Annotated in this window: 431 protein-coding genes and 5 tRNA genes (1 of these 436 only partly in view); 202 read left to right on the forward strand and 234 right to left on the reverse strand. The window is 54.0% G+C overall.

The window, feature by feature from the left end; translation table 11 throughout:
• The 3 genes in view from xdhB to uraH are tightly spaced (at most 7 nt apart) and all read right to left on the reverse strand, a layout consistent with a single transcriptional unit that may run on beyond the window.
• Positions 1–554, reverse strand: the 5' portion of a protein-coding gene (gene xdhB, locus TH3_RS18635; RefSeq protein WP_007088842.1) for a xanthine dehydrogenase molybdopterin binding subunit. 1,855 nt of this gene lie to the left of the window's left edge; the window shows 554 of its 2,409 coding nt (coding positions 1–554); the start codon lies at positions 552–554; its stop codon lies off the left edge, out of view.
• Positions 547–2,040 carry a xanthine dehydrogenase small subunit gene (xdhA, locus tag TH3_RS18640; RefSeq protein ID WP_007088841.1) on the reverse strand — a complete coding sequence of 498 codons (1,494 nt, stop codon included), beginning with the start codon at positions 2,038–2,040 and terminating at the stop codon, positions 547–549. Before xdhA ends, xdhB begins: the two co-directional genes overlap by 8 nt.
• A 7-nt stretch (positions 2,041–2,047) precedes the next feature.
• A complete protein-coding gene (gene uraH, locus TH3_RS18645; protein WP_007088840.1) occupies positions 2,048–2,401 on the reverse strand; it encodes a hydroxyisourate hydrolase in 354 nt (117 codons plus the stop codon).
• A 421-nt stretch (positions 2,402–2,822) separates the two neighbouring features.
• Here uraH and puuE point away from each other — a divergent pair, with 421 nt between their 5' ends.
• From puuE to TH3_RS18665, 4 genes are read left to right on the forward strand one after another with little or no spacing between them, the layout of a single operon-like run.
• Positions 2,823–3,743, forward strand: coding sequence for an allantoinase PuuE (gene puuE / locus TH3_RS18650; protein ID WP_007088839.1), 921 nt, complete (start codon positions 2,823–2,825; stop codon positions 3,741–3,743).
• A gap of 33 nt (positions 3,744–3,776) precedes the next feature.
• Complete coding sequence (gene uraD, locus TH3_RS18655) at positions 3,777–4,304, forward strand: 2-oxo-4-hydroxy-4-carboxy-5-ureidoimidazoline decarboxylase (protein ID WP_040061254.1); 528 nt, start codon at positions 3,777–3,779, stop codon at positions 4,302–4,304.
• A 51-nt stretch (positions 4,305–4,355) separates the two neighbouring features.
• Positions 4,356–5,387 (forward strand): allantoicase, encoded by a 1,032-nt coding sequence (gene alc, locus TH3_RS18660; protein ID WP_040061256.1) that lies wholly within the window; start codon positions 4,356–4,358, stop codon positions 5,385–5,387.
• A gap of 4 nt (positions 5,388–5,391) precedes the next feature.
• The gene (locus tag TH3_RS18665; RefSeq protein WP_007088836.1) at positions 5,392–5,904 is read left to right on the forward strand and encodes an ureidoglycolate lyase; all 513 of its coding nucleotides are present in this window, start codon (positions 5,392–5,394) and stop codon (positions 5,902–5,904) included.
• Positions 5,905–5,943: 39 nt separating this feature from the next.
• On the opposite strand, the gene TH3_RS18670 is transcribed toward TH3_RS18665, so the two are convergent.
• From TH3_RS18670 to pspA, 20 genes are all read right to left on the reverse strand, one after another.
• The gene (locus TH3_RS18670) at positions 5,944–6,621 is read right to left on the reverse strand and encodes an HAD family hydrolase (RefSeq protein ID WP_007088835.1); all 678 of its coding nucleotides are present in this window, start codon (positions 6,619–6,621) and stop codon (positions 5,944–5,946) included.
• A complete protein-coding gene (locus tag TH3_RS18675; RefSeq protein ID WP_139328063.1) occupies positions 6,618–7,394 on the reverse strand; it encodes a tetratricopeptide repeat protein in 777 nt (258 codons plus the stop codon). Before TH3_RS18675 ends, TH3_RS18670 begins: the two co-directional genes overlap by 4 nt.
• Before the next feature lie 56 nt (positions 7,395–7,450).
• Positions 7,451–9,157, reverse strand: coding sequence for a DUF4153 domain-containing protein (locus TH3_RS18680; protein ID WP_007088833.1), 1,707 nt, complete (start codon positions 9,155–9,157; stop codon positions 7,451–7,453).
• Positions 9,158–9,300: 143 nt separating this feature from the next.
• Positions 9,301–10,083, reverse strand: a complete 783-nt coding sequence (locus TH3_RS18685) for a succinate dehydrogenase iron-sulfur subunit (RefSeq protein ID WP_007088832.1) — start codon at positions 10,081–10,083, stop codon at positions 9,301–9,303.
• Between the two features lie 25 nt (positions 10,084–10,108).
• Positions 10,109–11,905 carry a succinate dehydrogenase flavoprotein subunit gene (gene sdhA / locus TH3_RS18690; protein ID WP_007088831.1) on the reverse strand — a complete coding sequence of 599 codons (1,797 nt, stop codon included), beginning with the start codon at positions 11,903–11,905 and terminating at the stop codon, positions 10,109–10,111.
• 4 nt (positions 11,906–11,909) lie between these two features.
• Positions 11,910–12,293 carry a succinate dehydrogenase, hydrophobic membrane anchor protein gene (gene sdhD / locus TH3_RS18695; protein WP_007088830.1) on the reverse strand — a complete coding sequence of 128 codons (384 nt, stop codon included), beginning with the start codon at positions 12,291–12,293 and terminating at the stop codon, positions 11,910–11,912.
• A 27-nt stretch (positions 12,294–12,320) separates the two neighbouring features.
• Complete coding sequence (sdhC, locus tag TH3_RS18700) at positions 12,321–12,701, reverse strand: succinate dehydrogenase, cytochrome b556 subunit (protein WP_007088829.1); 381 nt, start codon at positions 12,699–12,701, stop codon at positions 12,321–12,323.
• Between the two features lie 272 nt (positions 12,702–12,973).
• Positions 12,974–14,026: a MaoC family dehydratase gene (locus TH3_RS18705; protein WP_007088828.1), complete on the reverse strand. Its 1,053-nt coding sequence runs from the start codon at positions 14,024–14,026 to the stop codon at positions 12,974–12,976.
• A gap of 86 nt (positions 14,027–14,112) precedes the next feature.
• Complete coding sequence (locus TH3_RS18710) at positions 14,113–14,991, reverse strand: HpcH/HpaI aldolase/citrate lyase family protein (RefSeq protein ID WP_007088827.1); 879 nt, start codon at positions 14,989–14,991, stop codon at positions 14,113–14,115.
• Between the two features lie 144 nt (positions 14,992–15,135).
• Positions 15,136–16,029 carry an efflux RND transporter periplasmic adaptor subunit gene (locus tag TH3_RS18715; RefSeq protein ID WP_007088826.1) on the reverse strand — a complete coding sequence of 298 codons (894 nt, stop codon included), beginning with the start codon at positions 16,027–16,029 and terminating at the stop codon, positions 15,136–15,138.
• Positions 16,030–16,037: 8 nt separating this feature from the next.
• Positions 16,038–16,241: a DUF1656 domain-containing protein gene (locus tag TH3_RS18720; RefSeq protein WP_007088825.1), complete on the reverse strand. Its 204-nt coding sequence runs from the start codon at positions 16,239–16,241 to the stop codon at positions 16,038–16,040.
• Positions 16,238–18,331 carry an FUSC family protein gene (locus tag TH3_RS18725; RefSeq protein WP_007088824.1) on the reverse strand — a complete coding sequence of 698 codons (2,094 nt, stop codon included), beginning with the start codon at positions 18,329–18,331 and terminating at the stop codon, positions 16,238–16,240. The genes TH3_RS18720 and TH3_RS18725 overlap by 4 nt, the downstream gene beginning before the upstream one ends.
• A 15-nt stretch (positions 18,332–18,346) precedes the next feature.
• Positions 18,347–18,754, reverse strand: a complete 408-nt coding sequence (locus tag TH3_RS18730; protein WP_233421799.1) for a MarR family winged helix-turn-helix transcriptional regulator — start codon at positions 18,752–18,754, stop codon at positions 18,347–18,349.
• A gap of 192 nt (positions 18,755–18,946) precedes the next feature.
• The gene (locus tag TH3_RS18735) at positions 18,947–20,050 is read right to left on the reverse strand and encodes a serine hydrolase domain-containing protein (RefSeq protein ID WP_233421800.1); all 1,104 of its coding nucleotides are present in this window, start codon (positions 20,048–20,050) and stop codon (positions 18,947–18,949) included.
• A gap of 89 nt (positions 20,051–20,139) precedes the next feature.
• Positions 20,140–20,457, reverse strand: coding sequence for a hypothetical protein (locus tag TH3_RS18740; RefSeq protein WP_215905853.1), 318 nt, complete (start codon positions 20,455–20,457; stop codon positions 20,140–20,142).
• A 37-nt stretch (positions 20,458–20,494) separates the two neighbouring features.
• Positions 20,495–21,064: an EndoU domain-containing protein gene (locus TH3_RS18745; RefSeq protein WP_007088820.1), complete on the reverse strand. Its 570-nt coding sequence runs from the start codon at positions 21,062–21,064 to the stop codon at positions 20,495–20,497.
• Positions 21,065–21,166: 102 nt separating this feature from the next.
• Positions 21,167–22,543 carry an ATP-binding protein gene (locus TH3_RS18750; protein ID WP_007088819.1) on the reverse strand — a complete coding sequence of 459 codons (1,377 nt, stop codon included), beginning with the start codon at positions 22,541–22,543 and terminating at the stop codon, positions 21,167–21,169.
• A gap of 256 nt (positions 22,544–22,799) precedes the next feature.
• Positions 22,800–23,378 carry a PspC domain-containing protein gene (locus tag TH3_RS18755; protein ID WP_007088818.1) on the reverse strand — a complete coding sequence of 193 codons (579 nt, stop codon included), beginning with the start codon at positions 23,376–23,378 and terminating at the stop codon, positions 22,800–22,802.
• Complete coding sequence (gene pspB / locus TH3_RS18760; RefSeq protein ID WP_007088817.1) at positions 23,375–23,623, reverse strand: envelope stress response membrane protein PspB; 249 nt, start codon at positions 23,621–23,623, stop codon at positions 23,375–23,377. Before pspB ends, TH3_RS18755 begins: the two co-directional genes overlap by 4 nt.
• Before the next feature lie 56 nt (positions 23,624–23,679).
• Positions 23,680–24,345: a phage shock protein PspA gene (gene pspA / locus TH3_RS18765; protein ID WP_007088816.1), complete on the reverse strand. Its 666-nt coding sequence runs from the start codon at positions 24,343–24,345 to the stop codon at positions 23,680–23,682.
• Positions 24,346–24,513: 168 nt separating this feature from the next.
• Between pspA and pspF the strand changes: the two genes are divergently transcribed.
• Positions 24,514–25,515, forward strand: a complete 1,002-nt coding sequence (gene pspF / locus TH3_RS18770) for a phage shock protein operon transcriptional activator (RefSeq protein ID WP_040060199.1) — start codon at positions 24,514–24,516, stop codon at positions 25,513–25,515.
• 15 nt (positions 25,516–25,530) lie between these two features.
• Positions 25,531–25,986, forward strand: a complete 456-nt coding sequence (locus TH3_RS18775) for a hypothetical protein (protein WP_007088814.1) — start codon at positions 25,531–25,533, stop codon at positions 25,984–25,986.
• Here TH3_RS18775 and TH3_RS18780 read toward each other — a convergent pair.
• The 9 genes from TH3_RS18780 to TH3_RS18820 form a co-directional block, all read right to left on the reverse strand.
• Positions 25,983–27,116 (reverse strand): acyl-CoA dehydrogenase, encoded by a 1,134-nt coding sequence (locus TH3_RS18780; RefSeq protein ID WP_007088813.1) that lies wholly within the window; start codon positions 27,114–27,116, stop codon positions 25,983–25,985. The two genes, TH3_RS18775 and TH3_RS18780, sit on opposite strands and share 4 nt — an antisense overlap.
• A 69-nt stretch (positions 27,117–27,185) precedes the next feature.
• Positions 27,186–27,806: a carbonic anhydrase gene (locus TH3_RS18785; RefSeq protein WP_007088812.1), complete on the reverse strand. Its 621-nt coding sequence runs from the start codon at positions 27,804–27,806 to the stop codon at positions 27,186–27,188.
• 142 nt (positions 27,807–27,948) lie between these two features.
• Complete coding sequence (locus TH3_RS18790) at positions 27,949–28,260, reverse strand: P-II family nitrogen regulator (RefSeq protein ID WP_007088811.1); 312 nt, start codon at positions 28,258–28,260, stop codon at positions 27,949–27,951.
• Between the two features lie 4 nt (positions 28,261–28,264).
• Positions 28,265–29,239: a sodium-dependent bicarbonate transport family permease gene (locus tag TH3_RS18795; protein WP_007088810.1), complete on the reverse strand. Its 975-nt coding sequence runs from the start codon at positions 29,237–29,239 to the stop codon at positions 28,265–28,267.
• A 163-nt stretch (positions 29,240–29,402) separates the two neighbouring features.
• Complete coding sequence (locus tag TH3_RS18800; protein WP_007088809.1) at positions 29,403–30,590, reverse strand: acetyl-CoA C-acyltransferase; 1,188 nt, start codon at positions 30,588–30,590, stop codon at positions 29,403–29,405.
• A 30-nt stretch (positions 30,591–30,620) separates the two neighbouring features.
• Positions 30,621–31,793 carry an isovaleryl-CoA dehydrogenase gene (locus tag TH3_RS18805; protein ID WP_040060202.1) on the reverse strand — a complete coding sequence of 391 codons (1,173 nt, stop codon included), beginning with the start codon at positions 31,791–31,793 and terminating at the stop codon, positions 30,621–30,623.
• A 58-nt stretch (positions 31,794–31,851) separates the two neighbouring features.
• Positions 31,852–32,316, reverse strand: coding sequence for a PaaI family thioesterase (locus TH3_RS18810; protein WP_007088807.1), 465 nt, complete (start codon positions 32,314–32,316; stop codon positions 31,852–31,854).
• A gap of 189 nt (positions 32,317–32,505) precedes the next feature.
• Positions 32,506–33,348, reverse strand: a complete 843-nt coding sequence (locus tag TH3_RS18815; protein WP_233421801.1) for a substrate-binding periplasmic protein — start codon at positions 33,346–33,348, stop codon at positions 32,506–32,508.
• Between the two features lie 254 nt (positions 33,349–33,602).
• A complete protein-coding gene (locus tag TH3_RS18820; RefSeq protein WP_007088805.1) occupies positions 33,603–35,411 on the reverse strand; it encodes a DEAD/DEAH box helicase in 1,809 nt (602 codons plus the stop codon).
• A 375-nt stretch (positions 35,412–35,786) separates the two neighbouring features.
• Between TH3_RS18820 and TH3_RS18825 the strand changes: the two genes are divergently transcribed.
• On the forward strand, positions 35,787–37,457 hold the full coding sequence (locus TH3_RS18825; protein ID WP_007088804.1) for a methyl-accepting chemotaxis protein: 1,671 nt from the start codon (positions 35,787–35,789) through the stop codon (positions 37,455–37,457).
• A gap of 106 nt (positions 37,458–37,563) precedes the next feature.
• Here TH3_RS18825 and TH3_RS18830 read toward each other — a convergent pair whose 3' ends face one another.
• Positions 37,564–38,424: a prephenate dehydratase gene (locus tag TH3_RS18830; RefSeq protein WP_007088803.1), complete on the reverse strand. Its 861-nt coding sequence runs from the start codon at positions 38,422–38,424 to the stop codon at positions 37,564–37,566.
• An 81-nt stretch (positions 38,425–38,505) separates the two neighbouring features.
• Entirely contained in the window at positions 38,506–39,246 is a 741-nt protein-coding gene (locus TH3_RS18835; protein ID WP_007088802.1) for a 3-deoxy-manno-octulosonate cytidylyltransferase, read from the reverse strand.
• A gap of 336 nt (positions 39,247–39,582) precedes the next feature.
• On the opposite strand from TH3_RS18835, the gene TH3_RS18840 reads away from it, so the two are divergent.
• The 3 genes from TH3_RS18840 (at position 39,583) to TH3_RS18850 (ending at position 42,441) form a co-directional block, all read left to right on the forward strand.
• Positions 39,583–40,290, forward strand: a complete 708-nt coding sequence (locus TH3_RS18840; RefSeq protein WP_007088801.1) for a c-type cytochrome — start codon at positions 39,583–39,585, stop codon at positions 40,288–40,290.
• 107 nt (positions 40,291–40,397) lie between these two features.
• Positions 40,398–41,183, forward strand: coding sequence for a histidinol-phosphatase (gene hisN, locus TH3_RS18845; RefSeq protein WP_007088800.1), 786 nt, complete (start codon positions 40,398–40,400; stop codon positions 41,181–41,183).
• A 31-nt stretch (positions 41,184–41,214) separates the two neighbouring features.
• Complete coding sequence (locus TH3_RS18850) at positions 41,215–42,441, forward strand: cation:proton antiporter (protein WP_007088799.1); 1,227 nt, start codon at positions 41,215–41,217, stop codon at positions 42,439–42,441.
• A gap of 171 nt (positions 42,442–42,612) precedes the next feature.
• Here TH3_RS18850 and TH3_RS18855 read toward each other — a convergent pair whose 3' ends face one another.
• From TH3_RS18855 to TH3_RS18875, 5 genes are all read right to left on the reverse strand, one after another.
• A complete protein-coding gene (locus TH3_RS18855) occupies positions 42,613–43,281 on the reverse strand; it encodes a LysE family translocator (RefSeq protein WP_007088798.1) in 669 nt (222 codons plus the stop codon).
• Entirely contained in the window at positions 43,281–43,781 is a 501-nt protein-coding gene (locus TH3_RS18860; RefSeq protein WP_007088797.1) for a DinB family protein, read from the reverse strand. Before TH3_RS18860 ends, TH3_RS18855 begins: the two co-directional genes overlap by 1 nt.
• A 48-nt stretch (positions 43,782–43,829) precedes the next feature.
• Positions 43,830–44,789, reverse strand: a complete 960-nt coding sequence (locus TH3_RS18865) for a DMT family transporter (RefSeq protein WP_007088796.1) — start codon at positions 44,787–44,789, stop codon at positions 43,830–43,832.
• Positions 44,790–44,902: 113 nt separating this feature from the next.
• Entirely contained in the window at positions 44,903–46,861 is a 1,959-nt protein-coding gene (locus TH3_RS18870; RefSeq protein WP_007088795.1) for a potassium/proton antiporter, read from the reverse strand.
• 236 nt (positions 46,862–47,097) lie between these two features.
• A complete protein-coding gene (locus TH3_RS18875; RefSeq protein ID WP_007088794.1) occupies positions 47,098–47,562 on the reverse strand; it encodes an Lrp/AsnC family transcriptional regulator in 465 nt (154 codons plus the stop codon).
• A 155-nt stretch (positions 47,563–47,717) separates the two neighbouring features.
• Between TH3_RS18875 and TH3_RS18880 the strand changes: the two genes are divergently transcribed.
• The 4 genes from TH3_RS18880 (at position 47,718) to TH3_RS18895 (ending at position 51,525) form a co-directional block, all read left to right on the forward strand.
• The gene (locus TH3_RS18880) at positions 47,718–48,746 is read left to right on the forward strand and encodes a DMT family transporter (RefSeq protein ID WP_110252575.1); all 1,029 of its coding nucleotides are present in this window, start codon (positions 47,718–47,720) and stop codon (positions 48,744–48,746) included.
• Positions 48,739–49,716: a DMT family transporter gene (locus TH3_RS18885; protein ID WP_007088792.1), complete on the forward strand. Its 978-nt coding sequence runs from the start codon at positions 48,739–48,741 to the stop codon at positions 49,714–49,716. Before TH3_RS18880 ends, TH3_RS18885 begins: the two co-directional genes overlap by 8 nt.
• Positions 49,713–50,585 carry a DMT family transporter gene (locus TH3_RS18890; RefSeq protein WP_007088791.1) on the forward strand — a complete coding sequence of 291 codons (873 nt, stop codon included), beginning with the start codon at positions 49,713–49,715 and terminating at the stop codon, positions 50,583–50,585. The genes TH3_RS18885 and TH3_RS18890 overlap by 4 nt, the downstream gene beginning before the upstream one ends.
• Before the next feature lie 178 nt (positions 50,586–50,763).
• Entirely contained in the window at positions 50,764–51,525 is a 762-nt protein-coding gene (locus TH3_RS18895) for an SDR family NAD(P)-dependent oxidoreductase (RefSeq protein ID WP_007088790.1), read from the forward strand.
• Between the two features lie 116 nt (positions 51,526–51,641).
• Here TH3_RS18895 and TH3_RS18900 read toward each other — a convergent pair whose 3' ends face one another.
• The 3 genes from TH3_RS18900 to TH3_RS18910 all read right to left on the reverse strand — a co-directional run bounded on the left by TH3_RS18900 (position 51,642) and on the right by TH3_RS18910 (position 53,342).
• Positions 51,642–51,932 carry a 4a-hydroxytetrahydrobiopterin dehydratase gene (locus TH3_RS18900; RefSeq protein ID WP_007088789.1) on the reverse strand — a complete coding sequence of 97 codons (291 nt, stop codon included), beginning with the start codon at positions 51,930–51,932 and terminating at the stop codon, positions 51,642–51,644.
• A gap of 81 nt (positions 51,933–52,013) precedes the next feature.
• A complete protein-coding gene (locus TH3_RS18905; protein WP_007088788.1) occupies positions 52,014–52,649 on the reverse strand; it encodes a uracil-DNA glycosylase family protein in 636 nt (211 codons plus the stop codon).
• 27 nt (positions 52,650–52,676) lie between these two features.
• Positions 52,677–53,342 (reverse strand): glutathione S-transferase family protein, encoded by a 666-nt coding sequence (locus TH3_RS18910; RefSeq protein WP_007088787.1) that lies wholly within the window; start codon positions 53,340–53,342, stop codon positions 52,677–52,679.
• Between the two features lie 327 nt (positions 53,343–53,669).
• Between TH3_RS18910 and TH3_RS18915 the strand changes: the two genes are divergently transcribed.
• Together TH3_RS18915 and TH3_RS18920 are read left to right on the forward strand one after the other, a co-directional pair.
• The gene (locus TH3_RS18915; protein ID WP_007088786.1) at positions 53,670–55,070 is read left to right on the forward strand and encodes a leucyl aminopeptidase family protein; all 1,401 of its coding nucleotides are present in this window, start codon (positions 53,670–53,672) and stop codon (positions 55,068–55,070) included.
• Positions 55,071–55,164: 94 nt separating this feature from the next.
• Positions 55,165–55,512, forward strand: a complete 348-nt coding sequence (locus TH3_RS18920) for a MarR family winged helix-turn-helix transcriptional regulator (protein ID WP_007088785.1) — start codon at positions 55,165–55,167, stop codon at positions 55,510–55,512.
• 324 nt (positions 55,513–55,836) lie between these two features.
• On the opposite strand, the gene TH3_RS18925 is transcribed toward TH3_RS18920, so the two are convergent.
• The 7 genes from TH3_RS18925 to TH3_RS18955 all read right to left on the reverse strand — a co-directional run bounded on the left by TH3_RS18925 (position 55,837) and on the right by TH3_RS18955 (position 64,386).
• Positions 55,837–56,505, reverse strand: a complete 669-nt coding sequence (locus TH3_RS18925; protein WP_007088784.1) for a LysE family translocator — start codon at positions 56,503–56,505, stop codon at positions 55,837–55,839.
• Between the two features lie 203 nt (positions 56,506–56,708).
• Positions 56,709–57,395, reverse strand: a complete 687-nt coding sequence (locus tag TH3_RS18930; protein ID WP_007088783.1) for a hypothetical protein — start codon at positions 57,393–57,395, stop codon at positions 56,709–56,711.
• A gap of 81 nt (positions 57,396–57,476) precedes the next feature.
• A complete protein-coding gene (locus TH3_RS18935; RefSeq protein ID WP_007088782.1) occupies positions 57,477–59,111 on the reverse strand; it encodes an ABC transporter ATP-binding protein in 1,635 nt (544 codons plus the stop codon).
• Positions 59,112–59,121: 10 nt separating this feature from the next.
• Positions 59,122–60,153, reverse strand: a complete 1,032-nt coding sequence (locus TH3_RS18940; RefSeq protein WP_007088781.1) for an ABC transporter permease — start codon at positions 60,151–60,153, stop codon at positions 59,122–59,124.
• 2 nt (positions 60,154–60,155) lie between these two features.
• Positions 60,156–61,265 carry a microcin C ABC transporter permease YejB gene (locus tag TH3_RS18945; RefSeq protein ID WP_007088780.1) on the reverse strand — a complete coding sequence of 370 codons (1,110 nt, stop codon included), beginning with the start codon at positions 61,263–61,265 and terminating at the stop codon, positions 60,156–60,158.
• A gap of 3 nt (positions 61,266–61,268) precedes the next feature.
• Positions 61,269–63,227, reverse strand: coding sequence for an extracellular solute-binding protein (locus TH3_RS18950; RefSeq protein WP_007088779.1), 1,959 nt, complete (start codon positions 63,225–63,227; stop codon positions 61,269–61,271).
• 232 nt (positions 63,228–63,459) lie between these two features.
• On the reverse strand, positions 63,460–64,386 hold the full coding sequence (locus TH3_RS18955) for a LysR substrate-binding domain-containing protein (protein WP_007088778.1): 927 nt from the start codon (positions 64,384–64,386) through the stop codon (positions 63,460–63,462).
• A gap of 154 nt (positions 64,387–64,540) precedes the next feature.
• On the opposite strand from TH3_RS18955, the gene TH3_RS18960 reads away from it, so the two are divergent.
• On the forward strand, positions 64,541–64,750 hold the full coding sequence (locus tag TH3_RS18960) for a DUF1127 domain-containing protein (protein ID WP_007088777.1): 210 nt from the start codon (positions 64,541–64,543) through the stop codon (positions 64,748–64,750).
• 234 nt (positions 64,751–64,984) lie between these two features.
• On the opposite strand, the gene TH3_RS18965 is transcribed toward TH3_RS18960, so the two are convergent.
• The 3 genes from TH3_RS18965 to TH3_RS18975 all read right to left on the reverse strand — a co-directional run bounded on the left by TH3_RS18965 (position 64,985) and on the right by TH3_RS18975 (position 67,792).
• Positions 64,985–66,250, reverse strand: a complete 1,266-nt coding sequence (locus tag TH3_RS18965) for a class I SAM-dependent methyltransferase (RefSeq protein ID WP_007088776.1) — start codon at positions 66,248–66,250, stop codon at positions 64,985–64,987.
• Positions 66,251–66,385: 135 nt separating this feature from the next.
• Positions 66,386–67,369: an NADPH:quinone oxidoreductase family protein gene (locus TH3_RS18970; protein WP_007088775.1), complete on the reverse strand. Its 984-nt coding sequence runs from the start codon at positions 67,367–67,369 to the stop codon at positions 66,386–66,388.
• A 117-nt stretch (positions 67,370–67,486) separates the two neighbouring features.
• Positions 67,487–67,792 carry a hypothetical protein gene (locus TH3_RS18975; protein WP_007088774.1) on the reverse strand — a complete coding sequence of 102 codons (306 nt, stop codon included), beginning with the start codon at positions 67,790–67,792 and terminating at the stop codon, positions 67,487–67,489.
• A gap of 333 nt (positions 67,793–68,125) precedes the next feature.
• On the opposite strand from TH3_RS18975, the gene TH3_RS18980 reads away from it, so the two are divergent.
• Both TH3_RS18980 and TH3_RS18985 read left to right on the forward strand, forming a co-directional pair.
• Positions 68,126–68,215: transfer RNA gene (locus tag TH3_RS18980), tRNA-Ser, on the forward strand.
• Positions 68,216–68,388: 173 nt separating this feature from the next.
• On the forward strand, positions 68,389–70,191 hold the full coding sequence (locus TH3_RS18985; RefSeq protein ID WP_007088773.1) for a monovalent cation:proton antiporter-2 (CPA2) family protein: 1,803 nt from the start codon (positions 68,389–68,391) through the stop codon (positions 70,189–70,191).
• 12 nt (positions 70,192–70,203) lie between these two features.
• On the opposite strand, the gene TH3_RS18990 is transcribed toward TH3_RS18985, so the two are convergent.
• Positions 70,204–70,737 (reverse strand): NUDIX hydrolase, encoded by a 534-nt coding sequence (locus TH3_RS18990; protein ID WP_007088772.1) that lies wholly within the window; start codon positions 70,735–70,737, stop codon positions 70,204–70,206.
• Positions 70,738–70,833: 96 nt separating this feature from the next.
• A complete protein-coding gene (locus TH3_RS18995) occupies positions 70,834–71,490 on the reverse strand; it encodes an NAD(P)-dependent oxidoreductase (protein ID WP_007088771.1) in 657 nt (218 codons plus the stop codon).
• Between the two features lie 195 nt (positions 71,491–71,685).
• Between TH3_RS18995 and TH3_RS19000 the strand changes: the two genes are divergently transcribed.
• A complete protein-coding gene (locus TH3_RS19000) occupies positions 71,686–72,243 on the forward strand; it encodes a DJ-1/PfpI/YhbO family deglycase/protease (protein WP_007088770.1) in 558 nt (185 codons plus the stop codon).
• A 114-nt stretch (positions 72,244–72,357) separates the two neighbouring features.
• On the opposite strand, the gene TH3_RS19005 is transcribed toward TH3_RS19000, so the two are convergent.
• The 4 genes from TH3_RS19005 to TH3_RS19020 form a co-directional block, all read right to left on the reverse strand.
• Positions 72,358–73,170: a hypothetical protein gene (locus tag TH3_RS19005; RefSeq protein WP_139328064.1), complete on the reverse strand. Its 813-nt coding sequence runs from the start codon at positions 73,168–73,170 to the stop codon at positions 72,358–72,360.
• Between the two features lie 32 nt (positions 73,171–73,202).
• Positions 73,203–74,825 carry a hypothetical protein gene (locus tag TH3_RS19010; protein WP_139328066.1) on the reverse strand — a complete coding sequence of 541 codons (1,623 nt, stop codon included), beginning with the start codon at positions 74,823–74,825 and terminating at the stop codon, positions 73,203–73,205.
• A gap of 79 nt (positions 74,826–74,904) precedes the next feature.
• On the reverse strand, positions 74,905–76,647 hold the full coding sequence (locus TH3_RS19015) for a hypothetical protein (RefSeq protein ID WP_007088767.1): 1,743 nt from the start codon (positions 76,645–76,647) through the stop codon (positions 74,905–74,907).
• A gap of 27 nt (positions 76,648–76,674) precedes the next feature.
• Positions 76,675–78,531: a tyrosinase family protein gene (locus TH3_RS19020; protein ID WP_076519468.1), complete on the reverse strand. Its 1,857-nt coding sequence runs from the start codon at positions 78,529–78,531 to the stop codon at positions 76,675–76,677.
• Between the two features lie 109 nt (positions 78,532–78,640).
• Here TH3_RS19020 and TH3_RS19025 point away from each other — a divergent pair, with 109 nt between their 5' ends.
• Positions 78,641–79,141 carry an Lrp/AsnC family transcriptional regulator gene (locus TH3_RS19025; protein ID WP_196871093.1) on the forward strand — a complete coding sequence of 167 codons (501 nt, stop codon included), beginning with the start codon at positions 78,641–78,643 and terminating at the stop codon, positions 79,139–79,141.
• A gap of 49 nt (positions 79,142–79,190) precedes the next feature.
• On the opposite strand, the gene TH3_RS19030 is transcribed toward TH3_RS19025, so the two are convergent.
• From TH3_RS19030 to hutI, 7 genes are all read right to left on the reverse strand, one after another.
• Positions 79,191–80,738 (reverse strand): TRAP transporter large permease, encoded by a 1,548-nt coding sequence (locus TH3_RS19030; protein ID WP_007088764.1) that lies wholly within the window; start codon positions 80,736–80,738, stop codon positions 79,191–79,193.
• Positions 80,738–81,241, reverse strand: coding sequence for a TRAP transporter small permease subunit (locus tag TH3_RS19035; protein WP_007088763.1), 504 nt, complete (start codon positions 81,239–81,241; stop codon positions 80,738–80,740). Before TH3_RS19035 ends, TH3_RS19030 begins: the two co-directional genes overlap by 1 nt.
• 60 nt (positions 81,242–81,301) lie before the next feature.
• A complete protein-coding gene (locus tag TH3_RS19040) occupies positions 81,302–82,399 on the reverse strand; it encodes a TRAP transporter substrate-binding protein (RefSeq protein ID WP_007088762.1) in 1,098 nt (365 codons plus the stop codon).
• Positions 82,400–82,473: 74 nt separating this feature from the next.
• Positions 82,474–84,150 (reverse strand): urocanate hydratase, encoded by a 1,677-nt coding sequence (hutU, locus tag TH3_RS19045; RefSeq protein ID WP_007088761.1) that lies wholly within the window; start codon positions 84,148–84,150, stop codon positions 82,474–82,476.
• Positions 84,147–84,956: an N-formylglutamate deformylase gene (gene hutG, locus TH3_RS19050; protein ID WP_007088760.1), complete on the reverse strand. Its 810-nt coding sequence runs from the start codon at positions 84,954–84,956 to the stop codon at positions 84,147–84,149. The genes hutU and hutG overlap by 4 nt, the downstream gene beginning before the upstream one ends.
• Positions 84,953–86,494, reverse strand: a complete 1,542-nt coding sequence (gene hutH / locus TH3_RS19055; RefSeq protein ID WP_007088759.1) for a histidine ammonia-lyase — start codon at positions 86,492–86,494, stop codon at positions 84,953–84,955. The genes hutG and hutH overlap by 4 nt, the downstream gene beginning before the upstream one ends.
• 55 nt (positions 86,495–86,549) lie before the next feature.
• Positions 86,550–87,776: an imidazolonepropionase gene (gene hutI, locus TH3_RS19060; RefSeq protein ID WP_007088758.1), complete on the reverse strand. Its 1,227-nt coding sequence runs from the start codon at positions 87,774–87,776 to the stop codon at positions 86,550–86,552.
• A gap of 79 nt (positions 87,777–87,855) precedes the next feature.
• On the opposite strand from hutI, the gene TH3_RS19065 reads away from it, so the two are divergent.
• From TH3_RS19065 to TH3_RS19080, 3 genes are all read left to right on the forward strand, one after another.
• Positions 87,856–89,220: a formimidoylglutamate deiminase gene (locus TH3_RS19065; RefSeq protein ID WP_007088757.1), complete on the forward strand. Its 1,365-nt coding sequence runs from the start codon at positions 87,856–87,858 to the stop codon at positions 89,218–89,220.
• Positions 89,217–89,921, forward strand: a complete 705-nt coding sequence (locus TH3_RS19070; protein ID WP_007088756.1) for a GntR family transcriptional regulator — start codon at positions 89,217–89,219, stop codon at positions 89,919–89,921. The genes TH3_RS19065 and TH3_RS19070 overlap by 4 nt, the downstream gene beginning before the upstream one ends.
• Before the next feature lie 986 nt (positions 89,922–90,907).
• On the forward strand, positions 90,908–91,996 hold the full coding sequence (locus TH3_RS19080) for a hypothetical protein (protein WP_007088754.1): 1,089 nt from the start codon (positions 90,908–90,910) through the stop codon (positions 91,994–91,996).
• Positions 91,997–92,056: 60 nt separating this feature from the next.
• On the opposite strand, the gene thpR is transcribed toward TH3_RS19080, so the two are convergent.
• From thpR to TH3_RS19115, 6 genes are all read right to left on the reverse strand, one after another.
• The gene (gene thpR, locus TH3_RS19085) at positions 92,057–92,599 is read right to left on the reverse strand and encodes an RNA 2',3'-cyclic phosphodiesterase (RefSeq protein ID WP_007088753.1); all 543 of its coding nucleotides are present in this window, start codon (positions 92,597–92,599) and stop codon (positions 92,057–92,059) included.
• 61 nt (positions 92,600–92,660) lie between these two features.
• Positions 92,661–93,527, reverse strand: a complete 867-nt coding sequence (locus TH3_RS19090) for a pirin family protein (protein WP_007088752.1) — start codon at positions 93,525–93,527, stop codon at positions 92,661–92,663.
• A 51-nt stretch (positions 93,528–93,578) separates the two neighbouring features.
• On the reverse strand, positions 93,579–94,619 hold the full coding sequence (locus tag TH3_RS19095; protein ID WP_007088751.1) for an NADP(H)-dependent aldo-keto reductase: 1,041 nt from the start codon (positions 94,617–94,619) through the stop codon (positions 93,579–93,581).
• A gap of 144 nt (positions 94,620–94,763) precedes the next feature.
• A complete protein-coding gene (locus TH3_RS19100; protein WP_007088750.1) occupies positions 94,764–95,882 on the reverse strand; it encodes an FIST signal transduction protein in 1,119 nt (372 codons plus the stop codon).
• A 134-nt stretch (positions 95,883–96,016) separates the two neighbouring features.
• On the reverse strand, positions 96,017–96,718 hold the full coding sequence (locus tag TH3_RS19105; RefSeq protein ID WP_007088749.1) for a J domain-containing protein: 702 nt from the start codon (positions 96,716–96,718) through the stop codon (positions 96,017–96,019).
• A gap of 911 nt (positions 96,719–97,629) precedes the next feature.
• Positions 97,630–98,388 carry an arylesterase gene (locus TH3_RS19115; protein ID WP_233421802.1) on the reverse strand — a complete coding sequence of 253 codons (759 nt, stop codon included), beginning with the start codon at positions 98,386–98,388 and terminating at the stop codon, positions 97,630–97,632.
• Between the two features lie 184 nt (positions 98,389–98,572).
• Between TH3_RS19115 and TH3_RS19120 the strand changes: the two genes are divergently transcribed.
• Entirely contained in the window at positions 98,573–99,319 is a 747-nt protein-coding gene (locus TH3_RS19120) for an ABC transporter ATP-binding protein (protein ID WP_110252387.1), read from the forward strand.
• Positions 99,316–101,874 carry an ABC transporter permease gene (locus tag TH3_RS19125; RefSeq protein ID WP_007088745.1) on the forward strand — a complete coding sequence of 853 codons (2,559 nt, stop codon included), beginning with the start codon at positions 99,316–99,318 and terminating at the stop codon, positions 101,872–101,874. Before TH3_RS19120 ends, TH3_RS19125 begins: the two co-directional genes overlap by 4 nt.
• A 77-nt stretch (positions 101,875–101,951) precedes the next feature.
• Here TH3_RS19125 and TH3_RS19130 read toward each other — a convergent pair whose 3' ends face one another.
• Together TH3_RS19130 and TH3_RS19135 are read right to left on the reverse strand one after the other, a co-directional pair.
• A complete protein-coding gene (locus TH3_RS19130; RefSeq protein ID WP_007088744.1) occupies positions 101,952–103,568 on the reverse strand; it encodes an acyl-CoA synthetase in 1,617 nt (538 codons plus the stop codon).
• A 136-nt stretch (positions 103,569–103,704) separates the two neighbouring features.
• The gene (locus TH3_RS19135) at positions 103,705–105,174 is read right to left on the reverse strand and encodes a hypothetical protein (protein WP_139328067.1); all 1,470 of its coding nucleotides are present in this window, start codon (positions 105,172–105,174) and stop codon (positions 103,705–103,707) included.
• Between the two features lie 315 nt (positions 105,175–105,489).
• Here TH3_RS19135 and TH3_RS19140 point away from each other — a divergent pair, with 315 nt between their 5' ends.
• Positions 105,490–106,209: a Bax inhibitor-1/YccA family protein gene (locus TH3_RS19140; RefSeq protein WP_007088742.1), complete on the forward strand. Its 720-nt coding sequence runs from the start codon at positions 105,490–105,492 to the stop codon at positions 106,207–106,209.
• 115 nt (positions 106,210–106,324) lie between these two features.
• Here TH3_RS19140 and TH3_RS19145 read toward each other — a convergent pair whose 3' ends face one another.
• The 6 genes from TH3_RS19145 to TH3_RS19170 form a co-directional block, all read right to left on the reverse strand.
• Entirely contained in the window at positions 106,325–107,902 is a 1,578-nt protein-coding gene (locus TH3_RS19145; protein WP_007088741.1) for a hypothetical protein, read from the reverse strand.
• 192 nt (positions 107,903–108,094) lie between these two features.
• Complete coding sequence (gene htpX, locus TH3_RS19150; RefSeq protein ID WP_007088740.1) at positions 108,095–109,036, reverse strand: zinc metalloprotease HtpX; 942 nt, start codon at positions 109,034–109,036, stop codon at positions 108,095–108,097.
• Between the two features lie 164 nt (positions 109,037–109,200).
• A complete protein-coding gene (locus TH3_RS19155) occupies positions 109,201–112,380 on the reverse strand; it encodes an efflux RND transporter permease subunit (protein ID WP_007088739.1) in 3,180 nt (1,059 codons plus the stop codon).
• Between the two features lie 38 nt (positions 112,381–112,418).
• A complete protein-coding gene (locus TH3_RS19160) occupies positions 112,419–113,426 on the reverse strand; it encodes an efflux RND transporter periplasmic adaptor subunit (RefSeq protein ID WP_007088738.1) in 1,008 nt (335 codons plus the stop codon).
• Positions 113,427–113,713: 287 nt separating this feature from the next.
• Positions 113,714–114,367 carry a TetR/AcrR family transcriptional regulator gene (locus tag TH3_RS19165; RefSeq protein ID WP_037990756.1) on the reverse strand — a complete coding sequence of 218 codons (654 nt, stop codon included), beginning with the start codon at positions 114,365–114,367 and terminating at the stop codon, positions 113,714–113,716.
• A gap of 287 nt (positions 114,368–114,654) precedes the next feature.
• Positions 114,655–119,490 (reverse strand): NAD-glutamate dehydrogenase, encoded by a 4,836-nt coding sequence (locus tag TH3_RS19170; protein WP_007088736.1) that lies wholly within the window; start codon positions 119,488–119,490, stop codon positions 114,655–114,657.
• A 371-nt stretch (positions 119,491–119,861) separates the two neighbouring features.
• On the opposite strand from TH3_RS19170, the gene fabI reads away from it, so the two are divergent.
• Entirely contained in the window at positions 119,862–120,620 is a 759-nt protein-coding gene (gene fabI, locus TH3_RS19175; RefSeq protein ID WP_007088735.1) for an enoyl-ACP reductase FabI, read from the forward strand.
• A 12-nt stretch (positions 120,621–120,632) separates the two neighbouring features.
• Here the strand turns inward: fabI and TH3_RS19180 are convergent, their stop codons facing one another.
• The 4 genes from TH3_RS19180 to TH3_RS19195 all read right to left on the reverse strand — a co-directional run bounded on the left by TH3_RS19180 (position 120,633) and on the right by TH3_RS19195 (position 122,874).
• Positions 120,633–121,790, reverse strand: coding sequence for a calcium-binding protein (locus TH3_RS19180; protein WP_007088734.1), 1,158 nt, complete (start codon positions 121,788–121,790; stop codon positions 120,633–120,635).
• Between the two features lie 153 nt (positions 121,791–121,943).
• Positions 121,944–122,618 (reverse strand): DUF488 domain-containing protein, encoded by a 675-nt coding sequence (locus TH3_RS19185; RefSeq protein ID WP_007088733.1) that lies wholly within the window; start codon positions 122,616–122,618, stop codon positions 121,944–121,946.
• Between the two features lie 71 nt (positions 122,619–122,689).
• A tRNA-Gly gene (locus TH3_RS19190) sits at positions 122,690–122,764 on the reverse strand.
• 35 nt (positions 122,765–122,799) lie between these two features.
• A tRNA-Gly gene (locus TH3_RS19195) sits at positions 122,800–122,874 on the reverse strand.
• 217 nt (positions 122,875–123,091) lie between these two features.
• Here TH3_RS19195 and TH3_RS19200 point away from each other — a divergent pair.
• From TH3_RS19200 to TH3_RS19220, 5 genes are all read left to right on the forward strand, one after another.
• Entirely contained in the window at positions 123,092–123,601 is a 510-nt protein-coding gene (locus tag TH3_RS19200; RefSeq protein ID WP_007088732.1) for a prolyl-tRNA synthetase associated domain-containing protein, read from the forward strand.
• Between the two features lie 135 nt (positions 123,602–123,736).
• Positions 123,737–124,663: a thioredoxin gene (trxA, locus tag TH3_RS19205; protein ID WP_007088731.1), complete on the forward strand. Its 927-nt coding sequence runs from the start codon at positions 123,737–123,739 to the stop codon at positions 124,661–124,663.
• Entirely contained in the window at positions 124,660–125,346 is a 687-nt protein-coding gene (locus tag TH3_RS19210; RefSeq protein WP_007088730.1) for an LON peptidase substrate-binding domain-containing protein, read from the forward strand. The genes trxA (TH3_RS19205) and TH3_RS19210 overlap by 4 nt, the downstream gene beginning before the upstream one ends.
• A 20-nt stretch (positions 125,347–125,366) precedes the next feature.
• Entirely contained in the window at positions 125,367–125,555 is a 189-nt protein-coding gene (locus TH3_RS19215; RefSeq protein ID WP_007088729.1) for a Trm112 family protein, read from the forward strand.
• A gap of 14 nt (positions 125,556–125,569) precedes the next feature.
• Positions 125,570–125,956, forward strand: a complete 387-nt coding sequence (locus tag TH3_RS19220) for a gamma-butyrobetaine hydroxylase family protein (protein ID WP_007088728.1) — start codon at positions 125,570–125,572, stop codon at positions 125,954–125,956.
• A 132-nt stretch (positions 125,957–126,088) separates the two neighbouring features.
• Here the strand turns inward: TH3_RS19220 and TH3_RS19225 are convergent, their stop codons facing one another.
• On the reverse strand, positions 126,089–126,748 hold the full coding sequence (locus TH3_RS19225) for an OmpW/AlkL family protein (protein ID WP_007088727.1): 660 nt from the start codon (positions 126,746–126,748) through the stop codon (positions 126,089–126,091).
• A 203-nt stretch (positions 126,749–126,951) separates the two neighbouring features.
• On the reverse strand, positions 126,952–128,178 hold the full coding sequence (locus tag TH3_RS19230) for a UbiH/UbiF/VisC/COQ6 family ubiquinone biosynthesis hydroxylase (RefSeq protein ID WP_007088726.1): 1,227 nt from the start codon (positions 128,176–128,178) through the stop codon (positions 126,952–126,954).
• Between the two features lie 487 nt (positions 128,179–128,665).
• Here TH3_RS19230 and TH3_RS19235 point away from each other — a divergent pair, with 487 nt between their 5' ends.
• The 6 genes from TH3_RS19235 (at position 128,666) to TH3_RS19265 (ending at position 138,351) form a co-directional block, all read left to right on the forward strand.
• Positions 128,666–129,004 (forward strand): P-II family nitrogen regulator, encoded by a 339-nt coding sequence (locus TH3_RS19235; protein ID WP_007088725.1) that lies wholly within the window; start codon positions 128,666–128,668, stop codon positions 129,002–129,004.
• Positions 129,005–129,027: 23 nt separating this feature from the next.
• Positions 129,028–130,356, forward strand: a complete 1,329-nt coding sequence (locus TH3_RS19240) for an ammonium transporter family protein (protein WP_007088724.1) — start codon at positions 129,028–129,030, stop codon at positions 130,354–130,356.
• A 384-nt stretch (positions 130,357–130,740) separates the two neighbouring features.
• Positions 130,741–131,946 carry an aminotransferase class I/II-fold pyridoxal phosphate-dependent enzyme gene (locus TH3_RS19250; protein WP_007088722.1) on the forward strand — a complete coding sequence of 402 codons (1,206 nt, stop codon included), beginning with the start codon at positions 130,741–130,743 and terminating at the stop codon, positions 131,944–131,946.
• Positions 131,947–131,993: 47 nt separating this feature from the next.
• Positions 131,994–134,471 (forward strand): DNA translocase FtsK, encoded by a 2,478-nt coding sequence (locus tag TH3_RS19255; RefSeq protein WP_007088721.1) that lies wholly within the window; start codon positions 131,994–131,996, stop codon positions 134,469–134,471.
• Positions 134,472–134,747: 276 nt separating this feature from the next.
• The gene (locus tag TH3_RS19260) at positions 134,748–136,433 is read left to right on the forward strand and encodes a methyl-accepting chemotaxis protein (protein WP_007088720.1); all 1,686 of its coding nucleotides are present in this window, start codon (positions 134,748–134,750) and stop codon (positions 136,431–136,433) included.
• A 235-nt stretch (positions 136,434–136,668) separates the two neighbouring features.
• Complete coding sequence (locus TH3_RS19265) at positions 136,669–138,351, forward strand: methyl-accepting chemotaxis protein (RefSeq protein WP_007088719.1); 1,683 nt, start codon at positions 136,669–136,671, stop codon at positions 138,349–138,351.
• Between the two features lie 100 nt (positions 138,352–138,451).
• Here the strand turns inward: TH3_RS19265 and trxA (TH3_RS19270) are convergent, their stop codons facing one another.
• From trxA (TH3_RS19270) to tsaE, 6 genes are all read right to left on the reverse strand, one after another.
• Complete coding sequence (trxA, locus tag TH3_RS19270) at positions 138,452–138,772, reverse strand: thioredoxin TrxA (RefSeq protein WP_007088718.1); 321 nt, start codon at positions 138,770–138,772, stop codon at positions 138,452–138,454.
• A 105-nt stretch (positions 138,773–138,877) separates the two neighbouring features.
• Positions 138,878–142,339: a double-strand break repair helicase AddA gene (gene addA / locus TH3_RS19275; RefSeq protein ID WP_007088717.1), complete on the reverse strand. Its 3,462-nt coding sequence runs from the start codon at positions 142,337–142,339 to the stop codon at positions 138,878–138,880.
• On the reverse strand, positions 142,336–145,470 hold the full coding sequence (gene addB, locus TH3_RS19280) for a double-strand break repair protein AddB (protein WP_007088716.1): 3,135 nt from the start codon (positions 145,468–145,470) through the stop codon (positions 142,336–142,338). Before addB ends, addA begins: the two co-directional genes overlap by 4 nt.
• The gene (locus tag TH3_RS19285; RefSeq protein ID WP_007088715.1) at positions 145,470–146,243 is read right to left on the reverse strand and encodes a nucleotidyltransferase family protein; all 774 of its coding nucleotides are present in this window, start codon (positions 146,241–146,243) and stop codon (positions 145,470–145,472) included. Before TH3_RS19285 ends, addB begins: the two co-directional genes overlap by 1 nt.
• Entirely contained in the window at positions 146,243–147,352 is a 1,110-nt protein-coding gene (locus TH3_RS19290) for an aminoglycoside phosphotransferase family protein (RefSeq protein WP_007088714.1), read from the reverse strand. Before TH3_RS19290 ends, TH3_RS19285 begins: the two co-directional genes overlap by 1 nt.
• On the reverse strand, positions 147,349–147,825 hold the full coding sequence (gene tsaE / locus TH3_RS19295) for a tRNA (adenosine(37)-N6)-threonylcarbamoyltransferase complex ATPase subunit type 1 TsaE (protein ID WP_007088713.1): 477 nt from the start codon (positions 147,823–147,825) through the stop codon (positions 147,349–147,351). Before tsaE ends, TH3_RS19290 begins: the two co-directional genes overlap by 4 nt.
• Before the next feature lie 230 nt (positions 147,826–148,055).
• Between tsaE and TH3_RS19300 the strand changes: the two genes are divergently transcribed.
• Positions 148,056–149,078 (forward strand): NAD(P)/FAD-dependent oxidoreductase, encoded by a 1,023-nt coding sequence (locus TH3_RS19300; RefSeq protein WP_007088712.1) that lies wholly within the window; start codon positions 148,056–148,058, stop codon positions 149,076–149,078.
• Between the two features lie 29 nt (positions 149,079–149,107).
• Positions 149,108–149,521, forward strand: coding sequence for a GFA family protein (locus TH3_RS19305; RefSeq protein ID WP_007088711.1), 414 nt, complete (start codon positions 149,108–149,110; stop codon positions 149,519–149,521).
• A gap of 21 nt (positions 149,522–149,542) precedes the next feature.
• On the opposite strand, the gene TH3_RS19310 is transcribed toward TH3_RS19305, so the two are convergent.
• Both TH3_RS19310 and TH3_RS19315 read right to left on the reverse strand, forming a co-directional pair.
• Entirely contained in the window at positions 149,543–150,337 is a 795-nt protein-coding gene (locus TH3_RS19310) for an SDR family oxidoreductase (RefSeq protein WP_007088710.1), read from the reverse strand.
• A gap of 50 nt (positions 150,338–150,387) precedes the next feature.
• Positions 150,388–150,705: a hypothetical protein gene (locus TH3_RS19315; protein ID WP_007088709.1), complete on the reverse strand. Its 318-nt coding sequence runs from the start codon at positions 150,703–150,705 to the stop codon at positions 150,388–150,390.
• 103 nt (positions 150,706–150,808) lie between these two features.
• On the opposite strand from TH3_RS19315, the gene TH3_RS19320 reads away from it, so the two are divergent.
• The gene (locus TH3_RS19320; protein WP_007088708.1) at positions 150,809–151,150 is read left to right on the forward strand and encodes a winged helix-turn-helix transcriptional regulator; all 342 of its coding nucleotides are present in this window, start codon (positions 150,809–150,811) and stop codon (positions 151,148–151,150) included.
• A 41-nt stretch (positions 151,151–151,191) separates the two neighbouring features.
• On the opposite strand, the gene TH3_RS19325 is transcribed toward TH3_RS19320, so the two are convergent.
• Positions 151,192–151,650, reverse strand: coding sequence for a heme-degrading domain-containing protein (locus TH3_RS19325; protein WP_007088707.1), 459 nt, complete (start codon positions 151,648–151,650; stop codon positions 151,192–151,194).
• A 130-nt stretch (positions 151,651–151,780) separates the two neighbouring features.
• A complete protein-coding gene (lepA, locus tag TH3_RS19330; RefSeq protein ID WP_007088706.1) occupies positions 151,781–153,586 on the reverse strand; it encodes a translation elongation factor 4 in 1,806 nt (601 codons plus the stop codon).
• 533 nt (positions 153,587–154,119) lie between these two features.
• Between lepA and TH3_RS19335 the strand changes: the two genes are divergently transcribed.
• Entirely contained in the window at positions 154,120–156,162 is a 2,043-nt protein-coding gene (locus TH3_RS19335) for a sensor histidine kinase (protein ID WP_007088704.1), read from the forward strand.
• A 108-nt stretch (positions 156,163–156,270) separates the two neighbouring features.
• On the forward strand, positions 156,271–156,726 hold the full coding sequence (locus TH3_RS19340; RefSeq protein WP_007088703.1) for a hypothetical protein: 456 nt from the start codon (positions 156,271–156,273) through the stop codon (positions 156,724–156,726).
• A gap of 96 nt (positions 156,727–156,822) precedes the next feature.
• Here the strand turns inward: TH3_RS19340 and pheT are convergent, their stop codons facing one another.
• From pheT to TH3_RS19380, 8 genes are all read right to left on the reverse strand, one after another.
• Positions 156,823–159,231, reverse strand: coding sequence for a phenylalanine--tRNA ligase subunit beta (pheT, locus tag TH3_RS19345; RefSeq protein ID WP_007088702.1), 2,409 nt, complete (start codon positions 159,229–159,231; stop codon positions 156,823–156,825).
• A 4-nt stretch (positions 159,232–159,235) separates the two neighbouring features.
• Positions 159,236–160,306, reverse strand: coding sequence for a phenylalanine--tRNA ligase subunit alpha (gene pheS, locus TH3_RS19350; RefSeq protein ID WP_007088701.1), 1,071 nt, complete (start codon positions 160,304–160,306; stop codon positions 159,236–159,238).
• A gap of 117 nt (positions 160,307–160,423) precedes the next feature.
• The gene (gene rplT / locus TH3_RS19355; protein ID WP_007088700.1) at positions 160,424–160,780 is read right to left on the reverse strand and encodes a 50S ribosomal protein L20; all 357 of its coding nucleotides are present in this window, start codon (positions 160,778–160,780) and stop codon (positions 160,424–160,426) included.
• Between the two features lie 16 nt (positions 160,781–160,796).
• Positions 160,797–160,994, reverse strand: coding sequence for a 50S ribosomal protein L35 (rpmI, locus tag TH3_RS19360; protein ID WP_007088699.1), 198 nt, complete (start codon positions 160,992–160,994; stop codon positions 160,797–160,799).
• Positions 160,995–161,343: 349 nt separating this feature from the next.
• Positions 161,344–161,748 carry a response regulator gene (locus TH3_RS19365; RefSeq protein ID WP_007088698.1) on the reverse strand — a complete coding sequence of 135 codons (405 nt, stop codon included), beginning with the start codon at positions 161,746–161,748 and terminating at the stop codon, positions 161,344–161,346.
• Positions 161,749–161,788: 40 nt separating this feature from the next.
• Positions 161,789–162,304, reverse strand: a complete 516-nt coding sequence (infC, locus tag TH3_RS19370; RefSeq protein WP_007088697.1) for a translation initiation factor IF-3 — start codon at positions 162,302–162,304, stop codon at positions 161,789–161,791.
• 248 nt (positions 162,305–162,552) lie between these two features.
• Positions 162,553–163,569: a glycosyltransferase family 9 protein gene (locus tag TH3_RS19375; protein WP_007088696.1), complete on the reverse strand. Its 1,017-nt coding sequence runs from the start codon at positions 163,567–163,569 to the stop codon at positions 162,553–162,555.
• On the reverse strand, positions 163,566–164,798 hold the full coding sequence (locus tag TH3_RS19380; RefSeq protein ID WP_007088695.1) for a glycosyltransferase family 4 protein: 1,233 nt from the start codon (positions 164,796–164,798) through the stop codon (positions 163,566–163,568). The genes TH3_RS19375 and TH3_RS19380 overlap by 4 nt, the downstream gene beginning before the upstream one ends.
• 174 nt (positions 164,799–164,972) lie before the next feature.
• On the opposite strand from TH3_RS19380, the gene TH3_RS19385 reads away from it, so the two are divergent.
• The gene (locus tag TH3_RS19385) at positions 164,973–165,635 is read left to right on the forward strand and encodes an alpha/beta hydrolase (protein WP_007088694.1); all 663 of its coding nucleotides are present in this window, start codon (positions 164,973–164,975) and stop codon (positions 165,633–165,635) included.
• 23 nt (positions 165,636–165,658) lie between these two features.
• Here the strand turns inward: TH3_RS19385 and TH3_RS19390 are convergent, their stop codons facing one another.
• From TH3_RS19390 to tsaD, 5 genes are all read right to left on the reverse strand, one after another.
• A complete protein-coding gene (locus TH3_RS19390) occupies positions 165,659–166,009 on the reverse strand; it encodes a Rieske (2Fe-2S) protein (protein WP_007088693.1) in 351 nt (116 codons plus the stop codon).
• Positions 166,006–166,419 carry an EVE domain-containing protein gene (locus TH3_RS19395; RefSeq protein WP_007088692.1) on the reverse strand — a complete coding sequence of 138 codons (414 nt, stop codon included), beginning with the start codon at positions 166,417–166,419 and terminating at the stop codon, positions 166,006–166,008. Before TH3_RS19395 ends, TH3_RS19390 begins: the two co-directional genes overlap by 4 nt.
• A gap of 3 nt (positions 166,420–166,422) precedes the next feature.
• Complete coding sequence (locus TH3_RS19400; RefSeq protein ID WP_007088691.1) at positions 166,423–166,701, reverse strand: YciI family protein; 279 nt, start codon at positions 166,699–166,701, stop codon at positions 166,423–166,425.
• Between the two features lie 101 nt (positions 166,702–166,802).
• Positions 166,803–167,810, reverse strand: a complete 1,008-nt coding sequence (locus TH3_RS19405) for an NAD(P)H-dependent glycerol-3-phosphate dehydrogenase (RefSeq protein ID WP_007088690.1) — start codon at positions 167,808–167,810, stop codon at positions 166,803–166,805.
• Between the two features lie 54 nt (positions 167,811–167,864).
• Entirely contained in the window at positions 167,865–168,923 is a 1,059-nt protein-coding gene (tsaD, locus tag TH3_RS19410) for a tRNA (adenosine(37)-N6)-threonylcarbamoyltransferase complex transferase subunit TsaD (protein WP_007088689.1), read from the reverse strand.
• A 263-nt stretch (positions 168,924–169,186) separates the two neighbouring features.
• Between tsaD and hemC the strand changes: the two genes are divergently transcribed.
• From hemC to TH3_RS19430, 4 genes are all read left to right on the forward strand, one after another.
• Complete coding sequence (gene hemC, locus TH3_RS19415) at positions 169,187–170,140, forward strand: hydroxymethylbilane synthase (RefSeq protein ID WP_007088688.1); 954 nt, start codon at positions 169,187–169,189, stop codon at positions 170,138–170,140.
• Entirely contained in the window at positions 170,112–170,903 is a 792-nt protein-coding gene (locus tag TH3_RS19420) for a uroporphyrinogen-III synthase (RefSeq protein ID WP_233421804.1), read from the forward strand. The genes hemC and TH3_RS19420 overlap by 29 nt, the downstream gene beginning before the upstream one ends.
• A gap of 366 nt (positions 170,904–171,269) precedes the next feature.
• Entirely contained in the window at positions 171,270–172,481 is a 1,212-nt protein-coding gene (locus TH3_RS19425; protein ID WP_233421805.1) for a COG4223 family protein, read from the forward strand.
• Positions 172,478–173,911: a heme biosynthesis protein HemY gene (locus tag TH3_RS19430; protein WP_007088685.1), complete on the forward strand. Its 1,434-nt coding sequence runs from the start codon at positions 172,478–172,480 to the stop codon at positions 173,909–173,911. Before TH3_RS19425 ends, TH3_RS19430 begins: the two co-directional genes overlap by 4 nt.
• An 86-nt stretch (positions 173,912–173,997) precedes the next feature.
• Here the strand turns inward: TH3_RS19430 and purH are convergent, their stop codons facing one another.
• The 3 genes from purH to TH3_RS19445 form a co-directional block, all read right to left on the reverse strand.
• Positions 173,998–175,575 carry a bifunctional phosphoribosylaminoimidazolecarboxamide formyltransferase/IMP cyclohydrolase gene (gene purH, locus TH3_RS19435; RefSeq protein WP_052268439.1) on the reverse strand — a complete coding sequence of 526 codons (1,578 nt, stop codon included), beginning with the start codon at positions 175,573–175,575 and terminating at the stop codon, positions 173,998–174,000.
• A 279-nt stretch (positions 175,576–175,854) separates the two neighbouring features.
• A complete protein-coding gene (locus tag TH3_RS19440) occupies positions 175,855–177,813 on the reverse strand; it encodes a polysaccharide biosynthesis protein (protein ID WP_007088683.1) in 1,959 nt (652 codons plus the stop codon).
• Between the two features lie 117 nt (positions 177,814–177,930).
• Positions 177,931–178,950 (reverse strand): MraY family glycosyltransferase, encoded by a 1,020-nt coding sequence (locus tag TH3_RS19445; protein WP_007088682.1) that lies wholly within the window; start codon positions 178,948–178,950, stop codon positions 177,931–177,933.
• Between the two features lie 189 nt (positions 178,951–179,139).
• Between TH3_RS19445 and TH3_RS19450 the strand changes: the two genes are divergently transcribed.
• Together TH3_RS19450 and rpe are read left to right on the forward strand one after the other, a co-directional pair.
• A complete protein-coding gene (locus TH3_RS19450; RefSeq protein WP_007088681.1) occupies positions 179,140–180,489 on the forward strand; it encodes an RsmB/NOP family class I SAM-dependent RNA methyltransferase in 1,350 nt (449 codons plus the stop codon).
• A 126-nt stretch (positions 180,490–180,615) separates the two neighbouring features.
• On the forward strand, positions 180,616–181,284 hold the full coding sequence (gene rpe / locus TH3_RS19455) for a ribulose-phosphate 3-epimerase (protein ID WP_040061298.1): 669 nt from the start codon (positions 180,616–180,618) through the stop codon (positions 181,282–181,284).
• A gap of 113 nt (positions 181,285–181,397) precedes the next feature.
• Here the strand turns inward: rpe and TH3_RS23370 are convergent, their stop codons facing one another.
• Positions 181,398–181,658: a DUF1674 domain-containing protein gene (locus TH3_RS23370; RefSeq protein ID WP_007088679.1), complete on the reverse strand. Its 261-nt coding sequence runs from the start codon at positions 181,656–181,658 to the stop codon at positions 181,398–181,400.
• Positions 181,659–181,734: 76 nt separating this feature from the next.
• Positions 181,735–181,908: a hypothetical protein gene (locus TH3_RS23120; RefSeq protein ID WP_167710591.1), complete on the reverse strand. Its 174-nt coding sequence runs from the start codon at positions 181,906–181,908 to the stop codon at positions 181,735–181,737.
• Between TH3_RS23120 and TH3_RS19465 the strand changes: the two genes are divergently transcribed.
• The 4 genes from TH3_RS19465 (at position 181,907) to TH3_RS19485 (ending at position 186,831) form a co-directional block, all read left to right on the forward strand.
• Positions 181,907–184,285, forward strand: coding sequence for a Tex family protein (locus TH3_RS19465; RefSeq protein WP_007088678.1), 2,379 nt, complete (start codon positions 181,907–181,909; stop codon positions 184,283–184,285). The genes TH3_RS23120 and TH3_RS19465 overlap by 2 nt on opposite strands.
• Positions 184,286–184,472: 187 nt before the next feature.
• Complete coding sequence (locus TH3_RS19470; protein ID WP_051682147.1) at positions 184,473–184,778, forward strand: hypothetical protein; 306 nt, start codon at positions 184,473–184,475, stop codon at positions 184,776–184,778.
• A 381-nt stretch (positions 184,779–185,159) separates the two neighbouring features.
• Complete coding sequence (locus tag TH3_RS19480) at positions 185,160–185,765, forward strand: superoxide dismutase (RefSeq protein WP_007088675.1); 606 nt, start codon at positions 185,160–185,162, stop codon at positions 185,763–185,765.
• 160 nt (positions 185,766–185,925) lie between these two features.
• Positions 185,926–186,831: an LAPAL motif-containing putative phage structural protein gene (locus TH3_RS19485; protein ID WP_007088674.1), complete on the forward strand. Its 906-nt coding sequence runs from the start codon at positions 185,926–185,928 to the stop codon at positions 186,829–186,831.
• A gap of 186 nt (positions 186,832–187,017) precedes the next feature.
• On the opposite strand, the gene TH3_RS19490 is transcribed toward TH3_RS19485, so the two are convergent.
• From TH3_RS19490 to TH3_RS19515, 6 genes are all read right to left on the reverse strand, one after another.
• Complete coding sequence (locus tag TH3_RS19490; RefSeq protein WP_007088673.1) at positions 187,018–187,302, reverse strand: type II toxin-antitoxin system RelE/ParE family toxin; 285 nt, start codon at positions 187,300–187,302, stop codon at positions 187,018–187,020.
• On the reverse strand, positions 187,299–187,556 hold the full coding sequence (locus TH3_RS19495) for a CopG family ribbon-helix-helix protein (protein WP_007088672.1): 258 nt from the start codon (positions 187,554–187,556) through the stop codon (positions 187,299–187,301). The genes TH3_RS19490 and TH3_RS19495 overlap by 4 nt, the downstream gene beginning before the upstream one ends.
• Before the next feature lie 114 nt (positions 187,557–187,670).
• Complete coding sequence (gene amaB, locus TH3_RS19500) at positions 187,671–189,170, reverse strand: L-piperidine-6-carboxylate dehydrogenase (RefSeq protein WP_007088671.1); 1,500 nt, start codon at positions 189,168–189,170, stop codon at positions 187,671–187,673.
• Between the two features lie 34 nt (positions 189,171–189,204).
• Positions 189,205–190,548: an aspartate aminotransferase family protein gene (locus tag TH3_RS19505; protein ID WP_007088670.1), complete on the reverse strand. Its 1,344-nt coding sequence runs from the start codon at positions 190,546–190,548 to the stop codon at positions 189,205–189,207.
• Positions 190,549–190,610: 62 nt separating this feature from the next.
• Entirely contained in the window at positions 190,611–191,798 is a 1,188-nt protein-coding gene (locus TH3_RS19510) for an NAD(P)/FAD-dependent oxidoreductase (RefSeq protein ID WP_007088669.1), read from the reverse strand.
• A gap of 77 nt (positions 191,799–191,875) precedes the next feature.
• Positions 191,876–192,937: a DUF1338 domain-containing protein gene (locus TH3_RS19515; protein ID WP_007088668.1), complete on the reverse strand. Its 1,062-nt coding sequence runs from the start codon at positions 192,935–192,937 to the stop codon at positions 191,876–191,878.
• 179 nt (positions 192,938–193,116) lie between these two features.
• On the opposite strand from TH3_RS19515, the gene gcvA reads away from it, so the two are divergent.
• Together gcvA and TH3_RS22515 are read left to right on the forward strand one after the other, a co-directional pair.
• Positions 193,117–194,034, forward strand: a complete 918-nt coding sequence (gcvA, locus tag TH3_RS19520) for a transcriptional regulator GcvA (protein WP_007088667.1) — start codon at positions 193,117–193,119, stop codon at positions 194,032–194,034.
• Between the two features lie 173 nt (positions 194,035–194,207).
• A complete protein-coding gene (locus tag TH3_RS22515) occupies positions 194,208–195,929 on the forward strand; it encodes a methyl-accepting chemotaxis protein (protein ID WP_007088666.1) in 1,722 nt (573 codons plus the stop codon).
• 35 nt (positions 195,930–195,964) lie between these two features.
• On the opposite strand, the gene TH3_RS19530 is transcribed toward TH3_RS22515, so the two are convergent.
• Both TH3_RS19530 and TH3_RS19535 read right to left on the reverse strand, forming a co-directional pair.
• A complete protein-coding gene (locus TH3_RS19530) occupies positions 195,965–197,239 on the reverse strand; it encodes a CynX/NimT family MFS transporter (RefSeq protein ID WP_007088665.1) in 1,275 nt (424 codons plus the stop codon).
• 72 nt (positions 197,240–197,311) lie between these two features.
• Positions 197,312–197,944 carry a LysE family translocator gene (locus TH3_RS19535; protein WP_007088664.1) on the reverse strand — a complete coding sequence of 211 codons (633 nt, stop codon included), beginning with the start codon at positions 197,942–197,944 and terminating at the stop codon, positions 197,312–197,314.
• A gap of 296 nt (positions 197,945–198,240) precedes the next feature.
• On the opposite strand from TH3_RS19535, the gene TH3_RS19540 reads away from it, so the two are divergent.
• From TH3_RS19540 to TH3_RS19600, 13 genes are all read left to right on the forward strand, one after another.
• Positions 198,241–198,474: a glycine zipper domain-containing protein gene (locus TH3_RS19540; RefSeq protein ID WP_040060230.1), complete on the forward strand. Its 234-nt coding sequence runs from the start codon at positions 198,241–198,243 to the stop codon at positions 198,472–198,474.
• The gene (locus tag TH3_RS19545) at positions 198,471–199,082 is read left to right on the forward strand and encodes an RT0821/Lpp0805 family surface protein (RefSeq protein ID WP_007088662.1); all 612 of its coding nucleotides are present in this window, start codon (positions 198,471–198,473) and stop codon (positions 199,080–199,082) included. The genes TH3_RS19540 and TH3_RS19545 overlap by 4 nt, the downstream gene beginning before the upstream one ends.
• Positions 199,083–199,314: 232 nt before the next feature.
• Positions 199,315–199,611, forward strand: a complete 297-nt coding sequence (locus tag TH3_RS19550) for an SCP2 sterol-binding domain-containing protein (RefSeq protein WP_007088661.1) — start codon at positions 199,315–199,317, stop codon at positions 199,609–199,611.
• Positions 199,612–199,634: 23 nt separating this feature from the next.
• Positions 199,635–200,306, forward strand: a complete 672-nt coding sequence (locus TH3_RS19555; protein ID WP_007088660.1) for a DUF6134 family protein — start codon at positions 199,635–199,637, stop codon at positions 200,304–200,306.
• Positions 200,307–200,360: 54 nt separating this feature from the next.
• Positions 200,361–201,668, forward strand: coding sequence for an OmpP1/FadL family transporter (locus TH3_RS19560; RefSeq protein ID WP_007088659.1), 1,308 nt, complete (start codon positions 200,361–200,363; stop codon positions 201,666–201,668).
• A gap of 97 nt (positions 201,669–201,765) precedes the next feature.
• Positions 201,766–203,457 (forward strand): long-chain-fatty-acid--CoA ligase, encoded by a 1,692-nt coding sequence (locus TH3_RS19565; RefSeq protein WP_007088658.1) that lies wholly within the window; start codon positions 201,766–201,768, stop codon positions 203,455–203,457.
• A 104-nt stretch (positions 203,458–203,561) separates the two neighbouring features.
• On the forward strand, positions 203,562–203,966 hold the full coding sequence (locus tag TH3_RS19570; protein WP_007088657.1) for a MerR family transcriptional regulator: 405 nt from the start codon (positions 203,562–203,564) through the stop codon (positions 203,964–203,966).
• Between the two features lie 47 nt (positions 203,967–204,013).
• Entirely contained in the window at positions 204,014–205,150 is a 1,137-nt protein-coding gene (locus tag TH3_RS19575) for a thiolase family protein (protein WP_007088656.1), read from the forward strand.
• Entirely contained in the window at positions 205,150–207,474 is a 2,325-nt protein-coding gene (locus tag TH3_RS19580) for a 3-hydroxyacyl-CoA dehydrogenase/enoyl-CoA hydratase family protein (protein WP_007088655.1), read from the forward strand. Before TH3_RS19575 ends, TH3_RS19580 begins: the two co-directional genes overlap by 1 nt.
• Before the next feature lie 18 nt (positions 207,475–207,492).
• A complete protein-coding gene (locus tag TH3_RS19585; protein WP_007088654.1) occupies positions 207,493–209,277 on the forward strand; it encodes an acyl-CoA dehydrogenase C-terminal domain-containing protein in 1,785 nt (594 codons plus the stop codon).
• 55 nt (positions 209,278–209,332) lie between these two features.
• Positions 209,333–209,863, forward strand: a complete 531-nt coding sequence (locus TH3_RS19590; RefSeq protein WP_007088653.1) for a thioesterase family protein — start codon at positions 209,333–209,335, stop codon at positions 209,861–209,863.
• Between the two features lie 39 nt (positions 209,864–209,902).
• Positions 209,903–210,709 carry an enoyl-CoA hydratase/isomerase family protein gene (locus TH3_RS19595; protein WP_007088652.1) on the forward strand — a complete coding sequence of 269 codons (807 nt, stop codon included), beginning with the start codon at positions 209,903–209,905 and terminating at the stop codon, positions 210,707–210,709.
• Between the two features lie 21 nt (positions 210,710–210,730).
• Positions 210,731–211,624: an SDR family oxidoreductase gene (locus tag TH3_RS19600; RefSeq protein WP_007088651.1), complete on the forward strand. Its 894-nt coding sequence runs from the start codon at positions 210,731–210,733 to the stop codon at positions 211,622–211,624.
• A gap of 224 nt (positions 211,625–211,848) precedes the next feature.
• On the opposite strand, the gene TH3_RS19605 is transcribed toward TH3_RS19600, so the two are convergent.
• The 4 genes from TH3_RS19605 to TH3_RS19620 form a co-directional block, all read right to left on the reverse strand.
• Complete coding sequence (locus TH3_RS19605) at positions 211,849–212,331, reverse strand: hypothetical protein (RefSeq protein ID WP_007088650.1); 483 nt, start codon at positions 212,329–212,331, stop codon at positions 211,849–211,851.
• Positions 212,332–212,470: 139 nt separating this feature from the next.
• Positions 212,471–214,564 carry a glucans biosynthesis glucosyltransferase MdoH gene (mdoH, locus tag TH3_RS19610; RefSeq protein WP_233421806.1) on the reverse strand — a complete coding sequence of 698 codons (2,094 nt, stop codon included), beginning with the start codon at positions 214,562–214,564 and terminating at the stop codon, positions 212,471–212,473.
• A gap of 112 nt (positions 214,565–214,676) precedes the next feature.
• The gene (locus TH3_RS19615; protein WP_139328070.1) at positions 214,677–216,443 is read right to left on the reverse strand and encodes an OpgD/OpgG family glucan biosynthesis protein; all 1,767 of its coding nucleotides are present in this window, start codon (positions 216,441–216,443) and stop codon (positions 214,677–214,679) included.
• A 247-nt stretch (positions 216,444–216,690) separates the two neighbouring features.
• Positions 216,691–217,575 (reverse strand): AraC family transcriptional regulator, encoded by an 885-nt coding sequence (locus TH3_RS19620; protein ID WP_007088647.1) that lies wholly within the window; start codon positions 217,573–217,575, stop codon positions 216,691–216,693.
• 116 nt (positions 217,576–217,691) lie between these two features.
• Here TH3_RS19620 and TH3_RS19625 point away from each other — a divergent pair, with 116 nt between their 5' ends.
• The gene (locus TH3_RS19625) at positions 217,692–218,231 is read left to right on the forward strand and encodes a YHS domain-containing (seleno)protein (RefSeq protein WP_007088646.1); all 540 of its coding nucleotides are present in this window, start codon (positions 217,692–217,694) and stop codon (positions 218,229–218,231) included.
• Between the two features lie 119 nt (positions 218,232–218,350).
• Here TH3_RS19625 and TH3_RS19630 read toward each other — a convergent pair whose 3' ends face one another.
• Genes TH3_RS19630 through TH3_RS19645 form a run of 4 tightly spaced genes read right to left on the reverse strand, consistent with a single transcriptional unit; the run spans position 218,351 to position 222,998 of the window.
• Positions 218,351–219,949, reverse strand: coding sequence for a gamma-glutamyltransferase family protein (locus TH3_RS19630; RefSeq protein WP_007088645.1), 1,599 nt, complete (start codon positions 219,947–219,949; stop codon positions 218,351–218,353).
• Between the two features lie 18 nt (positions 219,950–219,967).
• Complete coding sequence (locus TH3_RS19635; protein WP_007088644.1) at positions 219,968–221,488, reverse strand: tripartite tricarboxylate transporter permease; 1,521 nt, start codon at positions 221,486–221,488, stop codon at positions 219,968–219,970.
• A 17-nt stretch (positions 221,489–221,505) separates the two neighbouring features.
• Complete coding sequence (locus tag TH3_RS19640) at positions 221,506–222,057, reverse strand: tripartite tricarboxylate transporter TctB family protein (RefSeq protein WP_007088643.1); 552 nt, start codon at positions 222,055–222,057, stop codon at positions 221,506–221,508.
• The gene (locus tag TH3_RS19645; RefSeq protein WP_007088642.1) at positions 222,054–222,998 is read right to left on the reverse strand and encodes a tripartite tricarboxylate transporter substrate binding protein; all 945 of its coding nucleotides are present in this window, start codon (positions 222,996–222,998) and stop codon (positions 222,054–222,056) included. Before TH3_RS19645 ends, TH3_RS19640 begins: the two co-directional genes overlap by 4 nt.
• Positions 222,999–223,236: 238 nt before the next feature.
• Here TH3_RS19645 and TH3_RS19650 point away from each other — a divergent pair, with 238 nt between their 5' ends.
• Positions 223,237–224,070 carry a sulfite exporter TauE/SafE family protein gene (locus tag TH3_RS19650; protein WP_007088641.1) on the forward strand — a complete coding sequence of 278 codons (834 nt, stop codon included), beginning with the start codon at positions 223,237–223,239 and terminating at the stop codon, positions 224,068–224,070.
• 113 nt (positions 224,071–224,183) lie between these two features.
• Entirely contained in the window at positions 224,184–224,855 is a 672-nt protein-coding gene (locus tag TH3_RS19655) for a FadR/GntR family transcriptional regulator (RefSeq protein WP_007088640.1), read from the forward strand.
• Between the two features lie 19 nt (positions 224,856–224,874).
• On the opposite strand, the gene TH3_RS19660 is transcribed toward TH3_RS19655, so the two are convergent.
• The 5 genes from TH3_RS19660 to TH3_RS19680 form a co-directional block, all read right to left on the reverse strand.
• A complete protein-coding gene (locus TH3_RS19660) occupies positions 224,875–225,630 on the reverse strand; it encodes an aspartate/glutamate racemase family protein (protein ID WP_007088639.1) in 756 nt (251 codons plus the stop codon).
• A complete protein-coding gene (locus TH3_RS19665; RefSeq protein WP_007088638.1) occupies positions 225,627–226,454 on the reverse strand; it encodes an ABC transporter permease in 828 nt (275 codons plus the stop codon). Before TH3_RS19665 ends, TH3_RS19660 begins: the two co-directional genes overlap by 4 nt.
• Position 226,455: 1 nt before the next feature.
• A complete protein-coding gene (locus TH3_RS19670) occupies positions 226,456–227,301 on the reverse strand; it encodes an ABC transporter permease (RefSeq protein ID WP_223304904.1) in 846 nt (281 codons plus the stop codon).
• A 98-nt stretch (positions 227,302–227,399) separates the two neighbouring features.
• A complete protein-coding gene (locus TH3_RS19675; RefSeq protein ID WP_007088636.1) occupies positions 227,400–228,716 on the reverse strand; it encodes an ABC transporter substrate-binding protein in 1,317 nt (438 codons plus the stop codon).
• 27 nt (positions 228,717–228,743) lie between these two features.
• The gene (locus tag TH3_RS19680) at positions 228,744–229,829 is read right to left on the reverse strand and encodes an ABC transporter ATP-binding protein (RefSeq protein WP_007088635.1); all 1,086 of its coding nucleotides are present in this window, start codon (positions 229,827–229,829) and stop codon (positions 228,744–228,746) included.
• A gap of 315 nt (positions 229,830–230,144) precedes the next feature.
• Here TH3_RS19680 and TH3_RS19685 point away from each other — a divergent pair, with 315 nt between their 5' ends.
• Both TH3_RS19685 and TH3_RS19690 read left to right on the forward strand, forming a co-directional pair.
• Positions 230,145–230,876 carry a GntR family transcriptional regulator gene (locus TH3_RS19685; protein WP_007088633.1) on the forward strand — a complete coding sequence of 244 codons (732 nt, stop codon included), beginning with the start codon at positions 230,145–230,147 and terminating at the stop codon, positions 230,874–230,876.
• A 609-nt stretch (positions 230,877–231,485) separates the two neighbouring features.
• Positions 231,486–233,063, forward strand: coding sequence for an aldehyde dehydrogenase (NADP(+)) (locus tag TH3_RS19690; RefSeq protein WP_007088632.1), 1,578 nt, complete (start codon positions 231,486–231,488; stop codon positions 233,061–233,063).
• Between the two features lie 1,483 nt (positions 233,064–234,546).
• Here TH3_RS19690 and TH3_RS19700 read toward each other — a convergent pair.
• Positions 234,547–234,996, reverse strand: coding sequence for a PaaI family thioesterase (locus TH3_RS19700; RefSeq protein ID WP_007088630.1), 450 nt, complete (start codon positions 234,994–234,996; stop codon positions 234,547–234,549).
• A gap of 234 nt (positions 234,997–235,230) precedes the next feature.
• Between TH3_RS19700 and TH3_RS23125 the strand changes: the two genes are divergently transcribed.
• Together TH3_RS23125 and TH3_RS19705 are read left to right on the forward strand one after the other, a co-directional pair.
• On the forward strand, positions 235,231–235,407 hold the full coding sequence (locus tag TH3_RS23125) for a hypothetical protein (RefSeq protein ID WP_156486474.1): 177 nt from the start codon (positions 235,231–235,233) through the stop codon (positions 235,405–235,407).
• 100 nt (positions 235,408–235,507) lie between these two features.
• Complete coding sequence (locus TH3_RS19705; protein WP_007088629.1) at positions 235,508–236,440, forward strand: LysR family transcriptional regulator; 933 nt, start codon at positions 235,508–235,510, stop codon at positions 236,438–236,440.
• Between the two features lie 10 nt (positions 236,441–236,450).
• Here the strand turns inward: TH3_RS19705 and TH3_RS19710 are convergent, their stop codons facing one another.
• Positions 236,451–237,254: a sirohydrochlorin chelatase gene (locus tag TH3_RS19710; protein WP_007088628.1), complete on the reverse strand. Its 804-nt coding sequence runs from the start codon at positions 237,252–237,254 to the stop codon at positions 236,451–236,453.
• Between the two features lie 81 nt (positions 237,255–237,335).
• Positions 237,336–238,247: a LysR family transcriptional regulator gene (locus TH3_RS19715; protein ID WP_040060234.1), complete on the reverse strand. Its 912-nt coding sequence runs from the start codon at positions 238,245–238,247 to the stop codon at positions 237,336–237,338.
• A gap of 138 nt (positions 238,248–238,385) precedes the next feature.
• On the opposite strand from TH3_RS19715, the gene TH3_RS19720 reads away from it, so the two are divergent.
• From TH3_RS19720 to TH3_RS19735, 4 genes are all read left to right on the forward strand, one after another.
• Positions 238,386–239,087, forward strand: a complete 702-nt coding sequence (locus TH3_RS19720; RefSeq protein ID WP_040061315.1) for a pirin family protein — start codon at positions 238,386–238,388, stop codon at positions 239,085–239,087.
• A gap of 38 nt (positions 239,088–239,125) precedes the next feature.
• Positions 239,126–239,596: a DoxX family protein gene (locus tag TH3_RS19725; protein ID WP_007088625.1), complete on the forward strand. Its 471-nt coding sequence runs from the start codon at positions 239,126–239,128 to the stop codon at positions 239,594–239,596.
• A gap of 209 nt (positions 239,597–239,805) precedes the next feature.
• On the forward strand, positions 239,806–240,276 hold the full coding sequence (locus tag TH3_RS19730; RefSeq protein ID WP_007088624.1) for a response regulator: 471 nt from the start codon (positions 239,806–239,808) through the stop codon (positions 240,274–240,276).
• A 22-nt stretch (positions 240,277–240,298) separates the two neighbouring features.
• Positions 240,299–241,513, forward strand: coding sequence for a response regulator (locus TH3_RS19735; RefSeq protein ID WP_007088623.1), 1,215 nt, complete (start codon positions 240,299–240,301; stop codon positions 241,511–241,513).
• A 46-nt stretch (positions 241,514–241,559) separates the two neighbouring features.
• Here TH3_RS19735 and TH3_RS19740 read toward each other — a convergent pair whose 3' ends face one another.
• The 3 genes from TH3_RS19740 to TH3_RS19750 form a co-directional block, all read right to left on the reverse strand.
• A complete protein-coding gene (locus TH3_RS19740; protein WP_233421807.1) occupies positions 241,560–243,023 on the reverse strand; it encodes a sensor histidine kinase in 1,464 nt (487 codons plus the stop codon).
• 43 nt (positions 243,024–243,066) lie between these two features.
• Positions 243,067–243,459 (reverse strand): putative pterin-binding protein, encoded by a 393-nt coding sequence (locus tag TH3_RS19745; RefSeq protein WP_233421808.1) that lies wholly within the window; start codon positions 243,457–243,459, stop codon positions 243,067–243,069.
• Positions 243,460–243,636: 177 nt separating this feature from the next.
• A complete protein-coding gene (locus TH3_RS19750) occupies positions 243,637–244,803 on the reverse strand; it encodes an EAL domain-containing response regulator (RefSeq protein WP_007088620.1) in 1,167 nt (388 codons plus the stop codon).
• Positions 244,804–244,937: 134 nt separating this feature from the next.
• On the opposite strand from TH3_RS19750, the gene TH3_RS19755 reads away from it, so the two are divergent.
• Positions 244,938–245,915: a DNA-binding response regulator gene (locus tag TH3_RS19755; RefSeq protein WP_223304911.1), complete on the forward strand. Its 978-nt coding sequence runs from the start codon at positions 244,938–244,940 to the stop codon at positions 245,913–245,915.
• Between the two features lie 8 nt (positions 245,916–245,923).
• Here TH3_RS19755 and TH3_RS19760 read toward each other — a convergent pair whose 3' ends face one another.
• Both TH3_RS19760 and TH3_RS19765 read right to left on the reverse strand, forming a co-directional pair.
• Positions 245,924–247,330 (reverse strand): sensor histidine kinase, encoded by a 1,407-nt coding sequence (locus TH3_RS19760; RefSeq protein WP_007088618.1) that lies wholly within the window; start codon positions 247,328–247,330, stop codon positions 245,924–245,926.
• Positions 247,327–247,992 carry a response regulator transcription factor gene (locus tag TH3_RS19765; protein ID WP_007088617.1) on the reverse strand — a complete coding sequence of 222 codons (666 nt, stop codon included), beginning with the start codon at positions 247,990–247,992 and terminating at the stop codon, positions 247,327–247,329. The genes TH3_RS19760 and TH3_RS19765 overlap by 4 nt, the downstream gene beginning before the upstream one ends.
• A gap of 228 nt (positions 247,993–248,220) precedes the next feature.
• Here TH3_RS19765 and TH3_RS19770 point away from each other — a divergent pair, with 228 nt between their 5' ends.
• The 4 genes from TH3_RS19770 to TH3_RS19785 all read left to right on the forward strand — a co-directional run bounded on the left by TH3_RS19770 (position 248,221) and on the right by TH3_RS19785 (position 251,120).
• Positions 248,221–249,267 (forward strand): ABC transporter substrate-binding protein, encoded by a 1,047-nt coding sequence (locus TH3_RS19770; RefSeq protein WP_233421809.1) that lies wholly within the window; start codon positions 248,221–248,223, stop codon positions 249,265–249,267.
• Between the two features lie 93 nt (positions 249,268–249,360).
• Positions 249,361–249,747 carry a COG4315 family predicted lipoprotein gene (locus TH3_RS19775; protein ID WP_007088615.1) on the forward strand — a complete coding sequence of 129 codons (387 nt, stop codon included), beginning with the start codon at positions 249,361–249,363 and terminating at the stop codon, positions 249,745–249,747.
• A 93-nt stretch (positions 249,748–249,840) separates the two neighbouring features.
• Entirely contained in the window at positions 249,841–250,344 is a 504-nt protein-coding gene (locus TH3_RS19780; RefSeq protein ID WP_007088614.1) for an RNA polymerase sigma factor, read from the forward strand.
• Entirely contained in the window at positions 250,341–251,120 is a 780-nt protein-coding gene (locus TH3_RS19785; RefSeq protein WP_007088613.1) for an anti-sigma factor family protein, read from the forward strand. The genes TH3_RS19780 and TH3_RS19785 overlap by 4 nt, the downstream gene beginning before the upstream one ends.
• A gap of 4 nt (positions 251,121–251,124) precedes the next feature.
• On the opposite strand, the gene TH3_RS19790 is transcribed toward TH3_RS19785, so the two are convergent.
• Together TH3_RS19790 and TH3_RS19795 are read right to left on the reverse strand one after the other, a co-directional pair.
• Positions 251,125–251,973, reverse strand: coding sequence for a citryl-CoA lyase (locus tag TH3_RS19790; protein WP_007088612.1), 849 nt, complete (start codon positions 251,971–251,973; stop codon positions 251,125–251,127).
• A complete protein-coding gene (locus TH3_RS19795) occupies positions 251,970–253,187 on the reverse strand; it encodes a CaiB/BaiF CoA transferase family protein (protein WP_007088611.1) in 1,218 nt (405 codons plus the stop codon). Before TH3_RS19795 ends, TH3_RS19790 begins: the two co-directional genes overlap by 4 nt.
• A gap of 119 nt (positions 253,188–253,306) precedes the next feature.
• Here TH3_RS19795 and TH3_RS19800 point away from each other — a divergent pair, with 119 nt between their 5' ends.
• The 10 genes from TH3_RS19800 to TH3_RS19845 all read left to right on the forward strand — a co-directional run bounded on the left by TH3_RS19800 (position 253,307) and on the right by TH3_RS19845 (position 264,550).
• A complete protein-coding gene (locus tag TH3_RS19800; protein ID WP_007088610.1) occupies positions 253,307–253,987 on the forward strand; it encodes an IclR family transcriptional regulator in 681 nt (226 codons plus the stop codon).
• A gap of 326 nt (positions 253,988–254,313) precedes the next feature.
• On the forward strand, positions 254,314–255,312 hold the full coding sequence (locus TH3_RS19805; RefSeq protein ID WP_007088609.1) for a tripartite tricarboxylate transporter substrate binding protein: 999 nt from the start codon (positions 254,314–254,316) through the stop codon (positions 255,310–255,312).
• A gap of 46 nt (positions 255,313–255,358) precedes the next feature.
• Positions 255,359–255,832 carry a tripartite tricarboxylate transporter TctB family protein gene (locus tag TH3_RS19810; protein ID WP_007088608.1) on the forward strand — a complete coding sequence of 158 codons (474 nt, stop codon included), beginning with the start codon at positions 255,359–255,361 and terminating at the stop codon, positions 255,830–255,832.
• Between the two features lie 10 nt (positions 255,833–255,842).
• Complete coding sequence (locus TH3_RS19815) at positions 255,843–257,378, forward strand: tripartite tricarboxylate transporter permease (RefSeq protein WP_007088607.1); 1,536 nt, start codon at positions 255,843–255,845, stop codon at positions 257,376–257,378.
• A 35-nt stretch (positions 257,379–257,413) separates the two neighbouring features.
• Positions 257,414–259,096, forward strand: a complete 1,683-nt coding sequence (locus TH3_RS19820; RefSeq protein WP_007088606.1) for a methyl-accepting chemotaxis protein — start codon at positions 257,414–257,416, stop codon at positions 259,094–259,096.
• Between the two features lie 2 nt (positions 259,097–259,098).
• Positions 259,099–260,217, forward strand: coding sequence for an AbrB family transcriptional regulator (locus tag TH3_RS19825; RefSeq protein WP_007088605.1), 1,119 nt, complete (start codon positions 259,099–259,101; stop codon positions 260,215–260,217).
• 70 nt (positions 260,218–260,287) lie between these two features.
• Complete coding sequence (locus TH3_RS19830; RefSeq protein WP_082242522.1) at positions 260,288–260,953, forward strand: sugar transferase; 666 nt, start codon at positions 260,288–260,290, stop codon at positions 260,951–260,953.
• Positions 260,950–262,185 carry an outer membrane beta-barrel protein gene (locus tag TH3_RS19835; protein ID WP_040060237.1) on the forward strand — a complete coding sequence of 412 codons (1,236 nt, stop codon included), beginning with the start codon at positions 260,950–260,952 and terminating at the stop codon, positions 262,183–262,185. The genes TH3_RS19830 and TH3_RS19835 overlap by 4 nt, the downstream gene beginning before the upstream one ends.
• 4 nt (positions 262,186–262,189) lie before the next feature.
• Positions 262,190–262,711 (forward strand): polysaccharide biosynthesis/export family protein, encoded by a 522-nt coding sequence (locus TH3_RS19840; protein WP_007088602.1) that lies wholly within the window; start codon positions 262,190–262,192, stop codon positions 262,709–262,711.
• A 171-nt stretch (positions 262,712–262,882) separates the two neighbouring features.
• Entirely contained in the window at positions 262,883–264,550 is a 1,668-nt protein-coding gene (locus TH3_RS19845; RefSeq protein WP_007088601.1) for a thiamine pyrophosphate-binding protein, read from the forward strand.
• Between the two features lie 27 nt (positions 264,551–264,577).
• Here TH3_RS19845 and TH3_RS19850 read toward each other — a convergent pair whose 3' ends face one another.
• The 5 genes from TH3_RS19850 to TH3_RS19870 all read right to left on the reverse strand — a co-directional run bounded on the left by TH3_RS19850 (position 264,578) and on the right by TH3_RS19870 (position 269,495).
• Positions 264,578–265,228: a 5'-methylthioadenosine/S-adenosylhomocysteine nucleosidase gene (locus tag TH3_RS19850; protein WP_007088600.1), complete on the reverse strand. Its 651-nt coding sequence runs from the start codon at positions 265,226–265,228 to the stop codon at positions 264,578–264,580.
• Positions 265,229–265,330: 102 nt separating this feature from the next.
• Positions 265,331–265,407, reverse strand: a tRNA-Arg gene (locus tag TH3_RS19855).
• Between the two features lie 141 nt (positions 265,408–265,548).
• Positions 265,549–267,285: an adenylate/guanylate cyclase domain-containing protein gene (locus TH3_RS19860; protein ID WP_007088599.1), complete on the reverse strand. Its 1,737-nt coding sequence runs from the start codon at positions 267,283–267,285 to the stop codon at positions 265,549–265,551.
• 159 nt (positions 267,286–267,444) lie between these two features.
• Complete coding sequence (locus tag TH3_RS19865) at positions 267,445–268,308, reverse strand: alpha/beta hydrolase (protein ID WP_139328097.1); 864 nt, start codon at positions 268,306–268,308, stop codon at positions 267,445–267,447.
• A gap of 224 nt (positions 268,309–268,532) precedes the next feature.
• Positions 268,533–269,495: an ABC transporter ATP-binding protein gene (locus TH3_RS19870; protein ID WP_007088597.1), complete on the reverse strand. Its 963-nt coding sequence runs from the start codon at positions 269,493–269,495 to the stop codon at positions 268,533–268,535.
• Positions 269,496–269,680: 185 nt separating this feature from the next.
• Here TH3_RS19870 and TH3_RS19875 point away from each other — a divergent pair, with 185 nt between their 5' ends.
• From TH3_RS19875 to TH3_RS19895, 5 genes are all read left to right on the forward strand, one after another.
• Positions 269,681–269,860 carry a zinc-finger domain-containing protein gene (locus TH3_RS19875; RefSeq protein WP_007088596.1) on the forward strand — a complete coding sequence of 60 codons (180 nt, stop codon included), beginning with the start codon at positions 269,681–269,683 and terminating at the stop codon, positions 269,858–269,860.
• A gap of 143 nt (positions 269,861–270,003) precedes the next feature.
• Positions 270,004–271,227: a tryptophan synthase subunit beta gene (gene trpB, locus TH3_RS19880; RefSeq protein ID WP_007088595.1), complete on the forward strand. Its 1,224-nt coding sequence runs from the start codon at positions 270,004–270,006 to the stop codon at positions 271,225–271,227.
• Positions 271,224–272,072, forward strand: coding sequence for a tryptophan synthase subunit alpha (trpA, locus tag TH3_RS19885; protein WP_007088594.1), 849 nt, complete (start codon positions 271,224–271,226; stop codon positions 272,070–272,072). The genes trpB and trpA overlap by 4 nt, the downstream gene beginning before the upstream one ends.
• Before the next feature lie 57 nt (positions 272,073–272,129).
• On the forward strand, positions 272,130–273,065 hold the full coding sequence (gene accD, locus TH3_RS19890) for an acetyl-CoA carboxylase, carboxyltransferase subunit beta (protein WP_007088593.1): 936 nt from the start codon (positions 272,130–272,132) through the stop codon (positions 273,063–273,065).
• Complete coding sequence (locus TH3_RS19895; protein ID WP_007088592.1) at positions 273,046–274,341, forward strand: bifunctional folylpolyglutamate synthase/dihydrofolate synthase; 1,296 nt, start codon at positions 273,046–273,048, stop codon at positions 274,339–274,341. The genes accD and TH3_RS19895 overlap by 20 nt, the downstream gene beginning before the upstream one ends.
• A gap of 17 nt (positions 274,342–274,358) precedes the next feature.
• Here TH3_RS19895 and TH3_RS19900 read toward each other — a convergent pair whose 3' ends face one another.
• Complete coding sequence (locus TH3_RS19900) at positions 274,359–275,261, reverse strand: hypothetical protein (RefSeq protein ID WP_174441864.1); 903 nt, start codon at positions 275,259–275,261, stop codon at positions 274,359–274,361.
• Between the two features lie 194 nt (positions 275,262–275,455).
• On the opposite strand from TH3_RS19900, the gene polA reads away from it, so the two are divergent.
• Positions 275,456–278,281, forward strand: coding sequence for a DNA polymerase I (polA, locus tag TH3_RS19905; protein WP_007088590.1), 2,826 nt, complete (start codon positions 275,456–275,458; stop codon positions 278,279–278,281).
• Between the two features lie 88 nt (positions 278,282–278,369).
• Here the strand turns inward: polA and dapB are convergent, their stop codons facing one another.
• The 4 genes from dapB to TH3_RS19925 all read right to left on the reverse strand — a co-directional run bounded on the left by dapB (position 278,370) and on the right by TH3_RS19925 (position 283,340).
• A complete protein-coding gene (gene dapB / locus TH3_RS19910) occupies positions 278,370–279,170 on the reverse strand; it encodes a 4-hydroxy-tetrahydrodipicolinate reductase (protein ID WP_007088589.1) in 801 nt (266 codons plus the stop codon).
• A 131-nt stretch (positions 279,171–279,301) separates the two neighbouring features.
• Positions 279,302–280,447 carry a molecular chaperone DnaJ gene (dnaJ, locus tag TH3_RS19915; protein WP_007088588.1) on the reverse strand — a complete coding sequence of 382 codons (1,146 nt, stop codon included), beginning with the start codon at positions 280,445–280,447 and terminating at the stop codon, positions 279,302–279,304.
• Between the two features lie 104 nt (positions 280,448–280,551).
• The gene (dnaK, locus tag TH3_RS19920; protein ID WP_007088587.1) at positions 280,552–282,465 is read right to left on the reverse strand and encodes a molecular chaperone DnaK; all 1,914 of its coding nucleotides are present in this window, start codon (positions 282,463–282,465) and stop codon (positions 280,552–280,554) included.
• Positions 282,466–282,839: 374 nt separating this feature from the next.
• The gene (locus TH3_RS19925) at positions 282,840–283,340 is read right to left on the reverse strand and encodes a DUF2244 domain-containing protein (protein ID WP_037988936.1); all 501 of its coding nucleotides are present in this window, start codon (positions 283,338–283,340) and stop codon (positions 282,840–282,842) included.
• A 213-nt stretch (positions 283,341–283,553) separates the two neighbouring features.
• Here TH3_RS19925 and nth point away from each other — a divergent pair, with 213 nt between their 5' ends.
• The gene (gene nth / locus TH3_RS19930) at positions 283,554–284,195 is read left to right on the forward strand and encodes an endonuclease III (RefSeq protein ID WP_007088585.1); all 642 of its coding nucleotides are present in this window, start codon (positions 283,554–283,556) and stop codon (positions 284,193–284,195) included.
• 47 nt (positions 284,196–284,242) lie between these two features.
• Here the strand turns inward: nth and TH3_RS19935 are convergent, their stop codons facing one another.
• Positions 284,243–285,688, reverse strand: coding sequence for a penicillin-binding protein activator (locus tag TH3_RS19935; protein ID WP_007088584.1), 1,446 nt, complete (start codon positions 285,686–285,688; stop codon positions 284,243–284,245).
• Positions 285,689–285,762: 74 nt separating this feature from the next.
• Between TH3_RS19935 and rsmI the strand changes: the two genes are divergently transcribed.
• Positions 285,763–286,614 carry a 16S rRNA (cytidine(1402)-2'-O)-methyltransferase gene (gene rsmI, locus TH3_RS19940; protein ID WP_052268386.1) on the forward strand — a complete coding sequence of 284 codons (852 nt, stop codon included), beginning with the start codon at positions 285,763–285,765 and terminating at the stop codon, positions 286,612–286,614.
• Positions 286,615–286,616: 2 nt separating this feature from the next.
• Complete coding sequence (locus TH3_RS19945) at positions 286,617–287,000, forward strand: YraN family protein (RefSeq protein ID WP_007088582.1); 384 nt, start codon at positions 286,617–286,619, stop codon at positions 286,998–287,000.
• Between the two features lie 9 nt (positions 287,001–287,009).
• Here TH3_RS19945 and TH3_RS19950 read toward each other — a convergent pair whose 3' ends face one another.
• Positions 287,010–287,417, reverse strand: coding sequence for a DUF2000 family protein (locus TH3_RS19950; protein ID WP_007088581.1), 408 nt, complete (start codon positions 287,415–287,417; stop codon positions 287,010–287,012).
• 49 nt (positions 287,418–287,466) lie between these two features.
• Between TH3_RS19950 and TH3_RS19955 the strand changes: the two genes are divergently transcribed.
• From TH3_RS19955 to TH3_RS19980, 6 genes are all read left to right on the forward strand, one after another.
• Entirely contained in the window at positions 287,467–288,330 is an 864-nt protein-coding gene (locus TH3_RS19955) for an AraC family transcriptional regulator (protein WP_007088580.1), read from the forward strand.
• A 96-nt stretch (positions 288,331–288,426) separates the two neighbouring features.
• A complete protein-coding gene (locus TH3_RS19960; RefSeq protein ID WP_007088579.1) occupies positions 288,427–289,083 on the forward strand; it encodes a BON domain-containing protein in 657 nt (218 codons plus the stop codon).
• A 104-nt stretch (positions 289,084–289,187) separates the two neighbouring features.
• Positions 289,188–290,096 carry a SirB1 family protein gene (locus tag TH3_RS19965; protein ID WP_007088578.1) on the forward strand — a complete coding sequence of 303 codons (909 nt, stop codon included), beginning with the start codon at positions 289,188–289,190 and terminating at the stop codon, positions 290,094–290,096.
• 615 nt (positions 290,097–290,711) lie between these two features.
• On the forward strand, positions 290,712–291,701 hold the full coding sequence (locus TH3_RS19970) for an adenosine kinase (RefSeq protein WP_007088577.1): 990 nt from the start codon (positions 290,712–290,714) through the stop codon (positions 291,699–291,701).
• A gap of 424 nt (positions 291,702–292,125) precedes the next feature.
• Positions 292,126–293,946, forward strand: coding sequence for a translational GTPase TypA (gene typA, locus TH3_RS19975; RefSeq protein ID WP_007088576.1), 1,821 nt, complete (start codon positions 292,126–292,128; stop codon positions 293,944–293,946).
• A gap of 248 nt (positions 293,947–294,194) precedes the next feature.
• Positions 294,195–295,775, forward strand: a complete 1,581-nt coding sequence (locus TH3_RS19980) for an AmpG family muropeptide MFS transporter (RefSeq protein WP_007088575.1) — start codon at positions 294,195–294,197, stop codon at positions 295,773–295,775.
• Positions 295,776–295,856: 81 nt separating this feature from the next.
• Here TH3_RS19980 and ptsN read toward each other — a convergent pair whose 3' ends face one another.
• From ptsN to rph, 14 genes are all read right to left on the reverse strand, one after another.
• Positions 295,857–296,321, reverse strand: a complete 465-nt coding sequence (ptsN, locus tag TH3_RS19985; RefSeq protein ID WP_007088574.1) for a PTS IIA-like nitrogen regulatory protein PtsN — start codon at positions 296,319–296,321, stop codon at positions 295,857–295,859.
• A gap of 41 nt (positions 296,322–296,362) precedes the next feature.
• The gene (gene hpf / locus TH3_RS19990; RefSeq protein WP_007088573.1) at positions 296,363–296,959 is read right to left on the reverse strand and encodes a ribosome hibernation-promoting factor, HPF/YfiA family; all 597 of its coding nucleotides are present in this window, start codon (positions 296,957–296,959) and stop codon (positions 296,363–296,365) included.
• A gap of 162 nt (positions 296,960–297,121) precedes the next feature.
• Complete coding sequence (gene rpoN, locus TH3_RS19995; RefSeq protein ID WP_007088572.1) at positions 297,122–298,690, reverse strand: RNA polymerase factor sigma-54; 1,569 nt, start codon at positions 298,688–298,690, stop codon at positions 297,122–297,124.
• A 49-nt stretch (positions 298,691–298,739) separates the two neighbouring features.
• Positions 298,740–299,471: an LPS export ABC transporter ATP-binding protein gene (lptB, locus tag TH3_RS20000; protein ID WP_246832234.1), complete on the reverse strand. Its 732-nt coding sequence runs from the start codon at positions 299,469–299,471 to the stop codon at positions 298,740–298,742.
• 111 nt (positions 299,472–299,582) lie between these two features.
• Positions 299,583–300,446 (reverse strand): LptA/OstA family protein, encoded by an 864-nt coding sequence (locus TH3_RS20005; protein WP_007088570.1) that lies wholly within the window; start codon positions 300,444–300,446, stop codon positions 299,583–299,585.
• Positions 300,443–301,150, reverse strand: coding sequence for an LPS export ABC transporter periplasmic protein LptC (gene lptC, locus TH3_RS20010; RefSeq protein ID WP_007088569.1), 708 nt, complete (start codon positions 301,148–301,150; stop codon positions 300,443–300,445). Before lptC ends, TH3_RS20005 begins: the two co-directional genes overlap by 4 nt.
• 3 nt (positions 301,151–301,153) lie before the next feature.
• Positions 301,154–302,152, reverse strand: coding sequence for a KpsF/GutQ family sugar-phosphate isomerase (locus tag TH3_RS20015; protein WP_007088568.1), 999 nt, complete (start codon positions 302,150–302,152; stop codon positions 301,154–301,156).
• Between the two features lie 194 nt (positions 302,153–302,346).
• The gene (locus tag TH3_RS20020) at positions 302,347–302,958 is read right to left on the reverse strand and encodes a ribonuclease D (protein WP_007088567.1); all 612 of its coding nucleotides are present in this window, start codon (positions 302,956–302,958) and stop codon (positions 302,347–302,349) included.
• Between the two features lie 121 nt (positions 302,959–303,079).
• Complete coding sequence (locus TH3_RS20025) at positions 303,080–304,339, reverse strand: O-antigen ligase family protein (RefSeq protein ID WP_007088566.1); 1,260 nt, start codon at positions 304,337–304,339, stop codon at positions 303,080–303,082.
• Positions 304,336–305,286: a glycosyltransferase family 2 protein gene (locus TH3_RS20030; protein ID WP_233421810.1), complete on the reverse strand. Its 951-nt coding sequence runs from the start codon at positions 305,284–305,286 to the stop codon at positions 304,336–304,338. The genes TH3_RS20025 and TH3_RS20030 overlap by 4 nt, the downstream gene beginning before the upstream one ends.
• A gap of 137 nt (positions 305,287–305,423) precedes the next feature.
• Positions 305,424–305,510, reverse strand: a tRNA-Leu gene (locus tag TH3_RS20035).
• A 169-nt stretch (positions 305,511–305,679) separates the two neighbouring features.
• Positions 305,680–306,873 carry a radical SAM family heme chaperone HemW gene (hemW, locus tag TH3_RS20040; RefSeq protein WP_037989232.1) on the reverse strand — a complete coding sequence of 398 codons (1,194 nt, stop codon included), beginning with the start codon at positions 306,871–306,873 and terminating at the stop codon, positions 305,680–305,682.
• Positions 306,874–306,986: 113 nt separating this feature from the next.
• Complete coding sequence (gene rdgB, locus TH3_RS20045) at positions 306,987–307,583, reverse strand: RdgB/HAM1 family non-canonical purine NTP pyrophosphatase (RefSeq protein WP_007088563.1); 597 nt, start codon at positions 307,581–307,583, stop codon at positions 306,987–306,989.
• 99 nt (positions 307,584–307,682) lie between these two features.
• The gene (gene rph, locus TH3_RS20050; RefSeq protein WP_007088562.1) at positions 307,683–308,399 is read right to left on the reverse strand and encodes a ribonuclease PH; all 717 of its coding nucleotides are present in this window, start codon (positions 308,397–308,399) and stop codon (positions 307,683–307,685) included.
• Positions 308,400–308,735: 336 nt separating this feature from the next.
• On the opposite strand from rph, the gene hrcA reads away from it, so the two are divergent.
• The 3 genes from hrcA (at position 308,736) to TH3_RS20065 (ending at position 311,389) form a co-directional block, all read left to right on the forward strand.
• Positions 308,736–309,794, forward strand: coding sequence for a heat-inducible transcriptional repressor HrcA (gene hrcA / locus TH3_RS20055; RefSeq protein WP_007088561.1), 1,059 nt, complete (start codon positions 308,736–308,738; stop codon positions 309,792–309,794).
• Positions 309,795–309,843: 49 nt separating this feature from the next.
• The gene (gene grpE / locus TH3_RS20060) at positions 309,844–310,485 is read left to right on the forward strand and encodes a nucleotide exchange factor GrpE (protein WP_007088560.1); all 642 of its coding nucleotides are present in this window, start codon (positions 309,844–309,846) and stop codon (positions 310,483–310,485) included.
• Between the two features lie 151 nt (positions 310,486–310,636).
• Positions 310,637–311,389: an NAD-dependent deacylase gene (locus tag TH3_RS20065; RefSeq protein WP_007088559.1), complete on the forward strand. Its 753-nt coding sequence runs from the start codon at positions 310,637–310,639 to the stop codon at positions 311,387–311,389.
• 6 nt (positions 311,390–311,395) lie between these two features.
• Here TH3_RS20065 and TH3_RS20070 read toward each other — a convergent pair whose 3' ends face one another.
• On the reverse strand, positions 311,396–312,076 hold the full coding sequence (locus TH3_RS20070; RefSeq protein ID WP_007088558.1) for a helix-turn-helix domain-containing protein: 681 nt from the start codon (positions 312,074–312,076) through the stop codon (positions 311,396–311,398).
• A gap of 76 nt (positions 312,077–312,152) precedes the next feature.
• Here TH3_RS20070 and TH3_RS20075 point away from each other — a divergent pair, with 76 nt between their 5' ends.
• Genes TH3_RS20075 through TH3_RS20085 form a run of 3 tightly spaced genes read left to right on the forward strand, consistent with a single transcriptional unit; the run spans position 312,153 to position 313,779 of the window.
• The gene (locus TH3_RS20075; RefSeq protein WP_007088557.1) at positions 312,153–313,070 is read left to right on the forward strand and encodes a DMT family transporter; all 918 of its coding nucleotides are present in this window, start codon (positions 312,153–312,155) and stop codon (positions 313,068–313,070) included.
• Between the two features lie 29 nt (positions 313,071–313,099).
• On the forward strand, positions 313,100–313,429 hold the full coding sequence (locus TH3_RS20080; RefSeq protein ID WP_007088556.1) for an NIPSNAP family protein: 330 nt from the start codon (positions 313,100–313,102) through the stop codon (positions 313,427–313,429).
• Positions 313,426–313,779, forward strand: coding sequence for an antibiotic biosynthesis monooxygenase family protein (locus tag TH3_RS20085; protein ID WP_007088555.1), 354 nt, complete (start codon positions 313,426–313,428; stop codon positions 313,777–313,779). Before TH3_RS20080 ends, TH3_RS20085 begins: the two co-directional genes overlap by 4 nt.
• A gap of 27 nt (positions 313,780–313,806) precedes the next feature.
• On the opposite strand, the gene TH3_RS20090 is transcribed toward TH3_RS20085, so the two are convergent.
• The gene (locus TH3_RS20090; protein ID WP_007088554.1) at positions 313,807–314,751 is read right to left on the reverse strand and encodes a DMT family transporter; all 945 of its coding nucleotides are present in this window, start codon (positions 314,749–314,751) and stop codon (positions 313,807–313,809) included.
• 243 nt (positions 314,752–314,994) lie between these two features.
• Between TH3_RS20090 and TH3_RS20095 the strand changes: the two genes are divergently transcribed.
• The 8 genes from TH3_RS20095 to TH3_RS20130 all read left to right on the forward strand — a co-directional run bounded on the left by TH3_RS20095 (position 314,995) and on the right by TH3_RS20130 (position 322,551).
• Positions 314,995–315,936, forward strand: a complete 942-nt coding sequence (locus TH3_RS20095) for a LysR family transcriptional regulator (protein ID WP_007088553.1) — start codon at positions 314,995–314,997, stop codon at positions 315,934–315,936.
• Between the two features lie 78 nt (positions 315,937–316,014).
• The gene (gene galE, locus TH3_RS20100; protein WP_007088552.1) at positions 316,015–317,010 is read left to right on the forward strand and encodes a UDP-glucose 4-epimerase GalE; all 996 of its coding nucleotides are present in this window, start codon (positions 316,015–316,017) and stop codon (positions 317,008–317,010) included.
• Between the two features lie 148 nt (positions 317,011–317,158).
• Entirely contained in the window at positions 317,159–317,998 is an 840-nt protein-coding gene (locus TH3_RS20105) for a glycosyltransferase family 2 protein (protein ID WP_007088551.1), read from the forward strand.
• Positions 317,999–318,156: 158 nt separating this feature from the next.
• Positions 318,157–318,681 carry an inorganic diphosphatase gene (gene ppa / locus TH3_RS20110; protein WP_007088550.1) on the forward strand — a complete coding sequence of 175 codons (525 nt, stop codon included), beginning with the start codon at positions 318,157–318,159 and terminating at the stop codon, positions 318,679–318,681.
• A 370-nt stretch (positions 318,682–319,051) separates the two neighbouring features.
• Positions 319,052–319,594 (forward strand): L,D-transpeptidase family protein, encoded by a 543-nt coding sequence (locus TH3_RS20115; protein WP_007088549.1) that lies wholly within the window; start codon positions 319,052–319,054, stop codon positions 319,592–319,594.
• Positions 319,595–319,753: 159 nt separating this feature from the next.
• Positions 319,754–320,638 (forward strand): DUF2333 family protein, encoded by an 885-nt coding sequence (locus TH3_RS20120; protein ID WP_233421811.1) that lies wholly within the window; start codon positions 319,754–319,756, stop codon positions 320,636–320,638.
• 162 nt (positions 320,639–320,800) lie between these two features.
• On the forward strand, positions 320,801–321,370 hold the full coding sequence (locus tag TH3_RS20125; RefSeq protein WP_007088547.1) for a NifU family protein: 570 nt from the start codon (positions 320,801–320,803) through the stop codon (positions 321,368–321,370).
• A gap of 194 nt (positions 321,371–321,564) precedes the next feature.
• Entirely contained in the window at positions 321,565–322,551 is a 987-nt protein-coding gene (locus tag TH3_RS20130; protein ID WP_007088546.1) for a glucosaminidase domain-containing protein, read from the forward strand.
• A 79-nt stretch (positions 322,552–322,630) separates the two neighbouring features.
• On the opposite strand, the gene TH3_RS20135 is transcribed toward TH3_RS20130, so the two are convergent.
• The 4 genes from TH3_RS20135 to TH3_RS20150 form a co-directional block, all read right to left on the reverse strand.
• Entirely contained in the window at positions 322,631–323,092 is a 462-nt protein-coding gene (locus tag TH3_RS20135) for a hypothetical protein (RefSeq protein WP_007088545.1), read from the reverse strand.
• Positions 323,093–323,197: 105 nt separating this feature from the next.
• Positions 323,198–323,650: a hypothetical protein gene (locus TH3_RS20140; RefSeq protein ID WP_076519474.1), complete on the reverse strand. Its 453-nt coding sequence runs from the start codon at positions 323,648–323,650 to the stop codon at positions 323,198–323,200.
• A gap of 107 nt (positions 323,651–323,757) precedes the next feature.
• Positions 323,758–326,025: an NADP-dependent malic enzyme gene (locus tag TH3_RS20145; protein ID WP_007088543.1), complete on the reverse strand. Its 2,268-nt coding sequence runs from the start codon at positions 326,023–326,025 to the stop codon at positions 323,758–323,760.
• Positions 326,026–326,320: 295 nt separating this feature from the next.
• On the reverse strand, positions 326,321–326,818 hold the full coding sequence (locus tag TH3_RS20150; RefSeq protein WP_007088542.1) for a hypothetical protein: 498 nt from the start codon (positions 326,816–326,818) through the stop codon (positions 326,321–326,323).
• A 183-nt stretch (positions 326,819–327,001) separates the two neighbouring features.
• On the opposite strand from TH3_RS20150, the gene mutS reads away from it, so the two are divergent.
• From mutS to trpS, 4 genes are all read left to right on the forward strand, one after another.
• Positions 327,002–329,725: a DNA mismatch repair protein MutS gene (mutS, locus tag TH3_RS20155; protein WP_007088541.1), complete on the forward strand. Its 2,724-nt coding sequence runs from the start codon at positions 327,002–327,004 to the stop codon at positions 329,723–329,725.
• Between the two features lie 211 nt (positions 329,726–329,936).
• Positions 329,937–332,690, forward strand: a complete 2,754-nt coding sequence (locus tag TH3_RS20160) for a [protein-PII] uridylyltransferase (protein WP_007088540.1) — start codon at positions 329,937–329,939, stop codon at positions 332,688–332,690.
• 546 nt (positions 332,691–333,236) lie between these two features.
• Entirely contained in the window at positions 333,237–334,787 is a 1,551-nt protein-coding gene (murJ, locus tag TH3_RS20165) for a murein biosynthesis integral membrane protein MurJ (RefSeq protein WP_007088539.1), read from the forward strand.
• A gap of 173 nt (positions 334,788–334,960) precedes the next feature.
• Positions 334,961–335,959, forward strand: a complete 999-nt coding sequence (gene trpS / locus TH3_RS20170) for a tryptophan--tRNA ligase (protein ID WP_007088538.1) — start codon at positions 334,961–334,963, stop codon at positions 335,957–335,959.
• A gap of 84 nt (positions 335,960–336,043) precedes the next feature.
• Here trpS and TH3_RS22520 read toward each other — a convergent pair whose 3' ends face one another.
• Positions 336,044–337,603, reverse strand: a complete 1,560-nt coding sequence (locus tag TH3_RS22520) for a hypothetical protein (RefSeq protein ID WP_007088537.1) — start codon at positions 337,601–337,603, stop codon at positions 336,044–336,046.
• A gap of 173 nt (positions 337,604–337,776) precedes the next feature.
• On the reverse strand, positions 337,777–338,925 hold the full coding sequence (gene ribA / locus TH3_RS20180; protein ID WP_007088536.1) for a GTP cyclohydrolase II: 1,149 nt from the start codon (positions 338,923–338,925) through the stop codon (positions 337,777–337,779).
• A gap of 236 nt (positions 338,926–339,161) precedes the next feature.
• Between ribA and TH3_RS20185 the strand changes: the two genes are divergently transcribed.
• Entirely contained in the window at positions 339,162–339,851 is a 690-nt protein-coding gene (locus TH3_RS20185) for a response regulator transcription factor (RefSeq protein WP_007088535.1), read from the forward strand.
• A gap of 271 nt (positions 339,852–340,122) precedes the next feature.
• Here the strand turns inward: TH3_RS20185 and TH3_RS20190 are convergent, their stop codons facing one another.
• Complete coding sequence (locus tag TH3_RS20190; protein ID WP_052268387.1) at positions 340,123–340,818, reverse strand: YggS family pyridoxal phosphate-dependent enzyme; 696 nt, start codon at positions 340,816–340,818, stop codon at positions 340,123–340,125.
• Between the two features lie 55 nt (positions 340,819–340,873).
• Here TH3_RS20190 and TH3_RS22525 point away from each other — a divergent pair, with 55 nt between their 5' ends.
• Positions 340,874–341,512 carry a thiamine phosphate synthase gene (locus TH3_RS22525; protein WP_051682176.1) on the forward strand — a complete coding sequence of 213 codons (639 nt, stop codon included), beginning with the start codon at positions 340,874–340,876 and terminating at the stop codon, positions 341,510–341,512.
• Positions 341,513–341,546: 34 nt separating this feature from the next.
• Positions 341,547–342,767, forward strand: coding sequence for a glycosyltransferase family 9 protein (locus TH3_RS20200; RefSeq protein WP_007088532.1), 1,221 nt, complete (start codon positions 341,547–341,549; stop codon positions 342,765–342,767).
• A 76-nt stretch (positions 342,768–342,843) separates the two neighbouring features.
• Here TH3_RS20200 and TH3_RS20205 read toward each other — a convergent pair whose 3' ends face one another.
• The 3 genes from TH3_RS20205 to TH3_RS20215 form a co-directional block, all read right to left on the reverse strand.
• A complete protein-coding gene (locus TH3_RS20205; protein ID WP_007088531.1) occupies positions 342,844–343,884 on the reverse strand; it encodes a porin in 1,041 nt (346 codons plus the stop codon).
• A 556-nt stretch (positions 343,885–344,440) separates the two neighbouring features.
• Positions 344,441–345,469 carry a porin gene (locus TH3_RS20210; protein ID WP_007088529.1) on the reverse strand — a complete coding sequence of 343 codons (1,029 nt, stop codon included), beginning with the start codon at positions 345,467–345,469 and terminating at the stop codon, positions 344,441–344,443.
• Positions 345,470–345,866: 397 nt separating this feature from the next.
• A complete protein-coding gene (locus TH3_RS20215) occupies positions 345,867–346,886 on the reverse strand; it encodes a porin (protein WP_007088528.1) in 1,020 nt (339 codons plus the stop codon).
• 249 nt (positions 346,887–347,135) lie between these two features.
• On the opposite strand from TH3_RS20215, the gene TH3_RS20220 reads away from it, so the two are divergent.
• The 4 genes from TH3_RS20220 to holA all read left to right on the forward strand — a co-directional run bounded on the left by TH3_RS20220 (position 347,136) and on the right by holA (position 349,958).
• Complete coding sequence (locus TH3_RS20220; protein WP_007088527.1) at positions 347,136–347,702, forward strand: DUF3576 domain-containing protein; 567 nt, start codon at positions 347,136–347,138, stop codon at positions 347,700–347,702.
• A gap of 87 nt (positions 347,703–347,789) precedes the next feature.
• On the forward strand, positions 347,790–348,407 hold the full coding sequence (locus tag TH3_RS20225) for a hypothetical protein (protein WP_139328074.1): 618 nt from the start codon (positions 347,790–347,792) through the stop codon (positions 348,405–348,407).
• Positions 348,404–348,913: an LPS assembly lipoprotein LptE gene (locus TH3_RS20230; RefSeq protein ID WP_007088525.1), complete on the forward strand. Its 510-nt coding sequence runs from the start codon at positions 348,404–348,406 to the stop codon at positions 348,911–348,913. Before TH3_RS20225 ends, TH3_RS20230 begins: the two co-directional genes overlap by 4 nt.
• 13 nt (positions 348,914–348,926) lie before the next feature.
• Entirely contained in the window at positions 348,927–349,958 is a 1,032-nt protein-coding gene (gene holA, locus TH3_RS20235) for a DNA polymerase III subunit delta (protein ID WP_007088524.1), read from the forward strand.
• A gap of 87 nt (positions 349,959–350,045) precedes the next feature.
• On the opposite strand, the gene TH3_RS20240 is transcribed toward holA, so the two are convergent.
• From TH3_RS20240 to TH3_RS20270, 7 genes are all read right to left on the reverse strand, one after another.
• Positions 350,046–351,254 (reverse strand): ParB/RepB/Spo0J family partition protein, encoded by a 1,209-nt coding sequence (locus TH3_RS20240; protein ID WP_007088523.1) that lies wholly within the window; start codon positions 351,252–351,254, stop codon positions 350,046–350,048.
• Entirely contained in the window at positions 351,251–352,075 is an 825-nt protein-coding gene (locus TH3_RS20245) for a ParA family protein (protein ID WP_007088522.1), read from the reverse strand. Before TH3_RS20245 ends, TH3_RS20240 begins: the two co-directional genes overlap by 4 nt.
• Positions 352,072–352,707: a 16S rRNA (guanine(527)-N(7))-methyltransferase RsmG gene (gene rsmG / locus TH3_RS20250; RefSeq protein WP_007088521.1), complete on the reverse strand. Its 636-nt coding sequence runs from the start codon at positions 352,705–352,707 to the stop codon at positions 352,072–352,074. Before rsmG ends, TH3_RS20245 begins: the two co-directional genes overlap by 4 nt.
• Before the next feature lie 323 nt (positions 352,708–353,030).
• On the reverse strand, positions 353,031–354,929 hold the full coding sequence (mnmG, locus tag TH3_RS20255) for a tRNA uridine-5-carboxymethylaminomethyl(34) synthesis enzyme MnmG (protein WP_007088520.1): 1,899 nt from the start codon (positions 354,927–354,929) through the stop codon (positions 353,031–353,033).
• Positions 354,930–355,074: 145 nt separating this feature from the next.
• Positions 355,075–356,484 carry a tRNA uridine-5-carboxymethylaminomethyl(34) synthesis GTPase MnmE gene (gene mnmE, locus TH3_RS20260; protein ID WP_007088519.1) on the reverse strand — a complete coding sequence of 470 codons (1,410 nt, stop codon included), beginning with the start codon at positions 356,482–356,484 and terminating at the stop codon, positions 355,075–355,077.
• A 320-nt stretch (positions 356,485–356,804) separates the two neighbouring features.
• On the reverse strand, positions 356,805–357,134 hold the full coding sequence (locus TH3_RS20265) for a (2Fe-2S) ferredoxin domain-containing protein (RefSeq protein ID WP_007088518.1): 330 nt from the start codon (positions 357,132–357,134) through the stop codon (positions 356,805–356,807).
• A 5-nt stretch (positions 357,135–357,139) separates the two neighbouring features.
• The gene (locus TH3_RS20270) at positions 357,140–357,400 is read right to left on the reverse strand and encodes a DUF6489 family protein (RefSeq protein ID WP_007088517.1); all 261 of its coding nucleotides are present in this window, start codon (positions 357,398–357,400) and stop codon (positions 357,140–357,142) included.
• Between the two features lie 293 nt (positions 357,401–357,693).
• Between TH3_RS20270 and TH3_RS20275 the strand changes: the two genes are divergently transcribed.
• The 3 genes from TH3_RS20275 (at position 357,694) to TH3_RS20285 (ending at position 361,512) form a co-directional block, all read left to right on the forward strand.
• On the forward strand, positions 357,694–359,745 hold the full coding sequence (locus TH3_RS20275) for a thioredoxin domain-containing protein (protein ID WP_007088516.1): 2,052 nt from the start codon (positions 357,694–357,696) through the stop codon (positions 359,743–359,745).
• A 132-nt stretch (positions 359,746–359,877) separates the two neighbouring features.
• Entirely contained in the window at positions 359,878–360,363 is a 486-nt protein-coding gene (locus TH3_RS20280; protein WP_007088515.1) for a methylated-DNA--[protein]-cysteine S-methyltransferase, read from the forward strand.
• Between the two features lie 174 nt (positions 360,364–360,537).
• Positions 360,538–361,512 (forward strand): quinone oxidoreductase family protein, encoded by a 975-nt coding sequence (locus tag TH3_RS20285; RefSeq protein ID WP_007088514.1) that lies wholly within the window; start codon positions 360,538–360,540, stop codon positions 361,510–361,512.
• Between the two features lie 68 nt (positions 361,513–361,580).
• On the opposite strand, the gene TH3_RS20290 is transcribed toward TH3_RS20285, so the two are convergent.
• The gene (locus tag TH3_RS20290; RefSeq protein ID WP_007088513.1) at positions 361,581–362,132 is read right to left on the reverse strand and encodes an HD domain-containing protein; all 552 of its coding nucleotides are present in this window, start codon (positions 362,130–362,132) and stop codon (positions 361,581–361,583) included.
• A gap of 268 nt (positions 362,133–362,400) precedes the next feature.
• Here TH3_RS20290 and TH3_RS23130 point away from each other — a divergent pair, with 268 nt between their 5' ends.
• Entirely contained in the window at positions 362,401–362,574 is a 174-nt protein-coding gene (locus TH3_RS23130) for a hypothetical protein (protein WP_156962655.1), read from the forward strand.
• 257 nt (positions 362,575–362,831) lie between these two features.
• Here TH3_RS23130 and rho read toward each other — a convergent pair whose 3' ends face one another.
• The 11 genes from rho to TH3_RS20345 form a co-directional block, all read right to left on the reverse strand.
• Positions 362,832–364,094: a transcription termination factor Rho gene (gene rho, locus TH3_RS20295; RefSeq protein WP_007088512.1), complete on the reverse strand. Its 1,263-nt coding sequence runs from the start codon at positions 364,092–364,094 to the stop codon at positions 362,832–362,834.
• A 285-nt stretch (positions 364,095–364,379) separates the two neighbouring features.
• Positions 364,380–366,437, reverse strand: a complete 2,058-nt coding sequence (locus tag TH3_RS20300; RefSeq protein WP_007088511.1) for a methyl-accepting chemotaxis protein — start codon at positions 366,435–366,437, stop codon at positions 364,380–364,382.
• Between the two features lie 223 nt (positions 366,438–366,660).
• Entirely contained in the window at positions 366,661–367,026 is a 366-nt protein-coding gene (locus TH3_RS20305; RefSeq protein WP_007088510.1) for a helix-turn-helix domain-containing protein, read from the reverse strand.
• Complete coding sequence (locus tag TH3_RS20310) at positions 367,023–367,670, reverse strand: Smr/MutS family protein (RefSeq protein ID WP_007088509.1); 648 nt, start codon at positions 367,668–367,670, stop codon at positions 367,023–367,025. The genes TH3_RS20305 and TH3_RS20310 overlap by 4 nt, the downstream gene beginning before the upstream one ends.
• Entirely contained in the window at positions 367,648–367,923 is a 276-nt protein-coding gene (locus TH3_RS20315; RefSeq protein ID WP_233421812.1) for a LutC/YkgG family protein, read from the reverse strand. The genes TH3_RS20310 and TH3_RS20315 overlap by 23 nt, the downstream gene beginning before the upstream one ends.
• A gap of 88 nt (positions 367,924–368,011) precedes the next feature.
• Complete coding sequence (locus TH3_RS20320; RefSeq protein WP_139328076.1) at positions 368,012–368,872, reverse strand: substrate-binding periplasmic protein; 861 nt, start codon at positions 368,870–368,872, stop codon at positions 368,012–368,014.
• Between the two features lie 142 nt (positions 368,873–369,014).
• Complete coding sequence (dnaQ, locus tag TH3_RS20325) at positions 369,015–369,728, reverse strand: DNA polymerase III subunit epsilon (RefSeq protein WP_007088507.1); 714 nt, start codon at positions 369,726–369,728, stop codon at positions 369,015–369,017.
• Entirely contained in the window at positions 369,721–370,323 is a 603-nt protein-coding gene (gene coaE, locus TH3_RS20330) for a dephospho-CoA kinase (RefSeq protein ID WP_007088506.1), read from the reverse strand. The genes dnaQ and coaE overlap by 8 nt, the downstream gene beginning before the upstream one ends.
• A 31-nt stretch (positions 370,324–370,354) precedes the next feature.
• Positions 370,355–371,221: a shikimate dehydrogenase gene (locus tag TH3_RS20335; protein ID WP_007088505.1), complete on the reverse strand. Its 867-nt coding sequence runs from the start codon at positions 371,219–371,221 to the stop codon at positions 370,355–370,357.
• A gap of 31 nt (positions 371,222–371,252) precedes the next feature.
• On the reverse strand, positions 371,253–371,849 hold the full coding sequence (locus TH3_RS20340) for a Maf family protein (RefSeq protein WP_007088504.1): 597 nt from the start codon (positions 371,847–371,849) through the stop codon (positions 371,253–371,255).
• Positions 371,850–371,893: 44 nt separating this feature from the next.
• The gene (locus TH3_RS20345; protein ID WP_037989244.1) at positions 371,894–372,718 is read right to left on the reverse strand and encodes a pyruvate, water dikinase regulatory protein; all 825 of its coding nucleotides are present in this window, start codon (positions 372,716–372,718) and stop codon (positions 371,894–371,896) included.
• A gap of 666 nt (positions 372,719–373,384) precedes the next feature.
• On the opposite strand from TH3_RS20345, the gene hemE reads away from it, so the two are divergent.
• The 3 genes from hemE (at position 373,385) to hemJ (ending at position 376,233) form a co-directional block, all read left to right on the forward strand.
• Complete coding sequence (gene hemE, locus TH3_RS20350) at positions 373,385–374,422, forward strand: uroporphyrinogen decarboxylase (protein ID WP_007088502.1); 1,038 nt, start codon at positions 373,385–373,387, stop codon at positions 374,420–374,422.
• A 178-nt stretch (positions 374,423–374,600) separates the two neighbouring features.
• A complete protein-coding gene (gene hemH / locus TH3_RS20355; protein ID WP_040061342.1) occupies positions 374,601–375,713 on the forward strand; it encodes a ferrochelatase in 1,113 nt (370 codons plus the stop codon).
• 91 nt (positions 375,714–375,804) lie between these two features.
• On the forward strand, positions 375,805–376,233 hold the full coding sequence (gene hemJ / locus TH3_RS20360) for a protoporphyrinogen oxidase HemJ (RefSeq protein ID WP_007088500.1): 429 nt from the start codon (positions 375,805–375,807) through the stop codon (positions 376,231–376,233).
• Between the two features lie 121 nt (positions 376,234–376,354).
• On the opposite strand, the gene secB is transcribed toward hemJ, so the two are convergent.
• Positions 376,355–376,849 carry a protein-export chaperone SecB gene (gene secB, locus TH3_RS20365; RefSeq protein WP_007088499.1) on the reverse strand — a complete coding sequence of 165 codons (495 nt, stop codon included), beginning with the start codon at positions 376,847–376,849 and terminating at the stop codon, positions 376,355–376,357.
• A 267-nt stretch (positions 376,850–377,116) separates the two neighbouring features.
• On the opposite strand from secB, the gene TH3_RS23485 reads away from it, so the two are divergent.
• On the forward strand, positions 377,117–377,239 hold the full coding sequence (locus TH3_RS23485) for a hypothetical protein (RefSeq protein ID WP_267958668.1): 123 nt from the start codon (positions 377,117–377,119) through the stop codon (positions 377,237–377,239).
• Here the strand turns inward: TH3_RS23485 and TH3_RS20370 are convergent.
• Positions 377,234–377,812 carry an FxsA family protein gene (locus TH3_RS20370; protein WP_007088498.1) on the reverse strand — a complete coding sequence of 193 codons (579 nt, stop codon included), beginning with the start codon at positions 377,810–377,812 and terminating at the stop codon, positions 377,234–377,236. The genes TH3_RS23485 and TH3_RS20370 overlap by 6 nt on opposite strands.
• A 382-nt stretch (positions 377,813–378,194) precedes the next feature.
• On the opposite strand from TH3_RS20370, the gene TH3_RS20375 reads away from it, so the two are divergent.
• From TH3_RS20375 to TH3_RS20385, 3 genes are all read left to right on the forward strand, one after another.
• On the forward strand, positions 378,195–378,911 hold the full coding sequence (locus TH3_RS20375) for a Tim44/TimA family putative adaptor protein (RefSeq protein WP_139328077.1): 717 nt from the start codon (positions 378,195–378,197) through the stop codon (positions 378,909–378,911).
• 234 nt (positions 378,912–379,145) lie between these two features.
• Positions 379,146–380,399 carry a murein transglycosylase A gene (gene mltA, locus TH3_RS20380; protein ID WP_233421813.1) on the forward strand — a complete coding sequence of 418 codons (1,254 nt, stop codon included), beginning with the start codon at positions 379,146–379,148 and terminating at the stop codon, positions 380,397–380,399.
• A complete protein-coding gene (locus TH3_RS20385; protein ID WP_007088495.1) occupies positions 380,399–380,764 on the forward strand; it encodes a Dabb family protein in 366 nt (121 codons plus the stop codon). Before mltA ends, TH3_RS20385 begins: the two co-directional genes overlap by 1 nt.
• A gap of 159 nt (positions 380,765–380,923) precedes the next feature.
• Here TH3_RS20385 and rlmN read toward each other — a convergent pair whose 3' ends face one another.
• From rlmN to TH3_RS20405, 4 genes are all read right to left on the reverse strand, one after another.
• The gene (gene rlmN / locus TH3_RS20390) at positions 380,924–382,168 is read right to left on the reverse strand and encodes a dual-specificity RNA methyltransferase RlmN (protein ID WP_007088494.1); all 1,245 of its coding nucleotides are present in this window, start codon (positions 382,166–382,168) and stop codon (positions 380,924–380,926) included.
• Positions 382,169–382,463: 295 nt separating this feature from the next.
• Positions 382,464–383,012, reverse strand: coding sequence for an invasion associated locus B family protein (locus TH3_RS20395; protein WP_007088493.1), 549 nt, complete (start codon positions 383,010–383,012; stop codon positions 382,464–382,466).
• Between the two features lie 195 nt (positions 383,013–383,207).
• Positions 383,208–383,825, reverse strand: a complete 618-nt coding sequence (locus TH3_RS20400) for a hypothetical protein (RefSeq protein ID WP_139328078.1) — start codon at positions 383,823–383,825, stop codon at positions 383,208–383,210.
• A 3-nt stretch (positions 383,826–383,828) separates the two neighbouring features.
• Positions 383,829–384,326 (reverse strand): bactofilin family protein, encoded by a 498-nt coding sequence (locus TH3_RS20405; protein ID WP_233421814.1) that lies wholly within the window; start codon positions 384,324–384,326, stop codon positions 383,829–383,831.
• Here TH3_RS20405 and TH3_RS23375 point away from each other — a divergent pair.
• Entirely contained in the window at positions 384,316–384,675 is a 360-nt protein-coding gene (locus tag TH3_RS23375; protein WP_223304931.1) for a hypothetical protein, read from the forward strand. The genes TH3_RS20405 and TH3_RS23375 overlap by 11 nt on opposite strands.
• Here TH3_RS23375 and TH3_RS20410 read toward each other — a convergent pair.
• Complete coding sequence (locus TH3_RS20410) at positions 384,630–385,310, reverse strand: EI24 domain-containing protein (protein WP_007088491.1); 681 nt, start codon at positions 385,308–385,310, stop codon at positions 384,630–384,632. The two genes, TH3_RS23375 and TH3_RS20410, sit on opposite strands and share 46 nt — an antisense overlap.
• Before the next feature lie 484 nt (positions 385,311–385,794).
• Complete coding sequence (locus TH3_RS20415; RefSeq protein ID WP_007088490.1) at positions 385,795–386,490, reverse strand: LolA family protein; 696 nt, start codon at positions 386,488–386,490, stop codon at positions 385,795–385,797.
• A gap of 233 nt (positions 386,491–386,723) precedes the next feature.
• On the opposite strand from TH3_RS20415, the gene gshB reads away from it, so the two are divergent.
• From gshB to TH3_RS20435, 4 genes are all read left to right on the forward strand, one after another.
• The gene (gshB, locus tag TH3_RS20420) at positions 386,724–387,668 is read left to right on the forward strand and encodes a glutathione synthase (RefSeq protein ID WP_007088489.1); all 945 of its coding nucleotides are present in this window, start codon (positions 386,724–386,726) and stop codon (positions 387,666–387,668) included.
• A gap of 239 nt (positions 387,669–387,907) precedes the next feature.
• Positions 387,908–389,365, forward strand: a complete 1,458-nt coding sequence (locus tag TH3_RS20425; RefSeq protein WP_040060263.1) for an alkaline phosphatase D family protein — start codon at positions 387,908–387,910, stop codon at positions 389,363–389,365.
• A gap of 108 nt (positions 389,366–389,473) precedes the next feature.
• The gene (locus TH3_RS20430) at positions 389,474–389,821 is read left to right on the forward strand and encodes a glutathione S-transferase family protein (protein ID WP_139328079.1); all 348 of its coding nucleotides are present in this window, start codon (positions 389,474–389,476) and stop codon (positions 389,819–389,821) included.
• Between the two features lie 117 nt (positions 389,822–389,938).
• Positions 389,939–390,208 carry a hypothetical protein gene (locus tag TH3_RS20435; protein ID WP_174441865.1) on the forward strand — a complete coding sequence of 90 codons (270 nt, stop codon included), beginning with the start codon at positions 389,939–389,941 and terminating at the stop codon, positions 390,206–390,208.
• A 15-nt stretch (positions 390,209–390,223) separates the two neighbouring features.
• On the opposite strand, the gene TH3_RS20440 is transcribed toward TH3_RS20435, so the two are convergent.
• Complete coding sequence (locus TH3_RS20440) at positions 390,224–390,691, reverse strand: MarR family winged helix-turn-helix transcriptional regulator (protein ID WP_007088485.1); 468 nt, start codon at positions 390,689–390,691, stop codon at positions 390,224–390,226.
• 135 nt (positions 390,692–390,826) lie between these two features.
• On the opposite strand from TH3_RS20440, the gene TH3_RS20445 reads away from it, so the two are divergent.
• The 4 genes from TH3_RS20445 (at position 390,827) to TH3_RS20460 (ending at position 393,862) form a co-directional block, all read left to right on the forward strand.
• Positions 390,827–391,300, forward strand: coding sequence for a VOC family protein (locus TH3_RS20445; protein WP_007088484.1), 474 nt, complete (start codon positions 390,827–390,829; stop codon positions 391,298–391,300).
• 57 nt (positions 391,301–391,357) lie between these two features.
• Positions 391,358–391,795 (forward strand): YybH family protein, encoded by a 438-nt coding sequence (locus TH3_RS20450; protein WP_007088483.1) that lies wholly within the window; start codon positions 391,358–391,360, stop codon positions 391,793–391,795.
• Positions 391,796–391,837: 42 nt separating this feature from the next.
• The gene (locus TH3_RS20455; RefSeq protein WP_007088482.1) at positions 391,838–392,263 is read left to right on the forward strand and encodes a VOC family protein; all 426 of its coding nucleotides are present in this window, start codon (positions 391,838–391,840) and stop codon (positions 392,261–392,263) included.
• Between the two features lie 87 nt (positions 392,264–392,350).
• Entirely contained in the window at positions 392,351–393,862 is a 1,512-nt protein-coding gene (locus TH3_RS20460; protein WP_007088481.1) for a YifB family Mg chelatase-like AAA ATPase, read from the forward strand.
• Here TH3_RS20460 and TH3_RS20465 read toward each other — a convergent pair whose 3' ends face one another.
• The 5 genes from TH3_RS20465 to TH3_RS20485 all read right to left on the reverse strand — a co-directional run bounded on the left by TH3_RS20465 (position 393,863) and on the right by TH3_RS20485 (position 396,758).
• Positions 393,863–394,474 carry a class I SAM-dependent methyltransferase gene (locus TH3_RS20465; RefSeq protein WP_007088480.1) on the reverse strand — a complete coding sequence of 204 codons (612 nt, stop codon included), beginning with the start codon at positions 394,472–394,474 and terminating at the stop codon, positions 393,863–393,865.
• Positions 394,475–394,547: 73 nt separating this feature from the next.
• Complete coding sequence (locus tag TH3_RS20470) at positions 394,548–394,841, reverse strand: hypothetical protein (protein ID WP_007088479.1); 294 nt, start codon at positions 394,839–394,841, stop codon at positions 394,548–394,550.
• Between the two features lie 71 nt (positions 394,842–394,912).
• Complete coding sequence (locus TH3_RS20475) at positions 394,913–395,227, reverse strand: hypothetical protein (RefSeq protein ID WP_007088478.1); 315 nt, start codon at positions 395,225–395,227, stop codon at positions 394,913–394,915.
• Between the two features lie 89 nt (positions 395,228–395,316).
• Positions 395,317–395,787, reverse strand: a complete 471-nt coding sequence (locus TH3_RS20480) for a GNAT family N-acetyltransferase (protein ID WP_007088477.1) — start codon at positions 395,785–395,787, stop codon at positions 395,317–395,319.
• Positions 395,788–396,014: 227 nt separating this feature from the next.
• On the reverse strand, positions 396,015–396,758 hold the full coding sequence (locus TH3_RS20485) for an SDR family oxidoreductase (protein ID WP_007088476.1): 744 nt from the start codon (positions 396,756–396,758) through the stop codon (positions 396,015–396,017).
• Positions 396,759–396,881: 123 nt separating this feature from the next.
• On the opposite strand from TH3_RS20485, the gene TH3_RS20490 reads away from it, so the two are divergent.
• Entirely contained in the window at positions 396,882–397,796 is a 915-nt protein-coding gene (locus tag TH3_RS20490; protein WP_007088475.1) for a LysR family transcriptional regulator, read from the forward strand.
• Positions 397,797–397,877: 81 nt separating this feature from the next.
• Here TH3_RS20490 and TH3_RS20495 read toward each other — a convergent pair whose 3' ends face one another.
• The 12 genes from TH3_RS20495 to ade all read right to left on the reverse strand — a co-directional run bounded on the left by TH3_RS20495 (position 397,878) and on the right by ade (position 406,446).
• A complete protein-coding gene (locus tag TH3_RS20495; protein ID WP_139328080.1) occupies positions 397,878–398,843 on the reverse strand; it encodes a 2-hydroxyacid dehydrogenase in 966 nt (321 codons plus the stop codon).
• A gap of 167 nt (positions 398,844–399,010) precedes the next feature.
• Positions 399,011–399,430 carry a VOC family protein gene (locus TH3_RS20500; RefSeq protein ID WP_007088473.1) on the reverse strand — a complete coding sequence of 140 codons (420 nt, stop codon included), beginning with the start codon at positions 399,428–399,430 and terminating at the stop codon, positions 399,011–399,013.
• A gap of 34 nt (positions 399,431–399,464) precedes the next feature.
• Positions 399,465–399,941, reverse strand: a complete 477-nt coding sequence (locus TH3_RS20505) for a DUF6314 family protein (protein WP_007088472.1) — start codon at positions 399,939–399,941, stop codon at positions 399,465–399,467.
• Positions 399,942–400,016: 75 nt separating this feature from the next.
• The gene (locus tag TH3_RS20510) at positions 400,017–400,388 is read right to left on the reverse strand and encodes an HIT domain-containing protein (protein ID WP_007088471.1); all 372 of its coding nucleotides are present in this window, start codon (positions 400,386–400,388) and stop codon (positions 400,017–400,019) included.
• A 32-nt stretch (positions 400,389–400,420) separates the two neighbouring features.
• Positions 400,421–400,747, reverse strand: a complete 327-nt coding sequence (locus TH3_RS20515) for a phosphoribosyl-ATP diphosphatase (RefSeq protein ID WP_007088470.1) — start codon at positions 400,745–400,747, stop codon at positions 400,421–400,423.
• Between the two features lie 2 nt (positions 400,748–400,749).
• Positions 400,750–401,511, reverse strand: a complete 762-nt coding sequence (gene hisF / locus TH3_RS20520; protein WP_007088469.1) for an imidazole glycerol phosphate synthase subunit HisF — start codon at positions 401,509–401,511, stop codon at positions 400,750–400,752.
• 25 nt (positions 401,512–401,536) lie between these two features.
• Complete coding sequence (hisA, locus tag TH3_RS20525; RefSeq protein ID WP_007088468.1) at positions 401,537–402,265, reverse strand: 1-(5-phosphoribosyl)-5-[(5-phosphoribosylamino)methylideneamino]imidazole-4-carboxamide isomerase; 729 nt, start codon at positions 402,263–402,265, stop codon at positions 401,537–401,539.
• Entirely contained in the window at positions 402,262–402,816 is a 555-nt protein-coding gene (locus TH3_RS20530; protein ID WP_007088467.1) for a GNAT family N-acetyltransferase, read from the reverse strand. The genes hisA and TH3_RS20530 overlap by 4 nt, the downstream gene beginning before the upstream one ends.
• A complete protein-coding gene (gene hisH, locus TH3_RS20535) occupies positions 402,813–403,463 on the reverse strand; it encodes an imidazole glycerol phosphate synthase subunit HisH (protein ID WP_007088466.1) in 651 nt (216 codons plus the stop codon). The genes TH3_RS20530 and hisH overlap by 4 nt, the downstream gene beginning before the upstream one ends.
• Positions 403,460–403,900 carry a DUF2628 domain-containing protein gene (locus TH3_RS20540; protein WP_007088465.1) on the reverse strand — a complete coding sequence of 147 codons (441 nt, stop codon included), beginning with the start codon at positions 403,898–403,900 and terminating at the stop codon, positions 403,460–403,462. Before TH3_RS20540 ends, hisH begins: the two co-directional genes overlap by 4 nt.
• A gap of 71 nt (positions 403,901–403,971) precedes the next feature.
• On the reverse strand, positions 403,972–404,571 hold the full coding sequence (hisB, locus tag TH3_RS20545; RefSeq protein ID WP_007088464.1) for an imidazoleglycerol-phosphate dehydratase HisB: 600 nt from the start codon (positions 404,569–404,571) through the stop codon (positions 403,972–403,974).
• Positions 404,572–404,715: 144 nt separating this feature from the next.
• A complete protein-coding gene (ade, locus tag TH3_RS20550; RefSeq protein ID WP_007088463.1) occupies positions 404,716–406,446 on the reverse strand; it encodes an adenine deaminase in 1,731 nt (576 codons plus the stop codon).
• A 207-nt stretch (positions 406,447–406,653) separates the two neighbouring features.
• Here ade and hslV point away from each other — a divergent pair, with 207 nt between their 5' ends.
• Together hslV and hslU are read left to right on the forward strand one after the other, a co-directional pair.
• Positions 406,654–407,214 (forward strand): ATP-dependent protease subunit HslV, encoded by a 561-nt coding sequence (gene hslV, locus TH3_RS20555; protein ID WP_007088462.1) that lies wholly within the window; start codon positions 406,654–406,656, stop codon positions 407,212–407,214.
• Positions 407,215–407,272: 58 nt separating this feature from the next.
• Positions 407,273–408,583 (forward strand): ATP-dependent protease ATPase subunit HslU, encoded by a 1,311-nt coding sequence (gene hslU / locus TH3_RS20560; RefSeq protein ID WP_007088461.1) that lies wholly within the window; start codon positions 407,273–407,275, stop codon positions 408,581–408,583.
• Between the two features lie 99 nt (positions 408,584–408,682).
• Here the strand turns inward: hslU and TH3_RS20565 are convergent, their stop codons facing one another.
• Positions 408,683–410,071, reverse strand: coding sequence for an ATP-binding protein (locus TH3_RS20565; RefSeq protein ID WP_233421816.1), 1,389 nt, complete (start codon positions 410,069–410,071; stop codon positions 408,683–408,685).
• A gap of 266 nt (positions 410,072–410,337) precedes the next feature.
• Positions 410,338–410,919, reverse strand: coding sequence for a malonic semialdehyde reductase (locus TH3_RS20570; RefSeq protein WP_007088459.1), 582 nt, complete (start codon positions 410,917–410,919; stop codon positions 410,338–410,340).
• Positions 410,920–411,064: 145 nt separating this feature from the next.
• On the opposite strand from TH3_RS20570, the gene TH3_RS20575 reads away from it, so the two are divergent.
• From TH3_RS20575 to TH3_RS20605, 7 genes are all read left to right on the forward strand, one after another.
• On the forward strand, positions 411,065–412,318 hold the full coding sequence (locus tag TH3_RS20575; RefSeq protein ID WP_007088458.1) for a polysaccharide deacetylase family protein: 1,254 nt from the start codon (positions 411,065–411,067) through the stop codon (positions 412,316–412,318).
• A gap of 145 nt (positions 412,319–412,463) precedes the next feature.
• The gene (gene coaBC, locus TH3_RS20580) at positions 412,464–413,681 is read left to right on the forward strand and encodes a bifunctional phosphopantothenoylcysteine decarboxylase/phosphopantothenate--cysteine ligase CoaBC (protein ID WP_007088457.1); all 1,218 of its coding nucleotides are present in this window, start codon (positions 412,464–412,466) and stop codon (positions 413,679–413,681) included.
• A gap of 78 nt (positions 413,682–413,759) precedes the next feature.
• Positions 413,760–414,233, forward strand: coding sequence for a dUTP diphosphatase (dut, locus tag TH3_RS20585; protein ID WP_007088456.1), 474 nt, complete (start codon positions 413,760–413,762; stop codon positions 414,231–414,233).
• Between the two features lie 139 nt (positions 414,234–414,372).
• Positions 414,373–414,828: an RrF2 family transcriptional regulator gene (locus TH3_RS20590; RefSeq protein ID WP_007088455.1), complete on the forward strand. Its 456-nt coding sequence runs from the start codon at positions 414,373–414,375 to the stop codon at positions 414,826–414,828.
• Positions 414,829–415,030: 202 nt separating this feature from the next.
• On the forward strand, positions 415,031–415,981 hold the full coding sequence (cysK, locus tag TH3_RS20595) for a cysteine synthase A (RefSeq protein WP_007088454.1): 951 nt from the start codon (positions 415,031–415,033) through the stop codon (positions 415,979–415,981).
• Between the two features lie 120 nt (positions 415,982–416,101).
• Complete coding sequence (locus TH3_RS20600) at positions 416,102–416,905, forward strand: HesA/MoeB/ThiF family protein (protein ID WP_007088453.1); 804 nt, start codon at positions 416,102–416,104, stop codon at positions 416,903–416,905.
• Positions 416,895–417,338 (forward strand): DsrE family protein, encoded by a 444-nt coding sequence (locus TH3_RS20605; protein WP_007088452.1) that lies wholly within the window; start codon positions 416,895–416,897, stop codon positions 417,336–417,338. The genes TH3_RS20600 and TH3_RS20605 overlap by 11 nt, the downstream gene beginning before the upstream one ends.
• 13 nt (positions 417,339–417,351) lie before the next feature.
• Here the strand turns inward: TH3_RS20605 and TH3_RS20610 are convergent, their stop codons facing one another.
• Entirely contained in the window at positions 417,352–418,026 is a 675-nt protein-coding gene (locus tag TH3_RS20610; protein ID WP_007088451.1) for a LysE family translocator, read from the reverse strand.
• 81 nt (positions 418,027–418,107) lie between these two features.
• On the opposite strand from TH3_RS20610, the gene TH3_RS20615 reads away from it, so the two are divergent.
• Together TH3_RS20615 and TH3_RS20620 are read left to right on the forward strand one after the other, a co-directional pair.
• On the forward strand, positions 418,108–419,025 hold the full coding sequence (locus tag TH3_RS20615; protein WP_007088450.1) for a LysR substrate-binding domain-containing protein: 918 nt from the start codon (positions 418,108–418,110) through the stop codon (positions 419,023–419,025).
• Positions 419,026–419,125: 100 nt separating this feature from the next.
• Positions 419,126–419,659: an MgtC/SapB family protein gene (locus tag TH3_RS20620; protein WP_007088449.1), complete on the forward strand. Its 534-nt coding sequence runs from the start codon at positions 419,126–419,128 to the stop codon at positions 419,657–419,659.
• A 10-nt stretch (positions 419,660–419,669) separates the two neighbouring features.
• On the opposite strand, the gene TH3_RS20625 is transcribed toward TH3_RS20620, so the two are convergent.
• Together TH3_RS20625 and TH3_RS20630 are read right to left on the reverse strand one after the other, a co-directional pair.
• The gene (locus tag TH3_RS20625; protein WP_007088448.1) at positions 419,670–420,710 is read right to left on the reverse strand and encodes a LacI family DNA-binding transcriptional regulator; all 1,041 of its coding nucleotides are present in this window, start codon (positions 420,708–420,710) and stop codon (positions 419,670–419,672) included.
• Positions 420,711–420,763: 53 nt separating this feature from the next.
• Complete coding sequence (locus TH3_RS20630; RefSeq protein ID WP_040061355.1) at positions 420,764–422,095, reverse strand: GH1 family beta-glucosidase; 1,332 nt, start codon at positions 422,093–422,095, stop codon at positions 420,764–420,766.
• 229 nt (positions 422,096–422,324) lie between these two features.
• Here TH3_RS20630 and TH3_RS20635 point away from each other — a divergent pair, with 229 nt between their 5' ends.
• The 4 genes from TH3_RS20635 to TH3_RS20650 all read left to right on the forward strand — a co-directional run bounded on the left by TH3_RS20635 (position 422,325) and on the right by TH3_RS20650 (position 426,513).
• Positions 422,325–423,569, forward strand: a complete 1,245-nt coding sequence (locus TH3_RS20635) for an ABC transporter substrate-binding protein (protein WP_007088446.1) — start codon at positions 422,325–422,327, stop codon at positions 423,567–423,569.
• Positions 423,570–423,647: 78 nt separating this feature from the next.
• Positions 423,648–424,577: a carbohydrate ABC transporter permease gene (locus TH3_RS20640; RefSeq protein ID WP_007088445.1), complete on the forward strand. Its 930-nt coding sequence runs from the start codon at positions 423,648–423,650 to the stop codon at positions 424,575–424,577.
• A 2-nt stretch (positions 424,578–424,579) separates the two neighbouring features.
• The gene (locus TH3_RS20645; protein WP_007088444.1) at positions 424,580–425,434 is read left to right on the forward strand and encodes a carbohydrate ABC transporter permease; all 855 of its coding nucleotides are present in this window, start codon (positions 424,580–424,582) and stop codon (positions 425,432–425,434) included.
• A 5-nt stretch (positions 425,435–425,439) separates the two neighbouring features.
• On the forward strand, positions 425,440–426,513 hold the full coding sequence (locus TH3_RS20650; protein ID WP_007088443.1) for an ABC transporter ATP-binding protein: 1,074 nt from the start codon (positions 425,440–425,442) through the stop codon (positions 426,511–426,513).
• A gap of 58 nt (positions 426,514–426,571) precedes the next feature.
• Here TH3_RS20650 and ddpX read toward each other — a convergent pair whose 3' ends face one another.
• Entirely contained in the window at positions 426,572–427,129 is a 558-nt protein-coding gene (ddpX, locus tag TH3_RS20655; protein WP_007088442.1) for a D-alanyl-D-alanine dipeptidase, read from the reverse strand.
• Between the two features lie 19 nt (positions 427,130–427,148).
• Between ddpX and tsaB the strand changes: the two genes are divergently transcribed.
• Positions 427,149–427,967: a tRNA (adenosine(37)-N6)-threonylcarbamoyltransferase complex dimerization subunit type 1 TsaB gene (gene tsaB, locus TH3_RS20660; protein ID WP_007088441.1), complete on the forward strand. Its 819-nt coding sequence runs from the start codon at positions 427,149–427,151 to the stop codon at positions 427,965–427,967.
• Positions 427,964–428,503: a GNAT family N-acetyltransferase gene (locus tag TH3_RS20665; protein ID WP_007088440.1), complete on the forward strand. Its 540-nt coding sequence runs from the start codon at positions 427,964–427,966 to the stop codon at positions 428,501–428,503. The genes tsaB and TH3_RS20665 overlap by 4 nt, the downstream gene beginning before the upstream one ends.
• 103 nt (positions 428,504–428,606) lie before the next feature.
• Here TH3_RS20665 and TH3_RS20670 read toward each other — a convergent pair whose 3' ends face one another.
• Positions 428,607–428,852, reverse strand: a complete 246-nt coding sequence (locus tag TH3_RS20670) for a sulfurtransferase TusA family protein (protein ID WP_007088439.1) — start codon at positions 428,850–428,852, stop codon at positions 428,607–428,609.
• Between the two features lie 195 nt (positions 428,853–429,047).
• On the opposite strand from TH3_RS20670, the gene TH3_RS20675 reads away from it, so the two are divergent.
• The 28 genes from TH3_RS20675 (at position 429,048) to irrA (ending at position 461,265) form a co-directional block, all read left to right on the forward strand.
• Positions 429,048–429,470 (forward strand): Fur family transcriptional regulator, encoded by a 423-nt coding sequence (locus TH3_RS20675; protein ID WP_007088438.1) that lies wholly within the window; start codon positions 429,048–429,050, stop codon positions 429,468–429,470.
• Between the two features lie 165 nt (positions 429,471–429,635).
• A complete protein-coding gene (locus tag TH3_RS20680; protein ID WP_007088437.1) occupies positions 429,636–430,427 on the forward strand; it encodes a GNAT family N-acetyltransferase in 792 nt (263 codons plus the stop codon).
• Positions 430,424–431,326: a lysophospholipid acyltransferase family protein gene (locus TH3_RS20685; RefSeq protein ID WP_007088436.1), complete on the forward strand. Its 903-nt coding sequence runs from the start codon at positions 430,424–430,426 to the stop codon at positions 431,324–431,326. Before TH3_RS20680 ends, TH3_RS20685 begins: the two co-directional genes overlap by 4 nt.
• A 144-nt stretch (positions 431,327–431,470) precedes the next feature.
• On the forward strand, positions 431,471–432,856 hold the full coding sequence (gene miaB / locus TH3_RS20690; protein WP_037989277.1) for a tRNA (N6-isopentenyl adenosine(37)-C2)-methylthiotransferase MiaB: 1,386 nt from the start codon (positions 431,471–431,473) through the stop codon (positions 432,854–432,856).
• A complete protein-coding gene (locus TH3_RS20695; protein ID WP_007088434.1) occupies positions 432,853–433,947 on the forward strand; it encodes a PhoH family protein in 1,095 nt (364 codons plus the stop codon). Before miaB ends, TH3_RS20695 begins: the two co-directional genes overlap by 4 nt.
• Positions 433,931–434,533: an rRNA maturation RNase YbeY gene (ybeY, locus tag TH3_RS20700; RefSeq protein WP_007088433.1), complete on the forward strand. Its 603-nt coding sequence runs from the start codon at positions 433,931–433,933 to the stop codon at positions 434,531–434,533. The genes TH3_RS20695 and ybeY overlap by 17 nt, the downstream gene beginning before the upstream one ends.
• Positions 434,530–435,510 carry a hemolysin family protein gene (locus TH3_RS20705; protein WP_082242524.1) on the forward strand — a complete coding sequence of 327 codons (981 nt, stop codon included), beginning with the start codon at positions 434,530–434,532 and terminating at the stop codon, positions 435,508–435,510. Before ybeY ends, TH3_RS20705 begins: the two co-directional genes overlap by 4 nt.
• Positions 435,503–437,083 carry an apolipoprotein N-acyltransferase gene (gene lnt, locus TH3_RS20710; protein WP_007088431.1) on the forward strand — a complete coding sequence of 527 codons (1,581 nt, stop codon included), beginning with the start codon at positions 435,503–435,505 and terminating at the stop codon, positions 437,081–437,083. The genes TH3_RS20705 and lnt overlap by 8 nt, the downstream gene beginning before the upstream one ends.
• Before the next feature lie 100 nt (positions 437,084–437,183).
• The gene (locus TH3_RS20715; RefSeq protein ID WP_037989098.1) at positions 437,184–437,654 is read left to right on the forward strand and encodes a helix-turn-helix domain-containing protein; all 471 of its coding nucleotides are present in this window, start codon (positions 437,184–437,186) and stop codon (positions 437,652–437,654) included.
• A 310-nt stretch (positions 437,655–437,964) separates the two neighbouring features.
• On the forward strand, positions 437,965–439,137 hold the full coding sequence (gene metK / locus TH3_RS20720) for a methionine adenosyltransferase (protein ID WP_007088429.1): 1,173 nt from the start codon (positions 437,965–437,967) through the stop codon (positions 439,135–439,137).
• A gap of 131 nt (positions 439,138–439,268) precedes the next feature.
• Entirely contained in the window at positions 439,269–439,985 is a 717-nt protein-coding gene (gene trmB / locus TH3_RS20725) for a tRNA (guanosine(46)-N7)-methyltransferase TrmB (RefSeq protein ID WP_040061358.1), read from the forward strand.
• Positions 439,986–440,217: 232 nt separating this feature from the next.
• Positions 440,218–440,727: an RNA polymerase sigma factor gene (locus TH3_RS20730; RefSeq protein ID WP_076519476.1), complete on the forward strand. Its 510-nt coding sequence runs from the start codon at positions 440,218–440,220 to the stop codon at positions 440,725–440,727.
• Between the two features lie 104 nt (positions 440,728–440,831).
• A complete protein-coding gene (locus TH3_RS20735) occupies positions 440,832–441,758 on the forward strand; it encodes a FecR family protein (RefSeq protein ID WP_007088426.1) in 927 nt (308 codons plus the stop codon).
• 194 nt (positions 441,759–441,952) lie between these two features.
• Entirely contained in the window at positions 441,953–444,679 is a 2,727-nt protein-coding gene (locus TH3_RS20740; RefSeq protein ID WP_007088425.1) for a TonB-dependent receptor, read from the forward strand.
• A 182-nt stretch (positions 444,680–444,861) separates the two neighbouring features.
• Positions 444,862–445,590, forward strand: coding sequence for a heme acquisition protein HasA (locus tag TH3_RS23495; RefSeq protein ID WP_007088424.1), 729 nt, complete (start codon positions 444,862–444,864; stop codon positions 445,588–445,590).
• Between the two features lie 121 nt (positions 445,591–445,711).
• A complete protein-coding gene (locus TH3_RS20750; protein ID WP_007088423.1) occupies positions 445,712–447,460 on the forward strand; it encodes a type I secretion system permease/ATPase in 1,749 nt (582 codons plus the stop codon).
• Positions 447,457–448,794, forward strand: a complete 1,338-nt coding sequence (locus TH3_RS20755) for an HlyD family type I secretion periplasmic adaptor subunit (protein WP_007088422.1) — start codon at positions 447,457–447,459, stop codon at positions 448,792–448,794. Before TH3_RS20750 ends, TH3_RS20755 begins: the two co-directional genes overlap by 4 nt.
• A 100-nt stretch (positions 448,795–448,894) precedes the next feature.
• Positions 448,895–449,497, forward strand: coding sequence for a biliverdin-producing heme oxygenase (locus tag TH3_RS20760; RefSeq protein WP_007088421.1), 603 nt, complete (start codon positions 448,895–448,897; stop codon positions 449,495–449,497).
• Between the two features lie 156 nt (positions 449,498–449,653).
• Positions 449,654–450,193: a ribosome maturation factor RimP gene (rimP, locus tag TH3_RS20765; protein WP_007088420.1), complete on the forward strand. Its 540-nt coding sequence runs from the start codon at positions 449,654–449,656 to the stop codon at positions 450,191–450,193.
• A 9-nt stretch (positions 450,194–450,202) separates the two neighbouring features.
• Entirely contained in the window at positions 450,203–451,762 is a 1,560-nt protein-coding gene (gene nusA, locus TH3_RS20770; RefSeq protein WP_037989105.1) for a transcription termination factor NusA, read from the forward strand.
• A gap of 19 nt (positions 451,763–451,781) precedes the next feature.
• Positions 451,782–452,372, forward strand: a complete 591-nt coding sequence (locus tag TH3_RS20775; RefSeq protein WP_007088418.1) for an RNA-binding protein — start codon at positions 451,782–451,784, stop codon at positions 452,370–452,372.
• Positions 452,373–452,452: 80 nt separating this feature from the next.
• Positions 452,453–455,107 carry a translation initiation factor IF-2 gene (infB, locus tag TH3_RS20780; RefSeq protein WP_007088417.1) on the forward strand — a complete coding sequence of 885 codons (2,655 nt, stop codon included), beginning with the start codon at positions 452,453–452,455 and terminating at the stop codon, positions 455,105–455,107.
• Between the two features lie 17 nt (positions 455,108–455,124).
• Positions 455,125–455,544 (forward strand): 30S ribosome-binding factor RbfA, encoded by a 420-nt coding sequence (gene rbfA, locus TH3_RS20785; RefSeq protein WP_007088416.1) that lies wholly within the window; start codon positions 455,125–455,127, stop codon positions 455,542–455,544.
• Positions 455,544–456,470 carry a tRNA pseudouridine(55) synthase TruB gene (gene truB, locus TH3_RS20790; RefSeq protein ID WP_007088415.1) on the forward strand — a complete coding sequence of 309 codons (927 nt, stop codon included), beginning with the start codon at positions 455,544–455,546 and terminating at the stop codon, positions 456,468–456,470. Before rbfA ends, truB begins: the two co-directional genes overlap by 1 nt.
• 17 nt (positions 456,471–456,487) lie before the next feature.
• The gene (rpsO, locus tag TH3_RS20795; RefSeq protein ID WP_007088414.1) at positions 456,488–456,757 is read left to right on the forward strand and encodes a 30S ribosomal protein S15; all 270 of its coding nucleotides are present in this window, start codon (positions 456,488–456,490) and stop codon (positions 456,755–456,757) included.
• Positions 456,758–456,980: 223 nt separating this feature from the next.
• The gene (pnp, locus tag TH3_RS20800) at positions 456,981–459,107 is read left to right on the forward strand and encodes a polyribonucleotide nucleotidyltransferase (protein ID WP_007088413.1); all 2,127 of its coding nucleotides are present in this window, start codon (positions 456,981–456,983) and stop codon (positions 459,105–459,107) included.
• A 106-nt stretch (positions 459,108–459,213) separates the two neighbouring features.
• On the forward strand, positions 459,214–460,608 hold the full coding sequence (locus tag TH3_RS20805) for an NAD(P)H-dependent flavin oxidoreductase (RefSeq protein WP_007088412.1): 1,395 nt from the start codon (positions 459,214–459,216) through the stop codon (positions 460,606–460,608).
• A 219-nt stretch (positions 460,609–460,827) separates the two neighbouring features.
• A complete protein-coding gene (irrA, locus tag TH3_RS20810) occupies positions 460,828–461,265 on the forward strand; it encodes an iron response transcriptional regulator IrrA (protein ID WP_007088411.1) in 438 nt (145 codons plus the stop codon).
• The last annotated feature ends 108 nt before the right edge of the window (positions 461,266–461,373 follow it).

Here is a 461,373-nt window from a genome sequence, read left to right on the forward strand (position 1 = left end):
TGCTTGGCACGTGCCAGTGCCGATTTGGCATCGCCCTGCGCCATGACATGGGGTGGTGCAACAAATTGCTGTTTTTCCAGTGCTTCCCTAACGCTCAGGATCGCGGGCAGTTCTTCATACTCGATCTCGGCCAGCTTGACGGCATTGCGTGCCTGTTCGCGGGTTTCGGCGGCAACACAGAAAACCGGCTGACCGTAAAACTGCACAATCCCGTCGGGCAGAACCGGATCATCATGGGTATGGGCGGGTGACACGTCATTGACACCGGGCACATCATCCGCCGTCAGGACACACACCACACCGGGTGCGGATCGCACCTTTGACAGATCCATCTTCGTGATCCTGCCATGTGCGATGGTTGCCGCACCGGGAGCCAGATGAAGGGTGCCGAACGGCTCAAGAATATCGTCAACATAAATAGCTTCGCCCGCGACATGTTTCGGGCCACTGTCATGCTTGCTGGCGGACCGGACCCCACCCGAAAGCCCCGGTGTCGGTGCCAGAAGTTCGTCCGGGTCTTTGGTATCGATGATTTTGGGTGCGTTGTCAGACATAGGCAGCCTCCCTGCCAACCAGACGGGTGGCAATTTCAGGCGCCGTTGTTTCGATAAACAGTTTGGTCAGAAGGTTCTGCGCGACCAGCATGCGGTATTCTTTTGATGCCCGCATATCCGACATCGGTGCAAAATCCCTGGACAAAGCCAGTTGCGCCGCACTCAGGCTGGCCTCGTTCCAGTCCTTGCCGATCAGGGCCGCCTCGCACTTTTTGGCCCGCATCGGTGTTCCAGCCATGCCACCAAATGCCGCACGGAATTCGACCACCTTGCCGCCATCAATCCGAATGGCAAAGGCCGCAAGAACCGCCGTAATGTCCTGATCAAACCGCTTGGAGATCTTGTAGGCCTTGAACTGCACCCCGGCGGCTGGTTTCGGAACGATGATGCTTTCAACGAACTCGCCCTTGGCCCGGTCCTGCTTGCCATAGGTGATAAAGAAATCTTCAAGGGCGACTTCGCGCCGGATATCACCAACGCGCAGAACAATCCGCGCGCCCAATGCAATCAAGGCAGGCGGTGTATCGCCAATCGGCGATCCATTGGCGATATTACCACCAACCGTCCCCGCATTGCGGATTTGCCGTGACCCGATCCGGCGAACCAGTTCCCCGACATCACCGGCAATCATGCCAAGCGCAGCATGAGCATCGCTATAAGTCACACCGGCACCGATGGTCAGAGCACCGCCCTTTTCGCGGACCGATTTAAGATCGGCGACATCCCCGATATAAATGATCGGATCAATCCGCTTAAGCATCTTGGTCACCCAAAGCCCGACATCCGTTCCGCCCGCCAGCACCGTCGCATCGGGATGGGCCACCAAAAGTGCGGCCAGTTCATCGCTGCTGCGCGGGGCGAAGTAACGACCCACCGGCATTTCGAGTGCCAGCATGCCTGCACCTTCGATCATCGCGGTCAATCGGGTCGCAATATCGGAACGGCGTTTTTGTTCGACCGGATCGGTTGCGCTTATGCCACCGGCCTTGCGGGCGGCTTCGATGATCGGGCCGTAACCGGTGCAACGGCAAAGGTTCCCGGCAAGGGCGTCATTGATGGCACCCCGGTCATCCTCGCCCCCATCCAGCCAAAGCTGATAGAGGCTCATGACAAAACCCGGCGTACAGAAACCGCATTGCGACCCATGAGTTTCTACCATGGCCTGCTGCACCGGATGAAGGCTGCCATCATCGGGTTTAAGATGCTCCACAGTCAGAAGCTGCTTGCCATCAAGGGTCGGCATAAACTGGATACAGGCATTGACCGTCCGGTAACGCATGCTGCCCATTCCATCCGGTTCACCCAGAATAACCGTGCAGGCACCACAATCGCCCTCGGCACAGCCTTCTTTCGTCCCGGTCTTGCGCTCGTTTAAGCGCAGCCAGTTCAAAACCGTCATTTGCGGATCGATATCGCGCAGGCGGCGTTCCTCGTTTCCGAAGAAGAACCGGATATCATCGCGTGTATCAAGGGCCGGCTTGGTCATGATGGCCTCAGCTGCCGCGATAGGTGGAATAGCCAAACGGCGAAAGCAACAGCGGCACATGATAATGTGCCTGCGCATCTGAAATACCGAACCGGATTACGACCTGATCAAGGAATTTCGGCTCCGGCAGATCAAGACCGATGGCGTCGAAATACGCCCCGGCATGAAAGACAAGCTGATACTCGCCCGGCTTGAACGAGGCACCATCAAGCATTGGCACATCGGTTCGCCCGTCGGCATTGGTTACGGCTTTGGCGACCAGATCATCATGGCCGTCACCAAAACGGTGCAGCTCGATCCGGATGCCACCCACCGGGCAACCTTTTGCCGTATCTAGAACATGGGTAGTCAGTCGTCCCATGCCGGGCCTCCTCTTTTCTCTCTCATGCGGTGGTCGGTCGCTTCTTCCCTGGTCGGCTTTTCTGATTGATCGTTTTATGCCGAACGAATTTATAGCGTTTCAAAAAGGTCGCATTAGGACACGGATCGTGGAAAGAGGCGATAAAGTGAAACTATATCAATAATTCTTTGAAAAACGATTGCCATAGCTTCGTGCAGAATACTATCAAAGTCGGATCAAAAGCTTTTAAAAGCCAATAAAAAACCGGCCAAAGCGATTTCCCGTCCAGGAACATTATCAAAGTCAGATTGATAGTGCGGCATGATCATCCACCAATCAGCGCGCAGGAGTTCTTCCTTGCTGCGCTTCGACCTATGGTTAATGCTACACCAAACAGCCCGCATGACAAAGCCGGGCGTTGCGATATCAGGAGAGGCCAAAGATGACCGAACAGAATTATGCACGCGACCTGATTGGCTATGGCGCCAATCCGCCAAAGGCCAACTGGCCGGGCAAGGCCCGTGTTGCGGTGCAGTTCGTGCTGAATTACGAGGAAGGCGGTGAAAACTGCGTTCTGCACGGGGATCGCGCGTCAGAAGCCTTCCTGTCGGAAATCATCGGTGCCGACATGCGCGAAGGCGTTCGCCATATGAGCATGGAGTCGATTTACGAATATGGTTCGCGCGTTGGTGTCTGGCGGATCCTGAACCTGTTTCGCGAACGGCAAATTCCGATCACCATCTTTGCCGTTGCCATGGCACTGGCCCGCCACCCGAAGGTTGGCGAAGTCGCGATGCGCGATGGTCATGAAATCTGTTCGCATGGTTATCGCTGGATCGATTACCAATATTTCCCCGAAGAACTTGAACGCGAACATCTGCACAAAGCCATCGACATCATCAAGGATGTGACGGGCGAACGCCCGCTTGGCTGGTATACAGGCCGCACAAGCCCGAACACCCGGCGGCTTGTCGCCGAAGAAGGCGGCTTCCTGTATGACGCGGATGATTACAGCGACGAACTGCCTTTCTGGTCGACACAGACAGAAACCCCGCATCTGATCGTGCCCTATACGCTTGATGTCAACGACATGCGCTTTGCCGCCATGCAAGGCTTCAATTCCGGCGAACAATATTTTCAATATCTGAAAGACAGTTTTGATACGCTTTACGAAGAAGGTGCTGAAACCCCGCGGATGCTATCGGTCGGTTTGCATTGCCGTCTTGTCGGCCGTCCGGGTCGGTTTGCAGCCCTGAAACGCTTTGTCGATTATGTGCGCGGTCATGATGATGTCTGGTTTGCACGTCGCATCGATATTGCGCGTCACTGGCGCGAACATCATCCGTTCACCGAAAACCAATAACCATGAAGAAAAACAAGAACTGAAATGGCCGATATGACCAAACCTGCAAAATCATTGTTCGAAACCCGACCACCCAGCACATTGGCGCAAAGCGCCTTTGTCTCGCTGTATGGCGGGGTTTACGAACATTCGCCCTGGATCGCTGAACAGCTATATGATCGCGGCATCACGACCGCCCTTGATACCCCTGATGCACTCGCCGATGCCATGGCAGCCGTGGTAAATGGCGCGATTGATGGTGACAAACTGACACTGCTTCGCGCCCACCCTGATCTTGCTGGCAAGCTTGCATTGGCGGAACTCACGCATTCCTCGCAGAATGAGCAAACCGGTGCCGGGCTTGATCAATGCACGCCCGATGAACTTGCCCGTTTTACGCAATTGAATGACGACTACAAAAAGAAGTTCGGTTTCCCGTTCATCTTTGCGGTCAAAGGGTTCCATCGGACCGACATCCTGAACGCATTCGAACGCCGCGTTAAGAACGATATCGAAACCGAATTTAACGAGGCCCTCAATCAGGTACACCGTATCGCCAAGCTGCGCCTCGAAGCCCTTTGATCACCAATGACCGGCCCGAACAAAATAACCAATAATCAGGATCTAGAAACCATGAGCCACCACACAAACCATGATGCCCCGGAATTTACCCGGCGTTTTGTCAATCTGGCCGACGAACGTCTGGGCGCAGAAGCAATCTTTGCGACCGACGATTTCTTTGCCGACAAGCAACGCATGTTGCAAACCGCCGATGCCATTTTTTATCCGGATAAATATGATGACAATGGCAAGTGGATGGATGGCTGGGAAAGCCGCCGCAAACGTGTGGAAGGTCATGATTACTGTGTGGTACGGCTGGCAACATCGGGCCGGATTTACGGTGTCGATATCGATACCAGCCACTTCACCGGCAACTTCCCGCCCGCCGCATCGCTAGAGGCATGCTATTGCCCGGATGGTGATCCCGCCGAAGATACGACCTGGATCGAAATTGTTGCCCCGATCGGGTTGCGTGCCGGTATCGGCGCAGAAGCCCACCATTATGCTGATGTCACGGCAGAGGGCGTTTTCACCCATGTCCGCCTGCATATCTATCCCGATGGAGGCATTGCCCGTCTGCGCGTTTATGGCCGCCCGGATCGGGACTGGTCAAAAATGGCAAGCAGTGCCGATCAGGTTGATCTGGCAGCCATGATCAATGGCGGCGTGGTCCTGACATGGTCAGATGCCCATTATGGCAACCCGAATGCCATTCTGGCCCCGGGCAGAGGCATCAATATGGGTGATGGCTGGGAAACCAGACGGCGCCGCGAACCCGGCAACGAGTGGCTTATCGTTGAGCTCGGCCATCCTGGCGAGATCGAGAAAATCATCGTCGACACCTGCCACTTCAAGGGCAACTATCCCGACCGGGTTTCCATTCAGGCCGCCTATGTGGATGGTGAAAAGGATAAGTCGCTGCGCGCACGTTCGATGTTCTGGCAAACCATTTTGCCTGAACAGAAAATGCAGGCCGACCATATCCACGAATTTGATGCGTCGGTCATCGCCAAGCTCGGCCCGGTATCGCATTTGCGCGTCAATTCCATTCCCGATGGCGGGATCAGCCGCCTGCGCATTCTTGGCAAACCGGCAAAGCGATAAGACTATGAAACTGAAAGTCGAACCGCTAACCCCCGCGGCTTTTGCCCCGTTTGGCGAGGTGATATCCACCGCCACCGCGCGGGACGAATATAAAATCAATCTGGGTACAACAACGCGGTTTCACGACATATCGCGCGTTGATGTCGGGGACGAAGGTGGCATACCAATCATCAGCATTTTTCGCGGCACACCGCGCCCGATGCCGATTGAAATCAAAATGATGGAACGCCATCCACTGGGCTCCCAGGCGTTCGTGCCTCTAAGCGGTCAGAAGTTCCTGATTGTTGTGGCAGAGGGTTCAGATACCCCTGCCCTCGAAGACCTACGCGCCTTTATCTCGGACGGGACACAAGGTGTGACTTATGCCAAGAATGTCTGGCACCACCCGCTTCTGGCGCTTGAACCAGAAAGTGATTTTCTGATCGTGGATCGCAGCGGCCCGGGCAACAACCTGAACGAAATTGATCTGCCGATGGTTGATGATACGCCTGCAACGCTTGACTGGCCGCAAACCTGAGAAAACGATCACAAGACATTGCACCCTGATCAATTGCGATCAGGGTCGTTTTGCCAGTCCCTGATTGCCAAGATACCGGTGCAGTTCACTGGAATCACCGACAACATCCTCGGCCCCGGCCTGCATTAACATTTCGGCATCTTGCGGATTTCGATGGCCTCCACCAAGAAATCCGACGGATCGCATCCCGGCCGCCCCGGCGGCAATAATCCCGGCGGGGCTGTCTTCGATCACAAGACAGTTTTCCGGTTTGGAACCGCATTCCCGCGCCGCATGCAGGAAGATATCCGGGGCCGGTTTGCCATTTGCCACTTCCTCGACCGAGAAAATCCGCGCCCCGAAGAAATCAAGCAAACCGGTATTTCCAAGACAGGTATCAAGGCGTGCCAAATCACTGCCCGATGCAACGCAAACCGGCACATCAAGTGATTTCAGAACCGCGTCAATGCCACCAATCGCCCGCAGATCTGTTTCAAAAAGACTTCCGAGCAGATCTTCACATTCTTTCTGATACTTCACGGCGTCAATCGCGGTTGCATGATCATCATTCAGGCTGTCGACCATCCCGGCATAGGACACACCGCCAAAACGGCGCGCCAGGTCATCCGATGAGACTTCAATGCCATAGCCTGCAAGTATCTGAACATCGACGGCAAACGACAGCACTTCGCTATCGATCAGCACCCCATCGCAATCAAAGATGACAAGATTGATCACTGTGTTGCCGCGCCGCCACCCAGATCAAGGGCAAGCAACCGTTTCTGGATTTCCTGTGACAGCACCGCACTTGGCTGCGCCTCAAGGGCGCGCTGATAAGCCGCGCGTGCCATTTCGGTTTTGCCCATCGCAAGGGCATTTTCGGCAAAATGCGCAAGATGTTCAGCCGTCGGCATGGCCTTGTTTACAGCCACAAATATCTCTTCTGCTTCCTGATATTTGCCCTGCTTATAAAGCACCAGCCCGTAGGTATCGAGCGCACCGGGATCATCGGGTGCAACCTGCAAGGCACGCTTGATCAGACGTTCTGCTTCACCCAAATTTTCACCACGAACCGCATAATGGAAGGCAAGCCAGTTCGCCGCACCGGCATTCCCCGCATTCGATGCCTGCGTTGCTTCTGCCAGCATGGTGTTGCGATAGGTTTCCATCACCGCCTTGATGGCATCGCTATCAAGACCATCAACCCATGTCAGACCGACACGGACCGCCTTGCATCCCTTGCCACCCTTTTCCTGACAAAGGGCAACGGATTCTTCCACCGCGCCCAGCACGGTCGCGCTCGGCCCGGCGGCATATTCAACCCCGGCCTCGTCACGCGATAGCGCCTTGAAATCGATCATCGCCCGGTATCGTTCGTCAACCGGCTTTTCCGCCGGGCTTGCGAACATATCCTGAGGCTCCCATTTCGCAGAGGTATCGCCGCAGGCCACCAGCGTTAGAAGGGCCAGGCCCGCAATGAGATGATGTGTCCGGATCAACAAAGCAGTCATTCCCTGATGCTGTTTCATGTGATGACAAAGCATAGCCTGTCCCGATTAGGCAGGCGTTAACGATACTGGCCCCACTGCACCCCACCGATCAAAAGATCGGAATAGCGGGGCGAAACCGCTTTAAAATTACCATCGGCAAGATCACGCAACATTGCCGCATGGTCGATTTCGTTCTGGCCATGGAAGAAACTGGTCACAATCTGCCAATCATCATCCGCGACCTCATAACGATAGATATCAACATAATCACGCGCCGTGAAAAAGGCTGCTTCTTCCATTCCATCGCCGTCAAGATCGACCAGCAACAATGCGCACTGGTCCGGGGTTCCTGTGCCTGAACCTTCCTTGCGACAGAAGCGGCGATCATATTCAAGCTGTGCTTCAAGCAATCTGGTTACGGCTTCCCCAGGCACGCGATATTCCGCAGGATAAACCGGAATATTGTCAATTTCGACCATCATCCGTCCGGCATCAGGATCGATATAGCTGCGCAGTTCGGCAAGTGGCGGCACCGTGTCGGGTTTTGCCGCGTCAAGTTCAGCAAGTGCCTTTTCGCCCGGCATTCCAAGATTTCGGGCAATGAAAGAAAGGTCGGCCTTGTCCCAGTCTGCCATCGACAAAAGACGGCTTTGCTGATTTCGCGCCGAAATGCTGACCGGGTCAAGCAACGGCAGATGTATGATAAAGGCCGTCAGGGTCCCGCAAATGGCAATATGACCAAAAGCCCGGCGCAACGATACCGGGGTTGACTGGCGACGGCCAAATGCCGCCACCGAAAGCCATATCGACGCCATCAAGACAAATACCGCCGCCCAGATCGCATAAATCCGCGATGGGGTCAGTCCGTATTCACGCACCCGGATATAAATCGTTGCCATCGCAATCAGGGCAAAGATCGGTGCCATCCACAATGTAAAGCGAAAGACACGATCACCGATCCGGCCAAACAAGGTTACACCTTCGCCTGCCTGCACCGCGCCAAACAGTAGGTAACTTAACCCTGCTGCGGCGGCCATCACGGTCCACCAGACACCAAATTCCTGATCCAGCAGAACTTCCCAGCCACCCAGTGCCGCCGCAATCAGAAACAGGAAAAGCCCCAGTGCCTGAATCGGATAAAGAATGCGGAACATTCCGCCAATCACCTGGCGGACCGGGATCAGAAGCCCCGATTTTTCACGCGCAATGAGGATACCTGTGGCAAAAGCCGCGCCCGAAAGGGGCATCGCAACATACGCCTCACTGATCAGATCCCAAATCTGGTCGATACCCACCAGCATAAACAGCGAAGACAAGGCATAAAGAACGGGCCAGACGACACCAACCCCGACCAAACCAAATGCCAATGCCAGCTTGATTGACCAGATTTCGGGCACCAGTGCCGCCCGATCCGGATAGTTTGGTAAAACAGTCGTCTGCAACGGCCCCCATATCCGCCATATGGCGACAGCACCCCCGACCCAAAACGCCTGACAGGCGAGCAAACCTAAAATGGCGGCATCATCGGTATGATCGAACCCGACCAGATGCTGAAATGCCAGCACCTGAAGGGCTGCGAGGGTTGGTAAAACAAACGTCACCGCAAGATCATCACGCAGACGACGCACGCCAATGGCAAACCAGCTGCAATAGGCCAGTGCGGCAATAAAGGTCATCAGACTCGCCAGAAGATAGTCATCCTCCCAGCGATAATCGATCAGATACCAGAATGCGAAGCCATATGCCGCGCCGCTAAGGGGGAACAGCCAATGCGCTTTTTTCATCGGTTTGCCTTTGCTCGTGCCCGATTGTTCGGGTCAGGTTGTCTTTATAAACAGTATTAAAACAGAAAAAGCCGCCGGGATCATCAGATCTCCGGCGGCTTTAACTTTTTGTCTTAAAAAGACTTTTTTATGGTCTAAGCCGATCAGGCGCGGCGTTCTGCGATCATCTTTTTGATTTCGGTGATCGCCAATGCCGGGTTCAGGCCTTTCGGGCAGGTATTGGTGCAGTTCATGATCGTGTGGCAACGATACAGGCGGAACGGATCTTCGAGCGCGTCGAGACGTTCACCGGTATATTCATCACGCGAGTCAGCCAGCCAACGATAAGCCTGCAACAGAACAGCCGGGCCGAGATAACGGTCGGAGTTCCACCAGTAAGACGGGCACGCCGTCGAGCAGGAGAAGCACAGGATGCATTCCCACAGACCGTCAAGCTTCGCGCGTTCTTCACGCGACTGCAGACGTTCGCCATCGGGCGGAGTCGGGCTATCGGCCTTCAGCCACGGCTCGATCGAGGCGAGCTGCGCATAAGGTTGCGACAGATCCGGTACCAGATCCTTGACCACCGGCATATGCGGCAGCGGATAGATTTTGACCTCGCCCTTGATGTCCTCGATCGGTTTCAGACACGCAAGCGTGTTGCGACCGTCGATATTCATCGCGCACGAACCGCAAATGCCTTCGCGACAAGAACGACGGAATGTCAGGGTCGCGTCGATCTCGTTCTTGATCTTGATCAGCGCATCAAGAACCATCGGACCGCACTTATCAAGGTCAATGTCGTAAGTGTCGGTACGCGGGTTATCGCCACTGTCAGGATCGTAACGATAGATCTTGAAGCTGCGGGTGTTTTTCGCGTCAGCCGGTGCAGAGAACGACTTGCCCTCTTTAACGACCGAATTGGCGGGAAGATTGAATTCTACCATCTCTCAAATCCTCTCTTGCCGCGCCTTAATAGACGCGCTCTTTCGGCTCGATATACGACACTTCATCGGTAAGGGTGAAGTTGTTGACCGGACGATAGGTCAGATCAACGCCATACCCTTTGTCCCAATCGACAGTCGCAATCGTGTGCTTCATCCAGACTTCGTCATCACGCTTCGGATAATCCTCGTGGGCATGTGCCCCGCGTGATTCGTGACGGGCCTCGGCGGAATTCATGGTTGCAGCAGCGCAGACCATGAGGTTTTCGAGTTCCATCGTTTCGACGAGATCGGAGTTCCAGATCAGCGAACGATCCGACACGGCAACATCAGGAAGCGTTGCTGCGGTCGCGGAAAGCTTTTCGACACCTTCCTTGAGAATCTCGGCAGTACGGAATACGCCGCAATTGCCCTGCATGACGCGCTGCATTTCCAGACGGATTTCGGCGGTCGGACGAGAACCCTTTGCCCAACGCAGACGGTCGAAACGTGCAATAGCCTCGTCGCCATCGGTGGTTTTGAGTTCCTTGTAGGATGCCTTGGCATCGACGACTTCGGCGGCGTGCAAGCCACATGCACGACCAAAAACAACAAGGTCGAGCAACGAGTTGGTGCCAAGACGGTTTGCACCGTGGACCGACACGCAGGCCGCCTCGCCGGCCGCCATCAGACCCGGAACGATTGCGTTCGGGTTATCCGCCGTCGGACGCAGGACTTCGCCCTTATAGTTGGTCGGAATACCGCCCATATTGTAATGGACCGTCGGCAGGACCGGGATCGGTTCCTTGGTCGCATCAACACCGGCAAAGATTTTTGCGGTTTCGGTAATACCCGGCAGACGTTCCCAAAGCACTTCCGAACCAAGATGTTCAAGGTGCAGGTGGATGTATTCGCCGTGTTCGCCGACACCGCGACCATCACGGATTTCCTGTGCCATACCGCGCGAAACGACGTCACGTGATGCAAGGTCCTTAACGGTCGGTGCGTAACGTTCCATGAAACGTTCGCCTTCGGAGTTGGTCAGATAACCGCCCTCGCCACGCGCACCTTCGGTGATCAGGCAGCCAGAACCGTAAATGCCGGTCGGATGGAACTGAACGAATTCCATGTCCTGAAGACCAAGGCCTGCACGTGCGACCATGCCATGACCATCACCGGTGCAGGTATGGGCCGAGGTGCAGCTAAAGAATGCGCGACCATAACCGCCCGACGCCAGAATGGTCATCTTGGCGTTGAAACGATGGATTTCACCGGTATCAAGATCCCAGGCGACCAGACCTTTGCACGACCCGTCTTCACCCATGATCAGATCAAGGGCGATATATTCGACGAAGAATTCGGCTTTGTGTTTCAGGCACTGCTGATACAGGGTGTGCAGCATGGCATGACCGGTACGGTCAGCAGCAGCACAGGCACGTTCGACCGGCGCTTTACCGTGGTCACGGGTATGACCACCGAACGGACGCTGATAGATTTTGCCATCCTCGGTCCGCGAGAACGGCATGCCGTAATGTTCAAGTTCATGAACAGCCGGAACAGCGTTACGGCACATATATTCGATCGCGTCCTGGTCACCGAGCCAGTCGGAGCCCTTGACGGTGTCATACATATGCCACTGCCAGTGATCTTCGGACATGTTGCCAAGTGATGCACCAATGCCGCCCTGCGCCGCAACGGTGTGCGAGCGGGTCGGGAAGACCTTGGTGATACAGGCGGTTTTCAGTCCGGCTTCGACCGTTCCAAGCGTCGCACGAAGACCGGCGCCGCCTGCGCCCATAACAACGACGTCGTAGTTATGGTCGATAATTTTATATGATTCGCTCATTGGTTCAGGCTCCGGCAAAAACGATACGCATGACCGACACGATGGCAGCAACCGACAGGAATGCGGCCACAGCCTTGATCAGGAACAGCGATACGATTTCTGCTTTACGGTTGTGCACATAATCCTCGATCACGACCTGAAGGCCATGCGTGAAGTGCACAGAAACACTGATGATCATCAGGATCATCATGGTCGAATGGAAATACGAGCTCAGCCAATCACGGACTGCATCATAGTCGGCCGTATGGCCAGACAGGATCGATATGATGAACCAGATGCCGAGCGGAAGGTTTGCGACAGCGGTAACGCGCTGGGTCCACCAGTGCGACGAGCCACTTTTAGCAGAACCGAGGCCGCGAACACGGCCCAGATCGGATTGCATTTTCATGACAGGTTTGTCCCCTCTTGCCCGGCCTTAGGCCAGACCGATAATCCAGGTAAGAATGGTCAGCACGATTGCCGCGCCAAAGACGATCGGGTTGCCTTTTCTGGCGCCCTCATTTGTCAGGCCGCGACCGGTATCCCAGACAAGGTGCCGGACACCGTTGCAAGCATGGTAATAAAATGCCGCCGTCCAACCGAACAGCAGCAGCAGACCAAACCACGAGGTGAAAAATGCGTGATAGCCGTCAAATGCATCACGACCAGCGCCGGCACCAATCAGCCAGGACGCCAGAAATACGAAACCAATGGCAAGACCGACACCCATCGCACGGAACGAAATGGACATCTTGGCTGCCATCGGAAGCCGGTACACCTGCAAGTGCGGAGACAGCGGCCGATTGGCTTTGCTCATAGCGGATTTGCCTCTTCTCAAAGTAGCTGGCGGGAAAGCAGGGTTTATTTACCCATGCAACGGGTTTGAGTCAATCTAGACACCTTTGAAATCCAAAGAAATCCGCGATCAAATTCCGTTTTCGCCTCGGTTAAACTACGTAGTTGACCTCTCTTGTGCCGTCTACGACCCGCGGGAAGGGCCAAGGGTTTCCCCTTAATGCAGAAAACGGCGTAACGTGCATTTAGCAATCGCACAATTAGACCTTAATACGCAAGACTGCACCTGCCAGATTATCTGGGAATTAAAACGGTATAATCAAAGTCCAGAAGAACCCTGGAGTCATATTTTCCTTCTGCGTCACGTAACGGGAAGTCATATGCCTGCCGATCGCGCACCGCAACAAGACGCAAACGAAGCGCACCGATGTCTCGTCGCCCCGGAATTTCAAACTTGTCCAGAACCTCGGACCAGGCAAATACCGTATCGCCGGCAAAAGCCGGATTAACATGCGCACCGGCATTAATCGCAGCAATACGAAAACCGTTGCCAAGCCCGTTAAAGGACAATGCACGTGCCAGTGAAATGATGTGCCCACCATAAATCAGCCGCTTGCCAAACCGCCCGGCACCTGCCGCAACCTGATCAAAGTGAACCTTGGCTGTATTCTGGTAAAGACGGGTTGCGATCTGGTGTTCGGCTTCTTCGATGGTCATGCCATCGATATGATCGATTTTTTCGCCAATCGCATATTCACCCCAACGATGGGATGCCCCGGACAGTTCAAAATCATAGGCCGACAGATCAAGGCTTTTGGGGATCTGCAATGCCTCTGGCGCAACAACGCCTGGCAATTCAGGAATGACTGTTTCAGGTGCCCGGGCACTTTCATCATGTTTGCGCACCATGACCCAGCGATTGTAACCCAGCACCATCTCGCCACGCTGATTACGACCGACGGAATTGACGTAAACCACTCCGCTCTTGCCATTCGAGTTTTCCTTAAGCCCGATCACGGTCGATACCGTACTGACCGTATCGCCCGGATAGACCGGCGCACCAAACACGCCGCCCGCATAACCAAGATTGGCAACCGCATTTAACGACACATCTGGCACGGTTTTGCCAAATACCATATGAAACGCCAGAAAATCATCCACAGGCGCGCGATCAAACCCGATCCGCCGGGCAAATTCATCAGACGACTGCACCGCAAAACGGGAACCATAAAGCCCGGTATAAAGTGCGACATCACCGGTCGTGATCGTGCGCGGTGTTGCGTGGCGCATTTCCTGACCGATGCGGAAATCCTCAAAATAATTTCCGGGATTTGTTTTCGATGTCATGGTGCCTCCCTGCATGTATGGCGCTTGGTCTGACGAAATGGAATGCCGATGCTTTTCGCGTTTTTTATCCGGCTATGCGACCGGGCTTAAGCCGCGTCCATTTCCGCAATCTGATCGGCCATTGCGACCAGACGCTTGGCCGAAACCACATGCAAATTCTCGATCAGTTTACCATCGACAACGACAACACCTTTGCCCTCTTGTACCGCTTCCTCATGGGCGGCAATGATTTTGCGTGCCCAGGCAATCTCGCTTTCGGCTGGGGCGAATGCGGTATTAGCAGCCGCAATGGTTTTGGGATGGATCAGCGTTTTGCCATCAAATCCCATTTCACGTCCCTGCGTACAGGATGCGGCGAAGCCATCATCGTCCGAAAGATCAAGATGAACGCCGTCAAGGATCGCAAGACCATAGGCACGGGCCGCCAGCAGGCAAAGGCCAAGACTTGTTATCATTGGCAAACGATCAGGCGTATGAGCGCAGTTCAGATCCTTCGCCAGATCAGATGTCCCCATCACAAAACCGCCAAGGCGCGGATGAGCCCCTGCGATTTCCCTGGCATCAAGCATCGCAAGCGGCGTTTCCATCATGCACCAGATACGCATATCCGCATGCGCACCCTGCGCTTCCATGATGGTCGCAACCTGTCGGACCGTATCGGCACTTTCGACCTTTGGCAGCAAAATCGCGTCGGTCGATGTTTTGGCCGCAGCCACGATATCGGCATATCCCCACGGGGTATTTAACCCGTTGGTCCTGATCTGGATTTCACGTTTGCCATAACCACCTTCTGCCAGCGCGGCAACGATCTGATCGCGGGCAACATCCTTTGCGTCGGGTGCCACGGCATCCTCAAGATCAAGGATCAGGCCATCAGCAGGCAGACTGCGCCCCTTTTCCAGTGCCCGGGCGTTTGAACCCGGCATATAAAGAACACTGCGGCGTGGACGTGCGATTGCAGCCATCTGGCATCTCCCGTTTGATAATTTTTATTCAATAATTATCGATATTGTTTCCGAAAATTACCGAAACTTGTTTTGCACTGCAAGCCATCTTTCGCGCTGCGGCATAATAATGCAGATCAGAAAATGACCTAAAAATCCCATGCATCAAAGGCTCGGGAAAGTCGCACCACGTGCCTCCATCACCGTCACCGTCGCACTGCGCCCCGCAACCAGCCGGACATTTTCAGGGACGTTATCAAGCGAAACCCGCACCGGTACGCGCTGCGCCAGACGGACCCAGCTAAAGGTCGGTTTGACATTTGCAAGGCTTCCCCCTGCGCCCGACCGTTCACTATCCTGAATACCACCTGCGATGCTGACAACATGGCCGTAGATAGCGTTATCTTCACCCATCAAACGGACTTCGACCTGATCGCCGATTGCGATACGCGGCAGTTTGGTTTCTTCGAAATAACCCGCCACATAAAATGACTGGCTATCGACCAGGGCAGCAATCGCCTGCCCTGCACCAACATAGTTCCCCCGACGTAACGAGAAATTCGTCAGGATGCCATCAACCGGGGCAACAACCTTGGTGCGTGCCAGATTCAAAACGGCAAGATCAAGATCGGCCTTGGCCAGATCCATATCTGCCTGTGCGGTCGCGAGATTGGTCGCAACCTGTTCTTTTTTCTGGCGCGAAACAACGTCGCTATCAAGCCCCTGGTAGCGTTTCACTTCACGCTTGGCCTGATCACGTGCGGCAATGGCACTTTCAAGTTTTGCCTGTGCCTGATCAACGGCCACCTGATACCGGGCTGGATCAATGGAAAACAGCAAATCCCCAGCGTGAACAATCTGGTTGTCGATGACATTTACCTCATTGACCAGCCCGGCGATGTCCGGCGCAATTGCCACAACGTCGGCACTGACCCGCCCATCCCGGGTCCAAGGAGAATTCATGTAGTAATCATAAAGCTGATAACCGCCAGCAGATGCCGCCAGAACAAGAACAAGCGTCACCAGAACGCGAAGGAAATTGGCAAAAGTCGGTTTCATATCGTCACCTATTGAACAAACAGAGCCGAAAGTGCCGTCAGGATCAGCACGAACAGGGCCAGATCCGTTAAAGCGGGATGCGCGGTTATCTTGTAAAAACCGATCCGCGCAAGGCCGACATGCAGCACTTTCAGGCAGAACCAGGCGCCAAGCGCCATTATCAGAAAGGCGGGTACAAACACGCCGTAAACATCGATCATCGGATTGATCATGCGGTTTCTCCGATCAGGGGTGGCAGATCGGAGACGAATGCCTTATCTGCCCGGCGATCCAGCACCGGTGCGCCCGCGCGGCATAAGGCACGGCGCAGCGCAATCAGCGGGATCAGCAATTTAGCGCGAAGCGGTGTGGGTGAAATTGCCACGACTTCACGCAGGATATTATCGACTTCATCAAGGATCACAGGATCGGGCAGTGCGCCAAAATCTCGACGGCGATTGTCAAAATGACGCGCCATGTTTCGCAAAACCACATCCAGTTTGGTCGCGATCCTTTGATCCGCCAGCGCCTTGAAACGATGCAGGTCATAAATGCTGGCAGCAATCGAGACCTCCGGCATTGAGCGGATCAAAGTATCGCGATGGTCTGGTGCCAATGCCAATCTTGGCAAAATCAAACCCTGCCGATCCAGTAAACGGCGGATCATGACCATGCGCGGCAAACGGAGCGTCCCGCGCGCAATAGCACTAATGTCGCGCCAGTTTGACATCACCAGCCGCCGAATGCTGGCATCGACTGTCACGCTGCGCACAAAGGCCGTAACAAGTGCCGCGACAGCAAAACCGGCAAGCGATGCCAGACCGCTATCGAGCAGGGTGGCAAAGTCGCTGCTGTAACTGGTATCTACATTCAGGATCATCACGACATTGACCAGCATCGCCAGACCAAACCCGTATGTCTGCGGGGAAGTCATCAACACCCCCAGCAAAAGGAAATAGGGTGCAAACGCCACAACAAGAAGCGGGAAGCCATCAATGCCAGGCAGAATCGCAAGGCTGTAGATAATCACGACAACAATTGCCATCGCGGTATAACGGATGAAGCCCTTCAAGGCCGGAACCGGATTATCAAGGAACGACATGATACTGGCACCGACTGCTGCCATCATCGCCGCAGTCCCGCCTGCAGGCCATGCCGTCATGATCCAGAAACCGCATACCAGCAAGGTTGCAATCACCGCCGTCATGCCGGACCGGAACGCAACACCGTAATCGCGATGCAAAGCCCGCTCCTGCGCGCTATCACGCCAGCGATCCACGACGTCGACTGGAACATTGTCGACACGCACCCCATCCCACAACCGGCAGTAATCGGAATAAAAATTCAAAAGCCGATGCAGACGATTACAAAGATTAAGCTGCAACAGGCCATCCCATTCCGATGCATTCGAAAACTCGGCACCATATGCGGCAATTCGCGCATGAAGCGCCTGCGCTGACGAACCATCGTAGTGGCCGGTTGCCATATGGATCGCCACATCATCAAGAATGGCCCGCAAATCTTTGGGGATGCTCCCACTGTAATCGACAAGCGCGGTTATTCTGTCATGAACGGCGAAAAACACAGGCAAAAGAGCGGCTATCGCGCTTTGCAGGGCTTGCAATTGGCGGGTTCGCCCAGAAAATCGGGACTTTTCATATCCCAGATGAACAGAAAGCCCGTGCAATTCACCAATATCTGCCGCGATGCGTGTCCGGTCCTGATGCAATTTTTCAGGATCAGAACCAGCATCAAAGCTTAGCTTTGCCAGGTCGGCAATATCGCCCATCCAGCCATCAATCCGTGCTGCGACGACCGGGCCGACATGGCGTGGGAAAATGATATGACTGACCAGTGTGGCACAAATGATGCCAAGCGTAATTTCCTGGACGCGCGCAACGGCCGTATCAAAAATAATCCCGGGGTCCGTTACGCACGGAAAACCGACAATCGCCGCGGTATAGCCCGCCAGCATGAAAAGGTAGCTCTTGGGCGTCCTGTCCAGTCGGGAAAGATAAAGACAGCCCCCAACCCAAAGTGCGAGCGCAAGCGATAGCAAAACCGGCGCATTCACAAGATTGGGCACCATTACAATCGCCGCAACCGCCCCAATGATCGTTCCGATCACACGATAAAGTGCCTTGGACGCCAGAACACCGGACAAAGGATGGGCAACGATATAGACCGTTGCCATCGCCCAGACAGGCCGATCAAGATCAAAGGCCAGCGCAATGAACAATGCAAGAACCGCCGCGGCAAACGTTTTTGCCGAAAACAGCCAGTCAGCACCTTTGGGACGCAGGGCAAGAATATTTGCAAACATCTTATCCCCCGCACCCTAAGCGTCGCCACCGCGTTGCGCCAGTTTGCCAAGCAATTGCTGCATGACATCAAGAGTGGTCGCAAGATTTTCGGGGTCGATATCGGCCGTGAGTTCGTTGCGGATATCGGCAAGAATGATCTCGATCTCGGCAGCTTTGTCTTTACCTGCTGCCGTTAGTGCAACCATTTTGGCGCGCCGGTCGCTCAGATCGCAAACACGCGAAATAAGTCCATCGCGTTCCAGCGCATCAATAACCCGTACAAGAGACGGGCCTTCGACGCCGATTTCATCCGCAATCAAACCCTGCCGTACGGGACCGGCTGCCCGATTGAGAACAATCAGGGGCATCACCATGGTTTGAGACAAGCCGTGCGATTGCAATGTGCTGTCGATCTCGCGACGCCAGCAACGCGCGACACGCATCAACGTGCTTCCAAGACTCAGATAAGGGGTATCAAGATCATTGTTTTTCATGATGCAAAGCATAACAGAGAAATTAGATAGAATTCTAACTATTATAATCCTATCAGTTATGCGCTGTAAGCATAAATGTCCGCCCGCATGCTCGCGATGAACAATTAATCGATTAGTTTCAATTATTTAAATTGCACTGAACTATTGCGCCTTGCCAAACAGGCCCGACAACAGCAGGCCCGTTACAGGTAGCACCTCGTTCAACGCGCGCCCATTGGACAAGAAAACAATCGCGACATCCTGTTTGGGGAACCACGAAAATTCCGCAGAATAACCGAAATAAACCCCGTCATGCCCCCAAACAGGTCCCCAATCGGTTTTGCCGATCATCATGCCATAGCCATAGGAACCTTCGCCTGCGAACAATGTATCCGTCGTGGCCCGCTCCAGCGCGTTCGCACCCAGCAAAACACCATCCGCAAACAGCGCCCGGCCAAATTTCAAAAGATCTTCTGCGGTTGAAATCACCCCGCCATCTGAAAGCTGATCGCCGACATCAAAATCGGTCACATCCTCAAGCTTGCCATCCCCATCGGCGTCATCAAAGCCGCGCGCAAGATCATCGGGGCGCGGATACCGGCCAAAGGATGTATTGCGCATTTCGGCTGGCTCAAAAATCCGTCGATTGAACACTGCTTCGATGTGATCGCCTTCGACCTGTTCTATCAGGACACCCAGCAGGATATAGTTGCTGTTGGACGGGTTATATTGGGTACCGGGTTTGAAATGTGCTTCACGGCCCGCAATCAGCGGCAGCAATTCGCGATTACGCCAGCCGTGCTGGGGATCGCGCCCGACCAGCTCAAAGAAAAATTCCCCATCCAGATAATCGGGAATGCCTGAACTATTGCGCAAAAGATCACGAACGGTCGCAACATTGGCATTGGCAATCTTGTCGCGGAATTCCGCAGGAAGCCATTTGGCAATCGGATCGGAAAGGTCGATCCGCTTTTCAGATGCCAACTGCAACACAACCACCGCCGTCATCATTTTGGTCAGCGACCCGATATAGAACTGCCGTTCGCGCGTCATGCCTGTGTCGGGATTTACCGACGCATACCCGGTTGCGGCAAAGCGCATCTGACCGTCACCATAACCAATGCCGATTACTGCACCCGGCAAACCGGCCTGCTCGACATATTGCCGCAAAAATTTGACAAGCGGATCATCGGGCTCGTTTTTTTCCTCGGCATATGCCGCCGACGGCACCGATACTGCGACAAGCAGCAGAAATAATACCGGCACCAAACGCCGCCAAAACCCTGAAGTCACGACTTTGTCCCCACAAAACGTCAAATTTGGTGCCAGCATTGATGATATTGTTTATCGGCTGGTTAACCTGTTGATTGATCTATCTGTTTTATCCATGCGACCAGAGCCGCACGAAATTCCAAAGACGGCACCCAGACAATCTCTTCGTCCTGCTCTTCATATGCCGGGGCAATTTCGCAAATTGCCGGACCCATTTTTAAGATATAGGCATTCATTGCCATCTCCCAATGGTCTTCACTGCCATTGATGATGGCATCCACCCGATCAAGCACGACTTGCGCCCATTCCGGCGCATTCTGAATATCCAGAACAAGACAGGCGGCGATGCGATCATGCCCTTCATCGCCAACAATCCTGCCGGGCCAATCGGGTACCATCATTTCACCACCTGCCATTTTCAAGCCTCACATTTCACGGTTAACGCAGCGGGAACGCAGTGTTGATGTTTCCGCCATTGACCCCAACCGCGATGTAAAAACGGTTTGAATCGTCGTCACCTTCGCAATACGGCCCCTGTGTAGCCATCACCGGATCTGGTCGATTTTTCCCGCAGACCACCCAGCCGGGTGCTCCCGCCGGACAGGCTTCCTGATTGGCCTCGGCATAAAGGATGGAGTTCACAACCTCATCCTGGGAACAGCTGTCGGGGAACATTGTCGAAATCGACTTCTGAACCCCGTTCTTTTGAAAGGATATATTGTAAATTCCCATCGGGTTCGCTGGCTGGGTGATCACAACATTCGTTATCCCCCCACCCGCAGGATTGTTTCCGCCGGGACGGGAATGGAAACCGACAGCCTTGCCTTTGCTGTTTATCTCGCCACAGAAAACGTGATCGCCATTGATGTCGGGCAGCCCCGCATTTGTGATCGTACCGACCGGGCACGCGACCTGAGCCATCGCGGATGTGGCATTGATCATCAACAGCCCGCAAACCAGCAGGATCGCGGCGACAAAAGTATGGGAGAGCTTTGAAAGTGTCGTCATAAACGACCTCCTTTGCCTTGTCCTAGCAGTTCCTGCCGCCACCATCAGGGCTGCGGCATACTGCCCGGAACAGACGCCATCAACCCAGCACTGTGACGCCGTTCAAAGCTGCGAGAATTCCAACCCGATCCGAAGTGCCAGGACACTCGCAGGTTCAAAACGCATTGGCACGCCACCGATTTTACCGCCATGCCATTGCGCCTTGGTCAGCACGAATGCCCCTAGTGGCAAGGCATGACTGGTGCGGAAATTGACCAATGCACGGATTTCCTTGGGCTTTCGAATGCCTTCATCACGCCACAGGCAGTGATAGGCAAAAAGCGGTGTTCCGCTTCGCCGGTCAAGGAAAACGAAAGGCACCTCGTAATGCCCCCAACGCGCGTAATAAAGGCTTTCAAGCCCGACACTCGACGTCAGGAACTGGGTCTGGATCGCGGTTTCCGCCAGTCGGGTAATTGTCGCACTGTCCGCGGCCTTGGCACCGATCAATCCGGCGCGAAGCCCGGGGTGAATCAGATGGACCTTAAATGCCACCGCGCGCTGAAACGGTTTTGCATCCTGATCGACACGTTCCAGCCTGCGCACCAGCCATGCACTTTCAAGATACTCAAGATAACGGCGTAGCGTATTTTTGGCGATATCAAGTTCCCGCGCCAATGTCTCGATCGAGAATTCCGCACCGGTGTTATAGGCCAGCAACACAAACAGACGGTGCAAATCCGATGGATTTGAAATGCCGTGCAACCCGGGAAGATCGGAATGAAGCGATCGATGGATTGCCCTCGCCTCGCCGTCACGATCATGGAAGCCGCCTGCGTTGATATAGGCTTCGAACAGGTCGTTAAGCTCGATCAGGCCTTCGGGAATATCGGCGGTATAGCGCCCGACATTGGGTGTTTGCGGCAAGACGTCTGATGGCGCGATCCCCCGCTGCTCAAGATATTCGGCGAAACTGAAAGGCGGTAAAAACAGGCTTTGAATATGACCAAGCGCGTATGGATTGGGTGCCAACGCACTAACCGCAACCACGCGCAACATCGGGTCTGCCACCAGCAATTTTGCAACCCGGTCTTCCCAATCGCGCTGATAGGACACCTCGTCGATAAACAGCCAAAGCGGATGATCTGCCGATATACCCCGCATGGAACGGAGTATTTTTGGCAGTCGCGGCAAATCGATTTCAAGAAACAGCGGGTGCTCAAGCGAGATATAGCAAACATGTCGACGTGGTGTATCGGCATTAAGCAATTCGGCAACGGCCTGCCGCAACATGACGGTCTTACCCACCCCACGCGGCCCGGTTAAAACAACGGCCTTTGTTCCGTCGTTTTTTTCAATTGCGGCCCAGAACCGTTTGAAAAACGCACGCTGCGGCAGATCATGAACCAGATCATCGGTGATGCCATCCCACCACGGATTATCAAGCATCAACCGATGCAGAAAATCCTGTTCGCCCGGATGTTCGATCATGGCCGCCATATCACCCCCCGTTTTGCTGGCAGGCTTTCCCGCCAGATATCGCCAGAGGACACCAAGCTAGTCAGAAAACCTTTAAATTAGGTATAGTGATAAATGCTATTTGGTTATTTTTCAGCAAATAGTTGCGATCACGAACAAAAACAAAAAAAGAAACCGAACCCGTAGAAACAGGTCCGGCTCGAAAGGTGAAGCTGCGGGATAACTCAATATCACTGCGAAGCAGGGGGGATTGATACCGATGTCATCGCAGCATCGGCTACGCTTTATCGTTGGGGGAGGTCGAAGCATCATCGTCGCTGCCATCGGCGTCTTTCTTGCCGCTGGCATCGTCTTTTTTCATCTTTTCAAGTTCCGATGCCAGCCGGTAATCACCGGAAGCAACGTAACCTTCCATTGAACCGGTCCGACGTTCAAGGTCATCGAATTTCTCGCGAAGGTCTTCCATCCAGGGCTCTTCGAAATCGACACCCATGGTCGGGCGCTCTTCTGGCGCGTCGGTATGCGCGGTCGAGGCACTATACGACCCCGGCCGACCGGCCCCGCGAAACTTGCCGCGCAGACCATCAAACCATTCCGGATGATGCACATAGGCCCACGCAAGGGCGAACAGCATCACACCGACAGGGAAGCTGAAAATCAGGATCAGGATAAAGGCGATCAGCACACCTTTGCGCGGGATACCAAACTTTTCGGCAATTCCCCGGGTCGTGCGGCGAATGACGCCTCCGCACTCCTTGCCATCCTGGCCCTCACGCCGGAAACGGCAACCGCCATGACGATGTTTCTTGTGACCGCGCTGATAGCCGGCACCGGCAGCAGCTTGCTGTGCAGTCATATCCTGTTCCTCCATTCGGCAACCTCGGCATCCAACAGGCGTTCAAGTGTTTCGACACGATTTTCAAGGCGTTCTGCCCGGCCTTTGAGCGTGGCGACGATTTCCTTTTCCTTCGCCACCTGTTCCGGACTGGATTTTTGCTGTTCGGCTTTCATCCGTTTCCAAAGTGTTATGTAGTGAAACACAACCCAAACCGGGCCGACAACGACAACAAACACAATTAACGGTACAGCAATCGCCCACATCTTTGTCAGCTCAACCTTTGTTGCAGCTTATCGCATCGAAACACGCGAACCGCTGATTATTTGTCTTTCTTGACCCGTGCTTTAAGCTCTTTCAGATCGTCCTCGATCCCAAGCTCGGCTTCAAGGTCTTCGAACTGTTCTTCAAGGCTCTGCCCGCGACCAAGATCCCAGGAGTCCGCACCGGCCTCAAGCTCGTCAATGCGGCGTTCCATCTGCTCATAGCGCAGCAATGCTTCATCGATCTGACCCGAATGCAGCTTTTCGCGCATCTTGACACGCTTTTCGGCAGTCTGCATGCGGATTTCAACCGCACGCTGCTTGCCCTTGGCTTCGTTAAGCTTGCTCTGAAGCTTGTTCAAGTCATCGTCAAACTTGCCAAGCGTTTCCTCGATCACTTCAAGCTCGCGCTCCAGCACGATGCTCTGATCGGCCAGACGGCGACGCGCCATCAGCGCACCTTTCGCCAGATCGTCACGGCCTTTGGAAATGGCAAATTCCGCTTTGCCTTCCCACTCAATCTGACCGTCATGAAGCTTCTTGAGCTTGCGCTCGACTTCTTTCTTGTCGGCAATCGCCTTGACGGCGGCGGAACGGACTTCAACCAGGGTATCTTCCATTTCCTGGATCATCAACCGAACCATTTTCTCCGGATCTTCGGCACGATCCAGAAGCGAGTTGATATTGGCATTTACGATATCGGACAAACGCGAAAACACGCCCATTGTCTGATCTCCTTAAAAATACGGGGGACGCAAAAATTCTGATCTCTCTATTTCAAATGCCGTGCCAGTTTTGACATCCAATAAAATCAACGCCTTAGAATCACCCGCCTTATCCAATTAACTTTTATCGCGACAATTTTGTCTTTTTTCGATAACGTTTTTCGCGAAATGGATAGCTTGCAACCGATATTGGGTGAAGACCCCGTTTTTCTGGCCGCCCTTGAACATGTTTCACGTCTGGCGCCAATTGAACGGCCATGCCTTGTGATCGGGGAACGGGGATCGGGCAAGGAACTGATTGCTTCACGCCTGCACTATCTGTCCCGTCGCTGGGGCGGCCCGCTGGTCAAGGTCAATTGCGCGGCCCTGTCCGAAACCCTGCTTGATACCGAACTGTTCGGGCACGAGGCCGGAGCCTTTACCGGGGCAACCAAACGTCATGTCGGGCGATTTGAACGCGCGCATGGCGGCACCATCATTCTCGATGAAATCGCCACCGCCAGCCCAATGGCGCAGGAAAAACTCCTGCGCGTTGTTGAATATGGCGAGATTGAACGTGTTGGCGGCTCCGAGGTGATCGAAGTTGATGCCCGCGTCATTGGTGTGACAAATGAAAATCTGCGCGAATTGGCCAAAACCGGGAAGTTTCGCGCCGACCTGCTCGACCGATTGGCTTTTGATGTCATTGCCGTACCGCCGCTACGCGAACGGTCCGATGACATCCTGCCGTTGGCCGAACAATTTGCGCTTGAAATGACCAAACGCCTGTCCCGTTCGGTCTTTGCCGGGTTTACCCCCGCCGCCGCCCGACAGCTCTTGACCCATTCATGGCCAGGTAATGTGCGCGAATTGCGTAACGCAGTTGAACGAAGCCTTTATCTCGCCGAGGATGACGAAAGCCCGCTTTCGCGCATTGTCCTTGATCCGTTTGCGGGCATCTGGAGCGAAACCGCAGGCAAAACCGAACCTGTCAATACCGAAACCCCGACCTCTCGAAACGATACCGGCATCGACTTCAAATCAGAAGTTGCAACCTTTGAAATTCGCCTTCTGGAAAAGGCACTGGCAGACAATACCAACAATCAGACCGAAGCTGCCAAACAGCTTGGCCTGAATTATCATCAGTTCCGCCGATTGCTCGACAAACACAATCTGCTTCCCGGAAAATAGACCCGGAACACAGGAATGTATCAGCCCCGTACCGCGCATTACTGCAAATCCGATCCTGTCAAACGCTGGAATCTGCCCGACAGGGTCTTTTTTGCCTGCGGTGCCTGTCACATTCTCGCACACGCATTTCTTGAACTGCACGCAACAAGCACGATGCAGCCACTCTGGCTCCGACCGTTTGAAGGCTATACCGGCAACCATATCATCGTCATATGGAACGAGTGGGCGTTTGACTATCATGGTTACAGCAAACGTACCGACCTGATCGCCCATTACTTCAAGCGGGCAAGGCAACGCTGGCCGGGATGGAATGCTGAACCAACCCTGCTGCCTCGCAACATTCTGATATCGGAGAAAAAATCAAAGGAAATCAAAGGCCTCTGGTTGCGCGAACCCGATCAGTTTCTTCACAACGCGCTGCCCCGTGCCGAACGCTATCTAGATCGATTTGGCCCACCACCCGGCACTTAATCGGCCAGTGATCGCGCGATCACCATGCGCTGGATATCGGATGTGCCCTCATAAATCTGGCAAACCCGGACATCACGATAGATGCGTTCGACCGGAAAGTCCTTCAGATAGCCGTATCCGCCATGAATCTGGATTGCCGCCGAACAGACTTCTTCGGCGATTTCGGATGCGAACATCTTGGCCATGCAGGCCTCGGTCAAACAGGGTTTGTGATCGTCGCGAAGTTCGGCAGCACGATGGACCAGCAAACGGGCCGCATCGATTTTCGTCGCCATATCGGCAAGGCGAAATGCCACCGCCTGATGTTCTATGATCTTTTTACCGAACGTCTCGCGTTCATTGGCGTAATCACGCGCAGCTTCAAATGCGGCACGCGCCATGCCGACAGACTGGGCAGCAATGCCGATGCGCCCACCTTCAAGGTTCGCGAGTGCGATTTTATAGCCTTGCCCCTCTTCACCCAGCATGTTTTCACCGGGCACCCGGCATTCGACAAAGGTGATCTGGCAGGTGTCCGATGCATTCTGGCCAAGCTTTTCCTCGACCCGCGAAACGACATAGCCCGGCGTATCGGTTGGCACGATGAAGGCCGAAATACCGCGTTTACCTGCTTCCGGGTCTGTAACGGCAAAGACAATCGCCACATCACCCTCACTGCCGGACGTGATGAATTGCTTGGAACCGTTGATAATCCAGTGATCGCCGTCGCGCACGGCACGTGTGCGCAATGCGCTGGCATCCGAGCCTGCCTGCGGCTCGGTCAGGCAAAATGCGCCGATCTTTTCGCCACGCGCCATCGGGACCAGATATTTTTCTTTCTGATCTTCGGTACCGAATTTCAGGATCGGCATACACCCGACCGAATTATGCACCGACATGATGGTGGAGGTTGCCCCATCGCCAGCAGCTATTTCTTCGAGTGCCAGCGCATAGGCGACGTGATCCATGCCCGCCCCGCCATATTCTTCGGGCACCAGCATGCCCAAAAAGCCAAGTTCTCCCAATCCGGCAATCGCTTCGGCCGGAAAGGTATGGTGGATGTCCCATTTTGCGGCATGAGGTTTGAGTTCATTTTCGGCGAACTCGCGCGCTGTATCGCGCACCATGATCTGATGTTCTTCCAACCGCATGGCGGTCACCCTCCCAATTGGGCGATGCACCGGCCATGCGATCAGAAGATCGTTTTCATCAGGCCGGGCCTATTCTTCGCCCTGAACAAATTTGTCCTGCTCGGCATCAAAACGCCACAGGATTCCTTCTTTCATGCCGTACCACCAGCCATGCAGCTTAAGGTCGCCGGCTTCGACACGTTCCTTGATGAACGGGAACGACATCAGGTTTTGCAGCGAGTTACGGATCGAATGACGCGATACCTTGTCGACATCCGGGCCATGTTCCAGACAGCATTTCGCAATGCTGACCCACTCGCCGATAAAGTCGCGATCCGGCACCTTGCCCGCTTCGCCGTGCTCGACCAGAGCCTCCATGCCACCGCACGCCGAATGGCCCAGAATGACGATGTCCCTGACCTTGAGATCACGCACCGCAAATTCGATCGCCGACGACGTCCCGTGGTAATTCTCATCGGGTTCATAGGGCGGAACAAGGTTTGCAACGTTCCGAATGACAAACATCTCGCCCGGTTCGGCATTGGTCAGGATGGCTGGATCAACGCGGGAATCAGAACAGGCAATCAGAAGAACTTCCGGGCGCTGGCCCATATTGACCAGGTCTTCGACGCGTTCCGGGCGCTGATCATAATACATCGCCTTAAAGCTCTTGAACCCGGCAAGCATCCGATCAACGGTTGGCTTTGACATCTCGCGAAGTCCCCTATTCTGTCATAACGCTGCCGACAAAATAGGACCAAATTGCCCAAGTTGATAGTCCCCATTCAAACCTTTTGAACCGTTCTAAACGCGCGATCTCCTTTGTTTCGCAGACAACCAAACCCTGACGTTTCTAGAAACGATCCGCGCGCAGCACCTGACAGTCACTGATCGTGACAACGCCGATATGACGATCCACCACCTCGAACGCGGCTTCAAGCATCCGGTCAAGCTTCTCCGGGCGAATAATGCAGATCACCTGAACCATGCCGCCGCCGCGCGACACGGTATCGTCGCGGCTCCAGCTGCCTGACCGCCCCGATCCACCAAGCACAGGCAGCACGGAAAAGCCGGTAACCCCCGCCCCCTCAAGCGCCTGGCGCAGGCGGCTCTCCATAATGGCTTCGATAATGATCGCCACGCGTTTGGCATCATGCTTTTCCATGGGATTAACCTCCGTGAACGGCGCTGGCCATCGCAAGATAAAGCGGAATGCCAAGCGTCAGGTTGAAGGGGAACGTCACGCCAAGCGACAGCGTAAGATAGACCGACGGATTGGCCTCTGGCAGGGCGACACGCATGGCCGCAGGCACCGCGATATAACTTGCCGAGGCGGCCAGAACCATCAACAGCACTGTACCCCCCAGTGACAGGCCGATCAGCAACGCAAATACCAGACCAAGGCAGGAGCCGATCACCGGCATCATAACACCAAAGGCCAGTGGCCCCGCACGCAGCACGGCACGACCCTGTTTAAGCCCACGCCCCGCAACCAGTCCCATATCAAGCAGAAACAGGCAAAGAACCCCCTGGAAGGGTGAAACAATCAGCGCCTCGATCTTTGCCATGCCCTCAGCCCCGGTGATCCAGCCGATAAAGAAACTGCCGACAAGCAAAACGATGGAACCATTGAGCAGGATTTCACGGATCAGCGCACCATCCATCCGCCCCTTACCGCCCGATGACACAAGCAACAGGGCCGAAAAAATAGCCGGTGCCTCCATGGCCGCCGCGACAGCAACCATGTAACCCTCTGCCACGATGCCGGAACTTTGCAGGACCGAGGTCGCCGCAACAAACGTCACGATGGAGATCGAGCCATAATGCCCGGCAACGGCGGCGGCATCTGTCCGGCTGAGTTGCGATATCCACCGCAAAAGGCCAAAGGCGATAAAGGGCAGAACGAAGGACAGGATCACACCTGCCATCAGGGTCATACCCAAGGTCAGGTCGATCCCGTTATTTGAGACCGCAACCCCGCCCTTGAAGCCAATGGCAAACAGAAGATAAAGCGATATCCCTTTGGCCACGGCTTCGGGGATCGTCAGATCGGATCGCGCAAGGGCAGCCCCCACCCCCAGAACAAAGAAAAGAACGATGGGCGACAGAAGATTTTGCGCCGCCAGGCTCAACACATCTTGCATGGCTGTCCCTTGACTATGATACCTTGGTGTTGGTGTCGCGCAAGCAGTCTCGCCCCTGCGCCAAAACCGCAATTCCGATAGCAGGATCACGGTTTTCTGTCATCAGAAAGCCGAACCCTCCGATCACAGGGGCGTAACTTCGTTCACATAATTTACCAAAAACTTAAAGCAGCTCGATGGCGACCGCCGTGGCCTCACCGCCACCAATGCAAAGCGACGCCACGCCCTTGGTCCCGCCATGGGTTTTAAGCGCATGGATCAGGGTCACCAACAACCGCGCACCGGTGGCACCTATCGGATGGCCCAGCGCACAGGCACCGCCATGGACATTGACCTTGCCGTGATCAAGTTCCAGATCACGGATGGCGGCCATCGCCACCACGGCAAAGGCTTCGTTGATTTCCCACAGATCAACATCGTCCTTGGACCAGCCGGTTTTGCCCAGCACCTTTTTGATCGCATCAATCGGAGCCGTCGTGAACCAGCAAGGTTCTTGGGCGTGGGTAGACTGACCAACGATTTTGGCAAGCGGCTTAAGCCCGCGCTTTTCGGCTTCCGACGCGCGCATCATGACAAGAGCCGCCGCCCCATCGGAAATCGATGCCGAATGGGCCGCGGTTACTGTGCCGTCCTTGGCGAATGCCGGGCGCAGGGTCGGGATTTTTTCCGGCTTGGCCTTGGGCGGCTGTTCATCGGCATCAATGGTAACCTCGCCGTTACGGGTGGCATAGGTCACCGGGGCAATTTCATCAGCAAAATGGCCTGACTTGGCAGCATTCTGCGCACGAGTCAGCGACGTGATGGCATAGTCGTCCTGTGCTTTGCGGGTAAAGCCGTATTTTTCGGCTGTCGCCTCGGCAAAGGTCCCCATGGAACGGCCCTTGTCATAGGCATCTTCCAGCCCATCCAGCGCCATATGGTCATAAACCATGTCATGACCGTATTTGTGGCCCGACCGCATTTTCGGAAGCAGGAACGGCGCATTGGTCATGCTTTCCATCCCCCCCACAACCATGACATTGGCGCCACCGGCGACCAGCGTATCATGGGCAAACATCACGGCCTTCATGCCCGATCCGCACATCTTGTTGATCGTGGTTGCACCGGCAGAACGCGGGATACCCGCCTTCCATGCGGCCTGACGCGCCGGGGCCTGTCCCTGACCAGCGGGCAGAACGTTACCCATAATGACTTCGTCAACATCTTCGGCAGCAACACGGCCATGCTCAAGCGCGGCCCTGATGGCAACGCCGCCCAGTTCGGATGCGGTAACGGTTGCGAAATCCCCCTGCAGGCCGCCCATCGGGGTTCTGGCACAGGAAACGATAACGATGGGGTCTGAATTGCTCATGGATCTGATCCTGTATTCCAAATATGGGGATTAGGCGGTTTCGCCGAAAAGTTCACGGCCAATCAACATGCGGCGAATTTCGCTAGTGCCTGCGCCAATCTCGTAAAGCTTGGCATCGCGCAGCAAACGTCCCGTCGGGTATTCATTGATATAACCATTACCACCCAGCGTCTGAATGGCTTCAAGCGCCATCCAGGTCGCTTTTTCGGCAGCATAAAGGATCACTCCTGCCGCGTCCTTGCGTGATGTTTCACCACGATCACATGCCTTGGCGACCTCGTAAACATAGGCCCGGCAGGCATTCATTGTGGTGTACATATCGGCCATCTTGCCCTGCATCAGCTGGAATTCACCGATCGCCCTGCCGAATTGTTTGCGTTCATGAATATAGGGCACGACCACGTCCATGCAGGCCCGCATGATGCCGGTCGGTCCGGCGGCCAGAACGACACGCTCATAATCAAGGCCGCTCATCAAAACACGAACGCCGCCATTCAAATTCCCAAGGATATTTTCATCGGGTACTTCGCAATCCTGAAACACCAGTTCGCAGGTGTTTGACCCCCGCATCCCCAGTTTATCGAGCTTCTGCGCCGTCGAGAAACCCTTGAAACCCTTTTCGATAATAAATGCCGTAATACCCTTGGGCCCAGCATCGATATCGGTTTTAGCATAAACCACCAGCGTATCGGCATCCGGACCATTGGTGATCCACATCTTGTTGCCATTCAGGATGAAACGGTCACCTTTTTTTTCCGCCCGCAATTTCATCGACACCACATCGGAACCGGATCCCGGTTCGCTCATGGCAAGCGCACCGACATGTTCACCACTCATCAACTTTGGCAGGTACTTTGCCTTTTGCTCGGCATTGGCATTGCGTTTGATCTGATTGACACACAGGTTGGAATGCGCCCCGTAGGAAAGTGCAACCGATGCCGATGCACGGCTGATTTCTTCCATGGCAATCACATGTTCAAGATAGCCAAGACCGGTACCGCCATCTTCCTCGGGGACTGTCATACCCAGCAGACCAAGATCGCCAAATTTGCGCCACAGATCATTGGGGAATTCATTTTTTTCATCAATCTCGGCCGCGCGCGGCGCGATTTCTGCCTCGGCGAAGGATGAAACGGTTTCGCGGATCGCTTCTGCGGTCTCGCCGAGATCAAATTTCAATCCGGGAAAGTCGAAAAATGCCATTTTACTATTCCTGCCCTGGGTGTTTTGATTTTTTGATAAAAGTGAATAATCAAACCGATTATGCAGCGTTACTTAATAATTCCGGCGGCAGCTTCATGACCTTGAGCGTCTGAAGCGACGTCGCACACAGAACCGGCTCACTATTCCTCATACCAAAGACATCGATGCGGGTGACAATGATCGACCGACCGCGTGAAACCACCTCGCCAACCGCGCGCAACTGATCGCCCATGCCCGGCGCAACGATGTTAAGCTTGTATTCGATGGTCAGCATGCCCTGATCTTCGGCAACGAGGCTCCATCCAGCAAAGCCGCCCGCGATGTCGGCAAGCCCGGCGATCAGGCCGCCATGAAAATAGCCGTTATGCTGGATCAGATCCGCGCGTGACGGCACGACAATCTCGACCCGCCCCGGCTTCACATCAACGACCTCGGCCCCAATCGAAAGATTGTAGGGCTGCTGAGAAAACCGATGCCGGACTTCAGCATCATAGTTCGGATTTTGCGGCTCAAACTGTGCCATCTTGCGATCCTGTCCTGCCTGCAGTCATGCCGGGTCAATATATCGAGCACCGGACATCACGGGTTATGAAGCAAATCTGTTGTAGTTTACGTTAACGTAAACGTCAAATCAAAATCCGCATCACTATACCTATTTATGATCGCAAGAGGCAAAAGGCCGGTTTTCAACTTTATATCAACTCATCGGGGGTCAGTTTGTGCCGGTGCTCCAGCGGGCGATGCTGGCTTCGAGCATTTCATCCATCACGCCGTCGCCCACAAGCTTGAAAAGTGCCTGAGCAATACGGCCACGCATCGCGCCGGTATTGCAGGGCGACTTATGCGACATGGTCAGATACAGGCTTTCTTCGCTTACCGCGATGTCATAGCTGCGAATATCGTCAATCTTTTCCCGCGCAGCAAAAGCTTTGCCCGGGAACTCTTCGTAAATCAGATATTCTCCGCGATTACGATCCAGCATCATCAAACCTTGTTCAAGGCTTGGAACTTCCCGAATTGTCAGGTTTTGGGCTGCATAGCTGTCGAATTCCTGCCCGAAACTGTTGTTGATGACTGTAAGCCCCTCAAGCCCGCGCAGATCCGACCATTGGCGATAATTGATATCAATGTTGGCTTTGGTCCAGATGACCGTACGCGTCCCTTGGAATGCCGGATAAAAATAATCCATGTATTCAAGTCGCGGCACCGTAAAGAAGGCACCTGCGATCATATCGATGCCACCCTCACGCATGTGCTGCTGCACACGCCCCCAACTACCGGTATTGACGACTTCAATGTTAATGCCCGCGGCATCACCAACCCGCTGCAGGAATTCAGCAGCCGCACCAATAAGATGACCAGAACCATCGTCGGCTGGCCAAAGATAGGGTGGGTAATCCGGGTTTCCCGATGCAATCAAATGGTTGCAATCCCGCACGCCACCATTATCGACCGCAAAATTCTGTGAGGCGTCTTTGGCATGGGCAATGTTTGCTGCGATTAAACCAGCAACGCAAATGGACGCTAAATACCCTGTCCGGGTCATCAACTGCATATCCATCACTCTCCAACCGCATCACCAATCTCGCAGCGTCGATTATTTTATGAGTAATGTAAGGAGACTCACGAGCATATTCACCATCCGGTATGTGTTTTTTTCGCACATTACCACAATTACACACCAACCGTTGGATGATACTGTGTGACGTCCTAAAATCAAAAAAGCCCCCGCAAAGCGGAGGCTTCTTTTAAAATCTTCAGATTTCCCGGGACTTTCAGCAAAAGGCGGAAAGAGAAAGGCAAAATGACTTAGGCGGAACGGCGCTTCATGCCCTGGTTTCCACCACGGATTTCACCACGACCACCTTCGGCACGGCGCGGACGATCACTGAAATCACGACCGCGGGTATCACGATCTCGATTTTTGAAACCGCGTTCGCCACGTGGTTTGTCAGCAAAACGACGCTCACCATCACGTGCCGGTGCACCTTCGCCACGCGGGCGGAAGTTGGTGCCACGGTCCGTGCGCTCGGTACGATCAGAACGCTCTGCACGATCAGGGCGCTGGTCGGCAGCAGCGCGATCAAAGCGCGGCTTGCGGTCAAAACGGTCACCACCGCGGTCGTTACGATCCGAACGGGCCGGACGATCACCACCGCGATCACCACGCGGCTGATCTGACTGGCCAAAACGACGGCCGCCATCACGATCACCACCAAAAGCCCGACCGCCTTCGCGATCCCCTTCGAAACGGCGCGCACCATCACGGTCACCTTCGGCACGACGCGGGCCGCCGAATGAACGGGCACCATCACGGCCACCAGCAAATCCACCGCGACCACCACGGCCAGCATCGCGACCACCGTCACGACCACCGCCGAAACCACCACGACCACGACCGCCATCACGGCCACCGCCAAATCCGCCGCGACCACCACGAGCACCATCGCGACCGCCACCACCCGACGAACGGGCCGGAGGAGCCGAATGGAATTCATGATCTTCGTCGATCTCGACCTGCTGGCCGATCACGCGTTCGATGTTGCGCAGATGACGAACGTCACGCGGTTCGCAGAACGAAATCGCGATGCCTTCGGCACTGCCGCGACCGGTACGGCCAATGCGGTGCACATAGTTTTCCGGATCGGTCGGCAGGTCATAGTTGATGACATGCGTGATGCCCGGAACGTCAATCCCACGTGCTGCAACGTCAGTTGCAATCAGGACCGGGAACTGGCCATTACGGAAGTTACGCAGGATTTTCTGGCGAATACGCTGCTGCTTGTCACCATGGATGGCGTCGGTATCGACACCTTCATCGCGCAGTTGGAACGAAAGCTCGTCCGCATCGGCTTTGGTTTTGGTGAAAACCAGAACGCGTTCGCTTTCCTGACGTTTCAGCAACTGAACCAGAAGCGAGGTCTTGTCGTGACGTTTCACGAACATGCCGCGCTGGGTCACACGCTCGGTCACGCTGGACTGCGGCGCGGTTTCAACCTTAACCGGATTGTTCAGCAAACGGTCGGTCAGATGTTTGACAGCCGGCGGCATGGTTGCCGAGAACATCACCGTCTGGTGATCACGCGGCAGCACTTCGGCAACGGTCAGAACGTCTTCCGAGAAGCCCATATCGAGCATACGGTCGGCTTCGTCAAGAATGAAGACTTCGATGTCATCAAAACGAATGGTATTGCGTGACATGTGGTCAAGCAGACGACCCGGGGTCGCAACCAGAATGTCAACGCCACGGCGCAGTTCCTGAATCTGCGGGCCCATCGGCGAGCCACCGTAAACAACAGAAGAGAACAGGCGAATACCTTTTTTGAAATCACGCAGGCACTGACCGATCTGGTTTACCAGTTCACGCGTCGGCGCAAGAATAAGCGCGCGCGGCTGGCCCGGTGCCGGGCGTTTCGGGTTTTCGGCAAGGCGCTGCAACAGCGGCAGGCAGAAAGCAGCGGTTTTACCACCACCCGTCTGGGAAATACCCATCAGGTCACGACCCTCAAGCAAAGCCGGAATGGTTTTTGCCTGAATCTCGGTCGGTGCGGTGAAACCAGAAGCTTCAACGTTGCGCAGCAGGGGCTCGATAAGGTTGAGCCCTTCAAAATTAGTCATAAAGGAAAGTCCTTCAAAATCCGGTCGGCGCCATGTTCGCGCCATGATGTGCCTGCTCGACAGCAATAGCGACCGGTGCACGGCGATCAAGCCGCTGCTTCGGACCCTGCATGAGAGGCATATGATGAGGCCATGACGTCATCACGTCATCGCCGCCCTCGCCTTTTCACACAGTTCCTGACAGCTCAATCTGCCCTACAAGCGAAGGAATGAACGGGGTGATACATGCCCCCCGAAACAAAGTCAATCAATCCCTGCGCCGGGCAGCCATGCAAAAACGCATTCACCATTCCCATATGTAACGCGGAATTAATCTATGCATGTCTAATTTGTGTGCATTATCGGTCGCTTAAATAACGCGTAAGGGGAAGAAATATGCGTTTTCGGGTTGTTACGGGGATTTTTTCGATCCCGGCCATCTGCCTGCTGACACTTCTCGCGATTATCGCGACAGTCGCTTTGAATTATCAAAACAGCCTGCGTAACGGTAAGTTCGAACAGATCGAACATCTGACCGAGGGTGCGGTAACGATCGTTGATTCATATATTGCCAAGGTCAAAGCGGGCGATATGGATGAAAACGCCGCCAAGGCAGAAGTGCTTTCATTGCTCAATGCGTATCGCTTTGATGGGGAGAACTACATATACGCCACCGATTATAACCATTGCATGGTTCTCGATCCGCTCAGCCCCGAAGATGTCGGCAAATGCAACCCCGACAGCAAAGTGCGCCAGATGATCGTCAAAACCGCCAAGGCCGGTGGTGGCGTGATAACCTATGAAACCAAAAAACCAGGCATGGGCGATACATTGGTCGAAAAGGCCGCATATGTTCGTCCGATTCCGGGCTGGAACTGGGCATTGGGTGCGGGCGTCTATATGGATGACGTCGCCGCAGAATTTCAGTCTGTGATGCAACGTATCGCGATTATCTCTGTGATCGCGATCGTCATCGCCGGCGTGTTGTCCTGGTTCGTCGGCACCCGCATAACCAAAAGCATCGTCGGCCTGAACCGTTCGATCGCGACAATTGCCGAAGGCAATTATCAGGCACCAGTTGACACGGATTCCAACTTTACCGAAATCGGCGACATGGCATCTGGCGTTCTTGCCCTGCGTGACAAATCCGCGCAGGCCCAGCAGCTTGAAAAAGACGCCGCAATCCAGAAACAGAGAGCCGAAGAAGAACGACGCACCAATATCCGCAACATCGCCAAAAAACTCGAGAGCGAAGTTGGTGGTATTGCCGGTGCCGTTGACCAATCGGTTAAACGCAGCGGTGAACTTGCAGTCAATATGTCACACAACGCCGAAGGCATTCTTGATCAGAGCCAGCAGGTTGCATCTGCTGCCGGATCCGTCTCGCAGAATGTTGATGCGGTTGCCGCCGCGACCGAGGAACTTTCTTCCTCTATCACGGAAATCAACGTTCAGATTTCCCAGATGTCAAACACTGTAGAACGCGCAACGCATGAAAGCCAAAGCGCCTCTGACGATGTTGGCGGCCTGTCCGAAGCCGTTGATAAAATCAAGGAAATCGTCAGCCTGATTAACGACATCGCGGGCCAGACCAACCTCTTGGCCCTGAACGCAACCATCGAAGCCGCCCGTGCAGGTGATGCGGGCAAGGGCTTTGCGGTGGTCGCAAGCGAAGTCAAAAACCTTGCGACCCAGACCGGGCGGGCGACCGAGGAAATCGCGGCCCAGATCAACGGCATCGTCGAAGGCACCGAGCGTGCGGTTACGGGTATTTCGCGCGTGTCGGAAACCATTGATCAGGTCCGGTCTGCGTCAACCGCCATTGCGGCGGCAATTGAAGAACAGGGCGCAGCCACACAGGAAATCGCGGGCAATGCCAATCGCAGTGCGGATGGCGTGAAACAGATTTCGTATAGTGTCGATCAAACCATGAAGAACGCGCAAAGCACAACCACCCATGCGGGCGATCTGCGCAACGCGTCCGAAGAACTTTCGTCGCGGTCTTCGGAACTGACACAGATCATTCACCGCTTCTCGAACGATCTGATCAAGCAGGCTGAGAATTGATTGCTGCGAAGAAAATAGCCTCAACCAAAACGGATGAGGCTTAAGCAAAACGGGTCATTTCCTGCGAAATGGCCCGTTTTCTTTATCGAAAAGGATCTAAGCCGATCTATTCGGCGGGAAGATCATTTTCCCGACGGAAGGAATGAGACGGATAAACACCCAAAATCCGGACCTCGTGCGAGAAGAACTGAAGTTCTTCAAGCGCATGGCGAAGACCAAGCTGTTCTGGATGGGCTTCGACCTCGGCAAAGAACTGGGTTGCGGTGAAATGCCCCTCGACCATATAGCTTTCAAGCTTGGTCATGTTGATCCCATTGGTTGCAAAACCGCCAAGCGCCTTGTAAAGGGCCGCTGCAACGTTACGGACGCGGAAGACAAAGCTTGTCACTACCGGCGTGCCATCATTGGCGATATCAAGCGGCTCGCGCGCCAGAATGATGAAACGGGTCGTATTATGTGCCGCATCTTCGACCTCGGTGCGCAGCACATCAAGGCCATAAATCTCTGCTGCCAGAACCGGGGCAATCGCAGCAATGCTTTTATCGCCCAGATCGGCCACTTCCTTTGCGCAGCCTGCCGTATCTGGCCCGACAACGGTATTCACGCCAAGTTCCTGACGGATTTTACGGCACTGGCCCAGCGCGTGAACGTGGCTTCGGATTTCCTTGATATCCGAAATCCTGGCACCGGGAACTGCGACAAGCGCGTGGTTGATGCGCAGGAACGTCTCGCCAATGATATGCGCCCCAGAGTCAGGCAAAATGTGGTGAACATCCGCCACACGACCGGCCAGAGTGTTATCAATCGGGATCACTGCCAGATCGACATCACCATCGCGCAATGCACCAAATGCGCCCTCAAACGTCCGGCAAGGTACGGTCGTCGCACCCGGAAAGGCGCGCCGCGCTGCCTGATCGGAGTAGGCACCGTGCATTCCCTGAAAAGCGATACGTTGTTGGGCAGTCATCTGGTTGTTTCCTGATATCTAATATGATTTCCATGTTGCATCCTGCGGCTTTACCGCCAGACAAGACATAGAAAAGCCTAATTACGCGCCCAGCACAAGTCGTGCGCGTTCAAGGTCTTCCGGGGTGTCGACGCCAAGCGGCACGCCGTTCACAAGTGCAACCGCGATCACCATGCCGTTTTCAAGTGCGCGCAGCTGCTCAAGCTTTTCACGCTTTTCAAGTTCGGCCGGTGGAAGACTTACAAACCGGTCAAGTGCTGCCCGGCGATAGGTATAAAGACCGATATGATGGTAAAGCGGCCCGTCGCCATACGGGGCCGTTGCCCGCGTGAAGTAAAGCGCACGCGCCACACGATCAGCACCAAAGGCCGCTACCGCCTTCACCACATTGGGATTTGTACGTTCTTCTTGCCGCGTGATTTCAGCCGCCAGAGTCGCGATGTCGACATTCGGATCGACAAGCGGCTCAAAAACCGCACGAATATCGGCTGCATCAATCGTCGGAAGATCACCCTGAACATTGACCACGGCGTCGTATTTTCCATCCGGGTCAAAGCTTTGCAACGCCTGATGCACCCGATCCGATCCGCTTGGCAAATCCGGATCGGTCAAAACGGCAATACCACCAGCCGCCGTTACCGCGTCGGCAATTTCCTTTTCGGCGCACGCGACGATAACCGGGCCGATTCCGGCCTCGGTTGCCCGGCGCCAAACATGAACAATCATCGGTTCGCCGTGAATATCAGCCAACGGCTTGTTAGGTAGGCGTGTCGATGCCATACGGGCAGGAATAACGACAACGGGGTTGCGCGGCGTAGTCATGTAGGCCTCCGGTCTGGCTTGATCCTGCTTTGATCTCGCGCAAAGCGCGCGTCTGATCACCTATGCAAGAAGCAATGTCGTGAATCGGCGGGACAATAGCCGGTTTTGGGGATTCTGCGAAAGACGGAATTGAATATGACGAAGGTATATCTCGTCTGTTTTCGCCTTTATGTTTAAGAAAGGTTGATGCAAATCTCTGAAACGTATAGTTTCCCTCCGACCGGTCTGACCTGCTGTCGCATGCGCGTTCTTGTGATCTTTAAGAGCGTTTTGGGGGCGCATGGGTCAGCTGTTAAAAAAGAAACCTGAGAGTGATTAGGCTGTAGGGATCCCGTCATGAAAACGATGGAAATCAACAAGATCGTCGCCGGTGTTATCTGTGCTGTGCTTTTGGTTATAGTTGTTGGCAAGATCGGAAGTGCTCTTGTGCACCCCGAAGAACTGGAAACGCCCGTTTACCCGTTCTCCGAGGATCTGATGGCTGGTGCCAACGCACCGGCTGCCGCACCGGCAGAGCCGGCTGGACCAGAACCGATTTTTGCATTGCTGGCATCAGCTGACCTTGCCGAAGGCGAGAAAGTCTTCAAAAAATGCGCATCCTGCCACGACACCGAGAATGGCGGCCCGAACAAAACCGGCCCGAACCTTTATGGCATCGTCGGTAACAAGTTCGCCCACAAGGATGACTTCGCCTATTCCGACGCCATGGCAAACCATGGCGGAACCTGGGGCTGGGAAGAACTGAACCACTTCCTGTACAAGCCGCGTGATTATGTCGAAGGCACGAAAATGAGCTTCGGGGGTCTGAAAAAGGCCGAAGATCGCGCTGCTGTCATCGCATGGCTTAACAGCAAGTCGGACAATCCGCTGCCTTATCCTGATCCGGCAGAAGCCACCGCAGCTGAAGGCACCGACGCCGCAGCAGATGCAGCCGCAGATACCCCGGCCGAGGCCGCGGAATCCAACGATGCCCCTGCTGAAGAAGCACCTGCCGCTGACGCCCCGGCAGAGCCCGCAGCAGAGGGTGAAGCACCCGCCCAATAAACGGGTGGGAAATTCACCGGATAATCGATTGATTTTTTACAGGGGACAGGTAACTGTCCCCTGTTTTCGTTTGCCACTAATCGTTTCAAAACAGGGAATGCGTTTTAATGGAAAATCTCGACCACTTTCTGGAGATCGCCCACAAACTGGCCGATACCGCCCGTCCGGTCGTGCACCAGTATTACCGCACCCCTGTTGCCGTGGACGTCAAGGCCGATGCAAGCCCGGTGACCATTGCCGACCGCGAAGTTGAAACCGCGATGCGGGCAATCCTGATTGCGGAACTTCCCGATCACGGAATTCTTGGCGAAGAACATGGCCGCCACAATATTGATGCCGATTTTGTCTGGGTCCTTGATCCGATTGACGGCACCAAGTCATTCATCGCGGGCAAACCAAGCTTTGCGACACTGATCGCCCTTTGCCACAAAGGCGTTCCCGTTATTGGCATTATTGATCAGGCCATCACCAATGAACGCTGGGTTGGTGTTATGGGTCGCGCCAGCACAATGAATGGTGACGAAATCAACGCCCGCGAATGCGAAACGCTTGATGCTGCCACCTTCTTTACCACGGCACCGGAACTGTTCCGCACCGATGCCTCGGCGCGCGCCTATAAGGCAGTTTCGAACAAATGTCGACAGCCGATGTATGGCGTTGATGCCTATGCCTATGGGTTGGTTGCGCTTGGCTTTGCCGATACCGTGGTTGAATGTGGTTTGCAGGCCTATGATTTTTGTGCCCTTGTCCCGGTCGTCGAAGGTGCCGGTGGCGTTATGACCGATTGGCAGGGCAAGCCGCTGACGATTTTCAGTGACGGTTCCGTCATCGCGAGTGGCGACGCCCGATGCCATCAGGACGTTCTTTCGACCATCCGGGCAGCAACGGTCTGATCTCTGCGCCCGCTTTCCGTTAGGCCGCATCATGTTCGAATGGGTCATCATCCTGTTTCTGGGAACCGGACTGCTTTACGGCCTGCAATCACGCAGGCTGCAACGGCGTAACATATCCTCGCCGATGATGATGGTTATAACCGGTGCGTTGATCGCATTGCCATTGGGCATATGGCACGAAGCACCCCTTGCCCCGTTCGCTGATCGCATCCATTTCGCCACCGGGTTTTCCGAAATGACGCTGGCGATCATTCTGTTTCTTGATTCCGCTGTCCTTGACTATCGCAAGGAAAAACATGCCATACGGCTTGCCAACCGGTTGCTCCTGATTGGGTTGCCGTTGACCATCGGTGTGACATGGGCTTTCATCATTGGCCTTCACCCTTCCATCGGGATTCTTCCGGCACTGATCCTTGCACTGATTGTAAGCCCGACCGATGCGGCCCTTGGCCGACCGGTATTGGAAAACAAATCGGTTCCCGATCCGATCAGACAGGGGATCAATATCGAAAGCGGTCTGAATGACGGGCTGGTTTTACCAATATTCACAGCCGTTGTATTGCTCGAAGCCGATATTGTCGGTGAAGGCAGCAACAACTGGCTGACCGAGGCGATCATCGAAATTTCCGTCGGGGCCGGGGTCGGGCTTCTGGCTGGCTATGTCATCGGCCAGATCGTCAATCACGCGGTTACCACCAACACCATCCTTGACCGGTTCGAACGCTTGCTTGGCGTGCTTTCAGCACTTTTCATCTTCTTCCTGTCTGAGAAGCTCGGAGGGAACGGCTTTGTCGCGGCCTTCGCTGGTGGTCTTGCATTGAACATATTCTCCGAAAAGGTCCGCGAAACTATCGAAAGTTTTGGCGAAGCAGAATCAGAACTACTTACCATGCTGACCTTCTTCATTTTCGGTCTGGTGGTTATCCCGGCTGTGTATCAGCTTTGGACATGGGAGATGCTGATCTTCTCGATTGTCAGCCTCGCGATCCTGCGCCCGCTTTGCGTCTGGATTTGCATGATCGGCAGCCCCTACAGTCTGGCGGAAAAACTCTATGTCGGCTGGTTTGGCCCACGCGGCATCGCGTCGGTTATTTACCTGCTGATCATGATCACCATGATCGATCCAAAGGGCTATGAATCCCTGATTGCTGCCGCCGTCATGATCGTCGCCATCAGCGTAACCGCACATGGTCTGTCGGCTGCCCCGCTTTCAAATATGCTGGTGCGTCACCTTGCAAAAAAAGGCGCCCGGTCCTGAGGATATCCCAGCCGGGCGCAAGTCTTGGTTTGCAGTAAGAGAGCTCTGGATGGAGTGCAAAATCCAGAGGGCCCGGCTACCAATCCGGACCAAGGACCTTTGCGCCTGAATGCAAAGGCCCGGCATCGTCATCCTTCCCAACCGGTTGGGAACGAAGGGTGACGAATTCGATTATGAACGCTCGGTCAGCGCCAACCGGACACCCAACGCGATAAACATCCCGCCAAGTGAACGTTGCAGCCAGATACCGAGCGACCCGTTAGCCCGAAGGCGGGTTGCGGCAAATCCGATGGCAAACACCACGACCGTCTCGACACAAAAACCGATGACATTCACCAGGGTACCAAGCACCAGAAACTGGATCGCACCATCCCCCGCCGCCGGGTTAACAAACTGGGGCAGAAACGCCATAAAGAAAATCGCGACCTTAGGATTAAGGACATCGATCATCGCGCCCTGACGCCATGCGTGGAACGCTGTCATGGTGGGTATCGGAGGCCGCTTTACCGCAGATATTTCAGATGACACATCATCCAGACCACGCTTGGCAAAACTGCTGCGCAAGGCACCAATCCCCAGCCACACCAGATATGCCACACCAATCCATTTCACCACCGAGAATGCCAATGTCGATGTGGCCAGAATGGCCGAAAGCCCAAGGGCTGCGGCAACCACATGGACAAACGCACCGGAACAAACGCCAAGACTGGAAAACACCCCGATCTTGCGACCATGGATCGCGGTCTGGGCACTGATATAAGCCAGATCCGGCCCGGGCGAGATATTGAGCAACAGGGCGGCAATCAGAAACGGCGTATATTGGATCAGAAGATCGGCCATCACGCATCGACCTCCAGGCAATAGTAAACCAGATCCATTGAAAGTGACTTGGCACCGGCCTCGATCAGCATGGAATGAAGCTGCCCGCGATGATGTGTTTGGTGGTTGAACATATGCGCCAAGACAATCTCGCGCGGCAGTGTATATGCCCCGGCCAGCATCGATTGATAGGACAGATCACTTGCCAATGTGTCCGCGTCAAGTTGTTCGGTAAAGGCGATGATTTTGGCATCCTGTGCCTCACGCGCGGTTCGGAATTCTGAAAATCCGGCGTACAGCACGGCATCAAGCGCCAGACGTTCAGGCACCCCGACCAGACGCCCCAACCACAGACGATCCGCCACCAAAAGATGGTTCAGTGTCTTGATGATCGACGGGAAAAAAGCAGCCCGCGGGGCGGTAAGTTCGCCCGCTTCAAGACCCGCACATGCGTCCAGAATATGCTGGTTCGCCCACGCATTATAATTGGCCATGCGTTGAAAGTAGGCAACTCCGTTCATAATATTTCATCCATCTTGATTCCGCCTCCCCCCGTCACTTCAAAAGCTTTATCCGGCCTTTGCGTCACAGGGGCTTGTCGTCTGGTTAGCACCACCTGTCGCATCTGCTGTTGTGTTCATGGCAAGGACGGGCGGTTTGGGCATCCGTTTGGTCAGGATCACGATATTACCCAGCAAAGTCAGGCCAACGCCTAGAACGATATTGCTGTCCCAGACAAATCCTTCAAACCAGGTCGACAGTAATAGCGCTACTACCGGAAACATGACGGAACTGTATGCCGCGCGGTCCGGGCCGATCTTGCCCAGAAGTGTCAGATAGGAGCCAAACGCCAGAACCGAGCCAAACAGGGAAAGGTAACTCAGTGCGGTAATAAAAGACGGACTGGTGTCAAAGGTAAACGGAATACCGGTAACAAGGATGTATCCGATCAACAGGATAGAGCCATACATCATGCCATAAGCATTCGCCTGAAGGACCGGAATGCCGCGCGCCTGATTGCGTGCCGATGCCATATTGCCAAGCGACGCGATATAGCTGCCCGCAAGCGAAACCAGCAACCCAACGCTACCACCTGCTGCCAGATCAAACGTTGCAAGATCGCGCGCAAACACCAGCGAAATCCCGCCAAGCCCGATTGCCGCCCCGATCAATGTCCGGGTTTCCGGACGCCGTTTGAAAAAGATCGCACCATTAATCATGTTCATGATCACGATGGTCGAAAACACTACCGCCAGAAGACCCGACGTCAAATGCGCACTTGCGATGTAAATCAGTACGTAATTCAGCGAAAACAGGCATATGCCAAGGGCCGCCATAAACACATGATCACGCAGGGAATAGCGCATAGGCAAACGGCGGATAACACACCATGCCATCAAAATTACTGCCGCCAGGACAAAACGATAGGCAACAGCCAGTTCCGGCCCGACCGAAAGCTGATACTGGATTGCGATCCAGGTGCTTCCCCAGATCAGAACAACAACACTATATAATCCAAGCGGGCCCATGACGGCACTCCAACGAAATCAATCGTTGGTATTTAGGGCAGTTTTTGCCAAACAGACAAACCAGCAAAACTCATCTATCCATTAGACATACTAATGGACTTTCTGTGCCATCGCTAAGATTTATCGCTTTTACCCGATTCTGCCCGCACCGGCCCGATATCATCATTTTCGCCATCATTTGCGGCATCGTCGACAACCGACATGTCATCTCCGGGTTCTTTGACGTCATCGGTATCGAGAACATCATCACCACGCTTCTTGCGCATTTTTTCGCGCAGGCGACGACGCTGCCATTCCTTCCAGATTGCCAGCAATTCTGTGCGCGAATGGAACATCGGCAGATGGCGTTTGGGCTTGACCGGTTTCTGTTCGACCGCCATGCCAACTTCGACAATCTCGTGCATATCATCGATCCGACGAACAATCAGTTCGACCATGCCATAGGCAACCCGGTCCCCGGGTTCGATATCGCCCGAAAGGTTGCGTTCAAGGATTTCGGCAACGGTCGCCTCTTCGTCCGCGTCCCCAACCACAAAGCCATACAAACGGCCAAGATCAGCAATACGGGTATCGGGTGGGAAACTGAAATCACCAAACAGGTCGACGTCATTTGCGCCCTCAGCCGGACCGGCGAACAACTGATCAAGCAGTTCGACATGGCGCGGTGGGGTAATGATATAAACCTGATCACCGCCTTCGATGCGCCCGGCACTGTGTGGGCGTAACGATTTGCCATCGCGCAAAATCAGGCTCGGCCGTGCCCAGCGCGGAATGCGTTGCCCGGTTGCCACCGCACTTTCGCTGTGAACGCGATAAACGACAATTTCCTGATTGGCGTTGCCCGGCAGTTCAAGGTCGATACGATCGACCGGCCCGTGTCGCGGCGGAATCATAATGCCCAGCCAGCGCGCCATCAGCCGGATTGTCCACCCCTGCAACAGCAGCGACGTGATCACAACAATAAAGGCCGTGTTGAAAAGAAGCTGGCCATATTCAACACCTTCCACCATCGGCACGATCGCAAGCAGGATGGAAACCGCCCCGCGCAAACCAACCCATGAAATAAAGGCGGTATCATTGCGTGAGAAGTTGAAGAACATCAGGCAAAGCCATACCGCAACCGGGCGGGCGACAAACACCAGTACAAGCGCCAGAATAACCCCGGGAATGATCACATCACCAAACTGTGACGGTGTTGCAAGCAACCCCATGGTGACAAACATCACGATCTGCGCCAGCCAGGTGGTTACGTGCTGGAACCGGCGCACCCCGACACTCATGCGCATCTGACTGTTGCCAGCATAAAGACCGGCGACATAAACTGCCAAAAAGCCGCTGCCACCAACGATACTGGTTGCGCCAAAAAGGCTAAGCGCGCAGGCAAGCGTTACAATCGGAACAAGTGCGGGTTCAAGCTTGACCCGGTTGATCATCTGGACGATGGCCATGCCACCCAGAAGACCCAAAACAGCCCCAAGTCCGATTTGCAGAACAAACCGTTCAAGCAGTTCCAGCGCCAGATTATCCCCGCCGCCCTGCATGATCAGTTCGACCAGCGAAATGGTCAGAAACACCGCCATGGGATCGTTCGAACCGGACTCGACTTCAAGTGTGCTGCGCGTACGGTCGCGCAAATTTATCCCGCCCACCCGCAAAAGGAAAAACACCGCCGCCGCATCCGTCGAACTGACAATCGCCCCGAACAACAAGGCCACCAGCCATGGCACATCAAGCACAAGCCAGGTGACCCCGCCAACGACAAACGTGGTCAACATGACCCCGACCGTCGCCAGTACGAGCGAGGGTGCGGCTGCAATCTTCAAGGTTCGAAGCTGGGTTTCAAATCCGCTATCAAACAGGATCATCGCAAGCGCAATGGACCCGATAAAATAAGCCAGCGGCGCATTATCGAAATTGATGCCGCCAATCCCGTCCTCGCCAGCACCAAGGCCGACAAACAGGAAAACAAGCAACAAGGGTGCACCAACCCGGAAACTGATCAGACTGGTAAAGACCGCAACAACGACCAGAACCGATGCAATCAGGATCACCAGATTCATCGATTCGATCATATTCGCGTCTCCATCCTGTTTGTCATTATCGTGAGACAGGTCAAAAAACCCGTCAGGTTCCTGTCAAATATTTTCCAAGACAGGAAAGTTTGAAATGCGTTACGGCAACACATCTTGCAATGATGTGCTTAAAGCGCCCAAAGGCGGCATTCTTGCGGCAGGATTACCCGATATTTGGTCAAATATCAGGCAAATGAAATCAATTCTCTCCACCGGTTATAATTCAGCACACCCAATCATTTATCGCCATCAAGCATTGCCGGAACAAAGCCGGTTTCTTTGGCTGTAGACAGGGCAATTTCCGGAATAACCTCGACCACGCCGGGGACTTCCTTGATCGTATCCGTCACAAAGCTTTCAAGATGAGAAGTATCGCGCAGGCGCAATTTCAACAGAAAATCAAATCGGCCGGTCATGTGATGACATTCAAGAACCTCGTCTGCCTTGATCAGCGACTTGACCAGTTTCTTGTTTCCCTTGGCCGGGTCGGTGCGCAACCAGACCATTGCGGTAAGTGCGCGACCAATCGCATTGCCGTCAACTTCGACGCGGTAAGCCTTGATAACCCCCTGTTCGCGCAATTTGCGCACACGGTCATTCACCGCCGAAACAGAAAGGCCGACCTTCGTCCCCAGCGCCGAATAAGACAAAGACGCGTCATCCTGCAAAATGTCGATCAACTTGCGATCAATGGCATCCATAAAACATCCCCCTGAAGAATTTTTATCAATATCAGACGATCTTACACGAAAACTGTGTAGGCATGAAACTTTCGGGTCGCCATCAACAAATGGTAGGACTATTTCGCTGATCAAGGCTGGATTTTTTATAAAATCAGTCTTATTCGTTGATGATCATGCATCTTTTTCGTGTTTCTCCGGATGACGATGCGCTTCGCGGCGCCCTTTTAATGACCGGTGCTGCAATCCTTTTTGCGGCGATGGCGGTGCTTATCCGCTACATCACACGCGAAGTTCATCCCTTCGAAGCAGCCTTTTTCCGTAATCTGTTCGGGTTGATCCCAATGATCCCCTGGATGCTGCGCGACCGGTTGGTTGGTCTGCGTACGCTGAAACTGAAATTGCATTTCATCAGGGCGGTCATCGGACTGGCCGGAATGCTATGCCTGTTTTCGGCACTTGCCATTGCCCCGGCGGCACAGGTGATTGCAATCAATTTCACGGTCCCGATCCTGACCACCATCCTTGCTGCCCTGATCCTTCATGAAACCGTCAGGGCGCGCCGCTGGACGGCTGTGGCACTCGGCTTTATTGGCGCAATGATCATTGTGCGTCCGATTGGACAAACGCTTGAAACCGGTGCGATCCTTGCCCTTCTGGCAACCCTGTTTACTGCCTTTGCCGTAACAACGGTCAAGATGCTCTCGCGCAGTGAAAGTGCGAACGCCATCGTCACATGGATGGGCATGATCATGACGCCCCTGTCACTGATCCCGGCCCTTTTCTTTTGGCAAAATCCGACATGGGAACAGCTTGGGGTACTTCTTGCAATCGCCGTTCTGGCGACTGCGGGACAACAGCTTTTTGTGCGCGCCAATCGCACGGCCGACCAATCCTATGTCATGGCCTTCGATTTCCTGCGTCTGCCATTTGTCGCGGCCCTTGCCTTTATCATGTTTGGTGAAACCGTCGATTTCTGGACCTGGGCCGGGGCGTCGCTGATCATTGGCTCAACCCTTTATATCGCGCGCCGCGAAGCTGTTCTGGCCAGAAAGGAAAAACGCCGCCGCCGTATGCCGACAACGGCAGCCGCGGATTCTCAGGCGATCCCGGTCACCAAGGCGAAAACCATCAACCCGCCCGAAGATCCGGAAGGCACCCCCGAAAGAAAAACAGGAAACAAAACAGGCCGCATTGATGCGTAAGTGGTTCAACAGCCTGCCCCCCTATCTTCAGGCATCTGTTTTCGCCGTGATTGCATCGCTTATGGCCGCCCTGTTTTCGGTGATTGTCCGCATAGCAACCCGTGAAATCGATCCGCTGCAGGCTGTTTTCTTTCGCAACTTATTTGGGCTTCTTTTCATCGCTCCCATCGCGCTCCGGTCCGGTTTTGCACAGATGAAAACCCAGCGGATGCCGCTGTTTCTGTTGCGCGCTTTGCTGTCGATGGGGGCCATGAGCTTCTGGTTCTCCGCCATTGCCTATATGCCGCTGGCCGAAGCAACGACGCTGAACTTCACCGTCCCGCTGTTTGGTACCGTCCTTGCCGCGATATTTCTGGGTGAAGCGGTTCGAAAATACCGCGTAGCCGCCCTTCTGGCAGGCTTTATCGGTGTCGTCATCATTATCCGCCCCGGCAGCGAAACCATGCAACTGGCAAGCCTTCTGCCAATTGCCGCCGCCCTTTGCATGGCCAGCGCAGGGTTGACGATCAAGTCGCTGTCCAGAACTGAAAACAGTACAACCATCGTGCTTTACATGATGCTGTTGACCACGCCACTGACATTCATCCCCGCGCTCCTCGTCTGGCAGACACCAAGCCTGCAGGCGCTTGGTTTGATGGCACTGGGTGCGTTTATCGCCAACATCACCCAGATCTGTAACACCAATGCTTTTCGAATATACGATTACAGTTTCGTCGTCGGCTTCAACTATCTGCGCCTGCCCTTTGTTGTCGCCATCGCCTTGGTCATGTTCGGTGAGGTCCCTGAAATCTGGCTGTTGCCCGGTGCGGGTTTGATCATCGGCTCCGCACTGTTCATTGCACGGCGCGAAGCCAAACTCGCCAAAGAAGCAAGGCGGATCAATCGCGGCCCGTCAGCCGCGGCGATTGACCTTGAACCGCCCCCGTCACGCGATAATCGACAAAATATTAATGGGTCAGAGCGCAGATGAAAAACTGGTTCAAAAACCAACCTGCCACGATACAGGCCAGTTTTTATGCCCTATCGGCAGCGATTCTTGCAGCCTGCTTCACACTGACAATTCGCTTTGCCACCGAGGAACTCCACCCCTATCAGGCTGTATTCCTGCGATTTCTGTTCGGACTGCTGATGATCGCACCAGTAGTTATGCGCGGTGGATTCGCCCCCTTACGCACCAAACGCCTACCGCTTCTTGGATTGCGCGGTATTCTGTCGGCATCGGAAATGTGTTTGTGGTTCTTGGCGGTGCTTTATCTGCCACTGGCCGAGGCCACGACACTTAACTTTACCGTCCCGTTATTTGGCACCATTCTGGCCGCGCTGATCCTGCGCGAAACCATCCGCATTCACCGTTGGCTTGCCGTTTTTGTCGGATTTATTGGTGTTGGGTTGATCATTCAGCCCGGAACGGCCGCCATGCAACCGGCAAGCCTTCTGCCAATTGCCGCAGCCATCTGCATGGCGAGTGCCGGGCTCATCACCAAGCGACTGGTTGCCACCGAAAGCACCACCGCCCTTCTGTTTTACCTGATGCTGATTACAACGCCAGTTTCCTTAATTCCGGCCCTGTTTGTCTGGCAAACGCCAAGCTGGCATGTGCTTGGCCTGATGGTGCTGGCGGCCGCGATGATGAACGTCATGCAGGTTTGCAATGTCAAAGCTCTGCAACTTGCCGATTACAGCTTCTTTGTCGGATTTTCCTATTTGCGCCTGCCGATCATCGCCATTCTGGCCCTGATCCTGTTTGGCGAAGTCCCCGACATCTGGATATTTCCCGGTGGCGCCCTGATTATCGCAGCGGCAGTCTATGTTGCCTTGCGTGAACGCAAAATTGCCTGAACAGCAAACCTGAACAGTTCGAAAACCACCCGGCCAGCCGGGACCACACCCACACCGCAACATCCAAACGCTTCCCCTTGAACTCAGACGGTCAAATGCCCTTGCCCGATAAACAAATAATTTGGTATAGAATTACCTATTATTTGTTTATCGGGATCAAAACAGGGAATTTCATGTCATGCAGGTCAAGGGATCCATTGCCATTGTCACCGGGGCCGCATCGGGCCTGGGCGCCGCCACCGCGCGCGTGCTTGCAGCCGCCGGGGCAAAGATTGCGGCCTTTGATCTGAATGAAGCAGGCGCCAAAACAACAGCAGTCGAACTTGACGGCATCGGTTACGAGGTTGATGTATCAAACGCCAAAAGCGTCGAAGACGCGATTTCCGACGTTATCAAGACCCAAGGCATTCCATCCATTTTGGTCAATTGCGCAGGCATCCTGCAAGGCGAACGCATTGTTGGTCGCGAAGGCCCGGCAGATCTTGATGCATTTGCGCGCGTGATCAATGTTAATCTGATCGGGACATTCAACATGATGCGCGTTGCCGCAACCGCCATGAGCCGCAATGAACCGACCAAAGGTGGTGAACGCGGGGTTATCGTCAATACCGCATCCATCGCCGCCTACGAAGGTCAGATCGGACAGGCCGCTTATTCGGCATCCAAGGGCGGCGTTGCCGCGATGACCTTGCCAGCAGCGCGCGAACTGGCCCGGCACGGCATCCGTGTCGTTTCGATTGCTCCGGGCATGTTTGGCACGCCCATGGTTACCGCCCTGCCCGACGACATGCAGCAGGCACTTGCGGCCAACATTCCCTTCCCCAAGCGCCTTGGCGATCCGGCGGAATATGGCCGATTGGCCCTACATATATGTGAAAATGAAATGATTAATGGCGAAACGATCCGCATCGATGGCGCGATAAGGCTGGAGCCCAAATAAGCCAGCCCCCCAAACGGGAACCGCTGCCACGAAAAACGCCCTGCCAGTCCCGCAATGGCAGGGCGTTTATTTTCCAGCTTTGATCAAGGATCAGCCCCTACCGTCCGACACGGCACCTAGTGGGCGATAACCGTTTCGGCAAAAGTCGCCAGATCGATGTCTTTTTGCGTAACACCACCCGCGTCGTGAGTTGTCAGCGTGACCCCCACCTTGTTATAAACATTGAACCATTCCGGGTGGTGATCCATCTTTTCGGCCTGTATCGCGATGCGCGTCATGAAACCAAATGCCGAATTGAAATCACCGAACATGTAAACCTTGCCGATTGATAACCCGTCTTCTGCCAGTTTCCAGCCATCGAGTTTAACAAGCGCAGCTTCGATGGCGGTTTTGTCCAGTTTGCTCATTGTGACCTCCTGCTTTTTGCTTGATCCCATTTGACCATGACATCGGAAACTTGCCAAATATTGAACGGCGCAAAGCAGTCCTTATTTCAAAAGGCAATGCACACGTTCACGCAACACCGGTAAAAGGTCACTTTCAAACCACGGGTTCTTTTTGATCCAACCGGTATTGCGCCAGCTTGGATGCGGCATCGGCAGTAACCCGTCTGGCAAATACTCGGCAAATAGATGTACCGTTTCGGTCATGCTTTTTGCCCGGCGCGGGCCAAGATAACGTTCCTGCGCATACTGCCCGATCAGAAGTGTTAATCCAACATCGGGCAAATGTTTTAGCAATGCATCATGCCATGTCGGTGCACATTCGGGGCGCGGTGGCAAATCACCACCACGTTCAAACCGGCCGGGATAACAAAATCCCATCGGCATGATGGCAAGCTTGCCCGGATCATAGAAATCCTCAACCGGCATTTGCAGCCAATCGCGCAACCGGTCCCCCGATGCATCATTCCAAGGCAGCCCGGTTTCATGCACCTTCGTCCCCGGTGCCTGCCCGATCACAAGGATTCTGGCACCCGCCGCCATCCGCACGACAGGTCTGGGGCCCAGGGGCAATGCACTTTCGCATATCCGACAGGCCCGGACATTGACCAAAAGATCGTCAAGTGCGGGGTCACCACCTGGCGGATCGATTTCGGGAAGCCTGCCGGTTAATCCGGCCATTGCATGCTCCTGTTTTGAGGTATCGAACTATGCGTCGGGAAGTTCGCCACCGGCAACAACCCATTCCTCGGCCATGGCGTCGCGATACCATTCCACCATTTCAGGCAATCCAAGAATGGTTTCCATATAGGCATTACCGATGGGATCAAGCGACACGTCATAAGTTTTGAACCGGGTCACCACCGGCGCAAACATCGCGTCTGCAATCGAAAAATGCCCAAAAAGGAAGTCTCCCCCCTGACCAAACTGCGTGCGGCATTTTTTGAAAATCTCGCAGATGCGCGCGATTTCTTTTTCGACGATCTCGCTTCGGCCACGCCCGGGCAATGTTTTGCGTAAGTTCATCGGCATGTTGCTGCGGATCGCACCAAACCCGCCATGCATTTCAAGCGAGACAGACCGCGCAATCGCCCTCACATCAAGATCAAGTGGCCACAACATCGCATCAGGTCGACTGTCGGCAAAATATTCCAGAATACTCAACGCTTCCCAGATGGTTTTCCGGCCATCAAAAAGTGCGGGGACCTTTTTGCTCGGCGAGACGACTTCGGCCTTGGCATGCCATTCTTCGGTATAAAGCGGGATCAGCTTTTCCTCGAAATCAATCCCCGCCACACGCAGGCCCAGCCACGCGCGAAGCGACCACGAAGAATAGTTTTTGTTACCAATATACAGAATGGGGCGCGTTTCCATAGGAAGGTATCCTTCATTCAAACCAAAAGGGGCGGCCAACACACTATCGGGCTATTCAAAACCCGGTTCAAGGCCGTTCAGTCACCGGGCAGTGTTCGAATTTGGCGATCAGTAAAATGATCCTTCAAGGTCTGCCAATCAATGTCGCGGTCACCCAGCACATCCCGAATTATATTTCCGGATGCGGGGTTTTCTTTTGGGCGATTGCCGATTGACGGTGGCATCCGTAAGATCGAAGTCATATCTCGCAATAACAGGCCTAAACAGACTGCCTGCTCAAGAGCCCCACCAATCTCGCCAACACGTCACCACAAGGGAAGTATCAAATTGTTCGATCACATTATCTCGTCTGAAAAGCCCTCCAACCCGGTCCGCATCACGGCAGTTCGAGAATCCGATTTCAAAAAATGGCTCGGCAAACAGTCCGATGCTCATCAGGCATGGATTGCCTCGTCCGGCTATGACGGCAAACGCGGCACCCATCTTGCCCTTGCCGGTGACGCGGGTACCTATCAGACCATCGTGATCAGCTATGTCGACGATGCCAAAACCCAGTGGGATTTTGCTGGACTTCCGACTGCCCTGCCCGCGGGTGAATATATCCTGACAGATGATGTTACAAAAAATGATGCCATATGCGAAAAGGCCGTTCTTGGTCTTTACCTTGGCGGGTATCGTTTTGATCGCTACCGCAAATCAGAAGCCAGCACCGCGAAACGTGCGCTATTTGCCATTCCGTCAAACGATGCGACCAAACGTGCTGAAAATATCGCGCGTGGTATCGGACTTGCACGCGACCTGATCAATATTCCGGCCAATGATATGGGGCCGGAAGAACTCGAAGCCGCCGCACGTCGCCTTGGCGAGGAGTTTGGCGCAAAGGTGACGAGCATCATTGGCGAAGACCTGAACAAACGCAATTTCCCAGCGATCTACACGGTTGGCAAAGGCAGCGATCGTGCCCCCCGCCTGATTGATCTTCATTGGGGTGATGAGAACGCACCAAAGGTCACACTGGTCGGCAAGGGTGTCTGCTTTGACACCGGCGGCTATGACCTCAAACCGTCAAGCAACATGCTTCTGATGAAAAAGGATATGGGGGGATCGGCACAGGTTCTTGGTCTGGCCCGTATGATCATGGCATCGGGTCTTCCGGTGCGCCTGCGTGTTCTGATCCCGGCGGTTGAAAACATGGTTTCGGGCAAGGCATACCGGCCAAGCGACATCCTTCAGACCAGGAAGGGCATCACCGTCGAAGTTGGCAATACCGATGCCGAAGGTCGCCTGGTTCTTTCCGATGCCCTGACCGAAGCCGCGGCCGAGGATCCCGAAATCCTGCTTGATTTCGCAACTCTGACCGGGGCTGCACGTGTTGCACTGGGCCTTGGCCTGCCGGCACTGTTTTCCAACAATGACGACCTTGCCAATGGCCTTCTGGAAAATGGTCTGGCGCTGAATGATCCGATGTGGCGCTTGCCGTTGTGGGATGATTATCGTCCGATGCTCGATAGCAAGGCAGCCGACATGAACAACATTTCCGGTTCGCCCTATGGCGGTGCGATCATTGCGGCTCTGTTCCTTGATCGCTTCGCCGAAGGTGCAAAAGCCTGGGCCCATATCGACCTGATGGCGTGGAATCCTTCGGCACGTCCCGGACGTCCCGAAGGCGGCGAAGCCCAAGGAATCCGGGCCGCTTTCAAGCTCATTGCGGATCGTTACGGAAAGTAAACATTTCGATTTTCCCAATTAGACCTTTGACATCCGCGCAGGGGTCAGGTAGACAGGTTACGTATTCGTAACAAATTAATTGTTGGGCACAGGCATGTCGATCGAGATCAAACCGTCTCAGGCGCTTGACCTTTGGCGTATCGCGATTGTTGAAAGCGTGCGTCGGGACTCTCCCGACCTTTCGGCTCGCCAGATGGCCCTTATGCTGACTGTTTATCTGACCCCGGCCCCGCATACCGTCCGGGGCCTTTCCGACGCCCTGAATATCTCCAAACCAGCGATTACACGTGCGCTTGACCGCCTCAGTTCACTGGGCATGGTCAAACGCAAGGTCGACGAAGATGATCGTCGCTCCGTTCTGATTCAGCGTACTGTGAAGGGCTCTGTCTTCTTGCGCGAATTTGGCGATATTATCGTGTCCGCGGGGAAGAAAACCGAATAGATTGATCTCTTGATCCGATGACGTTCGGGTCTCGTGGCAGTAGGTCAGGCGAAATTGGATTGATATTCTGTCGCCAATAGCTGGTCTGAATACCAAAAGTCGGGAAATGGGACAGAAAATCTGTCCTAAAGCTAAAACTCTCCCTTCTCATACGTAAGAATAGGTATCAAACAGACCAGTTGGTTTGTTCGAAGCTTCTGTATTTCGTCAAACAGAATATATTTTTAGTGTTTAATATCAAACCGTTACTGACAATCACCTGTGTCACGAGCCCAAAACACGCAGTTTTGACGCCAAGAAATAATACCCGATCCAACTTTCGGCCTAGCGGGTCCGCGCCACGCTTTCAGGCATGTCAATCAGGGACAAAAGCAGGGCGGCAACAATCAAAACACCGCCACTGATCCGGCCAATCGTGTTTTTTCCACCACGTTTCAACAACCATGGCATCAGTCTTGCGGCACCAAACGCATACATCATTACGAATGTGTAATCAAAAATCACAAACGTAATCCCAAGGATCACCAATTGCGACCAAAGGTCCACCGAAGGATCAATGAACTGCGGGAATAATGCACCAAAAAACGCGATCGCTTTCGGGTTACCCGCTGCAACCAGAAAACCTTCGCTAAACAACCGACGTTTTCGTACCGGCTCAAACCCTGTTCTGATTTTTATTTCGGTATCGTTATCATTTCTTGATACCTTGGGTTTTCGCAGGATTGCCGTCAGACCGATGACAATCAGGAACGCGACGCCGCACCATTTGACAACGCCAAACGCCGTCACCGATGTCGCCAGCAACGCCCCCAAGCCAACCGCGACAATCACCATCTGGATCATGTTTGCGGTCACATCACCAAGGGCGGTAATCATGGCCGGGCGCGGTCCATAACGTAACGAATGCGACATGCCGATCAGGACACTGGGCCCGGGCGTTGCCACCATAAGCGATACAAGTGCGCAAAAGCTGAGCCATGTTTCAATCGACATTTCATTCCCCGGATTACGTCAATCAAGACGGAATATCATGCCCATGTCACCATACAAGTGCACTCTGTCGATCAGGCATCCTGAAAACAGGTAACCAGGCAATGGATCACACCGAACAAAAACCATTCGGGTAAGGAGAAGGAAATTGTTTTGAATTACCGATACGGTATCGGCGGGTATGCCTTTAGGCGGGCGAAATAACCTTAGCGGCCCGGCTTCTTGTCGCCGGGCCAGTTATCATAAAATTTGCGCACCTGAACCGAACGAATTGATTCTGGCGGCACGATGCGGCGTGCGGTTGCCAGAAGCCGGTTCTGAAGTGCTGCAAAATACCTATTGGTTGTTGGACGGAACGGAGAGAACGGTGGCTCGGATTTGATTTCCTCGCCCTTTTCTTTCGCCGCTTCTAAGGTTTCTTTTTCTGCTTCGAGTTCTTCTGGCGTTTTGGGCGGCGGTGGTGCAATCAGCTCCGGCCCGTTATAGACAAAACCACGTTTGCCTGCTTCAAGTTTCTCGTATCGGTTCTGGGTATCGCGATACATGATGCGTTGCAGATCTCGCAGGAACGCATTCAATAATTTTGGCTCTGCCTGCTCGATGACCGCACGATCAGCAACACTTGATGCTTCAAGCCAGACATAGAACACCATTTGCCGGATCGCGCCGCTCTTGGGCAAAACAACGGTAAGCGCAATTGAATCCGGTTCGATCACCGTTTCCGGAATTTGCGGTTCTTTTGGCTCGGCACTTTCAGACGGCTTTGCGTCCTCTTGCCCACCGCCCGATGCCTGTGCATCCGGACCAAACAGCGCAATCCCGATCATCATCGCCAAAAGCGATTTGAAAAGGCAGTTCCTGAACGCCTTCGGTTTTCTTGCCGGTTCGGTCATGAACAGTTTGCTTTCAGCCCGTTATTAATTTTACGCAATACCCAACGAACGCCAATTGTCCCGTCAAGTTCCGATTTGGGGTCAGCTCTGCACAAGCTCCAGCCCCGCAGCACGCAAATCAAGTGCTGCTGCCAACAAAGCCTTTGTATAGGATTCTTTCGGATTTTCAAAGACTTCGTCGGCATTTCCGCTTTCGACAAGCCGCCCACCCTGCATCACCATTACCCGATGCGAAAGCGCACGCACAACCCGAAGGTCATGGCTGATAAACAGATAGGCCATCTTGTGGCGCGCCTGAAGATCGCGCAAAAGATCAACAATCTGCGCCTGTACAGACATATCAAGTGCCGAGGTCGGTTCATCAAGCACCATGAAACGCGGCTTTAAAACAAGTGCACGCGCAATCGAAATACGCTGGCGCTGTCCGCCGGAAAATTCATGTGGATACCGGTCCATCGCATTTAACGGCAAATCAACTTCGCGCAGGGCTTCGGCAATGCGTTCGGTACGCTCCTGCCGCGACATTTCCGGATGATGGATTTCAAGCCCTTCGCCCACGATCTGGCTGATTGACATCCTCGGGCTCAGGGATCCGAACGGGTCCTGAAACACCACCTGCATGTCGCGGCGCAGGGCCCGCAAATCGGCCCCGGAAAACTGCCGCACATCTTTACCGTCAAACCAGATATCACCAGTGGACGACAAAAGCCGCAAGATCGCCATCGCCAGTGTCGTTTTGCCCGATCCGCTTTCGCCGACAATACCCAGCGTCTCGCCCTGCCTCAGGGTAAGCGATATATGGTCTACGGCATCAAGGTAATATTCCGGACGCCCCAAAATCCCCTTCTTACCAATCGGGAACCGCACCAGAATCTCATTGGTTCGGATTAGTTCCTTTGCATTTTCGGGCAATGGCGGGGCATTACCACTTGGCACTGCCGCCAGAAGCTTTTGGGTATAAGGATGCTGCGGATTGTCAAAAAGCCCCCGGCCTGTGCCGCGCTCAACCACCTCGCCATCCTTCATGACGCAGACATTATCGGCCATCTTCTGCACGATCTGAAGATCATGGGTAATCAGCAACAAACCCATGCCAAGCTTGGCCTGCAAATCCTTCAATAATTCAAGGATCTGTGCCTGAATGGTTACATCAAGGGCCGTGGTTGGCTCGTCGGCAATCAGCAATTCCGGTTCATTTGCCAATGCCATGGCAATCATCACGCGCTGGCGCTGTCCACCCGATAATTCATGTGGCAATGCTTTAAGCCGCGAAGCCGGATCAGGAATACCCACCAGATCAAGCAGTTCAAGAATACGCGCCCGTGCTTTGGCACCGCGCAATCCCTTATGCAGCAGCAACACCTCGCCGATCTGCTTTTCGATATTGTGCAGCGGGTTTAACGATGTCATCGGTTCCTGGAAAATCATTGCAATCCGGTTGCCGCGGATGTTTCGCAGGATTTTCGCATCCGTTCCGACCATTTCCTGCCCGTCAAACAAGATCGAACCACCCGGGTGGCTGGCCCGCGGATAGGGGAGCAATTGCAGGATCGAAAGTGCGGTCACCGATTTACCCGATCCGCTTTCCCCCACAAGCGCCATGGTCTCCCCGCGCTTCATGGCAAACGAAACGCCTTTGACCGCCGGGACACCGGCAAAACTTGCCGAAAGATTCCTTACTTCCAGAAGCGGCTGTGTCGATTGATTGGTCGTCATAACCGTTCCCCTAGAAGGTTTTTCGTGGATCAAAGGCATCGCGCACCGCCTCGCCGATAAAGATCAGCAAACTCAGCATAATCGCGATTGCAAAGAACGCCGTCATGCCAAGCCACGGTGCCTGAAGGTTGTTTTTACCCTGCGCAAGCAACTCGCCAAGCGACGGCGATCCGGGCGGCATGCCCAGCCCCAGAAAATCAAGCGATGTAAGGGCCACGATCGAACCGTTCAACACAAACGGCAGGAACGTAATCGTTGCCACCATCGCGTTCGGCAGAACATGGCGATACATGATGCGATAATCGGTCATGCCCAATGCGCGCGCGGCCCGAACATATTCGAAATTGCGCGCACGCAGGAATTCCGCACGCACAAGCCCCGTCAAACTCATCCAGCTAAACAGCACAAGAATGAACAAAAGCGTCCAGAAACCGGGCGCAAACAGGCTGGCCAGAATGATCAGGATGAACAACTGCGGCAATCCGGACCAGATTTCGATCACACGCTGGAAACCAAGGTCAATCCAGCCACCGAAATAGCCCTGTACCGCACCAGCCGCGATCCCGATCACCGAACTGATCGCCGTTAAGGCAAGGCCAAACAGGATCGAAATCCGGAATCCGTAAATCAGGCGCGCCAGAACATCGCGCCCAAGATCATCTGTTCCCAGCCAATGCCGGAACGATGGCGGGGCTGGCTGTGCCTCGCGCATTTCAAAATCGATGGTATTGTAAGAAAACGGTATCGGCGGCCAGATGGCAAAACCGTATTCCTCGATCTTGCCAAGGATATAGGGATCATAGAAATCCGTCTCGACGTCAAAATCGCCGCCATAAACGGTTTCAGGGTGGTCTGACAGGATCGGGATATACCAGTTATCGTCATATTTGACGAAGATCGGCTTGTCATTGGCCACCACCTCTGCGACCAGACAGATGACGAACAGGATCGTGAAAATCACAAGCGACCAGTATCCGCGCTTGTTGGAACGGAAATTTGCGATCCGGCGCTTGTTCAACGGCGAAAGAATGATGTTTTGCATGATCAATTCTCCCGCGCTTCAAAGTCGATCCGCGGATCAATCAGGTGATAGCTGAGATCACTGATCAGGTTCAGAACAAGACCAAACAACGTAAACAGATAAAGTGTCGCAAACATCACCGGATAATCACGCTTCATCACGGCTTCAAAACCCAGCAATCCAAGTCCGTCGAGTGAGAAAATCACTTCGATCAGAACCGAGCCGGTAAACAGCAGCCCGATCAGTGCACTGGGAAAACCGGCAATCACCAGCAACATCGCATTGCGGAAGACATGTCCGTACAGAACCCGCTTTTCCGTCAGTCCCTTGGCCCGCGCGGTCACCACATATTGTTTGTTGATTTCATCCAGAAACGAGTTTTTGGTCAGCATCGTAAGTGTAGTGAATCCGCCAATGGTCAATGCCGTAATCGGCAATGCCAGATGCCAGAAATAGTCCGCAACCTTGCCCAAAAGCGACAATTCATCAAAATTCGATGATGTCAGCCCCCTTAACGGGAACAGATCGAAATAGGTTCCACCGGCAAACACCACGATCAGCATTACGGCAAAAAGAAAGCCCGGAATGGCATAACCGACAATGATCGCCGCCGATGACCAGACATCAAAATTCGATCCGTCCCGCACGGCCTTGGCAACGCCAAGCGGCACGGAAATGATATAGATGATCAATGTCGACCAAAGGCCAAGCGATATCGAGACCGGCATCTTGTCGATCACGATATCGACCACATCGCGATCCTGAAAATAGCTTTGGCCGAAATCGAACGTCAGATAATTTTTCATCATCATCCAGAAACGTTCATAAGCCGGTTTATCGAACCCGAACTGCTTTTCAAGCTGGGTGATGATTTCGGGGTCAAGTCCCTGAGCCCCACGGTAGTTCGAGGTCGAGGAAAAATTGTTTCCCCCGCTGGCACCGCCGCCGCCCCCACTATCAGCCCCCTGATTGCTGATGCGCGCGGTAGCGGCAACGTCCGTGCCCTGTAACTGGGCAATCATCTGTTCGACCGGGCCGCCCGGCGCGAATTGCACGATTGCAAAGTTCAGAACCATAATCCCGAACAGCGTCACCGGGATCAGCAAAAGACGACGCAGGATGTAATTCAGCATGGCCTAGTACCCCCCCTTCTTAAGCTGCCGCGACTTTTCGGGATCAATCCACCATGTCATGACCGATGTTCCCTTAAGCGGCACCTCTTCAGGTCGCCCGAACACATCCCAATAGGCCATCCGATCCCCGCCAAGATAATATTGCGGGATCACGTAAAATCCCCACTGCAACACACGATCAAGCGCGCGTACCCGCTGAACAAGGCTTTCGCGGCCGTCTGCTTCGATGACCAGATCGATCAGTTCATCAATAACCGGATTTTTGATACCTGCAAAATTCCGGCTGCCCGGCTGATCTGCTGCCTGCGATGACCAGAAAAACCGCTGCTCGTTCCCCGGTGAAAGACTTTGCGTCCACCAGAAAGTCGTCATATCGAAATCATAGGCCTGAATACGATTGACCCACTGCCCGGTATCAATCATGCGAATATCCATGGTCACGCCAAGCTGACGCAGGCGGGCTTTAAGAACCAGCGCGATTTTCTCAAGCCCTGGCTGGCGGATAATCAGCTCGAACCGGAACGGCTCGCCGGTCTTGCTGTTGACCAGTTGCATGTTGCGCAACTGCCAACCCGCCTCCTGCAAAAGCTTCATCGAATGACGCAATGCTTCGCGTCGACCATTGGGCGCATCAAAGTTCGGCAATTGCGGCGGCTGGGTGAACAGTTCGGGCGGCAGCTGACTTCTGAATCCTTTCAGAATATCAAGCTCCTCGCCTTCCGGCACGCCGGTTGCCGCAAGTTCCGAATTGGCGAAATAGCTGACATTGCGCTTATACGCGCCATAGAACATCGCCCGGTTCAGCCATTCGAAATCAAACGCATATTGCAGCGCCTCCCGAACACGGATGTCAGAAAACAGGGGCTTGCGTGTGTTAAACACATAGGCCTGCATACCGTTTGGCAGATTGTCAGGCAGGAATTCCTTCCTGATCTGGCCGTTCTGGATTGCCGGGGTGTTGTATGCCGTGCTCCATTCGCGCGATGAATGTTCGCTTCTGATCATGTATTCACCGGCAAAGAACGCCTGACGTGATACATCGGGATCAAGATAGGTATCAAACCGCAGCGTATCGTAATTATTGCTGCCGCGATTGACCGGCAAATCCGCCGCCCAGTAATCCTTGACCCGTTCATAGGTGATCTGGCGACCGGCCTCGAAAGACTTGATTTTATAGGCCCCACTGCCGACAGGAGGATCAAAGGTCGTCTTGGAAAAATCCCGCCCTTCCCAGTAATGCTTTGGCATGATGGAAAGTTCGGCAACAATCATCGGCAATTCGCGATTATTGCCCGGCTTGAAATCAAAACGCACCGTCAGATCGTCAAGCGCTTCGACTTTATCGACCTGCGCGTAATATTGCCGGTAAACCGGGCTGCCTTTTTCAATCAGGATATTGAATGAAAACACCACGTCTTCGGCGGTGATATCAGTGCCATCCTGAAAGCGTGCCCGAGGATCTAGATGGAAAATAACAAAGGATCGATCGACCGGATATTCAACGCTACGCGCAATCAAACCATAAAGTGACGAAGGCTCATCCGCACTCGACACCATCAGACTGTCATACATAAGCCCAAGGCCGCTTGCTGCCGTCCCCTTAAGCGTGAAGGGGTTTAATGTATCAAACGAGACGATGGAACTTTGCACCAGCGTCCCGCCCTTGGGCGCATCCGGATTGACGTAATCGAAATGCCGAAAATCAGGACCGTATTTCAGATCACCATAAAGCGATATGCCATGTGACACAGTGGTTAGCGGACTGAGCTGTTCCTCTGCTACCGGAACTGTCGGGGCCGCTGTAATGTCGGGCTTGTCGCCTGTCTGTGCCGCCGCCGGACCGGCCATTGCGATTGGTAATCCGATCACAACCGCCAGAAGCATCCCCCCGACATAACGGGAAAACGTTCCCCGGCTCCCGTTTTTCCGTGCGATGCACGTCTCGCCTTCTTGCCGCGTCATATTTATTCCTGAAATGTGCCCGGCTCGAAGCCCGAACCCCGGCAGGGCCAATACGCATCATTGAACCATCTGACATCATTACGGACGCAATGATCGGAACGTTCCGGACAATTCCCGCCAAGAAAACGGGACCGGTTACGCCGACGTTACGTCCGCAAAGCCATTTGGTCCAAACGACATATTCATAATGAGGAATAAAATGGTTCAATTTCAAGGCATCATCTTGAAACTGTCATTCCGTTCCTGATTCTTTTTGCACAAGCTTGCGCTTGCCTGTCTCGATCTTGATTTCGCTCATCAACCAATCGCGAAATGCCTTCACTTTTCGCCGCTCCAACCTTCCTTCAGGATAGCACAGCGAATAGGCATAGGGACTATCAACCGGCAAATCGAACGGCACCATAAGTCTATTGGTCACAACATATTCACCGATCATCGCCGGATCGGAAATTACCGCACCAAATCCACTGGCCGCGGCCTCCATTGCCATATCAAGGGTCGCAAAAACAGGTCCCCGGTCCGGATCGACACCCTCAATCCCGGTTCCCTTTAACCAGATGCGCCAATCCTCACGCTGTGCCGAACAATGCAGCAGGGTCACATTCCCAAAGTCTTCCGGTGTTTTCAGCTGCTTTGCCAGATTGGGATGACATACCGGCAAAAGCCGTTCGCCGGTCAGAAATTCATGCACCAGCTGGTCGCCCGGCGTATCAGCAAAGCGGATGGCAATATCGGTTTCATTGAAATCAACCGGGGCGGCATCGTCACTATAGGTGCCAAGCTGTACCTGCAGGTCAGGATGTTCCATTTGAAACCGGCCAAGACGCGGCACGATCCAGCGCATGGCAAATGTCAAGGGCGACAGGACCTTAAGCTGCGTGTCATCAGGCCGGTTTTCGATACGCGACACCGCCAGTTCAATCGAATCAAATGCCGCCGTCAAGGACGCCAGCAAGTTCCGCCCTGGCCGGGTCAGTTTCAATCGGCGGTGATGACGTTCGAACAATTGCCGCCCCAGCACATCCTCCAGGTGCTGAACCTGTCGACTGACCGCCCCTTGCGTAACATTAAGCTCATGTGAAGCTTTGGTGAAACTTTCAAGTCGACCGGCCACTTCAAAGGCACGAAGCGCATTTAACGGTAATGGACGGCGTTTCATGACGATCATCTTGCATGATTAAAACTCATGCAATGATGACAAAAGATGGTTTGAGCGCAAGTGTTTTTAGGCGTAACTCTGGGTTTAGCAAATCGAAACACATTCAGGCCGCATACAAACTGAGAGCTGGCCGATAGATTGAAGGAATAAGATCATGGTCGCGATCACCAAAGATGCCGGTGCTTTTGTCACCACCCGCCGTCACCACAACACCGCAAATGTTATGGAACTGCCGCGTCAGTGGGCAAAACGTTATATTCTCCGCCAGAAGCTTGCGACGATGGACAGCCATCTGCTGCGCGACATTGGCTGGGACGTATATGAAGCCCGTATCGAAGCAGCCAAGCCGTTCTGGAAAGCCTGAGCATTTCGCTTAAAGGCGCCAAACCGAGAGTATTTATTATGTCTCCCCGACTTTTCCGCTTGCAGGGGCCACTTTCTTTCCCTCTGCAGGTTATTGAAGCCCTGACAAGCGTCTTCGGCCTCCCGACACGCAAAACCGAGACCCGCACCCGCTATTGACGGTTTTGTGTCCCTGATTGCCGGCCATCCCCCGATGGTCGGCATTTCTTTTGCCTGATCGGATCTGCAAGACGGATTATTTTGATGGATGCAGATACATCAGGTTCGCGGCGTTCAGCACCGAATACATCACTGCGAACTGGGCATCGAATTCATATTTATCTGGGCTTGGGTCAAACAGCTCGTAAATCTGGCCAACCGTGCGTTTACCATCGATGCGTGACAGAATCCCCGGGCTTGCTGGCGGAAGACTGCGCGTTACCGACAATCCCGTAAAATTGATCTTGATATGGCCGGTCTTCGCGACAGAGCGGGCCAAAGCTGCCCCGTCAATACGCACAAAAAACGGCACCGCATGACGATCCGGGACCGGTGGCTTGATCTTGTTATCCGATTTGACCACATAAAACAGATGCTTGGTAATATTGCCCGCCATCAATTCAGCCAATGCCGCGCGCTTGCGAAACGGCACATGCACGGCCTTGTCCAGAACGTCGTGGCGCGAACAATAGGTCGTCGGATCATAGCGCATCGGTTCGATGAATTGCTGAAGCCGCAAACCTGCCTTCTCGACAAAATCAAAAACCTCGTCCACACGATAGGCCCGATCCTGCTGATGCAAAAGCAGATCGTAAAACCCGGAATCGCCCCCCTGGATATGGTCATTCACAAACGGGTTACGCTTCAACCAGTTTGTACCCGGCAGTGAATCGAACAATGCCTTGCCAAGGTTAAGCCGTTTGCGCCCACCCGCCTCGGCAGAGAGGCGTTCCATCATTTCCTGCATATGGTAGACGCCGATCCGGCCAAGTTCGCCATACACCATCAAACCCATACCGCCCCTGGGTTTAAGCGCATCTGCCAACGCCTTTAAACCGGCGTCCGGATCAGGCAGATGATGAAGCACCCCGCAGCAATCAATATAATCAAACGGCCCATATTTCCCGGCCAGATCAACGAACGACCCGGTAACGAATTTGACACTCTTTTCAAGATTACGGCGCTTGATCCGGGCCTCAGCGATCTTGCGCGAGCTTTCCGAAAGATCGATATAAACAATCTCGACCTTGGCCTTGCGATCACGCGCCTGCTGCGCGAGCATCACCAACGCATCTCCGGTGCCGCCCCCGGCAACAAGAACTTTTATCTTTTTGCCATCAGCCGATGGATCGCGGCCGCCAAACACGAAATGAACCACTTCGTCCCAATTGCCGGGGGACCCTACGACAAGACGCTTGTCCTCATCTTTCGGGTCACGCGCCGGATAAGGAAATGTTTCATATTGCGCCCGTGTTTTGTCGGACGGTTGCGGCGCGTCTGGCTTTTTCCGGATTTCGGACATCTATAAATTCCAATGGATCAACAGGTGCTGTGGCAAGCCCGAAAACAAGCCTGCAAGCAGCAATGCTATCAGGGACGGCAACATCCTATAAAATTTCAAGGATTTGATTAATAGAATAATCACCTTGGGACGAACTCATTCCCGACACCGGATCACAAGCTTCCCTGTTGCGGTCCGGTTACGGATCGCCGCAAGTGCCTCCATCGCGTTTATCAGCGGATATGTCGCAGACACCAATGGCGATATTTCCCCAGACGACAGCAGCTCCAAAAGCTCGGCCATGCCAGCCTTTGCGATATCGGGGTTCTGTTCAAGATAAGCCCCGAAATAAAAGCCCAGTGCAGCAACATTCTTGACCAGAAGGATATTGGCAGGAATTTGTGGCACCGATCCGCTGGCAAATCCGATCAGAAGGATACGTCCCCCCGACGCAACACAGCGCAGGCTCTGATCAAACACATCGCCCCCGACCGGATCATAAACCAAGTCGACACCTATTCGCCCGATGCGGGCACAGATTTCCTTTACCCGGGCCCGTATGCTTTCGGATTTGTAGTCAATTACATGATCCGCACCATGCGCTTTGGCGATGGCACATTTATCAGCCCCACCCGCGGTTGCGATCACGGTCGCGCCCAGAAGTTTCGCGCATTCCACCGCCGTCAGGCCAACACCCCCGGCAGCCCCATGAACCAGAACCACTTCACCCGGCAGCAAATTGGCGCGATACTTCAAACCAAACCATGACGTTCCATACGCAATCTGGAATGCAGCCGCCACATTGAATTCAACATTTTCTGGCAACCCCGTCACAAGACTGGCATCAACCGAAATCCGACCGGCATATCCACCCCAGTCAGGCAGGGCCATGACCCGGTCACCAATGGTAAAACCCTGAACGTTCGTCCCAATTGCAGAAACGGTACCGGCAATTTCAAACCCCGGCGCAAACGGACCAGTCGGGCGTTTCTGATATTTTCCCTCAAGAATCAGGGTATCGGCAAAATTAACGCCACAGGCGGCAATATCGATGATGATTTGATGGGCTTGTGCGATCGGTTCTTCGCAGTCGATCAGCATCGGCGCCTCGCCGAAAGCCTCGCATATCCATGCTTTCATCGCTGTCTTCCATCTTATGATCCTGCCCGATCACGCACAGTGTGCCGTGCACGCAGCGATCAGACAAGCGAAAGACAGATACGGTATTGAAAACGGCGGAATACAGACAGGAACGGCTTAGAAAAACTTCTGACGCCTGCGTTTTCGCGTCACCAGCAAAAGAAGTATTCCGGGCACCAGCAATATGACAAACGCCGGGGCCAATAGCACGGGCACAAACGCATTGTCCCAAATCCAGGCCGAGATATAGCGCTGGATCACGGACTGTAACAGGTTCAGGCTTCCGGCATCCAACCGATACCAGAGCTCCCCTGCCGCGACAAAGCGGAACGTTCCCGTCTGAAGCGAGGTAATGCCATCACCGACCAGTACAGCAAGACTGGAAAACAGCAATATCCATCCCAACGCTCTGAAAAGCCACATAGCCGTCTCCGAATTCCCGGTCTGAACTTTTCGTTATCATCACAGACATGCCGACGGCTTTGCCCCGTCAGCATAAAGGTTTCTGCGAATCACCCTATCGTCCCGGTACATCTGGAACCATAGCCTGAAACCTTAGAGGCGATTAATCAACAAGAAGTAAATATTGGACAAATTGCTACAACTTTATCGGTCAAGTGATTGTAAAAATGGCATTTGTTGGCTGTTTGGATAGTGACCAGAACAAACATCAAAAAGTAAGGGATTTTGCCTTGTCAACCGGGATCGGGTCGGCTAATGTCCGCCCGCTTTCGCGATATATACAAGATCGCATGTGGAGAGGTGGCCGAGTGGTTTAAGGCGCACGCCTGGAAAGCGTGTTGGGGTGTAAGCCCCTCAGGGGTTCGAATCCCCTCCTCTCTGCCACTTTGCAGCCTGCGGGCCGCAGCGATACCAAAAGCTGCAAAAAACTTCCCTTCTTCGATGTGAAATACGAAAATGCGCGCACAACTTTTGTGTGTCGTGTTTCTTATTGCCCGCTAAACTGCACGGTAAGGCACAAATCAGGTACCTGCATCATCATAGGGACGTGGCAAAACATGGCGACAATTGAAGGCGGCTTTCTGCATACGGCGGTTCTTTTCCTCGGTGCGGCCGTGGTTGCAGTACCGATCTTCAAAAAGCTGCGTCTGGGTTCCGTGCTGGGTTATCTGTGCGCCGGGGCACTGATCGGGCCGTTTGGCCTTGCCATGATTGCGGAACCGGAAGAAGTTTTGCATTTCGCCGAATTTGGCGTTGTTCTTCTGCTGTTTATTATCGGTCTTGAATTGCGCCCCCAACGCCTGTGGGCAATGAAAAGCGAGATTTTCGGGCTGGGGATGGCGCAGGTGGCCATCACCGCCGCCCTTCTTTACGCCGCCCTGATTGCATTTGACTGGCCATGGCAGCAGGCGATGATTGCCGCCCTTGCCCTGTCCTTGTCCTCAACCGCGTTTGCCCTTCAAATCCTTGAAGAAAAGGGCACGCTTAACAGCGACCATGGCAACACAGCCTTTTCAATCCTGCTGTTTCAGGATCTTGCTATCGTACCACTAATCGCGCTTGTCGCGTGGCTCAGCCCGATAAGTGACGGCGACGAAGCGGGTACCGACTGGATTTATATCGCCAAAACCATCGGTGCAATTGCGTTGGTCATCGGGGCTGGGAAATATCTGCTTAATCCGTTTTTCCGCATCATCGCCCTGACCCGCGCGCAGGAAATCTTCACATCCGCAGCACTGCTGCTCGTGATTGGCGCGGCTCTTTTGATGCAGGCCGTCGGGCTTTCTATGGCACTTGGCGCATTTCTGGTCGGTGTCATGTTGGCGGATTCCGAATATCGCCACCAACTTGAAACCGATATCGAACCGTTTCGCGGCATTCTGCTCGGTTTGTTTTTCATCGCGGTCGGCATGTCGGTCAACTGGCCGCTTGTCGCGGATAATATCGGGATCGTCCTGGCATCGGTTGCTGGTCTGATGGCAATCAAGGGGATCGTCGTTTATGGACTGGCCCGGATATTTGGCAAATGTCACGCAACCGCATGGCGGACTGCGGTCACCATCCCGCAGGGCGGCGAATTTGCCTTTGTCCTGTTTAGTCTGGCGACATCGCTTGCGGTCATCAGCTCCACACGCGCCAACCTTCTGACCGCCATCGTCACCCTTTCGATGGCTGCCACCCCGCTTGTCGGTGCGATTGCCGAAAAACTGTCGGCCAAGCTTCGCAAGGATGATCAGCCCGATGTCGATGGCGTTGAAACAGCTGAACTGCAATCAGTGGTCATTGTCGGCTTTGGCCGTTTCGGACAGATCATTTCACGTGTTATGGCAGCCCGCGGCATCAATGCCACCGCAATCGACAACGACCCGAAACGTATTCAGATGGCCAGCCTCTATGGCAACAAGGTCTATTTCGGTGATGTCCGGAGAAGTGATGTTCTTGCCACCGCCGGGGCGGCGAATGCCGATCTGATCTGTCTGTGTATAAATGATCGTGACGCGACCACACAGGCCGCCAAATATATCAGCGAACTGTTTCCCAAATCGAAACTGCTGGTGCGCGTTTATGACCGCAACCATGCACTTGATCTGATGGAAATCGGGCTTGGCGTGGAACAGCTTTATCGCGAAACCTTTGATACGGGTGTTTCCATGGCACGACACGGGCTTTCAATGCTTGAAACCGAACAGGATGTGATTGATCAGATTGCTGATGAATTTCGCCGTCGTGATATCGACATGCTGCACGCACAAGTGGCCGAAGGCCGCATTGCGGGCATGGCAAAGGTTCATGAAAGCTATCAGCTTGACCGCAACGATGCCCGCACCAACAAGGATGACCCGGCAATGTCGCGGCTGTAATTATCCGGTCCGTTAACCTTGGGCAAAAGCCCGAAGCTTGTCGCGCATCACCAGAACCGAATGCTCGTCGGTGTAATCTTCGAGGCGGTCCAAAGCCACCCATGCCAGATCATCGGATTCATCGGTGATTTTAAGCGGATCGCGCATATCGGCCTCGAATAGGAACCGCATGTCATAATGCAGATGTGCAGGCCCCTTGGCATTTTCGGGAATTTCGTGGATATCGATATCAAATATCGCTGACGACAAGGGCCGTATCCACGAAAGACCGCTTTCCTCATAGGCTTCGCGCTGGGCGACAAACAATACGTCGCGCACTCCATCACAATGCCCGCCAAGCTGAAGCCAGCGTTTAAGCTTCCGGTGATGGGTCAGCACCACATGACTGCGTTCCGAATTCACGACAAAAGCCGATCCCGTGACATGTGACGTTACCGGATCATTTTCAAATGCCTTGGGTTCACCTGCGATAAAGTCACTGATACGCATGTGATTTTCCAGGTCACGATCAGACTGTGAGACAAAGCTGGCAAGGTCGATCTGCATGATATTCCGGTGTTTGAAATTGACGGTTTGCCGACCCTAGCCGAAGCCGCCACAACAGAACAACCGAAAACCCGGAAGCATAAAGACGAAGCCAACCTATTTCCGGACGATCAGATTTACCGCCTCGGAAATCTCCGTTCCCCCATCGGTCAGTTCAAGAATCTCCCGCCGGATTTCCGGGGTTTCGATCAATTTGGCGAGAAACTGCGCAACATTGCCACGCTTGACCGTGCCGTAAGGGATGGCAAATCCGGCGTTCACGCGCCCGTCCTGATCTTCATGCAACAATGTTCCCGGCCGGAGGATCACCCAATCGGCATCGGATGCCGCAACATCCGCATCGGCGCGCTTTTTCTCGGTCATATAATGTTCAAACCGCGGGTTGGGGTCTTTGCCGCGCCCGGCTTCGGGGAAGGCAGAAACAAGATAAAGCCGCGAAATGCCTTCCTGCTTCATCGCGGCCACCACATGCCCCGGTCCGTCGCCGTCAATCCGCGTGGTCCGGTCAAGGCCGCTTCCTGCCGCCCCGGATGAAAAAACAACAATGTCGTGGCCCCAGATCAAAGGGGCGAGCGTTTCTGCCGTCAGTTCCATCAAGTCACCGAGAACCGGCGTAATCCCCGCATTCCTGACGTTGTCGGCCTGTTCGGGTTTGCGATGCAGGCCCGTAACCTGATGCCCATTTGCCAGTAAAAGCGGTGCCAGACGATGCCCGATACCACCCGTGACGCCGATAATGAAAATGCGTGCCATATCCTGCCTCTATCCTTCGCATCGGAAATCGAACCTACCTGAAAACTAGTTTGCGCCCCCGTGATGTCAACAAAGCCCGGCGTCACCGCGCAGCATGCAGATGGGCATGAAATTGCCACAAGAAATTTTGGAACGTTTTGAAATCACAGCCGTTGGTGAGGTGTAACGCTCGACATCAATGAAAGGAGAGACGTTATGCCTGCGATTGATACCGCAAAGATTCTTATTCTCGCTACCGACGGTTATGAACGGTCGGAACTGCGCGTTCCGCTTGATAAGCTCTCGACCCATGGGGCAGATGTCAAAATAGCATCGCCCAAATCATCCCCGATCAAAAGCTGGGATAAAAAGGACTGGGGCGACACCGTCGAGGTCGATATCGAAGTCAAAGATGTCGATATCAACGATTACGACGCGCTGGTTATCCCCGGCGGTCAGATCAACCCCGATCTTCTGCGCAATGACGAGGCATCCGTCAGTCTGGTCCGCGAATTTGTCGCGTCAGGCAAACCGGTTGCAGCAATTTGCCACGGCCCATGGCTTCTGGTCGAAGCCGGTGCCCTGCGCGGGCGCGCAGCAACCTCATACAGTTCGATCAAAACCGACTTGCTAAATGCCGGTGCAGTCTGGCGCGACGAACCGGTGGTCTGCGATCAGGCCATCATCACGTCGCGCAATCCCAACGATCTTGATGCCTTTGTTTCCAAGATCGTCGAGGAAGTTAGCGAAGGCAAACACAGGCGCGCGGCCTGACAAGCCGCATGAAAGGCAGCCTTGCCCGCAACTGCACACGGACGGATGGGAACCATCCGTCCGTGTGCGCATCAGCAATCCGATCACCCTACTCCGGACCCTTATTCCGACCCCTTATTCCGGGCACGGATCCTTGGCATTCAGAAGATTGCCGGTCGAATACCAGATATCATGCACGCCCTGGCTCAGATCAAGGCGTACCGGTGCATCTTCTCTCCCTTGAAACAGGGTGTCATAAACCTTGGCTTGCAGCGGTGAACTGCACCCCAATGGCTGGGTTGGCATCCCGGGAAAATCAAGCTCAAGCCCCGCTTCGATCTGGGTTTGCGAAAACTCATCGGGCGGCGATGGCAATGTCAGAATATTCTGAAAATCAGGATCCCGGGCGATGTAATGCGTCAGATGCGCCTCATCCCCATAGCCAAACAGGTAATAGACAAGCTCGGCCGGTTGATCGATCCCGAAATTGAAATGCCGGAAAATAACGACATCCTCGATCTCAACCGCGACATTATCCAGTAATACCGGTCCCGGTGTCCCGCCGCCTGCATTGGAATAACCGTCATAGACTGTCGCGGTAAAGCTGGTCACCCTGCCTGATTTGATATCGGGCAGGGTGAATTTGTCATCATCGACATTGATCAGGTTATAGGGCTTATCAGGATTGGCTGCGCGCAATTTACGGTACTGCGCCATCGCATCATCCGTCAGATGCGCGCGCAGAACCATCTGGTACATATGCTTTTCCTGCGTAAACATCGGCATATGCAGCAAAAACAGCGTTTCCGATCCAACCATAAACATGCCGTGATTGCCCGGTGCATCGGCTTCGGCCCCATTACTGGTATGGCTCATTTCACCCATCGGCGGATGGGCCTTCGCCATCTCCACCAAACCAGAAAACATGGTAACGGTAACCGCGATCATTATCGCCGGTTTCCTGAAGACAAGAGGTCCGATCATTGTGCCTGCTCCATGAATTGTTTTACCTCTTCCACCAGTGACGGGTTTTTCGCCGATCCGGCATCGCGGAAAATGAATGAGAAATCCGATGCTAGCGTATCGCTGCCAGCAATCGTCGCATTGGCATGACAAAAATCGCAGGATTGATCCTGGATGTAGGTTTCCATGGTTGTATTGGCGACTTTCAGATTACCCTCGGACTCAAAGGTGCCATAGCGCAGCGGTATCGATGCATTCGCACCGGGCTCCATGACTGGGGGGCTTGGGCTGCCATCCCACAACACATTGACCAGCTTGTAATACTGAAACACCGATTTCCCGCCGGTTTGCGATGCGATCTTTTGGGCAACACCGGCATTTAGCGTATCCATTTCACTGGTTAGGGCCTGTTCGCGCGTAACCTGTACGGGCTGATCGCGGGGATAAAGATCCTTGCACTGGTTCTGATCGTTACAGTCAATGCGCGGCTGATTGGGTTTGCAATCCGGTCCGGTACAATTCGGGTTGTTAAAGGAATATCCGCCAGGCGGTAAAGTTGCCTGCCCGTCGGGCACATTGTCGACCTGCTCGAAGGTTGCCCAGATCAGATCGGGGAATGTATCGGTCTTGTGAATGATATGAAGCCCGACCAAACCGACAACTTCTTGGCTGCATTCACCGGTATCAGGACGTTTCAGCCATGCAACCGATGTCAGATACCGGTCATAAATGTCGCTTTGCCCTGTCAGGACCCGCCACGCTGCCTTGATCTCGAACGCTCCAAGCGCATCCTGACCTTGCGGTTCCGTCGGTGGAACACGCAGGAACTTGCCACTTGGCAGGGACAATCCCGCCGGATGTCGACCATCAGCATTGGTTGCGACCCGCATCTGATAGGCAGCGTCATAAAGCGCATTGTTCATGATGTAATCGAACTCGGCCTTGCCGACCTTTCGTTCGAAAAACACCAGATTGCCGTTCTGATCTGTCAACCATCCGCCGGTGGCTTCCATGATCTCGTCGGACTGGGTATCACGCGTACCACTTGAAAGATGGAACCGATGGGCAGTATTGACCGCATTTTTTGAAAGCGTTGTTAAAATCTTTGCCGAACCAGCCGGATAACCCAGCAACATCTTGTCACTTTTACATCCCGACGGCACGGCTTGCGGCACGCCCCAATCGGTCGGCTTGGCCGCATCAGGCAGGAAGATCGCCTGCGCATCCTTGAAACTGCCCCAGACCGGTACGCTGGTTAAGGGTGAGGTCGGATTTTCCGGTACCCCCCAATTTTCCACCGAAACGTTTTGATCTGGCTCACCTGCGGCCGATGGTGTTCCCGGCCATGAACTGCTGACCGGCCAGTTCATCGCGATGAACATTTGCCACGCATAACAATTGTTACCCTGCTGGGTTGGCAGGAACAGATTGTCACTGGTCATGAACGACCCGCTTGTCGGATCGAAAACCAGTTGATCCGGGCATTGCTGTGCCGATTGGGCTATTTCCGTCACCCGGCTGATATTGATTTCATCCGCCCTGCCAGCCGGAACATCAATCACCCAAAGAAGTCCCGCAATCGCCAGGATACAAAACCCCGCAATCACACAGCCTGCCCCCAAATGTAATCGGTTCATCATAACGACTCCCTCTGTCGCAAACAGCATCCGGGGCAGATCACAACCTTGACCCCACCCCGGATGCGTCCCCCCGCCCCTGTTAATGACTGGGAATAACCGCCAAACCACTTTCCCACGGATGATCAGCATCCGATGGATTGGCCGGTTCATTCGGGTTCAGAACCCGGAGACTGACGGATCCCGGCTTTGCCGATGACGATACAGCAACATCCATAATGAAGCCCTGCGTACCGCCGCCGTCGGTCTGGCCCGGAATCGCCGATGCATCTGGCAGGAACTTGGTCACTTTGGCCTTGATCCCGGGGTTGGAAAACTCAATCCGCGCGTTGTCGATCGTGGTGTTTTTATCCGCTCCCTGCACGATCAGAACAAAGCTATTCACCGTTCCCGGTACCATCAATGCCGGAAGATCGGTCGGAGATTCCCCATAAAACAGATCAATCGGCACAAACTGAACCGGCCAGGGCTGCATACTGCCGCTGCTGCGGCTTGAAACGCATTTCATCGGTGACTGCAACGGTTGGTTCGGAGTCATCTGCGTTGCCGAAAGGGCAATTTTCATCTGGTTGGCGATATCGCCAATATGAGCAATCTTCTGACCATTGATCGTGCAGTCATTGATCGTGAAACCGGCACTTGGCGGAATATCAAACACCGCATGCAGTATCTGGTCCGAATTGTTCGGACCGGTTCCCGCCGTGCCACGGGTGATTTTCCAATACTGGCTGATATCCTCGCCATTCGGCCCCTTCCAGTTCGAAAGGTTCTGGGGCTGCTGGATATAAAGCCCGACCGGATCGGTCAGTGAAATACGGTAACGTGCCGCAGCCCGGTTGGCGATGAAACCGATATGCGGATCGGAATTACGATAGTTCTGACCGTATTGCGCACAACAAATCAGGCTTTGCGGATCGCGGCTGCTTAAATCCGGACGCTGAATGGTTGCCGCCGCGGCAAGGTAAATTTCAGCACTCAGCGTATTGGGGCCTGACGTCAGATGCAGCGCCCCGCCCGACTGGCCGGGAACCCGCACCGTGCCGCGGTTCCACTTGTTGGTCACGTCATAGGCCGGACGTCCGGTGGTCGGATCCATGACAGGATCGCCTTTTTTACCGGTCGGCTGATCAACCGTGTAACGCAAATAAAGGTCTTCAAGCTTGACCGCCGGATCAACATACATCTGATAAAGGCCAAGGACCGCCTCGGGATTGATCCGCCACATCGTCAGGTAATAGGCCGGGTTTTCGCAGGTAAACATGACGCTTTGCATCTTGCTGCCCGACGCATCATAGGTAATCGACCATTCACAATATTCATCAAGCCAGCCACGTGGGCCGGATGGCGAGAAATCAACGTATTCCCCGGTCCAGTCGATCTCCGGACACCGTTTGGCCGGGATTTTCAGGATCGGAGCCGAACCGCTCGGATCATAGAGCTTGTAAAGCGTGCCATCGACGGTGATCTCGCCACTATCGGCAAGGCTCATAACCTCATCCATGGTCAATGGTCGATGCAGTTGCGGGTTGTTGGATGCCTCGGGTGGGGTCAGAAAGGCGATCAAGCGGTTCGGGAACGGGGTCCAACTGATGACTGCGTCACCGGCTTCACCAAATCCCTCGGTCAGCGGGTTATAGTAATCCGCCCGTGGTGCATCATTCAGGTTCGACCACGGATCACCAATGATCGCCATCTCGGTCCAACCGGCAACATTATTGTTCCAATCGGTTTCAAAAGCCGACAGTTCGTTTTCCATACCAAGCTTTTTGTAATCCTTGGGTGCCTGATGGGCGGGCGACGTAAATCTGGCAAAGGGTGTGCTCATTTTCGGTCTCCTGGGTCACGGTTATGATCAATGAAGCGAACAGCAGCCGCGCGGTGCCATCTGTCCAATAATCGGTTGGCGCGGATCCCCCCAAACCAGCTGGGGAATAAAGCCGGGTAGCGCTTTGTAATCGTCAGCCGTCACAACACGGCCGGTATCGAGGTGGGTCACAACAAGGGAAATTTGCGGTTTGTCTTCGGGGCGAAGATCAAGCGAATAGATGGTCGGCCCGGCATTCAGAACACGTGACACACCCTGTGTCACACAACGTCCTTTATCATCGACAAGCCCCATGCCGATCCGGCTGAACCGGCCGACATAATGCATGTTGCAGCTTGTCGCGTCGTTCGGAGTCGCGTCGGCCTGATTGATGAAAACATCGATCAGATAACTGTCATGGGTACAACGAACATCGTCAAAGACCACCCATGGACCATCGTCCATGATCTTGGCTTCGGCACGTGTTGCGACAAACGGATCGGCGGAAACACCGGCCTCTTTTGCCATTTTTCCCGGTTTGGATGGCTTCGCCTTTACTGCCGTCGGGGATTTCTTGCGCGCCGCGTCACCAGTGAACTGTTTGGCAAGAGGTTCGCCATAGTCATACCCAATACGACGGCTATCCTGCGCCATTTCACCGATTGAAGTATAGCGCCAATGGTCCGCGCTGGAATAACTTACATCCGTCGCACCTGCGCCCAAAAACGGTTGAAGCGGTGTCTGGGTGGTGAATTGCGCGCCGGGATGATTGCGGATCCAGACTTCAAGCATCCGGTCGATATTGGCGTGATAGGACAGGAACAGCGGATCAAACGCGGTATAGGCATTGTCGCCCATATCCGGCCCCAACCAGCCGTGATAATTGTCGTGGGGCTGTTCATAAAGACCGTCAAAATTGACATCGCGATAAGGATACAGATTATCGGGCTGCGGCGGGTGAAACGCCGGGATATTAGCCCACGGGTAACCGGGAACTCCCTGCGGCGTGCTGAAAGTTTCGAATTCCAGCGCATCAACGACCTGCTGCTGGAAAATCCGCGCCATCGCATAAAACTTGGTGCGTTCCGCCCTGTCGGTATCACCGGATGTGTAAAATAACGGATTACGCTGGACGTATTTGCAGTCCGGTCCGCTCATCCTGCCGATCGCACACAGTTTGGAATTGCCGTCCTTGGCCGCAGCATAACGTAACGGGTTGGGGCGCTTCTTGCCGGTGCCGGGATGGATATATGCCTCGTCCAGAAACGCTTGGGGCAAGCCTGCTTCGGGGCTACCATCGACACTGGCATCTTGTGCCATCCAGTCCCAATAGGGGATCGCAAAATCGATCAGTTCTTCCAGATACAGAAGATACGCCCGATGCCAAAGCGCAAAGGCTTCCTGATAATGCAGGCACCAGTTGGTGTGGATATAGGCAAATATCTGCCACGGTGCGCCGCGGTCCGGATTGCCAATCTGCATGATATCGTCAAGCTTGGCACGATAGGCATCAAGCTCGTCCTGACTTAACGACCGGATATCGGCGCGGATACGTTTGACCTTTTGCGGCAAATCCGGCGGCGGTATGCGGTCGGCCGGATCGAAGGGGGACGTTTGATCAACCCGCCACCCCTGATTAACCCAAAGCCGAAAGGTTTCCAGCGCATCAATCGGCCAGAATTGAGTCTGATCGGTGGTCAATGGCATGCTACGCGATGCCAGATGATTATAAATCGTCACCGACCATTCCTTGACCGAATCCACCTGATCCAGATCGATGAAATAACCGCGCATGCACCCGATCCAGCCCCGCGCCACTGCATCTCGCTCGTTAGGCGCAATCCAATAAGGCGCGATAAACAGGTTTTTAACGTCAGAATTCCATGTCGGTTTCGCTACAATCATCGCCTTCCCCGAATAACCCCATGAGTTTTATTGAAGTTTTCTCCACTTTAGGTAGTGTTAAGTTTAGCCCTTCCGTACGGAGAAATTTTGCAAAGTTGGGCGAATAGTGATGGGGTTTTTGCAATTTCAGGGGGCTATTGCAGGATTTATGGCAGATGCGATTGATCTGAAGATTTTGGCGAAGCTCCAGAAAGACTGTACGCAAAGTCTGGAATCGCTTAGCGACAGCGTCGGGCTATCCCCGACAAGCTGTTATCGACGGATCAAGAAACTCGAAAGCGACGGGGTCATTCGCGCGCGCTGCGCAATCCTTGATGAAAAGAAACTCGGCTTTCAGGTCACTGCCATGTTTCTGATAAAGCTTGAAAAAGATAGCGCCGATATCGATCAACGCATGCAGCAGATCCTCAAAAACCGGCCTGAAATCCAGCATTGCTATCTGATCGCCGGTGATTTTGATTTTGTGATGATCGCCAAATTCCGCGATGCGACGGAATATACCGATTACATCTATCACTTCCTCGAAACCTACGCCGATATCCCGATCCAGACCTATACCTCCAAACTGGTGGTCCGTACCGTCCGGCAGGACTGGGCCCTACCGCTTTAGGCGACAAAAATGCCTCGGACAAGATCACGAGGCGCTTTTGAGTAGATGCTCAGAAAACCACGCTTGGCAACCATTGCGCCAAAGACGGCCACAACCAGATTACGAAAATGCCAAACACCTGAAGTGCTATGAACGGCACCACACCGGCATAAATCTGTCCGGTGGTGATTTCCGGAGGCGCGGCACTGCGCAGATAAAACAGCGAAAACCCGAATGGCGGGGTCAGGAACGATGTCTGCAGATTGATCGCAATCAGGATCGCCAGCCATACCGGATCATGGCCCATCATAATCAGTCCGGGGGCTATCAGCGGCAGCAGGATCACCGTGATTTCAACGAAATCAAGGAAGAAGCCCAGAACGAAAATCACCGCCATGCAGAAGAACAGCGCCCCCATCGGGCCACCGGGCATGGATTCAAGGATTTCCGCCACATGGTCTTCGCCGCCCAACCCGATAAATACCAGCGAAAACATGCTGGCGGTCAGGATGGTGGCAAAGATCATCGCCGTAACGGTCATCGTCGATGTCAGTGCGGATTTCAGAACGTCCGCCTTCCATGCCTGTCTCAGGCACGCGGCAATCGCGGCAATGCCGGCAATCGCCAAAACGACATATCCCGCGCCCAGAACATAATCAAACCCGGTCAGATCATTTCGCTGAAACCGGACCGGGGCAATCCCGGCCATAACAGCAAGGATCAGAAGGGCCGCAGTCCCCGACAGGACTAGCTTCCGGTTTGCTCCCTGCCGTACACCGGCCATCAGGATCGCGCCAATCGCGCCGACCGATGCGGCCTCTGTCGGGGTGGCGACACCACCAAGGATCGCGCCCAAAACCGCAATGATCAGCATCACCGGTGGCAGGATAGCCCGGATTACCTCGCCCATATCCGGGCGGCCATCGTCACTTTTGACCGGCGGCATATCATTTGGCCGGAAAAAACCACGCAACAGGATATAGGCAATATAAATCACCACCAGCGTCAGACCGGGGATGAGGGCCCCTGCAAAAATCTGCCCGACCGAAATGGTTTCGATGGTGAACTTGCCCTGTTCGTACTGTGCCTGCTGATAGGCCGACGACATCACATCAGACAGGATAATCAAAAGCGTAGACGGCGGAATGATCTGCCCCAGCGTACCCGCCGTGCATACAAGCCCCGATGCCATTTTCGGGTTATAGCCAGTACGCAACATGGTCGGAAGCGCAATCATGCCCATGGCAATCACGGTTGCACCAACAATCCCCGTCGATGCCGCCAGCAACGCCCCGACCAGCACGACCGAAATGCCAAGACCACCGCGCAACTGGCCAAACACCCGGCCCATTGTATGAAGCAAGTCTTCGGCAATGCGCGATCTTTCCAGCACCACACCCATGAGGACGAAAAGCGGAATGGCAATCAGCACGTCATTGGTCAGAACACCAAACACCCGCTGACCAAGGGCGCCCATCAGCGCAATATTCATCGCGTCCGTTGCCCAACCGATAAAGGCAAAAATCACCGCCACACCAGCGATGGAAAACGACACCGGAAAACCAAGCAAAATGCAGCCCATCAGGGCCGCAAACATCAATAAATCAAGGTATTCCATCAGGCGGCACGCCCCCGCAAAATGATAATTTGCCGCAGAAGACAGGCAACCGACTGAATAATCAAAAGAATACAAAAGGCCGGAATCAGGGATTTAAGCAACCAGACGGCCGGAATCCCCCCCACCGAAATCGCGCCTTCCAGCATCGAAACTGCATTAACCACCGACGGCCATGACCAATACAGCAATGTCGCCATCGACGGGATCGCAAGCACGACATAGCCAAAGACATCAATCCTGGCCTTGGTCGTTTCGTGTGCCGCGGCATAGAAAATATCGACCCGCACATGTCGATCGACCAGAAGCGTATAACCTGCGCCCAGCATGAAAAGCCCGGAATGCAGGTAAAGCACGCTTTCATTCAACGCGATCGAACTGAACCCGAAAACATAGCGTAGCAAAACCACGGCAAACTGCAAAAGAACCATCAGAAGTGCAAACCACCGCACGGTCATTCCGGTCCACTGGTTCACCTGATCCAGCGCATCAGCAAGGCGTTGCATGAAATCCCCCGCGAAACAACAAGACCGGCGCGAGCAAACCCGCGCCGGTCTTCAGTTCTATCAGAAGCCAAGGACCTTGGCGCGCGCATTCATCTGACCATTATCGGCATAGGTCATGTAGCCGCCAATAAGATCACGATAGGCAACAAAGCTCTCAGTCGTTTTGCGCGTCAGCGCATCATCGCTTTCGCGAAGCTCGCCAATCACTTCGGCTGCAGCCTTGCCCATTGCTTCGATCACATCATCGGGCAACATGCGCACCTGCACTTCCTGCTCGGCAACAAGCTGTTTCAGGGCCATCGCATGCTTGGTCTCGTACTCGGTCCAGACCTCGTTATAAAGGCTGTCACAGGCAAATTTGACCACGGCCTTAAGGTCGTCGGGAAGGTCGGCATATGCCTTGGCATTCACTGCACATTCCTCGGCCGAGGACGGCTCGCCCACACCGGGCCAATAGTAATTCTTGGCAACCTGATAGAAGCCAAGCGCACTATCGGACCACGGACCGATGAACTCGCCTGCATCAAGCGCACCGGACTGCAATGCCTGGAACATGTCACGCCCGCCCATGGCCTGAACCGCCATGCCAAGCTTGGCACACATTTCCGAGGCAAGGCCGGTGGTACGAAATTTAAGCCCCTTAAGGTCTTCGGCCGATTTGATTTCATTACGGAACCAGCCAGCCCACTGCGGACCAGAGTTCCCGCACAAGAACGGTTTCAGGCCAAACTGGCCATAAATCTCGTCATAAAGTTCCTGACCGCCACCATGGGTCAGCCAGCCAACCTGTTCGTCTGCACGCAGGCCAAACGGCTGCGACCCGAACAGAAGAATGCCCTTGGATTTTGATCCCCAATAAGCCGGAACCGCGTGATAAATGTCCGCAGTCCCTTCGGCAACCGCATCAAACACGCCGTTGCCCGGCACCAGTTCACCGGCAGCATGCAATTTGACCTCGATCCGGCCACCCGAAAGGGTCGTGATGCGATCAGCCAGTTTCTGTGCGGCAACACCCGGCCCAGGCAGGTTTTTGGGCCATGCGGTTACCATGTTCCATTGGCGTTTATCCTGTGCAATGGCTGGCGTTGCAAAGGTTGCCGCCATGGCGGCAGCCCCGGCACCCGCAACACTGGCAGTCAGAAATTCACGTCTTTTCATTTTATATAGCCTCCTTGATGAAGAACCCTGATTGGTCGGGGGGCTATTTGCCCCCGGACCCATCTTGTGTCAGATTACTTGCCGAGAATCCCGGGAAGATTAAGCCCGTGTTCTCGTGCGCAATCCAGTGCGATTTCATATCCCGCATCGGCATGACGCATCACACCGGTTGCCGGATCATTCCAAAGGACGCGTTCGACCCTGCGTGCGGCATCTTCCGTGCCGTCACAACAAATCACCATGCCGGAATGCTGCGAAAAGCCCATTCCGACACCGCCGCCGTGATGCAACGAAACCCAGGTGGCCCCCGATGCCGTGTTCAGCAGCGCATTAAGCAACGGCCAGTCACTGACCGCATCCGAGCCATCTTTCATCGCCTCGGTTTCGCGGTTCGGGCTTGCGACCGAACCACTGTCGAGATGGTCGCGACCGATCACCACCGGGGCTTTCAACTCGCCATTTTTGACCATCTCGTTAAATGCCAGCCCCAAACGGTGCCGCTGCCCCAGACCGACCCAGCAAATACGTGCCGGCAAGCCCTGGAACGAAATGCGTTCACGCGCCATATCCAGCCAGTTATGCAGGTGTTTGTCATCCGGGATCAGTTCCTTAACCTTCTGATCCGTCTTGTAGATATCCTCGGGATCGCCCGAAAGTGCCGCCCAGCGGAACGGTCCGATCCCCTTGCAGAACAACGGCCGGATATAGGCCGGAACAAAGCCCGGAAACGCAAAGGCATTTTCCAGCCCTTCTTCGAGGGCCATCTGACGGATATTGTTGCCGTAATCGACCGTCGGGATACCGGCATCGTGGAAGGCAACCATCGCCTCGACCTGAACGCGCATCGATGCGCGCGCGGCCTTTGCCACCGCTTTCGGATCAGATTCCTGCTTTTCGCGCCATTCCGCAACAGACCAACCCTGTGGCAGGTAACCATGCACCGGGTCATGGGCCGATGTCTGATCGGTGACGATATCCGGGCGAACGCCACGCTTGACCAGTTCCGGGAACACGTCGGCAGCATTGCCGATCAGGGCAACCGACTTCGCCTCGCCCGCCTTGGTCCAGCGATCAATCATCGCCAATGCTTCGTCCAACGAATGGGTTTTTTCATCGACATAACGGGTACGAAGACGGAAATCGGCCCGCGTTTCATCGCATTCCACGGCCAGACAGCACGCACCGGCCATAACCGCGGCCAATGGCTGTGCACCGCCCATCCCGCCAAGACCACCTGTCAGGATCCATTTGCCCTTAAGGCTGCCGCCATAGTGCTGACGCCCGGCCTCGACAAAGGTTTCATAGGTGCCCTGAACGATGCCCTGTGATCCGATATAAATCCACGACCCCGCCGTCATCTGGCCATACATCGCCAGACCTTTTTTATCGAGTTCGTTGAAATGATCCCAGTTGGCCCAATGCGGCACAAGGTTGGAGTTCGCAATCAAAACACGCGGTGCATCCTTGTGGGTGCGAAACACGCCAACCGGCTTGCCCGACTGCACCAAAAGAGTCTGGTCATCTTCCAGTTCCTTCAGGCTGGCAACGATCTGGTCAAAATCCTTCCAGGTACGTGCCGCCCGGCCGATACCGCCATAAACCACAAGTTCATGCGGGTTTTCGGCAACGTCCGGATGCAGGTTATTCATCAACATGCGCATCGGTGCTTCGGTCAGCCAGCTTTTGGCAGTGATTTCCGTGCCGGTTGCCGGATAGACGTCGCGCTGGTTATGCCGCGGATTGTTGCTCATGATTTGCCTCTTAACGTCGGGGCCAGTTCGGCCAATTTTTCAAGAATGGAAGTCAGATGCGTGCGCAGTTTTGCGGCACGGCTTTCGTCATAGGCCCAGGGTGCTGCCTCGGCCTGAAGATAGGTTGATTGCGCCAATTCCATCTGGATGGCGTGCTGATTGATATCGGGGCGACCGTAATGGCGCGTGGTCCAGCCGCCTTTGAAACGGCCATTAACGATGCTGGTGTAATCCTTCGCCGCGGCACAGACATCGCGCGCTGCCGCCTCGATCACCGGATCGCAGGTCGTCCCCAGATTGGTGCCAATATTGAAATCGGGAAGCTTCCCGTCAAACAGGAACGGGATATGCGATCTGATCGAATGACAATCATAGAGGATCGCGACCCCATGCTTTTCGCGGACCCGGTCAAGCTCGCCTGCCAATGCCTGATGATAGGCTCTGTGAAAATGATGGGCGCGAAATGCGATATCATCGTCGTCAGGTGCCTGATCCCAGATGTTTTCACCATCAAAATCAGTCAGCGGCACCAAGGTAGTGGTGTTCTGACCGGGATACAAACTGACCCCTGCCGGGTCGCGATTGGCATCGATCACGTAACGATGGAACGTTGCCCGAACCGTCGTGACATTATCGAGAAGCCCGTCATAAAGCGTGTGGATATGCCAATCCGTATCGGCAAGTTCGCGCCCGCGATCATTCAGTTTTGCGGCAATGTCGTCTGGAACATAGGTCCCCGTATGGGGCAATCCCAGAACGATGGGACCATCGCCGTGCCTGACTTCAACCGGATTGCTCTTGGTCATGCGTTGCCCCCCACCACAAAACCCGAAAGTTTCGCCGCCGAAACAAGGCTGCCGTTGGTGACCAGCTCCGCCGCCTTCGCCAGATCAGGTGCCATGTAACGGTCCTGCTCGACACTTGGAATGTCTTTGCGGACCATCGCCAGGACATCCTGCAAACCGGCACTGGTTTTCAGCGGACGGCGGAATTCAACGCCCTGTGCCGCACAGATCAGCTCAACCCCCAGAATGTAGGAAAGGTTGGCATTCATCCGGGCCAGTCGGCGTGCACCGTGGGCGGCCATCGACACATGGTCTTCCTGATTGGCGCTGGTCGGCGTGCTGTCGGTCGAGCAGGGATTGGCAAGATGCTTGTTCTCGCTCATGAGCGCTGCCGTCGTGACCTCGGCAATCATCAGACCGGAATTCAAACCCGGATCGGGGGTCAGGAACGGCGGCAGATCATGTGAAAGCGTCGGATCAACCATCAATGCCACGCGACGCTGGGCAATCGCCCCGATCTCGGCAACGGCAAGGGCAATCTGATCGGCGGCAAAGGCCACCGGTTCGGCATGGAAATTCCCGCCCGAAACAATCCGGCCATCTTCTTTGAGAACCAGCGGATTATCGGTGACCGCATTGGCCTCGATCTCCAGCGTCTGTCCGGCGAAGCGCAGCAAATCCATTGCTGCCCCGGTCACCTGCGGCTGGCAGCGGATGCAATAGGGGTCCTGAACGCGGGTATCGCCCTCGCGATGGCTTTCGCGGATTTCCGATCCGTCCATCAATGCGCGCATCGCGCGCGCCACATTGATCTGCCCCGGATGACCGCGCAGCGTATGGATTTCATCAACCAGTGGGGCTGTCGATCCCATGATCGCATCGGTCGAGAGCGAGGCGGTGACAATCGAACTGGCCGCGTTGCGCCAGGCTGAAAACAGCCCGACCAATGCGCATGCGGTTGAAAACTGTGTGCCGTTAATCAGGGCAAGGCCCTCTTTCGGGCCAAGGACCACCGGTGTCAAACCAGCCCTTTTCAGGGCATCCGCACCGGCCATGGTTTCACCGCGATAGACCGCTTCGCCTGCACCGATCATAACCGCCGTCATATGGGCAAGCGGTGCCAGATCGCCCGACGCCCCAACCGATCCCTGCGATGGGACGACCGGGGTTACACCATATTCCAGCATCCCCTCGATCAGATCGATAATGTCCCAGCGCACACCCGATGCACCCCGCCCGAGCGACAGCAATTTCAACGCCATCATCAGACGCGTGGTCGGGATATCAAGCGCATCCCCGACACCGCAGCAATGGCTGAGGATCAGGTTGCGTTGCAGGGTTTCGGTATCCTTGGCCGCAATCTTGACCGATGCCAGTTTGCCAAAACCGGTATTGACCCCGTAAACCGCATCACTGCCTTCGGCGGCGGCACGGACCATCGCATGGGCGGCCTCGACCCCGGCCTTGGCCGACGGGTCCAGCTTCACGGCGGCCTGACTGCGCCAGATATGTTCAAGATCGGCCAGTTTCACAGACGCGGGGATCAGGGTGACGGTCATTTTGCATCCTTGTCGAATACAGGTTACGGGGCGCGTGGGCAGGGTTTCGATACGCTTAGTGCGCGACCGGAACCCCGCCGAAAATACATTCAAACAGCGGGTTGAACCCGATGCGATATGAAAGTTCTGCCGGGTGCGACACATTCCAGATCGCCAGATCAGCCCGCATCCCTGCCCTGACCTGCCCGGTATCGGACAGGCCCAGTGCACGGGCGGCATGGGCCGTTGCCCCGACCAAGGCTTCTTCGGGGGTCAGGCGGAATAATGTGCAGGACATATTCATCGCGAGCAGGATCGACATCAGCGGCGATGTCCCCGGATTGCAATCGGTTGCAACCGCGATTGGCACGCCATGCTTTCGAAAGGCAGCGACGGGCGGCAACTGTTTTTCATGCAGGGTATAAAATGCGCCGGGCAACAGGACCGCGACCGAGCCGGATTTGGCCATCGCCATCGCGTCTTCTTCGTTAGCATATTCGACATGATCGACCGACAATGCGCCATTGCTCGCGGCCAGTTTGGTGCCGCCGATATTTGAAAGCTGTTCGGCATGCAGTTTGACCGGGATGCCAAGCGCGCGGGCAACATCGAACACACGGGCAATCTGTGCCGTGTCAAACGCGATGCCTTCGCAGAAACCGTCGACCGCATCGACTAGCCCTTCGGCATGGGCGGCGCGCAATGTCGGGATGCAGACCTCGTCTATATAACGATCCGCTTCCCCCTTGAATTCCGCCGGGGTAGCGTGGGCACCAAGGAAGGTCGTTTTGATTCGAACCGGGCGATGTTTTTCAATCGCACGTGCGGCGCGCAGCATGTTCAGTTCCGTCTCGCGGTCCAAGCCATAACCGGATTTGACCTCGATCACGCAAACACCCTCGGCCAGCAGCGCATCGACCCGGGGCAAGGCACTTGCCAGCAATTCATCGACACTGGCGGCGCGGGTTGCGCTTACGGTTGAGACAATACCACCGCCCGCACGGGCGATTTCCTCGTAACTTGCCCCTTGCAGGCGCATTTCGAACTCAACCGCGCGATTGCCGCCATGCACGACATGGGTATGGCAATCGATCAGGGCCGGGGTGATCAGACGGCCTTCAAGATCGCGATAGGGGAATTTTTTGCTGTCTTTATAGTCTTCGGGGATCGCATCGGCATCGCCGACCCAGACGATCTTTTCGCCTTCAATCGCGACCGCGCCCTTATCAATCATACAATATGATAATTGATTTTCGCCCTGCGCTTTATCGATCGCGACAATTTTCGCATTCCCCAAAAGCATGTAAAGCTCACCCTTGATAAGTCTGCTATTAAATATAATATGTACGTACATAATATCACTGTCAAGACGGGTAGAAGCAATGACGGTTCTCTGGGCAAATCAGGCACTTACCACCAAAGGCTGGGAAAACAGCGTCCTGATCGAGATCGATGAAAGCGGCAGAATCACAAAGGTTCAGGCCGATTCCCCTGCCACCGGAAACCGCGTTGGTACGCTTCTGCCCGCGATATCGAACCTGCATAGCCACGCGTTTCAGCGTTCGATGGCCGGGTTAACCGAAAAACGCGGCCCCGATCCCCGTGATACCTTCTGGACATGGCGACAATTGATGTTCCGCTTCCTGGATCAGCTCACCCCGGATCACGTGCAGGACATTGCGGCCTTTGTGCAAATGGAAATGCTCGAAGCCGGATACGCCAACAATACCGAGTTCCATTACCTGCACCATCAACCGGGCGGCGTTCCCTATGACAATATCGCCGAGATGGCCGAACGCATTGCGGCGGCGGCAAACATCACCGGTATCGGCCTGACGCTTCTGCCCGTGCATTACCAGTTCGGCGGTTGCGACAAACGCCCGCTTGGCGCAGGGCAAATCCGGTTTGGCAATGATCCGGAACGCTTTGCCAAATTGTATGAGGAAAGCGAAAAGGCGTTGAAATCCCTGCCGTCCGACACACGCATGGGGGTGGCCCCGCATTCGCTGCGCGCCGTGGGGCGCGAGGACCTGATTGCCACCACGCGGCTGTCAAAGGACGGCCCGGTTCACATGCATCTGGCCGAACAGGTCGCCGAGGTCGAGGAGGTCGCGGCATCCTGGGGCAAGCGCCCGGTCGAATGGCTGCTTGAACATGCCGATGTCGATGAAAACTGGTGCCTGATCCATTGCACGCAGATGCAGGAACACGAAACGCTTGGCCTTGCCAGAACCGGGGCGGTTGCCGGGCTTTGCCCGATCACCGAAAGCAGCCTTGGCGACGGTATTTTTGATGGTGTGCGTTACCTGAATGCGGGTGGAAATATCGGTGTCGGATCGGATTCCAACATTCGCATTTCACTTTCCGAAGAGATCCGCACACTGGAATACAGCCAGCGTCTACGCGATAAATCGCGTGCCGCCCTTGCCACCCCGGAAAAATCCACCGCCCGCCGGTTGTTCGATGCGGTTGCCAAAGGCGGCGCACAGGCCGCAGGCCGCGATGCCGGCCGGATCGAGGTCAGTGCACTGGCCGATCTGATGGCGCTTGATGGCGCGGCGGTTGACCTTATCGGTCGGACAGGCGATACGATCCTCGATACATATGTCTTTGCCGGAGATGATCGCATGGTGCGTGATGTCTGGTCGGCCGGTCGCCATGTCGTGACCGAGGGCCGCCATATCGCACATGATACGATCACCGACCGGTATCGCAAGGTGATGGAACAACTCAAGGAAGCGGTGTGAGCACCACCACGGAACTGACAAACTGGCAATCGGTCCATGACGAGGTCCTGCGCCGCATTCACACCCGTGAATGGAAACCGGGCGACCAGATCCCCAAGGAAGTCGAACTGGCCGAGGAACTGGGCTGCGCGCGCGCGACCGTCAACCGGGCGCTTCGCGAACTTGCCACCGAGGGCTTCCTTGACCGCCGCCGCAAGGCCGGAACCCGTGTTGCCACCCACCCGGTCCGGCGCGCAAGGCTTGACATCCCGGTCATACGGCTGGAGATCGAGGGCCGCGGCCAGAAATACGCCTATGCCCTGCTGTTTCGCGAACGCCGCAGCCCGCCGCCGGAAATCTGCGCCAATCTGGGTGTAACACCTGACAGCGACATGCTGCATATCACGTCGCTGCATCTGGCGGATGGCAAGCCCTATATGTTTGAGGAACGCTGGGTCTCGGTCGCCGCCACCCCGGAAATCGTTGATGCTGATCTGTCCAAAATCAGTGCCAATGAATGGCTGGTACTTCATGCCCCCTACACCAAGGGCGACATTTCATTTTCCGCCGTGCTGGCTTCCGAAAACGAAGCCGAAATCCTGCGCACGCAAAAGAATGAACCGCTGTTCCTGATCGAACGCACGACCTGGGAAGGGGAACAGGGCATTACCTCCGCCCGGCTTTTGTTCGCGCCGGGATACCGGATGCATACGGCACTTTAGACCTTCCGAAGAGCCTGTAGTTTGTGCGCATATCCGTCCCTTTTTCAGATTTCCTGAAAAAAGTTCTTGATTTGTTCTTTTTATTGTGACATAAGGACAAAGTCAACGGGAGAAATGCACCCGGACCGAAACCCGCGAAGCGCCTTGTGCGCATCGCGGGTTTTTGCGTTTGGGGCCGGATCAAAGAGGGTATCAGGATGCAGCGGCAAAGATTGAGGCAGGGCGGCGGGGCAATCCGCAGGATATGGATCGGCGGATGGCGGAGCCATTACGGCGGCGTTCCGCGCCGGTTCTAACACGCTTTTAACACGCTTATTTGTCATGATGGGAGAGGTGCGTTTTATCGGGGAATGGACCCCGGATTTGCCGGAGAGAGGCAGCAATGGCAGCAGTGGCGGCAGTGATTTGTGGCCCGTCGGTGGTGGACAGGCTGGGGGCAGTATGCCCGAAATCCGTCTGCTGGTGAAAATGGCAGCCGCCCGAGGTTTGTCTGGACGTCGGGGTGGCAGGTTGTCGCCGTGGCCGGAAAGTGATCGAGGTGGGCAGAAAGCCCGATGAAGGTCCGTCGGCGAGGTTGCGGGAGGCCCTTGGTCCTTGGGCCCGTGGTATGTCCGGACTTCGAGGTCAGGCCATTGCCGAAAGGGACTGGCTGTCTGCGGGCCGTCTGTTGGCAAAGCTGGCGAAAGCCCGGGATGTGTCCGGCGTTGCCCGAAGTCCTGCATTGCCGGAAGTCGCCGTGGTGCAGGCCGTGGGCCTGATGGTCGTCTGTGGGACCCCAGGTTTGTTCGGGCTTGCTCAGTTGCGGGACGTCCGGTTTGTAAAAAAGGTGCCTGTCCGCTTTTCTCGCATTCCCCTTTTCTCGAGTGCTTTGCGAAACGGCATTGAGCGGTACTTATCTGGGGCCGCGAGGACCCGCGCGCTTGACGGTAAGGTATGACGAGCATAGAGCTTGGGTGAAAAATCAGAAAAAACCTAACGGATATGCGATGACGTCCGAAGACCTGTCCGCCCGCAGGGTATTTGCGAATAGCCAAAAAAGATTAAAATCCGAAATCATCCGCGAAGTTACTTTCGAAGGGGTGATAGAGCGGGCCCGGTCCATGGTCATCTTGCCAGACGCAAGAATTCTGGTAGAGGGCTCCTCCGTCAAGGATGGCGCGCCTTTGGCTGCTGTGTGGTCGCCTGCGGCTGATAAACTGGAGACAGTGGGCCTTTACAGGTCTGCGATTGAGGAAAATGCATCCTCTGATCATCATTCAAGCAGCTTGTTTCCGTGGCGCGGGGCCTTTGGCTGGCTGGATTATGACCGCTTGCACGTGATGTCTGCCGATTTTAGCCGGTGTCTTCAGACCTATCCAATTCGCAATATGAATTTCCTCGCGGAAATGGATATTTCCCGACAGGATTCCTTTGGTCGCAAACCCAACCCACTGAGCGCCATGGCGGTCAGTGATGATCTGCTTTTGGTGACGCTATCTGATAACTTCAGAGTCCGGGTTGGGCGCTTTTTTGCGTTTCTGCGCCGAACGGGCGACAGTTTCGAGTGGACCGGTTTGCCGGTGGAATTGAACTCCCCAGAAGTCATGGCAGCGTGGCGTGACCGTGCAATGGGCTCTTCTTGGTTGTTTATAATGGACGCGTTCTTGTGGGGCAGGGAGCTCCGCGCGGTAACAAACGGGGGGCAAGCAACCCATTTCAACAGCGGGCCAACCTTTGAAACGAAACTTGTCATTGATTATGACATCGTTGGTGCGGTTGCCGAGGAGCGCGGGTTCTGGCAGCGCTTCAAGAAGCCTCGTGCGCCTGAGCTGCATCTGAAAGCTGTCAGCCAGTTGCCGCTGGGCGATCTGACCTGTAGCCGGGATATGTCCTATAGCGTGCTGAAGCTCGCTGGGCTCAACAAGATCCTGATATATCCGCCGGACCTGTCCGCCCCATTGGGCATGTTGCCCTTGACACCAGGGATGAGCCTTGGCCAGCGCAAACATGATCGTGTTGCCTTGGCCTTTGATGAAGAGACGATGCTGGTGGGAGATAAAACGGGCTTCAACCTGTGTAGAATATTGTTCGATTAGAATTAGAAAAAGGGGACTGTTCCCTTTTCTGAAGCCGCAGTCAGGCTTTTGTCTGCCCAATCATTCAAACCCGTTATACGCCGCAATCACCCGGAATTCCGGGCCATCGACGGTGGAGTGGCTTTCATACAGGCAGAAGCGGTCGACGGTGAAGCTGCGGGATGTCAGGTCGATATGATCAGCCACCGCCTGTTCGACGGTCGCACGGGCGGCGTCGCGGTTGCGGCCAAGGGTGATGTGCGGGGTGAATTTGCGCATGTCCATGTCCGGGCATTCTTCAAGCCGCAGCAATGCCTTTTCCACGCGGTTTGCCAATGCGTGCAAGGCGGGCTGGTCTGCGACACCGGCCCAGAAAATGCGCAGTTTGCGGGCGGACGCGAAGATGCCAAGGCCCTGCACGCGAAGATCGAACGGTTCGAACGGGAGTTCGGAGAGGGCCGCATCGATTTCGCGGGCCAGACCGGGATCGACATTGCCGATGAATTTCAGCGTGATGTGCATGTTTTCCGGGGTCTGGGCATCGAGCCCCTTGATCCCGCGCGCCAACGGGTAAAGATCGTCGGCAATATCAGCCGGAATTTCGACGCCAACAAACAAACGCATATTCGGAACTCACGCACGACAATCTGGCAGATGGGGATTTGAGTGGGCGACCGCCCGGTATTTATCCGGTCGAACGGCCCGGAAGCGGGATGATGTCATCCTCGCCCTTGATTTGCGGGAAGCGGCCCGCAGCCCAGTCGGCCTTGGCCTTATCGATCCGTTCCTTGGAACTGGAAACGAAGTTCCACCAGATATGGCGATAGCCGACCGGCAACCCGCCGAGCAGCATCACCCGACAGTCGGATTGGGCGACGATATCGGGAATTTCTTCGGGCGCGATATAGATGAAGTTTTCCGGTTCATACAGGTCGCCGTCAATGCGCAGATTGCCGGAAACGACATACAGGGCGGCTTCCTGATTTTCACCGGGCAGCAGAAGCTGCGCGCCGGCATCCATGCGGACATCAAGATAGAACAGCTTGGATTTGACCGGAACCGGGGCGGTTTTGCCGAAGGCCTCGCCCGCGATCAGGCGCATATGCAAACCGGCATCTTCGATAATCGGCAGGTCGTCCTTGGCGATATGGAAAAATTCCGGATCGGATTCTTCTTCGTCTTCGGGCAGTGCCGCCCACAATTGCAGGCCATCGAGTTTATGATGGCTGTTGCGTACCGCATCGGTTTCGCGTTCGGAATGGGTGATGCCGCGCCCGGCACTCATCCAGTTGAGATCGCCCGGCTGGATTTCGAGCAAACTTCCAAGGCTGTCATGATGGCGGATCGCACCTTCGAAAAGATAGGTGACAGTGGCAAGCCCGATATGGGGATGCGGGGCAACGTCAACCCCCTGCCCCGGCTCGAACGATGCCGGTCCCATCCGATCAAAAAACACAAACGGACCGACAGACCGGACTTCGCGGTGTGGCAGGACGCGGCGCACGGACAGGGGACCAAGATTGGTTTCCTTGCCGGAAATCAGTATAGACATGCGCCGCCTCCTTTTTAAGTCTGCTTCAGACTAATCTGGTACGTACCTGCCTTACGGGCAAGGGTTCGGCCAGGTGGTCTGGATTTTCTCGATCTCGGCCAGAACGTCGTCGGACAGTTCGACATAGGCAGAGCCGATATTGGATTTGAGCTGTTCCATGCTGGTCGCACCAATGATGTTGGCCGTCAGGAACGGGCGGGTATTGACGTAAGCCAGCGCCATCTGCGCGGGATCAAGGCCGTTATCCTTGGCGAGTTTGACATAGGCCTCGGTCGCCTTGATGCCATTTTCCGTCAGGTAGCGGCCGAAATATTGCGGCCAGATGGATGAACGTGCGCCTTCCGGGCGGGCACCGCCGAGATATTTGCCCGACAATGCGCCACCACCCAATGGCGAATACGCCAGAAGACCGGCATCTTCGCGGATCGAGCATTCGGCCAGACCGACTTCATAGGTCCGGTTCAAAAGCCCGTAGGGGTTCTGCACCGAAACCACGCGCGGCCAGCCTTTTTTCTCGGCCAGTTCAAGGAACTTCATCAAGCCCCACGGGGTTTCGTTCGACAGGCCGATATGGCGGATTTTGCCCGCCTGCACCAGATCATGCAGGGCTTCGAGGGTTTCCTCGATCGGGGTGAATTCCTCGTCGCTGTCATGGACGTAACCGAGCTTGCCAAAGAAGTTGGAATTCCGGTCCGGCCAATGGAGCTGATAGATATCGAGATAGTCGGTTTTGAGGCGTGTGAGGGAACCGTCAATCGCCTCGTTGATCTGTGCGCGGGTCAGGCGCGGGCCACCCCGGACATAGGGAAAACGTTCTGCCGGGCCGACAATTTTGGACGCGATGACCAGATCATCACGACGGCCGCGTTTTTCAAGCCAGTTGCCGATGATGGTTTCGGTTCTGGTGAAGGTTTCTTCCATCGCCGGGACCGGATACATTTCGGCGGTGTCGATGAAATTGATTTCATTGCCGGTGGCGTAATCGAGCTGTTCGAACGCTTCGTCCTGCGTATTCTGCTGGCCCCAGGTCATGGTACCCAGGCAAATCACACTGACATTGATGTCAGTCCGACCCAATCGACGATATTCCATAGATCAATCCCCTTTTGCGCCCTGATTGGGCGCATTTTATTTTCAATGGTATGAATATATCCCGGTCGCGGAGTGATGAAAGCTTTTAGCGCAAATTTTCTTGCAACATCATGGAATTGCAATGAATTTTCGACGCATTTGATCCTAGATGAACAGGGTCAGAACCCCGGTATAGCTGTAAAAGCGATCATTGCAGACCTCGCCACTGCCGTAAAATCCGGTGAGCGGCAGATCCCCGATTTCATCGCGGATGATCATCATTTCACGGCTTTCGGTGCCAAACAGATGCGGCCCGCGGGCGACACAACTGCAATAAAGCGCGCCGCGCGGTTTGCCGGGAAGGCGTTTTTGCAAATCAGCCAGCATGCGGCGCAAATCCTGTTCGGCGGCAACGCCGTCGCGCCGCACGAAACGGATGGTATCGCCGACCTGCACATCGCCGCTGATGGCCATCAGGTTGTTGTGCGGATCAACCCCCATCAGGTTGCGGACAACAAAATCGCCGGTATCCGAGCCCGGCACCATCAGGGCAACGTGATAGCGGCCCGAGGCGATGGAATTTTCATTACCGTCGGATTCCATTTCCGATTTGAAGACTTCGAGTGCCGGACGGTCATCAAGGGTTGCGATGATGCCATCGCGTCCCTCGGTCACGCGATGCAACGGTCCGACCGGGGTGCAGGCCTGACTGATCCCGACCTGCACAATCGTTTTGTCGGCAAACAAAACCCCCGAAAGGCCGCCTTCGACGACCTTGTCGGCGATTTGCGGCGCACCGCGTTCGCCCGATGCAATGCCGCCAACCAGATAGGTTGACCCCAGACGCGCCAGTTCGGAAAGAGTGGCCAGGCTGTCGGGTGCGCCCGGATCGCCGTGAACCAGACCAAAGATCGGTTGCAGGCGATCAATCGCCCGCTGCAATTCCGGTGCATCGAGATCGGTGTCGGTTTTAAGCGGTTCGAAAATATGAAAATCATTCGGATCAATCGGGGCGACCATCACGGAGGCGGCCGGAACCCCGAAATAGGCCCGGCCAGACCCGCACACACCAATCCCGACCGTACCGACCCAGTGTTCAAGCGACAGGCGGGAACGCAGGAAGGTCAGGATGCTGCCAAGGTCGGCGGCCAGTGCCTCGGACACATATAAAAAAGCCAGTGCCTGTTGCGGCAATGGCTGTGTTTGCAATTGATCGGCCAGTTCGGTGGCGACTGCTGCCCAATTTTCCCCGCTGGCATGTGCCGCATGAAATTCAGCCGTCATGCATTCTCCCGCTTTTGAAAACCTGCCTGATGATGTGGCGGTCCGTTTTCTTGGTCTTGTGGTTATCCAAGCTCTATCTAAGCATTCGGGGGGGCCATTCACAATGGGCGAACAAAGATTTCAGCCCTGCCCCGTCAGGCAATATGTCGACGCAGCAAATCCATCGCGGCATTAAGCTGTGTCATGCGCTGGTGCGATCCATAATTGCTGTCAGGGTGGTGAATGGCGGCCAGAATGCGATATTTGGTGCGGATGGACTTCATGTCGGGACGGGCATTGGGGGCAAAGCCCATGACATGCAGGGCTTCGTTAAAGGTGGTGACGCCGCGATCAAGTGGCTCGAACGCCAGATTATCGACAATGGCGCGCAGACGTTCAAGTTCCTCGCGCGATTGCAGAAGTTCGACAGGCGGTTCGGCCTGGCGTTTTCGGATGGCGTGGGCTTCTTCCAGTGCCTTGCGTTCGGCCGCAAGGATATCGGCCTTTTCAACGCGCATCTTGACTTCGCCCTTGTCGAAATGCAGCGCCATATTGAGCGCCTTGCGCACCGCGATGATTGAATGCCCCGGTGGCAAACGCAATTGCAGCCTTGGTTTGCGCCGCCAGGGACGGCCTTCGGCGGGGCCTGATTTCAGGACGATGGTTTCACGATCACCCGGCGGCGGGTCGCCCGGGTCCTCGTAATCCTCAATCGCGCCTTCGGGCACAATCAGCATGACGGAGCGCGCCAGATCGGCCGCATTGACCCCGCGTTTGGCGGCCAGTGCGAGAACAGCATCACGGAACATCGAAGAACACGGAATGGTGTAGGATTGTTTGACTGATTGTGCCGCCATCACCCTTGCCCGATATATATCAATTTAAATCAATATCTTACGGCGGAAAAACCACCGCAATCCCGATTGAGAAGATCAATTTGGCTAAAGTGTAGCGGCGGGAGAACCCGGCTGCAACTGCGGTTGTAGGCAAAATTGAATCGCTTCCGATTCATCCACAGGCAAAACAGGCGATTTCGCAGGGGTTCCCCATAACGCAAAGACAGAATAAGTAGTTGATATTAAAATATCTTTTATCGCATTATCGATTCTTCGCCTGAGTTTCAGCCCCTTAGCCCGCCCGCAAGAATGGATCACCCATGTTTGCGGCCCCATAAACGGGGAAAAATCCATAAGACATTGTTATTATTGAATTATTTTCGGTTTTATGCTTTGGCTCGCCCCGGCGGCAACGGCGTCAATTTGGCTGAATTAACGTCTCGTTTGCATTTGTTCTGTCAGATCAAACCAGAGATGACTACAAATGTAGTTGCGGATCGGGATATTCGAAACATAACCGAAAGTAAATGATGTGTTAATTTCACACTCAATCAGGTGTTCTGAGGGCTTTTGGGCCATTTTCGGGCCGGTTTTTACCATTTCCCAGCCGACCCTGAAACCATACAACTCATTGATAATAAACACATAAATCTGCAAAAACGGGCAGATCGACTTTGCCCTGCCCTGACCCACCAAAATCGTTTCGGTTTGCTTTCTAATTTTATCTACGTATGTAGTTTTTCGGGGCGGTTTCTGTCGAAACTGATCCTGGAGGGCGATGGAAATCCTGTATTTTCATGCCAATGCCGCCCAGCAATTATTTGTTATAAAAGGAATTATCGAATTCCACCGCAAGAAGAAAAGGCTGCACCAACGGGTACAGCCTTTGAGAAATCCGGTCACCTGAATGCGGTTGGTGCGGAGGCGGAAAATCAGGAATCTGCTTCGAGAACGTCAATAACCTGCGGCAAAATGCGTTCCACGACAATCTTCACCCCGTCCGCATTGGGATGAATCCCGTCATCCTGATTAAGATTTGCGTTTGCCGCCACGCCATCGAGGAAGAAGGGATAAAAGGCCAACTGATATTGTGCCGCCAGTTCGGGATAGATTGCGTTAAATTCATCCCCGTATTCCTTGCCCATATTGGGTGGTGCCATCATCCCGGCCAACAGGACCGCAACATCGCGGTCGCGCAGCTTTCCAATGATTTCATCAAGATTTTCACGGGTCTGGGATGGTTCCACCCCGCGAAGCGCGTCATTGGCACCCAGTTCCAGCAACACGATATCGGGATCATCGACCAGCGCCCATTCAAGGCGCGAAAGACCCGCCGCCGTCGTATCGCCGGAAACCGAACTGTTAACGACCTTGACGTTATGCCCGGCATCACGAAGGGCAGCTTCAAGCCTAGGGGCAAAGCCATCCTCGTGCGAGAGACCGTAGCCCGCCATCAGGCTGTCACCATAAAGCATCAGGGTTTGCGGGGCATTGTCGGCAGTGTTGTTTGCCGCATTGTCGGCGGCTTGGGCATCATGAATGCCAAACAGGCTCATGGCGCCAATCAGAATACCAAAACCCATCCCGGCACATCGAAACAGGCGGCGGGAAAGCCCTTCGAACAATCCGGGCTTTTGCTTGAAAGTGAACTGGTTAACAGCCGGGTCTTGCCCGAACAGCGTGTATGCCACAAATCTCACCTTATGTTTTGTCATCTTGCACAGACGGTTAGCCTCTGGTTACCTGCTGGTCACCCATCGGTTACCCTGAGATCGTCAAATCTGAAGTCAAATCTGAACTGGTGACACCAAATTCCGTACAATTATTTAACCCGTTTATTCGCCCCTGCAATGCCTTAGCCCGATTGGACCCGTAATGAGTGTTACCGAAACTGCCTCTATGCCGGAAAAAACAGCAAATACGACAGAGGCAGCGCGCCAGCGCACCGTCGATGTTTCCGGTCTTAAGCTGAGCCTGAAGGGACCGGCGGGGATTGTTGATATCCTCAAAGGGGTCGATATCCAGATTGATGCCGGCGAACGTGTCAGCCTTGTCGGGCCGTCGGGATCGGGCAAAACGTCACTTTTGATGGTGATTGCCGGGCTGGAACAGGCGCAGGCGGGCACGATCAATATCTGTGGCGAGGATTTGCGCAAGCTTGATGAAGATGGTCTGGCCCTTTATCGCCGCCATCATGTCGGCATCGTGTTTCAGGACTTCCACCTTGTGCCGACCATGACAGCCCTTGAGAACGTGGCCCTTCCGATGGAGTTCGCCGGACGCAAGGATGCGTTTGAACGGGCCGAGGCGGAGCTTAAGGCCGTCGGACTTGGTCATCGGATCGGGCATTATCCGGGCCAGTTGAGCGGCGGGGAACAGCAGCGCGTGGCACTCGCACGTGCGCTTGCGACCGACCCGGAACTGCTTCTGGCGGATGAGCCGACCGGCAATCTTGACGGGGCCACGGGCGAAACGATTATCGAATTGCTGTTTGATCTGGCGAAACGCAAGGGATCGACATTGCTTCTGATTACGCATGATCCGGGGCTGGCATCGCGGTGCGACCGGTCGATCATGCTGCGCGACGGGGAAATCGTTACGCAACAGGATGCCGACATATGAGCCGTATTTCCCAATCCCCCGACGGGGCGGAAAAGCTGTGGTCGATTGCGTGGCGGGTCTGCCGACGGGAACTGCGCGGCGGGTTTTCGGGCTTTCGCATTTTTCTGGCGTGCCTTGCGCTTGGCGTTGGTTCCATTGCCGCGGTCGGAAACGTTTCGGAATCCGTTTTAAATGCGCTGGAGCGCGATGGCCGGGCCCTTCTGGGCGGGGATGTCGAGCTTCGCCTTGTCCATATGCCCGCCAGCGAGGAACAGCAAAGCTGGCTTTCGGAGAATACCGAACGGATGGGCAGGCTTGCGACCATGCGCGCCACCGCCTATGGGCCGGAGCAGCGCAGGCTGGTCGAGCTTAAGGCGGTTGATGATGTCTATCCGCTGTTTGGCGAGATGGAACTTGCCGATGGTATTGCGTTTGACGGCGCGCTTGCCAAGAAGGACGGTGTCTGGGGCGGTGTTGCCGAGGCCGGGCTTCTGGAACGGCTGAAGATTACTGTCGGGGATACGGTTCGCCTTGGCGATATCAATATTCAGGTGCGCGGTGTGATCGCGACCGAGCCCGACAAGGCGGTCGGCTTTTTCAATTTCGGCCCGCGTTTGATGGTGTCGATGGATGCCCTTGCGGATACCGGGCTGGTGCAGCCCGGCAGCCTGATCAATTATTATTACGCTTTGGATTTGAATGATGCGGAAACGCCAAAGGTGTTTCGCGAACGGCTTGATGCGCAGTTTGAAGATGCCGGGTGGCGCGTGCGCGATGTATCGGATGCCAATCCGGGCCTGCGGCGGTTTATCGAACGGCTGACGCTGTTTCTGACACTGGTGGGGCTTTCGGCATTGCTGGTTGGCGGGATTGGCGTTGCCAATGCGGTGCGCAGCCATATCGAAAGCAAAACATCCGTCATTGCGACGCTTAAATCCATCGGGGCATCGCATGGCTTGGTGCTTCGGATTTACTTCCTGCAAATCCTGATGCTGTCGCTTGTCGGGATCGGTATCGGGCTTCTGATCGGGGCGGTAACACCGGCGATCATTGCACCACTTCTGGCCGGGCGTTTGCCGATTGATGTGACATTGGGCCCGGCATTGCCGTCGCTTCTGATTGCGACCGCGTTTGGTGTTCTGACCACGCTGGTCTTTGCCATGCCGTCGCTTTTACGTGCGCGTGAAATTCCGGCAGCCCGGCTTTTCCGGGCCAGTGCGGGATTGATGAATGGCAGTGCGTTAAGTAAGCGTGACCTGCCTTATGTTGGTGTACCGCTTATCCTGTTGCTGTTGCTTACAGTATTCACCGCGACGGATCGCGAGATCGCGATTGGCTTTATCGCCGGATCGGTTCTGGCGATTGCGGTTTTTGCCGCGGCGGGCAAGGCAATTGTATCGCTTTCAAAACGGATGACCGGCGGGCGCAATGCCTTTAGCCGACTGGCGCTGGCAAACCTGCATCGGCCGGGTGCCAGCACGGTGCCGATTGCGCTGTCGCTTGGGCTTGGTCTGACGCTGCTGGTGACGATTTCGGGGATCGAGGGCAACCTTGATCACGAGATATCGGAAAATCTGCCGGACTCGGCCCCGGCCTTCTTCTTCCTTGATATCCGACCTGATCAGATGGATCAGTTCAAAACGCAACTTCTTGAAAAAGATAACGTTTCGGATATCGAACAAACACCGATGCTGCGTGGCCGGGTGGTTGCGATTGACGGGGTGGATGCCAATGATGTTGGTCCGGGGGATGATCGCTGGTTCCTGCGCGGGGACCGTGGCCTGACCTTTGCGGCAAGCCCGCCGCCCGAAACCCAGATCGTGCGCGGGGAATGGTGGCCGGCTGATTATGACGACGGGGCCAAGCCGCTTGTTTCCATCTCGCGCGATATTGGCGAGGCATTCGCATTGGAGCCGGGCGATACATTGACCGTCAATGTGCTGGGCCGCGACATTACTGCCGAGATTGCCAACTGGCGCGAAATCGAATGGCAGAGCCTTCGGATGAATTTCGCGATGGTGTTTTCGCCGGGCCTGATCGACAAGGCGCCCTATAGCCTGATCGCGACCGCACACATGCCGCGCGAGATGGAAGAACCGGTTGATCGCATGATCGGCATGGATTTCCCCAATGTGTCGGCCATCCGGGTGCGCGAGGCGCTTGAGGCCGCCAATGCCATTCTGGCCGGGATCGGCACCGCGCTTAACGCGACCAGTTCGATTGCGATTGTCGCCGGGGTTCTGGTCCTTGCAGGCGCGGTTGCCGCCGGGCGGCGCAAACGGATTTATGATGCGGTTGTCCTTAAGACTCTTGGGGCGACACGCGGCAATATCCTTTATGCCTATGCGCTGGAATACGGGATACTTGGCCTTGCCACCGGGGTGATTGCTGCCCTGTTTGGCAGTCTTGCGGCCTGGTCGGTTCTGGTGCTGATCATGGAAGCGAGCTGGACGTTCCTGCCGATGACGATCTTTGGCCCGATTGCGATTGGTCTGGCGGCGACCCTGTCGGCGGGCTTCATCGGGACATGGCAGGCATTGCGCAGCCCGGCGGCACCGCTTTTGCGTAACGAATAGCGCGCCGTACATAACAACGAAAAGGGCCGGTCCATCACAGACCGGCCCTTTTCATTTCGATTGGGTATCGTCGGAAATCATGCCAGATCACGAAGCGCACGACGGACGACCTTGCCGGTTGTGGTCATCGGCAATTGTTCCATGAAGGCGATTTCACGCGGATATTCGTGGGCCGCCAGCCGGGTTTTGACGAAATCACGGATATCGGCTTCAAGTTCCGGGCTTTGCGCGATCCCGTCGGCCAGCACGACGAAGGCCTTGACGATCTGGCCGCGTTGGTCGTCGGGTTTGCCGATCACACCGGCCATGCGCACGGCGGGATGGCCGATCAGGCAATCCTCGATCTCGCCCGGGCCGATGCGATACCCCGCCGAACTGATCAGATCATCATCGCGGCCGACAAAACGGATATAGCCATCTTCGTCAAGCTGCCCCATATCGCCGGTCAGAAGCCATTCTCCGATGAATTTTTCGCGGGTGGCTTCGGGGTTGCGCCAATATTCCAGAAACATCACCGGATCAGGCGACCGAACCGCAATCCGGCCCATTTCACCGGCAGGCAGGACATTCCCGGCCATATCGATCACCGCGACCTCGTGCCCCGGCACCGCACGGCCCATCACGCCGGGTTTGGGGGCCATGATCGACTGACAGGAACTGACCACCATGTTGCATTCGGTCTGACCATAAAACTCGTTGATGGTGACGCCAAACACGCGACGTCCCCAATCAAGAAGTTCCGAACCCAATGTTTCCCCACCGCTTGCGATGGAGCGAATATTACACTTGAACTTTGCCGCCACATCATCGCCAGCGGCGCGCATCATCTTGAGCGCGGTTGGCGGCAGGAAGGTATTGCGCACGCCATATTCGGCAATCAGGCCAAAGGCGGCCTCGGCACTGAATTTTTCAAAGCGGTGGGCCACGACCGGCTTGCCGTGATGCCAGGCCGGCAGCAGGACGTCAAGCAACCCGCCAATCCATGCCCAGTCCGCCGGGGTCCACATGACATCGCCGTCCTGCGGAAAGAAGTCATGCGACATTTCCACACCGGGCAGATGCCCCAAAAGCACGCGATGGGCATGCAGCGCGCCCTTTGGCTGGCCGGTGGTGCCCGATGTGTAAATGATCAGGGCCGGTTCATCGGCACGCGTCTTGACCGGCTCGAATTCATCGCTGGCCTCGGCCGAGAGTGCCTTGAAATCAAAACAGCCATCGGGCGCACCATCAATCACATAGACATATTCAAGCGCCGGAAGAAGATCGCGGATTTCAGCAATTTTGCGCGCCCCTTCCTGATCGGTCACCAGTGCCTTGGCGGCACAGTTGCCAAGCCGGTATTCAAGGGCCTCGACCCCGAACAGGTTGAAAAGCGGCACGGCAATGCCACCCATTTTATAGGTGGCGATATGGGCCACGGCGGTTTCGGGGCTTTGCGGCAACAGAATACCGACCCTATCGCCACGACGGATGCCATGGCGGCGCATGACATTGGCGAAACGGTTCGACAGGCGTTTGAGCTGCGCAAAGCTGTAATCGCGGCGCGATCCATCGCGCCTGCGATACATCAGGGCAAGACGATCAGGGTCGTCTGCCCATTTGTCGCAAACATCGACACCAATATTGAAATGAGTAGGCACGTTCCAGACAAAATCCGAACGCACCGACGCGTAATCCGCACGAACCGGTAGCATGTTTCCTCCCTGTATCCGCCACGTCTTTTTGATTTTTTGATTTCACGACGTTTTGGTCGGCACATGCTAGTCGATGCATCGGCAAATATGAACCATTTTGTCGTGATCAGACCGGCACCACATGACGCAGTACCCGCTAGCGGCCCGGATCGAGCAGGAAGGTAAAATTGGACGGTTGCCCGGCATCGGTAAACGCGGTGGAATGACAGCCAAGGCAGGTGCCATCCATTTGATGCTGGATAAAGCTTTCAAGGGCGACGTTACTTAAGAATCGGGGAACTTCGCCCACCCCGAACGGGGCCCCGCCGCCATTTCCGATCCATTGGGTGCCGACCAGAAAATAGTTTTTCCAGACACTGTCACCCAGTTTCCGCTGCCAGACGAAATTCGCCTCTGCCGTTCCGGAAAAAAGCCGCCAGCAACGGACGATATCGGGCGCAGTGACGCGATTGCCATCCGGATCACGGGCATAGGGTGGCTCGTCAGCCCAGCGTAAATCGGATTGTACGATCTGATTGGCAAGATGGTCGGCACGGTCGACACCGTCATAAAAAACGTAATCACGATCGGTTTTGTCCGGGCCCAGACAACCGTCGGGGAACAGGTCATTGGCGATGATGCTGTTGGGGCGGCGTGCATTTGATGCCAGTGGTGCGTTATCGACATGTTCGAATGTCGACCATATCCAGCGATCCCCATTGCCGCTTTTGACACGCTGAACGATGTGCAAACCGACCATCCCGACCGTCACATCCAGACATTTTGCCCTGCCATCAACGGCATCCTTTGGCGCAACAGCAATCCGGGCCGGTTTTGTATAATAGCGTTCCTGATCGGTGGGATCGGTCATGATGCGCCAGGCAAACTTGATCATTTGCGCGCCGGGCTTGAAAGACGTCTTGTCGCTGGCCAGCAGATTTGCATTTTCGAGTGGCGAGGTTCCCGCCCCCGCAGACAGCTTTAGAATCGGGAAGCCGACAGACTGGCCACTTTGGGCAAAGGCCATGCGACCGGCGGCACTATCAAGGCCATTCCAACGGATATAATCAGCGGCAATATCATTCACGCGTGTTTCGTACAGAACGAAGTTTCCCGCCTGATCAATCAGCACGTCACCAGACGCCTGCACGAAGGCCGATAGCAACAAAGCCCCGTCGGGCAGATCATTGCGACATTGATCATCGGGTGCCGACGCCCCGGCAAACAATGAATATTTGTCACGATAGGTTTCCCACCATGCGTACCCGGCATCGGGGTGCCGGTACCCGGCATCAATCGGATTCCCGTCACCATCGTAAGGCCAGACCAGCGAAACCATTGCCTGCCATGAGAAACGGTCAAACGGCCGCTGTGCTTCGTAGGCAACGAAGCGATAAATGAAATTGGCGTCAAATTCGGGCACATCAACCGGTTCGGCAGCACAGAGGCCACCGACACCCGCCGTCGCACAAAATTCATCTTCGGGATAAACCGCATCAAATACCGGCACCTCGTTTGCGTTTTTGGAGGCAACGAAATTCGGATTCTGTGCCGATGCGACAGAAACGGCGAAAAGCGACAGGACAAAACCGAGCAACGACGCACGCCCGACCCGCGAGATGAACAAGAATATGTTCGATCCACAGGTTTCCAATATGCCGTTGTTATCGAAAACTTTTTTTCCCATCGACGCCCCAAACCGCCACCTGAACCGGGGCGAAACCGCGCGTAACAGTACCGATCCTTTGAAAGGATACGAAATTATAGGCCGAAATGGTCAGAAAATCGCGTTTCGAGACGAAGTGAACAAGATCACAATATTGTCAGTTCCGGGGATACCACAATTAGCCAAACCGTTGCTTTTCACGGAAATGCTGCCATATTTTCAGCATTGCAGAGTTCTATGAACATTCTGCCCGTTATGGATCAAAGAGGGATTTCAATGGCTTTTGAAACGCGTCAACGCGGCTATGACGTCTCGGTTGGCCGGTCGGCGGCCGAGATTGATGAAGGTCTCCGCGCCTATATGCTGCGTGTCTACAACTATATGGCATCTGCACTTGCCCTGACCGGTATCGTCGCGATGGCTGTGTCGACCAGCCCTACCCTGATGCAGGCGATTTTCGGAACCGGTTTGCACTGGATCGTGATGCTGGCTCCGATCGGGCTTGTCCTGTTCCTGAGCTTCCGCATCCATAAAATGAGCTTTGGTGCGGCACAGGCAACCTTCTGGGTTTATGCAGCACTGATGGGTCTGTCGCTGTCGTCGATCTTCCTCGTTTACACGGGTGAAAGCATCGCACGGACCTTCTTCATCACCGCAGGCACCTTCGCCGCGATGAGCCTTTACGGCTATACGACGAAGAAAGACCTTTCGGGTTGGGGAAGCTTCCTGTTCATGGGTCTGATCGGGATCATCCTGGCCAGTGTCGTGAACATCTTCCTGGGCAGCTCGATGCTTCAGTTCGTGATCTCGGGTGCGGGCGTTCTGATCTTTACCGGTCTGACCGCCTATGACACCCAGCGGATCAAGGAAAGCTACCATGAGCACGATGATCAGGCGACCGCAGGCAAGAAAGCCATCTTTGGCGCCCTGCAGCTGTATCTGGACTTCGTGAACCTGTTCGTAATGCTGCTTCAGTTCTTCGGTAATCGCGAATAGAACTGATCCCCGGCATTCGCAGTCGGAAACCCCCGCATCCGAAAGGCTGCGGGGTTTTCTTTTGTCTGATTGAAAGCGTGTTGTGTTTAATCTGCACCATTTTGCCGGAAATCCCTTACGAAGCCTTGGCTTCTCCTGCGCCGCCGGTCGCATCGATTACTGCCTGGCGTTGCGAAAGCTGATGCATCATGTTTTCGGCACGGGTGAAACTGCCCGAGGCAGCGCGCGCCGCCCCGCGTGCAGCAGCCTCGTCGAAAGCGTCGTAAGCCTGAGAGAAATTCATCCGTGCATGCGAAATTGTCTTAAGGTCTTTTTCGGCGGCACCAAGGGAAAACTGCACACTGCCAAGCGCGAACATAGCCCGTCCCCAAAGATAGGGATGATCGCGTCTTGAACAGACTTTGAGAGCGGCCTGAAAGACCGGGATAACCTGTTCGGCAACGACACCGACGCTGCCAATCGTGGACTGGGCGACAACAGACTCCGCCAGACCATAGGCAATCTGGGCATATAAAACGGTGTGGGCCTTGGCATTCACAAGTCCCAGCGCCCGACGATAATGGCCACTGGCCGTTTCGGCCATTTCGATATCGTCAATTTCCTTGGCATGGATCATCGTGGCTTCGCCAAGTTTGCCAATGGCAATCGCGCGCGAAACCGGCGTGCCCGCCATCAATTCAAAACGGCGTTCCAGAAGCTTCCAGACGCCGATGGCTGTTGCGCCTGAACGCGCGTTCATATTGCTTACCATCGACCAGTTCAAAAGCGTGCCATACAACGCCATGATCGCCGACCGTTCCGGATCAATCAGTGACAGATCCGCAACCCCGCGCAACATGTCTTCGGTTTTGCTGATGGTTTCAACGGTTTCCTGCTGAACGACCCGTTCATTCAGAAGACCGGTCGGCTTTTTGATCGTTTTGCTGTCTTTTGGCGTTTCCGTGACCAGGGTCAGGAATTGACGGACAATCGGTTCAATTGCCCGGATCGCGCTGAGGCAATAGCTGCGTTCACCCGTTTCAGCCAGCATAACCGCACCAAAAGCATAGGCGGTTGTCACGCCCTGCCCGACATCGGCAAAGTTTTCGCCGTTATTGATCCGTTCCTGAAGGTCATCAAGGTGAGACGCAAGGCGTGCCACCTGCAACGCACGCAGATCACGGCCACGTGCACGCGCCAGCAATTCACATGTCAGAAGGATATGAAGGGCCGCTGCCGTATCTTTATGCTGTGGCTGACGAAAGGTGTGAACCAATGGCAGCAGCAATTCATAAAGCGGTGAAACCAGCATGTCGTTGCTGAAATGAACTTCCAGCAATCCGTTCACCGGATTGGTCTGCCCCCAGAATACCGCCGTAGCATCCTGACGCCGGGCAAGGTTCAATACACCAGCATGGGCTTCGCGCACCGCCTGAAAGGCATCGGCAATATCGGTACTGATTGTGAAATGCCGTCCCAACGACAGTGGCGCAGTATCGGGGATATCCGATAGGGTGCGTTTCACCCAGTCACCAACCTGATCGGGCAATGGCGTTCCGGATGGATCTTCGGGGACAAAGTGGGCAACGGCATACAGACATGGCTCAACACGTTCGTCCGGTCCATCGACCGACGCAGAACCGTTTTCAACCGTTTCCCCGGCTGTAAAGATGGACTTGAAAACAAGCCCGACCATCGACCAGAAGCCCGCCATTTATCCCCTTCTCAAACATCCGTCGCCATCCGTCCGTGGCCGGAGGTTGACTTAGACGATTATGATATAATCTCGTGCAGCGGCGGCGGCGTCAATCATACGCCATCGCATTTCGCACCATACCGAAGGATAAAACCGGCAAGGTTTGTATAGGTCGGGGTCGGGAAAACCCCAAAATTCTAGTAACTTAGATTAATTCCAGGGGCGACGACGCACCCGGCGATCCTTTGCCGCCCCGGACCACGGACCGGATTTTGCCGGTGCGGCAGCTCCCGATTGTGGCGCGCCCGCCATTTCACGCAGCTTGGCAATCCGGTTTGACATGCTCGGATGGGTTGAGAACAGATTGTCCACACCTTTGCCCGAAAGCGGGTTGGCAATATACATATGCGCGGTCGCCGGGTTGCGTTCGGCATCCATGTTCGGAATGGCATGAACGCCCTTGTCCAGTTTGTTAAGGGCGGAGGCCAGCCACATCGGATGGCGGCAGATTTCAGCCCCGATCTTGTCGGCTTCGTATTCGCGGGTACGCGAGATGGCCATTTGCACCAGCATCGCACCCAGCGGTGCCAGAATGGCAACAAGGATCATCCCCACCCCGCCGAGCGGATTGTTGTTGTCATTGCGACCCCCGCCAAACATGCCGGCAAACATGGCAAAGTTGGCCAAGGCGGAAATCGCCCCGGCGATGGTGGCGGTGATCGTCATGGTCAGGGTATCGCGGTTTTTGATATGGGCCAGTTCATGAGCCATCACACCGGCAATTTCATTGCGATCAAGCAACTTCATCAGGCCGCTGGTTGCGGCGACGGCTGCGTTTTCGGGATTACGTCCGGTGGCAAAGGCATTGGGCTGGGGATTATCGATCACATAGACCTTGGGCATCGGCAGCCCGGCATTGTGGGCCAGTTCGCGCACCATCGATACCAGTTCGGGTGCGGTGCGGTCATCCACCTGTTTTGCGCCACGCATGCGCAAAAGCATGGAATCCGCATTCCAATAGGCAAACACATTCATCGCCGCAGCAAACAGCAATGCGATGATCATGCCCTGTTGCCCGCCAATCATCATGCCGACTGCGCCAAACAGCGCGGTCAAGCCAGCCAGCAACAAACCTGTACGCACATAATTCATGGTCGACACTTCCTTTGACGAATACTCCGCGCAGAAGATAGGGAGAAGTTGCGCCAAGGCAAGCGTGACCGAAACCAGATGAGATCAATTTCACAGAAGAAAGAAACAGCCGGACCACGGGGTCGGGGGAACTTTATGGTCCGGCTGTTGTGCAACGGTTTTCGTTACTCCGCGGGCTGCTGCGCGTCAGCCCCATCAAGTGAACGAACCTCGTTGCCACGGCCGATCTTGCGCACCAGCACGTAGAATACCGGTGTCAGGATCAGGCCGAAGATGGTCACACCCAGCATGCCCGAAAACACGGCGATACCGATGGCATGGCGCATTTCCGAACCAGCGCCACTTGAAATCACCAGCGGCACAACGCCCATGATGAAGGCAAGCGACGTCATCAGGATCGGGCGCAGGCGCAGGCGGCTGGCTTCGATGGCCGCCTGAACGGTTGTCCGGCCCTGATGTTCAAGTTCACGGGCGAATTCGACAATCAGGATGGCGTTCTTTGATGCCAGTCCGGCCAGAACGAACAGACTGATCTGGGTGAAGATGTTGTTATCCCCACCGAACAGATAGACACCAAAGGCCGCCGAAAGCGTACTCATCGGGACGATCAGGATGACCGCCAGCGGCAAGGTCAGGCTTTCGTACTGGGCGGCCAGAACAAGGAAGACCAGCAGAATACAGATCGGGAAGATGAAGATTGCCGTGTTACCCGCGAGGATCTGCTGATAGGTCAAATCCGTCCATTCATAGGACATGCCCGGCGGCAGGGTTTCATCAAGGATCTTGATAATCGCGGCCTCCGCCTCGCCACTGGAGTAACCCGGTGCGGCGTTGCCATTCAGATCAGCCGAACGGAAGGCGTTGTAACGCATGGCGGTATCCGGGCCGAATGTTTCGGATACGGAAAGAACACTGCCAAGCGGCACCATATCGCCATCCGCGTTGCGCGTTTGCAGACGCAGGATGTCTTCGGGGCTTGAGCGATAGGGTTTGTCGGCCTGTGCGATCACCTGATAGGTGCGACCGAACTGGTTGAAGTCGTTGACATACATCGAGCCCAGATAAATCTGCATGGTCCGGAAGATTTCATCGACCGGAATGCCGAGCTGCTGGACCTTTGTGCGGTCAAGATTGGCCTGCAATTGCGGGACATTGATATTGTAGCTTGAGAACACACCGGTTAGTTCGGGTGCGGCCCATGCCTTGGCCAATACCTGTTTCATGGCATCGTCAAGCGCACGATAACCCTGATCGGTGCGGTCCTGTACCTGCAATTTGAAGCCACCGACCGTGCCAAGCCCCTGAACCGGGGGCGGCGGGAAGATGGCGACAAAGGCCTCGTCAAGGGCGGCATATTTCTGTTGCAGTTTACCGGCAATTGCCAGCCCCGACAGGTCATCGGATTTGCGTTTGTCAAAGTCGGTCAAGGCGACAAAGACAATCCCGGCACTTGAACTGTTTACAAAGCCGTTGATCGACAGGCCCGGGAAGGCCACGGCACTTTCGACACCAGGTTCGGCCAATGCGATGTCAGACATTTCGCGAATGACTTCTTCGGTACGGTCCAGTGTCGCGCCCTGTGGCAATTGTGCGAAACTGACCAGATATTGTTTGTCCTGCAACGGAATGAAGCCGGATGGCAAAATCTGGAAACCCTGCCAGGTCAGAACCAGCAATCCGGCATAGACCGCCATCATGATGGTTTTCATCCCCAGCAACCGTTTGACACCCCCGCCATAGAGTTCCGTACTGCGATTGAAGAACCGGTTGAACCAGCGGAAGAACCAGCCAAAGACAAAGTCCATGGCACGGGTCAGCCAGTCCTTTGGCGCATCATGCGGTTTTAGCAGAAGTGCCGACAGGGCAGGGCTGAGCGTCAGGGAGTTGATGGTTGAAATGATCGTTGCGATGGCGATTGTCAGGGCGAACTGTTGATAGAACTGCCCGGTCAGGCCACTGATGAAGGCAATCGGCACGAACACACCGGTGATCACAAGCGAGGTTGCGATGATCGGGCCGGTGACTTCGCGCATCGCAGCAACGGTTGCATCGCGCGGCGAAAGACCACGTTCGATGTTACGTTCGACGTTTTCGACCACCACGATGGCATCATCGACCACGATCCCGATGGCGAGAATAAGACCGAACAACGACAGCACGTTGATCGAGAATCCAAGCAACAGCATCAGGGCAAAAGTCCCGACAATCGACACCGGCACGGCCAGCAGCGGAATGATCGAGGCACGCCATGTTTGCAGGAAGATCGTCACCACCACAACAACGAGGGCGACGGCTTCGAGCAGGGTTTTGATCACCGATTTGATCGAGCTTCGAACAAAGACGGTCGGATCGTAAACGATGCTGTATTCAAGGCCTTCGGGGAAATTCTGCTTAAGCTCTGCCATGGTTGCGCGAACGTTGCTTGAAATCTCAAGCGCGTTGGAACCGGGCGAGGCAAAGATCGGCAGGGCAACCGCGGATTTGTTATCAAGCAGGGACCGCAGCGCATATTGCTGTGCCTCCAGCTCGACGCGGGCGACATCGCCAAGACGGGTTACGGTGCCGTCTTCGTCGCGATTGACGATGATTTCGGCAAATTCATCGGGTGTTTCGAGACGCCCGTGGACATTGATCGGCAACTGGAACTGCACACCGGTATCATAGGGCGCGCCGCCAATCGTACCCGCCGCGACCTGCACGTTCTGGCTTTGAATGGCTGATACGACATCGCCCGCCGTCAGGCCGCGTTCGGCGACCTTGTCCGGGTTAAGCCAGATGCGCATGGCGTAATCACCCGACCCGAACAATCCGACCTGCCCGACGCCCTTGATGCGGGCCAGCTGATCCTTGACATTCAGGGTCGCGTAGTTGCGCAGATACAGCATGTCATAGCGGTCATTTGGCGAGAGCAGATGCACCACCATCGTCAGATCCGGGGATTGTTTTGACACCGTCACGCCAAGCTGACGGACGATATCGGGCAGGCGCGGTTCGGCCTGCGAGACCCGGTTCTGGACCTTTTGTTGTGCCAGATCGGGGTCGGTCCCGATTTCAAAGGTCACGGTCAGGCTGAGACGGCCATCGGTCGTCGCCAGCGAATTGATATATAGCATCCCTTCGACCCCGTTGATCTGTTCTTCAAGCGGGGAGGCGACGGTTTGGGCAATTTCGGCCGGGTTTGCACCGGGGAATTGCGCTTCGACCACAACGGTCGGTGGCACGACTTCCGGATATTCGGAAATCGGCAAATTCAGCATGGCAATCAAACCTGATAACAATATCAGGACGGATAGAACGCCAGCGAAAATCGGGCGATCCACAAAGAATCTGGATATATTCTGCATAACAGTCAGCCTAGCTTTTGCGCGCAGTCAAGCATCCGTCAGGATGCCGAGGCCTGCAGAATTTCAGGAGCAACAGGCATGCCGGGCCGGACTTTCATGATCCCGTTCACAATCACCATGTCACCGGGTTCAAGCCCGGAGGTCACGATACGACGCCCGTCAACTTCGGCCCCCAGCGTTACCTGACGATAGGCAACCGTATTGTCCGACTGGACCACGTAAACGAATTTGCGGTCCTGATCGGTGCTGATGGCGTCGGGTGCAATCAGGATGACATCCTGTTCGGCCGAGGTGCCGAGTTGCAGGCTGGCGAAACTGCCGGGCAGAAGTGCGCCGTCGCTGTTGTCAAACAGGGCGCGGGTCCGGATGGTCCCCGTACGGGTATCGATCCGGTTATCGAAACTGTGGATAAATCCGTCAATTGTCTTGCCACCGGCGATGGTCATGCGGACCGGGATTTTCTGATCCGCGCCGCTGACTTTATTGGCGTCATAGATGCTGGCGAAATAGGTTTGTTCATCCAGATCGAAATCGGCATAGATTTTTCCGGTCGAGACAATGGTGGTCAGAACCGGGGCGTTCGGCCCGGCATTGACCTGATTGCCGACGGTCAGTTCGACCCGGCTGACACGGCCATCAATCGGTGCCTTGACGAAGGCATGGTCAAATTCGATTTCGGCAAGTTCAAGCTGGGCAAGCGCACGGTTAACCTGACTTTGCGCAACCTGCTCGGCGCTGACGCGTTCATCAAAGACACGTTTGGAAACGGTGCCATTGGCCACCAGTTTTTCAGCGCGTGCCTTTTCCTTGGCGGCAAGCGACAGGGTTTGGCGGGCAGCCGCCAGTTCCGCCTTGGCTTCGTCAACGGCGGCCTTGTATGTGCGGGGATCGATCACGGCGAGAATATCGCCCTGCTTGACGATCTGACCATCTTCGAAGCGGATATCGACAATGGCACCACTGACCTGCGGGCGAAGCTGGACTTCCTCGACCGCACTCAGCCGGCCGGAGAAATTGTTCCACAGCCTGACGGACTGGCTGTGCACGTCCTGGACAGTGACGGGGGTGATTTGCGGTGCAGCCTGTGCGACGGCTTCGTCGGCATCGGCGGTGCCTAGCCTATGGTGCTTAGCCCGTAACCACCGGCAGCAATCGCAGCGATTGCAGCTGTGGCGGACAGCAGCATTCTCAGTTTGGATCGTGATTGCATCTTTTCATTTCCCAATAGCGTGACCCGCGCATTCGCGGACAGAATAACGGGAAGATGCGTACCGATCGGTTTGTTAGCAAGGGGAAAATGAAAAAAATTTACATGCGTTCTAAATTTTATGAATTATCCGGCGACTGACAACGAGGCCTCCTCGGCCTTTACATCCCTGAATTCACAGCGTAAATCCAGCATCCGGCAGATGCCGACACGCAAATCAGACCGAACAGTATCCAAACTGTTAAAAACTTTGCCGTATGTCAGCAAGCCATGCACAAACTGGAAAACAAGACGCGCCAGCAGGGTCACATCGGCATCCCCGGAAAGCATGCCTTCGCCCTTAAGGCCGCGAATCATGGAGGCAAGATACTTGATCTGCTCCTCGGCAAGTTCGCGTGAACAGTCCTGAATTTCGATATCCTCGGGACCAACCTGGCCACCGGCAGTAAAGATCGGGCAAACACAAACCTCGGCATCCCCCGGAATAGCCTGCTTTTTCTGTTTGTTCATGATCAGATCGATATAGCTGTTCAACTGATCAAGTGGCGCAATTTCCGGGGAAAAGATCGCTCTGAGTTCGTCCTTTCCCTTATCCCAGTGATGGCGCGCCGATGCGGCGAACAGGGCGGCCTTGCTGTCAAAGTGATGATAAAACGCCCCCTTGGTAACCCCTGCATGCTTGCAGACATCACTGACACCAATATCGTGATAGCTGCTGGTCCATAGCAATTGTATGGCGGTCTCCAGCAATTTTGTCCGGGTCTCGGCAGCGTTCCTCATTTTCACACCATTTTTCTCTTTTTCTGTATTCAATATACGTACCGGTTGGTATTTTTCAAGGCATCCCCTGACTTCATTTGGTTTTCATCATATAAAAACGGCAGGAGAATGGCAGTAAATTAAATCGATTCAATTACTTCGCATTCGTTATCCGGTTCAAAAAATTTACCAACCCGACAGCATCCGGGTGCTCCTGACATTCCGGGGGATATTTCAGACCCCGGGCGAAGGCAAAAAAAGAGGGCACCGAAGCGCCCTCTTTTGCGAAAATGCCTTGCGTGTGCGGATCAGCCGCCGACCATGGCCCTGATCTGACGGTTGGCAACCGTGATCATCGACAGGTCGATCTGTCCTGCGGCACGCAATTCATCGATCAGCTGATCACACCGCGCACAACCGCGCTGATGATCATCGACCCATTTCCTGACCAGATCACCACCAACCGTGCCGTTCGTGCCAGAAGACAGCACCACACGCGTCAGTTCGCGCTGATGACCGAACAGATCATCAATCGCGGCGGCACGCGCCAGTTTCTGCCAATGGGTTTCGGCTTCGATGGACTCGGCTGCTGCACGCAGCAGGCCAAGCTGGAAGCGTGCCCCGATGGCAAAATAGGTTGCCCCGACATCGATGACGTCACGCCCGGTTGCCTCGGCAATGCGGACGATATCGCACACCGCGACCATCTGCTGCATTGCCGCCACACGGCGCGCCAGATCTTCGGGCACGCCCTGATCGATCAGGGATTGCGATTTCTGATCCAGGGTCGTGCGGAAAGCCGCATCGGCCGGGACGATATCGTCAAAGGCCTCGATCACCTTGGCGACTGCCGGACGGAACAGCTCTATCTTCGCCCCGACATTCAATTCCTCGCAATTGCGCAGGAACCACAGGGTCACATCTTCGACCATGCGGTTGATGTGGGAGAACATCGCGATCTGGACCTTGGCATCAACCTTGTTATCAAGGGCTTCGATACCCGCCCACAGTTTGCGCAGGCCAAACACCGCACGGGTAATCAGATAACCGCGCGAAACGTCCACCGCCGAAAGCCCGGTTGCCTCCATCATGTCATGGACAAAGGTGCCGCCAACGCGGTTGACCAGACTGTTGGTGCCGACGGTCGCGATGATTTCACGTTTCAGACGATGGCTGGAAATCGCCGCGCTGTATTTTTTACGGACAGCCGTCGGGAAATACCGCACCAGTTCTTCGACAAGGATCGGGTCATCGGGCAGATCGGATTTAAGCACCTCGTCATAGAGCCATAGCTTGGCATAAGGCATCAGAACCGAGATTTCCGGACGGGTAAGGCCCTGATGGGCGGCCGTGCGACGTGCCAGTTCCTCGTCATCGGGAAGATATTCGATTTCCCGGTTCAGACGACCTTCGCGTTCCAGCATCCGGATCAGGCGAACCTGCGCATCAAGCGCATCCCCGCCCCCGGCAAAGGCGTTCGAGATCGCCTGACTTTGCAGATAGTTGTCACGCAGCACCAGATCACCGACCTCGTCGGTCATTTCGACCAGCAGTTTGTTGCGCTGCTTTTCGGTCATGTCACCGGCGGCAACCACTTCGCCCACCAGGATCTTGATATTGACCTCGTGGTCCGAGCAGTTGACACCCGCGGCATTGTCAATGGCGTCAGTATTCAAACGCCCGCCAGCATGGGCATACTCGATACGGCCGCGCTGTGTGCAGCCAAGATTGGCACCCTCGCCAACGACCTTTGCCCGGATATCCTTGCCATTGATGCGGATGGCATCATTGGCACGATCCCCGGCATCGGCATTCGATTCCGCGGATGATTTGATATAGGTCCCGATCCCGCCGAACCACAGAAGTTCGACATCGGCTTTCAGGATGGCCTTCATCATGTCGGCCGGCGTTACCTTGCCGGAGCCAAGATCAAGCAGCTTGCGAACCTCGGCGGAGGGATCAAGCGTCTTGGCCTTGCGGTCAAAGATTGCACCGCCCTTTGACAGGACCTTGGTATCGTAATCGGCCCAGCTTGAGCGCGGCATATCAAACAGACGCTGGCGTTCGGCAAAGCTTTTCGCCAGATCCGGATTTGGATCGACGAAAATATGCATATGGTTGAAGGCGGCAACCAGTTTGATCTGTTCGGACAACAGCATGCCGTTGCCAAACACGTCACCGGACATATCGCCCACACCGGCAACGGTGAAGGGTTCTTTCTGGATGTCCTTGCCGATTTCGCGGAAATGACGTTTGACCGATTCCCACGCACCGCGCGCGGTGATGCCCATTTTCTTGTGATCATATCCCTGCGAGCCGCCCGATGCGAAGGCATCGTCAAGCCAGAAGCCATAATCACGGGCAACACCATTGGCGATATCCGAGAATGTCGCAGTACCCTTGTCGGCCGCAACGACCAGATAAGGATCGTCATCATCAAGGCGGCGTACACGTTCCGGCGGGATGATATCGCCACCGACAATATTGTCGGTGATATCAAGCATGCCTGACATCAGCGTTTTATAACACGCAATGCCTTCTTCAAGGAACGCTTCGCGCCCCCCATCGACCGGGGGCCGTTTAACGACAAAACCGCCCTTGGAGCCGACCGGCACGATAACCGCGTTCTTGACCATCTGGGCCTTTACCAGACCAAGAATTTCGGTCCGGAAATCTTCCTGACGGTCCGACCAGCGGATACCGCCACGCGCCACCGGACCACCGCGCAGATGGACGGCTTCGACACGCGGCGAATAGACGAAGATTTCGCGCCAAGGACGCGGAAGCGGCAGATCTTCGACCATGCCGGAATTGAATTTTACCGACAGATAGGGTTTCGGGTTGCCGTCCCTGCCATACTGGAAATAGTTGGTGCGAAGCGTTGATTGAACGAGATTGAGGAACGCGCGCAAGATGCGGTCCTCGTCCGGGTTCATCACATCTTCAAGGCGGGTGATAATGTCGCCTTCGATGGCCTCGGCTTCGGCGGCCAGCCCCGGATCACGATCCGGGTCAAAACGTGCGACAAACAGATCGACGATTGCAGCGGCGAGACTGGCGTTATTGGCCAGTGTTTTGGCCATGTAATCCTGCGAGAAGGCCGATCCCATCTGACGCATATATCGGGCATAGGTCCGCAGAATAACGACTTCGCGCCAATGCAACCCGCCCAGCAGAACAAGACGGTTAAAGGCGTCGTTTTCGACTTCGCCATGCCACATGCGAATGAAAAGTTCCTGGAACTTGTCACGCACATCATGCAGGTGGAATTCGCCGTCAACCAGCACCCCGAAATCGTGAATGCGGACATTCACATCGGTATCGCGTGGTTCGACCTTGAACGGGTTTTCGGTAATGACCTTAAGACCCATATTTTCAAGCATCGGCAAGACGTCAGAAAGCGGAACCGGTGCACCGGGGTTATAAATCTTGAAGCGCAGCTCGTTCTCGGCGGCTTCGATCGGGCGATACAGATTGACCCGCAAGTCCGATGATTTGATCACGTCCTCGATACGGTCGATATCAAGAGCCGCGGTATCGACACCGAACCGATCACGATAATCGCCGGTGAAGCTTTCGCCGTAACGACGATAAAGGGTCAAGCCGCGCTCTTCGCCCATTTCACGGACCAGCACCTGACGGAGCGTATCAGCCCAGTCGCGTGCGGTTTCAACAAGCTGGCGTTCGATGTCGGTAACATTGTATTCCGGCAACTCACCCGGCGTGGTTTTGACCAGAAGGTGCAACCGCGCAAGGGGGCTATCGCCGATCAATGTGTAATGTGCCGTCACCTTGCCATCAAAGGCGGCTTCGATCACCGACTGGAACTTCATGCGAAGTTTCGTCGAGAACCGGTCCCGCGGGCAGAAGACCTGACAGGAAACAAAGCGTTCAAAGGCATCACGGCGCACGAACAGGGCAATCCGCTGACGTTCCTGCAAATGCAGGATGCCCATGCAGATATGATACAGATCATCAAGTTCGATCTGGAAAAGCTCGTCGCGCGGGAAGGTTTCAAGGATATTGACCAGCGCCTTGGCATCGTGGCTGGCAGGCGGGAAGCCGGCACGCTTGATGGTTTCGGCAAGCTTCATGCGCAGAAGCGGAATGAGGCGCGGGCTGAGGTTATAGGCAACCGAGGTGAACAGACCGACAAAGAGATGCTGGCCCACAACCTTGCCTTCATCATCGAACTGCTTGACGACAATCGTGTCGAGATGCACCGAACGATGCACGGTTGACTGCTTGTTGGCCTTGGTCACCATCAGAAGACTTGGCTGGGCGACAAATGCCTGCACCTCGGTCGACAGATTGCCGATCTGGCGCAGCTCATCAAAGATATGCGTCCCTTCACGGCGCAGAATCCCAAGCTGGCTTTGCGGATTAACGTCCACTTTGGCCTTCTTGCCCGTACCGCTGAATTTATATTCACGATAGCCAAGGAAGGTGAAGTGATCGTTATGGACCCAGCCCAGGAAATCCTGGGCTTCCTTCTGATCTTCTGCGGAAATACCGGTTGGCGCGGTTCTGATGCCATCAAGAACTTCGGCGACTTTTGACAGCATCGCCTGCCAATCCTCGACCGACAGACTGACATCGGTAAGAACGTCTTCCAGACGATCACGGATTTTTCGCAGAACGGCCTCGTCGGTCTGCTCGTCAATTTCAAGATGCATCACGGATTCACGCGACGCATCCGAATTCTCGACCGCTTCGACCGACTGCAATTCACCACGATCATCACGCGCGATACGCATGATCGGATGGATGACCAGATGGACGGTCAGATCGAATTCGTTAAGCGCAGACGTTACGGAATCCACCAGAAACGGCATATCCGTATTGATCATCTCGATCACGGTGTGATCGGATTTCCAGCCATGCTCTTCAAGATCGGGGTTATAGACCCGGATCTTGGCGGCATTGGCCGATGGGCGCTTTTGCGCGAATTTATATAATGTCAGTGCCGCGCCATAAAGCGAGTCGACGGATCGACCTGCCATGTCGTCGGGCGGTACATCCTTGTAAAAAAGGCGAACGAATGCTTCTGCATCCTTCGCCATCTTACCGGTCAAGCGTTGCTGGATCTGTTCGACAACCTTGTCGATGACTTCCCGTTTCGGGTCGTCGCTTCGGGCTTTCATGTCCAATTTCCCTTTTTATCGGCTCTGTTTGCCAGAACCGAAGTGCCGACCTTTGCGGGCGGCACTACACACCTCGGATGTCACATGTATTTGGGAAGACAACCTGAAGTTCCCCACACCCGGAAATGACGGAAAACTGCAGCTTCCTTCCATGGCTACACATAGCGGATCATCTGCCTAAAAACTATGCTTCTGCACAAAAAAAAATCGTTCACTCAATAGGTTCCGATCAACGGAGCCCTGTATTCCAATTGGGGATTGTCACAGAATTTTACACTTTGCTGCATCGCAAAATCATTTAAGCTTTGTATCGCTTGCGAATCAGGAGTCCGCTTCGCATCCGCAAAACAACTCAAAGCAGGAGATGCCAGGTGCTGGCAGGAAAGAAGGGCCTTATCGTCGGAATTGCCAACGACAAATCGATTGCCTATGGCTGTGCACGAATTTTCAACCGGGAGGGTGCAGAGCTTGCGATCACCTATCTGAACGACAAGGCCGAAAAGCATGTCCGCCCCTTGGCAGAGGGACTAAACGCCGCGATCATCACCCCGCTTGATGTTCAGAACGAAGACCAGATGGATCGATTGTTTGCGGCAATTTCCGATCAATGGGGAAAACTGGATTTTGTCCTGCATTCCATCGCATTTGCGCCTGGTGATGACCTGCATGGGCGCGTGATCGACTGTTCACGCGACGGGTTTCTGACCGCGATGGATATTTCGTGCCATTCATTCCAGCGACTGGCAAAGCGTGCAGAGCCGTTGATGATCGACGGTGGCGCACTTTTGACCGTCACCTATATGGGGTCGGAGCGGGTTATTGATCATTATGGGGTGATGGGTCCGGTCAAGGCCGCGCTTGAAAGTGCAACCCGATACATGGCGGCCGAGCTTGGCCCGAAAAACATTCAGGTCCATGCGATTTCACCTGGCCCCCTTCTGACACGGGCGGCATCGGGCATTGCCGAGTTTGATCACCTTATGACCACCGCCCAAAGCCGGGCACCGGGACGCAGGCTGGTTACCATCGACGAGATCGGGGAACTGGCCGCTTTCCTTGCCAGCGACCGGTCACGCGGGATCACGGGCGACGTCATCCATATCGATGGTGGTTATAACATCATGGGCTAAAGCAATTTGCCTTTAACCGATCATGCTGTCCTCGAACACGATATTGTCCTCGGTGAAATCGGCAAGATCGGTATTTTCAATCAGGACACCATAATCGTAATGCCGACCATCACTAAAATCGACATACAACCCGGCGTCCGTTTCCTCTGCATGCTCTAGAAAATCAGCGAAGTCATGGATGCCGCTTTTTTCCTGAAACTCGGTTCCGAGCTGAAGCCTGTCACCGTTGGAACCTGTTTCAAAATCGGCAATACGGTCGCGTTCGGCACCGCCTTCAAACACCCGCCACAAAAACGTGTCCGGTCCATCATCCTCTGGATATCTGTCACTGTTGCCGCGCAGGAAATCGTTGCCGTCGCCACCCTCGATGATGTCATGCCCATTGCCACCATGCAGCACATCATGCCCGTCGCCACCGCGCAGAACATCATCGCCGAAATGCCCCTGCAGAACATTCCGACCAGCATCGCCGATCAACAGGTCATCATGGATTGTGCCGTATAGATTTTCGATATCATGGATCACGTCGCCTTCGGCTTCGCCGCCCTGAAAAACACCGGTTTCAAGGTTGATCGAAACACCGGCATCACCATTGTAGCGCAGTGTGTCGTTTCCAGCGCCGCCATCGACATAGTCCGCATCGGCACCGGGGCTTAACATATCATCCCCGTCGCCACCCAGAAGGGTATCCTCGCCGTCGCGCCCTGTGAGGGTATCGTTCCCGCTTCCGCCCAGCAGGGTGTCGTTGCCCGGATCATTGCCAAGATAATCGCCGTACAGAAAATCGTCGCCGTCACCGCCCAGCAGCAAATCGCTGCCACCGCGCCCCCAAAGCACATTGCTTGCGTCATCGCCGATTACGGTATCGTCAAACGGACTTCCTTCGACCACTTCGATGCCAACAAGCCGGTCGCCTTGTGCCTCGCCCCCGTGACCGGTTCCGGCTTGCAGATCAACAATCACGCCTTGTGTTGCGGTATCGGTATCGTAGTTGGCGCTATCACGTCCTCCGGGGCCACCGTCAAGCAAATCTGCGCCCGGTCCGCCTGTCAGTTCGTCATCCCTGCCTGATCCATAAAGCTGGTCATCGCCCGCGAGCCCATAAATCGTGTCATTATCACTTGATCCGACAAGGCTATCATTGCCTTCTGTTCCGGTAACGAGTGCCATAACGCCCTCCTGCAACTGACAACATCAACTGCAGATTTAAATATATATTCCTGCACACATCAACATTCGTAAAATAGAATGAAATATAAACTTGAATTATACAAAATGACCATTTTCAAAAAATGGCGATAACGCGTTTTAGGACATGAAATATTAGAAATTATTTTGCCGTTTTCTGAATTTTATTGCGTCATCTGCAAGCGGAGCCGCTTTGACAATTTGCTTCTTAAGGGCCAGAACCAGATCGGCATCGGGATCCGGTGCGCTGGCAGCGAACAGATCTGCTGTATCACCGCCATTGATCGCAATCATGCGCTTTTCCGTTTCGGCCTGGGTTTCAACACGCCCGTCGGAAACCAGATGCCGCAAATCAAATCCGGCGGCCTTGAGTGCCGGCGCGATCAGCAATGTGCGATGGCAATCCAGCGGATCTTTTTCCGCACACATCAGACAGATTCGGTATTTGCCCGCACCTGATATCAAACGATCAATTCCGGCCCTGAATTCCGGGCGTGCTGCCATCAGGTCGTAGCTTAGCCGACCATCGGGATACAATGTCGGGTCCTGCGGCTTTCCACCCAGAACATCCCCCATGAAAACGTAAGCAATGCCGTTCTCGCGCAGGAAGGGGCCAAAGGTATCGGCGTCAAACGCCTTCCAGTAATTCGATCCGCGAAAAGTCCGGATGTCGGCCACCGCCGTAATATCCTGCCCCTTCAGAAGGGCAAGCAAACTGTCGCGGTCATGCCCCGCATAACCGACGGTCCAGATAATGTTTTGGGGGTAATTGTTGTCCTGATTGTCGTGCATTTTTCCAAAAAACGACATCTTATTGGGAACCGCAAGACCAAAACAAAAAAAGGCCGCCCCGAAGGACAGCCGTTTTTAAACTTTCATCATGGAGCGGGCGAAGAGATTCGAACTCTCGACCCTAACCTTGGCAAGGTTATGCTCTACCCCTGAGCTACGCCCGCATCATCATGAAAGCATGATCAAGGAAACCACCTGATGGAGCGGGCGAAGAGATTCGAACTCTCGACCCTAACCTTGGCAAGGTTATGCTCTACCCCTGAGCTACGCCCGCATTCATCAGTATTTCCTGCCCCTGTGGAGCGGCGCGGATAATAGCCCAACAAAACGCGATTGCAACCCTTTTTTCCATCAAATCGCCGCCACATCCAGAATGGCGGTTTTCCTTGACTTTTTACCCTTAAAACAGGGAAATCACGCCAACATGCTGCAATTTGCGTCCTAATTGCAATCTGACGATCTTCGCGCGACCCAGCCAGAAGGAAAACAGGATGAGTGATCCATCAACCGCACTTTTCGATTATCTCGAAAATCTTGGGATCAAAACCAGCACTCACGCGCATGTGCCGTTATTCACGGTCGAGGATTCGCAAAAGCTGCGCGGGGATTTGCCAGGCCTTCATTCCAAGAACCTTTTTGTCAAAGACAAGAAAGATGCCCTGTGGCTTGTCGTGGCCGAGGAAAATACCGAAATCCGCATGAACCATCTGCACAAGACACTGGGCTGCGCGCGCCTTTCTTTTGGCAAACCGGAGCTGCTGCTTGAGACGCTGGGCGTCATTCCCGGATCCGTCACACCGTTTGCCCTGATCAACGATCATGCGCGCAAGGTCAACTTCGCCCTCGATTCAAAGCTGGCCAAAGGCGACATTCTTAACTTCCACCCCTTGCGGAATGATAGAACCACGACAATTCAATCGGATGATCTGCTTCGATTTATCACCAGTCTTGGCTACGAAATCAGAATTGTCGATTTTGACGAGGAAATTGGTTCGTTCTGATTCCGAACAAATGCTCACAAAGCCTTTTACCGCGAAACATTAAGCTATAAGACTTACCTAATGTTATGGTTGGACCCCTTGTCGAACAGCGGTTGCGGCATCATCTAGAATCCAGAATTAGAGAGTAAAGCAATAATGTCCATCATTCTTGACGCCACCGCTGCGAACGCCACCCCGACCGCCGAACAGGACAAAGACCTGATCAAGGACAGCAGCGTAGAAACATTTGTCCAGGACGTCATCGAACCCTCGATGGAAGTGCCTGTTGTCGTCGATTTCTGGGCCCCTTGGTGCGGTCCATGCAAAAGCCTGACCCCGACCATCGAAAAGGTCACACGCGAAGCTGGTGGGCGCGTAAAGCTGGTCAAGGTCAATATCGACGAGAATCAGGAACTGGCGATGCAATTGCGCATCCAGTCCGTTCCAACGGTCTATGCCTTTAAGGGTGGCCGACCGGTAGATGGTTTTCAGGGCGCACAGCCAGAAAGCGAAGTCCGCGCGTTTTACGAGCGCCTTGCAGGCGGCCCGATTGAAAGCCCGATTGCCGCAATTCTGGATCAGGCGGCAGGCGCACTGGCGGATGACGACCATGAAACAGCCCACGGCCTTTATGTTGGCGTCCTTGAACGTGAACCGCAAAACGAAACAGCAATCGGCGGCATGATCCGCTGCATGGTTGCCATGGGTGAGATTGAAGAAACCCGCCATTTTGTAGATAACATGGCCGAAGCAGACCGCCTGAAAGCGCCGATTGCATCCGCGATCAGTGCGCTTGAACTGGCGGAAACGGGCTACAGCAAGGAAGACCTTGATGTTGCGCGTGCCAAAGTGACCGCCAATCCGGAAGACCTGCAGGCACAGTTTGATTTGGGCATGGCCTGCTTTGCCACCAACAAGCGTGAAGAAGCTGTCAACGCCATGATTGCGATCATTCGCAAGGATCGCAGCTGGAACGACGATGCCGGTCGCACCCAACTGATTAAATTTTTCGAGGCCTGGGGCCCAATGGACCCGGCCAGCGTTGCGGGGCGCCGCGCACTCTCGACGGTTTTATTTTCATGAGCATATGCGGTCCTTTTGATCCCAGTTTTTCGGATCTTCCAGATACGATGCCGGTTTTTCCGCTAAGTGGTGCGCTTTTGCTGCCGCGTGGCCATCTGCCGCTCAATATCTTCGAGCCCCGCTATCTGAACATGATCACGGATGCCCTGGGACAGGACCGCATGATCGGCATGGTTCAGCCACGCCCGGACGGGCGAAACACCTATCACATGGACCCCGACAATCCGCCGGTGTTCCAGACCGGCTGTGCGGGTCGCATCACGGCGTTCAGTGAAACGGATGATGGCCGTTTCCTGATCACGCTAACGGGTGTCTGCCGATTCAACATCATCGAAGAACTGCCGATGCAAAGTGGCGGATATCGCGCAGTGCTTGGTGATTTCGCCCCATGGAAGGATGACCTGCTGTTGCCATCGCCGGATTTGCAGCCCGTCAATCGCGACCGGCTCCGGCAAGCATTGGAAGGCTATTTTGCTCAGCATTCATTGCGATCCTGCTGGGATACGCTGAGCGATACGGATGATGAAATGCTGGTGACGGCCATTGCAATGGGCTGCCGCCTCAGCCCGCTTGAAAAACAGGCTTTGCTCGAATGCGCAAGCCTGTATGATCGCGGTGATATGCTGACAACCTTGCTGGAAATGGCGGCCCATCCACGGGCCCCGCAAACAGCCACCAATTAAAGTGATATGAAGGCCAGACAATGACCGTGACACATAGCCCGGTAGACCCGAAATTGCTTGAAATCCTCGTTTGCCCGGTCACAAAGGAAACGCTGGAATATAATCGCGAACGGAATGAGCTGATCAGCGTCAAGGCGGGCCTTGCCTATCCGATCCGCGACGGCATTCCGATCATGCTGCCCGACGAAGCCCGCGTCATCGCAGACTGATTGTGACGGCTTTCATGTCGGAAGACAGCTTTACCCCGCGTTTCAGTCCGGTTGAAATCAACTATCTGCGTGATGAACACATTCTGGAAATCATCTGGGATGATGGGCTGACGTCAAAATTCAGTGCCGAACTTCTGCGGGTCGAAAGCCCGTCTGCCGAGGTTCAGGGACATCATCCGTCCGAGAAAAAAATCATCCCCGGCCGCCGTCATGTCGGCATTATCGACATCGTCCCGGTCGGGAACTATGCGGTGCGCCTTACATTTGATGATCTGCATGATAGCGGATTGTACAGCTGGCAGTATCTGCGTGACCTGCATGCCAATCAGGATCAGCTCTGGGCTGATTACCTTCGCGCCCTTGAAACGCGCGGCCTGTCACGCGATCCTGTGCGCCGTTAAGGCATCAGGCATCCCTGTTTTCGATGAGCCGCCCATTCCATCCGGCCCCATAACCAAAAACGGCCCTGACAACAAAGTCAGGACCGTTCCTGGGATCAGACAACAAACCGGAAAGTTTGCCGTCGGCAGTGATCAGAAGCGGTAACCAACACCGACACCGAACAGCCACGGATCAAGATCGGCATCCGCTTTGGTGGCACCACCATTTACCGACACGTCGGTATTCAGATAAATCTTTTTAACATCAACGTTCAGCGACCACGGACCGGAGATCGCATAGTCAAAACCGGCCTGGAAGGCATAGCCAAAGCCATCGTCATATTTGACGGAATTGAACTGACCCGGTTTGCTGTCATAGAAGAACGTGTAATTGATGCCGGCACCAATATACGGGCTGAAACGCTGATCAGCCATGAAGTGATATTGTGCGGTCAAAGTCGGTGGCAGCAGACGCACACTGCCAAGGTCCAGATTGCTGGAGCCGGTATTCCAAGTCACATCATGCTTGGAGGTACCAGCGATCAATTCCAGCGCAATGTTATCGGTAATGAAGTAGGAAAAATCCACTTCAGGAATAACATCGTCATCAACCTTGCCTTCACCCGCAAGCGTGCCGCTGGTGATGTCTTCGTCCGGAACAACCCCGACAACACGACCGCGAATCACAATATCGCCTGCCTGTTTCGTTTTAAATGCCGCTTCCTGCGCCTGTGCGCCAGTTGCGGCAATCATCATCGTGCCAACAACAGCGCAGCTGGCCACTGTGGTCATCAATTTCCGGGTAAGTGTCATGTTTATCCCCTGCATTCAAAAATACGTCATGGGGACACTGCATCTTCGCAAATGCGAAATGCTTGACTCAAATCAACACGGCACGACAAAAAGCGACACAATTTTGAATTGTTTTTAACTGCGCGCAGATAACCAAACCAAAAGGCGATCTTTAGAAATCAAAGATCGCCTTTTGCATCAATCCCCATCTGGATGGGGGAAGATTAAAGCGGTTTACCCTGCATCAGGCGCGGCAGAGTCCCCGCATACCCCATGGCATGGGACATGAAAGTCTTTTTGAGCGGCGGGATTTTCTGCACAACGGCAAGCCCGATATCGCGCGCCCAACGCACCGGTGCAACATCATTGGAAAACAGCCGATTGGTCACATCGGTAACCGCCAGCATCACGGTATTATCAAACCGGCGCCATTGCTCGTATTCAGCCAAAACATCAGAACCACCGATATCGCGACCAAGGCGGCGGGCTTCGACAAGAATCTCGGCAAGGGCCGCGACATCGCGTATCCCCATATTAAGCCCCTGCCCGGCAATCGGGTGCATGCCATGTGCCGCATCCCCGATCAGGGCGATACGCGGATCGGTATAGCGATAGGCATGCTGCAAACCGAGCGGATAACAAAAACGCGGACCGATGACTTCAAGATCACCAAGGTATCCGTCAAACCGCCGATGCAATTCGTCGACAAACGTCTCCTCGTCCAGATTGACAAGATAATTGGCGAGATCGGTTGCTTCCGTCCAGACGATGGAACAACGATCATCGGTCATCGGCAAAATGGCAAATGGTCCGGCGGGCAGGAAATGCTCCACGGCAAGACCGTTATGGGGCACCTTGTGCTTGACCGTACAGACCACCGCACTTTGCCTGTAGCTCCATTGGTAGGTCTTGATGCCCGCCCAATTCCGCAGCATCGAATTGCGCCCTTCGGCGCCAATGGCCAACGCGCCGCGGATAGACCGGCCATCTGCCAATGTAACCGTCATGCCGCCCTGATCACGTGCAATGGTTTCAACACGTGCCGGTGCGATCATTTCGACCAGATCGGTTTCGGCAATAGCCCGATAAAGCGCGCCACGTGTGATCAGATTCTCGACGATGTAACCCAGAGGCTGGTTTCCGACATCTTTATGATCATAATGAAGGAACAGCGGGCTTACGCCGTCTGCAATCCTGATATCAAGGATCGGTTCGGCTTCGTCCGCCATATATTTCCATGCACCAATCACATCAAGCACGGAACGGGAAGCCGCAGCTATGGCGCAAGTACGTCCATCATAATTGGCAGTGAGGATGGCTTTGGGGTCAGCGTAATCAATCACAACGGAACGCAGGCCACCATGCGCAAGCGCAAGCCCCATCGCCGCACCATTCAGCCCCCCGCCAAGAATGATGACATCTGCCTTAATCGTTTCCTGCTGAGCAACCATCGTGCACACCTTTGCTTTCTGCGCCAGCCGGGCAAAGTCGTATGACACCTGACTGGAAAATCCATGTTTCGACAGTTTTTACGTAAAACAGCCGTCGAAAGATGCATCTGATTTAACGCGTCACGACCACGGCCACAAGCCGGAGCAGGAAAATACCGCACATTGCGTCAATCCGGACATTCTCGATCCTGATGACAGCAATGCCGCCACGACATCGCCTTGACGGAAAACAGATTTTTAGATCGCTATAGTTGATTAAAATTTGTGCATAAATTTTAATCAGCGCCAAAATCTATGCACAATTAGTATCCTGCCCGCGTTTTGCATCACCCGATCAGATGACCTGTTTGTTGAGGAATATATATAAAATTCAAAGCATTAGAAGATTGATTTCGAATCTGGCACGATTCTTGGTTTGTAGGTTGCGACTGCGAAATCGTGATTACCACGTCGGTACTCAACGGATATGCCGGGAGGTCGCAATATTATGAAACTCGTTACTGCTGTCATTAAGCCATTCAAGCTCGATGAAGTCCGTGAAGCGCTTAGTGCGCTGGGCGTTCAGGGCCTGACGGTGACTGAAGTCAAAGGTTTTGGCCGCCAGAAAGGCCAGACCGAAATTTATCGTGGCGCTGAATACATGGTCAGCTTCCTGCCCAAAGTGAAGCTGGAAGTCGCGATCACGGATAATCTGGTTGATCAGGTTGTCGAAGCCATCACCAAAACTGCTCAGACCGGGAAAATCGGGGACGGAAAGATTTTCGTTCTTGATGTGAGCCAGGCGGTACGTATCCGCACGGGCGAAACCGGCGACGACGCCCTGTAAGTCCAGAGACAAGGGGAGACATTATGAACATTCCGATGAAGAAAACCGGCTTTGCCGCTCTTGCCGGGGCCGCTGCGCTGGCAATCACGTCACCGGCCTTTGCTCAGGACGCGGGCGTTCCGGCCGAGACCCAATACATCCTCAACACCTTCAGCTTCCTGTTTAGCGGTGCGCTGGTGATGTGGATGGCCGCCGGCTTTGCCATGCTGGAATCCGGCCTGGTGCGGACCAAAAACGTATCGACCATTCTTTTCAAAAACATCGCCCTCTTCGCCGTTGCAGGTATCATGTATTACCTGATCGGTTATAACCTTATGTATATGGACGTTTCCGGCTGGATCGGTTCGCTCAGCCTCTGGAGCGCTGATGACGCTGCAGCTCTTGGTGGCGATTTCTCTGGCGGGTATTCGGCGACCTCCGACTGGTTCTTCCAGATGGTGTTCGTTGCAACCGCAGCTTCGATCGTTTCCGGTACCGTTGCCGAACGTATCAAACTGTGGCCGTTCATGATTTTCGTCGTTGTCCTGACCGGTATCATGTATCCGATTACCGGTGCATGGACCTGGGGCGGTGGCTGGCTGTCAGAAATGGGCTTTGCCGATTTCGCAGGCTCGACCATTGTTCACTCGGTTGGTGGCTGGGCGGCTTTGACCGGCGCAATCATCCTTGGTGCACGTAAAGGCAAATATGGTGCGGACGGTTCGGTTCATCCGATGCCCGGCTCGAACCTGCCGCTGGCAACGCTTGGTACCTTCGTTCTGTGGCTCGGCTGGTTCGGCTTCAACGGTGGTTCGCAGCTTGCAATGGGTTCGGCCGCTGACGTTATCGCGATTGCCAACATTTACGGCAACACCTCGATGGCTGCTGCCGGTGGCGTTGTTGCCGCAGCAATCCTGACCCAGATCCTCTACAAAAAGGTCGACCTTACCATGGCACTTAACGGTGCACTGGCTGGTCTGGTCTCGATTACTGCTGGCCCGGACACCCCGACCATCGGTTCTGCCATCATCATCGGCGCCATCGGCGGTATTCTGGTTGTTGTTGCGGTTCCGCTGCTCGACAAACTGAAAATCGATGACGTTGTCGGTGCGGTTTCGGTTCACCTTGTCTGCGGTATCTGGGGCACCATGGCTGTTCCGTTCACCAATGACGGTGCATCGTTTGGTGTTCAGCTGACCGGTGTTGTTGCGATGGGTGCCTTCACCATTGTTGCATCGGCAATCGTGTGGCTGATCCTGAAATTCACGGTTGGCATTCGCCTTAGCGAAGAAGAAGAAGCACTGGGCAGCGATGCTGTCGAGCTTGGCCTCGAAGCTTATCCGGAATTCGGTAAAGGTTCGCAGCGCTTCTAAGCGATCAGATTTCCTGACGGGTGCCATGTTCGCATGGCACCCAGCCTGTCAGACCGATTGACCCGCCTTGGGATTTCCCAGTGGCGGGTCTTTTGTATTTTGCCCATGCCACCTTTTTAAGCACAGTGATAAGCACAAGACATGCAAACGGTTTCATCCGGTCCTTATCCGGAGGATGATCCGCGTGCCAGCTGATCTGCCAATTCTTTGCCCGAATTTTCTGCCAAAAGCCCGGAGAGCGCAACTTTCCGGGCTTTTTCGCAACGGATACCATCGCCCTTAAATCTTTCTTTGTATTTTTGGCATAGGGGTAAAGTCAGGGGAGATTGCCCACATTTTGCGGATACCTGCATTTTGACGCCTGTCGATCTGCGAGATCCATTCATGACCGGAATGCCGAACGCGATGTTTAACCAGCGCCTTGATCAATTGCCCGCCTATCCGTTTCCACGGCTTGCTGCCCTGTTAGAAGGGCTTGAACCCGGCAAGACGCCATTGGTGATGTCGATTGGCGAGCCGCAGCACGAGCCCCCCGCGATGATCACCGAGGCCATGGTGAAATACGCCAGCCTCTGGCATAAATACCCGCCGGGAAACGGCACGCCGGAACTGCGCAGCGCGATCAAGGGATGGCTTGACCGCCGTTACAATCTGCCAGATGGCATGATTGATCGGGATGCTCATATTCTGCCGGTCGCCGGAACACGCGAGGCGCTTTATCTGATTGCAACCTGTGTCATCCCGCAGGATCAGCCCGGCCCGAAGCCCAAGGTTCTTCTGCCCAATCCGTTCTATCAGGTCTATTGCGGTGCCGCGGTCCTTAATGATGCGGAAATGGTGCCGCTGGCAGCAGATCCGGAAACGGATTTCTTGCCTGACCTTGATCAGATCGATATCGAAACGCTTAAGGCGTGTCGCCTGTTTTTCCTGTGTTCACCAGCCAATCCGCAAGGGTCTGTTGCATCACGGGACTATCTTGAACGCATTATTGCGATGGCGCAGGAACATGATTTCGTTCTGGCGATGGATGAATGCTACGCCGATATCTATGATCGCGAGGCCCCGGTTGGCGCGCTTGAAATCTGTGCGGCACAGGGACGCATGGACAATGTCATTGTTTTCCATAGCCTGTCAAAACGATCCAGCGCGCCGGGCCTTCGTTCAGGGTTCGTTGCCGGTGATCCCGTGATTATCAAACGCTTCAACGCATTGCGCAGCTATTGCTCGGCGACGATTCCGATGCCGATCATGGCGGCATCCGCCGAACTGTGGGCCGATGATGCCCACGCATCGGAAAACCGTGATCTTTATCGCGCCAAGATTGATGTCGCGCAGGAAATTTTTGGCAACCGGTTTGGTTTCTATCGCCCGCCGGGGGGCTTTTTCCTGTGGCTTGATGTCGGTGATGATGAAGCCGCAACCAAAAAAATATGGGTGGAAGCCGGGGTAAAAGTCATTCCGGGCAGTTATCTGTCGATCACGGATGCAGATGGCAACAATCCCGGAAAACGCTTTATCCGCATTGCCCTTGTTCATGACCTTGAAACCACCCGCGAAGGGCTTCGACGTATTGCCGATGCCCTGAGCTGAACCAAGTCTGCCCGATCAACAGCGACGAAACGACAACGGATACCCCGATGAGCAGTCAGTCCAACCTTCTCGCACGCAGCACCGCCTTTATGCCGGGCAGTCTTGTCAATCTGCTGAAACGAAGTGGATTGCAGCTATGCGGGCTTGCGCTGGTTGGCGCAGCAATCGCCCTTTTCATGATGCTGATCGGTTTTCATCCCGGTGATCCGTCTTTCAACCATGCGGCTGATCGCGATGTGATCTTCAACCCGCTTGGAACATTCGGGGCTTATACCGCCGATCTGTTGTTGCGCACGCTTGGTCTGGCATCGGCGCTGCTTACTGTCTTGATCCTTGGCTGGGGTCTGCGGCTGATTGCGGTTCGGCCGTTCAACTGGATGTGGGCACGGTTTCTGGTTTTGCCGCTTGCCCTGCTGATGGTCGCCACCGCGGCGGCAGCGGTCCGACCGGGTATGCACTGGCCGCTCACGGTCGGGTTTGGTGGTTTTGCCGGTGACCTGCTGCTTTCCAAGCTTCAATACGGGTTCGAAATGATTGGCGTACCAGGTGCACGTCCGCTGATTGCGCTGATTGCAATGATACTTGGTCTGTTCCTGACCATGTTCTGCATGGCCTATCACATGTCTGAATGGCAGAAAGTCGGCTCGATCCTGTCGCGTATCGCAGGCGGTATCATTTCCGCAATCGGCCGCGCCATTCCTGGCAATTCAACAGATGACCGCCCGGGCGAACGGACAGCAGCCCGCAATCCCCGCATGCGTCAGGAACCGTCGCTGGAAAAAGGCAAAACCGGCCTTGGTGCTGCGATCAGTACCCGTCTGCAAGCGGCAACATCGTCGCATAACAAGGACGATGATATCGAGGAAGACGATTACAACGACGCCGATCATGCGCCACCGGTTCATATTGTCGCGGCCCCGGCGGCAAAATTGCAACCCGGCGAAAAAGCATCGGCCCAGCGTCAGGCGTCGTTTGATCTTGGATCAGACGATTACCGATTCCCGCCGCTTAGCCTTTTGCATGAACCCGACCCGGCAGACGCAACCCAGATTGATCAGGAAGCATTGGCGCAAAACGCCCGCCTTCTGGAAACCGTTCTTCAGGACTTCGGCGTCAAGGGCGAGATCGTTCAGGTTCGCCCCGGGCCGGTTGTTACCCTTTATGAACTTGAACCGGCAGCAGGCGTCAAGTCATCACGCGTGATCGGCCTGGCCGATGATATCGCGCGTTCCATGAGCGCGATTGCCGCCCGTGTTGCGGTGGTACCGGGGCGCAATGTCATCGGGATCGAATTGCCAAACGCACGCCGCGAAACCGTACATTTGCACGAAATTCTGGCATCAAGCGATTTCGAAAAGAATACTGGCAAACTCAATATGAGCCTTGGCAAGGATATCGGCGGCACACCGGTAATTGCCGACCTGTCGAAGATGCCGCACCTGCTGATTGCCGGTACCACCGGTTCGGGTAAATCGGTCGGGGTCAACGCGATGATCCTGTCGTTGCTCTATCGCCTGAAGCCGGAAGAATGCCGTTTCATCATGATCGACCCGAAGATGCTGGAACTGTCGATTTACGACGGTATCCCGCACCTTCTGACGCCGGTTGTGACCGACCCGCACAAGGCGGTTGTTGCCCTTAAATGGGCGGTGCGCGAAATGGAAGACCGGTATCGCGCCATGAGCCAGGTCGGTGTGCGTAACATCGCGGGCTATAACAAACGCATCAAGGAAGCAGCGGCCAAGGGCGAACAGCTGACGCGGCGCGTTCAGACCGGCTTTGATCCCGAAACCGGCAAACCGATCTTTGAAGATCAGGAACTGCCGATGGAGCCACTGCCGTTTATTGTGGTCATCGTCGACGAAATGGCCGATCTGATGCTGGTGGCGGGCAAGGATGTTGAAGCATCGATCCAGCGACTGGCACAGATGGCCCGTGCAGCGGGCCTGCATCTGATCATGGCAACCCAACGCCCGTCGGTCGACGTTATTACCGGTACGATCAAGGCAAACTTCCCGACCCGAATTTCCTATTCCGTGACATCGAAAATCGATTCCCGGACCATCCTTGGCGAAATGGGTGCCGAACAGCTTCTGGGTCAGGGGGATATGCTCTATATGGGCCAAGGTGGCCGATTGCAGCGCGTCCATGGTCCGTTCGTATCGGACGAGGAAGTCGAAAGCATCGTCGCCCATCTGCGCGATCAGGGCGACCCGGCCTATCTCGAAACCGTTACCGAAGAACCCGAAGAAGATCCGGTCGCGGCTTATATGGCCGGTGGCGGCGGTTCAGACGGCGGTGGGAATGGATCGGATGATGATCTGTATAATCAGGCCGTCGGCATTGTCCTGCGCGAGAAAAAGGCATCCACCAGCTTCATTCAGCGCAAATTGTCTATCGGCTATAACCGCGCAGCCCGCATCATCGAACAGATGGAAGAAAACGGCATTGTTTCGTCGGCCAACCATGTCGGCAAGCGTGAAGTCCTGATGGAAAACATGGACGGATCGCCTTACGAATACTGATCCTCGTGCAACCATAAATATCAACAACAAACGAAAGAGGGATGCCATGTGCATCCCTCTTTCGTTTACGGATCTCGCCGCGATACTGATTTCACTCACTGATTTCACTGAGGATTCTTCATTTTATCACGGGTTTTCTGATTTCGATCAGGAACAATTGGCAAAGCTCTTTTTATAAAACCGCATATCTGCACAACCTTATGTTGCAGTTATGCTGGCCTGACAGCTTTTGCTGCATGCAGTTTCCGCCGTTTACATCCAAATACGGAGAACCCGATGAAACTCTCCAATTTCTCGCTTTCCGCCAAATTGCGGATGGTACTGGTAATGACGGCTTTTGCGCTGGGCGGTCTGGCGGTCTTTGATCTTGTGACCCTGCGATCTGCACTGGTCGAAGAAAAGAAAGCCAATGTCCGGCAAGTCGTCGATATGACCCGTTCGATCTTTAGCCATTATGATCAGCTCGCCAAATCCGGTGAGATCACCCTCGACGAAGCGCAGACCCGTGCAACAGAGTTTATTCAGAATGCGCGTTACGCTGACAATAATTATGTGTTTGTACTGGGTCTTGATACCAAGGTCATACTGCACCCGATCCAGCCAAAACTGAACGGCCAGAACGGTAAACAGGTGATTGATGTCAACGGTGTCCCGATCCTTGATGAAATGGTCAAGGCAGCACGTCATCCCGAAGGCGGTTTCCTGACCTATGAGTGGAACAAACCGGGGCATGACGGGGTATTTCCCAAACTGGCCTATGCCGAAACATTCAAGCCGTGGGGCTGGGTGATAACAACCGGCGTTTATATTGATGATGTTGATGACATTTTCTGGCAAACCGCCATCAATGACATCGCTGTTGCGATTTCCATGCTGATCGTCATCGGAATGGCCGGACTTGCGATTGACAGATCAACAACCCGCCCCTTGCGAATGATCACCGAGGCGCTTAACAAACTGGCCCAAGGCGATACCAGCGTCACCACAAACGAAACAGATCGACGTGATGAAATCGGTGCACTGGCCCGCTCGCTTGAGGTTTTCAGGGCAAACCGCGAACAGGCCGAAAAGCTTGAACGCGAACAGAAAGATACACACAAAATCCAGATTGCCCGCGCAGAAAAGATCGAAAAGCTGATTAAAAGTTTCGAGATCGAAGTCGAAGGCAATCTGTCGACGGTTCACAGCGCGTTGGAGCAATTACGCACCACGGCAACAGGCATGGCCAGCCAGTCTGACGAAACCACGAGCCGTGCGGCCAACGTTGCCGTGGCAACCGAACAGGCAGCAGCCAATGTGGATACCGTTGCGGCCGCGGCAGAACAGCTTGCTGCATCCATCGATGAAATCACGTCGCAGGTTTCGCGAAGCTCTGATATCGCACAGTCGGGTGCAAACGAAGCCGATGACGCAAGTACGATTTTTGCAGAACTTGGAACGGCTTCCGACAAAATCGGGCAAGTGGTTGAACTGATCCAGTCGATTGCCGAGCAAACCAATCTTCTGGCACTCAACGCCACAATCGAGGCCGCCCGTGCCGGTGATGCCGGAAAAGGCTTTGCCGTGGTTGCGGCCGAGGTCAAAAACCTTGCCAACCAGACCACGCGCGCGACCGAAGACATTGCCGGTCAAATCGGCGGCATTCAGGAATCGACCCAGAATGCACTGGGCGCGATCCAGCATCTTTCGGGTCGAATGAAGGAACTGAACGAGGTTTCGGCAAGCATTGCCGCCGCCGTACGTGAACAGGATGCAGCAACCGGCGAAATTGCCCGCAACGTTGCCGAAGCCGCAACCGGCACCAAGGATGTCGCGCAAAACGTCGTCGGCTTGCGCAAGGCCGCCGAAGAAGAACGTGAAGCATCCGGTCAGGTTCTGGCGGCATCCGGCAGCCTGAACAGCAAATCGCAAAACCTGATGGAGCAAATCAAACAGTTCCTGAACGATATCAGGGCGGCATAAGCCAATCTGATACTGAACTTTCAGCTGTGCCGTCCTGAAAACCGTCAACGTATTTTGGGACGGCACATTCGGAAAAGACAAAAAGCAACTTTCAGTTGATTTTGATCTATCGCAAGATTTCCAGTCTAGAAAAAGCCTAAAACCGGAAAAGAATAACAAAACCGGCAGAAACACCGTCCCCACACGTTTTGGAGATGAGGCGTGAATGCCACCAACGGCTTATCTGGAAACGCTCATGACCCTATCCAATCTTTCCATATCGACAAAACTACGACTGGTTCTGGTGCTCGTTGCGCTTGCGTTGACCACTCTTTCAGCAATTGATTTGATCAACCTTCGCGCGACCATGGTTGATGATCGCAAAAACACTGTTCGCAATGTTGTTGAAATGGCCAACACAACCCTGGAGCATTATCAGCAACTGTCCAAAGACGGACAATTGTCGGATGAAGATGCCCGAGAGCAGGCGCTTGCAGCCTTGAATGCGCAACGTTTTGGCGATGACAATTACGTTTTTGTATTCAAGCCGGATACCAGAATTGTTCTGCACCCTGTCCAGCCACAGTTGAATGGCAAGCAAGGCCGCGACATCAAGGACCCGAACGGAATTGCACTGTTTGTAGAATTGGCAAAGGCTGCCGGACAGCGCGACGGTGTTTTTGTCCCGTACACCTGGAACAAACCGGGGAAGGAAGGCACATTCCCCAAACTGTCCTATGCCAAAGCCGCACCGTTTGGCTGGATCGTTGCCACCGGCATTTATATTGATGATGTTGATGCATTATTCTGGCAGCGCGCGATTACCAATATTGTGGTCGCATTTGCCATGCTTTTCATCATCGCCGTACTCGGCGTCATGATCGACCGGTCGACATCTCGTCCGCTTAAATCGATCACCACCGCGATCAACAATCTGGCAAACGGCAATACCGAAATCGCCATCACAAATTCAGATCGCAAAGATGAAATTGGCGACCTGCAACGGGCCTTGCTGATTTTCCGCGAGAACCGGATCCAAGCCGACAAACTTGAACGTGAACAGCAGGAAAATCAGGAAGCACAGCTTCAGCGTGCCAAAAAGATCAATGCAATGATCCGCAACTTTGAAACAGAGGTTGCCGGGAACCTGACAGTTGTTAATGCAGCGGTAACGCAGCTTCGCAGCACAGCCAGCCACATGATGGATCAATCGGTGTCGACAACCAACCAAGCCACCGCTGTTGCGGCGGCAACCGAAGAAGCGTCGGCAAATGTGGACACTGTTGCCTCCGCCGCCGAACAGCTTGCCGCCGCGATCGATGAAATCACACTTCAGGTCAATCGTAGTTCGCAGATTGCCCAGTCGGGTGCCGAAGAAGCCGAGGAAGCCAGCTCTATCTTTGCTGCGCTCGGAAATGCATCCGACAAGATTGGCGAAGTTGTTGAATTGATCCAGTCGATTGCAGAACAAACAAACCTTCTTGCACTGAATGCGACCATTGAAGCAGCAAGGGCAGGAGAAGCTGGTAAAGGGTTTGCCGTGGTGGCCGCCGAGGTCAAGAACCTTGCCAATCAAACCACCCGCGCAACCGAAGACATCGCAACCCAGATCAACGATATCCAGTCATCGACACAAAATGCGCTGGGCGCAATCCAGCACCTTTCGGGTCGGATGAACGAATTGAACGAAGTTGCAGGTGGAATTGCCGCAGCCGTCAGCGAACAGGATGCCGCCACGGGTGAAATCGCCCGTAATGTGTCCGAAGCCGCCGAGGGAACCAAGGAAGTGTCACGCAATGTCAACGGCCTCAGGCACTCTGCCGAAGACGAACGAGGCGCTTCTGGCGAAGTCATGGATGCTGCGGAAAGCCTTAGCGACAAGTCACACGTCCTGATGTCCCAAATCAACGATTTCCTGGCCAACATCCGGGCCGCCTGATCAAACGGGCACAAGTCTTCGATACAAAGTTCAAAGAAAAAGGCGGGCTGCATGACACAGCCCGCCTTTTGATGTTTTAAGATCGTCACCGATCAGATGATCAGATCGACTGATTGATCCAGTCGACAAGAGCGCTTTTCGGCAGCGCGCCAACTTTCATCGCGGCAACTTCGCCACCCTTGAAGATCATCAGGGTCGGGATACCACGTACACCGTATTTTGCCGGGGTGTTCGGGTTTTCATCGATGTTTACCTTGGCAATCTTGAGCTTACCGCCCAGTTCGCCAGCAATTTCGTCCAGATACGGCGCGATCTGTTTGCACGGGCCGCACCATTCCGCCCAGAAATCGACGAGGACCGGGTCATTGGAACCCAGAACGTCGGAATCGAACGAAGTATCGGATACTTTAATCGTGGTCATACTATCAGTTCCTGGTTGTTACGAGGCCAAGTCGGGTTTCCCCTCCAACCTCGATCCGCTGTATGGAGGCAAAGGTAGGCAGCACCGACGCAAAGGTCAAGCGCGTTACAGTCTCATGATGTGTTCGGGCAGCTCGACCATCCATGGTCCGTTGGTCCACAGGATGAAACACCGAATGTTTTTATCCGGGTACATCTGGCCCAGTGCCGCCTTGTAAATCGACATCTGCCGACGATAGGCAGGCGGTGTGCCCTCGACATCGCGTGGGGGCGGCCGATTTGTTTTAAAATCAACGATCATGACGTCGTTTTCACGCACCACCAGACGGTCAATCTGGGCGGAAACGACGTCTCCGCCGACAATGCCAACCAATGGCACCTCGGCCCTTGATCCCGTATCAAACACCGGCGCAAATTCGGGATTTTCAAAGATCGCGATTGTTTCACTGGTGATTTCACGCTGCTGGTCTGCATCAAGCGCATGCACCGGCTGGGCAAGGAACCGTTCGGCGGCATCCCGCCTTTTGGCTTCGGGCAGGTCGGGCAACAGTTCAAGCAGTTTGTGAATCAGAAGCCCGCGTTTGAAACTTTGCCCCTGATCCCCGCCCAGCGGCGATTGCACAGAGGGCTCTTCTTCCAGCGGGCGGCTGGGTGCCAGCGGTTTTGGCGGGAAGGCTTCGGTCGGCGCGATATCGCGAATCAGAACGCGCGTGGATAAATCGGCGGTGCCGGTCGCGGCAGTGACCTTGTCTGCCCGAGGTGCTTCGCGCTGATCGGTTTCCCATACCCAACCGTCGCCCGACCAGCCGGACCCCGAAAATTCCGTAAAATCGAATGTTTCGGAACTCGCATAGCCTTCCATCGCCTGCTGACACAGATTGTACCAGCAATGATCGGGGGCCTTGCGTTTTCCCTGCCAGCCACAGATGTAAAGCCGGTCTTCAGCGCGCGTCAGGGCGACATAAAGCAGGCGGTTATATTCCTGATCACGCTTGATCGCGATGCCCTCACGCAACCGCGCAACCACATCGGTTTCCAATGCCACCCGCGGCAGCCAATACATCAGATCGCGATCTTCCTGCCAGAACAGGTTGGGGGCCTGTGTCGGCACCTGCATGGTATCGGGCAGAAACACGATAGGTGCCTGCAGGCCCTTGGCCCCATGCACCGTCATGATCCGGACCTCGTCACGGCCGCTTTGTTCAAGGTCACGCTTGATTTCGGCGTCCCCTGCCATCAACCAGTGTAGGAAGCCCTGCAAGGTCGGTGCGTGATCGGCTTCGTATCCCATCGCGAGGTTAAGGAATTCGTCAATCGGGTCGTTTGCCTCGATCCCGAGCCGCCCGACCAGACGGGCGCGCACCCCGCGCGCATCATCACCGCGCCCCCCCAGAAGCTCGGCAAACAGTTCGAACGGCCGTTCGTAATCCACACGCCCCAGCCATTTCGACAGGAACTGATAGGCAGCAAGAAAGGCCGGATCGGCATCGCCCGTACCGGCCTTTTCGCGCAAGGCAAGCCACAGGGTGCGCGGACGGTTATGGGCGATTGCAAACAACTGATCATCGTCAAACCCGATCAGCGGGCTTTTGAGCACCTCGGCCAATGTCAGGTCATCTTCGGGCATCAGAAGAAACCGGCCAAAGGCGATCAGGTCCATCACGGCAAGCTGATCGGTGATTTGCATGCGGTCCACACCGGCGACCGGGACATTGCGTTCCTTTAACGCCTTGACGACCTCGTCGACAAAGGCGGTACGACGCCGCACCAGGATCATGAAATCACCCGCCCGCACCGGACGGTCACGCGATATCAGTTTCTCGCCCGTATCGATGGCATGGCGGATACGCCCGGCAATGACCCGCGCAAGCCTGATTTCCGGGTCTTCGAGGCGCACGATGCGGGTTGGTGGCGTCCATGGGTCTTCGGCGTCACGTTCCTGCGGTTCGACCGCGGGCCACAATTCAATCCGCCCGGCCTGCCCGACGCGGAACGGGCTGTGGCGGACATCGGCACCATCGTCGCCGACCCCCTGTCGGGCAATCATCCCGGCAAAGACCCGGTCCACCGTGCCCAAAACCGCATCGGTCGAACGGAAGGATATGTTCATCGGGACTTCGCGCCACTCGGCTTCGATTTCGCGTGCCCGTTCGCGGAAATAGGCCCGCATCTGAGTGAATTTTTCCGGATCGGCGCGCTGGAAGCTGTAAATCGATTGTTTCGCATCCCCAACGGCAAAGATTGTCCGTGGTTTTTCATCATGCTGCCCGGCACCGGCAAAGAATTCCTCGGCCAGAATGCGCACCACTTCCCATTGTTCGGGGTTGGTATCCTGTGCCTCGTCAATCAGGATGTGATCAAGCCCCTCGTCCAATTTGAACAAAACCCACCCGGCAATCCCGGCCTGCTGTTGCAGTAATTGCAGACTGGTCAGGATCAGATCGTCATAATCAAGGCGGGCATGCAACGCCTTTTTCGCGGCATACCGATCCAGCATTGCGTTGCCGATACGGATCAGGGCCGATGTGGCACCGGCCAATGCGGCGGCCTTGCGCAAACGGTCGACTTCGATCAGGCGCGCACATTCTGCTTCCAGCGCATCGGCCCCCATCGGATGGTTTTCGGCGGCTTTTTTCGTGATCAGTTTGGCACGCGGTTCGCCTGCGGCGGTAAAGAAGACACCGCGATAATCTGAAAACACCGCCAGCCGATCCTCGATACCGGTTTTTTCAAGGAATTGGGCCAATGCGGGCACACGATCCTGATCGGTTTTGGTGCCCGCCTCAAGTGCGGCCAATCCACGCATCAGCCCATCCCGATCAAAGGCATCATCGGATAGGGCCTTGCGCAGGATATCATCCTCGCTTTGGCCGTTGGGAACGCCAAGTGCGGCATAAACCGCATCGCGCATGCGTGCCGCACCGCCATGGCGCATCAGCATGCGTTTCAACCGGCCGCGTTCACGCGCCAATTCGCCCATGACCTCGCCAAAGGCACCTTCGCGGACCTGCCCGGTCACAACCGACAGGGCATCAGCCAGATCGTCATCCCGGCCATTTCGGGCAAAGGCCAGTACTTCTTCCTGAACGTCGGCCATGGTTTCGGCCGCGGTGCGGTCATCCATGATTTCAAAATGCGGTGCCAGCCCGGCTTCGAGCGGGAAACGGCGCAGCAATGACTGACAGAAGGCGTGGATCGTCTGGATTTTCATCCCGCCCGGCGCATCAAGCACCGACGCAAACAGGCGGCGCGCGCGACGCGTTTCATCGCCACTTGGCGCGGTTCCGGCCAGATTGAAAAGATCGTCCTGAAGTTCACGATCTTCCATGGTGGCCCAATGACCCAGCCGTTCATTGACGCGGTTGGCCATTTCCGCCGCGGCAGCCTTGGTAAAGGTCAGGCACAGGATGCGATGGGGCTCGGTCCCCGACAGCATCAGTCGCAGTACCCGATCCGACAGAACCTTGGTCTTGCCGGCACCAGCCGATGCCGACACCCAGACCGACGCCATCGGATCGGATGCATTGCGTTGCAGGATATTGGGATCGGTTCCGCGAATTCCGGTCATGCGTCACCATCCTTGTTCTCATTGCCGTCCGTCGTCTCGACATCCTCGCTGCCCATCCATTCGCGCAGGCGTGCGAGATGAACATAATCGGAATATTTTGGCGCATGATCCGGGTGCGGCACACTCAGGTAAGGTGTGTTTTCGTCGTCAAATGCGGTGGCAAGTGCATTGACCCCGGCCACCGCATCACGCGCAAGCTCCGCCGGGGTGGTTTTCATGCGTTTGGTATCAATCTCGCGGATTTCACCTGCGGGGTCGCCACCGGACAGCTTCCAGAACGCCATGGAAGCCGGTGGACCGGCCGGGACATCCTTAAATCCGCCGTCCTGCGCAATGGCGGCCTCAAGCGGCAATTGCGGAGCAAAGCCATTGGCAACGTCCGTCTGGCTGGGCGGCATGCCGGTTTTATAATCAATGATCGCAATCCCGCCATCGCGCAGCATGTCAATCCGGTCCGCACGGGCATAAACTTCGAACCCGGTCGCGGTTTCAAGCGTGCCGGATTGTTCGGTATAGGATCTGCGCACATGATCCCGGCGTGCTGCCTCCGTCTGGATGAACCAGCGGGCAATCCTCTCGAACCGTGGCCACCAGAACGCCCAAAGGCCGGGCCGGGCCGCAAGCGGTTTGAACACCGCCCGCCCGATCATGATCAATTCCTGTTCGCCATCCGGTGGCAGATGATCGGGGTACCTCGAAATAAACTGATCAAGAGCATCATGGATCAGGTTGCCGTAATCCGCCGCGCCGGGATCTTCGTCCACCCCGTCAAGTTTGCGCAAACCAAGGATATGCCGGGCATAGATCGCATACGGATCACGCATCCATGTTTCAATCTGGGTAACCGACAACCGTTTTGGACGGGCGGAAACCGGCGGCGTTGGTGCCGGACGGCCAATTTTGCGGCGCATGTCATCGCGCGGTTCATCCAGCAGATCGGCCAAGGCACGCCACGCATGGGCATCCGGCTTTTCCATTGAAACGCCCGACTTCCGAAGAATGTTTTCAATCCGTAACAACCAGCGGGACGGCACGGTTGGCGTGCCTTCAACACGCAAGGCCCGGGTCATGACAACGTCTGGCGCACAGAAAAGCTGTTGAAAATCATGGGCGGATTGCCCGACACGATGTTCAGGTGCCGGAAGGCCAAAATTGCGCCGCATCGGACGGCTCATCCATGGATCGGCCCCGGCTTCGGGCGGCCAGACACCCTCGTTCAATCCGCCCAGAATGGTCAGGTCGGCCTGCTGCATCTGGGCTTCGACCGTGCCCCAGATAAACAGGCGCGGATGTTTGCCAAACTTCGGACGCACGGCACGCTCTGCCATCAAGGCATCCAGAAAGGCCGCATACCGGATACCCGGCATGGGGACGAAATCGGTTAATGCCTGAAGCAGCTCATGGATAAAATCGGCAAGGGCCTCGCCCGCTTCGCCGCGCCAAAGCCGTTCGGCACCATCCTGCACGTCGCTTGCGGCAAGGGCTTCGGCGGCCATGATGTGACTGCGCAGGGCCCCCACCGGGGAGATCGATTTTTCATCCATCAGATCGAGCAAAGGCGCAAGACTGTTTTCAAACCGGGAAATCAGATCGGAAAGTCGCGCATGATCATCGCGGATGCGTTCGATCCGGCGGGCTGTGTGATCCCCCCCGTTTGCCGTAATCCGATCAATCGTCTCATCACGCCAGCCATCCAGCGCCACCTGCAAGCCGTCCAGCCCCGGACCGGGACGCGCACCGCGCAAAACATATTGTTCCATCTGACGGGTCAGGACACGGAACTGTTCGGGCGGCAGTCCTGCCGCACTTAGCGGATGTTTCAGAAGCTCCAGCAAGGGTACCGGGGCAAACTGTTCCTGCACGGCGCGCACGACAAGGCGTAGATAAATGGCTGGTGCGGTGTCGTGCAGCGGGATACCGGCCGAATCATCAACCTCAACCTCCCAGCGGCGAAGTTCGGTTGCCACGCGTCTTGCCAGTCCCCGGTCCGGTGTGACCAGTGCGCATGTCTTGCCCGGCACTTCAAGTGCATCACGCATCAGGAGGGCAATGGTAGCGGCCTCTTCTCGGGCACCGGAACAATCAATGCGCAGCACACCGTCAAGCACATCGGATGCAAAATTGCCAACATGGCGCCATTGATCGGTGGTTTGCGCCGGACGCAGGGCTTCGCGGGCCAAACGGCGGCGTTCTTCCTGGGCCGGGTTCGCCGCAAGCACCGAGGGCCAAAGAAGAACAGTCGCCGGATCACGTCTGATATGACGCAATGTCGTTCCCAAAAGATGTTGCGGATGGGTGGCATCCTCGCCAATCGCCTGCCAGTCATCACGCCCCAACCCCGTCATCAGACCCGGCAGGACCACACGACCATGCGGCATGTTCAAAACTGCACTCATCAGATCGCGCAATGCCGGAAACGGGCCGGTTGAGCCGGCGACAATGATCGGTGTGGCGGGCGGGTTTTCCCGCCAAAGATCAATCTGGGCGGCAATCAGGGCATTGCGGCGCATGGCCCGGTCACTGACCTGATGGGTTTCCAGAATGGCCGGCCAGTGCAAGGTGAGGATTTGCAGAAATTCCAGCGTCAATTGCCAATGTTCGGCAAACTCGGCAGGCACCAGTCCCTTAAGATCATCAAATTTGCAATTTTCGGTCTGTACCTGATCAAGAAACCGCGCCAGTTCGCCGGCCAGACGGGCGGCCTGATCGGCGGTTGGTTTATCACCCTTATGATCGGGCCGGTTCATGATCAGACGGGTTAGCAGCAGTTTTCGTTGCAAATCCGGAATGGATGGCGGCAGATCAAGGGCCGCCTGTTCGCCGCCTGCACCATAAATCGCCAGTTCGTCCTCGTCAGCCTCGCCCAATGCGCGGATGGTCGGCAGCATGGTCACCGCCCCATTCGACTGACGAAGGAACGCATCGCGCATTACCTTGGCCGACCGGCGATTGGGTACCATCAGGACATAATCAGGTAAGGCAACCGGCTCTGCGGCGGTTTCCGCCATCAACTGTTTTGCGATCAGATCGGCAAATGCAGCGCCCGGCGGAATATAAAACAGGTTTTCAGGCTGTGCCGCCGGTGCGGCAAAGTGATCGGCGGCGTCCATATAATCGAACAGATCCGCCATCAACCGCCCCCGGCTTTGGCTGCTTTTGCCATTCTGGCGGCACTTTCATGCGCCAAAGCGTCTGCGATGACGATTTCGGCATCGGCCAATGCTTCTGGCGTGCCGATATGGAAATAATCCCCGTCATGAACCAGACCAAAGCAGCGCCCCGATGCCAAAGCCTTGTCGTAAACCAGATTTGATGAAAATGCGCCATCAGGGGTATTTTCAAACAATCGCGGCGACAGGATTTGAACACCGGTAAAGAAATACGGGGCAGACACGGCATCGCCGCGACGCTTCAACCGACCATCAACCTGCCAGAAGAAATCACCCGCACCGTCATAACCAAACGCCCCTTCGACCGGATAGATCGCAAGCAACGCGTCCATATGGTCCGGATCGAAGGCCTCTGTCAGGCGGTCAAAAAGCGGCTCCGCCCCCTCGGTCCAGAAAACATCCGCATTGGCAACCAGCACGGCCTGATCATCAAGCATCGGCAGGGCCTTTTTCACCCCACCGCCTGTTTCAAGCAAGTCTTCCTCGGGCGAGCACAGAACCCGTGGCAGGGTCCGGGTGGCGACGTGGTCTACAATCATCTGCCCCATATAATGGCTGTTGACCACCGCCTGATCAAAGCCCGCCAAAGCCAGTTTATCAAGCACATGATCAAGCATCGGCTTCCCTGCAACCGGAACCAGTGGTTTTGGCATATGATCAGTGATCGGGCGCATGCGTTTGCCAAGCCCGGCAGCCAGGACCATTGCTTGCGCCTTTGCGGTGTTATCCCTCATCAGGATGCCCCCTGTTCGGACGATTGGCGTGCGCCGGAAAGTGACGGGGCCATTCGTGCTTCAACCGGGATATGATTTGCAATCCATGCGGCCAATTCAGGTAAATTGCGGTCTGCATCGCGCAGGATCAATTCCCAGCAGCGCGGGATGAAATCAAAATAGCGCTGCTTGCCTGCCTTGATGGCAAGCCAGCCAAACCGGCCCAGTATCCTGAAATTCCGAACCATATTACAGGCCATATATGATGTTTCGAAATCGGAATGATCCAGATTTTCGAAGGCTGCACAATAACGATCCTTCAGACTGGCTTCGAGTTCCGAACCGATATCATGTCGGACATCACGCAATAACGACACCAGATCATAGGGCCGTGGTGCAATTGCCGCGTCCTGAAAATCAATGATCCCGCAATCCTCGCCGCCCTCGTCATTTTCAACCAGCATCAGGTTATCGACGTGATAGTCACGGTGAATGATGACTGTGCCGGTTTTCCAGCATGACGGCAAAACGCCATCCAGCATCACATCAAAATCAATCATGGCCTGATTGCGTCGGACCGGATCGGCAATGATCAGCGGCAGATAGTCATCCTTGAAGCTTTTCAGCATGCGCCTGAAATTATCCGGCCCGTAAACCACCAGATCGGCCTCTGCCTGCATCCCGGCCTGCGCCGTTTTTGTATCGCAATAGCGATGCAGGTTAATCAACTGATCCACCGCCCGAAGATAAAGGGCCGGTTTGGACGCCCCGTTCTGGTCGAGCGCCCGTGTAAAGGTCAGATCGCCAAAATCCTCGATCAGGACAAGACCCTGCGACACATCGCTGGCATAGATTGCAGGTACGCGCCAGCCTGCCTGCATGAACAGGTCTGTCGTTGTCATCACGGGCGCCACAGATGTCGGGCGTTCGGGATTCTCATGGAGGCCGTGCGGATCAACGCTGATGGCATCAATGGGAAAATCCATCAACAAAGCGGTGCGGCGACCGTCATCCAGACGATAGTATTTCCGTGCAGAGGCGTCATCGACCAACGGCACCGGCACCACATCACGCCAGCCGTTTTTCCCAAGGAAAAGATCAATCACATCCTGTCGTGCCGCCGCATTCATGACGTAACCTCATCGAGATTTTCAATGCGCTTCTGCCAATCGGCACCGTGCGGAAAAAGCTGAAACACCCGCGCATCAATTGTTGATCCGGGTTCGATATGAATATCAAGACGATTTTCGGGCGTCAGATATTCCAGCCGGTCAGGCCATTCAATCAGACTGACGCCATCGGCAAAGGCATCTTCGATATCAAGCTCGTGGATTTCTTCGGGATCGGACAACCGATACAAATCGAAATGCCAGACAGGGATGGGGTCAAGTTCGTAAATCTGCACCAGGGTGAAGGTCGGACTGGGAACTTCTTCATGCGGATTGTTGGCCAACGCACGGATATAGGCCCGGCAAAAGGCACTTTTCCCCATGCCCAGTGTCCCATGCATCAGGATCACGTCACCCGGCTTTGCCAATGCGGCAAGTTTCCCGGCAAGGGCTTCTGTCCCGTTCTGGTCGCTGACAGTAACTGTCCTGGTCATGATATCCGTCAATTGATTGCAAGCTGACCCTATTTGTAGGGTGACGGGACCATCCTTCGCAATGATTTTACGTACAAGGATAAAGGCAACCCGCGCACAAGGTTAAAAACGGCGGGAAAGGCCGGTTTACATTGCGATAACCGGTCCCAAATGTTATCTCGCACATATATGATTCAGGCTATGAATTACCGTCGCTTTTATCGACCTGATGTTATTTGGATGGAATGAACATGTCAGACGCATCGTACAGCACCGATATCGCCATAATTGGCGCTGGCCCTGTCGGGCTTTTCGCCGTTTTCGAAGCCGGAATGCTGGGGCTTAAAACACATGTCATTGATGCGCTTGATATGGTTGGCGGGCAATGCAGCGCGCTTTATCCCGAAAAGCCGATTTTCGATATCCCGGCCCATCCGCAAATTGCCGGTCAGGACCTGATTGATCAGCTTGCCAAACAGGCCGCCCCGTTCGAGCCCACCTATCATCTCGGTCAGCAGGTGATCAAACTTGAAAAGCGCGACGATGGACGTTTCACGCTGGAAACATCCGTCGGGGCGGTAATTGATGCCGGTGCGGTTGTGATTGCCGCGGGTTGCGGTGCCTTTGGCCCGAACAAACCGCCGATGGACGGCCTTGAAGATTACGAAGGCAGCGGCGGCGTTCAGTATTACGTCAAACGCCGTGCCGATTTCGCCGGTAAGAAGGTTGTGATTGCCGGTGGCGGCGATTCGGCTGTTGATTGGGCGCTTTCCCTTCATGACATCGCCGAAAAGGTCATGGTTGTTCATCGTCGCCCGAAATTCCGCGCAGCCCCTGACAGCAGCGCAAAATTGCAGGCCCTTGCCGAAGCCGGAAAGATCGAGATGGTCATCCCCTATCAGCTCAAGAGCCTCAAGGGTGACAATGGCAAGCTTTCCCATGTCGTCGTTGCCACACTTAAGGGCGAGGAACTTGCACTGGAAGCAGATCACCTGTTGCCGTTCTTTGGCCTTGCCATGGAACTGGGTCCGATTGCCGATTGGGGCCTTAACCTTGATCGCAACCATATCGGTGTGACGCAGGCCACCATGGCAACGTCGGTTCCTGGCATCTTCGCAATTGGCGATATCGCGACCTATGACCACAAACTGAAACTGATCCTGTCAGGCTTTGCCGAAGGAGCCAGCGCCATCCATGCCGCGCGCAGCTACCTGTTCCCCGATAAGGAATTCCATTTCGAATATTCCACCACGACGGGCGTTCCGGCGGAATAAGCACACAGCAGAAAAAGGAAAAGCACACCATGCCCGCAGCCAATAAAACCACCCTTCATTCCGGCGGTTGTCTGTGTGGCGCGGTGCGCTTTTCCATTTCTGGCGATCCGACGGGCGGCAATCATTGCCATTGCGGCATGTGCCGCAAAGACAGCGGTTCAGGCGTCTCAACCTTCGTCACCTTTCCGACCGCGACCCTGAAATGGGATGGCAAACCGGCCGAGTTTGAAAGTTCACCCAACCGGTTTCGTGGCTTTTGTCCGACATGCGGATCAAGCCTGACCTGGCGGCACGGCGACTATCCCGACTTCCTCGATTTCCGGCTGGGCAGCTTCGACGACCCGACGCCCTTCAAGGCGAAAAAGCATCTGTGGGTGAGTACGGCCCTGCCCAGCTTTGCGGGAATTGATCCCGATATCGAACATATCGATCAATCCAGCTGACCGGGCAGCATTGTACTTTTCCTAGACCGTCGGCACCGTACCGCCATCAATGGTGTATTCCGCGCCATGAATTGATGACGCCCGGCTTGATGCCAGAAAGGCAATCAATTCTGCGACTTCTTCCGGCTGCGCCGGACGTCCCAAGGGGATGCCGCCCAAAGCATCAAGGATGCTTTGGCGTGCGGCTTCCTCGCTGATACCGCCGCCTTCTGCAATCCGTTCGACCATCGCCTTTGAGGCATCGGTATAAATCCACCCCGGCGCAACGGCATTGACCCGAACACCTTTGGGGCCGACTTCCTTTGACAGAACCTTGCTGTAAGTCGTAAGCGCGGCCTTTGCTGCGGCGTAGGCGGTTGTTGCGTCAAATAACGGCAAACGCCGCTGAATTGAAGAGGTATGCACAACAACACCACTGCCGCGCCTGATCATTTCCGGCACCAGACAGCGATCCAACCGCACAGCCGCCATCAGGTTAAGGTTCAATTCCTTTTCCCAACCGGCATCGTCGATCACGGCAAAGCCACCGGACGGGTTTGACGACCCACCCAGAACGTGGATCAGGATATCAACTCCTCCCATGCGTTCTTGTGCAGCTGCGGCGAGTTTTTCGACACCCGCCGTGGTCGAAAGGTCCGCCTGGACATAGCAATCGCTGTCGATATCATCGGGTTTTTCGCCCCGCGCCGCCGTAAGCAGGGTTCCGCCACCCGCCATCATGCGTTCAAAAACGGCCTTTCCTGTACCTTTGGTACCGCCGGTTACAATTATGCGTTTTTGCGCAAATTCCTGCGCAGGATCTGGAAGCTGAAACATTTTCGGGTCGCTTGTTTTGTTGGGAAAATTGCGTCAAAAATCGCGGTCGATTAGCCGATCAAAAGCTTTTCGATCTTGCCATTCGCAAGTTCGAACCGATAATCAAGTTCAATCGGACTGTTGGGGAAGTCACCGCTGACCTTGGCTTTCACCGCAATTTGTTCAGCTATATGGGCAACTTCAATCGGCTCGGCGACAAAGTTGTATTTTGCTTTGACGTCTTCCATCCATTTGCCGATTTCGGGTTGGCCGTGATGGCGTTGCTTTTCGTCTTCGACAATTGCAGTTTCATTGAAAGCCGCAACCTTCTGGGCAACGCTATTGGATGGATCAAAATATGCGGTGATCGGTTCAGGGAGTTTGATCATCTTGTTTGTTCCTGTCTGTTTGCTTGTCAGGCAGGCATTTTTCAAACAAACTCCCATTTTGGGAAGTACGTACTTTAAAGTAAGTAACTAACAGGCTTGAAGCATGGCGAAAACCTACACGCCGGTCACTGCGGCATCAGACGTCGAAACGATCTTTAAAATGCTTGAAGGTCGATGGAAGCTGATCATTCTTTTCCATCTGTTTGGCGGCAAGGTGCAACGTTATTCAGATCTGGAAAAGCTGATCCCGGGCATTTCGCAAAAGATGCTCGCCCAGCAGCTTCGACAGCTTGAAGCCGATGGCATCATCGAACGCAAAGTTTACCCGGTGGTGCCGCCCAAGGTCGAATATCGCATGAGCGAATGGGGCCAATCATTGTGCCCCGCATTGGATGCCCTGCTTAAATGGGCAGAAGCCCGTCCTGCCGAACTGAAAGTTGGCTGACGATCATTGGCCGATAACCCGATACCCGAAACCGAACCGCGTCAAGCCGAAACCCCAAGAAAATCTTCAAGAACACCAACGATCATCCCGTGATCCTCGTGCGAGGCAAGGCCGGAAACGGTGATTGCCGCGATCACGCCAACGCCTTTGACGCGAACCGGGAAACTGCCGCCGTGGTCGGCATAATCGGCGAAATCAATCCCGTGATCGGCAAGCGTTTTGCCCTTGGCCTTCAACGCCAATCCGAACTGCATCGATGATTGATGTTCGCGAAGGGTCAGACTGCTTTTGCGATATGCCCAGGAATCATTGGCGGGTTTTGCCCCCAAAAGGGCCGCGTGGAACAGGGTGCGATCAGATGTACGGATGTCGACGACGACCGGGGCTCTCTGTGCCCGTGCCACTGCCACGAGGGCCGATCCGATTTCCCACGCCGTTTCCTCGTCAAAGCGATCAAAGACAAGGATGGCTTCCTGACGTTGAAGAATTTCAAGATCCATAGCGGGCTCCTGCAGCAAAACGGTATGACGACCTATCCATAACGCATGGCACGAATTGCCGAAAGCCCTCAAAGAAAAAGGCTGCATCCCCAATGGGATGCAGCCTTTGTTTCGATACCGTAATATCGATTTATTTATCGTCGCTCATTTTAAGGGCGTTGATAAAGGCCGACTGTGGAATTTCGACCTTACCGAACTGGCGCATCTTTTTCTTACCGGCCTTCTGTTTGTCCAGAAGTTTGCGTTTACGCGACACGTCACCGCCATAACATTTGGCTGTCACGTCTTTACGCATCGCAGAAACCGTTTCACGTGCGATCACCTTGCCGCCGATGGCGGCCTGAATGGCGACCTTGAACATCTGGCGCGGGATAAGGTCCTTAAGACGTTTGCAAATCTCGCGGCCCCGATGTTCGGCAGCAGACCGGTGAACCATCAATGCAAGCGCATCAACCGGCTCTTCGTTGACCAGAATGGATACCTTGACCAGATCGCTTTCATCGTAGCCCGCCAGTTCGTAATCAAAGCTGGCATAGCCACGCGAAATCGATTTCAGGCGGTCATAGAAATCAAACACCACCTCGTTCAGCGGTAGTTTGTAAACCGCCATCGCCCGGTTCCCGACATAGGTCAGGTCCTGCTGAATGCCGCGACGTTCGGTGCAAAGCGTCAGAATGCCGCCAAGATATTCGTCCGGCACCATGATGGATGCCTTGATCCAGGGTTCTTCAATGGCCTTGATCTTGGTGACATCGGGGAAATCCGCCGGGTTGTGCAGCAGAATATCTTCGCCCTTGGTCATCGAGATTTTATAGGAAACCGACGGTGCCGTGGTGATCAGATCAAGTTCAAACTCACGTTCAAGACGTTCCTGAATGATTTCAAGATGCAAAAGCCCAAGGAAGCCACAGCGGAAACCAAGCCCCAGTGCGGTCGAGTTTTCCGGCTCGAACTGGAAGGATGCATCGTTAAGGTGCAGCTTTTCAAGCGCATCACGCAGCACGTCATATTCGCTGGTATCAACCGGGAAAATGCCACAGAACACTACCGGAATAGACGGTTTGAAACCGGCAAGCGGTTTTGCGCAGGGACGTTTTTCTTCGGTAATCGTGTCACCGACTTCGCATTCGGCAACGGTTTTCATACCACAATTGATAAAGCCGACTTCACCCGGCCCCATTTCATCAAGCGCAAGCGGCTTGGGCGTGAACACGCCAACACGGTCAACCGTGTGGGTGACCTTGGCGTTCATGAAGCGGATTTTCTGGCCTTTTTTCAGGGTGCCTTCTTTGACACGCACCAGAATCATCACGCCAAGATAGGAATCGTACCAGCTATCAACCAGCAGGACTTCAAGCGGCGCCGCCGGATCGCCCGTCGGAGCAGGTAAACGATGCACCAATGCTTCAAGCACATCGGGAACACCAAGACCGGTTTTGGCCGAAATCATCAGCGCGTCACTGGCGTCAATGCCAATCACTTCTTCGATCTGTTCCTTGACGCGGTCCGGTTCTGCGGCGGGCAGATCAACCTTGTTCAGGACAGGCACGATTTCGTGGTTGTTATCAATCGCCTGATAAACGTTGGCCAGCGTCTGCGCTTCGACGCCCTGGGCGGCATCAACCACCAGAAGCGATCCTTCGCACGCGGCAAGCGAACGCGACACTTCATAGGCAAAATCGACGTGACCCGGCGTATCCATCAGGTTCAGGGTATATTCCTGACCATCCTTGGCCGTGTATTTCAAACGCACGGCCTGCGACTTGATGGTGATCCCGCGTTCGCGTTCGATATCCATCGAGTCGAGGACCTGCTCGGACATCTCGCGATCGGTAAGACCACCGGTAAGCTGGATCAAACGATCGGCCAGGGTCGATTTACCGTGGTCGATATGCGCGATAATCGAAAAGTTTCGAATGTTCTTAAGATCGGTCATATGGCTGCTTCTGGCACTGGGCGATGGTTATGTCAAAAATTCGGTTCGGTTTTTGCCAAAACTTGATCGCATTTCACATCGATCATTTATCACAAAGCCGGTGTCACGCCGTTTGCATCCTCCCGGTCAGCCCACCCAATCAGGGCAGCGACATCTGGAAAGGCACGGCAGTAAAAGTTGTGCTGCCGCGGAGCAAGCGGGCGATACCGGCAATTTCGGATCGTCTTGGCCGTCCTGGCGATAAAAACCAATCGCCAACAGCGGGTTTATAGGGGTTTTTAACTTCAATTAGAAGCACTGTGTTTGAATTCGGTTCTGCGAATTCGCCTTCACCCTGCCCCGGATTTGCATGATCGTCCCTTCCTGATGGCAACAACATGCCCCGAACAAGAGCAAGTTGCTGTCACCGCGCGATTTTTTATATGAGATCATCCGCATTATTGCCGGTTGAAAGCTTTTCAACCCGACCAAAAAAACATAGGCTTTGATCACGGGGCAGTTAGGCAGGACAAGGCAAGGGTGCAACAAAGAAAATGTTTCTGACATCCATCGAGCCGTCATTGTCCCGACGCGGGTTAAGCAAACTGCGAAAGCGTCTGGCTGCGCTCACGATGACCGGCATGGTGATCCTGCTTTTTTCCTTCTTCTTTATCCAGAAAACACTATACGACAGCGCGATTGATCAGGCGCGGGCGCAAATGATGGCCATCACCTATCATCTGAGTGCCGTGCTGATGCAAAACAGCACAATCGACCTGCAACGCGTCATTGATGAAAATCCCGATCTTTCCGTTGGCGTTCTGGATACTGATCGCAATCAGATCAACGGCACCATCCCGCCCCATTTTGTTGATGATCTTTTTGACGAAATAGACAAACAAAAAGTCTCTCGCGGCAGTTTGCTGTGCATGCATGGCAATACCGTGATGCTGATGGCCTACAGTATTTTGCCGCAGCTTGACCGTATCGTTGTGACCTATATTCCGCGGCACATTTTATTGGGCAACTGGCGCGAAGCCATCATGCTTCACGCCTCGTTGTTTCTGATCGTGCTGGTTATTATGGCGGGACTTTCTGTTTGGCTGTGGCAGCGCCTGAAACGACAGCATTTGCGCGCCGCCGATCTGGCCGAGCATTTCAACGATTCAGAAAACACGCTGTCTGATTGCGGCTGTGCGATTTTAAGCTGGTCGTCAAAGAACCCGTCGGGAATTCTTACATCTCGTCTGAACTGGCCGGAAATACTCGGCCTTGAGTTTGGCGATGTCAAACCAACCGCCGATGCATTTCTGTCACGTCTTGGCGCGGCATCGCGGGCACAGCTACGAAGTCCGCTGATTAACAACGAGTGGCAAGATAATCGTATCGGCACAATGGTCGATATACTGACATCAGCCGGTCAAACCCAGCGCTTTTATCTGATGGCTCAACGCCGCCAGGAAGAAGACAGTGAAACCATTACCGTCCTTTTGCTGGAAATCGCCCCGAAGCAGGAACTTTGTCACCCGTTCGAAACCTATCTGCATCATACGCCAGAACCTGCAATCGCAGTCGACATGGAAGGCATTCTGCAAGGCCTAAGCCCCGCATTGGCCGAACTTGTTGGAAAGGCAGTCTATGACCTGATCGGAAAGCCGGTCGAATTTCTTTTCCTGCAAGAAGACCGGGAAACTATCCGCACAAGTTTCATAAACCGGCAAAGTGGCGATACACAGGAAAGAGAACTGGTTTTACGTATTTCCGATCAGCGCGGGGAAACCCGATGGCTGGCGTGGCACGCCATTGGTCCGTTCGAGGGCATGACATTCAGCAGCGCACGCGACGTGACCCAGTTTGTCGAAAATGCAAACAAGCTGCGCGATACCCTTGATCAGCTCAAGCGGACCAATGAAGACCTTGAACAATTTGCCTATGTCGCGTCCCACGACCTGCAACAGCCATTACGCATGGTCGCAAGCTATACCCAGCTTTTGAAACGCCGTTATGGCGGATCACTTGATCAGGAAGCAGACGAATATATCGACTATGCGGTCGATGGCGCAAAGCGGATGCATAAACTGATCAGCCATTTGCTGGAATATGCCAAAACCGGCAGCAACGATGATGAAATGGCGGAACTTGACTGCAATCAGGTGCTTAACGAAGCGCAAGCCGACCTCAAGGCCATTATTGTTCAGGAACAGGCAACCATTACCCATAATGATCTGCCCGTGATCAACGGTGATCGGATCAGTTTGTCACGTCTGTTCCAGAACCTGTTGTCGAATGCGATCAAATATCGTCGCCCGGGCGTCCCACCTCACATCGATATTCATGCCATGCGAGATCCCGACATGCCCGGATTCTGGCGTATTTCGGTTCGCGATAATGGAATTGGCATTCATCCGGAACATGCACATCGTATTTTCCGCCTGTTCCAGCGCTTGCACAAAGATGAGTTCAGCGGAACCGGGCTTGGGCTTTCACTATGTCGGAAAATTGCAGAACAGCATGGCGGCCGGATATGGCTTGATACGACCCGCCCCCTGACCGATCCCGGGGCAACATTTGTCTTCACTCTGCGCGGGAAGCCATAAAAGCCCCCAAGTCCAAGGGTGGCAAGCATCTTGCTTTGAAACAGACAGCACAAAGCGGGTCGGTAAAACCTGCCCGCTTGATGACCATCGGCCACGACGGAGCATGGTATGATTAGCACCCGTTTCTATTCGGCACTTTCATTGACTGGTTTGCTGCTTCTGGCGGCATGTGGCTCGGACATGCGAACCATGCCAAACAGCCACATGCAATCGCTGGCAAGCCTGTTTGCCGAGCGCGATGTTCATGCCCCTATGCCGCGTGGATGGCGGCAACTGAATGGTAAGGAAATCAACTACCGTTTCGCAAACGAAACTTACGCTGTTTACTCAGTTGACGAGGATGAAGAACTGCTGGTCATGCATCTGTCCGATAACGGAACCGGTCGGCTTGAAGCGGATGACGACTGGGAAAGCTGCACATGGAACAGCATGATCGATCAACTTAACATCGAATGCGATGACACCGATATGGAATGGCGGATTTACACCAATGGTCCGGACATCGTGGCCGTCGACCTTGATGAAGAAGAATTTGCCGTCTTGCGTAAACGACCAGGTGGATAGCTTCCTTGCGCCTTCGCGCACATTCCCACATTCGGACAACAAAAAACGGGCCGCCAGACAGGCGACCCGTTTTTATTATGCTTGTCGGGGAAAACCCTAGGCGCGCAAAGAACCGCCTGTTGCCTTTTCGACAGCAGCGACAACCTTTTTACAAACCCCGTCGATTTCTTCTTCGGTCAGGGTTGCCTTGGTCGGCTGCAAGGTGATCGAGAAAGCAATCGATTTCTTGCCATCCTCGATACCTTTGCCGGCATAAAGATCAAAGATCGTGACATCCGAAATCAGGTTACGGTCCACATTCCGTGCTGCCTTGACAATGGCATCGGACTGAACATCCGCATCCAGAAGGAAGGCAAAATCACGTTCGACCGACTGGAAGCTTGACGCATTCAGTAACGGGCGACCGGTGCCTTTTTTCTTTGGCATCGGAACGTTTTCAACGAACAGCTCGAACGCAACGACGCGCCCTTTGACACCCAAAGCTTTCAATACTTTCGGGTGCAGTTCACCGAAATAGCCAAGGATGTTTTTCGGTCCCAGCTGCAAGGCGGCTGATCGGCCCGGGTGATACCACGACGGGGCACCATCGGCATTCACCTGCACGTTGGCTGCGGCAGTACCAAGGGCTTCCAGCAATGCCTCGGCATCCGCCTTGACATCAAACAGGTCAATATCGCGACGGGACCCTGTCCAGCTGCGCGGAGTAGTCGATCCCGACCGCAAACCGGCCGCAACCAGACGCTGATCCCCCGGCTGATCGCCAAAGAATTCCGGACCGGCTTCAAACAGTGCCAGATCAGCAAAGCCGCGCGACTGATTGCGACCGACTGCGGCAATCAGGTTGATCAGCACATTGGGCCGCATCACATCAAGATCGGAACTGATCGGATTGGCAAGGAACAGCCCCGGTTTCAAATCCGCAAACAGTTTTGCCCAACGCGAGTCCGTGAACGACCATGTGACGGTTTCAAACATGCCGCGCGAAGCCAGTGTCCGACGGGTCAGACCGACCCGCTTCTGGAACGGGCTAAGAGCCGGAACCGGCAGGCTGGTTTCACGTTCCAGCGGAACCGTCGGGATTTTGTCGTATCCAACAATGCGCAGCACTTCCTCGACCAGATCGGCTTCGCCAACGATATCCGGACGCCATGTTGGTGCAACAGCCGTAATAACGGGCGCATTTCCGGTAACTTCGAAGCCAAGCGACTTCAGAATTACAATCGCCTGATCGGCGTCAACTTCGACACCCCCCAGTTCCCGGATGCGATCAATGCGAAGATCAAAGCTGTTCCGGGGCGCGGGAACTTCCCCGGCCTTGACCACGTGCGAAACTTCGCCACCACAAAGTTCCGTGATCAGACGGGTGGCAACTTCCATACCCCAGACAATTGACTGCGGATCAACGCCGCGCTCGAACCGGTACCGGGCATCGGAATTGATCTGCAGTTTGCGACCGGTTTTTGCAACACTGATCGGATCGAACAGGGCACATTCGACAAACACATTGACCGTGTCTTCGACACAACCGGTTTCTTCGCCACCGATAATACCACCGATGCCAAGTGCCTTTGCCTGATCGGCAATCACGACCATGCTGTCGGACAGCTCGTATTCCCTGTTATCAAGTGCCGCAAGCTTTTCGCCATTGGTCGCATAGCGCACATTGATGTCACCCGACAGTTTATCGGCATCAAATACATGCAATGGACGGGCAAGATCATGGGTCACAAGGTTTGTGATATCGACAAGAGCCGAAATCGGACGCAAACCGATGGCTTCAAGACGGGCTTTCAGCCATGCCGGGCTTTCGCCGTTTTTAACACCGCGGATATAGCGACCATAAAAAGCCGGGGCTGCGGCATTTTTTGCAATATCGGCTGAAATCGTGACACCCACCGGGCTATCGAACGATCCGGCAACCGCTTCCTGCCGAGGATCTGCCTTTAGTGTCCCAAGACCGGCAGCGGCAAGATCACGTGCAATTCCGCGCACACCGGTACAATCTGGACGGTTCGGGGTCAGGCCAATTTCAATGATCGGATCGTCCGCACCAAGAACCGTTGCAACCTGTGCACCGATTTCGGCATCTTCGGGCAACTCGATGATGCCGTCGTGATCTTCACCCAGGCAAAGTTCGCGGGTCGAACACATCATGCCCTGGCTTTCGACGCCCCGGATTTTACCCGGTTTCAGTTTCGAACCGTCAATCGGGATGATCGCGCCCGGCTGTGCCAGTGCAACCTTGATCCCGGTTCGTGCGTTCGGTGCACCGCAAACGACCTGAATGATTTTATCACCGGTATTCACCCGGCACAGTTTCAGGCGGTCGGCATCCGGGTGCTGGCCAGCTTCTTCGATATAGGCGACACGGATATCCCTAAGCGCTGCGGCACGGTCGGTGACGCTTTCGATTTCAAGCCCGACATCGGTCAGTTTTTCGGCGATAACATCAATCGACGCATCGGTATCGAGGTGCTGCTTCAGCCAATCGAGTGTGAATTTCATGATCTTAGCCTCTCACCATGTTCGGTACATCCAGCGGCACGAAACCGTAATGTTTCAGCCAGCGCAGATCGGTATCGAAGAAGGTGCGAAGATCGGGAATGCCGTATTTCAGCATCGCGATACGTTCGATCCCCATGCCAAAGGCAAAGCCCTGATATTCATTCGGATCAAGCCCACAAGCCGCCAGAACGCGCGGATGAACCATGCCGCAGCCCAGAATCTCCAGCCAGTCGTCGCCTTCACCAATCTTGAGCTCCCCGCCCTTGCGCGAACAGCCAATGTCCATTTCGGCACTCGGCTCGGTAAAGGGGAAGAAGCTCGGACGGTAGCGAACCGGAACTTCATCCAGCTCGAAATAGGTTTTAACAAACTCCAGCAGGCACCCTTTCAGATGACCCATATGGGTTTTCTTGTCGATCACCAGTCCTTCGACCTGATGGAACATCGGCGTATGGGTCATATCGCTATCAGAACGATATGTCCGCCCCGGCGCGATGATCCGGATCGGTGGGGTTTTCGACTGCATCGTTCTGATCTGTACCGGCGAGGTATGGGTGCGCAGCACAAGGCGCGACCCGTCTTCCTGCTCGGGCAGATAGAAGGTGTCCTGCATCTCGCGCGCCGGGTGTTCCGGCGGGATGTTCAGGGCGGTAAAGTTATGGAAATCGTCTTCGACATCCGGACCTTCGGCAAGCGCAAAGCCCATCTCGCCAAAGATCGAGATGATTTCGTCCATCGTCTGGCTGATCGGATGAATCCGGCCTGCAGTCTCGTCCATGCGCGAAGGCAGGGTCACATCGATCCGTTCGCCAACCAGACGTGCATTCAAGGCCGCGTCTTCCAGACCGGATTTGCGGGTCTCGATCGCCTCGGCAACCTGATCCTTGACCGTGTTCAGCATTTGACCGAATTCACGGCGCTGATCCGGATCCATCTGACCAAGGTTTTTCATCAGGCCGGTAATGCGGCCCTTTTTGCCAAGAGCACTGATACGAACATCTTCAAGAGCCTGCAAATCGGCTGCTTTTTCGATTTCGGCCAGAACCTCTTCGCGCAATGCTTCGATGTTTTCCATAACTTCCGATGCTTTGCTTAAAGTGAATTGGGATAAACAAAAGAAAGGGGACGGCCAATATGGCCGCCCCCGATCAAATCAGGCAAGTGCCGATTAAACCTTTTTGCAAAAGGTTTATTAGCCGAGTGCAGCCTGCGCCTGGGTAACCAGAGCTTTGAAAGCATCGGGTTCGCGCACGGCGATGTCGGCAAGCACTTTGCGGTCCAGTTCAACGCCAGCCTTCTTGAGGCCGTTCATGAACTGCGAGTAGCTCAGACCGTTTTCACGAGCACCGGCGTTGATACGCTGAATCCACAAGCTGCGGAACTGGCGTTTCTTAACGCGACGGTCGCGATATGCATATTGCAGACCTTTTTCAACGGCCTGCACAGCAGTGCGGTAAGCATTCTTGCGGCGACCACGATAACCTTTGGCAGCCTTGATAACCTTGCGGTGACGGGCGTGAGAAGACACGCCCCCTTTTACACGAGCCATTTAACTCTCCTTAGCCTTAACCGTACGGCAGGAATTTTTTGACGATGCGGGCATCTGCGTCACAGAGAATCTCCGTGCCACGTGCCTGGCGCTTCATCTTGGTGGGTTTCGCAGTCAACAGGTGACGCTTGTTAGCGACATTGCGACGAACTTTACCCTTTGCGGTCAGGCTAAAGCGTTTTTTAGCGCTCGCTTTGGTCTTCATCTTGGGCATTTTTCTATCCTTGCATAAGCAATGAAACACGAAATTCCCCACGGCGGCTGGGCATGCCCTGAAAGATCAATGATCTTTCCAGCCTCACCACCTGTTTTGGGGACGGGTGGTTATAGACTCCGCCCCTTCCTTTTTCAAGGACCTTTTCGCCCCTGTTACCCGCGATTTCCCCTGCTTCACCACATTACGTAAAAGATCAGACTGAAACGGTCACAACAACACACCGTTGGCAGAGATCCTCGCATATCTGCGTGATCCGAAATCGTATTGTGAAAGTCAGGGAAAAAGTCGGACGATCAGGATGCACTCATACCTGGCGACAGATCGATGTCAGCCCGGCAGAAATATGTTAAACTGCTGTTTTAATTGTGTGAACCCGACCGATCCACTTCTCGATTCGGCTCAGCAGTTTTTCGCGATTGATCGGCTTTAAGACGAAGTCATTTCCACCCGCGGCGACACCGCCACGCAAATCTTCTTCGCCCTGACGGGCCGTGACATAGATGATTGCACAGGCACGATCAGGGAAACCCGTACGAACCCGAAGCGAAGTTTCAAAGCCATTCATGCCGGGCATCATGATATCCATCAGGATGATGCGCGGCTTTTTTGTCTTCAGGACTTCCAGAAGTTCCTTGCCAGAGGAAACGCCAACAAAACTGTATCCGCCACTTTCGACGATTCGTTTCAGAAGCACGAGACTTTTAGGGTCGTCATCGACCCCGACGATCAGAAGATCATTCCCGGCTGCCATGGGGCATTCCCTCTTGCTTGGAAAGGCAAAACGCCGCGGGTTAACGCGGCGCCAGCACCATAATCATTATGCGGCCTTCCATCTTCGGCATCTGTTCGGTTTTGGCAAGATCTTCAAGATCCCCCGAAAAACGCTGCAGCATGCCAAGACCAAGGTCCTGGTGAGCCATTTCACGGCCACGGAAACGCAAAGTGACTTTCACCTTATCTCCACCGCCAAGAAACTTCTGCGCTGCACGGAGCTTCACATTGTAGTCATGGATATCAATGTTCGGACGGAGCTTGATTTCCTTGACTTCAATAACCTTCTGTTTCTTTTTGGCTTCGTTCTGTTTCTTGCTTTGTTCGTATTTGAACTTGCCGTAGTCGATCAGCTTACAGACGGGAGGCTCGGCATTCGGAGCGACTTCGACAAGGTCGAGTCCAGCTTCCATCGCCATTTCAATGCCTTCACGAACCGTCATTGGATCAGACATATTGCCTTCAGCGTCAACGACACAAATGGCACGGGCTTTGATATCCTCATTGACGCGCGGACCTTCCTTGGTCGGCTGCATCGGTTTACGTGGTCGTGCTATGGATAATCTCCTTTGGTAATCAAACAAAAAAGCACAGAAACAAGTCGCTGGTGATGCAATAAGTCGCCGGAAAGCACATCCGGTCATGCGTACTGCAAAACGGACCTTTGCCTAGCATATCGGGCCGTCATCAGAAAGCAATGATTTTAGCCTTGGGCAACGGTATTCAAAGCCTTGAAGTCCTTCGCATTCAATGACGCACGACCGACATGGCAGAAACGGCGATATTAATCGACAAGATCAAGGCGATGACGAACCTCATCCATCACCCGGTTAACCGTCAATTCCCTCAGGTCATTCTCTCGCACGATGCTGACGGCGTTGTCCGTTGTCCCGCGCGGCGCACTTTTTTTGGGGTCGGAGTCCCGCGAAAACAGCACAATAGACGGCGCCCCGGCCGCTGCTGCAATGTGCATTGGCCCCGTATCATTACCAATCGCCAAAACAGAGCGTGCAGCAAGTCCCGCAATATCAAGAAACCCTGTACGTCCCATCAGGTTTCGCGCCTTGGGGCACATACTATCGATTTTGCCAAGAACCTCGGCTTCCTTATCAGTCCCGATCAGCACCGGCGTCAGACGATAGTCGGCAATCTTTTTTGCCAGCAAACCGAACCGCTCGGCAGGCCACCGCTTGTCAGGACGGTGCGGGGCACCGCCAGGACAAATAAGAACAAAAGGACTTCGAACCCCAAAACGTTCCAGATCAATATCCGATCCGGCAATAAACGGCGGTGGCACATTTTCGATCCCGGAGCGATGCAGCTGATCCGCCAAACGGTCAATGGTATGCAGACTGTCACGATCCGGGTTATCGTGTGGATGCGAGCAGCCCTTGGCAATTCCGGACCACTCCGGTGCTTTCCCCGGCCAAAACAGCCGATAGTAAAACCCGCTGCGATCCGATGTTTGCAGATCATAGACCCGATCAAAGTTGCCATTTCGCAGGAAGCGGCGCAGCGCAAGAACCTCGCGCACCTGATAAAGCTTTGGCCGCCGGTCTATTGCAATGGCGTCAAAATAACCCGTTGATTTTATCAGGTCGACATAAAGCCGGGTTGTCAGAACCGTGATATGAGCACGCGGATGCGCGGATCGAATCGCGGCAAACGCCCCCATGGCAAGAATAATGTCCCCCAAGGCAGACAGCTTGATGACAAGAATGCGTTCCTGCCTGGCATCCGGCATCACACCCGCGACAATTTCAGCATCTTGCGACATGTCCGAAGTCATCGTTTCTGTCATGCAGCGTTCCTGATGGCGCCTTTTAGCGCCTTTTCATAAACCGCCAGCGTTTTTTCCGCCATCTGGGTCAGGGAATAGTTTTCGATAACGTGCTTTCGCCCTTTTTGCGCCAAAGCGGCACGCTTTTCCGGGGTCAACCGCAACACTTGTGTCAATGCGACAGACAATTGCTCAACTTCATTCGGCGTAACAAGCCATCCGGTTTCGCCGGGCAAGACCGTCTCCATGGCACCACCATGGGCCGTCGAAACAACCGGGCGTCCCATTGCCTGCGCTTCGGATGGAATTCGGCCGAAGGCTTCGGGGTCAATTGACGGACAGGCAACCACATCCGCCAGCATGTAGGCCGCTGGCATGTCGGCACAATGATCAACGATATGCACGATATCTTCGAGGCCAAGCTTCCTGGTCAAAGCCAGCACTTCATCGCGATAAGCCGTGCGCCCCTGATCGGAACCGACCATCAGACAACGCACGTTCCGATGGCCAAGAGCTTCAAACACTGCCGGTAAAGCCTTGATCAGGAAACAATGCCCTTTCCAGCGCGTGATCCGCCCCGGCAACATGATGACATATTCTTCACCGGTCAAACGCCACTGGTTTGACAATGCAATCAGGCGTTCCTGACTGACATTTTCCGGATTGAACAAATCGGTATTGGTCCCGCGCGGCACGATATTCAGGCGCGCAGGATCCATTTTATAAAATTTGCGAATATGGTCCGCGATATGATTGGAAATGGCGATGACCTGATCACCCATTGTCATGATCGCGTTATAACGCTTTTTGAACAGGTTGTTATGACCGGAATAAGTGCCATGGAATGTCGTAACAAAGGGAATCCCCGCCTTGCGCGCAGCAAAATAGGCACTCCAGGCCGGCGCGCGCGAACGCGCATGAATAATATCAACGCCCTCTGCACGGATAAGATCGACCAGCGCATCAACATTGCGGCGCATGGTAAACAGATTTTTTGACTTCAGTGGCAGGGTAATATGACGGGCACCAAACCGGTCCAGCTCCCGCTCAAGCCGACCGCCCTGTGAAGCGACCAGCGCAACACCACCACCATCAACAATGGCACGCGCAATATCAACCGTACCGCGCTCCACACCACCGGTATCAAGTTCCGGCAGAACTTGCAGAATTACGGCCGGACGATAAGCCGAACCTTGCACCTGCTGTTCCGGACGATAAACTGACTGGGTCTTGATCTCTGACGCGCTCATGCAATTCCAACCACTAACACCCAAGGATACCCTTCCCGGATGACAAATGACATGCCGACGCCTCAGTATCTCGAGCGGCCTGACGGATTAAAAATCGCATACCATGCGACTCCCGGCAAGCTGACAGAAGTACAAGGCCGACAAAAGCCTGGTGTTCTGTTTCTGGGGGGCTTCATGTCCGATATGACCGGCACCAAGGCCACCCATCTCGAGGCCCATTGCGTACAGCAGGGGCTGGCTTATACCCGCTTTGACTATTCGGGTCACGGACAATCGGCAGGCGCATTCAAAGACGGGACGATTGGACAGTGGGCCCGCGATGCCATTGCCATTATTGACGAAATCACCTCGGGTCCGCTTATTCTGGTCGGGTCTTCCATGGGGGGCTGGATCATGCTGTTGGCGGCACTGGCCCGGAAAGAACGCATCGCCGGACTTGTTGGCATTGCGGCGGCCCCCGACTTCACCGAAGACCTTATGTGGGCGCAATTCAGTGATGCCCAGAAATCTGAAATCACCAAGACCGGAGCCCTGATCGAGCCGACCGAGTATGGCGATGATCCCTATACGATTACGCATGCTCTGATAGAGGATGGCAGAAATCAGCTACTTTTGCGAAATCCGATCAAACTTGAATGCCCGGTTCGCCTTATCCAGGGCATGCAGGATCCGGATGTCCCTTGGCAGACCGCCATTCGTCTGACAGAAGCACTGGTTTCCAAGGACGTCCGTATCGATCTGATCAAAACCGGTGATCATCGCCTGTCCGAACCGGATCAGCTTGATGTCATCACCAAACATCTTGATGAGCTTATCGAAAAGGTGACGGTCGCCTAAGACCGTGACGATGACGCATAATTTCAGGCCAGAACGACTTTCTCGTTCTCAATCTTTACGGCAACGGGTTCCAGCATATCGCCGTCACAAGGACCCGATACGCATAGGCCATCTTCGATCCTGAAACGTGCGCCATGCGTCGAACAGATGATCTCATTGCCAAGATTGCTAATGAATTCATCCGGCTCAAGTTCAAGCGGCACACCAATATGGGGGCAACTGTTGACGTAACCGAAAACCCCTGCAGCGTCCCGCACGATGAAAATCCCGGCCCGACCAGAATTTCCGTCAAGCGATATGCCTTTAGCCCCGGTCGCATCCAGATCAGAAAGCGCACATAACACTGTTCCCGAGGGCGGCAGATCAACCGTCATGCCGAAACACCACCCATCTCGCAAATCGCTGTCCAGGATGCATCATCTATCGGCATGACCGACAAACGGGATTGTCTGAGCAACGGCAATTCGGCAAATCGCGGATCAGCTTTGATATCAGCCAGCGTCACCGGATTTGGCACAGGTTTGACGGTTTTGAAATCAACCTGAACAAATTTGCCAGTGGCGTCAGTAGGATCGGGATAGGCTTCGCGGACAACCTCGACAATGCCGACAATCCGTTTTTCATTCACCGAATGATAAAAGAAAGCCAGATCACCGATCTGCATGGTCTTGAGGTTTTTTGCCGCCTGATGGTTGCGAACCCCATCCCATCCCTCGACACCCTTCCTGACCTGATCGTCCCACGACCAGCTTCCCGGCTCGGTTTTGATCAGCCAGTATGCCATGGATCAGAATACCTTTTTGAACGGACGGATAATCACGGATTCGAAAAGACCTGCCTTGCCATAAGGGTCATTTGCCGCAAATTCCTCGGCCTCGGCCTGGTTATCAAACTCGATAATGAAGACCGAGCCATTCATGCCCTCAAGATCGGGATCAAGTGTGGGGCCTGCTGCAACGATCCTGTCGGCAAAACCGTCCTTGATATAGGCAAGATGCGCATCACGATTGACTTTGCGCACAGCAAGATGCCCCGGTTTGTCGACACAGCGAATGTAAAAATGCATGGCATCGTTTCCTGTCAAAATTGGTTTTGATACCGGTAAATTGACAGAACCTGCTCAAAGGCTCAAGCCGAACAAAAGCTGATAGCTTGGATGTGACCGGATTATTTTCCGGTTTCAAGCTCATCGCGAAATGGACGCTGCAACAATGCATTGATCGTGCTGCGCAGGTCCGCATCATGGTTGGCGACCTGATCCACAGCACTGCAGATTGGCATTTCAATACCATATTTTGCCGCAACCGCCGCAATTGACGCGGCTGTATGAACACCTTCGGTCACCGAACGTCGTTCGGCCAAAATGGCATCAGCCTTCTGCCCCTGCCCAAGGGCAAACCCGAAGGTGTAATTGCGCGACAACGTGCCGGTACATGTCAGCGTCAGATCGCCAAGTCCCGCCAGCCCCATCATGGTTTCAATCCGCCCCCCCATCGCCACCGCCAATCGCGACATTTCGGCAAGTCCACGGGTAATCAGGGCTGCGCGCGCATTATCGCCAAGCTCAAGCCCCGCGACAACGCCACTTGCAATTGCCAGAACGTTTTTGATAGCCCCCGCAACTTCAACACCAATAACATCGGTACTGAAATAGGGCCGGAATGCCGACGTCCCGATCAGTTCCACCAGATCCTTGCCCAGATTCCTGTCGGAACAGGCAAGTGTAATCGCCGCGGGCAGACCTTTGGCAACTTCCTGGGCAAATGTCGGGCCAGACAGAACCGCAACCGGAACATCGCCAAGCGTTTCGTTCACGACCTGCGCCATAAGCGCACCGGTCCCTTTTTCGATCCCTTTGGCGCAAATAACGGCAGGAAGCGTTTCGGGCCAATGCGGGGCAAGCTTGATCAAAGTGCTTCGAAGATGCTGTGCCGGTGTAACCAGAAGAACCGCGTTTGACTCTCGCAATCCATCAATAGCAACTGTTGCCCTTAATGCTTCCGGAAGCTTTATGCCGGGCAGGTAGACGTCATTTTCACCCGATGTATCGATCCGTTCGGCCAACGCACGATCACGCAAAACAAGCTCAACATCAGCACCAGCCCGTACAGCCTGAATAGCCAGCGCAGTACCCCATGCGCCGCCGCCGATTACCGTTATGCGCTTATCCGACATAGTTCTTCTCGATCCCGATGATAAATATTCGAACAGTTTGGCGTTTGGAGAAACTCAGGCCTTCACGCCCGCACCCGGACGCTTTGGTGCCTCTGGGTCAAGCGGCCAGCGCGGTCGCGGCTTGAAATCCAGTTCGTCATGCTGACCGAGGCGAAAACGTTCCAACCCTGCCCAGGCAATCATGGCGGCATTATCAGTACAAAGCTCCAACGGTGGCGCAACAAGCGTCATACCAGCCTGATCGGTCAGTTCCGTTAAACGGGTCCGCAAATATTTGTTTGCCGCAACCCCACCGGCAAGCACCAAAGTCTTGCCCGTCGGATAATCGCGCATGAATTCGAAAATTGCGTTTCGTGTGCGATCAATAAGCGTATCACCCACTGCCCGCTGGAACGAAGCCGCCAGATCAGCTTTGACTTCGGCAGTTTGCTGTTCGACAGGAAACCCGTCGAGATAGATGCGGACCGCAGTCTTCAAACCCGAAAACGAAAAATCACAGCCGGGACGCCCGCGTAACGGTCGGGGCAGACCAAACCGGTCCGGGTTCCCGGCCTCCGCCGTTTTTTCAAGCGCAGGGCCACCCGGATAACCAAGCCCCATCATTTTCGCGGTTTTGTCGAATGCTTCACCCACCGCGTCATCGATGGTCGTCCCGATCCGCTTGTATTGGCCAACACCTTCAACGATCAGGACCTGGCAATGACCGCCGGAAACCAGCAACAGCAGATAAGGAAATGCAACATCATCCGTAAGGCGCACCGTAAGCGCATGACCTTCAAGATGATTGACGGCCAGAAACGGCTTCTGGGCGGCAAAGGCAATCGCCTTCGCGGTCATGGCCCCCACCATAACGCCACCAATCAGACCGGGGCCACCTGTGCAGGCCACGGCATCAAGATCGGCAAAATCAACACCCGCATCATCCATCGCTTCGGCGACAAGACGGTCAAGATGTTCAAGATGCGCGCGTGCCGCAATTTCCGGAACAACACCACCATAAGGACGATGATCGTCAAGCTGCGAAAGCACCCTGTTGGACATAACCTCGCGCTTGTCATTCACGACAGCTGCCGCCGTTTCATCACAACTGGTTTCGATACCCAATACGATCATTTCTTGCAAATCCGGCAATAAGTCGCGTCAGATTGACGCATCCTGTGTGGGAAAATTCTGGCAGTGATGTAGCCTAAACAGCACCCGCTTTCCACCCCAAGGCAATGCATTTGCCCTATGCAGGAAAAACGTCAGAGAAAAAACACTACCACATAAGTCAATGAAACAGGGACATTCATCATTATAATCCGATCCGGTTTGGGTAAGGTGGCATACGCTACCGCCCTTGTTTTCAATCGGTTTTATGACTACAACTCGGGCTCATGACAAACACATCTGATACCGTAAAACTCCGCATCGGCACACGTGGCTCTCCCCTGGCGATGGCTCAGGCGCATGAAGTCCGCGACAAGCTTGCGAAAGCGCATCCCGAACTCGCCGCCGAAGGCGCGATTGCCATTACCGTTATTACAACGACGGGCGACAAGATTCTTGATCGCGCATTGTCGGAAATCGGTGGCAAGGGGTTATTCACCAAGGAAATTGATGATGCCCTGATGGGTGGCGAGATTGATCTTGCTGTTCACAGTATGAAAGATGTGCCGACGGTGCTGCCAGATGGCATGATTTTGCCAACGATCCTGCCGCGCGAAGACGTGCGCGATGCGTTTATTTCTCTGAAATACAAAAGCTTTGCCGAAATGCCTGCGGGATCGGTGATCGGCTCGGCATCCTTACGCCGCCAGGCAATGATCCTTAATAAATATCCCGATCTCAAGGTTGTGACATTCCGTGGCAATGTCCAAACCCGCCTCCGCAAGCTTGAAGAGGGTCAGGTGGATGCCACACTTCTGGCAATGGCAGGTTTGAACCGGCTAAACCGTCCAGAAGTTGCAACTGCTGCAATTTCCGAGGACGACATGCTCCCCGCTGTTGCCCAAGGGGCAATCGGTATTACTATTCGCGAAACTGACAACCAGACGCACAACTGGCTTTCTGCTTTGAACTGTCCGGCATCGGCCATCCGCGTCACGGCTGAACGCGCGGCGTTACGTGCGCTCGACGGTTCATGTCGCACCCCTATTGCTGCTCTTGCCGAATATCTCCCGGATGGCAGAATGCGTTTACGGGTCAGCATTGTGCGCCCGGATGGCAGCGAACGACTGGATACTGAACGAATGATTGATGATCCGGACCTGGCAAATGCCGCAGCCGCCGGAACCGATGCCGGTAACGAGCTCAAAGAGCGTGGCGGGTCAGACTTTATCTCGGCCTAGTCGGGTTAATGGCGCGATCTGGAATATCAGCGGGGAGACTATGGGACCATTGATCCTCAATACCCGACCGGAAGCCGATTCGCAGGAACTCGAAACCACGCTTCTGCAACGTGGTTATCGCCTGCTTTCGGCACCGATGTTGCGGATCGAGTTTCCCAAAAACCCGGATCAGCTTGATCTTGCTGATGTGCAGGCATTGATATTTACCTCTGCTAATGGTGTGCGTGCCTTTACCCGGCAATGCGATGACCGGCGTTATCCGGCTTTGTGTGTAGGTGATGCCACTGCGCGCACCGCACAACAGGCCGGTTTCAACGATATACGAAGTGCTAACGGTGACATTCACGATTTGGCACGCCTGATCAAAGATCAGATTGATCCGACAAACGGGGCGTTATTCCATCCTGCGGCCCGCAAGGTCGCCGGAGATCTGGGATCACTTTTGCGAGACGGAAACTTCGATATCCGAAGGCAAACCATGTATGATGCCGTTCCGTCCGATTGTCTTCCAAATGAGGTCGTCAGCGCGATTTCTGCCCATCATATTGATGCAGTTTTATTTTTCTCTCCCCGTACGGCGGAAAGCTTTGTTAAGCTGATTGAAAGACACAAGCTGCAAAAAGATCTGGTCGGTACACGTGCAATTTGTCTGAGTTCGGCAGTGCAAGATCGCCTAAGCGTCCTTACATGGCTAAAGACAGAAGTGGCAAAACACCCGACACAGGAATACCTTCTTTCGGCACTAGAGAACGCATTCGCCTGACTTTTCCGCGCCAAGTGGTGTCTCGGAACAACCGCAAACTGCAATGGTCCGACCGTGAAAAAACCAGAAACGCCAAAAACCCACGCTTCCACAGACCCAGCCGAGACAAAATCCGGCTCGTCCGAAACCATTTCCATTGATAGCAAGGGCAATGCAAATATTGCCAAAGAACCTGCTGATCACAAGCCGGGAACGACGTCGGGTGGGTCAGAAGGTGCGAAACCTTCATCCACGTCAAACGCTACCTCAAAGTCAGACAGCCAGAAGTCCGGCTCCAAAACGGCAGATGCAAAACCCGAAATCAAACCGGGTATGAGCCAAAAGACTGCTTCCGACAAGCAAGCCACAGACAAGACAGACAAAACCGTGCAAAAAAAGCGTGGTGGTCGCGCAATCCTGTTGTTTGTGATCATTATTGCCGGTGCTTTGGCCACCGGATGGCTGACACGTACCCTTTGGTGGCGTGACGCGGAACCCGTCCTGAGCCAGTATGTGCCTGCTGAAATCCTGGCGGAGATCACACCGGCAGAAGTGGCGGATAACCAATCGTCAGGAACTGGTAGCGAGCCGACAACCGATAGTGCCACACCATCCACATCTGCCAATGATGCACCCGGAACTTCATCAAGCATAACGCCTGGTGCGCCGGAACGTGACGATGCAATGATCGGTAATGAAGACAACCTGTCTGAGCCAACAGACAATGCTTTTGCCCGCAATGAAAAAGCACCATCAGAAGATGATGAAACAGTCGTCGTCGATACGGCATTGACCGAACGCCTGTCGCGTCTCGAAGGTACAATCAACGCCTTGCGTGAACGCCTTGACAGTGAACGCGGCGATTCGCTGAACTCCACGGTTGCACGCCGGATGGCAGAAATTGAAACCCGCACCGCACCGATTGAAGAACTGGCACGGGTCGAAGCCGAACTTTCTGGTGTTGCAGCAGAAATGCGCGATCTGTCAGCACGTCTGTCAACCATGGAAGAAGAAGTGCGGGCAACTGCCGGTCTTCGGGTTGAAAGCCGCGGCCAGGCCATTGCCATGGCCGTTACGATCCTGCGCGATGCCGTACAGCGCGGCGGATCGTTTATGATCGCGCTTAATCAGCTGGAACGCAGCGGCTCGGACGATCCCGTCATTGCAGAACAGATATCAGCCCTGAAACCGCTTGCGGATCGTGGCGCGCCAACCATCGAAAAGCTGCGCCAGTCATTTCCGGCAATGGCACAGAAAGCCGTGCAGGCATCAAGTGACGACCATTCCGGTAGTGTTCTTGATGCGACCTGGGCCAATATCAAAAAACTGATCCCGGTTCGGCGTATTGATGTTGTCGGCGAAGAATCGCTCGATGGACGTTTGGTGACCGCAGAAACAGCGCTTGAAAGTGATGATCTTGATGGTGCCATTGCCGCCCTTGATGGTATCAAAGGTGACAATGCCAAGGCCGCCGTCAACGAGTGGCTTGAAGACGCCAAAAGCCGTCAGGTGTTGAACGGTGCCATCGCAACGCTCAGTGCACATGCGATCAATCTTCTGACCGGTGATGGGTCTGCAAATACGGGGGACAGCCAATGATCCGTCTTGGCCTGTTCATTCTGATAACTGCAATTCTGGTCACCTGCACGGTCTGGTTTGCCAATAATCCCGGTACAATGACCATCGTCTGGCTCGGCTACAGGTTTGATGGCTCTATTGGCATGGTCGCCCTTGGCCTTCTTGTTCTGACCGGGGTTCTGGTCATCCTGTGGCGCTGTTGGTCCGCCATTGCCAATTCTCCCAATTGGCTTGGCCGTATTCTGGGCAGTCGTCGTCGCAAAAAAGGTCAGCAGGCCCTTACCATGGGATTGCTGGAACTTGCATCTGGTGATGTTCGCCAAGCATTGAAGCATACCCGTGCGGTCGACCGGTATCTTGAAGATGATACCCTGACCCGCCTGTTAACAGCCCAAGCAGCCGAACTTGACGGAAACAACGAGGCTGCCAAACGTCAATTTGAAGCAATGCTGGAAAAGCCTGATTCAGCATTTTTCGGGTTGCGCGGTTTACTGCAGTTATCGCTGAAGTCCGATAACCGGTCGGAGGCACTCGATTATGCGGAACGGGCCCACCGCCTGCGTCCGCGCAATCCGTCCGTGCTTGTAACGTTATTTGATTTGTTACTGGGTGCAAAACGCTGGGACCGGGCCCTGACCCTGCTGGTGGATGCCCAAAAGGCAGATATCTTTAACGAAGATGAACTGACACGTCGCCGCGCACTTCTGATTACAGCCAAAGCCGAAGACGCAATAACGGATGGTGAAAATGCCGAAGCCATCAAACTTTTGCGCAAAGCTTTGAACGCGCGCCCGGACTTTACCGGTGCGGCTGTTCTTCTGGCTAGGCTTTATGCCGACATTGATCAGCCTGCGAAAGCGCGCGACGTTGCCCAGCAAAGCTGGCAGACATCACCATCCGCGGCCTTGGGTAAAATCTATCTGGACAGTCTTTCCGAAGACGCCTTGGCAAAAGTCAAAGCTGTCGAGAAGCTGATTGCCGCCAATCCGGAACATGTGGAAAGCCAGCTTTTGCTTGCCGAAGCCGCACTTTCTGCCGATTTGTGGGGCATGGCACGCAGCAACCTGGAAAAGGCCATCGCCCAAAAGGCGCAGTCACGTCACTACCGTCTTCTGGCTGATCTGGAATTCCGTGAAAAGAAAGATGCCGCAAAAGCACGCGAGCTGCTGGTAAAGGCAAGTCACGCCAATCCCGACCCCGGCTGGCGGTGCGGTGCATGTGGTACGGAAACAGATAAATGGGCGGTAACCTGCCCGTCCTGTCATTCCTTTGGCAGCATTGACTGGCGCGCACCGATGCGCGTTCATAATGATCAGCCCGCATCCGATCCGGCAACGCCAAAACAGCCCGCCGCCATAAAGCGGGATGGGGCAATGATCGAAAACTCCGATCCGATTGATAAAACCGTGAACAGCAGCGCAAAAGGGGAACATCCAGCAACGGCTGTCTGACCCTGATATCCATCCAGTGAACACAAAAAAACAGGCCGCGGACATAAAATGTCTGCGGCCTGTTTGCTTAAGGTTCAAACCAAAGATTAATGGCGGAAGTGACGCATACCGGTAAACACCATGGCAATACCGTGTTCATCGGCAGCCGCAATGACTTCTTCGTCACGCATTGAACCGCCCGGCTGAATAACCGCTGTGGCACCGGCATTGACTGCAGCCAGCAATCCGTCTGCAAACGGGAAGAAGGCATCAGACGACACGACCGATCCCTTGGTGCGCAATTCGCCTTCACCCGCATTTTTACCGGCTTCTTCGGCTTTCCATGCGGCAATCCGTGAACTGTCAACACGGCTCATCTGGCCGGCACCCACACCAACCGTTTTACCGTCTTTGACATAAACAATCGCGTTTGATTTGACATGTTTGCCAACACGGAAGGCAAACAGCAGATCATCAAGTTCGGCTTCGGTCGGCTTGCGCTTGGTGACGACTTTAAGCGCGTTACGCTTGACGCGACCGGCATCGCGGTTCTGAAGAAGATATCCACCAGCCAACGACCGAAGCGTCATGTCTTCACCTTCCGGATCCGCCATGCCACCGGTCACCAGAAGACGCAGGTTCTTCTTCGCTGCCAGAACTTCCTTCGCCGCGTCATCTGCATCCGGGCAGATCACGACTTCGGCAAACAGTTTGGCGATTTCTTCGGCAGTGGCTTTATCAAGAGTACGGTTAACGGCAATGATGCCGCCAAAGGCCGAAACCGGATCACAAGACAGGGCCTTGTTATAGGCTTCAATCAGAGTTGCCCCCTCGGCAACGCCACACGGATTGGCGTGCTTGATGATGGCAACAGCCGGTTTTTCATCAAACTCGGACACCAGTTCGAACGCCGCATCCGTGTCATTCAGGTTATTGAATGACAATTCCTTACCCTGAAGCTGGGTCGCGGTGGCAACGCCCGGACGGTTTTTACCGTTGGTATAGAATGCTGCCTGCTGATGGGGGTTTTCACCGTAACGCAGGGTCTGTTTCAGTTCGGCAGAAACATTCAGGCGCTGCGGGAAGGTTTCACCAAGCTCACCGGCAAACCAGCTTGAAATGGCCGAGTCATAAGCACCCGTGCGGGCAAAAGCCTTGGCCGCCAGAACACGACGGGTTTCAGCCGTCGTGGCACCGGCATTGTCTTTCATCTCGGCAACAATGCGGTCGTAGTCAGAAGGATCGACAACCACAGTCACCGACTCATGGTTCTTCGCCGCCGAGCGGATCATGCTGGGCCCACCAATATCGATATTTTCGATGCAGGTGTCGAAATCGGCACCTTTGGCAACGGTTTCTTCGAACGGATAAAGGTTCACACAGACCAGATCGATCGGCGAAATGTCGTTATCCTGCATCGCCTGCATATGGCTGGAAAGAGAACGGCGGCCCAAAAGGCCGCCGTGAATCTTCGGATGAAGAGTCTTGACGCGACCGTCCATGATTTCGGGAAAACCGGTATGATCGGCAACTTCCTTCACAGGGATACCGGCCGCTTCGATGGCCTTGGCAGAACCACCAGTCGACAGGATTTCAACACCCTGTTCATGAAGGGATTTGGCAAATTCGACAAGACCGGTCTTGTCGGAAACAGAGATCAGCGCGCGCGCAATACGAGCAGTCATCGGGTTCGCTTTCAAAAGATCGTCAGTGATGAAGGCACCGGACCCATTGATGATATATCGGCCCACAAAAGAAACCGTTCCGTATGGCTGCGCGTGGGCAAGACTGGCCTTCTGATGAATGAAAACCGATGTTTTTCATTCTGGCCGACACATGATCAATGAGTCCGAACCATGTTTCGCGCGGAGCTTTATCATGCAGACGATAAAATGTGGACCCCGAAATGTTGCATGGCCGCAGGCCGGACTGCGCAGACGTGCTGTCTTTAAACAGATATCAGGTTATTGACCACTAACCGCCTGATCGAGTTTTCCCGGATCGCTATCTGCAAAGAAGGATTTAACCCCAATCTCGGGCGGCTGAAATTCGGGGACAAGACGCCCCATCAGTTCCAGCGTTTTGTGGGTATCACGATTGACTGCGCTCTGCCCAAGTTCATCGAACACCTGTTTGATCAGGGCGTAATCAACGACCCGCGGTGCGGCCAGCATGACACCATCCGTTTCAGTCGGCTCTGGCGGCTCACCATCGTGGAACAATTCTTCGTAAAGCTTCTCGCCGGGACGTAATCCCGTTACCTTGATATCGATATCCTTGCCCGGACGCAGGCCCGACAGCAGGATCATCTGACGCGCCAGATCGATGATCTTGACCGGTCGCCCCATATCAAGAACGAATATCTTGCCACCATCGGTGACACCATGTTTGCCAAGTTCGGCGGCCTGCAAAACAAGTTCCACCGCTTCGGCAATCGTCATGAAATACCGCGTGATGCCTTCGTGCGTCACCGTCAACGGACCGCCGGCCTCCAGCTGGCGGCGGAACAGGGGTACGACGGATCCGGTTGAGCCCAGCACATTGCCAAACCGAACCGTCACAAACCGCGTCGGGCCGCGCTGATCCGCTGGCAGCGTCTCAAGCGCCTGACAATAGCATTCCGCCAAACGTTTTGACGCCCCCATGACATTCGCCGGATTTACGGCCTTGTCCGTTGAAATCAGAACCATGGTGCCAACCCCGGCCGCACGGCATGCCTCGGCAACGTTGCGGGTGCCCAACGTATTGGTCAGAATACCTTCATTGGGATTGTGTTCAACCAGCGGCACATGTTTATAGGCTGCGGCATGAAAAACAATCTCCGGCTTTTGCTTTGCAAAAACCTGATCGATCCGGGTTCGATCACGCACATCGCCTAAAATACTCTCACGCGGAAGATCGGGATATTTTTCCGCCATCTCCATATCGATGGCATAAAGATTGTATTCCCCCGCATCCAGCAAGGTCAGACTTTCCGGACCATAGGCAGCAATCTGACGCACCAGTTCCGACCCGATTGACCCACCGGCACCGGTCACAAGCACCCGATGCCCGGCAATCATTTGACGAACCTTGTCTCGATCAAGGCGCGCCTGCGGACGGCCCAGCAAATCCTCAATCGCTACGGGGCGGATTTGCAGTGGGTCGGCAAGACCTTCCCGCAGATCATTCAACTTTGGCAGGCGCGCAAGAGTAATGCCCCTTTGATCAGCAATCTCGACCCATTTCGTGATATCTTCGTGACGCAGTGCGTCACCGGTCAGAACCAACCGGCGCGGCAGCCCACGCTTGCTATTGGCGAGCTTGCCAAGGATCTCCTCAAGACGATCTACGGTCGCAAGAACGTCAACGCCGTGCATGTTGCGCCCAACGCGGCTATCGGTCAGCGAAACAATCCCGACAACATCAAACGGTGTATTTGCTGAACGACGCGTTTCGCGAATGAAGGCTTCCGCCTCGTCACCTGCACCAATCAACAGAACCGGCAAACGATGCGTCCCCTGCCGCAGCATTTCACGGGCAGAGGTTTTGTCCTTGGTGATCCGATAAATCAGCCGGGATCCCCCCAGCAGCGCCATTAAAAGGAACCACTGAATAATCGGTGTTGATCGCGGCAACCAGTCAAGCCGCGCGGTCAGGAACAACACAAGAAACAATACGCCAATGGCAACTGTTACCGCCTTGGCAATTCGCGTCAGATCGTTCAAAGACGCATAACGCCAAATCCCGCGATAAAGGCCAAAAAACCAGAAAGAGACTGCGGCGATAACGGTAAAGACTGATGCTGAAAACAGAATGTTCTGCGGATTATAAAAAACCACACCATCGCCCACGCGCAGATAAAGTGCTGCGGGCAATGAAACAGCTGCCATTGTCACATCATGGACAAAGGCAATCTGGCTACGTTGGAATAAACGCGACATTCGGTTCCTTACCGGAATACTGGTGTGGTTCATACTAGCCGCAAGCCTTTGGCAGGGACACGGTTTTTCTTTTCGCGTTCGGCCTGTGACAAGTCAAGCTATCCGAACGAGCGGCAATCAGGGCGAATGCGTTTTGACAGTCTTAACCGGCAAAAATTTCATTCCCGCAATCAGCAACACGACAATCATTGCAGCTATTGCCAACCGCTCAGATACGTCCGCATCTGTCGGCAAAAACACCACAAGGATCAGTGCCAGATTGGCAAGCATTATCAGGAATGAAACCCCAGCGTGGCTCATCCCACGCTGGGTCGCCTGTTGATAGAAATGCTCACGATGAGCATGCCAGACCTTTTCCCCCCGAAGCCCGCGCTTCATCAACGTAAAGGTTGCATCGACCAGATAGTATAATGGCAGGATCAAAGCTGGCATCCACGCACCACGTGCCGCCAGTTCAAGCAGCAACCAACCCAGAACAAACCCCAGCGGCACCGATCCGACATCCCCCAGAAACAGCTTCGCCGGATGCCAGTTCCAGATCAGAAATCCGGCCATGATCGCCAGAATACCAAGCCCGATATAACCAAGATCAATGAATTCAGGCAACGGCATCAAAAGCGCCAAAGCAAAAACGCCCGCGCCAATGGATCCCGCTTCGACCCCGGTAATGCCGTCAATCCCATCCATGAAATTGAAAAGATTAAGGAACCAGACCCAGGCAAGAACCACCAGAACACGATCCAGCCACATTGGCACCAGCCCTTGCAGGACAGGACTGTCAATCGCGAACACACCGACGATCACGGCAACGAACTGACAGGCAAAACGAATAGCAGGCGACAGATCATGTCGATCATCAAACCAGCTTAACATGCCAAGCGCCGCAGCCGCGGCGAGCATGACCCATTGAGGCAGATCAGCATTCCCCGACCATAAAAAAACCGCTCCGACCATGAACACCAAAAGCGGCGTCACGGCCAATCCGCCACCGCGCGGGGTTGGCACCGCGTGACTGGAACGATGATTGGGCATATCAAGAATCGCCTTGCGCCGCAGATAAAGCAACACCGCCCAGGTCAGCAACATAGAGCCGATCAGAAAGCAGCCGGAAAAAATCGCAAGTGCGGCAAAAGACATCTGTAACGCCCGTTCCGTTCAAATCATCCGTCTGGATTACCGGGCACTCGTCCCCATCGCAAGGCTTTTAAGTAGCCGACAAACCATATCCAGCAGGCCAGCCATGCCAGAAATCGCGCGGCTAAGTGCTTTACAGCCCCCCAAAGGGCGCTTACTTACAAGCCACAACCCGAAACCGGAGATATTCCTTTGACAGAACGCCGCGCCCGTCCGGACAACCGCCACGCGCCACACCATAGCCAACCGGCCGATCTTCCCGATCCCCGGATGCTGGCGCTCAAAACCCTGCAGGAACTGCGCGGGGGGGAAGTCACACTGGACGAGCTTCTGTCAAAACATGGGTATGGTCTGCCGTCACTGGATCGCAATTTTTTGCGTCAATTGCTTGGCACGACATTGCGCCATCTGGGTGAAATTGATGCCATGCTCGCCCCGCGCTATCACCCGCCACAAGATCGCACCGCCGCACGACTGACCAATATCCTGCGTCTGGGTGTTGCCCAGCTGTTTTTCATGGATACAGCCGATCACGGTGCAGTTGACAGCACGGTTAATCTGGCGCGCGATGCCGGGCTTCATCGGTACACCAAACTGATCAATGCCGTCTTGCGCGGTTTGCAGCGCGACGGCTTTGAATGGCCTGAAAATGTCGAAGACTGGCAATTGAACGTTCCGGCATGGCTGCGCGGATCATGGAAAAAGGCCTATGGCGCGGACGTGGCCCAGGGCATTGCACAGGCAAGCCTTGGCTATGCCATGCTTGACCTCTCGATCAAAGACCCGGCCGAGGCCGCCGAATGGGCGGAAAAAATGGACGGTATCGTCCTTCCAACAGGCACGGTCCGGCTTGAAGGCGGGCGTCGCATCCGCAACCTGCCCGGCTATAAAGACGGCAAATGGTGGGTGCAGGATGCGGCGGCATCCATCCCGGCCAAACTGTTTTCTGCCTATGAAGGCAAAACCATTTATGATCTTTGCGCTGCACCGGGCGGTAAAACCATGCAGCTGGCATCCAAGGGTGCCAATGCGATTGCCGTCGACAAGTCCGAAGGCCGCTTGAAACGCGTCTATGAAAACCTTGAACGGGTTGAACTCGGTGCCGCTGTTGTTATCGGGGATGCTACCGATCTGGCACCCGATACGCCGCGTGCCGATGCGGTTTTGCTTGATGCGCCTTGTTCGGCAACCGGCACCATTCGCCGCCATCCCGATATTTTGCTGCGTCAGAACGACAAACTGATGCGATCGCTTTTGCCGATCCAGACCAAGCTGCTTAATCAGGCTGACAAGCTTCTGAATGTTGGTGGCGAGCTGATCTATTGCACCTGTTCGCTTCAGCCTGAAGAGGGCGAGCATCAGGTCAAATCGTTCCTGGCCGACCACCCGAATTACGAACGCAAACCGATTACCGCCGACGAACTGGGCGGTTGGAATGAGGCCATCAACGATGCCGGTGAGTTGCGCATCCTGCCGCTACATATGCAGGAATATGGCGGGATCGATGGTTTCTTCTGCGCACGGCTGGTCAAGAAATCCTGATTGGTATCTTGAACGATACAGATCAAGACAGCCATTCGCGCCGCTTGGGTGACAGGACCGCGTTTTTGGGGTATGAGAACCGCGAAATTCCCATATCCCAACCCGCTTCAGGACCTTTGCCGCGCCATGACCGCATCAAACGCCATTAAAATCGCACCTTCGATCCTTTCCGCCGATTTCGCCCAGCTGGGTGTTGACGTCCGCGCGGTTGATGCCGCTGGCGCAGACTACATCCATATCGATGTCATGGACGGTCATTACGTGCCCAACATCACCATCGGCCCGGATGTGGTCAAGGCACTGCGCCCGCATAGCGACAAGGTGTTTGACGTTCATCTGATGATCGCACCGGTCGATCCCTATATCGAGGCATTTGCCAATGCCGGTTCCGATATCATCACCATCCATGCCGAAGCAGGCCCGCACCTGCATCGTTCGCTGCAGCTGATCAAGTCGCTGGGCAAAAAAGCCGGGGTGTCGCTGAACCCGTCAACGCCGGAAAGCGTCATCGAATATGTCATGGACATGGTTGACCTTGTTCTGGTCATGACCGTGAACCCCGGCTTTGGCGGCCAGAAATTCATTCCAAGCCAGCTTGAAAAAATCAAACGCATCCGCAAGATGATCGACGCGACCGGACGCGATATCGACCTTGAAGTCGATGGTGGCGTAAACCCGGAAATCGCGCCCAAGGTGATCGAAGCCGGGGCGAACGTTCTGGTCGCCGGTTCCGCGACCTTCAAAGGCGGCCCATCCGAATACGCCAACAACATCAAAGCCATTCGCGGCAACTGAGCCCGGCGGACTGCTTTATCTGGCAATTCAGAAATGAATAGGGTCGGCGCAAAAATGACCGACCCCATTCATATATGGATCACCTGAAGTCACTTCCGGGAATGGCTGCAACATCAAAAATCGATGCAGCGACCCTTGTTTTCCCAATCGCCAAAACGGGTCGGCTCGGGGCCTTTGGGCCCGCCGATTTCGCGCTGTTTTGCAGCAGCTTCCTTGGCGGCCTTGGCTTCAGCCAGCGCATTGATTGCATCCTGTGACAGAACAGGCGCCATGTCTGCACCGGCAATGGCTTCATTCTTTTCTTCCGAGGTTTTCGGTTCGGCCTTTTCTTTTGGCACCTCGTGAATGACGGTCTCGCGGAACTTTCCGGCCATCCTTATTCTCCGGTTGTCGGGACTGCCCGATGGAACTGCTATCCCAGAAATAGCCCGCCTGCACCGTCGGGGCAAGTTATAGGGCAGCAATATCTGGCAGGATTTCCAAAATCCGTTCGATTTCAGCAGCTTGTGATTTCAACGACAAAATCCACCAAACATGCAGACAGCCATTTATCCGAAACTGGCTCTTTCCCCCCTGCCCGAAAGCCGCTATTTCAGGCAGACGAGCAAACCAAGGAGAAACCATGCGTCCAATTCCCCAGCGTATCGCCGAAGAACTTTCATGCCGGCCGGAACAGGTCATTGCCACCATCGAGATGCTCAATGAGGGCTCCACCGTTCCATTCATTGCGCGCTACCGCAAAGAAAAAACCGGCGGTCTTGATGATACCCAACTTCGTACGCTGGAAGAACGCCTGCGCTATCTGACCGAACTGGAAGAACGCCGTTCAAGCGTGCTTGAAAGCATCCGCGAACAGGAAAAACTGACGCCGGAACTTGAAAAGGCCATCAACGAGGCAGATACCAAAACCCGCCTTGAAGATTTGTACCTGCCCTATAAGAAAAAGCGCCGCACCAAGGCCCAGATCGCTCGCGAAGCCGGGCTGGAGCCGCTGGCGGATGATCTGTACGGCAATCCGAACCTTGATCCGGAAACCGAAGCCGCCAAATATGTCGATGCCGAAAAAGGCGTCGAAGATACCAAGGCCGCCCTTGATGGTGCCCGTCAGATCCTGATGGAACGCTTTGCCGAGGACGCCGATCTGGTCGCCAAGCTGCGCGATCTTTTGTGGAATGACGGTGAAATCAGCGCAAGCGTGATCGATGGCAAACAGACCGAAGGCGCCAAGTTTTCCGACTATTTCGAACATTCCGAAAAAATCAAAACCTGCCCGTCACATCGCGCACTGGCGCTGTTCAGGGGACGCAATGAAAACATCCTGCAACTTAAACTGACCCTGGGGGCCGCCGACGAAGACCGCCCCCGCACCGAACAGGGCCGGGCCGAGATCATGATTTCCGCCCATGTCGGTATTGCCGACCGTGGCCGTGCCGCGGACAAATGGCTGGTGGATACGGTTCGCTGGACCTGGCGGGTCAAACTGTCGCTATCCATCGAACTTGACCTGTTCGGCACCCTTCGTGACCGCGCCGAAGAAGACGCGATCAAGGTCTTTGCCGATAACCTCAAGGACCTGTTGCTTGCCGCACCTGCCGGGCAAAAGGCCACCATGGGTCTTGATCCGGGGGTCCGTACCGGTGTCAAGGTTGCCGTGATTGATGCCACCGGCAAAATGGTTGATACCGCAACCGTTTACCCGTTCCAGCCACGCAATGACGTCGAAGGCGCGCTGAATACGCTGGCGGCCCTTGCCGCCCGCCACAAGATCGAACTGATCGCGATTGGCAATGGCACCTATTCGCGTGAAACCGACGATCTCGCCGGTCAGTTACTCAAACGCTTCCCGGCCCTTAAGGCGACCAAGGTCATCGTCAACGAATCCGGTGCATCGATCTATTCCGCATCGCAATTTGCCGCCGAAGAATTCCCCGATCTGGATGTGTCGCTGCGTGGGGCAGTATCCATCGCGCGCCGCCTGCAGGACCCGTTGGCGGAACTGGTGAAGATCGAACCAAAATCCATTGGTGTCGGGCAGTATCAGCACGACGTATCGGAAACCAAGCTTGCCAAATCACTTGATGCCGTGGTCGAGGATTGCGTGAACGGGGTGGGTGTTGACCTCAATACCGCGTCTATTCCGCTTCTGACCCGTGTTGCCGGACTTTCGGAAACACTGGCGCGCAATATTGTCGGTTATCGCGATATCAATGGCGCGTTCCGGTCGCGTGCGGACTTGCGCAAGGTCGAACGTCTGGGCCCAAAAGCGTTCGAACAATGTGCGGGATTTTTGCGCATCCGCGGCGGTGAAAACCCGCTTGATGCATCGGCCGTTCACCCGGAGGCCTATAAACTGGTGGAACGTATCAGCACCCGTTCCAACAAACCGCTGGCAGAGCTGATTGGCGACTCGCCCTTCATCAAAACCCTGCGCCCGGATGACTATGCCGATGATGTGTTCGGGGTTCCGACGATCCGCGACATTCTGGCCGAGCTTGATAAACCCGGCCGCGATCCGCGCCCGGAATTCAAAACCGCAAAATTCACCGACGGCGTGAACGAGATCAAGGACCTCAAGACCGGCATGAAGCTTGAAGGTACCGTCACCAACGTCACCAATTTCGGGGCGTTCGTGGATATCGGTGTCCATCAGGACGGGTTGGTGCATATTTCACAACTGGCCGACAAATTCGTTTCCGACCCGCGTGAAGTCGTCAAGGCAGGCCAGATCGTGTCGGTTACCGTCATGGAAGTGGACGCCCCGCGCAAACGTATCGGCCTGTCGATGAAATCCGCACCAGACTATGAAGGCACCCGTGAAAAGCGTACCGAGTCCCGTGGCAATCAAAGCAATACCGGCCATCAGGCCCGCGGCAACACCGGGCGAAACAACCAGCACGGCGGAAATTATCAAAGCAGTCCGCGTAACAATCAAGGCAGTGCCGGAAATGACGGTGGTGCGATGGCCGCCGCACTCAAGGCCGCGATGGAACGCCGAAAGTAATGATTTCATAAAAATTTCGCGCACGATCTGATTGTAGAAAGCCCCCTAACCTTTTGTTCAGGGGGCTTTTTACCTGTGACAGATGGAAAATCGAAACATTCGGCACGGAAATGCCGCATTTGCGCCGCCATTTTCCCGTCTTCACCGCGCATCTTTACTTCACCAAAAAGAAGCGCGAGGAAACAACATGTTTAGATCTTTGCGCAGCAAGCCGGTTGTAATCGCCCTCGTCGGAGTTTTGACAGTGACGACAGCCGCACTGGCTGCAATCCGCGTCGCACCGAAAGCGACCACCGACAGTGTCACCATCCATGCAGATCAGCCGAAAGGCGAAGTCATCCTGTCCTTTCAGGACGGATCGATTGCGCTGAACAAAGATTGCGGCTCTTTTCCGTGCCGTATCGATATTTCCCGCCTGCAAAAGGGGGAATATGACGTGATGATCCGCAATGGCACCGATATTCAGAACATGGTCAGCCTTTATAAGGAATAGCAGGCTGACCGGTTATCCGGCTCGGGGTACATGACGCCCGATAGCAGAAGCCTGTCGGGCAGACATTCGCAGAATTCAAAATATTTTCGCATCCATGGAACGATGCGCGCCTCAGCTTGTTTAAAGGGTATGGAATATCGCAAAGCCGTCCAAGGCATTGCGCGCTGCTTCCTTTGACCTAGATAAAGGCCGAGGATTAAGACCACGAGGTTTTCCATCATGCCCGTTTCCGAACCAGCCAAAAGGCAATGATCATCCATAGCAACAAGTTTTCCAACAGGTTGCATGGGATTTTCACTTTTACGGCAGGTGGTAATGGGGATATGTTGCGGAAGCCCTGTGCTGACCGCACAAACCAATAACGAAAGTCGAGGATGTATCATGGCTCTTGAACTCCCTGCACTCCCTTATGCTTATGACGCGCTTGCACCGGTCATGTCGGCTGAAACCCTTGAGTTTCACCATGACAAACACCACAACGCCTATGTTGTGAACGGCAACAAGCTGCTCGAAGGTTCCGGCCTTGAAGGCAAGTCGCTCGAAGAAATCGTTGTTGCATCCTATGGCGATGCATCCAAAGCCGGCCTGTTCAACAACGCTGCCCAGCACTGGAACCATATCGAGTTCTGGCAGATGATGAAGAAAAATGGCGGCGGCAACATTCCGGGCGAACTGGAAAAGAAAATCGTTGAAGATTTCGGCTCTGTCGATGCCTTCAAGGAAGCCTTCATTCAGGCTGGCGTGACCCAGTTCGGTTCGGGCTGGTGCTGGCTGGCACTCGATAAATCCGGCAAGCTGGTCGTAACCAAAACCCCGAATGCGGAAAACCCGCTGGTCCACGGTCAGACCCCGCTGCTCGGTTGCGATGTCTGGGAACACTCCTACTACATCGATTACCGCAACGCGCGCCCGGACTATGTCAAAGCGTTCATCAACGACCTGGTTAACTGGGAATATGTTGCAGAGCGTTTCTCGAAGGCTGGCTAATTTAGTCAAAACCTACAGAAAAACGATTAAAAGCGGCCCCTTTTGGGTCGCTTTTTCGTTTTGAAGGGAAGCGTAACTAGACAAAATGCCACCAAAAATTGATTCACAAATTAATTTATCACTCTTAGGATACATTCGCGATCAATGATAGGTGTTGCGAATGGCTAAGCTAACTCTGAGCAAATATGCCCCCCCTACTCCCGATGCTGACTTTGTGCTGTATATCGATTTTAAAAAAGGAGAGGGCTCCCCAACTCGTATTTTTTCAGCTGCAACAGAATTTATTCATGCATTTGAAAAGCTTGACAAGGTTCTGAGCGCATCAATCGATACTAGCATCAGACCTGCAATGATTCTTGAGGACATCGAAGTTGGTTCTCTGAAAATTTGGCTGAGAAATGCTCTTGAGGCCACAGACGATCAATCATTGAGAGACCTTGAATGGCGTAAAATTGTCGGAGCCTATTTATTATCCGCAAAGTACGCCGTTTTATCTTGGATTGATGATGACAAAGCTCCGCGCAGTCTCCCGGGACTTAGAAAACAATTACAGCAATTGGCCGCAGAAACAGATGTAAGGCATCTGCCGGACTATTCACCACCGGATCCAATCGGCTTAATTGAAGCCGCTAAGCAAATTCAAACGGCAAAAGATTTACTTGATCCTAAGGATCGAGTGATATTTCAGAACGCTGATCACGAGATAGAGATAAACATGAGCGTTCGCCTAGAAGCCGACAAACTTGCCGAACTTGCGACAAAAGAAACCATTAGAGTTCCTCCCGCCCCTATGATTTTAGCCGTCAAAAAACCGGACTATCTTGGCAACTCAAAATGGGAATTTCGCCATGGTAGAAAACCAATTTTTGCGAAAATTGAGGATGAGGAATTCTTGTCCAACTTCCAAAACCGAGAAACAGACGTACGCCCAGGAGACGCTTTGCGATGCCAAGTTTCAGTAGAGATGAAGTATGGCTTCGATAATGAATTAATATCTGAAAACTTTATTATTACCGAGGTTTCTGAAGTTCTTGATGATAGACCGTTTCAGAGTAGTTTCCTCTAGATACAAAAAAACCCGTCGGCAAACCAACGGGGTTTGATATCAAAGCTGATCAAACGCGTAATCAGATATCGAACTTAATCCCCTGCGCCAACGGCAACTCGCGGCAATAGTTGATCGTGTTGGTCGCACGGCGCGTGTAGCTTTTCCATCCGTTCGAACCGAGCAAAGGCCATCACTTCTCGATGATCAGAACTCATCCGGCCAACGGCGTGCGGCATGCAAGACGGCAATGACTGTGACCGTGTTGTCGCCAAGGCAATAGGCCACAAGATACGGTGTGCCGTTCACAATCATCTCGCGGGTTCGCGCCACGCGGCCAACCCGTCCGATAAACGGGTGAGTCGCAAGTTGGGAAACCGACCCGGCAATCAATTGGTATGTCTTTAGTGCTGCGACTGGATTGCGTTCATCAATATAGTCAACAATATCGCGTAAATCCTCGACCGCCCGGCTGTCCCATTCGATCTTCATCCAGCTTCTTTATCGGCAAAGCGTTGATCAAACGTGGCAAGCACATCCTCATGCGATATCAGGACGGCTTTGTCTGCTTCGAGACTTTCGGCACGCTCGGCAATCAGGTTCACCTGCCATTCCTGATGATCGGCATATTGCCGAAGGGCATCGTTGATGATGCTTGAACGCGTCTGACCAAAGGCATCTGCAAGCTTGTCCAACCGTTGGCGCAGATCGGGATCGACGCGTACCGCCACTGTATCCTTGCTCATGACCGGACTCCTGTTTGCTTTGTCATACAACGTATTCTATCGCATTTTCACCCAAACAAAAACACCGCCGGTTTCCCGACGGTGTTTCATGTTCAAAACCGATCAAACACGTGATCAGATATCGAACTTGATCCCCTGCGCCAGCGGCAATTCACGGGAATAGTTGATCGTGTTGGTCGCACGGCGCATATAGCCTTTCCATGCGTCCGAACCCGATTCACGTCCGCCACCGGTTTCTTTTTCGCCACCAAACGCACCGCCGATTTCCGCACCCGACGGGCCGATATTGACGTTGGCAATACCGCAATCCGAACCAACAGCAGACAGGAACAGTTCGGTTTCACGCAGATCGGTCGAGAAGATGCAGGATGACAGGCCCTGTGGCACACCGTTCTGAAGCGCAATGGCTTCTTCAAGCGTTTCATAGGTCATGACATACAGGATCGGTGCAAAGGTCTCGTGGCGCACGGTTTCGGTCTGGGACGGCATTTCAACAACCGCCGGGGTGACGTAATAGGCATTCGGATACTGATCGGCCAACACGCGTTCACCACCATGGACCGTACCGCCGTCTTTCTTGGCATTGGAAAGCGCGGTCTGCATGTTGTTAAAGCTGTCCTCGTCAATCAGCGGGCCAACAAGCGTGCCATCGGCAAGCGGATCACCGATTTTGACAGACTTGTAGGCAGCAACGATTTTCGGCAGCAATTCGTCTTTGACGTCCTTATGGACAATCACGCGACGCAAGGATGTGCAACGCTGACCACATGTCCCAACCGCCGAGAAGACAACCGCGCGCACGGTCATATCAAGATCGGCAGACGGGGTAACAATCATCGCATTGTTGCCACCCAGTTCCAGGATGGTCCGGCCAAAACGTTCCGCCACACGCGGTGCAACTTCGCGGCCCATACGGGTTGAACCGGTTGCCGAAACAAGTGCGACATCATGGCTGTCGGTAAGGGCTTCGCCAATGCGGCGATCACCGATCACCACCTGATGCAGACCTTCCGGCGCATCACCGAATTTCGCCAATGCCTTTTCAAAGATTTTCTGGCAGGCAAGCGCCACAACCGGGGTTTTTTCCGACGGTTTCCAGATCACCGAGTTCCCGCAAACCAATGCAAGGGCTGTGTTCCATGACCAGACGGCAACCGGGAAGTTAAACGCCGAAATAACACCAACAACACCCAACGGATGCCAGTTTTCCATCATTTTATGGCCCGGACGTTCGGACGCGATGGTCAAACCGTAAAGCTGACGGGACAGGCCGACGGCGAAATCGCAGATATCGATCATTTCCTGAACTTCGCCAAGACCTTCCTGATAGATCTTGCCGCATTCAAGCGACACCAGACGCCCCAGCGGTTCCTTGGCCGCGCGCAGTTCTTCGCCCAGAAGACGGGCCAGTTCACCGCGACGCGGGCCGGGCACCTGACGCCACTGGGCAAATGCCTTTTTCGAACGCGCAATGATGTCGTTCATTTCCGACGGGTCGGTCTCGGCAACAGCCGCGATTTCAGAACCGTCAACCGGGGTCTGAACCTTAAGCGTACCATTGGAAATCTCGGCCTCGGACAGGCCCAGTTCGGTCAGAATGTTTTTGAAACTCACGGTTAAGCTCCCTTCTTTTTGAATTTTACGGCAATCACGACCGGTCATCCGCATCCGACACCGCTGCCAGTTTTGGCAACACCTTGCCGATGATGGCAAAGGCTTCATCGACCTGTTCGAACGGAATGGTCAGCGGGGCCAGAAGGCGCACCACATTGGCGTGTTCACCACTTGGCATCAACAATAGCCCGCTCGCACGGGCCAGTTGCAATAATGTTTGCAGTCGTTTTGGCGACGGGGTGCCGTCATCTGCAATCAGTTCAAAGGCACGCATCGCACCAATACCGCGCATCGCACCGATCACATGCCCACCGGGCAAATCACGCAGCCAGGCAATATGGGTGGCATATTTTTCGCCAAGCTGCCTGGAACGGTGCAAAATATCGTCTTTTTCCAGTACTTCAAACACACCGGTCGCCGCCGCACAGGCCACCGGATTGCCGGAATAAGTCCCGCCCAGGCCACCGGGCATCAGGGCATTCATCACATCCTCCGCCCCCGTGATCGCAGCCAGCGGAAAACCACCACCAATGCCCTTGCCCATTACGACGATGTCGGGGCAGACATTGGCATGCTCGATGGCAAACATCTTACCCGTCCGGCCAAAGCCCGACTGGATTTCATCGGCGATCAGAACCATGCCATTGGCATCGCAAAGACGGCGCAGTTCGACAAGAAATTCCGCGTCGCACGCCCGAAAACCGCCCTCGCCCTGTACAGGTTCGATCACCACGGCACCGATGCTTCCGGGGTCAACTGATACGGCAAACAATCTGGCGATGGCATCCATTGCATCGGCCACCGATACACCGGTTTCACGGCAGGGATATGGCAAATGGTAAACCGGCCCCGGAAGCGGCCCCAATCCGGTCTTGTAGGGTTTGGTTTTACCCGTCAGCGCAAGGGTCGCAAGGGTCCGGCCATGAAACGCGCCTTCGAAAGCGATAACCCCCGTCCGGCCGGTAAAGGCACGGGCAAGTTTCAGGGTATTTTCCATCGCCTCGGCCCCGGAATTGGTCAGCATCGATTTTGCCGGACCTTCGATCGGGCAGTTTTGCGCCAGCCAATCGGTTACCGCGACATAAGGTTCATGAGGCAACGCGTTAAAGCACGAATGGGTAAAACGTTCGCACTGGTCCGCCACACGGGCCATGACGACCGGATTGCGATGCCCGGTATTCAGCACCCCGATCCCGCCGATGAAATCGATATAACGATTGCCATCAATATCCCAGGCTTCGGCATTAAGCGCCCGGTCGAGATAAATCGGGTGCAGAGTACGAATACCATTTGAAACACTGTGTTTCTGGCGTGCCGTGACGGTGGCAGCGTCCATCACGGCATCAGGCGTCTGGTTTGTCATATCGTCACGGGGCATGTGGGGTTGCTCCGGCTTTCATCGTTAAGATAGTGATCTCGAATATTCGTTTCGAAACCGATTTAAATCACGTTCAGTTCCAGAACCGGGGCATTGTCGCGGATACGCTCATATCCGAACACCGACATATCAAGTGTCTGGTAATGGCCTGCGACGATCAGTTCCGAAAGACCACGGCCAACTGCCGGGCTTTGCTGCAATCCATGGCCCGAAAATCCATTGGCAAAGAAGAAGTTCTTTACCTCTGGATGCGGACCAATGATCGCGTTCTGATCAAGCAGGTTATAGGAATAATGCCCGGCCCAGGCATTGACCATCTTGATCGCCTCGAACCGTTCGCAACGCTCGTACAGACCCGGCCAGATGATATCGTCAAACAGGCTGTAATCGACGTCAAAGTCCCAGCATTCCGGGTCACGATCCGCAGGCGGCGCAATCCCGGTAATGAAAAGATCACCTTCGGGACGGACATAAAGGCCACTTGGATCAATCAGCATCGGACAGGCCGCGTTAATGTCGGCCGCATCCCGGCAATCAAACACAAAGATGCACCGTTTGCGCGGCTCCACCGGGATTTCAAGCCCCGCCATGCGGGCAACTTTTGACCCACCGGTTCCCGCTGCATTAATCAGCGCCCCGCAGCCAAACCGCCGCCCGTCTTTCAGAACCACACCAGTGATCTGATTGCCATCGCGCAGGACTTCGACAACTTCGCCGTCGATATAATCAGCCCCTTGGCGGCGGGCCTGTTTGCGGAAGGATTGCATCAGGGAATAGGCATCAAACCAGCCTTCCCCGGTGCGGCCCCAGCAGGCAGCCGCCAGATCGGATGTGTTCATCCACGGATATTTGGCGGCCAGTTCATCGGGCTCCATCCAGACGATATCAGCCCCCAATTTGGTCTGGGTTGCGTGATTCTGTCGCAGGATATCGCGGCCGGACTCGGTCGCCAGAACCAGATAGCCCTTTTCATGGAAGGAAATATCAACTTCGGGATCAAGATCGCGTTTCAGGTTGCGCAGGAATTCAATGCCAAAACCCGACATTTCAATATTGATCGGGGTCGAAAACTGCTGACGGATCGATGCCGCCGACAGGGTTGTCGAACAGAATTCATAATTCGGGTCTTTTTCAATGACCAGAACCCGGCCCTTGAAATCATCCCGGCCGGTCAAAAACCACGCGGCGGAGCTTCCGATAACTGCCCCGCCAACAATGATGACATCATAATTTTCGTCCACTGAACCCATGATCGCCTGCCACCCGATAGAATGTTTTGAAACCGGAACGGTACAATCCGTTCCGGCATTCCGGTCTTTTTGCTTCCTTATGCCGCCTTGCTTCCGGCGGTCATCTTAAAGATGCCCTGTGCATTGCTGCTGTCAAATCGAAGATCCAGTTTTTGCTCCCCGGTCGTCTCGTCACGCACGTGATCACGGCTGATGAATTCATAAAAGGAACCGGGCACATCGCGGGTCACCAGATCGCCATTGGCATCACGCATCTGACGCAGAACACGGGTTGCCTTGAACGCGGTCTGACGCACCGATCCGGTGCTGGAAATCTCGACCTTCTCCTTCATCGGGCGGCCTTTGGCACGCTGTTCGTCGGCGACCGCCTCGATATCGTCAACCCGATCCGTTGCATGGTTGAACGCATTGCCTTCGGTCGAAATCCACGCCATTTCGGCGGATTCAGCCAACAGGACCTCATAATCGGCCTCGGCTACCGGGCCGTGCTGCGCGCCGAAACATTTGACCAGAACCGGCAGAAGCTTGGTCGCATCGGCAAAGCCGATATTGCCGTTAGCAGCCAGTTGATCCAGCAGGACCTTGGCACCGGGCGACAGCGGATCAACCGATTTGCCAACCGTATTGGCAACCGCCTGCTGAAAGGCGGGGCTGAATTCTTCGACATGAAGCTCGGACACAAAGAACTGCGCGATCAGTTCCGGTTCATCTGCATGACAAAATGCCCGACCCGTCATTTTCAAACGCGACAGCGGATAAACACCGGCAATATCGAACCCAAGCGGGGCCAGGATGCGTGCCATGGCAACATGACCGCGCGGCAATGCGCCGGTTGCGGGGCCATCGACGGTACGAATGGCACCATGATCGAAAATGATCGGCTCGCCCGCCGCCAGCTTATCCTCGGAATAGGCTTTGCCTTCGGGAACGGCTTCCAGCAGACCATCAAACAGGATCATGTTAAGCGCCTGCGCCATCGTCAGGCGGCTGACTTTTCCGGCCTCATTCGCAGGATCGGCCAAAAGCCGGTCATTCACATCAATCATCCGAAACAGATAATCGGCCTTTGTCTCGCCAATAACGGCCTTAAGCACCGCGCCAAGCTGGCTGTCTAGCGGGGATTTAACTGGCTGGGGCATTTCTGCCTCTCCTTCCGTAATATTATCAATTACCCGATCAATTTTACTGTCCGGAAGGATCATGTGGTGGCACGAGGGGTTCCGAACCATTGAAATGCTAAGACTTGGCAGGAAATCTAACAAACGATATATTCGCACCATATCATTCCATTTGGTAATGAACTTTGGGATCAAAACATATGCGTCGCGTCCTGCCGTCCCTCACTGCCCTGCAATTTTTCGAAAGCTCCGCCCGGCATCTCAGCTTTACCCGTGCGGCAGAGGAACTGAACGTGACGCAAAGCGCGATCAGCCGCCAGATCCGCGCACTTGAGGAATATCTGGGCCGGGATCTTTTTCGTCGGGTGAAAAAACGCCTGAAACTGACGGCGGCGGGCGAAGCCTATGCCGCACAGGTGCGCGACCTTCTCGACCGGGCAGAAGCCGCAACCTTGCAGGTCATGGCCTATTCCGATGCGGGCGGGATGCTGAATGTCGGGACATTGCCGACCTTTGGCGCACGCTGGCTGGTGCCGCGACTGGGGGATTTCAAAACCACGTGGCCCGATATCCAGCTTAACCTGATCACCCAGACCCGCGAATTCAACTTCACCCGCGAAGGCATCGATATCGCCATCCATTTTGGCGAGGACAACATGCCCGGCTGCGTGTTTCACCGCCTGATGGGCGAAACCCTGATTGCGGTTTGCGCGCCCAAAATCCTTAAGGAAAATGACGATCTGCCGATTGCACGTGAACGGGTCCGCAATTGCACCCTGTTGCAACATTCCACCCGTCCCCGCGCCTGGCAGGACTGGCTGGCGGCAACCGGCGTTGCGGTTGTGGATGAACTGGCCGGTCCCAGGTTTGAACATTTCCATATGGTCATCCAGGCCGCTGTTGCCGGATTGGGGCTGGCTCTTCTGCCGGAATTTCTGGTGCGCGAAGAACTTGATAACGGGCGGCTTGTCGCCCCGTTTGACGTATCGATCCCCAACCGGCATGCCTATTACGTTGTTTATCCCGAAGAAAAGGAAAACAACTTTGCGGTTCGCGCCTTCCGCGACTGGATCATCGCGACATGCAGGTCGGAATCAGCACAATCAAACGCCGCATGACATTCTTCAACGGATATATCCCGACAACGAATTTTATTGCCGATTGAATTCACGCCCCCTAAAGTTCCCATCCATATGTATAAGAGCCGCCATTCAGGCGGTCAGGCCGGGGCATCCGTTGCAGGATGTTCAGACAGGGGTGGCCCTTCGGGGAATGACTGGGGTATAGGGAAATGGTTGTGTCACAACTGGAAAACCGTCTGGCGATTTACAACATCCTGCCGGAAACATTTGGTGCCCTTCGCAAGGCATCAGGACTGATCCACGATAAATCGGCCCAACGCGCCGAGACATTTTACCGGACCATCAGCCAAAGCGAAGATCTGAAATCCGATCCCCTTTCAAACGCCACCATTACATCCCTGATAAAAACGCTTCAAAACCACTGGACCCAATTGTTTGATGGCAAGATCGACGAAGATTTCGTCAAGCAGGCCAACCGGATCGGCCAGACCCACGAAACCCACGGCATTACCCCAAAACTTTATATCGCGACCTACAATGCGATCACCGATGCCCTGATCGAGGCCATCATAACCCGCTTTCGCTGGAACGCCGGTCAGGCGGCAAACATCGTCACCTCGCTCACCTCGGTCATGCTGCTCGATATCGAACTGACGCTGACCGCCTATTGCGATGCCAGTGCTGTCAAACGCCACAACGCATCGGAAAATGCCTTCGCCGATCAGCAGCTTGATCGCACGATGGATTTGTCCGTCGCAATCAATCAAAGTGCCGTATCAAATGCCCGCATGATGAATGTGATCGAGGATGTCGACCGCAAGGCGCAATCGATTTCGGCCGCTATTGATCAGATGGTCTCGGGCATCAGTCACATCGCCGAAAATGGCCGCGCTGCTGCCGATAACGCGACCGATGCCATCACCGCCACCCGCAACGGCCAGCAAACCGTCAAGGAAGCTGTCGGCAGCATGGATGACATCGCACATGCGGTGTCGGACGCATCCGGCCGGGTCGATGCCCTGGCCGAGGCATCGGAAAAAATCGGCGAGATCGTCGCCTCCATCGAAGCAATTGCCGCCGAAACCAACCTTCTGGCGCTCAACGCTACAATCGAGGCCGCCCGCGCGGGCGAAGCGGGCAAGGGTTTTGCCGTCGTCGCGGGCGAGGTCAAGGCCCTTAGCCAGCAGACCGCACGCGCGACCGAGGAAATCCGCAGCCGCATCGTCAACCTGCAAGGCGAAACACAGGGCATCGTCGATGCCATGGCACGCGGCAATGATGCCGTATCACGCGGGCAGAATGTGATGAATGATGTTGCCCGCGAAATGGGGGATATCGGCAGCAAGATGGAAGACACCACACGCCGCATTGCCGATATTTCAACCATCCTTGATGAACAGAACAAGGCAACCGATGCCGTCCGCGATGGCATTACCGGTATCGCCGGGCAAACCGGCGGGCAGGTTGCGGCAATCCGCTCGGCCATTGGTGTTATCGGTCAGGTCGAAGGCCTGATCGAAACACAGGTTTCCGAACTGGTTCAGTATGAAATTCCGAACCGCACCATACGAAGTGCCCGCGCCGAACATGCCGTGTTCTTCAAATCCGTTGCCGAATTGCTCGCCGGACTGGGCAGCAGTGCCGATATCCAGATGGGCGATGCCAAAACCTGCCGGTTTGGCAAATGGTATGACAGCCCGGCATCAAAACCGTTCCGCCATCTGCCGTCTTTCGACGCGATCCGGGCACCGCATCTGGCACAACACGAAGCCGGTCATGCGGCAATCACGGCCTTCAGGAACCGCGATATTATTGCCGCGGAAACGGCCTTCGCCCGCATGGAAACTGCGACCCGTGAAGTCCTGCAGAAACTCGATCAACTGGCAAACGAAGCGCGCAATATCACACCACTCGCCGAAGCCGCCGAATAGCCGGCCACGTAAAAAGACCCGAACAGCTTGAAACCTTATCCACCGATCTTGCTGGCAGATCCCGCACGAAGGGCTGCAATCATCTGAATGCACACAATCACGAACAGGAAGGACAAGGCCGCCTCCCAGTTGCCAAGCAGGTCATGCAGGGCTCCAAACAAAACCGGACCGACCGCGGCCAGCAAATAGCCAACCGACTGACACATCCCCGACAACCGCGCCGAAGTTTGCGGGTCCGCCCCGCGGATACCCACCAGCGTCAATGCGATGCTGATCATCGCCCCCTGCCCAAGCCCCATGCAGAACGCCCAAAGATAGGGAAGCTCGGTCGTGGCAAAAACAAACCCCGGAATGCCGATCATCAACGGAACGTGCAAAATGACCATCGCCAGTTTCTTGTTGGCGATTTTCGAATAGATCAGCGGTGCGGCAAACGCGGCCGGGATACCAAACACATTAAAGATGGTTAGCAAAGTTGCGGCCTCCCCCTCGGAAATGCCGCTATCGATGAAGACCTTCGCGACCCATGCCGTGCCGGTATAAAACATCAGCGACTGGCACCCGAAAAACAGCGCAAGCCACCATGCCTCGGCATTTTTCCACAGGGAAACCTGTGTGACAGAAACGGGTGCTGGGCCCTTATGTCGATAACGCAACATTGGCAACCACAACAGGAAGGCAAGGGCGGCAAACACCGCCCAGATCCCCAATGAATAGCGCCAATCACCATCCGCCGCACTTCGTATCGGAATTGCAACGAATGCCGCAACAGTCGCACCCGTTGACATCGTAAAGGTGTAAAGCGCTGTAATCAAAGCAACACGGGTCGGGAAACTGCGCCGCACCAGCGACGGGGTCAGCACGTTTAAAACGGCAATCGCCGACCCCAGAATGATCGTGCCAACAATCATGATGCCATAACTGCCGGTCGCGCGAAGTCCCTGCCCCACCGCAATAAACAGCAACATGGTCAGAAGGGTTGCCTCCAACCCGAACCGCTGGCCAAGGCGCGGCGCAAAGATCGATAACACACCGAAACTAAGAACCGGTATGGTCGTCAACAGCCCAAGCTGCACGCCCGAAAGCTGCAGATCAAGACCGACAATCTCGGCAAGCGGCCCCATGGCAACGATACTGCCGCGCATGTTCGCTGCCAAAAGCAAAAGCGCCAGCAGAAAGCCGATATGCGGACCAAGATGGCGAAATCCGCGTGCCGCAGGATCGGCTGATCGCGTGTTTCCATCCTGCTGCGTTGGGGACACAGCGGGCGAAGCTTCAGACGGTGCAACACCGCCCTGATTTTGGGTCATCGGAATACTCCGGCGAGTGTGGTGGCGGGGAAAGCCTGAGTAACTTTGTTATTCATGCAGAAGAAAGATCGATCAAACCGGCAGAATGCCAATCAGAACACGCATCGCAATCACGACAAACAATATCGCGATGATGCGTTCGATCCACATCGAATGTGCGCGCAGCCATGGCAAAACCGCGCCATGCGACAAGCCGACAGCAACAAGGCAGTACCAGGCGGCATCAATCCCCGCCGCGGTGAAAGCCAGCAGGAATTTACCGCCCCATTCAAATTCCGGGGACACGAACTGACTGAACAGGGCCAGGAAAAACAGCGCAATCTTCGGGTTCAGAAACGCGATCATGAAACCATCGCGGGCCGCCTGCGTCATTGTATCTGCAACCTGCCCACTCTGATCAGATTCGAACCGTGCGCCTGACCCTGCCGCACGCCAGGCCTTGATCGCCAGATAGATCAGATAAAGTGCGCCAAGAACGCTGACGATATTGCGAAATGCCGGAACCGTCTGGAAAAGTATGCCAAGGCCGGTCATGGTGATGACGGCATAAAAACCGACGCCCAATCCATGGGCCACCGCACAGGCAAACCCCGCCTGACGTGATTGCCCGACGGAATATCGCAAAACAACGGCCAGACTGGGGCCGGGCGTCATCGCGCCAAGGATGCAGATTGTCGCAACGGACAACCAGGCCGCAAATGTCATGACGTTTCCCTTGGTCTTTCTGAGATTTTGTTATCGCGCCTAATGCCGCGCCATCAAGCTAGCGGGATGTCTGAACCGTTTCAACGCAAATGATGTTTCAAAATCGCATCAATCACAGGCGAAAACGCGTTCTGAATCAAGGCATTCCCCGATGCCTTTTTCTTACCTTATCTGCCGCACTCTCTCCTTAAAGCCGCCCGATGCCTTCCTTATTGCCCGATCAGACTGTCTGATCGGCGGCGTATCCATTTCCCGGAATGCCACCACGATAAAACAAAATGGGAAGGACACGAGAGATGCGAAACGTAGCTATTACATTGGCCGTTGCCAGCACACTGGGATTGTCGGCCTGCAGCGGTTTGGGTGACAGGGATCAGAAAATGCTGAGCGGTGCCGCCATTGGTGCCGGTGTTGGCGTTGTGGGTACAGCCGTCACGGGCGGATGTATTTCCTGCGGGGCTTTAATTGGCGGGGTCGTTGGCACCGGTGCCGGTTATATCCTTCATGAAAATGAGGAACGCCGGAAGTGACAGGCTTGAAATGGTCCCGACGCATTATGGCCGCTGCGGTCTCTGTTGGCATCGTCGCACCGGTTGCCATTCCGGCGACGGCCTTTGCCGACCCGCCACCCTGGGCACCGGCGCACGGTCATCGTGCAAAGCATAATGATAAACACCACCACCACAGGGATTATGACCGCGGATATCGACCCGACATGTTCGTATCAGACGGGAATTTCCTGCGATGCAACCGCGATGTGATTGGTGCACTGATCGGCGGCGGCGCAGGAACGGCTATCGGATCGACAATCGGCAAAGGCAGCGGGCGTGACGTTGCCATGATTGGCGGTGCGATCCTTGGCCTGCTGGGTGGGTACTCTGTCGGGCAAAGCCTGGATCAGGCCGATGTCGCCTGCACGGGATATGCCCTTCAACAAATTCCGGACGGACAGACCGCCCGATGGATCAACCCGGAGTCGCAACGCCAGTTTGATATGACGCCAACCCGGACATGGCAAAATACGGCGGGACGTTATTGCCGCGAATATACGGCAACAACTGTCATTGGCGGAAATCAGCAGCAAAGCTATGGCACAGCCTGCATGCAACCCGATGGAAGCTGGCAGATCGTATCCTGATATCGCCTGCCGGAAATACGACCTATACGCGTAGTTGTATATTGAAGGACCCGGAATTTCCGGGTCCTTTCTGCTGTCTGGAACCGCAATTTTGCGGTCGATTATTTATCCAGATCAGTGACTTAATAGGAGCCCAACTATCCATATCGTAATTTGTTTTACGTTAACGTCACTTTGCGTTACAGTGCTGACATAAACAGAAAAACAACATCAGCTTCACAGGGAGGCGTTCGTGGAGGATATCCTCGAATCCGTAAAACAGAAACTTCCGCAATTGCGCGGCCTTAATGCCGTGGTTGCCTTTGATTGCGGCGAAGATGGACATATTGTCATTGATGCGACCGGCCCCGAGCCAGAAATCAGCGATGACGATATGAGTGACGCGGACTGCATCCTGAAAATCAAGAAAGCCAATCTGGAAAAGCTCATTGCCGGCAAACTTGATCCCATGCTCGCCTTTACAATGGGCAAGCTCAAGATCAAGGGCTCCATGGGAGTCGCGGCAAAACTTTCATCCATGCTGGATTGATTTCTATCGTCAGGGGAACAGGGATGCGGCACAGCTTTATCAAAAGCACCGTTCTTTGCACTTTGGCCGCCGGATTGATCGGAAGCCTTGGTGCAATTTCATCGGCGCATGCCGACGAAACACTGAATTATCAGGTCTTGAAGGATGGGGAACCCATCGGCTTTGAAACGGTCGAAATCACCGATACGCCAGATGGTTATACCGCCACCATCACCACGCGTACGGATGTAAAGGTCCTTTTCCTTCAATTCCAGTATGGCCATTCACGCCTTGAAAAATGGCGGAACGATCAGCTTGTGTCGGTTGATACCGACACAAATGATGACGGCACCCCCTATGTCTACAAGGCTGAATATGACGGCGACTGCTATGAAGTCGCTGGCAAGCGGATCGCGAAACGTGATGCCTGCGACGGTGCATGGCCCCTCACGCTTTGGCGCGAGGATATCACTGCGAAAACAAGTCTTTACAGCGTCATCAATGCCGAACCTTACGCTGTGACAACCCGGAAAACCGGGACAGAAACACTTGCCATCAAGAACCGGGAAATACCGGCCACACACTATGCCATGACCGGGGATGTTCAACGCGACCTTTGGTATGGCTCCGACGGCAAGCTTCTGAAAACAAGCTTCAAAAGAAAGGGTTACGACATCGACTTTATCCGGGTCGATGCCAAAGACCTTCAAAAATAAAAGCGGGCGCAAAAAGCGCATTCTTCAAAACCGTTATGATTCAGGGAGATACCCATGACGTCCAAATTCAAGAAAGGCTGCCTGTGGGGGGCAGCTTCCGGAACGGCACTTATCTGCGCACTTGCGGCAAGCGGCAGCGCCCATGCATCAGGCTTTCAGGTCCGTGAGACCAGCGGCACATTACAGGGTTCCAGCTTTGCTGGCATGTCGACGCTCTCAACCGATGCATCAACCATGTTCTACAATCCCGGAACCGTCGGGCAATATAAGGAAACGAGCTATAGTGTTGGTGGCTCACTGATCATGCCCGTCGCGAAAGCAAAGAACATTGTGGCCTCTGGTGGAGCTGTAACGAATACTCAAACCTTCAATAACGGCAGCTATAAAGATATGGCACAGGACGCGTTTGTGCCTAACGCCCATGCCGTCTGGAAACTAAATGACCAGTTAAATATGGGTATTTCAATTACATCCCCTTGGGGACTGGTAACTGACTATGAACCTGATTTTGCGGGGCGCTTCTATGGTACAACCTCCAAAATCAAGACCATCAATATCAAGCCTGTTCTTGCCTACAGATTTGATAACGGGTTGTCGGTCGGTGCTGGACCTCAAATTCAGCAGATGGATGCGTCGCTCGCTAGGTCAGTTCCAAACCTTGCTGGTGCTGGCGAAGGAAACAGTGAAGTAAGCGGTGATTCAGTAGACGCTGGTTGGGCCGCAGGCATCAACTGGGAAGTGATTGATGGTACGAAAATCGGTCTTTCCTACAACTCTGAAATCAAGCACGAACTTGACGGTAAAATTGACTTTGATACGGCCGCCAACGCACTTGGTTATACCGACCGGAATGCGACGGCAAAGGTTGCCACGCCAGAATCAATCACCTTTGGCGTCTCCCAGGAACTGAACAGTCAGTGGACCGTTATGGCGGACGCACAGTGGACCAACTGGAACTCCATCGACACGCTCACCTTCAATTATGATGGTGACATCAGCCCGCAAGCCGGAACGCAGAGCTCAACCTCGGACGAATACAAGTGGGGCAGCGCCTGGTTTGCATCACTTGGCGCAAGGTACCAGTATGACGATAACTGGTCCTTTACGGGTGGCGTCGCCTTTGATGAATCGCCAATAAAAACCAAATATCGCAACGTTCGGCTGCCTGACTCCGACCGGTATTGGGTCTCTCTTGGTGCGGCATACAAGGTTGCAGACTGGGCGGCCGTAAGCCTTGGATATACGCATGTTTTCGCAAACTCGGCACGCGTTGACGAGACGGATACATTCCTTGGCAGCTACGCGGCGGATTACGACGCGCACGTCGACATCATCGCTCTACAGGCGAATTTCAAGTTCTGATCGGTTATACTGTTCGATGCGGGATGGTGGTGGCCATTCCGCGTCGGGCGGTTTTTTTTGCCCGCAAAGTGACGTTAACGTAATGGAGTTAACGCGTATGAACCAAATAAACGTCCAAGACGCGCCTGTCCTGCAAAACGGTGTCGATGTCAGCTCGCCGGTGCGCATGCGCCCGGTTCACGAGATTTTTGATGATGCCGCAAAACGTTTTGCCAAGCGCCCCTGTCTTGATTTTCTGGGTCGTATTTACGACTACGAAGACATTTCCAGACAAATTGATCGCGTCGCCGAAGGCTTTCATCAGCTTGGCGTGCGTAAGGGGGACAAGGTCGGGCTTTGCCTGCCCAACACGCCTTATTACGTGATCTGCTACTATGCCGTGCTGAAATGCGGCGGTGTTGTTGTCAATTTCAACCCGCTTTATGCCAAGCGCGAGATCGCTTACCAGATCGAGGATTCCGGTTGCCGCCTGATGGTAACGCTTAATCTGAAACAGATTTATTCCAAGGTGGCAGATTGCCTGGATGTAACCTGCCTGAAGCGGATCGTCATCTGCGAGATGAGCGACATCCTGCCCCCGGTCAAAAGCGTTCTTTTCAGCCTGTTCAAGCGCAGCGAACTTGCCGAAATCCCCAAAGATCTGCGTCATATCCCTTTCTCCCGGCTGATCGACTGCAAACCCATAAATTTCGTCGCAGACGTAACAAACGACGATTTGGCCGTACTGCAATATACCGGTGGCACCACCGGTCGCCCGAAAGGCGCGATGCTGACGCATGGCAATCTCAGCGCCAATGTCGATCAATTGACGCGCTGGATGCCCGATGCAAATCCGGGGCACGAAGTTACGCTTTGCGTTCTGCCGTTTTTCCACGTCTTTGCCATGACCGTGGCGCTTAACACGTCGATCAATCTTGGCGCAGAACTTGTTTTGCAGCCGCGCTTCGAACTTGATGCCTTGCTAAAGGCACTGGATAAAAAAAACGTCACGATCTTCCCGGGCGTGCCCACGATCTATACCGCGATCAACAACTCGCCCGAGACATTGAAGCATGACCTGTCAACGATCCGATGCTGCATTTCCGGCGGCGCGCCCCTGCCGGTCGAAGTCAAACACCGGTTCGAGGAAATTACGGGCGCAAAAGTGGTCGAGGGATACGGCCTGACAGAGGCAAGCCCCGTCTGCACATGCAATCCGGTAAAAGGTGTCAACAAGGAAGGATCAATCGGTATCCCGATGCCGGGTACCGAAATCCAGATCAGGTCGCTTGACCGACCGGATCAGATCATGCCGACCGGCGAGAAAGGCGAGGTTTGCGTCCGCGGCCCGCAGGTAATGCCCGGCTACTGGCAGAACGATGCCGCAACCAAAGAAACCTTTGTCGATGGCTGGCTGAAAACCGGTGATGTCGGTTATTCCGATGAGGACGGATATATCTTTCTGGTTGATCGGCTTAAAGACGTCATCCTGTGCAGCGGTTATAATGTCTATCCGCGCGCCATCGAGGAAGCGCTTTATCTGCACGAACAGATCGCCGAAGTCACCGTGATCGGCGTGCCCGATCAATATCGCGGTCAGGCACCAAAGGCCTTTGTCCGGCTGAAAGACGACGCCGCAGGCGTGACCGCCGAAGATTTACGGGCTTTCCTTGATGATAAAATCTCGAGAATCGAGATGCCGCGCGAAATCGAAATACGCGAAGAGCTTCCCAAGACCATGGTCGGCAAATTGTCGAAGAAGGAACTGGTCGAAGAAGAACGCCTGAAACGCGAGGGAAAAGCACAATAATTCAATGCGTTAACGTCATGTCACACAGAATGGAAAAAATCCAAGTGACGTTAACGTAAACTAATTGACGTAAAGATAAAAATATATACCATAAGGGCGATCAAATGACGAAAATTGACGACCGGTTTTATACCGTTCCCGAACTGGCTGAAAATCTGGGGGTCACACCACGCACCATCCGGTTTTACGAACAAAAGGGTCTCGTAGCACCACAGCGTGCTGGAACTACCCGGATTTATACCCGTCAGGACAGGGCAAGAATGCTGATCATCCTGCGGGGCAAGAGGCTGGGTTTCACGCTGAAAGAGATTGCAGATTATCTGGATCTTTATGGCGCAGACCCCACCCAGGCCGAGCAGATCAAAATGCTGCTGACCCGGGTTCGGGATCGAATAGAAGCCCTGGAGGATCAACGCCAGGCACTGGACGTCACGTTGGATGAATTGCGCGAAATCGAACAACAATCGATTGATGCGCTGAAAGAAAAAGGACTCGATCCGGCATCGTAACAATTGCTTTCCGGAATCGCTGACAGCTCAGGAAGGAATACTTCACCATGACCAATGCCGTTATTGCCGGATACGTCCGGTCGCCTTTCACCCCGGCACGCAAAGGTGCCCTTGCCAAGGTCCGTCCTGACGATCTTGCTGCACAGGTTGTCAAAGGTCTGGTGGATAAAACCGGGATTGATCCCAACACGATAGAGGATCTGGTTCTGGGTTGTGCCTTCCCCGAAGGCGAACAGGGGCTTAACGTCGCCCGACTGGTTACTTTCCTTGCCGGTCTGCCGCGTTCGGTCGGCGGTGTTACGGTCAACCGTTTCTGCGGATCATCCATGCAATCGATCCATCAGGCAGCAGGCGCCATCGCGATTGGTGCCGGTGATGCCTTCATCTGTGCCGGTATCGAAAGCATGTCGCGCGTGCCGATGATGGGCTTCAACCCGATGCCCAACCCGGCCCTGTATAAGGAAATGCCCGAGGCATATATGGGCATGGGCGACACCGCAGAAAACGTCGCAGCCAAATACAACCTGTCGCGTGCCGAACAGGAAGCCTTTGCCGTGGAAAGCCATAAAAAGGCCGCCGCCGCACAGGCCGCAGGAAAATTTGTCGATGAAATCATCCCGATTGAGGGCCCGGACGGCACAATCGCCGAAGATGGCTGCATTCGCGGCGACACCACAGCCGAAGGTCTGGCCGATCTGAAACCGGCCTTCAAGGCGGATGGCGTTGTCACCGCCGGAACATCCTCGCCGCTGACCGATGGCGCATCCGCCGTTCTGGTCTGCTCCGAAGAATATGCCAAGAAACACGGCCTGACCCCGCTGGCACGGATAAAATCCGTCGCGGTTGATGGCTGCCTGCCGGAAATCATGGGGATCGGCCCGGTTGGTGCCTCGAAAAAGGCGCTGGCACGTGCTGGTATCACGGCTTCCGACCTTAATGTCGTTGAACTGAACGAGGCCTTTTCATCGCAGGCAATCGCCAGCATTTCCGACCTTGGTCTGGATATCAAAACCGTCAATATCGACGGTGGTGCGCTGGCCATCGGGCATCCGCTGGGCGCAACGGGTGCGCGTATCGTTGGCAAGGCCGCCGCCCTTCTGAAACGTGAAGGCGGCAAATACGCACTTGCCTCGCAATGTATTGGCGGGGGTCAGGGGATCGCGACCATTCTGGAGGCGATGTAATGACCAGCATCAAACAGGTCGCCGTTATCGGCGCCGGTGTTATGGGCGCGGGGATTGCCGCCCATATCGCCAATTCGGGCACGCCCGTTCTGTTGCTTGATATCGTTCCCGAAGGATCAGAAAACCGCAACGCGGTTGCCGAAGGTGCGGTTGCCAAGATGCTGAAAACCGATCCGGCCCCGTTCATGTCCAAACGCGTGGCAAAGCTGATCACGTTCGGCAATATCGAGGACGACCTTGATAAGCTGGCAAAATGCGACTGGATCGTCGAGGCCGTCATCGAACGCCTTGATATCAAGCAGGATCTGTATCGCAAAATTGACGCCGTTCGCGCCAAGGGATCGGTTGTCTCGTCAAACACCTCGACCATTCCGCTTGCCACACTGATCGATGGCATGGGCGACGGGTTTGCGCAGGACTTCATCATCACGCATTTCTTCAACCCGCCGCGCTATATGCGTCTGCTGGAACTGGTTGGCTCGGACGTCACCCGAAACGGCGTCATCGATATGGTCGAGCAATTTGCCGATCATAAACTGGGCAAGACCTGTGTCATCTGCCATGACAAGCCGGGCTTTATCGCCAACCGCCTTGGTGTCTACTGGATTCAGGCCGCAATGGTCGAAGCCATGGATCGGGGATTGACTGTCGAAGAAGCCGACAGCGTCATTGGTCGCCCGTTCGGCATTCCCAAAACCGGTGTCTTTGGTCTGATGGATCTGGTGGGTCTGGATCTGATGCCCCATGTGCAATCAAGCATGGCAGGTGCCCTTGATAAATCCGATCCGTTCCACGCCATTTACCGCGAAAGCGATCTGGTCGGAAAACTGATCGCCGATGGCTATACCGGTCGCAAGGGCAAGGGCGGTTTTTACCGTCTGAACCGCGAAGGTGGCGAAAAGGTCAAGGAATCCGTCAATCTTCAGACCGGCAAATTCGCCAAGTCGGAAAAAGCCCGCCTTGAAAGCGTTCGTTCTGCCGGCAAAGACCCGCGCAAAATGATGGAAGCAAAGGACAAGGGGGGTCTTTATGGCCGTGCCGTGATGGCCAAAACCCTTGCCTATGCCGCCTTCATCGCCGAAGAAGCCGCCAATTCGATTGTCGATGTCGATGACGCGATGAAACTTGGCTATGCGTGGAAAACCGGCCCGTTCGAACTGATGGATGCCATCGGGGTCGATACCCTGATTGCCATGCTTGAGGCGGATGGCATTGAGGTCCCGGCATTACTCAAAAAGGCCACCGGGAAATCGTTTTACAAGGTCGAAGACGGCACGCTGTTCTTCCTTGGTTTTGATGGCAAATACGCCAAAGTCACTCGCCCGGACGGTGTTCTTCTGCTCGAAGACATCAAACGCAAAGCTGAACCGGTTGCTGGCAACCGCGCCGCATCGCTTTGGGATATCGGGGATGGCGTCGCCTGCCTTGAATTCCATACCAAAATGAATGCCCTTGATGCTGACGTTCTTGGCATGGTCAAGACATCCATCCGGACTGTCAAAAAGCAGTTCAAGGCAATGGTGATCTATAACGAAGGCAGCAATTTCTCCGCCGGGGCCAACCTTGGTCTGGCGCTGTTTGCCGCCAATATCGCCGCATGGCCGGAAATTGAAAACCTCGTTGAAACCGGTCAGGAAACCTACAAGGCCCTGAAATATTCGCCCTTCCCGGTCGTTGGCGCACCCAGCGGCATGGCACTGGGCGGGGGCTGCGAGGTCCTGCTGCATTGTGATGCCGTGCAGGCCCACGGGGAAACCTATATCGGTCTGGTCGAACCCGGTGTTGGTCTGATCCCGGCCTGGGGCGGGTGCAAGGAAATGATCCGTCGCTGGTCGGAAAACCCGAAATTCCCCAAGGGACCGATGGCCCCCAGTGCCAAGGCGTTTGAAATCATCTCGGTGGCAACCGTTGCCAAATCGGCGATGGAAGCCAAGGAAAACCTGTTCTTCCGTCCGGATGACGGCATCACCATGAACCGCAATCGCCTACTGGCCGATGCCAAGGCACGTGCGCTTTCCATGGTCGATGGTTACGAAGCCCCCGAAGAATTCACCTATCGCCTTCCGGGCGAAAGTGCCCGGGTTGCCTTCGAGATGGCGGTTGATGGTTTCTATCGCCTCGGCAAAGCCACCGATTACGACCGTGTCGTCGCAGGTGAACTTGCCAAAGTTCTCGCCGGTGGTGACACCGACGTGACCGAAGAACTTTCCGAAGATGACATTCTGGAACTGGAGCGCGAAGGCTTCATGCGTCTGGTCCGCAACGAAGGCACCATGGCCCGGGTCGAACATATGCTTCTGACCGGCAAGCCGTTGCGAAACTAGGACGAGGAGGACAGAAAAATGGCCCAATATAAAGCACCGCTGCGCGACATGCGCTTCGTCCTGACCGAACTGTTTGACTATAACGACATCAACCAGATGCCCGGATGCGAGGATTTCACCCCGGACGTCGTCGATGCCGTTCTCGAAGAAGCCGCAAAAGTCTGCGAGGAAATCCTGTTCCCGATCAACCGCACAGGTGACGAGGAAGGCTGTCATTGGGATGATGGTGTTGTCACCACGCCCAAGGGCTTCAAGGAAGCCTATCAGACCTTTGCCGAAGGCGGATGGACGGGCATTGCCTGCGATCCCGTCTATGGCGGTCAGGGTGCGCCGAAAACGATCAATGCCCTGGTCGAAGAAATGATCTGTTCGACCAACCTGTCCTTCGGGATGTATCCGGGTCTGTCTTTTGGTGCTTACGCCGCCCTTCACAGCCACGCCTCGGACGAACTGAAGGACAAATATCTGCCGAAAATGGTCGAAGGCACGTGGGCTGGCACCATGTGTCTGACCGAACCGCATTGCGGTACCGATCTTGGCATCATCAAGACCAAGGCCGAACCACTTGAAGATGGGTCTTATGCCATTTCCGGCACCAAGATATTCATTTCCGCCGGGGAACATGACCTGACGGAAAACATCATCCATCTGGTTCTGGCAAAACTGCCCGATGCGCCCAAGGGGACCAAGGGTATTTCCCTGTTCCTTGTCCCGAAATTCATGGTTGGCGACGACGGGTCCCTTGGCGATCGCAATGCGGTCAAATGCGGTTCCATCGAACACAAGATGGGCATCAAGGCATCCGCCACATGTGTCATGAACTTTGATGGCGCAATCGGCTATCTGGTCGGTGAACCCCATCAGGGCATGCCCGCCATGTTCACCATGATGAACCAGGAACGGCTTTCAGTTGGTATTCAGGGTCTTGGCCTTGGCGAAGCCGCCTATCAGGGGGCGGCGGCCTATGCCCGTGACCGCCTGCAGGGCCGGGCATTGACCGGCCCCAAAAGCCCGGACAAGCCCGCCGACTCCCTGCTGGTGCATCCCGATGTCCGCCGGATGCTTCTGACCGCACGCGCGACCAACGAAGGCTGCCGGGCGATGGGGATTTGGGTGGCGCGTGCGCTTGATACCGCCAAACACCATGCCGATCCGGTCAAACGCGAAGAAGCCGACGAATTCGTGCAACTGATGACCCCAATCGTCAAGGCCCTGTTCACCGACTGGGGCTTTGATAACGCCAATCTTGGCGTGCAGGTCTTTGGCGGCCACGGTTACATCCGTGAATGGGGGATGGAACAATATGTTCGTGATGCCCGCATCGCCCAGATTTACGAGGGCACCAACGGCATTCAGGCCCTTGATCTTGTCGGGCGTAAAATGCCGGCAAAGGCAGGACGTTACCTTCGGCGTTTCTTCCACCCGGTACAGGAATATATCGAAGCCAATGTCTCGAAGGACGGGCTTGGCGATTTTGTTCAGCCACTGGCAAAGGCCTTCATGCGCTTGCAGCAGGCCACCGGTGAACTGGCCCAACGCGGCATGAAAAACCCCAACGAAGCCGGGGCCGCCGCCACCGAATTCCTGCGCCTGTTTGGGCTGGTCGCGGTTGGCTATATGTGGGCCCGCATGGCCGAAGTCGCCCTTACGAAACAGGACGACGACCCGGACGGTTTCTACAAGGCGAAACTGATCACCGCCAAATTCTATATGGAACGCATCCTGCCGCAGTCCGGCGCACTGTTCAGCGCGATGATGGCGGGGTCCGGCACCATGATGGAACTGGACGAGGATCTGTTCTGATCATGCAAATGGGCCGCATCCCTCAACCGGCAATCATTGGTGCAAGGAGCCTGTCGTGAATCTGATTTTCCGACTGATCCGTGTGCTGGTTCTGTCCTGGTTGCGGCCCGGTCTGCATCCGCTTGATCCGTCTGTCTTGTCATTCCGTGCATGGCCACTGGATCTGGATATCAATGTCCATATGACCAATTCGCGCTACTTCGCCCTGATGGATCTGGGACGCACGGAACTGATCCTGCGTAACGGCATTGCCAGACAGATGTTCAAACGCAAATGGCAGCCGGTCGTGTCCGGCTCGACCATGCGGTTCAAGCGCGCAATCAAACCGTTTCAGCACTTCAAACTCGAAACCCAGGCCCTTTATTGGGACGACAAGGGTTTCTATCTGGAACAGCGTTTCATCGCGGAAAACAAGACACTGGCACTTGGCATCGTAAAGGCCGTGTTTGTCGGTCCCGATGGCATCGTCCCGCCCGAACAGATTTGCCGTCTGGTGGGTGCGGATGAAACATCACCAGTCATGCCCGACTGGCTTTCAGGCTGGCCGGACATGGAAACCGCCATCGAAGCACGGCTTGCCGCCTGACAAAAAGAACCGGGTGCAAACCCGCGGGAGGAATTCTTAATGACTTCAACTGATGCCGTCTTGCTGGCGATCACCGATCAGATCGCAACGATCACCCTGAACCGGCCCGACCGGATGAATGCGCTTGATCAATCCATGATCGAAGGGCTTGGTACCGCGCTTGACCGGATCGAGGCGGACATTGCCCATATCGGTGCAATCATTATCGAGGGATCAGGCGGCACTTTCATGGCCGGTGGCGATGTGAAGTTCTTTTATGAGCTATCAAAAAACCCGGCCGAAGAATCCCGCCCCCAGATCGAAACCATGATCAACCGGGTCCATGACATCATCATCCGCCTCACCGCTCTGCCCCGTCCTGTTATCGCAAAGCTTGAAGGGGCGGTTGCCGGATTTGGCATCAGCCTGATGAATGCCTGCGATCTTGCGGTTGCCGCCGAGGAAACCGTTTTCACGCTGGCCTATATCCATATCGGTACGTCGCCGGATGGCGGATCAACCCATTCGCTGCCCCGCCTTGTCGGCATGAAGAAAGCCAAGGAAATCGCCTTTCTGGGTGACCGGTTCACCGCGACCGACGCCCATGAATGCGGCCTGGTCAACAAGGTCGTCCCCGCCGATCAACTGGCATCGGCCACGGCAAAATATGCCGCCCGCCTTGCCGCCGGTCCACGCGACGCCCTTGCCCGCACCAAGGCGTTGCTCAACACCGCGCCCGAAAACGATCTGGCAAAACAATTGGCCCTCGAAGCCACCGCCTTCGCCGATTGCGCCGGAAGCCACGACTTCCGCGAAGGTGTCAGCGCCTTTGTCGAAAAACGCAGCCCGCAATTTGGCAAATCATAAGAAAATTCAGGGAAGAAAATCATGGCAAGTTTAGCAGGCAAAACACTGTTCATCACCGGCGCATCGCGCGGGATCGGCAAGGCAATCGCGCTGCGTGCGGCACGCGACGGAGCAAATGTCGCGATTATCGCCAAAACCGATGAACCCCATCCCAAACTGCCCGGCACCATTCACAGTGCTGCCGCCGAGATCGAGGAAGCCGGTGGCAGGGCACTTGCCCTTAAAACCGACATTCGCGAAGAAGACCAGATCGCGGACGCTGTTGCCCGAACCGTTGAAACTTTTGGCGGGATCGACATCCTGATCAACAATGCCAGCGCGATCAACCTGACCCCGACCCTGCAAACACCGATGAAACGGTTTGACCTGATGTATCAGGTCAACACCCGGGCCAGTTTCGCCTGTGCGCAGGCCTGCCTGCCGCATCTGATGAAATCGGACAACCCGCATATCCTGACCATGTCACCCCCGCCCAACCTGTCGGCACAATGGTTTGCCAATCACACCGCCTATACGATTTCAAAATACGGTATGAGCCTCGTGACGCTGGGCCTTGCTGCGGAATTCGAAGACGAAGGTGTTGCTGTCAACTCACTTTGGCCCGTTACCGTCATCGAAACCGCCGCCCTTAACATGATCCCCGGCCTTGAACAGGGTCGTGCGCGTAGCCCCGAAATCCTTGCCGATGCCGCACACGCCATCCTGACATCGCCTGCACGCGACGTTACAGGGGGATTCTTCACCGATGAAAGCGTGCTGGAAGCCATCGGGATCACGGATTTCGAACCCTACAACCTGACACCGGGCAAGGCCCCCTATCCGGACTTCTTCCTTGAACTGGACCGGAACGGCAAAAACGATCCGGCCGTCGCCCGGCTTCTTGAAAAACTGTCCGCCGCGCGCAAAGCCGCCTGAACCTTTTTTCGTCGGCGTTGGGGAGTGTGTGCCCTGACGTCATCGGGATCTGATTTCAATCGGGATCAGGTCCCACTCGCCCGCTGAACTCAACCCGCCCTTTGGGCGGGTTCTTTTTTGGCCATATGCACAAACAACAAAGCACCGCCTTTATGGCAGTGCTTCGTTGGTAATGCGCAAATGACGTTGAGGGTAAAACAAGTCAGCGCAAATCTTTAAATTATTCAGGATGCGGCGCGACGATCCAGCGACTGGCGCGGCATCACACAGCTTTTCACCGCCGGGGTCGGGCACATCATCTGTACCGACAGGGCAAGGGCAAGGTCGTTGTTGCTGTGTTCACGATCCAGAAAACGCTCGGACCAGGCGTTGTCGCAGTTGGCCGACAGAAACGCACAACGCATCATGGCAAAACCGGAAGAACCAAAACAGTTGTTCTGGCCGCTCAGATCAGCAAACCAGCTTGCGATGGCATCATGGGCCGCCTGATCAAGAATGTCCTGCATGCTTTCTTTTTCCGTTGTCGCAACGGAGTCCTGCTGCAACGCAGTACGCAGCTCGTTCACCAGACGCTGATGAGCCTGCGGATTATCAACACTGAACGAACGCAACCACGCACGCGCGGTTTCATCGATCAAACGCGTCACGGCAGCAGATTCAAAAGCAGCGTAGGAAAAGCCTTTTGATGCGATGGTCAGATCAGTCATGTTTGCGGCCCCTTCGGGCTAAATGGCGACAATCGGTGATTAACTCTTTGGTAAGGATTATGATCACCTAAAAACCGCGGCATATTTTGATTAAATCAGGGCGTTTTTGTGGCGCGACCTATGCAAGAAAATCAATGCACTATGACGAATTAGCGGGCATTTTTGCGTTTTCGTCCTTTTTGCCAGCCATAATCTGATCAAGCGGTTTGACCGGCCACGATAGAATCTTGAGTTTCTCGTCTTTTGTCAGGCTTTCGACCCCCAACCGGGACAGCTTTTCATAGATGATCCCGATCTCGATCTGGGTACGACGATCGGGTTTACGCGCGGGCAAAAGGGCCGAATGCAACGCGTTGGCAAACGGGTCCTCGATCAGGCGCAGCAACCCGTCTTTGACATCTTCATCGGGCGCTTCCGCTGTCAGGCGCGCCAATGTCGCAAGTTCTTCGGGGGATTCGGTTTCTTCGGGTGTCACAAAAAGCTTCATCCGGCGCGCCGCACGCCCGATGGCAAGGCTGCTTGACCAATGCGTCAGCCACGGTGCCAGAACAAGCCCCGCCAGAATCGGCGACAGCCACCAGAAGAACGCCGTATCCACAAACAGCGCCACCGCCCCCCAGATAAGGCCGATCACGATGATCGTCCGATGGGTTTTCAATGCCGCCTTAAACGGTACCCCCGTATCGTCACGTTCCTGTGCATCCCAACCCACCTGATTGCCGGTCAGAACCGAAAACACGAACTGCGCATGCAACATCATCATGATCGGTGCCTGCAAGGCGGAATACAGCGTTTCAAGAACACCACTCGCCAGCACCATGACCCCACCGTATTTCTTGCGATCACGGCCGAAACAAACCATCAGGATCGAGATGATTTTGGGCACCACCAGCATACCGATGGTAAAGACCAGCAACACCAGCATCTCGAACGACCGGTCAACCGGCCATTGCGGGAACATCGTGAACTGGCTGGGGAAGAAGCTATAGGTCAGTTGGGTGTTTTGCAGCGTCGCAATCGTCGAAGACAGCAACAGCAGAAGCCACAGCGGCGATGAGCCAAAGCTCATGACCCCCATGAAGAAATGCAAACGGCTAAGCGGCCTGAATCCCGGCGCAAACAGAAGCCGCAAATGCTGCATATTGCCCTGGCACCAGCGGCGATCACGGATTGCATAATCAATCAGGTTCGGCGGCAATTCTTCCCAGCTACCTTCAAGCTGCGGGATCAGCCAGCAACGCCAGCCCGCCTTGCGCATAAAGGCGGCCTCGACAAAATCGTGGCTCAGGATATGCCCGCCCATCGGCGGCTTGCCCGACAGAACAGGCAACCCGCAGCAATCAATGAACGCCTGCACGCGAATGATCGCGTTATGCCCCCAATAGTTCGAACTGCCCATGCACCAGAACGAAAGACCGGCCGACATGGTCGGACCATGCACACGCGAAATGAATTGCAGGATACGGGCAAACAGGGTCTGGCGGCCGGTCGGCTGCGGCGGACTCTGGATGATCCCGGCATCGGGATTGTTTTCCATCAGATAGGCCATATTCACCATGGCCTCGCCCGACATCACACTATCGGCATCAAAAACGATCATGTGATCGTAATGCGTCGCATAGGTTTCGCAGAATTCCTTAAGGTTCCCCGATTTGCGTTCGGTATTTTCCGCCCGACGGCGGAAAAAGATCTTGCCGCGCGCTTTCAAATCCGCGCAGGCCTTGGCCCATGCGACTTCCTCGGCGATCCAGATATCGGGATCACGGGTATCGGACAGAACAAAGAAATCAAACGCATCGATTTCACCCGTCGCGACAAGGCTTTCATAACTTGCGCGAAGCCCGGCAAAAACCCGGTCCGGGTCTTCGTTATAAACCGGGATCACCACCACATTCCTGGATCTGAGCGACCCTTTGCGCGCAATCGGCTTCAACCGTTTCAGCGTAATCGCATCCAGTCCGAACCCACGCAGGAATATCCCGACAATCCCGGTAAAGAAGGACACTGAAATCCAGGCAAAGTTGATCGTAAAGAACGCAATAACCACCATTTCCATGACGGTCAGCTGGTCGGCCCCCAATACATCCGCCATCAACCACGCGGCATAGGCGGTCGCAAAAATCGATGCGCCAAACAGGAAAATGCGCCGTGATCCAACACCCGGCCCACGCAGTTTGACTGTCGGGTCAAGGTCATCCTCGTTGACACCATGATTGGCTGCGCTATCAGGCATAGGATCGGAAATCCGGCTCATAAGGTTTTACTTTTCCCTGAATTCAACTTGCGACTGTCGGGCAAAACGCACCACACAGGCAATTGTGCCCGCGGGATTGGGGCCAAAGGCGTTAAAACACCCACGGCATTGTCCAGGTTTCACTCAGCACCCTGTCGTCATATTGCAGGAAGGCCCGTAAATTTGAACTTTGGGCATCACCTGTCCCAATCAGATCAAAGATCACGCGAACCCCACCGTTTTCCGAATCCTTCATGATACGGACATTACGTATTTCGGCATTGGACGCGCTGATATTGGCTTTAAGATTGTCGAGGTCAGCCAGATAATATTCAAGCTCTTCACCGGCAAAATTCAGGATGAAACGGGTTGCCGCCTGCGCGTCATCACCCTCAGACTGGATACGCATGATGCGCGTATCTGTCGCCTGTGACAGCTTGTGCAGGTCGCTTCCATCCTGTGTTGCCGCAATCTTATATTCGAATGTCAGCTCGGTTCCCGCCTCGGGCTTGTTCTGCGGGACCCAGAAGGCGACAATATTGTCGTTACCTTCGCTCGGGCTTGGTATCTCGACCAGTTCGACATGCCCTTTGCCCCAATCGCCTTTTGGCGTCACCCAATATCCCGGCTGCTGATCGAAACGGGTATCGAGATCCTGATAATGGTCAAAGTTCCGGTCACGCTGCAAAAGCCCGAAGCCGCGCGGATTTTCATCCAGGAACGAACTGATTTGCAGATTTGCCGGATTATCAAGCGGCCGCCAAAGCCATTCATTTTTACCGTTATTGATCAAAAGACCATCACTTGAATGAACTTCACCACGATAATCATCAAGGCGGCGGCGCTTCTGTTCGCCATAAAGGAACATGCTGTTCAATGGCGCAAGGCCGATCTTTTCGACACGATCGCGGAAAAACAGGGTGCTGCTGACATCGACTTTGCTGTTGTTACCCGGGCGAATATCAAACCGATAGGCACCGGTTACGCGCACGCTATCAAGAAGCGCAAATACCGTGATCGTGCGCTCGCCTTGTTTGGGCGCCACGATCCAGAATTCACGAAACACCGGAATTTCTTCGCCGGACGGACCGGCAAGATCAATGGTCAGGCCGCGTGCCATCTGCCCGGCAACCTGATCACGCCCCAGAATGCGGAAATAGGAAGCGCCAAGGAAGGTCGCCAGTTCGTCACTGCCTGCAACATTCCCCAACGGATACCGCAGACGGAAACCGGCATATCCCTGTGTGGAGAAATCATTACCCGAAAGGCCGGTCTCGCCAAAATCGAACAATCCGGCAGAATAGGGAACAGCCTGCACCTGACCTTCACGAATAAGGTTTATGGCAACCGGCACGTCATACATGTTGCCCGGATGATAAAGGTCCAGTGCGAAACCCGAATTCGCCTGACTGAAAAATGCCTTCTCGGATTTAAATCGGATCTTCGCATAATTATCGGAGCTAAGATTTGCCAGTGCTTCGGGCAGCTCACGATGCGGATTCTCGAACGGTTGCTTTGCAAGATTGCGCGCCCGCTCGATCACCTGTGCGGGATCAAAGGCCACTGGCACGGAAACCGCCGGTTTTTCAACCGTCTCTGGCGCCGCCGCACCCTCAGCAGGTTGCACAGGATTTTCAGCAGAATTATCAGCAGGGGTTTGGGCACTATCCGCCGCCGGCTCTGTGCTTTCTGCTGCCGGGCTGGCCGTCTCGGCCTGTACGGGTACAGCAGGCTGCTCGCCTGACGAAGTTTCGGTCGTGGTGCTGCTATCCTGCGCGTGTACCGGGCCACTCGCCCCAAACGTTAAAAACCCCGCCAGCGCAACCGCAAGCAGAGCATGAACCGAGACACTGGTGACACGCTTTTGAAATCTGTACATATTTCCCGTCTGAGTTTTCCAACTGATCGGCGAATTTCCCGCCAAAGATGTTTTGCTTAAAGAACGGGGCAGCAATGTGACAGCATATTGATAAGAATCCGGTGCTGCCAGCATTTCAAATTCCGTATCGCGCGTCTTTACGCCTGTCCTGACCAGTCTCAAAGCGGCATTTTTGCATGGGCTATCATGCTGGAAAGCAGTGATTTCCAGCTTGACTAGAAAGAAAAAATTTTATGCGGTGCAATGATTAACGGATCGCCACAGACGCGGTCTTTAAATCACCCTGCAACATTCTGGGTGATACGCCGTATTTCTGCAAAATAGCCCGCGCAAGTGCTGTCGAACTGCGATACCCGACCTCGCCCGCGACGAATTGCAAACGCTGCCCCGCCTGCAAAAGCGCATGGGCGCGCTCAAGGCGGATGGTTTGCAAAAATTCCCCGGGAGATATTCCAAGCAAATCTCTGAATAACTGCGCAAAAGCCGCACGCGACATGCCTGCCAGCTCCGCCTGACTTTCAACCGACCAACCGTGCCCCGGACGATTGTAAAGTGCCCCAACGACACGCGAAATTCTTGGATCACGCAAAGCAGATAGGATACCCGCGCGCATCAATCCATGCTTTTGGCAATGTCGCATCACCATCAGGAATAACAGATCAATCAGGAGATTGACGGCTGTTCGCGTCCCCGGCTGAATCTCAAAAGCTTCGTTAAAAAGCTGCCCGGTGATCATTTCCAGCCCCGGCATCTCATCAAATGTCAGGACAAGGCAATCAGGAATCCCAAGCAGGGCCGGACCGGGTCCAGCATCATGAAAAAGCAAATTCGCGCATACGATGCCCGATCCCGTTTTCGGGGTTTCAATCTCATGGCGGGTAGCTTTTCCAAAAAGGATCAATCCCGGACGATCCAGAAAATGTGTCTGACGACCATCTATGAACACACGAACCGAGCCGCTACGCAAAACATGCAATATGCCCTGTTGAATAAGCGGCTTGTCATCTCGCCCCTGATGATCGCTGCGACCACACAAAGTTCCGGTGAAAAACGCATTTCCACGCGGATGGTTCACACCAAAAACGTCGGACAGAATATCTCGTTCAGACAAATTGCGCGTTTGTTCAGACAACAAGTCACTCCCCCGCTGCTAGCTTGTCTCAGGATTTCAAGGCCATTTCTTGATGCCTCACATTATCGATAACCGGCCAGTCACAAGCCGGTGATCGACCGGGAAGGAGAACCTCAATGACGAACCGTAAATTCAATCTTCGGACTGCCGCACTTACGCTTGCAATTGGCGTCACCGCAATCGCTGGCATCGCCTCATTCGCAAGCCCCGCCATCGCCGCACAGGAAGTCAATATTGTCGAAGGCTATGCCTTGCATGGCTATGACCCCGTGGCTTATTTCACGGTTGGCAGTCCAACCTTGGGAAATTCTGATTTTGTCGCTGAACATGACGGCGCGAAATATCGTTTTGCCAGCGCGGAAAATCGTGATCAATTTAATGCTGATCCGGAAAAATATGCACCGCAATATGGCGGTTTCTGTGCATTCGGTACCGCGATGGGCCGCAAATTTGATGGTGATCCGACCGCATGGCGGATTGTGGATAACAAGCTTTATCTCAACCTGAACAAAGAAATTCAGGCACGCTGGCTGGCAGATATTCCGGGCTTCGTCCGGGGTGCTGATCACAACTGGGATATCATCCGTTCTATCGAAGACGCAAAACTTGCCGACGAAGCAATGGCACCCAAAAACCTGACGATTGGCGCCCAGTAATACCGAAATACGGTTCCTGATCTTTTTTGGCCATGAACGGAAACGGGCCGGTTCACGTCATGAACCGGCCCGTTTAATTTCAGATGACTGCGAATGCCGACCTGAAAACAAATCCCGTACTAGTAACCGACGGCACAACCGTCTTTTCGCGGATCAGAACCGGCAACATATCCGGCATCGGTTTTCGCAATAAGCTGCGCTCCGCCAAAACCGAAATTGGTGCTGTCGGGGGCCTCAACCTTGATCGCATGCCCCTTGGCTTTCAGGGAATCAATCACATCAGCCCCGACCGAGGACTCAACGGCAACCTCAAGCCCGGAAAGCGCCTGCCAGCGCGGCGCATCTGCCGCCGTTTGCGGGTCCTGCCCCCAAAGCTGGGTGCGAAGCGTCATCTGCAAATGGCCCTGTGACTGCATCGGGCCGCCCATCACGCCAAAGCTCATGACCGGGTTGCCGTCGTCCCCCATCAGGAAACCCGGAATAATCGTCTGGAACGGGCGTTTTCCGCCTGCCACCTGATTGGGATGACCATCTTTCAGGGTGAAACCGAAACCACGGTTTTGCAGGCTGATCGATGTGCCCGGCACGACAACACCGGACCCGAAACCCATATAGTTCGACTGGATGAACGACACCATCATGCCGCTTTCATCCGCCGCCGTGACATAGACCGTGCCACCATGCTTGGGCGCACCGGCCTTGAAATCCTGCGCCTTGTTGGCATCAATCAATGCCGCACGCGATTTCAGATAATCATCGGACAGCAGATGTTCGACCGTCACGTCACGCATGTGATCCAGATCGGCGACATATTCATGCATATCCGCAAAGGCGAGCTTCATCGCCTCGATCTCAAGATGCAGGGCCTCGACCGAGTCCGGTGCATGATCGGCAATGTTGGTATGACGCAAAATACCAAGCGCAATCAGGGCTGAAATGCCCTGTCCGTTTGGCGGGATTTCATGCAGCTTGACCTTGCCAAAGCTTTGCGAAATCGTTCCAACCCAGTCGGTTTTATGATTGCCAAGATCATCCTCGGTAAGCACCGCACCATTTTCCTTGGCAAAAGCCGCAATTTTGGCCGCCAGCCGCCCGCGATAGAAACTCTCGCCACCGGTTTCGGCAATATCTGTCAGGCTTTCCGCAATCGCACGGTTGATGAACAATTCACCCGCCTTCGGTGCCTTGCCACCGGGCAGAAACGCCTCGGCAAAGCCCGGTTGCTTGCCCAAAAGATTGCCGCCCTTTTCCCAAAGGGTTGCAATGATCGGCGATACGGCAAAACCACGGCTGGCATATTCGATGGCTGGCTCGAACAGTTTTTCAAACGGCAATTTGCCGAACTTGTCGGAAATTTCGCGCCAGGCCGAAACCGCCCCCGGTACGGTCACAGATTCCCAGCCGCGCTGCGGCATGGCATCCGCCCCGGCAAAGCGTTCCGGCGACCATGCCGCAGGCGCACGACCCGATGCATTAAGGCCATGCAGCTCCTTGCCATCCCAGATGATCGCATAGGCATCCGAACCAAGCCCGTTGCCGGTCGGCTCAAGCACCGTCAATGCGATGGCAGAAGCCAATGCAGCATCGGCGGCATTTCCGCCCGCCAGCAACATGCGCAAACCGGCCTGTGCGGCCAATGGCTGGGATGTCGATACAACATTGCGCGCAAGCACCGGCGAGCGGCGTGAGGCATAAAGCGCGTCATGACGAAGTTTCATTGGAGTCTCCTGATCGGCTTAATCGCCGTCCTGTTCATCGGTGGCGGGACGGTTCTTTTTGCGCATTTTAAGGATGGAACGGACACTGAAGATAACCGACAGCAACGCTGCCGCCAGAAGGACGGCTGAAATCGGTCGGGTAAAGAAAGTCATCCAGTCGGGATCACTCATCAATGCGCGGCGTAAATTGGTTTCGGCAATCGGCCCCAGGATCACACCCAGCACCAGCGGTGCCAGCGGATAATCAAGGCATTTAAGGCCATAGCCAACCAACCCGATAATCCCCAGAAGATACAGGTCCGTCACACGGTTATTAAGCGCAAACGCCCCAATAACGCAGCAAATGATGACGGTCGGCACGATGAACTGTTTGGGAATGTCGGTCACCCGCAGGAACAGGCGCATGGAAGCAACACACACCACCAGCATCATCAGGCTTGAAACGATCATGGCAATGAACATGCCATAGGCCAGATCGGCATGATCCATGATCAGGCGCGGGCCGACTGAAATGCCGTGCACCATAAGCGACGCCATCAGAATAGCATCAACCGCAGACCCCGGAATGCCAAGCGCAATCATCGGGATCAGACCACCACCCGCCGTGGCAGAATTCCCTGCCTCGGACGCAACCACACCATCGGCACAGCCTTCACCGAATTTTTCCGGATTTTTGGAACTGCGTTTGGCCTGATCATAGGCCAGCAGGTTGGCGATGGATCCACCCGCACCGGGCAGGGCCCCAATCAGCACCCCGATCATCGATGACCGGAACAGATTGACCGGCGCCATCAGGACTTCGCGCATGACTTTCCATGTCTTGAAGTCGATGACATCGGGGATCAGTGCCTGATTGGCCTTCTTGCCATGAATTTCGACTTCGCTCAGAAGCTGGCTGATCGCGAAAATACCAATCAGCACCACAAGGAACGGCAAGCCCGGCATCAGAAGATCGGTGTCAAAGGTCAGGCGCGATTTGCCCATCATCGGGTCCGGGCCGATGGTCGCAATGCCAAGGCCAATGACGCCCGCGATCAAACCACGGATTAACGAGTTTCCGACAAGGCTTGCGACAATCGTCAGTGCAAAGACGATCAGCGCGAAATATTCCCACGGGCCAAGCTTGACCGCAATCAGTGCCAGCGGCGGGGCGGCCACGATCAGAACGATGGTCGAAATCACCGTCCCGAAGAACGATGCCCATACACCCAGTGAAAGGGCCCGGCCCGGTTCCCCCTTGCGCGCCATCGGAAAGGCATCAAAGGTCGTGGCAACCGAACTTGGTGTTCCGGGAATGCCCAGAAGGGCGGCACTGATCAGGCCACCGGTATACCCACCGACATAAACCGACAGCATCACCGAAACACCCTGCAATGGTTCCATCGCAAAGGTCAGCGGCAGGGTCAGAATGATTGCCATTGTCACGGTAAAACCGGGGATGGCCGCGGCAACAATCCCGGCAACCGACCCGATCAGCATGTATGTCAGGGTATCAAAGGCAAATACCTGATGGGCCCCGGCAAGAAACGCATCCAGCATAATTTAAACTTTCCCGCCTAACCCGCGAACAGAACGCCGCGCGGTAAGAACACATTGAAAACTTCTGCAAACAGCAGGTTCAACCCGACCGAAAAAATCAGGGCGGCGATGATGGACTGAATGACGGTTCGTCGCGAAACACCCGCGATCATCAACTGCGCAATCAGCAAAAAGACAAAACTCGCAAGCGAGAACCCGGTCCACGGCAGAACGCCAAGATAAACCGCAAACAGCGCAAACAGGCCGATGGATACCCGACGCACATAAAGCCACTGGGTAAAGGCAGCCCCCACACCCGCAAGGCCCCCAGCCCGCACGATTTCAATGATCGAGCGAATAGCAGCAATCAGGCAAAGCACCGCCAGCAGCGCAAAGACAAGTTTCGGGAAGGTGCCCGCCCCCAGCGGTTCCCAGCGTGACGTCGGCAAACCGGCCGCCATCGAGGACAGAACAACAGAAACGCCACCAAAAACGATATAGGAGATCAGCCGCGCCAATTCGGTGCGGGCGCGCGAAGCAGCGGATACACCTGTATCCGCTGCTGCTGCCTCCGTCACCTTGACGGTCATCCTTCGAGCTTGCCTACAAGCTTCGCGATGGTCGCGTTAAGCTTTTCAAGATAGGCGCTGTATTTTTCCTGACCATAGAACACCGGATCGGCACCAGCATTTTTCATCAGCTTGATCACGTCTTCGCGCTGCATGACCTTTTCGATATGGGCTTCAAGCGCATCAACGGTTTCCTGCGGCGTCCCTTTCGGCAGAACCACACCACGCGTGATCACCAGCTCGGCATCCATGCCAAGTTCCTTAAGCGTCGGAACGTCCGGTGCATCATCGGTACGTTCCTCGGTACCAACGGCTGCATAAATCAGATCACCATTGTCGACGAACTGCTTGGCCGACGAAATATCGCCAATCGCAATATCGATGTTGCCACCCATCAGCGCGCGGATACGCTCACCCGTATCGGTGTAACCGACATAGGAAAACTGAAGCCCCATGGCTTCTTCGATCATCGCGATATGAACATGCGGAATCCCGCCCAGCGTCACACCGGCGCGAACGGCACCCGGATGCGCCTTGGCATAGGCAACCAGTTCTTCAAAGTTCGAGAAATTGTCGTTCTTCGACAGCGTCAGATATTGCGGCGAGGACGCCACCAGCGCGACCGGAATGAAGCTGTCCCAGTTAAGCTCGGTAATCCCGGTCTGGTTCGATACCAGAAGACCTTCGTGAATCTGCGAAATGGTATAACCATCTGCCGGGCGTTTGGCGAATTCGGCAAGGCCGACATTGCCACCCACGCCGGGCATGTTGATAACCGGTACGGCCTGACCGGTTTCTTCGGTAAGGCCCTGGGCAACGATACGCATCAGCGTGTCACTGCCACCACCCGGGCCCCACGGCACGATAAATTCAATCGGTTTTTCGGGATAGCTCTGCGCCTGCGCGGGTGCGGCAAAGGCAGCGGCCATCAAACCGGCGGCTACGGCAATCTTGCGGAACATATGTTCTGCCTCCTGATGAGATTTGATACCTGAGTCTGAACCAATTTATATTTGGTTTGTTCATTTTGTCGCCATATTGTTGGCATTCTTGCATTTGGTTCGCAACTATTAAATCTGGTTAATGCTGATTAATTGCCAGATTAAGCTGATTAACAGCGCAAAACATTTGCCAACTACGACCAATCAGAGTTAGTACCAATACACCTAGATAGTCATTATTGGTTTGGATTGGTTCATCATGATTGAAATCGAAGGCACCATGAGCCTGTATCTGCTGTGGGGTGCAGCAATGCTGTTTGCCGGCATCGTTGGCGGCATCATGGCCGGGCTTCTGGGCGTCGGCGGCGGCATCGTCATTGTGCCGGTGCTGTATCATTTCCTGACCACCATGGGTGTGGATGAAAGCCTGCGCATGCAGGTTGCGGTTGCCACCTCGTTAACGACGATTATCGCCACCGCGATTTCATCCACCCGAAGCCATTACAAAAAGGGATCGGTCGATATCGCCCTGCTCAAACACTGGGGCCCGGCAATTGTCGTCGGTGTCCTGATTGGCACCGCGATTGGCGGTTTTGCCGATGGCCGGGTTCTGACCATTGTCTTTGCCGTCGTGGCCCTGCTGGTCGCGGCCAACATGATGCTGGTCCGCGATCGCGAAACCGATACCCAGAAAAATCCGCCCAAATCCGTCTGGGCCGTTCTTGGCGTCATCGCAGGCAGCCTGTCGGCCATGATGGGGATCGGCGGCGGCACGATCTGCGTGCCGGTGCTCAGCTTCCTTGGATATGACATCCGCCGTGCGGTGGGCACATCGGCCGCAATCGGCCTGATCATCGCCCTGCCCGGCACCATCGGTTATGCGATGTCCGGCATCGGCGTTGACGGACGTCCGCCCTTCTCGCTGGGCTATGTGAACGTTCTGGCCGCGGCCCTGCTGATCCCGATGACGGTTCTTTTCGCACCGGTTGGCGCACGCATCGCACATTCCATCCCGAGACGGGCGCTGCGCATCTGTTTTGGCCTGTTTCTGGCCATCACATCATTGCGCATGTTCTATGATCTGATTTCCTGATATCTGATTGGGATTGATGCTGTTCCGAACCGATGAAACCGCAAGGGTGCAAAACGCGGGCGACGGTTTGGAACAGATAAGATTTAAACGTCCAGATAACGATAAAAAAAGCCATGAATGACATAGCAACCCAGGACTTGGCAGAAAAGCTGAGAACAAGCTTTGCCGCGGGAGAATTCGTCAAGGACGGGCGCGTCATCGCCGAACGCGAACTGGCCGAACAGCTTGATGTCGGGCGTCGGGCGCTGCGCAAGGCACTCGATCAGCTTGAATCTGATGGCCTGATCTGGCGTCGTCAGGGTCAGGGCACCTTTGTCGGCACCCCACCCACACCACGCCTGCGCAAGCTTGAAGGACTGGCCACCCGAACAAGCCCGTTTGAAATCATGGAAGTCAGGCAGGAGATCGAGCCATCCATGGCCCGGTTTGCCGCCCTTCGCGCCTCTCAGGCCGATATCGACACCATGCGCACCATGGTCGAAAACGCCGCCAAGGCCCAAAATCAGGGCGAATATGAAAAATGGGACGCGGCATTCCATCAGAAACTGGCCGAAAGTGTCCGCAACACGCTGTTTCTGGCAGTGTTCGAAGCCGTCAGTGCCGTCCGGCGCGAAGCCGCATGGGCCCGCATGCGCGAAAGCAGCCATTCGGATCGCCTGATCAATGACCTAAGCACCCAGCATCGCGAAATCGTCGATGCCATCGAACAGCGCGACCCCAAACGCGCAGAAGACGCCATGCGCCGTCATCTGGTTCAGGTCGAACAGGCGTTAAAGCAAATCTGACCGGAAATTTGATCGTCGATCACTCCACCGGCGCAAATGCGGCAAATATCCCGTCGTAGGTTTTCACCGGCGGGCTGGCATACGCCCCCGCCTTGCTGGTCTGAAGCCCAAGCATCCCCATCGCCTCGATCAGCTTGACCGCCGCACTGACCCCGTCAATCACCGGCACGCCAAGCTCGGCCTGCAGACGCTCAGCAATATCCGTCATCCCGGCACAACCCAGAACAATCGCCTCGGCACCATCTTCGGCAAGGCAGTTTTCCGCCGACATTTTCAGTGCCAGATACGCCATATCCGCATTTTCGCCATCGAAATCGAGTGTGCGAACACCCGCCGCCCGCACCACACATTGCGATGATGCCCCGTATTTCGACACCAGATGTTCAAGCGGCCGCACCGATACCGCCATCGGGGTGACAATGGCAAAGCGCGATGCAACAATCGCCGCAAACCGAAGGGCCGCCTCACATAGCCCCATCACCGGTGCCTTGGTCAAACAGCGCGCGGCATCAACACCGGTATCGTCAAAACACGCCACGACATATCCGCTGATCTTCCCGCCCGATGCCCCGTCTGCCTCAAGCCCGCGCATCGCGGCAAGCAATCCGACACTTGCAAATGCCTCGTCATAGTAACCCTCAATACTGGCCGGGCCGAATTGCGGATTAAGCGCCATAACCTCGGTCCCCGCTGCAACAATACGGCGTGCTTGGGCACCAACCTTTTCGGTAAACCCGACCGACATATTGGGATTGATAACCGCGATCCGGGTCATGCCTTTTGCCCCTTGCGATGACGCAGGATCAGGACCGAACCGAGCGCAATGGCAATCACCACAAACGAAAAGCCCGTCGTCACCGTGCCCAGCGCATAAAGCACCGGTGTCGTCACATTTGTCGTCATCCCGTAAATCTCAAGCGGCAGGGTATTAAGCGCGCCCGCCGTCATCAGGGTCCGGGCAAACTCGTCATAGGACAGGGTAAAGGAAAACATCGCGACCCCGATCAGGCTGGGGGCCACCATCGGCAAAACGATATGCCAGATGGTTTGCCAACTGCTCGCCCCCAGATCGCGCGCCGCTTCCTCATAGGACGGATCAAACCGGTTAAACACGGCAAACATGATCAGAAGCCCGAACGGGAAGGTCCATGTCAGATGCGCGCCAAGGGCCGATGTAAACCATTGCGGTTGCCAGCTCACGATATTGAACAGCAATCCGATGCCAAGCGAAATCAGGATCGAGGGCACGATCAGGCTGGCAATCGCCAGATAGAAAATCACGCTGTCCCCCTTGAACCGCTTGCGAAACGCCAACCCCGCCATGAAGGACACCAGAACCGTCACCAACATGACAATCAGGCCAAGCTTGAGAGATCGCAGGAACGATCCGCCAAAATCCCCGACCGCCTGCTGTTCAAACAGGTTGCCGAACCAATGGGCCGAAAACCCATTCATCGGGAAGGTCAGACCACCATTTTCACCCTGAAATGACAGGATAAAGATCGTCAGCATCGGCCCATACAGAAACAGCACAAACAGCGCAAAGAAAGCCGCCAGAAAATAGAAACTTGTCGGACGCTTTTCACGGGTCTTCGCCATCTCAAAGCTCCTTCCTGATATCGACCATGCGCAGCAACGCCGTCACGATCAAAAGCACGGTCACCAGAAGCACCACCGCACTGGCCGCCGCCGCCGGATATTGCAGCAACCCGATTTCATTGGAAATCTGAAGCCCGACCGACGCACTCTGCCCGCCACTCATCAAACGCACCGTGATGAAATCCCCCATCACGACCGTGATGACAAAGATCGAACCGATTGCAATACCGGGCTTTGATAGCGGCACAATCACGTGGCGCAGGGTTTCAAACCCCGATGCCCCGGCATCACGCGCCGCCTCGATCAGGGAACGGTCAATGCGCATCATCGAATTGAAAATCGGCACCACCATAAACAGGGTGTAAAGATGCACATCCGCCAGAACGACCGCAAAATCCGAAAACAGCAGGAATTCAAGCGGTTCATCCACAATCCCCAGCCCCATCAGGGCCGAATTCAAAAGCCCGTTGCGCCCCAGAAACGGAATCCACGAAATCATGCGAATGATGTTCGATGTCCAGAACGGGATCGTGCACAACATGAACAGGACAATCTGCCATGTCAGGCTGCGCACATGAAACGCCAGGAAATAGGCAACCGTGAACCCGATCAGAAGCGTGAAGCCCCAGGTCAGGGCAGCATATTTGAAGGTATTAAGGTAAATCTGCCAGGTCACCGATGACCCCAGCAGATATTTGTAATTTTCAAAAATGAAGTCGGGCAGAATGCGGTATTCGTCATAATCCCAGAAACTGACGACAATAATCGTCAGCAACGGCACGACCAGAAAGATCGCAAAGATCAGCGCCATCGGCGAGATCAGGAAATACGACGATCGTTTGGACATATCAAACGCCATTGTCTGCCCTTTGAACCGGAAAAATCATCAAAGAAATCAGGATATCGGGCGCAACCAAAGCTGCGCCCGATCAAATTCAGATGCCCTTAGGCAGCAATGAATTCGTTCCACTTGCGGACCATGTGCTTGTTCTCGTCCATGACAGAGTTCCAGCACGCAACCGATCCCATGCGTTCCTCGTACGAACCGCCATCGCGAACCGCACCGGCCTTTTCCATGACCTTGCCATCCGGGCTAAGGATATCGCCCTGGGCTTCCTTGCCTTCCATCCAGAAGCCCCATTCGTCTTCGGACATGAATTTCTGTGCCGTTGCCGGGGCGGCGCTGTAATAACCCTGACGGTTAAGATACGCCCCGACCCAGCCCGACAGGTACCAGTCGATATATTCATACGCCGCCTCAAGTTCGAGGCCGGTCAGGTGCTTGGCAAGACCAATGCCACCACCCCATGCACGATACCCTTCCTTAAGCGGCTGGTATTTGCACGCAATGCCCTTGGACCGAACGGCGGCAACGGCAGGCGACCACATCGACTGGATCACGACTTCACCCGATGCCATCAGGTTGACCGACTCATCAAAGCTCTTCCAGAAGGCGCGGAACTGACCGGCTTTCTTGGCATCGATCATGATCGCAATCGTCTTGTCGATTTCTTCCTGGGTCATGTTGCCCTTGTCACCATAGGTGATTTCGCCCATGGCTTCGCAAACCATGGCGGCATCCATGATCCCGATGGACGGAATATTCAGGATCGATGCCTTGCCCTTGAAGGCCGGGTCAAGCAGATCGGCCCAGCTATTGATCGGACGTTCGATCAGGTCGGGGCGAATGCCCAGCGTATCCGCATTGTAAATCGTCGGGACAAGGGTCATCCACTGGGTCGGTGCAGATGCAAATTCGACACTGTCGGCACCTTCAACAAAGCCAACCGTGTGCGGTGCCGTGCCCTGTGCAATCTCGGAATCCGGGGTCAGTTTGCCATCGATGAACAGCTTGGAGATATACTGATAGTTTTTAAGCTTGGTGGTATCCATCGGCTGCATGGTGCCCGCCGGGAAAACCTTTTTACAGATCCAGTATTCGATATCGGCAATATCAAACGATTTCGGCTGGGTGACCGCACGCTGCGCAACCGCATCGGAATCAAGGGCCGTCATCTGAAGCGTGAAACCAAGGTCTTCCTTAACCTTGTCGGCAACCGCGTTGATGTTTGAAACACCCGTACCGAACTGGCGCAATGTCACATCCTTGATGTTCTGCGCCCAGATGGTCGGGAAACCGGTGATCGCACCTGAACCAATCGCGACACCGGCAGTCGCAGCCGCCCCTTTAACAAAACCGCGGCGGGTGACTTCCTTGGTCGAAAGCAGGCTTTTCGTCGGTTTGGAATTGTCGGTCGTCATGTGAAGCTCCTGATAAATGATGTTTTTTTAGGCCAGAACATGCGCGTGTTCGGGTTTCCAATAGGCGATGAACTTTTCCTTCCGGCGCACGGGCGCCTGCCGAAATTCACTTTCGGTCTTCATCAGGGTGATTTCCTTGCCGTCATTGGTCGTCGCCACAATCCGCACCCAAAGGCCAAGATACTCGACCGTTGTGATTTCGACGGGAATCTGACCGTTTTCGGCATCACCGGGCGCTGTTTCACCCAGTCCGATCAGGTCGGTACGAATTGTGAATTCAAGATCCTCGCCCGTGGCACCACCGCCATAACCGGGCAGGAAGAAACTATCGGGACCACGGCTCAGAAGGGTTCCCGCCGGGCTGCTTTCCGAAACCGTTCCCTTGAAGATATTCTGACCGCCCATGAAATTGGCGATGAAGCGCGAACGCGGCTTGTTGAATATTTCCTCAGGCGTGCCTTTCTGGCGAATGACACCGTCTTCCATGACAACAACCATATCCGAAAGCGCCAGCGCCTCGTCCTGGGCATGGGTGACATGGACAAACGTGATGCCAAGCTCCTGCTGAAGGCGGCGCAATTCATCGCGCATCCGCGCCCGCAGGAACGGATCAAGCGCTGAAAGCGGCTCGTCAAGCAACAGGACGGAGGGCTGCGTGATCAAGGCCCGTGCAAGCGCAATGCGCTGCTGCTGCCCACCCGAAAGCTGATCGGGCTTGCGATCCGCAAACTTTTCCATATGGACACGCGCCAGCATTTCCTTGGCCCGCTCGTTGCGCTCTGCCGGGGAAACGCCCTGCATCCGCAGACCAAACGCGACATTTTCCATGCAGGTCATATGCGGAAACAACGCATAATTCTGGAACATCATCGCCGTGCCGCGCTTGACAGGCGGAAGCTCGGTCACATTGCGATCCCCGATCAGAAGATCACCTTCGCTGATCACCTCATGCCCGGCGATCATGCGCAATGTCGTGGTTTTGCCGCAGCCGGATGGACCAATCAGGCAGCAATAGGCCCCTGCCGGTATCTTGAGGTCGATCGATTTGACTGCGATGGTACTGCCGTAATGCTTACTGACAGCGATCAACTCAATGGCCCCGTTACCCTTCATGCGCCCACCCGTTACTGCATGCAAAATTGTTAACAATCCATATTTTCGATTGTAGGCAAATTGCATGCCATTTTCAGGATCGGCGGTTTTCCGCGAAACGCACACAAAACCCCAAGGCGACAAAACCGGCCAATGCCCGATTCATACGCAACTTGTGCGCAATTTTTGCGCAGCAGCATTCTTTTGATTAAACCTGATGCAATGCCATTCCGACTCACCCAAAAGGACAGTCGCATTTTTTTGTTTTGCAGATCGTCAACAATTTTGTAGAAAAGAATTGACCCCTCGAATGAACAACCGGAAAGACGCGCCGCGATGGCCAACCCTGCACAGCCCACCCCCTATAAAGGCAGCGGTAAACTTCGCCCGGAAGAACTGATTTATCGGGAAATGCTCGACGCCATTCTTGACCGGCGGCTGGAACCAGGCATGAAACTGATCGAAGAAGATCTCGCCAAAACCTTCTCGGTCAGCCGGGCGCGCATCCGGGCCACATTTTTGCAGCTCGCACATGACAAGCTGATCAATCTGGTCCCAAATCGCGGTGCCTTCATCGCCGAACCGACCATTGACGAGGCGATAGAGGTCTTTTCGGCGCGCCGCATGATCGAGGATGGGGTGGTCCGCAAAATCGCCGCCAACATGACGCCCGACCGGGCAAGCCAGATCCGCGAACATCTGGAACGCGAACATCAGGCCCATCACGCCGGCGATCACCGCGCCGCCATTATCCTGTCGGGGGAATTCCACCTTTTGCTGGCACGCCTTGCTGGCAATCTGGTGATCGAGGAATTTCTGGAACGCCTGATCCTGCGAAGCTCGCTGATCATTGCGATGTATGAAAGCCCGCAACCGGTTGATTGCTCTCACTCGGAACATGAAAGCCTTTTGAACGCCCTTCTGGACGGCGACCCGGATGTGGCGGCCGCTGAAATGGCCAAACACCTTGATGCCATTCGCGACCGGTTGCAGCTTCAACGCCCCAAACCGGCCAAAACCGATTTCGCCAGCATCTTTGGCCGAAATCCCAAATCGGTTGCCAGCTAATCCGGCCAGTGATGGGTCGGGATTTTCAAATATCAGCACCCGTTATCGGCTTCCGTGAAGTCATGGGGCGGACCGCGCAGCTTCCGCCCGAACACGCCAGAAATCCTTGGCCAGAAATCCCTAGCCAGTAATCCTTGGCCGTAATGCGCGGCACAACACAGCGCAGCACTATACGGCACGGGCATACACGCCCGCAGACTACTGACACAGTATGCCCAACCAGAACATCATTCCCACGACGGCGGGAATCCATTCTGTTTCAATGGGATATGGATTCCGGGTCTGCGCGCCGCTTTGCTCGAAATGGCGATTTTGATCCATTCCGGGCTTTGTCAGTAATCTGAATTCTGACGGGCCCACACGCCCGTCGCTTTCTCTGACCAAATATAATTGTATAAATTATCCAATGATACTTAACTGATTGAATCTCTACTTGCGGCTGCCGATGTCAATTTTGTCATATAATATGATATTTACATCGCCGCCCCGATTTCCTAAGCTGCGCCGAAGAAAACCGCGCAAATCGGGCGTTTGCAGATTACCGCAATCCACGGCCCAACCCTTTGCACGGTATCATCATACAAACACGCCAACCCCACAGGAGGCTCCATGCTGAATGGACAGCACTATATTGCAGGCGAATGGCTGAACGGTCCGGATGTGTTTCAGGCCGACAATCCTTCGACGGGTGAAAAACTGCCAACAAAGTTCCAGCACGGCACCGAGGAACTGGTGGATCAGGCGGTTCAGGCGGCAAATGCCTGTGCCGAAGAATTTGCGGCGATGCTGCCGGCCAAACGCGCGGCCTTCCTGCGCGCGATTGCCGATGAAATTGATGCACGCGGCGATGAAATCACCGAAATCGGCAATCTTGAATCAGCCCTGCCCGCGGCACGCCTGACCGGCGAGCGCGGCCGCACCGTGGGCCAGTTGCGCTTCTTTGCCGACTGGATCGAAGAAGGATCATGGTTCGAAGCCCGTATCGAAACCGCCCAGCCGGATCGTCAACCCCTGCCAAAGCCCGACATCCGCGTGATGCACAAGGCACTTGGCCCGGTCGGTGTTTTCGGTGCGTCAAACTTCCCGCTGGCATTTTCGACCGCGGGCGGTGACACCGCATCGGCACTGGCTGCGGGTTGCCCGGTCGTGTTCAAGGGCCACGCCGCCCACCCCGGCACGTCCGAAGTCGTTGCCAAGGCCATCGAAGCCGCGATTAAAAAAACCGGCATGCCAAAGGGCGTGTTCAGCCTGATCCATGGCGGCACCCGCAAGGTCGGTCAGGCGCTGGTCGCCCATCCGCTGATCAAGGCGGTCGGCTTCACCGGCTCGACCGGTGGCGGTCGTGCGCTGTTTGATATTGCTGTTTCCCGCCCGGAACCGATCCCGTTCTATGGCGAACTCGGCAGCAACAACCCGGTCTTCCTGATGCCAAAAGCGATGGGTGCCAAGGCCGTTGAAATCGCCAAGGGCTGGGTCGGGTCGCTGACCATGGGTGTTGGTCAGTTCTGCACCAATCCGGGTCTTCTGATCGCGCTTAAGGGTGCCGATCTTGATGCCTTTGTCGAAACTGCTGCCGCCGAACTCGGTCAGGTTGGCGGTGCCGCCATGCTGACGGATCGTGTATCAAGCGCCTATCATCATGTCACCGATGCCATGGCCGGTCACGCCAAGGTAACCTGCGCGCTTAAACGCCGCGACAGCGACGGCCCGTTCGAAGGCAGCCCGGCGATCTTCCGCACCACCGCTGCCGACTGGCAGGCCAACCCGGAACTGGCCGAAGAAATGTTCGGCCCGGCTGGCATCATTGTCGAATGCGACACGCCCGAAGAAATGGTTGCCCTGTCCGCCACCCTGATCGGGCAGTTGACCGCGACCGTTCATATGGTTGATGCCGATGCCGAACTGGCCGGGAAACTGCGCCCCGCCCTTGAAAAATGTGCGGGCCGCATCCTGATCAATGGCTGGCCAACCGGGGTCGAGGTCTGCCACTCCATGGTCCACGGTGGACCCTATCCGGCAAGCACGGATTCCCGTGCAACATCGGTTGGGTCGCTCGCGATCAAACGTTTCATCCGCCCGGTCTCCTATCAGGCCTTCCCGGATGCATTGCTGCCCGAAGCCCTCAAGGACGCGAACCCGCTTAACATCCCGCGCCTTGTAAACGGCAAATGGCAGATGCCGAAATAATCCCGGCCACATCAAACAATCTGCAAAGGGCGCGTCACAAAGGCGCGCCCTTCTGCCTTATGAGGCGGTCAAGGACACCCGGATCATCCTGACGGCAATGGCAGGATAGAACGCCAGACTCCGAAAGCACGGCAACAGGCCGGTTTTCCCGTAAGCAGGCTCAATGCCCCGCCCGGCCAAAACACGGGCCTCCAACAGCCCCACCAACGAACGATCCACTGACAGCCACAGGCTTACCGCCCGCTCCAGTCCCATCCGCCAATTGCATGACCACCGAGCCCCGACAAACCTCGGGCCTCCACCATCCTCGCCAGCAGACGGTCCACAACCTCGCTGCCCGCTACGGCCCGTTCCGGCAAATCCATGACCACGAAGCCCGGAAAAACCTCGGCTTCCATCAACGTCGCAACAGACGACCATCAGGCTCAAGGCCTGCTCCACGACCACTTCCGGCGATGCAGGACTTTCGGCAACTCTGGACAAATCCCGGACTTTCGCCACCCTCGCCGACAGACGGCCTTCTGACGAATGCCCCACCTGTCAACCGCTGGCGGATCACGACCCAATGCTGCCCTGCTGCCTCTTCCGGCAAATCCTCCACGACGACTGGCGATGCGGAACTTCCAGCACCCCTCGACAAATCTCGGGCCTCCATCGGCCCCACCACCAGACGGTCCACTGACGGCCCACCGACGGCCAACGACCTCACTGCCCGCTCCGGCCCCTTTCGGCAATGCCAGGACCACCAAGCCCGGACAAACCTCGGGCCTCCAGCAACCACGCCAACTGACGACCAACGGACCGCCCATAACCTCGCTGCCCGCTCCGACCCCTTTCGCCAATCCCATGACCACCGACGCCGGACAAACCTCGGACCTCCAGCAACCACGCCAACTGGCGTCCCACGGACCGCCCACCGGCTCTTTGCCGCCTCGATCACCGTCCGGCCAAGGCGGCAACCTGCCACCCCGACATCCAGACACACCTCGGGCGTTCGCCATTTTCACCAGTAGACACTCTTCGGGCGTACTGCCCCCAACCTGCCCACCGCTGACGGGCCACAAATCCCCGCCGCCACTGCTGCCATTGCTGCCGCTTCCGGCAAATTCGGGGTCCGTTCCCCGACAAGACGCACCTCTCCCGTCATGACAAATAAGCGTTTTCGAAACCTGTTAGCACCAACGCGGAATGCCGCCGTAATGGCTTCGCCATCCGCCGATGAGCATCCTGCGGATTGCCCCGCGACCCTGCCTCAATCTTTGTCCCTGCATCCCGATCACCTCTTTGATTCCGCCCCAAACGCAAAAACCCGCGAGGCGCACAAGGCGCTTCGCGAGTTTCGGTCCGGGTGCATTTCTCCCGTTGACTTTGTCCTTATGCCACAATGAAAAGAACAAATCAAGAACTTTTTGAAAAAACTTTATACCCGGTCAGAAAGGCGGAGCATGCAACCATCCGGGGCCGTCCTGTATTTTCATAAACCCTATGCGTCGCGCGGCACCCCGTTCGGGTCCTCGCTGCCGCGATGGTATTTGAAGGTGCCGGTCGCGGTTGCAATCACCTCGCCCGCCGCGTTATAGGCCGTGGCTTCGGTAAAGACGATCTTGCGCCCGCCGCCCTGTTTGCGTCCCTCAACCCGCACCGTGCCGCCGGTTGCCATCCCGATGAAATTGGTCGTCAGTGACAGGGTCAGCGATTTGCGGACATTCCCCGGAACAGCGCAGTAACAGACGGCACAGCCCGACGCCGTGTCCATCAGGGTCGCAATCACGCCACCATGCAGGATGCCCGCCCGATTGCGGTGATGATCCCTGATTTCAAGCTCGACCACGGCACGGTCTTCTTCCCATTCAACAACCTGATAGCCCAGATAAGCCTGAAGCCCGCTACCATGCGCCTGTTCCCAGGCAAGATTGTCATCCACATCACTCATGTCGCCGACCTTTGCGTAAATCCTGTTTGCCAATCTATAGCAGATAAATCCAACATTTTGGACCATGCGAGTTTGGCAATAGATTGTGCATTGCGATATAAGTTAATCAATCAATATCAATTACTTATATCTATCGTTCTCCAAACAAGAAGGGGATAGCGGTGAAACGAGAATAGTGGGTTCAAACGGCTTCTGGTACATTTGAAATCACCCCAGACGCAAAGGAACCTAACCATGGCAACGCTTGCACTTAAAGACACCACCACCATCGAACGCGAAGTTCGCGTCAACTGGTTCACCAACCTTGTTCATGCGCTTCAGGTCGCCGTGATCATGAAATCGTCGAAAGCACGCACCCATGATGAACTGATGACCGAATGGAACAATGCATGGCGTCAGGTCGAGGGCTAATTCGCCCTCTCTGACCCTGCGGGTTTGAGGATTGGCATCCAAAAGATGCTGACAATTCATCGCCCTTGACGGTTTCAACCAAACAACCGAAAACGGTTGAATGCAAAAGTTTGATATCGTCACGATCCGGTTGTTTGTCGCCATTGTGCGCGCCGGAAGCATCAATGAGGCCGCCCGGCGCGAACATATCGCGACATCGGCTGTAAGTCGCCGCATCGGTGAACTTGAAGCCATGCTTGGCGTCAAGCTGCTGCGCCGTCTGCCCCGCGGTGTCGAACCGACGGAAGAAGGTGCGATTTTCGCGCGCTACGGCGAAAAGCTTCTGGGTGATCTTAATCACCTGTCAAACGAGCTGCGCGATTTCAATACCGGCGAAAAAGGCAAGATCTATCTTGCTGCCGTAACCTCGGCAATCCTCACCGGACTGCCTGCTTTTCTGGCCGATTTTCAACGTGATTTCCCCGATGTGACCGTCGATGTCCGTGAACTGACATCTCGCGAGTCATCCGATGCCGTCCGCGAAGGTCGTGCCGATCTGGCGATCATGGCCGATAACGGCCCGTGTCAGGGTTTGTCGAACCACGTCTTTTGCGACGACCCGATCTGGGTTGTGACGCCCAAGGGCCATCCGTTGATCCCCGATCCATCCAATCCGGCCCCGGTTACCTTTGCCGAAGCCGCAAAATACGACATCATTTCCCTGCACGAGGGCGGCGTGATTGATGATCTGATCAGCGAGGCGGCGGGCAAACTGCATCACGACATGCATCCGCATATCAAGGTCATGCGTTTTGGCTCCTTGCGCCAGATGATCGCCGCCGGACTTGGCATCGGCTTCCTGCGGCAAAGCTCGGTTGCCGGTTACATTGACCACATGAATATTTCCGGCGCGCCGATTGCCGATAGCTGGGCCAAACGCCAGTTGCTGATCGTGCATGACGGCGAGGATACCCTGACCAGTTCGGCCAAAATATTCCGGGACTATCTGTTAAAGAAATCGTCCGAAACAACAGTCAAACCGGGTCTTGGCTGATCACGCCATTTTATACAATGGCTGCACTGCTTGCGGCATGGCCGTCTTTGGCATTCACGCTTAACCGCAGATTTGGCCTGCCCATTTCAGTCCGGACGTATTTTGCGGCTTCCTTCAGGATCAAGTCGGGTAATTCGGCCCACTCGCCAATCGGATCAAGTATCTCAATGGCTTCATCGGGTTGCCCGGCAATCATTTCCGGCAGATCGGTGGTGGCGTGCGTGCCGCCGCCAGCCAGCATCGGAACAATCACAGCCCGTTTGCGCGAGCCAATTTTCCGCCAATCGCGAAGGGACGGGTTGCCTTCGATATTTCCAATGCAAATTTCTGCATCGGGGCAGAACTGACCCACTTCATTGGCAAGCCTGACGGTTTCCGGCAATGCTTTGGTCAGGGTTTTCAGGCCATGCGGCACAAGAAATACCGACGTTTCCGAACAATCCCAGCCACGCCGCACCATCGCGGAATTCACATGACGTGAAACCATCTCCGCAAAACCGGGCAAATTGATTGCAGGCGGCAGAATTACCGCACGATCAAGTCCGGCATCACGCAAATTGCGCGGCAATTCCTGAAACACCAGATAACCTTCACTGAAAAACAGCGGAAAGACGATCAGTTCGCTGGCGGCGTGATTGCGTTTCAGCTTTGCCAATTGATCCGCAACCGAAGGCTGGCTGCGCATATAGCCATGATGCACAAAACCAGCCCAATGGTCGCGCACGGCTTCTGCCAGTGTTCCCGCAGGATCACCGCCATTACCACTGTTACCGTGCGACACAATCATCAGGGTCGGCATATCGAATTCCGCCATGTCCTTGAACAGTTCCAAAGCTGGTTCAGATCTAAAGCTTTGTACGGACCTCGCAAGAGATCGGATTTCACCACAGGCAGATTATTGTACCAGATCCCAACGCGGTTGCCCGCCAAACCGGTCATAAAGAAAATCAACCAGAAGCCGGATACGCGCCGATAACTGCCGACTGGGCGGATACAACAGATACAGGAAAAGCTCTGGCGAGGTATAATCACACAAAACACTGACAAGATTGCCGCTTTGCAAATCCGGACCGGCGATAAAGGTCGGCAATAATGCCAATCCGAGATCAGCCAGGGCTGCATCACGCAGAACCTCGGCATTGTTGCAGCAGAACACGCCATTCACCTGCACCGAAACCGGTCCGTCCGGTCCGGTCATCTTCCAGCTCGACCCGGCGGGCAAGCTACCGTAATGCAAACAAGGCAAGGTTGCCAGATCACGGGGCGATACAGGTTCGCCATGCTTTCGGATGAATTCCGGCGATGCACACAGAACCCGGTTCATCGGAATGATTTCGTGATCAATCAGTGCCAATGTCTCGCTTGGCTGACTGATCCGCACCGTCATGTCGTAACCATCAGCAACCGGATCGATGAACCGGTCCGAAAGTGCCAGCTCCACCCGTATTTCAGGGTATTCACGGGCAAAATCGACCAAAGCAGGCCCCAGATGCAGGGTGCCAAAGGACATCGGCGCATTGATGCGAATATCCCCCGACGGGGTTGCGCGGTTTTCACGAATGGCTTCTTCTGCTTCGTGCAAATCGGCCAAAACAGCCTTGGCCCGGTCATAAAAAGCGCGCCCGCTTGGCGTGACAGCAACCTGACGGGTCGTACGGTTCAAAAGCTGCACGCCCAGGTCTTCTTCAAGTGCAATAACAGCGCGGTTAACCTGGGACCGTGATTGCCCGATGGCACGTGCCGCGGCGGCAAAGCTTCCTTCATCAACCACTTTTACAAAGGTTTGCAAGCTTACCAGCTTGTCCATCCGAACGCTCCATCTGGCGAAGGTCACAACAATTGTCGCATAATCTGCGACAGTATGCACATTTTTACGATAATTGTCACTTTCGCCGAAAAGCGTATTCTGGCTCCAACAAACGACAACCCAGCGATGGAGACCAACATGATTACCAAGATCGAATCTGCCGACCGTGGCCGCGCCCAGTTTGGCTGGCTTGACTCCCATCACACTTTTTCCTTCGGTCACTATTACGACCCGAAACGGATGGGCTGGGGCCCGCTGCGCGTGATTAACGAAGACCGGGTTATCCCCGGTGCCGGTTTCGACACGCACGGCCACAAGGATATGGAAATCATTTCCTATGTGCTTGATGGCGCGCTTGAACACAAAGACAGCCTTGGCACCGGTTCCGTTATCCGTCCGGGCCGCCTGCAACGCATGACTGCCGGTACCGGCATCCGTCATTCGGAATACAACCATTCCAAGGAGAAGCCGGTTCATTTCCTGCAAATCTGGGTCATACCCGAAGCCGCGAACCTCGAACCGGGTTACGAGGAAAAGGAAATCGCACGTTCCGATACGGGTTCGGGCCTGTCACTGATCGGCAGCCGCACCGGCCGGGATGGATCGATCACCATTCATCAGGATGTTGACCTTTACGTTGCCCATCTGGGTGAAGGTGAAACGGCATCCCACAAAATCGAAACGGGCCGGATTGCCTGGGTTCAGGTGGCACGCGGCATGCTGAGCGTTAATGGCGAAACCCTGAAGGCCGGCGATGGTGCCGCCATCCGGGACGAAGACGAACTTGTCTTCACCGACGCAACCGAAGCCGAAGCTCTTGTTTTTGACATGGTCGCCTGAGCCGGTCTTCCGGTCCGACCCTTCAAAGGAAAACGAATATGTCGTCCCTTGAATGCTCCAAACCACGTCCAATTATCCCGGCCCTTGGCAATCTGTGGGCTGCCCTTGAACCTCTTTCACCCGTGATCGTCCGCGTCACCACGGGTCTTCTTCTGGTCCCGCACGGTGCCCAGAAACTGTTTGGTGCCTTTGGTGGCTATGGCCTTGAAGGTACGGCTGGCTGGCTTGAAAGCATCGGCTTTGCCCCGGGCTTCCTGTTTGCCCTTCTGATCGGGCTTCTGGAATTCGTGGGCGGCCTGATGCTGACTGTGGGCCTTCTGACCCGTCCGGTTGCCGCCGCTGTGATTGCCTTTATGGCTGTTGCGGTCACCATTCATCTGCCCAACGGGTATGCATGGAACAATGCCGGGTTTGAAATGCCGGTCTTCTGGGGCCTGATGGCACTTTCGGTTCTGATCCGTGGCGGCGGAAAATATTCGATCGATCGCAAGATTGGTATCGAATTCTGATCCTGCTCACTCCAACGCAACGACCTTCCCTCTTCCCTGAACAACGACTTCGGGCTGCCTTTACCGGCAGCCCTTTTTTGTTTCCCTCCCTATATAGGGATATGTGGCTCTTCTCAATCGACGTAACATCCACACATAAAAGACTGCCAACTGAACCAGTATTTTGATCAACCGGTCTTCAGGAAACCATTACGGTCAGAGTTTGAGAAATGAACGCGATAAAATCCAATAGCCATAATGATATTGCCATTGCCGATGGCTTGCGTCGCTGTAAGGGTGACAATGCTTTTGGCAAACCGAACGCGCAGAAAAAGTTCCTGATCGTGGACGACAGTATCGAAGTCCGCTTCTCTATACGTCGGATTTTGCGCAGCGGCGGAGCACAATCCGTCGATGTTGCAGAAAACGGTGAAACCGCACTTCAGATGATGGCGCAACTGTCGCGAAAACAGCAAAGCTATGACGTCATACTGATTGATTACATGATGCCCGGCATGTCGGGGATCGAAACGCTCTATGAAATCAAACGCCGACAAATCAAACATGCAGAAGGCACCCGCATGATCATGCTGACCGGCTTTTTTGATCCGGATATGGGCAAAGAAGCCGTATCGGTAGGAGCCGCATTTGTATTGTCAAAACCCTGCGATGCTGCCAGCCTGATGGCAGCAATTGCCTGAACCCTTCCGCGAAGGAGCCGGGATGCCAGAAAGCGCTTCAATCATTTTCGTCGATGATGATCCCCATGTCCTCAGCGGATTACGCCGCCGTATTGTATCCAAACGCCCGAATTGGAAACTGCGGTTTTGCACCAGCGGCGCAGAAGCACTCGTAAATCTGGATCAGCATAGTGCAGATGTCATTGTTTCGGACATGCGCATGCCCGAGATGGACGGGGCAGAATTGCTTCGGTCTGTTGCCCGGAAATATCCGGATACCGCACGCATCCTTCTTTCCGGCTACGCCGATGAACAGGCTATCCAGACCGGTCTTGCGGCAACCCATCATTTCCTGATGAAACCCTGCAGCGATCAGGAAGTTATTCATGCCATCGAACGTGGCCTGATACTGCGCAACTATCTGCGAGACCCCCAGCTGATCAATATTCTGTACCGCATGCCTGCTGAACTTGTCTGGCCCCCGGTGTTTTACCGGCTTCATGCAATTCTGCAATATAAGGGACCACACAGTCAGAACGAACTACAGGAATTCTCCTTTGAAAATCCTGGTTTTATTATGCTGGTATGCGAAATGGCGCGGCGCGAAAAGCTGATCCTGCCAACAGAGGGTCCGGATCTCGTTACCCTGATTGACCTGTTCGGTCTTGAAACCATCAAGGCACTATGTGTCATTTGGACCTTGCATGGACAGCAAACCAGATTTGATCCTGACAATATCGACCAGCCAATAGATCGCTGCCTCATTCTGGGCAATATGGCGGCCGGGATCGCAAAACTTGAAGGCATGCCCTCAGAAACAATTGATCTGATTCGGGCAGCAGCATTGCTGTGTCATATCGGCCTGAATGTGATGGAGCATGTAATACCTGATCAGGTTGCTTTAAGCCGCAAGCAGGCCGACGACGATCAATGCGATATCATTTCCACTGAGATCGGCGAGATTGGAGTGTCTCATCCTGCCGTATCGGCATGCTTGGCCGCTCTCTGGGGTTTTAAACACGAAATTGTCGAAAACATTGCTTTTCATCATCGCCCCGAAGCTGCGCCAACCCGTGACTCGCTGTCTCTTTTGATCGTTTATGCAGCCCAGCATTTTGCCCGCAAGTTTGGCAATGACCGTCATACCCGGGCGGCAAAATATGATCGCGCTTCGGGTTTCATCGCCCATTGTGATGCCCAGCAAAAATGGGCGAATTGGGAACGTCATTGTGCCCCACTTGGCGATAACCAAGCCTGACCAATCACCTTCCATCTCAGTCAAACGATGCCAACGGCCATGAACATCACGACCGGATGTCGTAGAATTCATCGGTCGCGGTGTAATTCAATGCACTATCATCATCAGTTGATCGAACACCAGGTTTCGGAATTCGAATAACGAATTCCGCCCCTTCGCCGTCCGGAGCGGAAAGGGTCAAGTCACCGTTAAAATCGTCCTGAATCAATTTCCGACATATCGGCAAACCCTGCCCCGTCCCAACGCCCCGTTCCTTCGTCGTGAAGAAATAATCGAAAATTCGATCTCGTAAATCCTCGGGGACACCACCGCCATTATCGCGTAATCGGATAAAAACATTCTCAGCGTCCGACGTGACATTCAGTTTGATTTTGCCGGAACGTTGGCCCGACTCGCGGATCGCCTGCGAAGCATTGACGATCAGGTTGATCAGGGCCTGTGACAAATGGTTCCGCCGCCCTTCAACTTCGGTGACGTCCGTATCATAGCTTTGTTCGAGTTCGGCGACATGTTTGACCTGGTTGCGCGTCAACGTTATCGCCGTTTCAATTTCCTCGGCGATGGAAATCCGTTCCACAGAGTCCGTTGTAGGATGGGCAAATTTCCGGATACCACGAACAATTTCCGCTATGCGATCAAGCCCCTGAATGCTCTCGCGGATCGCAAGCGGTATTTCTTCGGTCATAAAATCGATCCGTTCCGGCGCCAGTTCAAGACGAACAGACCCGTCACCTTCGTCTTTGCGGAGTGCATGAACGAAATCGTCAAAGCTGTCAGAGAGAAATTCAAGATTGTTCTGTATGTATTGGGCTGGGGTATTGATTTCATGTGCAACCCCACCAGCCAGCGTCCCCAAAGCATGCATTTTCGCGTAATCTGCAGCTTCTTCAATCACTTCCTGTTCCTGACGTGCGCGTCTTGCATCGATATCAGCGGCAAATGCACGTTGACGGTGACGAATTACAAAGATCGCCAGGCCAATCATCACGATCATCCCGGAAAAGAATAGATATGACAGAATCTCTATGTCGGACTTTACGCTCGCGATGTTACTTGCATTGTAGACTGACACAAAATTTGTTGTCCGCACCACCGCTTGCTGCAAGGGATCATCGATCGACACAAGTTCTTCGCGGATAAATTCCACCAATGCAGTCGCGTTCGATACGCTTTTGATCCGCTCATCAATCCGTGCGATCTTTTTATCAAGCATCCCAAGCAAATCGCCAACTTCCGGGATTTGGGCTAAAACCTGAAACCCTTCGCCCTGCTTGACCAATAGGGTTCTGCTAACAAAGATTTCATATTCCAGTAAAACCTTTTCAAGCTCCTCCCTCTCAACAACGCCATCGGAACGGGCATACTCGATATACCGTTCGATTTCGAGGAACTGCCGCTGAATCTGGAAAACTGCCCATGCAAAATTTTCGCGATAGGCAAATTTCTCATCTTCGAGCTTTCTTACGATTGCGATCGAGAAAACCCCATAAAGAACAACGAACAGAGCCAAAATTGAAAAAATGGCCCTGTTCGATATTTTTGACAGAAAATTTCTAGTTTTGCCCATCAATCGACTTCACCTGCCAGACGGAATAAGACCAATAGGTATCAGTCTGGAAACGGGTATCGCTGTCATAGGGGAACACAACCCAAAACGGCCCTTTGTCTCGTACCGACATTTCCGCATCATTAAGTCGATAAACCAGGATGGCATTGTCACGACGCAGGACACCAGCCGGAACCATCACGCTATAATCATTTAGCGCAGAAACGCGGACTGTATCGGCGGTGATGCCATAGGTATCGAACAGAACGTCGAAATCGACACCCTGAAATTTCTGAACACCATCCGTCCATGGGGTCGAGGTGTAAAACTCGGTGCTTGGCAGTTTGGTCAATTCATCAAACGAGACAGTCACCGTTTCACCGCCCGTGTTTGAGAGCATGAGCTTTCCGGCTGCTCGGGCGTTTTCCGTTGAGAGAAAACCGATGACACACAAAGCCATCGTAAATTTAATGATCGTTTTCATCATCATAGTTGTACTCCGAAACTGATTTACACATTGGTCACGCCAAAGGGTTACAACAATAGCTGGACCGGAAAAAATGGCTGTATGGCCGGTTCATTGCGTAAAGATACTTGGAATATGTTCTTCAATCGGTTGTGGCATACCAAACAGATATCCCTGCAATTCATCAACGCCATAACTTCTGAGACGAAGGGCTGTTGCCTCATTTTCAACGCCGGTGGCGACGACCGAATAATCAATCTGTCGGCATATCTGGACAATCCAAGAAATAAACCTGCCCGTATCGTCATTTTCCATCACCTGGCGGATCAATCGACGATCAAGTTTAACGCCAACAAAAAATTCGTGGCGCAGCAACTCCAACGCCCCTTTATCAGCCCCAAACCCATCGATAAAAATTCGTATTCCGCGATCTGAGAGAAACCTCGCGTTTTTTATAAAATTTTCGTCAATCTTGCCGAGCTGCATTTCATGAATTTCAAACGCGACTTCCAAACCACATTTCTGCATTTCAGCAACAAAGCCAGACAAAGCCTGAACGAACTGGCTGTTGCAAACCGAGACGTAATCAAGATTAAGTGACAACAGGGCACCTGAACCCAGAATTTTGCGATAAACAGGCGCTGAATTAATCGTGATATCCATCAAACACATCGTCAGACGATCCATGACAGGCTGATTTTGGCACTGCCTGATGATTGTCCCGATATCATAACCTTTATGCACATCGGACATTCGGCAAAGAACCTCGCCCCCCGTTCGCGAAAAGTCTTCGGCACTGACACGGGGCTGGAACGCGGTTATGACTGCGGATCGATCAAGAAGCTCATTCAACGTATCGGCAATGAGTTGATCAGCATGATTTTCTTTGCGTTTGTCCTCAATCGTCTTGAAAAGCACTTCCTTGAAGGTCGAAATCGAAATCGGCTTTGTCAGAATTTTACTGACTTTTGCCAGACCGTTTGCTTCACGCATGGGAACTGCCGAAATATTTCCGGTTAGCAGAATCCTCGGAATATCGGGGGCGCACCGAAATGCACGTTTCAGAAAGCTGATTCCATCAATCGTCGGCATCACCAGATCAGCTACAATGATATTCACACCCGAACGATTTTTGGATAACCATTCAAGAGCTGCTTCACCATTGATATATTTGACTAAATTAAAGCTTCCGGACAAAGAACGGGATACCGAAGCCAGAAGATTCTCATCATCATCTACTATCAGAACCGTCGGAAGACCGGCTGCAGCAACGCTCATCTGAAACAACTCCGGTTAGTACGAAACCTTAAAGATTCTGGGCACAAACGATCTTCACCAGTTCATACAGGTCTTGATATACTGAAGAATAATGTCAGGATGGACGCACCAATATCCCCATATGTGGAGTGTGCATGACAATGGTGTCGGATCAGCCTGTCCGCATTGCTTTTGTCGATGATGATGAAAACCTTCTGTCATCGCACCGGCGGAATTTCGCGCGTCTCGCCCCGCATTGGCAGGGATTGTATTTCAACAATCCGCAAACCGCGCTGGCAGAAATTTCTGGTGATCCCGATGTTACGGCGGCGATCCTTGACATTCATATGCCGATCATGACCGGGCTTGAGCTGGCGGCCAAGCTTCGAAATCTTCGAAGCGATCTGATCATCGTCATGTTGACCGGCTATGCCGATCTGCAATCAGCATTAACCGCGGTCAATGAATTCGGTGTATTTCGGTTCTACCCCAAACCTACCGCCCTGAAGACGGTTCTTGAGGGCATCGAAACCGAAATCGCCCGCAAACGCGGAGAAAGCCGCGATACCATCCCCGCGGCATTCCTGGATCTCTTTCATCTGGGGCTGATTGCAACCGATGACCGGCTTGCGATTTCACATATGAATGCACAGGCTGCGGAAATGCTACGCCGATCACCCGCCATGCAGGTTAATCCTGAAAACCGGCTTCTGATCGACAATGCCCCGGATGATCTGGATCGGTTTCTGCACCCCCCCGCCGGTCGTGTCCCAGCGATGCAACGCGGTTTTTCGCTTGATCATGAACAAGGTGCCCTTTCGGTTTTCCTGCGCCGTGTGCGAAATGGTGCTGACAAGAAAGACAGTTTTGTGTTCATTCTGGTTGAACCGGAACGAATGGGGCCGCCAACAATTGATGATCTGATTGATGTGTTTGGTCTGACCCGGTCCGAGGCCAAACTGACACAAAAACTGGCAGAAGGAATGTCCCTTGATCAGGCCGCAGATCTGGTCGGTATTTCGCTAAGCTCGGCGCGCACCTATCTTAAAACGGTGTTTTCCAAAATCGGAGTTAACAGGCAGCCGCAATTAATGAAAACCGTGCTGTCGACCATCCCAGCCCTTCGCCGTTAAAGTGCATTTTATTGGCCTGATGCCAATCGGAAACGCACCGAGAAGATCGCGCCGCTGTGATTTTCGGGTTCATCCAGCCCGATACGGGTATCGTGGCGCAAGGCGATTTCGCGCACAATAGACAGGCCAAGACCACATCCGTCTTCCCCGCCATCCGACACGCGATAGAACCGCTCGAACACATGCTTGCGATGTTCAAGCGCAATGCCCGGCCCGTCATCCTCAACCACCAGCTTGATGAATGCATTGTTACCTGCCTCGGGTATTAACCGAACCGTGACCGAACTGCCTTCTGGGCAATAGGTCAACGCATTGTGGATCAGGTTCTTCAGCAATTCCTCGATCAGCGTCGCATCGCCCATGATCGGGGCCGCCCCGTCAATCCCTTCGTATCCGAGATCAATACCGCGTTCCAGTGCCTCGGGCACCTTGCTGCCCGTGACCGCACGGGTGATCTCGCCCAGATCAATACGGACAAAGGGTCGTCCGGCCAGACCTTCGGGCGCGGACCGTGCAGATGCCAGCAACTGATTGGCAAGATGGGATGTCTGACGCGTTGATGCCGCCAGCTTTTCCATGACATCATGCAGCTTTTCCGGGTCCTTTTCACGCAGTCCCAGCTCGGCCTGGGTACGTAACGCCGCCAATGGTGTCCGCAACTGATGCGCGGCATCTGCGGTAAAGCGCTGCATGGTCGAAAGCGTATTTTCCAAACGTTTCAGCAAATGGTTGATCGCCCCGACAAGGTGGCGCACTTCGGTTGGGACATCATGCAAAATCGGCCTCAGGTCCGAAGGCGATCTGCGGTTAAGTGCTTCTTCCAATCGCGCCAGCGGTTTAAGCCCCTGCCCGATCCCAAACCAGACAATAAGAGCCGCAATCAGGATCAGTCCGAATTGCCGGACAGCGGCACGTGCCAGAATATCCTCGCTCAGGCTTTCGCGTGTTCCGGTAGTTTCCGCGACCAGTACGTGAAAACGGGTCGCCATCCTTGCACTGGCAACATACCGCGATAACGCCCCGATCCGCACACGTTCACCGTTATATTCCGCATCATAAAATACCGGCTCTTCAAGTAGTGGCATCAGTTTTTCGGGAACCGGCGGTAATTCCTCATAACCAGTGATGAATTCACCTTGTGCAGTACTGACCTGATAAAAAACCCGATCCTGTGCGGAGCTTGTCAGCATCTCAAGCGCGACATAAGGCACGTCAACCTCAATCTGGCCGCCAATCAGAACCACACGATCAGCAATTGCCAGTGCAGAACTCAGAAGCGCACGATCAAACGCCTGATTGGCGGAATGCACGGCATTGCTGCGCACCTCGAACAGCATCAGCGAACTGATCAGAAGCAACGGGATCAGAAGCCAGATCAGCAATCGCCGGCGAAGGGATGCGTTACGCCACTTCATGTTTTTTTCAGCAGATAGCCAAGGCCGCGGATGGTCTGGATTTTGACATCAGCCGTTTCGACGCGTTTGCGTAATCGACTAATATAAAGTTCGACCGCGTTCGCACTGATATCATCCTCAAATCCGGCAAGCTGGTCTGTAATCTGTTCCTTGGATAAGACATGCCCAAGCCGCAGCAACAGAATCTCAAGGATATTCAGTTCTCGCCTTGGAATTTCGATATCCTCGCCATCAATCATCGCACGGCGGGCTACGGTATCATATGTCAGGCGGCCACAGGTGATCCGGGTATTATGCGTACCGGAATGGCGACGCATAAGGGCGCGCACACGCGCTTCAAGCTCGATCAGTTCAAACGGTTTTGCCAGATAATCATCCGCACCAAGATCAAGGCCGCGCACACGATCATCGATATCATTGCGGGCCGTAAGGATCAACACCGCACTTTCTGACCCGCGATGACGCAACCGGCGTAGTATTTCAAGTCCGTCCATCCTGGGAAGGTTGAGATCAAGCACCACAAGACCGTATTCCTGTGTACGCAGAATTTCATCCGCTTCCTCGCCATCGGAAATCACATCAACCGCATAGCCGGCCAACTGCAAGGAGCGGGCGATGCCATCGGCAAGTGCTGCGTGATCTTCTACGACAAGGACTCTCATTGTATCGGGTCCGGTCCCCTGTTAAACCAGAAAGGTCTGGTACATATTGCCCGAACCACATGAATTTTCCAGATTTTGCCGGATCGGGAAAGCCTTGATATAATCATCTGGCATCACGCCTGCGCGTAAACGGTTAATGAGGGCCTGTAAGCAATGAACCTGCGCAGTACTATCATTATTGCAGTTTTCTGCGCAGCAATTTTCCGCGTTTTTCCAGCGTCTGCCGAGTTGTTTGTTTTTCCTGCACAGCAAAATACAGGTCCCGGCGACCCGGAACAGAACCTGTTATCGGAAAGTCGAACTGTCGTCATTTATGGATCGGCCGACATTGAGGCCTTTCGCCCTGTGATTGATGGCTTCCAGCAAAGTAACCCTGAAATTCGCGTCGAATATCATCAGCTACAAACGCTGGAAATGTATCACCAGACCCTGGCGGAGCATGAAGCCGGAGAACCAAACGCCGATCTGGTGATCAGTTCTTCGATGGACTTGCAGATGAAACTGGCGAATGACGGTTATGCCATTTCCCATCAAAGCGATCAGACCCGCGCTTTGCCAAACTGGGCGCGCTGGCGCAACGAAGCATTTGCCGTCACGCAAGAACCCGCCGTAATGGCGTATAATCGGCAGTTCTTTCGCGAAAACAATCTCGAACCTCCAAGAACACGTAACGACCTCATCCGGCTTCTGAACGATCATGATGATCTGCTCAGCGAAAAAGTCACGACCTATGATATCGAGCGCAGCGGGGTTGGCTTCCTGTTTCTGGCACGCGATGAACGCTTTTTTTCGGGGATATGGGATTTTGTCCGCACACTGGGGCAGGCAAGGGTAAAACTGTATTCCAACACATCCCCGATGCTTGAAAAAATCGCCGACGGCCAGTTGGTCCTGGGATACAATTTGCTGGGATCATATGCAGAAACATTCAGTCGCCGAAACCCCAATCTTGGGGTGATCCTGCCTGATGATTTCATCGTTGTTTATTCCCGTATCGCCATCATTCCGCGCGGCGCGCGCAACCCGGAAACTGGCGGCAGATTCCTTGACTATATCCTTTCTATCGAAGGCCAGAGCATCCTGCAGGATGAAGGGAATTTTAACCCGGTCCGCCCCGATGTCCCACCCAGCCCGTTTTCGTCGCTGATTTTCGACCGCTACGGCGAACGGGTCCGATCATTCCCCGTAGGGCCCGGGCTTCTGGTTTATCTCGATCAGGCAAAACGCCAGCGGTTTTTAAGCCGCTGGCAGGATGCATTGCTTAATCGCCGGTAAAAATTTTGTATCGGCCGGAATAAAATACCATGCGGCGGTGTCTTGCTTGATGAAGGCGGATTTTCGATCCGTCCCTGTTCCAAGGAGGAATTCATGAAGAAGCTTATGATCGCTGCCGGCCTGTTCACTGTGATGTCCCTACCGCTTTCGACCGCCGCCCTTGCTGCCCCCGATACCATGACCGTTGAAACCGGCATTGGCCCGGTACTTGCCGGTGGAAATGGCATGACCCTTTACACTTTTCGCAAGGACACGGACGGACAATCGAATTGCTATGATGCCTGCGCAAGTGCTTGGCCGCCATTTATTGCCAAAGCCGGTGCAACTGCGGATGGCAACTTCGGCCTGATCCAGCGTAAAACCGGTGAAATGCAATGGGCCAAAGACGGAAAACCGCTCTATTTCTGGGTCAAAGACACTAAAAAAGGCGACACAACGGGTCATGGCTTCAAGGATATCTGGGATGCTGCCCGTCCTTAAGCGACCAATCCGTAACAGGTCTGACTGCAATTTGTTTTGCAAGTCTTCCGGGGCAGTACGAAATTCGTTTCGTGCTGCCCGGAGGATAATGTGATGTCGCGACAGAGTCAGGCGATGCTTGATCTGATCCCGCAATTGCGCCGCTATGCGCGCAGCCTGACCCGATCATCGCACGATGCCGAAGACCTGTTGCAGGACTGCCTGACAAATGCTGTGGAAAACGAGGCATCCTGGCGCGGCACCAATCTGCGCGCATGGATGACACGAATCATGACCAATCTGAATTACAATAACCTGCGCAAAAACCGCCGCACCCCGCCACATATCCCAATCAATACCACCGACAGCGATCCGGGTCTGCAAAGTCCCAATCTGACTGTCGAACATTATGCCTTTCGCGAGGCAGCGGAAAAATTGCCGGTCGATCAGCGATCTGTATTGATGTTGGTGGCGATTGAAGGATACAGCTATGGCGAAACCGCAGAGATTCTTGACATACCGGTAGGCACGGTAATGTCACGCCTGTCACGTGCCCGTCACTTCCTTGCCAAACAGCTTTCCGGCAACAATATTGTTGAATTACGGAGTTCCAGATGAACGATAGGAACAACACATCCGTAACCGAAAATGATCTTCATGCGTGGGTCGACAACCAATTATCTGATGAACGTCGACAGACTGTCGACGACTGGCTTGAAACCCACCCTGAAGACCGGCAAAAGGTTGAAACCTGGCGCAGACAAAATGTAATTCTTAGGGATCTGTTCCCCGAACCTGATGCAGATCTGGGACTTCCCCTATCACGACGTCGCGCATCAACAACAGAACATCATCGCACAATCTGGCGTAACCTTGCTGCGGCTTTGATCCTGTTTATCGCCGGAGGGGCCAGCGCGCTTTTGGGACAAAAAATCATTGGCCCAACCAGCCGTGAAGCCTCCTATATCGACATCCTTCAAAAGGCATCACGTGACGGATATGGAATTTATGCCAGCGAAGTTCGCCATCCGGTAGAAGTCTACGCCAATGAAAAGGATCATCTGGTCACGTGGCTAGGCAAACGTCTTGGCATGTCGATGACGGCGCCTGATCTGGAAACACAAGGTTTCGAACTCGTTGGCGGGCGATTGGTGCCCTTTGATGGCAAACCCGGTGCGCTTTTGATGTATCAGGATGGCAGTGGCGCAAGACTGACCGTAATGATCGCACGTGATCCTGATAATGGATCAACGGCATTTCGCTATGATCAGAAAGGGTCTATCGGCACCTTTTACTGGGTCGATCAGGGGATCGGTTATGCCTTAAGTGGCGAATTTGATCGGGATCTTCTGGAAAGTGCTGCGCGCAGCATCTACGCGCAGCTGCCGACCTGAAACCTTACTGATCGCCGACATCTTTCGGGAACGGGCGGCGTTCCGGACCGTCATAATTCCAGATCAGGCGACGCGGAATTGGCCCCTTGTTGCGCCCCCCCTGATTGGTTTGCTCCCACGCGTGGGCCAGTATCCCAACCGAACGGGACAAACAGAACAAGCCCCGTGCAAGAGGTGCTGCAAATCCAAGCTCGGCATATATCACCGCCGTCGCACCGTCGATATTCATCGGGATGCGTTTGCCTTTGCGTTGCAGAAGGGTTTCCTCGATCTGACTGGCGATCTGTCCAAAGCGCCCGGAAACGATGCCCTCCGCAGCCGCCTTTTCAACAAGCGACAATAAACGCGGGGCACGCGGATCAAGCGGATGGAAACGATGCCCAAATCCCGGAATATGTTTGCCATGTTCGGCAATCTGATGATCCAGACCAGCAGCTGTCGCATCGGCCAGGCTTGCGCCGCTATCCATGCGCGCGGCAATATCGTGGTAAAGTCCGACAGCCTGTTCGCCCGCCCCACCATGAACATCACCCAGAACATTTACAGCACTGGCCATCGCGTTATTCAACCCGACCCCGCAGGTCGCAGCCATTCGCGCGATTGCGATACTCGGTGCCTGCGGGCCGTGATCGACTGCCGCGACAAGCGCGGCCTCAAGCAAGGCTGCCTGTCCCTTTGATGGTAACTCACCGCGCGTCATCAACCAAATCATACCGGGGAAACTGATATTGCCGATCAGGTCCTCAATGGGGTAACCGCTGAAATGGATTTTCCCCGGTTCCATATCGATGATGGATGTTTTCCACCAGTCGCTGACTTCGTTTTCAATGTCTTCTGCAGTTTTATCGCTCATAGCACGCCCTCGGCTTTCAAGGTGGCGACCTCCTCGGCGGAAAGACCAAGAGTGGCCAGAATGGTTTCGTTGTCCTGTCCCAGAACCGGTGGCGGCGCATTAACCGAAGGCGCGTCGCCATTCATCTTGATACCGGTACGCAGAATGCGGATGTCACGTTCGGCACCCGGTACATCGGTAAAATCGGCAAGCATCCCGCGATCAGCAATTTGCGGCAGCGAAAGGGCATGCGGCACGGTCAAAACCGCGCCTGCCGGTACGCCAGCGGCGTTGAATTTTGAAACCCAGTGATCTGTTGGACGGGTTACGAGTATTCCTTCAAGCAGATCGCTTAGTTCCCTGCGATGCGACAGGCGTTCCGTTCGGGTAATGAAACGCGGATCGATTTTCAGGTCTGGCAATTCCAGAACATCACAAACGGCTTCAAACTGTTCCTGTTTGTTTGCTGCAATGTTGATCTTGCCATCCTGTGTGCGGAAAGTACCCGACGGCGAGGATGTGAAATTATCGTTTCCGTTGGCTGTTGGCTGTTTCCCGGCGATCAGGAAATTCGACACCACCCACCCCATGGTGGCAATTACGGATTCCAGCATCGAAATATCGATAAAACTGCCCTTGCCTTCATTGCTTCCCATGGCACGCCCGGCAAGTGCCGCTGTGATTGCGTATGCGGCGGTAAGGCCCCCTATCGTGTCAGCCATCGGATATCCGACACGATAGGTTTCCTTATCTTCTTCGCCGGTGATTGTCATAATGCCCGAAAGCCCCTGCACGATCTGGTCATAGGCAGGCAGCTTTTTCATCGGTCCGGTTTGCCCGAAACCCGAAATCGCACAGTAAACCAGCGCCGGATTTACCCTCGACAGCACATCATAGCCAAGGTCAAGCCGATCCATCACGCCGGGTCGGAAATTTTCGACAACGACATCCGCCTTCGCGACCAGCTTTTTGAGTATTTCCTTACCGCGCGGATCCTTGAGGTTCAGCGTGACGGATCGTTTCCCGGCATTCTGCGCCATGAACGAAACCCCCATCAGCTTTTCATTCAATCCCTGATCCGCGCCCAATTGACGTGCAAGGTCCCCCCGACCGGGTGCTTCGACTTTGATGACATCAGCCCCCAGATGGGCAAGCTGATGGCAGCAAAACGGGCCCGCCAGAACGTTGGTCAGGTCCAGAACGGTAATACCGGCAAGTGGTTTGGTCGTATCCATGAGATTTCCTTAAATTCTGTCTGGTAGAATTTTGTTCTATTATATAGAATTTTGACCAATCACAAAACGCCCAATAACATTGCATCGGGTCCAACCGTCACGCGGAAATCGGATTAATCATGTCAGAACAGAATGTTAGCGCGGTTGAACGTGCCCTGGTCATTCTTGATGCCTTTACAGATCGCGACGCCGATCTTTCGCTCAAGGACCTTGCTGAACGCACAGGGATGTATAAAAGCACGATCACCCGATTGGCTGGAACGCTGGAGTCGCGGGGGTTTCTGGCAATATCGGGGCGTGGACGTTACCGGCTGGGACCAGCATTGTGGCGTCTGGGGTCAATATATCGTCGTTCATTTCGTATGGATGACGTGGTTCGACCACATCTGTCGGCGCTTGTTTTGGCCAGCGGCGAAACAGCCTCTTTTTATGTGCCCGAAGGAGAAAACCGCCTGTGCCTGTTTCGCGAAAATTCCCCCAGCAGCCTGCGCCACCATCTGGAAGAAGGTGCGATACTCCCCTGTGATCGTGGCGCGGCCGGGCACGTGATACGCGCATGGGGTAATGGCGTCGATGATCATGCAATTGACGTTCTTGAAGCCGGTTTTTCCCAAAGCGAAGGCGAACGTGATCCGGATATATCAGCAATCGCAGTACCCGTTCTGGACCGGCAGAACAGGCTGCTTGGTGTTTTGACTCTTTCGGGACCGGTCAGCCGGTTCAATCAATCGAAACGCAAGGAAGCACTTCTTTTCCTGAAGAAACATGCCCTTGAGTGTGGACGAGCATTGTCGGCATAAACCGTTTTCCGCAGCGGCTTTTGCCGCATGATCATAAATGCTGTGAACTTTTTTCACTCTGTTTGGTGCGATGACAGGTTGGTGACAGGTTTGCCTGTTACCGTCTTCGCGCTGCCGATCCGTCAGGTCGAATGATCTGATATAAGGACAATCAAAAAGGATCATCGGCAAGGGAGGCCTTCAGCTGTTTGTTGTCATGGGGTACCGGCATGTCGCCGGAATGCAAGCGCAGCCAGACCTTCATTGCAGATGCCTTGTCCTGAACTGATCGGCCTGCCGCCAATCGGCGGCCAGGGAAGGTTTTTGTGTCTGGAGGAGACGACAACATGACGAAGCTGACGATGTTCTCACGTCGCGGATTCTTGGCTGCAGCAACTGCTGTTGCCGTTTCAACTGCTGCATTTGGCGCCTTTGATGCCAAAGCGCAGGAAGTTAATGATATCCACTTCATCGTTCCGGGTGGTGCCGGCGGTGGCTGGGACAGCACTGCACGTGGTACCGGTGAAGCCCTGACCAAATCTGGTCTGGTCGGTACGGCGTCATATGAAAACATGTCTGGCGGCGGTGGTGGTAAAGCCATTGCCTACATGATCGAAGCTGCAGATCGCCTCGACAACACCCTGATGGTCAACTCCACCCCGATCATCATCCGTTCTTTGACCGGCGTATTCCCGCAGTCGTTCCGTGACCTGACCCCGATTGCCGGTGTTGTTGCTGAATATGCCGCGTTTGGCGTTCCGGCTGACAGCCCTTACAAATCCTTTACTGATGTTGTCGAAGCGATCAAAGCTGATCCGAGCTCGGTCAAGTTTGGTGGCGGTTCGGTCCGCGGCGGTATGGATCACATTGTTGCGGCCTATGCTGTTCAGCAGGGCGGCGGTGATGCCAAACAGGTGAAATACATTCCTTACGACGCCGGTGGCAAAGCAATTGCCGGTCTCCTGTCGGGTGAAACCGAGGTCATTTCGACCGGTCTTGGCGAACTTCTTGAACTGCACAAAGCAGGTCAGATTCGTATTCTGGCTGTGACCTCGACCGATCGGATCGAAGTTGCTCCGGACGTTCCTTCGCTGGGTGAGCTTGGCATTAATGCTGAATTCATCAACTGGCGTGGTTATTTCGGTTCCCCGGCTCTTTCGGCTGAAAAGGCGGACGAATACGCCAAGATTCTGAAAGACGTTCAGGCAACCGAAGAATGGGAAGTCGTTCGCAAGCGTAACGGCTGGGAAAAGTTCTACAAGCCGCGTGCCGAGTTTTCCGCGTTCATGGAAAATCAGGAAAAAACGGTTGGCGATCTGATGCGTGAACTTGGCTTCCTGAAATAAGCCATCTCGACCTGCAATAAAAAAGACCTCTGAAGGAAACCACGCCATGTCCATCAATCGTGACAAGTTCGGCGCACTGCTCTTTTTGTGCCTTGCGCTGATCTATGGCTATTATGTTCGCGATATCCCGCTTCTGTTCGGTGACGAAGATGCCCCGTTCAATGCCCGGACCCTCCCTAATGCCGTGGCGTGGGTACTGGGTGTGGTTTCCTTCGTCCAACTGGTACTGCCGGCCAATCGAGAGGCCGGCAGCCTCCTTGCCGCATTCCGCGGCATGAAATGGAAACCGGTCATCATGCTTGCCGCATTGATGATCTTCTATGGCCTGACCATTCGCTATCTCGGCTTCCTGATCTCGACCACCATCTTCCTGATGGGCGGTTTTGCCGTTCTTGGCGAACGCCGCATCAAGGTCCTGCTGGGTGCAGCCGTACCTGTCGTTTTCGTGTTCTGGTTCCTGCTGTCCCAGTTGATGGGGATTTATCTGGCACCGGGCGACATCTTCGAAATGCTGGGCTAAGGCGAAAGAAATGCTTGAAGGAATTTTCTCCGGTCTTTCGACCGCAGTCATGCCGATCAACCTTCTGATGGTTGTTGTCGGTTGTTTTGCCGGTACCTTTATCGGCATGTTGCCTGGTCTTGGTCCGATCACGGCCATTGCGCTGATGATCCCGATCACCTATGGCTTTGATCCCTCTACCGGCCTGATCCTTATGGCTGGTGTGTATTATGGCGCGATTTTTGGCGGGTCGACATCATCGATCCTGATCAATGCACCCGGCGTTGCCGGAACCGTTGCCACGGCGTTTGACGGTTACCCGATGGCTCAGCAGGGCCATGCCGGCAAGGCACTTGCCATTGCGGCCTATTCTTCCTTCTCTGGGGGCACGATCGCTGCCATCTTCCTTCTGGTTGCAGCACCGGCACTGGCTTCGGTTTCGCTGTCCTTCCAGTCGGCTGATTATTTTGCATTGATGGTTCTGGGCCTGACTGCCGTTTCCGCGTTCGCCGGAAAGGGACAGGTTCTGAAGGCAATCACGATGACCCTGTTTGGCATCATGCTATCAACCATCGGCACCGATCCGGCGGCTGGCGTTGCGCGCTTCACCTTTGGCAGCATGGACCTTGTCGACGGCATCAGCTTCCTGTTGCTGGCGATGTCGACATTTGCCCTGTCCGAAGCCCTTCTGCAGATTCTGCGTCCGACCAAGGATACCCGTACTGACGAACAAAAAGCACTTAGAAACCTCGGCTCCATGAAGCTGACGAAGGAAGAGGTCAAAATCATGACCCCGGTCATCGCCCGCTCCTCGGTGCTTGGTTTCTTCACCGGCGTTCTTCCGGGTGCCGGTGCAACGATCGCGTCCTTCCTTGCCTATGGCCTTGAACGCAACCTGGCTAGTGCCAAGGAAAAGCTCAAGTTTGGCAAGGGATCAATCCGGGGTCTCACAGCACCGGAAACGGCAAACAACGCGGCATGTTCCGGTTCGTTCGTCCCGCTTCTAACGCTTGGTATCCCGGGTTCGGGAACCACTGCTGTGATGATGGGTGCGCTGATTTCTTATGGTGTTCAGCCAGGTCCGCGTCTGTTCGTCGAACAGCCTGACGTGTTCTGGTCGGTCATCATTTCGATGTATATCGGCAATATCGTTCTGCTGGTTCTGAACCTGCCGCTGATCCCGTACATCTCGCGTTTGCTGGCACTGCCGCAACAGTTGCTGGTTCCGTTCGTCCTGTTCTTCTCGCTGATCGGTGTTTATCTGGTGACGTTTAACACCATGGATATTCACATGATGGTCTTGGCCGCGGCAATTGCCATTGGCCTGCGCCTGTTGAATTATCCGATGGCACCCATGCTGCTGGGCTTCATCCTGGGCGAAATGATGGAAGAAAACCTGCGTCGCGCATTGATGATCAGTGATGGTTCGATTTCCTTCCTTTGGGAACGCCCGATTACGCTTGTAATCCTGTTGATCAGCATTGCCTTCCTGTTGGCACCGCTTGTCGGGAACACCCGTCAGTGGTTGCGCAACCGCAAGGCCGTTCCGAACGACGGCGAAATGTAAGACCAAATATCTTCGACGCGAAGGATACAAAAGCGATGCGTTTTCTCGATAATCTTTCAATCGGCCCGAAAACCCTTTTGGTTCCTGTTTTTCTGATGGTTGTGATCATTGCGATGGGTATCGCAACGGTTCTGACATTGGAAAGCGAAAAGGAAACGCTGAACAACCTTCGCGTCGAAGCTTATGAACGCCGTTCCGATGCGCTGACACTCAGTGACGCACTGAACGAAGCGCACGGAAGCCTTTTCCGGATTCTGACGTGGGATTCCAACGGCGTTAATGCCGCCGCGGTTCCCGAACTTCGCGAAAAGGCCGGTAATCTGTCTACCGAACTGGCCCCGCTTGCCGAACGTCTGGCAGAAGTCGGCGGCGATGAATTTACCACCGCCTACGACACCTATATGAACGAAGTCGATCAGTTCCTGATCGAAAGCGAGATGAATATCTATGGCGCGCTTGAGGTTATTGCGCGTGCCGATGAGTCCTTCCGCGCACTGCAAGTACCGTTGCAGAAAATTCTCGTGCAGTCTCAGGAAGTTGCCACCACATCATTTGGCAACGCCCAAGCGCAGGCCGAAACACTTCAGAAGGTCTTCGTCATTGTCGCGATTGTCGTGATCTTTGTCGCGGCAGTCGTTTCAGTTTTTGTTTCACGCCGTATTTCGCGCCCGATGACCGATCTTGCGCAACTGATCGAACAGATTTCCAAGGGTGACCTTGATGTGGAAATTCGTGGTGTGCAGCGCCGTGACGAGATTGGCGTGGTTGCGCGCTCGGTAACCGTTCTTCGCGATCAGTCAAAAGAAGCCGAAACACTGCGTCATGAACGCGAACGCGTGCGAAAGATAGAACGCGAACGCCAGCTTGAACTGGTTAAGGCAACCGACAATTTCCAGCGTGCCGTCCAGGAAGCTCTCGGCGGATTTGACCGTGAATTCGGGTCACTGAACGGCTCGGCAAACGACATGGAACAGATTGCAACATCGGCCACCGCACGTGCTGCTGATGCCAACCATCATTCCGAAGCTGTCCTGCATCATATCGAGGCCGTATCACAAACCACCGCCAGCCTGTCAGAGGCCATCGGAGAAATTGGCCAGCAGGCACAGAAATCAGCCGAAGTTGCCGGACGCGCCCGCACTGAGAGTGAACATTCCCGCGCCCTGTTTGAACAGCTGACCGAAGCAACCCAGCGAATTGGTGATATTGTTACGCTGATCGAAGACATCGCCAACCAGACAAACCTTCTGGCATTGAACGCAACGATCGAGGCAGCACGTGCCGGTGACGCAGGCAAAGGCTTTGCCGTTGTCGCAGGCGAGGTTAAAAACCTTGCATCACAAACCGCCCGCGCGACCGAGGATATTTCGGCACAGGTCGAAGAAATCCGCGGTCTGACAGACAATGTTGTCAGTGCTCTTGAATCCGTTGCCAATGTTATTGGTGAAGTTGATCAATCAGCCGCGGCCATTGCGGCGGCGGTGGAAGAACAACAAGCCTCGACCAATGGCATATCGACCAGCATCCATGATGCCAATGGTGGCATGCGAACGGTTGCCGATGCAGTTGGTGCATTGGACACGGAAACCGCCCGCGTTCACACCGGATCGGAAAACGTTTCGCGTGCGACAAACACCCTGAATGCCGAAGCTGCCCGCCTGCGTGATGCGATCGACGGCTTCCTTGACCAGATCAACAAGAACAAGGCCGAGGCATAATAATGAGCGTCCCGCCGGAAAGGCCCGCAGACGACAGTTGGATCAACCGCCTTTCCAGCAGCCTCACCCCGAAATTTTTCAAAAACCTGTTTGTGGCACTTGGCATAGGGCTTGTGGGCGGGTTGATCGCACACGGCATCAATATGCCGCTTGCCTGGATGATGGGGCCAATGCTCGCGACATTTGTCGCCAGCCTGCTGCGTGTCCGCATGGGTATCCCGATGCGATTTCGCTCCGTTATTCTGGGTGTGATCGGCGTATTTCTCGGGGCATCCTTTACCCCAGATACCCTTGATCAGGCGGCCCGATGGCCGATCAGTATGATTGCGGTTCTGCTTTACGTTCCGATCATCACGCTTGTTGTTACCTGGTTTTACAGCAAGGTCGCAAAACTTGATCCGGCAACGGCTTTGTTTTCAGCCACACCGGGCGGTTTGACGCCAATGGTGGTTCTGGGTGCCGCCGCAGGCGGCAACGAACAGGAAATCGCCCTCACACAGGGTTTACGCGTTCTGCTTCTGGTCATGTCAGCACCATTGATCGTCCTTATGATCACCGGTGTCGTCGCAAGTGGTCATGGCGATAGCGAAGCCATCCAGATGACGTTGTCCGAGGGACTGATCACGGCATTCTGTGCGATTGCAACCGTCCTGGTTTTCCGAAAAATCGGCATTCCCGCCGCCGAAATGACCGGCGCCATGATGGCCAGCATGGTTTTGCATGTAACCGGCCTTGTAGAGGGCAATCTGCCCGGATGGTTATTGGCCGGAAGCCTTCTGATTCTCGGCTCGGCAATTGGCAGTCGCTTTGCCGGGGTAAAGCTTTCCTTCCTCGCCCGTCTTGCAGGTTATTCGATCTTTGCCACTCTGCTGATCCTTGCCTTCACCGGCGGAGTGGCCTGGTTTGTTTCTGATTGGCTGGATCTTGATTATATTGCTGTTCTGCTCGCCTTCGCACCGGGTGGCGTTGCGGAAATGTCCCTTATCGCGCTGGCGCTGAATGTCGAACCAAGCTTTGTTGCTTTCCATCATATCGTCCGCATTTTCGAGATCGTATTGCTGGCACCACTCATGGCAAAGTGGTTCGAACGATATCGTCAAAAGCGTTTAAACAACCTTTAGTTATAAAGCGTTGGCGTCTTACGATTAATTCGCTAATCTTTTCCTGCACATTCCGGGCGGGGAACAGAAAATGCAAACGAGGCTTTCGGGGCGGAGCTCGCAAACATTCGGCTTACACGGCCAAAGTCCTTTGCCGAAACGGCTCTTTGATCTTTCAGTTGCCACAACCTTACTTATCGCGGCCCTTCCTTTACTACTTTTGATAGCGATAGCCCTGAAATGCGATCATCGTGGCCCCGTATTTTTCAAACAGGTTCGCATCGGGTATCTTGGCAGGCCTTTCAATATTTATAAGTTCTGCACTCTTTGGGGTTCGATACGCCCGGACGGCACACCTCTGCCACCGACAAAATTCTGTAATTTCATTCGGCGCTGGGGTCTGGACGAGCTGCCGCAGCTTTTCAATATCGTTCGTGGTGATATGTCACTTGTCGGGCCGCGCCCGCATACACCAGCGGACAATCACGATTTCGCCCGGCACTTTGCGCTTTATAATGCACGCCATCAGGTGCCACCTGGCATCACAGGTCTGGCCCAGATCAATGGTTGGCGCGGCCCAATTCAGTCCAGTTTTGATCTGAAAAGCCGCCTTGACTGTGATCTTCTCTATATCAACCAGCAATCTTTGACATCTGACATACTTATTTTGATCTGCACAGTCACGCGCCCTTGGTACTGGGTGAATGGCCCAAAGCGCACATCCCCTGAAACACTGTCATCATGTCGTACCGGATGAAAAACGCTGGCTTTAAGACTGCTTCACTATGTTGCAGCATTCTGCTGGCCAACTGTTTCAATCCTGTGGCTTTTGCAAAGTCTGAAGCGACACAAAAGAACAGGCGAGATACAACAATTCAGCTTGGCCTTTTTGATTTGGTGCCATCGCTTTCGGTGACAGAGGAATTCAACGACAATATTTTTCTGTCCGATAGCTACCAAAAGTCCGACACCATTAGCCGGGTAGTACCTGCTTTAACCTTGCAATCAAATTGGCAACGGGCCCGCTTACGACTTGAAGCTCTTGGTGATGCTGGGTTTTACGCCAAATCAGGCGAAGATGATTATCTGGATGGCGAACTTGGTGTTTCCGCCGGATCGGATATCGGCCCGGCATTTGCTGTTGATGGCGATTTCCGTATCGCCAAAGGTCACGAAGATCGCGGCGGTGATGATATTCCGGCCGGTGCCAGCGAACCCGTCACCTATGACGAGAAAAATACTGAAATTGCCATTCGCTATTTTGCCGGTGATGTTCACTACCGAGCCGCCATGGCCTTTCGACAGCTTGATTTTGACGATACCGCGCTCACCAATGGGGGTATTGCCAATAATGATGATCGGGATCGGACTGAATTGCGGCTGATCATGCGGGCTTCTTATCAACTGGGACCAGGCCGCGAAGCTTATGGCGAGACCACCTTTAACCAGCGAGAATATGAAAATACCCCCGACGATCAGAGAATTTTTCGCAATTCAAACGGTTACCGATTGCTGGGCGGCATGACATTTGACCTTACCGATTTGATTAAGGCCGATCTCGGGGCTGGATGGATGTCGCAAATTTATGAGGATTTCCGTTTGCAAAATAACGAAGGGTTTTCACTTCGTGCCGCAACAACATGGAATATTACACGCATGACTGCGTTGGATTTCCGCGCCAAACGCGAAATCGGGGAAACCACCGTTACCGGTGCCAGCGGAATTATCGGTGAAAGCTTCGATGCCGGTATTGAACATGAACTACGGCGCTGGCTAAGCATCCGCCTTAACGCTGGCTATCAGCAGGATCGGTTTGAGGGGGCAGGACGGACTGACAAAGTAACGCGCTTTGGCGGAGGTGTGCGTTATGAACTCAACCGTTTTACGGAACTGGATGGTTCCTGGCGATATGACCAGCGTAAATCAAACGAAACCGGCCATGATTATCGCCGCAATCGCGCTTTGCTGACGCTTCGGTTGAAAATGTGATGTCATGAAAAACATAATTCTGACTGCAATCCTTTTGTTCGCGGTTTCAGGTGGCGTTCATGCCCAGACCGTCTACACGATTGATAGCGGAGACGAACTGCGTATCACGGTTTTCGACGAGGAATCTCTTTCAGGTGATTTCTCGGTCGGTGCAGACGGATCCGTCACTCTGCCCCTGATCGGAACGGTTACCTTGCGCGACCTCACGCCACAAGCTGCACAGCAAACCATCGCCAACGTCCTTGCAGACGGTTATCTACGCCATCCCGTTGTATCCATTGATGTTCTTCATTTCCGCCCCGTCTATATTATTGGCGAAGTCAATGAGCCCGGTGAGTACGGGTATGCTTCAGGAATGAACGTATTGAATGCCGTCGCACTTGGTGGCGGTTACACTTATCGCGCCGATCAGGATGACATCATTATCATGCGTGGCCGCGACGATAATCGCGTCGAGATTCAGGCCAACGAGCAAAGCATTGTATTGCCTGGTGATATTATTCACATCACGGAACGGTATTTTTAAAATTCGTTGTAAGCGAATAAGCGATCAATCTAATTGGAACGATTTCAAAAGATTGACGAAAAAATCTGTTTAAAGGTGAACCCCATCTTTACGGGCCGGTTTAACCATGATGAAATCCGGTCACGCGCAAAAGCGCCCCACCAAGACAATGCGCATCTCAGGGAGCCCCGAATGTCGAATACTGCGGAAATGCGTCACGGCGGACGCATACTGGTCGATCAACTTGCCCTTCATGGCTGCGAACGGGTTTATCTTGTTCCCGGTGAGAGCTATCTGGCTGTTCTCGATGGCCTGGTCGACCATCCCGATATAGAACCAATCATCTGCCGTCAGGAAGGCGGTGCCGCCATTATGGCCGAGGCGCACGGCAAACTGACCGGAAAACCCGGCATCTGCATGGTCACGCGCGGTCCAGGTGCAACCAATGCGTCGGCGGGCGTGCATGTCGCCCATCAGGACAGCACCCCGATGATCCTTCTGGTCGGTCAGATCGGGCGTGAAATGGTTGATCGCGAAGCCTTTCAGGAAGTCGACTATCGCAAGATGTTCGAACCGCTTTGCAAGTGGGTTGCCCAGATCGACGACATCAACCGCATCCCGGAATATATCAGCCACGCCTATCATATCTCGACATCCGGTCGCCCCGGACCAGTCGTCCTTGCTCTGCCGGAAGATATGCTGTCATCTGCAGCCGCAGTTGCCGATGCCAAACCCTATGTCCCGATCGAAGCCAAAACTGCGCCCGAAGATGTCGCCCGGTTCCGCGGTGCGCTAGCAGATGCGAAACAGCCGATCATGATCGTTGGCGGTGGTGGATGGACCGTAGAAACCACCGAAAACCTTAAATCGTTTGCAAAACGAAACAATGTTGCGATCGCCACCAGTTTCCGCTGCCAGGACTATGTCCCGAACACACACAGCCATTTCATTGGCGATGTCGGCATCGGGATCAATCCGGAACTGGCGCAATTCATTCGCGAAAGCGACCTTGTGATCCTTGTCGGGTCGCGCATGGGGGAAATGACCAGTAGCGGTTACAGCCTGCTTGAAATTCCCTGCCCGAAACAGAAACTGATCCATGTTTACGCAGGCCCCGATGAATTGGGCCGTGTTTATCGCCCTGATATCGCAATCAATGCATCCCAACGATCATTCATCCGCGCCATCGCCATGATGGAACCGGTGGATGGAAGCGAACGCGAAGAACAGATTGAAACGGCCCACACTTCATATCTGAAATTCTCGACCCCGCTTGACACGCCGGGCGATGTAAAGATGGCCCATGTCGTCGCACAGCTTCGCGAAATCCTGCCCGAAGACGCAATTGTGTCCAACGGGGCTGGCAACTATGCCGCCTTCCTGCATCGATTCTTCCGGTATGGCAAATATCGCACCGAGCTCGCACCGACTTCGGGTTCGATGGGCTATGGCCTTCCAGCATCTGTAGCCGCCAAGCTGACCCACCCGGATCGCCCGTCGATCTGTCTTGCCGGTGACGGATGCTTTTTGATGCACGGCCAGGAATTCGCAACCGCGGTTCAGTACGGTGCCAACATCATCGTGATCGTGGTCAATAACGGCATGTTCGGTACCATCCGCATGCATCAGGAACGCAATTATCCCGGTCGCGTTTCAGGCACCCAGCTGCACAACCCGGATTTTGCAGCCTACGCTGTCGCTTTTGGCGGACATGGCGAAACCGTTACCAAGACCGAAGATTTCGGACCGGCTTTTGAACGCGCCATGAATTCGGGAAAACCGGCGATTATCGAGGTACAGGTTGATCCGCAGGCCTTAACCCCGATCAAGACACTGGATCAAATTCGCGCGGGCAGCTGATCTGTGAAGCTATGAAATATGGCGAGGTCACTTACCAGTTGGCAGGGTGATCTCGCCCTTTTCAAGAGCCTTGCGCAATTTGGTAACTGCTTCTGCAAGCTTCTCGTCAATGACATGCAAATAAGCTGTCCAATCCGAAAGCTTTTTAAGCTCTTCCTTGCCATCAGAAATTCCGCGCAGGCCGATCAAAGGTACGTCAAACTTCTGACAGACCCGCAAGATGGCATAGGTTTCCATATCCACCATATCGGCATCAATCGCGTCATAAGCGACACCCGATACAACGTTTGCGCCCGTAGACAAACGTGCTTCCGCGATACCTGGAATGCGATAAGGCAATTCCATAACTGCCGGAAGATTCAGATAGGGCGTAATCCCCTTCTCAAAACCAAGTGCTGAGCAATCCATATCGCGGTAAGACACAGATGACGCCTGATAAACCGCCGCCTGCTTAAGCGTGCGCGAACCTGCCGATCCAAGGGTTACCACCAGATCGGGCAAATCGCTCACCAATTTCAGCTCCGTCAAGGCTGCGCTCAGATTAAGTGCCGCCTCAACCGGACCGATGCCGATCATCAGTGGTTTGAACAGTTTTTCAAGATGAGGGCCATATTCCTGATTTGCCGCCATGGCAAACAGCACATTGGTTCCGGCAAAATCATGAAGATATCCGTGCATGTCTCATCCATCTCATCTGCGATTGATCAAGATGCAGATTAGTGGTCAGAAAACGCTTTGCCAGCCCTTAATTGGGCGGATTTGAAAATATTCTTGGGAAATTGGCGCACCCGACAGGATTCGAACCTGTGGCCTTTGCCTTCGGAGGGCAACGCTCTATCCAGCTGAGCTACGGGTGCGCAATAGGCATCGGGCAGCACGACCCGAGCGGTTGGGTGATACAGGTTTTGTCCGTCGCGGGCAAGGATTTTTGACGGCCCCTGCCAATCAGCATCCTGTCGACCGTTTGGTTAAATTCTGGTTGCTGCATATCACAGCGATCAGCTTTCGACATCACGTCGCTCATAGGGATCCCGTACGATCCAGGTCCCGTTCCATTCCCGGTCCTGTTCACGGCGCTGCAGACGTTCCATTCGGTTAAGCATGAGCTGGGCGGCAAAATCGCTGCCGATACCCTCCTGAACTTCCTCAAACAGCGGTTGCGCCTTATCAAACTGGCCCTCGCGATAAAGCGCAATCGCCATCTCATAGGTTTTGCGCCACTCGCGACGTTCATCGCTCAGCTGTCCGGACTGCGCCAGCACTTCATAGAGATAGACCACATGCTCGGTCCCCAGCAGCACGACATGGTCAAGATCACGCATCTCGATTTCGCCGGCTGCCATGCTGGTGGTTTCATGCGACGCCAGAATTTGCGTACCATAAATCCGGTTGGCCTTTTCAAGACGGTTGGCATAGTTCACACAGTCGCCGACCACCGTATAAGACCGTGATTTATCCGTCCCGATGGAGCCGACAACGACCTCGCCGGTTGCAATACCAACGCGAATATCAAGTCCGTGATCGCCAATCAGGTCGGCATATTTGGTCTTTAGCGCATTAAAGCGTGCCACCTGCTCCAACGCTGCCAGACAGGCATGCCCGGCATGGCTTTTTTCCCCACAGAAGGGCGGGCCCCAGAAACCGATCACCCGGTCCCCGACAAAGTTATCAATAATGCCGCTGTGGTTGGCAATCGGTTCGGTCATGGCGGTCAGATAATCATTCAGAAAATCGACGAGTTTCTCGGGCGGGATATGCTCCGCCATCCAGTCAAAATTGGTCAGGTTGACGACGCTAACCGTCATTACACGCTTCTGCGAGGTCTCAAGCGCGGTTTCCTGCGACAGCAGGTTATTGATAATCTTTGGATCAATATATTTGCCAAACCGTTCGCGCATCCGGAACCGGACACGTAATTCACGCGTCATTCGGTTAAAGGCATCCGCCAAACGGGCAAAATCGCCCTTGCCCTTGAAATCAAGGCTGGTATCGAGCTTTCCCGACTGCACGCTGTTTAACGCATTGGTCGTATCACGAACCGCTTTGACCACTGCCTGCGCCAGATAGTAGGCCAAGGAAATGCCAATCACCACCGCGGCCAGCATCATGATGAATTCGGCCTGGATCAGGAAATCTTCGCGGGCTGAGACATTTTCGACTGTTTCGCTGGAATATTTTTCCAGCAGCAAAATCTCGCTGCGCAGATCAAGCACGATATTGCGATGAATGCCACGCACCAGATTTTCCTGACGTTGCGCATCGTCAAGATCGCCATCGCGTACCCTGCCAAGCAGCCGTTCAACCCCCAGATTGAACTGGGCGGCAATATCGGCAAATTCACGCATCCGCACATCAAGATCAAGCAAGACGCCCTGATCAAAATGACCTGATGCCTGTGCCCGGCCAAGGGCTGCCGATGTGAACGCCTTGCGAAAAGCCTGTTCGATCTGGGTCTGCTTGGCATCAATTTCGATTTCGATGCCACTCAAAAGCGATGCATCCGGTCCTTCATTCTCGACCACACGCATATAACGGTCGATCAGCGAAATCTGCTCAAGCTGACGGGAACGCACATCGGAAAGCGCATCCTTCACCGGCGTGACATAGCGCGACACCGCTTCAAGATCGCCATTGATCCCCAACGACTGAATGACGGAGAACCCGGTAGCCACCACAAGCCAAACGACAAAAAAGGCCGCGACACCCAGGAACTTCGCCCGAACGGTCCTTAGCATGCCGGTCCTGATCCTCCGAAAAACATGGCTGAAAGCACCACCAAATACGCAAAGGCGATAGGTGCCATATCGTGATGGTCGCACCGCGTAACAAGCATCGCAACCATATGCAACTGATTAAAAATGCTACCTGATCGGTGATCCACGGTCAAAATGCAATCAGTTGACCCGACACGAAAAATCCCGCGCGGTACCGCCACCCTTTATCCAACGTCCGATATCGCCGATCACCGTTGGCCCATTCAGGTCCCGCAACAGCATGTGATAGCCGTCGCGATAAAGACAAATCGTGCTTTGATCGCTATTTGACGCCCGCATGTTATCTGCAATCGCGGCAACCGCCCCCGGTGGAATAACCTGATCCTGCTGACCTGACATCAAAAGTGTCGGAATATCGATATCTCCACCGCGCTGATGCGCCAAATCCATCAAATCTGCCAGTCCTGCAACCATGTCGACCCGCACCGATTTCATCATGTACGGATCACGAGATAGACGACGAAGCATTTCTATATTGTCAGACGGCCATATATCAAGCCCCTGCCCCGACAGGGGCAACCACGGCAAACTATTGGAAATCATCGATAATGGCGCTGTCTGATACCATGGCATCATGTCGCGGTTCCAGACTGCCGGTGCGACCAGAATAACCCCGTCCATCCATTGGGGGCGCGACGCAGCTGTCACAATTGCAACTGCACCCCCCATCGAGTCCCCCATCAAATAGATCGGTCGCCCCGGATATCGCATGCGAAGAATGACGAGCATATCAGATGCATCATTGATCAGGCTTTGCGTTCCCGGCCAGAATGGCCGTGTCGCCGTGCGGCCAAATCCGCGCTGATCATAGGCAAAAAGCGCAATATTTTCAGAAGCTAACGCCGTTCCGGCTTCGTCAAACGCGTTCGCATAATCGCCAAACCCATGCAGACCAAGGATTACCGCATCCGGATCATCAACCGGCCCCCAATACTGCAACGGCAAAGATGCCCCATCAGACGCCATAAACGCATTTTCGGTCATTCTAACGCTGGCGATCGGATCGCCAGCGGGAATTACCGTCGGCGCGCAGCCCGCCAGCCAAAATGCGAACCCAAGCCCGACAAACCACGACAATGCCTTCTGAATGTGATGAATTGCCGTCCCCAAATCATGTTGCTTTGCATTTACAGATCAAATTAAGGCCAAAAAACAAAACCCTGCAAGCAACTTGCAGGGTTTTGAAGGATGGTAAGACGCCCCGAAAATCAGGCCGCCTTGCCCGCACGGGCCTTGTCGTTATCACGAGTCAGCATCAGGAAGATATCTTCAAGATCGCCCTCCTCGATCGACAGGTCGGTAATCGCAAGACCGCAGCCCTGAATGGCGTTGAGAATTTCAGCCATCTGGGTGTTGCTGGGCCGGTAATTCAGCGCGATCTGGTTTGCGGCCTTAAGCTCAGCACCCCACGGGGTCAGTTCCTCGGGTACGGCATTGAGTGCATTTTTAACTGTCAGAATCAGGGTTTTATGATCGATACGACGCAGAAGACTGCGCTTGTCTTCATGGGCAATCACATTGCCCTTGTTGATGATCGCAATCTCGTCACAAAGCTCTTCGGCTTCTTCAAGGTAATGCGTGGTCAGAACAATCGTAACGCCCGCCTTGTTCAGTTCCTTCACATAGGCCCAAAGCTGCTGACGCAGTTCGATATCAACCCCGGCCGTAGGTTCATCCAACACCAGAACCGGCGGCATATGAACCATCGCCTTGCCGACAAGAAGACGTCGACGCATCCCGCCCGAAAGTGAGCGGGAATAGGAATCGGCCTTGTCAGACAGTCCAAGGGCGGCAAGAATCTCGTCCGTACGACGTTCCGCTTTGGGGACACCATACAGGCCTGCCTGCAATTCCATCGCCTGACGCGGCGTGAAAAATGCATCCAGATTAAGTTCCTGCGGCACGATCCCGATTGAACAACGCGCAGCACGCATTTCGGTTTCGATATCGTAGCCCCAGATTTTTGCCGTACCGCTTGTCTTGGTGACAAGACCAGCCAGTATATTGATAAAAGTGGACTTTCCGGCACCATTCGGACCAAGAAGGGCAAAGAAAGAACCGCGTGGAATTTTCAACGACACATTGTCCAGTGCCAGTTTTTCGCCGTTCGCACCCTTATAGAGCTTGGTCAGCCCTTCGACTTCGATGGCGTAGTCGGGCATTGCAGTCATGAATGCGTGATCTCCGCTCTTTTCCGCGTGGCTTGTTTGCGCTAAGACCATGCGGAAGTGTTGATTGAATATGCGCAATCGGTATCATCCCCATGAAAGCGGGGTCAATGGCTCTTGGACCTGTTTCAGGCCGATGATCAACCGATGGCAACACCGATGCCTGTGCTAACTGGGAAGCTGGATATATGAAGATCACCGAAGAAATCAAAGTCGGCAGCCTCAATGTTGCCTGTGACGGCGGCAAAGGTCACCTTGGCCATCCCACCGTTTACCTCAATCTTGAGGAAAAGGGCGAGGTGGTCTGCCCTTACTGCTCAAAGAAATATATTTTCGACAAATCCCAGGCCGAGCACGCAGCCCATTAATCTATTTTGCCTGACCACAGGTAAAAGGAACCAGCGCCCAAGCTGCCAATATCGTTGATCCCGGCAGCTTTTCGCTGACTTAATGACTGTCGCATGTCTTTGCCGTCGCGGCATTGTTCGCGGCACATCCACGGGGAAATCCTATGACGTCTGCACCAACCGCTCTTAACAGCTATCGTGCCCTTCCGGATCCGGACGGACATTTCGGCAATTTCGGGGGCCGCTTTGTCGCCGAGACCCTGATGCCGCTGATTCTCGAGCTTGAGCAGGCCTACAAGGATGCCAGGAAAGATCCGGCGTTTCAGAAAGAACTCGACTATTACCTGAAGCACTATGTCGGTCGCGCAAATCCGCTTTATTTCGCCGAACGCCTGACCGAACATCTTGGCGGTGCCAAGATCTATTTCAAGCGCGAGGACCTGAACCATACCGGCGCGCACAAGATCAATAACTGCATCGGTCAGATCCTTCTGGCCAAACGCATGGGCAAAACCCGCATCATCGCCGAAACCGGCGCAGGCCAGCACGGCGTTGCAACAGCGACGGTTTGCGCGCGCTTTGGTCTGCCCTGCACGGTTTATATGGGCTCGAAGGATATCGAACGTCAGTCGCCGAACGTTTTCCGCATGCGCCTGCTGGGTGCCGAAGTCAAACCAGTCAAATCCGGTTCCTGCTCGCTCAAGGATGCGATGAACGAGGCCCTTCGTGACTGGGTCACCAATGTCGAAGATACCTTCTACATCATCGGGACGGCGGCGGGTCCGCACCCCTATCCGGAACTGGTTCGCGATTTCCAATGCGTGATCGGCAACGAAGCCAAAGAACAGATTCTTGAGCAGGAAGGTCGCCTGCCCGATCAGGTAATCGCGGCCGTTGGTGGTGGATCAAACGCAATCGGTTTGTTCCACCCGTTCCTTGATGACAAGGATATCGAGGTGGTTGGTGTCGAAGCTGCCGGTCATGGCGTGCACACCGGTAAACATGCCGCCAGCCTGAGCGCTGGAAAACCGGGCGTTTTGCACGGGAATCGCACCTATCTGCTGATGGATGACGACGGACAGATCAAAGAGGCCGACTCGATTTCGGCCGGTCTTGATTATCCCGGTATTGGGCCGGAACATAGCTGGCTTAAAGATATTGGTCGTGCGCGTTACGAGCCGATCACCGACAAAGAAGCGCTGGAAGCTTTTAAACTTTGTTCGGAACTCGAAGGCATTATTCCCGCGCTGGAATGCAGTCACGCCATCGCGCAGATCATGAAAGAAGCCCCCAAAATGGGTAAAGACAAGATCATTCTCATGTGTCTGAGCGGCAGGGGCGACAAGGATATCTTTACCGTGGCCGAAGCACTGGGAGTAGAACTGTGAGCGACGCAATCATCGGCGGCCAGGACCGCATCGCCAAACGTTTCGCGAAGCTCAAAGAAGAAGGTCGTGCCGGTCTGGTCACGTTCATCACCGCAGGTGATCCCGACCCGGAAGCATCGTTTGAAATCCTTAAAGCCCTGCCTGCGGCAGGTGCGGACGTCATCGAACTCGGTATGCCATTTACCGATCCGATGGCGGATGGTCCCGCCATTCAGGAAGCCTCGATACGCGCCCTGGCAGCGGGGATGCATATGCGCAAGACCCTGTCGCTGGTCCGCGGTTTCCGTGATCAGGATCATGAAACGCCAATTATTCTGATGGGGTATTACAACCCGATTTATATTTATGGCGTGGCAGAGTTTCTTGAAGATGCCCGCAATGCCGGTGTTGATGGCCTGATCGTTGTTGATCTGCCGCCCGAAGAAGACGCCGAGCTTTGCGTCCCGACCGTGGAAAAAGGGTTGTCGTTCATTCGTCTGACGACACCGACCTCTGATGACAAGCGCCTGTCGAAACTCGTTCAGAATACGTCGGGCTTTGTTTATTATGTTTCAGTTGCCGGTGTTACCGGTGCCGGTTCAGCAACCAATGACCAGATTGTTGAAGCGATGGCGCGTCTGCGTCGCCACACGGATCTTCCGATTGCAGTTGGCTTTGGCATCAAGAACGCGACCCAGGCCGCAGAGGTTGCCCGGCAGGCCGATGCTGCTGTGGTCGGCTCAGCAATCGTATCAAAAATTGCCGAAAGTCTTGACGAAAACGGCAAGGCCACCGATAAGACCGCCTCTATGGTCACAGGCCTTGTTCGCGAACTTGCAGACGGGGTACGCAACGCGCGTAAATAACGCTGCGCGCTGCCGTGAAATGACCGATATAGGCAAAACCAAGGATCAGTATCCGATATGTCGTGGCTGACAGAATTCGTCCGTCCCAAGATTCAGAAACTTGTTCGCCGCACCGAAGTGCCCGAAAATCTCTGGCATAAGTGCCCGTCTTGCGAACAGATGATCTTCCACCGTGACCTGGCAAAGAACAAACATGTTTGCCAGCATTGCGGCCATCACATGCGCATTTCCGCCAAGGAACGTCTGGAACTCCTGTTCGATGATGGTAAATACCAGACCATCGAACTGCCGAACGTTCCGGTCGATCCGCTGAAATTCCGCGATCAGAAAAAGTACACCGACCGCCTGAAAGCAGCACAGGCCAAAGCAACCTATAAGGATGCACTGGCTGTTGCCCACGGGGAAGTCGGTGGCCATGCAACCGTCATTGCGGTATTCGATTTTTCCTTCATGGGCGGATCGATGGGTACTGCCGTTGGCGAAGGCATTGTTGCGGCTGCCGAACTGGCAACCGTTCAGGATGCGGCCCTCATCATCGTTCCGGCATCGGGCGGTGCACGCATGCAGGAAGGCATCCTTAGCCTGATGCAGATGGCGCGCACCACGGCCGCGATCGAGAAGGTCAAGGAAAAGGGCCTGCCCTATTTCGTCCTTCTGACCGATCCGACCACCGGTGGTGTTTCTGCATCCTTCGCCATGCTGGGTGACATCCAGATTGCCGAGCCAGGCGCACAGATCGGTTTTGCCGGTCGTCGCGTGATCGAAAACACCATTCGTGAAAAGCTTCCCGATGATTTCCAGACAGCAGAATATCTTCTGGATCACGGGATGGTCGATATGGTCGTGCCGCGCGGTGAGTTGAATGAAACCATCGGTCGCCTGATCGATATGATCCGCCGCACCAAGCCGGGTGCCGCGATCGTTCCGATCAAGGATGCAAAAAAGAAACCCGCGAAAAAGGCCGAGACCGAAGGTGACAACGCCAAGAAGTGACGCCATTCTTGCGCGTCTGGGCCAGCTTCATCCAAAAGTGATCGACCTTTCATTGGGTCGGATTACCCGCTTGCTCGACAAGCTGGGTAATCCGCACCTCAATCTGCCGCCAGTCATTCATCTGGCCGGAACCAATGGCAAGGGATCAACGCTGGCTTACCTGCGTGCCATCTATGAGGCCGCAGGCCTTCGTGTTCACACTTCGACCTCCCCGCACCTTGTTCGCTTTCACGAACGCATACGTCTGGCCGGTGAACTGATCAGCGAAGACATACTGTGCGACCTTCTTGAAGAAGTCGAAGCAATCAATGATGGCGAACAGATAACCTTCTTTGAAATCACCCAGGCAGCAGCTTTTCTGGCCTATTCACGGGTTCCGGCAGACGTTGTTCTGCTTGAAACCGGTCTTGGCGGGCGGGTTGATGCATCCAACGTGATTGATAAACCGGCTTTGACCGTCATTACACCGATCTCGCTTGATCATCAGGGGTTCCTTGGCGATACGATTGCCAAAATCGCCTTTGAAAAGGCCGGAATCATGAAGCCGGGTGTGCCGTGTGTACTTGCGCCTCAAAGCCTTGAGGCATTTGATACGCTTGCCCGCCACGCTGGCGATATAGGCAGCCCCCTGATCACGAATTTCGCCGTTACCGCCGAGCGCGAGGATGGCTTCACACTTCGTATCACCGAAGAAGAATTTGATCTGCCCTTGCCCGCCTTGCCCGGTCGCCATCAATTCATCAATGCCGCAACCGCCATTATTGCCGCCCGCAAGGCCGGTATTCCGAATATCGCAGGCCCGGATTTGGCAACGATTTCCCGCGGCATTACCCAAGCCAGTTGGCCCGCCCGCCTTCAGAAGCTGACCAAAGGCCCGCTGTGCGATGCCATGCCTGACAAATGCGACCTGGTTCTGGATGGTGGCCACAACATCGCCGCCGCAGAAGTCATCGCAGACTGGCTTTCCCGACAATCCACGAGTGAAACGGTTGTGATTATGGGAATGCTCGACAACAGGGATCCCATCGCATTTCTGCGGCCGCTGGCCCCGCATATCGCATCATTTGCCGGGATTCCGATCCCGGGTGATCATGAAGTCCACAGTGCAGAAACATTGCGTGATGCTGCCGTTAAGGCCGGAATTGCCAATGCTTATGCCTGTAACACGTTGAATGATGCGCTGGCAGTTCTGAAAAACAGCATCAATCAACCCAAAAGGGTTTTGATTTTGGGTTCGCTCTATCTGGCGGGTGTTGTTCTGGAAAATCACACCTGAACTGACACATCCGGCAATCAGATTTCCGGCAAACGCACTTTGCTGTGTACCGCGGATGAATTGCCGCCGCCCATACCACTACCACTTGATGACCCGTCATCATCTTTACGCAGGCGAAGACTGCCAGCTTTGTGCACCTTGCGCCGGTCGCCGGTTACACCGGGCGGCAACCCACCCAAAGCAGTCTCTTGCGAAACCTGATTTCTGACTTGTCCGATCCGATCATAACGTTCGGCTTCACGCCGAACATTACGACCAGCAACCCATGTATAACCCAGCACATAAAGCAGAAATCCACCAACCCCGATGGTCAGGGTCAGGAACTGCAAAACTGGCAGGAAGCTTCCGAATAGCTGTCCGCCGCCGTAAATCATGAAAATGCAAACCGCCGCTACGGGTGCCAACGCAAGAAAGAATATCCCGCGCACCTTGTGACGGATCGGCCCGTAATGCATCAACATCGCATAAAACAGATACATCAGCGCGATGAACACGACGAGCTTGATCAGCAGCACAAAATGGTCGGCCGCAGGAAGGCGCTGATTGCGATCATAAACGCCAAAAACCACGAACAGACCGTGCAGGAAAAACCCGAAAATCCCAAAAGTAATCAGAAAGCGCAGCCACGAGGACACGCTAAAAAATCTGCGCCATCCCGATCCGTTGGATCGCGCAACCCGTTCAGCTTTCCTGATTTTTTTGTGCCGATTTGCCAGCTTCATGTCGTCATGAAGCTGGCGCGTCGGTTCTGCGGTTTCAATGCCGATGCCTTGCGGCTTGAAAACCGGTTTATCTTCCATCGCCGGCAATGACCGGTTCTCCCGTTTCCCAGAGCGAAGTTGCACCACCATCAACCATATCAATCCCTTTGCATCCTGATAAGCCCAAAGCGACATGCTGCCGTAAATGGCAGGAATCATATCCTGATCAAAATTTCGTTTTGATTTCGATATGATATTGGAGACGCCTGCAACCAACTGACAGGCTCCTGTCAGGAGTAAAGCCAGAAACAGGCGGTATATTCCCGCTTTCGACGATGCCCCACTCGACTTAGCCGACCGGATCGGGCATTCTGCGGACCATCAAATCAAATGAATGAATGAGCATTAGACGCATGACAGATTCTGCGCCATCCACCAGCAAATCCCCCCGCCGCGTCGTTCTGGTTGACGGGTCCGGCTTTATCTTCCGGGCCTTTCACGCCTTGCCACCAATGACAAGCCCCGACGGTACGCCGGTGAATGCAGTGTATGGCTTCTGCACCATGCTGATGAAATTGCGCGAAGACACCAAGCCTGATCACATGGCGGTTATCTTCGATACCAAGGGAAAATCGTTCAGAAACGATTTCTATCCCGAATACAAGGCGCACCGTCCGCCGCCCCCGGAAGAATTAGTCCCCCAGTTCGGGCTTATCCGTGATGCAACGCGTGCCTTCAACCTGCCTTCGATCGAACTTGAAGGGTACGAGGCCGATGACCTGATCGCGACCTATGCCCGACAGGCTGAAGCCGAAGGTTCCGATGTGATTATCGTGTCTTCGGACAAGGACCTGATGCAACTTGTCACGGACCGGGTGCAAATGTTTGATGCGATGAAGAATCGCACCATTGGCGCGCCGGAAGTTCTGGAAAAATTCGGCGTCACACCGGATAAGGTCATTGATATCCAGGCATTGGCTGGCGATTCCGTTGATAACGTACCCGGTGTGCCCGGCATCGGTATCAAAACCGCAGCCCAACTGATTGATGAATATGGCGATCTGGATGGCTTGCTGGAACGTGCAGGAGAAATCAAGCAACCCAAACGCCGTGAAAAATTGATCGAGAATGCCGAACTGGCTCGCATTTCGCGCGATCTGGTGACCCTCAAAACCGACGTTCCGGTTGTCGAGAAACTTGATGGTTTTGAGCTGCGCGAACCTGATCCTGATGTTCTTTTAAGCTTTGTTTCAACACATGGCTTTAAATCACTGATTTCTAAAATAAAGGCAAAGTTCGGTGGCTCTGTTGATGCAGACGGCGTTGTGGAGCCGGGAACCGGTGTCAATGATATCAGCGTTGAAAAGGCAGAATATGAATTGATGCAGGATGAAGATCGCCTAAAGCACTGGATTTCAATGGCCGAATATGCCGGTACGGTTGCTGTCGATACCGAAACCACATCACTGAATGCCCATCAGGCCAAACTGGTTGGCATTTCGCTTTCGACCGAACCGGGCAATGGCTGCTATATCCCTGTTGGGCACGGACAGGGTCATGGTGAAAGTGGCGAAGCACAGGGTGGATTTGATTTTGATGCCCCCGCCGAGGCACCGACAGAAATCGAAGTGCCAAAGCAAATCCCGCTGGATCGCGCGATTGCCTTGCTCAAACCCCTTCTGGAAGACCCGGGTGTTCTCAAGGTCGGCCAGAACCTGAAATACGATATGATCGTATTGTCCCGTCACGGCATTAATGTCGCCCCGATAGACGACACCATGGTGCTGTCCTATGTTCTGGACGGCACAAGCCACGGCCATGGCATGGATGAATTGGCCGAACTGCATCTGGATTACAAACCGATCAAGTTTTCCGATGTTTGCGGATCAGGCAAAACACAGATCACCTTTGATCAGGTCCCGCTCGACAAGGCGCTTGATTACGCCGCCGAAGACGCCGATATCACGCTGCGCCTGCATCGACTTCTAAAGCCGCGGATTGCACAGGAACACATGGCCAGCGTTTATGAAACGCTGGATCGGCCACTCGTCCCTGTACTGGCCAAAATGGAGAGCCTTGGCATCCGTATTGATGCCGACAAGCTCAAAACCCTGTCGAATGACTTTGCCAAGCGGATGGCTGCCCTTGAAGAAACCATCCATGAAATGGCCGGTGAACCGTTCAATCTGGGCAGCCCAAAACAGCTTGGCGAAATCCTGTTTGAAAAGATGAGCCTGCCGGGCGGGAAAAAAACCAAAACCGGTGCATGGCAGACCGGCGCGGACGTTCTTGAAGCATTGGCGGCTCAGGGACATGACCTGCCGACCAAAATCCTTGAATGGCGGCAGCTTTCAAAGCTCAAAAGCACCTATACCGATGCTCTTGCCAATCACATTAATCCTGAAACCGGCCGCGTCCACACAAGCTACGGCCAGACCAATGTGAATACCGGTCGCCTTTCGTCAAACGATCCCAACCTGCAAAACATCCCGATCAGAAGCGAGGAAGGCCGTAAAATCCGTACCGCCTTTATCTCGGAGCCCGGCTGTAAACTGATTTCTGCCGACTATTCGCAGATCGAGTTGCGCCTTCTGGCGCATGTGGCCGAAATCGATGCCCTTCGTGATGCCTTTAAAAACGGCGAGGATATCCATGCCGCCACGGCATCCAAGGTGTTTGGTGTTCCGATTGAAGGCATGGATCCGATGGTCCGCCGCAAAGCCAAGGCCATCAATTTCGGCATCATTTACGGGATTTCGGCCTTTGGCCTCGCCAACCAGCTTGGTATCCCGCAAAAAGAAGCCAAAGCCTTTATCGAAGCCTATTTCGAAATTTATCCCGGCATTCGCGATTATATGGAACAGGCAAAAGACTTCGCCAAAAAGCATGGCTTTGTCAGAACTCTGTTTGGCCGTCATATTCATATCAACGGCATTAATGATAAAAACGGGATGCGGCGAAGCTTCGGCGAACGTGCGGCCATCAACGCCCCTATTCAGGGCGGTGCCGCTGACATCATCAAACGCGCCATGATTGCCGTTCCCGGTGCCCTTCTTGATGCGGGGCTTAAAACCCGCATGCTGCTTCAGGTTCATGATGAATTGATTTTCGAGGCCCCCGAAGATGAAACCGAAAAGGCCGTTAAGGTGATCCGCGAGGTTATGGAAAATGCCGCACACCTGTCCGTACCGCTTATCGCAGATGCCGGTATCGGGGATAGCTGGGCGGATGCACACTGATCAGTTCAATATCCAGATCCTTAATCATGACAAAAGCCCCGGCAGTACTGCCGGGGCTTTTGCGTAAAATGCATCGATTGGCGATGGTTTATAGACCCAGAACGTCACGCATTGAATAAAGACCGGGCTTCTTGCCCTCGGCCCATTTCGCGGCATGTACCGCCCCCTTGGCGAAAACTTCGCGTGATGATGCCTTATGAGTAATTTCGATCCGCTCACCCTCGCAGGCAAAAACAACCGTATGGTCGCCCACAACGTCGCCACCACGCAGCGTTGCAAAGCCAATGGTGCCGTTTTCGCGTGCGCCGGTATGCCCGTCGCGTGAGCGCACCGAAACCGCATCCAGATCGACCCCACGGCCCTTTGCCGCCGCTTCGCCAAGGCCAAGTGCCGTGCCGGAAGGTGCATCAACCTTATGCTTGTGGTGCATTTCAACGATTTCAATATCAGCCGTATCCTTATCAAGGATCGCCGCAACCTTCTCGACCAGCGCAAAGGCAAGGTTCACACCGACACTCATATTCGGTGCGAAAATGATGGTTGCTGTTTTGGCTGCGACCTTAAGCTCTGCTTTCTGATCATTCGAAAGCCCGGTCGTGCCAATCACAAGGATTTTACCGGTTTCGGCTGCCAGCTTGGCATGGTTCATGGTTGCCGCCGGTGCGGTGAAGTCAATCACCGCATCAACAGCTTCAAACAATGCCTTGGGATCGTCACCTACCAGAACACCGCTTTCTTCCAGACCGGCAATCAGGGTGACGTCCTTGCCAACAAAAGGGCTGTCTGGCAGATCGGTACCACCGCCAACCTCGCAGCCTTTGGTTTTAGATGCTTCATTGACCAGCATCCGCCCCATACGGCCGGCACATCCGACAATTCCGATCTTCATTTCCGCGTCTCCTAGCAACAAAGCGTGCAAATCATGCCTTTGCTTTAGCACAGGCCTCTAACCGCGCAAAACAAAACCCCCGACACGTCCGCCGGGGGTTTGAATTTCAGACTGAAATGCTGTGTTTGAACCTAGTCGGTCAGGTCTTTCCAGATTTCCTTCATCTTGGAAAAGAAACCTTCGCTTTCCGGGTTACTGCCCTCTTCGCGCGAAATCTCGTCAAACTCTTTCAAAAGTTCTTTCTGCCGCTCGGTCAGTCTGACAGGGGTTTCGACACTGATTTCAACGAACATGTCACCACGCGCCTGCGACCGCAGGATGGTCATGCCCTTACCGCGCAGACGCAGTTGCTGTCCCGATTGCGTACCTTCCGGGATATTGATCCGGGTGCGCGTCCCCTCGATTGTTGGCACCTCAATGGTGCCGCCAAGGGCTGCCTTGCTCATTGGGATCGGAATCCGGCAGTACAGGTTCGCCCCGTCGCGCTGGAAGAAGCGATGGTTCTGGATATCTAGGAAGATATACAGATCACCTGCCGGTGCACCATTGGCACCGGCTTCACCTTCGCCCGCCAGACGAATACGAGTACCATCCTCAACACCGGCCGGAATCGTCACCGACAGGGTCTTTTCCTGCTCAACGCGGCCAACACCATGACAGGATTTGCAAGGATTCTTGATAATTTTGCCTTTGCCATGACAGCTCGGGCAGGTGCGCTCGATCGTAAAGAAGCCCTGCTGCGCGCGGACCTTGCCGTGACCATTACAGGTCGGACAGGTTACCGGCTGCGAACCGGCCTCCGCACCGCTGCCATGGCATTCTTCACAGGCAACCGACCCCGGAATGGTGATCTCGGCCTTTTTGCCTTCAAACGCTTCTTCAAGCGAAATCGCCATATTGTAGCGAAGGTCGGCCCCGCGCGACGATCCACCACCACGGCGGCCACCGCCCATGGCACCGAAAATCTCGTCGAAAACGTCGGCAAACCCGCCGCCGCCGAAACCACCGCCAAAGCCGCCCCCGAAACCACCGGCACCGCCCGGCCCACCTTGCTCAAACGCAGCGTGACCAAAACGGTCATAGGCAGCACGCTTTTCCTGATCTTTCAGGACTTCATAGGCTTCGTTAACTTGCTTGAATTTTACTTCGGCTTCGGTATCGCCCGGATTTTTATCCGGATGATACTTCATCGCCTGTTTACGATAGGCGCTTTTGAGCGCGGCAGCATCGGCGTCTTTGCCAACACCCAACAGCTCGTAATAATCTTCTTTCGCCATCTGTAACTCCGAAACACGGTCGGGCCGTTCCCGCAATTCTCTGCGTCCGGAACGGCCCGATTTTTATTTACAGGGCGTCGTTCAAGACGACCTCTGCGGTCGCCTTACTTGTCTTTTTTGCTGTCATCGACTTCTTCGAAGTCGGCATCAACAACACCGTCATCGGCCTGTGCGGATGCGTCAGCAGATTCACCTTCACCACCTTCTTCGGCCTGCTGTGCCTGATACATGGCTTCGCCAAGTTTCATTGCAGCCTGCTGAAGTTCGTTGACCTTCGTGGTGATTGCTTCCGGATCTTCACCGTCCTTGGCTTCTTTAAGCGCAGAAAGAGCGTCTTCGATCATTGATTTCGCCCCGGCATCAACCTTGTCACCGTGTTCGGCAAGGTTTTTCTCAGTCGAATGAATGACGGCTTCCGCCTGGTTACGGGCTTCGACAAGCGCTTTGCGCTTTTTGTCGGATTCCGCATTGGCTTCGGCATCCTTGACCATTTTTTCGATCTCGTCATCGCCAAGACCACCAGATGCCTGAATACGGATCTGCTGTTCCTTGTTGGTCGCCTTGTCTTTGGCAGACACGTTGACGATACCGTTGGCATCAATGTCAAAGGTCACTTCGATCTGCGGAACCCCACGCGGTGCCGGCGGGATACCGACCAGATCAAACTGGCCAAGCATCTTGTTGTCGGCAGCCATTTCACGTTCGCCCTGGAAGACGCGGATGGTCACGGCCGTCTGGTTGTCTTCAGCGGTCGAGAAGGTCTGCGACTTACGGGTCGGGATCGTGGTGTTACGGTCGATCAGACGGGTGAACACGCCGCCAAGGGTTTCAATACCCAGCGACAGCGGGGTCACGTCAAGCAGAAGAACGTCTTTGACGTCGCCCTGCAAAACGCCACCCTGAATTGCTGCACCAAGGGCAACAACTTCGTCCGGGTTTACACCTTTGTGCGGCTCACGACCGAAGAACTCTTTAACGCGTTCCTGAACCTTCGGCATACGGGTCATGCCGCCAACCAGGATAACATCGTCGATTTCGCCTGCAGTAATGCCAGCATCTTTAAGCGCGGCCTTACACGGGGTCATCGTGCGTTCGATCAGATCACCCACCAGACCTTCAAGCTTCGCACGCGACAGCTTGATGTTGAGGTGTTTCGGACCAGATGCATCAGCCGTGATGAACGGCAGGTTGACGTCGGTCTGCATCGACGAGGAAAGCTCGATCTTGGCTTTCTCTGCGGCTTCTTTCAGACGCTGCAGGGCCAGACGATCTTTGCGCAGGTCGATCTGCTGTTCTTTTTTGAACTCGTCAGCAAGATAGTCAATGATCTGTTTGTCGAAGTCTTCACCACCAAGGAAAGTATCGCCGTTGGTTGACTTAACTTCAAAGACACCGTCGCCGATTTCCAGAACCGAGACGTCAAAGGTACCGCCACCAAGGTCATAAACGACCACGGTGCCACCATCTTTCTTGTCCAGACCATATGCCAGTGCTGCTGCAGTCGGCTCGTTGATGATACGCTTTACTTCGAGACCGGCAATTTTACCGGCGTCCTTGGTTGCCTGACGCTGGCTGTCGTTGAAATATGCCGGAACGGTAATAACGGCTTCGGTTACCGGTTCACCCAGATGGGCTTCTGCGGTTTCCTTCATTTTCTGAAGCACCATGGCTGCGATCTGGCTCGGTGCCATTTTCTCGCCATTGACTTCAACCCATGCATCACCATTGTCACCCGCGACAATTTTGTACGGGACAAGGTCTTTGTCTTTTTCGACTTCCGGGTCACCATAACGACGACCGATCAGACGTTTAATCGCAAACAGGGTGTTTTCCGGGTTGGTCACTGCCTGGCGTTTCGCAGGCTGACCGACAAGGCGCTCACCGTCATTGGTGAATGCAACCATCGACGGAGTGGTACGGGCACCTTCGCTGTTCTCGATCACGCGGCCTTCTTTGCCGTCCATGACTGCGACGCAGGAGTTGGTGGTGCCAAGGTCGATACCGATAATCTTGCCCATAGTAAGTTCCTCTTTTAGCGGCCGGTCCGTCCCGCAGCCTTCACGATCTTAAGCGCTGCGCAGGACCTCCTGGGACCAATGGTTTTAATAGTCTCAAAATTCGTGGGGTAATTACCCCGCGCACCTATATATGAAAGTCATCAAAAACTCGCAAGCGGTGAAAACGGGGAATCTCGGGTGAATTTTACTCTGAAACGTGTATTTCGGTGTCCTGAACCGGTTCCAACACCGTTTTCCCGAACGAAATTACATCTTTTCCAGCTGTTTGCGCGGACAAGGTTAATGAAATTCGCTGGAAGCATATCGGGGTTGCCGACACAGCAAAACCACTCAAAGAATCTCGAGAACCCGCTTCAAACCTCGACTTTCACTAATCACACGGCCCGAGGATCGGGACTGCATCGAGCCTGACGCAGCAGGCGATCAAGCTTGCCGGCAAGATCAGTCTTTTCTTCCGCACCCAGAAATCCCGCAATCTCGAAACGCTTTCCATGCGATCGCAAATAAAGTTCGCATTGGTCATCATCACCCCGTTCAAGCACCACCTGAAGCCAATAGGGTTGAAAATCAAATTCCTGTCGCGTCCCGCGCGCCGAAATTCTGGTGACCCGCAAATTGCCGTGACGCAATTCAATCCGCTCCTCCGCCCGTGCTGCACGGAAACTGAAATAAAAGGCAAGCGACAATAGTATCACGTCAACACCAAGAAAACCGATCACCGGCCACGCCCCGACCAACCAGAAAATAAGACCGATAGTCGATGTGACACACGCCATCGCAATAACGATATTGCGTGCCGCCCGCCTGCCAAGCGAACGCGGCGGATGCAGATTAACCCGAAATATCGGCTTTTCTGTTCTTGGTACGGCTGGCATGGCTATCAACCGGTTTGCGGCATTTCCAATGTTTCAATTCTGGAACGCTTCCAGATCTGTCGCAATCAAAATTCGACCTTTGCAAAGCAGCCGTTTATATATGCTGATAGCAGGAGATCAGATCAGGAATGCGGAAAGTCAACCGTCCCTTATCCCGGAAATGACCGCAAAAATGCGGCATCAACACAGAGACGAAAATCCATGTCCCGCCCGATGAGCAAAACCGCCATAGAAGAATTTTTTCAGCGTCTTTCGGATGCCGACCCGGAACCTAAGGGGGAGCTGGATTACACCAATCCCTATACGCTTCTGGTCGCTGTTGCACTATCAGCGCAGGCAACAGATGTTGGTGTCAACAAGGCCACCAAAAAGCTGTTCCAGATCGTCGAAACCCCGCAGGACATGCTTGACCTTGGCGAAGAAGCCCTGATCGAACACATCAAAACCATTGGGCTCTATCGCGGCAAGGCCAAGAATGTCATGGCTGCTGCACGCATTCTTGTTGAAAAACATGGCGGGATCGTCCCCAACGATCAGGATGCGCTTGAAGAATTGCCCGGCGTTGGTCGCAAAACAGCCAACGTTGTCCGCAACATTGCTTGGGGCGAACACACGATGGCTGTTGATACCCATATTTTCCGGCTCGGTAACCGGACGGGGATGGCAAACGGCAAAAACGTGCTCGCTGTTGAAAAGGGTCTTTTGAAAAAGGTCCCGTCACGCTTCATGAACCATGCCCATCACTGGCTGATCCTGCATGGTCGTTATATTTGCAAGGCACGCAAACCACGCTGTGGTGACTGCATCGTCAATGACCTGTGCAATTACAAAGACAAAACACCCGCCGAAGCATAATCGGCGGGTGTTTGAGAGCGTAACAGCAGTCTCCAAATCCGAACAGATCAGAAAACCTGATCGAATGCAGCAGGTGCCGGTGCGACAACCTTTGCGCCATCAGGCTGGATTTGCATAACTGCATAGCCACGTTCCGAACGTCCCTGAGCCGTCAGACGGAAAATACCGTCCACCCCGACAAACCCGTTCGGGTTCGTAACAGCTTCGTTGGTCATCTGACCGGAATCGCGCGACAGCACAGCGGCAAGGGCCGCACTGTCATAGGCAAGGCTCGAAATACGCGGGGGTTGTTCACCAAAGGTCCGCTGGAAGCGATCCGAGAACAGTTTCCAGTTTTCGGGATCCGGTGCAGCAAAAATGCCGCCCTTAAGTGCCGGCTCGGAAAACAGGCCCGGATCATTCCAGCCGAATGTCCCGATAAACTGAACCTGCGCACCATCGACATCAAAATAGGCCAACAGTGCAGAAACCTGACGGAGCTCGCCACCGGTTGCCGGCAGGATCAACGCGTCAAAATCAAGTTCACCAAGTGTATCGACACCTTCCAAACGCTTCAAAGCACGTTGGGATGCTGCCGAACCATCGGCCTGCAACTCGCGTTTACGTGCCCGCAAGTTTGCCCGTCTGGCATCATAATTGGCAAAATCACGAATTGTCTGTTCCAGATTTTCCGACCCCGGTGCATAGAACGCGACCCGGCCAAGGCTGCCACCGACACGTGAAACAACACCCTGCAATGCGCCTGCGATCTGGCGCCCATAGTCGTTTTGCGGCAGCAGGGCTGCAAATCGGTATTTACCCTGTGTTGTTGCATAGCCAGCAGCACGCGCAATCTGGTCTTCGGGGACAAAGCCGTTAACCCAGACACCGCTTTCGGCAACCCGCTGATTGTTCGAAAATGCGATTACCGGAACACCGGCGGCCTTGGCGATTTCACTGGCACCGCTAACCGATTCGGCAAAAAGCGGGCCAAGAATCATCTTTGCCCCGGCATTGATCGCCTGATGGGCTGCGGCCTGCCCACCCTGATAAGTTCCTGCCGTGTCAATCGGCATCAGGACGAAATCGTCACCGGCAACATCAAACATTGCAAGTTCGGCCGCATGGCGCATCGCCCGGCCAAGCTCCTCGTTTGGCCCGGAAAGCGGCAGCAGAAGTGCAACGCGCTTTTCATTTAATGCCGCTTCATCGTTATAAAGCGTCAGAATCTCCTGACCCTCTCCCTCCGGCAGGGCGGCATCGCCCGGCCAAGGGTTGGCATCCGTAATAAGCCCCTGATCGGGGGCTCTGGTCGGATCGTTTGCAGGGTTATTTGCCGTTTCCACAGGCGCCCCATCCCGTTGCATGCCCAACAGGTCCGTGATACTCGTGGTCGCGTTACATGCCGCAAGCCCCAGCGAAAGGACCACCACAGATGCCGTCCGGCGCGCGACCCGGCACCATGCCGAATTCCCGTCCTGATTCTGCAACGGATGACGTTTCGGAAAACCCACTCTCACCTCCCGATAGCTCGTTTCGCACGCAGGGTAATGCGCGCGACGGATCAAGTAAACCAGATGAACGACACTTGCCACTTTCATCAGGTCTTTATCTTGTCGCTACTCCAATCGGTAATTTGGGCGATATTACGTTTCGTGCGCTCGATATCCTCAAACGTGCCGATATTATCCTGTGTGAAGACACCAGAACATCGGGCAAGTTGTTGTCGCGATATGGCGTAAAAACCAAACGGATCGCCTATCACGAACATAACGCCGCCAAAATGCGCCCCGAAATCATGGAACGCCTTGGCAAGGGACAGGGGCTTGCGCTGATTTCGGATGCCGGAACGCCCCTGATCAACGATCCCGGCTACAAACTGGTCCGTGATTGCAAGGCAGAAGGCTTCAATGTCACTGCTGCCCCCGGCGCCTCGTCACCGATTGTGGCTCTTATTTTATCGGGACTTCCCAGTGACCACTTCTTTTATGCTGGCTTCCTACCCCCCAAGACATCGGCACGCAAAAAGGAACTGGCACGATTTTCAAGCATTCCCGGAAGCCTGATCTTTCTTGAGAGTCCCAAACGACTGGCAAGCAGTCTTGCCGATATGGCTGAAATGCTGGGCGAAGCGCGCGAAGCAGCCGTCACCCGCGAACTCACAAAAATGTTTGAGGAAGTTCGAACCGGAACACTTGGCAATCTGGCGGCTCATTACGCCACCGAAGGCGCGCCCAAGGGCGAAATCATTGTTGTTGTCGGGCCGCAGAATGAACAGGACGCCGAACCCGACGCCGATGACATTGATGCGCGCCTGATCGGACTTCTGAAAACCCTGCGTACCAAAGAAGCCGCCGATCAGTTGGCCAAGGAAACCGGCCTTAAAAAGCGTGATCTTTATAATCGGGCGCTTGAACTTTCCAAACCATCCAGGGGATAGCCATGAAATCCGCCCGGACAACACGCGACACAGGCCGATCTGATCGTCGCAAGGCCGAGCAGGCCGGTAGACGTGCTGAATGGTTATGCGCAATGTGGCTTCGGCTATGCGGTTATCGTATTCTCCAAACCCGGTATCGCTGCCCGGTCGGCGAAATCGATATCATCGTCAAAAAAGGCAATCTGATCGCCGCAATCGAAGTCAAAAATCGCGCTAACCTCGACGATGCACTGCATGCTTTGCGCCCCAAACAGCAACAACGCATTGCCCGCGCTCTTTCAAACTTCGCCTCAAACATAGGGCATCATGGCGATTTGCGGTTTGACATCATAGCCGTACGGAACGGCTGGCGTATCAGGCATTTGAAAAACGCCTGGATGCTGTGATCAGATTAATCACGGATGCATCTTTGCGCCCTTGATGATTTTGTCAGTCACCCGTTTTTCCGCGCGCAAAGCAATTCCGACCGCTTTGGCATCCTCTGGCGAGAACTGCCCGAAAGCATCGCGATTGGCTTCGTCATGACCGGTTGAAAACATTTCCTCGACATAAAGCGATGTGGTTACCCCACGCTCAAGGGCACGGCGGTGAATCTTTGCCATTGTCGCGGCATCAGCCGACAGAACGATCACCGGTTGGCGGGACAAGGGGTTATAGATATTATTGTCACGGTCTTTATAGGGTTCCCCGATGATTTCGGGAAACTGGGCGACAATACCGCTCATTAAAAATGCCGTCACATTCAGCGATTGCCAATTTTCGAGATCATTGCGAAGAACAATGGCGACTTTGGTATCAAACATTTGCACATCCGTTGATTTTCAGGTTCGGGAGGTTGTCGGAAAAACCGTAATGCTGGATTCTGTAAACCAAACCCCATCAGACGGTCTTGAACGTTTGTGCAAACCGCGCGAGCACTTCATTTCTGCGGCCCCGCTGCCGGGGATCGAGCGAATGGAAGCCCTTTTCTTTGGTAATATGTTTGCCCCCCATCGCCACGATACCTATGCGCTGGGCATCACCATGCAGGGCGTTCAGACCTTCAACTATCGCGGCTCTTCCTGTGCCAGTCAGCCCGGTAATGTGATCATCCTTCACCCCGACGAGGTCCATGACGGAGGTGCAGGAACCGAGGACGGTTTGCGCTATCGCATGCTTTATCTCGAACCATCACTGCTACGGCAGGGCCTTGGCACGGATACGGCTTCCCTGCCCTTTGTTTCTGATCCCGTCATTGCCGACTCGCAGCTGGCAGCAACCCTTGCCTCAATGCTCGCCCATCTTGATGAAGATGTTGATCCCCTTCTGATAGATCAATTTATCTCTGACATCGCCACCGGCCTTGCGCAGCACGCCAAAAACTCAATGAAACCGATTGGCTTTCTGGCGTTGGAACACATGGAACGGGCCAAACAATATCTTGAAGACAACTTTGATCGCCCGGTACAGTCCGCCGAGCTTGAAGAGGTCACGGGGCTTGATAGATATCGTCTTATCCGTCAATTCCGTGCCTGTTTTGGGACAACACCATATCGTTATCTGATGATGCGTCGCCTGCAAAAAGCCCGCATCCTTATCAGCCTTCGCCAGCCGCTGGTCGATATTGCGGGTGATACCGGATTTGCTGATCAAAGCCATCTTAATCGGCATTTCAAACGTGCATTTGGTATCACACCCGGCCGTTGGGCCGAACTCACATGCGAAAAAAGTCATTAATCGGTCAAACCGCGCTTCGAGTTTAAAACTCCTTAACCGGCTGCGCTCATATTGGCAGTTGAGACGACGGGGGAACGCGGGGCGAGAAACCGATAGATGACATTGCTGTCACGCACATTGCGACGGTCAAAGGGCCGTATTGTTAAAGTCAGGAATTATATTGCGCAGGCAGGACCCGTTCTGGTGATCCTTGCTTTTATGCCACTTGCGGGGTGCACGTCTCTTGCAGTGGGTGCAGGTGCAACTGCCGGTGTGGCCGCCCTACAGGAACGCGGATTTGGCGGCGCGGTCAGCGATACCGCAATCACGGCCGAGATCTGGCAGAAGTTCCTGACCGAAGACGAAAACCTGTTTCGCCGGATCGAAATCGAAGTAGTTGAGGGGGAAGTTCTGCTTGCCGGAACGGTTGAAAATACCGACAGCGAACTTAAAGCGGTCGAACTGGCCTGGCAGGTCAATGGCGTAAACCGTGTCATCAACGAAATCAATGTCGGTCAAGGCAGCAGTTTAATGGACAGCGCCAGTGATCTTTTGATCACGACCCGCATCAAAACCGCACTGATGTTTGACACAGACGTCTATGCGATTAACTACAGTGTCGAAACCATCAATGGTACCGTCCATATCATGGGCATCGCGCAAAGCGAACATGAGCGCAACCTTGTCATCTCTCATGCACGCGCTACCAGTTATGTCAGACGCGTCGTCAGTCATGTAAGACTTAAGGACGACCCACAACGCCAGAGGACCTGAGCATTATTATTGATCGGGAAAAGGACATCACAGCAAAAGATCGCCAATGGCTTACCGATTACGGTAACGGCCAATATCCCGATGCAACTGCGGCCGAGGCCGCTTTGCATTTTGCACGGTTAAACGACCCCAGCCGGGATATTGCACCTTATATCGATTTGCTTGAAGCCATTTCTGGTGATGTCCGCAACCGGATTGGCTCCCTATCTGCGCAATCAAGAGATGAAGATGGCCGTGCCGTCGTCGACCTAATCGTGCAGGCCATGCAGGATGTTATCCCCGGTCACTATCAGTTTCAGGGCGATGCGGAAAATTATGACGATATCGCCAATGCAGATTTGATGTCGGTCATTGATCGAAAGCGCGGTCTTCCTGTGGCGCTCGCATTGCTTTACGTACATGTCGCAAAACGTTGCCAGATAGAGATCACGGGCATCGATTTTCCTGGTCACTTTCTGCTGCGTCTGCAATCCGGGGGGGCGCGAAGAATGATCGATCCCTTCCATGGCGGCATCACATTGGGTTCTGCCGAGTTACGCGAGTTGTTGAAGGCGTTTCAGGGGCTAGATGCAGAACTGCAACCCGCTCACTATCGTGAAGCATCTGATATTGCGATATTGTTACGACTTCAAAACAATATAAAGGTTAGGGCCCTTCGGCGGGGCGAGCTGGCCCTCGCCGCGCGTGTGATTGACAACAGTTTGCTGATTGCACCTGACCATGACGGGCTTTGGCATCAGCTCGGCGCGCTTTACGCCCGCCTGCACGAAGATGCAAAAGCACTCCATGCCTTCACCCGGTTCGTTGAACTGTGTAAGAACCCGATGCATCGGGCCCGCATAAGTGCTGTTGTCGAAGAACTGCGTGATCGCCTCGGTCATCAATCTTCTGACCGCAAGAATGACACGCGCGACGTGCCAAATTCAGATACGCCAGTGCAGCTATATCCGATCCGGTCGCAAAACACGGATCACAAAAATCCCTCGGACAATCCTGATTCCGGTCAACCCTGAACTCCTCAGTAGTGTCAAGGCACGGGGAAGCCACTTCAGACTTAACCGCTATTTTCCCAGTACAAGATTGATTGTATATTCCTATATTATATTTTTTAGGAATTTTATGTATATCTAGATGAAGACATACCAGTCTGTTTGAATTTTAACACGCCTCTTATCTTCGCTAATTTCATAATTAAGATAAATAAAACGATCTTATAGTGAGATTTATGAGTAGCAACAGAGCGCTAAAGACATCACATCGGCAAACAATAGGTAAAGAGCCCTCATCATGCCTTGGAGGAGTCAAAAAGCGCGGTTTTCTGCGCATCGTGGAATCGGCGACCAGGGTGTGACGAATCAATTTCCGACAATGGCAAAAAATTTCGGTCAACAAAGATTGAATTGATTTCGGAAAGCCGCGTGAAAAACTACGGATGCAGTTTTTCACGTCCTTAACGCAGGGTTAAAAGACCGGACGCGAAACGGTCGCGATGCTTGCACCGCGATTTTCATTCTCTATACTCCCGCTCCAGATCATCCGACCCATAAAGGCGATGGCAGCCAAGCACTATGACTTGCCGAACCTTGACTGTCGGGAAATACCGAAAAAAGCTTAGGAAATTCAAGTCAATGAGTGACACCAAATTCGACGTCGTCGGAATCGGCAATGCCATTGTCGACGTTCTTTCTCACTGCAAGGAAGAAGACCTTGGCCGTTTGAACCTTGTAAAGAACGCCATGACTCTGATCGACGCCGAAACCGCCGACAGTCTTTACGCCCAAATGGGCCCTGGCCTTGAAATGTCCGGTGGATCCGCTGGCAATACCATGGCGGGGATTGCGGCCCTTGGTGCCAAAGGTGCTTATATTGGCAAGGTGCGTAACGATCAACTGGGTGAGGTTTTCCGCCACGATATCCGTGCCATCGGCGTTTCCTTTAATTCGACCCCGGCAACAAGCGGCTCCCCAACGGCGCGCTGCCTGATTTTCGTGACACCGGATGGTCATCGTACCATGAATACCTTCCTTGGTGCCTGCACGGAGCTTGGCCCGGATGATATCGATGCCGAACTGATCGCATCGGCCAAGGTCACCTACATGGAAGGATATCTTTGGGATCGGCCCGAAGCGAAGGAAGCTTTCATCAAGGCCGCACAGGTCGCGCACGATGCCGGACGACAGGTTTCGATCAGCCTGTCTGATTCCTTCTGTGTCGACCGTCATCGTGAATCGTTCCGCGATCTGGTCCATAATCATATCGACGTACTGTTTGCCAACGAAGACGAGATCAAATCGCTTTACGAGGTCGACACCTTCGAAGAAGCCCTGGCGGAAGTCCGTAAACACTGCAAAGTCGCAGCCCTGACCCGCAGTGAAAAAGGTTCGGTCATTGTATCGGATGACGAAGTCATACAGGTTGATGCCGAACCGGTTGCCCGCGTGATTGACACCACCGGCGCAGGTGATCTTTTCGCATCGGGCTTCCTTTATGGCTACACACGTGGCGATAGTCTTGCGACATGTGGTCGCCTTGGCTCGATTTGTGCTGCCGAAGTGATTTCGCATATGGGCGCACGCCCCGATGCAGACCTTAAGGAACTGGTTGCGAAGACTCTTTGACCCTTCGCCATGGTTTCACGATAAAATTCACGGGACGGCAACATTTGGTTGCCGTCCCGTTTCTTTTGTAGCAATTGCCGGTATTCTGCCGTTTTGCAATGCACACAAAGATTGACTTTCTCCAGTTAATAGCGCAAGAACCCGGCATTGCATAAAAATCAACCCCGCATGGCATGCACAAGGCTGGTCATTCGCCTCGACATTGGCTATGACAGGGCGGCTTCCGAGCCAAACTGCAATTTGTCTTTTGGGCCAGTAAACATTCAGCATGTGCAGTGCTGCGCTAATGCGCGGGTTTGAACTTGCCGACCGGGCAACACCGGTCCTGCGGCAGCTGAATATCTACTGGCCTTGAAACTTTTACTGACCGATGCGCAAGGGATGTATCCCGGCGCGCGGCATTTTTATTCTGGAGTCCGCGCCAATGAACTTGCGCAATATCGCCATTATCGCACACGTCGACCATGGCAAAACCACTCTCGTCGACGCGATGTTCCGTCAATCCGGTGTTTATCGTGACAACCAGCGTGTTGATGAACGCGCCATGGACAGTAACGATCTGGAACGCGAACGCGGCATCACCATCATGGCAAAGCCGACCGCAATTCAGTGGGGCGATACGCGTATCAATATCGTCGATACCCCGGGCCACGCCGATTTCGGTGGTGAAGTCGAACGTATCCTGTCGATGGTTGACGGTGTTGTTCTGCTGGTTGACTCGGCCGAAGGCCCGATGCCACAGACCAAATTCGTTCTGGGTAAAGCCCTGAAACTCGGCCTGAAGCCGATCGTGATCATCAACAAGATCGACCGCCCGGACCAACGCGCAGAAGAAGTTCTCGACGAGATATTTGATCTGTTCGTGTCGCTCGAAGCCAATGACGAACAGCTTGATTTCCCGGTTCTGTATGCCTCCGGTCGTGATGGCTGGGCTGCCGAGGCACCGGAAGGCCCGAAAGAAAACCTGACACCGCTGATGAACCTGGTTCTGAACTATGTTCCGGCACCGAAGGCAGAAGTTGACGCGCCGTTCGCAATGATTGCGACCATGCTGCATGCTGACAACTTCCTTGGCCGTATCCTGACTGGCCGTGTCGCACAGGGCCGCGCAAAACTTAACATGCCGGTCAAGGTTCTGCGTGGTGATGGCACTGTCGAAACCGGTCGTCTTTCAAAATTGATGGGTTTCCGTGGTCTTGATCGTGTCCCGCAGGAAGAAGCTGTTGCTGGCGACATCATCGCGATTGCCGGTCTGACCGACGCAACCGTTGCCGACACCATCTGCGCACCGGAAGTCACCAGTGCAATTTCAAGCCAGCCGATTGATCCGCCGACCCTTGCCATGACTTTCTCGGTCAACAACTCTCCGCTTGCTGGGCAGGAAGGCGACAAGGTTACATCGCGCATGATCCGTGCCCGTCTGGAACGCGAAGTCGAAGGCAACATTGCCATTCAGCTGTCGGAAACCGCGGATAAGGACGCCTTTGAAGTCGCAGGTCGTGGTGAACTTCAGCTTGGCGTTCTGATCGAAACCATGCGTCGCGAAGGTTACGAACTGTCGATCTCGCGTCCGCGCGTTCTGATCAAGGAAATCGACGGCGTCCTGTCCGAGCCGTTTGAAGAAGTCCAGGTCGACGTGGACGAAGAATTTGCCGGTGCCGTCGTTGAAAAGATGAGCCTGCGCAAGGCCGAAATGACCGACATGCGCTCAAGCGGTGGCGGCAAGACCCGTATCATGTTCCTGGCACCGTCGCGTGGCCTGATCGGTTATCATGGCGAATTCCTGACCGATACCCGCGGTACCGGCGTGATGAACCGTGTGTTCCATTCCTATGGTCCGGTCAAAGGTTCGATTGCAGGTCGTCGTAATGGTGTTCTGATTTCGAACGATCAGGGCGATGCGGTTGCCTATGCCCTTTGGGGGCTGGAAGATCGCGGTTCGATGTTCATCAATCCGGGCGAACGTGTCTATGAAGGCATGATCATCGGCGAACACAACCGCAACAACGACCTTGAAGTTAACATTCTCAAGGGTAAAAAACTGACCAACGTCCGCGCATCGGGCAAGGATGATGCCATTACCCTGACCCCGCCGCGTCGTATGTCGCTTGAAGAAGCGCTGGCTTATATCCAGAACGACGAACTGGTCGAAGTTACCCCGCAAAGCATCCGTATTCGCAAGCTGCACCTCGACCCGAACGTGCGCAAACGCGAAAGCCGCAAATCGGAATCCGAAACCGTTTAAACCGGTTTGGATCGTGATTTAGAAGGGTCGCCTGCTTGGGCGGCCCTTATACATTGAGAGGCACGAACATTTGCTATGATGTTCGTGCCTTTTTCATCAGGGGTCTCGTCCCGAAGTCGACATTGTCTGCGCCTATAGCTGACAATGTCGACTTCGGGACGAGACATACAATCGCCTACACCGTTTCGGCATTCCTTAACGTGTTTCCCCTAATTTCGCACAAGGCCGCATTCAGACGGGGAATATCCATGCACGACACAGCCTTGCGCAGTTGGGGTGATTCATTTCGGGCGTTCATTCATCCACGCGTGATTACCATGCTGTTCATGGGACTGTCGGCCGGGATTCCCATCCTGCTGATTTTCTCAACCCTGTCGATCTGGCTACGCGAAGCCGGCGTGGAACGTTCTACCGTCACCTATTTCAGCTGGGCCGCCCTTGGTTATTCTTTCAAATTTGTCTGGGCCCCCCTTATTGACCGGCTGCCGTTCCCGATTTTGCATGGTGCTCTTGGACGTCGGCGAAGCTGGCTGATTATTGCCCAATGTGCCATTATCGGCGCCATCCTTTGGATGGGCTTTACCGATCCGGCCGAAAACCTGACTACTATGGCCTTTGCTGCTGTTGCGCTTGGCTTTGCATCGGCAACACAGGACATCGTGATTGACGCCTATCGCATCGAGGCAGCAGATACCGACCTGCAAGCCATGATGAGCTCGGCCTATATCGGTGGGTATCGTATCGGAATGATTGTCGCCGGTGCCGGAGCATTGACCATTGCCGGACTATTTGAGGCCGAAGGCAGTTATGAGCCGATTGCTTGGACAATTGCCTATGGCTGCATGGCTCTGGCCATGGGGATCGGCGTTATCACCACGCTGATCATTCGCGAACCCACCGTAAATCGGACTGACAGCAAGTATTTTCATAAAACATCCGATTACGGTCGTTTCCTTCTGATGTTTGCGCTGACTGTGATCGCCTTCATCATTGCCAACATCTATGCCAGCGACCTGACCGAGCCATTAAAAACGGCTTTAGTCGAAAACGGAATGATCGACGGACTGGCTGGTTTCATCGCCGGGTTTCTCAAACTAGCCATCTCTGTCGCAGCCGCAATCCTTTTCGCATGGCTGACCACACGTATCGGCGTAACCCCAACCGGCATGGTTCAGGAAACCTATGTCGCACCGGTTAAGGATTTCATCGACCGCTATGGCAAGGCTGCGATAGTTGTGCTGGCACTCATTGGCGTCTATCGGATTGCCGATATCGTCATGGGGGTCATGGCCAATGTTTTCTATACCGATCTGGGCTTTTCCAAGGAAGAAATAGCAGCTGTTTCCAAAACATTTGGCCTGTTCATGACCATCGCAGGCAGCTTCCTTGGCGGTCTTCTTTCGGTTCGCTACGGGGTCGTGCGTATCCTGTTTCTTGGCGCACTTCTCTCGGCAATTACCAACATCCTGTTTGCAATTATGGCTCATCTGGGCCCGAACACGATCATGTTTGCCGGTGTGATTATGGCCGACAACCTGTCAGGTGGTCTTGCAACAGCCGCCTTCATCGCCTACCTGTCGGGCCTGACCAATATTTCCTTTACTGCCATGCAATATGCGATCTTTAGCTCAATCATGACCCTGTTCCCCAAAATCCTTGCCGGATTTTCGGGCAGTGTCGTCGATGCGCTCGGTTACAGCTGGTTCTTTATCGGCACAGCCCTGATTGGCATACCCGTGCTGTATCTCGTTGTCCTGGCCGGTAGGCTGATGACACAGAATACCGCAGAAAAAGCCGCGCACGCAGCAGCGATAACCGAAGACGGCTAACCAACAGTTATTCATCAAGGCAAAATAAAACCGGGCACCACATAATGGCACCCGGTTTCAGATCTTCTGATGTCACGACGCTCAGGCGGCCTGTTCAGCCTCATCCTGTGTCAGCAGTGCATAGATTGCATCCGCAGAACCCGCACCGCGCAACTTGTCGCACATGCCCTGATTACGCAGAAGGCGGGAAATACGCGCCAGTGCTTTCAGGTGATCTGCACCAGCTTCTTCCGGGGCAATCAGCATGCAAAACAAATCGACAGGATGTTCGTCAACGGCATCGAACTCAATCGGGTTCTGAGCACGCGCAAAGATCATGTGCAACCGGTCAAGATCCGCCAGCTTGCCGTGCGGAATCGCGACACCACCACCTACGCCGGTGCTGCCAAGTTTTTCACGGTCAAGCAAAACGGAAAAAATCTCGCCCGCTTCACGCCCGGTGACGTCAGCTGCCTTTTCGGCAAGTTCCTCAAGGACAGCCTTTTTCGCACCGGACCGCAGGGCCGGTATTACCCCCGAAGGGGAAAGAATCGATGATATGTCCATTTTTCGCGTTGCGTTGTTTGGCTCGGAAGAATCTGTGTCCGTCACGCTGCACCAGCCTCCTTATCGGATGGGTCAAGCCACCCGATATTGCCGTCAGCACGACGATATACAACATTCAATCCGCCATGTTTGCCATTCCGGAACATAAGTGCCGGAATGTCCCCCAAGTCGAGCCGCATAACAGCTTCTCCAACAGAGAGCGTATCAATGCGATCCGATGTTTCAGCGACGATCACAGGCTCGAAGCCGTTGACATGTTCGTCATCAGAATGATCGTCGTCTTCCTGTGCGATCACATAATGTGTCGCATCAATTCTTGCCTGCTCATACTGATCACGGTTGGTATGATGGTCACGCAGACGCCGCTTGTAGCGTCGCAACTGTTTAGCGACACGATCACAGGCGGAATCGAAGGCAGGATACACTTCATTCGCTGATGCCTTCGCCTGAACCAACATGCCCTTGCCGACATGGACCGATATCTGCGTGATGTAGAGATGCGCCTCTTTGGTGATGGTCACCGTTGCTTCGATCGCGTGATCGAAATATTTCTCTACCGCAGGGTCCAACGTCTCGACGACGTGTTGACGGAGTGCGTTACCAACGTCGAGTTGTTTACCAATAACCGTAATTTGCATGGATCGCCTATCCCCAGTTGAGTGACTTCCCAGTACATATGGACATTCAGTGCCCCTCAATCAGGAGGCCGCACCATATTCCCTCGTTAATGCCAAGTCAACATTTGGGTATTATTGCTGAATATACAATACCTTAAGGTATATTTTGCAGTGTTTGACTGGCTAGGAAACCCGCGACTTTTTTTCGCGCCGTCGCTGGACCGACGAGGGAATTCTCATCGCTTCGCGGTATTTTGCCACTGTTCGGCGGGCGATGTCGATCCCTTCCTTTTGAAGCAGCTCGACAAGTTTGTCATCAGACAAAATCTTTTTCGGATCTTCCCCGTCTATCAATGACTTGATGCGATGACGAACAGATTCAGAAGAATGCGCATCTCCGCCATCCGCAGATGAAATTGCCGTGGTGAAAAAGTACTTCAACTCGTAAACGCCACGCGGGGTCGCCATAAACTTGCCATTGGTCACCCGTGAAACCGTGCTTTCATGCATGCCGATTGCTTCGGCGATATCGCGCAGGATCAACGGGCGCAAGTGCGACACGCCGTAATTGAAGAATCCATCCTGCTGACGCACGATCTCGCTTGCGACTTTCATGATCGTGGTAGCACGTTGATGCAGTGCCTTTACCAGCCAATTGGCGTTCTGAAGCTTCTCGCTAAGAAAACTTCGTTCCTCGCGATTACGCAGCCCCTGTCCTATCTTTACGGCGTAATCCTCGTTCACCAATACGCGCGGCAATGCATCGCTGTTCAGTTCAAGATGCCAGTTGCCGCTTCCGGCTGCGCGCATCAGAACATCGGGAATGACCGGCGTTGCCGGTTCCCCATCGGCGGTTCGCCCCGGACGCGGATCAAGGGTGCGAATTTCGGAAATCATGTCCGAAAGATCATCGGTATCCACGCCGCATATCCGGCGCAAGCGATCAAATTCACGACGCGCAAGCAAATCCAGATTAGCCAGCAACGCTGCCATCGCTGGATCAAACCGATTAAGCTCACGCAATTGCAGTTCGAGGCATTGGGCAAGGTCGCGGGCGAAGATGCCCACTGGCTCAAATCCCTGCATAACGGCAAGAACGCGCAATACATCGCTCATTTCGCATTCAAGTGCCTCGGCAACCTCTTCAAGCGGCCCGGCGACATAGCCATTTTCATCAAGCATATCGATCAGGTAGCTGCCAATCATGCGTGAAATGGCATCCGCAAACGCGATGTTAAGCTGATCATCAAGTGACTGACGAAGTGTCGCCTTGTCGGCAAGCGTCTGTTCCAGGCCAGGCAGATCTTCGCCGCTGCCTCCACCACCCGTTCCACCGCTATAGGGCGACGAATAATCATGGTTTCCGGCAACCGGGGCACCATCGGGAGTGATTTCACCTTCGCCGTTGTAAAGGGCATCTGGCGCACAATCGAGCGGACCGGAATCGCCGGTGCTCATGGTTTCACTTGACGTCAGGCGGTCGGTGCCAAAACGATCTTCTCGATCAGAAAAATCATCGCTGGTACGGGAATCGATACCCTGATCGCCATTCCCGACTGCCCCGTCACCTGTTTCGGCAAAGGTTTGCCCCGGATCTGCGCGTTCCAGCAGCGGATTTTCCAGCAATTCACTATCGATGAAATTGGAAAGTTCGATGTTGTTAAATTGCAGCAGTTTGATCGCCTGCTGCAACTGAGGCGTCATGACGAGAGACTGAGACTGACGAAGATCAAGCCGCGCCTTCAGGGCCATTATGAACTACCCCTCGTCAATCCGAACCCCCTAGAAACAAGGTGTGTGATCAAAGGCTGAAACGATCACCCAGATAAACCCTTCTGACATCGTCATTTCTGACGATTTCGTCAGGACCACCTTCCATCAAAACCCGACCGTCATGCAAGATATATGCCCGGTCAATGATGTCCAGAGTCTCGCGCACATTGTGGTCGGTAATCAAGACCCCAATGCCACGATCTTTCAGATGACGTACAAGATCGCGAATATCACCGACCGCAATCGGGTCAATCCCAGCCAGCGGCTCGTCCAGCAGAACGAAGTTCGGATGGGCCGCAAGGGCACGTGCAATCTCGCAACGGCGGCGTTCCCCACCCGACAGGGCAAGGGCAGGAGTGCGGCGCAAATGCTCGATGGCAAATTCCGCCAAAAGATCTTCCAGGTTCTGTTCACGCTTGATCCGGTCATCTTCCACGACCTCCAGAACCGCCATGATGTTCTGTTCGACCGTCATCCCGCGGAAAATCGATGCTTCCTGCGGCAAATAACCGATTCCCATGCGTGCACGCTGATACATCGGCATCATGGTGATATCGCGCCCATCAAGCGAAATATTCCCCCGATCCGGAGAAATCAGACCCGTGATGATATAAAAACTGGTTGTCTTTCCGGCGCCATTTGGTCCGAGAAGGCCGACGGCTTCGCCGCGTTGTACCGACATCGACACGTCTTTAAGCACCGGTCGCTTCTTGAAGCTCTTGCCAAGATTGTGCGCCACCAGCCCCTTGTTGGCTGTCACCAGCCGCGGGCCCGTACCGGAGGATGCATTGCTGCCACTACCGGTCTTTGGTGCATGTGTGTTGTCGGATTTTCCGCTTTTGCGCGACCAGAACAAATTCCCGACCCTTCGTCAGTTGCCATTCCCGGATTGGCCCGGGCTGTTTTCGTCGTCTTTTTCCGGCACAAGCAAACCGCGAACGCGGCTTTTGCCATCGCCATTTCCGCTGGCGGTCAATCGGCTGACACCTGTATTCAGGTCGACAACAGCGCGATCCCCATTCAGCTGGTTCTCGCCGCGCGTGATCTTAACCGATCCGACAAGGGTTGCGATACCCGTTTTCGCATCATAAACGCCTTGATTGCCAACCACAAAATCGGTTGACGTTCGGATGGTAACATTTCCATCACCGTCAATGCGGCTCAGTTCGTTTTCGCCATTCTTGCCTGCTTCGAACCGTGCCGTCAGAACATCACCGCGAAGGGTACGATCATCGGCAACGGCAACCGCATTACCACGTGCAACCGCCATACGTTCGGTTTCCCAGTATTCAAGGCTTTCTTCAGCGGTCAGGGTTTCATTGGGTGTTTTGTATCGCAGATCTTTACCCGTCAAAACGACAACGGCATCGTCAATGTCATAAATCGCCTGATCACCGGTTGCGACATCGGTTTCTGAAGACAGTTTTACGTTGCCCGTGGCAATGATACGGTAAATCTCGCTTTGACCGTCACGATCCCGATAAAGGGCACGCAGTTCATCTGCGTCCACACGGGAATTGCCGCGTTTAGCCACCGCATTACCTCGCGCAATCAGGACCTGCTCGTTACGACGCCATTCAATGCCGTTATCGGATTCGACCTCAAGCCCCCCGCTTCCACTTTGGGCAAGACCAAGTGGATCGGCATATGCCGCCACTGAGGGAACCAGCAGCGCGCCCCCAAAAACTGTCGCCATCAAAAAACGGCGCACCGCAAAACGCGCAACTGCGATCATGATTTACCTTTCAAAGCACTATCGAAAATCACCAGACGAGCATTCCCCAAAAAGCGGATCACGGCACCCTTGTCCTCAAGCTCAAACCCGGTGTCAGATTTGATCGTCCCGAACGGTCCCTGTCCATCGACAGGTTCATTGCCTTTGGCACTGCCGCTATTCAATGCGATCTCGGCCTGCTCGGTATGAATTTCAAACCCCTGATCGTGATACATATTCACGGTCCCGACCAGATCAAGCAATTCATCGGACTGGGTATAAAAACCTTCATCCGCCGTAAGTGCAATCCACGAACCATCTTCAAGCGTTATATCAGCCTGCGGTGCATCAAGATGCACATGTGCCAGCCGCTCGCCGCTTTCCGGTTGCTCAACCGCGTCGTTGGCTGTGACGGTGAAGGGTTGCTTATTCCCATCCACGCCAAAAAAGCGCGGATTGCTCATGGTAACATTTTCCATCAAATCATCGGGTGTGGTCGAAAAGCCAAGACGAAAACCGCTTTCCTGAACCTTCTCGATTTGTGGCCACAGCACAACAAGAGCAACAAGCGATGCCGCAATCAACGGCAGCACAAGTTTCAGCATGTTAACGATCGAACGGCGAAACGGATTGATTCGCACGTCCCGCCGCCCGGACGGAAGACGATCGTTCATGCGCGCATTACGCGCGGCCCTCTCGATCTCGGCCTTCCGTTCTTCGCTCATGGATTACGCAACCCCCAAACGCAGAAGGTCATGAATATGCACAAGGCCAACCGGCTTGCCTGCATCATCAACGACAAACAAGGCCGTGATGCTGCGATCATTCATAATCGCAAGTGCCTCGACAGCCAGAACATCGGATTTGGTCGCCTTGGGATTGGGTGTCATCACATCACCGACCCGCATTGCCACCAGATTGTCTGCCATATGCCTGCGTAGATCACCATCCGTTACGATACCGCTCATCACGCCTGTATCGTCGAGCACACCGACACAGCCAAATGACTTGCCAGTCATGATGACCAATGCCTCGGACATCAGCGCATTTTCCCCAATAAGTGGAATATCCGCAACGTCATGCATAACGTCACTAACACGCAGCAATCGCTGCCCCAGTTTGCCACCAGGGTGGAATGTGCGGAAATCATCGGCGCTGAAACCACGACGCTCCATCAAAGTCACAGCAAGCGCATCGGCAAAAGCCAGCATCGCTGTCGTCGACGTCGTCGGTGCCTGCCTGTTCGGGCAGGCTTCCGGGCTATTGGGCAGAATCAGCGGATAATCACATTGAGCTGCCAGCGAACTTTCCGGACGCCGGGTCATACCGATCAACGGCACGTTAAAGCGGCGCGTATACGCGATGATATCTGACAGTTCTGGTGTTTCGCCTGAATTCGACAGGGCCAAGACGGCATCATTCTTGCCGATCATCCCCAAATCGCCATGGCTGGCTTCAGCCGGATGCACAAAGAAGGATGGCGTTCCTGTCGAGGCAAAAGTTGCTGCGATCTTTTTGGCAATATGACCACTTTTACCCATGCCGGTTACGACAAGGCGGCCCGCAAGGCTCTCGATCAGATCGATTGCCTTGCAAAAATCGCCGTTTAAGGATTTTGCAAGATCACTGAGTGCATCGGCTTCAATTGCCAGAACCCGGCGGGCGACTTCAAGGTCTTTCTCCGATGCCGGTTCAGGCGTGTTTTGCGGTTTCGGGGTCACTGTCATCAGTTTCTTTATGCGTTTCCCGGCGGAACTAACTACGGGGAAAGATGGGCGGGATCATCTGCACTGGCAAGCGACAAAAGCAACGATCAGGTTAATGATGTCGGAAGGGATCATTCCCTTACGCCAAATGCCGTTGACGCAGAATTAACAATGCAGGCTCACCAGGAAAAATTTCAACACACCAAAAAGGCAAATCAGTGGGCAAAAATGTCTGTCTCTTCCCAGCCAGCAAGATCAAGTGTCGCCCGTGTCGGCAGGAACTCAAAACAGGCCTGGGCCAGTTCCGTTCTTCCTTCGCGCGCCAAACGACGATCAAGCTCTTCCTTGGCCTTGTGCAGATACAGCACATCGGACGCGGCATATGCGATCTGTTCATCTGACAGATCAGAAGAACCCCAGTCAGAGCTTTGCTGTTGCTTGTCGAGGTTGATTCCAACCAGCTCCCTTACAAGGTCTTTTAAACCATGGCGGTCGGTGTAGGTGCGCACGAGTTTGGATGCAATCTTGGTGCAATAGACTGGTGCACACCGCACACCAAGATACTTGTCCATCACAGCAATATCGAACCGCCCAAAGTGAAACAGCTTCAAAACCGACGGATCGGACAAAAGCTTTTTAAGGTTGGGCGCTTCGTAGCTTTCCACGTCAAACTTCACCAGATGAGCATCGCCATCCCCCGCCGAAAGCTGGACCACACAAAGACGATCACGATGCGGATTAAGGCCCATGGTTTCACTGTCAATGGCAACGGTTTTGCCAAGATCAAGCCCGTCGGGCAAGTCTCCATGATGAAGGAAATTGGTCATCGCAATTCTCCAGAATGCTGGTTTGACGCTGTATTAACACAGCATTACCAACGTCGCGATGCAAAAGACTCACCAAGATCAGCTTTTTGCGTCAATGAAATTTCGCAAAAAGCCCAATCAATCACACAGATTTAACCTGATGTTTTTCAGACAAGCGCAACGCAGCAACGGCAACAGCAATCGAATTCCACGCAACAATCGCAGGCCAATTTGAAAATGCACTTTGTGTTGCCGCCAACGGAAATAAGGACAGAACCAGCGTACCGAAATACAAACCAGCGACCAGACTTTGGCGATCCCCGTTCCGGAAATGGCGCAGCCCAGCCCAAACAAGTATTCCAACAAAAGCCAACCAAGGCAAAGTGCCCAGTAATCCAGTATCCGACAACCATTCTACATAGAAGTTATGCGGATGGGGATGACATTCGCTAATCAAGCCTTGTGCTTCGTAACTCGGACAAACGAGACCAAAGTTTCCCATACCGGTCCCGGTAATAGGATGTTCCGCAAACAAGCGCCAACCAAGTGATGTCAGCTCACCATAGATCGAATTGCTATAGTCACTGACAACATTCCCGAGCGCCATAACCCGTGCAAGAATGCGATCACTCAATATAAGAAGTGCGCCGATTCCACCCACAACAAGAGCAGCGATTGCCGCTGCAGCATGGCGGCTTTTTCCACCAACAAAAAACAAGCCAATCAAACCGGAACCAACCGCCAAAAGGGTCAGCACACTTGCAGTGCGTTCACCGCTCAGAAAAATAATTGCAAGCAAAAAGGGGAAAGTCGCCAAGCTGATACGAAAGATATTTTGTTTTGAAGTCGAAATGCATAAGGCGCAAGCCAATGTGATCGTCGCAAAGCCAGTCTTAGCAAGGTATATTCCGATATTCGGTCGATCTAGCGGACCCGTAAGCCGACCGGTCATCAGCTGCCCCCCCAACAGGGAATAACCGACAAAGAACTGATAAAACGCGTCAGCAACCGCTACAGCAGCCGTTATCATAAAAGCCTTGCAAACCCATCGAACAGCTTTCTCATCAGCGAGAATCCAACGCGTTACTGCCGCATAGAAAATCACAAACCGTATCCAGCTCGCTGATCGCCCGAAACTTTTGCCAGTAAATTCGGCAAAGGGTGAAACCAGTAAATTCAGGATCAGCCAGATCATCAAAAGGATCGCGATATCTACTTCTCGCACCCAATACCAATCCCGGTACACGGCACTACGCACGAGAAACAACAGTCCGATTAAAACCAAAGCACCATCAGAAACGCCACGCGCAAACAACAGGAAGGCTGGGATCGTGCAAAGGAGGAATGTCGCAGCAATATGCATACGGCGATCAAACACACTGGAAGACTGGGCGGAAATCACGGTTTGATCGGCCTCCTGATGCCGGAAATTTGTTCAAAAACAGGCACGAAGCGGTTCAAACTCGTTGAATCAGCAGGGCCAATAGAAAGTTTGTTTGCCAGATATTGAAGCTGAAGATCAAGCCAATTGAACGGCGCACCATCACGCTTGGCTTTACGTGCAGCAGAAATACATTTGCCAAACACTTTGCGACGCTTCGCCAAGCCCAGCTCGGGATGGGCGCGTAAAAAGTTTGCATAGGCAAAAAAACGATCATGATGTTGCTGCATTTTATTTGCCGAGAGGTGACTACCTGCGTCCGGAACAAGTGTCACAACCATGTCGGCATCAACGACCCGACGACCATGGTATGACAATCTCAAAGGCAAAGACTCGTCCTGAATGAAGATGTCAGGGTCGCATCCCCCTGATTTTTCAAACAACTTCCTCTCAACCAGCCAAGTCATTCTAACCATGCCACGGCCTAAAATCCGCTCCAAGGCATCATCAAATATCTTGGCATCAATATTGTTGCCAATCATGTCGATGTTTGCCCGGGCAATTATTGCGTCAGTCTTTCGTCCGCGGCCATGCACCATGTCAGCATCGTATTCTTCGGCAAGCCGGAGCATGCAGGAAACCGCATCGGGCGCCAGAAGCTCGTCACAATCAAATAACGCAAGATATTTGCCACGCGCGCGTTCCGCGCCCTGATTTAGCCGGATCGCGGGACCGGCATTGTCATCATTGGCAATGACGCAAACAAAATCGTACTGCTTTGCAAAACCCTCCAAAACAGCACGCGAGCCATCGGTTGACGCATCATCGACAAATATCACCTCGCACGAAAATCCACCCTGTTGCGCAAGCAATGTCTCAAAAAAATGCGGCAAAGCATTTTCCTTGTTGAACACCGGCAGTACAAAACTGACATCAGGCATCATGCCATCACAAGGAGAGGAAATCATCACAACTCTCAACTATGCAGATACTTCGTCGTCTTAACACAGTGCTTGATGCGCCGCGACGCAAAAGTCATGTGTATCTAGGGCTTTAAAGGTCCTAAAACGACAATACCCCAGCACATTGACGATGTGCTGGGGTATGGTGCCCAGGAGAAGACTCGAACTTCCACGACCTTGCGGCCACTGGCACCTGAAGCCAGCGCGTCTACCAATTCCGCCACCTGGGCATAGGGGCTTGTGGTATTTACCCGGCGGAACCCGCCGGAACGGGGCGCAATATACGCTGCCAAACTTCAGTGTCAACAACCTTTTTGAGGGTTTTGCAAAACGCGTCTTTGAAAATCGCCCACCGTCGCAAGACATAAGGAAAATCTTGATTTTCCCACTCATCCGCGATCACGCCGAATGGTCGAACAAGTATCTGAGAACCCCGTTCAAACGGTTCCGCCCCTGATCGGTCGTGCTCAATCCTGCCTGATCGCAAATCAGATCGCCCGACGCAATCAGGGTTTCAAGCCGTTCTGAATCCAATGCCTCGCGCGGGGCTTTGCCAATAATCCGCTCGAAGCGTCCCACCGGAATCGGTTCATTCAGGCGCAGCCCCATCATCACCATTTCAATAAGGCGTTCATCCGCAACCAAAGCGGTTTCTTCCTGCGTGCCATGTCCCTGCTTTTCCACACGGTCAAGCCAGATTTCCGGCGCACGATGACGGCGCACCGCCATTGGTTTCGTGCTGCCATCTGGCTGAATCACGGCTTCGCGGCCATGTGCACCCGGACCAATGCCAAGATAATCGCCATAGCGCCAGTATACGAGGTTATGGCGGCTTTCCTGCCCGGGTCGGGCATGGTTCGAAACCTCGTAGCAACTATAACCGGCGGCTTTGGTTTCTTCCTGGGTGATTTCATAAAGATCGGTCGCAAGATCTTCATCGGGTACAACGAGATCACCGCGCTGATGCAAGGTATGGAACTGCGTTCCCGGTTCGATCGTCAACTGATAAAGCGAAATATGACCGCGCGCGATCTCAAGTGCTTCGCGCAGCTCCTGACGCCAGGCTTTCGGATCATGTTCGGGCCGGGCATAAATCAGATCGAACGAAAACCGGTCAAACACATTCGCCGCAACATCAAGAGCACGCATGGCTTCAGCCGCATTGTGCACCCGCCCCAGAAATTTAAGATCGCGGTCATTGAGCGCCTGAATACCAATTGAGACCCGGTTGATGCCATTGGTAGCAAAGGCCGAAAACCGGTTGATTTCAACCGTACCCGGATTGGCTTCAAGCGTGATTTCGATGTCATCGGTTACCGGCCAGAAGGTTTTGATATCGGCGATCAGGGCCCCTGCGGTTTCCGGATCCATTAGCGACGGTGTCCCACCACCAAAGAATACCGATCCGACCGTGCGGCCGGGATGACGCGCAGCACCTGCGGCAAGTTCCGCACGCAATGCCGACCTCCAGCGCGCATGATCAACCTTGTCAGCAACATGACTATTGAAGTCGCAATAGGGACATTTCGACAGGCAAAACGGCCAATGGATATAGATGCCAAACGGGACAGCTTCTGCGGTTGCTAGGGACACGCGGTTCTCGATCTTCGACTGCGGGAAAGACGGATAAAGTAACACGCACCACCGATAGTTACATCAGCGATGCGTGCATAGGTTCGATGCAGGCAGTTAGCCGCCTAAAATCCTTACACGAAGCAAGCCTTGACCAGCTGGCGAAACGCATCCGCGCGATGGCTCATTGCATGTTTCTGTGCCGGGTCCATTTCCCCAAAGGTCTGCTCATAACCTTTTGGCTGGAAAATCGGATCATAGCCGAAACCGTGACGGCCACGTTTGGGCCAAACGATTTCACCTTCAACACGACCTTCAAAATTCTCCACATGACCGTCTGGCCAAGCCAGAGACAAGGCGCAGATAAAGGCCGCCCGACGGTCAGGATGGCTCCCGATCCCGTTCTGGACCTTTTCCATCGCCATATCAAAATCCTTGTCCGGCCCGGCCCAACGCGCTGAATAAATACCCGGCGCCCCATCAAGGGCGGAAACCGCCATGCCGCTATCATCAGACAGGGCTGGCAGATTGGCGGCCTTTGCTGCCGCCAACGACTTCAGTTGAGCATTGCCAATAAAACTGTTTTCGGTTTCTTCGGGTTCGGGAAGATTCAAATCGCCTGCTGAAACCACTTCGATCCCGAACGGATCAAGCAGTTCGGCAATCTCCTTGATCTTGCCTTTGTTGTGGCTGGCGATAACGAGTTTTTTTTCCGTAAAGCGACGGGCCATGATGCTGCCTAGAGATATTCGGGTCGTTAAGACGAAGACGGCTGAAAACCGCAAAAACAATATCGGGCGAACCATATCCAGGCTCGCCCGAATAAATTCTTAGATGCCAATCGCTGCTCGCTGTTTGGCAAACAGTTCCTTGCAGCCTTTTTCCGCCAGTTCAAACATCTTGTCATAAGCAGAACGATCAAACGGCACATCTTCCGCAGTCGCCTGAACCTCAACAATGCCGCCACTGCCCGCCAGAACAAAGTTCGCATCCGCACCCGCATTGCTGTCTTCGGCATAATCAAGATCAAGAACCGCTTCACCCTGATAAATACCGCACGAAATTGCGGCAACCGGCTGATTCAACGGGATTTCCTTGATCAGGCCAAGACGGCGTACGCCCTGAAACGCCAAATGGGCCGCAACATAGGCACCCGTGATTGATGCGGTGCGTGTTCCGCCATCAGCCTGGATAACATCGCAATCAAGGCGCATCTGCATTTCACCCATGCCCTTAAGGTCAGCGACCGCACGGATCGAACGCCCTATCAGGCGCTGAATTTCCTGGGTCCGACCCGACTGGCCACCGCGTGCGGCTTCGCGCTGCATGCGGCTGTCGGTTGCACGCGGCAGCATGCCATATTCTGCAGTGATCCAACCCTTGCCGGAATTACGCATCCAGCCTGGCACCTTGTCCTCGACCGTCGCGGTACAAATCACATGGGTATCGCCAAATTTAATCAGGCAGGAGCCCTCTGCATATTTGGAAACACCTGTCTCAATGGAAACGTCGCGAAGCTGATCGAAATTACGGCCGGATGGACGCATGGGGTCTGAACCTCTTTGTTCTGGGTCGGATCAACCTGCATGGCTGATCAACGATGGCTGAAATTGCGGCCAAAGCTACTGAGCATCGTATCAAAGGTCCAGCAGTTTCCCCGAAAATAACGGCAAAATCCCAGCAACACCATGCCTCAGATCCACGCGCAAAAACCATAAATGGCACTCGATTCGCGACGAATTCAAAGATTTGGCAAGACTAACTTCCTGATTGATACCATCGTTTTCCCGTCCACCAGCTATCACCAATCTGCCAGCTTCATTGACGCCTGCCCGACACCTTACTAAATTCCACGCTACACATTTGGTTTTGACAGGTTTGACATGGCGCTGTTTGACGACACATTGCTGGGCGACATGAACGCACGATCCCGCGAAGTCTTTCGCCAGATCGTAGATGCTTATGTCGAAACCGGCGAACCGATCGGATCTCGATCCATCGCACGCCGCATGTCAGAAAACCTCTCGGCGGCGACCATCCGCAATGTCATGTCCGATCTTGAGGAAATGGGGCTTCTGGTTGCTCCCCATGTTTCGGCCGGTCGATTGCCAAGCGAGAAAGGCCTGCGTCTTTTCGTCAATGCCCTGATGGAAGTCGGTGATCTGCCAAATGCCGAGCGCGATCAATTGACCAAAAATTGCGAGCAGGCCGGATATTCCCTTGATCAGATGCTGGGCGAGGCCACAAGTATGCTTTCGGGGCTGTCACGCTGTGCAGGGCTTGTGGTTGCACCGAAAACCGATGGAATCCGTTTAAAACAGATTGAATTTGTTGCGCTTTCGCCGGGCAAGGTCCTTGCGGTTCTGGTTTCGCAGACCGGTAATGTTGAAAACCGTATCCTTGATGTTCCGCCCGATTTGCCGACCTCGGCATTGACAGAAGCATCGAACTATCTAAATACCCGGTTGGCCGGAAAGACACTTGATGACGCCCGGCAATTGATGAGTTTGGAACGCGACCGCATCAAACAGGAACTCGACGAATTGTCGGCTGGACTGATTGATGCCGGACTTGCGACATGGGCCGGCGGGGTCAAGGGTTCGTCCCTGATCGTAAAGGGCCAGTCGCAATTGCTTGAAAATATCGACACGATCGAACAGCTCGAAACCGTAAGAAGGCTGTTCAACGTGCTCGAAGCACGCGATCAGATGATTGAATTGCTTGATGTCACCACGATTGCCCAAGGTGTGCAGATTTTCATCGGGTCCGAGAACAAATTGTTCGGCGGATCGGGGCTTTCGATGGTGATTTCGCCCTATCAGAATGCCGAAGGCAGCATTGTGGGCGCAATCGGGGTTGTCGGGCCGACCCGGATCAATTATGCCCGGATCATTCCGCTGGTCGATTACACCGCCAAGCTGGTCGGGCGACTGATTGGATAAACGTTGGCGCTGCGTGTCAGGCCACACAAATTGAAGGTACAGGTTAGCCATGTCGGAAACCGCAAAGAACAACCAGGACGATCTGCATGATGCCGCGTCGGCAGAAGAAACTGCCGCAGAGGATGTCGTCTCAGAAGCAACCGAAGCCGAAGGTGGCGAAGCCACCACAGATCCGGTTGCAGCACTTGAAGCAGAAGTTGCTGAGTTGAAAGACCGCCTATTGCGCGCCGCCGCCGAGGTGGAAAACACGCGCCGTCGCGCGAAGAAAGACGTCGAGGACGCCGGGAACTATGCGATTACCAAATTTGCCCGCGAACTGCTTGATGTAGGTGACAACCTCCGCCGCGCCCTTGAGGCTGCTGGCGACACGTCCAATGCCGACCCGACGATGAAAAAGCTGGTTGAAGGCGTTGAAATGACCGAACAGACGCTTCTTAAGGCACTGGAAAAGAACGGCGTTGAAAAGCTTGAACCGCTTGGGGAAAAACTTGATCCCAATCATCATCAAGCCGTGTTTGAAATGCCAAATCCTGCTTATCCAGACGGCCATGTCGCCCAGGTAATGCAGGCCGGTTACGTGCTCAAAGGTCGCCTTTTGCGCCCGGCAATGGTCGGGGTCACCAAAAACCCCGCCGGTCAGGAAGCCGCAAAAAACGACGAACCTGGCAGCAATGTTGACACCTCTGCCTGATAGCGCTGGCTGATTTCTGGTCGGGAATCCGCAAACCGGTTTTGAAAGATCAAATATTTAAACGGCCCTGCCATTTTCACGGCGGGCCGTTTTATTTTGTCCATTTCGGGTCTAATCTGGCTTGGTTGCAACAATGACATCGGAACACGCCATGCCGTTTCGTCCTGACATTATCAATATTCTGCGCGATGAAGCCGCAACGATTGTTATCTTGACCGGGGCCGGTATTTCGAAGGAAAGCGGCCTGCATACCTTCCGCGACCCAGATGGTATCTGGGCAAAATATGACATTTCCGAAGTCGCAACGCCTGAGGCATTCATCAACAATCCCGATCTCGTACATCACTTTTACAATGACAGACGCGCAGGGCTGCCTGACCCTGCGATACAGCCAAACAAGGCGCATCTTGCCCTTGCCCGGCTCGAAACCAGATGGCCAAGCGACGTTCTGCTGGTAACCCAAAATATCGACGATCTCCATTACCGCGCCGGATCAAAAAACCTTATCCATATGCATGGCGAATTGCTGAAAATCCGCTGCAATCATTGCGGGCTTCTGACGGTCTGGTCTGCCCCACTGGGACGAGACACTCCCTGTACCTCCTGCACCAAAATCGGGGGCCTACGCCCACACGTTGTCTGGTTCGGGGAAATGCCGCTTGAAATGGAACGCATTTATGCTGCTCTTTACAAATGTGGCCTATTCATTTCCATCGGCACATCAGGGAACGTTTATCCGGCTGCCGGGTTCGTCCAAATCGCCAGTGAAGAAGCTGGTGCAGAAACGGTCGAGATCAACCTGGAACCTGGTTCCGGGGCGTCCTTGTTTGATCACAGTTCATATGGCCTGGCGACTGAATTGGTTCCGGCACTGGTCGACAGCCTATTGATGGATCAAGTCTGACAACTATTAACTATCGCACAGCGCCTTGAAGTTGCGTTCGCCTTTGGGGCTGAAAATCACCACACGCGACTCCTTACTTCGCTGTGCCCAGCCCAGATCATAAAACCGGTCCAGTAACGCTGCACCAAACGAACCTGCCAAATGAGATTGTCGGGCGCTCCAATCCAGGCATTCCCGGCAAAGCGGCCTGCGGCTGGTGCGCAGTTCATTCAGATTAATCCCGAACGCCTCGGCGAAATCTGCACCGGCATCTGTCAAAGCCACGCCATTATGATCTGTCGAAATCAGTTTGCGGGTCTCAAGCCCCGAAAACAGGGCAACCCCCATTTCTCCGGCCAAATGATCATAGCAAACACGTGCCTTGCGCAATGCCGGGTCCTTCGGCCCGGTTCGGACCCGATTATGTCCGACCCGGCTGGCAATCCCCATCAGGACTTCCAATGCCTCGACAATATCGGGGCCCGAAAGCGTAAAATAACGATGCCGCCCCTGCTTTCGCGGGATAACGATCTGACCAGCCTCAAGCTTTGCAAGATGTGAACTCGCCGTTTGCGGCGTCACACCGGCCTCCTGTGCAAGTTCGGCCGCGGTCAGCGCGCGGCCACTCATCAGGGCGGTCAACATGTTCGCGCGTGCCGGATCGCCAAGCAATGCAGCCACGCGGGCAATATCGGGTCCTTCTTTCATAGTTCGATATTAATCGAAGCATTGGTCGCCAGCAATCGGTTATTTGTTCAGAATTGCCCCTGCCCCGGAGATCCGAATGACATCGTCCAAAATATTGCTGCCCCTTGAAATTGGTTTACTGACTTTGCTCGCCCTGCTTTGGGGATCGTCGTATCTGTTTATCAGAATCGCCCTAACCGACATCCCACCGATTACGCTGATTGCGATCAGGGTTGGCATCGCATCGCTGTTTCTTCTCGTCGTCATGTTCTGCCGTAGCGAACGTTTTCCGCGCGATGGCAAGGTTATCGGCACATTGCTGATCCAGTCGGTTTTCAACAGTCTCGGCGCATGGACAATTCTTGCTTGGGGACAGCAACATGTCGAAAGCGGCCTTGCCAGTGTGCTTAATTCAACATCACCGGTTTTTGTTTTCCTGATCACGACCCTTCTGACACGGCATGAACGGGTTGACCGGTTTCGTCTTGCCGGAGCGTGCCTTGGCGTTGCTGGTGTGGTTCTGATTGTCGGCCCCGGTGTGATTATCGGACTAGGGCAGCATGTGGGAGGGCAGCTTGCCGTTCTGGCCGGAGCGATCCTCTATGCCGGAGCAGCAATCTATGGCAAGCGCTTCAGCACCCTGCCCGCAACCGTTACCGCCGCCGCAACCATGATCTGGGCCAGCACCTTTCTGATCCCGGCCAGTCTGGTGCTGGATCGACCCTGGAACTTGACACCGTCAACGTCCGCCATTCTTGCAACGCTTGCCCTGTCGGTTTTTTGCACAGCAATCGCTTTGCTGATCTATTTCAGGCTGTTACGCACGCTTGGCTCAATGGGTGTTGCCAGTCAAAGCTACCTGCGTGCCGGGATCGGCGTCGTGCTTGGCAGCCTGTTGCTTGGCGAAACCATAAGTTCCCCGGTTCTTGCTGGAATCCTCTGCACGCTTGTCGGCGTCGCAATCATCAATCTGCCGCGCACATTCTGGCGACAGTCACCCTTTCCTAAATCGTAAAATCGTCTCCCAATAAGGATATAAAGCCAATGATCACGTGTTTCATCCGCTATGAAATCGACCCTTATAAGAAGAATGCTTTTGTGGAATATGCGCGTAACTGGGGCGAAGCAATTCCACGATGCGGTGCTGATCTGGTCGGCTATTTCGCGCCTCATGAAGGAACAATATCGACTGCTTACGCAGTTTATCATTTGCCGGATCTGGCAGCATATGAAGCCTATCGCGCCCGCCTGTCACAAGACCCACTGGGGCGTGAAAACTATCAGTTCGCCCAACGTGAAAAATTCATCCTGCGCGAAGAACGCCAGTTTTTCAAAATCGCCTCTACCCCGCATGCGGAGCTGGTCAAGCCATGATTGCCGTCATTTTCGAAGTCCTGCCTAACCCGCAACATCGTAACGAATATTTCTCGATCGCAAAAGACCTCCGGCCGGTACTTGAAACAATCGACGGTTTCATTTCCATCGAACGGTTCGAAAGCCTTAACGAGCCGGGCAAGGTTCTGTCTCTTTCGTTCTGGCGCGATGAAGAAGCCGTCATGGCATGGCGCAATGTCAGTGAACACCGCATTGCACAGCACAAAGGCCGTAACCGGATTTTCGACAATTATCGTCTGCGGGTCGCCCATGTCATGCGTGATTATGGAATGCATGAACGGGCCGAAACACCCGATGATTCCCGCAAGCAACACGACGACAGTTCATAATGGATAAACAGGTTTTCCGAAGAAAGGCTAAACTTTCGCCGTTGCGGCCTTGCGATTTCCATCACTTTCATCATCTTCGGCGGGCACAACCGAAACCGGTTTTGCCCCGCCTCTGTAATCCAGCAAGGCAACCGCCAGCACGACAATCGCCGCCCCGACAAAAATCACCGGCACCGGAAGCATGTCAAAGAAGATCAGATCCATTGCTACAGAAAACGGCAAGGCCGTATAGGCTGCGGGCGAAATGACACTGGCATCCGCAACCCGAACAGCCCGCAGAACCATGTAGTTGGTCAGCATGGCAAAGAAACCTGCACCCGCAGAATAAAGCCAGTCAGACAAGGCCGCCGGTTGCCACATGATGACGGCAACCGGCACCCAGATCACGATGGCGACAATCTGGGGCCAGAACAGCATGGAGAAATTCGTCTCGGTCCGGGTCAGAACCTTGGCATAAAGCGTTTGCGCGGAAAAACAGAACGCCCCGATCAGGGCTGCGGCAACCCCCAATGGAACGCCAAATCCGTCCATTTTGGGAACGCACATTACCCAAACGCCAACAAGTCCAAGAAGGGTTGCGATTACTTTACGTGCCGTCAACTGCTCGCCAAGAATCACAACGGCAAGCATCACGGTCAGCAAGGCCTCAATGAACAGATAGGCATTTACCTCGGCAATACTCATCTGGCGAAGGGCAAAGAACACAAAAAACAACGATCCGTACCAAAGAACGCCGCGCGCCAGATGCGCATAAGGTCGCTTGGTCCGGATCGACCTGGTGCCAATAAACATCAGGATGATCACGAACACAGCCACCGTCGTCACTGCACGCATCGCGAGAATTTGTGCAGTCGGCACATCATGGGATACCAGCTTGGCACAGACATCGACAAAAACGCCCGATGCCATCGCCGCCGTCATCCACAAAACGCCGCGAAAATTGCCGCTGAGGCGCAAAAGCGTCCCGGTCATCACCTGATCCTGATCTCTGGAATTAAAGTGGGTTTCCGACAGCGGGGAGACTGCTGCGGGGTGGCGCAAGGAGACTATCTATCGATCAGCCGGAAACCCTTTTCATTCGGCAGTGTGCCCGCAAAAATTGAAAAATGCGAATGAGGAGTTTTCAGCCATTGATGAGAATTTTTTGCCCCAAACCACATTCAGGCCTGTTACACAGGAATAAACTCTAAAAACCCTGTCCCACGGAAATGTTCGATGCGCCGCAAACTGCCCCCCTTACGCGCGCTTGTCGCTTTTGAAGCCACCGCCCGCCATCAAAGTGTGAAGGCAGCGGCGGAAGAATTGCATGTCACCCAAAGTGCGATCAGCCATCAATTGCGTCAGCTTGAAGAATGTCTTGGCGTTGTCCTGTTTGTTCGCAAGGGACGCGGGCTCAGTCTGACCAAATCGGCAACCCGTCTGCTCCCGCGCCTGACAGAAGCCCTTGATGGCATTGCCGATATCACCGGCGAAGTCGGGCCCGACAAGGGCAAGGCGATCCGTATAGGCGCATTGGCAACCCCTGCCTTGACCGTTCTGTTAAACGAGCTTGGTGACCTGCAGGCCCGTATGCCTGCCGATATTCCCGTTCAGTTTCGCAAGATCGAATTTGATGATGATCTTGATCCACTTGAAATCGACATCGCCCTTCAGATCGCACCAAAAGATTTGCCGGGGCTTGATGGCTGGATCACCGAACTTCTGACTCCCGAAATTTACAATGCCTTTGCTGCGCCTGAATGGCTGAAAAAACGCGGACTTGATCCCTGCAATATCGATGTCGGTTCACTTGGATCGCGCGATATCCTGCTGATCGACAGCGACAGCGAACAATTTTCGCAGATTGCCAACTGGTTTGATCGCGCCACCTTTTCACTCGATGATTGCTGGACCTTCAGCCATCATATCTGGGCACTCGAAGCAGCCCGTGCTGGACAAGGCATTGTTGCCAGCACCGATGTGATCGCCCGCAACTTTGTGGAACGCGGGGAACTGGTCTTGCTTAATTTCCCCGATTTCGTATCGCACTGGTGGTATCGCCTGCTGATCCGCCCGGCCCGTGAAAAAGACCCGGCCGTCATCGCCACCGCCAACTGGATCCGCGAACTGATCAATCCACATACGGCGTCGCTGAAAGGCAAAATGCTTAAAAAATGATCTGCCAGACAGAATTCACCTAATCTGTATTTCTAATACAACCAAATCATTGGCTGGATATTGAACAGAACGGAAGCTATGGAAAAAATACTGGTAACAGGCGGCGCCGGATATATCGGATCTCATATATGCCTGAAATTGCGAGAAAGTGGCTATCTGCCGGTGGTTCTTGACAATTTGTCGAACGGTCACCGTGACGCGATTTCTGGTGATATCCCATTTGTTCATGCAGATATTCGTAATCGCACCGCTCTTGACGATACCTTTAAAAAATTCCAACCAGCTGCCGTCATTCATATGGCTGCCCTGATTGAGGCAGGTCTTTCGATGCAGGAACCAGCCAGCTTTTACGAGGTGAATACGACCGGCTCATTTAATCTGCTTGAAGCGATGCGTCATCATGAGTGTCGGCAGATCGTTTTCTCATCAACTGCCGCCATATACGGTAACACCAATCTCGACATGCTTGACGAGACTTTACCGGCTCAGCCTGAAAATCCCTACGGCCGCTCAAAGGCGATGGTTGAAACAATGATCGCGGACTATTGCGCGTTATATGGTTTTCGTTCCATTGCTCTGCGTTATTTTAATGCCGCGGGTGCGGACCCTTCAAGGCGAAGCGGTGAAAGACATGATCCGGAAACTCACCTCATTCCGCTTGCTCTATTGGCGGCGGTCGGGCGAAGAGACGGTTTAAAAATATTCGGCAATGACTATGACACGCCGGATGGAACCTGCATTCGTGACTACGTTCACGTTGATGACCTGGCAGCGGCCCACGTCAAGGCACTTGAGCATATAACAGGCGAAACAAAACCATTTTTTGATTGCGTCAATATTGGGACGGGCAAAGGCTGTTCTGTACGTGAAATATTGATGCTTTGCAGAGAAGTTACGGGTATCGAGTTCCCGATATCTGACGCGGCACGCCGCCCGGGCGACCCCGTAAAACTGATTGCCAATCCGGCGAAAGCGAATTCACTATTAAGCTGGAAACCGAAATATACAGACCCACGTGAAACGATTGCTCATGCTTGGGCCTATTATTGTTCTAACGCTCGAAAGTCTGAATGAACACAAATTGGTAACCTGTTCATGTGATATACGATTTTAATATCTAGAACTTTTTTGTAATTGACGAGACGGAGCGGAAGTCGGCTCCATGCATTATGGACCAGAGGGGATACTGGTTGAATGCGTTCTGTAATTGGGGGGAAATTACGTGCATAAGGTTTCTGTGATCGTTTCGACCTATAATTGGCCCGAAGCGCTTGAGATGGTCTTGCAGTCGTTAATCGACCAGAAAGACAGGAACTTCGAGGTGATCGTCGCAGATGACGGGTCCGGCCCGGAGACGGCAAATACCATTATCCGCATGCAGAAAAAATCACCCGTGCCGATCAAACATTTCTGGCAAGAAGATATGGGCTATCGCCTGTCACGTGTCCGCAATGGTGCAATCAAACTCGCAGAGGGCGATATTGTTGTTTTCACCGATGGTGACTGTTGTCTTCTTCCTGATTTTGTCTCAAACCACCGAAAAGTGGCCGAACCAGGCTGCTTCGTGACCGGCAAGCGCGTTTTTCTTAAACGTCGCTTCACTGAATTCGTTATGAAAAAGCGCTTTTCATTTCACAAATGGCCTCGCATCCTTTTGTTCATGCTGGGTCTGATGGGACAATGCAATCGCCCCTTCCAGTTTGCCCCTCTCCCGCAAAACAAGAAAAGCCTTTGGGCGCATCAGAAATGCTGGAAAAAGGCACAAGGGTGCAATATTGCCGCCTTTCGAAATGACATTCTGGCAATCGGCGGTTTTGACGAAGCCTATGAGGGACATGGTCTCGAAGATTCCGATTTCGTGCTGCGCATGATCCGATCCGGCGTGAAACGCAAAAGCGTCGAATACTGCTCACCCGTTCTGCATCTGTATCACGGACGCTCCATAGGGCAACGTCACGCCAACAAATCAAACAACGGTATGTATTTTAAAGAGCTAGAAGCAGACCCGAGCCGCTTCCAACCGAGACAGAGTGAACTTATTCCAATCGCCGCTTCAGCATAAAATAGTCCAGTTATCTGCGGGGCTTGGAACAACGCCAATTTCAAGATAAAAGGACCACCTGATTTTTGCATCCTCGATAGATTTCGAGTGTTTGTGCGTTGTGATAGCCTCGGCAACGGGGCACAGCCTTATCAAAAAGCGAAAGGGATTTTCCCCACATGGATCTCAGCAAGATTGCCGTTGGCAAAGATGTTCCCTGGGACGTTAACGTCGTCATCGAAATCCCGCAAGGCGGACCGATCAAGTACGAAGTCGACAAAGACTCCGGTGCTGTCTTCGTTGACCGCTTCCTCCATACCTCGATGTATTATCCGGTAAATTACGGTTTCATCCCCAACACCCTTGGTCTGGATGGTGATCCGGTCGATGCCATGGTCATGTTCCGTGAACCGGTTGTTGCTGGCTCGGTCATTCGCGCCCGTCCGGTCGGTGTTCTGATGATGGAAGACGAGGCCGGGCAGGATGAGAAACTGATCTGCGTGCCGCACGACAAGATCGATCCGTACTATACCGATATCAAATCCCACGAAGATCTTCCGCAGATTCTGCGCGATCAGATCCAGCATTTCTTCGAGCGTTACAAAGACCTCGAAAAAGGCAAATGGGTAAAAGTCACCGGTTGGGAAGGCGCTGAGAAAGCCGCTAAACTGATCGAAGAAGGTGTAGCCCGTCTCGGCAAATAAGCCGATTTATGTGCGATGGCTTTCTAACGCCCCGCCCGGATTCCGGCGCGGGGCGTTGTCATTTTAACATGACGCCAAAAAACATACATAATCTCAATTCGCTCGGGACTATTGGACAAAGGATTTGTTCCGTGCAGGCGAAGCACGCCTGACGCAGGCATTAAGCCTTCCGCACCTTTCCAAAGATATTTTTGGTTACCTGCGAAACCTGAAAATCTGCATTCCCGTACCAACTTTGCGTGCAATCATTGTAGCTGATACGGCATTGCCACAAATTCACCTTTGTTGTTTCTCAACATCTTCAAGAAATTTTCTGCAAAACGCTTTGGCGACAGCACTTTAGACAACCGGAATTCAGAGTTTCAGACCAATGCATAGCAACCTGCAAACCAGTACGCCGTCCGATCCGGTCGAAATGATTGTCTCGACAGATGGATTGCTGCGCTTTGAGGACCGGGAATTTCGCTGTGCAATTGGCAAAAACGGCGTGGTCTCTGCCGATGCAAAGACCGAAGGTGACGGTAAAACGCCGGCTGGAACCTGGCGACTGCGTTATGTTATGTATCGGTCTGATCGCCGCGCAAGCCCCCATACAGACCTTCCAGTCACCACTATTTCCTTTTCTGATGGCTGGTGCGACGATCCTACCCATCCGGACTATAATCGCCCCGTGCGGCTTCCGTTTGATGCCAGCCATGAGAAACTGTTTCGCAACGACGGGCTTTACAACCTCATCGTCGTACTTGGTCACAACGATGATCCTACCGTCCCGGGAAAAGGGTCGGCGATTTTCATGCATATTGCCCGCCCGGATTATACCGGTACCGAAGGCTGCGTTGCGCTTGGCGAAAAAGATCTCGAAACCGTTTTGTCCATGTGCACGACTGAAAGCTATATTCGGATCGATATGTAAAATCATGGACTTGCCGTTGTGGCAATGACACCCTAGTTTCATGCTGCACGCCATTGACCGGGACGGATCATGATTGAAGACGATTATCTATACAAAAAGAGCGGTATTTCCGGTTTCGGAGCACGCATCAGGCGTGTTTTCAGCTCTCGCAAGTTTTGGGTGGGCAGCCTTACCGTTATTGTGTTAGCCGCTGTCATCTATTATCCGGTCGGCATGGCACTGGTGCACAAGATCGACGACAATCCCGATTTCACTGGTAATTATCAGGGCGGCAGCCATTCGGTAAGCACCGCATCCGCACTGATAGATCGCGAAATCAATCAGAACCGCTGGACGGCGAACGATCCCTTCTTCCTGCCGAGTGCCGCACTGGACAATATGCCGAACTTCCAGACGGGTATTGTCTATGCCCTGTCACGCTTTGCAATCGAGTTGTCCGATCAGATTGGTCGTACGCGTGGCTCAAGCCAGGTTGACCCGGATCTGGATGATGCAGCAGGCCTTCTGAAATTCAGGGGTGACAAATGGGTCTTTGATCCCAGCGTGTCGCTTTTGCCCGGTGTAACCTCCGAACAGCAATACCGGCAGGCTATTGCAGCGCTTAACCGTTACAATCAGCGCCTGGCAGACGGTCAGGCCGTTTTTGAACGCCGTGCTGACAATCTGCAGGAAACGCTGAACCGTTTCGCCAATGATCTTGGATCAGCATCCGCACTGATTGATGACAAGGTCGAAGACCCATCCTTGTTTGATCGCACTGCTGATGATGTCTTTTATGCCACCAAGGGCCGTCTTTATGCCTATAGCCTGATCCTGCGTGACCTCGGCACCGATTTCGAACAGGTCATCAATGAACGTCAGGTAGCACCAGCCTGGGCGGAAATGATCGGCTCGTTGCAGGCAGCAGCGGCTCTTGATCCTCTGGTTGTGGTCAACGGTTCGGCCGATGGCATTATTTTCCCAAACCACTTGGCCGGGCTTGGTTTTTATCTGCTGCGCGCCCGTACCCAGATGCGCGAAATCAGCTCTATTCTGCAGCGATAAGACAGGTTCCCGGTACCGGGTGTCAGATCACGAATACCTGAGTTGCGCGCTCAGACTTGATCTTTTCCTGTTTTTGCCCCATTTAGGGCCTAACCAGATGAAATCGGGAACGCCGCGCGGGCAAGATTTGCCCCGGCCCCCAGAGTGAGAGGACAAGCCGACATGTTCATTCAAACCGAGCCGACTCCGAACCCGGCAACACTGAAATTCCTGCCCGGCGAAGATGTTATGGGCCGTCAAGGCACCGCCAACTTCACGGCAACCGATACAGATGTAAAATCACCGCTTGCCCGCAAGCTGTTTGAAGTTGAAGGCATCACAGGGGTGTTTCTGGGCGGTGACTTCATCACCATCACCAAGGATGATGCCAAAGACTGGCAGACACTGAAACCGCAAATCCTTGGCGGTATCATGGAGCATTACACCTCCGGACAGCCGGTTCTTGATCAGAATTCCGGTGCCGCCACCGGTGCCAGCACCGCATCAGATGGAGATGATGAACTGGTCAGCCAGATCAAGGAACTGCTTGATACCCGTGTCCGGCCGGCCGTCGCGCAGGATGGCGGCGATATCGTCTTCCACAAATTCGAAGACGGCGTTGTCTTCCTTGAAATGCACGGCGCATGCTCCGGCTGCCCGAGCAGCACGGCGACCCTTAAAATGGGCATCGAAAACATGCTGCGTTATTACGTGCCGGAAGTTCAGGCCGTAGAACCGGTCATGGCTGACTGATTTCCCGATTCGCGAAATTTTTTCCGCCCGGCACGCACAAATTTCTGTGCCGGGCGTTGTCATTACGCGCGGAACGCAAACGTCGCAAAGGAAAAATTAACCTTTTCGATATTGCAGGTTGCGATCCGCACAACAGGCAGGCATAGATAACGGCTCGCATGAACCGGCAGTTTTACTGATCCTGGAGAAACAACATGAATAGCGCAAAAGAAGGCAGTTACCGTAAAATTGCGCTTGCTTCAGTGTTTGGAGCGGTAGGTTTACTGTATTTTGGCATTTTCGGTGGATGGGATGTTACCCCCACCCCTAAAGGTATGAGCTTTGACGAAGTCGCAGCAGTTACCGTTGCGCCGGAAAAAAAGAACGTCAAACCGCTCTACCGTCGCGATCCAGAAGTGATCGCGCTTAACCAGTATTATCAAAGCATCGGCTATAGCCTGTCGGGTGTGCAGGAAGTTCCACGCGTCTATATCAAACGCGTTCCCAAAGGCATGCGCGATCTGGCATCCGCAGACGAGCGCAAACAGATTTTCATTCGAATCATGCTGCCGCTGGCATTGCGTGTGAACGAGGAAATCACGGCGCGACGTGATCGCCTGATGGCCATACAGAGCAAGAAATATTCCGGCGACCCAATCAGTACGGCTGAAAAGGAATGGGTCGACCAGATGATGAAACGCTATCGCGTGACGGATGGTGGTGTCACCGCACTGCTTGAACGCATCGATATCATTCCGCCATCTCTGATGCTTGCTCAGTCCGCTGAGGAAAGCGGCTGGGGCACGTCGCGCTTCGTGCGCAAGGGTAATGCCCTGTTTGGCCAGTGGGCCTGGGATGAAGACGGCATCGTCCCAGAAGACCGTGCCGAAGGCAAAACCCACGTCATCAAATCGTTTAACAGCCTGATCGACAGTGTTCGTGCCTATGCACGCAACATCAACTCGCACCCGGCATATGCCGAACTGCGTGCTGAACGTGCCAAATTGCGTGAAGGCGGCGAAGTCGTGCTTGGTTGGGATCTGGCCGATACACTAACCAAATATTCCGAACGTGGTGAAGAATATGTCGACTCGCTTCACGCCATCATGCGCGTGAACGGTCTTGAAACATTCGACGGGATCGGTTTCGCGTCTGGCGATATACCGCCACCGCCAAGTGTTCTGGCACTTCTTGAAGATTGATCGCACCAATCGTGCATAAAAAAGGGACCGTTTTCAGGCGGTTCCTTTTCTTATTTCCGTAAATGGATATCGCCAGATTCTATGGCCGGTAAATCCAGCCTTTCTCGGATTTGACCAGCCGGATCTCGCTTTCGACAATGCGCCTGTCACCCGCCTTGAACTCGCCTTCCTTCAAGGCCAGCATCTTGGTCTTCACCAGATCAATTGCTTCACTGACAGTGTCACCAACCGTATCAAGGTCCCCGGCGGCCTTGCCCTTTTCCGTGACGTCATCGGCAAAATCCGCGACCGAGCGATCAAACACCAATTCGTAACGCACCATAACTGTCGTTTCATCGTCGGCTTCTTTGATGCTGTTGGTCTTTGTAACATTTTCGACATGACCAACTTTGGCATAAGGATCATCACGGAAACGTTCGATCACGGCCGTGGTGATCTCATTAGCTGTTGGGCCTGCGGTCTTTGTATCGTCGCACGCAGCCAAGGCCACAAGCGCCGGAACAAACAGAATAAATGCAAAAAAATGACTGATGCGATGCATCGACAAGTTCCTTATGCCTGAAATACGTTTATGGCGCTAACCTGTTACAGTCCGATGTGGCAGAAATCAGGTCGATCCACGCTATTGCCCAAACGATAAACGCCATCAGGGCTGCGCGATCCATTTGCCTTTAATCTTAACGAAATCGACGACCCGGGCGACGTCAAAGCGCTGATCTTTTTCAAATTCACCATAAAGGCTGGTCAGGCCCGTCAATTCAACAGTTCCAAGAATACCAAGATAATCACGAAATCGCATACGTTCGGCTTCCGAAGCTGACCCCGGATCGGCAACAATGCGAATGGCATTGGCAAAATCAATGTCAAACACCAGTTCGTATCGCACAGACACACGACTGCGATTGTCGCCTGTTCGCTCCGTATCGGATATCTCGATATTTTCCAGATGCGATAGCATGCCTATCAGGGCTTCATCGTGCAGTTCTTTCAAGCTAGACGTAATCAGTTCTGACGAAGGCCCGGAAGCATTGCACCCGAACAGAATCAAAAAAACTGTGCATAGCCCAAAACGCCATTTGCATGAAAAATTCAACGTCACGTTCCCACGATTACCGGTTGTTTTTTGTTATATTCCGGCCTCTTAAAGTAAAATGGCGGAAATTGCATCAGCAATTCCGCCATTTTAACAATATTGTTTAGCGCAACTTAGCCGTGTTCTGCCTCGTGTGCGGCCAGTGCTGCCAGGTTGACAAGGTCGTTAACCGTACTGCCCATCTGGGTTATCTGTGCCGGCTTTTCGAGCCCGATCATCACCGGACCAACAACCGTACCACCGCCCAGCTTGTCGAGAAGCTTTGACGCCGTTGTCGCCGCATGAAGGGCCGGCATTACAAGCACATTGGCCGGGCCAGAAAGACGGCAGAACGGATAAAGCTTCAACAGTTCAGTATCAAGCGCCACATCAACCGCAATATCACCATCGAATTCAAAATCGACATTACTGCGCTCAAGGATGCCGACCGCCTCGCGGATACGGTCGGTATCTGCACTCCACGGGTTGCCAAACGTCGAATGCGATACCATTGCCACACGCGGCTCGTGACCAAGCTGACGGGCTTTCTCGGCCGCCTGGATCGCAATCTCGGCAAGCTGCTCGGCATCGGGCATGTTATGCACGCGCGTATCGGCAATAAACACCGTCCGGCCTTTGGCAATTGCAATCGAAAGACCCATAGGGATTTCGCCCGGCTTGGCATCGATCACTGAACTGATATCGGTAAAGCTGCGATGGAAGTTTCGCGTCAGGCCGGTAATCAGGCCATCGGCGTCACCCTTGGCCACCATGACGGCGGCAAAGACGTTACGCTTCTGGTTGACCATGCGCTGGCAATCGCGCCACAGGAAGCCTTTACGCTGCAGGCGACCATACAGGAACTCGGCATATTCCTTGTTCTTGTGAGAAAGGGCCGCGTTGCTGATTTCAACACCTTCAAGGCTTTCGATACCGAGCGATTTGGCCGATTCCGCGATCCGGTCCTCGCGACCAATCAGGATCGGAGTACCATAACCGGAATTGCGATAGGCCACAGCCGCACGAATAACGGTTTCCTCTTCGCCCTCGGCAAAGGCAATCCGTTTCGGATGCGCCCGCACATAATCGGAAATCAGTTGTAGATGGGCCGCCGTCGGATCAAGACGACCGCGCAGCTGATTTTCATATTCCGCCATGTCAATGATCGGTCGGCGTGCAACACCACTGTCCATCGCGGCCTGTGCCACGGCCTTGGGCACAGCAATGATCAGGCGCGGGTCAAATGGTGCCGGAATGATATATTCCGGACCATATTGCAGGCGACGGCCGGAATAAGCCGCAGCAACCTCGTCAGGCACATCTTCTCGCGCCAGTGACGCCACCGCATGGGCCGCGGCAATCTTCATTTCCTCGTTGATCGTGGATGCCTGAACGTCAAGCGCCCCGCGGAAGATATAAGGGAAACCAAGCACGTTATTGATCTGGTTGGCATAGTCCGAACGCCCGGTGGCACAGATCGCGTCATTTCGGATCGCGGCGACGTCTTCCGGGCTGATTTCCGGATCCGGGTTTGCCATGGCAAAGATGATCGGCTGTTTGGCCATGCTTTTGACCATGGCCGCCGTCACCGCACCCTTGACCGACAGGCCAAAGAACGCATCCGCCCCGTCCATCGCTTCTTCCAGCGTGCGGGCATCTGTTTCGGCCGCGTGCGCCGATTTCCACTGGTTCATGCCGTCTTCACGGCCCTTGTAAATCACCCCGCGCGAATCGCACATGATGACATTATCGGGTGTGACTCCCATGCTTTTGACCAGTTCGCAACATGCAATCGCCGCCGCACCCGCACCGTTGATCACAAGCTTGATGTCTTTAAGCTCGCGCCCCGTCAGGTCGCAGGCATTGATCAGGCCGGATGCGGCAATAATCGCCGTACCGTGCTGGTCGTCATGGAATACCGGAATATCCATCAGTTCGCGCAAGCGTTGCTCGATGATGAAGCATTCCGGGGCCTTGATGTCTTCAAGGTTGATCCCGCCGAACGACGCGCCAAGGAAGCGCACGCAATTGACGAACTCGTCAACATCCTCGGTCGACACTTCAAGGTCCAGCCCGTCAACATCGGCAAAACGCTTGAACAGGACCGCTTTGCCTTCCATTACCGGCTTGGATGCCAGCGCACCCAGATTGCCAAGCCCCAGAACGGCCGTACCATTCGAGATCACGGCGACGATATTGCCCTTGGACGTATAGTCATAGGCCGTTGCCGGATTCTTGGCGATTTCGAGGCATGGCACCGCCACACCTGGTGAATATGCAAGTGAAAGATCGCGCTGTGTGGTCAGCGGCTTCGACGGAGTGATTTCGATTTTTCCGGGGCGGCCACTTGAATGAAACAGCAGCGCTTCACGGTCACGAACCTTGATTTCTGAATCTGACATATATTTTCACTGACGCTTGCGTGGTGGATTGGAAAGCGGCGAGAACCTGTAAACTTTAACCCGACAATCAGGTGTGGAGCCGTCATGCCGGACCGCTCAATAAATCAGGCTTCTGGCCCCGGGTCAAAGGCGACGTTAACGGCAACCGCAAAATTACGTAGCGTTTTCCGTATGTTGCAGCGCATCATATGCCAACCGGAAATAAGAAAGGCGATCATTTCTGATCGCCTTTTACGTTTTAGCAAACCATGTCCGTCATGCCGAAAAATGCAAATACGCACTCAAAATCAAGGGATTATCCCTGATGCAGATGAATGTTTTCCGCGCCGTGCTTTTTCAGAATCGCGGTCGCCTTGGCTTCTGCATCGTCCTTGTCGGGATCAATCCGCACCCACAGGATCACCGACCCGGCATTGATCGCGCGGGCGAAATCTTCGGTATGCGGGGTTGATGTAACTTCCTCGATAAATTCGCGAAGCGCCACGGCGCCAACGCCCGCACCAACCGCAAGCGCCACCGGCGCGGTTGCCGCCCCGCCAAACAGTGCAATCGCCCCCGATGCCACCAAGGGCACCTCGTATTTTGCTTCACCGACCAGCGCGGTCAGCACATCGGACCAGGACCGGCCATCCGACCCGGCAACATCAATTGATTCATGGGAACTTAAAACCGACAGGTCCGTGCGCGAAAATCCGCTATCGCGCAATTCCCGAACCGCGGCATCAAAGCCGTCTTTTGTATCGAATAATCCAACCAGTTCCGGTGCCTGACGGGTCGCTTGGTCTGCTGCCATCTTCTTATCTCCTTGGTCACTGGTCAAAGGGCGGCAAATCGGCGATGATCGCGCTACTTTGCTGCCTGCGTATCTTAACATATTTTACAGAAAATCAGGCATTGCAATGGCATAGGTCAAAAACTGCTCCCGGGCCGTTTCATCCCCTCGTCAATGCCTTCAGGGTTTGCTATCACACTCGCCATGAACAATATTGCCGATCCTTCCGATACTCAGACCGTCCCCCTTTCGTTCGATACCGAAGGTGCGACCCCGATGATGATGCAGTTCCTTGAAATCAAGGAACAGTATCAGGACTGCCTGCTGTTTTACCGCATGGGCGACTTTTACGAGCTGTTCTTCGACGATGCCGTCAAGGCGGCCGAGGCACTCGATATCGCGCTGACAAAACGTGGCAAACATCAGGGTAACGAAATTCCCATGGCCGGTGTTCCCGTCCATAGCCACGAAACATATCTTCAGCGTCTGATCCGCAAGGGTTTCCGTGTCGCTGTCTGCGAACAGATGGAAGACCCGGCCGAGGCCAAGAAACGCGGCGCCAAATCCGTCGTCAAACGCGGCGTTGTCCGACTGATCACGCCCGGCACCCTGACCGAAGACAGCCTTCTGGATGCCCGGCGCCATAACTATCTGGCTGCGGTGTCCGAAGTTCGCGGCAAGGTCGGTCTAGCCTGGCTTGATATGTCGACCGGCGATTTTTATGTTCAGCCCTGTGATATGGGCGGGCTTCCTGCCGCCCTTGCCCGTCTTGACGCTGGTGAGCTTCTGATATCGGACAAACTTCTGAATCGTTCGGAAATGTTCGATATCTACGCCGAATACAAAAACGTCATCACACCGCAACCCGCATCACGCTTTGATGCCGAAAATGCCCAGCTGCGCCTTAAAAAACTATATGAAGTTGCGGCCCTGGACGCTTTTGGCGGATTCGAAATTGCCGAACTTTCGGCGGCCGGGGCGCTAATCGATTATGTCGATCTGACCCAGAAGGGTCAGATGCCGCGCCTTGCCCCACCGCAACGCATGGCTGCGGGTGCTGCAATGGAAATCGATGCCGCCACCCGCCGGTCACTGGAATTGACCCAGACCCAATCAGGTGAGCGCAAGGGATCACTTTTATCGGTCATCGACCGTACCCGCACTGGCGCAGGTGCACGCTTGCTAGCCGCCCGTCTGTCCGCACCGCTGACCGATGCGGGCACGATCAATAAACGCCTTGATCTGGTCTACTATTTCCATGATCGCGATGCCCTACGGTCCGATCTGCGCGCTGCCCTTGGCGAATGTCCGGATATCGAACGTGCATTGTCACGTCTGTCCGTCGGTCGTGGCGGCCCACGCGATCTGGCTGCCATGCGCGATGGTCTGGCCTGTGCCTTTGCGATTGGCAACCTTTTGCACAAACCCGATGGCGGCAATGACGGCCTGACCGCGCAACCCGCCGCCCTTATCGATCATTTGACCGATATGGGCCATCACGGCGATCTGGTTGATCTTCTGCGCCGGTCGCTCAGCGAAAATCTGCCGTTGCTGGCACGTGATGGCGGCTTTATCGCGGGTGGTTATCACCCGCCGCTTGATGAATTGCGCATGCTTTCAAGCGAAAGCAAAAAGCTGATCGCCAATCTGCAGGCCCGATATACCGAACAAACGGCCATCACCAGCCTTAAGGTCAAACACAACAACGTCCTTGGCTACTTCATCGAAGTACCGGCCAAACAGGCTGACCGGATGATGGAAATCGATGAATTTATTCATCGCCAGACCATGGCCAATGCGGTTCGTTTCACCACGGTCGAGCTGTCCGAGCTCGAAAGCAAGGTTTCCAAGGCCGGGGATCAGGCGCTTGCACTTGAACTCGAACTGTTTGACTCACTGGTCACGGGCGTCCTTGAACATGCCGACGCCATCGCGCGCTGTGCACAGGCGCTTGCCGGGCTTGATGTGTCGGCCGCGTTGGCCGAACTGGCGCGTGATCAGGTATGTATCCGCCCGACCATTGATGACAGCCTTGCCTTTGATATCCGTGGCGGTCGCCATCCAGTGGTGGAAGCCGCCCTGCGCGAAAATGGCGACAGCCCCTTTGTCGCCAATGACTGCCGCCTTGAAGGCGAACAAAGCCTTTGGCTGATTACTGGTCCGAACATGGCCGGTAAATCGACCTTCCTGCGCCAGAATGCCCTGATTGCGGTTCTGGCCCAGATCGGTGCCTTTGTCCCGGCGGAAACGGCGCATATCGGTGTGATTGACCGGCTGTTTTCGCGTGTCGGGGCAGCGGATGATCTGGCGCGTGGCCGGTCGACATTCATGGTCGAAATGGTCGAAACCGCCGCCATCCTTAATCAGGCATCCGATCGTTCGCTGGTTATCCTTGATGAAATCGGGCGCGGCACGGCAACATTTGATGGTCTTTCAATTGCTTGGGCGGTTGTTGAAAACCTGCACGAAGTCAATAAATGCCGTGGCCTCTTCGCAACCCACTATCATGAACTCACCGCCCTTGCCGCCAAGCTTGCCCATCTGTCCTGCCACACCATGCTGATCAAGGAATGGCAGGGCGAAGTCGTCTTCCTGCACGAAGTCGGTGCAGGAAGTGCGGATCGGTCTTATGGCATTCATGTTGCCCAGCTCGCAGGCCTGCCCAAACCAGTGATCAAACGCGCCGAACAGGTACTGAAAACCCTGGAGAAGGGCGAACAGAGCGGTGCGGTTTCCAAACTGGCCGATGACCTGCCGCTTTTTGCTGCCGCAATCGAGCAGGTCAAACAGGAAGAAAAAGCCAAAACCCCTGCATTGTCGCCAGAACAAAAGGCCCTTCTGGATGCTGTGGCTGAAATCGATCCCGATAACATGACCCCGCGCGAGGCACTTGATGCGCTGTATCGCTTGCGCGCCATACGCGGTTGATTTCGCATCTGTCGCGAAAAATATCGGCCAACGCATTAAAAACAGGCACTTTGCCCTTATATCAGGCAGGTGCCTGTTTGCTTTTTGATGTTAAACTCCGGCGATCAGCCGAACACTGGCATCGGAAACACGGCATGCCATATGCATTGGTGTGGACCCAAAAGGGCAACCAACCCGTTCATGCCAGACCCGACCGAGGAAACCACTTCAAGTGACGTATAGAATCAAGAAACAGCGCGAAATCATCGACCGCCGCAAAATCTTTGCCGAGCTTGAAACCATCGCTGCCAATGCGGATCTGACATCCTTCAAACAGCGTGCGGAAATCCTTAAACACCTCAAAGCCGTTCTGGAAGATGGCCGCAAGGTCATCCGCGCCCGTTTCGAAGAAACTAATTCGGGGCAGGACGCGGTCTTTTCCAATAGTTTCCTGATCGATCAGATTGTTCGTCTGATCCATGATTTCGCCCTGAAATTCGTCTATCCGCTGCATAATCCAACCAATGAGCAACGCATGGCGGTTGTCGCGGTTGGTGGTTATGGTCGTGGGGATATGGCCCCGCAATCGGACGTCGATATCCTGTTCCTGTTTCCCTACAAACAGACCGCGCATGGTGAACAGGTTGTCGAATACATTCTTTATATGCTCTGGGATCTAGGGCTGAAGGTCGGGCATGCCACCCGTTCGATTGATGACTGCCTGCGCATGGGCAAACAGGACATCACAATTCGCACCAACCTGCTTGAAAGCCGGTTCGTATGGGCGGATGAAGAAGTCTATAAAGCCTTTCGCGCCCGTTTCATGGAAGAACTGGTCAAGGGCACGGGGCTTGAATTCATCGAAGGCAAGCTGAACGAACGCGATGAACGCCACATTCGCATGGGTGATTCCCGCTATGTGGTTGAACCCAACGTCAAGGACGGCAAAGGCGGCCTTCGCGATCTTCATACCCTGTTCTGGATCGGCAAATATCTTTACCGTGTCAGCAACCCGCTTGAACTGGTCGACCTCAAAGTCCTGACCCGCAAGGAAGCACAAGGCTTTCTGAAAGCACAAAACTTCCTGTGGTCGGTGCGCTGCTGGCTGCATTACCTGACCGGACGCGAAGAAGACCGCCTGACATTTGATATGCAGCGCGATATTGCCGATAAGCTTGGCTATACCGACCATGCAGGCGCATCAGGTGTCGAACGCTTCATGAAACACTATTATCTGATGGTGAAACATGTCGGCAACCTGACCCGCATCTTCTGTGCCGCCCTTGAAGAACGCCATCAACGCAAACCGCTAATCCGCTTCCCGGCACGTTTTTTCGGTAGCAAGGAAATCGACGGTTTCCAGTTGCGCAATGATCGCCTGACCGTCGACAGCCTCGAAACCCTTCAAAGTGACCCGATACAGATATTACGCCTATTCCTTGTCGCCCATCAGAACGGGGTCGGCATTCATCCCGAAACGCTGCGCTGGGTAACACAAAGTCTGAAACTGGTCGATCACAAGTTGCAAAAGGATCCGGCCGCGAACGAGGTCTTTCTTGAGATCCTGACACACCGCGATACCCCCGATATCCCGCTTCGCAAAATGAACGAAGCCGGGCTGCTTGGCCGTTTCATACCGGATTTCGGTCGTGTCGTTGCCCAGATGCAATATGACATGTACCACACCTATACCGTGGACGAGCACACCATCCGCGCGATCGGCATATTGAACCAGATCGAACGCGGCGAACTGGCAGAAGAAGCCCCGGTCGCCACCCGTATCATGGAAAAGGTGATTTCGCGTCGCGTGCTTTATGTCGCGGTATTGCTTCATGATATCGCCAAGGGCCGAGGCGGTGATCATTCGGAACTCGGCGCCGAAGTCGCCGAAAAGCTTTGTCCGCGTCTGGGCCTGTCGCCTGCCGATACCGAAACCGTCGCCTGGCTGGTCAAAGCCCATCTGTGGATGAGCCTGACGGCATTCAAACGTGACCTGAATGACCCGACGACGATTCGCGCCTTTGCCGATCTGGTCCAGTCACAGGAAAGACTGCGTTTGCTGCTGTGTCTGACGGTCGCCGATATTCGCGCTGTTGGCCCGAATGTCTGGAACGGCTGGAAAGCGACCCTTCTGCGCGAACTGTTCTATGCCACCGATGACTTGCTTTCGGGCGGCCTGAATGCCGACAGTCGCGATTCGCGTGTCGCCCGTGCCCAGCAGAAATTGCGCGACGCCCTTGCCGCATCCGGTTCCAACTGGCCAGAACAGGATGTCGAGGACTTCATTGATCGCGGTTATCCGTCCTATTGGCTCAGTTTTGACACCGAAACCCATGTCCGTCATGCCCATTTGACCCGTGATGCCAAGGCAAGCGGTGCGGACATCACGATCGATATGCGAATCGAAACCGATATCGATGCCACCGAAATCATTGTCCACACCACCGATCATCCCGGGCTGTTTTCCCAGATTGCCGGATCGATGGCGCTGTGTGGCGCCAATGTCGTCGATGCCAAAATCCTGACCCTTGCCGACGGCATGGCACTTGATACCTTCTTTATCCAGGATACCAATGGCGAGGCCTTCAACGACAAATCCAAGCTTGATAAATTACGCAAAACGCTTGAACAGGTGATTTCAGGCCGTCTGCGACCGAGTCAGGAAATCGAACGTCGCCAGATCAAGGATAACAAACACCGTACCGCCGTGTTCAAGGTTGAACCAAACGTCATCATCGACAACAAGGCCAGCCGCACCCACACGGTCATTGAAATTACCGCGCGCGACCGGCAGGGTCTGCTTTACGACGTCACACGCACGTTACGTGATCTTTCGCTGCAAATCGCATCGGCGCGTATTTCGACCTTTGGCGAACGCGCAGTCGACGTTTTCTACGTCAAGGACGTGTTTGGTCTGAAAATTGATAGCCGCACCAAATTCCTGCAGGTCAAGGAAACCCTGACCCAAACCTTGGAAAACGGCTGAACACCGACCCGAAAACACAAAATCCCCGCCCCTGCGATTGGCCAAACGCCAAATCGCCCCGGCAGGGATCCGTGTTCAATGGTGCAAGCACCATGATCGAATTTTGATTTGTATCGGAAGTTTGAACGGACGAGGGCTGGTCGGTCCTGAAACCTGATGTTATGGCCTGTTGTCCCGTAACATCATATTCCTCGGAGTGCAGCAGGTTGAGGTGGAGCGCCTTTATCCCTCGTCCGGTCAGAATAGCGAGGCTCGCGTCCCAACGAATCCTCAGCGAGATGCAATGTATGAGTATTGCAGCATATTTTCTGTGACGGTTGTCACAACCCAGTGCATTTTTAACAAAACCACAGCCTATTTCACAAAAGTTCAATGTTTGTGTGCCCATTTAGGCAAAAATTATCGCGGCTCTCTCACCGCTAATCCGCCGTCATTACGAGTTATTCACCTTCGACTGGCAGATTTCATAACTATCGAACCCGGTGGGGCTCTTTGCCACGGTTAAAAATATATTCTGGTTCATAACTTTTTCGGATTTGATCGCGAATGTCGCTCGTACGTTCCATTGCCACGGTCAGTGGTTTTACCCTGATCTCGCGTCTTCTGGGTTTTGCCCGCGACATCATGATTGCCGGGATGCTAGGTGCCGGTGGCATGGCCGATGCCTTTTTCGTCGCCTTCAAATTTCCCAACCTGTTCCGCCGCCTGTTTGGCGAAGGCGCGTTTAACGCCGCCTTTGTACCTTTGCTAGCCGGTGATATCGAAAAACGCGGCCTTGATGTCGCGCGTGAATTTGCCGCACGCGCCATGTCGATGCTGATCCTGATTACCGGTTTTCTGGTCGCGATCATCGAAATCACCATGCCTTGGGCAATGCATGTCTTTGCACCGGGGTTTGCCGAAGACCCGGAAAAATTCGCCCTTGCCGTCGAACTGTCGCGTATTACCTTCCCCTATCTCGCCTTCATTTCGGCTGTTGCCCTGATGTCGGGTGTGCTTAACACCCTGCACCGCTATGCCGCGGCAGCGGGTGCGCCCATCATCCTCAATATCTGTCTGATCGCTGCCCTTCTGGGACTGACACCGATGACCGAAACCCCGGCCCATGCCCTGGCATGGGGGGTTGCGATTGCCGGTATCGCGCAGTTCGTTTGTCTGGTGATTGCCTGCAAACGCGCCGGTTTTGTCATAAAATGGCAATTGCCCAAAATTGATGACCGGATAAAGTTGCTGGGCAAACGCATGATCCCGGGCATGATCGGTGCGGGCGTCTATCAGTTGAACCTGCTGATCGATACCATGCTGGCATCCCTTGTTTCGGATGGTGCCGTATCCTGGCTTTACTATGCCGACCGCGTCCATCAATTACCGCTGGGCGTCATCGGTATCGCGATTGGCACCGCCCTGCTGCCGACCCTGTCACGCCAGCTTCAGGGCGCGGATGCCAAAACCGCGATGTATAGCCAGAATCGCGGCATCGAAATCGCATTGCTGCTGACCCTGCCTTCCGCGGTTGCGCTTGGCGTAATGGGTATTCCGATCATCAATGTCCTGTTTGAACGCGGTGCCTTTGGTGCCAGCGAAACACTGATGACTGGCATGGCACTGACCATTTTTGCCTTTGGCTTGCCCGCGTCGGTTCTGGTCAAGGTTCTCGCGCCGGGATTCTTTGCGCGCGAAGATACCAAAACGCCCATCCGCATCGGCATTTCCGCCATGGTGATCAATATCGTTCTGATCATCGCCCTGATGCCGACCTTCGGCCATCTTGGCATTGCGGCAGCAACCTCGACCTCGGTCTGGATCAATGCAGGCGCGCTTGGCTGGATTCTGCACAAACGCGGTGATCTGGCCTTTGACGACCGGCTTAAACGCCGGGTACCACGCATCTTGCTGTCATCGGTTCTGATGGGGCTTGCCCTGTGGTTTGCCATCGACTGGCTGTGGCAAAATGACGCCCTTTCAATCACGCGCGTCATCACCATGGCCGGGCTGGTCAGTGGCGGGTTGCTGATTTACGCCGTCACCGCACAGCTTTCGGGCGCGACCAGTTTCTCGGAACTGAAAGCAACTCTTAAACGCGGCAACACTGCCTGAAGACGACTATTGCGGCTTATTTCCGTCATTTCGGGACAAGCCGCTTGACCAAATCCGGTCCGGCGGCTTAACTCCCGCCCGAAGATTTGCAGGCTCGTCCGCCGGCGGGTGTCCAAAACCTGGCGGAGCATGCAGATCAATCAACACATTTTTTGGAAATGGACGACACCGTTATGGAACGTGTTTTTTCGGGTGCTCAGCCCACCGGCAACCTTCATCTTGGCAACTATCTTGGTGCGATCCGCAACTGGGTCGCGCTGCAGAAAGACTTCGAATGCATCTTCTGCGTCGTTGATCTGCATGCCATAACCGTCTGGCAAGAGCCCAATGAACTGCGTTCCAACATCCGCGAACTTGCTGCCAGCATGATTGCATCTGGCATCGATCCGGAAAAACATGTCCTGTTCAACCAAAGTCAGGTTTCGGCACATGCCGAACTGGCTTGGATTTTCAACTGTGTCGCGCGCATCGGCTGGCTGAACCGGATGACCCAGTTCAAGGAAAAGGCCGGCAAGAATCGTGAAAACGCATCACTTGGTCTTTATGCCTATCCCAGCCTGATGGCGGCCGACATTCTGGCCTACAAGGCGACCCATGTGCCGGTCGGCGAAGACCAGAAGCAGCATCTTGAACTGACCCGCGACATTGCGATCAAATTCAACAACGATTTTGGCGTCGAGTTTTTCCCACAGCCAGATCCGCTGATTCTTGGTCCGGCAACGCGCGTGATGTCACTACGTGACGGTTCGAAAAAGATGTCGAAATCCGATGCATCGGATATGTCGCGCATCAACATGACCGACGATGCCGACACGCTGGCAAAGAAAATCCGCAAGGCCAAAACCGATCCGGAACCGCTGCCAAGCGAGGCTGCGGGTCTTGAAGGCCGCCCCGAGGCCAAAAACCTGATCACCATCTATGCCGCACTGACCGATGCAAATGTTGCTGACGTTCTGGCAGAACATGGTGGAACCCAGTTCTCGGGCTTCAAACAGGCGCTGACCGATGTTGTTGTCGAAAAACTGGCACCAATCACCGAAGAAATGGCACGTCTTAAAGCCGACAATACCTATATCGACGCAGTTCTGGCAAAGGGTGCAGAACGTGCGGATGCCATTGCCCAGCCGATCCTCAAAGAGGTCAAGGAAATCGTCGGTTTCCTTAATCGCTAAAACCGCCAAGGATTCGTTACTAAATCAAAACAAAACCCGACATCAAACGATTGTCGGGTTTTTTGATACTTTATGATCAGGTAATCAGATTGAATTGCCTGAGGGCTGCTGACGACTTTCCTGCATTGCCTGGTATTTCTTAAGCCCGTCCATCATGGTCTGACTGAACCAGACTCCGACCGGGGCGTCACTATTGCTGTGGCTTTGTGCTTTTTCCATCAATGGATGGACCATTTCGGCACTGTCTGCGCTATCATTGCGCGCTATGTCGCGCTCTGAATTTGCCCTATCCTCGCGCTGAATCTGCTGACCTGATGCCGGCTTGTCCTGTGCCACTGCATTGGTCGATGCAACGGCATTATTTGCCATGGTTTGCGCCCGATCACGGCCAAGGGCTGCGTTAAACCGTGCGGCCATTTCCGCGGCACTCAAGGGGCTCTGCTGCCCCGAACCTGCTTCTTCTGAATTTGCCGGTTTGGTTACGTCACCCTGCTTGATCTTGGCATATTTTGCCTCCCGGGCAGCAATTTCGGGCGCAACGCCAAATTGCGATGTTCCACGGCTTAACCGCCCGGAACTTTGCGCGCGTGCCCAGACCGTATCACCATTTTCGCTACTAAAGGATGCGCGCTGTATCATGCCCTGATGCCCATTGCGGCTGTCCTCTGCGGTGCGCATGGTCATGTTTGATGCAATATCACTCTGCCCGGCACGTGCAATTGCTACGGCCAGTTCGGCCGGATCGGCATCCTGCGCGTCGATATTGGTTCCGGCCACATCATCCCCTGCCTTGGCCAAAAGACGCTGGGCGGTCTGTATTGCGGGATCATCGCCTGCTGACATTGAAGCTGCCGACGGTGCGACCTGCTGTCGGGCAACTGATTGCGTCAAGGTTTGAGCATTAGAGACAGCCGGACTTGCGACTGGTTTAACAGCTCCATAGGCAGCTGCGGCATTGGCATTGCTAACCGCCCCGCCCCAAGGCGTCACCAGATCAGCCGCATTGTAGGCCGTGGTATCTGTTTGGGTCTCAGTACCCTGCTGTTCGTTCATCGCCAGTGTCTCAACACCGGCCACCGGGGCAGCATCGGTAATCGTTGCTTGTTCGGCGGGATCGACCGGTAAACCATCCTCGCCGGCCATTGACCTGTCACCAACCATCCACGGCAGGACAAGATCGCTTGCCCCTACAGTTGGGCCACCTTCGAGCGATGCATCGGCCATCAACGGCTGATCTGCCGGGGCCTCGTCACCTTCAAACATCGCCATGATATGCGCACCGGTGTCTTCACCGGTCGCCAGATCGACAACCGCATCAACCGCCGCACCGGCCAGACCAAAGATACCGCCAAACAGACCGCCACCAACAACGCGCGCACCATTGCCAAGCTCGTCGCCTGTGATGCTGCGGTAAACCATGCCCACGCCGGGGATATGCTGCAAAGGATTGATCACATCGAGGAAATCGGTGAATTCAAAGCCGTCCTTTCCGAACATATATTCGGAAAAGCTGCGGCCTTCTTCGGCACCATCAACAAGCTGCTCGGCCGCACCCGATCCAGCAGACCCGCCGCCTGCCGCTCCGTTTGCGATGCTTGCCCCGTTACCGGGCGATATTTGCCGCCAATCTGCACCAATCGACATATCAGTCCTCCTCTTGCCAACTATTTTGCAAAAGGAGTGCCAGTTTTTTTCTGGTTAAGGTATTGATTTTAAGGGAATTTATTGAAAGAGAATTTGACGCAGAACTGCCTGTCGGAATCTTCTGCCGGGTAGCATCAGGCAGTCATAATCAGGTGGATTCCGTTATGCGCGACTCAAAACAGGTGGCCGGCGCGGTCCTTTTTGGTCTGAAGATAAAATTCGTTATGACCATTGGACGGAAACTTGTGCGGCACACGTTCGGCAACCGTCACGCCCCAGCTTTCAAGCCCAGTAAGCTTTTCGGGATTATTGGTCAGGAGCCGGACGGTTTCAAACCCCATCTGACGCAGCATTTCGGCAGCTGGCCGATAAACCCGTTCATCAGCATCAAAACCAAGTTCCTCGTTGGCATCCAGCGTATCAAAACCGCGGTCCTGCAATGCATAGGCGCGCAATTTGTTCACAAGCCCGATACCGCGCCCTTCCTGTCGCAGGTAAAGAATAATTCCGCCCTGCCCGCTTTTCGCAATTTCGGCAATCGCTCCGCGCAATTGCGGTCCGCAATCACATCTCAGCGACCCGATCAAATCGCCGGTAAAGCATTCTGAATGCAGCCGGATCAAAACCGGCTGATCTTTTGCCGGCTCATCAATCACAATCGCCAGATGTTCCTGACCACCATCTTCCGGACGAAACGCGATAACCGTTGCGTTCTCGGCATTTTCCAACGGAACGCGCGCTTCGCTGACTTGGCGCAGGGTTGCGGCCGATGCGTCTTCGTATCCATTGATGCTCTCGGACTGAAGCACCAGAAGGTTCTGCGCCTTTGACAGCATTTCAAGCTGTTCGGGGTCAACCGGTGCCGTCACCACCGCCGGTAGCAACCGAGCCAGCTTCGCAAGGCGAATGGCCGCACTTTCGGCCATATTGACCGGACGCCACGCGCCAGCTGGCATGCTTTCAAGATCCAGCAACGGGTTGGCTATCTCGGCCAACGCTTTCGCATCAACAGCTGATTTTTTGGCGCTGACAAAAGCAATGAAATGATCGTTTTTACAGGTCTTTCCGAGCGATCTCGCCCGCACGCGCGGCAAAACAATCGCGGTATTTCCGCTTTTGCCAGCAATGTCATGAAGGCGCGTCAATCCGTGGTCAGAAAGCGGTTCGGCAGCAATCACCGCCACACAATGGGCAATGCCGTTTGCCTGTCCCTGGACCAGAACGATTTCACCGCGCCGCAAATCGGCAACAGCACGCGATACGGTCACCAGATCGGTCGCGGAAACATTGGCTTTTGATGGCACGGCAGCAGATTGGGTCATTGCAGTCTTTGTTTCTTCTGGGTCATACACGGATGATCACAACATCGCGATCCGGTCGGTATGGGGCTGGATAAGGTGCACGTCAATGGGCTAAAGCGAAAACAGTTTGTTCTTCAAAACGCAGTATGAGACTCTAATCCTAAGTATATGGCGGGCCTACGAGAACAATGCCACAAAAAGAACCGTCGGCAGGCCCAGAATATAGGCGGGATTTAACAAGCAGCAAGGGATGGCGAATGTCGACAGGTAAACAGGTTCTGGTGGTCGAAGATGACGCGGCACTTAGCCAGTCTCTCACCGAGCAGCTCCGGCTTCATGAGGAATTCGAATGTGTCGTCGCCAATAGTGGCCAAAACGCCCTCGAAGTCGCCAAAGAAAATTACTACGACATTATCCTTCTTGATGTCGGCCTGCCCGATATGGATGGTCGTGATGTCTGCAAACTGATGCGGCGCGCCGGGGTCAAATCCCCGATCATCATGCTGACCGGTGCCGACAGCGATTCTGATACGATTCTTGGCTTGGAATCGGGTGCCAACGACTATGTCACCAAGCCGTTCCGCCTGAACGTGCTGCTGGCGCGTATTCGTGCCCATATTCGCCAGCATGAACAAAGCGAGGATGCGGTTTTCGTCATCGGACCCTACAGCTTCCAACCCAGTGCCAAGCTTCTGATCGAAACCACGACCGAGAAAAAAGTCCGTCTGACGGAAAAGGAAACCTCGATCCTTAAATTCCTGTTCCGGGCGGGCGACAAACCGGTCACACGCGAAACCCTGCTTGACGAGGTCTGGGGCTATAACGCCGGGGTCACCACCCACACGCTGGAAACCCACGTTTATCGCCTGCGCCAGAAAATCGAAAAGGACCCGTCAAACGCGACGATCCTGGTCACCGAGCCTGGCGGCTACAAGCTCGTTCCATAACCAGCCCCAGACAAACCGCAGAAATACAAATAATTTGCAAAAATCCCGCCGGGCTAAATTCACTTGGCGGGATTTTTGATTTTTTCGTCACAAAACGGCTTTGAACGCGTCTTATACGTCTGGGCCAGTTATCCACATTTTCTGCCAAATTCGGGTAGTTGACCGAAATCACACCTTAAAGATAGAAAAATCGGCGTTTACAGCATCAGATTTGCGTCGAAAACAATAAAAATAGAGTTGCAGCCATCTTTAAAAGGCTTCATCTGGCGATTTAATAGCCCCGTGAGCCGAAAATTGCTGTCCCGACACGGATATGGGTCGCGCCAAGCCGGATTGCTGCTTCGTAATCGCCACTCATGCCCATGCTGCGAATGGCCAAACCATGACGGTCGGCAATTTTGCCTAACAGGGCAAAATGCGGTGCCGGTTCCTCATCCACCGGCGGGATGCACATCAATCCCTTGATCGGCAATTTCAGACGTTCGATGCAATCGATAATAAAATCATCGGCATCGGCCGGGGCTATTCCGGCTTTCTGCGGTTCTTCTCCGATATTGATCTGGATATAAAGATCAGGGCATTCGCCGGTCGTATCGCGATGCTTTGCCAGCGCATTGGCAAGTTTTGGACGATCAACGGTTTCGATCACATCAAACAACGCAACCGCATCTTTTAGCTTGTTGGTCTGAAGCGGCCCGATCAGATGCAGTTCGATATCAGGGAATTCATCCCTGAGGCCCGGCCATTTCCCTGCTGCTTCCTGTACCCGGTTTTCACCAAACACCCGCCGCCCGTCGACAAGAGCGGGGCGCACATGATCGGCATCGTGGTTCTTGCTGACGCAGATCAGGGTGACATCGCTGGGTGCGCGACCAACCGCTGTACAGGCTTTATCGATATTTTGCTGGATCTCGGCAAGATTGGCCGCGATGTCGGGATTGCCGGATGACAGATGCTGATCGCTCATGGATGATGGCCCAAATCGGTACAGGAATCGGTGAAACAGAATCGGGATACTATCAATGGATGCCACACTGGCAAAGCAGGCACGCCAACTCAATTTGCGCAATGGCGGTCCTGATTGCCCAATCCCGCCGATCATATTGATGACCGACGACAAACGCATGCCCGATCCGATCCCGGCAATCATCGGTCTGCCGCGCAGAAGCATGGTAATTTTCCGACACTACGGACTCAACCCTAAGGACCGTGCACACCTTGCCTACATCGTTCGGCGAACCTGTCGCAAATATGGTCACCTTTGCCTGATTGCCGATGATCTTGCACTGGCCTTGCGCCTAGATGCCGATGGTATTCATTTGCCGGAATACCACATCGAGAAAAGACCGCATATCTATCGGCAAATACCACACGACATGTTTGTGACATCCGCCTGCCACAGCTTGCAAACGCTGCGCAAGCTGGCACTTCTCGCACCCGATCAACGTCCCGATGGTGTTCTGATCTCGCCGGTTTTTGCCACCCAAAGCCATCCCGGTCAACCGGGCATGACGTTTTCGATATTCCTTCAAAGAACTGCTTTTTGCCTCAGTCTTGGCCTTATCCCCGTTGCCCTTGGCGGCATAAAACCCGACAATGTCGCCCTGTTAAGGGGATCGGGCGTTGCATCTTTGGCCGGGATCGGGTTCTCTGCCACATAACACCGAGCAAAAGGTGACCGGAGATCGCCCGAAAATGCCTGCACATCACCATCCCGCCCGTAAGAAATTTACCCGGTTTGCATCAAAACAGCCGTTTCAGTTCGGCCTGCCCAATGTCAGCCCGGACCTCGTGCAGGCATCGGATAATAGCCCGGCCTATCTGACACGCACCTCATCGCTTTTGCGCCAGCAAATTCTTGCCAATGCGCCATCAGTAAAAATCATATCAGATAGCGTTCAACCTGATGTGCTTGCCCGCGATGCATGGGCCGATACCGATTTTGACCGGAAACGGGTCCTGTTTTTGATCCCGGACGATGCGATTGGCGATTGTGTCGGCATGGTTCTGTTTCTACGTGCCTTTGCAACAAAATATCCCGGCGCGAAAATCGCTGTGCTCAATAGCGGTACGGCGTCTGACATATTCGCCACCATCCCCGATATCACGATCTTTCAGCTTTTCATCTCCGCCAAACGCCTCAAAACATTCGACTATCTGATCGATTTCAGCGAGATGGAAGGCTGGAAAGATATCGCGACCATGCCGGTTAACCCGGAAGAGGCACTTTGCGAGGCATTCAGAATTCCGCCGATCCCGCTTGCATCCGAACGCGCACCGAAACTGGCATCGGGTATGAAAATTGGCATCCTGCCAATGGCCTCATCCCCCCTTCGCACCCTTCCCCCGGAACTAGTGCACGAAACCACGGAACTCCTTGCACAAGCCGGATTTGAAACCACTCTGATCCTCAACGCCTATCAGGGGGTAATGAAGAAATACAAGGACACGATCGGGTCGTTCGACACGCCGAATATCCGCGTCGTTGACGGTTTCAAAACCATCGGAAATCTCGTGTCCTTCATCCGGGAACAGGATTATGTCGTGCTGGCCGATAGCGGACCTGCCCATATCACCAAGCTGTTTCAAACGCCCGGCATTGGCATCTATAGCTCGGCCTCTGCCACCGTTTTACAGGGCCGCCACCACAACCTTTACCCTTGGCAAAGCAGTTATAAAGGCGAGTTCTGCGAAGCGCCCTGCGGGCTTGCAAAATTGCGCGCAACCACATCGGGTGAAATCGGCTGCATGGGTAGCCTCAGCCTTCCGATGTGGGAACTCGGAAACCTGCCGGTCAATTCTGACAAAGCACTGGCCGAACGGCTTGTGACCGAAAATCCGGTTCCCTGTGTTGCCGACCTTGTCGCACAGAAAGACCGCTTTTTAGCTTTTCTGCGTCAGGATATCGGGATCTGAGCCGGAACAACGGATGTTGGACAAAAAAGAAAAGGGCGGAAAACCGCCCTTTTCAAATCACGCTAATTCCCAGGAATTAGAAGGTCAGTGCCAGACCGGTGACAACGCCGTAACCGTCATTGTCCTCTGCGCCATCGACTTCGTCATCGAACCAGAAGATCGAGGATTTCCATGCAACGCCGGCACCAAGGGTGTAAGCAAGGCCAAGATCCGCGGTGCTGATTTCACCGGTACCGTTACCACGGCTGCCATTGCCATATTCGGCATAACCATAGGTCAGAGATACAGCTGCGGCATCCATTTCATAGGAAACACCAACGTCGAACTGATCGGTATCGTCCGGATTGCGGCTACCTTCGCTGAAGCCATAGTCATCATCTGTATGTGAATAGGAACCGCCAACGGTAAAGTTGCCGAAACCAACATTCAGACCGCCACCAACAAGGTTACCTTCACCCCAGTTTTCGCCAATCGCGGAAACGCCGAGTGATATACCGTTAAAGTCACCCATGTATTCAAGCGCACCGGAAACGATGTTGTCGCCAGATCCGTTAAAGTTGTTGTAGGAAGAAGTCCCGCCAATTTCGGTGGCACCATTGCGATTGCTGTCATCAGCAAATGATACACCCGCACGGAAGCCACCAAGGCTCGGCGTAAAGTAGGTCACTCGGTTTTGGTCACCAGTAGGAATGGTGGTATCGATCAGATAGGAGTTAACCCAGATGTCGAGGTCACCATCGTTAACACCGACCGGACCGACTGCCGGTGCAACAATCTGCATCGAGTCGGCTGCACTATCGTTTTTGCCCATTTCGATACGACCGAAATTGCCGCTGACATACAGGTACTGTTCGTCAATCTGGTCGCTGGAAGTTTCACCTTCCAGTTCGACCACCGCACCAACTTCAATACCATTATCAAGGGTGGTCGAACCCTTGAAATGAATTTCGGTATCAGACTGGAAGGCGTTGTTGCGATCACCGACTTCCTGATCGGCAAAACCGGCCCACTGGTTCATGTAACCACCAACCGACAATTTGATCGGCTCGGACGCCTGAGCCTGACCGGCAAACGCAACAGCGACAAGTGCACTGGAAGCGATCAATATCTTTTTCATCTTACCCTCTTGGTTTTGCGTGTGAACCGGGCATTTGTCTTGAAATATATGCCCGAACTCTCCGGGCTGATAAAACGCTCAAAATGACCATCGGTCAATTATTATAGGAAGCAAAATTTATTTTAGTCGTATATATGTGGCAAAATACACACACATATACGCAAAACGTATCCATTCCCGAAAAGAAGGACATGCTTTTCGGAATGCTTGTAATTTCAATCGCCTTTATATATGTGACTATTGGTCATTTAACTTCCTTACTCGAAGCAAAAAGCATTAGAAACATGGCTATCCATGCTCATAGCCAAAGATGACATCATCGCGCAGGCAACACTCTGCCTGCGCGAATTTTTTTATCGTCACAGCATAGAACAACAAGTTGGGGTCAATTAATATCGACCAAAATATCTTTGGCAGATAACGCACCGTAACCGCCAAAACACCAGTCATTTCCAAATAAAAAATCCCGCTCAACATTTTTGCAACGCAGCGGGATCGGCATAAAAGAAGGGGGCGAAAAACCGCCCCCTTCAAATCGTACTAATTCGGATATGAATTAGAAATCGAGACGCAGACCGGTTACAACACCGTAGCCATCGTTATCAGCGATGGTATCGTTCTCCTGATCGAACCAGAAGACCGACGAACGCCACGAAACGCCTGCACCAAGAGCATAACGCAGACCAAGGTCAACCGCGCTGATGTCACCGGTACCGAAATCTTCATAACCATAGGTCAGGGAAACGGCGGCAGCATCCATAGCGTAAGAGACACCAACATCAAATGCGTCCAGATCTTCGCCATCCGGATCGCGCGAGCTCAGACCATAGTCGTCCTCGGTGTGGCCATAAGAACCACCAACGGTGAAGTTGCCAAAGCCAACATTGGTACCGAAGCCATACCAGCTGCCTTCGCCCTGGTTTTCACCAACAGCTGACAGACCGAGCGACACGCCACCGAAGTCATGATTGAATTCAAGACCGGCAGAAATAATGTTGTCACCAGAACCGTTTATGTTGTTATAAGCAGTGGTAGTGCCAACTTCATTCGCACCATTACGGTTGCTGTCATCTGCAAACGACACGCCGGCACGAAAGCCACCAAAGACCGGGGTGTAGTAGGTCGCACGGTTCTGATCACCGCTCGAACGAACGGTATCGATCAGATATGCGTTGGTCCACTGGTCCATGTCGCCGTCGTTAACACCAACCGGGCCGACTGCCGGTGCAGTGATGCCCATATCATCGGCTGCACTGTCGTCTTTACCAAGCTTGAACTGACCAAAACCACCATTGATATAGAGGTACTGTTCGTCAACCTGGTCACCCGAGGTCTCACCTTCAAGCTCGATAACCGCACCAACTTCGATGCCGTTATCAAGAGTGGTCGAACCTTTGAAGTGAACTTCGGTGTCAGACTGGAAAGCATTCCGACGACCACCAGCAGCAGTGGTGTCTTCGTCAGAGAAGCCAGCCCACTGTTCCATATAACCGCCAACCGACAGTTTAATCGGTTCGGAAGCCGAAGCCTGGCCTGCGAAAGCAACAGCGACAAGCGCGCTGGAAGCAACAAGAATCTTTTTCATCTTACCCTCTTTATAATCTGTAGCCGATCAGCAACGCCACATTCCACACAGCATGGCAACTGATCACTGCGCAAGAGTAAAACGGATATAATGACTTATGGTCAATTGTTTTAAATGACCAAAGACCAGTTAATGCATCATATGTGACATTAAAGTCACGAACAATGCCGTAAATTTGTCATATTTTCTGACCAAGTGTATTTCTAATATATCTTTGGCACGCAATCCATTCCATGAATCAGACTTCAAATAAAATAAATGACCAATAAATATTAAATCAGAAGTTTGTATCGTACCGTCAGTGAACCATAAATTATCAAGGAACAAGTCTAAGCGATTAACAAAAAAGGGAGCGATAAAATCGCTCCCTTCTCGGCATTCTTAAAATCCAGATGGATTAGAAGGAAAGTGCCAGACCGGTTACAACACCGTAACCATCGTTGTCGTCGGCGGTGCCAGATGCATCTTCTTCAAACCAGAAGACCGATGACTGCCACGAAACGCCTGCACCAAGGGTGTAAGCCAAGCCCAAAGAAACGCCCTGGTTTTCGATGTTGTCTTCTTCATCATCCTGATAAGCATAGCTCAGGCCAACGGAAGCCGCGTCCATAGCATAGGTTACACCGAGGTCAAACGCATCGGTATCCTCACCTGCATCCGGATCAACTTTACCGTAGGAACCACCAACAGTGAAATTACCGAAGCCAACGTTAACGCCCGCGCCGTACCAGTTGTCTTCGTCTTGGTTCTCACCTTCGACCGACAGGCCGAGCGAGAAACCATCGAAGTCAGCACTGTAAGCAAGAGCACCGGATACGATGTTGTCGCCAGAACCGTTTATGCTGTTATAAGCAGTGGTAGTACCAACTTCATTCGCACCATTACGGTTGCTGTCATCAGCAAACGAAATACCAGCCTGGAAGCCACCAAACGACGGAGTCATGTAGCTAACACGGTTCTGGTCACCACCAAATGCCGGAACGGTATCGATAACGTTCTCAAGGTTAACCCAATCCTCGGTACCACCATCGTTCGGATTCACCGGACCGACAGTCGGGGCAAGAACGCTCATCGAGTCAGCAACGCTGTCGTTTTTACCCATTTCGATGCGACCGAAGCCACCATTCACATACAGGAACTGTTCGTCGATCTGATCACCAGAGGTTTCACCTTCAAGCTCGATGCGAGCACCGATTTCGATGCCGTTATCAAGGGTCGTTGAACCTTGGAAATAGACTTCGGTGTCAGACTGGAATGCGTTCACACGACCGCTAGCAGCAGTGTTGTCTTCATCAGTGAAGCCAACCCACTGTTCCATGTAACCGCCAACCGAAAGCTTAATCGGCTCGGATGCCGAAGCCTGGCCTGCGAAAGCAACAGCGACGATTGCGCTGGAAGCAAACAGAATCTTTTTCATCTTTTCCCTCAACGTCTTTGCAAGTGCGGAAAACCGCCTACAAAAATTAGATGAACGACTTTTCGCCGTTCGGTTCGGGGTAATGGAGCCAGCAAAACTATGGCGCGTCAACAACACTGTGATCGAAAAGATACATTTCCGCATCTTAGTTGCATATTTGACACACATGTTTTTGTTTGCTCAAAGCCTTGTCGGTCCTATAGTGCGGACAGAAATTCTGATGCCTTAGACAAGGAATGAACTGTGCGATTGTCTCTTGTTAAAGTTTTTGCCCCGACTGCAATATGTGTGCTGCTTGCAGCATGTGGTGCGGGCACCCAATCTGAGTATGATAGTTATCCGGGCTCCGCGCCGGGTGACAAACGTGTTGGAACAACCGGTCGATCGCAAACAATCGCAGACCAGAAAAAAGAAGGGACCCTGTTTGGTCCCGACGGTTTTAACTTTCTGGGTGGTGATGAAAGCAAAAATCAGGGCGGCGGCACAGGCATCGGCGTAAACAGCTTCCTGTGGCGGGCATCGCTTGATACGCTCTCCTTCATGCCGCTCAACTCGGCCGATCCGTTTGGTGGTGTGATCATTACCGACTGGTACAGCCCGCCGGAAACACCAAACGAGCGTTTCAAAATTACCGGCTATATACTCGGTACCGCCCTTCGCTCCGACGCGATCAAGGTTGCAGTCTTCCGGCAGGTCCGCGTTGGAACGGACCAATGGGCGGATGCTGTGGTTGAACCAAGTACGGTAACCGCAATGGAAGACTCGATTCTGACCCGTGCGCGTCAACTGCGCATTGACAGCGCAACCGCACAATAAGCATTCTGTTTGGATATGCCAGACACACCTATATATGTGTCAGATCAATACAACCCCCATTCGCTGATACGTGAATGGGGGTTTGTCTTGGCCGTTCATCGACCTACATTATCACAATACGGGGATGATCTGCGCGCTGGGCGACTTGCAATCGCGTACGAGATTCTTGACCTGCTTCCCACTCGGGAAAAACAATATGAATTTTCCCGCCAGCCAAAAAATGCAGGACCGGTTTCAACAGACATCATCGAAAACAATCTGGCAAAGCTTCATTCCCAGATAGGGAGTGATATCTTGTGCCTCACGCTTCTGGCAGATGTGCCACTTGATCGTCCTTTGCATATTACCCAAAGCAGCCTGATTGGCCATTGGCGCTGGCTGCGTCAGGTTTGGACCAAACTGGCGATAGGCGAGCAGGCCTTTACCTTTATGCCTGAAGCCCAGACTCAGAGTTTACAAGATACACCGAAAAGCAAAATTGTAGACCAGCTTGCAAAGGGTCGTTTCAATACGGCCATTGCGCACCTGCGCAGCGACTTCAAGTCTCTTTCAAATAACAGCGACTCAGCTAAAGATCTTGAACTCAGACTTTCTTTCATCACGAACCTAACTCTGTTTTGCCCTTTGATCGGATCGGAACTATTGTATCGTCATGGTCATGCGCCTTTCGGCAAAAACCATCACGCAAAAAATAGCGAGGAATGACGTTGCGCGCCCTGTTATCGATTATCGCCGTGCTTGCCCTGACCGGCCTCACCGCTTGCGGCTTCCGCCCTCTTTATGCCGAGGATAAAGGCGGTGACAGTACCGCGGCCGATATGGCGAGGGTCAAAATATCGATGATGGAAGACCGAATCGGACAAATAACACGTAACGTTCTGGTCGAAACGCTGACCCCGCGCGGCCAAACTGTTCGGCCGGAATATACCCTCGATATTACTCTTGATGAATCAACTTCCGAACTCGGTTATACCAAGGACAATGAAGCAACCATTGCCGACTATATTTTGAGCGCCCAGTACCAACTTTCTCGAATTTCCGACTCAAGAATACTCCGTTCAGGTTCTCTTCGCGCCCGAACAACTTACAACCTTGTCGACTCCGACTTTGCCTCACTAGAAGCAGAGTCCGCCGCCCGCTCAGATGCTGCCCGGAATCTTGCCCGACAGCTTGCCAATCAGGTCGCCGTTGGCCTGCGCAGCGGACGTTAGGTAATATCACGCCATGAAGCTCAAGGCGGCACAGGTCGAAAATTTCCTTCGCGCTCCCGATGCCAAGGCGCAACTCGTCCTGATCTATGGCGAGGATGAGGGGCTTGTACGAGAACGTGCGGTCAGACTTGCCAAGACCGTGGTCGAGGATCTCAAGGACCCATTCCGCGTAATCGAACTTGGCACTGCCCAGCTTAAGGAAGACGCCAGCCGTCTGCGCGATGAAGCCGCCGCCATCAGTTTTGGTGGCGGGCGCCGTGTGATCCGAATCCGCGACATTGGCGAGGCACAGGCCCCCATCATTACCGATTTCCTTGCCGATCCCGCCGGTGATGCCCTGATCATCATCGAAGCCGGCAGCCTTGCGTCCAAATCGAAACTGCGTCAGACGGTCGAGAAAGCCGGTAATGGCATGGCGCTGCCCTGCTATGCCGATAGCGGACGGGATATCGAAGCCCTGATCAATTCCGTCATGGAAGATCACAAACTGCGCATTGATCGCGATGCCATACGCTATCTGGTCGGTAATCTCGGCTCTGACAGGATGATTTCACGAAGCGAACTTGAAAAACTGGCTCTTTACGCTCTGAAAGAAGGTCAGGTCACATTGGCCGACGCGATGGCCTGTGTCGGGGATAGTTCCGCCCGCCATTATGACGATGTCGTGCAAGCCGTATCCCAGGGCAATGTCGCAAGCCTCGATAGCGCCCTGACCCGCCTGGTCGAAGAAGGCCTCAATCCGGTTGGCGCACTTCGCATGATGATCGGCTATTTTCAAAAACTGCATCTGGTCAAAGGCCAGATGGCACAAGGCACGAATGCCGAACAGGCGATGAAATCGTTGCGTCCCCCCCTGTTTTTCAAGGCCGCAGATCAGTTTCGCGCCAATCTGCAGAATTGGGCATTGGGAAATCTGCAACGCGCCCTGCAAATCCTGCTAGAAGCCGAAAAGGATTGTAAAAGTGGGCTTGCCATCCCCGAAACCATCGCACACCGCGCGATGATCAAGGTCGCCGTTGCCCGCCAGAAGCAGGGCAGACGCTAACGACCGTACATATTTCGCAAAAAGAAAACAGCCCCGCTGATCGAGTCGTACGGGGCTGCTTATCGTTTGCGGATTGGCTATAAAAATCTATTTGTCGCTATTACTTAGGGCTCCATGAGCTTTACTCTTCAGGACTTTCGTGTCCGACAATGTCTCAAGCGCCTCTTCACCGACTTCATCCTGCTCAATCGGCATATCGCCTTCTGGCTCGTCTAGAAACGAGTCATCGGCATCCAGCGCGACCTCGGTCGCGTCGGCAATCGATTCGAGCTCGTCAGTCAGAAGATCCTCATCTATAAACATCGAATCGAATTCGTTGTCCCCCTCACCTTCGGGAGCAAGCGGATCATCCTCGTCATTAACCGGTGCCGACTCGCCCAACCGTCCCTGACTCAAACGTTTGAGAATATCGTCAAGTTGCTCAAGGGTTTCATACCTAACAGAGATTTTACCACCCGCCCCGTCAAAATCGATATTTACTGCCAACCCCAACATATTGCTAAGATCATGCTCCAGCGCCACTGTATCTGGATCTTTATCGCTTGTGCGTCCCGACGAAGGCTTCTTCTGGCGCGCGGTTTTACCGCCGTCACTTTTCACCAGTTTCTCGGTCTGGCGAACGTTTAGCCCCTTCTTGACGATCTGGTTTGCCAGCTCGACCGCGTTATTCGCCCCCAACAGGGCCCGCGCATGACCGGGGCTCAGCACACGATCCGACAACATCTGCTTGATCGGTGCAGGAAGCGTCAATAAACGCAGGCTGTTCGCAATATGACTGCGGCTTTTGCCAAGCGCCTGAGCCAATGCCTCCTGGGTATGCGAAAAATCGCTCATCAGGCGGCTATAACCTTCGGATTCCTCGAGTGGCGACAAATCCTGCCTTTGCAGGTTTTCGATCAGGGCAATCTCGGCGGTTTCCCTGTCGTCAAAATCACGTACCAGAACCGGCACTTCGTGCAATTGCGCCCGCTGTGCAGCTCGCCAGCGACGTTCACCGGCAATGATTTCATAGGTGGTTTCACCTGTAGAGGACGCCCGCACAAGAATCGGCTGAATAATACCCTTCTGACGAATCGATGCCGCCAGATCGTCAATCGCCTCGTCATCAAAATTGCTGCGCGGCTGGAATGGTGATGGCTTCAGATCGGTGATGGCAATCAGCTGTGTGGTCCCGCCAGGGCCTGGATGAGCAACAGCCTCATTGCTACCAGCAACCGCTGCACCGACATCATCGTCTTCCTCGCCCAGCAGGGCCGATAGCCCCCGTCCCAAACCGCGTTTTTTTGCCTCACTCATGCCTTCACCCCTTCGCGTTTCAGAACTTCGCTTGCAAGATTAAGATATGCCCGCGACCCCGGACATTTCATATCATAGACAAGCACCGGCGTACCGTGGCTTGGCGCCTCTGATACACGGACATTGCGCGGGATCACCGTGCGATAAACGACATCACCAAAATAGTCGCGTACGTCATTGGCTACCTGTGCTGACAGGTTGTTACGCTTGTCATACATCGTCAAAACAATGCCCTGAATTTCAAGAGCAGGGTTAAAAGCCTTTTTCACCCGCTTAATGGTGCGTACCAGATGGCTGATCCCCTCCAGCGCGAAAAACTCGCACTGGAGCGGCACCAGAACCGCATCACTGGCAACCAACGCATTAAGCGTCAGCAAGCCAAGTGACGGCGGGCAATCGATCAGCACATAATCGACATCATGCGGCAACCGACCGAGCGATTCTTTAAGCTGCATCTCGCGGCGTTCAAAATCGACAAGCTCTATCTCCGCCCCAGAAAGATCCATACCTGATGGCACAATCGTCAGGCGTGGAATAGCAGTTGCCTTGCGTGCTTCTTCCAGCGTATTGCCGTTGATCAGTACGTCATAAGAACTTATCTGGCGCTCAGACGGACGCAGGCCCAAACCGGTGCTTGCGTTACCCTGCGGATCAAGATCAACGATCAAAACCCGCTGGTTTACAGCCGCCAACGCAGTTGCCAGGTTTATCGTAGTCGTAGTTTTACCAACCCCGCCCTTCTGGTTGGCCACGGCAATGATCCGCGGCCGGTGACCGGCCTCGGAAGAGATTGAAAGCGGCAAATCAATAACGTCGGTCACCGGTCAACTCCTTGCAAAATCATCACCACGCCTTCCGGATCAACCAGGCTGGCATGGGTGGTTACAGTGAATACCCAACCGACTGCACGTGCATCGGCCAGCTCTTCCTCAAAGGCACGTCCTTTTAGCAACACATAATGCCCGCCCGGTTTAAGATGCCGCTGCCCAAGCTCCAGAAGCTTTGGCAATGGCGCAAATGCGCGGGCTGTAATCACGTCGGCTTCACGCGCGTTGGCGGCTTCAATACGCTCGCGGGCAATTTCGATCTGGCCCAACACCCCACAAACCCGCGCTGCTTCCAGCAGAAACACGGTTTTCTTGGTGTTTGATTCCATTAAAATCACGTTATTCGCACCCAAAATCGCCAAAACGATCCCTGGGAACCCTGCCCCGGAACCGAAATCGACAATTTTGCCGCCACGGACAACGTCTTCCACATACGGCCAAAGCTGCGCAGAATCCTGTAAATGACGTGTCCAGACGTCATCAGCCGTGCTGGCACCAACGATATTGATCCTTGGCTGCCATTTGACAACAAGGTCAGCATAAAGGCCAAGACGGTCCAATGTTTCACGTGAAACATTCAAATCGGTCTCAAACCATGTTTTTACGGGTTCTGAAATGGATTGCATGTTCGAGTTATAATCCGCGTTAATGATTCGCACCAGACTTGATTTTTTAAGCAAACACGTTTTATCGCGTCGAAATCAATAATTTTTGGGAAAAACACGAAAATGTTTCACGTGAAACATTTTACAGACAAGTAAAAGCATCACGCGTGCAAAGCCGGTGGGCCAGAATAAGACCAAGCAGATATTCAGATATTGTATTTAAAGCCCGCGGTGAATGAAACCCCATCGTCAATGATAAACAGCGGCACATCAAAAAAGGGCAGCACACTTATACAAAATGTGCTGCCTTTCCGAAATTATGGACAACTCAACGTAAGTTCCAATCAGGCACTGCGTATCGCCTTATGCTTGTGGCTTTTGATATGCCCAAGCAAGGCGGTCACTGCCGCGGGGGTGACACCCGGAATGCGTGATGCAGCACCAATAGTTTCGGGCTGGATTTCTTTCAGTTTCAAACGTATTTCCGCCGAAAGGCTGCCGACGCTATCGAAGTCAAGATCGCGCGGCAGACGCAACTCTTCATCCCGACGGAAGGCCGCAACATCGGCGGACTGGCGATCCAGATAGCCTTTATATTGCGCATCGATTGAAACCTGTTCTCGGATCGCCGGGGTAATTTCAGAAAGCTGCGGCCAGACGCGGGTCAAGGTATCGAAATCAATATCCGGATATGCCAGCAAGTCATACGCCGAGCGCCGCACACCATCCTGATTGATTTTGATGTCATGCTTCGCCAGACCATTCGGGGTTTCGGTCAAATCGGAAACGGTGCGTTTGGCTGTTTCAAGCGAAAGTTTTTTATCACCCCAAACCTGCTGGCGATGCGATGCCACGCAGCCGATGTCAAGACCACGATCCGTCAGACGCTGGTCAGCATTGTCCGCACGAAGCATCAAACGATACTCAGCGCGTGAGGTAAACATGCGATAAGGTTCGCGCGTGCCCAGCGTCACCAGATCATCAATCATCACACCGATATAGGCGTCAGCACGATCAAGAACAAATTCGCGCTCAACCGCCCCTGCTGTGCTTCCGGCGACAAGGGCAGCATTAACACCCGCGACAAGTCCCTGCCCGGCAGCCTCTTCGTAACCGGTCGTGCCATTGATCTGCCCGGCAAAGAACAGTGCACTGACTTTCTTGGTTTCCAGCGTATGGCGCAGCTCGCGCGGATCAACAAAATCATATTCCACTGCGTAGCCAGGACGGAAAATCGCGACCTTCTCGAGACCCGGAATGGTGGCCAGCATCGCAAGCTGAACTTCTTCGGGAAGTGAGGTTGAAATGCCGTTCGGATAAACCGTCGGATCGTCGAGCCCTTCTGGCTCCAGAAAAATCTGGTGCTGGTTCTTTTCGGCGAAACGCACAACTTTGTCTTCGATGGACGGACAATAACGCGGGCCACTGCTTTTGATCTGGCCACTATACATCGGAGCCCGATGCAGGTTTGCACGGATGATTTCGTGCGTCGCCTCAGTTGTCCAAGTCATGTGACACGGGATTTGCGGTACGGTGATTTCTTGGGTCAGGAAGGAAAACGGATCGGGCGGATTGTCACCCGGCTGTTCTTGAAGACTGGCCCAATCGATCGTTCGGCCATCAAGCCGTGCCGGGGTGCCGGTTTTCAAACGCCCCAAACGGAATTCGAATTTTTCCAAAGTTTCCGAAAGACCAAGTGCTGGCGCATCACCGATACGCCCGGCCGGAGTGGTTTTTTCGCCAATGTGAATAAGACCACGCAGGAATGTTCCCGTTGTCAGAACCACCGCACCGGCATCATATTCGCGCCCGTCTTCGGTGATCACACCGGTCACGCGGCTGTCATCGCCCTCGGCAATTTTAAGGTCGTGAACCGCGCCTTCGATGATCGTCAGGTTTTCCTGATTGGCCAGAATATCCTGCACCGCTTCGCGATACAGCTTCCGATCAGCCTGCGCGCGTGGGCCGCGCACAGCCGGTCCCTTGGAACGGTTCAGCATTCGGAATTGGATCCCGGCGCGGTCAATCGCACGACCCATCACACCGTCAAGCGCGTCGACCTCGCGAACCATATGCCCCTTGCCAAGCCCGCCAATAGCCGGGTTGCAAGACATTTCTCCGATACGATCAGCACGGTGTGTGACCAGTGCGGTTTTCGCTCCCATGCGCGCAGCCGCAGCCGCAGCCTCGCACCCGGCATGGCCCCCGCCAACAACAATCACATCAAATCGGTTATCCGACATCGAATTCCTCGTTGAATTCCTTGACTACGCCAAGCCATGACATCTGCTCAATGCAACACAGCTTGCGAGTCTTATTCAGGTCTTAATTCAAAACCACGTGTCATCGAAATGGCCGATGTTTCACGTGAAACAATTTCTGATAATCTTATTTGCCGATACAGAAGTCGCCGAAGATAATATCAAGCAGGTCTTCCACATCGACGCGTCCGGTGATTTTACCGATTTCACGCACGGCAAGGCGAACATCCTCGGCCGCCAATTCGGCAATATCGGTCTGCAATCCGCGATCCAGATGATCACTGGCACGCTCAAGTGCCTGGCGGTGCCGCAGCCGTGTCAGGGGAACTGGTCCCGCAAAATCGAGCCCTTCTTTTACGCGAGTCTCCAGCAGTTGCAAGAGGCTTTCCATCCCCTGCCCGGTCATGGCCGATATGGGCAAAACGGGCAGCTCAAGCCGATCCCCTATTGCCGATTTTCCAGACCAGACTGTCGGGATATCGCCAACATCCACACCATCCACCTTATTGACCAGAAGGATCGTATTGGCATCAATCAGGCGCGCAGCCTCTGCGTCGATGTGGGGCCAGTCGGAACGATCCACCACAACAAGCCGCAAATCCGCATCCTCCGCGCGGGCGGTTGCACGGCGAACACCCTCGGTTTCGATCACATCGCCACTTTCGCGAAGGCCCGCAGTATCCACCATGGTGACGGGAAAACCACCAAGATCAAGATGGACTTCGATCATATCGCGCGTGGTTCCAGCGATCTCGGACACAATCGCCGCCTCACGCCTTGCCAGCCGGTTCAGAAGGCTTGATTTACCGGCATTAGGCGCACCGAGAATCACGATCTGGAAACCTTCGCGCAACCGTTCGCCGCGCCGGTTGTCGGCGAGATGTTTATCCATCTCGCCGTGAACGGATGACAAATCACCACGCACCACCGGCACAATACCACCAGGCAAATCTTCGTCCGGAAAATCGATATCCGCCTCGATGTAGGCCAATGCCTTCATTAAACGCGCGCGCCAGTTTTCGTAAAGGGCGCCCAATTCGCCTGCCATCTGGCGCACGGCCTGCCTGCGTTGGGCCGCAGTTTCGGCATCAATCAGATCGGCAATGCCCTCGGCCGCGGTCAGGTCCATTTTGCCATTTTCGAAGGCACGTCTGGTATATTCCCCCGGTTCGGCGATACGCAGGCCCGGTCGAGCGGCCAAGCAATCAAGAACACCGTCGATTACCGCACGCCCGCCATGAGTATGAAGCTCGACGACATCCTCGCCTGTAAAGCTGGCCGGACCTGCAAAATAGATCGCTACCGCATCATCAAGTCGCTCGTTCGTTTTCGGATCATGGATCGGCGCATAGATCGCATGACGTGGTTTTGGCAGGCTGTCGCGGCCCAGAAGCGCGCACAATGTCGCCCCAGCCATTGGCCCGGATAGCCGGATAACCGCCACCCCGGCCCGCCCAGCGCCGCTGGAAAGGGCAAATATGGTGTCTGTCTGGCCCACTCGGATCGGGGTTCCACTGTCGGTTACGTTAATCGTCATCCGTTCTGCTATCCGTCACGCCATCTGAAGAAAAATGTTGCTGGCTGTCCATATCGGTCAGCATTCCGCGAAGGTCAACATATAGCTGCAATCACAAACGGGGCTTTAAGGCTGCACAAGATAGCTGAAAGCGGCATATCATCAGCTTTCTGACCACCAAACAATCCTCGCGGAAACCGGTTTCCAGTTTGATTGACAGATCTTTGGAAACGGCACCAACCTGTCACCGTTCTCGTTGCCGGAAAACACAAAACGACCCCTGTCGGAGCCGTTTGAAGTGATTGTCCTAATGATGATGCCGCGCATCGCGCCTTACCGGTTTATTGATCCGGGCTTAGGCGCAGCCGTTCAACCACCTTTCCCCCGACCAGATGGTCATTAAGGATGGTATCAATATCTTCGATCGTCTCGTAACGATACCAAGTGCCTTCGGGATAGATAACCATCACCGGCCCCAGTTCGCAGCGATCAAGACATCCAGCGGTATTGATACGAGTCATCGGCAGACCTAGTTCCTTGGCGCGAACCTTCATGTAATTTCGAAGCTTCATAGCACCCTTGGAATTGCAGCATCCGCGTTCGTGCGTCGCGGGGCGCTCGTTCTGGCACACGAAAACATGCGCCTGATAAAAATGTGCCTCGGTCGTCAAGCTAGTCAGTCCTTGGTGTTCTTGCCAGTGGTGTTTCCGGCAGCGTTAAACTGGCTCCAGAAGGCTTTCTGAAGCTGTTCCCAGTTCTGCATGCCCTGCGGCAGCCAGGTATTGAGCATGGTTTCGGGATCCATCGCCGCAAGATTAGCTTTCATCCGGTCCTCGATATCTTTCATCAAGGCCTGCTGCATAGGCTGCACATCGGGCAGACCAAAAAAGGTGCGCAGTTCTTCCGGCGTGCAATCAATATCCACGGAAACTTTCATCGCCCTGATCTCCTCTGTTTGATCTTCTGCTTTTTATTGGGTCCATTATGGACGCCCGTGCGAAGTTCTCAATCACTATCGACCTCAGAGCACTTCCAATCAGTTAAAAGCCGATAAAATCGCAATATATTGCTAATCCAATCCCTTTACCCCCCTTGTCTTTCGCTTCAGGGGCTTTACCCTTACATCCATAGAATGAATGTCAGTAATGGGATGGAACACTTCCCTTCCCGCAAACCATAAAAAGCCCGCCACCTTCACAGGAAATCCGGACGGGCACAGGATACGACGCCATGAAACTTGCGCAGAACAATCTTGGTTCGGAAACCAGCCCCTATCTTTTGCAGCACCGTGACAATCCGGTGCATTGGCAACCCTGGAGTACCGAGGTTCTTGCCGCGGCCAAGGCGGCAAACAAGCCTGTTCTGCTGTCGGTTGGCTATGCGGCGTGTCACTGGTGCCATGTTATGGCACATGAAAGTTTCGAGGACGATGGTATCGCGGCACTGATGAACGAGCTGTTTGTGAATATTAAGCTCGACCGCGAGGAACGCCCCGATCTTGATAGTGTCTATCAGAATGCGCTGGCATTGCTGGGTCAGCAGGGCGGATGGCCGTTGACCATGTTCCTGACGCCGGATGGCGAACCGTTCTGGGGTGGGACCTATTTCCCCAAGGAGGCCCGGTATGGCCGCCCGGGATTTGGCGATGTTTTGAAGTCGGTTTCAGAAATCTATACCCAACAGCCCGATAACATCCGCCATAACGTTGCACAGATCGGTCAGGCGCTGATTAAAATGAATAGCGGTGCAACCGGGTCGATGCCGTCGCTCGCGATGATTGATCAGTGCGGTCATGGCTGCTTACAGATCATGGACGGCGAAAATGGCGGCACCAATGGTGCGCCAAAATTCCCGCAACCAAGCATTCTGGCCCTTATATGGCGTGTCGGAGTTCGCACCAACGATACCGATCTTAAACGCATCGTCCGCCACAGCCTTGATCGCATGTGCCAGGGCGGGATTTATGACCATGTCGGTGGCGGTTTTGCCCGTTATGCCGTCGATGACCAATGGCTGGTGCCGCATTTTGAAAAGATGCTGTATGATAATGCGCAGCTGATTGATCTTCTGTGTGATGTCTGGCGTGAAACCGGCAACCCGCTTTATGAAGCCCGCATTTCCGAAACCATCGACTGGATACTGCGCGATATGCGAGTCCCCGGCGGAGCCTTTGCCGCCAGCCTTGATGCCGACAGCGAGGGTGTAGAAGGCAAGTTCTATGTCTGGGACGAAGCCGAAATTAACGCCATTCTTGGCAATGATGCCGCCCTGTTCAAGGATATCTATGACGTCAGTCCCTCGGGCAACTGGGAACATAAAAATATCCTGAACCGCACGCAATCGGGCCTTGGCCTTGCGGACCGAACGACGGAAAAGAAACTTTCGGAAACACGGACAAAGCTTTTGGCAGTGCGCAACAAGCGCATCTGGCCGGGATGGGATGACAAGGCTCTGACCGACTGGAACGCTATGACCATCGCAGCTTTGGCTGAAGCCGCAATGGTGTTCAAGCGCGCAGACTGGCTTGATTATGCAAAGCTTGCCTATAATTTTGTGATCAACAGCCTGATGACTGGCGAAAGCAATGACCGGCGCTTCCTGCATAGTTATCGCAATGGAAAGGCACAGCATGCCGGGATGCTCGAAGATTACGCGCACATGATCCGCGCGGCTTTGCGGCTTTATGAATGCTTTGGCGAGGATGCATACCTTCGCGAAGCCACCGAATGGTGCGAAGCAGTCGAAAACCTGTTTGCCGACACCAAAGGTGGTTATTTCCAATCGGCATCTGATGCCGATGATCTGGTTGTGCGCCAGAAACCGCATATGGATAATGCGGTTCCGGCTGGGAATTCGGTCATGGCACAAAATCTGGCACGGCTTTATGCCCTGACCGGCGATACCAAATATCGCGACCGGGCGGAAATCACCATTGCCGCCTTTGCCGGGCGATTAAACGAACAATTTCCCAACATGCCTGGCCTTCTTCTGGCAGCCGAAATGCTGCAAAATCCGCTTCAAATCGTGCTGATCGCCAAGGAACGCAGCCAGATGTACATGGAAATGCGGCGTGCCATCTTTGCCGCCTATCTGCCAAACCGTGCGATCACCATTCTGGCCGACACCGATGCCCTGCCCGACCTGCACCCAGCCAAGGGAAAAACCGCGATTGACGGACATGAGACAGCCTATGTCTGTCAGGGGTCGGTCTGTTCCGCCCCGGTTACTAATGTCGCCGACCTTGCCAAGCTGCTTGCCAATTTACCAAATAAGTCGACATAAGAAGAGCCGCTGATACGATGCCTGCTCAACTCGGATGTTTCACGTGAAACATCCGATGGTTGGCCTCCTCCTCCGGCGTCCAAAAATTAATTATGCCTTTTACCCCTTCCCACAAGCCGCAGGATTTCGACCATGCCGCAGATTTCGATGAACAGCCCGGTCGGGGCGATTACAATTTTCGAATTCGACGATCAGATCGTCGCCGTCGATTGGGGCTTTGTCGAGGATATGGAACCGAGTCCGGTCCTGAGCGATGCCAAAGCGCAGCTCAATGCCTATTTCGATGGCAAGCTTGATGCTTTCAACCTGCCGCTGGCGCCCGATGGCACCGATTTCCATAAGGCGGTATGGGATGCGATGTGCAAAATCCCGCGCGGCAAAACAGCGACTTATAAAGATTTGGCAATTGCCGCCGGGGCACCAACAGCCTATCAAGCGGTCGGCACAGCCTGCGGGCTTAATCCGATCCCGATCATCATTCCGTGTCACAGGGTTCTGGCAAGCGGCGGCAAACCGGGTGGCTATTCCGGCGACGGTGGACTTGAAACCAAACGCGCGCTTTTGAAGATCGAAGGCGTAGATCTGATCATCCCAATCGATCAGGGTAACCTGTTCTGAAAAAAGCAGCTATCAGCCAATTTTGTCTGGCATTCCATCAGGTGAAATATCGTCTTTTAACCTCCGTCCGAACGGACAAAACCAAACCTGCTGAATAGTAAAATGGCGTTTTCTGACATAGACTTGGACCATTGATCAGACAAGCGCCAAACGGCGCCTTAACGGGAGGTCTCCATGACCAAAGCTTTCCGATTTTATGAAACCGGTAGCAGCGATGTGCTGCGTTTTGAAGATGTCGAGATCGGCGCACCGGGTGCGGGTGAAGTTCGCCTGCGACAGGAAGCCGTCGGGCTGAACTATATCGATATCTATTTCCGTTCCGGGGTTTATCCGGCCCCGTCCCTGCCATCGGGCCTTGGGCTTGAAGGTTCGGGCGTGATCGAGGCGGTTGGTGACGGCGTAACCGACCTTGCAGTTGGTGATCGGGTTGCCTATGCCGCACAACCGCTGGGTGCCTATGCCGAGGCACGTGTAATGCCGGCCAAGGGTTTGGTTAAAATCCCGGACGGAATCAGCTTTGATCTTGCAGCAGCCGCAATGTTGCAGGGCATGACCGCTCAGTATCTTTTGCGCCGAACCTATCACGTCAAAAAAGGCGATACGATCCTTATCCATGCGGCTGCAGGCGGGGTTGGCCAGATTGTTTGCCAGTGGGCCAAACATCTGGGTGCCACCGTAATCGGCACCGTCGGATCGAAGGAAAAAGCCGAGATCGCCAAATCCAAGGGCTGCGATTATCCGATCCTTTATCGCGAGGAAAAGGTATCCGAGCGTGTAAAAGAGATCACCAACGGCCAAGGCGTTGAAGTAGTTTATGATTCCGTCGGTAAGGATACCTTTGACGACTCGCTCGATTGTCTGAAACGGCTTGGCATGATGGTCAGTTTCGGCCAGTCATCAGGCGCCGTTCCGCCCATCCCGCTTAAGGCACTCGCACCTGGGGCCTATTTCCTGACCCGGCCAAGCGTCTTCCAGTATACCGACACCCGCGAAGAGCTTCTGGCGACTGCAAACGAGCTGTTTGACGTCCTGAAATCTGGTGTGGTGAAGATTGATATCGGCGCGACATATGACCTTGCGGATGCCAAACACGCACATGACGACCTTGAAGGCCGCAAAACAACGGGCTCGGTCATACTGAAACCCTAAGACTTTATCGCATTGAAAAACATCGATTCACGCCTTTGCGGAAATGAAAGGAATGGGAAGAGGCAGGGTTAAACCCCCGCCTCTTCCTTTTCCGTGTGCCAGGCACGAACATCGCGCGCGATAGCATCGAAACGATCCGACAGGCCGGAGCTAACCGCACGGCACGGAGCAATGACAGCTTCGGCCCAATCGACATAGCGCAGAATCTGTTCTCGGTCCCAGCCAACCGGGGTATCGGTCAACATCGCGCCAACATTGGCGACCTTATCGGCCAGACGGACCAGTTTAGCCCCGTTACTAAGATGCGGGGCGGTTTCGATCTGGCGGGCTTTGCGCTCATCGCGCGGCAGCGCCTTGTCATCGCTGACTTCAAGGACGATATCGGCGATCATTTCATTGAAACAGGCGGCAATTTCATCGCGAGTCGCCCCGCAATCCTCGATCACATCATGCAGGACCGCAGCACAGAGCACGTATTCATCCGTATGCGGTTCGCACTCGATGATCAGGCGCGATACCTCGATCGGGTGATTGATGTAGGGTTCATGGGCCGGGCCTTTGCGGCGCTGGTCACGATGCGCGCGGGCGGCAAAATCGACGGATTTCAGTAAAAGCTGCATCAGCCTTGAAAAAAGTAGTGGAAGAACGAGACCAGAGTCACATTTGATTGCGGCTACTGCAAGCATTGATGGCTATCGACATCAAAAATCTATGCCCCACATACAGGAAAGAGCCAAAATCAAGGAGATAAGCGAGACATGCCCGAGGAAATGAATCTTAAACTAACCTTGCAAAATACCGGCTACCGAACCTCTGCATTTAACCAGTCTGGCACCGCAAACCGGCTGGAAATCGGCCCCGCCCCATCATCTGGCCGCCAATAACCAAATGGATTGCGAAATCGTCGCTGCTGATGAGCTGACAATCACCCTTCGATACGGGGTACATCATATCGGGCTTCATTTTGGTAATGGAAAGCTGCATGTCGAACCGGGTGATAGCAAACTGATCCGGCAGAAACTTGACGGTCACAATGCCGAACTAACATTGGCAATGACCTGAATAGCGAAGTGTTTCACATGAAACATCCCGCAAGGTTGCAGATCAGGCCCGGTTCCGGCGAGTGCCTGCCATTCGGCGGCCCGCACAGCACAGATATATTCATCGCGCAAAGGCAACCTGTCACTGTTCAAGCGAAGTAGATCACAGTGATCTACCGCACTCATAAACCTGTCGGATACCTCCTGCCGGCAAACAAAAACCCCCGACAGATTGCCGGGGGTTTTCCATGACGGGTCGATTACAGGATCGAACGGCGATCAGCCATTCATTGAATCGAAGAAATCGTCGTTGTTTTTTGTCGATTTGAGCTTACCGAGCAGGAATTCCATCGCATCCTGCGGCCCCATCGGGTTGAGGATACGGCGCAGAACCCACATTTTGGAGAGCGCGCTTTTTTCGACGAGCAGTTCTTCCTTACGGGTACCCGATTTAAGAATATCGATCGCCGGGAAGATACGTTTGTCGGACAGTTTGCGATCCAGAATAAGCTCGGAGTTACCAGTACCTTTGAATTCTTCAAAGATGACCTCGTCCATGCGCGAACCGGTATCAATCAGGGCAGTTGCGATGATGGTCAACGAGCCGCCTTCTTCGATGTTACGTGCCGCACCGAAAAAGCGTTTCGGGCGCTGCAGGGCGTTGGCATCGACACCACCGGTCAGAACCTTGCCGGAGCTTGGAACGACGGTGTTGTAAGCACGTGCAAGACGAGTGATGGAGTCCAGCAGGATGACGACATCGTGCTTGTGCTCAACCAGGCGTTTTGCCTTTTCCAGAACCATTTCAGTGACCTGGACGTGACGCTGTGCGGGTTCGTCGAAGGTCGAACTGATGACCTCGCCCTTCACGGAACGGTCCATGTCGGTCACTTCTTCCGGGCGTTCATCAATCAGAAGAACGATCAGATAGGCTTCCGGGTGGTTTTCCTCAATCGCGTGCGCAATGTTTTGCAGCATCACGGTTTTACCGGTGCGCGGCGGTGCGACGATCAGGGCACGCTGACCTTTGCCAAGCGGGGAAACAAGTTCAATCACACGGTTGGTGATGTCCTTGTTGCCTTCCTGATCAAGGTGGCGCTCCATCTTGAGCGGCTCGTCCGGGTAAAGCGGGGTCAGGTTATCGAAATTGATGCGATGGCGGACTTTTTCGGGCGCATCAAAGTTGACCTTGTCGACCTTGAGCAGCGCGAAATAACGCTCGCCTTCCTTGGGCGAACGAATCTGGCCTTCAACCGTATCGCCCGTGCGCAGACCAAAGCGCCTAACCTGGCTCGGCGAGACATAGATATCGTCCGGACCGGCAAGATAGTTTGCCTCGGGACTGCGCAGGAAGCCAAAGCCGTCTGGCAGAACCTCCAACACGCCTTCGCCGAAAATGGCATGATCGTTTTCGGCCAGCTGTTTGAGAATGGCAAACATCAGCTCCTGTTTACGGAGCGTGCTGGCGTTTTCGATTTCGAGTTCCTCGGACAGGGCAAGAAGCTCCGTCGGGGATTTCTTTTTGAGTTCCTGAAGATGCATATGTGCGTTTAATGATCTTGTGATTGCCGGGAAAGGCGATGATTGAAAGGAGAGGAGATATAGAGAGGAATGCGGTTGACGGTCAGGCAGATCATAGTTTCTGCGGACCGGTCAGAACCTTGTAGTTGTGAAGCAGACAGGACTGTTTCATGTTTCGGGTGTAAAACACCACAGATTGATAACGCCGATTGAACCAATAGTCAAACCGTGTTTACAACCTGCGCAGAATTTCGCAATTCCACTGAGATAAATCTGCACAGGTTGCTGTCTTATCAACGTTTAATGTCAGCCTTTTTTAACATTGGCGATGAATTGTTCCACTTCGTTGCGCAAATCTGTGGCAACCTGATTAACACTCTGGCAGGCTCGGAATACCTCGCCCGCGGCCTCTCCGGTCTGTTCGGTTGCATGGCTTACACCTGCAATATTTTCCGAAACATCACGCGTCCCGGTCGAAGCCTGTTCAACATTTCGCGCAATTTCAGCTGTTGCACTTTGCTGCTCGCCAACCGATACCAGCAACGTTGACGAAGTGTGATCGATATTTGCGATCCTTTCTGAAATCCGACTGAGTGCATTTATCGCCTGTCCGGTTGCCGTCTGCAGGACAGTGACATGTTCGGAAATGTCTTCTGTTGCGCGCGAGGTCTGGGTTGCAAGATTTTTGACCTCGTTTGCAACAACAGCAAACCCTTTACCGGCATCACCTGCGCGTGCGGCCTCTATCGTTGCGTTAAGTGCAAGAAGATTTGTTTGTTCGGCAATATCGCGAATCAGGCTGATCACCTCACCAATTCGGGCCGCACCTTCATTAAGTTCAGCAGCTATTGTATCAGTATTGCGGGCATCCTCTGCCGCTTCTGAAGCCTGATTGGATGCGCTTTCGATTTGGCGAGTAATTTCAACAATCGAGTTGGCCAGTTCTTCTGTTGCAGCAGAAACAGCTTCTACATTACTGGATGCTTCTTCGGCACTTGCCGCAACACTGGTTGCTTGTTCGCGCGTACTCGATGCAACATCTTCCATGTCAGCAGAAGTCTTCTGAAGTTCTCCGGTTGCGGCACTGACCGAGGAAAGTAACCGTTCAACATTTTCGCTGAAATCACGGGTCATGGATTCGATCTCGCGGGCTCTTGCTTCGCGTTTTAGTTGATCCTGCTCCCGTGCAGCTGCCATCTCACGATTTTCATGCAGTTTTTCGCGGAAAACTTCCATGGCACTCGCCATGTCACCAATCTCGTCGCCCCGGTGTGCACCTTCTATCTTTTGGTCGATTCTGCCCTCAGCAAGGTTTTTCATTCCGTTGATCATCATATTGATCGGCTTGGTGATGCTACCGGTAACAATCATGATAAAACCGACAGTGAGCCCAAGCGCTACTATCAGCCCAATCAAAAGACCGAAAAACAGTAACTGAGCATCATAATAACGGTTTTGCGCAGAGTTGATTAAAACCGCCGCAATGTGATCCTCGACAGATTTCAGTTGATTGATTTTAATCGATATTGTCTTGAACCAAGCGTCGGACTTGATGTTTTCAATGCTGCCTGTTTCCGGAAAAGACAGTGCGACATTGCGCATACGCGAGACTTCCGCCACCGCCGGATCACTCATTGCCCTAGTATAGAAGTTCTTTAGTTCATCGGTTGCAAAACCATCGAAAACCGCAATGTAGGTATCCTGAATGGTAATCAGTTCGACTAGGCGGCGATAAAGTGCGCCTTCAAATTTGCCGATACCAAACCCGGTAGCCCCGGTTGCCCGTTCAAGTCCTGCACGCTCTTTTGCTTGAAGGAAGTTTTCATAGGAAGCAATCATACGAACAAGTTCGACATCATCAGAAATCGCCGCCATGTTGCCGACAACCAAAAGCATTCCTTTGATGGTTTTGGTGTAATAACCAACAGCATCTCCAAGTGCCACATCACCTTTGTCAACGCGCCCACGCATTGCGGAAATACCGTCGAGCATTTTTTCAAAAGCTCGGATGTCAGCGATGGTTTTACTACCAAAAGCTTGTTGGTCAAATCGGTCGATTGCTATTGCCAAATTTCCGATACTGGCATCGACAAGTTTCCGTTGTTCCGGGAGCTCCCGGACAAAGGATGCGCCTTCAGAGGCAATAAACCCGGCAGACATTCCGCGTTCTTTTTGCAATTCGTGCACAGTGTTGCCAATGTCGTGGGCAAGTTCTGTAAGGTCACTTATTTTGCCCAAAGATGACATCTGATTGTAATTCTGAACAAGAAATACGAAAGCCAACAAAATCATACCAATAAGAACAGGTACGATGGACCAGGCCATTTTCGTCCTGATTTTTACATTTTTCAGAAAGCCGAACATGTATATCCCCACGATATTCGATATCGCCGCGGCTATTTCTGAGCTGACTGCCGAGGACAGTGACCCCCATAAATGTCAGTTCAAAAAAACGACGTTACCGGCACCCTTCCTTGCCATGATTATGTAGCGCACCTAAAATTCTCTACGACTTCGGATGTGGAAGGATGATTGAAACGATTCAAGGGCAGATACCATTTAAAACAGATCTAATATTTGATCCTTGTCATTTCAGGGGATTCTGTTCACCAATAATTCCAAGCATACGGGCAAGCTGATCATCGCTTAAACCGGCAATCCGTTCCGACAGAAGATTGGCAAGTTCGGTTGCCTCTGGCTCAAGCCCGGCGGTATCTACCGTTACCTTGGGATGAGAAAGCTGTGCCAGGCGTTTGATTTCGTCAACTTCATCCCAGACCAGATTGAAATAGCCGCAGATTTGCTGCACCAGACCCGGGCTTGGCCGGCCACGATGGCCATGTTCAAGCGCGGAAAGGTATGCTGGCGAGAGCTGCAAGGCGTTTGCCATATCGGTCAGGGTGACATTATGGCGCGCCCGTAATTCGCGAATACGATTGCCAAAGGGTGTCACGGTCGTCTCCGTTTCAGCAGAACATAAAAAGCGCCCGATCCGCCGTGCTGGATACGGGCTTCGCTGATGGCAAGAATACGGGTGCGAAGCCTTGGCGCGCTTAGCCATTGCGGGGTGCGTTGGCGCAAAAGACCGGTGCGGCCATATTCATCAGCACGCGATCCTTTGCCCGTAATCACCAGAACACAACGTTTTCCGGCCCGCCAGCTGTCTTCGATAAAAGCATTCAGTGCGTGGTGGGCGACATCCTGGGTCATGCCGTGCAGATCGATACGTCCATCGATTGACATCTGGCCTTTCTGGAATTTTTTGGCCGTCGACTTATCAATGTTATCGGTGACACCGGGTTCAAGTTCGGCCAAGGCGCGATTCTTTATCTGCGGGCCTCGATCAGCATTGCGTGCAGATGGCAGATTGCGCGCAGCCCGGACTTCTTCGGCCTTGTTGATTTCGCCTTGCAGGTCATCAGGAAGCGGCATCGCCGTATCGCTTTTGGGATGATCGTCGTCCAGTTCGAACACGGCGTCGCTGCCCTTGCGCTGTTTGGAACGCAGGGGTTTGACATCACGCGTGAAAATTTCCCAAAGGGCCTTTTCTTCGTCGCTGACGGAGCGCCGTCTTTTATGGGTTTTCTTTTGTGTCATCCACCAGAACGATATGCAAACGGCGCGGTCCGTGCGCGCCTAGCTGTATCGTCTGTTCGATATCGCCTGTTCGCGACGGGCCTGTCACCCAAAGGAATGTTCGCCGCATATTGCCGTTTCCTTCCCATTCGCGCAACCGTGCCCATACTTCTTCGTAAGTTCCGACGATGTCGCTGACTTTTAAAACGACAACATGGGTGTCGGGAAGCATATTGAGCGTAAAGGCATATCGGCCCAGAGTAAACCAAGCCATAGGCATGACCGCCAACCGCGCCACAAACCGAACAATGGTGGGTCCAAAGCCTGATGATCACTACATGTGCGAATGTTCATAAACCGTATCAATCATCCCGCCCGAAAAGATCAAGACAGGCAACACCGTTATTGTCGAGGTTCAACATTGCTCGCAGAAACGCACTGTCGGTATTCGAAGACAAGCCATGTCTCTCACGTAAATTAATGAATTGGCCGCTTTGCTTGATCTTATTGAGAGAGTTCTGAAGTTTTTTGATCTCGTCAATCGGGGCCGCATTGCTGATGGCAATATAAAGAAAACAACTGCGATAGGGTAAAATCCCGTCAATATCGCGTTGCTGAGCACTGGGATCGACAATGTCGCGATATTGGCGCAGAACCGAACCACCAATTGCAATCAGATCCACACGATCAGCATGTAACATAGGCAGTAAAAGCTCTTCGCGTGGAACCAGAACAAGCTGTTGTGCGCCGCGTTTACGTAAATAGGGTTCACGCGCCGATCCCAACAAAACGCCGATCCGTGCCGAGGACAGGATGTTATCAAAGCTCATATCCTGCCATTTGGCATCGGCGTAACCATAAAGGTTCCAGATCGTGCGACTGATCGGCCCAGCCCATTTGAAGCTGTCTTCGCGATCCGCGGTTCGAGTTGTCGGATAGATTACATGCCGGGTGCCCTGCACCGCCTGTTCCATAACCCGCTTCCAGGGTGCTTGGGCCGCAATAACATAGGGCAGACCAGCATCGTTAAACAGAGTCGTGACAAGATCATCAAAATAGCCCGGTTCGGGACGGACTTTATCACGACCGCCCTCAGACGCATGAATGGTATAGGCAAGTTCGCCATCGATGAGGGTGTCTGTTTGCTGCAACTGGATCGGGGATTGGTCACCCAATTGATATTGGGCGCTCGCATCGCGGGTTGGGATCCCCGACAGAAGCATTGCAGTGATCAAACATCCGATTAGACCCGACTTGTTGAAAAGCCGCCGGTTCAAGAACGGGAGTTCAAAAAGCAAAAAGACGATCTGACAAAAAAAAGAAGTTCGAAAAAAAACGGCATATCGGGAAAACATGCCGGTCACATCATACCTCTTCGTGCTTTAGCCAAAAGGCACCGGAAACCTTTGTTTCAATATAGGCGCGATGTGCAGCCAGTTCTTCGTCGCTGACGATATGGAGCCGTGGTTCAAGACGATTTTCCTTTGGCCCCACCACCATGCGCGGGGTATTCGCGGTCTCCTTTGCTTTGTCCTTGGCATTGGAATCAAGCAAAAGCCCATGTTGCCGCCCCCCCAGCAGTTCAAGATAAACCAGCGCCAACAGATCGGAATCGAGCAGTGCGCCGTGCAGGGTACGGTTCGAGTTATCGATCTTGAAACGACGACACAGCGCATCGAGGCTGACCGGAGAACCAGGGAATTTTTTGCGCGCCATCTGCACGGTGTCAATCGCGCGATTCATGTCAATTTTCGGCTTGCTCAGCCATTCAAGTTCTGCGTTCAGGAATTTCATATCGAACGCAGCGTTATGGATCACAAGAAGCGAATCATCGCCGATAAATTTGAGAAAATCATCGACAATTTCGGCAAAAACAGGCTGGTCTTTAAGGAAATCGTCACCGAGACCGTGAACGTCAAATGCCTCTTTTGGCATCGGACGCTGCGGATTGATATATTGGTGATATTGCTGTCCCGTCGGCATGTGATTGATCAACTCGATGCAACCGATTTCCACCAGACGATGGTCTGCATATGGATCAAGGCCGGTGGTTTCCGTATCAAGGACAATTTCACGCATGTCGGGTCCGATTTTCCAGTTGGTCAACGATGCTCCGTATCGTAGCGAAAGTTACCGCCCGCCCCAAGCCTGTCGGGATGATAAAATCGGCTTTGCGACGTTTTTCACGATCCGGCATCTGTTTGGCAAGAATGGCGGAAAATTTGGCCTCCGTCATCCCTAATCGCGCCATAACACGTTGGCGTTGAATGAACTCCGGAGCTGATACTACCGCAACTTGATCGCAGCGTTTTTCGCCCGCCGTTTCAAACAGAAGCGGGATATCAAGCACAACCAATGATCTTTGCGCCAAACGGTTCTGCCTTAGAAATCGGTTTTCGTCATCGCGAACCAGCGGGTGCAGAATGGCTTCAAGACATTTCAGCGCATCGGAATCGGCAAAAACGATTGGTCCGAGTATCTGGCGATCAATACGGCCGTCTTGCAGGACATCAGGGAATGCCGAAATGATCGGTTCAAATGCCGCCCCATCCGGTGCCATTAAATGATGGACGCTGGCATCAGCATCGTGAACCGGCACACCGAGATAGCGGAACATCCCCGCCGCTGTCGATTTACCCATGCCGATGGACCCGGTCAGTCCCAAAATCACCATAATAAATAGTGTCCTGTGATCTTAATTCGGATTAATCTGGCGAAAGCACGAATTCGCGAAGCTCTGGCGTAACCTCTGGATCAATCCCGAACCAGCGATGGAAACCCGGTCGTGCCTGATGCAGCAACATGCCTAACCCGTCAACCACTTGATTGCCGCGTTTTTTGGCTTGTGCCAGCAGATCGGTTATCAGCGGTGCATAAACGATATCGGTAACAAGGGCTGTTTGCGGCAAACCTTCAAGATCGATTTCAAGTTTCGGCTGTCCAACCATGCCAAGGCTTGTGGTATTGACCACAAGTGCCGCATCGGCAAGGCTTGTGGGATCAAGCGGCCAGTTCACAACATTTATCCGGGGATCATTAATCTCGGTCACCAGATCTTCAGCACGTTTGCGTGTACGATTGGCAATACGGATTTCGGGACTGCCTTCGTCAAGCATGGCAATCAAAACCGCGCGCGATGCCCCACCCGCACCCAACACCACCGCCGGACCAGACGCAAAATCGATATTCGGGGCTTCTTGGCGCAGGTTTTCGATAAAACCGAACCCATCGGTATTATCGCCCAGCATGCGGCCATCCTTGGCAAAGGTCACAGTATTGACCGCTCCGATGCGACGCGCACGATCAGAGAGTTCGTCACATTCGGGCATCGCCATTTCCTTTTGCGGAATGGTGACATTGACCCCAGAAAAACCCAGATTTCGCAAGGATTTCAGAGCATCCTGAAAATTATCCGGCTCTACCGGGAGCGGCATATAGCAACCGTCGATCCCGTATTTTGCCAGCCAGTAACCGTGCAGACGCGGCGATTTCGAGTGCGATACCGGCCAGCCCATCACACCGGCAAGGCGCGAGGTACCCGACAGGGTTCGATAAGGGGTTCGCAAAGTCATAATGAAGAATTTCCTGCCTGAATGTCTTTTATTATGCCTTGAGAATTCCGTGATCACGCAAGAAGCCAATCAGCGGCAAAAGAGGCAGGCCCAGAACGGTAAAATAGTCACCGCGCACTTCGGTGAAAAGCTGCGCGCCAATACCTTCAAGCTGATAACCTCCAACACAGTCGTAAATGTCGTCGCCGGCGATATCAAGATAGTCTTCGAGCCATTCATCCGTAAAGTTGCGCATGGTCAGATGGGCGGTATCGATGGTGCCCCAGATACGTGATCCTTCCTTATAGATCACAGCCGCCGAAACCAGTTGATGGGTTTTACCGCGAAGCGCCAGAAGCTGGGCACGGGTATTGTCGCGGTCACGCGGCTTGTCAAACCAGATCCCGTTGCATTCCAGCATCTGATCGGCCGCTATAACGATACCATCGGGTTGCTGTCGATACATGCGCAATGCCTTCATTTCGGCGAGCGTTTCGGCGGCTTCGGCAGCACTGGCACCTTCGGCCTTCATTGATTGCTTGTAACCGTCTTCGTCGATCATGGAGGCAATTGCCTCGCAATCCACACCTGAATTTGTCAGCATGGAGTGGCGAGCTTTGCTGCTGGACGCCAGAATCAGTCTGGTCATGTATCGGTATCCTGTGATTTGCTCATGTCTTTGAATTAATCGAATTAATGACCGCGCCGGTCATACATGGTCGATAGAATGATCGCCGCAGTTTCTTCGATGGATCGTCTGGTGACGTTGATAATCTTCCAGCTGCGATCAGTAAAATAACGGCGTGCCTGATGGACTTCGTTTCGCACCGCAACCGGGTCAACGTAATCTCCACCCTCGCCGCGCTCGATCTGGCGCAGTCGATTTTTGCGGATCGATACCAGTTGATCAACATCCTTGATCAGGCCAACAACCAGCGGATTTTTCAGCTTGTCGAGTTCCGGGGGCAACGGGCACCCCGGCACAAACGGCACATTGGCGGTTTTGATGCCACGATTTGCCAGATAGACGGAGGTCGGTGTCTTTGACGTACGCGAAACTCCGACAATAACGACATCGGCTTCTTCAAGATCCCATGTCGATTGCCCATCATCATGAGACAGCGTGTAATCAATGGCTTCGATCCGGTTGAAATAATCTTCGTCCATTTTATGAAGGGCGCCGGTGCGGCCGCGTGATTGCTGTCCCAGATAACCGGCCATCATGGTAATGGTATTATCAAGCACATGGCTGTGCGGTACCTGCAAACGGCGACAGCCTTCTTCGAGCTTGCGGCGAATATCCATATCGAAAACCGTATAAAGCACGATCCCGGGATTGCGTTCGATATCGGCAAGCACACGGGCAAGCTGCGCATCGGTTCGGATCAGCGACCAGACATGTTCATGGGCCCGAACATCGGGAAATTGTGCAATGCAGGCACGTGCCACCCCGTCAACGGTTTCACCGGTCGAGTCCGATACCAGATGGAGGTGAAAGATATTGTCGTCATCAATCATTGCAGACCCGCAATTTTCCAGCATTTCATATTACTTAACCGAAACCCGGTGTTCGATATTTCGATCATCTGCCATATGTCAGGGCACTGCAATCCCAACCATAAATTAAACTGACGGAGTCGGGCCTGTGGATAATTGTGGATAACGGGGGCGACTCCGGCCAAATTTTTTCCACAGATTTTATCCTGCACGTCATACAAAATTTCTCAATGCATTCGTCCCACGGGGGATAAGCGGAAAATTTTTTCCCTAATAGCAGGGATAACAGGGCGAAAACCAGATTAATCCCCGCTATCCCCATTATTCAAAAACGGCTTTTCCCAAGCTCATCCTTGGGAGTCGTTCGGATTCGTCCCCAGTTTTCCCCAAGACCGTTTGAGATGAATCATTTTTCCCGAGTCGCAATGTGGATAAACTGTGCACCAAATTTGATCCCCGTTATCCACAGGTAACCACTAACAAACAACATCCTTTTTTATTAAAGAAGGTTTTGTTAGAGACACGGTGGAAAAACGGCTTGGAAAGGCTTCAGGACACAATTAACGGGTCAGGAACCGGGAACCAGACATAAGCGCCAGATCATCGTGTCTGACAAAAGGATCGGGACTATCATACCCGGAAACAGCCCGTTGAAAGGCAGTTACCGGCAGTCAAACAGGAAACGTCATGCCAAAACCAAACAAGACCTTTTTGCGCGCCCTTGCCGGTGAAACATTGCCGGTACCTCCCATCTGGCTCATGCGCCAGGCGGGTCGCTATCTTCCGGAATATCGCGCAACACGGTCCGAAGCAGGTTCGTTCCTCGATCTTTGCTATAATCCTGATCTTGCGTGTGAAGTTACCTTGCAGCCGTTGCGGCGCTATGACTTCGATGCGGCTATTCTGTTCTCCGATATCCTCGTCATACCACAGGCACTTGGACAGCATTTGGCTTTCAAGCAAGGTGAAGGCCCGCAGCTTGAAGCCATTAGAGATGCTTCGGGACTTGGCATCCTAAATGTTGATCATATCCATGACACACTGGGGCCGGTTTACGAGACGGTTGCAAAGCTCTCTGCATCCATTCCGTCTCATACCTCTCTCATTGGTTTTGCAGGGGCACCTTGGACGGTTGCGACCTATATGGTTGAAGGAAAGGGCAGCAAGGATTTTGCCAATATTCGCCGCTTTGCTTATGGCGATCCAGACGGGTTTTCACGTCTGATAGAAATCCTGGTCGAAGCCACCACGCAATATCTGCTAAAACAGGTTGAAGCAGGTGCGGAATGCATTCAGCTTTTTGAAACCTGGGGCGGAGTACTGTCGGAAAACGGGTTTGAACGCTGGGTGATCGAACCGACCAAAAAGATTGTCGCAAATCTTAAGGCGGTACATCCGGATTTGCCTGTGATTGGCTTCCCAAGGGGTGCTGGCTTGCATCTGATCGACTTCAAACAGCAGACTGGTGTCGATGCCGTTGGTCTTGATAGTGGTGTTCCTTTGAAATGGGTTGCGAAAAAACTTCAGCCATTGGGCCCGGTGCAGGGTAATCTTGATCCGATGTATCTGATTACCGGTGGGGACGAAATGATTGATGAAACCCGCCGTATCCTAGATGTGCTGCGTGATGGTCCGTTCATTTTCAATCTTGGACACGGGATTACCCCGGAAACATCGCCGGAAAATGTCGGCAAGCTGGTCGATTTTATTCGAAATTATCGCTGATAATTGAAATCGATCAAATCGATTAAAAAATTCAATGCGTAAAATGGTTTAAACCCGTTGCACTTCGATACTGATTGGCCATTATAATCGGCAGGATCAAAAGAAGTGGGACGGGTTTATCCAGACAAAACTTCCGGGATGAACCGGACAGTTTCAAAACGCCATGAAGGATATGCCGATGTCCGAACTAAAGCGTAAAAAACGCGCGATCATTCTTTTCAATCTGGGCGGCCCGGATGGCCCGGATGCGGTTAAGCCGTTTCTTTTCAATCTCTTTAATGATCCGGCGATTATTAGCCTGCCCAATCCGTTCCGGTATTTTCTGGCAAAGCTTATTTCATCGCGCCGCGCACCGATTGCGCGCGAGATCTATAACCATATCGGCGGAAAATCGCCGCTGCTGGAATTGACTAAGGATCAGGCGGATGCGCTTGAAACAGCGCTTAACGGGCTTGATGACGGCTATGAAAATCGCTGTTTCATTGCCATGCGTTACTGGAAACCGTTTGCCGATGAAAGTGCGGCCGCGGTTAAGGCATGGGGTGCGGATGAACAGATTTTGTTGCCGCTTTATCCGCAATTTTCAACAACCACCAGCGGATCCTCGGTCAAGGACTGGAAACGGGCCTGTCACAAGGTTGGCCTTGCGGCGCCGATCAAAACCGCGTGTTGTTATCCAACCAATCCTGGCTTTATTGATGCATCGGCTGAAATGGTTAAGGCCGGGTATGAAAATGCCCTGAAAAAGGCTGCCGATCTTGGTGTTGGCAAGCCACGCCTGCTGTTTTCTGCCCATGGTGTGCCTAAGGCAGTGATTACCAAACGTGCTGATCCATATCAGTCGCAGATTGAAAAATCAGCACAAGCCGTGGTCGACAAGATGGCAATTGCCGATCTGGATTGGCTTGTGTGCTATCAAAGCCGTGTAGGGCCGATGGAATGGATTGGCCCGTCGACCGAGCATGAAATTGAACGTGCCGGCAAGGATGGCGTACCATTGGTGATTGTTCCGATTGCCTTTGTTACCGAGCATTCCGAAACGCTGGTCGAGCTGGACATTGAATATCGCGAAATTGCCGATGAGCTGAAAATCCCGGTTTACGAACGTGTTCGGACGGTTTGTTCGCATCCGCTGTTTATCAGTGGCTTGGTTGATGTGGTCAACGAAACCCAGCAGGAACTTGATCAGAACGGACCCGATGATTACGCGGTGGAAACGCGTGGCTGGTGGTGCCCGGATGAACATAGCTGTGCGGTGGCCAAACAGCCGATGGGTGCGGGCCCTGCCTGATTATATTGCTGATCGGGGAATTTGACGTTTATCCTGTTTGAAACAAACAATATCGATTGCCAGTGCCCCGAATCGACCAGAAGAGAGAGACATGGATACCTACAGCGTTATCAAATCCCTGCATGTCATCAGCATTATTGCCTGGATGGCAGGGCTTTTGTATCTGCCGCGGCTTTTTGTCTATCACTGCGAAGTGACACCGGGTTCGGAAGCCAGCGAGAAGTTCAAGATCATGGAACGCCGGTTGCTGCGCGCGATCATGAATCCGGCGATGATTGCATCGTGGATTTTCGGCGGTTATCTGATCCATGCAGCCGGTGTGATGACCGAGGGATGGTTCCACGTCAAATTGCTGTGCGTAGTGCTGATGACCGGGATGCATATGATGATGGCGCGCTATCGCCGTATGTTTGACGCCGATGCAAACACCAAGTCCCAGAAGTTCTTCAGAATTTTGAACGAGGGACCAACCATCCTGATGGTGATTATCGTCTTTATGGTCATTGCCCGCCCGTTCTGATCCGGATGATTTCAGGGTGATTTATCGATCATTTGAAAATCATTTCGATATTAAAATAAAAAGGCCGCCCGTTTGGCGGCCTTTGTTTTGGTATCGTATCAAATTGACTCAAAGCAGGAAATCAGGCGTTGCCCGCAGGCTGACCTTCCATCTGTTTGGCGAATTTCTTGCGGAAAAGATCAGCAAAATCAATCTGCTGCATCATCAACGGCGGGAAGCCACCATCGGCTGTCAGGTCAGAGATGATTTTGCGGACATACGGGAACAGCATACGTGGAACTTCAATCAGAAGAACCGGCAAACGATGTTCGTCAGCCACATTAAGCGTCACGACGGCACCATAGTGAAGTTCGGCGATGAAGGCGACTTTGTCGGCAACGTCGGCTTTGACGTTGATCTTTACGGTGACTTCGTGAAGTTTCTGGTCTTGGGTCGTGCGCGCCTCGACATCGACATCGATGTTGATTTTCGGCTGCTGTTGCAGGGCTACGCTTTCCGGTGCATTCGGATTTTCGAAGGAAAGATCCTTGATGTACTGGGTATGGATCGTGATCGGGTTGCCAGTCGGCTTCTGTTCTTCGCCGCCCTGCGCTGCACCGGTGGTGTTCTCGGCCATTAAAGTATAACTCCCTTAAATCTCGGTCTTGATCAGAAACAAGCCGTTCAGAACGTATCTGCCAGGGCATTGGCAGCATGGTCAGATGTTCTGAAACTGGCTGATATGCTTGTTTCTGACGCCGCAACCTTGCGGCATGTCCTTTCATGGCCTAGCATGTCTTCTGGATACGGGCAAGAAAATCGCCGTAACATCCGGCCTAGGTCACAAATGGCGCAAGAAGGCCACTTTCGGTGTGATCGGCAGTAGGTAGCCAAGCCTTGCAGAATGTCGCGCAAGACGTCGAATAGCCGCCAAAACGACAACAGGTCCCAGCGCGTGGTCAAAGTCCTGTCGGGAACGATCGATGTGATCGGTTATGCCAAACGTGGCGAAGAATTGTCGTTATGAATTCTTGGGCGGCAGATTGCGGGGATCATCGTCATTTCTGCTGTGATCGGTTGTATCCCTGCTTTCGCCATTACCATTGGTGGGACTGACATTTTCGAAATCACCATCAATGATCGGTCCAGTACCCGGACGCCGTCCGCAGCCAGCAGAAGTACCGTCCGACGACGAGCTCTCATTGCCATAGGTCCGGCGCGAGAAATTGGTCCGGATATTGCCCGACTGAACCAGTTTCATGATGACGCCGGCACCAACCGCCTTTCGCAGCGGCGGGACCAGCAACAGAAAGCCCATGGTATCGGTGACAAAACCGGGGGTCAGCAGCAGCACACCAGCAACCAGAATGCAGATGCCGTCAAACAGCTCGCCAATCGGCATTTCGCCTTGATCTATCTGGGCCTGCGCACGGGCTAAGGTTTGCAAACCCTGAGCACGCATCAGTGAGGTTCCGACCACGGCGGTCAGGATGACGATGCCAATCGTTGGCCAAAGGCCAATCAGTTCGCCTGCCTGAATGAAGACGGCAATTTCGATGATCGGCATGGCCACGAAGATGGCCAGAAAATAAAAGCCCATTTTTGCTCCGCTCGGCTTTGCATTTGGTCGATGTGATCAGGTTTGATCCCAGTCTGTCAGGTAAACATACTTTGACAGGACCTGTCCGCAAAGCGCAGTATTACATAAACATGTTGGTTTTCAGGTATTTCGCTTTAATCTGACCTGAAAGACTTTCTGAATTTGTCGGCAAATTAACGGTATAACTGGACGAAAATGCGGCAGTTTACCAACGTGTTCGCGACGATATGATGATTGTGCGAATGAACATGGTGAAACCGATCACATTTTAAATGCGATAGGGAGTTGCCCTTGCATTCGCTTCGGTTCATACCATTTCTCGACCACAGCAGTTTTGCTGTTTTTGGCGTTTTTCGAAACCTTACAGATCAAGAGTCCGGGCTTGCAGTATTTCGACATCATTCTTTTCGCATTGATCGCTGTTTTTCTGGTTTTGCGTCTGCGCAGTACCCTTGGGCGCCGCAATGGCGAGGAAAAACAGGGTCCAACGGATGTTTTTGGCCGTCGTTCGCACGAGGATGACAGCAAAGGTGCCACCAATGGCGCGCCACAGCCGACGGACAATGTCTATCGCCTGCCTGATGCCGACAAGGTAGTCGGAAAGGATGATGCAACTGTTGCGGTTGACAGCGGTGCCTTTAGCGTGTTGCAGCAAATCCAGAAAGCTGATCCCGACTTTACCCAGCAGGATTTCCTGAATGGGGCGCGGATGGCATTCGAAATGATCGTCGAATATTTTGCCAAGGGCGACAAAGACGGACTGAACCCGCTTCTTTCGGTCGAAGTCTATAAAAACTTTGCCGCCGCCATTGATGCTCGTGCCGAAAAGGGAGAGCGCGAGGAAACCACGCTGGTCGGAATCAAAAGTGCCACCATTCACGATGCCAGCCTTGAGGGCCGCACCGCCTATATCACGATCAAATTCGTGTCCGAGGAAGTATCAGTCATTCTCAATAATGAAGGTGATGTGATTTCCGGCGATCCGAATCAAGTGGTCGAGGCCGAAGACCTCTGGACGTTCGCACGCAATATTGAAAGCCGCGATCCAAACTGGCAGCTGGTTGCGACCGAAACGCCGGAAGAAGAGACCGCGCAGTAATTTGGCGGTCTCCACTGGCACTGAATTGATAAAGGCGATCCAGACGGGTCGCCTTTTTTATTGCCTGATTTTATGGATTTGATGGCCGTTGTGGGTTTCGATTATCGGCTTGTTAAGCATGTTTTTGGACAATCGCGGCAGATAGTTGAAATGGGCAAGCATGGGTCAAATCATCTTGCCGGTTCTGATCGGATTTTGCAGATAGCGGGTTTTGCCTTGAAAAGACGTCTGGTTTTGTCGCGACTTCTTTCATTCATTGCGGTTTTTATCGGGGCGACAGGTGCTCTTGTCTGGCTGTTTTGGACCGATATTGCCGGTTTTGTCGGATGGGGAGAGGTATCGGAAAAACCGGCAGATGCACTGACACTGAGTGCCACGGACTTTAATCATCTTGATGGTTGGCAGTCTGACGACATGCGCGGCAGCCTGAAAGCGTTTCAGCGGTCCTGTGCAGCAATGATCAAACGTTCTGATGACCGCGATATCGGCCCGGACCCGCGGATGGGAACTGTTGGTGACTGGCGCGGATTGTGCGAAACCGCGCTGGCACTTGAGCCCGATACGATACGCAAGGAAGACGCACGCACCTTTTTCCAAAGCAGATTCAAACCGTGGCTGGTGGGCAATAACGATGATCCCGAAGGATTGTTTACCGGTTATTTCGAACCGGAACTGCGTGGTAATCTGACCCGAGAAGGACCTTTCCAGACGGCGATTTACCTGAAACCTGACGACATGGTGTCAATTGATCTTGGCGAGTTTCGCGACGATCTTAATGGCACAACACTGGTCGGTCGGATTGAGGGTAAAAATGTAAAGCCCTATTACGACCGTGCGGCGATTGAAAATGGTGCACTTGCCGGGCGGGATCTTGAACTTGTCTGGGTTGATGACGCGATTGATGCATTTTTCCTGCAAATTCAGGGGTCGGGCCGAGTTGTTTTGCCAGATGGCAGTGTTTTGCGCATCGGATATGCTGCGACCAACGGCCATCCCTATTTCGCAATTGGTCGGGAACTGATCGAACGGGGCGAGTTGACGCGTGAAACCGTATCTTTGCAAACCATCCGGCAATGGTTATCCGATCATCCCGATCAGGCAGCTGATGTTATGAATACCAACGCATCCTTTGTGTTTTTCAATCCGCTGAAAACCGACCCTGATGACCCTGATGCCGGGCCGCTTGGATCGCAGGGCGTACCGCTGGAATCAGGGCGGTCATTGGCTGTTGATCGGCGTTTCCATGCCATGGGGGTTCCGATCTGGCTTGAAACCGATGATGCGATGAATGCCGATGCCAGATTTCATCGTCTGATGGTTGCGCAAGATACGGGCGGCGCCATTCGTGGCCCGGTACGTGGGGATATTTTCTTTGGCCCTGGCGAGGATGCCGCCCTGTATGCCGGTCATATGAACCGCAAGGGACGCAAGTTTGTTCTGCTGCCGGCATCAATTGATCCGGTCAAACTGACAGAGGTTAAACCCTGATGCTGCGTCATATAGTCCTGCTTCAGATCAGTGATGCAGTTCCGGCATCGGAAATTGACGGATTACTCCGCGAATTATCCGAAGTGGCGCTTGAAACGCCGGGAATACGTGCCTTTGTTGGTGGTCCCAAAACACCGGGAAGCGGCATGAGCCAGGGTTTTACCCATGCCTTGACCATTGATTTCACCGATGCGCTGGCGCGCGATTCCTATTTATCAGGTCTGGATAAAGACGGGGTGGGTCGGCGTATTTCGGAAATGACAGTTGGGGGGCTTGGCGGAGTGTTGGCAATAAATATCGATATTTCAGATATGAAAGCACCTGACGACATGGCACCTAAAAAGCTTCAGGCGAAATGGACCTGATGATAAATCAGAATCAATGGAATGATCCTGATGCGATTAAAACAGCTAAGAAGTGCTGATAGTTTTCTACTGAAAACGTTAATCAGAAAATCAAAATAAAACGGGCAGGATAACCTGCCCGTTTATAATTCCAGATGTTCGCTAGGTTGTACGGGTTAATTATTGCGCGGCAACGACATTGGCATTTTCACCATCGGATGCGTTGCCACAACCACCGACGCGTGATTTGCGTTGGCGCTGGCTTTCGGATTTCAACTGGCCGCAAGCTGCTAGGATATCGCGGCCGCGCGGCCAGCGGATCGGGGCTTCGTAGCCGAGTTCAAGCAGCGTATGTGCGAATTTCTTGATGTCGTTGGTCGGCGTGCATTCATAGTCCGAACCCGGCCATTTATTGAACGGGATCAGGTTGAATTTGCAATGAACGCCCTTGACCAGTTTTGCCAGTGCGCGTGCATGTTCAGGTTTGTCATTCACGCCTTTAAGCATCACATATTCCATGGTGATCGGGCGCGAATTGGACATGCCGGGATAATGGCGGCAGGCATCCATCAGTTCCTTGAGCGGGTATTTCTTGTTGATCGGCATGATCTCATTACGCAGATCATCATCAGGCGCATGCAGTGAAATCGCCAGACCAACACCGAGTTCCTCGCCACAACGCACGATTTCCGGCACAACGCCAGAAGTCGAGAGGGTAACGCGACGGCGCGAAATTGAAATTCCTTCACCATCCATGGCGATTTTCAGCGCTTCGCGGACATTTTCATAGTTAAACAGCGGCTCTCCCATGCCCATCATAACGATGTTCGACAGGCGACGGATACCGTTCGCAGGGGTTGGCCATTCACCATAACTGTCACGGGCAACCATAAACTGGCTGATGATTTCGCCAGGGGTAAGGTTGCGCACCAGAAGCTGGGTACCGGTATGGCAGAATTTGCAGGTCAGTGTGCAGCCGACCTGCGATGAAATGCAGACAGCACCACGATCTTCGTTGCGATCAGGGATATAGACGGTTTCGGCTTCGTTACCGTCATGGAACTTCATCAGCCATTTATGGGTATCGTCCGAGCTTTTCTGATCGGCTGTTAGAATCGGGCGGCCAATATAGAAGTCCTGCGACAGTCGATCGCGAAGCTTTTTGGAAATGTTGGTCATATCCTCGATGTCTTTGACACCGCGGTTATAAATCCAGTTCCACATTTGCTTGACGCGAAACTTGCTCTCACCCATTTCGCCAAGCAGTTCGGCCAACTGATCGCGCGAAAGACCCACAAGATCACGACGTCCGTCAGCAGCCTGCCCGTTGGCGGCTCGCGTTACGAAATCGGTCAACGTCGGGCCGGACGGTGTGGCACCGTTTTCGGCGTTCTGGGTCACGTTTTCGGACAGGACGTCGGTCATCCCGGGCACTCTCTTTGGTGTTTGGCGTTTATCGGCGTTTGTTCTTCGTTACTGGCAGCATCTTACTGTTTCCGGTTGTTTCCGGGTTTGTGCATCCGATGCGCGCCGATTTGCAACGGGGCGGAACTATAACAGATTTTTCCGCGAAATGCTTTTGGCGCATAAACCATGGCCCCGCATATAGCGGGGCCGGGGCAATTTACAAACGATAAAATTCACATTGCAGCTATTTGCCGAACGCGATGCAGCTTTACAAGCGCCTAAAACCACTGGGATTTATCGGTTCTCTGTTCGGTTAGTTAACCGGTTTGGCGTCGCAAGCCTTTGAAATTGCATTATAGGCAGCGGTGAAACCGGAAAGAGAATAAGTATCGGTAGTTTTCGTGCCGCGTGATGAGTTCCCGACAACAACCATCGTGCTGCCGGACTTCATGGCACTGACCAGTTTTCGGTCTTCTTCACCGTTCACGGCCCAAGCTGAATCTTCGTAGGTGAACAGCTTGAAGCTTTTGGAATCGATTCGAAGGTCAACATCGCTATCCTTTTCATAGGTATAGCCGGTGATGAAACTGACTTCGTTGAACAGTTTGAGCGCCGGGCGGTGCGTGACCATGACATAGATCTTGCCGCGCTGGGTGTAGTCACCTTTGGCCGAGGTCGGCTGACTTCCGATATAGCAAACTTTCTTGCCTTTCTCGGAATAGCTATAGGCCTCCCATTTTCCATATACATCAATTAGTTGCGGCGCATTTTGCGCAATCGCAGCCTGAGAGATCAAAGCGATAAGGGCGGCAGCTGCACCTGACAGCGAATTTCTGACAAGACGATGGGCGTGTTTTTTCATGGGCTCGCGTATCGTGTCTGAAGTTTCGGGACGAAGACCTTAAATCCACCCGATGTGGCGGATTTATGAGAAATTTTCCCAAGGGTGACGGGAAAAGGTAAATATTCGACCAAGGAAATAACGGCATATCGCGAAATTTGAAAAAATCGACTGCGATATGGCAAAATGGTGCAAATACCTGTTCCTTTTGGGCTTTTAACCCTTGTTTTTTAGGGTAGCCCGGGCTTTTACGACCTGATCGAGGCAATCTTGGACCGAGATTTTATCGGCACTTTTGCGTTTACGGGCGAGCATATGGGTCATTTTGCGTTTTTGTCCTTCGACAGCCGGGAAAAAGAACGCGTCAAAGGAGCAGTCATCGGACCGGTATTGCCAAACCCGTGCGGGGCCTTCGCCGCGGGTCATTTCTGGTTCGCCGATTTTTTGTTCCACTGCGTCCTCCGAAAGACCCATCAGGGTTTCAGCCTTGATTGATTTAAAGGGAACAGGCGGAATGGCAACCGTGATACGCGGCGACTTCGATTTGGCCGTGCCAGCCGAGCTTGCCGCGGGTTCTGTTGCCATTGACGTCGCGCTACCAGTGGCAGATATTTCGGGTTTTTTCGGGATGTCCTGGGTCACGCGCGGTGAACTGGCCGATGTAGCCTTGCCATAGTTCTGATTGGTGCTGCCCGGCGGGAGGGCATTGCCGCCACATGCCACAAGCGATGTCGCGATCAGGATCATCGCGCAAAGAAGCCCGGCGGGGTGTGCTTCACCACGCCGGAGCTGTATCGGGGTCGTATGGACTGGTGAGCGGTTTATGCCGGTCACGGATCAAATATCGTCGCTTTTGCGCGGAATGGTGATCGCAGCCGAATGACCTGTACGGCTGGTGCCGTCGTCGCTGCCTTCAACATATTCCAGCGAGCCCTTGATACGGGCACCGTTTTCGATCTGAAGTGCACCATAGGTGATCTTGCCGTTGATGTCGGCTGTGCCGATCACGATGACGCGGCGTGCTGTCAGATCGCCTTCGAAGGTGCCGCTGATTTCGGCTTCGTCGACCTGTGCGGTACCGACAAAGGTTCCACCCTGGGAAACTTCAAGACGGGTGCATTCCTTGATCTGGGCTTCAACATGGCCCTCGACGACAAGTATGTCGCAGGAACCGATTTCGCCAGCCAGACGGATATCGCGGCCAACCGTCAGCTTCTTGCCTTCGGTGTTGTTTGGTGTTGCGCTCGGACGGCCAGCACTGCCGCGGGTCGGAATTTCAAGCGGGCGCTTCGGGATTTCCGGGCGGAAGCTGGTGGAATGCGGTTTGCTGGACATTTGCGGTTCTTCCTTTGTGCGCGGCTGGGTAAATAGCTGCGGCTCACTACGTTTTTCTGTTTTTGTGGCGGTATCGTTGCTGGCACTCGCACTTTCGTCCGAAGTCGACGTGTTCGGCGAGGAAGCTGTGCTGTCGGAAAGACCGCCTGAATTCAATCTGGAAGAAGATGTATCTGACGAAGCCGGGCTGCTGTCGACTGTTTTGTTGGCTTTTTTCTTTCCGAACATGGGGATGACCAAATCCTTGTCTTGCAGTTTTGTTTCAGGTTTCCGCCGTTTTATCCGATGCCCACCGGAATGGCGTCAGGCTGTGGTCCGGTTTTCGAACGCGCCCAGACGGACGGAGTAATGTACCATAAAGGCAGTCGCAATGATCGGAGCCACAAGGTTGACCAGCGGCACGGTCATCAGGAATGTCAGGCCGATCCCGGCAAACCACAGTTTCATCTGGCGGCTCTTGCGAATGGCATTCACCGTGTGCACATCATAACGACGTGCGGCGACCAGTTCAAAATATTCGCGCGAAAGCAGATACCCATTCATCGCATAGAACGCGATGATGTAGACCGGTCCGGCCAAAAGAAGCGGCAGTATCAGGATGTTAAGCGCCAAAGCGGTCAATGCGAATTTAAGGCCGCTGATCAGGGCTTCGGTGATCGGTTGCGGGCGGGTGTCGGGCAGGGTTGGATAATATTTATCTTCAACCGCATCGGCGATTTGATCAAGCAGCAGGCTTGAAATCAGCACGGTCGCTGCCGGGAACATCAACAGCACCAAAAATGCCAGACCAACGCCAAGCAGCCAGTCTGCCGCGGTTTCCATCCAGCCGCCATCGGCAAAAAAGGTTACCGAATTCAGGCCAAAGCCAATCAGCATCCAAAGCCCGACAATTGTTGCCAACGCGCCGGCAACGCCGATCCACACAACTTTGCGAAAACGCGGGTCGGAGAACTGGGAAACGGATTTCAGAAAGTCATTGATCATTGGCGGAATTTTATCCTGCTGGCACTGTCGTAAATACGTTCCAAGGGAATCATGCCAAACATTACTAGGCAATCAAAATTAACAGGCCGTGAAATCGGTAGCGGATTTGACAGATTTTTTGCCCAAAGCGTCGGATATCGTATGTGTTGGGCAGAAAAAAGGCGTCCGGTCAGGGGGGAGAACCGGACGCCAGCGCTCCGATGATCTGGAGCGTGAGGAAAGGTAGGGGAGACCTGTTCCTCACACTTGGCTCCCACATCAAAATTCGGGAACCTTGTGACAGGTTTTCATATAGGGACTATAACCCCCGTCTGCCATAGATCAGGGCCGCTTATCGGCGATAAATTTCGTGGATGCAGGTGAAAAATGTCATACCGATTGATCGTTGCGAAACAACAATGTTTGCAAGATTTTGAATCGGAATGCTAAACCGCTTTGTCAGGCAGATTTGACATTTTCGTGAAGTTGACCGGGAATTTTGAAATCAGCCGCGCTGATTGGGCCAGATGCGGTCAAATTTGAATAATGCCGGATCCAGCTTCATGCCTTCTTCGGTATTGAACAGGGTCACGGTCGTCTCTACCCCGGCGGGGTCGGTGACAATCCATTGACGCAACTGCATCGGGTTTTCCTGAAATACCAGTGTGACACTGCCAGCACCCGGATCGGATTTGCGCACCATTTCAACCCGCATGGTTTCGGCGGTACGTTTGAAATCAACAACCTTGACCTCTCGCGTTAGCGAAACATCTTTTGCCAGAATGATACCGGCCGGGGTTTCGTCGATATTGAAATAGGTGGGCGCGTTGATTTCCTTGTCATAATAAATGAAATCAGACCCGGTGGAGACCAGCAGGATTTGTGCGGGCGGGTTATATTCAAACCGCATCTTGCCTGGGCGTTCCATATAAAGCTTGCCCTCTGCGGCACCGCCATCCGAGGAAATCTGGACAAAATCACCTTTCAGTGTGGTGATGTCCTCAAGATAGTTTTCGATTTTCTCGATGGTTGCTTGATCCATCACGCCTGACTGCGCCAATGCGTTTGCTGGCATCAGGCTGATTGAAACCGGTGCGGCAATCGCAAAGGCCGTGGCAAAGACGGATGCCGCCGTCATGGAGCGGAAGCGCGCGCCCACCTGTTTGATGCGGAATTTGCCGAATTTGCTGAAGAATGCCATGTGACAGCCTGTCTACCCGTTTTAAGAAATTCTGTGATCGCGATTGCGAAACTGGAATGGCGAATGATAAAAATTCAGCCAAATTGTAACCAACCACAATATGTACAACATATCGCATCATTTGGCCGGGAAGGCCAGCCGGGTCAAGTCACGCCCGCAAATGATCACAATTGGCCGGGTTTGGCCGCATTTGCAGCAGTGATCGGCTTTCCGGCAACAGGAGAAAGCGTTTTATGAGTCGTATCGTCGCCATTCAGATGGATCCAATCGCATCGATCGATATCAAGGGGGATTCAACCTTTGTGATGGGGCTCGAAGCCCAGTCACGCGGTTATGATCTTTTGCATTATCATCCCGATGACATGTTTTATGACCGAGGTCGGATCAAGGCCGAAGTCCGCCCGATGACGCTTCGTTACGAGAAGGGCAATCACTATGATCTGGGTGAGGCAAAGATCATAGATCTCGCCAAAGAAACCGATGTGATCCTGATGCGTCAGGACCCGCCGTTTGATATGAATTACATCACGGCGACCCATCTGCTTGAAGCCGTTCATCCGGAAAGCTTCGTGGTCAACCACCCCGGCCATGTCCGCAATGCGCCGGAAAAGATTTTCGTTACAGAGTTTCCCAATCTGATGCCGCCGACCCTGATTACCCGGTCGGCCGCGCGTATTCGCGATTTCCGCGAGGAATTCAAGGACATCATTGTCAAGCCGCTGTTTGGCAATGGCGGGGCTGGTGTTTTCCATCTGAAACCGGGTGACGAAAACCTGAATTCGTTGTTGGAACTATTCGCCGCGCAGTCGCGCGAGCCTTTGATGGTGCAGGCTTACTTGCCCGATGTGCGCAAAGGCGACAAACGCATCATTTTGGTCGATGGCAAACCTGTCGGTGCGATCAACCGTGTCCCGGCCGAGGGCGAGGCACGGTCGAACATGCATGTTGGCGGCGTAGCGGAAAAATCCATGCTCACCCCGCGTGAACTTGAGATTTGCGAACGCATTGGGCCGGAACTGAAAAAGCGCGATCTGATCTTTGTCGGGATTGACGTGATTGGCGATTATATGACGGAAATCAACGTCACCTCGCCGACCGGGCTTCAGGAAGTGAACCGTTTTGACGGATCGAAACTGGAATCCCTGATCTGGGATGCGATTGAAACCCGCTTGTCCTGATCGAATTTGACGACGGGACGATTTTCGGGGCAAGTGGTTTAACCGCTTGCCCCTTTTTCTGGCCCCCTGTCTGGTCGGAATGGATGGCCGCGAAATGGCCGGATTTCATCGGCAATTCTGCACCAATTTGCTGCCCATATCCGTTGATGTGACTGAATTCATGCCCGCAGGCTGGAACCAAACGCCTGTTTCTGCGTATGATTTTGGGATCAATCATCAACAAGGCGGAATCCGATTGCATGGCGGATAAGCAAAACAGCGCAATTTCAACAAACGGTACCTTTGGCCCGTTCCTGTTCGCGCGTGGCAGCGACGATAAAACGGCCCTTCTGGCCGCGCTTGTTGTGACGCCGGAAGGAGCCGATCCGGCTGAGTTTCGAATCATGGGTCAGGATATTGTAACCCCGACAAAGCTTGCGAACCGGTTCGGGTGTCATTACTGGCGTTATGATTTCGAGCTGCCGGTTGCGTCGGATGCGCGTTATAGTTTCGATATCGAAACATATTATGTGAATACCGATTTGACTCATGACCTTCGGATCGGGTTTGTCTCGTGTAACGGACAAGAAGACGGCGATTTGGACCGACCTTTGGCGGATCGTAATGCGCTGTGGATTGATTTGGCCCGCGAACATCAAAAACGGCCTTTTTCCCTGCTTTTGCATGGCGGGGACCAGATTTATGCCGACGGGGTCTGGGAATGCCATCCTGATATTGTCACCTGGAAAAAGACGAGACGTCAGCAGAAGCTGGCAGCGGATTTCACCCCCGAGATGCGCAATAGTGTTCTGAAATTCTATCTGGAACATTATCTTGAAATTTATGGACAGCCGCAGATCAGCCATATACTGGCGCGGGTGCCCTCTTTGATGATGTGGGATGACCACGACATTTTTGACGGTTGGGGCAGTCACAAGAAATGGTTTCATGACAGCATGGTCGCAAAGGGCATGTTTGCCTGTGCGCGTGAAGCATTTTGCCTGATGCAGCTTTGCACCGCGCCCGACGAATTGCCGCAGAAAATACTGGACCGTTCGGGGCAAAGCCTTGGCTGGCGTACGGATTTCCCCGGATTTTCGGTGATTGCGCCCGACTTGCGGTCGGAACGGACCCCGCATGCGATCATGGGCGAACATGGTTGGCGGGACATGATTGCGGCACTCGATACGATTCCGGAACATCATCGTATTTTGTTGATGTCGAGTGTGCCGGTGATTGGCCCGCGCCTATCACTGGTTGAGGCGATCCTGCATCTGATGCCCAGTGCGCAGAAATACGAAGATGACCTGCGCGATCAGTGGCAAAGCCGTTGGCATCGTAAGGAATGGTGCCGTTTTCTGGAAACCATTGAAGATGTCGTCGTCAAGCGCGGTTATGACATGACCCTGCTTTCGGGGGAAATTCATGTGGCGACCCGGGGCACGTTTGAAACCCATGGCAAGTCCATTCACCAACTGGTGGCATCGGGCATTTCGCACACTGCCCCGCCGGTGGCGTTTGCGCGTGCGCTTGGTCTTTTGGCATGGATTGGCGATAATCCCCTGCCCGGTCGCCCGACCAAGCTTAAGCCGCTTCCTGGGCGGATTGGCACCTATTGCGCTGCACGCAATTACCTAACACTGGACCGAAAGGGCGAAAACTGGCGTGCCAACTGGCATCTGGAAAACATTGGTTGGACACCGGATTTAACAATCTAGGGAGGATCCCATAGTTCCTACCATGCAGCTTTACTATTCGCCGACATCGCCCTGAAGGTGCGGATCAATGTCCGCGAATTGGGATTGGAAGGCGATATTTCTGAAATTATGATCAATCCTTGGACGGATGCGGCTTTGCGTGACGGTATGATGTCCTCGACCGGGCGGTTATACGCCGATAGCAAACGCCCGGAAACTGAACGTTCCGATTTCGTAATGGATCGTCAGCGTGCCGCGGTTCATGCAAGCATTGACGCCTTAGAAGCCGGGATCAGCAGCCTCGCAACAGATAGGCCAGATATCGGCACTCTTTCGGTGGCCGCGGCCCTTGAATATGTTGATTTCCGCTGGCCCGATGGGTGTTTTGCTGTTTCAGACGATCTGCGCCATTGGATGGCGGGCATGGCCAATCGCCCAGCCATGCTTGCCACGCGGTATCATTTGCTTCCGGTTTGACAGATCTGATCTGCATGGATGCAATATTGTCCGGGCCGGTTAAACAAGCTATAGCGTGGCGGGGCAGCCAGATGTGTTATGATGTCGGGCAGCAACTTTTCAGATGAAACGGGTTTCATGACCGACATTACCAAATCCATGCGTGAACGGGCCTGGGCCCGGGCCGGAAAAATTCAGGGTGAAGATTCCGCCGAAGTGCGCAAGCACCGTTCCAGCGGCATCACGATGAAAAAAGAAAGTTTTGGCAAGTTCCGCAATTTTGGCTGGACCGTTGTAGATGGCGTTGCTGTTCCATGCCGCAAGGAATTCCTGCCGCCGCGTGACGGCGATGCGACTGATGGCGATGCATCTGAAGATCTGGCCAAATCCGAACCTTCCGAAGACTGATCATCTGATTCTGTCCTAGCCATTCGTCAGGTTGATCAAATCTGTCAAAAGGTGGCGCGAATCGGAATTCGCGACCAGTGCGTTGAGGTCTTTCTGGGTTTTTTGCCAGATCGGAAAGGCTTTAACAAGCAACGCCATTCCCTGATCGGTTAGAGTCAGCAAACGACTGCGTTTATCCTTGGGGTCGATATCGATTGCAACCAGCCCCCGTCGTTCCAGCGGTTTAAGATTGGCGGTCAGTGTTGTGCGATCCATCGCCAGCAAATCAGCAACATCTTGCATGTGCGGCGGGTGTGGCCGGTTAAGCGACATAAGCAAGGAATATTGCCCGCTGGTCAGGTCAAGCGGGCGAAAAGCATCGTCGAACCGGCGCGCAATCGTGCGTGCGGCCCGCCGCACATGCAGACAAAGACAACTGTCACGCACCATCAGCGTCGATGAAAACGGAACTTTATCGTTCTGGTTGAAATCTTTTTTTGACATGAATTAATTATGTTGATATCAACGTATTTGTCAAACGGGAAAATAAGAAAAAACTGATCAATCGTTTGGTTCATAAAGCGCCACCACGCTTCACCTGATTTCGAATTCACTTCTGAACGGCAAGGAGGAAGCCCGATGCAGAAGATCAGCCCCTTTCTATGGTTTGACGGCAACGCCGAAGAAGCCGTCAATTTTTATGCGTCCGTTTTTCCATATGCCACGATCAGCAAAATTCTCCGCAGCAGCAAGGCCGGACCTGGACCGGAAGGCCATGTTTTGACCGTAAGTTTTGAGCTTGAAGGTCAACAATTCACAGCCCTTAACGGCGGACCGCAGTTCAAGTTTACCGAGGCTGTTTCCTTCACCGTGTCCTGCAATGATCAGGCAGAAGTTGATTATTACTGGGACTGCCTTTCTGAAGGCGGGGAACCTAGGCAGTGCGGCTGGGTAAAGGACAGGTTCGGTCTTTTCTGGCAGATCACTCCGGTTCGCCTTATCGAACTGATGAACGATCCGGATCCGGATGTCGCAGCCAGAGTGGCAACAACCATGATGTCTATGGAAAAATTCGACATCGCTAGGATTGAACGTGCGGCCAAAGGCACCTGAAAACTCCACGCAAAATTTTCGCCCACCCCTCGCACCACCAACGCAAGGAAATGCCCCATGACTGATAAACAAAGTGAAGACAAAGCTGCCATCCGCGAGATTTTTACCCGCTGGTCAACGGCCGCACGTAACAAGGATCTCGACGGAATCATGGCGTTATATAGCGATGATATCTGTTCCTACGATGCGGTCGGTCCGCTGCAATTCAATGGCCGGGATGATTATCGTGCCCATTGGGAACGCTGTATGGCGTTTGATGATGAATTCATCATGGAGCCGCAGGAACCCTTTATCCGGGTGTCAGGTCATCTGGCTGTGGCACGGTTCCTGATCCGGTGCGGCATGCGCAAGGAAGACGGGACCGAACAGGCAAGCTGGATGCGGTCAAGCTATCACCTTGAAAAGCAGGGTGGTGAATGGCGCATCGCGCATGAACATTTTTCCGTGCCTTTTGACTTCGAAAACAGTGCCGCCCAGTTCGGGTTGCAGCCGTAAATCCCCAAACCCACCAGATTTTACACATAAAGGAACGCCCCGATGAAACTGATCACCTATCTGAATTTCGACGGCAATTGCCGACAGGCATTTGAATTCTATCAGTCCATCCTGGGCGGCGAGCTGATCATGATGCCGTTCAGCGATACGCCGATGGCCGGTGACGAGCCTGAGCATAATGACAAAATTGCTCATGCCTGCCTGATGGGCGATGGCTGGCATCTGATGGCATCCGACTGCCCGCCGGAATATTTCACCAAAATGCAGGGCATCACAGCATCTCTCCATTTTGAAAAAGCGACTGATGCCAAAAAAATGTTCGATGCTCTTTCCAAAGGCGGTGAGGTGACCATGCCGTTAGAGGAAACCTTCTGGTCGCCGGGTTATGGCATGTTTACCGACAAGTTCGGCACGCCCTGGATGATCAATACCGAGATGTCGCCAGAAGACGGAGCAGGTTGTGCCTGATCACCGGGGATAAACGACTTGTTGCCTTGATCCCCGTTTCCCGCCAAAGTGGTATATATAACTTGGGGTTACGGGGATCAGTACCACATGACAGCACGGGTTATGACCGTCGCCTTTGCCGGGATTGATACAATTCCGGTCGATGTGCAGGTTCAGATGGCAAGCGGATTGCCCGCTTTTAGCGTGGTTGGCTTGCCCGACAAGGCGGTTTCCGAGGCGCGCGAACGTGTGCGATCCGCGCTTTCAGCGATGGGGTTGGCATTGCCACCCAAGCGCATCACAATCAATCTGGCCCCCGCCGATTTACTAAAGGAAGGATCGCATTTTGATCTGCCGATTGCGTTGGGTCTTCTGGCCGAGATGGATGTGATCGGGCACGAAGACATTGCGAATTTTGTCGTGCTGGGTGAATTGGGGCTTGATGGCAGTATCACCGGCGTCGGCGGGATTTTACCGGCGGCCATGCAGGCAAGTGGCTTGGATCGGGGGATTATCTGCCCGGCAGATAACGGTGCGGAAGCGCTTTGGGCAGGGGAACTTGAAATTCTGGCACCATCGCGTTTGACCGGATTGATCAACCATTTCAAAGGAACTCAGATCCTGTCGCGGCCATGTGCTCCGAAGGTTAGTTCATCTCCCTTATCATTGCCAGATCTGCGCGATATCAAGGGGCAGGAAAGTGCCAAACGCGCGCTCGAAATTGCTGCGGCTGGCGGTCATAATTTATTGATGAGCGGCCCGCCCGGTTCGGGAAAATCGATGCTTGCCGCTCGTCTGCCGGGGCTTTTGCCAGAATTGAATGCCAGACAGGCCCTTGAAACTACCGTGATCCATTCGGTTTCCGGGATGCTGCCCGAAGGCGGTCTTATCCGCACACGACCCTTCCGACAGCCCCACCATTCGGCATCCATGCCCGCACTTGTTGGCGGTGGCCATCGTGTTCGCCCTGGCGAGATTTCCTTAGCCCATCATGGCGTTCTGTTTTTGGATGAATTACCGGAATTTCAGCGCAATGTCCTTGATGCGTTGCGTCAGCCACTTGAAACCGGGCAGGTATCGGTTGCGCGTGCCAATGCGCATGTAACCTATCCGGCGCGTGTGCAACTGGTGGCGGCAATGAATCCCTGCAGGTGCGGCTATTTGGGTGATAATGATCTGGCGTGCACGCGGGCACCGCGATGTGGCGAAGATTATCAGGCGCGGCTTTCCGGTCCCCTTCTGGATCGTTTTGATATCCAGATTGATGTTCCCGCAGTCACACCCGAAGAACTTGACCTTCCGGCGTCGGGCGAGACGACGCAGGTGGTGCGCAAACGGATTTTGGTGGCGCGCGAAACCCAGTCATTACGATATAAAAATGATAATATTTTGACCAATGCTGAAGCAGATGGCGAGGTCTTGCAAAAAGCAGCGGTTCTGGATGAGGATGGGCGTGCTTTGTTGCAGGATGCCACGCGTCAGATGAAGCTTTCAGCTCGCGGGTATCATCGTGTTTTGCGCGTTGCCCGCACGATTGCCGATTTGGCGGGGATGGATAACGTCAAGCGTGGGCATATCGCCGAAGCCCTCGGTTACCGGCATATGGCCTATCGGAGATGATCAGGCAACGCGGGAAATCCGGTAAACGGACGATGGTGGCACATTGCGCATGATCGTTCCGATCCGGCTGGCGCGAAGGCCCATCCGATCAAGAATGGTGCTTGGAATCGGGCAGCGCGGGCCATAGGTGAACTGATAGAAGGCACCGGTAGGTCCAAGATAACGGAATGCACCATTCAAAGCACCCATCACTTGGCGGGGTCGCATGGAAAGCAATGGCAGGCCGCTGATGGCAGCACCCAGATCATTGGATGGATAAAGCGGGTTTAAGGTGATCCGGCTGGCATCCATATGCAACACCCTGGCACGTGGATAACGATCTGAGAGTAATCGGGCAAATTCGGCCCCGGCTTCGACCAGGGTCAGATCGCCCTCATCAAGACCGCGCGTGATCAGGGCCCGTGTAAAAACACCGGTACCCGGACCAAGCTCAAGCACGGAGCCGGTTGCGGGGGAAATTTCGGATGTAATCAGTTCTGCCAATGCCGAACTGGAGGGGGAAATGGCCGAAACCCGTTTGGGATTGGCCACCCAGGCCCGAAAAAACGGCAACAGGTCCGACATCGCATTTACTGCCTTTTGATCGAATTTCGATAATGACGTCAATCTCATCATCCTTCATGTCGCCAAAAGTGCAGGTTTGTGTTCATTTTGTGAGAACACGCGAAAAACCGGGATATCGCGATTAATGTGTGTTCCGACGCAGATCATCAATCAACTGTGCCTTGGCCGGATCAGTATGGAAACTTGAAGGGATGATCATCATTCCCTTGGTGCCATCGCGGGCTTCGATCATATAAAGGGTGGCATCATCCCCTGGATCGGTACCTGCATCGACACTGTTGCTGTGCACGATTTTAAGTTCTGCCGGATCATAGACCGGGCCGCCCCCATCACAACGCAATACGCCATCTTCATAAACGAATTGATGCGAAAAGCCGTGGCGGATGGCATTTTCCTGCAGTTCTGCGAGATTCATGACTTGGCTCCTTGCTCGTTTTGATATCCGTGTTTCATAAACGCGCAAAGAGAATGACTGTTCCGTCAGGATTAAGGATTGCCCGATTTGCTTTCGCGTTGCTGACTTCGCAAATGGTCAATCAGTTCGGCCTTTTCATGTTCTGTGTAAAAGCTGCTCGGTACGATCAGGGTGCCACGCGTACCGTCGCGGGCCTCGATCATATAAAGCGTCGCATCATCACCCGGATCGGTGCCGCTATCGACGGATCGACTGTCGATAATAGTCAGATCATTGGCGGAATAGCTTACTTCATTGCCATCGCAGGTAACATGGTTTCCAGCCGCACTGAAATGATGGGTGAAGCCCTTTAGTGTGGCAACTTCCTGCAGTTCGGAGAGATTCATGGTGTAAGCTCCGTTTGCCGGTGTTTCGTGGGTTTTCAATCATAGCACGAAAAGGCTGAGAAATATTGCCATTACTATGGCAGAAAACCTCAGATTTCCTTTTTCATACCTTCGTGGCTGGCAACAAAACCAAGCCGTTCGTAAAAGCGGTGCGCATCCTTTCGGCTTTTATCGGTTGTGAATTGCACAAGCGATGCACCAAGTAATTTCGAAATCGAAATGGATTCGGTAATCAGCTTTTCCCCGACCTTCTGACCGCGACATTTTGACGACACCCGCACCCCTTCGATCTGCGCACGCAGACGGCCTTTGCGCGAAAGCCCGGCAATCAGGGTCAGTTGCAGACAACCGACGATCTCATCCCCGCGACACGCCAGCAGGTATTTGTTGGGAAGAGCTTCGGTGCTTTGGCTTTCCATGGCATCGAACGCGGCATAATAGACATCAGGCAGTGGATCGCGCAGTTCTTCGCGGGTTTTGCCCTTTTCGTCATCGGCCAGAAGCGCAACGATGGCAGGCAAATCTTCATGTGTGGCATAGCGGAAGGTAATATCGGTCATAAAGGCATCCTTGTTCGGGGCGTGGTGCCATCATGGGTTAAAATCAGGAGCTTGCCAATTTGCCCGGTGGAGTTTTTGCGAGTTTCTTGTCGCTGTTTTGGCAATAAGGCCATTCGTGGAATGGCAAAGGTGCCGTCCTCATGTTTTCAGGACGGCACCCTTGCGTAATCACCCTGTCGCGCGGGATCGGAGGAAAAGCGGCAGGGCAATCAATTTAATGATCCGGATCAGGCCAGGCCACCATTGGCGCGCAGCGTCTGTCCATTGACCCAACCGGAATCCGGCCCAGCCAGGAAGGAGACAACACCGGCGATGTCTTCTGGCTGTCCGAGGCGTTCAAGTGGCGGCATTTTGGAAAACTGCGTAATCTGTTCGTCGGTCTTGCCGTTCAGGAACAGCTCGGTAGTGACCGGACCGGGGGCAACGGCATTGACCGTGATATTGCGGCCGCGCAGTTCCTTGGCATAAACACCTGTCATGGCTTCAACCGCCGCCTTGGTTGCATTGTAGACCGCATAACCCGGCAATTTCAGATGAAGGGCCGTGGTTGAAAAGTTGATTACCCGACCATTATTGCGCAGGCGTTTGGCCCCCTCGCGCAGCATGTTGAAGGTACCGCGTACATTGGTATCCATCATCGAGTCATAGACCGCGTCACTCATTTCCGAGATCGGCTGTGTTGTCATGACGCCAGCATTATTGACGATGACATCAACCCCGCCAAAACGGGTTTCGGCGTGATCGAACATCTGTTTGACGGCATCAGCATCGGTGATATCGGCCTTGATTGCCATCGCCTGATGGCCGCTTGTTGTCAGTTCGTTGACAAGGGCGTCTGCGCTGTTGGCACTGTTGGCATAGTTGATAACAACGGCAAAGCCATCCTGCGCCAAGCGTTTGGCAAGGGCCACACCAATGCCACGTGCGGCACCGGTGATAATGGCGGTTCTGGTTTCATTTGCGTTTGTCATGTCGGTTTTTCCTGCCTGGTGATGAACCAATTTCGATGGGCGGAGTATGAACCGGATGACATTTGGGATAATTACCCCATAATCGACAATACTGTTCGATAAATCATAACAATTGGAAATGCGATGGACCGGTTTGAGGAAATGCGCAACTTCGTTCGAATTGTCGAGCGCAGAAGCTTTACCAAAGCAGCGACGGATCTTCAGATACCACGCGCAACGATGACCAACGCCATTCAGCGCCTTGAAGAACGGTTGGGTACTCGGCTTCTGAACCGCACCACCCGACAGGTTCGACCAACTCTGGACGGCGAAGCTTATTACAAGCGCTGTATCCGGATACTGGGCGAGCTGGAGGAAGCCGACGGCCTTTTTCGGCCTTGTGCGCCCAAAGGGCTTTTGCGCGTCAATCTTCAGGGGACACTGGCCCGGATGTTTGTCATTCCGGCCCTGCCGGGCTTTATGGATGAATATCCTGATATCACGCTTGTGGTGGCGGATGGTGATCGGTATGTCGATCTGGTTCAAGAAGGATATGATTGCGTGTTGCGCAGTGGGGAACTGGTCGATTCATCTATGATCAGCAGTCGTTTGGTAACAATGCCCGAGGTGACGGTTGCAAGTCCTGGCTATCTTGAAAAATATGGCATGCCCGAACGGATCGAGGATTTTGAACGCGAGGGACACCGGGTTGTTTCCTTCCTTTCCGGTGCGGATGCCAAGCCGATGCCGCTTGATTTCACGATTGACGGTCTTGTGCGGCAGGTGGAGATTCCTGCCAATATTTCCGTGACCGGGGCGGATTTATATATCGCGGCGGCTATTGCCGGGCTTGGGATCATTCAGGTCCCGTATTACCGCGCGGTGGCCGATCTGAAGGCTGGTCGGCTGGTCGAAATCCTGCCGCAATATCCACCGGAATCGATGCCTGTATCGGTGCTTTATCCGCATAACAGGCAACTTTCACCGCGCGTTCGCGTATTTACCGACTGGCTGGGGCAGCTTTTTGCCAATAGGGTCGAAGGACTGATGGCAAGCTGATTGCGGTTCGAGGTGACTAACGTTGGCAGGCAGAATGGTTGGCTATGCCAGTCCATTCTGCTCATTTACCAACGATGCGGCTTAATATCCTGTTTTACGATCAACAAGGCCGCGCGGGGTTTCGCCGCGTGAGATGCGATCAATATTTTCGGCGATCTGATCGACCGATTCCTCAATCCGGGTCGCGGCCGCGATATGCGGCGTGATGCGGATTTTCAAATGATCCCAGAACGGATGGCTTTCGGGTAGCGGTTCGGTTACCGCCACATCAAGGAACGCCCCGCGCAGATGCCCGGTATCGATCAGGCGCAGAAGATCCGCCTCCACAATCATTGCACCGCGCGCGGCATTGATCACTGCGGCATTTTTTGGCAGTTGGGACAGAGTGTTTCCGTTCAAAACGCCCTCGGTTTCGGCGGTACGCGGCAACATGCAAACCAGGATGTCGGATTGTCCAAGGAACTCGTTGAGGGTTTCTGCCCCGGCATAGGTGGTGATGCCATCAATCGCCTTCATCGTGCGGCTCCAGCCGGATACGGCAAAGCCAAGCTGGGTCAGGGCGGTGGCGACCGCCGCACCAAGTGCACCCAGCCCCATCACCCCGACCCGGCATTTCGAAATACGTGCGACATCGTGCTGGGTCCAATCGGCCTTGGCCTGCTGACGGGCATAAATATCGAAATCGCGCATGAAATGCAGCGCGGCATACAGATGATATTGCACCATCTGATCGGCCATACCGGCATCTTCAAGGCGAATGACTGGCACTTCTGTCGGAAGGCTGGGCGCTGAAAGTACATGATCAACACCCGCGCCAAGTGAGAAGATCGCCTGAAGTCCCGTCAGGCTTTTAAGCAATCCCTGCGGCTGTTTCCACAACAAGGCAAAATCAATCGTTTTGGGATCGTAATTTTCATATTGTGTGACGATATTTGCATCCTGCAGGCGGGCGACCATGGCCTCTTTCCAAAGATCATCCTCGCCCGCCGCCGCAATCAGGATGCTGGGGGTTTTGCGGGTAGCATTGGCGGAACTGGCGGCGGACATGGGCAATTCTCCTGACGGACGGATGATGTGGATCGACGATTTAGGGATGTCGCGGATACCGATCAGAACCGGCATCGCTCATATTACTTGATCATATAACGCATTGCAGGGCAAAGCGTTCCGCGACATCAAAGCCAAAGTCGGATCATCTCTGCCTGAAATGCCAATTAATGCGCAAAAATCATCGCCGGATCGCGGAATGTCTTGAATTCCAGACCATTGCCGGCCGGGTCTTCCACAAAGAAAGTTCCCTGTTCGCCCGGTTCATCTTTAAAGCGGATTTTCGGCTCCAGCAGGAATTTAACCCTCACTTCTTTCAGGCGATCTGCCAGATCATGCCATTTATCCCATTCCAGAACCGCGCCAAAATGCGGGATTGGCACCGCATCACCATCCACATTCCCCGCGCCGGCATTTTGTCCTGCTTCGGGGCGAACATGGGCAGAAAGCTGATGACCAAAGAAATCAAAATCAATCCATGCCTCGGTCGAACGACCTTCGTTACAACCAAGGATATCGATATAAAACGCGCGTGTATCGGCAATCGATTTAATCGGAAATGCCAGATGGAACGGGGGCAGTGACATGTGAACCTCGTAACGTTAAGGAAATTGCTGCGGCCTAGGCCTTTGGTTTTCGAAGATAAATGCTGTGCAACAAATGGTCTTTCTTCGGGCCAGTTATTTTTATTTTAGTTTCGAAATGATTTTCATCATGCCAGATCATGCAATGATGATAAAAATCATCACCACAGGGATGAATGTCGCGTGCACAAAGCACATCGGCTGCATCCTCTCCAAATTGCAGCAGGACATAGCGATTGCCAAAGCTTAAAGGATCGCGAAACAGAAGCTCAATCCCGGGCGGGTCTTCATGCAGAACGAAGTCGTATTCGCGGTAACCGTCAAAGCGTTTGCCATCCCTGCGCTCAAGAACTCCTTCCTCCCGATAGCGTATAATTCCGGTCTTTTCAGGCTCTATCAGACGAAAAGTCACATCGCCTTTGAACTTTCCTGTGGGACCAATATCTCGCACAAGCGTCCAGTCACCCGGAAGGCTTTGGAAAATCTTAGCGGCGGACGAGATATCTCGGATCATGACATTCCGGTAAATCAAAAAGGCAGGGACGCCATAGCCGCCCTGCCCCGAATTCTAGTCTTGCAGGCGTCAACCTTAGTCTTTTGGCAACATCAGACCCAGCTTTTTGCCGCCGATGATATGGACATGAAGATGCGGGACGTCCTGGCGGCCATGGTCGCGGGTATTGGCGATCAGGCGATAACCGTCCTCGACAACGCCTGCTGCGGCAGCGATTTTGCCGATTGCACGGGTATAGGCGATGACTTCTGCGTCCGATGCATTGGCAGCAAAGTCGTCATAGCTGGTATAGGCACCCTTCGGGATCACAAGGATATGGGTTGGGGCCTGCGGGGCGATGTCGTGAAAGGCAAGGACATGATCGTCCTCAAAAACCTTGTTGCACGGGATTTCGCCACGAAGAATTTTGGCAAAGATGTTTTGCGGATCATAGGCAGAGACGGCCATGGGGATGCTCCTGATCTTGACGAGATATGACCCTATTTATCGGTGCGGGATGCCTTTTCGGCAATACCGGAAATACCCTGGCGTTCGGCCAGTATGTTCCATACGTCTTCCGGCTTTACCCCTTGATCGGCCCAAAGCACGGTCAGGTGATAGAGCAGATCGGCACTTTCGGATGCCACTTTTTCCGGGGTTTCGGCAAGGGCCGCGATCACGGTTTCAACGCCTTCTTCGCCGACTTTCTGGGCGATTTTGGCCGTGCCCTTGGCAAAAAGTCTGGCGGTGTAGCTTGTTTCTGGATCGGCACCCTTGCGGGCGGCAATCACAGTGTAAAGCTGATCAAGGATATGTTTATCAGTCATAATCACCCCTCGCGGACCGGGATGCCGGCGGCTTTCATGTGGTCCTTGACCTCGCGGATACGATAGGTCCCGAAATGGAAGATTGATGCAGCCAGAACCGCCGAGGCATGACCTTCGGTCACACCTTCGACCATGTGGTCCAGCGTTCCGACCCCGCCCGATGCAATCACCGGCACATGGACCGCATCGGCGATGGATCGGGTCAGTGGCAGGTTAAAGCCCGACTTGGTGCCGTCGCGATCCATCGAGGTGACCAGGAGTTCGCCTGCACCATATTCGGTCATTTGTTTTGCAAACGAAACAGCGTCAATCCCGGTTGGCTTACGACCGCCATGGGTGAAGATTTCAAACTTTTCCGGGCCGGTTGATTTGGCATCAATCGAGACCACAATGCATTGTGATCCGAACTTGCGTGCTGCTTCGCGCACGAAATCGGGGTTATTGACCGCGGCCGTATTGATCGAAACCTTGTCGGCACCTGCCAAAAGCAGTTTGCGAATATCTTCAAGCGAACGCACGCCGCCACCGACTGTGACGGGCATAAAGCATGCCTCGGCGGTGCGGGCAACAACGTCGAAAATAGTATCGCGATTGTCGCTTGATGCTGTGATATCAAGGAAACAAAGTTCGTCTGCGCCTTCGGCGTCATAGATGCGTGCCTGTTCCACCGGATCGCCGGCATCGATCAGGTCGACGAAATTGACCCCTTTGACGACGCGTCCGTCCTTGACGTCGAGACAGGGTATGACACGGGTTTTCAACATGGTCGGTTATCCTGTTTGGGTCCGTTCAGGACAATGCCTTGATGGCGTCGGCTAGATCGATACGGCCGTCATAAAGTGCGCGTCCGGAAATCGCGCCGTCAATCCCGGCATCGGTATGTTTGGCAACTGCAATCAGATCATCCAGCGATGAAACACCGCCCGATACGATTACCGGGGTCGAAATCGCGCTGGCAAGGGCTACTGTGCTTTCGATATTCGGGCCGCTCATTGCACCATCGCGGTCAATATCGGTAAAGATGATCGCGGTAACCCCGCAATCCTCGAATTTCTGCGCCAGTTCAAGTGCGGTGACTTCGGATGTTTCGGCCCAACCTTCAACCGCGACATAGCCATCGCGGGCGTCAATGCCAACCGCAATACGACCCGGCCATTTTGCACAGGCTTCTTTGACAAAATCCGGATTACGCAGGGCGACAGTGCCAAGGATCACACGGGTGATGCCCTTGTTAAGCCAGTAATCAACCGTTTCCATTGTGCGGATACCGCCGCCAAGCTGGGTTTTGGCCTTGCCTGCGACTGCGGCAATGATGCTGTCAACCGCGGCTCCATTGACCGGTTCACCGGCAAAAGCACCGTTCAGATCGACGATATGGACCCAATGACAGCCGGCAGCGACAAATTCACCAGCCTGTGCACCCGGATCGTTGTTAAATACGGTGGCCTTGTCCATATCACCGCGCAGCAGGCGAACGCATGCACCATCTTTAAGGTCGATTGCCGGATAGAGATTCACTGGTCAGTGTCCTGTATTTTCTTGGTGTAGTAGTAACCTTCGACCATTTTACCGTTGATCATCGCGTAATAGGGATTGATGCCCCAACGGACATAACCCAGCCCGTTATAAAGTGCGATGGCAGCAGTCTGGGTTTCACGAAGATCAAGTTTCAAAACCGAATAACCGCGTTCGCGCGCATAAAATTCGATGCTGCGCACGATGGCCTTGCCATTCCCGCGCCCGCGCGCCCACGGTGCCACGAAATGGCCGGTGATCTGGGCTGAATGGCGCTGTGCTTCAAGGTTGGACGGCGTTTCAAGCAACTGGGCGGCCCCGGAAATCACGCCGTCAACGCGCGATACAAACAGATGACGCCCCGGCATCAGCAAAACGCCGCGCCAGTATTTTTCCATATCCGGACGATCCGGCGGGGTCAGCCAGCCAAAACCTCCGCCTTCGACGATTGCCTGGGTACAGGCATCAACGATGTCGGAAAGGTCGCCCGCGCTCAGTTCCGTAACGCGTTCGGCGGTAACACCGGGTTCGATCGTATTGCTGGGTGCGGTCATGGTTTCCATCCCAGGAAGTTACCAATGATGGTAAGTCCCGTTTTCTGGCTTTTTTCCGGATGGAACTGGGTACCGATCATGTTGTCGCGCCCGATCATCGCCGTAAGCGCGCCACCATAATCGACCGATACCAGCCGTTCATCCGGATTTTGAACATGCATGTGATAACTGTGCACGAAATAGGCATGATCGCCATCCGATACACCCGACAACACGGAATGCGATTTGCCAGACAGATCAAGGACCAGCTCGTTCCAGCCCATATGCGGGATTTTAAGCGACGGGTCTGCGGGTTCAATTGCAACCACTTCGCCCATGATCCAGTCAAGACCCGGGGTGTCGGCAAATTCGCGACCAACCGTCGACATCAACTGCATGCCGACACAAATGCCAAAGAATGGCTTACCACCTTTGATGACCTGCTCGTTCAGAACTTCGACCATGCCGGTAACGGCATCAAGGCCGGCACGGCAATCGGCATAGGCACCAACACCGGGCAGGACGATATGGCTGGCATTGCGGACCTTTTCCGGATCATCGGTGACAATGATATCGGCGGAAATGCCGGTTTCGCGGGCCGCGCGTTCAAACGCCTTGGCAGCAGAACGCAGGTTGCCTGAACCGTAATCGATAATCGCAACACTCATGGGTAGGGGGTGCTCCCGGATAAGGGGGTGGGCGCAGCATTTTGCAGGGTATCGTGAACAGCGCGTCCGCCACGCAGGCGATCAAAGAAACGATGTTCGGCTGCATTTTCGTTGGGGCCTGCGACAATTTCGACAAGCTTCCAGCCACCGGCCGCGAGCTTTTTGCGCCGCAAGTCATTGGCAATCAGGCCAAAACCGATGCCGGTCGCAAGGGCGAGGGCAAAATCCATTTCCGGACCGCCATCGAATAGATAGATCACAAGATTGCAAATCAGCGATACGCCGATCAGACCAAAAAAAGCGGCCCACAAACGATGATAAAGCGCCCAGATGCCGCTAAAAATAAAGGCCCAGAAATTAAAGCCTTCGCGGATCAGGATCGCATTTTCCATCGGATCGGCATCGCCGGGATGGGTATGGACTGTGTAAACCTTCATCGAAAACCGGCTTCCTGTTCCGGGTAATGGATCACCCGGTCAATCGGATCAGATCAGGGGCATCTGGCGGGTTAAAGCGACCCGCCGAGAACACCCTTGGTCGAGGGAATGGCATCGGATTTGCGCGGATCGATTTCGATCGCGGCGCGCAGGGATCGTGCCAGCGCCTTAAAGGCACTTTCGACGATATGATGGTTGTTATCGCCATACAGATTTTCAACATGCAGCGTCAGGCCAGCAGCCTGTGCAAAGCCCTGGAACCATTCGCGGAACAGTTCGGTGTCCATATCCCCGACCTTGTCGCGAGTAAACTCGACATTCCAGATCAGATAAGGACGGTTTGAGCAATCCAGCGCCACACGTGTCAGTGCCTCGTCCATCGGAAGCAAGCAACTGCCGTAACGATTGATGCCCTTTTTATCGCCCAGTGCTTGCGAAAACGCCTGACCGATTGCGATGCCTGTATCTTCGGTGGTGTGATGGAAATCGATATGCAGGTCGCCCTTGGCCCGGACTTTAAGGTCCATCAGGCTGTGGCGTGAAAGCTGTTCGAGCATGTGATCAAGGAAGCCAATCCCAGTCTCGACATCGTATATGCCGGTCCCGTCAAGATTAAGCTCGACCGTGATCTGTGTTTCGTTGGTATTGCGCTCTACGCGGGCCTTGCGCATGCAAAGCTCCTTTCCTGCAGGTATCAATGCATCTGTTGGGTTGTATTTAGCAATAACAGCAGCGAAAAGCCAGTTTAACCGGCTAAGTATTGGCCACAAAACGTAACCGGTATTTGTCATTGTTAAACTGTCCGGTTTGATGGCTTAGACAAAGTCGAACTTGTCGACGTCAAACAGGCCCTTGTCCGTCATTTTCAGGTGCGGGATTACCGGCAAGGCCAGGAAAGCGACCTGCAGGAACGGTTCTGGCAGGATGCAACCAAGATCCTTGGCGGCAGCGCGCAGCGTGATCAAGTCATTCTCGACCACCTCAAACGGTTCCGTACTCATCAGTCCGGCAACGGGCAACGCCAGTTCGGCCGTGATCCTGCCTCCATCTGCAACGGCAAAGCCGCCACCCAGTTCAATCAGGCGATTGACCGCGGCGGCCATGTCGGCGTCATTGGCACCAACCACAGTGATATTGTGGCTGTCATGCCCGACCGAAGATGCAATTGCCCCGCGTTTCAAACCAAAACCACGGACGAAACTGCGCCCAATATTGCCGTTCTTGCCGTGGCGTTCGACAACGGCCACCTTGATCACATCCTTTTCAAGATCGGGTTTAAGGCCGTTATCGCCAATTTCAAGGGTGGCTTCATCCCGGAAGGTCAGGATCAGGCCCGATTTGACGCGTATCACAGGCGTTTGGTTCTGACCCGGTTTGGGTTCGGCCATGAATGCTTCGGCGGTGACCGGTTTGGCCTTCATCGAGGTCAAGCCAATTGGCGCAACGGTTTCGCGGGCATCAAACAGACCGTTGGTGACCAGACGGCCACCGGCAATCACATCGCTGACCGCACAGGTTTCCAAATCATCAAGTATGGCGATATCGGCCCGCCAGCCTGGCCCGATCAGTCCGCGGTCACGCAAGCCGAAAATGCGGGCCGCTGAATACGATGCTGCGCGATAGACATGATGGATCGGGCAATTACGTGCTTTTAAATGACCGATTAATCGGTCAATAAGACTATCAAGGTGACCCTCTTCACCAATATCAAGCGGATTGCGGTCATCTGTGCATAGCGCAACGAAGCTTGACGTATTTTCATCCAGAATTTCGGCAAGTGCCTCAAGATCCTTTGAAACAGACCCTTCGCGGATCAGGATTGCCATGCCCTTGGCAAGCTTTTCGCGCGCTTCGGCGGCTGATGTTGCTTCGTGGTCGGTGCGGATGCCTGCGGCCATATAGCCGTTCAGTGCTGTGCCCAGAACCAGTGGTGCGTGACCGTCAATGTGACCATCCTGAAAGGCTTCAAGCTTGGCCATGATGCCGGTATTAAGGTTCAGCACACCCGGATAATTCATCATTTCGGCCAGTCCGACGACCTTGGGATGGCTTCGGAATTGCAGAAGATCATCGATTTCAAGCTGCGCACCTGATGTTTCAAAACTGGTGGCAGGAACGCAGGATGACAGATTAACGCGGATATCCATCACCGACCGTTCGGCACAATCCAGAAAGTATTTGATCCCGTCAGATCCCAGCACATTGGCGATTTCATGCGGATCACACAGGACCGTCGTCACACCATGCGGCAAAACACAGCGATCAAATTCAAGCGGCGTGACAAGCGAGCTTTCAATATGCAGATGCGTATCGATAAAGCCCGGGACGGCGAATTTACCGGCACAGTCAATTTCGCGGTCGCCCTCGTATTTGGCATGCGTACCAACAATCCGGTCACCCACAATGGCAATATCGGTTTCAGTTACCGTGCCGGTAATGACATCAAGCAATCCGATATTGCGCAGGACCAGATCAGCCTTGATCCTGCCCTGACCGGCCAGAATGCATTTGCCAAGATGGGTTTGCGCAAGGTCAGGATTGCCCATGATTATTTTCCTTCGTTCTTTGAAATTCTTTTGTGGTCTAAGGGTAAAGCATGTGGTGGTGATACGTCCTGAATTTTTTCTGTTCCGTCGCATTGAAACAGTGTTTGTGATCCGGGCATGGTGGTTCGCGGGGCTTGGCCCTTGACCGGGCGGTTGTGCGTGCTAACTCTTGATCGAACGCATTGGATGAAAATCTAGGGATTATTTATGAGCGAAAAATCGCAGCCGAGCTGGCATGGCACGACGATCCTGTCGGTGCGCAAGGGCAATGAAGTGGTGGTTGCCGGTGACGGTCAGGTTTCTTTGGGCCAGACCGTGATCAAGGGCAACGCCCGCAAGGTGCGCCGTATCGGCCAGAAAGGCGAGATCATCGTCGGATTTGCCGGGGCGACGGCGGATGCCTTTACCCTTTTGGAACGTCTTGAAGCCAAGCTGGATCGTCATCCGGGCCAGACCATGCGCGCCTGTGTCGAGCTGGCCAAGGACTGGCGCACGGATCGCTATCTGCGCAAGCTTGAAGCAATGATGGCCGTGGCCGACAAGGATGTTTCGCTGGTCCTGACCGGGATGGGCGATGTTCTTGAACCGGAAGACGGCATTATCGCCATCGGATCTGGCGGTAATTATGCTCTTGCCGCGGCGCGGGCCCTGATTGATCTGGACCTGAGTGCCGAGGAAATTGCCCGCAAAGCCATGGCGATTGCCGGTGATATCTGTGTTTATACCAATGACAGCGTTACGCTGGAAAAGATCGAGGATGCGAAATAAGGGTGCCGTTTCGGGCCTGACATCGCATTTCCGTCGCAAGAACTAACGGATAAATTTAATGACCCAACATTTCAGCCCGCGCGAGATCGTATCCGAGCTCGATCGCCATATCATCGGTCAGAAAGATGCCAAGCGGGCGGTCGCCATTGCCTTGCGCAACCGCTGGCGCCGCCAGCAGCTTGACGACACGATGCGTAATGAAGTGCTACCCAAAAACATTCTGATGATAGGCCCGACCGGTGTTGGCAAAACCGAAATCGCCCGGCGTCTTGCCAAACTGGCAGAGGCCCCGTTCATCAAGATCGAAGCCACCAAATTTACCGAAGTTGGTTATGTCGGTCGTGATGTTGAACAGATCGTTCGTGACCTTCTGGAAGTGTCGCTGGACTTGACGCGTGAAAGCATGCGCAAGAAAGTTCGTGCCAAGGCCGAAATGCAGGCCGAGGAACGCATTCTTGATGGTCTGGTTGGTGAAAATGCCTCGGCTGATACCCGTCAGAAATTCCGCAAGATGCTGCGTGAAGGCGAATTGCAGGACAAGGAAATTGAAATCCCTGTTCAGGAAAACAGTTCGTCTTCGATGCCGACCATCGATATTCCCGGCATGCCAGGCGCACAGATGGGGATGCTGAACCTGTCGGATGTGTTCGGCAAGGCCTTCGGCGGCCAGACCAAACCAAAACGCATGACCGTCGAGGAAGCGTTCGAACGCCTGATAGACGAGGAAGGCGACAAGCTTCTGGATATGGACAAGGTCACCGCAGAGGCCATCGAAAACGTTGAACAGAATGGTATCGTGTTCCTTGACGAGATCGATAAGATTACCGCGCGTTCCGAGCGTGGCGGTGATGTATCGCGCGAAGGTGTGCAGCGCGATTTACTGCCGTTGATCGAAGGGACAAGTGTCTCGACCAAACATGGTACGGTCAAAACCGACCATATCCTGTTTATCTGTTCGGGGGCATTCCATCTTTCAAAGCCATCGGACCTGCTGCCGGAATTGCAGGGCCGTTTGCCAATCCGGGTCGAGTTGAAAGCCCTGACCGAGGAAGATTTCCGCCGTATTCTGCTGGAACCGGAAGCATCGCTGATCAAGCAGTATGTCGCACTGCTGAAAACCGAGGATGTTACGCTGGAATTCGCCGACGATGCGGTTGATGAACTTGCCCGTATTTCGGCCAGCGTCAATGAAACGGTGGAAAATATCGGCGCACGTCGACTGCATACGGTGTTGGAAAAGCTTTTGGATGACATCAGCTTTACCGCAACTGACCGCGGCGGTGAAACGATCAAGATTGATGCGAATTACGTCCGCGAGCAGGTCGATGGCCTTGCCAAGGATGCGGATCTTTCGAAATTCATTCTCTGATCCGCGACAATCATGGAATGCAAAGACCGGCATATCGTTGCCGGTCTTTTTTGTTTCATATGAAATATTCTGAATTTTCCGATGCCTTTGGGGCTAAAATCAGGCCCGATGCAAGGTTCGGATATTATCGCTGGCCTTGGCGGGCAGATAGACGGTGAATACCGAACCAACCCCCTGTTCGCTGTCGATGATCATGGTGCCGCGGTGGCGTTGCACCAGATGTTTGACGATGGCAAGACCAAGACCGGTGCCACCAACGGCACGCGACCGTGCCGTATCGACCCTGTAAAACCGTTCAGTCAGGCGTGGCAGATGTTCGCGTGCGATTCCGTCGGAATGATCCCGGACGGCGACGGCCAGAACACGGTCATGCCGGTAACGGGCCAATGCACCCGGGGTGTTTTTGGCCAGTGTGATCGATACATCAATACTGGTTTTGGGATGTCCGTATTTGATGGCGTTTTCGACCAGATTGACAAAAACCTGGGTCATTTCCTTTTCCTCGCCAACAATTTCGGTGTTGTCGAGGTCGCAGGAAATCTTGATTTCCATGCCTTTGGCTTCGGCCTTCATCGCCAATGTCTGGGCGACTTTGTCGATGATCTTGCCGATATCGCAATCATCAGATGGCGGTGTATGTTCGTTCAGCTCGATCCGTGCAAGTGACAGCAAATCTTCGATCAGGTGCTGCATACGCTGGCCCTGATCACGCATGACCGGCAGGAACTGGTGCAACGCATCGGGATCGTCCTTTGCCGGGCCTTCAAGCGTTTCGATAAAGCCCAGCAACACCGAAAGCGGGGTGCGTAGTTCATGCCCGGCATCGGTCGCGAAATCGGCGCGCATCTGTTCAAGTTTGCGAAGCTCTGTCAGGTCCGAGAAGGACAGAACAAAGTTCCGGTCCCCGGTTGCGGCTGGCAGGCGCGCGGTCAGAACATCGAAATGACGATGGGCGTCGCTTGCCAGAACGAATTCGGCATGTTTCATCTGTTCGCGTTCGCCCGCGACATCATCAAAGGCATCAAGCAGGATCGGATCGCGGATATATCGTGTCAGATCGCGACCGGTTTCCAGATTGTGGAACAGGCCGCGTGCGGCCTGGTTAAAACCGGTCACAACGCGTTGCCGGTTGACCATCACAACCGGGTTCGGCAGGTGATCAAGGATTTCGGCATCGGTGCTGGTCTGGGCTTCAAGATGGGCGATGCGTTCGCGAAATGCGTTGGTGATCTGGGTATAAAGGGACGACAGCTCGGACGCCGCACCGAAAAAAAGATGCTGTGGCGGGGTGCCGCGGAACTTGTCACGCAATGCGGTGGCGTAACGCGCAACACGGCGCAGATCATCGAAATAGATACGTAAAACCCCGGCGACACCGACCCACGCCAAGACCGCACACAGAATCGCTGTGCCCCAGCCAAGCAATTCCATCGATGCCAGTACGATAAAGATCGCAGCATTCGGGAATGCAACCGCAAATGCGGTCATTAACAACTGGCGAAAGCCCAACGGATGCTCCTGATGTCGGGTACCCCAGAGGGTACGCATTAACGCATGCAAAAAATTTCGACTAAAATGATTATGCGCCGGTAAAGATCAAATAAAAGTTAGATGACAGTTTTCAAGTATTGGAAAAGCTTGAAAAAATACGTCGTCTGAACCCTGATCATACAGGTGTATAATCCGATTTTGCCAAAAAATCTGCGAATGCGCCAGCACGGCCATCCCGCGTCGGTTTCGACTTCAGATAGAAATCAGATAATTTCGGCACCTTCGTCAAACGCTAGGCGAGGGCTGCGATCAAACAGTTTTGAGGGGTCGCCATAGCCGATATTGATCAGGAAATTGCTTTTGACCGACGTGCCCGCGAAGAATTCTCCATCAACCTTGGCATTGTCAAAGCCTGACATCGGGCCGCAATCAAGTCCAAGGGCACGTAACGCCAGAATGAAGTAGGCTGCCTGTAATGTTCCGTTACGAAACGCAGTGGTGGCAATCAGGTCATCATTTCCTGAAAACCACGATTTTGCATCTGTGTGCGGGAACAGTTTCGGTAATTTTTCATGGAATTCGATGTCATAGGCAATGATGGCTGTGACCGGAGCTGCCAGGGTTTTTTCCCGATTTCCTTCGGAAAGTGCCGGTTCGAGACGTTGTTTGGCGTCCTGTGATTTAACAAACTTGATGCGCATCGGCTCGCAGTTGGCGCTGGTCGGGCCCATAACCGTGAGGTCCCACGCCTTTTTCAGAAGCGCTGTATCGACATCGCGATCCTGCCAGCCATTGTGGGTTCGAGCTTCATTGAAAAGAATGTCCAGTGCGTCTGAATCCAGCATGCGAATCTCCGTTAATACTGCGGTTGAATTGAGTGCCTTTCAGGTAGGTTGCAGTGAACTATACACAAGCCGAGTGACGAAATTGTGGAAAAACAATTGGTTCGCTGGTAGGTTCACAAAAAACATAATTACCGGAAACCATAAAATGAAGACTGTGGTTTTGGGGGCTGCAGTGACCAATGAGTGGGGTCGCAAAAAGATGGATGTGGCAATGCAAGCACAGACCAATGGGCAGCAAACTTCTGATGCTGTTGCGCGAGCCAAACGCGCAAATATGTTTCGTTGTATGGTATTCGGCACGGCCTTTGCGGTCGGTCTGACATTTGGTGTCTCGCCGGGCATGGCTCAGAATGCCGATACAAGCGGTACTGCAACGGAAATCCAACCTCCTGCTGCTGATGTGTTGCAGTCTGATAATCGCCAAAGCAACAATGATGCCTCCGGTGACGTACAGGCACCATCGGGTGATGCGACGTCGGCCGTTGTGTTTATGTATCATCGGTTCGCGGAAACCGATTTCCCGTCGACCAATATTCGTGGTCCGCAGTTCGAAGCCCATATCCGCGAACTGACAAGTGGCAAATATACGGTCATGGGCATCCCGGAAATCATTGATGCCATGCAAAATGGCAAAGGACTTCCAGATTATGCCGTCGGTATTACGGTAGATGACGCCTACCGTTCGGTTTATGACGTTGCGTGGCCAGCCTTTAAAAAGCACAATATCCCGATGACGGTATTCGTCGCGACCGAGCAGGTTGATGCCGGGTACGAGAACTACATGACCTGGGATATGTTGCGCGTACTGGTCAAAGACGGGGTAACCATTGGCGGCCACAGCCAGCATCATTCGCACTTGCCAAGCTTGCCAATCGAGGAAGTGAAGGCCGAACTTGCGCATTCGGCGCAGCGTTTCAAGGAAGAACTGGGCTTTGTCCCGGACATCTTTGCATATCCGTATGGCGAGGCCAGCGACGAAGTTGTCGCAGCGGTCAAGGAAGCCGGTTATAAGGCGGCATTTGGCCAGCAAAGCGGCGCGATGAGTACGGAATCGGATATGATGTATTTGCCGCGCTTTGCCATGAACGAGAATTACGGCGAAATGGACCGCTTTATTCTGGCGGCAAATTCCCTCCCGTTATCGGTCAGCGATGTGACACCGCCAAATTACACGCTTGAACGTAATCCGCCAGCATTCGGCTTCACCCTCAAGCAGAAGGCAGCCTACATAGCATGTTACCCTTCCGAGGGCGAACCGACCATGAATCGGCTGGGCGATGAGCGGGTTGAAATCCGTCTGGATGCCCCGGTTTCATCGGGGCGGTGGCGGATCAACTGTACTTCGATGGGGCCGAATGGACGGTGGCGCTGGTTTGGAATGCTTTATACTGTTCCCTGATAAGTAATTGAAAATCAACAATGAAATGGCGCCATGGGTTTTACGAACCTGTGGCGTTTTTTCTGATCACTTTGGACGCTTGCGCGTAATCAACGGAGAAGGTAGGTTAATCACACTTATTCAACGTAAATAGCTGGTAACCACAGTGCAGGCAGGAAAAAATATCCTTCTGATCATCTCGGGCGGCATTGCCGCCTATAAGGTTCTTGAGGTGATCCGGCGGTTGCGCGACCGAGATATTAATATCCGCGCGATCCTGACCAAAGGCGGTGCAGAGTTCGTTACACCGCTGTCGGTGGCCGCCCTGACCGAGAACAAGGTTTATCAGGATCTTTTTTCTCTGACCGATGAGGCCGAAATGGGCCATATCCGCCTGTCGCGTGAGGCCGACCTTGTTCTGGTCGCTCCGGCAAGTGCCGATATCCTTGCGAAAATGGCCACCGGACAGGCGGGTGATCTTGCAACGACGGCCCTGTTGGCTACCAACAAGCCGGTGATGGTCGTTCCGGCGATGAATGTCGAAATGTGGAACCATGCCGCGACACAGGCAAATATCGCGACCCTTGAAGGGCGTGGCGTGATGCGTGTCGGGCCGGCGGCGGGTGATCTGGCTTGTGGTGAAACCGGATCGGGTCGTTTGGCAGAACCTGCTGAAATCATCGCAGCGGTTGTTGATTTTCTTGAAGGACAGCCGGTTTCAAAACCGCTTTCAGGGAAAAAGGCTGTTGTAACCAGTGGCCCGACATACGAGCCGATTGATCCGGTGCGCTACATCGCCAACCGGTCTTCGGGCAAGCAAGGGCATGCGATTGCCGCGGCTCTTGCTGCGGCGGGTGCAGATGTGACGCTGGTTAGCGGCCCGGTAAGCCTGCCTGATCCGATGGGTGTCAAAGTTGTGCGTATTGAAACAGCCCGCCAGATGCTTGATGCGGTGCTGGCCGCCCTGCCCGCCGATATCGCGGTTTGTGCTGCCGCAGTTGCAGATTGGCGCGTTGCCGAAGAAGCAGGTCAGAAGCTTAAAAAAGATGGCTCTGGTGTGATTGCAGACCTGAAGCTTTCGGAAAATCCGGATATTTTGGCGACACTCAGCCAGAAAGGTCCTAAACGCCCGCAATTGGTTATTGGTTTCGCTGCCGAAACGGAAAATGTCATCGAACATGCCCGCGCCAAGCGCGCGCGCAAGGGGTGTGACTGGATTCTTGCAAATGATGTCGCCCCTGGAACCGGGACCTTTGGCGGTGATCATAATGAAATTTTCCTGATTTCCGGGGTGGATGCCACCAGTGACGAAACCTGGCCTCGTCAGGGTAAGAACGGTGTGGCGCGGGCGCTGGCAGAACGAATTATCCAGCATTTTGCATGATATTATGGATTTAACCCGGTCAGTGTTTGTGTGGCATTGCAACGCATCTGACCAGAAAAGTGAAGACAAGGATTGTTTATGACGCGTTTGACTGTCGATCTGAAACAGCTGCCCCATGGTGCGGATTTTCCGCTGCCCGATTATGCCACCGCACAGTCGGCGGCCGTCGATTTGCAGGCAGCGATTGACGATACGCTTGTGATTGCACCGGGCAAACGGGCCATGGTTGCAACTGGTATTGCGATTGCCCTGCCCGCCGGGTTCGAAGCACAGGTTCGCCCGCGTTCGGGGCTGGCTGCGAAAAATGGCGTCACGGTTCTGAACAGCCCGGGGACGATCGACGCGGATTATCGCGGTGAAATCAAAGTAATCCTGATCAATCACGGTGACGCGGCATTCACCATCGAGCGGGGTATGCGCATCGCCCAGCTTGTGGTCGCACCGGTAACCCAGGTGGCGTGGAATGCGGTTGCCGATCTGGATGAAACGGCGCGTGGTGCCGGTGGCTTTGGATCGACCGGTGTTGCTGCACCGGCGGTAAAAACGGTCTGATTGCCGTAAATACAGCAGCAATATCATCGAAAGCATTTGGGTTATCTGATGATGTTGCTGCGTTGTGAACTCTGATAATCGCCAGTCCCGATATTTCCGGGGGGATCAGCGGGACTGCAAGGGGAGCATGAAAGAGACGATGTTAAAACTGTCAAAGAAGATGCTGTTCGCCATAGAGGCGGTGGTGGACATCGCCTATAACGCTGCGGGTGAACCGGTGCAAAGTCGCGATATCACCGCACGTCAGGGCATTCCGAAACGTTATCTTGAACAGACCCTGCAACAGTTAGTGCGTGCCGACATTCTGGTCGGTGTGCGCGGTCCGCGCGGCGGGTATCGTCTGGCACGTGAACGTCGGCGCATTACCCTTGCCGATATTGTATCCGTCATCCGGTCAATGGAAACATCCGACGACCCGATCGAGGATCCGGCAGGATCGCCGCTGGGTAAGGAAGTTGTCCGTCCGCTTTGGCGGGAATTGCAGGACGAAATGATGGTGGCGCTGACCCGGATCACGGTCGAGGATCTATGCAACCGCGCGCGTGACGCAGGCCTGCGCAGCGGGATTGAGGAATCACCGGATTTCATTATTTAGTCGTCGGAACGGGCTGCGGATTGTTGTATCGTTAAACCACAAGAATCCGCTGCGGTTCATATCCAATACACAGGCATCGGAAACCGGCCAAACCAGGTTTTGCGTAAAAACTGTTTAAACCCAATTGACTTGGGTGTTAAACGGGATAAATACAAATCAAGAATGTGGTTGGTTTTAAATTACAAGAAATTGCGAGGAAAACATGACTGAGTTTCGCGGCAAGATTTACGACAGCATCATCGACACCATTGGTGCGACGCCGCTGGTTCGTCTTTCACGTCTGGCAGCGGCCGAGGGTGTGAAGGCCGACCTGATTGGCAAGCTTGAATTCTTCAACCCGCTGGCCTCGGTTAAAGACCGTATCGGTCTCGCAATGATCGAGGATGCCGAAAAGTCCGGTCGGATCAAGCCGGGTGCAACACTGGTCGAACCGACATCTGGCAATACCGGTATCGCGCTTGCTTTTGTTGCGGCGGCCAAGGGTTATAAGCTGATCCTGACCATGCCCGAAAGTATGTCGCTGGAACGCCGCAAGATGCTGATGCTTTTGGGCGCGCAGATTGACCTGACCCCGGCAGCCAAAGGCATGAAGGGTGCTGTTGCCCGCGCCGAGGAACTGGTCGCCGAGATTGATGGCGCGATCATGCTTCAGCAGTTTGAAAACCCGGCAAACCCGGAAATTCATCGCAATACGACGGCCGAGGAAATCATCAAGGATACCGCAGGCAAGATCGATATCTTTGTTGCCGGTGTCGGTACTGGCGGAACATTGACCGGTGTTGGTGAAGTCCTGAAAAAACATAATCCGAATATCCAGATCGTCGCGGTCGAGCCCGAAGACAGCCCGGTTATTTCCGGTGGCGCACCTGGACCGCATAAAATCCAGGGCATTGGTGCTGGTTTCATTCCAGGTAACCTTCATACCGATGTGATTGACAAGGTCATGACGATTGGCAATGAAACCGCCTTTGCCACCGCACGCAAACTTGCCAGCATCGAAGGACTGCCGACCGGGATTTCGTCCGGTGCGGCCGTTGCTGCCGGTATCGAGCTTGGCCAGTTGCCGGAAAACGAAGGCAAACGTATCGTGATCATCATTCCGAGCTTTGCCGAACGTTATCTTTCGACCCCGCTGTTCGAAGGTCTGCAGTAATCCGGTTTTGCTGACCGACGCATCTTAAGAAGGCCCGGATTTTCCCGGGCCTTTCTTGTCTGTGCCATGCGCGCTATATGCAATGGCAGACCCGTTTGGCATGAATGAAAGAAACCGCCTGTGAGTGATTTTGATTTCAGCGAAAATGAAGTGCAGCGCTATGCCCGGCATATCGTTCTGAAGGATGTTGGCGGCACAGGGCAAATGAAGCTGAAGCGCGGGCGGGTGCTGATTGTCGGCGCGGGTGGACTTGGATCGCCATTGGCGATGTATCTGGCCGCGGCCGGGGTTGGCAGCATCGGGATCGTCGATGCGGATACGGTCGAACTTTCCAATCTGCAGCGCCAGATCGCGCATGGCATGAAAGACCTTGGCAGCCCTAAGGTCGAAAGCGCCAAATCAACCATGCTTGATATGAACCCGGAAATCACCGTGCAGACGCATAATGTGCGGCTTGATGCGTCCAATGTTATGGGCCTGATTGCGGATTATGATGTGATTGCCGACGGGTCGGACAATTTCGAAACACGATTCCTGCTAAACGATGCATGCTATTTTGCGGGCAAAACACTAGTGTCGGGTGCGGCCCTCCGGTTTGACGGTCAGGTTGCGACATTCAAGGCGCATCTGGGCGATCCGCATCCCTGTTATCGCTGCATCTATCACAGTCCACCGCCCGAAGACGCCATTCCGTCCTGTGCGCAGGGCGGTGTTCTGGGCTCGGTCGTGGGCATGATCGGCGGGATTCAGGCAACCGAAATTCTCAAGGAACTGATGGGGATTGGCGATGGTCTGTCCGGCAGGCTTGTGATTGTCGATGCACTTGGTGCATCCTTCCGAAAGATTAAAGTCCCGCGTGATCCGGGCTGCCCGCTTTGTTCCGAAAATGCCAGTATCAAGGACCTGTCCATTCATGAGCACTGAAAACGCGAAACAGTCGGAAAGCCCACGGAAATTGTCACTGGTGGTGTTTTCAGGAAGCTTTGAAAAGGTTCATTACGCACTCGTAATGGCGTCAGCTGCCCTTGCATCCGGGCGTGAGGCCACCCTGTTTTTCACTATGGAAGCCAGTCGTGCGGTCCTTGCGCCGTCGGGCTGGCGTCATCTTCGGACCGAGGCCGAGGGGGCAACGGCTACCTCGATTGACCTTAGTTATTCGATGCGCGGAATTGGCACTTTCGAGGAATTGCTGTCGGCCTGTGTGGCACTGGATGGCAAGTTCATGGTTTGCGATATGGGTCTTCGTGCGCTTGGCCTTGAAAACGAAGCAAAGCGCGAAGAGCTTAAAATCGAAACGGGCGGCGTGGTAACGTTTCTGAATGATGCCCATCAACAGGGCGAAATGCTGTTTATCTAAGACGTTGAAGAATTCAGTTGGTGCTTGTCAGTAGTTTGATGCCAAGTCCGGCAAGACACAGGCCCACACCACGTTCAATCCAGATTTTAATAGCTGCGATGCGCGCTTGCACCGAAGGCAGTGTCAACGCGACCGCGACCAGTGCAAACCAGATCATGTGGCATGCCGCGATATACAAACCGTAACCGATTTCCATCAAAACCGGTGTATCGGGTGAAATCATCTGACTGAACAATGAAACTATGAACAGCATCGTCTTGGGGTTAAGGGCATTGCAGGCAAAACCGATCCAGAAAGCGGATCCGTTCCGTTTTTGATTTTCTTCCGGCCTGTTGGTGCTTTTGTTTGTCATTCGGGTCTGAAGTGCCGCGGGTCTTGGCGAAAATAAAGCCCGAATATCTGGCCAAAGTGCGGATATCCCCAGCCATATCAGATAGGCAGCACCCAGATAGCGCAAGCTGGTCAGAACCCAGACATTACTGGCAAATACAACGCCAAGCCCGATCAGCGTATAGGCCAGATGTACTGAAACACCGCTGCCGATCCCGATAGCGCACAGAACACCAGCGCGACGACCCCGTGTAAGTGCAATACGCGTCACCATGGCGAAATCCGGTCCGGGGCTGATAACGGCAAGAATGGTGATGATGGCGACGGCAATGACTTCGATCTGGGCAATGGCTGGCATGTTCGTGGTCCTTGATCTGTGAGCTTATTCAGTATCAAATTGAAAAGATCACCAGAAAATCGAAAATTCGTGGGAAATTTCGTGAGTAATTTTCACAGAAAGCGCAATCTGCCGCCACTTGCTGCGTTACCTGCCTTTGAGGCGGCCGCACGGCATCAAAGCTTTTCGCGCGCCGCCGAAGAATTGCACCTGACGCATGGTGCGATTAGCCGTGCAGTCGCGCAGATCGAGGAACGGCTGGGTATTGATCTGTTTGTTCGTCGCAACCGGCGTGTCTGGTTGACCCCGGCAGGCGAAAGGCTTTTCAAGTCGGTCGTAACAGCGCTGGACGGGCTTGATGGCACGGTCGAGGAAATTCACCGCCATGACAGTGCATCGCCGATCCTGTCAGTATCGTGCGAACCAAGCCTCGCCATGCGCTGGTTGATGCCAAGGCTGGGTGCTTTTCGCGAAGCCAATCCTGACTTGAATATCGATCTAAGGCTGGCTGGTGGGCCGGTTGATCTGCTGGTTGAGGGATGCGATCTGGCGATCCGGCGGGCTGATTTCGGCATTGCCGAGGATTACGAGGTAACCCGCCTTTGGCCGGAATTTGCCGGGCCGGTTTGTGACCCGAATTGCTGGGAAGATATTCTGGTTCGCGATTTGTCCAATGCGCGATGGTTGCATAGTCGTACGCGGCCGGATGCCTGGGATATCTGGAGGCGGGCGAGTGGGAGTAATAGCAGCCCGGCAAGCGAGCAATATTTCGACCATTTCTTTTTTACACTTCAAGCCGCCGTCAATCGTTTGGGGACTGCAATCGGGCCTTTGCCGCTGGTTTATGATGATCTGTTGGCTGGCCGATTGGTTGCGCCGTACGGTATGGCGCCTACCGGCTATGACTATGTCCTGATTACATTGGATAGACCGGGGCGCGACCCGCGGATTTTGCGATTCTTTGACTGGCTGATGGCCGAAGCCAAGGGAATTGAAAGCGGAGTCGTGCCGCAAGACTGATTGATATCGGGTTGCCCGATTGACCGTTGGCGGAACAATGCACGAACAGGGCGCGTTTCGGTCTGTATATCAAACAGATTAAGCGCGAACTGGATGCGGCATGACAAACCTTTCCTATCTTGCAACCGTCGAAGGCTATTTCGATATTGCGGTGGTCGACATGATCCTGCGGCTCTGCGCGGCAACGGTCATTGGCATGCTGATCGGGTTAAACCGGGATGTGAATGGCAAGCCGACCGGCATGCGGACATTGGCATTGGTAGCACTTGGTGCCGCGGTTGTGTCGGTGGTTGCAGTACATTTCGAGGATTTGATCGATCACCCTGATGCACTATCGCGCGTCGTGCAGGGGATTTTGCAGGGCGTTTTGACCGGCATCGGCTTTATCGGGGCGGGTGTTATTCTGCGCCATCCAAAGGATATGTCAGTCAGCGGCCTGACGACGGCGGCAACCGTCTGGATCACGGCGGCACTTGGCATCGCATGCGCCCTTGCGGCCTGGCATATCGTGGTGATCGCGACGGTGTTGACGTTGATTGTCCTGATTGTTTTAAAACCGGTCGAACTAATGCTGGTTCGGCTTCTGGGTAGCGACGAAACGGTGGAAGATATCAGGAAAGACAACGAAGGCTGATTGCCATGGATCAGAAATCCTCCCCTTCCCGGAAGGCGGCGAGGTCATCAATCCGCCGATAAGGCAGCAGCGTTTGCAGTTTTTCGGCGGGTGTGCCGGTCATCAGGCTGTGCAAATGTTCCGACAGGACTTTTCCAACCTTGCGTTGCGGCTGGTAGTAATAGGCAAGTTTCTGTTTTGAGAGCATACGGAACGGCATGCCGCCAAAGCCGACAACACCGATTCCGTCACGGATCGTATCCATGCCCAGTTCCAGTAATGCTTCGAGTGCGCCAATCATTGTCATCTGACTTGCGCAGACCACGGCAGTAGCATCGCGCTGATCGGTCAGCAGGCGGATGGTGGCTTCGCGGGCCGCGCGGACGGAAACATCCGAAGTCATCCAGATCAGGCTTTCTGGATCAAGCCCTGCCTCGATCATGGCGCGGCGCGCACCGCGTTTGCGATATCCGAAAAAGGTCAGGTCTTCAGGCGGATCAATCATGCCGATTTTGCGGTGGCCGTCATCAATCAGGCGTTTGACCGCATCATATGCCGCCTGTTCATCATCGTGATCGACAAAGGCATGCGGAGTTAAAAGTTCGGTCCGACCAAAGCTGACAAAGGGAAAGTCATGTTGCAGGCAGTATTTGGCGCGGCTGTCCTGCAATGTGGTGCGCGAAAAGACAACCGCATCGGCCATGTGTTGCGTATGTACGCGGCGAACGGGTTCAAGTGGATCTTCGCTGCTGGTCTGGGCCAGGACAACCAGTGAATAGTGATCGGCCTCCAAACCTTTTGCCAGGCTTTCAACCTGGGCCAGAAAGCCCGGGTCGCCATAATCACCAACTTCGGGGGAATACAGGATCGAACAGACCTGCATGGTTTTGCCGGTGCGCAGCATGACGCCACGGGCATCGGGGTGATAACCGATTTCGGCCGCCGCGGCCTTGACGCGTGCGACCGTATCAGGTTTGACCTCCGGCCCGTCTTTCAATGCACGAGAAACCGTTGTGACCGACAGGCCAAGACGGTCAGCAATAGTGCGAAGGTTCGGGCGGGAGGCTGACATATACAGGTCCGTTCATCTATTCTTTGGCGGACAATCTAATCGCCCGTCTGTGGTTAAGGCAATGCGTTGCTTTCGATCACGCGCCGCATGAAGTCATAAGACGCCTTTGGCGTCCGTTTCTGCGTGTTGTAATCGACATGCACCAACCCGAACCGCTTTTCATAGCCATATGCCCATTCGAAATTATCAAGCAGGGACCAGGGCATATATCCTTGCACATTTGCGCCTTCGTCAACGGCGCGCAAAAGAGCCGAGAGATATTCACTGTAGTAGGCAATGCGATCCTGATCTTCGATATAGCCGTCATGACCGGGAAGATCGATGAAGGCACCGCCATTCTCGGTCACGAAAACCGGCGGATTGCCGTAGTTCTCCTGCAGGATTTTCATGGTGCGATAGAAGCAGTCACCATCAATCGCCCACCCCATTTCTGTGCGACGGAAATATTTTGGCGGTTCGGCGTGTTTGAACGGCCATGCGCGTCCTTCAGTGGCTTCGATATAGCTTGGAAAATACTGGTTCAGGCCCTGAAAATCGACTTTGGTTTTGATCGCTTCAAGGTCGCCATCCTGAATATGGGGTTCCATGCGATCAATAATCAGCTCGGGATAGCGGCCGAAATAGACCGGATCAAGGAAGGTGCCATTCCATTTGGCTTCGAACAGATCGACCAGATGGGCGTCCTGTTCGCGCCGATGCGGCAGTGTATAGGCCTTGTGCATCGGCAAAACGAATCCGACCGGTGCATCCGGATAATGATGCTTGATCACGCGGGTCGCCCGCGCATGGCACATATTCAGATGATGGGCGACGCGCATCGCTGCGCGTGGATCGGTAATACCCGGTGCGTGGCGGCCTTCTTCGTGACCGACCCATGCAACCACGTTGGGTTCGTTAAATGTAACCCATGATTTGACCCGGTCGCCAAACCGTTTCACAAGCAATTCGGTGTAATCGCCAAACCAGTCAACGATATCGCGATTCGCCCAGCCCCCGCGATCCTGCAACGCCTGTGGCAAATCCCAGTGATAAAGACAAAGCCAAGGATCAAGATCGCGTTCGCACATTCCGTCAATCAGCCGGTCGTAAAACGCCATGCCGGTTTCATTAACTTCGCCGGTGCCATTCGGTATGACACGCGGCCACATTACCGAAAATCGATAATGTTTCGCGCCAAGCCGACGGATCAGGTCAAGATCCTCGGCCCAGCGATGGTAATGATCGCAGGCGACGCTGCCGTTGTCGCCATTGGCAACCCGGCCGGGTGTTGCACAGTAGGTGTCCCAGATGCTGGCGCCGCGCCCGTCGTCGCTCGCGCCGCCTTCAATCTGGTAGCTTGAGGTCGAGACACCCCAGCGGAAACCGTTGGGAAAAGGTTTGATCATGATTGTTTCCTTGCCCTGTCGCGGATCGCATTCGTTGGCAGATCCAAAATCGTAACGTTTCGGAAATTTCGGCAAAAAAATAATGCCGGATCGATTTCGCCTTATTATGGCCGGGTTTTCTTGATTGACAAGAGTGAATAAACCGCTTATCAAAAAAATCGAAACGTTACGAATTTTCGACCATTTAAGAAGTCGGGCGCGAACGTATCCATTAGGGAGGACATCCGTTATGAAGAAATTTTCAAGGGTCGCAGCACTTGCGACATTTCTGAGCGCCGGTGTTTCTGCGGGTGCGCTTCACGCCCAGACTGCCGAAGTTCTGCATTGGTGGACATCGGGCAGCGAGCAGGCTGCTTTGGGCGAAATCCGTACCGCTTTCGAAGCACAGGGCGGTAAATGGGTCGATACACCGATTGCGGGTGGCGGCAATGCCCGCGCGGCTGCGGTCAACCGCATGCTGGGCGGCGACCCGGCGACTGTTTTCCAGTTTTCCATCGGGCAGCAATTGCGTGAATTGGCCGATCAGGGGCTTCTGGCCGATGTGAATGCGGTGGCCGAGGAAGAAAACTGGGATGAAAAGCTGCCGCCACTTATCGTTCAGGCTGCAAAATATGATGGTGATTATATCGCCGCCCCGATCAACATCCATGGTGAAAACTGGATGTTCTACAACAAGGACGCGCTTGAAAAAGCCGGGATCGAGGTGCCGAAAAGCTGGCCGGAATTCGTTGATGCGGCGAAAAAGCTTGAAGATGCCGGTGTGATTCCGATCGGCCTTGGCGGGCAGCCGTGGCAGGAACGCATCCTGTTTAACAGTGTCCTTCTCGGCGTTGGCGGGCGTGAATTCTACGCCAAGCTATACAGCACGCTGGATGATGAACTTCTGGCATCCGACACCATGCGCAAGGTGTTTGAAACCTTTGCAGCGCTCAAACCCTTTGTCGATGAAGCGAGCCCGGGTCGTAACTGGAACGAAGCGACCAATATGGTCATCCGCGGCGACGCCGCGTTTCAGTTTATGGGTGACTGGGCCAAGGGTGAAATTATTGCGGCCGGTGTCGAACCGGGCACAACGGTCGGCTGTGCCTTCGCCCCGGCCATCGATACCGCCTATATCATGACGGTTGATGCCTTTGCTTTTTCCGCGATGGACAGCGAAGAAGCACAGGCGGCCCAGGAAAAAATGGCGCATGTGATGCTGGAGCCTGATGTCCAGATTGCGTTCAATAAGAAAAAGGGTTCGATCCCTGCCCTTCTTGATGTGCCGGGTGATAGTTTTGATGTCTGTGCACAAAAGGCCATGGCGACATTGCAGGACAAGAAAACCCATCTGGTCAGTACCGGTCTGTTTGGTGTTCCAAGTGCCGTTTCCGGGGCAATTGATGACAGTATCTCCAATTTCTGGAACAGTGCTGACATGAGTCCGGAACAGGGGCAGGAAGAATTCCGTCAGGCGATTTCCTATGCCAAGTAAGGCAGATGGAATGACACGGCTTTGCAGGTGTGCCGCTGCTTGATGCAGCGGCACCTTTACAAAGAAGCGAGATTACTTATGGCCGAACCGGCACAGGGTGCGTTGAAAACTTCGCACAACGGCAGACGGCGCTGGCGTCCGCAATGGACGGCAAGAATGGCGCTGATCCCTGCCATGACGATTACCATCGTCTGCTTTTATGGCTTTATTATCTGGACCTTTGTGATTTCGCTGACGCGGTCGCGTCTGTTGCCGGTCTATAAATTTACCGGCTTTGACCAATATGTGCGCCTGTTCGCCAATGAACGTTGGTGGACGGCAATGCAGAATATTGCCATTCATGGCTTCCTGTTTATCGGTGGATGTATCGTTTTCGGTTATTTGCTGGCGATTCTGATTGATCGCGGGATCAAGGCCGAGGGCATGTTTCGCACGGTTTTCATGCTGCCGCTTTCGATGTCTTTCATCGTGACAGGTGTCATCTGGCAATGGGTGATGAATCCGGGTTTGGGGCTTCAGGATGCTGTGCGCGAACTGGGCTGGACTACATTTGAGTTCAACTGGATCGTACGTCAGGATCGGGCGATCTATACCCTTGCCATTGCCGGAATCTGGCAGCAGGTCGGGCTGTGCATGGCACTGTTTCTCGCAGGGCTACGTAATGTCGACCCCAATATCTGGAAGGCATCACGGGTGGATGGCATTCCGATCTGGCGGGTCTATCTGCATGTGATTACGCCGATGATGCGCACCGTATTCTTTACCGTATTCATCCTGATGAGCGCGATTGTCATGAAGGCCTATGACCTTGTCGTTGCCCTGACCGGCGGTGGGCCCGGCTTTTCATCGGATTTGCCGGCGAAATTTGTTGTCGATCATATCCTGAACCGGCAGGAACTTGGCCTTGGTGCGGCCGGTGCATTTGTATTGCTGTGTACCGTGATTGCAGTCATTTCGCCCTATATCCATTTTGAACTGCGCAAAGCACGCGACGGTGGGGGGCATTGACCATGCGATTTAACCGTCTTGCGCTTTATGGACTGCTGGGCATTGCTGCCCTGATGATTTTGGCGCCGGTTTTTATTATGGTGTCGACATCGCTTAAACCGATGGATGAAATTCGTGATGGCAGCATCTTTGCCCTGCCGGTGGAACCAAGTTTTGACGCGTGGCGCGAAGCATGGTCTGGCGATTGTAGCCAAACCGCAGGCGGAAATTGCGGTGGTCTGTCATCCTCCTTCCTGACATCAGTCAAAATCGTCATTCCGGCGCTTTTCCTTTCGGTCGGACTTGGTGCGGTTACCGGTTATGCCTTGGCAGCGTGGAAAATGCGCGGGGCCAATCTGATGTTTGCCGCCCTTCTGGTTGGCATGTTCATCCCGCCACAGGTAACACTTTATCCCCTGATCATCATGGTGCGCGAACTGGGAATATTTGGATCCATTCCGGGATTGGTTCTGGTGCATGTCATATGGGGCGTTGCCTTTACCACCATGATGTTTCGTAACTTTTTCAAAACCGTTCCACAGGATCTGCTGAAAGCCGCTCGCATTGACGGAGCCGGTTTCTGGCCCTTGTTCTGGCATGTCATGTTGCCCCTTTCGTTGCCGATCCTCGGTGTCGCGATGATTTTGCAGTTCACATATATCTGGAACGATTTTCTGTTGGGCCTGACCTTTGGTGGGCGATCCGGACAACCGATGACGGTTGCGCTCAATAACCTTGTCGGATCGCAGTTCGGCGAGAAGGAATATAACGTGGATATGGCTGCCACCATGCTGACGGCGCTTCCGACATTGGCTGTTTATCTGCTGTCGGGGCGGTTGTTTGTTCGCGGAATTGCGGCTGGTGCAGTGAAAGGATAACGGACATGAACGGCGTTGAATTACGTGGTGTGACCAAGGCCTATGCCGGTCTGACCGTGATGAAGGATATCAATCTCGAAATCGAGGATGGTGCGTTTCTGGTCCTGTTAGGGCCGTCGGGGTGCGGCAAATCGACGATCTTGAACATGATTGCCGGTCTGGAACCCGTCACCGGCGGATCAATCCACATCGCCGGGCGAGATGTCTCGGAACTGGAGCCTGATGAACGCGATATCGCGATGGTGTTTCAGTCCTATGCGCTCTATCCGACCATGTCGGTGCGCAGGAATATCGGTTTTGGCCTTAAAATGCGTGGCATGCCCAAGGCCGATATCGAAAAGCGTGTCGATGACATTGGTGAACTTCTGCAAATTACCCCGCTTCTGGATCGTAAACCGTCGCAATTGTCCGGTGGGCAGCAGCAACGCGTGGCGATCGGCCGTGCGCTGGTGCGCGAACCATCGGTTTTCCTGTTTGACGAGCCTCTATCGAACCTTGATGCCAAATTGCGTGCCGATATGCGTGTCGAATTGAAACGCCTTCATGAACGGCTTGGCCGGACCATTGTCTATGTCACCCACGATCAGATCGAAGCCATGACGCTGGCAACCAAGGTTTTGGTGCTGGACAAAGGGTCTATCCAGCAGGCCGACACACCGGAAAATGTTTATCGCCGACCGGCCAACAGGTTTGTCGCCAGCTTCGTCGGTGCCCCGACCATGAATTTCATTGATGGCAAACTGGTTCAGGTGGGTGACGGAATTGCGTTTGACGGGGGATCGGGCCAATTGCCATTGGTAGATTTGCCCGGCCGCGCCCGTGAATTTATCGGCTGCCCCATGACATTGGGCGCGCGGCCGGAACATCTTGTATTTGATGACTTTGGTGCAAATGCCCGGGTGCTTCTGGCAGAGCCGACCGGGCCTGATCAATATGTCCGTCTTGCCGTCGCCGGGGCGGAGGTTACGGCCCGTACAGGCCCCGAACAGCATTTCAGTTCCGGCAGTGATGCCCGGATCATGATTGATGGTGCGCGTGTATCGCTGTTTGATCCGGAAAGTGGTCAGGCCGTTCTATAGAAACCGGGCCAACCGCGTGCTTATTGCGGTTGGCCCGGCAACTTTGTTGCCCAATCAATTATTTCATCATGCTTTGCGGCAGGGAACTGTCGGAAAACAGGGGATAATTGCTGCGTGCGTTAGGCAGTTGATAATGCCACCATTCGTGGCTGTAATATTCGAAACCCGCACTAACCATGATGCCCAGAAGCAGCAAACGGTTGGCCTCGGCGTCTTTTGAAAGCCCGTCCGCTCCATGATAGGACCGGATATGCATTTCATCAAACCCTGCCCCCATATCCAGTTCCTTGCCGTTTGCGTCCAACAGCGTTAGATCAATGGCAACACCACGGCCATGTGGCGATCCAAGATCGGGATTGGCGATGAAATCGGGATTGGGTGTATGGTTCCAAAGAGCCCGCTGGGCTTCTTGTGGGCGGAAGGCATCCAGAATGCGAATGCGTTTACCGTGACGTCGTGCCATGGCGACAGCCTTTTTCAGGCAGTCCGCCGCATCACGATGAAGATAGCAGGCAGGCCGTGAATAGATCGGTGCCCCGGTGAAATTGCGATCCGTGGCATAAACAATATCAATTTCGACATCATATTCTTGTGGCGTAATTTCGACCAGCGCCATTGCCGGAGGCCCCCTGTTCTTGTCGTTTACCGATTACATCAAAAAAATGCTGACTGGTCAGTTGCGTCACAATCCCCATAGCGCAGATCGGACCGCACCGCAAACGTCATCCGGGGCCATTGAAAAAACGGGCCCAACGCTTTTGGCTATCGACACCGCGTCAACGTCACTTTCAACAGCTGTACTGGTCAATGGCGAGGTCAAGAGCGAGCTTTATGAGGATATGGAACGCGGGCAGGCAGAAAACCTGATGAGGTTTATTGCCAAAAGTCTGGATCAGGCGGGAATCACCTTTGACGAGGTTGATGGTGTCGCCGTCACCGTCGGACCGGGCGCTTTTACCGGTATGCGGATCGGCCTTGCGACCGCGCGTGCGCTTGGGCTAGCACGTAAAATTCCGGTGGTTGGTGTCAGTTCGCTTGAGGCGGTGGCCTATGGCGTTTCCGAACGTGATCAGCAGGGACGAAATATTCTGGTGGCACTCGACAGCAAGCGGAACGAAATTTTTGCCCAGGCCTTTGATGGCAAGAAGCGCCCGCTCAGTGCGCCGGAATGTGTCGCACCCCGACAGGCTCTGATGATGGCCCCACCGGGCGATACGCTTCTGGCCGGCGATGCTACCCCACGCCTTTTGACTGCGGCTGCCCACGCGCCGGATGCATTTTATGATTGCACGGCGCCGGGGCTACCGCGAGCCGGAAATGTGGCGCGTATTGCAGCGGCGCGCTGGGGAACGGATGAAAACCTGCCGCCTGTGCCAATGTATCTGCGTGCACCCGATGCGCGCCGGATCGAAGATCAGGGACCGGCAAAAAACAAGCCGGTACATGAGGAATGAGTGCTTCATCCCACCAGCCGGAAGTTGAAGACGGGATTGAAGTCGTTCCCCTGACTGCGGCGTTTTGCAATGTTGCAAGTGCGCTTCATGCTGAAGGGTTCGAAGATCAGGATTGCTGGTCGGCGGATGAAATGATCGCACTGCTTGATGTGCCTGGGGCCTTCGGGTTTCTGGCCTTTGCACCGGGGAATGAGGCGGAAAACCGCCTTGATATCCCACTTGGTTTTATCCAGATGCAGGCAGTGCTGGACGAGGCGGAAATCAATACCATCGTTGTCGCAAAGGAAGCGCGTAAACGCGGCGTTGCCAGAAAACTGTTGTCTGCGACCTTTGATCGCTTGCGCGAAACCGGTGTCGGGCGGGTTTTACTGGAAGTGGCCGATGATAACGCACCGGCGATTGCGCTTTATCGTGATTGCGGCTTTGCCGAGATCGGGCGGCGCAAGAGATACTATCGCCGGAAGTCCGGGCGTGAGGTCGATGCACTGGTTATGGAGCGTGATCTTGGTGCTTGTGTTTTGGGCTGGGGCGATTAATGCAAGCTGGATGTATTCTATTTCGCTATATCCACATCAAATGTGTGGTTTTGACCGTCAAGCTGTTATAGTCTAGGCCTTGATGACGACGCGCGGGATTTGTTCAACCTTTTCGTATCGTTAAACGGTATGTGTTCGGTGCGTCGGCAAGTTCGACAAGGTCAATGACGGTGTCGCCCATTTCGGTGACAGAACGCGGAACGTTTTTTAACGGTTCGCCAGCGCCTAGTGTTACTTCGAGAACCTGACCCTGTGTCATGGTTTCAAGTTTCAGTCGGGTGCGAACAAATGTCATCGGGCAGACATCCTTTGTGATGTCGATCTTATGATCGGGCGTGATGTCGTCCATATGCTGTCTCCTGATTGGGCACCGGAAACGTGAAGTAGCGTTTCATCGGGCTGGAGGCAAGCTGGAGAGAACAAATTATCGCTATTTGTACCTTGCGATATGTGACAGTTTTCTCGATATTTAGCCCACATGAGAGCAAAAGCCTGGGAGCATCCTGGCTGGGGACAGGCGGAACCGGAAACGAGAAACAAGACTATGCTTACAGAATCAACCATCGAGCAGAAGTGCATCGACGCGGGTTTGAAAATGACCGGCCAACGCCGGGTGATTGCCCGGGTCCTGTCGGAATCAGAAGATCATCCCGATGTGGAGCTCGTTTATCGCCGGGCGACCGAAATTGACCCGAAGATTTCGATTGCAACCGTTTATCGGACCGTTCGCCTGTTTGAAGAGGCGGATATTCTTGAAAAACACGATTTCGGTGATGGCCGTGCACGTTACGAGGAATTGACCGAGGAACACCACGACCACCTGATTGATATGCGATCAGGTAACGTGATCGAGTTTTCGAACGAAAAAATCGAAAAGTTGCAGGAAGAGATCGCCAGAGAGCTTGGTTACAAGCTTGTCGGTCATCGACTGGAGCTTTACGGCGTTCCGATGAAGGACGAAAAGTAACCGATTTCTGACAATACGGTTGCGAAAATCGCAGATTTCAAGCCACCCGTTCATGCCGAGCGGGTGGTTTTTCATATTCCTGTTACGCGTTCTTAACAAAGCCTTCACTCGCCCCTGACGCGAAACTTGCGCAAAATCTGCGCAGATGAACGAAAGGGAGTTGCGATGAGCGACGATCGACAGCAGCGGTTAGAGGTGCGCCTCGCCGAAACCGAGGATGAAATCCTCGCCAGTCAGAAACTTCGCTACAAGGTGTTCTATGAGGAACGCGGGGCAAAGCCCAGCGCGGAAATGGCTGCGGCCGAGCGCGACTTTGACAATTATGATCCTTTATGTGACCACCTGCTGGTAATCGATCACAATCGCGGTCAGGGACCAGACGGTGTTGTCGGAACCTATCGCCTGCTGCGTCAGTCGGTTGCAAATCAGCATGGCGGCTTTTACAGCGCTGATGAATACCACATCCAGTCAATGCTTGATGCGGCACAAGGCAGCGGCGAGATCATGGAACTTGGTCGTTCCTGCGTTGAAGAAGCCTATCGCACGATGCCGACCCTGCAACTTCTCTGGCAGGGAATTGCTGCCTATGTTTTCAAATACGATATCAAGCTGATGTTTGGCTGCGCATCTTTCCATGGCACCGATCCGGATGCCTTTGGTGATGTTTTGACCTATCTGCATCACAATCATCTGGCACCCGAAGAAATGCGACCTCGCGCAGTCGAAGGCCGGTACGAGCCGATGGCGCGCACGACGATTGATGCAATTGATGCACGACAGGCGCTTCGCGATCTGCCGCCATTGATCAAGGGCTATCTGCGATTGGGTGGTTTCGTCGGTGATGGTGCGGTGGTTGATCATCAGTTTAATACCACCGACATTTGCATCGTGTTACCGACGGAAAAGGTAACGGATCGTTACTACAAGCATTATGAGCGGACCGCGAGGGTATCGTGAACTGTTATGCGTGTGCAGCCATCCGGCTGTTGGCCTATGCCCTGCTGACTTTGATCCTGATCCCGGTTCAGGTGATGGCAATTGCATTTCGACTGCGATTGGCCGATGATCTGCCGCGGTTTTATCATGCGCTTTGCCTGAAAATCCTTCATATCGAGCTTCGCGTTTCCGGGGTAGAGTTGATGGATGGGCCGGGTATTATTGTGGCCAACCACGCATCCTATCTCGATATTCCGGTGCTGGGGGCCTTGGTTCGCGGCAGTTTCATTGCCAAGACCGAGGTCGCCAGCTGGCCGATCTTCGGAACGCTTGCCAAGTTGCAGCGATCCACCTTTGTCGAACGTCGCCCAGTCCGCGCTCGCGAGCAGAATGATCAGATTTCCCGGCGTCTTGCTGATGGGCACAAACTGATCCTGTTCCCGGAAGGCACCAGCAACGACGGCAACCGTGTGCTGCCGTTCAAGTCGACTTTGTTCGGTGTTGCCGAACGCACCCTGCCCGATGGATCGCAGGTAAAAGTCCAGCCGGTTTCGATTGCGGCTACCCGTCTTGATGGAGCACCGATCGGACGCGATCTGAGAGCTTTCTATTCCTGGTATGGCGATATGGACTTGGCGCCGCATTTGTGGCAGTTTCTGGCTCTTGGCAAAGTAACGGTTGAGCTGGTTGTTCACCCGCCTGTGACCTTGGCCGATGCCGGGTCGCGCAAGGAACTTTCCCGGATGTGTGAAACAGCTGTTGCGCGTGGACATCATGCAGCACTGACCGGCATGCATCAGGGGGTTCCGGTTCCGCTGATTGATAATGGACGTACCGGTGACCTGATTGGCTTTTCGCCGCTGGCCATTGTTTCCGAAGATTTTCGTCTGTTCGGACCGGATCGTCAGTTCGGCTCCTGACCGTTTTGCCGTATGATCCGATTGCGTGAATTGGGTTTCATGTAACCGGAATTTCAGATATCGAAGATGTCCGGTCTGCGGTGTGAGCTTTCACACCGCTTTTCGGCGTATTCGAGAAAGCAAAAAACGGATCCAGAAGTGAGTGTGACGAAAAAGCTTTTTGTAAAAACCTATGGCTGTCAGATGAATGTTTATGACAGCCAGCGCATGCAGGACGTATTGGCGCCGCTGGGTTACCAGCCGGTCGACGATGCCGCAGGTGCCGATATGGTTATCCTCAATACTTGCCACATCCGCGAAAAAGCTGCTGAGAAGGTCTTTTCCGATCTTGGCCGTATTCGTAAACACAAAAAAGCCAAGGAAGCCAATGGCACGGACAAGATGATTGTCGCTGTTGCCGGTTGTGTTGCGCAGGCCGAAGGTGCGGAATTGATGCGTCGCGAACCGATGGTCGATATGGTGTTCGGGCCGCAGACCTATCATCGTTTGCCGGAAATGGTAGCGCGCGCCAATCGCGCAGTCGGGCGTGATCGCATCATTGATACCGATTTCCCGGCCGAGGAAAAGTTTGACCACCTGCCACAACAGGTTTCAAGACAGGGTTATTCGGCCTTTCTGGCGATTCAGGAAGGTTGCGATAAATTCTGTACCTTCTGTGTTGTGCCTTATACCCGTGGTGCCGAATATTCCCGACCGGGCATGGATATCATCAATGAAGCCCGCCAGCTCGTTGAAAAGGGCACCCGTGAAATCACTTTGTTGGGTCAGAACGTCAATGCGTATCACGGCGACGGCCCAAATGGCGGCGAATGGACGCTTGGTCGTCTGTTACGCGAATTGTCCGAGATTGATGGACTTGATCGCATTCGTTACACAACCTCGCACCCGCGCGATGTTGATGATGACCTGATTGCAGCCCATCGTGACCTTCCCAAACTGATGCCGTTTTTGCATCTTCCCATTCAGGCAGGATCGGATCGTGTGTTGCAGGCGATGAACCGCAAGCATGATGGCGCATCTTATCGCGAAATCGTTACAAAACTCAAAGATGCCTGCCCTGATCTTGCGCTGTCGTCTGATTTTATCGTGGGTTTTCCCGGCGAATCCGACAAGGATTTCGAAGACACGATGCAAATGGTGCGCGATATCACCTTCATTCAGGCTTTCAGCTTTAAATACAGCCCGCGCCCCGGCACTCCGGCATCGGCCATGGAACTGCAGGTTCCCGAGCCGGTAAAGACCGAACGGATCATGCGTATTCAGGCGCTTCTCGCCGAGCAGCAGCTTGAATTCAACCGAAACTGTCTTGGTCGGGAAATGGATGTCCTGCTGGAACGCCACGGCAAACTTGAAGGACAACTTGTCGGAAAAAGCCCTTATATGCAGCCGGTTCATGTCAGCGGTTTGCCAGAATCCGCATTGGGACAGATCGTAAGGTTGAAAATCACCGAAGCACTGCCTAATTCCCTTGGCGGTGAACTGGTCGATGCCCCGGTTCAAAACCGGGATTCTGAAAGGAAAATTGCGTGACTGCCACTTCAGCCAAGGCAAAAAACACGGCAAAAGCCAAGTCTTCGACCAAAGACACCGACCAGATCGAATTTGCAGATAATGCACTTGCCCAGCTTTTATATGGGCCGCAGGCCGAAAACCTGACCCGCCTTTCCGAAGGTACCGGGGTTCAGGTTTCCAGTCGTGGATCGGTTGTGACCCTTGCCGGGCAAGGTCCCAAAGTAGCCCAGGCCAAAAAGGTTCTTGGTCAGCTTTATGCGCGCTTGCGCGACAAGGAAATAGATCATGTCGATGTCGAAACGGTTGATGGTGCCATCCGTTTGTCCGAACCCGACGAAGCTGACCCCTGGACCGGGCAGACCAAAGATATGTTTGGCGGGTCGCGTCTGACCATCCAGACCAAAAAACGCCGGATTTCGCCGAGATCCAAACGCCAGAAGGATTATGTCGAGGCCATGCTTGATCACGAGCTGGTCTTTGGCATTGGTCCGGCCGGAACCGGCAAGACCTATCTGGCGGTCGCCATGGCGGTCCAATCGCTTATTCAGGGTCAGGTTGATCGTATAGTCTTGTCACGTCCTGCGGTCGAGGCCGGCGAACGGCTTGGTTTCCTGCCGGGTGATCTGAAGGACAAGGTCGATCCGTATCTGCGTCCGCTTTATGATGCGCTGCATGACACCTTGCCTGGCGACGTCGTGATCAAGCGAATGGAAAGTGGCGAGATCGAAGTTGCCCCGCTTGCTTTTATGCGTGGCCGTACTTTGGCCCATGCCTTTGTCATTCTGGACGAAGCACAGAATACGACAGCCATGCAGATGAAAATGTTCCTGACCCGTCTCGGCGAAGGATCGCGGATGGTGGTGACGGGTGACCTGACTCAGGTCGATTTGCCCGATGGCACCAAATCGGGTCTGCGGGATGCGCTTGAAACCATCGCGGATGTCAAAGGTGTCGCGACGATCAAGTTTGATCAGCGCGACGTTGTTCGCCATGCGCTTGTCACCAAGATTGTTCAGGCTTATGACGCGGCAGATGCATTGCGGGACAGACTGAAAAAAGGCTATCGCGGAATCAAGGACGAGGGTCAGGGCGATGACAGCACCGCTTGATCTGGACCTTGATGTTGAAGCGGGTAATTGGACCAAGGCCGACATTGATGCGATTGAAAATGCTGTGCGTGCCGCCCTTGATGGCGCTGTGCGTGACGGTGCGCTTTGGGAAGAAGATGCGGCTCCAGCCGATGGCACACCCGACCAAGGAGATGGTGCATCGCTTTTAAGTATTGCGCCGGTGGTTGAGGTCGGTGTTCGGTTATCCGATGATGCGTCTGTCCGGATATTGAACCGTGATTATCGCGGCAAGGATAGTCCGACCAACGTTTTATCGTTCGCAGCCCTCGAAAGTGCGGATGATACAGCAGCTTTCATGATGTCATCCGATATGCCCCTGATGCTGGGTGATATCGTCATTGCACGTGAAACATGCGAACGTGAAGCCGTTGAACAGAACAAGACGCTGATAAATCATCTTGTTCATCTGACTGTACATGGCACGCTGCATCTTGTCGGCTATGATCATATGGTTGATGATGAAGCCGAAGAGATGGAAGAACTTGAACGGCAAATTCTTGCCGCACTGGGGATCGATGATCCCTATGAACCGATTGAAGATCAAGATATCGAAACAGGACAATGAACGAGAATAGTCAGCGCGACGACGACCACGAGAGTACGAGCCCTCGCCAGGGCGGGGAGAATGGTCAGGATTCCGATAACGGATCCTTGTGGGGAAATGTCGCATCGGCATTAGGCCTTAAGCGCGGCAAGCCAAGGAATGGCGAGGCATCGCTTTCAGACACACTTGAAGAACTTGCCGAGCGTAGTGAAGAAGATGACGAGCCCGTCTCGCTTCACGAACGGTCACTTTTTGAAAATATCATCGCACTCCGCGATATGACGGCTGAGGATGTCATGATCCCGCGGGCCGATATCGTTGCGGTCGAAAAAAGCATCACGCTTGACGAGCTTGTTGACGTGATGGTGAAAAAAGCTCATTCACGCCTACCGGTTTATGGCGAGTCCCTCGATGAAATTGCCGGTATGGTTCATATCAAGGATGTGCTGGGCTGTGTTGCTGCCGGCAAGGAATTCAAGCTGCAATCCCTTTTGCGTCGGGTGTTGTTCGTATCGCCCGCCATTCGGGTGCTTGATCTTCTGTCCGAAATGCGTTTGTCGCGAACGCATATGGCATTGGTCGTCGACGAGTTTGGCGGCATTGACGGGCTGATCACGATCGAGGATCTGGTCGAGGAAATCGTCGGCGAGATTGATGACGAACATGACATTGATCAGACACCGAAACTGATCCGGCTTTCCGATGGCTGTTATATCGCCGATGCCCGCTACGAGGTCGAAGACCTTGAGGAAAAGCTGGGCTTCGGCCTGTTGGATGAAGACGAGGACGAAGATATCGATACATTGGGCGGGCTGGTCTTCTCGCTTGCGGGGCGTGTGCCTGCGCGTGGGGAACTGATCGAACATCCGTCCGGTATCCAGTTCGAAGTCCTTGATGCCGACCCGCGCCGAATTCGGCGTTTGCGTATTCATCTGGTCCGGACCGAACCGGCCGAGATTAGTGACGAAAGTTCCAAACAGGGATCATCGAATGATTGACAGACTAGCGGCGCGCCTCGCCAACCTTTCGGGTTGGCGCAGGCGCTTCCTGTGGTTGGTGTCTGGGGCGGTTGCGGTTTTGGCGTTACCGCCTTTCTTCTTTTTGCCGGCCTTGCCAGTGGCTTTTGCCATACTGCTCTGGTCGCTTGAGGGGGTTAAGTGCAACAAGGGGGCGCTGTCCGCCGGTTGGTGGTTTGGTGCCGGGCATTTTGCCGCTGGGTTCTATTGGATCAGTCATGCGTTTCTGGTTCAGCCGGAAATCTATGGATGGATGATTCCATTTGCTCTTTTGGGGCTAGGCGGCGGGCTGGCAATTTTCCCGATGGTCGCCGTTTGGGCAAGCTGGCGGTTGACGCGGCAAATCATTGGTCGTGCCATAATGCTGGCAACTCTTTGGGCTGTGGCGGAATTCCTGCGGGGCCATGTATTGACCGGATTTCCGTGGAATTTGCTGGCGCATGTCTGGGCTTTTGATCCAGCACCAATGCAGTTTGCCTCGATTGTCGGTGTTTACGGTCTATCCGTATTCACGGCTTTGTTTGCGACCCTGCCGGCAACGTTTATTGCCGGGCGCGTGGGCAGAATAAGTGCCATTGCCGGCATTATGATTGCGGTTCTGCTGTGGGGCGGTGGTGCCATTCGTTTGTCGCTGGTTGGTCCCGCGACAGCCGACGCAACGGTTTCTGACTATCTGCCCGTCATTCAGGTTGTTCAACCCAATATTCCCCAACGTGAAAAGTGGATTCCCGAACTTCAGGATCAGCATTTCGCAAAATTGCTGCGATTGTCGCGTCGCCCGGTTGATATGGCACCAGATCGAAAACGTATCGTGATTTGGCCAGAAACGGCTGCAACATTCTTTGTGGAAGCCCAACCTGTTCGTAGGTTGCAAATGGCATCGGTTCTTGGACCTGATGATATCCTGATTACCGGGGCACCTAGGACCTATCCGCGGGATACGAATGAATTCAAGGTTTGGAACGCCGTTCAGGTTCTTGACAGCAACGGGGAAATTGTTGCGAGTTTTGACAAGTTTCATCTTGTGCCATTTGGCGAATATGTACCTCTCAGAGAATGGATTCCGATCCCTAAGCTGACTGCTGGCCGCACAGATTTTTCATTTGGTGAAGGGCCACAGACCCTTGAAGTGGCCGGGATGCCAAGCTTCTCGCCGTTGATATGCTACGAGGTCATTTTCCCGGGCGCTGTTATTGACGATGCAAATCAGCCTGACTGGCTGCTCAATGTTACCAATGACGGGTGGTTTGGCAAAAGTGCTGGTCCGTATCAGCATCTGGCAGCCGCACGGTTCCGCAGCATCGAAGAAGGCCGACCGCTGGTGCGCGCGGCCTATACCGGCGTATCGGGAATGTATGACGCCTATGGTCGGGAACTGGCAAAACTCCCCTTAAGAACAGAGGAGATCATGGTTCACCCCCTTTCGGGGGTGTATAACCATACCACAGTATATTATTTGTGGCGCGATATTCTATTTTACGGTATTGTAACCTTTCTAGCCGTTCTCGTTTTGGGATATAGTAGGTTATTCAAATCCCTTAAAGCGGCTGTGTGAAGCACCGAACCGCTCCCTGATTGTCCCACCAAAAAATAAGAGCGGGTAGGTCGGAGTGAGAGAAGGACAACACAAAATGTCGCCTAAGGATGAAAACACGATGGTCAAGAATACCCGTGGTAGAGGTCGGGGCCGGACCGCAAATGGCAAGCCGAATCCCGTCGACATTCATGTCGGTGCACGTGTTCGGTTGCGCAGAACCCTTCTTGGTATGAGCCAGGAAAAACTGGGTGAGGCCATTGGGCTGACATTCCAGCAGGTCCAGAAATACGAACGCGGTGCAAACCGTGTCGGGGCTTCGCGCCTTTATGATTTGTCGCGCGTTCTGGAAGTACCGGTTTCATTCTTCTTTGATGATATGCCTGACGAGATTTCGACGAAATCCGTGCATGAGCGTCGCGAAATGTCGGAAAGCCCGGATCCGTTCGATAATGATCCGATGAACCGCCGTGAAACCCTTGAACTGGTACGTGCATATTATCGGATCACCGATCCGACCCAGCGCAAGCGTGTTTTCGAGTTGGTTAAATCGATGGGCATTCTTGTTGCCGATAACGAAAATGCGAAATAGAAGACACCCGAAATTATGATTTCAAAAAGCGCATTTGCCAGAAAGTTGCAGATGCGTTTTTTCTTTGTTTCCTTCGAGTTTCTGGCCGAAATGCGTCAGGCGCGTTACGCTTATGCGTCGATCTTTCTTGACCCGAAAATGTCATTGAGGCAAAACCGCAGCTTGGGTGATAAGCCCAATTGAATACGTGGACGGATTTGGACCGCTTGCCACCACGTTAAAAAAGGCTAAGTGGGCGCAATTGGTGCAAACTTGTACCGATGCCCTCCGGTCCAGTTGTGGAACTCCTTTTTTACCGGAGAAGGTTTGAATGTCTCTTTCCGAATATCTTTTTACCAGTGAGTCGGTTTCCGAGGGTCACCCGGACAAGGTCTGTGACCGCATTTCCGATTCCATCGTTGATGCGTTTCTGGCCGCCGATGAAGATTCTCGCGTTGCCGTTGAGACTCTGGCAACCACCAATCGTGTGGTTCTGGCTGGCGAAGTTCGCGGTCCTGAGAGCGTTTCCAAGGAAGTCATGATCGAAAAGGCACGTGAAGCTATCCGTGCCATCGGTTATGAGCAGGAAGGCTTCCACTGGAAAACGGCCGAAATCGAGTGCCACGTCCACGAGCAGTCTGCTGATATTGCCCAAGGTGTCGACTCCGCTGGTGAAAAAGACCTCGGTGCGGGTGATCAGGGCATTATGTTCGGTTATGCCTGCAACGAGACGGACGAGCTGATGCCAGCTCCGATCCAGTTCTCGCATCGTATCCTGCGCAAAATGGCCGAAGACCGCCATTCTGGAAAATCAGCCGAGTTCGGTCCAGATGCAAAAAGCCAGGTTACCTTGCGCTATGTAGATGGCAAGCCAGTTGGGGCGACGTCGGTTGTTGTTTCGACCCAGCACGCAGATGACCTTAATCAGGCCGATGTGCGCTCGCTTGTCATGCCCTATATCCAGAACATTCTGCCGGAAGGCTGGATGCCAGCCGAAGACGAGATTTACATCAACCCGACGGGTCGTTTTGTTATTGGTGGCCCTGATGGCGACGCCGGTCTGACCGGTCGTAAAATCATCGTTGATACCTATGGTGGCGCTGCACCGCATGGCGGTGGTGCGTTCTCGGGCAAAGATCCGACCAAGGTTGACCGCTCGGCTGCTTATGCTGCGCGTTATCTTGCGAAAAACGTTGTTGCCGCTGGTCTTGCTGAACGTTGCACCATTCAGGTTGCTTATGCGATCGGTATTTCCAAGCCGCTGGCTCTTTATGTGAATAACCATGGCACCGGTAATGTGGATGAAATCAAGCTGGGCAGTGTGCTGCGTCAGTTGATGGATCTCAGCCCACGTGGCATTCGCGAACATCTTTCGCTGTGTCGTCCGATTTACACCCCGACTTCTGCGTACGGTCATTTTGGTCGTCAGCCGCAGGAAGATGGTCACTTCTCTTGGGAACGTACCGATCTGGTGGGTGATCTTAAGTCGGCATTCGGTGCCTGATTGGCTGAAAAGCCAACGCGCGATTTGCCAAAATCGTGTGGCATGATATGAGGCGGGCGGCCCCGATACAGTTCCGGGGCCGCCCGTTTGATTTTGAACCCCTTTTCGAACCCGTCCTGACAGATAAGACAATGCGCAACAGCAACCGCCCGCTACCAACTCCGGATCGTCCAAATTTTTATGGCCGTCGTGGCAGCCGTCCTCTTAAGGATTCGCGCCGGGCGCTGGTCGACGAACTGTTGCCGAAAATCGGGATTACCTATCCCGATCAGGCTGATGTCGATCCGAATAGCTATTTCGCGGAGAAACCGGAACAGCTTTGGCTCGAGATCGGCTTTGGCGGGGGGGAACATCTGGCGGGCCAGGCTCAGGCCAACCCGCAGACGGGGATTATCGGGGCTGAACCGTTTATGGACGGGGTTGGCAGCCTGTTACGCCATATCGATGAGCGCGGACTGACCAATGTTCGGGTCATTGCGGACGATTCCCGACCACTGCTTTATAAGCTGGTTGATGCCTGCTTTGATCGCGCATTCCTGCTGTTCCCGGATCCGTGGCCGAAAAAGCGTCATGCCGAACGTCGATTCATTGGCCCCAAAAACCTTGCATTGCTGGCGCGACTTCTCAAAGATGGGGCCGAGTTCCGGGTGGCCAGCGACGATATGCAGTATATTTCCTGGACACTGCAACATATGCACAATCATCCGGATTTCGAATGGCTCGCTGAAAGCCCCGAAGACTGGCGCAATCCGCCCGTTGATTGGGTCAAAACCCGTTATGAACAAAAAGCACTCCGTCAGGGCAAAAAGTGCAACTATTTGCGGTTCCGTCGTAAAAAGCGTTCCTGATCTGCACGGTTTTGTATTGTTATCTGACCCGCACCAAAGGCTTTTCGCTGTGTGCGGGTTTTCTTTTGCGTGAATGACATAACGGCACAATTTCAATAAGTTGAAATTTTAATTGAGAATGATTGTCATGTGCGATATTCATGTTGTTCCACTGATATGACATTGTCGCAAAATCGCTTGTGCCAAATGCCGGTAACAACAATTTTTGCACATAATTCCAAAGGTCCGAACCGTGACACACTGGGATGTCAACATACTGTTCCGAACCTATCGCTCCCGGTTGCTGCATTTTGTGCAGCGGCGGAAGTTGTCGTGGCACATGGCCGACGACATCGTGCAGGACACCTTCCTTCGGGTTGTGGCCACACCATCGCTACCCGATCCGCAATTTGCCCAGTCCTATCTTTTTAGGACGGCCCAAAATCTGGTGATCGATCATTTCCGGCGGGAACGAATACTGACCTTCGTTCAGGAACCCGATAAAGCATTTGAATTCGTTGCCGATGACGCTCCGTCCCCCGAACAGATCGCATGGTCTCGTCAGGAACTGCGCCATCTACAGGCTTCACTGAATGCTTTGCCAAAAAACCTTCGGACTGTTTTCATTCTTGCCCGGCTTGAAGGCAAAACATACGTCGAAATCGGCGAACAACTTGGCATTCCAACACAAACCGCGTTTAGCCGCATGGTCCGTGCCCTGAAACTTGTCAAAGAGGCAATGGATAAATCGGAAAAAAATTGAATGTTGGATCAGAAATATGCGCTTCAGGTTCGTCCCAATAGTTGGGGTGTTTGTGTGATACGCCCAAAGACCATCTGATCAATGACGCACGGAACCCGGCATTCATGGCTATGACAGGTGAAAATCACCTCGCAAATCTGCCCGATACGGTGTCGGAGCAGGCGATCTATTGGTTTGCACTATTGCTTGATGGCAGTGAAACCGAAGAAGACCGTCGGGCATTCGCCCGCTGGGTCGAGGCTGATGCGGCGCATCTTGAGGCCTTTGGCGAGATAGAAAGGCTTTGGAGTGGCAGTACTAGCCTTAATCTTTCAACAGGCAATAAGGTCGGTCGACGTGCCTTTATGACGGGAACGGCGGCAGCGCTTGTCATCAGTGCGGGTTGGGCATTCTCCCCGCGTCACCCTTTTGCCGATATCCGGACTGTAACCGGCGAACGGCATAGTTTTTCCCTTCCCGGCGGTGTCGAGGCCGAACTGGCGAGCGATACCGTTATGTCCTACGTCTCGCGTGACGGGATAAACGGTGTCGAACTCCATAGCGGCGAAGCATGGTTCAATCATTCGGCAACAGGCAACGCCTTTTTTGTTGCTGCTGCCCATGGCGCAAGCTGGTCGTGGGGCGGAAGGCTCGACGTGGCTGCTTATGATGGGGGTGTCACGGTAATCGCCGAACAAAATCCGTTGATTGTTCGTGTTGGCGGCGCGCAAACCCAAGTGGCTGCGGGAAATGCCGTGCGCTATCGAGATGTGCAAATCGGGCGGCCTTACGAGGTTGATCTTTCGGCAGAGCTGGCCTGGCGGAACGGTCAGCTCGTCTTTATGGGGAGGCCGCTCGGCGAAGTCGTCCGCGTTTTGCAGCGCTGGCAGAACGGCAAGATCATGATCATCGGCGAAGAACTCAAATCCCGCCCGGTAACCCTTGTGGTCGACCTTGAACGGTCAAAGGATGTTCTGCCGGTTCTGGCTCGTGTTCTGTCGATCAATGTGCATCGGTTTACAGATTACCTGACGGTCATTCGCGCCGCCTGACCCTCTCAAATTCCAAAATCACCAATCGATATGATCCTTCGGTTCGGTCAGAATATTTTGATAATAAAAATTATTATCAAAAAAATGCAATGAATATCAGATATCTGAATTTCAGCCTCGTCTAACTGAGTAACGAAATAAAGAATGAGACGCAATCTCATATGTATGCATTCGTGACTCAGGAGACAAAAAGAATGCTCTCGAACGGGGTGGGTCGCATTGTCGACACCAACAAAATAATTCGTAAATCCAGTACACCTATTGGGGGTGTTCGCACAATTGCCCTGACAGCCGTTGGCAGTGGCATGATTGCTTTGATGCCGCTTGCCGTGGAGGCTCAAACCCGGGGCGCAGAAATATTGCAACAGGCTAACAAGGCTGAAATTGCGCAGGTCGCTGAAGAGGGCGTGACCTTGTCAAATGATATGCTCTCATTTGACATATCCGCACAACCGCTTGCCATGGCATTGGTCGATTTTTCGCGTGTATCGGGGATTGATGTTGCCGTGGACGGGACATTGCCCGACGGTACACAAAGCGTTGCCGTACAGGGGAATATGACGGCTGGCGCAGCCCTTGATCGCATGTTGTCGCAAAGCGGTTTGATCTGGAACGCCGTCCATCCGACAACCATTTCCATCATTGATCCTGTACGGGAAGATGCCGGTAACGCCTCAATCATAACTGTTCCGGTCACCGTAACGGCGACTGAACGGGCGCTTGGTCCTAATGGGGTACCGGACAAAGTGTATGAAACGCCGGGCTCGGTAGCGGTAATTACCCAGGAAAGTATGCGAAAGTCGCCCGTACGCGAAGCGCGCGAGATTTTCAACAATGTTGCCGGTGTGGATATTTCCAATGACGCGCGTGACCCCGGTTTGACAGTCAACGTTCGCGGTCAGCAGGAAATGGGGCGCGTGAACGTCAATATCGACGGCGCGCGTCAGAACTATAATCAGATGACACATGGCACATCTTCTCGTGTGTATCTGGACCCTGCTTTGTTGGCAGAAGTGGAGATCGAGAAATCCAATCTCAACCAGAATGGTGGTGCCGGATCTTCTGCAGGTATCGTCACAATGCGTACCCTCAATACACAAGACATTCTTGATGATGGCGAAAAATGGGGCGGCAAGGTAAATGTCAGCCACGGCACGAATGATTACGAATTTGCGGGCGATGCTGCTGGAGGTGTTAGGCTTGCGCCAAGGTTTGACATCTCAGCCGCGGTAAGCCGGAAGGTCATTGGTGACTATAGTCCGGGGAAACGCAATCCAGCCCTGTTTACTGACGGAAACGGCAATTATCACGATGTACACAGTTCCAGACCTGAATACACTTTCCTTCGCCAGACATCCGGTTTGGTGAAAGCGAATGTCCATCTTACAGATGATCAGGAACTGAATCTTGGGTATGTTGGCTCAAAAAGCAATTACACCAAAACCAACGACGTCACGAATACAAGACCGGATCTGAACGAAACCAAAACCCATACCCTGACCGCCAAGCACAACTGGAATCCGTCGACTGATTTGGTCGATCTGGATACGCACGTTTATTGGACCCGAACAGAAAGTCACCAATACAGGCCAACCAGATTTAACACCAGTGGATCAGTTAGCCAGAACCCCTACGACACGGACTATACGCTTGATACGACAGGGATTGATTTGGCCAACAGTAGCAAGTTCGAGCTATATTCAGTGGGTGATGGCCTGAGCAAGGTTAGCTTTGACTATGGTACCGAGTTCTTTCACGACCGGGCAAAGACAACCTCGGAGGTCGAGGACCTTGGAGGATCAGGTTCTGCCTATCAGGCAGAAGGAACAACCCCATCCGGGGAGCGTGATGTCTATGGTGGGCATGTAACGGCGACATATGGCTGGAACGACGTGTTTCAAATCAATGGTGGTTTTCGCTACGACCGTTACGAATTGACAGGTGACTCGTATTGGTGTGAAGCGTTACCCGGCGGTTTTACATCACAGCAGTGCGGGAGCGGCAATGACGTACCTTTGGACGTTGATTTGTCGGAGGACCGGGTTTCGCCATCTTTTGGTGCAAGCGTGACGCCATTCCCCGGTCTGCAACTCTTTGCCAATTACCGCGAAAACCTGCGGGCGCCGACAGTTATGGAAGCCATGTTCAAGGGGATGCATATCGGTGATCAGCCGGTTACCTATTTTTCGAACGCCAATCTCAAGGCTGAGGAAGTTGAAACCAAAGAAGTTGGTGTCAACTTCATGTTCGACAACGTCATAAAGCAGGGCGACGGATTCAGAGCCAAACTGTCCTACTACCGTTCAACAATCGACAATTATACGACTGTTGGTTTTGTGCCTTTGCCGTCACTGCCGTCAGTGAACTGGCCATCGGTTGGGGCGGGCATGGTCAACCTTAGTGACCCTGTCTATATGACCGGTACGGAGCTCGAGGCCTTCTATGATGCTGGTGAGTACTATTTTGGCGGTACATTGACGACATCGGACATTGATCTGATCGGGAATTATAACCAGTTCATTCTTGATACCACCTATTCTACTGCAGCGCAGAACGCAGCTACTTACGGTACAGTTGGCGGATTGTTTGGCATTTATGCGCCGCCCAAACGCAAATACACGCTTGACGGCGGGTTCCGTCTTTTCGATCAGGATCTTGTCTTGGGAATGCGGGCGACATTCGTTTATCCGGAAGAAAACTATGGTTCCCAGGTCGGGTCGGTAAGTCTCTCGACCGTTGGTGGCGAATATTACAAGTACCGCGTATTCGACTTTTACAGTTCCTATGACATCAACGATGCCGTGAAACTGCGGTTCGCCGTCAATAACCTGTTCGATGAGGGATATGTTCAAGGAAGCGGGGGAACGTATGCCCCGGCACCGGGACGTACCGCGATCATCAGTCTCAGCGGCAACTTCTAGGCCGCTTAAAAGGAAAAATGCCAATCACCGGTCAGGTCATCGACCTGACCGGATAGGTTTGTCTTTCTTTCAATTAAGTATTTGATTTTAAACATTATTTTGTTGACTCATGATGATAATAATAGTCATCCTCATCATGTTGCTCCAATGGTTGGGGCGGAAACAAACCAGGAGATGTCTAAATGACTATTACAATTGATCTGAACGCAGATGGTTCCGGAAATGGTGTTGATCTGCATGGTCTGTTGGAAGATTTCGACGCCAACTTTTCCAAGGGATTGTTCAACTACGGCGAGTTTCTGAATGGTGGGCTCTTTGACGGTCCGCAATACTATCTCAGCGATGAAGACAGTTCATCAAGCTACACCGATGGCTTCCTTGCAACGACCGGTGGCGGAGATGACTTCACCTATGACATCAGCACCCATCAGATTGTCGGAAATCTTGATCAGCTTTCATTCGGGGAAACGTTGGTTCAGGATTCTAGCGGCGATTACAATCTTAGCGACTCGTCGGTCGATATTTCTGGCCTTGACCTCAGCAGCAGCAAGACTGGTATGGTCCTGACCGCGCTTTTTGGTGGTGACAGTTCAGAATTGCAGTCTGTTTTTGCCTCCGAAGGTGTCGAAATCAACGGCAGTTCCGGCGCGGATGTGATCGGCGGTTTTGCAGGTGACGACGTCCTGACTGGCAATGGCGGGGCAGACACTTTCGAGTTCGATACTTCGGCATCGTTCGGTGATGACACCGTTACCGACTTCACCGATGGCACCGATCTTCTCGATATCGATTACAACTCGGTCACGATTGGAGATGATGGTGCTGGCAATGCGCTCATTACCCATGCCACCGGCACCATCACCCTGACTGGTGTTGACTTCAACGACCTTGACGCAAGCGACTTCGTTTAACGAAGACGGCCCGCTCCGCAGGCGGCGGAACGGGCACAAGGTCTTTGATTGCAGGGCACCGCGGAACAGCGGTGCCCACCCCACCCCATCCTATCTTTTTCTTTTCCGGAATGGAAACAGCGTGTTCGAACAGGTCCATTCGCAACATTTGTCCAAATCGTCCGTATTCTCCCCGTTGGCGGCCGCCATTCGATCCGTGCACGGAGCGTTCCTGTCGGTCGCGGCGTTAAGCGGCGTGTCAAATATCCTGATGCTGACCGGGCCGCTTTTCATGCTGCAGGTTTATGATCGGGTTCTGGCGAGCCGCAGTGTGCCGACGCTGGTCGCGCTCGTTGTTCTGATGCTGGCGCTATACATGTTTCTGGGAACTGTCGATGCGCTTCGGGCGCGGATGCTGGTGCGGATTGGCTGGCGGGTGGATGAGCAAGTTGGTCCGTTGGCGCTGGCAACCACTCTTGATCAGGTGCTGCGAAATGATAACGCAGCCGTAAGACCGCTCAACGATCTTGATCAGATTCGCCAGTTTCTGGGCGGAGCCGGGCCCATCGCGATTTGTGATATGCCTTGGATGCCGCTGTTTCTGGGGATTGTTTTTGCTTTTCATCCCTGGCTTGGTTTTTTGGCCTTTGTTGGTGGTATCCTCCTTGTGATTCTGACGCTGATCAGCGAGCTTGCCACCCGTCGCCAGGTTGAACGGATGAACCGCCAAGCCGTTTCACGTGCAAATCTTGTCGAAGCTGGGCGTCGAAATGCCGAAGCCATTCGCGCGATGGGCATGCTGGCGAGTTTCACGGACTATTGGGCACGTCTGAATGACAGGTATTTACGCGACAATACCGGTGTCGGTGACGTCAATTCGACCTTCTCGGCCTATATCAAGGTCATTCGCCTTGCGATGCAGTCAGGCGTTCTGGCACTTGGTGCCTATCTGGCGATCCTGCAGGAAGTCACACCGGGTGTGATGGTTGCCGCCTCAATCCTGACAGCGCGGGCATTGTCCCCGGTCGAACAGGCGATTGGCAACTGGCGCGGATTTGTTGGTGCCCGTCAATCGCGACAACGTCTTGAACGCTGCTTTGCCGACACACAAAAAACGTCTGAACGCCTCGAGCTGCCTGCCCCGCAACAAAGCCTGCATGTTTCCAATCTGATCGTTCGGGCCCCTGCAAAGCGGGTGGAAGGAAAGCTGGCCGCACCAGGGCGCGTATTGCTGCGCATCAACGACGTGTCCCTGAAAGCAGGCGACGGGCTTGGCATTATTGGGCCAAGCGGATCGGGGAAATCTACATTCGGTCGCGCACTGGTCGGGATTGGTGCGATCCAGAATGGCACCATCCGCCTGGATGGGGCGGAGCTTGATCACTGGGAGCCGGATCGGCTGGGGGCGCATGTCGGTTATTTGCCGCAGGACGTCGATCTGTTTGACGATACTGTTGCCCGCAATATTGCGAGGCTACGTAGCGATGTGGACTCTGCGGCAATCGTTAAGGCCGCGCAATTGGCCGGGGTGCATAACATGGTCCTGTCTCTGCCCAAGGGGTATGACACGCCGATCGGAAGTGGCGGGCTTATTTTGTCAGGTGGGCAACGCCAACGGATCGGGCTGGCGCGTGCCCTGTTTGGTGATCCGTTCCTGATTGTCCTTGATGAACCCAATTCCAGTCTGGACAGTGCCGGGGAACAGGCCCTGATCGAAGCGGTCCGTCTGGCCCGGCAACGCGGGGCGATTGTTGTCATGATTGCCCATCGCCCCGGCGCATTGGCAACGGTCAATCTGGCGATGGTTATTCAGGATGGACGCCAGATTGCCTTTGGTGCGCGTGACGACATTCTGCGCAAAACCATGCGCCAGGTCGGAGAAAGCGCATGAGCCGAAAAAAGTCGCACACGTCGTCAAAAACTCCATTCGTCAGCCCCGCAATGCATAGTTTGCGTCGACATACCCTGTTTGGCGTATCCGTGATGCTGGCATTGTTTGCTGGTCTGGGAAGCTGGATGGCGTTGGCCAATCTTTCCGGGGCGGTGGTTGCCACCGGCAAACTGGTGGTCGAAAGCAATGTCAAGGATGTGCAGCACCCTGACGGAGGCATTATTGGTGAAATCCACGTGCGTGACGGGGATCGGGTGCAGGCCGGTGATCTTCTGATCCGGCTGGACGATACGATGGCACGCGCAAGCCTTGGCATTGTCGATAGCCAGATCGATGCCTTGCGGGCGCGCAAAATGCGTCTGGTTGCTGAACGGAACGAAGCGAAAATCGTTGCCGTGCCCGATTTGTTCGCGGCCCGTATGCAGGACCTGGCAATCGTTGAGCTGGTTGCGGCCGAGACAAAACTATTCGAAGCAAGGCGTAAAAGTCTGGAGGGTGAAAAGGCCCAGCTTGAGCAAAAACTGTTGCAGCTTTCGGAGACGATCATCGGGCTTGAGGCCCAGAAAGCTGCCAATGAAGAAGAAAGCCGCCATATTCGCGATGAACTTGACGGGCTTGAAATGCTTTACAAAAAGCAGCTTGTACCGATTACCCGTGTTGCGGCATTGCGTCGTGAACGCGCCAGTCTGAGGGGCAAACACGGGGAGTTGACGGCACAGATTGCCGCGACCGGCATGCAAATCTCGGAAACAGAAATGTCGATCCTGCAGCTTGACCGGAACCGCCAAACCGAAGTCCTGACGGAACTGGGTGACATTGATCAACAATTGGCTGAATTGATGCAAAAGCAGGTTGCGTTGCGCGATCAACTGCGTCGTGTCGACATCCGTGCCCCCTATGACGGGACGGTCTATCAGATGACGGTACATACGATTGGCGGCGTGGTTGCGGGCGGGGACCGGATCATGGGGATTGTGCCTGATCAGGATGAGCTGGTGATCGAAGCCCGAACCAACCCGCGCGATATTGACCAGGTCCATCCAGGGCAAAAGGCGATGCTGCGTTTTACTGCCTTTAATCAGCGCACAACGCCGGAACTTTCCGGGACGGTGTCCTTTGTGGCAGCGGACCTGTCACGCGATGAACTGACAGGCGAAACCTACTATAATGTCCGGGTGAAAATTGCCGGTGGCGAGATGGAAAAACTTGATGGGCAAGGTCTGATGCCCGGCATGCCGGTTGAAACCTTTATCGCAACGGGGGATCGCACCGCACTTAGCTATCTTGCCAAACCGCTTACCGATCAGTTTGCCCGCGCGTTCCGCGAAGAATAATTTTTCACCGGTTTCGGATATCGAACGCCCCGAATCGTTTCTGCTTTGAAGGGCTGCGAATTCATGCGGCATTTGCGGACAGGGACGAAAGGTAATCGGGATGACTTTGGATATAACAGCAGACGGTGTGATAAAAACCCGCCTTCAGAACCTCAAACAGGCAACAACCGGCGACCATCAGCACATCGATGACATGGTGATGGAAATGGCACCGTTTGAAAGCCGCGATAACTACGCCCGGTTTGTCGGGATGCAGTATGTGTTTCACCGCGCTGTAAAACCGCTTTATGACGCCAGTGACCTGAACGACCTGATACCCGGGCTTTCGATGCGCAGTCGGTTCAATCATGTCTGTGCAGATCTTGCAGACCTGCAATGCAGCCTACCTGAAAATACCAAACCATTTCCTGTTCCCCAAACCGGAATGGGTCGTCTGGGATGGTTATATGTTTGTGAAGGTTCGTCGCTTGGGGCGGCATTTTTGCTGAAAGCAGCCGGAAATATCGGGCTGAATGCCGAGTTTGGTGCCCGTCACCTGGCTGGGCACGAAGACGGTCGCGGCAAGCATTGGCGCGAATTTGTTGATCAGGTCAATGGCTTGGCTTTAAGCGCTAAACAAGAACAGGAAGTGATTGATGGTGCTATTGCTGCCTTTGACTTTTTCCGAACCCTTTTGATCGAAGATCGCAAGCTTGCCGCATAGGCGCAAATCCCTTGGTTGAAAGGCTTGCAGAGACAGGATCGTGACTTGATTTCTGGCAAAGTCGGCTGTATAAAGCCGCCAAGCTTTTTGTAAATTCTGACAAAGAGTGGGCCCTTCGCCCGCTCTTTTGTGCTTTTTGGGGTATGGCATCGCTATATGGCTGAGCTGATCGGACAACAGTTGAAAGACCCGCTGATGATGCGGATCACGGAGATTATCGAGCCGTCGATCAATGCGCTGGGTTTCGAACTGGTACGTGTGTCCATGATGGGCAAGGACAGCAATGTCTTGCAGATCATGGCAGATCGTGCGGATGGCAACGGCAGCATCAATGTTGAAGATTGCGCCGAAATCAGCCGTACCGTCTCTGCCCTGATGGATGTCGAGGACCCGATTTCCGGGGCTTATCACCTTGAAGTCAGTTCACCGGGTATTGACCGCCCGCTGACCCGTGCCAAGGACTTTGATGTCTGGCGCGGGTTCGAGGCAAAGGTCGAGCTGGTGGTGGCCCAGAATGGCCGTCGCCGTTTCAGCGGAAAGCTGGATGGAGTTGAGGATGATGCGGTCGCCCTGATTGTCGATGGCGAACGTGAATTGTTGCCGTTGGCCGATATCGCAAAGTCGAAATTGGTGCTGACGGATGAATTGATCGCGCATGTCACCGGCAAGGGCCGGTCTGACGAAAACGCAGAATAGAGGTTGGATATGGAAGCAACTTCGGGAATGCCGCGGCCGGAACTTTTGCAGGTTGCAGATGCCGTTGCCCGTGAAAAGGGCATTGATCGTGATGAAGTTCTTGGCGCAATGGAACAGGCCATCCAAAAGGCCGGCCGTTCCAGATATGGCCACGAGCATGACATCCGTGCCCATATCGACCGTAAAACCGGTGAAATCAAGCTGGCCCGTTTCATCGAGGTCACGGATGATATCGAAAACGACTTCACCCAGATGTCGCTGGAACAGGCGCGTATTCGCAACGAAAATATCCAGCTTGGTGAATTCCTGATTGATCCGCTGCCGCCGATCGATTTCGGACGTATTGCTGCGCAGACCGCAAAACAGGTTATCGTGCAGAAGGTCCGTGATGCGGAACGTGAGCGTCAGTTCGAAGAATATAAAGACCGTGCCGGTGAAGTGATCAACGGCGTCGTCAAACGAGTCGAGTTTGGTAATGTTCTGGTCGATATGGGCCGTGCAGAAGCCATTCTGCGCCGCGAAGAACTGATCCCGCGTGAAACTGTCCGTCAGGGTGATCGCGTTCGTGCGCTGATCCTTGATGTGCGTCGCGAACAGCGTGGGCCGCAGATCTTCCTGTCGCGTACCCATCCGACTTTCATGGCAAAACTGTTTGCCCAGGAAGTTCCGGAAATCTACGACGGTATTATCGAAATCAAATCGGTTGCCCGTGATCCGGGTTCGCGCGCCAAGATTTCCGTTCAGTCGTCGGATAACTCGATCGACCCGGTCGGGGCATGTGTCGGTATGCGTGGTTCGCGCGTGCAGGCTGTTGTTGGCGAACTTCAGGGCGAAAAAATCGACATCATCCAGTGGTCGGAAGACCCGGCAACCTTCGTTGTGAACGCATTGGCTCCGGCCGAGGTCACCAAGGTTGTTCTTGATGAAGAAACCAATCGTATTGAGGTTGTCGTCCCCGACGATCAGCTGAGCCTGGCCATTGGCCGTCGCGGTCAGAATGTGCGTCTGGCGTCCCAGCTGACCGGATGGGATATCGATATCCTGACCGAGGAAGACGAAAGCGAACGTCGCCAGGAAGAAGCCCGTAAACGGGCGGAGATGTTCATCAAGGCACTTGATGTTGATGAAGTCATTGCCCATCTTCTGGTCGCCGAAGGCTTTACCTCGATCGAGGAAGTCGGTTACGTGCCGTTGGCCGAACTGGCAGAGATCGAAGGTTTCGAAGAAGAAATCGCCGAAGAGCTGCGCACGCGCGCTCGTAACTTCCTTGCCGAAGAAGCCGAACGTCTTCAGAAGCGTCGTGAAGAGCTTAAGGTTGCCGATGACCTCGTCGAATTTGGCGGACTGTCGCTGGCCGTTGTTGTTCGCCTAGGCGAGAACGATGTCAAAACCCTTGAGGACTTTGCGGATCTCGCAAGCGACGAGCTGATCGAATATGTCGGTGATGCGGACAACATGACCATGGATCAGGCCAATGACCTGATCATGGACGCGCGTCGTCAGCTTGGCTGGTTCGAAGGACTTGAAGAAGAAGTTTCCGAAGATGCCGAAGAAGGCGAAGACGCCTGAGGGCTGATCGGAGGACGCCATGTCGCACCGTAAAGGCGGCAAGGTAGCCGAGGTTCCGGAACGCCGGTGTATCGTCACCGGCGAAGTCCGGCCCAAGGAAGACCTTCTTAGGGTTGTGATCGGACCGGATGATTCGGTTGTTCCCGACCTTGAGGAACGGTTGCCTGGACGGGGATTATGGTTGTGCCCGTCGCGGGATGTGATAAATACCGCCTGTGCAAAAAATGCCTTTGCCAAGGCGGCGCGGCAAAAAGTCGTGATTGATCCTGCGCTGGCAGACCGGATCGAGAAGCTTTTGCTTCAGAAAAGTCTCGATCTGCTGTCGCTTGCGCGCAGAGCCGGTCAGGCGGTTGCCGGTTACGAAAAAGTCAGGGCCCAGATTGACGAGGGCGCGGCAATGATATTGGCAGCCCGAGATGGTGCTGCGGACGGAAAATCCAAGATCGAGGCGAAAGCCCGGGATCTGCCGATTTATACCGTTCTGGATGCTGCCGAGATTGGCGCGGCCTTTGGCCGCGAAAAAGCAGTACATGTGGCTGTTGCGCCAGGTGGACTGGCAAAACAGTTAAGTCGCTCGCTTAGGCGGCTAGAAGGATTTCGCGCGGTCTGAAGGCAGGCTTGCGCAGAACGGACAGGACAGGACAGGCAAAGGATGCCGGTCCCGCAGGAAATGAGGAAGTTGGACGGATTATGAGTGATCGCGATCAGGAGAAGAAACCGCTGAGCCTCAACAGATCGAAACTTGAACTGAGCAAGACGGTCGAGGCTGGGCAGGTACGGCAAAGCTTCTCGCATGGACGGTCCAAATCTGTGACTGTCGAAGTGCGCAAGAAGCGGACTTTCGAAAAGAACGAATCCGGCCGCTTCCGTGAAGTGAAGAAGGATGCGGTTGCTGAACAGCAACCTGCCGCACCGGCGCCGGCAGCAAAACCCGAACCGGTTGCCAAACCGGAACCGGTTGAAGACCACGGCAATCTTACCGATAGCGAGCGTGCAGCACGCATGGCTGCCCTGAAAGCAGCCGAAGAGCGCCGCAAGCAGGAAGAAGCCGAAGCAGCCCTACGTGCCGCTGAGGAAAGCAAGCGCAAGGCAGAAGAAGCCGAACGTCGTAAACAGGAAGAGGCCGAAGCAGCAAAAGCTGCTGCGGCAGAAACCCCTGTGCTAGAAAAGGATGCCCCGGTTTCTGTAGAAGAAGTCGAGAAAGCCCTTGAAGCATCGACGACCAAAGGCAAATCCAAACCGAAGCCTGCTGCTGTTGCCAAGAAACAGGAAGAAATCATTCCTGGCGAACCGGCAGAACCGCTGGTTCCGGAAGAACGCCGTCGTGCCGATCCGTCCACCGTCAAGCCGAAAAGCCGCAAGGAACTGGACGAGGAAGAAGCCCGTACCGCAGCCGCACGCAAACGCGCCGAAGAGGAAGCTCTTGGCCGTGCCGCGCGCACGAAGGGTGACGAAGGTCGCCGTCGTGGCAAGCTTTCGATCAATAATGCGATGACCGGTGACGAAGGTGGCCGTCGTCGTTCGATGGCCTCGATCAAGCGTCAGCAGGCAAAAGCAAAGGCCCGTATGCAGGGCCAGCAGAAGCCGAAAGAGAAAATCGTGCGTGATGTTATCGTTCCGGACGTTATTACCGTTCAGGAACTTGCCAACCGTATGGCTGAACGTGCTGCCGACGTCATCAAGTGCCTGATGGGCCTTGGCGTTATGGCAACCATCAACCAAAGCCTTGATCCCGATACCGCACAGCTGGTTGTCGAGGAATTCGGCCACAAGATGAAACGCGTTTCGGATGCCGATGTTGAAGAAGCGCTGGTCAGTGCCGTTGACAACGAAGATCAGCTGATCGGTCGTCCGCCGGTTGTGACCGTCATGGGTCACGTTGACCATGGTAAAACCTCGTTGCTCGATGCCCTGCGCAAAACGGACGTTGTCAGTGGCGAAGCCGGCGGCATCACCCAGCATATCGGTGCCTATCAGGTGACGATGGAAACAGGATCGAAGATTACCTTCATCGATACCCCGGGCCACGCTGCCTTCACGGAAATGCGTTCGCGCGGTGCCAAGGTTACCGACATCGTCGTTCTGGTTGTTGCTGCTGACGACTCGGTCATGCCGCAGACGATCGAAGCCATCAGCCATGCGAAAGCAGCCGGTGTGCCGATGATCATTGCGATCAACAAGATCGACAAACCGGGTGCAAACCCGTCGAAGGTTAAAGCCGAACTGCTTCAGCACGAAGTCGTCGTCGAGGAAATGGGCGGTGAAGTTCAGTGTCTTGAAGTTTCCGCCAAACAGGGCCTCGGCCTGACCGAGCTGGAAGAAGCCATTCTGCTTCAGGCCGAGGTTCTTGACCTTAAAGCCAACCCAGCACGTGTTGCTGACGGTGTTGTCGTTGAAGCCCGCATGGAAAAAGGTCGCGGCCCGGTTGCCACGGTTCTGGTTCAGCGCGGTACGCTTAAAAACGGTGATATCTTTGTTACGGGTGCCGAGTGGGGCCGCGTTCGTGCGTTGGTCAACGATCATGGTATTCGCATCGAAGAAGCCATTCCGGGCATGCCGGTCGAAGTAACCGGTCTGAACGGCGTGCCGTCTGCCGGTGATGACTTCGTTGTTGTCGAAAACGAAGCCAAAGCGCGTGAGATTTCCGACTATCGTCAGCGTCGCATCCGCGAAACGCAGGCTGCTGCGATGAAGAAATCGGCACTTGAGAACATGTTCTCGAGCTCGGGCGACGTCAAGGAACTGCCGATCCTTATCAAAGGTGACGTGCAGGGTTCTGTCGAAGCGCTTATCGGTACCCTGCAGAAGCTGGGTAACGAGGAAGTCAGTGTACGCGTCCTGCATAGCGGCGTTGGCGGGATCAACGAGTCCGATGTCACGCTGGCGCGCGCGTCGAATGCGCTGATCATCGGCTTTAACGTGCGTGCCAATCAGCAGGCCCGTGAACAGTCCCGTCGCGACAATGTCGACATTCGTTATTATTCGATCATCTATGATGTTGCAGACGACATCAAAAAGATGCTGTCGGGCATGCTGTCGCCGGAAGTTCGCGAGAAGTTCCTGGGGTACGCAGAAATCCGCGACATCTTTACCATCTCGGGCAACAAGATTGCCGGTTGTATGGTTACCGAGGGTACCGTCAAGCGTGGTGCGGGCGTTCGCCTGCTTCGCGACAACGTCGTGATCCATTCGGGCGAGCTGTCGACACTGCGTCGCTTCAAGGATGAAGTAAAAGAAGTCCGCGAGGGCTATGAATGTGGCATGTCATTCGCCAAGTATAATGACCTGCAGGTCGGCGATATGATCGAGTGCTTCGAGCAGGAGGAAATCGCCGTCGAACTTTAAGGCGGTGGATTGACGATATGGCGAAGCAACCGGCCAAAGCACCAAGTCAGCGACAGTTGCGCGTGGCGGAGGAAATCCGCCAAGCCCTGTCGCAGGCACTTGAGCGCGGAGATATTTATGACCCGGACCTGACCCGGCGCCCGGTAACCATTACCGGCGTCAGTTTGAGCCCGGATATGCGCAATGCCATGGTATCCTTTACGCCGCTTGGCGGGGGCGAGGCGGAAACCTCGCTTAAGGCGCTAACGCGGCAGAAGGGCCATTTGCGTACCCATGTGGCGCGTACGGTTCATATGAAATACGTACCGGCGTTGCGTTTTGTGGAAGACAAAAGTTTCGATGTCGCCGACCATATCGGTGCCCTCCTGCGTGACCCTCATGTCGCACAGGATCTTGCGGCGGACCGGTCGGACGACCATGAGAATGAGGACGACTGATGGCGCGTCGGCGTCGCGGTAGAAGCATCAATGGCTGGCTGGCAGTCGACAAGCCCTTGGAAATCACCTCTTCGACGGTGGTCAATCAGGTGCGTCGTCTGCTTGATGCGGCAAAGGCCGGTCACGGCGGGACACTTGACCCATTGGCGAGTGGTGTCCTGCCTATTGCATTTGGCGAGGCGACAAAAACGGTTGCCTATGTCATGGATGGCAGCAAAAGTTATCGTGTGACGCTTAAATTCGGCGAAGCACGCAGCACCGACGATGCCGAGGGCGAGGTTACGGCCACCTCGGATCATCGTCCGGATGCAGACGAAATAAAGGCCGTGCTGGGTGAGTTTATTGGCGAAATCCAGCAGGTGCCGCCAAAGTTTTCGGCGATCAAGGTTAATGGCAAGCGTGCCTATGATCTTGCCCGTCGCGATGAAGACGTGGTGCTTAAACCGCGTCCGATTCTGATCAAGGATCTTCGACTGGTCGATATGCCGGATCGCGATCATGCCGTTCTCGAAGTTGTTTCGGGCAAAGGGGCATATATGCGGTCTTTGGCGCGCGATATTGCGCTGCGCCTGGGTTCTGTCGGCCATATATCCGCCCTTCGCCGCACGTCGGCGGGGCCGTTTCCTGAAACGAGTTCCATTCCGCTTGCGGAGTTGCTTGAAATGGATCCGGATGCGGTGTTGGAGAAATTGCTTCCGGTCGAGACCGCGCTGGACGACATCCCGGCGCTGGCCCTGACCGAAGTCGAGGCGCAGCGGCTATCGAGTGGGCAACCTGTCGGGTTGTTGCCGGTGGCAAAACGCAGTGCCCTCGAAACCCCCGTCGTGCAGGACGATATCGTCTGCGCCATGCTCCATGACCGCGCGGTTGCGTTGGCGGAGATAAGTGGCGGCGAAATCCGGCCTGTACGTGTTTTTAATCTCTAAAGGCGAAAGGATGCCTGATGTCGATTACTGCTGAACGCAAAGCTGAGCTGATCAAAGAATACGCTCAGAAAGACGGTGACACCGGTTCCCCCGAAGTCCAGGTTGCAATCCTGACCGAGCGGATCAAGAACCTGACCGAACACATGAAAGAACATAACCACGACTTCCATAGCCGTCGTGGTCTTCTTATGATGGTTGGCCAGCGCCGTCGTCTGCTGAAGTACCTGCAGCGCAAAGACCAGTCGCGTTACGAGACCGTTATCGAACGCCTCGGTATTCGCCGCTGATATCGAACTGCGGCGGAGGTGGTTGATCCCCTCCGCCGTCGTTTTTTTTAATGTCCCGAGCGGATCGGGAAACACGGGGAAGCAGGGTCGGATGGGCCGACCTCTTTGCTTGGTCCGGACCCATTAATTATGCAGCTTTTATGAAAGCCTCATAATTAATGTGTTCGGAACTCGTGTATGACTATCCGGGTCCGCTGAAGGTTTGTAAGAGGAAGAGAAAATAATGTTTAATGTCGTCCGCAAGGAAATGCAGTGGGGCAATGCCAAGCTGGTTCTCGAAACCGGTAAGGTCGCGCGCCAGGCCGATGGTGCCGTCATGGTCACCTACGGCGAGACCGTTGTGCTTTGTACCGCTGTTGGCGCGAAATCACCGCGCCCGGATATCGACTTTTTCCCGCTGACCGTGAACTATCAGGAAAAAGCATTTGCTGCCGGTAAAATCCCGGGTGGTTTCTTCAAGCGTGAAGGCCGTCCTTCGGAAAAGGAAACCCTGGTTTCGCGTCTGATCGACCGTCCGATCCGTCCGCTGTTCCACCCGCTTTATCGTAACGAAACCCAGATCGTTTGTACCGTTCTGTCCCATGACATGGAAAATGATCCGGACGTGGTTGCGATGATCGGTGCGTCTGCGGCGCTGACCATTTCCGGTCTGCCGTTCCTCGGCCCGATCGGTGCTGCGCGCGTTGGTTACAAAGACGGCGAATATATCCTGAACCCGGCAACCGAGTCGGTTAAGGAAAGCGACCTTGATCTGGTTGTTGCCGGTACCCGTGACGGTGTGATGATGGTTGAATCCGAAGCCAGCGAGCTTTCGGAAGAAATCATGCTTGGCGCCGTTAAATTCGGTCACGAGCAGTTCCAGTCGGTTCTTGATCTGATCATTTCGCTGGCCGAAGACGCCGCGAAAGAGCCGCGCGACATTGCAGAACTGCCGGAAGGCTATGATGCGCTGGTCGAAAAAGTCGCTGCCCTTGGCACCGACGGACTGACCAAAGCATACAGCCATGTCGTCAAGCAGGAGCGTTCAGCTGCTGTTTCTGACGCCAAAGCCGCGATTGCGGAAAAACTGGCCGAAGAAGAAATTGCCGATGCCCTGAAAGGCAAGGTTTCGTCGATCATCAAGGATCTGGAAAAAGACATCGTTCGCGGTGCGATCCTGAAAACCGGCAAACGTATTGATGGCCGTACAGGTGCTGACGTTCGCCCGATCCTTGGCGAAGTTTCGGTTCTGCCGCGTGCACACGGTTCCGCGATTTTCACCCGTGGTGAAACCCAGGCACTTGCCGTTGCCACCCTTGGCACCGGTCAGGATGAACAGATCGTTGACGCGCTTGACGGCGAATATCGCGAAAACTTCATGCTGCACTATAACTTCCCGCCCTACTCGGTTGGTGAAGCTGGTCGTATGGGTTCGCCGGGCCGTCGTGAAATCGGTCATGGTAAACTGGCATGGCGTGCCCTGCACCCGCTGATGCCGGGCAAGGACGCGTTCCCTTACACCATTCGTATCGTTTCTGAAGTAACCGAATCGAATGGTTCGTCCTCGATGGCGACCGTATGCGCAACCTCGCTTGCGATGATGGATGCCGGTGTTCCGCTGGCACGTCCGGTTGCCGGTATTGCCATGGGTCTGATCAAGGAAGGCGATGATTTTGCCGTTCTGTCCGACATTATGGGTGATGAAGATCACCTTGGCGATATGGACTTCAAGGTTGCCGGTACCGAAAAAGGTATCACCTCGCTGCAGATGGATATCAAGATCACCTCGGTGACTCCGGATATCATGCAGATCGCACTGGGCCAGGCCCGTGACGGCCGTCTGCACATCCTTGGCGAAATGTCCAAAGCACTTCCGGAAGCACGTGGTGAAGTTTCGGGCAATGCACCGACCATCACCCAGTTCTCGATCCCGCGTGACAAAATCCGTGACGTTATCGGGTCGGGCGGCAAGGTCATTCGCGAAATCTGCGAAGAAACCGGTGCGAAGGTCGATATCGAAGACGATGGCTCGATCACTGTTGCACATACCGACGGTGCAAAAGGCAAACAGGCAGTCGATTGGATCAAATCGATCGTTGCGGAACCTGAATTGAACCATATCTATGATGGTAAGGTTGTTAAGGCTGTCGACTTTGGCGCATTCGTCAATTTCTTTGGCGCGCGCGACGGTCTGGTCCATATCTCCGAACTGGCGCAGGAACGCGTCAAACAGGTTTCGGATATCGTCAAGGAAGGCGACGCGGTCAAGGTCAAGGTCATTGGCTTTGATGATCGCGGCAAGATCAAATTGTCGATGAAACGCGTTGACCAGGAAACCGGTGCCGATCTCGACGCCGGCGACGCTGAATAATCCGATCTGATAGACCGGACGGCGATAACAACAACACGCCGTCCGGTTTTCCAAATGCGATGCCGGGGCATCGCTGGCGATGAAAAGCCGAATGGGAGAGACGAATTTGAAAGCCCTTAAACCGCTCGTCATGTCGGGAAAAGAGGTCTTGCCACTGATTGAAGGTGGCAAAGGTATCGCTGTTTCGACGGGTAAAAGTTCCGGCGCATGGGCAGCTGCTGGTGGCATCGGGACGTTTTCCGCCGTCAATGCCGATTCTTATGACGAAAATGGCAATCTGGTTCCGGTCGAATATGCCGGAAAAACCCGCGGTGAGCGCCATCAGGAACTGATCGCCTATGGCATCCGCGGCGGTATCGCCCAGGCACAGATCGCACACGAAATGCGCGGCGGCGAAGGCCGCCTGCACATGAACGTTCTGTGGGAAATGGGCGGTGCGGAAGAAATTCTGCGTGGTGTGCTTGAGGGCACCAAGGGGCTTGTCCATGGTGTGACCTGTGGTGCGGGTATGCCTTACAAGGTATCGCAGATCGCAGCCCAGTATGGCGTGCATTATTACCCGATCGTCTCGTCGGCGCGCGCATTCCGTGCCTTGTGGCTGCGGTCGTATAAAAACACCCCGGAATGGCTTGGCGGCGTGGTCTACGAAGATCCATGGCGTGCCGGTGGCCACAATGGCCTGTCAAATTCCGAAGACCCGCTTGTGCCCGAAGACCCGTACCCGCGGGTTGCAGCCCTTCGCGAATACATGAATTCGGTCGGCCTGAATGAAGTTCCGATCATTATGGCGGGTGGCGTCTGGTTCCTGCGTGACTACGAAGACTGGCTTGATAATCCGGAGGTTGCCCCGGTGGCGTTCCAGTTTGGAACCCGTCCGCTGCTGACCAAGGAAAGCGAAATTTCCGAAGAATGGAAAAACCGTCTTCTGACGCTGCAGAACGGCGACGTGTCGTTGCATAAATTCAGCCCGACCGGTTTTTACAGCTCGGCTGTTCGGAACGACTTTCTTGAAGACCTGCATCAGCGTTCCGATCGTCAGGTCCGTTATTCGCGCACCGCAGAGGCCGATCTGCATGTCGGTATTCCGCTGGGCCGTCGCGGTCGTCCAATCTATGTCCGCGAAGATGATGCCGACAAGGTTCGGGCATGGCTTGATGCTGGTTATACTGAAGGCATGCCGACACCCGATGAAACCATGGTGTTTGTCACGCCTGACAGTGCGCTGACGATCAAGAAAGACCAGATCGATTGCATGGGGTGCCTGTCACAGTGCCAGTTCTCGAACTGGGAACAGCATAGCGGCACCACCGGCAAGCGTGCCGATCCGCGTTCATTCTGCATCCAGAAAACGCTCCAGAACATTGCACATGGTGCGATGGTTGAAAACGAGCTGATGTTTGCCGGTCATAATGCCTATAAATTTGGTGAAGATCCGTTCTACGCCAACGGCTTTGTCCCGACGGTCAAACAGTTGGTCGACCGGATCGCCACGGGCGATTAGGTTAGACAACAAATCAGACACTGGTCTTTTACGGATCAAAAAGGGGTCGGGTTTCCGACCCCTTTTTGTTGTTTGATCCCCTATGGGCCATTGAAAATCGGTATGATTGGAGTTGATCAAAATCAAAGAAAGGTGCGTCTTGGTTCCTTAATATACGCTTGGATTTGATCGGGAACCGGGCATTGGCCGGTCCTGAAAAGCGTATGAAGGGACAATTTCATGACGACGAACCCGCGTCCTTACACCCATGCCCTGAACCGCCTGAAAGAGGCCGGGTTGCGCCCGACCCGTCAGCGCTTGGCATTGGCCCGCCTGCTGTTTGATAATGGTCATCGGCACATCACCGCCGAACAGCTTCATTCCGAGGCCATGAGCCAGAATATCAAGGTATCACTGGCGACCGTATACAATACGTTGCACCAGTTCACCGAGGCAGCGCTTCTGAATGAAATCGTGATTGATTCCGGTCGATCCTATTTCGATACCAATACCGCCCCGCATTACCACTTCTATTGCGAAGAAGACGGCATGCTCAGCGACATACCCGCTGATGCGGTGCAGCTTGCACGCGTCCCCAATATGCCCCGTGGTACGGAATTGGCATCGGTTGATCTGGTGTTTCGTTTGCGGCGCCAGTCGGCCCGCAATGCTGCCTGATTGCTATTGGGTCGGTTTATTCGGCAGGGCTGTGTCGCAAATATAGCGGTGCGGTGACAGCGAAATGACGCGTCGATGAAAACCGCCTGAAATGGCGCGAAACGTCCC

Origin of the sequence: Thalassospira xiamenensis M-5 = DSM 17429, assembly GCF_000300235.2 — a bacterium.
Classification (GTDB): domain Bacteria; phylum Pseudomonadota; class Alphaproteobacteria; order Rhodospirillales; family Thalassospiraceae; genus Thalassospira; species Thalassospira xiamenensis.

Bases quoted from the DNA above. Each gene is read 5' to 3' on its own strand.
- trpS (WP_007088538.1), top strand. From the start codon at position 334,961: ATGGAACGTGTTTTTTCGGGTGCTCAGCCCACCGGCAACCTTCATCTT.
- TH3_RS19615 (WP_139328070.1), bottom strand. From the start codon at position 216,443: ATGTACAGATTTCAAAAGCGTGTCACCAGTGTCTCGGTTCATGCTCTG.
- TH3_RS19955 (WP_007088580.1), top strand. From the start codon at position 287,467: ATGCTGGATTCTGTAAACCAAACCCCATCAGACGGTCTTGAACGTTTG.
- mnmG (WP_007088520.1), bottom strand. From the start codon at position 354,929: ATGTCGGATAACCGATTTGATGTGATTGTTGTTGGCGGGGGCCATGCC.
- TH3_RS19170 (WP_007088736.1), bottom strand. From the start codon at position 119,490: ATGAAAGCCCGAAGCGACGACCCGAAACGGGAAGTCATCGACAAGGTT.
- TH3_RS20650 (WP_007088443.1), top strand. From the start codon at position 425,440: ATGAACGGCGTTGAATTACGTGGTGTGACCAAGGCCTATGCCGGTCTG.
- TH3_RS20645 (WP_007088444.1), top strand. From the start codon at position 424,580: ATGCGATTTAACCGTCTTGCGCTTTATGGACTGCTGGGCATTGCTGCC.
- TH3_RS20665 (WP_007088440.1), top strand. From the start codon at position 427,964: ATGAGTGCTTCATCCCACCAGCCGGAAGTTGAAGACGGGATTGAAGTC.
- TH3_RS19540 (WP_040060230.1), top strand. From the start codon at position 198,241: ATGCGAAACGTAGCTATTACATTGGCCGTTGCCAGCACACTGGGATTG.
- TH3_RS19040 (WP_007088762.1), bottom strand. From the start codon at position 82,399: ATGAAAAGACGTGAATTTCTGACTGCCAGTGTTGCGGGTGCCGGGGCT.
- TH3_RS20340 (WP_007088504.1), bottom strand. From the start codon at position 371,849: ATGACCAGACTGATTCTGGCGTCCAGCAGCAAAGCTCGCCACTCCATG.
- TH3_RS19020 (WP_076519468.1), bottom strand. From the start codon at position 78,531: ATGATTGTAGCGAAACCGACATGGAATTCTGACGTTAAAAACCTGTTT.
- TH3_RS18970 (WP_007088775.1), bottom strand. From the start codon at position 67,369: ATGAAAGCATGGATATGCGAGGCTTTCGGCGAGGCGCCGATGCTGATC.
- gshB (WP_007088489.1), top strand. From the start codon at position 386,724: ATGAGTCGTATCGTCGCCATTCAGATGGATCCAATCGCATCGATCGAT.
- sdhA (WP_007088831.1), bottom strand. From the start codon at position 11,905: ATGAGCGAATCATATAAAATTATCGACCATAACTACGACGTCGTTGTT.
- TH3_RS19440 (WP_007088683.1), bottom strand. From the start codon at position 177,813: ATGTCGCGTTTATTCCAACGTAGCCAGATTGCCTTTGTCCATGATGTG.
- TH3_RS18810 (WP_007088807.1), bottom strand. From the start codon at position 32,316: ATGGCACAGTTTGAGCCGCAAAATCCGAACTATGATGCTGAAGTCCGG.
- TH3_RS18795 (WP_007088810.1), bottom strand. From the start codon at position 29,239: ATGCAAGATGTGTTGAGCCTGGCGGCGCAAAATCTTCTGTCGCCCATC.
- TH3_RS19925 (WP_037988936.1), bottom strand. From the start codon at position 283,340: ATGCCAGCCGTACCAAGAACAGAAAAGCCGATATTTCGGGTTAATCTG.
- rplT (WP_007088700.1), bottom strand. From the start codon at position 160,780: ATGGCTCGTGTAAAAGGGGGCGTGTCTTCTCACGCCCGTCACCGCAAG.
- TH3_RS19640 (WP_007088643.1), bottom strand. From the start codon at position 222,057: ATGACCGTCAAGGTGACGGAGGCAGCAGCAGCGGATACAGGTGTATCC.
- TH3_RS18880 (WP_110252575.1), top strand. From the start codon at position 47,718: ATGCATCTTTTTCGTGTTTCTCCGGATGACGATGCGCTTCGCGGCGCC.
- TH3_RS18800 (WP_007088809.1), bottom strand. From the start codon at position 30,590: ATGAGCAATTCAGACCCCATCGTTATCGTTTCCTGTGCCAGAACCCCG.
- TH3_RS23370 (WP_007088679.1), bottom strand. From the start codon at position 181,658: ATGGCCGGAAAGTTCCGCGAGACCGTCATTCACGAGGTGCCAAAAGAA.
- TH3_RS19970 (WP_007088577.1), top strand. From the start codon at position 290,712: ATGAGTGACACCAAATTCGACGTCGTCGGAATCGGCAATGCCATTGTC.
- puuE (WP_007088839.1), top strand. From the start codon at position 2,823: ATGACCGAACAGAATTATGCACGCGACCTGATTGGCTATGGCGCCAAT.
- TH3_RS19220 (WP_007088728.1), top strand. From the start codon at position 125,570: ATGTCGGAAGACAGCTTTACCCCGCGTTTCAGTCCGGTTGAAATCAAC.
- secB (WP_007088499.1), bottom strand. From the start codon at position 376,849: ATGGCCGAGAACACCACCGGTGCAGCGCAGGGCGGCGAAGAACAGAAG.
- TH3_RS19665 (WP_007088638.1), bottom strand. From the start codon at position 226,454: ATGGCGAAGACCCGTGAAAAGCGTCCGACAAGTTTCTATTTTCTGGCG.
- TH3_RS20680 (WP_007088437.1), top strand. From the start codon at position 429,636: ATGAGCGACGATCGACAGCAGCGGTTAGAGGTGCGCCTCGCCGAAACC.
- TH3_RS19630 (WP_007088645.1), bottom strand. From the start codon at position 219,949: ATGAAACTTCGTCATGACGCGCTTTATGCCTCACGCCGCTCGCCGGTG.
- htpX (WP_007088740.1), bottom strand. From the start codon at position 109,036: ATGAATTATGTGCGTACAGGTTTGTTGCTGGCTGGCTTGACCGCGCTG.
- TH3_RS20565 (WP_233421816.1), bottom strand. From the start codon at position 410,071: ATGACCGCATTTGCGGTTGCATTCCCGAATGCTGCGATCTTTATCGTA.
- TH3_RS19285 (WP_007088715.1), bottom strand. From the start codon at position 146,243: ATGAGGGATAACACCGCAAAGGCGCAAGCAATGGTCCTGGCTGCCGGG.
- TH3_RS19810 (WP_007088608.1), top strand. From the start codon at position 255,359: ATGTCCATCAATCGTGACAAGTTCGGCGCACTGCTCTTTTTGTGCCTT.
- TH3_RS19645 (WP_007088642.1), bottom strand. From the start codon at position 222,998: ATGTTCCGCAAGATTGCCGTAGCCGCCGGTTTGATGGCCGCTGCCTTT.
- TH3_RS19950 (WP_007088581.1), bottom strand. From the start codon at position 287,417: ATGTTTGATACCAAAGTCGCCATTGTTCTTCGCAATGATCTCGAAAAT.
- ppa (WP_007088550.1), top strand. From the start codon at position 318,157: ATGGATCTCAGCAAGATTGCCGTTGGCAAAGATGTTCCCTGGGACGTT.
- TH3_RS19555 (WP_007088660.1), top strand. From the start codon at position 199,635: ATGCGGCACAGCTTTATCAAAAGCACCGTTCTTTGCACTTTGGCCGCC.
- TH3_RS19445 (WP_007088682.1), bottom strand. From the start codon at position 178,950: ATGTCTTTTGCCGCACTTGCGATTTTTTCCGGCTGCTTTCTGATCGGC.
- truB (WP_007088415.1), top strand. From the start codon at position 455,544: ATGGCGCGTCGGCGTCGCGGTAGAAGCATCAATGGCTGGCTGGCAGTC.
- TH3_RS19390 (WP_007088693.1), bottom strand. From the start codon at position 166,009: ATGACGGTTGATCTGCCGCCCTCGGGAACAGTGTTATGTGCGCTTTCT.
- rimP (WP_007088420.1), top strand. From the start codon at position 449,654: ATGGCTGAGCTGATCGGACAACAGTTGAAAGACCCGCTGATGATGCGG.
- hisF (WP_007088469.1), bottom strand. From the start codon at position 401,511: ATGTTGAAAACCCGTGTCATACCCTGTCTCGACGTCAAGGACGGACGC.
- dut (WP_007088456.1), top strand. From the start codon at position 413,760: ATGACGCGTTTGACTGTCGATCTGAAACAGCTGCCCCATGGTGCGGAT.
- TH3_RS18905 (WP_007088788.1), bottom strand. From the start codon at position 52,649: ATGGCCGGATTAACCGGCAGGCTTCCCGAAATCGATCCGCCAGGTGGT.
- TH3_RS18680 (WP_007088833.1), bottom strand. From the start codon at position 9,157: ATGAAAAAAGCGCATTGGCTGTTCCCCCTTAGCGGCGCGGCATATGGC.
- TH3_RS18820 (WP_007088805.1), bottom strand. From the start codon at position 35,411: ATGACTAATTTTGAAGGGCTCAACCTTATCGAGCCCCTGCTGCGCAAC.
- TH3_RS22525 (WP_051682176.1), top strand. From the start codon at position 340,874: ATGGATGCCACACTGGCAAAGCAGGCACGCCAACTCAATTTGCGCAAT.
- TH3_RS19395 (WP_007088692.1), bottom strand. From the start codon at position 166,419: ATGGCATACTGGCTGATCAAAACCGAGCCGGGAAGCTGGTCGTGGGAC.
- TH3_RS20510 (WP_007088471.1), bottom strand. From the start codon at position 400,388: ATGGCCGTCTCTGCCTATGATCCGCAAAACATCTTTGCCAAAATTCTT.
- hpf (WP_007088573.1), bottom strand. From the start codon at position 296,959: ATGCAAATTACGGTTATTGGTAAACAACTCGACGTTGGTAACGCACTC.
- TH3_RS20280 (WP_007088515.1), top strand. From the start codon at position 359,878: ATGCCGCAGATTTCGATGAACAGCCCGGTCGGGGCGATTACAATTTTC.
- typA (WP_007088576.1), top strand. From the start codon at position 292,126: ATGAACTTGCGCAATATCGCCATTATCGCACACGTCGACCATGGCAAA.
- TH3_RS19585 (WP_007088654.1), top strand. From the start codon at position 207,493: ATGGCCCAATATAAAGCACCGCTGCGCGACATGCGCTTCGTCCTGACC.
- accD (WP_007088593.1), top strand. From the start codon at position 272,130: ATGTCGTGGCTGACAGAATTCGTCCGTCCCAAGATTCAGAAACTTGTT.
- TH3_RS19945 (WP_007088582.1), top strand. From the start codon at position 286,617: ATGAAATCCGCCCGGACAACACGCGACACAGGCCGATCTGATCGTCGC.
- TH3_RS19510 (WP_007088669.1), bottom strand. From the start codon at position 191,798: ATGGGTTCAGTGGACGAAAATTATGATGTCATCATTGTTGGCGGGGCA.
- polA (WP_007088590.1), top strand. From the start codon at position 275,456: ATGACAGATTCTGCGCCATCCACCAGCAAATCCCCCCGCCGCGTCGTT.
- uraD (WP_040061254.1), top strand. From the start codon at position 3,777: ATGACCAAACCTGCAAAATCATTGTTCGAAACCCGACCACCCAGCACA.
- TH3_RS20130 (WP_007088546.1), top strand. From the start codon at position 321,565: ATGAATAGCGCAAAAGAAGGCAGTTACCGTAAAATTGCGCTTGCTTCA.
- TH3_RS20670 (WP_007088439.1), bottom strand. From the start codon at position 428,852: ATGGACGACATCACGCCCGATCATAAGATCGACATCACAAAGGATGTC.
- TH3_RS20020 (WP_007088567.1), bottom strand. From the start codon at position 302,958: ATGACCAATTTCCTTCATCATGGAGACTTGCCCGACGGGCTTGATCTT.
- rsmG (WP_007088521.1), bottom strand. From the start codon at position 352,707: ATGCAATCCATTTCAGAACCCGTAAAAACATGGTTTGAGACCGATTTG.
- TH3_RS20625 (WP_007088448.1), bottom strand. From the start codon at position 420,710: ATGTCAGCCTCCCGCCCGAACCTTCGCACTATTGCTGACCGTCTTGGC.
- TH3_RS18825 (WP_007088804.1), top strand. From the start codon at position 35,787: ATGCGTTTTCGGGTTGTTACGGGGATTTTTTCGATCCCGGCCATCTGC.
- TH3_RS22520 (WP_007088537.1), bottom strand. From the start codon at position 337,603: ATGTCGATTGGTGCAGATTGGCGGCAAATATCGCCCGGTAACGGGGCA.
- TH3_RS20015 (WP_007088568.1), bottom strand. From the start codon at position 302,152: ATGACAGTGACCCCGAAACCGCAAAACACGCCTGAACCGGCATCGGAG.
- TH3_RS18960 (WP_007088777.1), top strand. From the start codon at position 64,541: ATGGTCGCGATCACCAAAGATGCCGGTGCTTTTGTCACCACCCGCCGT.
- TH3_RS18870 (WP_007088795.1), bottom strand. From the start codon at position 46,861: ATGATCGAATCGATGAATCTGGTGATCCTGATTGCATCGGTTCTGGTC.
- TH3_RS19265 (WP_007088719.1), top strand. From the start codon at position 136,669: ATGACCCTATCCAATCTTTCCATATCGACAAAACTACGACTGGTTCTG.
- TH3_RS19230 (WP_007088726.1), bottom strand. From the start codon at position 128,178: ATGGTTGCTCAGCAGGAAACGATTAAGGCAGATGTCATCATTCTTGGC.
- TH3_RS18860 (WP_007088797.1), bottom strand. From the start codon at position 43,781: ATGAACGGAGTTGCCTACTTTCAACGCATGGCCAATTATAATGCGTGG.
- TH3_RS20570 (WP_007088459.1), bottom strand. From the start codon at position 410,919: ATGCTGGATTCAGACGCACTGGACATTCTTTTCAATGAAGCTCGAACC.
- TH3_RS18875 (WP_007088794.1), bottom strand. From the start codon at position 47,562: ATGGATGCCATTGATCGCAAGTTGATCGACATTTTGCAGGATGACGCG.
- trxA (WP_007088718.1), bottom strand. From the start codon at position 138,772: ATGACCACGATTAAAGTATCCGATACTTCGTTCGATTCCGACGTTCTG.
- TH3_RS19080 (WP_007088754.1), top strand. From the start codon at position 90,908: ATGACGTCCGAAGACCTGTCCGCCCGCAGGGTATTTGCGAATAGCCAA.
- TH3_RS20620 (WP_007088449.1), top strand. From the start codon at position 419,126: ATGACAAACCTTTCCTATCTTGCAACCGTCGAAGGCTATTTCGATATT.
- pspA (WP_007088816.1), bottom strand. From the start codon at position 24,345: ATGGGCGTGTTTTCGCGTTTGTCCGATATCGTAAATGCCAATATCAAC.
- TH3_RS20335 (WP_007088505.1), bottom strand. From the start codon at position 371,221: ATGACTTTGCGAACCCCTTATCGAACCCTGTCGGGTACCTCGCGCCTT.
- TH3_RS19325 (WP_007088707.1), bottom strand. From the start codon at position 151,650: ATGGATCTTGAAATTCTTCAACGTCAGGAAGCCATCCTTGTCTTTGAT.
- TH3_RS19650 (WP_007088641.1), top strand. From the start codon at position 223,237: ATGATTGAAATCGAAGGCACCATGAGCCTGTATCTGCTGTGGGGTGCA.
- TH3_RS19745 (WP_233421808.1), bottom strand. From the start codon at position 243,459: ATGCTCTCAAACACGGGCGGTGAAACGGTGACTGTCTCGTTTGATGAA.
- TH3_RS20315 (WP_233421812.1), bottom strand. From the start codon at position 367,923: ATGGCTTGGTTTACTCTGGGCCGATATGCCTTTACGCTCAATATGCTT.
- pspB (WP_007088817.1), bottom strand. From the start codon at position 23,623: ATGTGGGCGATTGCTGTACCGTTAATTGTGTTTGTTGTCGTTGTCGGC.
- TH3_RS18790 (WP_007088811.1), bottom strand. From the start codon at position 28,260: ATGGAAAAGCATGATGCCAAACGCGTGGCGATCATTATCGAAGCCATT.
- TH3_RS19505 (WP_007088670.1), bottom strand. From the start codon at position 190,548: ATGCCCCGTGACGATATGACAAACCAGACGCCTGATGCCGTGATGGAC.
- TH3_RS20635 (WP_007088446.1), top strand. From the start codon at position 422,325: ATGAAGAAATTTTCAAGGGTCGCAGCACTTGCGACATTTCTGAGCGCC.
- TH3_RS19960 (WP_007088579.1), top strand. From the start codon at position 288,427: ATGACATTGCTGTCACGCACATTGCGACGGTCAAAGGGCCGTATTGTT.
- TH3_RS19480 (WP_007088675.1), top strand. From the start codon at position 185,160: ATGGCTCTTGAACTCCCTGCACTCCCTTATGCTTATGACGCGCTTGCA.
- TH3_RS18925 (WP_007088784.1), bottom strand. From the start codon at position 56,505: ATGTCGATTGAAACATGGCTCAGCTTTTGCGCACTTGTATCGCTTATG.
- ptsN (WP_007088574.1), bottom strand. From the start codon at position 296,321: ATGGACATATCATCGATTCTTTCCCCTTCGGGGGTAATACCGGCCCTG.
- hemC (WP_007088688.1), top strand. From the start codon at position 169,187: ATGACAAACACATCTGATACCGTAAAACTCCGCATCGGCACACGTGGC.
- grpE (WP_007088560.1), top strand. From the start codon at position 309,844: ATGTCGGAAACCGCAAAGAACAACCAGGACGATCTGCATGATGCCGCG.
- TH3_RS19705 (WP_007088629.1), top strand. From the start codon at position 235,508: ATGCAAAAGTTTGATATCGTCACGATCCGGTTGTTTGTCGCCATTGTG.
- TH3_RS22515 (WP_007088666.1), top strand. From the start codon at position 194,208: ATGGTTGTGTCACAACTGGAAAACCGTCTGGCGATTTACAACATCCTG.
- TH3_RS18750 (WP_007088819.1), bottom strand. From the start codon at position 22,543: ATGGCGGCCATGATCGAACATCCGGGCGAACAGGATTTTCTGCATCGG.
- TH3_RS20610 (WP_007088451.1), bottom strand. From the start codon at position 418,026: ATGCCAGCCATTGCCCAGATCGAAGTCATTGCCGTCGCCATCATCACC.
- TH3_RS20675 (WP_007088438.1), top strand. From the start codon at position 429,048: ATGCTTACAGAATCAACCATCGAGCAGAAGTGCATCGACGCGGGTTTG.
- TH3_RS19260 (WP_007088720.1), top strand. From the start codon at position 134,748: ATGAAACTCTCCAATTTCTCGCTTTCCGCCAAATTGCGGATGGTACTG.
- TH3_RS20715 (WP_037989098.1), top strand. From the start codon at position 437,184: ATGGTCAAGAATACCCGTGGTAGAGGTCGGGGCCGGACCGCAAATGGC.
- TH3_RS19600 (WP_007088651.1), top strand. From the start codon at position 210,731: ATGGCAAGTTTAGCAGGCAAAACACTGTTCATCACCGGCGCATCGCGC.
- TH3_RS18990 (WP_007088772.1), bottom strand. From the start codon at position 70,737: ATGCAGATCGACCTTGCCAGCTTTGTCTCACAGTCTGATCGTGACCTG.
- TH3_RS20115 (WP_007088549.1), top strand. From the start codon at position 319,052: ATGCATAGCAACCTGCAAACCAGTACGCCGTCCGATCCGGTCGAAATG.
- hemH (WP_040061342.1), top strand. From the start codon at position 374,601: ATGTCCGAACTAAAGCGTAAAAAACGCGCGATCATTCTTTTCAATCTG.
- TH3_RS19400 (WP_007088691.1), bottom strand. From the start codon at position 166,701: ATGCATTTTTACATTCGCTGTGTCGACAAACCGGGGCATCTTGCTGTG.
- TH3_RS18850 (WP_007088799.1), top strand. From the start codon at position 41,215: ATGTTCGAATGGGTCATCATCCTGTTTCTGGGAACCGGACTGCTTTAC.
- TH3_RS19660 (WP_007088639.1), bottom strand. From the start codon at position 225,630: ATGACCCGGATCGCGGTTATCAATCCCAATATGTCGGTCGGGTTTACC.
- TH3_RS18705 (WP_007088828.1), bottom strand. From the start codon at position 14,026: ATGACATCGAAAACAAATCCCGGAAATTATTTTGAGGATTTCCGCATC.
- rdgB (WP_007088563.1), bottom strand. From the start codon at position 307,583: ATGGCCCGTCGCTTTACGGAAAAAAAACTCGTTATCGCCAGCCACAAC.
- TH3_RS19845 (WP_007088601.1), top strand. From the start codon at position 262,883: ATGTCGAATACTGCGGAAATGCGTCACGGCGGACGCATACTGGTCGAT.
- TH3_RS19980 (WP_007088575.1), top strand. From the start codon at position 294,195: ATGCACGACACAGCCTTGCGCAGTTGGGGTGATTCATTTCGGGCGTTC.
- TH3_RS23485 (WP_267958668.1), top strand. From the start codon at position 377,117: ATGTCGCGCAAGACGTCGAATAGCCGCCAAAACGACAACAGGTCCCAG.
- TH3_RS20475 (WP_007088478.1), bottom strand. From the start codon at position 395,227: ATGAATCTCTCCGAACTGCAGGAAGTTGCCACACTAAAGGGCTTCACC.
- TH3_RS20455 (WP_007088482.1), top strand. From the start codon at position 391,838: ATGAAACTGATCACCTATCTGAATTTCGACGGCAATTGCCGACAGGCA.
- hisH (WP_007088466.1), bottom strand. From the start codon at position 403,463: ATGAGTGTTGCGATTATCGATTACGGTTCAGGCAACCTGCGTTCTGCT.
- TH3_RS19380 (WP_007088695.1), bottom strand. From the start codon at position 164,798: ATGAGCGCGTCAGAGATCAAGACCCAGTCAGTTTATCGTCCGGAACAG.
- TH3_RS19715 (WP_040060234.1), bottom strand. From the start codon at position 238,247: ATGGACAAGCTGGTAAGCTTGCAAACCTTTGTAAAAGTGGTTGATGAA.
- TH3_RS20215 (WP_007088528.1), bottom strand. From the start codon at position 346,886: ATGAAAAAGATTCTGTTTGCTTCCAGCGCAATCGTCGCTGTTGCTTTC.
- infC (WP_007088697.1), bottom strand. From the start codon at position 162,304: ATGCAGCCGACCAAGGAAGGTCCGCGCGTCAATGAGGATATCAAAGCC.
- TH3_RS19730 (WP_007088624.1), top strand. From the start codon at position 239,806: ATGAACGCGATAAAATCCAATAGCCATAATGATATTGCCATTGCCGAT.
- TH3_RS18955 (WP_007088778.1), bottom strand. From the start codon at position 64,386: ATGAAACGCCGTCCATTACCGTTAAATGCGCTTCGTGCCTTTGAAGTG.
- TH3_RS20210 (WP_007088529.1), bottom strand. From the start codon at position 345,469: ATGAAAAAGATTCTTGTTGCTTCCAGCGCGCTTGTCGCTGTTGCTTTC.
- TH3_RS18775 (WP_007088814.1), top strand. From the start codon at position 25,531: ATGTATCAGCCCCGTACCGCGCATTACTGCAAATCCGATCCTGTCAAA.
- TH3_RS20005 (WP_007088570.1), bottom strand. From the start codon at position 300,446: ATGATCGCAGTTGCGCGTTTTGCGGTGCGCCGTTTTTTGATGGCGACA.
- TH3_RS19785 (WP_007088613.1), top strand. From the start codon at position 250,341: ATGAACGATAGGAACAACACATCCGTAACCGAAAATGATCTTCATGCG.
- dnaK (WP_007088587.1), bottom strand. From the start codon at position 282,465: ATGGGCAAGATTATCGGTATCGACCTTGGCACCACCAACTCCTGCGTC.
- TH3_RS18685 (WP_007088832.1), bottom strand. From the start codon at position 10,083: ATGGTAGAATTCAATCTTCCCGCCAATTCGGTCGTTAAAGAGGGCAAG.
- cysK (WP_007088454.1), top strand. From the start codon at position 415,031: ATGACTGAGTTTCGCGGCAAGATTTACGACAGCATCATCGACACCATT.
- dapB (WP_007088589.1), bottom strand. From the start codon at position 279,170: ATGAAGATCGGAATTGTCGGATGTGCCGGCCGTATGGGGCGGATGCTG.
- TH3_RS19535 (WP_007088664.1), bottom strand. From the start codon at position 197,944: ATGACATTTGCGGCCTGGTTGTCCGTTGCGACAATCTGCATCCTTGGC.
- ribA (WP_007088536.1), bottom strand. From the start codon at position 338,925: ATGACCCAATCTGCTGCCGTGCCATCAAAAGCCAATGTTTCCGCGACC.
- lptC (WP_007088569.1), bottom strand. From the start codon at position 301,150: ATGAGCGAAGAACGGAAGGCCGAGATCGAGAGGGCCGCGCGTAATGCG.
- TH3_RS19100 (WP_007088750.1), bottom strand. From the start codon at position 95,882: ATGACGGCTGAATTTCATGCGGCACATGCCAGCGGGGAAAATTGGGCA.
- TH3_RS20030 (WP_233421810.1), bottom strand. From the start codon at position 305,286: ATGATTTCCTCTCCTTGTGATGGCATGATGCCTGATGTCAGTTTTGTA.
- TH3_RS19235 (WP_007088725.1), top strand. From the start codon at position 128,666: ATGAAACTCGTTACTGCTGTCATTAAGCCATTCAAGCTCGATGAAGTC.
- TH3_RS19290 (WP_007088714.1), bottom strand. From the start codon at position 147,352: ATGAATGCGGCGGCACGACAGGATGTGATTGATCTTTTCCTTGGGAAA.
- ddpX (WP_007088442.1), bottom strand. From the start codon at position 427,129: ATGGCGCTGGTCGAAATTACGCCACAAGAATATGATGTCGAAATTGAT.
- TH3_RS19200 (WP_007088732.1), top strand. From the start codon at position 123,092: ATGAGTGATCCATCAACCGCACTTTTCGATTATCTCGAAAATCTTGGG.
- TH3_RS20630 (WP_040061355.1), bottom strand. From the start codon at position 422,095: ATGATCAAACCTTTTCCCAACGGTTTCCGCTGGGGTGTCTCGACCTCA.
- TH3_RS20735 (WP_007088426.1), top strand. From the start codon at position 440,832: ATGGCTATGACAGGTGAAAATCACCTCGCAAATCTGCCCGATACGGTG.
- TH3_RS19805 (WP_007088609.1), top strand. From the start codon at position 254,314: ATGACGAAGCTGACGATGTTCTCACGTCGCGGATTCTTGGCTGCAGCA.
- TH3_RS20405 (WP_233421814.1), bottom strand. From the start codon at position 384,326: ATGTCCAGCAAACCGCATTCCACCAGCTTCCGCCCGGAAATCCCGAAG.
- TH3_RS19835 (WP_040060237.1), top strand. From the start codon at position 260,950: ATGAAAAACGCTGGCTTTAAGACTGCTTCACTATGTTGCAGCATTCTG.
- TH3_RS19685 (WP_007088633.1), top strand. From the start codon at position 230,145: ATGGCCAACCCTGCACAGCCCACCCCCTATAAAGGCAGCGGTAAACTT.
- trpB (WP_007088595.1), top strand. From the start codon at position 270,004: ATGACGTCTGCACCAACCGCTCTTAACAGCTATCGTGCCCTTCCGGAT.
- TH3_RS19755 (WP_223304911.1), top strand. From the start codon at position 244,938: ATGACAATGGTGTCGGATCAGCCTGTCCGCATTGCTTTTGTCGATGAT.
- TH3_RS19165 (WP_037990756.1), bottom strand. From the start codon at position 114,367: ATGAGGAACGCTGCCGAGACCCGGACAAAATTGCTGGAGACCGCCATA.
- TH3_RS19495 (WP_007088672.1), bottom strand. From the start codon at position 187,556: ATGAGCAAGGATACAGTGGCGGTACGCGTCGATCCCGATCTGCGCCAA.
- TH3_RS18890 (WP_007088791.1), top strand. From the start codon at position 49,713: ATGAAAAACTGGTTCAAAAACCAACCTGCCACGATACAGGCCAGTTTT.
- TH3_RS18665 (WP_007088836.1), top strand. From the start codon at position 5,392: ATGAAACTGAAAGTCGAACCGCTAACCCCCGCGGCTTTTGCCCCGTTT.
- TH3_RS19750 (WP_007088620.1), bottom strand. From the start codon at position 244,803: ATGAGCGTTGCTGCAGCCGGTCTTCCGACGGTTCTGATAGTAGATGAT.
- TH3_RS20445 (WP_007088484.1), top strand. From the start codon at position 390,827: ATGCAGAAGATCAGCCCCTTTCTATGGTTTGACGGCAACGCCGAAGAA.
- addB (WP_007088716.1), bottom strand. From the start codon at position 145,470: ATGGCGGATCTGTTCGATTATATGGACGCCGCCGATCACTTTGCCGCA.
- TH3_RS19010 (WP_139328066.1), bottom strand. From the start codon at position 74,825: ATGATGAACCGATTACATTTGGGGGCAGGCTGTGTGATTGCGGGGTTT.
- TH3_RS19340 (WP_007088703.1), top strand. From the start codon at position 156,271: ATGATTAGCACCCGTTTCTATTCGGCACTTTCATTGACTGGTTTGCTG.
- TH3_RS18965 (WP_007088776.1), bottom strand. From the start codon at position 66,250: ATGTCCGAAATCCGGAAAAAGCCAGACGCGCCGCAACCGTCCGACAAA.
- TH3_RS20480 (WP_007088477.1), bottom strand. From the start codon at position 395,787: ATGACCGATATTACCTTCCGCTATGCCACACATGAAGATTTGCCTGCC.
- TH3_RS18895 (WP_007088790.1), top strand. From the start codon at position 50,764: ATGCAGGTCAAGGGATCCATTGCCATTGTCACCGGGGCCGCATCGGGC.
- TH3_RS23120 (WP_167710591.1), bottom strand. From the start codon at position 181,908: ATGGTTTCTCCTTGGTTTGCTCGTCTGCCTGAAATAGCGGCTTTCGGG.
- ybeY (WP_007088433.1), top strand. From the start codon at position 433,931: ATGACAGCACCGCTTGATCTGGACCTTGATGTTGAAGCGGGTAATTGG.
- TH3_RS19035 (WP_007088763.1), bottom strand. From the start codon at position 81,241: ATGCAACGCCTTGCTGATGCGCTGGATCAGGTGAACCAGTGGACCGGA.
- TH3_RS20540 (WP_007088465.1), bottom strand. From the start codon at position 403,900: ATGAAGGTTTACACAGTCCATACCCATCCCGGCGATGCCGATCCGATG.
- TH3_RS20230 (WP_007088525.1), top strand. From the start codon at position 348,404: ATGACGTTGCGCGCCCTGTTATCGATTATCGCCGTGCTTGCCCTGACC.
- TH3_RS18920 (WP_007088785.1), top strand. From the start codon at position 55,165: ATGTCGATCGAGATCAAACCGTCTCAGGCGCTTGACCTTTGGCGTATC.
- TH3_RS18725 (WP_007088824.1), bottom strand. From the start codon at position 18,331: ATGTTTGCAAATATTCTTGCCCTGCGTCCCAAAGGTGCTGACTGGCTG.
- TH3_RS19850 (WP_007088600.1), bottom strand. From the start codon at position 265,228: ATGCACGGATATCTTCATGATTTTGCCGGAACCAATGTGCTGTTTGCC.
- TH3_RS19005 (WP_139328064.1), bottom strand. From the start codon at position 73,170: ATGATCGCGGTTACCGTTACCATGTTTTCTGGTTTGGTGGAGATGGCG.
- hemJ (WP_007088500.1), top strand. From the start codon at position 375,805: ATGGATACCTACAGCGTTATCAAATCCCTGCATGTCATCAGCATTATT.
- rho (WP_007088512.1), bottom strand. From the start codon at position 364,094: ATGCATCTTCAGGAACTCAAAAAGAAATCCCCGACGGAGCTTCTTGCC.
- TH3_RS19125 (WP_007088745.1), top strand. From the start codon at position 99,316: ATGAGCCGTATTTCCCAATCCCCCGACGGGGCGGAAAAGCTGTGGTCG.
- TH3_RS19515 (WP_007088668.1), bottom strand. From the start codon at position 192,937: ATGCCCCAGCCAGTTAAATCCCCGCTAGACAGCCAGCTTGGCGCGGTG.
- TH3_RS19760 (WP_007088618.1), bottom strand. From the start codon at position 247,330: ATGAAGTGGCGTAACGCATCCCTTCGCCGGCGATTGCTGATCTGGCTT.
- rpsO (WP_007088414.1), top strand. From the start codon at position 456,488: ATGTCGATTACTGCTGAACGCAAAGCTGAGCTGATCAAAGAATACGCT.
- TH3_RS18985 (WP_007088773.1), top strand. From the start codon at position 68,389: ATGGCGACAATTGAAGGCGGCTTTCTGCATACGGCGGTTCTTTTCCTC.
- TH3_RS20085 (WP_007088555.1), top strand. From the start codon at position 313,426: ATGATTGCCGTCATTTTCGAAGTCCTGCCTAACCCGCAACATCGTAAC.
- TH3_RS19575 (WP_007088656.1), top strand. From the start codon at position 204,014: ATGACCAATGCCGTTATTGCCGGATACGTCCGGTCGCCTTTCACCCCG.
- TH3_RS19300 (WP_007088712.1), top strand. From the start codon at position 148,056: ATGTCAGACGCATCGTACAGCACCGATATCGCCATAATTGGCGCTGGC.
- TH3_RS20740 (WP_007088425.1), top strand. From the start codon at position 441,953: ATGCTCTCGAACGGGGTGGGTCGCATTGTCGACACCAACAAAATAATT.
- TH3_RS19105 (WP_007088749.1), bottom strand. From the start codon at position 96,718: ATGGCGGCACAATCAGTCAAACAATCCTACACCATTCCGTGTTCTTCG.
- TH3_RS18865 (WP_007088796.1), bottom strand. From the start codon at position 44,789: ATGGGCCCGCTTGGATTATATAGTGTTGTTGTTCTGATCTGGGGAAGC.
- coaE (WP_007088506.1), bottom strand. From the start codon at position 370,323: ATGGTGATTTTGGGACTGACCGGGTCCATCGGCATGGGTAAATCGACA.
- TH3_RS20415 (WP_007088490.1), bottom strand. From the start codon at position 386,490: ATGGCATTCTTCAGCAAATTCGGCAAATTCCGCATCAAACAGGTGGGC.
- alc (WP_040061256.1), top strand. From the start codon at position 4,356: ATGAGCCACCACACAAACCATGATGCCCCGGAATTTACCCGGCGTTTT.
- TH3_RS19145 (WP_007088741.1), bottom strand. From the start codon at position 107,902: ATGGCGGGCTTCTGGTCGATGGTCGGGCTTGTTTTCAAGTCCATCTTT.
- rpmI (WP_007088699.1), bottom strand. From the start codon at position 160,994: ATGCCCAAGATGAAGACCAAAGCGAGCGCTAAAAAACGCTTTAGCCTG.
- TH3_RS19830 (WP_082242522.1), top strand. From the start codon at position 260,288: ATGCAAACGAGGCTTTCGGGGCGGAGCTCGCAAACATTCGGCTTACAC.
- thpR (WP_007088753.1), bottom strand. From the start codon at position 92,599: ATGCGTTTGTTTGTTGGCGTCGAAATTCCGGCTGATATTGCCGACGAT.
- TH3_RS18945 (WP_007088780.1), bottom strand. From the start codon at position 61,265: ATGCTGAATTACATCCTGCGTCGTCTTTTGCTGATCCCGGTGACGCTG.
- TH3_RS19625 (WP_007088646.1), top strand. From the start codon at position 217,692: ATGACGAACCGTAAATTCAATCTTCGGACTGCCGCACTTACGCTTGCA.
- TH3_RS20395 (WP_007088493.1), bottom strand. From the start codon at position 383,012: ATGAAAAAACACGCCCATCGTCTTGTCAGAAATTCGCTGTCAGGTGCA.
- TH3_RS20290 (WP_007088513.1), bottom strand. From the start codon at position 362,132: ATGCAGCTTTTACTGAAATCCGTCGATTTTGCCGCCCGCGCGCATCGT.
- TH3_RS20300 (WP_007088511.1), bottom strand. From the start codon at position 366,437: ATGTTCGGCTTTCTGAAAAATGTAAAAATCAGGACGAAAATGGCCTGG.
- TH3_RS19530 (WP_007088665.1), bottom strand. From the start codon at position 197,239: ATGACCCAAAATCAGGGCGGTGTTGCACCGTCTGAAGCTTCGCCCGCT.
- TH3_RS19310 (WP_007088710.1), bottom strand. From the start codon at position 150,337: ATGTTTCAGCTTCCAGATCCTGCGCAGGAATTTGCGCAAAAACGCATA.
- nusA (WP_037989105.1), top strand. From the start codon at position 450,203: ATGGAAGCAACTTCGGGAATGCCGCGGCCGGAACTTTTGCAGGTTGCA.
- TH3_RS18675 (WP_139328063.1), bottom strand. From the start codon at position 7,394: ATGACTGCTTTGTTGATCCGGACACATCATCTCATTGCGGGCCTGGCC.
- pheS (WP_007088701.1), bottom strand. From the start codon at position 160,306: ATGGAAAACATCGAAGCATTGCGCGAAGAGGTTCTGGCCGAAATCGAA.
- TH3_RS20135 (WP_007088545.1), bottom strand. From the start codon at position 323,092: ATGCATCGCATCAGTCATTTTTTTGCATTTATTCTGTTTGTTCCGGCG.
- pheT (WP_007088702.1), bottom strand. From the start codon at position 159,231: ATGAAATTCACACTCGATTGGCTGAAGCAGCACCTCGATACCGATGCG.
- TH3_RS19820 (WP_007088606.1), top strand. From the start codon at position 257,414: ATGCGTTTTCTCGATAATCTTTCAATCGGCCCGAAAACCCTTTTGGTT.
- mdoH (WP_233421806.1), bottom strand. From the start codon at position 214,564: ATGCCTGATAGCGCAGCCAATCATGGTGTCAACGAGGATGACCTTGAC.
- TH3_RS20450 (WP_007088483.1), top strand. From the start codon at position 391,358: ATGACTGATAAACAAAGTGAAGACAAAGCTGCCATCCGCGAGATTTTT.
- TH3_RS19720 (WP_040061315.1), top strand. From the start codon at position 238,386: ATGATTACCAAGATCGAATCTGCCGACCGTGGCCGCGCCCAGTTTGGC.
- TH3_RS19375 (WP_007088696.1), bottom strand. From the start codon at position 163,569: ATGACAGAAACGATGACTTCGGACATGTCGCAAGATGCTGAAATTGTC.
- tsaD (WP_007088689.1), bottom strand. From the start codon at position 168,923: ATGATCGTATTGGGTATCGAAACCAGTTGTGATGAAACGGCGGCAGCT.
- TH3_RS20605 (WP_007088452.1), top strand. From the start codon at position 416,895: ATGAGCACTGAAAACGCGAAACAGTCGGAAAGCCCACGGAAATTGTCA.
- TH3_RS18830 (WP_007088803.1), bottom strand. From the start codon at position 38,424: ATGACTGCCCAACAACGTATCGCTTTTCAGGGAATGCACGGTGCCTAC.
- infB (WP_007088417.1), top strand. From the start codon at position 452,453: ATGAGTGATCGCGATCAGGAGAAGAAACCGCTGAGCCTCAACAGATCG.
- TH3_RS20370 (WP_007088498.1), bottom strand. From the start codon at position 377,812: ATGGGCTTTTATTTTCTGGCCATCTTCGTGGCCATGCCGATCATCGAA.
- TH3_RS20275 (WP_007088516.1), top strand. From the start codon at position 357,694: ATGAAACTTGCGCAGAACAATCTTGGTTCGGAAACCAGCCCCTATCTT.
- TH3_RS18900 (WP_007088789.1), bottom strand. From the start codon at position 51,932: ATGAGCAAACTGGACAAAACCGCCATCGAAGCTGCGCTTGTTAAACTC.
- TH3_RS20270 (WP_007088517.1), bottom strand. From the start codon at position 357,400: ATGAAAGTTTCCGTGGATATTGATTGCACGCCGGAAGAACTGCGCACC.
- TH3_RS20080 (WP_007088556.1), top strand. From the start codon at position 313,100: ATGATCACGTGTTTCATCCGCTATGAAATCGACCCTTATAAGAAGAAT.
- TH3_RS19385 (WP_007088694.1), top strand. From the start codon at position 164,973: ATGTCCGATATGACCGGCACCAAGGCCACCCATCTCGAGGCCCATTGC.
- TH3_RS18930 (WP_007088783.1), bottom strand. From the start codon at position 57,395: ATGACCGAACCGGCAAGAAAACCGAAGGCGTTCAGGAACTGCCTTTTC.
- TH3_RS18740 (WP_215905853.1), bottom strand. From the start codon at position 20,457: ATGATGGTACCCGATTGGCCCGGCAGGATTGTTGGCGATGAAGGGCAT.
- TH3_RS20145 (WP_007088543.1), bottom strand. From the start codon at position 326,025: ATGTCAGATTCAGAAATCAAGGTTCGTGACCGTGAAGCGCTGCTGTTT.
- TH3_RS19305 (WP_007088711.1), top strand. From the start codon at position 149,108: ATGCCCGCAGCCAATAAAACCACCCTTCATTCCGGCGGTTGTCTGTGT.
- TH3_RS20470 (WP_007088479.1), bottom strand. From the start codon at position 394,841: ATGAATCTCGCAGAACTGCAGGAAAATGCCATCCGCCACGGCTTTTCG.
- dnaQ (WP_007088507.1), bottom strand. From the start codon at position 369,728: ATGCGTGAAATTGTCCTTGATACGGAAACCACCGGCCTTGATCCATAT.
- addA (WP_007088717.1), bottom strand. From the start codon at position 142,339: ATGACCGGAATTCGCGGAACCGATCCCAATATCCTGCAACGCAATGCA.
- TH3_RS19800 (WP_007088610.1), top strand. From the start codon at position 253,307: ATGTCAGAACAGAATGTTAGCGCGGTTGAACGTGCCCTGGTCATTCTT.
- TH3_RS19090 (WP_007088752.1), bottom strand. From the start codon at position 93,527: ATGTCTATACTGATTTCCGGCAAGGAAACCAATCTTGGTCCCCTGTCC.
- TH3_RS19490 (WP_007088673.1), bottom strand. From the start codon at position 187,302: ATGAAGATCGAATGGGACAGCCGGGCGGTCGAGGATTTACGCGATATT.
- TH3_RS20465 (WP_007088480.1), bottom strand. From the start codon at position 394,474: ATGAGATTGACGTCATTATCGAAATTCGATCAAAAGGCAGTAAATGCG.
- TH3_RS18805 (WP_040060202.1), bottom strand. From the start codon at position 31,793: ATGGCATTTTTCGACTTTCCCGGATTGAAATTTGATCTCGGCGAGACC.
- TH3_RS20590 (WP_007088455.1), top strand. From the start codon at position 414,373: ATGTTAAAACTGTCAAAGAAGATGCTGTTCGCCATAGAGGCGGTGGTG.
- hslV (WP_007088462.1), top strand. From the start codon at position 406,654: ATGAGCGAAAAATCGCAGCCGAGCTGGCATGGCACGACGATCCTGTCG.
- TH3_RS19655 (WP_007088640.1), top strand. From the start codon at position 224,184: ATGAATGACATAGCAACCCAGGACTTGGCAGAAAAGCTGAGAACAAGC.
- TH3_RS20435 (WP_174441865.1), top strand. From the start codon at position 389,939: ATGACCGACATTACCAAATCCATGCGTGAACGGGCCTGGGCCCGGGCC.
- TH3_RS20075 (WP_007088557.1), top strand. From the start codon at position 312,153: ATGACATCGTCCAAAATATTGCTGCCCCTTGAAATTGGTTTACTGACT.
- TH3_RS18780 (WP_007088813.1), bottom strand. From the start codon at position 27,116: ATGCGGTTGGAAGAACATCAGATCATGGTGCGCGATACAGCGCGCGAG.
- TH3_RS20185 (WP_007088535.1), top strand. From the start codon at position 339,162: ATGTCGACAGGTAAACAGGTTCTGGTGGTCGAAGATGACGCGGCACTT.
- TH3_RS19670 (WP_223304904.1), bottom strand. From the start codon at position 227,301: ATGTCCAAACGATCGTCGTATTTCCTGATCTCGCCGATGGCGCTGATC.
- TH3_RS23125 (WP_156486474.1), top strand. From the start codon at position 235,231: ATGGCAACGCTTGCACTTAAAGACACCACCACCATCGAACGCGAAGTT.
- dnaJ (WP_007088588.1), bottom strand. From the start codon at position 280,447: ATGGCGAAAGAAGATTATTACGAGCTGTTGGGTGTTGGCAAAGACGCC.
- lnt (WP_007088431.1), top strand. From the start codon at position 435,503: ATGATTGACAGACTAGCGGCGCGCCTCGCCAACCTTTCGGGTTGGCGC.
- TH3_RS18885 (WP_007088792.1), top strand. From the start codon at position 48,739: ATGCGTAAGTGGTTCAACAGCCTGCCCCCCTATCTTCAGGCATCTGTT.
- TH3_RS19250 (WP_007088722.1), top strand. From the start codon at position 130,741: ATGACCGGAATGCCGAACGCGATGTTTAACCAGCGCCTTGATCAATTG.
- hemE (WP_007088502.1), top strand. From the start codon at position 373,385: ATGCCAAAACCAAACAAGACCTTTTTGCGCGCCCTTGCCGGTGAAACA.
- TH3_RS20490 (WP_007088475.1), top strand. From the start codon at position 396,882: ATGGACCGGTTTGAGGAAATGCGCAACTTCGTTCGAATTGTCGAGCGC.
- TH3_RS19840 (WP_007088602.1), top strand. From the start codon at position 262,190: ATGAAAAACATAATTCTGACTGCAATCCTTTTGTTCGCGGTTTCAGGT.
- TH3_RS19780 (WP_007088614.1), top strand. From the start codon at position 249,841: ATGTCGCGACAGAGTCAGGCGATGCTTGATCTGATCCCGCAATTGCGC.
- TH3_RS20575 (WP_007088458.1), top strand. From the start codon at position 411,065: ATGAAGACTGTGGTTTTGGGGGCTGCAGTGACCAATGAGTGGGGTCGC.
- TH3_RS19775 (WP_007088615.1), top strand. From the start codon at position 249,361: ATGAAGAAGCTTATGATCGCTGCCGGCCTGTTCACTGTGATGTCCCTA.
- TH3_RS19470 (WP_051682147.1), top strand. From the start codon at position 184,473: ATGTTTAGATCTTTGCGCAGCAAGCCGGTTGTAATCGCCCTCGTCGGA.
- TH3_RS20285 (WP_007088514.1), top strand. From the start codon at position 360,538: ATGACCAAAGCTTTCCGATTTTATGAAACCGGTAGCAGCGATGTGCTG.
- TH3_RS20320 (WP_139328076.1), bottom strand. From the start codon at position 368,872: ATGCTTCTGTCGGGGATCCCAACCCGCGATGCGAGCGCCCAATATCAA.
- TH3_RS18710 (WP_007088827.1), bottom strand. From the start codon at position 14,991: ATGGCTGCAATCGCACGTCCACGCCGCAGTGTTCTTTATATGCCGGGT.
- nth (WP_007088585.1), top strand. From the start codon at position 283,554: ATGAGCAAAACCGCCATAGAAGAATTTTTTCAGCGTCTTTCGGATGCC.
- TH3_RS20150 (WP_007088542.1), bottom strand. From the start codon at position 326,818: ATGGCAGCAGACCAAGCGACCCGTCAGGCACCGGAACTGGTTGGATTA.
- TH3_RS18715 (WP_007088826.1), bottom strand. From the start codon at position 16,029: ATGAAACCGACTTTTGCCAATTTCCTTCGCGTTCTGGTGACGCTTGTT.
- TH3_RS19870 (WP_007088597.1), bottom strand. From the start codon at position 269,495: ATGACTGCAATGCCCGACTACGCCATCGAAGTCGAAGGGCTGACCAAG.
- pspF (WP_040060199.1), top strand. From the start codon at position 24,514: ATGGATAGCTTGCAACCGATATTGGGTGAAGACCCCGTTTTTCTGGCC.
- TH3_RS19900 (WP_174441864.1), bottom strand. From the start codon at position 275,261: ATGATTCCTGCCATTTACGGCAGCATGTCGCTTTGGGCTTATCAGGAT.
- TH3_RS18995 (WP_007088771.1), bottom strand. From the start codon at position 71,490: ATGGCACGCATTTTCATTATCGGCGTCACGGGTGGTATCGGGCATCGT.
- TH3_RS19155 (WP_007088739.1), bottom strand. From the start codon at position 112,380: ATGCAGAATATATCCAGATTCTTTGTGGATCGCCCGATTTTCGCTGGC.
- trxA (WP_007088731.1), top strand. From the start codon at position 123,737: ATGTCCATCATTCTTGACGCCACCGCTGCGAACGCCACCCCGACCGCC.
- xdhA (WP_007088841.1), bottom strand. From the start codon at position 2,040: ATGACCAAGCCGGCCCTTGATACACGCGATGATATCCGGTTCTTCTTC.
- TH3_RS20755 (WP_007088422.1), top strand. From the start codon at position 447,457: ATGAGCCGAAAAAAGTCGCACACGTCGTCAAAAACTCCATTCGTCAGC.
- TH3_RS19025 (WP_196871093.1), top strand. From the start codon at position 78,641: ATGGGGTTTTTGCAATTTCAGGGGGCTATTGCAGGATTTATGGCAGAT.
- rph (WP_007088562.1), bottom strand. From the start codon at position 308,399: ATGCGTCCATCCGGCCGTAATTTCGATCAGCTTCGCGACGTTTCCATT.
- hslU (WP_007088461.1), top strand. From the start codon at position 407,273: ATGACCCAACATTTCAGCCCGCGCGAGATCGTATCCGAGCTCGATCGC.
- TH3_RS19560 (WP_007088659.1), top strand. From the start codon at position 200,361: ATGACGTCCAAATTCAAGAAAGGCTGCCTGTGGGGGGCAGCTTCCGGA.
- TH3_RS18935 (WP_007088782.1), bottom strand. From the start codon at position 59,111: ATGACGACCAATCAATCGACACAGCCGCTTCTGGAAGTAAGGAATCTT.
- TH3_RS19225 (WP_007088727.1), bottom strand. From the start codon at position 126,748: ATGACACTTACCCGGAAATTGATGACCACAGTGGCCAGCTGCGCTGTT.
- TH3_RS23130 (WP_156962655.1), top strand. From the start codon at position 362,401: ATGGATTGCGAAATCGTCGCTGCTGATGAGCTGACAATCACCCTTCGA.
- TH3_RS19030 (WP_007088764.1), bottom strand. From the start codon at position 80,738: ATGGAATACCTTGATTTATTGATGTTTGCGGCCCTGATGGGCTGCATT.
- TH3_RS20530 (WP_007088467.1), bottom strand. From the start codon at position 402,816: ATGACCGCACCCAGCAATACGATCGAACCCGGTGTTACCGCCGAACGC.
- gcvA (WP_007088667.1), top strand. From the start codon at position 193,117: ATGCGTCGCGTCCTGCCGTCCCTCACTGCCCTGCAATTTTTCGAAAGC.
- purH (WP_052268439.1), bottom strand. From the start codon at position 175,575: ATGACTGCTCGTATTGCGCGCGCGCTGATCTCTGTTTCCGACAAGACC.
- TH3_RS19690 (WP_007088632.1), top strand. From the start codon at position 231,486: ATGCTGAATGGACAGCACTATATTGCAGGCGAATGGCTGAACGGTCCG.
- TH3_RS20485 (WP_007088476.1), bottom strand. From the start codon at position 396,758: ATGACAAACGCAAATGAAACCAGAACCGCCATTATCACCGGTGCCGCA.
- TH3_RS19180 (WP_007088734.1), bottom strand. From the start codon at position 121,790: ATGGCACTCGTTACCGGAACAGAAGGCAATGATAGCCTTGTCGGATCA.
- TH3_RS20205 (WP_007088531.1), bottom strand. From the start codon at position 343,884: ATGAAAAAGATATTGATCGCTTCCAGTGCACTTGTCGCTGTTGCGTTT.
- TH3_RS19825 (WP_007088605.1), top strand. From the start codon at position 259,099: ATGAGCGTCCCGCCGGAAAGGCCCGCAGACGACAGTTGGATCAACCGC.
- TH3_RS18910 (WP_007088787.1), bottom strand. From the start codon at position 53,342: ATGGAAACGCGCCCCATTCTGTATATTGGTAACAAAAACTATTCTTCG.
- TH3_RS19405 (WP_007088690.1), bottom strand. From the start codon at position 167,810: ATGTCGGATAAGCGCATAACGGTAATCGGCGGCGGCGCATGGGGTACT.
- TH3_RS20505 (WP_007088472.1), bottom strand. From the start codon at position 399,941: ATGATCCGAGATATCTCGTCCGCCGCTAAGATTTTCCAAAGCCTTCCG.
- TH3_RS19000 (WP_007088770.1), top strand. From the start codon at position 71,686: ATGCCTGCGATTGATACCGCAAAGATTCTTATTCTCGCTACCGACGGT.
- TH3_RS19430 (WP_007088685.1), top strand. From the start codon at position 172,478: ATGATCCGTCTTGGCCTGTTCATTCTGATAACTGCAATTCTGGTCACC.
- TH3_RS20775 (WP_007088418.1), top strand. From the start codon at position 451,782: ATGTCGCACCGTAAAGGCGGCAAGGTAGCCGAGGTTCCGGAACGCCGG.
- TH3_RS18940 (WP_007088781.1), bottom strand. From the start codon at position 60,153: ATGCAAAACATCATTCTTTCGCCGTTGAACAAGCGCCGGATCGCAAAT.
- TH3_RS18755 (WP_007088818.1), bottom strand. From the start codon at position 23,378: ATGACTGCACAGCAAGCTGCTGCCGGTGCCGGCTATCAGCGCGGTCAC.
- TH3_RS19365 (WP_007088698.1), bottom strand. From the start codon at position 161,748: ATGGCAGCCGGGAATGATCTTCTGATCGTCGGGGTCGATGACGACCCT.
- murJ (WP_007088539.1), top strand. From the start codon at position 333,237: ATGTCGCTCGTACGTTCCATTGCCACGGTCAGTGGTTTTACCCTGATC.
- TH3_RS20705 (WP_082242524.1), top strand. From the start codon at position 434,530: ATGAACGAGAATAGTCAGCGCGACGACGACCACGAGAGTACGAGCCCT.
- TH3_RS19215 (WP_007088729.1), top strand. From the start codon at position 125,367: ATGACCGTGACACATAGCCCGGTAGACCCGAAATTGCTTGAAATCCTC.
- TH3_RS19790 (WP_007088612.1), bottom strand. From the start codon at position 251,973: ATGAGCGATAAAACTGCAGAAGACATTGAAAACGAAGTCAGCGACTGG.
- rpoN (WP_007088572.1), bottom strand. From the start codon at position 298,690: ATGGCCCTGAAGGCGCGGCTTGATCTTCGTCAGTCTCAGTCTCTCGTC.
- trmB (WP_040061358.1), top strand. From the start codon at position 439,269: ATGCGCAACAGCAACCGCCCGCTACCAACTCCGGATCGTCCAAATTTT.
- holA (WP_007088524.1), top strand. From the start codon at position 348,927: ATGAAGCTCAAGGCGGCACAGGTCGAAAATTTCCTTCGCGCTCCCGAT.
- TH3_RS18975 (WP_007088774.1), bottom strand. From the start codon at position 67,792: ATGTGGCTTTTCAGAGCGTTGGGATGGATATTGCTGTTTTCCAGTCTT.
- uraH (WP_007088840.1), bottom strand. From the start codon at position 2,401: ATGGGACGACTGACTACCCATGTTCTAGATACGGCAAAAGGTTGCCCG.
- TH3_RS20430 (WP_139328079.1), top strand. From the start codon at position 389,474: ATGATCAATCCTTGGACGGATGCGGCTTTGCGTGACGGTATGATGTCC.
- TH3_RS19595 (WP_007088652.1), top strand. From the start codon at position 209,903: ATGACTTCAACTGATGCCGTCTTGCTGGCGATCACCGATCAGATCGCA.
- TH3_RS19095 (WP_007088751.1), bottom strand. From the start codon at position 94,619: ATGGAATATCGTCGATTGGGTCGGACTGACATCAATGTCAGTGTGATT.
- TH3_RS18815 (WP_233421801.1), bottom strand. From the start codon at position 33,348: ATGCAGTTGATGACCCGGACAGGGTATTTAGCGTCCATTTGCGTTGCT.
- rlmN (WP_007088494.1), bottom strand. From the start codon at position 382,168: ATGACCGACGTCCTGTCCGAAAACGTGACCCAGAACGCCGAAAACGGT.
- TH3_RS19700 (WP_007088630.1), bottom strand. From the start codon at position 234,996: ATGAGTGATGTGGATGACAATCTTGCCTGGGAACAGGCGCATGGTAGC.
- TH3_RS20410 (WP_007088491.1), bottom strand. From the start codon at position 385,310: ATGATCAATGACTTTCTGAAATCCGTTTCCCAGTTCTCCGACCCGCGT.
- TH3_RS20515 (WP_007088470.1), bottom strand. From the start codon at position 400,747: ATGACTGATAAACATATCCTTGATCAGCTTTACACTGTGATTGCCGCC.
- TH3_RS19815 (WP_007088607.1), top strand. From the start codon at position 255,843: ATGCTTGAAGGAATTTTCTCCGGTCTTTCGACCGCAGTCATGCCGATC.
- rpe (WP_040061298.1), top strand. From the start codon at position 180,616: ATGACCGCATCAAACGCCATTAAAATCGCACCTTCGATCCTTTCCGCC.
- TH3_RS19130 (WP_007088744.1), bottom strand. From the start codon at position 103,568: ATGCTACCGGTTCGTGCGGATTACGCGTCGGTGCGTTCGGATTTTGTC.
- TH3_RS19120 (WP_110252387.1), top strand. From the start codon at position 98,573: ATGAGTGTTACCGAAACTGCCTCTATGCCGGAAAAAACAGCAAATACG.
- TH3_RS20500 (WP_007088473.1), bottom strand. From the start codon at position 399,430: ATGTCACTGCCCCCGTTCCATCTGGCATTTCCGATTAAATCGATTGCC.
- TH3_RS19320 (WP_007088708.1), top strand. From the start codon at position 150,809: ATGGCGAAAACCTACACGCCGGTCACTGCGGCATCAGACGTCGAAACG.
- TH3_RS18840 (WP_007088801.1), top strand. From the start codon at position 39,583: ATGAAAACGATGGAAATCAACAAGATCGTCGCCGGTGTTATCTGTGCT.
- TH3_RS19140 (WP_007088742.1), top strand. From the start codon at position 105,490: ATGGCTTTTGAAACGCGTCAACGCGGCTATGACGTCTCGGTTGGCCGG.
- TH3_RS20190 (WP_052268387.1), bottom strand. From the start codon at position 340,818: ATGAGCGATCAGCATCTGTCATCCGGCAATCCCGACATCGCGGCCAAT.
- TH3_RS20070 (WP_007088558.1), bottom strand. From the start codon at position 312,076: ATGAAAGAAGGACCCGATATTGCCCGCGTGGCTGCATTGCTTGGCGAT.
- TH3_RS19315 (WP_007088709.1), bottom strand. From the start codon at position 150,705: ATGATCAAACTCCCTGAACCGATCACCGCATATTTTGATCCATCCAAT.
- mnmE (WP_007088519.1), bottom strand. From the start codon at position 356,484: ATGACGATTAACGTAACCGACAGTGGAACCCCGATCCGAGTGGGCCAG.
- hutH (WP_007088759.1), bottom strand. From the start codon at position 86,494: ATGACCGTCACCCTGATCCCCGCGTCTGTGAAACTGGCCGATCTTGAA.
- TH3_RS19465 (WP_007088678.1), top strand. From the start codon at position 181,907: ATGCGTCCAATTCCCCAGCGTATCGCCGAAGAACTTTCATGCCGGCCG.
- mutS (WP_007088541.1), top strand. From the start codon at position 327,002: ATGAACAATATTGCCGATCCTTCCGATACTCAGACCGTCCCCCTTTCG.
- TH3_RS19710 (WP_007088628.1), bottom strand. From the start codon at position 237,254: ATGGCGGAATTCGATATGCCGACCCTGATGATTGTGTCGCACGGTAAC.
- TH3_RS19635 (WP_007088644.1), bottom strand. From the start codon at position 221,488: ATGCTGGATGCGTTTCTTGCCGGGGCCCATCAGGTATTTGCCTTTGAT.
- tsaE (WP_007088713.1), bottom strand. From the start codon at position 147,825: ATGACCAGGACAGTTACTGTCAGCGACCAGAACGGGACAGAAGCCCTT.
- TH3_RS19185 (WP_007088733.1), bottom strand. From the start codon at position 122,618: ATGTCGTTTTTTGGAAAAATGCACGACAATCAGGACAACAATTACCCC.
- TH3_RS19875 (WP_007088596.1), top strand. From the start codon at position 269,681: ATGAAGATCACCGAAGAAATCAAAGTCGGCAGCCTCAATGTTGCCTGT.
- TH3_RS20345 (WP_037989244.1), bottom strand. From the start codon at position 372,718: ATGATTGATGACGACAATATCTTTCACCTCCATCTGGTATCGGACTCG.
- pnp (WP_007088413.1), top strand. From the start codon at position 456,981: ATGTTTAATGTCGTCCGCAAGGAAATGCAGTGGGGCAATGCCAAGCTG.
- TH3_RS19580 (WP_007088655.1), top strand. From the start codon at position 205,150: ATGACCAGCATCAAACAGGTCGCCGTTATCGGCGCCGGTGTTATGGGC.
- TH3_RS19255 (WP_007088721.1), top strand. From the start codon at position 131,994: ATGAGCAGTCAGTCCAACCTTCTCGCACGCAGCACCGCCTTTATGCCG.
- TH3_RS19565 (WP_007088658.1), top strand. From the start codon at position 201,766: ATGAACCAAATAAACGTCCAAGACGCGCCTGTCCTGCAAAACGGTGTC.
- TH3_RS20640 (WP_007088445.1), top strand. From the start codon at position 423,648: ATGGCCGAACCGGCACAGGGTGCGTTGAAAACTTCGCACAACGGCAGA.
- lepA (WP_007088706.1), bottom strand. From the start codon at position 153,586: ATGACCGATCTTAAGAACATTCGAAACTTTTCGATTATCGCGCATATC.
- TH3_RS18950 (WP_007088779.1), bottom strand. From the start codon at position 63,227: ATGACGCGGCAAGAAGGCGAGACGTGCATCGCACGGAAAAACGGGAGC.
- TH3_RS19015 (WP_007088767.1), bottom strand. From the start codon at position 76,647: ATGAGCACACCCTTTGCCAGATTTACGTCGCCCGCCCATCAGGCACCC.
- TH3_RS19675 (WP_007088636.1), bottom strand. From the start codon at position 228,716: ATGACGACCGACAATTCCAAACCGACGAAAAGCCTGCTTTCGACCAAG.
- TH3_RS20065 (WP_007088559.1), top strand. From the start codon at position 310,637: ATGCCGTTTCGTCCTGACATTATCAATATTCTGCGCGATGAAGCCGCA.
- TH3_RS20495 (WP_139328080.1), bottom strand. From the start codon at position 398,843: ATGTCCGCCGCCAGTTCCGCCAATGCTACCCGCAAAACCCCCAGCATC.
- TH3_RS19605 (WP_007088650.1), bottom strand. From the start codon at position 212,331: ATGACTGATCTGACCATCGCATCAAAAGGCTTTTCCTACGCTGCTTTT.
- TH3_RS19865 (WP_139328097.1), bottom strand. From the start codon at position 268,308: ATGACCGAAAATGCGTTTATGGCGTCTGATGGGGCATCTTTGCCGTTG.
- irrA (WP_007088411.1), top strand. From the start codon at position 460,828: ATGACGACGAACCCGCGTCCTTACACCCATGCCCTGAACCGCCTGAAA.
- sdhC (WP_007088829.1), bottom strand. From the start codon at position 12,701: ATGAGCAAAGCCAATCGGCCGCTGTCTCCGCACTTGCAGGTGTACCGG.
- TH3_RS19735 (WP_007088623.1), top strand. From the start codon at position 240,299: ATGCCAGAAAGCGCTTCAATCATTTTCGTCGATGATGATCCCCATGTC.
- TH3_RS18745 (WP_007088820.1), bottom strand. From the start codon at position 21,064: ATGACGACACTTTCAAAGCTCTCCCATACTTTTGTCGCCGCGATCCTG.
- TH3_RS19795 (WP_007088611.1), bottom strand. From the start codon at position 253,187: ATGGATACGACCAAACCACTTGCCGGTATTACCGTTCTGGACCTGACC.
- TH3_RS20460 (WP_007088481.1), top strand. From the start codon at position 392,351: ATGACAGCACGGGTTATGACCGTCGCCTTTGCCGGGATTGATACAATT.
- TH3_RS19725 (WP_007088625.1), top strand. From the start codon at position 239,126: ATGTCGTCCCTTGAATGCTCCAAACCACGTCCAATTATCCCGGCCCTT.
- sdhD (WP_007088830.1), bottom strand. From the start codon at position 12,293: ATGAAAATGCAATCCGATCTGGGCCGTGTTCGCGGCCTCGGTTCTGCT.
- TH3_RS19335 (WP_007088704.1), top strand. From the start codon at position 154,120: ATGTTTCTGACATCCATCGAGCCGTCATTGTCCCGACGCGGGTTAAGC.
- metK (WP_007088429.1), top strand. From the start codon at position 437,965: ATGTCTCTTTCCGAATATCTTTTTACCAGTGAGTCGGTTTCCGAGGGT.
- TH3_RS20760 (WP_007088421.1), top strand. From the start codon at position 448,895: ATGACTTTGGATATAACAGCAGACGGTGTGATAAAAACCCGCCTTCAG.
- galE (WP_007088552.1), top strand. From the start codon at position 316,015: ATGGAAAAAATACTGGTAACAGGCGGCGCCGGATATATCGGATCTCAT.
- TH3_RS19485 (WP_007088674.1), top strand. From the start codon at position 185,926: ATGGCTAAGCTAACTCTGAGCAAATATGCCCCCCCTACTCCCGATGCT.
- TH3_RS20125 (WP_007088547.1), top strand. From the start codon at position 320,801: ATGTTCATTCAAACCGAGCCGACTCCGAACCCGGCAACACTGAAATTC.
- rbfA (WP_007088416.1), top strand. From the start codon at position 455,125: ATGGCGAAGCAACCGGCCAAAGCACCAAGTCAGCGACAGTTGCGCGTG.
- TH3_RS19240 (WP_007088724.1), top strand. From the start codon at position 129,028: ATGAACATTCCGATGAAGAAAACCGGCTTTGCCGCTCTTGCCGGGGCC.
- TH3_RS18720 (WP_007088825.1), bottom strand. From the start codon at position 16,241: ATGATCAATCCGATGATCGATGTTTACGGCGTGTTTGTACCCGCCTTT.
- TH3_RS19680 (WP_007088635.1), bottom strand. From the start codon at position 229,829: ATGAAGGGTAACGGGGCCATTGAGTTGATCGCTGTCAGTAAGCATTAC.
- hisB (WP_007088464.1), bottom strand. From the start codon at position 404,571: ATGCGCAAGGCCCGCGTAGAGCGCAATACCAACGAAACACAGATCACG.
- TH3_RS19765 (WP_007088617.1), bottom strand. From the start codon at position 247,992: ATGAGAGTCCTTGTCGTAGAAGATCACGCAGCACTTGCCGATGGCATC.
- TH3_RS20440 (WP_007088485.1), bottom strand. From the start codon at position 390,691: ATGTCAAAAAAAGATTTCAACCAGAACGATAAAGTTCCGTTTTCATCG.
- ade (WP_007088463.1), bottom strand. From the start codon at position 406,446: ATGGGCAATCCTGACCTTGCGCAAACCCATCTTGGCAAATGCATTCTG.
- hutU (WP_007088761.1), bottom strand. From the start codon at position 84,150: ATGAGCAACAATCCGCGGCATAACCAGCGCGACGTCTATCCGGCAACC.
- hisN (WP_007088800.1), top strand. From the start codon at position 40,398: ATGGAAAATCTCGACCACTTTCTGGAGATCGCCCACAAACTGGCCGAT.
- TH3_RS20095 (WP_007088553.1), top strand. From the start codon at position 314,995: ATGCGCCGCAAACTGCCCCCCTTACGCGCGCTTGTCGCTTTTGAAGCC.
- hrcA (WP_007088561.1), top strand. From the start codon at position 308,736: ATGGCGCTGTTTGACGACACATTGCTGGGCGACATGAACGCACGATCC.
- TH3_RS19210 (WP_007088730.1), top strand. From the start codon at position 124,660: ATGAGCATATGCGGTCCTTTTGATCCCAGTTTTTCGGATCTTCCAGAT.
- TH3_RS18835 (WP_007088802.1), bottom strand. From the start codon at position 39,246: ATGACTACGCCGCGCAACCCCGTTGTCGTTATTCCTGCCCGTATGGCA.
- TH3_RS18785 (WP_007088812.1), bottom strand. From the start codon at position 27,806: ATGTCAAAGCCAACCGTTGATCGGATGCTTGCCGGGTTCAAGAGCTTT.
- TH3_RS23495 (WP_007088424.1), top strand. From the start codon at position 444,862: ATGACTATTACAATTGATCTGAACGCAGATGGTTCCGGAAATGGTGTT.
- hutG (WP_007088760.1), bottom strand. From the start codon at position 84,956: ATGACCAAGAGCAATCCGGTTGAAGTCAGGCACGGCGATGGTCCCATC.
- TH3_RS20240 (WP_007088523.1), bottom strand. From the start codon at position 351,254: ATGAGTGAGGCAAAAAAACGCGGTTTGGGACGGGGGCTATCGGCCCTG.
- TH3_RS20310 (WP_007088509.1), bottom strand. From the start codon at position 367,670: ATGACACAAAAGAAAACCCATAAAAGACGGCGCTCCGTCAGCGACGAA.
- hutI (WP_007088758.1), bottom strand. From the start codon at position 87,776: ATGCTTTTGGGGAATGCGAAAATTGTCGCGATCGATAAAGCGCAGGGC.
- TH3_RS19570 (WP_007088657.1), top strand. From the start codon at position 203,562: ATGACGAAAATTGACGACCGGTTTTATACCGTTCCCGAACTGGCTGAA.
- TH3_RS18730 (WP_233421799.1), bottom strand. From the start codon at position 18,754: ATGCGTGTCGCGCGTTGCTGGCGTCGCGAGATCGACAGCACATTGCAA.
- TH3_RS18855 (WP_007088798.1), bottom strand. From the start codon at position 43,281: ATGGCCGATCTTCTGATCCAATATACGCCGTTTCTGATTGCCGCCCTG.
- TH3_RS20425 (WP_040060263.1), top strand. From the start codon at position 387,908: ATGGCGGATAAGCAAAACAGCGCAATTTCAACAAACGGTACCTTTGGC.
- TH3_RS19860 (WP_007088599.1), bottom strand. From the start codon at position 267,285: ATGCTAAGGACCGTTCGGGCGAAGTTCCTGGGTGTCGCGGCCTTTTTT.
- TH3_RS20385 (WP_007088495.1), top strand. From the start codon at position 380,399: ATGCTGCGTCATATAGTCCTGCTTCAGATCAGTGATGCAGTTCCGGCA.
- TH3_RS20090 (WP_007088554.1), bottom strand. From the start codon at position 314,751: ATGACCGGGACGCTTTTGCGCCTCAGCGGCAATTTTCGCGGCGTTTTG.
- TH3_RS19065 (WP_007088757.1), top strand. From the start codon at position 87,856: ATGACGGTTCTCTGGGCAAATCAGGCACTTACCACCAAAGGCTGGGAA.
- TH3_RS20200 (WP_007088532.1), top strand. From the start codon at position 341,547: ATGCCTGCACATCACCATCCCGCCCGTAAGAAATTTACCCGGTTTGCA.